The sequence below is a fragment of the Pedobacter sp. 22226 genome, assembly GCF_052045455.1.
Lineage (GTDB): Bacteria > Bacteroidota > Bacteroidia > Sphingobacteriales > Sphingobacteriaceae > Pedobacter > Pedobacter jeongneungensis.
In genome coordinates, this window is record NZ_JBQEPB010000001.1 from 57,672 (window position 1) to 519,044 (window position 461,373).

Annotated in this window: 379 protein-coding genes, 1 tRNA gene, 1 other RNA gene and 3 pseudogenes (1 of these 384 cut by a window edge); 203 read left to right on the top strand and 181 right to left on the bottom strand. The window is 39.4% G+C overall.

Annotated features, from left to right (window positions below; translation table 11 throughout):
- The 4 genes from ACTJKC_RS00280 to tgt form a co-directional block, all read right to left on the bottom strand.
- A protein-coding gene (locus tag ACTJKC_RS00280) for a hypothetical protein (protein WP_440789263.1) crosses the window boundary here: on the bottom strand, positions 1 to 226 show its start. It extends 2,579 nt beyond the left edge of the window; only the first 226 of its 2,805 coding nucleotides appear in the window; it begins with the start codon at positions 224 to 226; the stop codon falls past the left edge of the window.
- A gap of 1,984 nt (positions 227 to 2,210) precedes the next feature.
- Positions 2,211 to 3,089 carry a DMT family transporter gene (locus ACTJKC_RS00285; RefSeq protein ID WP_344850677.1) on the bottom strand — a complete coding sequence of 293 codons (879 nt, stop codon included), beginning with the start codon at positions 3,087 to 3,089 and terminating at the stop codon, positions 2,211 to 2,213.
- Positions 3,090 to 3,091: 2 nt separating this feature from the next.
- Positions 3,092 to 4,195, bottom strand: coding sequence for an LptF/LptG family permease (locus tag ACTJKC_RS00290; protein ID WP_344850679.1), 1,104 nt, complete (start codon positions 4,193 to 4,195; stop codon positions 3,092 to 3,094).
- Between the two features lies 1 nt (position 4,196).
- Positions 4,197 to 5,327 (bottom strand): tRNA guanosine(34) transglycosylase Tgt, encoded by a 1,131-nt coding sequence (tgt, locus tag ACTJKC_RS00295; protein WP_344850681.1) that lies wholly within the window; start codon positions 5,325 to 5,327, stop codon positions 4,197 to 4,199.
- A 43-nt stretch (positions 5,328 to 5,370) separates the two neighbouring features.
- Here tgt and ACTJKC_RS00300 point away from each other — a divergent pair, with 43 nt between their 5' ends.
- Together ACTJKC_RS00300 and rsmG are read left to right on the top strand one after the other, a co-directional pair.
- Positions 5,371 to 6,588, top strand: coding sequence for a glycosyltransferase (locus ACTJKC_RS00300; RefSeq protein ID WP_440789265.1), 1,218 nt, complete (start codon positions 5,371 to 5,373; stop codon positions 6,586 to 6,588).
- A gap of 25 nt (positions 6,589 to 6,613) precedes the next feature.
- Entirely contained in the window at positions 6,614 to 7,249 is a 636-nt protein-coding gene (rsmG, locus tag ACTJKC_RS00305) for a 16S rRNA (guanine(527)-N(7))-methyltransferase RsmG (protein WP_440789266.1), read from the top strand.
- Here the strand turns inward: rsmG and ACTJKC_RS00310 are convergent, their stop codons facing one another.
- The 4 genes from ACTJKC_RS00310 to ACTJKC_RS00325 form a co-directional block, all read right to left on the bottom strand.
- Positions 7,250 to 8,227 carry a M28 family peptidase gene (locus ACTJKC_RS00310; protein WP_440789268.1) on the bottom strand — a complete coding sequence of 326 codons (978 nt, stop codon included), beginning with the start codon at positions 8,225 to 8,227 and terminating at the stop codon, positions 7,250 to 7,252.
- A 17-nt stretch (positions 8,228 to 8,244) separates the two neighbouring features.
- Positions 8,245 to 8,463 carry a hypothetical protein gene (locus ACTJKC_RS00315; RefSeq protein WP_440789270.1) on the bottom strand — a complete coding sequence of 73 codons (219 nt, stop codon included), beginning with the start codon at positions 8,461 to 8,463 and terminating at the stop codon, positions 8,245 to 8,247.
- A 262-nt stretch (positions 8,464 to 8,725) separates the two neighbouring features.
- Positions 8,726 to 12,265, bottom strand: a complete 3,540-nt coding sequence (gene smc / locus ACTJKC_RS00320) for a chromosome segregation protein SMC (protein WP_440789272.1) — start codon at positions 12,263 to 12,265, stop codon at positions 8,726 to 8,728.
- 206 nt (positions 12,266 to 12,471) lie between these two features.
- Complete coding sequence (locus ACTJKC_RS00325; RefSeq protein WP_440790288.1) at positions 12,472 to 14,775, bottom strand: ATP-dependent helicase; 2,304 nt, start codon at positions 14,773 to 14,775, stop codon at positions 12,472 to 12,474.
- Between the two features lie 408 nt (positions 14,776 to 15,183).
- On the opposite strand from ACTJKC_RS00325, the gene ACTJKC_RS00330 reads away from it, so the two are divergent.
- The gene (locus ACTJKC_RS00330; RefSeq protein WP_440789274.1) at positions 15,184 to 15,507 is read left to right on the top strand and encodes a DUF493 family protein; all 324 of its coding nucleotides are present in this window, start codon (positions 15,184 to 15,186) and stop codon (positions 15,505 to 15,507) included.
- Positions 15,508 to 15,631: 124 nt separating this feature from the next.
- Here ACTJKC_RS00330 and ACTJKC_RS00335 read toward each other — a convergent pair whose 3' ends face one another.
- From ACTJKC_RS00335 to ACTJKC_RS00345, 3 genes are read right to left on the bottom strand one after another with little or no spacing between them, the layout of a single operon-like run.
- Positions 15,632 to 17,137 carry a PH domain-containing protein gene (locus ACTJKC_RS00335; RefSeq protein ID WP_440789276.1) on the bottom strand — a complete coding sequence of 502 codons (1,506 nt, stop codon included), beginning with the start codon at positions 17,135 to 17,137 and terminating at the stop codon, positions 15,632 to 15,634.
- Positions 17,137 to 17,685, bottom strand: coding sequence for a PH domain-containing protein (locus tag ACTJKC_RS00340; protein WP_440789278.1), 549 nt, complete (start codon positions 17,683 to 17,685; stop codon positions 17,137 to 17,139). The genes ACTJKC_RS00335 and ACTJKC_RS00340 overlap by 1 nt, the downstream gene beginning before the upstream one ends.
- Before the next feature lie 55 nt (positions 17,686 to 17,740).
- A complete protein-coding gene (locus tag ACTJKC_RS00345) occupies positions 17,741 to 18,715 on the bottom strand; it encodes a GDSL-type esterase/lipase family protein (RefSeq protein ID WP_440789279.1) in 975 nt (324 codons plus the stop codon).
- 257 nt (positions 18,716 to 18,972) lie between these two features.
- On the opposite strand from ACTJKC_RS00345, the gene ACTJKC_RS00350 reads away from it, so the two are divergent.
- Positions 18,973 to 20,343, top strand: a complete 1,371-nt coding sequence (locus tag ACTJKC_RS00350; protein ID WP_440789280.1) for a dipeptidase — start codon at positions 18,973 to 18,975, stop codon at positions 20,341 to 20,343.
- 811 nt (positions 20,344 to 21,154) lie between these two features.
- Positions 21,155 to 22,135: a glycoside hydrolase family 43 protein gene (locus tag ACTJKC_RS00355; protein WP_440789282.1), complete on the top strand. Its 981-nt coding sequence runs from the start codon at positions 21,155 to 21,157 to the stop codon at positions 22,133 to 22,135.
- Between the two features lie 19 nt (positions 22,136 to 22,154).
- On the opposite strand, the gene ACTJKC_RS00360 is transcribed toward ACTJKC_RS00355, so the two are convergent.
- On the bottom strand, positions 22,155 to 23,402 hold the full coding sequence (locus ACTJKC_RS00360; protein WP_440789284.1) for an MFS transporter: 1,248 nt from the start codon (positions 23,400 to 23,402) through the stop codon (positions 22,155 to 22,157).
- 132 nt (positions 23,403 to 23,534) lie between these two features.
- Between ACTJKC_RS00360 and ACTJKC_RS00365 the strand changes: the two genes are divergently transcribed.
- The 3 genes from ACTJKC_RS00365 to ACTJKC_RS00375 all read left to right on the top strand — a co-directional run bounded on the left by ACTJKC_RS00365 (position 23,535) and on the right by ACTJKC_RS00375 (position 26,501).
- Complete coding sequence (locus ACTJKC_RS00365; protein ID WP_440789286.1) at positions 23,535 to 24,497, top strand: phytanoyl-CoA dioxygenase family protein; 963 nt, start codon at positions 23,535 to 23,537, stop codon at positions 24,495 to 24,497.
- 21 nt (positions 24,498 to 24,518) lie between these two features.
- Positions 24,519 to 25,481: a hypothetical protein gene (locus tag ACTJKC_RS00370; protein ID WP_440789288.1), complete on the top strand. Its 963-nt coding sequence runs from the start codon at positions 24,519 to 24,521 to the stop codon at positions 25,479 to 25,481.
- A 126-nt stretch (positions 25,482 to 25,607) separates the two neighbouring features.
- Positions 25,608 to 26,501 (top strand): glycoside hydrolase family 25 protein, encoded by an 894-nt coding sequence (locus ACTJKC_RS00375; RefSeq protein WP_344850713.1) that lies wholly within the window; start codon positions 25,608 to 25,610, stop codon positions 26,499 to 26,501.
- Between the two features lie 202 nt (positions 26,502 to 26,703).
- Here ACTJKC_RS00375 and ACTJKC_RS00380 read toward each other — a convergent pair whose 3' ends face one another.
- Positions 26,704 to 27,801, bottom strand: a complete 1,098-nt coding sequence (locus ACTJKC_RS00380) for a mandelate racemase/muconate lactonizing enzyme family protein (RefSeq protein WP_440789290.1) — start codon at positions 27,799 to 27,801, stop codon at positions 26,704 to 26,706.
- Between the two features lie 131 nt (positions 27,802 to 27,932).
- Here ACTJKC_RS00380 and ACTJKC_RS00385 point away from each other — a divergent pair, with 131 nt between their 5' ends.
- Both ACTJKC_RS00385 and ACTJKC_RS00390 read left to right on the top strand, forming a co-directional pair.
- Positions 27,933 to 29,942, top strand: coding sequence for a thioredoxin domain-containing protein (locus ACTJKC_RS00385; protein ID WP_440789292.1), 2,010 nt, complete (start codon positions 27,933 to 27,935; stop codon positions 29,940 to 29,942).
- A 10-nt stretch (positions 29,943 to 29,952) separates the two neighbouring features.
- Positions 29,953 to 30,459, top strand: coding sequence for an FKBP-type peptidyl-prolyl cis-trans isomerase (locus tag ACTJKC_RS00390; RefSeq protein WP_344850719.1), 507 nt, complete (start codon positions 29,953 to 29,955; stop codon positions 30,457 to 30,459).
- 91 nt (positions 30,460 to 30,550) lie between these two features.
- On the opposite strand, the gene ACTJKC_RS00395 is transcribed toward ACTJKC_RS00390, so the two are convergent.
- The 6 genes from ACTJKC_RS00395 to ACTJKC_RS00420 form a co-directional block, all read right to left on the bottom strand.
- Positions 30,551 to 31,180 carry a Uma2 family endonuclease gene (locus ACTJKC_RS00395; protein ID WP_440789294.1) on the bottom strand — a complete coding sequence of 210 codons (630 nt, stop codon included), beginning with the start codon at positions 31,178 to 31,180 and terminating at the stop codon, positions 30,551 to 30,553.
- Positions 31,181 to 31,216: 36 nt separating this feature from the next.
- Entirely contained in the window at positions 31,217 to 32,434 is a 1,218-nt protein-coding gene (locus ACTJKC_RS00400; protein WP_440789296.1) for a hypothetical protein, read from the bottom strand.
- Positions 32,427 to 33,011: an RNA polymerase sigma factor gene (locus tag ACTJKC_RS00405; RefSeq protein ID WP_344850724.1), complete on the bottom strand. Its 585-nt coding sequence runs from the start codon at positions 33,009 to 33,011 to the stop codon at positions 32,427 to 32,429. Before ACTJKC_RS00405 ends, ACTJKC_RS00400 begins: the two co-directional genes overlap by 8 nt.
- Positions 33,012 to 33,130: 119 nt before the next feature.
- Complete coding sequence (locus tag ACTJKC_RS00410) at positions 33,131 to 33,826, bottom strand: DUF4397 domain-containing protein (RefSeq protein ID WP_344850726.1); 696 nt, start codon at positions 33,824 to 33,826, stop codon at positions 33,131 to 33,133.
- Between the two features lie 141 nt (positions 33,827 to 33,967).
- Positions 33,968 to 34,630 (bottom strand): hypothetical protein, encoded by a 663-nt coding sequence (locus ACTJKC_RS00415; protein WP_440789298.1) that lies wholly within the window; start codon positions 34,628 to 34,630, stop codon positions 33,968 to 33,970.
- 83 nt (positions 34,631 to 34,713) lie between these two features.
- Positions 34,714 to 36,336: an ABC-F family ATP-binding cassette domain-containing protein gene (locus ACTJKC_RS00420; RefSeq protein WP_344850730.1), complete on the bottom strand. Its 1,623-nt coding sequence runs from the start codon at positions 36,334 to 36,336 to the stop codon at positions 34,714 to 34,716.
- A gap of 616 nt (positions 36,337 to 36,952) precedes the next feature.
- Between ACTJKC_RS00420 and ACTJKC_RS00425 the strand changes: the two genes are divergently transcribed.
- The 3 genes from ACTJKC_RS00425 (at position 36,953) to ACTJKC_RS00435 (ending at position 38,909) form a co-directional block, all read left to right on the top strand.
- Positions 36,953 to 37,513, top strand: coding sequence for a hypothetical protein (locus tag ACTJKC_RS00425; protein ID WP_440789301.1), 561 nt, complete (start codon positions 36,953 to 36,955; stop codon positions 37,511 to 37,513).
- Between the two features lie 147 nt (positions 37,514 to 37,660).
- Positions 37,661 to 38,236: a nitroreductase family protein gene (locus ACTJKC_RS00430; RefSeq protein ID WP_440789303.1), complete on the top strand. Its 576-nt coding sequence runs from the start codon at positions 37,661 to 37,663 to the stop codon at positions 38,234 to 38,236.
- A gap of 220 nt (positions 38,237 to 38,456) precedes the next feature.
- On the top strand, positions 38,457 to 38,909 hold the full coding sequence (locus tag ACTJKC_RS00435) for a 3-oxoacyl-ACP synthase (protein WP_440789305.1): 453 nt from the start codon (positions 38,457 to 38,459) through the stop codon (positions 38,907 to 38,909).
- Between the two features lie 1,187 nt (positions 38,910 to 40,096).
- Here ACTJKC_RS00435 and ACTJKC_RS00440 read toward each other — a convergent pair.
- The 4 genes from ACTJKC_RS00440 to ACTJKC_RS00455 all read right to left on the bottom strand — a co-directional run bounded on the left by ACTJKC_RS00440 (position 40,097) and on the right by ACTJKC_RS00455 (position 44,799).
- Complete coding sequence (locus ACTJKC_RS00440; protein WP_440789307.1) at positions 40,097 to 41,266, bottom strand: DUF3298 domain-containing protein; 1,170 nt, start codon at positions 41,264 to 41,266, stop codon at positions 40,097 to 40,099.
- Between the two features lie 276 nt (positions 41,267 to 41,542).
- The gene (locus ACTJKC_RS00445; RefSeq protein WP_440789309.1) at positions 41,543 to 42,430 is read right to left on the bottom strand and encodes a polysaccharide deacetylase family protein; all 888 of its coding nucleotides are present in this window, start codon (positions 42,428 to 42,430) and stop codon (positions 41,543 to 41,545) included.
- 107 nt (positions 42,431 to 42,537) lie between these two features.
- A complete protein-coding gene (locus tag ACTJKC_RS00450) occupies positions 42,538 to 43,416 on the bottom strand; it encodes a polysaccharide deacetylase family protein (protein ID WP_440789311.1) in 879 nt (292 codons plus the stop codon).
- A gap of 108 nt (positions 43,417 to 43,524) precedes the next feature.
- A complete protein-coding gene (locus ACTJKC_RS00455; protein ID WP_440789313.1) occupies positions 43,525 to 44,799 on the bottom strand; it encodes an alpha/beta fold hydrolase in 1,275 nt (424 codons plus the stop codon).
- Positions 44,800 to 45,282: 483 nt separating this feature from the next.
- Here ACTJKC_RS00455 and ACTJKC_RS00460 point away from each other — a divergent pair, with 483 nt between their 5' ends.
- Positions 45,283 to 47,790, top strand: a complete 2,508-nt coding sequence (locus tag ACTJKC_RS00460) for a DPP IV N-terminal domain-containing protein (RefSeq protein ID WP_440789315.1) — start codon at positions 45,283 to 45,285, stop codon at positions 47,788 to 47,790.
- 681 nt (positions 47,791 to 48,471) lie between these two features.
- On the opposite strand, the gene ACTJKC_RS00465 is transcribed toward ACTJKC_RS00460, so the two are convergent.
- The gene (locus tag ACTJKC_RS00465) at positions 48,472 to 49,308 is read right to left on the bottom strand and encodes a M57 family metalloprotease (protein WP_440789317.1); all 837 of its coding nucleotides are present in this window, start codon (positions 49,306 to 49,308) and stop codon (positions 48,472 to 48,474) included.
- Between the two features lie 122 nt (positions 49,309 to 49,430).
- Here ACTJKC_RS00465 and ACTJKC_RS00470 point away from each other — a divergent pair, with 122 nt between their 5' ends.
- The gene (locus tag ACTJKC_RS00470) at positions 49,431 to 52,256 is read left to right on the top strand and encodes a S8 family serine peptidase (protein ID WP_440789319.1); all 2,826 of its coding nucleotides are present in this window, start codon (positions 49,431 to 49,433) and stop codon (positions 52,254 to 52,256) included.
- A 195-nt stretch (positions 52,257 to 52,451) separates the two neighbouring features.
- Here ACTJKC_RS00470 and ACTJKC_RS00475 read toward each other — a convergent pair whose 3' ends face one another.
- From ACTJKC_RS00475 to ACTJKC_RS00490, 4 genes are all read right to left on the bottom strand, one after another.
- Complete coding sequence (locus ACTJKC_RS00475) at positions 52,452 to 52,910, bottom strand: hypothetical protein (RefSeq protein WP_440789321.1); 459 nt, start codon at positions 52,908 to 52,910, stop codon at positions 52,452 to 52,454.
- Between the two features lie 25 nt (positions 52,911 to 52,935).
- Positions 52,936 to 53,397 carry a hypothetical protein gene (locus tag ACTJKC_RS00480; RefSeq protein ID WP_440789323.1) on the bottom strand — a complete coding sequence of 154 codons (462 nt, stop codon included), beginning with the start codon at positions 53,395 to 53,397 and terminating at the stop codon, positions 52,936 to 52,938.
- 19 nt (positions 53,398 to 53,416) lie between these two features.
- Positions 53,417 to 53,857 carry a c-type cytochrome gene (locus tag ACTJKC_RS00485; RefSeq protein ID WP_440789325.1) on the bottom strand — a complete coding sequence of 147 codons (441 nt, stop codon included), beginning with the start codon at positions 53,855 to 53,857 and terminating at the stop codon, positions 53,417 to 53,419.
- A gap of 68 nt (positions 53,858 to 53,925) precedes the next feature.
- Complete coding sequence (locus tag ACTJKC_RS00490) at positions 53,926 to 54,348, bottom strand: hypothetical protein (RefSeq protein ID WP_440789327.1); 423 nt, start codon at positions 54,346 to 54,348, stop codon at positions 53,926 to 53,928.
- 630 nt (positions 54,349 to 54,978) lie between these two features.
- Between ACTJKC_RS00490 and ACTJKC_RS00495 the strand changes: the two genes are divergently transcribed.
- A complete protein-coding gene (locus ACTJKC_RS00495; protein WP_440789329.1) occupies positions 54,979 to 56,631 on the top strand; it encodes a M28 family metallopeptidase in 1,653 nt (550 codons plus the stop codon).
- Between the two features lie 81 nt (positions 56,632 to 56,712).
- Here the strand turns inward: ACTJKC_RS00495 and ACTJKC_RS00500 are convergent, their stop codons facing one another.
- Both ACTJKC_RS00500 and ACTJKC_RS00505 read right to left on the bottom strand, forming a co-directional pair.
- Positions 56,713 to 57,315 (bottom strand): outer membrane beta-barrel protein, encoded by a 603-nt coding sequence (locus ACTJKC_RS00500; RefSeq protein ID WP_344850759.1) that lies wholly within the window; start codon positions 57,313 to 57,315, stop codon positions 56,713 to 56,715.
- A 318-nt stretch (positions 57,316 to 57,633) separates the two neighbouring features.
- Positions 57,634 to 58,191 carry an NADPH-dependent FMN reductase gene (locus ACTJKC_RS00505; protein ID WP_440789331.1) on the bottom strand — a complete coding sequence of 186 codons (558 nt, stop codon included), beginning with the start codon at positions 58,189 to 58,191 and terminating at the stop codon, positions 57,634 to 57,636.
- 103 nt (positions 58,192 to 58,294) lie between these two features.
- Here ACTJKC_RS00505 and ACTJKC_RS00510 point away from each other — a divergent pair, with 103 nt between their 5' ends.
- Positions 58,295 to 59,497, top strand: a complete 1,203-nt coding sequence (locus ACTJKC_RS00510; protein ID WP_344850763.1) for an MFS transporter — start codon at positions 58,295 to 58,297, stop codon at positions 59,495 to 59,497.
- Positions 59,498 to 59,662: 165 nt separating this feature from the next.
- On the opposite strand, the gene ACTJKC_RS00515 is transcribed toward ACTJKC_RS00510, so the two are convergent.
- The 7 genes from ACTJKC_RS00515 to pyrE all read right to left on the bottom strand — a co-directional run bounded on the left by ACTJKC_RS00515 (position 59,663) and on the right by pyrE (position 68,993).
- The gene (locus ACTJKC_RS00515) at positions 59,663 to 60,313 is read right to left on the bottom strand and encodes an outer membrane beta-barrel protein (RefSeq protein ID WP_440789333.1); all 651 of its coding nucleotides are present in this window, start codon (positions 60,311 to 60,313) and stop codon (positions 59,663 to 59,665) included.
- Between the two features lie 150 nt (positions 60,314 to 60,463).
- On the bottom strand, positions 60,464 to 60,961 hold the full coding sequence (locus ACTJKC_RS00520) for a hypothetical protein (protein ID WP_344850766.1): 498 nt from the start codon (positions 60,959 to 60,961) through the stop codon (positions 60,464 to 60,466).
- An 11-nt stretch (positions 60,962 to 60,972) separates the two neighbouring features.
- The gene (locus tag ACTJKC_RS00525; RefSeq protein WP_440789335.1) at positions 60,973 to 61,626 is read right to left on the bottom strand and encodes a hypothetical protein; all 654 of its coding nucleotides are present in this window, start codon (positions 61,624 to 61,626) and stop codon (positions 60,973 to 60,975) included.
- A gap of 265 nt (positions 61,627 to 61,891) precedes the next feature.
- Positions 61,892 to 64,492 (bottom strand): ATP-dependent chaperone ClpB, encoded by a 2,601-nt coding sequence (clpB, locus tag ACTJKC_RS00530; RefSeq protein WP_344850772.1) that lies wholly within the window; start codon positions 64,490 to 64,492, stop codon positions 61,892 to 61,894.
- Positions 64,493 to 65,072: 580 nt separating this feature from the next.
- The gene (locus ACTJKC_RS00535; protein WP_440789337.1) at positions 65,073 to 67,748 is read right to left on the bottom strand and encodes a family 78 glycoside hydrolase catalytic domain; all 2,676 of its coding nucleotides are present in this window, start codon (positions 67,746 to 67,748) and stop codon (positions 65,073 to 65,075) included.
- Positions 67,749 to 67,891: 143 nt separating this feature from the next.
- A complete protein-coding gene (locus tag ACTJKC_RS00540) occupies positions 67,892 to 68,290 on the bottom strand; it encodes an SRPBCC family protein (protein WP_344850775.1) in 399 nt (132 codons plus the stop codon).
- A 37-nt stretch (positions 68,291 to 68,327) separates the two neighbouring features.
- Positions 68,328 to 68,993: an orotate phosphoribosyltransferase gene (gene pyrE / locus ACTJKC_RS00545; protein WP_344850777.1), complete on the bottom strand. Its 666-nt coding sequence runs from the start codon at positions 68,991 to 68,993 to the stop codon at positions 68,328 to 68,330.
- 291 nt (positions 68,994 to 69,284) lie between these two features.
- On the opposite strand from pyrE, the gene ACTJKC_RS00550 reads away from it, so the two are divergent.
- On the top strand, positions 69,285 to 69,461 hold the full coding sequence (locus tag ACTJKC_RS00550; RefSeq protein WP_440789338.1) for a hypothetical protein: 177 nt from the start codon (positions 69,285 to 69,287) through the stop codon (positions 69,459 to 69,461).
- Positions 69,462 to 69,609: 148 nt separating this feature from the next.
- Complete coding sequence (locus tag ACTJKC_RS00555) at positions 69,610 to 70,653, top strand: NAD(P)-dependent alcohol dehydrogenase (RefSeq protein ID WP_344850782.1); 1,044 nt, start codon at positions 69,610 to 69,612, stop codon at positions 70,651 to 70,653.
- A 170-nt stretch (positions 70,654 to 70,823) separates the two neighbouring features.
- Here ACTJKC_RS00555 and ACTJKC_RS00560 read toward each other — a convergent pair whose 3' ends face one another.
- The gene (locus ACTJKC_RS00560; protein ID WP_440789339.1) at positions 70,824 to 71,690 is read right to left on the bottom strand and encodes a hypothetical protein; all 867 of its coding nucleotides are present in this window, start codon (positions 71,688 to 71,690) and stop codon (positions 70,824 to 70,826) included.
- A gap of 378 nt (positions 71,691 to 72,068) precedes the next feature.
- Between ACTJKC_RS00560 and ACTJKC_RS00565 the strand changes: the two genes are divergently transcribed.
- A complete protein-coding gene (locus tag ACTJKC_RS00565; protein WP_440789340.1) occupies positions 72,069 to 72,680 on the top strand; it encodes an NUDIX hydrolase in 612 nt (203 codons plus the stop codon).
- 99 nt (positions 72,681 to 72,779) lie between these two features.
- Here the strand turns inward: ACTJKC_RS00565 and ACTJKC_RS00570 are convergent, their stop codons facing one another.
- From ACTJKC_RS00570 to ACTJKC_RS00590, 5 genes are all read right to left on the bottom strand, one after another.
- Entirely contained in the window at positions 72,780 to 73,385 is a 606-nt protein-coding gene (locus ACTJKC_RS00570) for a hypothetical protein (protein ID WP_440789341.1), read from the bottom strand.
- A complete protein-coding gene (locus ACTJKC_RS00575; RefSeq protein WP_440789342.1) occupies positions 73,375 to 73,878 on the bottom strand; it encodes an RNA polymerase sigma factor in 504 nt (167 codons plus the stop codon). The genes ACTJKC_RS00570 and ACTJKC_RS00575 overlap by 11 nt, the downstream gene beginning before the upstream one ends.
- Positions 73,879 to 74,220: 342 nt before the next feature.
- Entirely contained in the window at positions 74,221 to 74,682 is a 462-nt protein-coding gene (coaD, locus tag ACTJKC_RS00580; RefSeq protein WP_344850791.1) for a pantetheine-phosphate adenylyltransferase, read from the bottom strand.
- Between the two features lie 443 nt (positions 74,683 to 75,125).
- Positions 75,126 to 75,671 (bottom strand): 16S rRNA (guanine(966)-N(2))-methyltransferase RsmD, encoded by a 546-nt coding sequence (gene rsmD / locus ACTJKC_RS00585; RefSeq protein ID WP_440789344.1) that lies wholly within the window; start codon positions 75,669 to 75,671, stop codon positions 75,126 to 75,128.
- The gene (locus ACTJKC_RS00590) at positions 75,662 to 76,468 is read right to left on the bottom strand and encodes a DUF3822 family protein (RefSeq protein ID WP_440789345.1); all 807 of its coding nucleotides are present in this window, start codon (positions 76,466 to 76,468) and stop codon (positions 75,662 to 75,664) included. The genes rsmD and ACTJKC_RS00590 overlap by 10 nt, the downstream gene beginning before the upstream one ends.
- A gap of 372 nt (positions 76,469 to 76,840) precedes the next feature.
- Here ACTJKC_RS00590 and ACTJKC_RS00595 point away from each other — a divergent pair, with 372 nt between their 5' ends.
- From ACTJKC_RS00595 to ACTJKC_RS00605, 3 genes are all read left to right on the top strand, one after another.
- Positions 76,841 to 77,980 (top strand): putative sensor domain DACNV-containing protein, encoded by a 1,140-nt coding sequence (locus ACTJKC_RS00595; protein WP_344850794.1) that lies wholly within the window; start codon positions 76,841 to 76,843, stop codon positions 77,978 to 77,980.
- 253 nt (positions 77,981 to 78,233) lie between these two features.
- A complete protein-coding gene (locus tag ACTJKC_RS00600) occupies positions 78,234 to 79,667 on the top strand; it encodes an ATP-dependent DNA helicase (RefSeq protein WP_440789347.1) in 1,434 nt (477 codons plus the stop codon).
- Between the two features lie 26 nt (positions 79,668 to 79,693).
- On the top strand, positions 79,694 to 80,365 hold the full coding sequence (locus ACTJKC_RS00605; protein ID WP_440789349.1) for an MCP four helix bundle domain-containing protein: 672 nt from the start codon (positions 79,694 to 79,696) through the stop codon (positions 80,363 to 80,365).
- 604 nt (positions 80,366 to 80,969) lie between these two features.
- Here the strand turns inward: ACTJKC_RS00605 and ACTJKC_RS00610 are convergent.
- Positions 80,970 to 81,815: a CvfB family protein gene (locus ACTJKC_RS00610; protein WP_440789351.1), complete on the bottom strand. Its 846-nt coding sequence runs from the start codon at positions 81,813 to 81,815 to the stop codon at positions 80,970 to 80,972.
- 659 nt (positions 81,816 to 82,474) lie between these two features.
- On the opposite strand from ACTJKC_RS00610, the gene ACTJKC_RS00615 reads away from it, so the two are divergent.
- The 3 genes from ACTJKC_RS00615 (at position 82,475) to ACTJKC_RS00625 (ending at position 86,964) form a co-directional block, all read left to right on the top strand.
- A complete protein-coding gene (locus ACTJKC_RS00615; RefSeq protein ID WP_344850798.1) occupies positions 82,475 to 84,211 on the top strand; it encodes an ABC transporter ATP-binding protein in 1,737 nt (578 codons plus the stop codon).
- Positions 84,195 to 85,955 carry an ABC transporter ATP-binding protein gene (locus tag ACTJKC_RS00620; RefSeq protein ID WP_344850799.1) on the top strand — a complete coding sequence of 587 codons (1,761 nt, stop codon included), beginning with the start codon at positions 84,195 to 84,197 and terminating at the stop codon, positions 85,953 to 85,955. The genes ACTJKC_RS00615 and ACTJKC_RS00620 overlap by 17 nt, the downstream gene beginning before the upstream one ends.
- A 118-nt stretch (positions 85,956 to 86,073) precedes the next feature.
- Positions 86,074 to 86,964: an SMP-30/gluconolactonase/LRE family protein gene (locus ACTJKC_RS00625; protein WP_440789354.1), complete on the top strand. Its 891-nt coding sequence runs from the start codon at positions 86,074 to 86,076 to the stop codon at positions 86,962 to 86,964.
- Between the two features lie 298 nt (positions 86,965 to 87,262).
- Here ACTJKC_RS00625 and ACTJKC_RS00630 read toward each other — a convergent pair whose 3' ends face one another.
- On the bottom strand, positions 87,263 to 91,345 hold the full coding sequence (locus tag ACTJKC_RS00630; protein ID WP_440789356.1) for a hybrid sensor histidine kinase/response regulator transcription factor: 4,083 nt from the start codon (positions 91,343 to 91,345) through the stop codon (positions 87,263 to 87,265).
- A gap of 461 nt (positions 91,346 to 91,806) precedes the next feature.
- Between ACTJKC_RS00630 and ACTJKC_RS00635 the strand changes: the two genes are divergently transcribed.
- The 9 genes from ACTJKC_RS00635 (at position 91,807) to ACTJKC_RS00675 (ending at position 105,467) form a co-directional block, all read left to right on the top strand.
- Positions 91,807 to 94,806 carry a SusC/RagA family TonB-linked outer membrane protein gene (locus tag ACTJKC_RS00635; RefSeq protein WP_440789358.1) on the top strand — a complete coding sequence of 1,000 codons (3,000 nt, stop codon included), beginning with the start codon at positions 91,807 to 91,809 and terminating at the stop codon, positions 94,804 to 94,806.
- A 28-nt stretch (positions 94,807 to 94,834) separates the two neighbouring features.
- Positions 94,835 to 96,442 (top strand): RagB/SusD family nutrient uptake outer membrane protein, encoded by a 1,608-nt coding sequence (locus ACTJKC_RS00640; protein WP_440789360.1) that lies wholly within the window; start codon positions 94,835 to 94,837, stop codon positions 96,440 to 96,442.
- 11 nt (positions 96,443 to 96,453) lie between these two features.
- Positions 96,454 to 97,566 (top strand): SusE domain-containing protein, encoded by a 1,113-nt coding sequence (locus tag ACTJKC_RS00645; RefSeq protein ID WP_440789362.1) that lies wholly within the window; start codon positions 96,454 to 96,456, stop codon positions 97,564 to 97,566.
- A gap of 7 nt (positions 97,567 to 97,573) precedes the next feature.
- Complete coding sequence (locus ACTJKC_RS00650; RefSeq protein ID WP_440789364.1) at positions 97,574 to 98,632, top strand: glycoside hydrolase family 53 protein; 1,059 nt, start codon at positions 97,574 to 97,576, stop codon at positions 98,630 to 98,632.
- A gap of 131 nt (positions 98,633 to 98,763) precedes the next feature.
- Entirely contained in the window at positions 98,764 to 101,304 is a 2,541-nt protein-coding gene (locus tag ACTJKC_RS00655; RefSeq protein ID WP_440789366.1) for a membrane or secreted protein, read from the top strand.
- Between the two features lie 20 nt (positions 101,305 to 101,324).
- Entirely contained in the window at positions 101,325 to 103,748 is a 2,424-nt protein-coding gene (locus ACTJKC_RS00660; RefSeq protein WP_440789368.1) for a DUF4982 domain-containing protein, read from the top strand.
- Positions 103,749 to 103,947: 199 nt separating this feature from the next.
- Positions 103,948 to 104,238, top strand: a complete 291-nt coding sequence (locus tag ACTJKC_RS00665; protein ID WP_440789370.1) for a hypothetical protein — start codon at positions 103,948 to 103,950, stop codon at positions 104,236 to 104,238.
- Positions 104,239 to 104,360: 122 nt separating this feature from the next.
- Entirely contained in the window at positions 104,361 to 104,549 is a 189-nt protein-coding gene (locus ACTJKC_RS00670; RefSeq protein WP_025142821.1) for a cold-shock protein, read from the top strand.
- A 384-nt stretch (positions 104,550 to 104,933) separates the two neighbouring features.
- Positions 104,934 to 105,467, top strand: coding sequence for a hypothetical protein (locus ACTJKC_RS00675; RefSeq protein ID WP_440789372.1), 534 nt, complete (start codon positions 104,934 to 104,936; stop codon positions 105,465 to 105,467).
- A 1-nt stretch (position 105,468) separates the two neighbouring features.
- Here the strand turns inward: ACTJKC_RS00675 and ACTJKC_RS00680 are convergent, their stop codons facing one another.
- The 12 genes from ACTJKC_RS00680 to ACTJKC_RS00735 all read right to left on the bottom strand — a co-directional run bounded on the left by ACTJKC_RS00680 (position 105,469) and on the right by ACTJKC_RS00735 (position 114,143).
- On the bottom strand, positions 105,469 to 105,810 hold the full coding sequence (locus tag ACTJKC_RS00680) for a hypothetical protein (RefSeq protein WP_344850810.1): 342 nt from the start codon (positions 105,808 to 105,810) through the stop codon (positions 105,469 to 105,471).
- A gap of 173 nt (positions 105,811 to 105,983) precedes the next feature.
- Complete coding sequence (gene moaCB / locus ACTJKC_RS00685) at positions 105,984 to 106,892, bottom strand: bifunctional molybdenum cofactor biosynthesis protein MoaC/MoaB (protein WP_440789374.1); 909 nt, start codon at positions 106,890 to 106,892, stop codon at positions 105,984 to 105,986.
- Between the two features lies 1 nt (position 106,893).
- On the bottom strand, positions 106,894 to 107,337 hold the full coding sequence (locus ACTJKC_RS00690; RefSeq protein ID WP_440789376.1) for a molybdenum cofactor biosynthesis protein MoaE: 444 nt from the start codon (positions 107,335 to 107,337) through the stop codon (positions 106,894 to 106,896).
- A 1-nt stretch (position 107,338) separates the two neighbouring features.
- A complete protein-coding gene (locus ACTJKC_RS00695) occupies positions 107,339 to 108,445 on the bottom strand; it encodes a ThiF family adenylyltransferase (RefSeq protein WP_440789378.1) in 1,107 nt (368 codons plus the stop codon).
- A gap of 5 nt (positions 108,446 to 108,450) precedes the next feature.
- The gene (locus ACTJKC_RS00700) at positions 108,451 to 108,684 is read right to left on the bottom strand and encodes a MoaD/ThiS family protein (protein ID WP_440789380.1); all 234 of its coding nucleotides are present in this window, start codon (positions 108,682 to 108,684) and stop codon (positions 108,451 to 108,453) included.
- A gap of 4 nt (positions 108,685 to 108,688) precedes the next feature.
- On the bottom strand, positions 108,689 to 109,186 hold the full coding sequence (locus tag ACTJKC_RS00705) for a molybdopterin-binding protein (RefSeq protein ID WP_440789382.1): 498 nt from the start codon (positions 109,184 to 109,186) through the stop codon (positions 108,689 to 108,691).
- 1 nt (position 109,187) lies between these two features.
- Positions 109,188 to 109,928 (bottom strand): sulfite exporter TauE/SafE family protein, encoded by a 741-nt coding sequence (locus tag ACTJKC_RS00710; protein WP_440789384.1) that lies wholly within the window; start codon positions 109,926 to 109,928, stop codon positions 109,188 to 109,190.
- 2 nt (positions 109,929 to 109,930) lie between these two features.
- The gene (locus ACTJKC_RS00715; RefSeq protein ID WP_440789386.1) at positions 109,931 to 111,109 is read right to left on the bottom strand and encodes a molybdopterin molybdotransferase MoeA; all 1,179 of its coding nucleotides are present in this window, start codon (positions 111,107 to 111,109) and stop codon (positions 109,931 to 109,933) included.
- Positions 111,110 to 111,116: 7 nt separating this feature from the next.
- Positions 111,117 to 112,097 (bottom strand): GTP 3',8-cyclase MoaA, encoded by a 981-nt coding sequence (gene moaA, locus ACTJKC_RS00720; protein WP_440789388.1) that lies wholly within the window; start codon positions 112,095 to 112,097, stop codon positions 111,117 to 111,119.
- The gene (locus tag ACTJKC_RS00725) at positions 112,094 to 112,684 is read right to left on the bottom strand and encodes a nucleotidyltransferase family protein (protein ID WP_440789390.1); all 591 of its coding nucleotides are present in this window, start codon (positions 112,682 to 112,684) and stop codon (positions 112,094 to 112,096) included. The genes moaA and ACTJKC_RS00725 overlap by 4 nt, the downstream gene beginning before the upstream one ends.
- On the bottom strand, positions 112,685 to 113,800 hold the full coding sequence (locus ACTJKC_RS00730) for an XdhC family protein (RefSeq protein WP_440789392.1): 1,116 nt from the start codon (positions 113,798 to 113,800) through the stop codon (positions 112,685 to 112,687).
- Between the two features lie 112 nt (positions 113,801 to 113,912).
- On the bottom strand, positions 113,913 to 114,143 hold the full coding sequence (locus tag ACTJKC_RS00735; RefSeq protein WP_440789394.1) for a hypothetical protein: 231 nt from the start codon (positions 114,141 to 114,143) through the stop codon (positions 113,913 to 113,915).
- 157 nt (positions 114,144 to 114,300) lie between these two features.
- Here ACTJKC_RS00735 and ACTJKC_RS00740 point away from each other — a divergent pair, with 157 nt between their 5' ends.
- Positions 114,301 to 114,483: a Sec-independent protein translocase subunit TatA/TatB gene (locus tag ACTJKC_RS00740; protein WP_025142807.1), complete on the top strand. Its 183-nt coding sequence runs from the start codon at positions 114,301 to 114,303 to the stop codon at positions 114,481 to 114,483.
- A 328-nt stretch (positions 114,484 to 114,811) separates the two neighbouring features.
- Here the strand turns inward: ACTJKC_RS00740 and ACTJKC_RS00745 are convergent, their stop codons facing one another.
- Together ACTJKC_RS00745 and ACTJKC_RS00750 are read right to left on the bottom strand one after the other, a co-directional pair.
- Positions 114,812 to 116,554 (bottom strand): ABC transporter ATP-binding protein, encoded by a 1,743-nt coding sequence (locus ACTJKC_RS00745; RefSeq protein ID WP_344850823.1) that lies wholly within the window; start codon positions 116,552 to 116,554, stop codon positions 114,812 to 114,814.
- A 174-nt stretch (positions 116,555 to 116,728) separates the two neighbouring features.
- Entirely contained in the window at positions 116,729 to 117,700 is a 972-nt protein-coding gene (locus ACTJKC_RS00750) for a Gfo/Idh/MocA family protein (protein ID WP_440789397.1), read from the bottom strand.
- 300 nt (positions 117,701 to 118,000) lie between these two features.
- Between ACTJKC_RS00750 and ACTJKC_RS00755 the strand changes: the two genes are divergently transcribed.
- Positions 118,001 to 119,089: a metallophosphoesterase gene (locus ACTJKC_RS00755; RefSeq protein ID WP_440789399.1), complete on the top strand. Its 1,089-nt coding sequence runs from the start codon at positions 118,001 to 118,003 to the stop codon at positions 119,087 to 119,089.
- A gap of 1 nt (position 119,090) precedes the next feature.
- Here the strand turns inward: ACTJKC_RS00755 and ACTJKC_RS00760 are convergent, their stop codons facing one another.
- Entirely contained in the window at positions 119,091 to 119,450 is a 360-nt protein-coding gene (locus ACTJKC_RS00760) for a winged helix-turn-helix transcriptional regulator (RefSeq protein WP_344850826.1), read from the bottom strand.
- A 77-nt stretch (positions 119,451 to 119,527) separates the two neighbouring features.
- On the opposite strand from ACTJKC_RS00760, the gene ACTJKC_RS00765 reads away from it, so the two are divergent.
- Entirely contained in the window at positions 119,528 to 120,412 is an 885-nt protein-coding gene (locus ACTJKC_RS00765; protein ID WP_440789401.1) for an NAD(P)H-binding protein, read from the top strand.
- A gap of 557 nt (positions 120,413 to 120,969) precedes the next feature.
- Positions 120,970 to 121,167: a hypothetical protein gene (locus ACTJKC_RS00770; protein WP_440789403.1), complete on the top strand. Its 198-nt coding sequence runs from the start codon at positions 120,970 to 120,972 to the stop codon at positions 121,165 to 121,167.
- A gap of 21 nt (positions 121,168 to 121,188) precedes the next feature.
- On the opposite strand, the gene ACTJKC_RS00775 is transcribed toward ACTJKC_RS00770, so the two are convergent.
- Positions 121,189 to 122,145: an alpha/beta hydrolase gene (locus ACTJKC_RS00775; protein WP_440789405.1), complete on the bottom strand. Its 957-nt coding sequence runs from the start codon at positions 122,143 to 122,145 to the stop codon at positions 121,189 to 121,191.
- A 188-nt stretch (positions 122,146 to 122,333) separates the two neighbouring features.
- On the opposite strand from ACTJKC_RS00775, the gene ACTJKC_RS00780 reads away from it, so the two are divergent.
- Both ACTJKC_RS00780 and ACTJKC_RS00785 read left to right on the top strand, forming a co-directional pair.
- Entirely contained in the window at positions 122,334 to 123,173 is an 840-nt protein-coding gene (locus ACTJKC_RS00780) for a ThuA domain-containing protein (RefSeq protein WP_440789407.1), read from the top strand.
- A 369-nt stretch (positions 123,174 to 123,542) separates the two neighbouring features.
- Positions 123,543 to 123,845: a GNAT family N-acetyltransferase gene (locus tag ACTJKC_RS00785; protein WP_440789409.1), complete on the top strand. Its 303-nt coding sequence runs from the start codon at positions 123,543 to 123,545 to the stop codon at positions 123,843 to 123,845.
- Between the two features lie 183 nt (positions 123,846 to 124,028).
- Here ACTJKC_RS00785 and ACTJKC_RS00790 read toward each other — a convergent pair whose 3' ends face one another.
- From ACTJKC_RS00790 to ACTJKC_RS00805, 4 genes are all read right to left on the bottom strand, one after another.
- Positions 124,029 to 124,784, bottom strand: coding sequence for a hypothetical protein (locus ACTJKC_RS00790; protein WP_440789411.1), 756 nt, complete (start codon positions 124,782 to 124,784; stop codon positions 124,029 to 124,031).
- Between the two features lie 162 nt (positions 124,785 to 124,946).
- Complete coding sequence (locus ACTJKC_RS00795) at positions 124,947 to 126,500, bottom strand: DHA2 family efflux MFS transporter permease subunit (RefSeq protein WP_440789413.1); 1,554 nt, start codon at positions 126,498 to 126,500, stop codon at positions 124,947 to 124,949.
- A 151-nt stretch (positions 126,501 to 126,651) separates the two neighbouring features.
- On the bottom strand, positions 126,652 to 127,236 hold the full coding sequence (locus ACTJKC_RS00800) for a TetR/AcrR family transcriptional regulator (protein WP_440789415.1): 585 nt from the start codon (positions 127,234 to 127,236) through the stop codon (positions 126,652 to 126,654).
- Positions 127,237 to 127,369: 133 nt separating this feature from the next.
- Positions 127,370 to 128,281, bottom strand: coding sequence for a M57 family metalloprotease (locus ACTJKC_RS00805; protein WP_440789417.1), 912 nt, complete (start codon positions 128,279 to 128,281; stop codon positions 127,370 to 127,372).
- Positions 128,282 to 128,834: 553 nt separating this feature from the next.
- Here ACTJKC_RS00805 and ssrA point away from each other — a divergent pair.
- Positions 128,835 to 129,201, top strand: a transfer-messenger RNA (tmRNA) gene (gene ssrA / locus ACTJKC_RS00810).
- Positions 129,202 to 129,291: 90 nt separating this feature from the next.
- Here ssrA and ACTJKC_RS00815 read toward each other — a convergent pair.
- Positions 129,292 to 130,491 carry a pyridoxal phosphate-dependent aminotransferase gene (locus ACTJKC_RS00815; protein ID WP_440789419.1) on the bottom strand — a complete coding sequence of 400 codons (1,200 nt, stop codon included), beginning with the start codon at positions 130,489 to 130,491 and terminating at the stop codon, positions 129,292 to 129,294.
- A gap of 62 nt (positions 130,492 to 130,553) precedes the next feature.
- Entirely contained in the window at positions 130,554 to 130,946 is a 393-nt protein-coding gene (locus tag ACTJKC_RS00820; RefSeq protein WP_025142781.1) for a DUF1573 domain-containing protein, read from the bottom strand.
- Positions 130,947 to 131,118: 172 nt separating this feature from the next.
- Here ACTJKC_RS00820 and ACTJKC_RS00825 point away from each other — a divergent pair, with 172 nt between their 5' ends.
- Positions 131,119 to 133,539, top strand: a complete 2,421-nt coding sequence (locus ACTJKC_RS00825) for an alpha-ketoacid dehydrogenase subunit alpha/beta (RefSeq protein ID WP_440789421.1) — start codon at positions 131,119 to 131,121, stop codon at positions 133,537 to 133,539.
- A gap of 329 nt (positions 133,540 to 133,868) precedes the next feature.
- Entirely contained in the window at positions 133,869 to 136,130 is a 2,262-nt protein-coding gene (locus ACTJKC_RS00830) for a tetratricopeptide repeat-containing sensor histidine kinase (protein WP_440789423.1), read from the top strand.
- Here the strand turns inward: ACTJKC_RS00830 and ACTJKC_RS00835 are convergent, their stop codons facing one another.
- The 11 genes from ACTJKC_RS00835 to ACTJKC_RS00885 form a co-directional block, all read right to left on the bottom strand.
- Positions 136,131 to 136,886, bottom strand: coding sequence for a LytR/AlgR family response regulator transcription factor (locus ACTJKC_RS00835; protein WP_344850850.1), 756 nt, complete (start codon positions 136,884 to 136,886; stop codon positions 136,131 to 136,133).
- A 123-nt stretch (positions 136,887 to 137,009) separates the two neighbouring features.
- On the bottom strand, positions 137,010 to 137,618 hold the full coding sequence (locus ACTJKC_RS00840) for a DUF1684 domain-containing protein (protein ID WP_440789426.1): 609 nt from the start codon (positions 137,616 to 137,618) through the stop codon (positions 137,010 to 137,012).
- 2 nt (positions 137,619 to 137,620) lie between these two features.
- Positions 137,621 to 138,718 (bottom strand): chorismate synthase, encoded by a 1,098-nt coding sequence (gene aroC / locus ACTJKC_RS00845; protein ID WP_440789428.1) that lies wholly within the window; start codon positions 138,716 to 138,718, stop codon positions 137,621 to 137,623.
- A 101-nt stretch (positions 138,719 to 138,819) separates the two neighbouring features.
- Positions 138,820 to 140,109 (bottom strand): 3-phosphoshikimate 1-carboxyvinyltransferase, encoded by a 1,290-nt coding sequence (gene aroA, locus ACTJKC_RS00850; RefSeq protein ID WP_440789430.1) that lies wholly within the window; start codon positions 140,107 to 140,109, stop codon positions 138,820 to 138,822.
- A gap of 150 nt (positions 140,110 to 140,259) precedes the next feature.
- On the bottom strand, positions 140,260 to 141,399 hold the full coding sequence (locus ACTJKC_RS00855; protein WP_344850854.1) for a chorismate mutase: 1,140 nt from the start codon (positions 141,397 to 141,399) through the stop codon (positions 140,260 to 140,262).
- A 167-nt stretch (positions 141,400 to 141,566) separates the two neighbouring features.
- Positions 141,567 to 142,400, bottom strand: coding sequence for a prephenate dehydratase (locus ACTJKC_RS00860; RefSeq protein WP_344850856.1), 834 nt, complete (start codon positions 142,398 to 142,400; stop codon positions 141,567 to 141,569).
- 320 nt (positions 142,401 to 142,720) lie between these two features.
- A complete protein-coding gene (locus ACTJKC_RS00865; RefSeq protein ID WP_440789433.1) occupies positions 142,721 to 143,044 on the bottom strand; it encodes a type II toxin-antitoxin system RelE/ParE family toxin in 324 nt (107 codons plus the stop codon).
- Positions 143,044 to 143,235, bottom strand: a complete 192-nt coding sequence (locus ACTJKC_RS00870; protein ID WP_344850858.1) for a hypothetical protein — start codon at positions 143,233 to 143,235, stop codon at positions 143,044 to 143,046. Before ACTJKC_RS00870 ends, ACTJKC_RS00865 begins: the two co-directional genes overlap by 1 nt.
- Positions 143,236 to 143,523: 288 nt before the next feature.
- Positions 143,524 to 144,486: a sterol desaturase family protein gene (locus ACTJKC_RS00875; RefSeq protein ID WP_440789435.1), complete on the bottom strand. Its 963-nt coding sequence runs from the start codon at positions 144,484 to 144,486 to the stop codon at positions 143,524 to 143,526.
- Between the two features lies 1 nt (position 144,487).
- Positions 144,488 to 145,546: a 3-dehydroquinate synthase gene (aroB, locus tag ACTJKC_RS00880; RefSeq protein ID WP_440789437.1), complete on the bottom strand. Its 1,059-nt coding sequence runs from the start codon at positions 145,544 to 145,546 to the stop codon at positions 144,488 to 144,490.
- Positions 145,546 to 145,752, bottom strand: a complete 207-nt coding sequence (locus ACTJKC_RS00885; RefSeq protein ID WP_025142770.1) for an RNA-binding S4 domain-containing protein — start codon at positions 145,750 to 145,752, stop codon at positions 145,546 to 145,548. Before ACTJKC_RS00885 ends, aroB begins: the two co-directional genes overlap by 1 nt.
- Positions 145,753 to 145,846: 94 nt before the next feature.
- Here ACTJKC_RS00885 and ACTJKC_RS00890 point away from each other — a divergent pair, with 94 nt between their 5' ends.
- Positions 145,847 to 147,031 carry a proline dehydrogenase family protein gene (locus ACTJKC_RS00890; protein ID WP_344850861.1) on the top strand — a complete coding sequence of 395 codons (1,185 nt, stop codon included), beginning with the start codon at positions 145,847 to 145,849 and terminating at the stop codon, positions 147,029 to 147,031.
- A gap of 529 nt (positions 147,032 to 147,560) precedes the next feature.
- Here the strand turns inward: ACTJKC_RS00890 and ACTJKC_RS00895 are convergent.
- From ACTJKC_RS00895 to ACTJKC_RS00915, 5 genes are all read right to left on the bottom strand, one after another.
- Positions 147,561 to 147,881 (bottom strand): Mpo1-like protein, encoded by a 321-nt coding sequence (locus ACTJKC_RS00895; protein WP_440789440.1) that lies wholly within the window; start codon positions 147,879 to 147,881, stop codon positions 147,561 to 147,563.
- Between the two features lie 8 nt (positions 147,882 to 147,889).
- On the bottom strand, positions 147,890 to 148,525 hold the full coding sequence (locus ACTJKC_RS00900; protein WP_440789442.1) for an HAD family hydrolase: 636 nt from the start codon (positions 148,523 to 148,525) through the stop codon (positions 147,890 to 147,892).
- A gap of 127 nt (positions 148,526 to 148,652) precedes the next feature.
- Positions 148,653 to 151,361, bottom strand: a complete 2,709-nt coding sequence (locus ACTJKC_RS00905; protein ID WP_440789444.1) for a PQQ-dependent sugar dehydrogenase — start codon at positions 151,359 to 151,361, stop codon at positions 148,653 to 148,655.
- Between the two features lie 343 nt (positions 151,362 to 151,704).
- A complete protein-coding gene (locus tag ACTJKC_RS00910; RefSeq protein WP_440789446.1) occupies positions 151,705 to 153,123 on the bottom strand; it encodes a PQQ-dependent sugar dehydrogenase in 1,419 nt (472 codons plus the stop codon).
- Positions 153,124 to 153,214: 91 nt separating this feature from the next.
- Positions 153,215 to 153,397 carry a hypothetical protein gene (locus ACTJKC_RS00915; protein WP_440789448.1) on the bottom strand — a complete coding sequence of 61 codons (183 nt, stop codon included), beginning with the start codon at positions 153,395 to 153,397 and terminating at the stop codon, positions 153,215 to 153,217.
- A gap of 350 nt (positions 153,398 to 153,747) precedes the next feature.
- On the opposite strand from ACTJKC_RS00915, the gene ACTJKC_RS00920 reads away from it, so the two are divergent.
- From ACTJKC_RS00920 to ACTJKC_RS00940, 5 genes are all read left to right on the top strand, one after another.
- Positions 153,748 to 154,650 (top strand): helix-turn-helix domain-containing protein, encoded by a 903-nt coding sequence (locus ACTJKC_RS00920; protein WP_440789450.1) that lies wholly within the window; start codon positions 153,748 to 153,750, stop codon positions 154,648 to 154,650.
- A 110-nt stretch (positions 154,651 to 154,760) separates the two neighbouring features.
- A complete protein-coding gene (locus ACTJKC_RS00925) occupies positions 154,761 to 155,768 on the top strand; it encodes an aldo/keto reductase (protein ID WP_440789452.1) in 1,008 nt (335 codons plus the stop codon).
- A gap of 181 nt (positions 155,769 to 155,949) precedes the next feature.
- Entirely contained in the window at positions 155,950 to 156,138 is a 189-nt protein-coding gene (locus tag ACTJKC_RS00930) for a cold-shock protein (protein ID WP_344850868.1), read from the top strand.
- A gap of 4 nt (positions 156,139 to 156,142) precedes the next feature.
- On the top strand, positions 156,143 to 156,340 hold the full coding sequence (locus tag ACTJKC_RS00935) for a cold-shock protein (RefSeq protein WP_440789454.1): 198 nt from the start codon (positions 156,143 to 156,145) through the stop codon (positions 156,338 to 156,340).
- Between the two features lie 256 nt (positions 156,341 to 156,596).
- Entirely contained in the window at positions 156,597 to 157,373 is a 777-nt protein-coding gene (locus ACTJKC_RS00940) for an AraC family transcriptional regulator (RefSeq protein ID WP_344850870.1), read from the top strand.
- Between the two features lie 293 nt (positions 157,374 to 157,666).
- Here the strand turns inward: ACTJKC_RS00940 and ACTJKC_RS00945 are convergent, their stop codons facing one another.
- On the bottom strand, positions 157,667 to 158,935 hold the full coding sequence (locus tag ACTJKC_RS00945; RefSeq protein ID WP_440789456.1) for an Hsp70 family protein: 1,269 nt from the start codon (positions 158,933 to 158,935) through the stop codon (positions 157,667 to 157,669).
- 79 nt (positions 158,936 to 159,014) lie between these two features.
- Positions 159,015 to 161,108, bottom strand: coding sequence for an HRDC domain-containing protein (locus ACTJKC_RS00950; RefSeq protein WP_440789458.1), 2,094 nt, complete (start codon positions 161,106 to 161,108; stop codon positions 159,015 to 159,017).
- A 228-nt stretch (positions 161,109 to 161,336) separates the two neighbouring features.
- Here ACTJKC_RS00950 and ACTJKC_RS00955 point away from each other — a divergent pair.
- Both ACTJKC_RS00955 and ACTJKC_RS00960 read left to right on the top strand, forming a co-directional pair.
- Positions 161,337 to 161,410, top strand: a tRNA-Ile gene (locus ACTJKC_RS00955).
- Between the two features lie 337 nt (positions 161,411 to 161,747).
- Positions 161,748 to 162,917 carry a basic secretory protein-like protein gene (locus ACTJKC_RS00960; protein ID WP_440789460.1) on the top strand — a complete coding sequence of 390 codons (1,170 nt, stop codon included), beginning with the start codon at positions 161,748 to 161,750 and terminating at the stop codon, positions 162,915 to 162,917.
- Between the two features lie 97 nt (positions 162,918 to 163,014).
- Here the strand turns inward: ACTJKC_RS00960 and ACTJKC_RS00965 are convergent, their stop codons facing one another.
- A complete protein-coding gene (locus ACTJKC_RS00965; protein ID WP_440789462.1) occupies positions 163,015 to 163,848 on the bottom strand; it encodes an XAC2610-related protein in 834 nt (277 codons plus the stop codon).
- Positions 163,849 to 164,279: 431 nt separating this feature from the next.
- Between ACTJKC_RS00965 and ACTJKC_RS00970 the strand changes: the two genes are divergently transcribed.
- The 3 genes from ACTJKC_RS00970 (at position 164,280) to ACTJKC_RS00980 (ending at position 169,339) form a co-directional block, all read left to right on the top strand.
- Positions 164,280 to 167,288, top strand: coding sequence for a SusC/RagA family TonB-linked outer membrane protein (locus ACTJKC_RS00970; RefSeq protein WP_440789464.1), 3,009 nt, complete (start codon positions 164,280 to 164,282; stop codon positions 167,286 to 167,288).
- 21 nt (positions 167,289 to 167,309) lie between these two features.
- Positions 167,310 to 168,734, top strand: a complete 1,425-nt coding sequence (locus ACTJKC_RS00975; RefSeq protein WP_440789466.1) for a RagB/SusD family nutrient uptake outer membrane protein — start codon at positions 167,310 to 167,312, stop codon at positions 168,732 to 168,734.
- A 170-nt stretch (positions 168,735 to 168,904) separates the two neighbouring features.
- Positions 168,905 to 169,339, top strand: coding sequence for a VOC family protein (locus ACTJKC_RS00980; RefSeq protein ID WP_344850877.1), 435 nt, complete (start codon positions 168,905 to 168,907; stop codon positions 169,337 to 169,339).
- 67 nt (positions 169,340 to 169,406) lie between these two features.
- Here ACTJKC_RS00980 and ACTJKC_RS00985 read toward each other — a convergent pair whose 3' ends face one another.
- The 5 genes from ACTJKC_RS00985 to ACTJKC_RS01005 form a co-directional block, all read right to left on the bottom strand.
- Positions 169,407 to 170,861 carry a TolC family protein gene (locus tag ACTJKC_RS00985; protein WP_440789469.1) on the bottom strand — a complete coding sequence of 485 codons (1,455 nt, stop codon included), beginning with the start codon at positions 170,859 to 170,861 and terminating at the stop codon, positions 169,407 to 169,409.
- A 22-nt stretch (positions 170,862 to 170,883) separates the two neighbouring features.
- Positions 170,884 to 172,248, bottom strand: a complete 1,365-nt coding sequence (locus tag ACTJKC_RS00990; RefSeq protein WP_440789471.1) for an HlyD family secretion protein — start codon at positions 172,246 to 172,248, stop codon at positions 170,884 to 170,886.
- Complete coding sequence (locus ACTJKC_RS00995; protein WP_440789473.1) at positions 172,241 to 173,245, bottom strand: ABC transporter transmembrane domain-containing protein; 1,005 nt, start codon at positions 173,243 to 173,245, stop codon at positions 172,241 to 172,243. The genes ACTJKC_RS00990 and ACTJKC_RS00995 overlap by 8 nt, the downstream gene beginning before the upstream one ends.
- 140 nt (positions 173,246 to 173,385) lie before the next feature.
- Positions 173,386 to 173,724: a hypothetical protein gene (locus ACTJKC_RS01000; RefSeq protein ID WP_440789474.1), complete on the bottom strand. Its 339-nt coding sequence runs from the start codon at positions 173,722 to 173,724 to the stop codon at positions 173,386 to 173,388.
- Between the two features lie 183 nt (positions 173,725 to 173,907).
- Entirely contained in the window at positions 173,908 to 174,822 is a 915-nt protein-coding gene (locus ACTJKC_RS01005; protein ID WP_440789476.1) for a winged helix-turn-helix domain-containing protein, read from the bottom strand.
- A gap of 102 nt (positions 174,823 to 174,924) precedes the next feature.
- On the opposite strand from ACTJKC_RS01005, the gene ACTJKC_RS01010 reads away from it, so the two are divergent.
- A complete protein-coding gene (locus ACTJKC_RS01010) occupies positions 174,925 to 175,992 on the top strand; it encodes a ligand-binding sensor domain-containing protein (RefSeq protein WP_440789478.1) in 1,068 nt (355 codons plus the stop codon).
- Positions 175,993 to 176,090: 98 nt separating this feature from the next.
- Here the strand turns inward: ACTJKC_RS01010 and ACTJKC_RS01015 are convergent, their stop codons facing one another.
- Positions 176,091 to 176,909, bottom strand: a complete 819-nt coding sequence (locus ACTJKC_RS01015) for a glycoside hydrolase family 16 protein (RefSeq protein ID WP_440789480.1) — start codon at positions 176,907 to 176,909, stop codon at positions 176,091 to 176,093.
- Positions 176,910 to 177,176: 267 nt separating this feature from the next.
- Here ACTJKC_RS01015 and ACTJKC_RS01020 point away from each other — a divergent pair, with 267 nt between their 5' ends.
- Entirely contained in the window at positions 177,177 to 177,644 is a 468-nt protein-coding gene (locus ACTJKC_RS01020) for a DUF983 domain-containing protein (RefSeq protein ID WP_440789482.1), read from the top strand.
- 46 nt (positions 177,645 to 177,690) lie between these two features.
- A complete protein-coding gene (locus ACTJKC_RS01025; protein ID WP_440789484.1) occupies positions 177,691 to 178,563 on the top strand; it encodes a helix-turn-helix domain-containing protein in 873 nt (290 codons plus the stop codon).
- A gap of 239 nt (positions 178,564 to 178,802) precedes the next feature.
- Here the strand turns inward: ACTJKC_RS01025 and ACTJKC_RS01030 are convergent, their stop codons facing one another.
- Positions 178,803 to 179,699 (bottom strand): AraC family transcriptional regulator, encoded by an 897-nt coding sequence (locus tag ACTJKC_RS01030; RefSeq protein WP_440789486.1) that lies wholly within the window; start codon positions 179,697 to 179,699, stop codon positions 178,803 to 178,805.
- Between the two features lie 537 nt (positions 179,700 to 180,236).
- Between ACTJKC_RS01030 and spt the strand changes: the two genes are divergently transcribed.
- The 10 genes from spt (at position 180,237) to ACTJKC_RS01080 (ending at position 191,705) form a co-directional block, all read left to right on the top strand.
- Entirely contained in the window at positions 180,237 to 181,442 is a 1,206-nt protein-coding gene (spt, locus tag ACTJKC_RS01035; RefSeq protein ID WP_440789488.1) for a serine palmitoyltransferase, read from the top strand.
- Entirely contained in the window at positions 181,439 to 182,560 is a 1,122-nt protein-coding gene (locus ACTJKC_RS01040; RefSeq protein ID WP_440789490.1) for a hypothetical protein, read from the top strand. The genes spt and ACTJKC_RS01040 overlap by 4 nt, the downstream gene beginning before the upstream one ends.
- The gene (locus ACTJKC_RS01045; RefSeq protein ID WP_440789492.1) at positions 182,557 to 183,546 is read left to right on the top strand and encodes an NAD-dependent epimerase/dehydratase family protein; all 990 of its coding nucleotides are present in this window, start codon (positions 182,557 to 182,559) and stop codon (positions 183,544 to 183,546) included. Before ACTJKC_RS01040 ends, ACTJKC_RS01045 begins: the two co-directional genes overlap by 4 nt.
- Positions 183,547 to 183,566: 20 nt before the next feature.
- Positions 183,567 to 184,892 carry an inositol-3-phosphate synthase gene (locus tag ACTJKC_RS01050; protein ID WP_440789494.1) on the top strand — a complete coding sequence of 442 codons (1,326 nt, stop codon included), beginning with the start codon at positions 183,567 to 183,569 and terminating at the stop codon, positions 184,890 to 184,892.
- Positions 184,892 to 185,347 carry a phosphatidylglycerophosphatase A family protein gene (locus ACTJKC_RS01055; RefSeq protein WP_344850894.1) on the top strand — a complete coding sequence of 152 codons (456 nt, stop codon included), beginning with the start codon at positions 184,892 to 184,894 and terminating at the stop codon, positions 185,345 to 185,347. Before ACTJKC_RS01050 ends, ACTJKC_RS01055 begins: the two co-directional genes overlap by 1 nt.
- A gap of 4 nt (positions 185,348 to 185,351) precedes the next feature.
- A complete protein-coding gene (locus ACTJKC_RS01060) occupies positions 185,352 to 185,726 on the top strand; it encodes a GtrA family protein (RefSeq protein WP_440789496.1) in 375 nt (124 codons plus the stop codon).
- Complete coding sequence (locus ACTJKC_RS01065) at positions 185,727 to 188,270, top strand: DUF5686 family protein (protein ID WP_440789498.1); 2,544 nt, start codon at positions 185,727 to 185,729, stop codon at positions 188,268 to 188,270.
- A gap of 10 nt (positions 188,271 to 188,280) precedes the next feature.
- On the top strand, positions 188,281 to 189,570 hold the full coding sequence (locus ACTJKC_RS01070) for a DUF4833 domain-containing protein (protein WP_440789500.1): 1,290 nt from the start codon (positions 188,281 to 188,283) through the stop codon (positions 189,568 to 189,570).
- Positions 189,571 to 190,147: 577 nt separating this feature from the next.
- Positions 190,148 to 190,768, top strand: a complete 621-nt coding sequence (locus tag ACTJKC_RS01075; protein WP_440789502.1) for a sterol desaturase family protein — start codon at positions 190,148 to 190,150, stop codon at positions 190,766 to 190,768.
- Position 190,769: 1 nt separating this feature from the next.
- Complete coding sequence (locus tag ACTJKC_RS01080) at positions 190,770 to 191,705, top strand: phosphatase PAP2 family protein (protein WP_440789504.1); 936 nt, start codon at positions 190,770 to 190,772, stop codon at positions 191,703 to 191,705.
- 312 nt (positions 191,706 to 192,017) lie between these two features.
- On the opposite strand, the gene ACTJKC_RS01085 is transcribed toward ACTJKC_RS01080, so the two are convergent.
- From ACTJKC_RS01085 to ACTJKC_RS01130, 10 genes are all read right to left on the bottom strand, one after another.
- The gene (locus ACTJKC_RS01085; protein ID WP_440789506.1) at positions 192,018 to 192,719 is read right to left on the bottom strand and encodes a hypothetical protein; all 702 of its coding nucleotides are present in this window, start codon (positions 192,717 to 192,719) and stop codon (positions 192,018 to 192,020) included.
- Positions 192,720 to 194,048: 1,329 nt separating this feature from the next.
- On the bottom strand, positions 194,049 to 194,423 hold the full coding sequence (locus ACTJKC_RS01090; protein WP_440789508.1) for a LytR/AlgR family response regulator transcription factor: 375 nt from the start codon (positions 194,421 to 194,423) through the stop codon (positions 194,049 to 194,051).
- 153 nt (positions 194,424 to 194,576) lie between these two features.
- Positions 194,577 to 195,845 (bottom strand): sensor histidine kinase, encoded by a 1,269-nt coding sequence (locus ACTJKC_RS01095; RefSeq protein WP_440789510.1) that lies wholly within the window; start codon positions 195,843 to 195,845, stop codon positions 194,577 to 194,579.
- Positions 195,829 to 197,202 carry a sigma-54-dependent transcriptional regulator gene (locus ACTJKC_RS01100; protein ID WP_440789512.1) on the bottom strand — a complete coding sequence of 458 codons (1,374 nt, stop codon included), beginning with the start codon at positions 197,200 to 197,202 and terminating at the stop codon, positions 195,829 to 195,831. The genes ACTJKC_RS01095 and ACTJKC_RS01100 overlap by 17 nt, the downstream gene beginning before the upstream one ends.
- A 20-nt stretch (positions 197,203 to 197,222) precedes the next feature.
- The gene (locus ACTJKC_RS01105; protein WP_440789514.1) at positions 197,223 to 198,404 is read right to left on the bottom strand and encodes an ABC transporter permease; all 1,182 of its coding nucleotides are present in this window, start codon (positions 198,402 to 198,404) and stop codon (positions 197,223 to 197,225) included.
- A gap of 18 nt (positions 198,405 to 198,422) precedes the next feature.
- Positions 198,423 to 199,655 carry an ABC transporter permease gene (locus ACTJKC_RS01110; protein WP_344850905.1) on the bottom strand — a complete coding sequence of 411 codons (1,233 nt, stop codon included), beginning with the start codon at positions 199,653 to 199,655 and terminating at the stop codon, positions 198,423 to 198,425.
- Positions 199,656 to 199,664: 9 nt separating this feature from the next.
- A complete protein-coding gene (locus ACTJKC_RS01115; RefSeq protein ID WP_344850906.1) occupies positions 199,665 to 200,330 on the bottom strand; it encodes an ABC transporter ATP-binding protein in 666 nt (221 codons plus the stop codon).
- 26 nt (positions 200,331 to 200,356) lie between these two features.
- Complete coding sequence (locus ACTJKC_RS01120) at positions 200,357 to 201,811, bottom strand: TolC family protein (protein ID WP_440789517.1); 1,455 nt, start codon at positions 201,809 to 201,811, stop codon at positions 200,357 to 200,359.
- 10 nt (positions 201,812 to 201,821) lie between these two features.
- Positions 201,822 to 203,069, bottom strand: coding sequence for an efflux RND transporter periplasmic adaptor subunit (locus tag ACTJKC_RS01125; RefSeq protein WP_440789519.1), 1,248 nt, complete (start codon positions 203,067 to 203,069; stop codon positions 201,822 to 201,824).
- A 310-nt stretch (positions 203,070 to 203,379) separates the two neighbouring features.
- Entirely contained in the window at positions 203,380 to 203,958 is a 579-nt protein-coding gene (locus ACTJKC_RS01130) for a hypothetical protein (protein ID WP_440789521.1), read from the bottom strand.
- Positions 203,959 to 204,611: 653 nt separating this feature from the next.
- On the opposite strand from ACTJKC_RS01130, the gene ACTJKC_RS01135 reads away from it, so the two are divergent.
- The 14 genes from ACTJKC_RS01135 to ACTJKC_RS01200 all read left to right on the top strand — a co-directional run bounded on the left by ACTJKC_RS01135 (position 204,612) and on the right by ACTJKC_RS01200 (position 230,110).
- A complete protein-coding gene (locus ACTJKC_RS01135; protein ID WP_025142680.1) occupies positions 204,612 to 204,791 on the top strand; it encodes a hypothetical protein in 180 nt (59 codons plus the stop codon).
- 197 nt (positions 204,792 to 204,988) lie between these two features.
- Positions 204,989 to 207,742 (top strand): glycoside hydrolase family 2 TIM barrel-domain containing protein, encoded by a 2,754-nt coding sequence (locus tag ACTJKC_RS01140; RefSeq protein ID WP_440789523.1) that lies wholly within the window; start codon positions 204,989 to 204,991, stop codon positions 207,740 to 207,742.
- Positions 207,743 to 207,751: 9 nt separating this feature from the next.
- Positions 207,752 to 208,912, top strand: a complete 1,161-nt coding sequence (locus ACTJKC_RS01145) for a DUF4185 domain-containing protein (protein WP_440789525.1) — start codon at positions 207,752 to 207,754, stop codon at positions 208,910 to 208,912.
- A gap of 559 nt (positions 208,913 to 209,471) precedes the next feature.
- Positions 209,472 to 209,939 carry a hypothetical protein gene (locus tag ACTJKC_RS01150; RefSeq protein ID WP_344850915.1) on the top strand — a complete coding sequence of 156 codons (468 nt, stop codon included), beginning with the start codon at positions 209,472 to 209,474 and terminating at the stop codon, positions 209,937 to 209,939.
- A 510-nt stretch (positions 209,940 to 210,449) separates the two neighbouring features.
- The gene (locus ACTJKC_RS01155) at positions 210,450 to 210,767 is read left to right on the top strand and encodes a DUF6660 family protein (RefSeq protein ID WP_440789527.1); all 318 of its coding nucleotides are present in this window, start codon (positions 210,450 to 210,452) and stop codon (positions 210,765 to 210,767) included.
- Positions 210,768 to 210,867: 100 nt separating this feature from the next.
- The gene (locus tag ACTJKC_RS01160) at positions 210,868 to 215,244 is read left to right on the top strand and encodes a CusA/CzcA family heavy metal efflux RND transporter (protein WP_440789529.1); all 4,377 of its coding nucleotides are present in this window, start codon (positions 210,868 to 210,870) and stop codon (positions 215,242 to 215,244) included.
- Positions 215,245 to 215,255: 11 nt separating this feature from the next.
- On the top strand, positions 215,256 to 216,422 hold the full coding sequence (locus tag ACTJKC_RS01165) for an efflux RND transporter periplasmic adaptor subunit (protein ID WP_440789530.1): 1,167 nt from the start codon (positions 215,256 to 215,258) through the stop codon (positions 216,420 to 216,422).
- A 640-nt stretch (positions 216,423 to 217,062) separates the two neighbouring features.
- Positions 217,063 to 217,770: an RNA ligase family protein gene (locus ACTJKC_RS01170; RefSeq protein ID WP_344850920.1), complete on the top strand. Its 708-nt coding sequence runs from the start codon at positions 217,063 to 217,065 to the stop codon at positions 217,768 to 217,770.
- Positions 217,757 to 218,863 (top strand): AAA family ATPase, encoded by a 1,107-nt coding sequence (locus ACTJKC_RS01175; protein ID WP_344850921.1) that lies wholly within the window; start codon positions 217,757 to 217,759, stop codon positions 218,861 to 218,863. The genes ACTJKC_RS01170 and ACTJKC_RS01175 overlap by 14 nt, the downstream gene beginning before the upstream one ends.
- 411 nt (positions 218,864 to 219,274) lie before the next feature.
- Positions 219,275 to 220,489, top strand: a complete 1,215-nt coding sequence (locus tag ACTJKC_RS01180; RefSeq protein WP_440789533.1) for a Pycsar system effector family protein — start codon at positions 219,275 to 219,277, stop codon at positions 220,487 to 220,489.
- Positions 220,489 to 222,528 carry a polyphosphate kinase 1 gene (gene ppk1, locus ACTJKC_RS01185; protein ID WP_440789535.1) on the top strand — a complete coding sequence of 680 codons (2,040 nt, stop codon included), beginning with the start codon at positions 220,489 to 220,491 and terminating at the stop codon, positions 222,526 to 222,528. Before ACTJKC_RS01180 ends, ppk1 begins: the two co-directional genes overlap by 1 nt.
- Positions 222,529 to 222,777: 249 nt before the next feature.
- Positions 222,778 to 223,689, top strand: coding sequence for an SdiA-regulated domain-containing protein (locus ACTJKC_RS01190; protein ID WP_440789537.1), 912 nt, complete (start codon positions 222,778 to 222,780; stop codon positions 223,687 to 223,689).
- A 250-nt stretch (positions 223,690 to 223,939) separates the two neighbouring features.
- Entirely contained in the window at positions 223,940 to 227,545 is a 3,606-nt protein-coding gene (locus ACTJKC_RS01195; RefSeq protein WP_440789539.1) for a BamA/TamA family outer membrane protein, read from the top strand.
- Between the two features lie 243 nt (positions 227,546 to 227,788).
- On the top strand, positions 227,789 to 230,110 hold the full coding sequence (locus tag ACTJKC_RS01200; protein WP_440789541.1) for a GAF domain-containing protein: 2,322 nt from the start codon (positions 227,789 to 227,791) through the stop codon (positions 230,108 to 230,110).
- 447 nt (positions 230,111 to 230,557) lie between these two features.
- Here the strand turns inward: ACTJKC_RS01200 and ACTJKC_RS01205 are convergent, their stop codons facing one another.
- On the bottom strand, positions 230,558 to 231,160 hold the full coding sequence (locus ACTJKC_RS01205; protein ID WP_440789543.1) for a GIN domain-containing protein: 603 nt from the start codon (positions 231,158 to 231,160) through the stop codon (positions 230,558 to 230,560).
- Between the two features lie 269 nt (positions 231,161 to 231,429).
- Between ACTJKC_RS01205 and ACTJKC_RS01210 the strand changes: the two genes are divergently transcribed.
- Positions 231,430 to 231,786 carry a response regulator gene (locus tag ACTJKC_RS01210; RefSeq protein WP_344850929.1) on the top strand — a complete coding sequence of 119 codons (357 nt, stop codon included), beginning with the start codon at positions 231,430 to 231,432 and terminating at the stop codon, positions 231,784 to 231,786.
- A gap of 170 nt (positions 231,787 to 231,956) precedes the next feature.
- On the opposite strand, the gene ACTJKC_RS01215 is transcribed toward ACTJKC_RS01210, so the two are convergent.
- Together ACTJKC_RS01215 and ACTJKC_RS01220 are read right to left on the bottom strand one after the other, a co-directional pair.
- Positions 231,957 to 233,264: an ABC1 kinase family protein gene (locus ACTJKC_RS01215; protein ID WP_440789545.1), complete on the bottom strand. Its 1,308-nt coding sequence runs from the start codon at positions 233,262 to 233,264 to the stop codon at positions 231,957 to 231,959.
- Positions 233,265 to 233,270: 6 nt separating this feature from the next.
- Positions 233,271 to 233,924 carry a TetR family transcriptional regulator C-terminal domain-containing protein gene (locus ACTJKC_RS01220; RefSeq protein WP_440789547.1) on the bottom strand — a complete coding sequence of 218 codons (654 nt, stop codon included), beginning with the start codon at positions 233,922 to 233,924 and terminating at the stop codon, positions 233,271 to 233,273.
- Between the two features lie 145 nt (positions 233,925 to 234,069).
- Between ACTJKC_RS01220 and ACTJKC_RS01225 the strand changes: the two genes are divergently transcribed.
- The 5 genes from ACTJKC_RS01225 to ACTJKC_RS01245 all read left to right on the top strand — a co-directional run bounded on the left by ACTJKC_RS01225 (position 234,070) and on the right by ACTJKC_RS01245 (position 240,631).
- A complete protein-coding gene (locus ACTJKC_RS01225) occupies positions 234,070 to 235,002 on the top strand; it encodes an HD domain-containing protein (RefSeq protein WP_440789549.1) in 933 nt (310 codons plus the stop codon).
- 435 nt (positions 235,003 to 235,437) lie between these two features.
- Entirely contained in the window at positions 235,438 to 235,578 is a 141-nt protein-coding gene (locus ACTJKC_RS01230; RefSeq protein WP_084153034.1) for a Sec-independent protein translocase subunit TatA/TatB, read from the top strand.
- Between the two features lie 56 nt (positions 235,579 to 235,634).
- Complete coding sequence (locus ACTJKC_RS01235) at positions 235,635 to 235,847, top strand: hypothetical protein (RefSeq protein WP_344850933.1); 213 nt, start codon at positions 235,635 to 235,637, stop codon at positions 235,845 to 235,847.
- A 226-nt stretch (positions 235,848 to 236,073) separates the two neighbouring features.
- The gene (locus tag ACTJKC_RS01240; RefSeq protein ID WP_440789552.1) at positions 236,074 to 239,619 is read left to right on the top strand and encodes a PKD domain-containing protein; all 3,546 of its coding nucleotides are present in this window, start codon (positions 236,074 to 236,076) and stop codon (positions 239,617 to 239,619) included.
- Position 239,620: 1 nt separating this feature from the next.
- A complete protein-coding gene (locus ACTJKC_RS01245; protein ID WP_440789554.1) occupies positions 239,621 to 240,631 on the top strand; it encodes a PorP/SprF family type IX secretion system membrane protein in 1,011 nt (336 codons plus the stop codon).
- 104 nt (positions 240,632 to 240,735) lie between these two features.
- On the opposite strand, the gene rpoN is transcribed toward ACTJKC_RS01245, so the two are convergent.
- On the bottom strand, positions 240,736 to 242,208 hold the full coding sequence (gene rpoN / locus ACTJKC_RS01250) for an RNA polymerase factor sigma-54 (RefSeq protein ID WP_344850936.1): 1,473 nt from the start codon (positions 242,206 to 242,208) through the stop codon (positions 240,736 to 240,738).
- A 167-nt stretch (positions 242,209 to 242,375) separates the two neighbouring features.
- On the opposite strand from rpoN, the gene mscL reads away from it, so the two are divergent.
- Positions 242,376 to 242,765, top strand: coding sequence for a large-conductance mechanosensitive channel protein MscL (gene mscL, locus ACTJKC_RS01255; RefSeq protein ID WP_440789557.1), 390 nt, complete (start codon positions 242,376 to 242,378; stop codon positions 242,763 to 242,765).
- A 42-nt stretch (positions 242,766 to 242,807) separates the two neighbouring features.
- On the opposite strand, the gene ACTJKC_RS01260 is transcribed toward mscL, so the two are convergent.
- Positions 242,808 to 243,680: a ChaN family lipoprotein gene (locus tag ACTJKC_RS01260; RefSeq protein ID WP_440789559.1), complete on the bottom strand. Its 873-nt coding sequence runs from the start codon at positions 243,678 to 243,680 to the stop codon at positions 242,808 to 242,810.
- 131 nt (positions 243,681 to 243,811) lie between these two features.
- On the opposite strand from ACTJKC_RS01260, the gene ACTJKC_RS01265 reads away from it, so the two are divergent.
- The 8 genes from ACTJKC_RS01265 to tsaB all read left to right on the top strand — a co-directional run bounded on the left by ACTJKC_RS01265 (position 243,812) and on the right by tsaB (position 249,418).
- On the top strand, positions 243,812 to 244,573 hold the full coding sequence (locus tag ACTJKC_RS01265) for a LiaF transmembrane domain-containing protein (RefSeq protein WP_440789560.1): 762 nt from the start codon (positions 243,812 to 243,814) through the stop codon (positions 244,571 to 244,573).
- Positions 244,574 to 244,595: 22 nt separating this feature from the next.
- Positions 244,596 to 244,943 carry a DUF4288 domain-containing protein gene (locus tag ACTJKC_RS01270; protein WP_440789562.1) on the top strand — a complete coding sequence of 116 codons (348 nt, stop codon included), beginning with the start codon at positions 244,596 to 244,598 and terminating at the stop codon, positions 244,941 to 244,943.
- A complete protein-coding gene (locus tag ACTJKC_RS01275) occupies positions 244,933 to 245,994 on the top strand; it encodes a sensor histidine kinase (protein ID WP_440789564.1) in 1,062 nt (353 codons plus the stop codon). Before ACTJKC_RS01270 ends, ACTJKC_RS01275 begins: the two co-directional genes overlap by 11 nt.
- On the top strand, positions 245,972 to 246,706 hold the full coding sequence (locus tag ACTJKC_RS01280; protein WP_187590856.1) for a LytR/AlgR family response regulator transcription factor: 735 nt from the start codon (positions 245,972 to 245,974) through the stop codon (positions 246,704 to 246,706). The genes ACTJKC_RS01275 and ACTJKC_RS01280 overlap by 23 nt, the downstream gene beginning before the upstream one ends.
- Positions 246,707 to 247,138: 432 nt before the next feature.
- Positions 247,139 to 247,297 carry a 50S ribosomal protein L34 gene (rpmH, locus tag ACTJKC_RS01285; protein WP_010601723.1) on the top strand — a complete coding sequence of 53 codons (159 nt, stop codon included), beginning with the start codon at positions 247,139 to 247,141 and terminating at the stop codon, positions 247,295 to 247,297.
- A 67-nt stretch (positions 247,298 to 247,364) separates the two neighbouring features.
- A complete protein-coding gene (locus ACTJKC_RS01290) occupies positions 247,365 to 247,763 on the top strand; it encodes a ribonuclease P protein component (RefSeq protein ID WP_440789567.1) in 399 nt (132 codons plus the stop codon).
- Entirely contained in the window at positions 247,747 to 247,977 is a 231-nt protein-coding gene (gene yidD, locus ACTJKC_RS01295) for a membrane protein insertion efficiency factor YidD (RefSeq protein WP_440789569.1), read from the top strand. The genes ACTJKC_RS01290 and yidD overlap by 17 nt, the downstream gene beginning before the upstream one ends.
- A gap of 745 nt (positions 247,978 to 248,722) precedes the next feature.
- Positions 248,723 to 249,418 carry a tRNA (adenosine(37)-N6)-threonylcarbamoyltransferase complex dimerization subunit type 1 TsaB gene (gene tsaB, locus ACTJKC_RS01300; protein WP_440789570.1) on the top strand — a complete coding sequence of 232 codons (696 nt, stop codon included), beginning with the start codon at positions 248,723 to 248,725 and terminating at the stop codon, positions 249,416 to 249,418.
- On the opposite strand, the gene ACTJKC_RS01305 is transcribed toward tsaB, so the two are convergent.
- Together ACTJKC_RS01305 and ACTJKC_RS01310 are read right to left on the bottom strand one after the other, a co-directional pair.
- The gene (locus ACTJKC_RS01305) at positions 249,419 to 250,831 is read right to left on the bottom strand and encodes a DUF5723 family protein (RefSeq protein ID WP_344851342.1); all 1,413 of its coding nucleotides are present in this window, start codon (positions 250,829 to 250,831) and stop codon (positions 249,419 to 249,421) included.
- Between the two features lie 30 nt (positions 250,832 to 250,861).
- Positions 250,862 to 252,430 carry a hypothetical protein gene (locus ACTJKC_RS01310; RefSeq protein WP_440789572.1) on the bottom strand — a complete coding sequence of 523 codons (1,569 nt, stop codon included), beginning with the start codon at positions 252,428 to 252,430 and terminating at the stop codon, positions 250,862 to 250,864.
- Between the two features lie 90 nt (positions 252,431 to 252,520).
- On the opposite strand from ACTJKC_RS01310, the gene ACTJKC_RS01315 reads away from it, so the two are divergent.
- The 3 genes from ACTJKC_RS01315 (at position 252,521) to ACTJKC_RS01325 (ending at position 256,299) form a co-directional block, all read left to right on the top strand.
- Positions 252,521 to 252,907 (top strand): DUF423 domain-containing protein, encoded by a 387-nt coding sequence (locus tag ACTJKC_RS01315; protein WP_187590850.1) that lies wholly within the window; start codon positions 252,521 to 252,523, stop codon positions 252,905 to 252,907.
- Entirely contained in the window at positions 252,907 to 255,387 is a 2,481-nt protein-coding gene (gene priA / locus ACTJKC_RS01320) for a replication restart helicase PriA (protein WP_440789574.1), read from the top strand. The genes ACTJKC_RS01315 and priA overlap by 1 nt, the downstream gene beginning before the upstream one ends.
- A gap of 255 nt (positions 255,388 to 255,642) precedes the next feature.
- A complete protein-coding gene (locus tag ACTJKC_RS01325; RefSeq protein WP_344851339.1) occupies positions 255,643 to 256,299 on the top strand; it encodes a protein-L-isoaspartate(D-aspartate) O-methyltransferase in 657 nt (218 codons plus the stop codon).
- Between the two features lie 93 nt (positions 256,300 to 256,392).
- Here the strand turns inward: ACTJKC_RS01325 and smpB are convergent, their stop codons facing one another.
- Positions 256,393 to 256,842, bottom strand: coding sequence for an SsrA-binding protein (smpB, locus tag ACTJKC_RS01330; RefSeq protein ID WP_025142641.1), 450 nt, complete (start codon positions 256,840 to 256,842; stop codon positions 256,393 to 256,395).
- 555 nt (positions 256,843 to 257,397) lie between these two features.
- Between smpB and ACTJKC_RS01335 the strand changes: the two genes are divergently transcribed.
- Positions 257,398 to 257,877 (top strand): TlpA family protein disulfide reductase, encoded by a 480-nt coding sequence (locus ACTJKC_RS01335; protein WP_440789577.1) that lies wholly within the window; start codon positions 257,398 to 257,400, stop codon positions 257,875 to 257,877.
- Between the two features lie 75 nt (positions 257,878 to 257,952).
- On the opposite strand, the gene ACTJKC_RS01340 is transcribed toward ACTJKC_RS01335, so the two are convergent.
- Together ACTJKC_RS01340 and ACTJKC_RS01345 are read right to left on the bottom strand one after the other, a co-directional pair.
- Positions 257,953 to 259,818: an Nramp family divalent metal transporter gene (locus ACTJKC_RS01340; RefSeq protein ID WP_440789579.1), complete on the bottom strand. Its 1,866-nt coding sequence runs from the start codon at positions 259,816 to 259,818 to the stop codon at positions 257,953 to 257,955.
- Entirely contained in the window at positions 259,805 to 260,467 is a 663-nt protein-coding gene (locus ACTJKC_RS01345; RefSeq protein ID WP_440789581.1) for a metal-dependent transcriptional regulator, read from the bottom strand. The genes ACTJKC_RS01340 and ACTJKC_RS01345 overlap by 14 nt, the downstream gene beginning before the upstream one ends.
- Positions 260,468 to 260,594: 127 nt before the next feature.
- Here ACTJKC_RS01345 and ACTJKC_RS01350 point away from each other — a divergent pair, with 127 nt between their 5' ends.
- Positions 260,595 to 261,065, top strand: a complete 471-nt coding sequence (locus tag ACTJKC_RS01350) for an Lrp/AsnC family transcriptional regulator (protein WP_025142637.1) — start codon at positions 260,595 to 260,597, stop codon at positions 261,063 to 261,065.
- A gap of 184 nt (positions 261,066 to 261,249) precedes the next feature.
- Here ACTJKC_RS01350 and ACTJKC_RS01355 read toward each other — a convergent pair whose 3' ends face one another.
- From ACTJKC_RS01355 to ACTJKC_RS01365, 3 genes are all read right to left on the bottom strand, one after another.
- Positions 261,250 to 261,912 carry an alpha/beta fold hydrolase gene (locus ACTJKC_RS01355; protein ID WP_440789583.1) on the bottom strand — a complete coding sequence of 221 codons (663 nt, stop codon included), beginning with the start codon at positions 261,910 to 261,912 and terminating at the stop codon, positions 261,250 to 261,252.
- A complete protein-coding gene (ung, locus tag ACTJKC_RS01360) occupies positions 261,912 to 262,592 on the bottom strand; it encodes a uracil-DNA glycosylase (protein WP_344851334.1) in 681 nt (226 codons plus the stop codon). The genes ACTJKC_RS01355 and ung overlap by 1 nt, the downstream gene beginning before the upstream one ends.
- A 153-nt stretch (positions 262,593 to 262,745) precedes the next feature.
- Positions 262,746 to 263,225, bottom strand: coding sequence for a thioredoxin family protein (locus ACTJKC_RS01365; RefSeq protein ID WP_440789586.1), 480 nt, complete (start codon positions 263,223 to 263,225; stop codon positions 262,746 to 262,748).
- 153 nt (positions 263,226 to 263,378) lie between these two features.
- Here ACTJKC_RS01365 and ACTJKC_RS01370 point away from each other — a divergent pair, with 153 nt between their 5' ends.
- Entirely contained in the window at positions 263,379 to 263,918 is a 540-nt protein-coding gene (locus ACTJKC_RS01370) for a hypothetical protein (RefSeq protein WP_025142634.1), read from the top strand.
- Positions 263,919 to 264,234: 316 nt separating this feature from the next.
- On the opposite strand, the gene ACTJKC_RS01375 is transcribed toward ACTJKC_RS01370, so the two are convergent.
- Complete coding sequence (locus ACTJKC_RS01375; RefSeq protein WP_440789588.1) at positions 264,235 to 264,732, bottom strand: YdeI/OmpD-associated family protein; 498 nt, start codon at positions 264,730 to 264,732, stop codon at positions 264,235 to 264,237.
- A gap of 169 nt (positions 264,733 to 264,901) precedes the next feature.
- On the opposite strand from ACTJKC_RS01375, the gene ACTJKC_RS01380 reads away from it, so the two are divergent.
- Positions 264,902 to 265,456 carry a pyridoxamine 5'-phosphate oxidase family protein gene (locus tag ACTJKC_RS01380; protein ID WP_440789590.1) on the top strand — a complete coding sequence of 185 codons (555 nt, stop codon included), beginning with the start codon at positions 264,902 to 264,904 and terminating at the stop codon, positions 265,454 to 265,456.
- A 104-nt stretch (positions 265,457 to 265,560) separates the two neighbouring features.
- Here ACTJKC_RS01380 and ACTJKC_RS01385 read toward each other — a convergent pair whose 3' ends face one another.
- The 8 genes from ACTJKC_RS01385 to ACTJKC_RS01420 form a co-directional block, all read right to left on the bottom strand.
- Positions 265,561 to 265,773, bottom strand: coding sequence for a hypothetical protein (locus tag ACTJKC_RS01385; protein ID WP_440789592.1), 213 nt, complete (start codon positions 265,771 to 265,773; stop codon positions 265,561 to 265,563).
- A gap of 138 nt (positions 265,774 to 265,911) precedes the next feature.
- Positions 265,912 to 267,621 carry a lysine--tRNA ligase gene (lysS, locus tag ACTJKC_RS01390; protein ID WP_440789594.1) on the bottom strand — a complete coding sequence of 570 codons (1,710 nt, stop codon included), beginning with the start codon at positions 267,619 to 267,621 and terminating at the stop codon, positions 265,912 to 265,914.
- A 63-nt stretch (positions 267,622 to 267,684) separates the two neighbouring features.
- Positions 267,685 to 268,041: a helix-turn-helix domain-containing protein gene (locus tag ACTJKC_RS01395; protein WP_440789596.1), complete on the bottom strand. Its 357-nt coding sequence runs from the start codon at positions 268,039 to 268,041 to the stop codon at positions 267,685 to 267,687.
- Positions 268,042 to 268,045: 4 nt separating this feature from the next.
- The gene (locus ACTJKC_RS01400) at positions 268,046 to 268,339 is read right to left on the bottom strand and encodes a type II toxin-antitoxin system HigB family toxin (protein WP_440789598.1); all 294 of its coding nucleotides are present in this window, start codon (positions 268,337 to 268,339) and stop codon (positions 268,046 to 268,048) included.
- A 57-nt stretch (positions 268,340 to 268,396) separates the two neighbouring features.
- Entirely contained in the window at positions 268,397 to 270,313 is a 1,917-nt protein-coding gene (locus tag ACTJKC_RS01405) for an AMP-dependent synthetase/ligase (RefSeq protein WP_440789600.1), read from the bottom strand.
- Positions 270,314 to 270,611: 298 nt separating this feature from the next.
- Positions 270,612 to 270,938, bottom strand: a complete 327-nt coding sequence (locus tag ACTJKC_RS01410; protein ID WP_025142623.1) for a HesB/IscA family protein — start codon at positions 270,936 to 270,938, stop codon at positions 270,612 to 270,614.
- 100 nt (positions 270,939 to 271,038) lie between these two features.
- Positions 271,039 to 271,452, bottom strand: a complete 414-nt coding sequence (gene iscU / locus ACTJKC_RS01415) for a Fe-S cluster assembly scaffold IscU (RefSeq protein WP_025142622.1) — start codon at positions 271,450 to 271,452, stop codon at positions 271,039 to 271,041.
- Between the two features lie 116 nt (positions 271,453 to 271,568).
- A complete protein-coding gene (locus ACTJKC_RS01420; RefSeq protein WP_440789603.1) occupies positions 271,569 to 272,780 on the bottom strand; it encodes an IscS subfamily cysteine desulfurase in 1,212 nt (403 codons plus the stop codon).
- A 117-nt stretch (positions 272,781 to 272,897) separates the two neighbouring features.
- Here ACTJKC_RS01420 and mce point away from each other — a divergent pair, with 117 nt between their 5' ends.
- Together mce and ACTJKC_RS01430 are read left to right on the top strand one after the other, a co-directional pair.
- On the top strand, positions 272,898 to 273,305 hold the full coding sequence (gene mce, locus ACTJKC_RS01425) for a methylmalonyl-CoA epimerase (protein ID WP_344851324.1): 408 nt from the start codon (positions 272,898 to 272,900) through the stop codon (positions 273,303 to 273,305).
- A gap of 257 nt (positions 273,306 to 273,562) precedes the next feature.
- Positions 273,563 to 273,847, top strand: a complete 285-nt coding sequence (locus ACTJKC_RS01430; protein ID WP_440789605.1) for a hypothetical protein — start codon at positions 273,563 to 273,565, stop codon at positions 273,845 to 273,847.
- Here ACTJKC_RS01430 and ACTJKC_RS01435 read toward each other — a convergent pair.
- Together ACTJKC_RS01435 and ACTJKC_RS01440 are read right to left on the bottom strand one after the other, a co-directional pair.
- Complete coding sequence (locus ACTJKC_RS01435) at positions 273,844 to 274,545, bottom strand: hypothetical protein (protein WP_344851322.1); 702 nt, start codon at positions 274,543 to 274,545, stop codon at positions 273,844 to 273,846. The genes ACTJKC_RS01430 and ACTJKC_RS01435 overlap by 4 nt on opposite strands.
- An 8-nt stretch (positions 274,546 to 274,553) precedes the next feature.
- Positions 274,554 to 274,721 (bottom strand): hypothetical protein, encoded by a 168-nt coding sequence (locus tag ACTJKC_RS01440; protein WP_344851321.1) that lies wholly within the window; start codon positions 274,719 to 274,721, stop codon positions 274,554 to 274,556.
- Positions 274,722 to 275,008: 287 nt separating this feature from the next.
- Between ACTJKC_RS01440 and ACTJKC_RS01445 the strand changes: the two genes are divergently transcribed.
- The 8 genes from ACTJKC_RS01445 to ACTJKC_RS01480 all read left to right on the top strand — a co-directional run bounded on the left by ACTJKC_RS01445 (position 275,009) and on the right by ACTJKC_RS01480 (position 281,573).
- Complete coding sequence (locus tag ACTJKC_RS01445; protein ID WP_025142617.1) at positions 275,009 to 275,257, top strand: type B 50S ribosomal protein L31; 249 nt, start codon at positions 275,009 to 275,011, stop codon at positions 275,255 to 275,257.
- A gap of 72 nt (positions 275,258 to 275,329) precedes the next feature.
- The gene (locus tag ACTJKC_RS01450) at positions 275,330 to 276,496 is read left to right on the top strand and encodes a putative sugar nucleotidyl transferase (protein WP_344851320.1); all 1,167 of its coding nucleotides are present in this window, start codon (positions 275,330 to 275,332) and stop codon (positions 276,494 to 276,496) included.
- Between the two features lie 76 nt (positions 276,497 to 276,572).
- A complete protein-coding gene (gene tpiA, locus ACTJKC_RS01455; RefSeq protein ID WP_440789608.1) occupies positions 276,573 to 277,334 on the top strand; it encodes a triose-phosphate isomerase in 762 nt (253 codons plus the stop codon).
- Positions 277,335 to 278,174, top strand: coding sequence for a 50S ribosomal protein L11 methyltransferase (prmA, locus tag ACTJKC_RS01460; RefSeq protein WP_440789610.1), 840 nt, complete (start codon positions 277,335 to 277,337; stop codon positions 278,172 to 278,174). It begins immediately after the preceding gene.
- Between the two features lie 92 nt (positions 278,175 to 278,266).
- Positions 278,267 to 279,619, top strand: coding sequence for a UDP-N-acetylmuramate--L-alanine ligase (locus ACTJKC_RS01465; RefSeq protein ID WP_440789612.1), 1,353 nt, complete (start codon positions 278,267 to 278,269; stop codon positions 279,617 to 279,619).
- A gap of 100 nt (positions 279,620 to 279,719) precedes the next feature.
- Entirely contained in the window at positions 279,720 to 280,040 is a 321-nt protein-coding gene (locus ACTJKC_RS01470; RefSeq protein WP_440789614.1) for a helix-turn-helix domain-containing protein, read from the top strand.
- A gap of 119 nt (positions 280,041 to 280,159) precedes the next feature.
- Positions 280,160 to 280,639, top strand: coding sequence for an Lrp/AsnC family transcriptional regulator (locus ACTJKC_RS01475; protein ID WP_440789616.1), 480 nt, complete (start codon positions 280,160 to 280,162; stop codon positions 280,637 to 280,639).
- Positions 280,640 to 280,643: 4 nt separating this feature from the next.
- Positions 280,644 to 281,573, top strand: a complete 930-nt coding sequence (locus ACTJKC_RS01480; RefSeq protein WP_440789618.1) for an EamA family transporter — start codon at positions 280,644 to 280,646, stop codon at positions 281,571 to 281,573.
- Between the two features lie 204 nt (positions 281,574 to 281,777).
- Here ACTJKC_RS01480 and ACTJKC_RS01485 read toward each other — a convergent pair whose 3' ends face one another.
- The 5 genes from ACTJKC_RS01485 to ACTJKC_RS01505 form a co-directional block, all read right to left on the bottom strand.
- Entirely contained in the window at positions 281,778 to 282,896 is a 1,119-nt protein-coding gene (locus tag ACTJKC_RS01485) for a GNAT family N-acetyltransferase (RefSeq protein ID WP_440789620.1), read from the bottom strand.
- 72 nt (positions 282,897 to 282,968) lie between these two features.
- The gene (locus tag ACTJKC_RS01490; protein ID WP_344851312.1) at positions 282,969 to 283,166 is read right to left on the bottom strand and encodes a hypothetical protein; all 198 of its coding nucleotides are present in this window, start codon (positions 283,164 to 283,166) and stop codon (positions 282,969 to 282,971) included.
- 87 nt (positions 283,167 to 283,253) lie between these two features.
- Complete coding sequence (scpB, locus tag ACTJKC_RS01495; RefSeq protein WP_440789622.1) at positions 283,254 to 283,820, bottom strand: SMC-Scp complex subunit ScpB; 567 nt, start codon at positions 283,818 to 283,820, stop codon at positions 283,254 to 283,256.
- 251 nt (positions 283,821 to 284,071) lie between these two features.
- Complete coding sequence (locus tag ACTJKC_RS01500; RefSeq protein WP_440789624.1) at positions 284,072 to 287,077, bottom strand: ligand-binding sensor domain-containing protein; 3,006 nt, start codon at positions 287,075 to 287,077, stop codon at positions 284,072 to 284,074.
- A complete protein-coding gene (locus ACTJKC_RS01505; RefSeq protein ID WP_344851309.1) occupies positions 287,067 to 287,852 on the bottom strand; it encodes a LytR/AlgR family response regulator transcription factor in 786 nt (261 codons plus the stop codon). The genes ACTJKC_RS01500 and ACTJKC_RS01505 overlap by 11 nt, the downstream gene beginning before the upstream one ends.
- A gap of 124 nt (positions 287,853 to 287,976) precedes the next feature.
- Between ACTJKC_RS01505 and ACTJKC_RS01510 the strand changes: the two genes are divergently transcribed.
- Entirely contained in the window at positions 287,977 to 288,702 is a 726-nt protein-coding gene (locus tag ACTJKC_RS01510) for a ferritin-like domain-containing protein (RefSeq protein ID WP_440789627.1), read from the top strand.
- A 19-nt stretch (positions 288,703 to 288,721) separates the two neighbouring features.
- On the top strand, positions 288,722 to 289,567 hold the full coding sequence (locus tag ACTJKC_RS01515) for a ferritin-like domain-containing protein (RefSeq protein WP_440789629.1): 846 nt from the start codon (positions 288,722 to 288,724) through the stop codon (positions 289,565 to 289,567).
- Between the two features lie 229 nt (positions 289,568 to 289,796).
- Here the strand turns inward: ACTJKC_RS01515 and mqnC are convergent, their stop codons facing one another.
- Positions 289,797 to 290,921 (bottom strand): cyclic dehypoxanthinyl futalosine synthase, encoded by a 1,125-nt coding sequence (gene mqnC / locus ACTJKC_RS01520; RefSeq protein ID WP_344851306.1) that lies wholly within the window; start codon positions 290,919 to 290,921, stop codon positions 289,797 to 289,799.
- A gap of 242 nt (positions 290,922 to 291,163) precedes the next feature.
- On the opposite strand from mqnC, the gene ACTJKC_RS01525 reads away from it, so the two are divergent.
- Together ACTJKC_RS01525 and ACTJKC_RS01530 are read left to right on the top strand one after the other, a co-directional pair.
- On the top strand, positions 291,164 to 292,408 hold the full coding sequence (locus ACTJKC_RS01525; protein WP_440789631.1) for a M16 family metallopeptidase: 1,245 nt from the start codon (positions 291,164 to 291,166) through the stop codon (positions 292,406 to 292,408).
- On the top strand, positions 292,401 to 293,672 hold the full coding sequence (locus ACTJKC_RS01530; RefSeq protein ID WP_440789633.1) for a M16 family metallopeptidase: 1,272 nt from the start codon (positions 292,401 to 292,403) through the stop codon (positions 293,670 to 293,672). The genes ACTJKC_RS01525 and ACTJKC_RS01530 overlap by 8 nt, the downstream gene beginning before the upstream one ends.
- A 134-nt stretch (positions 293,673 to 293,806) precedes the next feature.
- Here the strand turns inward: ACTJKC_RS01530 and ACTJKC_RS01535 are convergent, their stop codons facing one another.
- Entirely contained in the window at positions 293,807 to 294,091 is a 285-nt protein-coding gene (locus ACTJKC_RS01535) for a pyrimidine/purine nucleoside phosphorylase (protein WP_440789635.1), read from the bottom strand.
- A 215-nt stretch (positions 294,092 to 294,306) separates the two neighbouring features.
- Between ACTJKC_RS01535 and guaB the strand changes: the two genes are divergently transcribed.
- The 12 genes and pseudogenes from guaB to ACTJKC_RS01595 all read left to right on the top strand — a co-directional run bounded on the left by guaB (position 294,307) and on the right by ACTJKC_RS01595 (position 309,030).
- Positions 294,307 to 295,776, top strand: coding sequence for an IMP dehydrogenase (gene guaB / locus ACTJKC_RS01540; protein WP_440789637.1), 1,470 nt, complete (start codon positions 294,307 to 294,309; stop codon positions 295,774 to 295,776).
- 748 nt (positions 295,777 to 296,524) lie between these two features.
- On the top strand, positions 296,525 to 299,104 hold the full coding sequence (locus ACTJKC_RS01545) for a TonB-dependent receptor (RefSeq protein ID WP_440789639.1): 2,580 nt from the start codon (positions 296,525 to 296,527) through the stop codon (positions 299,102 to 299,104).
- A 362-nt stretch (positions 299,105 to 299,466) separates the two neighbouring features.
- Positions 299,467 to 300,060, top strand: a complete 594-nt coding sequence (locus ACTJKC_RS01550; RefSeq protein WP_440789641.1) for a TIGR00730 family Rossman fold protein — start codon at positions 299,467 to 299,469, stop codon at positions 300,058 to 300,060.
- Between the two features lie 153 nt (positions 300,061 to 300,213).
- Positions 300,214 to 300,675 (top strand): MaoC/PaaZ C-terminal domain-containing protein, encoded by a 462-nt coding sequence (locus ACTJKC_RS01555; protein WP_147229518.1) that lies wholly within the window; start codon positions 300,214 to 300,216, stop codon positions 300,673 to 300,675.
- Positions 300,676 to 300,733: 58 nt separating this feature from the next.
- Positions 300,734 to 301,273, top strand: coding sequence for a hypothetical protein (locus ACTJKC_RS01560; protein ID WP_440789643.1), 540 nt, complete (start codon positions 300,734 to 300,736; stop codon positions 301,271 to 301,273).
- A gap of 244 nt (positions 301,274 to 301,517) precedes the next feature.
- Positions 301,518 to 303,146: an acyl-CoA carboxylase subunit beta gene (locus ACTJKC_RS01565; protein ID WP_440789645.1), complete on the top strand. Its 1,629-nt coding sequence runs from the start codon at positions 301,518 to 301,520 to the stop codon at positions 303,144 to 303,146.
- A gap of 79 nt (positions 303,147 to 303,225) precedes the next feature.
- Positions 303,226 to 303,411, top strand: coding sequence for a hypothetical protein (locus ACTJKC_RS01570; RefSeq protein ID WP_440789647.1), 186 nt, complete (start codon positions 303,226 to 303,228; stop codon positions 303,409 to 303,411).
- 12 nt (positions 303,412 to 303,423) lie between these two features.
- Positions 303,424 to 303,839: pseudogene (locus tag ACTJKC_RS01575) on the top strand (hypothetical protein); the annotation flags it as partial.
- Positions 303,840 to 304,071: 232 nt separating this feature from the next.
- Positions 304,072 to 305,028, top strand: a complete 957-nt coding sequence (gene trxB / locus ACTJKC_RS01580) for a thioredoxin-disulfide reductase (protein WP_440789649.1) — start codon at positions 304,072 to 304,074, stop codon at positions 305,026 to 305,028.
- Positions 305,029 to 305,767: 739 nt separating this feature from the next.
- Positions 305,768 to 307,678 (top strand): beta-N-acetylhexosaminidase, encoded by a 1,911-nt coding sequence (locus ACTJKC_RS01585; protein ID WP_440789651.1) that lies wholly within the window; start codon positions 305,768 to 305,770, stop codon positions 307,676 to 307,678.
- A 61-nt stretch (positions 307,679 to 307,739) separates the two neighbouring features.
- On the top strand, positions 307,740 to 308,336 hold the full coding sequence (locus ACTJKC_RS01590; protein WP_440789652.1) for a hypothetical protein: 597 nt from the start codon (positions 307,740 to 307,742) through the stop codon (positions 308,334 to 308,336).
- A gap of 322 nt (positions 308,337 to 308,658) precedes the next feature.
- Positions 308,659 to 309,030 carry a diacylglycerol kinase family protein gene (locus ACTJKC_RS01595; protein ID WP_440789654.1) on the top strand — a complete coding sequence of 124 codons (372 nt, stop codon included), beginning with the start codon at positions 308,659 to 308,661 and terminating at the stop codon, positions 309,028 to 309,030.
- Here the strand turns inward: ACTJKC_RS01595 and ACTJKC_RS01600 are convergent.
- The 3 genes from ACTJKC_RS01600 to ACTJKC_RS01610 are packed head-to-tail and all read right to left on the bottom strand — an operon-like array spanning position 309,019 to position 310,705.
- Positions 309,019 to 309,585 (bottom strand): DUF922 domain-containing protein, encoded by a 567-nt coding sequence (locus ACTJKC_RS01600; protein WP_344851290.1) that lies wholly within the window; start codon positions 309,583 to 309,585, stop codon positions 309,019 to 309,021. The two genes, ACTJKC_RS01595 and ACTJKC_RS01600, sit on opposite strands and share 12 nt — an antisense overlap.
- 36 nt (positions 309,586 to 309,621) lie before the next feature.
- Complete coding sequence (locus tag ACTJKC_RS01605) at positions 309,622 to 310,221, bottom strand: hypothetical protein (protein WP_440789656.1); 600 nt, start codon at positions 310,219 to 310,221, stop codon at positions 309,622 to 309,624.
- Complete coding sequence (locus ACTJKC_RS01610) at positions 310,208 to 310,705, bottom strand: RNA polymerase sigma factor (RefSeq protein ID WP_086546642.1); 498 nt, start codon at positions 310,703 to 310,705, stop codon at positions 310,208 to 310,210. The genes ACTJKC_RS01605 and ACTJKC_RS01610 overlap by 14 nt, the downstream gene beginning before the upstream one ends.
- 305 nt (positions 310,706 to 311,010) lie before the next feature.
- On the opposite strand from ACTJKC_RS01610, the gene ACTJKC_RS01615 reads away from it, so the two are divergent.
- The 4 genes from ACTJKC_RS01615 to ACTJKC_RS01630 all read left to right on the top strand — a co-directional run bounded on the left by ACTJKC_RS01615 (position 311,011) and on the right by ACTJKC_RS01630 (position 315,207).
- Positions 311,011 to 312,393 (top strand): dicarboxylate/amino acid:cation symporter, encoded by a 1,383-nt coding sequence (locus ACTJKC_RS01615; protein ID WP_440789659.1) that lies wholly within the window; start codon positions 311,011 to 311,013, stop codon positions 312,391 to 312,393.
- A 142-nt stretch (positions 312,394 to 312,535) separates the two neighbouring features.
- Positions 312,536 to 313,036 (top strand): hypothetical protein, encoded by a 501-nt coding sequence (locus tag ACTJKC_RS01620; protein ID WP_440789661.1) that lies wholly within the window; start codon positions 312,536 to 312,538, stop codon positions 313,034 to 313,036.
- A gap of 306 nt (positions 313,037 to 313,342) precedes the next feature.
- Complete coding sequence (locus ACTJKC_RS01625; RefSeq protein WP_025146770.1) at positions 313,343 to 313,705, top strand: BlaI/MecI/CopY family transcriptional regulator; 363 nt, start codon at positions 313,343 to 313,345, stop codon at positions 313,703 to 313,705.
- 5 nt (positions 313,706 to 313,710) lie between these two features.
- Positions 313,711 to 315,207 (top strand): M56 family metallopeptidase, encoded by a 1,497-nt coding sequence (locus tag ACTJKC_RS01630; RefSeq protein WP_440789663.1) that lies wholly within the window; start codon positions 313,711 to 313,713, stop codon positions 315,205 to 315,207.
- A gap of 217 nt (positions 315,208 to 315,424) precedes the next feature.
- Here ACTJKC_RS01630 and ACTJKC_RS01635 read toward each other — a convergent pair whose 3' ends face one another.
- Together ACTJKC_RS01635 and ACTJKC_RS01640 are read right to left on the bottom strand one after the other, a co-directional pair.
- Positions 315,425 to 318,085, bottom strand: coding sequence for a carboxypeptidase regulatory-like domain-containing protein (locus ACTJKC_RS01635; RefSeq protein WP_440789665.1), 2,661 nt, complete (start codon positions 318,083 to 318,085; stop codon positions 315,425 to 315,427).
- On the bottom strand, positions 318,082 to 319,041 hold the full coding sequence (locus ACTJKC_RS01640; RefSeq protein ID WP_440789667.1) for a GLPGLI family protein: 960 nt from the start codon (positions 319,039 to 319,041) through the stop codon (positions 318,082 to 318,084). Before ACTJKC_RS01640 ends, ACTJKC_RS01635 begins: the two co-directional genes overlap by 4 nt.
- 502 nt (positions 319,042 to 319,543) lie before the next feature.
- Between ACTJKC_RS01640 and rplU the strand changes: the two genes are divergently transcribed.
- The 3 genes from rplU (at position 319,544) to ACTJKC_RS01655 (ending at position 321,607) form a co-directional block, all read left to right on the top strand.
- The gene (rplU, locus tag ACTJKC_RS01645) at positions 319,544 to 319,855 is read left to right on the top strand and encodes a 50S ribosomal protein L21 (RefSeq protein WP_039476071.1); all 312 of its coding nucleotides are present in this window, start codon (positions 319,544 to 319,546) and stop codon (positions 319,853 to 319,855) included.
- 53 nt (positions 319,856 to 319,908) lie between these two features.
- Positions 319,909 to 320,349 carry a 50S ribosomal protein L27 gene (rpmA, locus tag ACTJKC_RS01650; RefSeq protein WP_440789669.1) on the top strand — a complete coding sequence of 147 codons (441 nt, stop codon included), beginning with the start codon at positions 319,909 to 319,911 and terminating at the stop codon, positions 320,347 to 320,349.
- Positions 320,350 to 320,764: 415 nt separating this feature from the next.
- Entirely contained in the window at positions 320,765 to 321,607 is an 843-nt protein-coding gene (locus ACTJKC_RS01655) for a hypothetical protein (RefSeq protein ID WP_440789671.1), read from the top strand.
- 228 nt (positions 321,608 to 321,835) lie between these two features.
- Here the strand turns inward: ACTJKC_RS01655 and ACTJKC_RS01660 are convergent, their stop codons facing one another.
- The 4 genes from ACTJKC_RS01660 to ACTJKC_RS01675 form a co-directional block, all read right to left on the bottom strand.
- Positions 321,836 to 322,810 (bottom strand): polyprenyl synthetase family protein, encoded by a 975-nt coding sequence (locus tag ACTJKC_RS01660; protein WP_440789673.1) that lies wholly within the window; start codon positions 322,808 to 322,810, stop codon positions 321,836 to 321,838.
- Positions 322,811 to 322,855: 45 nt separating this feature from the next.
- Complete coding sequence (gene rnr / locus ACTJKC_RS01665; RefSeq protein WP_440789675.1) at positions 322,856 to 324,988, bottom strand: ribonuclease R; 2,133 nt, start codon at positions 324,986 to 324,988, stop codon at positions 322,856 to 322,858.
- Positions 324,989 to 325,401: 413 nt separating this feature from the next.
- The gene (locus ACTJKC_RS01670) at positions 325,402 to 327,105 is read right to left on the bottom strand and encodes an ABC transporter ATP-binding protein (RefSeq protein ID WP_440789677.1); all 1,704 of its coding nucleotides are present in this window, start codon (positions 327,103 to 327,105) and stop codon (positions 325,402 to 325,404) included.
- A complete protein-coding gene (locus ACTJKC_RS01675) occupies positions 327,105 to 327,818 on the bottom strand; it encodes a 3'-5' exonuclease (RefSeq protein ID WP_440789679.1) in 714 nt (237 codons plus the stop codon). The genes ACTJKC_RS01670 and ACTJKC_RS01675 overlap by 1 nt, the downstream gene beginning before the upstream one ends.
- A 97-nt stretch (positions 327,819 to 327,915) precedes the next feature.
- Between ACTJKC_RS01675 and ACTJKC_RS01680 the strand changes: the two genes are divergently transcribed.
- On the top strand, positions 327,916 to 328,413 hold the full coding sequence (locus tag ACTJKC_RS01680; RefSeq protein WP_440789681.1) for a DUF1579 domain-containing protein: 498 nt from the start codon (positions 327,916 to 327,918) through the stop codon (positions 328,411 to 328,413).
- Between the two features lie 162 nt (positions 328,414 to 328,575).
- On the opposite strand, the gene ACTJKC_RS01685 is transcribed toward ACTJKC_RS01680, so the two are convergent.
- The 5 genes from ACTJKC_RS01685 to ACTJKC_RS01705 all read right to left on the bottom strand — a co-directional run bounded on the left by ACTJKC_RS01685 (position 328,576) and on the right by ACTJKC_RS01705 (position 335,626).
- Entirely contained in the window at positions 328,576 to 329,472 is an 897-nt protein-coding gene (locus ACTJKC_RS01685) for a DUF72 domain-containing protein (RefSeq protein WP_440789683.1), read from the bottom strand.
- Between the two features lie 143 nt (positions 329,473 to 329,615).
- Positions 329,616 to 329,852 (bottom strand): DUF433 domain-containing protein, encoded by a 237-nt coding sequence (locus tag ACTJKC_RS01690; RefSeq protein ID WP_440789685.1) that lies wholly within the window; start codon positions 329,850 to 329,852, stop codon positions 329,616 to 329,618.
- 114 nt (positions 329,853 to 329,966) lie between these two features.
- Complete coding sequence (locus tag ACTJKC_RS01695; protein ID WP_025146786.1) at positions 329,967 to 331,355, bottom strand: arginine decarboxylase; 1,389 nt, start codon at positions 331,353 to 331,355, stop codon at positions 329,967 to 329,969.
- Positions 331,356 to 333,145: 1,790 nt separating this feature from the next.
- Positions 333,146 to 334,060, bottom strand: coding sequence for a citrulline utilization hydrolase CtlX (gene ctlX, locus ACTJKC_RS01700; protein ID WP_440789687.1), 915 nt, complete (start codon positions 334,058 to 334,060; stop codon positions 333,146 to 333,148).
- Positions 334,061 to 334,180: 120 nt separating this feature from the next.
- Positions 334,181 to 335,626: an arginine deiminase family protein gene (locus ACTJKC_RS01705; protein ID WP_440789689.1), complete on the bottom strand. Its 1,446-nt coding sequence runs from the start codon at positions 335,624 to 335,626 to the stop codon at positions 334,181 to 334,183.
- A 384-nt stretch (positions 335,627 to 336,010) separates the two neighbouring features.
- On the opposite strand from ACTJKC_RS01705, the gene argS reads away from it, so the two are divergent.
- Positions 336,011 to 337,783 (top strand): arginine--tRNA ligase, encoded by a 1,773-nt coding sequence (gene argS / locus ACTJKC_RS01710; protein ID WP_440789691.1) that lies wholly within the window; start codon positions 336,011 to 336,013, stop codon positions 337,781 to 337,783.
- A 244-nt stretch (positions 337,784 to 338,027) separates the two neighbouring features.
- Here the strand turns inward: argS and ACTJKC_RS01715 are convergent, their stop codons facing one another.
- The gene (locus tag ACTJKC_RS01715; protein WP_440789693.1) at positions 338,028 to 339,152 is read right to left on the bottom strand and encodes an AI-2E family transporter; all 1,125 of its coding nucleotides are present in this window, start codon (positions 339,150 to 339,152) and stop codon (positions 338,028 to 338,030) included.
- A 319-nt stretch (positions 339,153 to 339,471) separates the two neighbouring features.
- On the opposite strand from ACTJKC_RS01715, the gene mnmE reads away from it, so the two are divergent.
- The 13 genes from mnmE to ACTJKC_RS01780 all read left to right on the top strand — a co-directional run bounded on the left by mnmE (position 339,472) and on the right by ACTJKC_RS01780 (position 352,704).
- Positions 339,472 to 340,833: a tRNA uridine-5-carboxymethylaminomethyl(34) synthesis GTPase MnmE gene (gene mnmE, locus ACTJKC_RS01720; protein WP_440789695.1), complete on the top strand. Its 1,362-nt coding sequence runs from the start codon at positions 339,472 to 339,474 to the stop codon at positions 340,831 to 340,833.
- A 544-nt stretch (positions 340,834 to 341,377) separates the two neighbouring features.
- Positions 341,378 to 341,779, top strand: a complete 402-nt coding sequence (locus ACTJKC_RS01725; protein ID WP_440789697.1) for a helix-turn-helix domain-containing protein — start codon at positions 341,378 to 341,380, stop codon at positions 341,777 to 341,779.
- Between the two features lie 2 nt (positions 341,780 to 341,781).
- Complete coding sequence (locus ACTJKC_RS01730; RefSeq protein ID WP_440789699.1) at positions 341,782 to 342,894, top strand: tyrosine-type recombinase/integrase; 1,113 nt, start codon at positions 341,782 to 341,784, stop codon at positions 342,892 to 342,894.
- A 104-nt stretch (positions 342,895 to 342,998) separates the two neighbouring features.
- Positions 342,999 to 343,346: a helix-turn-helix domain-containing protein gene (locus tag ACTJKC_RS01735; RefSeq protein WP_440789701.1), complete on the top strand. Its 348-nt coding sequence runs from the start codon at positions 342,999 to 343,001 to the stop codon at positions 343,344 to 343,346.
- A gap of 198 nt (positions 343,347 to 343,544) precedes the next feature.
- Positions 343,545 to 343,820 (top strand): helix-turn-helix domain-containing protein, encoded by a 276-nt coding sequence (locus tag ACTJKC_RS01740; RefSeq protein ID WP_440789703.1) that lies wholly within the window; start codon positions 343,545 to 343,547, stop codon positions 343,818 to 343,820.
- 619 nt (positions 343,821 to 344,439) lie between these two features.
- The gene (locus tag ACTJKC_RS01745) at positions 344,440 to 344,865 is read left to right on the top strand and encodes a mobilization protein (RefSeq protein WP_440789705.1); all 426 of its coding nucleotides are present in this window, start codon (positions 344,440 to 344,442) and stop codon (positions 344,863 to 344,865) included.
- Entirely contained in the window at positions 344,832 to 346,064 is a 1,233-nt protein-coding gene (locus ACTJKC_RS01750; protein ID WP_440789707.1) for a relaxase/mobilization nuclease domain-containing protein, read from the top strand. The genes ACTJKC_RS01745 and ACTJKC_RS01750 overlap by 34 nt, the downstream gene beginning before the upstream one ends.
- Positions 346,061 to 348,082: a conjugal transfer protein MobC gene (gene mobC / locus ACTJKC_RS01755; protein ID WP_440789709.1), complete on the top strand. Its 2,022-nt coding sequence runs from the start codon at positions 346,061 to 346,063 to the stop codon at positions 348,080 to 348,082. The genes ACTJKC_RS01750 and mobC overlap by 4 nt, the downstream gene beginning before the upstream one ends.
- 193 nt (positions 348,083 to 348,275) lie before the next feature.
- A complete protein-coding gene (locus ACTJKC_RS01760) occupies positions 348,276 to 349,154 on the top strand; it encodes a sigma-70 family RNA polymerase sigma factor (protein WP_440789711.1) in 879 nt (292 codons plus the stop codon).
- A 368-nt stretch (positions 349,155 to 349,522) separates the two neighbouring features.
- On the top strand, positions 349,523 to 350,488 hold the full coding sequence (locus ACTJKC_RS01765; RefSeq protein ID WP_440789713.1) for an NAD-dependent epimerase/dehydratase family protein: 966 nt from the start codon (positions 349,523 to 349,525) through the stop codon (positions 350,486 to 350,488).
- A 309-nt stretch (positions 350,489 to 350,797) separates the two neighbouring features.
- The gene (locus ACTJKC_RS01770) at positions 350,798 to 351,061 is read left to right on the top strand and encodes a type II toxin-antitoxin system HicA family toxin (protein WP_440789715.1); all 264 of its coding nucleotides are present in this window, start codon (positions 350,798 to 350,800) and stop codon (positions 351,059 to 351,061) included.
- Complete coding sequence (locus ACTJKC_RS01775; protein ID WP_440789717.1) at positions 351,051 to 351,443, top strand: type II toxin-antitoxin system HicB family antitoxin; 393 nt, start codon at positions 351,051 to 351,053, stop codon at positions 351,441 to 351,443. The genes ACTJKC_RS01770 and ACTJKC_RS01775 overlap by 11 nt, the downstream gene beginning before the upstream one ends.
- A 142-nt stretch (positions 351,444 to 351,585) precedes the next feature.
- Positions 351,586 to 352,704 (top strand): hypothetical protein, encoded by a 1,119-nt coding sequence (locus ACTJKC_RS01780; RefSeq protein WP_440789719.1) that lies wholly within the window; start codon positions 351,586 to 351,588, stop codon positions 352,702 to 352,704.
- A 47-nt stretch (positions 352,705 to 352,751) separates the two neighbouring features.
- Here the strand turns inward: ACTJKC_RS01780 and ACTJKC_RS01785 are convergent, their stop codons facing one another.
- Positions 352,752 to 355,166, bottom strand: coding sequence for a UvrD-helicase domain-containing protein (locus ACTJKC_RS01785; RefSeq protein WP_440789721.1), 2,415 nt, complete (start codon positions 355,164 to 355,166; stop codon positions 352,752 to 352,754).
- Positions 355,167 to 355,787: 621 nt separating this feature from the next.
- Here ACTJKC_RS01785 and ACTJKC_RS01790 point away from each other — a divergent pair.
- The 8 genes from ACTJKC_RS01790 (at position 355,788) to ACTJKC_RS01825 (ending at position 368,514) form a co-directional block, all read left to right on the top strand.
- On the top strand, positions 355,788 to 356,255 hold the full coding sequence (locus ACTJKC_RS01790; RefSeq protein ID WP_440789723.1) for an Lrp/AsnC family transcriptional regulator: 468 nt from the start codon (positions 355,788 to 355,790) through the stop codon (positions 356,253 to 356,255).
- Positions 356,256 to 357,481: 1,226 nt separating this feature from the next.
- Positions 357,482 to 357,973: a Crp/Fnr family transcriptional regulator gene (locus ACTJKC_RS01795; protein ID WP_440789725.1), complete on the top strand. Its 492-nt coding sequence runs from the start codon at positions 357,482 to 357,484 to the stop codon at positions 357,971 to 357,973.
- 56 nt (positions 357,974 to 358,029) lie between these two features.
- Positions 358,030 to 358,935: a bacteriophage abortive infection AbiH family protein gene (locus ACTJKC_RS01800; protein WP_440789727.1), complete on the top strand. Its 906-nt coding sequence runs from the start codon at positions 358,030 to 358,032 to the stop codon at positions 358,933 to 358,935.
- Positions 358,936 to 359,059: 124 nt separating this feature from the next.
- The gene (locus ACTJKC_RS01805; RefSeq protein ID WP_440789729.1) at positions 359,060 to 361,120 is read left to right on the top strand and encodes an ATP-dependent nuclease; all 2,061 of its coding nucleotides are present in this window, start codon (positions 359,060 to 359,062) and stop codon (positions 361,118 to 361,120) included.
- A 91-nt stretch (positions 361,121 to 361,211) separates the two neighbouring features.
- On the top strand, positions 361,212 to 362,693 hold the full coding sequence (locus tag ACTJKC_RS01810; protein WP_440789730.1) for a DUF262 domain-containing protein: 1,482 nt from the start codon (positions 361,212 to 361,214) through the stop codon (positions 362,691 to 362,693).
- Positions 362,683 to 364,692 (top strand): GmrSD restriction endonuclease domain-containing protein, encoded by a 2,010-nt coding sequence (locus ACTJKC_RS01815; RefSeq protein WP_440789732.1) that lies wholly within the window; start codon positions 362,683 to 362,685, stop codon positions 364,690 to 364,692. Before ACTJKC_RS01810 ends, ACTJKC_RS01815 begins: the two co-directional genes overlap by 11 nt.
- Positions 364,693 to 364,810: 118 nt before the next feature.
- On the top strand, positions 364,811 to 365,593 hold the full coding sequence (locus tag ACTJKC_RS01820) for an endonuclease NucS domain-containing protein (RefSeq protein WP_440789734.1): 783 nt from the start codon (positions 364,811 to 364,813) through the stop codon (positions 365,591 to 365,593).
- A gap of 230 nt (positions 365,594 to 365,823) precedes the next feature.
- Positions 365,824 to 368,514, top strand: a complete 2,691-nt coding sequence (locus tag ACTJKC_RS01825) for an SMEK domain-containing protein (protein ID WP_440789735.1) — start codon at positions 365,824 to 365,826, stop codon at positions 368,512 to 368,514.
- A 535-nt stretch (positions 368,515 to 369,049) separates the two neighbouring features.
- Here the strand turns inward: ACTJKC_RS01825 and ACTJKC_RS01830 are convergent.
- The 4 genes from ACTJKC_RS01830 to ACTJKC_RS01845 all read right to left on the bottom strand — a co-directional run bounded on the left by ACTJKC_RS01830 (position 369,050) and on the right by ACTJKC_RS01845 (position 374,403).
- Positions 369,050 to 370,195, bottom strand: coding sequence for a hypothetical protein (locus ACTJKC_RS01830; RefSeq protein ID WP_440789737.1), 1,146 nt, complete (start codon positions 370,193 to 370,195; stop codon positions 369,050 to 369,052).
- 111 nt (positions 370,196 to 370,306) lie between these two features.
- A complete protein-coding gene (locus ACTJKC_RS01835) occupies positions 370,307 to 372,094 on the bottom strand; it encodes a hypothetical protein (RefSeq protein ID WP_440789739.1) in 1,788 nt (595 codons plus the stop codon).
- Between the two features lie 571 nt (positions 372,095 to 372,665).
- Complete coding sequence (locus ACTJKC_RS01840) at positions 372,666 to 373,058, bottom strand: hypothetical protein (RefSeq protein ID WP_440789741.1); 393 nt, start codon at positions 373,056 to 373,058, stop codon at positions 372,666 to 372,668.
- Between the two features lie 79 nt (positions 373,059 to 373,137).
- Positions 373,138 to 374,403: a hypothetical protein gene (locus ACTJKC_RS01845; protein WP_440789743.1), complete on the bottom strand. Its 1,266-nt coding sequence runs from the start codon at positions 374,401 to 374,403 to the stop codon at positions 373,138 to 373,140.
- A 239-nt stretch (positions 374,404 to 374,642) separates the two neighbouring features.
- Between ACTJKC_RS01845 and ACTJKC_RS01850 the strand changes: the two genes are divergently transcribed.
- Entirely contained in the window at positions 374,643 to 375,101 is a 459-nt protein-coding gene (locus tag ACTJKC_RS01850) for a hypothetical protein (protein WP_440789744.1), read from the top strand.
- Between the two features lie 118 nt (positions 375,102 to 375,219).
- On the opposite strand, the gene ACTJKC_RS01855 is transcribed toward ACTJKC_RS01850, so the two are convergent.
- From ACTJKC_RS01855 to ACTJKC_RS01875, 5 genes and pseudogenes are all read right to left on the bottom strand, one after another.
- On the bottom strand, positions 375,220 to 375,981 hold the full coding sequence (locus ACTJKC_RS01855; RefSeq protein WP_440790303.1) for a hypothetical protein: 762 nt from the start codon (positions 375,979 to 375,981) through the stop codon (positions 375,220 to 375,222).
- 69 nt (positions 375,982 to 376,050) lie between these two features.
- Positions 376,051 to 376,308, bottom strand: a pseudogene (locus ACTJKC_RS01860) (hypothetical protein); the annotation flags it as partial.
- 20 nt (positions 376,309 to 376,328) lie between these two features.
- The gene (locus tag ACTJKC_RS01865) at positions 376,329 to 377,747 is read right to left on the bottom strand and encodes a hypothetical protein (RefSeq protein WP_440789746.1); all 1,419 of its coding nucleotides are present in this window, start codon (positions 377,745 to 377,747) and stop codon (positions 376,329 to 376,331) included.
- A 444-nt stretch (positions 377,748 to 378,191) separates the two neighbouring features.
- The gene (locus ACTJKC_RS01870; protein ID WP_440789748.1) at positions 378,192 to 378,803 is read right to left on the bottom strand and encodes a zeta toxin family protein; all 612 of its coding nucleotides are present in this window, start codon (positions 378,801 to 378,803) and stop codon (positions 378,192 to 378,194) included.
- 1 nt (position 378,804) lies between these two features.
- A complete protein-coding gene (locus ACTJKC_RS01875) occupies positions 378,805 to 379,047 on the bottom strand; it encodes a hypothetical protein (protein ID WP_440789750.1) in 243 nt (80 codons plus the stop codon).
- Positions 379,048 to 379,868: 821 nt separating this feature from the next.
- Between ACTJKC_RS01875 and ACTJKC_RS01880 the strand changes: the two genes are divergently transcribed.
- The 3 genes from ACTJKC_RS01880 to ACTJKC_RS01890 all read left to right on the top strand — a co-directional run bounded on the left by ACTJKC_RS01880 (position 379,869) and on the right by ACTJKC_RS01890 (position 383,903).
- A complete protein-coding gene (locus ACTJKC_RS01880; RefSeq protein WP_440789752.1) occupies positions 379,869 to 381,224 on the top strand; it encodes a hypothetical protein in 1,356 nt (451 codons plus the stop codon).
- 512 nt (positions 381,225 to 381,736) lie between these two features.
- Positions 381,737 to 383,008: a hypothetical protein gene (locus ACTJKC_RS01885; RefSeq protein WP_440789754.1), complete on the top strand. Its 1,272-nt coding sequence runs from the start codon at positions 381,737 to 381,739 to the stop codon at positions 383,006 to 383,008.
- A gap of 382 nt (positions 383,009 to 383,390) precedes the next feature.
- Positions 383,391 to 383,903: a hypothetical protein gene (locus ACTJKC_RS01890; protein WP_440789756.1), complete on the top strand. Its 513-nt coding sequence runs from the start codon at positions 383,391 to 383,393 to the stop codon at positions 383,901 to 383,903.
- A 423-nt stretch (positions 383,904 to 384,326) separates the two neighbouring features.
- Here the strand turns inward: ACTJKC_RS01890 and ACTJKC_RS01895 are convergent, their stop codons facing one another.
- The gene (locus ACTJKC_RS01895; protein ID WP_440789757.1) at positions 384,327 to 385,208 is read right to left on the bottom strand and encodes a bacteriophage abortive infection AbiH family protein; all 882 of its coding nucleotides are present in this window, start codon (positions 385,206 to 385,208) and stop codon (positions 384,327 to 384,329) included.
- A gap of 184 nt (positions 385,209 to 385,392) precedes the next feature.
- The gene (locus ACTJKC_RS01900; protein WP_440789759.1) at positions 385,393 to 386,022 is read right to left on the bottom strand and encodes an SLATT domain-containing protein; all 630 of its coding nucleotides are present in this window, start codon (positions 386,020 to 386,022) and stop codon (positions 385,393 to 385,395) included.
- 202 nt (positions 386,023 to 386,224) lie between these two features.
- On the opposite strand from ACTJKC_RS01900, the gene ACTJKC_RS01905 reads away from it, so the two are divergent.
- Positions 386,225 to 388,405, top strand: coding sequence for a hypothetical protein (locus ACTJKC_RS01905; RefSeq protein WP_440789761.1), 2,181 nt, complete (start codon positions 386,225 to 386,227; stop codon positions 388,403 to 388,405).
- A gap of 277 nt (positions 388,406 to 388,682) precedes the next feature.
- Here ACTJKC_RS01905 and ACTJKC_RS01910 read toward each other — a convergent pair whose 3' ends face one another.
- The 5 genes from ACTJKC_RS01910 to ACTJKC_RS01930 all read right to left on the bottom strand — a co-directional run bounded on the left by ACTJKC_RS01910 (position 388,683) and on the right by ACTJKC_RS01930 (position 396,470).
- Positions 388,683 to 389,579 (bottom strand): hypothetical protein, encoded by an 897-nt coding sequence (locus ACTJKC_RS01910; protein WP_440789763.1) that lies wholly within the window; start codon positions 389,577 to 389,579, stop codon positions 388,683 to 388,685.
- On the bottom strand, positions 389,576 to 391,540 hold the full coding sequence (locus ACTJKC_RS01915; RefSeq protein WP_440789765.1) for an AAA family ATPase: 1,965 nt from the start codon (positions 391,538 to 391,540) through the stop codon (positions 389,576 to 389,578). The genes ACTJKC_RS01910 and ACTJKC_RS01915 overlap by 4 nt, the downstream gene beginning before the upstream one ends.
- A 346-nt stretch (positions 391,541 to 391,886) precedes the next feature.
- Positions 391,887 to 393,044, bottom strand: a complete 1,158-nt coding sequence (locus ACTJKC_RS01920) for a DUF3800 domain-containing protein (RefSeq protein ID WP_440789767.1) — start codon at positions 393,042 to 393,044, stop codon at positions 391,887 to 391,889.
- Between the two features lie 1,375 nt (positions 393,045 to 394,419).
- Positions 394,420 to 395,553 carry a sensor histidine kinase gene (locus tag ACTJKC_RS01925; protein ID WP_440789769.1) on the bottom strand — a complete coding sequence of 378 codons (1,134 nt, stop codon included), beginning with the start codon at positions 395,551 to 395,553 and terminating at the stop codon, positions 394,420 to 394,422.
- Between the two features lie 176 nt (positions 395,554 to 395,729).
- Positions 395,730 to 396,470, bottom strand: a complete 741-nt coding sequence (locus tag ACTJKC_RS01930) for a LytR/AlgR family response regulator transcription factor (RefSeq protein ID WP_440789771.1) — start codon at positions 396,468 to 396,470, stop codon at positions 395,730 to 395,732.
- A 476-nt stretch (positions 396,471 to 396,946) separates the two neighbouring features.
- On the opposite strand from ACTJKC_RS01930, the gene ACTJKC_RS01935 reads away from it, so the two are divergent.
- The 5 genes from ACTJKC_RS01935 to ACTJKC_RS01955 all read left to right on the top strand — a co-directional run bounded on the left by ACTJKC_RS01935 (position 396,947) and on the right by ACTJKC_RS01955 (position 402,799).
- Entirely contained in the window at positions 396,947 to 398,146 is a 1,200-nt protein-coding gene (locus ACTJKC_RS01935; RefSeq protein ID WP_440789773.1) for a TlpA family protein disulfide reductase, read from the top strand.
- 79 nt (positions 398,147 to 398,225) lie between these two features.
- Positions 398,226 to 399,428 (top strand): TlpA family protein disulfide reductase, encoded by a 1,203-nt coding sequence (locus tag ACTJKC_RS01940; protein ID WP_440789775.1) that lies wholly within the window; start codon positions 398,226 to 398,228, stop codon positions 399,426 to 399,428.
- A 478-nt stretch (positions 399,429 to 399,906) separates the two neighbouring features.
- Complete coding sequence (locus ACTJKC_RS01945) at positions 399,907 to 401,529, top strand: vitamin K epoxide reductase family protein (RefSeq protein WP_440789777.1); 1,623 nt, start codon at positions 399,907 to 399,909, stop codon at positions 401,527 to 401,529.
- 70 nt (positions 401,530 to 401,599) lie between these two features.
- Entirely contained in the window at positions 401,600 to 401,983 is a 384-nt protein-coding gene (locus ACTJKC_RS01950; protein ID WP_440789779.1) for a hypothetical protein, read from the top strand.
- A gap of 192 nt (positions 401,984 to 402,175) precedes the next feature.
- Complete coding sequence (locus ACTJKC_RS01955) at positions 402,176 to 402,799, top strand: hypothetical protein (RefSeq protein WP_440789781.1); 624 nt, start codon at positions 402,176 to 402,178, stop codon at positions 402,797 to 402,799.
- Positions 402,800 to 402,929: 130 nt separating this feature from the next.
- Here the strand turns inward: ACTJKC_RS01955 and ACTJKC_RS01960 are convergent, their stop codons facing one another.
- Both ACTJKC_RS01960 and ACTJKC_RS01965 read right to left on the bottom strand, forming a co-directional pair.
- Positions 402,930 to 404,096 carry a carboxypeptidase-like regulatory domain-containing protein gene (locus tag ACTJKC_RS01960; protein ID WP_440789783.1) on the bottom strand — a complete coding sequence of 389 codons (1,167 nt, stop codon included), beginning with the start codon at positions 404,094 to 404,096 and terminating at the stop codon, positions 402,930 to 402,932.
- An 80-nt stretch (positions 404,097 to 404,176) separates the two neighbouring features.
- Positions 404,177 to 404,926: a glycosyltransferase gene (locus ACTJKC_RS01965; RefSeq protein ID WP_440789785.1), complete on the bottom strand. Its 750-nt coding sequence runs from the start codon at positions 404,924 to 404,926 to the stop codon at positions 404,177 to 404,179.
- A gap of 101 nt (positions 404,927 to 405,027) precedes the next feature.
- Between ACTJKC_RS01965 and ACTJKC_RS01970 the strand changes: the two genes are divergently transcribed.
- Together ACTJKC_RS01970 and ACTJKC_RS01975 are read left to right on the top strand one after the other, a co-directional pair.
- The gene (locus tag ACTJKC_RS01970; RefSeq protein ID WP_440789787.1) at positions 405,028 to 406,374 is read left to right on the top strand and encodes a hypothetical protein; all 1,347 of its coding nucleotides are present in this window, start codon (positions 405,028 to 405,030) and stop codon (positions 406,372 to 406,374) included.
- A gap of 90 nt (positions 406,375 to 406,464) precedes the next feature.
- Positions 406,465 to 407,289: an alpha-1,2-fucosyltransferase gene (locus ACTJKC_RS01975; RefSeq protein ID WP_440789789.1), complete on the top strand. Its 825-nt coding sequence runs from the start codon at positions 406,465 to 406,467 to the stop codon at positions 407,287 to 407,289.
- Positions 407,290 to 407,548: 259 nt separating this feature from the next.
- Here ACTJKC_RS01975 and ACTJKC_RS01980 read toward each other — a convergent pair whose 3' ends face one another.
- Positions 407,549 to 408,982 (bottom strand): DNA/RNA non-specific endonuclease, encoded by a 1,434-nt coding sequence (locus tag ACTJKC_RS01980; protein ID WP_440789791.1) that lies wholly within the window; start codon positions 408,980 to 408,982, stop codon positions 407,549 to 407,551.
- Between the two features lie 450 nt (positions 408,983 to 409,432).
- Here ACTJKC_RS01980 and ACTJKC_RS01985 point away from each other — a divergent pair, with 450 nt between their 5' ends.
- The 3 genes and pseudogenes from ACTJKC_RS01985 to ACTJKC_RS01995 all read left to right on the top strand — a co-directional run.
- Complete coding sequence (locus ACTJKC_RS01985; RefSeq protein WP_440789793.1) at positions 409,433 to 410,962, top strand: DEAD/DEAH box helicase; 1,530 nt, start codon at positions 409,433 to 409,435, stop codon at positions 410,960 to 410,962.
- A gap of 118 nt (positions 410,963 to 411,080) precedes the next feature.
- Entirely contained in the window at positions 411,081 to 411,509 is a 429-nt protein-coding gene (locus tag ACTJKC_RS01990; RefSeq protein ID WP_440789795.1) for a hypothetical protein, read from the top strand.
- 232 nt (positions 411,510 to 411,741) lie between these two features.
- Positions 411,742 to 413,280, top strand: a pseudogene (locus ACTJKC_RS01995) (IS1182 family transposase); the annotation flags it as partial.
- Between the two features lie 168 nt (positions 413,281 to 413,448).
- Here the strand turns inward: ACTJKC_RS01995 and ACTJKC_RS02000 are convergent.
- Positions 413,449 to 413,889: an Hsp20/alpha crystallin family protein gene (locus ACTJKC_RS02000; protein WP_440789797.1), complete on the bottom strand. Its 441-nt coding sequence runs from the start codon at positions 413,887 to 413,889 to the stop codon at positions 413,449 to 413,451.
- 319 nt (positions 413,890 to 414,208) lie between these two features.
- Here ACTJKC_RS02000 and ACTJKC_RS02005 point away from each other — a divergent pair, with 319 nt between their 5' ends.
- The 4 genes from ACTJKC_RS02005 (at position 414,209) to ACTJKC_RS02020 (ending at position 418,468) form a co-directional block, all read left to right on the top strand.
- Positions 414,209 to 414,421: a DUF6965 family protein gene (locus ACTJKC_RS02005; RefSeq protein ID WP_440789798.1), complete on the top strand. Its 213-nt coding sequence runs from the start codon at positions 414,209 to 414,211 to the stop codon at positions 414,419 to 414,421.
- A gap of 1,835 nt (positions 414,422 to 416,256) precedes the next feature.
- Complete coding sequence (locus ACTJKC_RS02010; protein ID WP_440789800.1) at positions 416,257 to 417,021, top strand: SDR family NAD(P)-dependent oxidoreductase; 765 nt, start codon at positions 416,257 to 416,259, stop codon at positions 417,019 to 417,021.
- Positions 417,022 to 417,035: 14 nt separating this feature from the next.
- Positions 417,036 to 417,485, top strand: a complete 450-nt coding sequence (locus ACTJKC_RS02015) for an ester cyclase (protein WP_440789802.1) — start codon at positions 417,036 to 417,038, stop codon at positions 417,483 to 417,485.
- 71 nt (positions 417,486 to 417,556) lie between these two features.
- Entirely contained in the window at positions 417,557 to 418,468 is a 912-nt protein-coding gene (locus ACTJKC_RS02020) for a helix-turn-helix domain-containing protein (protein WP_440789804.1), read from the top strand.
- Positions 418,469 to 418,611: 143 nt separating this feature from the next.
- Here the strand turns inward: ACTJKC_RS02020 and ACTJKC_RS02025 are convergent, their stop codons facing one another.
- The 4 genes from ACTJKC_RS02025 to ACTJKC_RS02040 are packed head-to-tail and all read right to left on the bottom strand — an operon-like array spanning position 418,612 to position 421,786.
- The gene (locus ACTJKC_RS02025; protein ID WP_440789806.1) at positions 418,612 to 419,394 is read right to left on the bottom strand and encodes a hypothetical protein; all 783 of its coding nucleotides are present in this window, start codon (positions 419,392 to 419,394) and stop codon (positions 418,612 to 418,614) included.
- Positions 419,395 to 419,398: 4 nt separating this feature from the next.
- Positions 419,399 to 420,319, bottom strand: coding sequence for a helix-turn-helix domain-containing protein (locus ACTJKC_RS02030; protein ID WP_440789808.1), 921 nt, complete (start codon positions 420,317 to 420,319; stop codon positions 419,399 to 419,401).
- A 34-nt stretch (positions 420,320 to 420,353) separates the two neighbouring features.
- Positions 420,354 to 420,809 carry a DUF2147 domain-containing protein gene (locus tag ACTJKC_RS02035; RefSeq protein WP_440789810.1) on the bottom strand — a complete coding sequence of 152 codons (456 nt, stop codon included), beginning with the start codon at positions 420,807 to 420,809 and terminating at the stop codon, positions 420,354 to 420,356.
- A complete protein-coding gene (locus ACTJKC_RS02040) occupies positions 420,806 to 421,786 on the bottom strand; it encodes an NmrA family NAD(P)-binding protein (RefSeq protein WP_440789812.1) in 981 nt (326 codons plus the stop codon). The genes ACTJKC_RS02035 and ACTJKC_RS02040 overlap by 4 nt, the downstream gene beginning before the upstream one ends.
- A gap of 441 nt (positions 421,787 to 422,227) precedes the next feature.
- Here ACTJKC_RS02040 and ACTJKC_RS02045 point away from each other — a divergent pair, with 441 nt between their 5' ends.
- The 5 genes from ACTJKC_RS02045 to ACTJKC_RS02065 all read left to right on the top strand — a co-directional run bounded on the left by ACTJKC_RS02045 (position 422,228) and on the right by ACTJKC_RS02065 (position 431,769).
- Entirely contained in the window at positions 422,228 to 422,809 is a 582-nt protein-coding gene (locus ACTJKC_RS02045) for an RNA polymerase sigma factor (protein ID WP_440789814.1), read from the top strand.
- 106 nt (positions 422,810 to 422,915) lie between these two features.
- Positions 422,916 to 424,091 (top strand): FecR family protein, encoded by a 1,176-nt coding sequence (locus ACTJKC_RS02050; protein ID WP_440789816.1) that lies wholly within the window; start codon positions 422,916 to 422,918, stop codon positions 424,089 to 424,091.
- A 190-nt stretch (positions 424,092 to 424,281) separates the two neighbouring features.
- Positions 424,282 to 427,854 carry a SusC/RagA family TonB-linked outer membrane protein gene (locus ACTJKC_RS02055; RefSeq protein ID WP_440789817.1) on the top strand — a complete coding sequence of 1,191 codons (3,573 nt, stop codon included), beginning with the start codon at positions 424,282 to 424,284 and terminating at the stop codon, positions 427,852 to 427,854.
- A gap of 7 nt (positions 427,855 to 427,861) precedes the next feature.
- Positions 427,862 to 429,229 carry a RagB/SusD family nutrient uptake outer membrane protein gene (locus tag ACTJKC_RS02060; protein WP_440789819.1) on the top strand — a complete coding sequence of 456 codons (1,368 nt, stop codon included), beginning with the start codon at positions 427,862 to 427,864 and terminating at the stop codon, positions 429,227 to 429,229.
- A gap of 8 nt (positions 429,230 to 429,237) precedes the next feature.
- Positions 429,238 to 431,769 carry a zinc-dependent metalloprotease gene (locus tag ACTJKC_RS02065; protein WP_440789821.1) on the top strand — a complete coding sequence of 844 codons (2,532 nt, stop codon included), beginning with the start codon at positions 429,238 to 429,240 and terminating at the stop codon, positions 431,767 to 431,769.
- A 318-nt stretch (positions 431,770 to 432,087) separates the two neighbouring features.
- Here the strand turns inward: ACTJKC_RS02065 and ACTJKC_RS02070 are convergent, their stop codons facing one another.
- Together ACTJKC_RS02070 and ACTJKC_RS02075 are read right to left on the bottom strand one after the other, a co-directional pair.
- A complete protein-coding gene (locus ACTJKC_RS02070; RefSeq protein ID WP_440789823.1) occupies positions 432,088 to 432,234 on the bottom strand; it encodes a hypothetical protein in 147 nt (48 codons plus the stop codon).
- 856 nt (positions 432,235 to 433,090) lie between these two features.
- Entirely contained in the window at positions 433,091 to 433,837 is a 747-nt protein-coding gene (locus ACTJKC_RS02075) for a TlpA family protein disulfide reductase (RefSeq protein WP_440789825.1), read from the bottom strand.
- Positions 433,838 to 434,217: 380 nt separating this feature from the next.
- Here ACTJKC_RS02075 and ACTJKC_RS02080 point away from each other — a divergent pair, with 380 nt between their 5' ends.
- The 9 genes from ACTJKC_RS02080 to ACTJKC_RS02120 all read left to right on the top strand — a co-directional run bounded on the left by ACTJKC_RS02080 (position 434,218) and on the right by ACTJKC_RS02120 (position 441,816).
- A complete protein-coding gene (locus ACTJKC_RS02080) occupies positions 434,218 to 434,952 on the top strand; it encodes an HlyD family efflux transporter periplasmic adaptor subunit (RefSeq protein ID WP_440789827.1) in 735 nt (244 codons plus the stop codon).
- Between the two features lie 24 nt (positions 434,953 to 434,976).
- The gene (locus ACTJKC_RS02085; protein WP_440789828.1) at positions 434,977 to 436,455 is read left to right on the top strand and encodes a TolC family protein; all 1,479 of its coding nucleotides are present in this window, start codon (positions 434,977 to 434,979) and stop codon (positions 436,453 to 436,455) included.
- A complete protein-coding gene (gene glf, locus ACTJKC_RS02090; RefSeq protein WP_440789830.1) occupies positions 436,445 to 437,551 on the top strand; it encodes a UDP-galactopyranose mutase in 1,107 nt (368 codons plus the stop codon). Before ACTJKC_RS02085 ends, glf begins: the two co-directional genes overlap by 11 nt.
- A 305-nt stretch (positions 437,552 to 437,856) precedes the next feature.
- Positions 437,857 to 438,810, top strand: a complete 954-nt coding sequence (locus tag ACTJKC_RS02095; RefSeq protein WP_440789832.1) for an FkbM family methyltransferase — start codon at positions 437,857 to 437,859, stop codon at positions 438,808 to 438,810.
- 289 nt (positions 438,811 to 439,099) lie between these two features.
- Positions 439,100 to 439,654, top strand: a complete 555-nt coding sequence (locus ACTJKC_RS02100; protein WP_440789834.1) for a hypothetical protein — start codon at positions 439,100 to 439,102, stop codon at positions 439,652 to 439,654.
- A gap of 34 nt (positions 439,655 to 439,688) precedes the next feature.
- Entirely contained in the window at positions 439,689 to 440,249 is a 561-nt protein-coding gene (locus ACTJKC_RS02105) for a hypothetical protein (protein WP_440789835.1), read from the top strand.
- 247 nt (positions 440,250 to 440,496) lie between these two features.
- On the top strand, positions 440,497 to 440,892 hold the full coding sequence (locus tag ACTJKC_RS02110) for a hypothetical protein (RefSeq protein ID WP_440789837.1): 396 nt from the start codon (positions 440,497 to 440,499) through the stop codon (positions 440,890 to 440,892).
- Between the two features lie 2 nt (positions 440,893 to 440,894).
- A complete protein-coding gene (locus ACTJKC_RS02115) occupies positions 440,895 to 441,521 on the top strand; it encodes a DDE-type integrase/transposase/recombinase (RefSeq protein ID WP_440789839.1) in 627 nt (208 codons plus the stop codon).
- A gap of 7 nt (positions 441,522 to 441,528) precedes the next feature.
- Entirely contained in the window at positions 441,529 to 441,816 is a 288-nt protein-coding gene (locus ACTJKC_RS02120; RefSeq protein ID WP_440790290.1) for an integrase core domain-containing protein, read from the top strand.
- Between the two features lie 353 nt (positions 441,817 to 442,169).
- On the opposite strand, the gene ACTJKC_RS02125 is transcribed toward ACTJKC_RS02120, so the two are convergent.
- Together ACTJKC_RS02125 and ACTJKC_RS02130 are read right to left on the bottom strand one after the other, a co-directional pair.
- The gene (locus ACTJKC_RS02125; RefSeq protein ID WP_440789840.1) at positions 442,170 to 442,811 is read right to left on the bottom strand and encodes a hypothetical protein; all 642 of its coding nucleotides are present in this window, start codon (positions 442,809 to 442,811) and stop codon (positions 442,170 to 442,172) included.
- An 874-nt stretch (positions 442,812 to 443,685) separates the two neighbouring features.
- A complete protein-coding gene (locus ACTJKC_RS02130) occupies positions 443,686 to 444,207 on the bottom strand; it encodes an HNH endonuclease domain-containing protein (RefSeq protein ID WP_440789842.1) in 522 nt (173 codons plus the stop codon).
- 200 nt (positions 444,208 to 444,407) lie between these two features.
- Here ACTJKC_RS02130 and ACTJKC_RS02135 point away from each other — a divergent pair, with 200 nt between their 5' ends.
- From ACTJKC_RS02135 to ACTJKC_RS02155, 5 genes are all read left to right on the top strand, one after another.
- Positions 444,408 to 445,991 carry a hypothetical protein gene (locus ACTJKC_RS02135; protein ID WP_440789844.1) on the top strand — a complete coding sequence of 528 codons (1,584 nt, stop codon included), beginning with the start codon at positions 444,408 to 444,410 and terminating at the stop codon, positions 445,989 to 445,991.
- Between the two features lie 6 nt (positions 445,992 to 445,997).
- Positions 445,998 to 447,188, top strand: a complete 1,191-nt coding sequence (locus ACTJKC_RS02140) for a S41 family peptidase (protein WP_440789846.1) — start codon at positions 445,998 to 446,000, stop codon at positions 447,186 to 447,188.
- Position 447,189: 1 nt separating this feature from the next.
- Positions 447,190 to 447,978 (top strand): PKD domain-containing protein, encoded by a 789-nt coding sequence (locus ACTJKC_RS02145; protein WP_440789847.1) that lies wholly within the window; start codon positions 447,190 to 447,192, stop codon positions 447,976 to 447,978.
- A gap of 52 nt (positions 447,979 to 448,030) precedes the next feature.
- The gene (locus ACTJKC_RS02150; RefSeq protein WP_440789848.1) at positions 448,031 to 448,681 is read left to right on the top strand and encodes an outer membrane beta-barrel protein; all 651 of its coding nucleotides are present in this window, start codon (positions 448,031 to 448,033) and stop codon (positions 448,679 to 448,681) included.
- Positions 448,682 to 449,549: 868 nt separating this feature from the next.
- The gene (locus tag ACTJKC_RS02155; protein WP_440789850.1) at positions 449,550 to 449,843 is read left to right on the top strand and encodes a putative quinol monooxygenase; all 294 of its coding nucleotides are present in this window, start codon (positions 449,550 to 449,552) and stop codon (positions 449,841 to 449,843) included.
- A gap of 833 nt (positions 449,844 to 450,676) precedes the next feature.
- Here ACTJKC_RS02155 and ACTJKC_RS02160 read toward each other — a convergent pair.
- A complete protein-coding gene (locus tag ACTJKC_RS02160) occupies positions 450,677 to 451,609 on the bottom strand; it encodes an NmrA family NAD(P)-binding protein (RefSeq protein WP_440789852.1) in 933 nt (310 codons plus the stop codon).
- A gap of 71 nt (positions 451,610 to 451,680) precedes the next feature.
- Here ACTJKC_RS02160 and ACTJKC_RS02165 point away from each other — a divergent pair, with 71 nt between their 5' ends.
- From ACTJKC_RS02165 to ACTJKC_RS02175, 3 genes are all read left to right on the top strand, one after another.
- Entirely contained in the window at positions 451,681 to 452,031 is a 351-nt protein-coding gene (locus ACTJKC_RS02165; protein ID WP_440789854.1) for a winged helix-turn-helix transcriptional regulator, read from the top strand.
- A 585-nt stretch (positions 452,032 to 452,616) separates the two neighbouring features.
- Positions 452,617 to 452,925, top strand: a complete 309-nt coding sequence (locus ACTJKC_RS02170; RefSeq protein ID WP_440789856.1) for a hypothetical protein — start codon at positions 452,617 to 452,619, stop codon at positions 452,923 to 452,925.
- An 869-nt stretch (positions 452,926 to 453,794) separates the two neighbouring features.
- Positions 453,795 to 455,180 carry a hypothetical protein gene (locus ACTJKC_RS02175; RefSeq protein ID WP_440789858.1) on the top strand — a complete coding sequence of 462 codons (1,386 nt, stop codon included), beginning with the start codon at positions 453,795 to 453,797 and terminating at the stop codon, positions 455,178 to 455,180.
- A 192-nt stretch (positions 455,181 to 455,372) separates the two neighbouring features.
- Here the strand turns inward: ACTJKC_RS02175 and ACTJKC_RS02180 are convergent, their stop codons facing one another.
- Positions 455,373 to 457,895, bottom strand: coding sequence for a DEAD/DEAH box helicase (locus ACTJKC_RS02180; protein WP_440789860.1), 2,523 nt, complete (start codon positions 457,893 to 457,895; stop codon positions 455,373 to 455,375).
- Positions 457,896 to 458,646: 751 nt separating this feature from the next.
- Here ACTJKC_RS02180 and tcmP point away from each other — a divergent pair.
- Together tcmP and ACTJKC_RS02190 are read left to right on the top strand one after the other, a co-directional pair.
- Entirely contained in the window at positions 458,647 to 459,777 is a 1,131-nt protein-coding gene (tcmP, locus tag ACTJKC_RS02185; RefSeq protein WP_440789862.1) for a three-Cys-motif partner protein TcmP, read from the top strand.
- Between the two features lie 54 nt (positions 459,778 to 459,831).
- On the top strand, positions 459,832 to 460,587 hold the full coding sequence (locus ACTJKC_RS02190; RefSeq protein ID WP_440789864.1) for a DUF5131 family protein: 756 nt from the start codon (positions 459,832 to 459,834) through the stop codon (positions 460,585 to 460,587).
- A gap of 192 nt (positions 460,588 to 460,779) precedes the next feature.
- Here ACTJKC_RS02190 and ACTJKC_RS02195 read toward each other — a convergent pair whose 3' ends face one another.
- Positions 460,780 to 461,181 (bottom strand): hypothetical protein, encoded by a 402-nt coding sequence (locus ACTJKC_RS02195; protein ID WP_440789866.1) that lies wholly within the window; start codon positions 461,179 to 461,181, stop codon positions 460,780 to 460,782.
- Positions 461,182 to 461,373 lie beyond the last annotated feature (192 nt).

Here is a 461,373-nt window from a genome sequence, read left to right on the forward strand (position 1 = left end):
TGGTGTAAATATAGGGTAGGGTATTGGCCATTCTTTGGGCCTCTTTCTCCAATTCTTCAGGATAGATGATTTTAAAGCCACCTGATGAAATGTAGTTCCATTTTACACTAAGTGGGTTTTGTGCTGTGCTGAAAATCTGGCCAAAAACCGATGGTGAAATAAAACTTAAAGTAATTGCACTTAAATACTTGATAATTAGTTTTTTGTTTGCGTTTTTTAAATTCATCTAAATTCTTTGCTAAAATATTTAGTTTTTTAAATTTTACAGGTATTCTAAATTGTGAATTTTTAATTTATGTTAAATGATATAAATTGCTGATTTATAATTTGTAATGAAATTTATGTAAATTTACTAATTGTTGATTTTATCTTGATTTTTAATTCAATTTTCTTTCATATTGAAGCGCTTCATCTCATTTTTTACCAGCAGTAATTTATTGATTTAATTTACACTTATTAATCGATTTTCCCTGAAAATTTTGAGGCTTTTTTCTATTCTGTATGATTTGTAGAAAGAGGTTTGAGTCTCATTAATAAAGGCTAACCCAAGATATATTTGATAGTTGTATGAAGATTTTAGTTATGAATCTAAGCTTGAAATGCAGTGGTAATAAATCTAAAATATTCGCTTAAAATTGATGGTTTTAAAGCAAAAAAAACCGTCTTGATAATTGATAATCTTAAAGATCTTTAGCATTAAATTCAGAATTTTGATGATGATTTTAAATTGAAGTTTATGTGGGTGATGCTATTGTTGTGACAAAATGTCTTTGTTTTTTGTTTTGAAATTTAAACTGAATTGGATCCTTTAAGTAATGGATATAGCTTTGGTAAGGCTGGATTCATAAATTCGAAAGGGTCTTAATCTTCTATTTGACCTCTCAAATACTGTGTTTTTTCTAAGTTAATCAGGGATTTTGGATGTCAAATTCTTACTTGGAATTCAACTTAAAGCCTCGATTTCGTATATATTTTTAGTGAATTTGGTATCCAATTCGATAGTTTTTGGCTTAGATAATGCGATTTCCTTGCGATATTTCCGGATAGCAGGGTTTTTAACTGGGTTTTTTGAAAATTCGATTTTTGTTTAAAAAACTTGCTTTTTTGGTATTTAAACAGCATTTTTTGATCTCTTTGCTGTATTTCTTTTGAGTTGGTAAAATGCTTCTGATTTGGTGGTTTTTAATCCTGAGGGGACAAATTTAAATGCAAAATCAGGATTATCTTTCTCTCTTTTTTTTAAAAATGGATCTTTAAATATTACTGCTTTTGTGGTTAGGTGAGTCAGTTTTTACCAGGGTGAAGAAGCTGATGTAGAAATGTAGTTTGTGGTAATGGGTGTTTTAGTTTATATTTTTTATGAGTTAACAGGCATAGTTCCTGTTAATTTTTGCTGGCAATATGGATAGCTTATCTGTAGATTTTTGAGGGAAAATTGGCTCCTTATTTCTGGAAGTTTATTGGAGCTTTTTGCCCGATTTTTTATTCGCTATTATATTGATTAATTATTGGTGTTTTAATGATTTTACTGTCGCGTTTTATATGAATTTTTTTATTGTTTTATTTAGAGTAATCGTGTCTTTTTTATAGTCCGTTTATCAAGCTGATTTTTGTTTTATTTTACAGGTATTTAAAGTGTTATTTTAGAATTAAATCGCTGGCTATTTTCGATCTTTTTTTTATACAATACAATATTGTTTTTTTTAGATATCTGGTTAAGCATTTTGTGTTTTTATATTCCTGTTTTTATTAGTCGGTATTATGGTTTTGCGTAATGATTTTAAACCTGTTTTAAGCGGCTGGTTCATGTAATGATCACTTAGGTTACTATCATTTCGATTCATGGTTTATTGTGTAAAAATCAGCATGATGGAAAAGGAATTATTGTATATAGATTCCCTTTAAGTTTTCTTCATTTCGTGCGGAGAGCAACGGAGCCGAGAACCCGCAGGCTCAGCGAAGCTAAATCTATCCCGGGAAAAATCTCTTTATTACACCTTGCATAAATCTAAATAACAAATCGTTTTTAGTTGAGTATTCAAGGTGGGGGCCAGGTCTAAATTGGTTTAGAATTTTGAAGGCTCGATTAAGAGAAATATGTCTTGATAGATCTTTGCGCTCCACTGCGTTTCAGTCGGGATGATAATGTTTTTTAGCGGAGCCTTTTTGGTAGATAGCTTACGTAGAAACAGCAGATTTTGCGGTACTTTCTACAGTTTATTTTTCCTTTTTTTATAGATGGGATACAAGAATATTGAACCCAGAATGATCGTTGCACCGATATAAAATCCACCTGTCATCTGCTCTTTATTCTGAAAGAAAATGAAGGCCAGTACAATTCCGTAAACAGGTTCAAGGTTTGTAATTAAGGCCACCCTGAAGGCTGATAAAGTACGCATTACAGCAACACCTGCAACATAGGCAACCGATGTACAAAGCGTGCCTAAAAGCGTTAAATAAAACCAGTTTTTTGCACTCAGGTTAAAGTGTGTGTGCAACAAAGTTCCGTCGTATAGGCGGTATAAAGTGATCCAAAAGAAAGCGCCAACAAGTTCATAAAAACCAATTATGGAAGGTTCACTTTTTTGTACCAGGGTCGAATTAATTGTAGAAAAAAGACTGGATGCTATCGCTGCCAGTAACCCAAAAATAATCCCTAAAGTATATTGACCTTCGAATTTAAAGATCATATAAATGCCTAAAATAATCAACAAACCGATCAGGATATCGCCCATCTGAATCGGTTGTTTTTTGATCAGTGGTTCTAAAATTGCGGTGAACAAAGTGAAAGAAGAAAGGCATACCAAAGTAACCGAAACGGTAGAAACTTTAATGGCATGAAAAAAAAATATCCAGTGGATGGCTACAATTCCACCGGTTAAAAAGAATTGTAAAAACTGTTTTTTAGTAACCCTGATATCCTTCTTTGTAATCAGAAACCAGGCAAAAAGAGTTGTCGATGCAATGAGTACACGATACCAAACCATGGGTACGGCATCAATAGAAATTACTTTCCCGAGCACGCCTGTAAAGCCCCATACAAATACAGTAAGATGAAGGATGAGCAGGTTTTTTTTGGTTGCTTCCATTGTTATTTTGGCGCCTTCCTCAACAGGTAAAAGCCTAACAGGCCAAAGAAGAGTGTAGGCATTATAACAGCTGCAAATGGGGGTAAACCACCTTTGGTAGAGAACATCTGTGTAAACTGATTAAACACGATATAAGCGAAGCTAATAAAGATGCCGATACCTAATGATACACCAACACCTCCGCGCACTTTACGTGAGGACAGGGCCACACCGATAAGCGTTAATACAAAAGCTGAAAGTGGGTGTAAGTAGCGTTTATATTTTTCAAACTGAAGATCGTTCATTACGCCCGTTCCACGGATTTTTTCTTTTCTGATTTTATCCGTTAATTCTTTTGTGGTTAAATTTTGCACGATATTATCGTAGGCAGAAAAGTCATCCGGACGCATATCCAGGATGGTATCTTTTAGCTTCCCGTTGCCGTAAATCATGGTTTCTTTCATGCCATCAATCTTACGGATAGAGTAATTGGTTAATTGCCATTTACGTTTAAGCGAATCCCACTTAATATTCTCGGCAACGATTTTTTTGGTCAGGATATCACCGTTAAAATTATCGAGTGAAAAGCGGTAACCTGAGTTCGTTTTATTGTCGAAATTATCAATGTAGATGTAAGTTTTATCATCCAGTTTCATATGGATGTTCGACTTTGTTGAAGGGTCGTTACGCTTTACATAGGTGTTTTCGAAACTGTTTTTTAGCGTATTCGTATAAGGTAAAATGTATAGATTTGAAACCAGGTTGGCAGAGAAAATGATAGTAGCTGATACCAGATAAGGGAATAAAAAGCGGTTAAAACTTACCCCTCCACTTAAAATCGGCACGATTTCCGTCTGATCGGCCATCTTTGCCGTAAAGAAAATCACCGCAATAAAATTGATCAGCGGCGAAAGCATATTCACATAAAAGGGAATAGAACCGGCGTAGTATTTAGAGAGGATTCCCCAAAAGCTCAGCCCGCTTTTCATAAAATCATCCATCTTTTCAGACAGGTCAAACACCACAATAATGATGACGAAAATAGCCAGGGTATAAATAAATGTACCCAGGTATTTGCCGATAATGTACTGATCGATGATTTTTATTTTCCCTTTTAACAGACTCATTTTATAGCTTATTGCCTAATATTTTAACCATTTTGTTTTTCCACTCGTAAAATTCACCTGCAATAATCTTTTCTCTTGCCTGTTTTACCAGCCAAAGGTAGAAATGCAGGTTATGCAAGGTAGCAATTTGTGCGCCAAGCATCTCTTTGCTATGCACCAAATGCCTTAAATAAGCCTTGCTGGTTACCTGATCAGCGTGCAGGTCACTTTCGGCATCCAATGGAGAAAAATCGTTCTCCCATTTCTTATTTCTGATGTTAATGATTCCGTTTCTGGTAAAAAGCATGCCGTTTCTGGCATTTCTTGTAGGCATTACACAATCAAACATATCCACACCTAAGGCAATGTTTTCTAAAATATTGATCGGCGTACCTACACCCATTAAATAACGCGGTTTTTCTACCGGTAATATGTCGCATACTACTTCAGTCATGGCATACATTTCTTCTGCAGGCTCACCTACCGATAAACCGCCTATGGCATTGCCTTCACGGCCCATGCTGGCGATAAATTCTGCAGATTTTATGCGTAAATCTTTATATACCGATCCCTGCACAATGGGGAATAGCGTTTGGTCGAAACCATATTTCGGTTCTGTAGTATCAAAGCGTTCGCAGCAGCGTTTTAACCAACGATGCGTCATTTTGATCGATTGTGCCGCATAGGTATAATCGCATGGGTACGGTGTGCACTCATCAAAAGCCATAATAATATCGGCACCAATGGTACGCTGAATATCCATGGCGTATTCTGGCGTAAAAAGGTGCTTCGAGCCATCAATATGAGAATGAAAAGTAACGCCTTCTTCCTTAATTTTACGAACTTTACTTAAAGAATACACCTGATAACCACCGCTATCGGTTAAAATCGGACGGTCCCAGCCAATAAATTTATGTAATCCACCTGCTTTTTCAAGAGTATCCAAACCTGGCCTTAAATAAAGGTGGTAGGTATTACCGAGAATGATTTTTGCGTCGATATCATCTTTAAGTTCGCGCTGATGTACGGCTTTTACCGTTCCGGCAGTGCCCACAGGCATAAAAATAGGGGTTTGTATTTCGCCATGGGCAGTTGTTACCGTCCCGGCCCTGGCCTTTGATAGGGGATCGTTAGCCTGTAAACTAAATTTCATAATGTGTTTTTTCTCGTCAAAAATCTGCCAAAAATAGCAAAAATTGAGGGCATTATTTTGTTTAATTTTTTATCCACATAAAAGTGATTTACAGATTAAAAATGAGAAATTTGCGCCTATTTATTTTACCATCGTGATATTAACCCTGCTTGAAATTATTCTGCTCTCGATATTGGCTTTTTGCCTTTTGGTTCAGCTCTATTATGTCCTTTTTGTTCATTTAAAACTGGCCAGGGTTGGGATTGAAGTAATGCCTGTATCTGCGCGTAAGCCTATAAGTGTAATTGTATGTGCCCGCAATGAAATTGTAAATCTGGAGCAGTATCTTCTTTCTTTATTTAACCAAAATTACCCTGAATTTGAAGTCGTGGTGGTTAATGATCGCTCCTGGGATGGCACAGAAGAGTTTTTAGAACAGCTGGAGAAGAAATATTCCAATCTCAAAGTAGTAAAGATTTTAGATAATGATAAGTTTATTGCGGGCAAAAAATTTGCGGTAACCATGGGTATAAAGGCTGCCAAATACGACTGGTTGGTTTTTACTGATGCCGATTGTATGCCTGCTTCTGAAAATTGGCTAATGGATATGCAGCAGCCTGCCGATGAAAATACTGAAATTGTATTGGGGTATTCTCCTTATATGAAAAGAAGAAGCCTTTTAAATGCACTGATCCGGTTTGAAACTTTTTTTACTGCAGTAAATTATCTTTCTTTCGCCTTAAAAGGCATGCCATATATGGGGGTTGGACGTAATATGGCTTACAAAAAGTCGCTTTTTTTTAAAAATAAAGGTTTTGCAGCGCACATGCATATTCCATCAGGTGATGATGACTTATTTGTAAATGCTCATGCCAATAAATACAATACCGAAATCCGTTTACACCGCGATAGCCATGTTTGGAGTGAGCCAAATAAAACCTGGAGTGGTTACCTGAGACAGAAAAAGCGCCATTTTGGAGCTGGAAAGCTGTATAAATCAAAACATAAATTTATTTTGAGCCTGCAGATTGTTTTTCAGTTTCTGTTTTATGGCTTCTTCGCGGCATGCATGTTTTTTAGCCGTGAGGCGCAATATATAGCTTTGGGAATCCTGGCACTAAGCATCATCATCAGGTGTTTTATCTATCCAAAATTGCTGAAACGATTAAACTATAGCGATTTGCGTTGGTGGTTCCCGATTTTAGACATACTTTTGTTTCTGTTTTTAACCCTGAACGGATTTTTAGCCTTGTTTGGTAAGAAAAAAGTGAACTGGAAATAATTCGATAATCTTTAGTAATTATAATATGCTTGATGTAAAGCCTGATATCATTTTAAAATATTTTCCTGATTTAAGCGAAAAACAGCTTGCTCAATTTTCGCAGTTGTTCGAATTATATAGCTTTTGGAATGCCCAGATCAATGTAATTTCCAGAAAAGATATCGAAGAATTATATGAACGCCATGTATTGCACTCGTTAGGGATAGCCAAAGTATGTACATTTAAAGCTGGAGAATCGGTTTTAGATGTGGGTACAGGCGGCGGTTTTCCGGGTATTCCGCTGGCCATTTTGTTCCCTGAAACGCAATTCTATCTGGTAGATTCGATCGGGAAAAAAATCAAGGTGGTAAAAGAAGTGGCTTCGGCACTTGGACTGGATAATTTAAGGGCCGACCATTTAAGGGCTGAACAGGTTAAAGAAAAATTTAATTTTGTGGTTTCGAGAGCGGTAACACGTTTAGGCGAATTTTACCCATGGATACAGGGAAAATTTAAAAAAGACTCGTTAAATGCTATTCCGAATGGAATCCTGTATCTAAAAGGTGGCGATTTAGCTGATGAAATTAAGGAATCGAAACTGAAAGCAGAATTATATCCGCTTTCAGCTTATTTTGAGGAAGATTTCTTTGAAACGAAATTCGTGGTTTATGTACCGCAGTAGTTAAAACCTTTCAGCTTTTCTTGGATTATCCGTCATCCTCATTTTATCTTTTAACAATAGTTGCAGGCCCGTTTGCTTGTCGATGTTTTTTACAACATCTAAAACAGCATTGGCGGCGTTACTGAAAAACGGTTTGGTAATGGTCGAATACTCGTCGGTGGCTTTATGGTAATCTTTATGATCTTCAACACCGAAGTATAAAAAGGGAATATTTTTAGCATTAAAAGCTCCCTGATCACTCTGGTTGGTCCAGTCATCGTGGCCTAGTTTAGGATCGTCGTGACCAAAAAGTAATTTGATATTGGTTTTAGTGGTATCTACGTATTTCTTTAAATCCGGATATTTATAGGTTCCGCAGATGTATAGTTCACCTTTATCACTATGGCTGATCATGTCCATATTCAAATCTATCGCAATGGTATTGATATTCACCGGAGGATTGCCAACAAATGCTTTTGCACCCTGCAAACCCATTTCCTCAGCATCAAAAGAGGCAAAAATGATGGTGTTATTGGGTTTGTTTTTTGCAAAATAGGCGGCAATTTTTAATAAACCTGCAGTTCCGGATGCATTATCGTCGGCACCATTAAAAACTTCATCCTTTGCTACTCCTAAATGGTCGTAATGTGCTGAAACGACAATTACGTTTGTGCTTTTACCTGGAATATAACCAATAATGTTGGTTCCGTTTATTTTTGTGCCACCTCTTCCGTTAAAAGTGAATTCCTGTGCATAGTTTACATGTTGGGGATAAGATTTTAAGCCTAATTTTTGAAATCTTTCGATAATGTAAGCTCTTGCCATCTCGGCACCTTTAGTACCTGTTTTCCGTCCCTGATAAGCATCTGATGATAATACTTCTACGTCTTTTAGTAACTGGGTATCTAATTTGCCGGAATCAGTAGCGCCGGTTTGATTTTTTACTGATGAACAGCAGCTTAGCATCATGGCTAAGGGTAAGATATATAGGATTTTCATGGTTATAAAGGTAGTGATTAGATGCCATTACATATACTCTTTAAATCATCTAAAGGGTTGTTAAAATCATCTGGAATTGATATCTTGCCTTTAAGTGCACCTGGAATTCTTTTATCAAGAACCGGTTTATCTTCTGTTAAAAAAGTAACAATAACTTCCGTTTTTGTATGTAAAGGCGCTTTTTCTTTGAGCGTTATTTTTCCTTTTTCGTAATATCCTTTAACTGTAGCTAACATATTTTTATCGTTATTAACAAATATACATTTTTCGTTACGCTATTCAAACGCTGTTTACTTTACTGTATTGCGTTGCTAAACCTGATGGAAATGGAAATTCTTTTTATTTGCAGCAATCCTGAATATGCTGTCATGCTGAGGTATGAAGCATCTGTTTCGTAGGTTGTAGATGCTTCGTGCCTAAGTATGGCAAAAAACACAAATTATCGAATGACGGGAGTGATAGTCTTACTTTGGTCTTTTTGCTTTTGTCTTTAAACTTTTACGCCGCCACTTCCCTTAAATCCACCGCTACAACCCTCGAAACGCCCTGTTCTACCATCGTTACGCCATAAATAATATCGGTGCTGGCAATGGTGCGTTTGTTATGCGATACAATGATAAACTGAGATTGATCGGAGAATTTACGGATAATATTATTGAATTTGTCGATGTTCGTATCATCCAAAGGGGCATCAACCTCATCGAAAATACAGAAAGGTGCAGGTTTTAACAGGTAAAGCGAAAATAACAGGGCGGTAGCCGTTAACGTTTTTTCTCCACCTGATAACTGATTGATAGACAGCGGTCTTTTACCTTTCGGACGAGCTACAATATCGATATCAGCCTCTAAAGGATTGTTGATATCTGATAAAATCAGGTCGCAGCTATCTTCTTCATTAAATAAGGAGCGGAAAACCACAATAAAATGTTCGCGGGCCTGTGTAAAAGCCTGCATAAATTTATCTTTTGCGGTATCGTCTATTTCTTTAATGGTTTGTAAAAGATCGGTTTTAGCAGCGTTAAGGTCTTTTTTCTGGTTTTGAATAAAAGTGTAACGCTCTTCCATTTCTTTAAAAGCCTCCATAGCCATCGAGTTAATGGCGCCAAACTCATCCAGCTGGCGTTTCATTTTTTCTACTTTCTGGCGCAGCTCAAATTCGCTTTCCAAAGCCTCAATTTCAGTCTCGGTTTCTAAAAGATCATTGATGTCAATATTAAATTCAACTGCTAAACGTTCTTTTAAGGCATTTAAGTCGATCTTTAAAGCGTTCTTTTTATCCTTGATTTCCGTTAACAGAAAATCAGTTTCTTCGCGGTTTTTACGGATGTTGGTGAGGTCGTTTTCTACCTCGTTAATGCTTCCTTTGCTCGTAAAATAGGCTTGTTCGGCCTCCGCAAGTCCTTTTTCCATTTCCTCACGTTGTTGATACATCTCTAAAAGCGTATCATCATTCAAATCGGTATGCTGTAAAGTTGCAGTAATCTGAATTAAAGCTTCCTGCAGTTCTTTGTCGTTTTGGGCTATACGTTTATTTAAAGCTTCTTCCTGTACAAAACGGTAATCGAGGTCTTTTTCCAAGCCTGATAATTTATTTTGTTGCTGGTGAAAACGGATATTGTCCTGGTTATATTTACCTGCACTTTCGTTCACCTGATCGGCAATTTCCTGGTAATTAAGTTGTTGCTCCTGTAAATTTACATGCGCTTCCTGCTGATTTTTTTGTAACTGAACCAAAGCAGGTAATTTTTCGGATAAAGCTTTTTCTATCGAAACAATTTTTTGAGCAATGTCTGTTTTACGGTTTTCGCTGGTGGTAATAAACTCCTGGTATTGATCACGGCGCGTCTGCACAGAAATGTGTTCGTTATTTAAACGATTCATTTCCTGTTGCAGGCTATTGATCTGGTTAATTTTTGAAGCTTCTTTCAGGTTAAATATATTGTCTGTTTCGGCTTTTATCGCAGCATTGTACTGATTAATCAGTGATTCTGACGCTTTAATTTCTTTGGCCAGGTTTTCTAAATTCTTGGCCCTACCAATCCTTTTACCTTCAAACAAACCTACGGAACCACCCGCCAAAGTGAATCTGGTTTGTGCATATTTTCCGTTTTTGGCCAAAATGGTTAAACTATCTGTTGGTGTTTCTTTGAAAATATTTTCCTGCTCGGCTATTGCGATATATACATTTTGTAAAAGCAGGTTACAGAGGTGCTGGTATTTTTTGTCGACTTCAATTACTGAAAGTGCAGAAACCAGACCCTCATGAGTACCAATAACCGGGTTTTTATCCGGAACATTCTCTAAAATAAAGAAATTCGCCCTTCCACGGCTCGCATCTGTTAAAAGATTGATCGCCTGAACGGCATCTGTATATTTTTCGACCACATAATGGTTCATTACCGGTTCGAGGTAATTTTCTATGGCAATCCGGTAATCTTCGTTACAGAATAAAATATCAGAAAGGAGCAGGGCGTTTTTGGCAAAAGCACTATTTTTCTTTAAAAAACGGATCGATTCCGGAAAACCTTCTAAGCTATCAACCAGCGATTTAGTCAGATTGTACTCGTTCTGCTTGGCATCTTTTTTACGGTTTTCGGCCGTAAGTTTTTCCTTGTTCGAACTTAAGTTGCTTTCTGAGGCAGCGAGTTTTTCTTTTAAAACTTCTTCAGCTTCGGTTAAATTTTTAATATTAGCCTGTTTTTCCCTTACCTGAATATCCAATTCGGCCAATGCATGGTCAAATGCTTTCAATTCCAGGGTTTTGGTTTCAGTATCGTCAACATTACGGTTGCTTTCCTGTATCAGGGCATCTTTCTGGATATTAAGGATATCGATTTCCTTTTGAGATTGATAAACCGTGTTCTGCAGTTCGTTAACCGATTTTATAAGGTTATCAATCCTGTTTTTCTCAGTTTGCTGTTGTTCGCGTAAAGTATCGAGCGTAGATTTTAAGCTTTTTAAATCAGATTCAAGACGGTTAAAAACTTCTGTTTCCGTTACAACCTCTTCATTTAAACGCTTAATGTTGTATTTGATGTGGTTAACCTGGTTTTTATCTTTTTCGAGTTCGCCAGATAACCGTGTTTCTTTTTCCTGTAAGAAACGCATCTGTTCGTTCTTTACTTTTTTCTCGCTTTCGTAGGCGCGGATTTTGGAAACAAACTCATTGGTAGCTTTTTGCTGAATCGAAAGGTTTTTCTCCTGACTGATGCTACCCAACTTCAGTTTTTGTAGTTCGGCTTCGCCGGTGTCTATCTTCGTATTAAGTTCTGTCCGGTTTACCAGCTGGCTTTGCTCCTGGATTTCCAACGCGTTTAAATCGGTACGAAAGAATGCAATGCGGTGTGTAGCCAGCTGAACACTCAGTTCGCGGTATTGCTCTTTTAATTTATAATAACGTTCGGCCTTACGCGCCTGATTTTCTAACGTTTTTAGATTTTTTTCGATTTCAAAAAGTAAATCTTCTACACGTTCTAAATCGGCTTCTGTATCTTTTAACTTATTGAAAGTCTGTTTTTTACGTAATTTGTATTTCGAAATCCCAGAAGCTTCTTCAAACAGTGAACGGCGGCTATGCTCTTTATTGGTAATGATCTCATCCACCATTTTCAGCTCGATAATAGAATAACTATCCGAGCCGATACCGGTATCCAAAAACAGGTCGGTAATATCTTTTAACCTGCACTGCACATCATTTAAGCGATATTCGCTATCGCCATTACGATAAAGTTTGCGGGTTACCGTAACCTGTGAATATGCAGTAGGAAGAATATTTTTGGTATTATCAAAGCTTAGCGAAACCTCTGCAAGCTGTGCCTGTTTACGGTTTTTTGTTCCGTTAAAAATGATGTTCTCCATCTTTTCAGAACGTAAGGCTTTGGTACTCTGTTCGCCCAAAACCCAGCGCATGGCATCAATTACATTGGATTTTCCGCAACCATTAGGTCCAACAATAGCCGTAACCCCCTCATTAAAATTGATGGTCACTTTATCGCCAAAGCTCTTAAAACCTTTAATTTCTAACCTGGTAAGTTGCATGGTTTGTTTTCGGGAAAACCGACCTCAATATTAAGGATAATTTTGTGTTTTTTCAAGTGGTTTAAGTGCAAAGGCCGGGGATAGAAAAGGGCAAAGGACGCAAAGTTAAAAAGATAAATTATTCCATCATCCACATTACATTTTTCATAATTAACCACTAAGGCACAAAAACACAATCATGACCTGGTGCCTTTGTGGTAAAAAACTTATTTTACAATCATTAGTTTCGCAAATTTAAGCAGTAACTGTTTGTTGCCCAATCCCTGGAAAAATACCGTTGCTTTAACATCTGGTAATGTTCCTTCTAAGCTGATGATTTTCCCGAAGCCGAATTTTTCGTGTTCTACTTCCATACCACCCTGAAATTCATGTGGTTGCGATGGGGTAAAACCTGGGGTAGGTATATGTGCTTTTGCTAATAAAGTTGTAGTTTTTGGTCGCGCCGGTGGGGCAGAAGTTGTTGCTCCTGCAGCCGGTTTCGGTTTGCTAAAGAAATCGCGTGGCTGCGAAGTCCAGGTTTTGCGCTCATCATCAAAATTGCCGTCGAAAGAATTCGATTTAGCCGGTTTTACATCCAGTTCTAAAAATTTCGGGTTAATTTCATTAATGAAACGGCTTGGTTCACAGTTGGTTAAAGTTCCCCAGCGGTAACGAGAAGTTGCATAGGTAATGGTTAACTTAATCTCAGCACGGGTAATGGCCACATAAAACAAACGGCGTTCCTCTTCCAGATCGGAGCGGGAGTTAACCGACATTTGAGAAGGGAAAAGATTCTCTTCCAAACCCACAATAAATACGTTTTTAAACTCCAAACCTTTGGCAGAGTGGATCGTCATTAACGAAACCGTATCCTTATTCTTATCGCCGTCTTTATCATCATTGGTTAAAAGGGCAACATCCTGCATAAAAATATCAAGGCCTTTTTCCTCAATATCTTCACGCTCTGCAAACTCCTTAATACCATTTAATAACTCCTGGATATTCTCATAACGGGCACGGCCTTCAACGCTGTCGTCCGTGTAAAGCTCCTTTAAAATACCTGTGTGCTGTGCAATAAACAAAGCAGAGTCGTAAGCATCAAGTTTTTTTGCTTCCGCCTGAAAACTCTGCACCATCATAGAAAAATCGTTCAGTTGGTTGGCCAATCGCCCGTCAACATATTGGTGCGCGTTCGAAATCACATCCCACATGGTGAGGTTGTTTTGATCTGCCGCAACAATAATTTTATCTATAGAAGTATCGCCGATACCGCGTTTTGGGTAATTGATTACGCGTTTAATGGCCTCCTCATCTTTAGGGTTAAAAGTTAAACGGAAGTAAGCAATTAAATCTTTAATCTCCTTACGTTGATAGAAAGAAGTACCGCCATAAATTTTATAAGGGATATTAAGCTTGCGCAAACCTTCCTCCATCGCCCTGCTTTGCGCATTGGTACGGTAAAGAATGGCGAAATCATGGTAAGTGTAACCTTTTAAGCTGCGCTCCTGGATAATGGATTCTGCAACCAGTTTACCTTCCTCATTATCTGTAAATGCACGAGAAACTTTGATCCGGTCGCCCTCAACATTTTCAGAAAATACATTTTTTTCCAGCTGGTTTTTATTGTTGGCAATAATACTGCTGGCAGCATCAACAATATTCTGGGTAGAACGGTAATTCTGTTCTAATTTATAAACCTTTAAATCAGGGTAATCGCGTTCGAAATTTAGAATGTTCTGGATATTGGCCCCACGGAAAGCGTAAATACTTTGCGCATCATCGCCCACTACGCAGATGTTCTGATAGGCCGCGGCCAGTTTTTTTACAATAGTATATTGCGAAAAGTTGGTATCCTGGTACTCATCCACCATCAGGTACCTGAATTTCTGCTGGTATTTATTTAAAACTTCCGGATGTTCTTTTAACAGGATGTTGGTTTTGAACAATAAATCGTCGAAATCCATTGCGCCGGCCCTGAAACAACGTTTAGCGTATTGCTCATAAATCTGGCCGATAAGCGGACGTTTATTTTGGATATCTTCTGCCTGGATCTGATCGTTAGATTGATATTCGCCCCACGAGATTAAGTTGTTTTTTGCAGATGAAATCCGGCCGAAAACGAAATTTACCGCATAAAGCTTATCATCCAGCTGCATTTCTTTCAAAATGGCACGCAGTACGCTTTTGCTATCATCCGTATCGTAAATGGTGAAATTATTCGGATAACCGATTTTTTCGGCTTCAACACGTAAAATTTTCGCAAAAACGGAGTGAAAAGTACCCATCCAGATGTTTTTAGCCTCTGCGCCAACCACTTTACTAATACGCTCGCGCATATCCTTACTCGCTTTGTTGGTAAAGGTTAAAACCAGAATGTTAAACGGATCGGTACCGGTTTGGATCAGGTGGGCCACACGAAACGTAATTACCCTGGTTTTGCCCGAACCTGCACCCGCAACAATCATTACCGGTCCTTTTGTGTTCTCTACTGCTGCTCTTTGTTGTGGGTTTAATCCTTCTAAATAATCCAAATCTGCTCCTGTTTTTTTGAGGTTCAAAAATAACAATAATTGGGGCTTTTTGCCAAAGGTGTTGGTAATTATATCTCATCGTCATTCTGAACTTGATTCAGAATCTATTTTGATAGGTTTGTAGCAGTTGGATGGAAGGTGAATTTTTATTTAATTGATTTTGAGAAAAGCCAAACCTGTGTTTCATTGGCATCGTTAGTCCTTTGCTTCGCTCATACTGCTGCAGGCCTTATGCTCCGGGCCGGTATCCGCTTCGCCAAGGTTTATTTAAAATGTGCGGTGCTGCTATTAATGGCTTAAAACCCTCCGTTTATGCGCAAAATGGCGGGACTGTGAGTTAAATAAATGCAGTATGCTGTCAGAATTACACCCTGATTATTTGGGTATAGAATTTGATATGTTTTTGTTATGGAAGAGAAAAATATAAATAAAGATATTGAGTTTACTGATATCCCGGATGGGGCAAATAAAGATATTTACGCCAACTTAAAAGAGAAACTGGAAAGTGTAGAGCAATTTCCAGGTATTTACAATTTTAAATTTATTATTACCGGCGGACTGGAGAAAATACAGGATTTAAGAGCTATTTTACCTGATGATGAGTTTATTGAGCAACCTTCAAAAACAGGGAAATATGTTTCCATTACAGTAAAAAAGCAAATGAAAAATGCTGATGAGGTAATTGCTGTTTATAAGCAGGCCGGAAACATCAAGGGAATTATGATCCTCTAAGTTTTAGCCGGTATAAAATTATTGATCTGATATCATATGGCATAATGGTTCTGGAGATATGAAACATTATGCCGTATCAATGTCTTTCACCTTCTACTTTCAACTTTAAAACCTTCTATCTTCATTACATCCAATCTTTGTTCCCGCTTTCTACCTGATAAAGCCAATAATTGACCAGTTTTTTAATTTCTGTGTAATTGCCATATTTAAAATGAATCTGACCAGCAGCGGTATGTAAAGAAAGATGGCCAACATCAACACCCTTATGCCATGGGTATTGAAAAGTGGTAATGGCCTGAATTTTATTGGGCTGTACAATCTCATTCGAAACATCCCATATGCCACTGGTTTTGATGATAAAATCCTGGCTTACCGAAATGCGGTGCCTCCTGTAACTGATGTAAATCATCATTATTCCGATAGCAAAGTATGCAATTGCGATACCGATAAAAAGTTTCACTTCGGGAATGTTAAAAGCCAGAATCAAAAAAACCGATACAGGTAAAATCAGTTTAAAGAAAATTGGCAGGTTTAAAAAACGCCAGTCGGGGATAAAGGTTTTTCCTTTTAAAGGTGCTTCACCCAATATCATTTTTAATAGTTCATCGCGCTCAGTAGGGTTGCAACCCGGAATTTCCAAAGTATTCCCCTGCATTTCATGCCCTTTTTTACTCTGGCCAAAATGTGCCTGCCGTAAACTCATGTTCAGCATATGCATCTTCTTCTGAAAATAATTCTGACTGTATTTGGTAATCTGTACTTTATTTGGACTTATCAGGGTATTTTTCTTGGCAATTAATCCGGAAGAGAGGAGCAGGGCATCTTTATGCTGACTAATTTCGAGCTCAAAGTATTTATAAAAAGTTCTTACCAGATTGATAATCAGCAATACAATTAAAAGGCATGCAATTAAAATGAAAACCGTAACAATAGTCAGCATTCCGGTTACCGTGCTCTGAATTTCATCTCTGTTAATTTTAAAAGCATCAAGCAATTGGCGGCCTTCATAAATTACGGTATAAAAAAATGCTGTAAGTAAGGCTAAACTTTGCCCGTAATTAGAAGTTAAACCAACTTTAAACAACGTAAAGCCACTTATCCTTAAAAACGGTGCTTCTTCTGCCAAATGGTTTTCATATTCCATTTCTGGCTGCGTATCAAGTGCGGTATCACGGTTAAGCAAGTGCGCCTTAAGATTATAAGCAGCAGTTTCATCAATGGCTTTTATACTTACTTCCTCTCCATGGGCACCTGCCGTATCAATTTTTAAGCCGTAAACACCGATAATTTTTTGCAGAATATTCTGGTTTATGTTAACCTGCTGAATTTTATCGAGTTGGATAATGACCTGATCGCGGTTAAATATGCCTTTGTTTACCACAAATTCCTGTTTTTCTTTATTCAGAAAGAAAGTAAATTTTAGGTATCGTAAGTAAGCAAGAACGAAACTGAACAGGATAATAGCGATGGCGCCTAGCAAAACATAAATAATGTCATTAATCTGCATTTTTAAAAATGCGATAACGAATATGAAGAAAGTTCCTTTAATGATCTGAAAAGTAGTGTATGCGCCCATTACAATAATGCCAAAGGCCGATTCGCGCTGCGGTTTACTAAAATCGTTCTCCATTATGCTTCAGTTTCAGTGGCCGGATTTTCGAGCAGGTCTAATTTTTTCAGAAGCAGGTCCCTGATGCTTTTTGCCTCTTCAATTGCTATGCCCGAAATGTGGATATGCCCGCTTTGGCCACCGGCGGTAAATACCTGCAGAGATCCCAGTTTGTATATTCTTGAAAAAATACCTTCGTTTAATTCGATATGCTGGATCCTGTTTAAAGGAACAATCGTGGTTGATTCGGCTACAATTCCACTTTTATAGATTACGTCGTGTGTACGAACGGCATAACCACGTTTTTTAAAACTTAGCCGGAAAAGCAGGAAAAAGATAATGACTACTGTAAAATAAAGGGGTATAATCCAAATTGCATTTGGCCTTACTTCATCAACAAATAATAAAATTGAACCCAGGCCAATTCCCATTAAACCAAAAAAAACCGATAAGTTAATACAGATGATTTTCCAATAATCGGGGTGTGGCTGCTTTAATAAAATTTCTTCATACTTGGGAAGATGATCAAGATCAACTGTTTCGTTGGTAAAAGAGGTATCGGAGGACATAATTAAAGTTATAAAACGTATTAATCAAATATCTGACTAATATTTTATGCTTTTGTTACCTCGCTACAATAAACTTTTTTGCAGCGTTATACTGTCCGGAATCGGAAGAGATCTTAAAAAAATAAATACCCGGCACAAAGGTAGAGGTATTAATTTCGAGGGTATGTTTACCCGTATTTAAATATTCGTTTACCACTGTTTTAACCAGCCGGCCCATTAAATCGTAAATCTGAATATTAAGTTTATCAGATTCCGGTAATACCACATCAATAAAGGTTTGCATGGCCGCAGGGTTTGGGTAATTCTGCGAAACGGTAAATTTTAAAAATTTATCGAAAATAGCTTTGTTAATCGCATCAAAAATAACATAACTTACTAATCTGTAGCCACGTGCATTTGGGTGAAAAGCATCCTGATATAAAGTAAAATCGCGCCTCATTGCGGCATTTACATCTGCAAGGTAAATTTTATATTCCGTTGCTAATTTTCTGTAAGCCGCGTTAATGTTCCTTATATTGGTATTAACAGCAACGTAGCTTTTATTGGTTCTGTCATCAACAAACTGCAGGGTACACAAAATGGGTACTAATTTTTGCTTTAAACTAGAAGTAATAAATACCCGCATGTTGGCTACCGTTTCTGCCACACTACCTTTACCATTGGCAATTGCAAGGGCATCGTTTATCCCCATATCAATTACAATAAAGCCTGTTCTGTTCGCTATCGCATTATCAATTCTCAGCAAACCTTGAAAAGTTGTCTGTCCGCCGATACCGTGATTCGTAATATCAACTGTTTTATTGGTATAGCAGTTTAAAAAATTATTCTGGAGCATGGTTTGGAAGCCAAGGCCATTTACCCCTTCTACCGTACTGGCTCCAAATGTTACAATATTGATGCTGTCTTTAGAGTAGTATTGGGCTGCTTCAGGGCAACTTACCCGTGTGGGGTTCTGAGCTTGTGCAAAAGAATTAATGCGGACAAACAGAAGCAGCAGCAGAGATAAAAAAACTTTTGCGCTAAACTTCATTGTTAAAATTCTTTCGTACAGGATTTAAGGATATCTGTTAAAGGCGCAATTTACAAAAAAGTAAATATAATTGATAGTTTGGCTTACTCTTTTTTACAAACAATAAACTATTTTTTGTATCTGTTAAAAGACGGCCAGAAATTTAAAAAGCCAGTTTCAGGGCATACAGGAATTTAACTTATAGAAAGTTATAATTTGTAGCCACTTAGTAGGCCATTTATTTGGTAAAGCCTATATTTGTCCAAATTCATTTTGTTATGCAAGAGATTAAAAATTATGTAGAAACGCACAAACAACGTTTTTTAGATGAGCTGTTTGAATTATTGCGTTTTCCATCGGTTAGTGCTGATCCGAAATACAAAGGCGACGTTTTAAAAACAGCCGATTATGTTGCGCAGAAATTAAAGGATGCAGGTGCAGATAACGTAGAAATTTGCCCTACTGCCGGCTATCCGATTGTGTACGGCGAAAAAATTATAGATGCTTCTTTACCAACCGTTTTAATATATGGCCACTACGATGTTCAGCCTGCTGATCCGTTAGAGCTTTGGCATACCCCGCCTTTTGAACCAACAGTACGCGACGGCAAAATTTATGCCCGTGGTGCCTGTGATGATAAAGGCCAGTTTTACATGCATGTAAAGGCTTTCGAATTGATGATGGAAACTAATACTTTGGCCTGCAACGTTAAATTTATGATCGAAGGCGAAGAAGAGGTAGGTTCTGCAAACCTGGGTATTTTTGTAAAAGATAATGCTGAGCGTTTAAAAGCCGATGTAGTGCTGATTTCAGATACTTCGATGATTAGTATGGATCACCCTTCAATCGAAACCGGTTTACGTGGTTTAGCTTACATGGAAGTAGAAGTAGTTGGTCCAAACCGCGATTTACACTCTGGTGTTTATGGTGGTGCAGTAGCAAATCCGGCTACCATTCTTTGCAAAATGATTGCTTCATTGCACGATGAAAATAACCACATCACTATTCCTGCTTTTTATGATAAAGTACTCGAATTAACCGATGAGGAGAAAAAAGCATTAAATTCTGCTCCTTACGATGAGGAAGAATATAAAAAAGACCTTGATATTGAAGAAGTTTGGGGCGAAAAAGGTTATTCTACTTTAGAACGTACCGGTACGCGTCCAACTTTAGAGGTTAACGGAATCTGGAGCGGTTACATTGGCGAAGGTGCAAAAACGGTATTGCCTAGTAAAGCCAATGCTAAAATTTCGATGCGTTTGGTGCCACATCAAAGTTCAGAAGAAATTGCGGAGATTTTTACCAAACATTTCGAAAGCATTGCGCCTAAAAATGTAAAAGTTAAAGTTACTCCTCACCATGGTGGCGAGCCGGTGGTCACCCCGACTGATAGTGTAGCGTATCAGGCTGCAGAAAAGGCAATTGAAGATAGCTTTGGTAAAAAAGCAATTCCAACACGTGGTGGTGGCAGTATCCCGATTGTAGCTCTGTTTGAAGATGTATTGGGCATTAAATCTGTACTTTTTGGCTTCGGTTTAGATAGCGATGCCTTACACTCTCCAAACGAAAAATATGATATTTACAATTATTATAAAGGAATAGAAACTTTGCCATTATTCCATAAGTATTTCGCTGAATTGAGCAAATAAGCTCGATTTAATTTATCCGTTCTGACGGATTGCTTTAAGAAATATCATCTAAACAACAGATCGTCATTTCGAGCGGAGTGCAACGCAGTCGAGAAATCTATTTTCAGCAGATTTCTCTATTTCGCCAAACTTCTGTCGAGGTGACGATTTCCTTTTTGAAAATGATTGTTCCTTTTTCATAGGTACTGTAGTCCCGCCATCGCTTATAGTCCTCATTTCGTTGCACTTCATTCCGGGCTATTTAGCTTTGTCGGGTTTATTTAACTGCAGGCAGTTCCCAGGAGGCAACACTACATATGCAATTTGTACCTTTAAATAGTATAACAGGCCTAGCCAGCTAAACCCGACCGAAGTGTAAAACCCACAGCCCGAAGCATGAGGGCGAGGATTTGAAACGAAGGGCGGGACTGCTGAAACCGAAAAGCACTGTTACTGCTTTCCAAAAAATTAAAGCCCAACTGTCAGTCTGAGCGGAGTTAAAGACTATCCCTGCCTATCTATATAAGCAGGGATTTTTTATTGGTTTCCTTTTTTGAAAATGTGCGGACTGTTTTTCATAGGTGCTTTCGTCCCGCCATCGCTTATAGTCCTCGTTTCGTTGCACTTCACTGCGGGCTATCCGCTCTGTCGGGTTTATTTAACTGCGGACAGCTCCCGGATGCAGCACTACAGTTGCAACTGCATTTTCAGAGCCTGTTGTCAGTCTGAGCGGAGTCGAAGACCATCCCTGTTGTTTTCATATCATCTGGTTTCAACCAATTGATTTCTGTGGTTAATTTTTTTACCACAGATTTTTTTCTAAATTGGTACCATGAAACACCTCATCTCATCTCTTTTACTTTTATCGGGGCTCACTTCTTTTGCTCAGGATACTAAAACGATTAACCAGTCTGGAAATCCAATTTTTGAAGGTTGGTATGCAGATCCCGATGCTGCTATTTTTAACAACAAATATTGGGTTTATCCAACTTATTCTGCCAAGTATAAAGAACAGGTATTTTTAGATGCCTTCTCGTCTGACGATTTGGTGAAATGGAAAAAACACCCCCATATTTTAGATACTGCAGCCGTAAAATGGGCCAATAAAGCCATGTGGGCTCCTGCAATTGTTCAAAAAGACAAAAAATATTACCTGTTTTTCGGCGCTAATGATATTCAGAGCGATAATGAAATCGGGGGGATCGGAGTAGCGGTTGCCGATAAACCGGAAGGACCTTATAAAGACCATTTAGGCAAACCCTTGGTTGATAAATTCCATAATGGTGCGCAACCGATCGATCAGTTTGTATTTAAAGATAAAGATGGCCAGTATTATTTAATTTATGGTGGCTGGAAACACTGTAACATTGCCAAACTGAACAAAGATTTTAGCGGTTTCCTGCCTTTTGAAGATGGTACCACTTTTAAAGAAATTACGCCCGATAATTATGTAGAAGGACCGTATATGTTCATCAGGAACGGTAAATATTATTTCATGTGGAGCGAGGGCGGCTGGACTGGTCCGGATTATTCTGTAGCTTATGCTGTGGGCGATTCGCCATTCGGTCCGTTTAAAAGAGTAGGTAAAATATTAAAACAAGATGCTGCCATTGCAACAGGAGCAGGCCATCACTCCGTAATCATCAATGAGAAAAAAGGACAGTATTATATTGTTTACCACCGCAGGCCATTAACCGAAACCGATGGAAATCATCGCGTTACCTGTATCGATGAAATGAAATTCGACGCAGCAGGCAACATTCTCCCTGTAAAAATTACTAACGAAGGCGTTAAAGCGCAAAAAGTAAAATAACTATAAGCTGCCGGAGATGTTATTCCGTTTCCGGCAGCATTTCACTTTCTTCCAGAACTTTTTTTACCTGTTTTTTATTCAGGGTATTAAATCCCCAGGTGCATAATAAAAGTATGCAGGCAAGTCCCAGCCAAAGAAAATTGTAACCAAGGTGTTCTGCAATCATAAAACCAACATAAGGGCCTGCAAGCTGTGCAAAAGACCAGCTTAAGGTATAACCCGCGGCATATAAGCCCCTGTTATGCTCATTACTTCTGCTAATTACAATTGTATTGATGAAAGGTAGGGTAAGCATCTCGCCACAGGTAAAAACCACTACGGTTAATATGGCCATTGCAATGTGGAAACTTACCGGAGCACTTAATATAACATAGGAGCAGGCAAAGAAAACTGCACCGATCATGATGAAAAACATGGGAGATCGTTTGGCTTCAATTTTATTGATCATCACCATTTCGAACAAGGCAATTACTGCTCCGTTAATGCCTATTATGATGCCGATGGCAAATTCATCTATGTGCCATTCCTGTTTAAAAAATACGGGCACAATCCTGAACATTAAAAATGCACAGGTAATAAATATGGTAGTTAGGAGGATAAATTTTACGTAGAAAGCATCTTTCCATGGTTTCATAATAATCATACTACTGGCTGTTTCCTTTGCCTTTTTAATGAAACCTTTAACCTGTGGCAAAAACGTCAGGATTAACAAACCAACAATTATACTTACCACGCCTTCAACAATAAAAAGTAACCTGTAATTAATTGAAGCGATTATACCTGCAAAACTGATCCCGATAGACCAGCCCATATTTGTGGCCAGCCTGTTTAGCGAGTACGATCTTGTTAAAGTACCTTCTGCAGCATAATGGGCAACTGCTGTAAAATTGGCAGGCCGGAAAGCTTCAGAGAAAAAACTGATTATCACAGCCAAAATACACAGACTGTAAAAATGGGTTAGGGTAGAAAATAAAATAAACAACAACCCGCTGACGATAGAGGATAAAACCTGTACCGGACGAAAACCGATCATATCGGTTAATTTACCCCCTGTTGCAGAGCCAAGAACAGAACCAACCCCAAATAAAATAATGATTAAACCTGCATCCGTTACCGATCTGTGCAAACTTTGGGTTACAAACAAGCCCATAAACGGAACCGACATGCTCCCAAACCTGTTAAAGAGTATCACAAAACTCAATAACCAGGTTTCTTTGCTTAATCCACTAAAAGAGGTTTTATACGTATTGTAAATTGCGGTAATCATAGATCGTGTAGTAGCGTACCAAAAGTAAGCAATGTAGAAGCATTACGCCTTAATTTTTTGGTAATGGCTTAGCAATTTTTATCATGGATTTAATTAATTTTTTGTTAGAATTGCCCTTAATAAATCAAGATCATGCTCATCCCGAACGCTCAGCAACCTGCAGATTGTCCATTTTTAAGTATTGTGAGGAAATATCACGACCTAAAATGTACCAAAAAAGATGTAGGGGAACAATATCACCATCAGGAGAAAGTATTTTTTAGCATTTTTCAGATCGGGCTTTTCGAAACCTATAATTTTTTATATAGCGAATGCCGGGATGATGACCATTTTAAAAACTGGATTATCCGGTTAAAAGGAGCTGATTTTTATCAACAGGCCAGTGCAAAATTTAATCAATGGTACTTGGGCGTAAAAGATGGAATAAACAAGCCGTTTGATCGTGTTTTAAGTGAAGCCCAGCATCAATTTTGGGAAGAAAACGGCTATTTAAAAATTGATAGTGTAATTGATGCCGAACGTTGTAATGCCGTAATCGAACTGATCATCAAAACACTCAGTGCGGATATGGAGAAACCGGAAACCTGGTATAATGATCATCAGTTGCTACAAGGGCTTATGCTCCAGCTTTATCAGCATAAGGCGCTTGATGCTATCCGGAACGATGAGCAGGTAAAATCGGTTTTTGCTAGCCTGTATGGCTCTGGTGCATTACTGCCTAACTGCGAAAAGGTAAGTTTTAATCCACCTGTAAATGAAAATTTTACCTTTAAAGGAAGTGCGCTTCATTGGGATATTGATTTTAACATTGGCCCTAAATATTATATTCAAGGTTTACTTTATTTAAATGATGTTCCGGTAAACCGAGGTCCATTTAGCCTTATTCCGGGTTATCATCATAAAATTGAAGCAGAATTACAGCATAATAGCCCCGAATTATTAATTCAGCAGTTAGCGGAGCAAAACCTGGCTGTACCTGTAGCGGGCAAACAAGGCGACCTGATTTTATGGTTGCAATCAATTCCGCATGCCGCTACACCTAATTATGCTGATGTGCCAAGGTTTGTTCAATACCTAAGTTTTAATCAAATATAATCTGCCCATAAACCCCTATAAATGGAAGCAATACAACTGAAAGAAAGATTACGTCGTATAAGTAATGAAATTTTAAAACCCGGAGATTTTCACGATCAACTTGCACCTGCCATAGCTGATTATGCAGCCCTGCTATCTATAATCGTAAAAATCGATAATAATGACGAACAGCATAGAAAACACATTCAGAGTGAAATGGGCGAAGCAATCGGTACATTTTGGGCGGCGCAGTGTGTTAAGGAAATTTTAAGGACCCAACGTTTTGTAAGGAGCTTATATTTGGCAATTAAACAAAAGTTAAGTCAAAAACCAGGGCCGGTTCGGGTAATTTACGCGGGCACGGGGCCATTTGCTGCCCTGGCTTTACCGGTAATGATGCACTTTAGTCCGGCTGAAGTTCAGTTTACAATGTTGGAAATCAATCAGCAAACCTATGATATTTTACAGGAAGTATTAGCAGCCTTTAATTTAAAAGATTACGTGGCAAAGTGTGAAATTGCAGATGCCACAATTTATCAGGTCGAAAATGCAAATATCGATATTGTTTTAAGTGAAACCATGAGTCGTGCACTCATCAAAGAACCACAGGTTGCCATTATGCTTAATTTTGCAAGGCAATTGCCCTCAGATACCATTTTTATACCTGAAGAAATTAATGTTGGCATAAGTACGCAGCAAAAAAGTGGCGCCAGGCCAAAATTAATAAAGCATTTGATGGAGTTTAACACATCTTTGAGGCAAAAACTTGTCAGCAATACCGTGGGCTTTAACTGGCAATTTGATGAGGTAATTATAGAAAATGAGATAGAAGAAAATGAACCGCTCTATTTTTCTACTGAAATTAAAGTATATCAGGATAATTTTTTAGGTTTTAACGATTGTTCGCTTAACATACTGGAAAGAGTTAAGACCGATAAACCAGCTCCTGAAAAATTAAAATTCAGATATGTTTTAAAGGAAGCACCCGGCTTTATTGTTTATTAGTGGTTTGGGACTTTTGATTTTTAATAGGTAGGGCAGGGATTTATGGAGGTAGCAGCTGTGGATTAGTGTTATTCTCAATCTCAAATTTTTATTTCCCTACTTTTTCCTCAACTTTGCCGGACAAGTATGCCGCCAGAGAAAAGAATTCCGAATAAAGCCCCCGTTACCAGAAAACCTGGCGTAAAAAAGCCGGCAGTTAGAAAGCCTGCAACAAATAAAAAAAAGAAGAGTGCCTTATCCATTCAGCTCAAATTATTCCTTGCTGGTTTATTATTGATTTTACTCTCCCCATTTTATTACGGATACGTTTTAAGAAGTTTTGTGGCTACCTGGCGATGGGTTAAAGATTGGGGGCAAGATCCTAATTATAGAACTTACGAGAGTTTTAACATCAAAATCCCCAAAAAATATACCATTCATGGAATTGATGTTTCTTATTATCAGGGCAAAATAAACTGGCCAAAGGTAAAAGAGATGAAAGAGGATGAGGTGAGCATCAGGTTTGCCTTTATCAAAGCAACTGAAGGATTGTTACTCGTTGATCCCTATTTTCAGCGCAATTGGCGCGAAGCTCCAAAATCAGGCATTATCTGTGGTGCTTACCATTTTTTCAGACCAAAAAAGGATGGAAAAACGCAGGCTAAATTTTTTCTGCAGGTAGTAAATATAGAAAAAGGCGATTTGCCTCCCGTAGTGGATATTGAAGCCTTAGATGGTGTTTCTCCTCTAAAAATGAGGGCCGAACTGTCTGATTTTCTTAATTATGTAGAACTGAAAACTAAAGTCAGGCCGATCATTTACACCGGACTTAAATTTTATGAAGATTATTTGCTGAATTTTTTTGATGATTATCCCTTATGGATTGCCCATTACTATCAGCCTAAGTTACGATTGGATAAAAGCCGATGGAAATTTTGGCAACACTCTGATAAAGCCAAAATTAATGGCATTGGACATGTGGTCGATTTTAATGCTTTTAATGGCGATAGTTTAGCATTAGACAGGTTGTTAGTTAGATAGTTGGTTAATTGTAAGCTAAGGTTAATTGTAAGCCAGGTTGAATTGTTTTAATTGGTTAATTGTAAAGTATAGTTAATCGGTTAATTGTTTAAATCGGTTAATCGACTCCAAACTCCAAACGCCCAACTCCAAACTATTACCGGCACTATACCGGAAACTAATGACTAATGAACCAATGACCAATGAACCAATGACCAATGAACTAAACCATCCAGCTTTCACATTTCTCCAAGAAAAATTCGTCAGCTTCGGCACCGATGCCAATTTCTTCCGGAACATCAAGAAAGTAGCCATTATAAGTGAGTCCGCCAACTACCGGATCTACCAGATGGCCCAATAGGGCAGTATCTAAGTCGAAAAACTCCACATTTGGACTTGCCAATGCGAAATGAAGGTTAGCACTCAAGGCAATCCTACTTTCAAGCATACTGCCAATCATGCATTTTACACCTCTTTGCAATGCTTCTTCATGGATTTTTTGTGCTTCTAAAATGCCACCCGATTTTGAAAATTTAATATTTAGGTAGGTTGTAGACTGGCTATTGATCAGTTTGCGGGCATCATGATGGTTATAACAGCTCTCATCAGCCATCAGTTTAATGGGTGAGTTTACATTCAGTTCAGGCAGTTTATCATCGTACCAGGTCCTCATGGGTTGTTCGCAAAATTCGATGTTATATTTTTCCAGTTCGCCCAGAGCAAATAAAGCATCATCAAAACTCCAGCCCTGATTGGCATCCAATCTTAGGGTTAAATCTTCACCTACCGCTTCGCGGATGTGTTTTACCCTTTCTATATCATCGTGTACCTTTTTGCCCAGTTTAATTTTAATGATCCTGCAACCCTGGCTTTTATATTTCAATGCCGTAGCGGCCATTCCTTCAGGAGTATCAATACCGATCGTCATATCGGTTTCGATGGTCCTTTTTTGTCCGCCAAGGAATTTATAAAGTGGCAGTTTCGCATTTTTGGCTGCAATATCGAACAGCGCCATATCAAAAGCACTTTTAATCGTATTGTTATGGTCGGCATAACCTAAAAGATCGTTCATGCGCTCCGGAATATCCAAAGGATCTTTGCCTTTTAAAATCGCCGCGAAATCTTTGGCCATGGCAATACAGGTTTCCTGCGTTTCACCCACAATCATCGGGAAAGCAGAACATTCTCCAATGCCATGGATACCTGCATCGGTAAAAATCCTGATCAGTACATTCTGCGCAAAATGCATGGTTCCCGTGGCAATAACAAATGGCTCCATGGGGATGCTAAAGCGGTATATTTCGGTGTGGGTGATTTTCATTTTTTTTTAAAGGCTAGATTTCCAACTAAAGTATAAAAACAAAAACTAAATAGAAACAGGTTTGTAGATTATTAATAGATTTACGCCTCAAATTAATTCCATTTTCCCGCTTACATTTTACATCACCCGTCATGTCAGAAACCAATAATTTAATCCACGCTTCATCACCATATTTATTGCAGCATGCCCATAATCCGGTTAACTGGTACGAATGGGGGCAAGAGGCATTAGAAAAGGCTAAAGCAGAAAATAAACTGATATTGGTGAGTATAGGCTATTCCGCCTGCCATTGGTGCCATGTAATGGAACGCGAAAGCTTCGAAAACCATGAAGTTGCTGAAGTAATGAACAGGCATTTTGTTTGTATCAAGGTAGACCGTGAGGAGCGTCCGGATATTGACCAGATTTACATGTATGCCATTCAATTAATGACGGGTAGTGGAGGATGGCCGCTAAACTGCATCTGTTTGCCCGATCAGCGGCCGATTTATGGCGGAACTTATTTCAGGAAAAACGACTGGATTAATATTCTTGAAAATGTTGCTGCACTTTGGGCAAACGAGCCCGATAAAGCCATTCAATATGCAGAGCGCCTAACTTCAGGTATAAAAGACAGCGAAAAAATATTCCAGGCGCCTGAAAATGAGGCATATACAAACGAACACCTCACCGAAATCATCGAACCCTGGAAACGCCATTTCGATATTGGTTATGGCGGATACAACCGTGCCCCAAAATTTCCTTTACCTAATAACTGGGTATTTTTATTGCGTTACGGTTTTTTAAAGGATGATGAGTCAGTATTTACCGCTGTATGCCATACCCTCGAAGAAATGAGCAGGGGAGGTATTTACGATCAGATTGGAGGCGGTTTTGCCCGTTATTCGGTTGATGATAAATGGCATGTGCCGCATTTTGAAAAGATGCTTTACGATAATGCACAACTGATCAGTTTATATGCAGAAGCTTATCAATGTACCAAATTCGATTCCTTCAAACAAACTGCTGTAGAAACCATCAAGTGGGTTTTTGATGAAATGACTTCGGCCGACGGACTGTTTTATTCGGCATTGGATGCCGATAGTGAAGGTGTAGAAGGCAAGTTTTACATCTGGGATAAGGCAGAGTTTGATGAGGTTTTAGGTGAAGATGCAAAATTATTGGGCGCTTACTACAATATTACAGAAGAAGGTAACTGGGAGGAGGAACAAACCAATATCCTGCGGAAAACCATCAGTGATGATGATTTGCTTGCCAGGTTTAATATTGAAGCAGAAGTGCTTTATGATAAGGTAAAATCAGCCAAAGCAAAATTAATGGCGGTTCGGAGCAAAAGGGTTCGTCCGGGCTTGGATGATAAATGCTTAACCGCATGGAATGGCATGATGATCAAGGCCCTTGCAGATGCTGCACAGATTTTAAGCCAAAGCGGTTATTATGAAAAAGCATCAGCTGCAGCCTCTTTTATTTTAAATCACCTCAAATCGGAAAAGGGAGGTTTATACCGCAATTATAAAAACGGGAAAGCATCGATTACGGGTTTTTTAGATGATTATGCTTTTTTAACAGAAGCTTTAATTGCTTTGTATGAGTATGATTTTGACGAAAAATGGCTGGAAGAAGCAAAATTACTGACCGATTATGTTATCGCTAATTTTACTGATCCAGATTCTCCGATGTTTTTCTATACCTCTGCCGAAAGTGAAGATTTAATTGCCCGCAAACACGAAGTAATGGATAACGTAATTCCGGCTTCAAACTCTGTCATGGCACAGAACTTAAAGAAACTGGGTGTACTATTTGATATTGAAGAATATGCAGAAAAAGCCTCAGCCATGCTTGCTGCGGTTCAGCCAAAAATTAAAACTTATGGCTCTGCCTACTCAAACTGGGCCATTCAGTTATTGAATGAAGTGTATGGTATAAATGAAATCGCCATTACAGGTTTGGAAACCGATGTGATTAAATTAGAATTAAGCAGTCATTATATTCCAAACAAAATTACACTGGGCGGAACAAAAAGTAACTTACCACTGTTAAAAGGTAAGCAAAGCAATGAAACAAAAGTTTATATTTGCCGAAATAAAGTATGCCAGTTGCCGGTTAACACTGTTGAGGACGCATTAGAGTATTTACAATAAATTAATTTAAATGAATATTTCACCAAACTCTGTAGTAGCGTTAACTTACGAATTGCATACTACTAACGAAGAAGGACAACAAGTTTTTGTAGAAAAAGCTGACGAACAAAATCCTTTAGTATTTTTATATGGCGTTGGCATGATGTTGCCTAAATTTGAAGAGCATTTAACCGGTTTAAAAACTGGTGATGAATATAGCTTCGAGCTTTCTGCTGCAGATGGCTATGGCGATATCGATCCGGGTGCTTACGCTGATCTTCCTAAAACGATGTTTACTGAGGCTGGTGGCGAATTGCCTAACGTTGGTGATGTAATTCCTTTACAGGATAACAATGGCAATCAGTTCAGGGCAGGTGTTACTGCGGTTCATGATGAAACCATTTCAGTTGATTTAAACCACCCGATGGCTGGTAAAAATTTATTGTTCAGCGGTGTTATTTTAAATGTGCGTGAAGCTACACAAGATGAATTAGCTCATGGCCATGCTCACGGAGCTGACGGTCATTCAGGTCATTAATCAATCGATTATAAACGATTTTAAAGAAGTCAGGTTTTAAATAACAATTTTGCTATTTAAACCTGACTTCTTTTGTTAGAATATAGCTGGACTAATCCTGAAAAACTTCCTCTAAAATGAGCGTAAAGCCCGGCAAAATAGGCGTGGTTACTTTTTCGCCTTCGGTAAGCAGTTTAGTGGGCTGAAACTTGCCCTGATCATCCAACAGATACCTGAAAAACGTTTTATCTTCAGGGCTTATAATCCAGTATTCTTTAACGCCTGCTTCTTCATAAACCTCATATTTACTGATCAGTTCTTTTTTGCTGTTTCCTGGCGACAAAATCTCCACAACAATATCAGGTGCACCGATACAACCGCGTTTATCTAACTTGCTTTGATCGCAAATTACAACCAGATCAGGTTGTACCACGGTGAAAATTTCTTTATATTCCTGCGTTTTCTTTGCTAAACGGACATCAAACGGCGCCGTGTAAACATGACATGGCTTTCCTTTTAAGATATTATATATTGGCCCGAAAATATTGGTTAAAACGCCCTGATGAATCCGCGAAGGAGCAGGACTCATCCTAAAAATGTATCCTTTAATAATTTCTAAGCGCTCCTCAAATTCAAAGCGCAAATAATCTGCATAGCTGTATTTTGCAGAAAAATCTACCTCGTTAACTGTTTTAATGGGAGGTAGTTCGTCTTCAGTTGGATATGGTTTGATATTTTTCATATGGCATTTAACCAAATATACTAAATATCTTAGTTTTTAAAAATCGATTTTTAAACGTAGTCCGCCGTTGGTAAGGTTCAGGTTTTCTTTAGAGAAAGTTTTCATCGGCAGTCTCAAAAACGGCTCAATGGCAATATTATTTTTTTTAGATATTTTTTGCTTGTAACCTAAAGAAAAATTGTAAAATCCGATGTATTTATCAGGATCTATACTGGCTTCGGGCTGAGGCTCTGTGGTTTTTTCCGCTACAATAAATGTTTTCGATTCAGCATAGCCATTTACAGGTGCAGAAGAAAAATTTTGTACCTGGTTTACAATGTAATTATTCTGTTGTGAGCTATTTAGAACCGCTAGTGCAGAAACCCCGATATTGGTGTACAATTTTTCGCTGATCTTATACTTTAGTTCTAAAGGAATATTAATTCCACGCACTTTAGAGTCAACAGATTCCAGGTTTCTACCCGATAAAGTTTGCGGAGCGCCCGCGTTCAGCGATTCTGAAGTGCTGATGGCAGCATAAGAAACACCAGAACTGATAGACAGTTTATTTGCAATGGCATACGATAATGAAAAGCCATAGTTCATATTCACCTTATTATCGTTACCCATTGCAGGGGCAACATACACATCAGGTTGCCACTTAGAGTTTTCGTTTGTTTTAGATGAATTTTTTTGCTGGTTTGCACGGCTATCCTTTGCAAGTAATTCTTCAAATGTTGTTTTTTTGGTAGGTAAATCTTTTTTCTTTTCGGTTAAAATCTCAAAGTTCTTAGGGCTAAGTGTCGAAATATTAACACCTGCAAGCTTATTATCCAATAAATTACCATTTAAAGGCAATAAACCTTGTGTATCATCTACATAGGGATAATTTTTATACTCCTCAACAGTTGGGTTTGTGCTTTCTGTAATTTTATTTGCAGAGCTGGCTGCAATAGGGTTATTTAAAACAGTAGTTTGATCATTTAATGGAGTAGGGGTATTTTTTTCAGGTGCACTATTACTAAGATCGGTGTTTGATTTTTGTTGCGTTTTAGGTTTGGTTAAGGCAAGATCAGTTTTTTGACCGGTATTGTTCAGAGCAAAAAACACCCCGCCGAAAACAAAAATAAGGGCAGCAGCTGCCCACAACGGCCAGAATGCAATGCTCCGTTTTTTATTTTCTTTTACCGAAAAGCGCTCCCAGGCACCATCAGGGTATGTTTCCTCATGGTTTTGGAGTTGCGCGGTGATATGCTCAATTAATTCCTTATCCATTTTTCTTGTACGAATTAACCATGGTATTTAAATAAAGGGTACGTAACTTATTTTTAGAACGTGTTAAATACACACGGCTCGAACTTTCGGGTATATTCAGCATCTTCGATATCTCATCGTGTGCAAAACCTTCAATTTCGTATAAGTTAAATACCAGTCTTTGCGTATCTGGTAAGTGATTTAGTAAATTCAAAATATCATTCACATGAAGTTCCGAAGCAACCGAAACCTGCGTAACCGGATGTTCGTTTTCGGCCAGGTCGTCTACATAGAACTGAACTTTCGAACTCCGTATTTTATCTATTGCTGTTCTCGAAGCAATCTGGGCAATCCAGCCTTTAAACGACCGCTGCAGTTCTTCCGGGTTTTTGGGCGCTTTAAAACCCGCCACATGTTTAAAAATCTTGATAAAGCTATCATTTACAAGCTCTTCACTGTCTGAAGTGTTCTTGGTGTACCTTAAAATAATGCCCATTAAATAGCCATAAAATGATTTATACATCATTTCTTTACAGCTATTGTCGTTTTTTACACAGCCTTTTAAAATTTCCTCAAAACTGAGTATTTTTTTTATCACCCTGTAAAGGACTATTTATTAAAGGTTTATCATGATTAATTGCTTGCAAATTTAAGAAAATAACACCACCCGATTTTTTGAGTGGTGTCAATTTTCACGATCACAGGTAGTGCGATTCTTTATTTATTTGTCATCACAGATAAACCCAGTCCGGTACTATCGGTTTTGCTGGTTAAACCTTTGGCCCAAATGGTATAAATTTTTCCTTTTTCAATTTTAATGGCCGGTAAGCTTACTTTTACCGTTCCGCTTTGTTTTAACTGAAAAGTATAGCTATCGTTAGGCGCAATGTTGGTAAAGGTTGTAAATTCTTTGAAAGCTTTTGCTGTAAACAATGGGGCATCAGTTCCGGCAACAGCTAAATCGTAAGTTGCAGTTCCGGGGCTTAAGTTTACAAAACGAACTTTTGCTTTATCTGCTTCAGGAGCTTTTAAATCATCTTCCAGAATCAGAAGTTTTGTCGATTTTAATGTATCAACCACAAATACTGAATAGAAGAAGCCTGATTTTAAACCTGCAGTAGCCGTAGTTACATATTTTAAAGAATCTTTTTTAGCCACTCCAACCAATCTCGTTCCTGGATAGGCTGCATAATAACCCAAATCTTTGGTGTAACTAAAAAAGTTGATTTTCTGGTTGTCGAGGATAAAATCCAGTGGACCTGTTCCTGGTGATGCATGTACGAAACCAATACCTGCTGCTTCTATCGGATCGTTATTGAAATCTTTTTTACATGCCGTAATGGTTAAGGTTATTGCAAAGAGAGAGAGTATAATTTTTGCCGTAGTGCTAAAATTTTTCAAATTCGTTTTCATTTTAATGTTTAAATCAATTTTATGAACAAAATTGGTTAATGGCCATTAACGCTTTTTTCTTGTAAAACGATTAATGGAATGAAAACGCTACAGCTGAAATCATTTTTACAAGATTAGTTTGCTGAGAATTGAGATATCGGGTTAATTTATTGTAATACTTTTTTTTAAAATCAGTTTACTTTTTACAGCAACCCCGTTTACTTTCGCAGGTATAAAAGTTAAATCATCTGGCTTGAATTTGGCAAGATCTACCGTTTTACTGCTATTATAAGATGTAGATGCTATTTTTTGCTCGTAGTTTTCTAATTTACCTGCACTATCAATAGTAAATATTAAGAATACATCATGCCTGCCATTTAAAGATTTCAATTCACCCGGTATTTTAAACTCTTTTGTCAAAAAATGCATACCATAGTCAAAACCGCCAATTTTACAGGGATAGGTTATATTTTTGCTGGTTTCAGACCCTTCAATTTCATAAGTGGTATTTTCAGGAACATTGCTGGTTTCCACTTCGTGAGTGCTATAATTGTAAATCTGATCTACAATTGCGCTATCAGCAAATTTGAAAAAATACCATCTACCAATCCGCTCCCCATCTTTGTAGGCACCTGAGGCAACTTTTTTTCGCCCGCCTTTAATTTCAGATAAACCGTTTTTGATGTAACGTTTCGATTTTAATTCGGTACTGTGCTCGATAAAACCACCACGTATAATTTTGTATTCGGTACTGGTTGAATCGCTTTTTTGTGCAGAAGCAAATAAAGGAATAAAGAAGGAGAGGAGCAGCGTAAGTTTTTTCACAATTTTAGGTTTTGTTTATAAAGAAAAAGAGTTTTGACGTAATATCAAAACTCTTTTAATAATTCATATAGCAATGTGGTTAGTTAAGCATACATCTCTTCGCGGAGTTTGGCTACATCACTGCTGTTAATATACTCATCGTAAGTCATTAACTTATCAATGGTACCTTTTGGTGTAATTTCGATAATGCGGTTGGCAACCGTTTCTGTTAACTGGTGATCTCGTGAGGTAAACAATATTGCACCCTTAAAGTCTTTCATGCCATTGTTTAATGCCTCGATCGATTCCAGATCCAGGTGATTGGTTGGCTCATCAAACATCAATAAGTTGGCTTGCTGCAACATCATTCTGGAGAACATACAACGCATTTTTTCGCCTCCTGAAAGCACTTTTACGTTTTTAAGTACTTCTTCACCTGAGAATAACATACGACCTAAGAAACTGCGAACAAATTGCTCATCAGCATCCGTTCCCGAATATTCACGTAACCAATCCACCAGGTTTTCATCTTTACCGGCAAAGTATTCAGAGTTATCGTTCGGAATATCTGCAGTGCTGATGGTAACACCCCATTTAAATTCTCCTTTATGGTCAGTATCTCTACCGGTTAATACATCGTAAAACGCTGCGGTAGCCAAACTGTTCTGAGATAAAATAGCAATTTTATCGCCTTTATTTACCATGAAAGTAACTTTATCAAATAAGATTCCGTCATTTCCGGTTTTACCCAGGTTTTCTACCTGTAAAATCTGGTCGCCAGCCTCACGGCCTGTATTGTTAAAAATAATTGCAGGATATTTTCTGCTCGAAGCTTTAATTTCGGTAATATCGATCTTATCCAAAGCTTTCTTACGTGAAGTTGCCTGTTTTGATTTCGAAGCATTCGCACTAAAACGGCGGATAAACTCCTGAAGCTCCTTCACCTTATCTTCCAGTTTTTTATTCTGGTCGCTGCGTTGTTTTAAGGCCAGCTGACTCGATTCGTACCAGAACGTATAATTACCGGTGTAAATACTCATTTTAGCAAAGTCGATATCCACAATGTGGGTACAAACGGCATCTAAAAAGTGCCTGTCGTGACTTACCACCAATACAATATTCTGGTAATCGGCCAAAAAGTTTTCCAGCCAGGCAATCGTTTCGATGTCCAAATCGTTGGTAGGCTCATCCAACAACAAAATATCCGGATTACCGAAAAGGGCCTGCGCCAATAACACACGTACTTTTTGGGTGTTATCCAGTTCCTTTAACAATTTATAATGGTTGTCTTCGGTAATGCCCAAATTGCTCAACATGGTTGCGGCATTGCTTTCCATGTTCCAGCCGTCCATTTCAGCAAAAAGATTTTCCAGTTCTCCCGCACGTTCGCCGTCTTTCTCTGAGAAATCTTCTTTCATGTAAATGGCATCTTTCTCTTTCATGATGGCATAAAGCTCTTTATGGCCAATCATTACGGTTTCTAATACCGAAAACTCATCAAATTCGTAGTGGTTTTGTTTTAAAACCGCCATTCTTTCGCCTGGAGTAAAAGCCACGCTACCAGAAGTCTGGTTAACTTCTCCCGATAATATTTTCAGGAAAGTAGATTTACCTGCACCGTTAGCCCCGATTACGCCATAGCAGTTGCCCTGGGTAAATTTTAGGTTAACATCTTCAAATAATGTGCGTTTGCCGTATCGTAATGATAAATTAGAAACTGAAATCATGCTGTAATTGAAATAAGGCGCAAAGATAGGGAAAAAGGTTGAGGGTAGGAAGTTGTTTGATGGTTTGGTGTTTTATTGTTGAAAGGCTGGAAGGTTTAAAAGTTGAAATGTTTAACGGTTAGAAGGTTTGAAGATTAGGAAATGGAGGGGTTGGTGTTTTGTGGGTTAGGCAGTCCCGCTTTCACTTCAATCTTTTAAAAAAAACTTCTGTCATGCTGAGGCACGAAGCATCTGTTTCATAGCTGCAGATGCTTCGTGCCTCAGATAGTATATTGGGGTTAATGCAATTTTAAATTATTTCCGTTCAATTAGGTTTATTGATAGTGGTTGGTGCTTTTGTTCAATGGCTTAAAAACCAGTGCATCTGGGAATCTTAAAGCAAGCTGTATATCACATTTAGATTATGTTAGATGGCACTTCTTGGTTCCCAATCAGATGAGGCCGTCTCCATAAATATAGATTTGTCATCCTGAGCTTGTCGAAGGATCTGTTTTAAATCTCTTAAAAAGCGTTTCGACAGGCTCAACGTGACAAATTCGATTGAATTACATTTATGATACAGCCTCGTGACGATTTATCTCAATGTACTTTAAGGTAAAATATTTATTTTAGTCCTATGCAAAACGATCTCTTGCTCGAAACCATTAAAACCACACTTCAAAAAAGCAAAGTAGAAAAACTGGCTGCTATTGCTTCTAAAGATACTTTTTCGGTAAAAGAATTAATCGATTTAAGTTTTTACCATGATGAACAGATTGGTTTCAGGGCAGCGTGGATTTTAGAGAATGTATATACAGCTCACCAGCTTCGCTTTTTGCCTCATGCGCTTTATTTTTTAGATAAGCTGCCACAACAACATAATTTATCGGCACTGAGGCATTATGTTAAAATCCTGGCCTTTATGACCAAGAAAAATGCTCATGAATCTGTTAAAAAGATCATTTCTGATTACAATACCGATCATCTGGCAGAGGTTGTTTTCGCCTGGCTCATCGATGAAAAAATACCTGTGGCCATAAAATCACACTGCCTTAATATCCTGGCGAATTTAAATGTAAAGCACAGCTGGATTAAGGAAGAACTGCTGCAAACCATGGATTTTCTGGTTGATAGGGAAAGCATTGGCTTTTTTTCAAAGGTGAAACAGATCAGGAAACAGTTTTCAGTTGGCAGTTAGCCGTTATCAGTTAACAGTTACTAATAAACCAATGATTAATGACCAATTTACAGTTATCAGTTAACATAGCGTCAAATCTTTCAGGATATATCGAATTTGTCTTTCTCTTTCGGCATTAGTCTTTCAGCTTTTAGCTATTTTTACCGAATGAGTACTATATACGAAACCATCTCAAAAGTTATAAAAGAACGTCGCAGTATATTTCCTGCAAGCTATATTAAAAAAGAAATTCCGGTTGAGGTTATTAATCAGATTTTAGAAACGGCCAATTATGCCCCAACACATAAATTAACCCAGCCCTGGCGCTTCGTGGTGATCAGGAAAGCCGGATTGGCTAAACTGGGCGAAGAACTGGGCCGGTTATACAAGGCATTGGTGAATCCGCAGCAGTTTTTGCAGAAAAAGTACGATAGCTTTGCCGAGAAAACAAGTCAGGCTGATTGCATTATTGCCATTAATATGCAGTTAAGCGGTAAAATACCAGAGTGGGAGGAGTTGGCAGCAGTATCGTGCGCGGTACAGAACATGGCCCTAACAGCCGAAAGTTTACAGGTTGGCGCTTATTGGAGTTCGCCTCCTTTAATTAACGACCTGGGTGATTTTTTAGGTCTGGGTGAGCATGAAAAGTGCATCGGCTTATTCTATATGGGCTATCATAACGAAAAACCCTGGGCACCCAACCGTACGCCAATGAGCGAAAAAGTGAAGTGGATAGAGGGGTAGGTTTGAGTTATTAGTCCATAGTCATCAGTCCGGAGTCATTAGTCATTGGTCATTAGTCTGGAGTCATTAGTCATTGGTCATTGGTCATTGGTCCGGAATTCTGAGTCATCAATCGTGTTATGGTTTGATAGTTCAAGGCTATTATACTATGGACCATCAACCATTTTCCATCACCCATCTTACATCTTACATCGTCCATCTTACATCATCCATCACCTCTATGTCTACATTAAAATCTACACTATACCAGCTTTGCTTAACTTTTATCCAAAACAGGATTGAAAATATCGAATATTCGCTGCAACAGGCGAGGCAGGCCTCAAACGACGACACAAAAAGCAGTGCGGGCGATAAATATGAAACCACGCGGGAAATGATGCAACAGGAAATGGATCGCAATAATAAACTGCTTTATGAAGCGGGGCAACAGAAAATTGCATTACAGCAGATCGAAAATGTAGAATCGGATCAGGTTGTTAAAAACGGGAGCGTGGTGCTAACCTCCGAAGGTAATTTTTACATCAGCATTAGTGCAGGGGAATTAAATACGGGTGGACAGAAATTTTTTGCCGTGTCGCAAGCTTCTCCTATAGGTAAGGTTTTGATCGGAAAGGCCAAAAACGAAAGTTTCAAGTTTAATGGTAAAGAATATACTGTAAAAGAGATATTATAAAAGTTTTCAGCTGGTAGTTTACAATTTGCAGTTAACAGATCTATACTTGCAGTAACCAGATCTATACTTGCAGTGGCCAGGTTTATACTTGCAGTGAGTAGGTTTATACTTGCAGTTGCCAGAATGTAGTTTGCGCATGGCAATATTACCGGCGCCATCGAAAGTTGTGAACTTGCAGTAGACAGTTATAAACTTTCCAACGATAACATTATCGCGTCAGGTCGTAGGTTTATCTTTGCAGTCGACAGGTTTATACTTTCCATCGATAGGTTTGAACTTGCAGTTAATAGATATATACTTTCCATCGGTAGGTTTATCACGGCAGTTCGCAACTCTATCAAAGGGGTAGGTAGGTTTATGTTTGCAGTAGATAGTTTTATGTTTGCAGTAGATAGTTTTATGTTTGCAGTGGGTAGGATTATGATGGCAGTTAGCAGTTGATCAATAGTTGATTTAGTTGGGAGTTAGGAGGCTGGAGTTTTGAGTCTAGTTAACCGCTTTTAAAAGAAAATCGCTTCATCAATTTCAACAGTTAAAGTTTTCTATCAAAGGATTAAAAATCCTTAGCTCATAAGTCGGGATTACAAATCCCAACTAACTGGAAGTTTAACCGGTTTAAATAATTAATCGCTTAATCAATTTCAACAGTTAAAGTTTTCTATCGAAGGATTAAAAATCCTTAGCTCATAAGTCGGGATTAGAAATCCCAACTAACGGGAAGTTTGGAGTCAGTTAACCGATTAAATAATTAATCGCTTAATCAATTTCAACAGTTAAAGTTATCTATCGAAGGATTAAAAATCTTTAGTTCATAAGTCGGGATTACAAATCCCAACTAACTGGAAGTTTGGAGTCAGTTAACCAGTTAAATAATTAATCGCTTAATCAATTTCAACAGTTAAAGTATCTATCAAAGGATTAAAAATCCTTAGTTCATAAGTCGGGATTAGAAATCCCAACTAACTGGAAGTTTGGAGTCAGTTAACCGGTTTTAAAAGAAAATCGCTTAACCAATTTCAACCGTTAAAGTTATCTATCGAAGGATTAAAAATCCTTAGTTCATAAGTCGGGATTAGAAATCCTAACTAGCGGGAAGTTTTGAACAGTTAACCAATTCAAACAATTAACCGGTTAACCCTTTCAACAGTTAACCAATTAACCAATGACTAATCAACCAATAAACTAACTTACAAAATTATCCCCATCCGTTTTGCGAAAGCAGGGACTAAATAAGTTTTTAAATCTGCGTAAGGTATAAATACGACAATCTGTCCCTGGGCGTAACTGGCTACTTCGTAAGGATTGTACATAAAAGCAATTCCATTGTTGTTGAAGTAGAAATTATTATTCGGTTTTATAAAATCATCGAAAAGCACCGAGCTTAAAGCATCTTTAGCCTTGATGTTATATTCTTTACGGAGATTGCGTTCTAAAATACCTTGTAAAGTATTCGAATCTATCTTGACAATGTCGCCAAGCACCATTTGTTTTTTGTTCTTTACATCAAGGCAGTACATTACACTGCTGTAATTGCCATGGGCACCGCCAGTATAGGCATCGGCCAGGAAATCGATTACTACGTAACCATTATCGTTATAGCTTACTGATTGCTGACTGTTGTTGGTGTAATTTAGCCAGGCCTGAAAATCATCATCGCGACCGTTTTTAGATTGTTCGGCAGCCTGTGCTTTGTAATCTTTAAAATAACCGGCGGCTATATTTTTAAAACCGGTTGTAAGGGCCACCTGTGAACCTAATCCTAACATTTTTTTAAGCTGTGTATTTAACCAGGTACTGGATTCGTCGGTATTTTTGCTTTCGAGGTATTCAAAACTGATTTGTGCAGACGGCGATTTAGGCTGGTTGGCAAAAGCCTTAACCGAATCGTCGTAAATGCCTGCATTGAACTGATAACTTCCATCAGGATATTTTTCTGTAAGCACAATCGGGAATTTTTTGGCTTTATCTCCGCTTTCCCATGTGCCGTTAAAACCGTTTCCATTCCACTTTAAGGCCAGATGCGGCGATTTAAAATCTTGTGTAAAATACGATTCGTAATAACTGTATTCGGTAAGTACAATGCTGTCTTTCCCGATTAAAGTATCGGTTGAGAGGTTAAGCCATGAGCCATCGTAATAATAAGAACCACTTACGTCATCATTGACCTTTTGCAAGTGCATTACTACTTTTTTACCCGCAATGGTGCCTTCTAGTCTCTTATAAAAATGCCCGGTAAGTTCTGTTTTTACCTTTGCGGTACTATCAGTTTTTACGGTATTATTATTCCCGTTTTTAGGGCTGTTACAGGCTGAGAGTATCGCTATTCCGAAAAGGCATAATAAAAAAGAGTATTTCATAAGGGCTGGTATGTAGGGGTTATAGCGTGGTGAAGTTGGGAGGTTTAGTGTTATAAGGTTGGAAGATTTAGTGTTATAAAGTTGGAAAGTTATAGCGTTATAAAGTTGGAAAGTTTTAAAGGCAGGTTGCATTAACCTTTCCAACATTCAAACCTTTCAACATTCAACAATTCAACATTCAACATTCAACATTCAAACTTGTCTTCAAACCTTTCAACATTCAAACTCCTCTTTCAACATTCAAACTTCTCCTTCAACTTCCCTTAATTAACCCCTCTACCTGGATTTTGTTTTATTAAAGCTCTTGTTAATGCTGTAATAAAGGTTTTTGGCAGTGTATCTTCCCGGGTCAATAATTCTTCTGATGGTATAAAGCGGATAGTTTTCATCCCTTGCTGTAGACAGGATAAAAGCTGCCTTAAAACCATGCTCTTTTAACTTATGTAAGGTAGATGATTTGAAAACGCCGTATGGAAATGCAAAGTATTCTACTTTTTTTCCGGTAATCTGCTCCAGTTTTTTGGTGGGTTCATCAATTTGGGTAGTCCAGTCGGCATCTGTAAATTGAGCAAAGTTCTTATGGTCGTAGGTATGGCTGGCAATGGTATTTCCTTCGTCTGATAATTGTTTAATCTGCTCTTTGGTCATATAATTAATCCGGCCTTTTCTGCCAATCGAAACTGTCATGATAAAATAAACGCCCTTAAAGCCATATTTTTTTAATGTGCTGTTGCCAACGGTAAACTGATCTTCGTCGGTATCATCAAAACTGATGATGATTGGTTTTTCGGGCAATTTAGCCCCATAGACCAGGTAATTGTATAAATCATCGGGCTGGATGGTGTGGTAGCCGCTATCGGCCAGCATTTTAATGTGTTCGCGGAATTTATCCGGGGCGATAATATCATCGTGTGCCCTTTTACTATCGCTTGCAATGTTGTTCCTGATCTGGTGGTAGCAAAGTACAGGAACCTCCCTGCGGGCCATAATGGTTTTATTATCAGCAGGTTTTGTATTCGTAGAATCTGTTTTAACCTGTTGTCCGCTGGTGCTGCTAACAGCCGTTTTTTCCTTTTGCTTATTGCCCGAACAAGCCAGTGAAAATGAACCTAGAAACAGGATTGATAACAGGGTATGGGCAGCTGGTTTTAAATGTGGATTCAATTTTTTAATATTTATTTGATCAAAGATACAGCGTTTTCAGAAAGGATAAAGTCTTTTTTAGCTGCTATTAAACAAGAAAATCCCGACGTTTGTCGGGATTGATTTGCTTAAAAGCTATTTTTAATGCTGTTGCTTAATGTTTTTGGCGACCAGTAACCGCTGGCAATAATTCTTCGGATGGTGAACAACGGATCCTTTTCGTCGCGTTTGGTTGATAGCTGGTACGCCATTCTGAAACCACGTTTTTTCAGCTCAGGGATGCCTTCAGCGTTCCATAAACCAAAAGGATAGGCAAATTCGGTCATTGTTTTGCCTGTAATTTCTTCCAGTTTTTTGGTTGGTTTATCCAACTGTTCTTCCCAATCTTTACCGGCATATTTTTTAAAATTTTTATGGTCGTAAGTATGGCTGCCAATGATGTTGCCTTCATCAGAAAGCTGTTTAATCTGCTCTCTGGTCATATAATCAACAAATTTCCCTTTTTTGCCTATCGAAACCGTCATGATAAAATATACCGCTTTATAACCCAGTTTTTCTAAAGTTGGGCGTACAACGGTAAACTGGTCCATGTCGGTATCATCAAAAGTTAGCATAATGGGTTTGCTCGGCAAGGCAGCACCTGTGTTTAGGTAAGCATAAAGCTGATCGGGCAAAATGGTGTGGTAACCGCTATCGGCCAGCATTTTCATCTGGTCTTTAAAATTCTGAATTTCTACAATATAATCCTTTCCTACTTTTCCATCAGTTGGTTTCCAGTTTCTTACTTGGTGATAACATAAGATAGGTACCTGTTTTCTGGCCAGGATGGTTTTGGCGTCAGCCACTTTTATTTTAGAAACATCAACCGGTGTTGCGGTGCTTGCTGTTGTTTTAGTGGTTTGTGTAGTAGAATCCTTATCAGCAGATTTTTCGGTTTGAGACTTAGACTGGCAGCTGGCAAATAAAATTGCACCAGCAGTTAAAATGGTTAAAAAGCTATATTTCATTATCAGGGATGTATGGCTACAAAACTATAAAATCCGGCAATTATTTAAGGACCTGTTGAAAAATAGATAAACAATTTTTTATACCTATTTAAGATATTACTATTATCTTTAATTCTCACTTTCAAAAAAATTCATAATCGTTCGGTTAAATATCTCTGGAATTTTACTAGGAGCTTCATGATCTGCACCTTTAAAAATAATGAGTTTGCTGTTTGGTATTTTTTGTGCAATTAATTTGGTGTGTTTTTCAGTTATAATATCATGCTGGCCGGCCATTACTAGCACTTTGGCCTTAATGTTCTTTAATGAATCTGGATTTACATGTGGTTCGGTTAACAGCAGTATTTTTAAACGATAATTCATATCAGACTTGGGAATACCTTTATCTTCCATTTCCTTAACTTCTTTTCTGAGCTGAAGATTTATACCCGGTACAACAGAAGTTTCATCGTTATACAAAACAGTTCCCATAATAGCCATCTTTTTTACCTTATCAGGATGATGGAGCGCAAGAATTAAGGCAATATTTCCTCCATCGCTCCAGCCAAGTACATTTACTTTTTTTAAATTTAGTTTATCTAGCAAAGTATTTACGTCTTCTGCCATAACTTCATAGGTAAGTTTTTCATTATTAGGTGTTGATTTTCCTTGCCCCCTACTATCTAAGCCAATAACCATATATTTTTTACTCAATACTTCTAACTGATTGGAGAAGGAGACCATGGATAAATTATTACCGTGAAGCAAAATAAGAGGTTCGCCTTTTCCGTAGATTTCATAGTAAAGCTTAACTCCATTTAATTCTATGTATTTTCCATACTCAGGATTATCTCCAAAACCTGGGGCTGCCTTTAGATCGCCATTATCTATAAATAATGATTGTTTTCCAGCAAAATGCTTATTGTTAGAAAATGCGAATTTTGTGCCTTTATCGAAACCAATCGTGCGCCAGTCAGACAATGTATTTTCCTCAAAATCGCCATTTCTTAATTGCACTTCTTGTTCACTTACGTCATCTGTAATGAACAATTTAAAATCATCCAAGTAAAAACTACCGGTACCAATTGCTTGAACTCCTATATATAGGAAATCTCCCTTCTTACTAATTTTTCCAGAGAGTTCATAGTTACTCCAATCATTTGCTTTGTAAGATAGATCAGAAGGATTGAAAAAATTATCCTTCCCTGATCTAGCCATCAGAAAAACTTGAAATTTTTTAGATAAAATATCTTTATAATAAACTTTACCTTTTAATTTAAAATTTTTTCCTTTGTATTTATCAACATTAACAGCCTGCACTATGTTATAAATCTGTGCTTTAGCTTCACAAATAGTTGCAAAAAATAGTGAAATAATAAGTTTAAAGATCAGTTTTTTTTTCATTTGTGTGCAATTAACTTTAGTGTTAGAATTTGTTTCAAAAATCAATAAATAATATTTTGTATGTGCACAAGCCTATAGAAGATGCATTGCCAATTTTTGGATAATACATCACAAGAGCTATTAAATTGACAACGTGCTTTATCTGAGCGACAGCCAGCTGCAATATACTAAAAAGGTTTAGAATTTTGAGGAGCATAGGTATTACTGAAAAATGCGATATGTAAAGTATTACAGAGCGCGTGAAAGAAACCTTTGATCATGTGATAAAGACAGTAACATAGCTCGATGATAGAAAAAAGTTTTCAACCTGCTTTTTAAAATGGATAATACAAAAGGCTTTTGCCTTGTGGTATAATGATAAGATGTTCCACTGTGAATTATTTTTGAATTAAATTTAAATTGTGCTAACTATCGCTTTTATTACATATTAAAGCCTGTTTAATATCCTATTATTAAATAATTTAGCAGCTCAAACAAATTTTGATGAATAAACTTTATAAACTCCTGTTGTGTGCGCAGTTTTTATCCTTAACTGTAGCGGCACAAACCAAAACATTTACCATAACCGAAAATATCCAGCCACAACCTAAGGCAAATTATCAGCTGGCCTCGCGATTTTCGCCAAATAAACTAAAGAAAATGGTTTATTCTACTGCGGTTGACCCGCATTGGCTAAAATTGAGTAACCGTTTCTGGTACACTTTCGAAAGTCCGAAAGGAAAATTCTGGTACCTGGTAGATCCCGCTTCGAAAAGCAAAAAAGTGATGTTCGATAATTCGAAGCTGGCAGCAGATATTACGCTGATTGTACGCGATCCCTTTGATGCGGAGCATCTGCCACTCGAAAACCTGAAATTTGCTGCAGATGAAAAAAGCATTTCTTTCGAGATCAAAAGCAGTGTAGATGAACTGAAAAAAGACCGTAAAGACAAAAAAGCTGCAGATTCTATGCAGAAAAAAATCTATTCTTTTAAATATGAACTGGCTACCGCTAAATTAACCGAGTTGCCAAATTTCAGCAAACCAAAACCTAAACCAGCCTGGGGCTCGGTAGCACCAGATTCGTCGGCCATTATCTTCTCCCGTAACTACAACCTTTACTGGATGGATAAGGAGAATTATAAAAAGGCTGTTAAAAACGAAGATGACAGCACCATTGTAGAGCACCAGCTTACCAAAGATGGGGTTAAGTTTTATTCGTACGGAAGTGATGGTGATGGTGAAAACAACGTAGAAAACGAAAAGAACAATAAAAAACGCCGTGGTGCTTATGTACTTTGGTCGCCAAATTCGAAATATTTTGTGTTGGACCGGACCGATTCGCGTAAGGTGAAAGACCTTTGGGTAATTAACAGTGTTACTCCGGGCCGCCCCACATTGGAAACTTATAAATACCAGATGCCGGGAGAGGCCGAAGCACCACAGGATGAAGTTTTACTGTTCGATTTTGCCGCAAAATCTTACAAAAAACTGAGTGTTGCCGCCTTTAAAGATCAGAGTGTTTCCGTTTGGAGCAAACCGTCTTTAAATAAAGACCGCGATAATGAATTCCGCCCATCCATCTGGTTGGGTAACAACAGCCGTTTTTACTTTTCGCGCACCAGCCGCGATTTAAAACGTATTGATATTGGTACGGTTGATATTGCGACAGGTAAGGTTACGCCAATCATCGACGAACGTTTTAATACCTATGTCGAAGTAAACCGTCCGGGTTTGGTAAACGACGGTAAAGAACTGATTCACTGGAGCGAGCGCGATGGCTGGGCACATTTTTATCTTTTTGATGAGAATGGTAAATTGAAAAACCAGATAACCAAAGGTGCTTTCCACTGCGAGAGTATTGTAAATATCGATGAGAAAAAACGCATTCTCTATTTTACCGCCAACGGACGTGAGGGAAAAGAAGATCCTTATTACCTGCATTTGTACAGCATTAATTTCGACGGTTCGAACATGAAATTGTTAAATGCGGGCGACTTTGACCATCTGGCCAACATGAACGATAACAATACTTATTTTGTTGATAATTACTCGAGGGTAAACACGGCGCCGAAAGCTACTTTATATGATGTAAGCGGTAAAAAGATTATGGATCTTGAAACCACAGATCTTTCTTTATTAATGGCTGCGGGATATAAATTCCCTGAAACCTTTAAAGTGAAGGCAGATGACGGCATTACCGATTTATATGGGGTTATGTATAAACCTTTCGATTTCGATCCGAACAAAAAATATCCTATTATTGAGTATGTGTACCCAGGACCACAAACTGAAGCGGTAAATAAAGCATTCAGCAAAAGCATGGACCGTACGGAGCGTTTAGCACAATTTGGTTATATCGTAATTACAGTGGGTAACCGTGGTGGTAATCCTTCGCGTTCTAAATGGTACCATACTTATGGTTACGGTAATCTCCGCGATTATGGCTTGGCAGATAAAAAAACAGCGATCGAGCAACTGGCAGCGAAATATTCGTATATCGACGAAGCTAAAGTGGGCATTACAGGTCACTCGGGTGGTGGTTTTATGTCCACAGCCGCCATGCTGGTTTATCCTGATTTCTTTAAAGCTGCGGTTTCAAATGCGGGTAACCACGATAACAGCATTTATAACCGTTGGTGGAGCGAGAAACACCATGGCGTAAAAGAAACGATCTCTTTAAAAGGCGATACTTCTTTTAAATACAGCATTGATAAAAATCCTGATCTGGCTAAAAACCTGAAAGGACATTTATTGCTGATGCATGGCGATGTAGATAATAACGTGCATCCTGCAAACTCAATCCGTGTGGCTAACGCGTTGATGAAAGCGGGTAAACGCTTCGATTTTCTGATTATTCCAGGTCAGCGCCATGGTTTCGGAGATATGACGGAGTATGCTTTCTGGAAACTGGCCGATCATTTCAATAAATATTTAATCGGTGATTTTTCTGAACCAAGCGATGTAGATCTGGTTGAAATGGACAGGGATATTGAGCAGAATGGGAAGTAGAAATTAATTTAAAATACCCGTGGTTTGTGTTGCCACAGATCATTTGAAGAAGTTTAATAATGGCCTGTGGAAACACAGGCCATTTTTTATGCCGATAGCCGAGGTTCTTGTCTCCACGAACCGTTTTAGCTACCAGGAAACTAAGTAGTGTCTTAACGTTTATGTTTTTTTTGAAAAACAAGGTACTGTAGTTCTTCGGTTAGGGTAGTCCTGCTATTGCCTATAGTCCCGATTGGCCGCTACTGCTAACTTACAAAGTCTGCTCTATGCCAGTTGCTGCTAATGTCATTAGTTAATTCGCAATTTTATAACTATTTGGATTAAGATTCTAATGCCTTGGTTCGTGTCCTCACGAATCAACAATTAATAATTTTATGATTTTTGCATTAAGATTCCCAATCAGTTGGGAATGACGTAACGATTTAAAAATACCTCTGTGTTAATCCGTGCATCCGTGGCTGAAAAAAATGCCCTGGTTCGTGTCCTCACGAATCAACAATTAATAATTTTATGATTTTTGCATTAAGATTCCCAATCAGGTTGAGAATGACGTAACGATTTAAAAATACCTCCGTGTTAATCCGTGGCTAAAAAAAAACAGCCGCATAAAAAAAGCCTCCCGACTTTTACGTCAGAGAGGCCTTTTCTTAGGTTTTTAGGTAATCCTTGGGTGTTTTGATCTTATTTGTACAGGTAATTAATTGCAATTACGTCGTTTGCATTAAAGGTGCGGTTACCACCATTAGAACAGGCTAACATAAATGAAGCAGCATCCGGAGCAGAAGGAGTTCCAGGGATTCTTACCGCACCAATATTAGATGCGCCTTCGTTTCCTGCACCGCTTGAACCACAGCTAAAAGCACGGTTCATGTAATCTGTATGGCGGAAACCAATACAGTGACCAACCTCGTGTTGAAGAACGGATGCCAGGTACAATAAATTAGGGTTTGTACCATAGGCTGCAGCGTTGGTGTTCATTTTTACCTGGCTATATGGCGCACCTGATGAAGTAGGGAAGCCCGATGAGCCTAAAGTAATGAAACCACCGCTCGGACCTTCGTTAAAGCCAACAATATCGATGTTTCCTTTTGCACCGGCACTAGCCCTTTGGAAAGTAAGGCGTAAACCCAATGAGTTATATCTCGAAATCATGGTGTTTACTGCATCGCTATATACCTGTGGTAAATTGGTAACTGATACTGTAACAACACGTGGTAAAGATTTAACAACGTTTGTGGTTCGGTACTGCTCAGTTTCGGCAATGTTTAAATTTGCGCCTGCAGATGGTTCAGTTAAATTATCATCTGTTAAAAGGATGTCGCCTTCTACCAGATATCCTTCGTCTATCTTACGGACATTGTCTGTACTAAAGCCTAATGATTTGATCTGTGATAATTTGTCGGCTGAAATATCAGTCTTGTTTTCTACTGCATTCTCTGTATTATTATTCTTACAAGAATATAAAGTAGTGAATAAAAGACATGCGGCTGCAATGGATAAAAATTGGGATGTTTTCATCTTGATTTAGGTTTGATTTTTTTAAATTGAATAAGTTAGTTAATAATGTTTGTGGATTACCTAATAAATCCTAATTTAGGGAAGATATTCGATGTAATCAAAATTTTATAATAAAATAATATTTGAAAGTCAGCACTGTATTTTTAGTTGTATATTTTTGTCTGTCTGTATTTCGTTTAAACGCACAGATACAACCTGCAGGAATAGAAAAAAAAAATGAAAAATATATTTCTAAAACTTCAACTTCTTTAAAATTAAGTGAAGATCAGCCAGTTTTGGTTAGATTTAACCATGTGTTAAGTCCTGCAGAAATCAGGTCATTAAATCCTAAAAAAAGGCTTTCCGGCGATTATTTTATTGTACAAAAATCAGCCATTTCGAGCCTCTCTAATAGTGTGGTTTATCAGCAACAGGCTAATGCGCTCTGGAAGGTAAGCGAACGGCTGATGAAAGTACTGGATAAAGCAGGTAAAAAGAACGATTCTGTTCTGGTGAGGTTAGCCTTAAAAAATGTGGAGACATTATCCGGTATAGCCCGATCCTTAAATATAAAATCAGTAGATAAAGTCAATAATATTTACACTATTAATGTTTTGCCAGCTGATTTAATGGTGCTATTGGAAAAGGAAGAGATTTTATATGCTGATGTTTTGCCCGTAGCTAAAGAAGAAGTTGTTATTAACGGCCTCGACCTGGGTTTAAATCAGATTTCGAATGCGCACAGCCTTTTTCCTGGTATTGATGGCACAGGAATTAACCTTTCACTTAAAGAACAGATGTATGATGCAACTGATCTTGATTTATTAGGAAAAACGGTACCAGGTGCCATTACCGGTTCAGTGCCCACTACCCACGCCACCATTATGGCTACTTTGGCACTCGGAAGCGGCAATTCCTTTATCCGCGGTTTGGGCACCGCACCTAAGGCGAAACTTGCCTATGCTGATTTTTCGAACCTGATGCCCGATGCAGCCAGCGAACTGGCTAAACTTAAAATCAGCATTCAGAACCATTCTTACGGTACTGATATAGATAACGATTATGGCATGGAGGCTGCGGCCTACGATAAACAGATTTTTGAAACCGATACGCTGATCCACGTTTTTTCTGCAGGAAATAAAGGAACATCAACACCATCGGTTGGTTTATATCAGGGCATAACTGCCAGGGCTAATTTAACGGGCAATTTTAAACAGGCCAAAAATTTATTGGTCATCGGCGGCATCAACAGGGAAAATGTTTCCGAAAGCTTGAGCAGTAAAGGCCCGGCTTATGACGGACGCGTAAAACCGGAGCTTGTAGCCCTGGGAGAAGACGGAACATCGGGTTCGGCAGCGATTACCAGCGGATCCATCGCTTTACTGGAGCAGTTTTATCAGCAGAAATATAAAAAAGCTGCTTCAGCGGCACTCATCCGGGCAACTTTGATTAACGCTGCAGAAGATTTAGGAGCACCACAGGTTGATTATTTGTATGGCTATGGGAAGTTAAATGTGGCTCAATCTTTAAAAACTTTGGATGAAAACCGGGTTGCTTTATATAATGTAGCTACAAATCAGGATCTGGTGGTGCCCTTAACTGTTCCTGCAAATGTGGCCGAAGTTAAATTAACCATAACCTGGAATGATCCCCCCGCTACGGTAAATGCCGCTCAAAGTTTGGTAAATGGTTTGGATTTAAGTCTGGAAAATCCGTCCGGAAGTATAACCCTTCCTTGGGTTTTAAGCACCTATCCTGATTTAGATTCGCTTGCAAAGCCAGCGGTACGTAAAGCAGATCTGATTAATACGGCACAACAGGTTAGTCTGGATAATCCTGATGCAGGCACTTACAATATTCATATTAAAGGCAACCGAATATCACAAGGAAACAATCAGGCAGTTGCACTGGCTTATCAATTTAAGCTTAAAAATACTTTTTCTTTTATCAGTCCTGACCAAAACGGATATTTTTTTGCCAATGAAGGCAATTATATCCGTTGGGAGAATACTTATTCTGCTAAAACCGGAAATTTATCGGTAAGTTACGATGATGGCGCAACATGGAAATCAATTGCGCAGAATGTTGACCTTAGTAAAGGTTTTTACAACTGGACTGCGCCAGATCAGTTTTCGAAAGCGATCATCAGGATGGAGGTTGAAGGCAATACGATACAAGGCCAGCCTTTTGTGATTTCGAGCCCACGCACTTTAAAGGTGGGTTATGTATGTAAAGATGGTATTGTACTTAACTGGAATCCACAACCTGGGGCCAAAGATTATACACTTTATCATGTTACAGATAACGTGCTTAGCCCATTATTAACCCTTACCGATACCATTACCAAAATTGATATCAGTAAAATTTCAGGTAAGTATTTTGCTGTTGCAGCTAACGGAGCAGGTTTTACAGGTTTAAAAAGTTATTCTATCGATTATTCGCAGCAGGGAATTGCCTGTTACGTAAAGAATTTATTCGCGACGGTAGCCGATGATAACCGCATCAGGGTTGATCTGAACATCGGCAGTACGCTGGACCTGAAGAACATCATCTGGGAAAAACAGACGGGACCGAATACTTTTAGTGTTTTACAGCAAACCAAACCAATTTCAAACCAACTCGATTATGCCATTTTTGATGATAAACCCAAAGAAGGCATTCAGTTTTACCGGGTAATTTTCGAAACGGCCAGCGGGCAGGTGCAGAGCGACCTCGTTTCGGTGGTTTTCCTTAAGGCAGATCAATTCTCTTTCTTTCCCAATCCGGTAACTGATTATTTAACCATTTTAAGTGGATCATTCGAAGATTACAGCCTTTCTATCTTTAATATTTTAGGGCAAAAGGTTTTCGAAGAAAAAGCCACAAGCTCGAATAAATTTGCGCTTAATGCACTTTCTTCGGGTATTTATGTTGGTGTAATCAATAAAAACGGACAGCAGTTGAAGAAATTTAAACTGATTAAGAGATAGTGAATAAGGTTAATTTAAACCAGCGTTGGAAGGTGAGAAGATACAATCTTATTTCTCAGGTTCCGTAAGTATCAATTAATGATATGGATTTTAGTTGCTGTTTTGATTATGATTTGTACAGCCAATAATAAGGAATTACCTAAACTTAGCTTTGTTATATTAAAATCCATTGGTGGGAGAGTTTAGAACTTACGCTTATTTTTCAGGTAAAGTATCTTTAACATCTTCAGGGGTTCTTAATATGTACACATTTGGGCGATTGTATTCTTTTACATAGTGAATTAGGTTTTTGCGGTCACATTCCGATAGACTATCAATTTTTTCAAGCCGTTGTTTTGCAATTGGAGCTTCTTTATATAAACTAAGATTTTTTTTATGCTTAATGATGAACAAAAAATCTCTTAATTTTAAACTATCCATGTCAGAAACCTCTTTCATGGTAAACACATTAGGTCCAACTCTTTCATCTGCTAAAGTGTGGCAACCTGTGCAGCTAATACCTCGTCCAAGCTTCTCGGCCTTTTCTGTATCTACTTTACAGGTGTCAGTTTTGTTTTTAACCAGCACATCAGTTTTATCATTGTTTCTGCAACTTAAAGCAATTAAAACCATTAATAAACTACCTAAACTTAGCTTTGTTATATTAAAATCCATTGGTGGGAGAGTTTAGAACTTACGCTTATTTTTCAGGTATGGTATCTTTAACATCTTCAGGGGTTCTTAATATGTACACATGTGGGCGATTGTATTCTTTAATATAATGGATCAGGTTTTTTCTATCGCAATCTGATAAACTATCTAAAGTCTTAATTTTATGATTTAAGAATGGTTCCTTTTTGAAGTATCCTTTATGCTTGCTAATGAAGATAAAGTCTCTTAGTTTTAGGCTGTCTATTTTTGATAGCTCAAAGTAAGAAGGTACGTGAGAATAAATTCTTTTTTCCTGTTGAGCATGACAACTTCTGCAGCCGATACTAAATTCTAGCTCACTTCCTTTTGCAGGGTATAAAGCACCGCAAGTATCGGCTAACATTTTAGCATCATTTTTAGTGGTTACTTCTTTATTTTCACCTTTACAGCCAATAATAAATAAGATAATCAAGAAACTACCTAAAATTAACTTTGTTATATTTAAATCCATTGGTAGAGGTATTTAAAACTTATTTTACAGGTACAGTATCTGAAGGATCATTGGGTATTTGCAAAACATGTACAATTATTCTGCTCTGGTTTTTGATATAATGTATCAGGTTTTTGCGGTCACAATCTGATAGGCTATCGATTTTTTTAATTTTATAGTTCAATGCTGGTTCTTTCTTAAAATAACCTTTATGCTTGCTGATGAAGATAAAGTCCCTTAACTTTAAGCTATCTATCCGTGATATTTCTTCGAAGGTTGGTAATGTAATCATGGTTCTATTTCCGCCAGAAGGATGACAGCTATTGCAGCCAATATCAAATGCTAAATCACTTCCTTTGCTGTCTCTAATGTCATTTCCTGCAGCAGAATACCATGGTCCGCAGGTATCTCTGGGTGGTATATCCGTTTTTGCAATGCTGGTTTTGTTGCTGTTTGTACAGCCAATTGCTAAAGAAAACATTAGCAAACTGCTTATCCTTAATATATTTAAGTTTGTTTTGATCATATTACAGATATCTAAATGAAACATTAAAAATCTGATCGGGTGTAACGCTTGTAGTTTTTTATATAATGCACAAGATTTTTTCGTTCACATTCCGAGAAACGAGTAATGCTTTTTAACCTGAAATCTAAAAGTGTATCTTTTTTGAAATAGTCTTTATGCTTACTGATGAATATAAAGTTATTTAACTTTAAGCTGTCCATCCGGGAGAGATCGTACATCGTTGGCAAATCAAGAGAAGTTCTATTTTCACTTTCTACATGGCAGCTTCTGCAGCTCACATCGACCTCAAGTAAATGACCTTTTTCCAGGTTTAAATTACAGGTATCTATTTTAGTCTGCCTAATCTTTACATCTTTTTCTTTTGGGTCGCTACAGCTGGAAAATCCGATGATTAACAGACCGATAAATAAGCTACCTAAATTTGGTTTTGTTGAATTTAAATCCATAAATAGGGTTGTTTAAAAAGGTTCTTAATTTATTCAGTGTATTTAAATTAGGATTTGTAAACGATCCATTAGTCATATTTACCAGAGATTCCATTAAGTATATATTCATTTTGGCTAATTCCTGATTCGAAAGTTTGTTGTTTGTTTTTGAAGCAATTGCAGACATCAACTTATCAGCATTTGCTTTGCCATATAAATCATCCAAAGTTAAGGTATGAAAAAATTCATGAGTACCAATATTTGGAGATATACACCAGTTATTGTAAGCAACGGTTGCCGGGCCCCCATCTCCATATGTTAATCCACTCGTTATGTTTCTGTCAGTTGGCTAATTATTAATACTTTGGTGAGCTGTAAAAGATGTTTCAGTAGTCGGTAAAATCTGAACCAATAACCGGTTCAATAGGTGCAGGTCGTTTTTCATCCGTTTAAATTTTAAATAATCAAAAAATAATGTGGGATGAATACGTTTTAAAGGATAGTTTTGATAAAAACGTAAACTAATATACAAATAAATAAAATATATGTGCCTGATCACTTAGAACAATATTCAGTTACAGTTAATCTATTTAGCATTTTCTTCGTATTTTTCAGCAAATGCGATCAATAAATAAAACCAATTCCTTATAAATGAAAAAAATACTACTATTTTCAGGCTGTGCGCTCCTTTTCTTTGGCGCTTGTAAACAAAGTGTTCAAAGTAGCAGTGATGGTGCCGATTCTTTAGCGATAAAAGCCATTAACGATTCCAGTTTAACTCAATACCTATCTGTAATTGCGGCCGATAGCTTGCAAGGAAGAAAACCCTTTACCAATGGCGAAACCAAAACAATCAATTATCTGAAAGCGCAGTTCGAAAAACTGGGTTTGGCCCCAGGTAATGGCAATAGTTTTTTTCAGGAAGTGCCTATGGTCGAGATTAAATCTATACCGGAAGATAAAATGGTATTTAAAGGGAAAACTGCTTCATTAACCTTAAATTATCTAACCGATTTTGTAGCAGGTACCAGAAGGGTTCAAAACGAGGTCAGCATTAGTAATTCGCCGCTAATTTTTGCCGGTTATGGTATTGTGGCTCCCGAATACGGCTGGAATGATTATGCCAATCTGGATGTAAAAGGAAAAACAGTAGTGGTACTGATCAATGATCCGGGTTTTGCCGATTCAACTTTGTTTAAGGGTAAAAACATGACTTATTATGGTCGGTGGACTTATAAGTTTGAAGAAGCTGCCCGGCAGGGTGCTACAGGGATTATTATTGTACACGATACTGAACCTGCAGCTTATCCCTGGACGGTGGTGCGCAGCGGCTGGTCGAAATCGAAACTTACTTTGCAAAGTGAAGATAATGGCATGAACCGGGCTGTGGTAGAAGGCTGGATCACTTTAGATAAAGCGAAACAACTTTTTGCAATGGATGGTAAATCTTTCGATCAGCTGGCTATAAGTGCACGTAAAAAAGGTTTTAAAGCAGTCGATTTGAATATGACCACCTCGTTAAAGGTTAAAAATACCATCAAAAAATCGGTTACCTATAATGTGTTGGCTAAGATACCGGGCGAAAAGCGTAAAGATGAAGCCATCATTTATTCAGCCCATTGGGATCATTTGGGTGTGGGAGAGAAGATAAAGGGCGATTCTATTTATAATGGCGCTGTTGATAATGCCACCGGAGTTGCTGCATTATTCGAAATAGCCTCTGCATTTAAGAAATTACCCAAAGCACCAGGCCGGACTATTCTATTTATTTCGTACACGGCAGAAGAACAGGGCTTGCTGGGATCGGAATTTTATGCCAAACATCCTGCTGTTCCTTTGTCCAAAACTGTGGCCAATATTAATATGGATATGATGGGCATTGCCGGTAAAACGAAAGATATTGTGGTATATGGCTTTGGACAATCGGAGCTGGAAGATTATGCTGCCGAATCTGCTAAAAAGCAGGGGAGGGTAATTGTGCCTGATCCTGTGCCTTCATCAGGCCTGTATTATCGTTCTGATCATTTTAACCTGGCCAAGGTTGGTGTACCCTCTTTATTTACCGGCTCGGGTGTAGATAATATTAAAAACGGCAGGGAGTGGGGCTTAAAGCAGGTGGCCGATTTTACGAAGTTCCGCTACCATTCGCCACAGGATAATTTCGATGCCAAAACCTGGGATTTATCAGGTATTATTGAAGATGTGCGCATGCTTTTTGATTTGGGCTACCGCATCAGTAATGAAGATTCCTATCCGAAATGGAAAGAGGGATCTGAATTTAAAGCCATCAGAGAAAAGAAATAAAAGCAAAAAGCGCCCCGATTTATAACCGGGACGCTTCTTGAAAAAAGTCATTTATTAAACATTCCCCGAAGGGAGGTTTAATTAAAAGTAGAACTGAACACCTAATCTTGGTGCAAAAGTATCAGCGTTTAAGCCAAAGCTGTTTGATTTTACTTTAGCGCCTGTTCCTTCAGCTTTAACAGTATAGTTATCATAGCTTAAACCTTTAACCGAAAGTTCGATACCGATTTTTTTAGTTGGGAAGAAAGCAAAACCCGGAGCAACTTCTACACCGATGTTAGTTGTAGTACCCACTTTAACTGCGTTATCGCCGTTAGCATCAGTTACTTTTAACTGACCGAAAGCTAAAGGCACAGATAATTGTCCGAAGAATTTAAACTGATCTGATAAACCAACATAGTAACGACCAAAAGGAGCAACTTTAAAAGCGCCGTTTTGTGTTCTTTCGCTTACTGTTTTATTGTATTCGTAACCAACACCGGTACCGATTGCAAAATTATTGCTGATAAAATAACCAACACTTGGTAATACGGTGAAGCTGAAATCTGCTTTTGGAGCGCCATCAACTTTTGTAGAGTTTACACCTACATTACCACCTAACATAAAATTTCCTTTTTCAGTTTGTGCTTTTGCACCATAAACTAAACCTGCTACTGCTACTAAAGATAATAATAGTTTTTTCATCTTTTTTATTATTTATTTGTTATTAAAATATAGTCAATTTTACTATTTTAATGTCTGACTATATTCGCCTAAAAGTCAACACTTGTGCCAAAAAACATTGCCTGCGTCATCAAAAAATCAGTTTTTGGCTAACTCCTTAGTTCACAAACTAATGTAAATTTAATGTTAAGTCAATATTATTTTGGTGTGACGAAAAATCAATCGATTGATTAATTTTTTAGGCATGACAAATTGACAATCTGACTTTTTTTGTATAAATGTCAGATTTTATGATAGCAGAAATGGCAGGTTTTTAGAGAAACCTTCTTGCTATTATAATTAAACCTTACAAGCTGAAATCAGGTTTTCTACTTTCTTTTGAATGATGCCAATGGTTCTTTCGTCGGTTAAATTTCCATCCGCATCGAATTTATTTTGCGCCTGTGCAATCAATACTTCCGGCTGTAAAACAGGATTCATATTTAAGAAAGTAAAAACGGGTAAAAAAGCAGTTTGCATCCTAACTGTTCCCCACATGCCCTGCGTAGCACCCATTACGGCAACAGGTTTGTGCATCAAGGGCGAATCTTTACCGCGACTGGCCCAGTCGATGGCGTTTTTCAATCCTCCAGGAATAGAATAATTATATTCGGGTGATGCGATAATAAAAGCATCGGCAGCAGCCAGTGCTTCCCTAAATTTGGTAACGCTTGCCGGGCGTTCTTCGGTTTCAGGCAAATCATGGTCTGCATTATAAATAGGAACGTCATCATAAGCTACAATTTCAAATTCGATTCCTTCAGGAATCAATCCGCCTGCTACTTTAAGCAACATTGCATTATAAGAGCCTTTACGCAAGCTTCCACATAAACCCACAATTTTTCTAATTTTTTCCATAGCTATAAAACCGCAACATTATCAAAATGTTTGGTTTTTGCAAGGACATCAGGTGTAGTTTAAAAATTTATTATCCTTATTTTTGGCTTATAAGCTATTCGTTATGACAGAAAATACATCTACCACCTCCATTATTGAAAAAACCGTTTTTCCGATACTTTTCGCCTTAAGTTTTTCGCATCTTTTAAACGATACCATACAATCCTTAATTCCAGCGATTTACCCGATTATTAAAACCAGTTATCATTTAAGTTTTTCGCAGATTGGTTTAATTACGCTTACTTTTCAATTGGCGGCATCCTTATTACAGCCATTTGTGGGTTTATATACGGATAAAAAACCTCAGCCATATTCGCTGGCAGTAGGGATGGGATTTACCCTGATCGGTTTGATTTCGCTCTCACAATCGGCCCATTTTTATACCATGCTGCTTTCTGTTGCTTTTATCGGTATCGGTTCTTCCATTTTTCATCCCGAAGCTTCGAGGATGGCACATGCTGCATCGGGCGGGAAGAGGGGACTGGCGCAGTCTGTATTTCAATTGGGCGGCAATGCCGGAAGTTCATTAGGACCGTTACTCGCCGCCTGGATCATTGTACCGTATGGACAGTTCAGCGTAATCTGGTTTTCAGTTATTGCGCTATTGGCCATTATGATTTTAACCTATGTGGGCAACTGGTACAAAGGCTTTATGCTTTCTAGAAGTAAAAAGATTAATATTCAAACAGTTGTAAACCAATTTTCGAGGGGCAAAGTGATCTTTTCGGTATGTATTTTATTGTTGTTAATTTTCTCCAAATATTTCTATATGGCGAGTTTAACCAATTATTTTACCTTTTACCTGATTGATAAGTTCCACGTTTCGGTGCAAACTTCGCAGATTTATTTATTTGTGTTCTTATTTTCGGTAGCTGCAGGTACTTTATTGGGTGGTCCTATCGGCGATAAAATCGGAAGGAAATATGTAATATGGGCATCGATATTGGGTACTGCGCCATTTGCATTATTGTTGCCACATGCCAGCCTGTTCTGGATAGGCGTGCTTATCGTTCCCATCGGGATGATTCTGGCTTCGGCATTTTCGGCCATTCTGGTTTATGCACAGGAGCTGATTCCCGGAAAGGTAGGTTTGGTAGCCGGCTTGTTTTTTGGCTTTGCCTTTGGTATGGGCGGTATTGGTTCGGCTTTGTTAGGCAAGCTGGCCGATTCTACGAGTATTGAATATGTGTTTAATATTTGTGCGTTTCTGCCTCTGATTGGTTTGTTGACAGGTTTTCTGCCTAATATTGAAACGAAGAAGAAGTAGAAATCAATATGAATGACAGGGGATTAGCTAATCAAATTGCCACGAAAAATCGTCATTCCCAACCGCCTGCGAGGGAATGACGAACTTTTATGGAAATATATCAACGATAACCTGTCTAAGGAATCGCTATGATTTTATGGATAGCGTTTCGATAGCCTCATAGGTTTAAAAATGGAAATTAAACCCTAAAAAAGGATTAAAGGTATTAAAGCCGAAATCAAATGCTTCTGCATCGTACCAGGTATTAGCTGGCGCATCACCTTTATAATCAATTTTATTGTATGAGAGCAGAGAAAAGCCAAGCTCTATACCAAGTTTTTTAGTTGGGAAAAATGCCAATCCTGGTCTGATTGATGCATTGTATTGGGTAAATTTAGTATTGGGTGTAGGATTATAGTTATAATTGCCAGTATAGGTTTCATCTGTTTTTAAAAATCCAATTGTTCCGCTAACCTGCCCAAAAGCTTTAAGTTTATCAACAATATCTACATAATACCTCACTACAGGACCAACTGAAAAACTTTTTTGTTTGCTTGTTCTTGTTGATGTAATATTATAGTAAGAGTCGAAATTATTATTGGTATTTTTACTATAATTGGCACCTGCTATTAATCCGATAGCTAAGTTTTTAGAAAAAAAGTGAGCATAACTAGGATTGATGCCGTACGAATTTCTTTTTTCGTAATTAGGTGATTCCATTTTTGACGAAGAAATACTAAAACTTCCTCCAATTAAATTGTCTCCTTTTTCAGTTTGGGCAGTGGCTCCCATAGCGATAGCGCATACCACTGCCAGCGTTAATAATTGTTTTTTCATTTTCATTTGTGTTTTTGTGTTTCCAATGATAAAATAAAAAAACGACATAAACTATTCGCTTAGTTGATTTTATCTTAATTGTTTGATTGTCAGTGCGAAAAAAATCCAGACTAAATATTAGCCTGGATTATGCGGTTTATTGGAGATAAACTATTGACGGTTCAGTTTTTCAATAAAGTAATAGGTATCCAGCGCATCTTCTGATTCCGGGTCATCGTTTTCGTTAATGATTGATTTTACTTTGCCATCACTTTTTTGAGAGCCGGTGTTATTGTATTCGAACCTGATGTTGCCAATCGACTTAATTTTTCCATCCTCCGATTTAAAAACGGAATTATAATATTCAATTCTAATATCACCAATGGCTTTAATTTTTCCATTTTCAGATGGGAATACACTGTTGTAATATTCTACCCTTGTATCGCCAATTGATTTTACTTTACCATCTTCTGATTTAAAAACCGAATTATAATATTCAATTTTAGTATCATCTATAGTTTTGATTTTTCCATCTTCAGAAGGGAATACGCTGCTGTAATATTCTATTCTGCCACGAAAGCGCTGAGCATTTACCTGGTTTGGTAAACTTAAAAGTAATATTAAGCTTATGCCGGTTAAACTTAATATTTTGGCGAATATATTTTTCATTTTATGAGCTGTTAAAAGTGATAATTAAATGTAAATGTTGGGGTAAAGTTTTGCAGGGCTAACCTCAGGTTATTGGTTTTGTCGTAATTGTAAAGCGATTCTGCTGCATAATAATTTTGATGGAAAAAAGATACCACCGGCAGTGAAAACTCTAAAGCCGAATGTTTGGATATGAAATAACTAAAGCCAGGACTTATACTTGCACCCCATCCCTTTATTTTGGCATCTGTTCGGATCAGGTAACCTTCTTCATCAATTCTGTTAAAAGTATTGATCTGCAGTAATAGGTTAGCCTGCATAAAAAACTTAAAGCGATCTTTAATATCCACATATTTACGTACGAAAGGGGAGATACCAAAACTAAATTCCTTTACCCCACGCTGTTCTTCGTAATATCCGTATTCGTCGTTCCATGCGATATAACTTTCACCTCTGAGTTTTGAAAGATTTAAAGGAATTTCAAGGCCTATGGCAAAATTGTTAGCTAGAAAATAGCCTCCTCTTGGCGTTAAGGTAAACGTGTTTAAACTGGGTGAGGAATTGTTTTGTTTGGAAGTTCCAAAACTTACGCTTCCGCCTGCAAAGCCGGAGCCTTTTTCAGTTTGGGCATAGCTGCGCCAACTAATGGCGCATAGAAGCACCATAATGATTAATTTAGGTTTCATTTTATTTGTGTTTTTGTGTGTAATCAATAATAATCATTATTGAATTAAAAAACAAGAAAATGAACTAGCATGTTAGTTACGTAAAGGAAGTATTTTGTGAGTGGATTATAAATCCACAGTTCGGGGATCTGGATTGCAAATCCAGACCAACTTGAGCCGTCATTGCAATGACGACTTTTTTTTGAATTTAAAGTAACCTGGCTTTTAAATAAAAAAATCCCATCCCGGTATAATCAGGATGGGATTTTAATTTAATCGATATGTATTAATCTGCTTTCTGGTTCAGGAACACAAAATTGTGATCGAACATATCCAGCTTAATTTTGCTGTCTTTATCTATCTTACCCGCTAATATCTCTTTTGACAGTTCGTTTAAGATTCTTTTTTGGATTACTCTTTTTAGCGGTCGGGCACCAAATTGCGGATCGTAACCCAATTGTGCCAGCCAATCTAAAGCTTCGTCGCTGGCTTCCATTTCTATACCCATTTCTGCCAGGGTTTGCTGTACATGTTTAAACTGCAAACCAACAATGTTTCTGATTTCGCTGCGGTTTAGCGGGGTAAACATAATCAGCTCATCAATTCTGTTTAAGAACTCCGGACGGATGGTTTGTTTCAACACCTCGAACAATTCGTTTTTGGTTTTGGCAATTACTTCATCGCGGTTTTCATCACTTAAATTTTTAAAATTATCCTGAATCAAATGCGCTCCGATGTTTGATGTCATGATGATGATGGTGTTTTTAAAATTAACCGTCCTGCCTTTATTATCGGTTAAACGTCCATCATCCAACACCTGCAACAGGATGTTAAATACATCCGGATGTGCTTTCTCAATCTCATCAAGCAATACCACAGAATATGGTTTGCGCCTTACCGCTTCCGTTAACTGTCCGCCTTCATCGTAACCCACATATCCCGGAGGCGCTCCAATTAAACGCGATACGGCGTGGCGTTCCTGGTATTCACTCATATCGATACGGGTTAAGGCATTTTCATCGTTGAATAAAAATTCTGCCAAAGCCTTTGCCAATTCGGTTTTACCCACCCCGGTTGTACCTAAAAAGATGAAAGATCCAATTGGTTTGCGTTTATCCTGCAAGCCTGCACGCGAGCGACGAATGGCATCAGAAATAGCTTCAATTGCTTCATCCTGTCCGGCTACACGCTGGTGTAATTCTTCCTCTAAATGAAGCAGTTTTTCGCGCTCACTGGCAATCAGTTTGGTAACCGGAATACCTGTCCAACGGCCCACTACACCTGCAATATCATCGGCAGTAACTTCCTCTTTAAGCATGCGGCTATCGGTCTGCTGACTTTCCAGATCGGCTTTAAGTTTCTCCACTTTATCCTGAGCCTCTTTAATTTTTCCGTAACGGATTTCGGCCACTTTGCCATAGTCTCCGGCACGTTCAGCCTGTTCGGCCTCTAATTTGTAATGCTCAATCTGCTCTAATTCGTTGTTTACTGCATCTACCAGGTCTTTTTCACCCTGCCACTTGGCTTTAAATTCGTCGCGCTCTGCCGATAAATTGGCAATTTCTTCCGAAAGTTCCTGAACTTTTCTATCGTCTTTTTCGCGTTTAATGGCTTCGCGTTCAATTTCCAAACGCATAATCTCGCGGTCTAAAGCATCAACATGTTCTGGTACACTGTCCATTTCCATGCGCAATTTAGAAGCCGCCTCATCCATTAAATCGATGGCTTTATCTGGTAAAAAACGATCAGAAATATACCGCTGACTCATTTCTACAGCCGCAATAATGGCTTCGTCTTTAATCCGCACTTTGTGATGGGTTTCGTAACGCTCTTTTAATCCGCGGAGGATCGAAATCGCATCCTGGGTATCAGGTTCTTCAACCATTACCTTCTGGAAACGGCGCTCCAAGGCTTTATCTTTTTCAAGGTATTTTTGGTATTCATCTAAAGTAGTTGCGCCAATGGCACGTAATTCTCCACGGGCCAGGGCAGGTTTTAAGATGTTTGCGGCATCCATGGCGCCTTCGCCACCACCGGCACCCACTAAAGTATGGATCTCATCAATAAACAGGATAATATCCCCGTCACTTTGTGTAACCTCTTTAACTACGGCTTTTAAACGTTCTTCAAACTCGCCTTTGTATTTTGCACCTGCAATTAATGCACCCATATCAAGCGAATACACCACTTTACTTTTCAGGTTTTCGGGCACGTCGCCTTTAATAATCCTGAAAGCAATACCTTCTGCAATGGCGGTTTTACCCACACCAGGCTCACCGATTAAAATCGGGTTATTTTTGGTTCTGCGCGATAAAATCTGGATTACACGACGGATTTCTTCATCACGACCGATTACCGGATCCAGTTTTCCGCTCTCAGCATATTCGTTCAGGTTACGGGCATATTTGCTTAAAGCCTGGTAAGTTGCTTCGGCATTCTGATCGGTTACGCGGTTATCACCACGCAATTCTGTAATGGCTTTTTTAAGGTCTTTTTCGTTAACACCCTGCTCTTTTAATAATTTGGCCGTGCTATCGTTAACGGCAAGGATACCCAATAACAAGTGTTCTACGGATACAAATTCATCTTTAAATTCTTTTAAAAATGTTTGCGCTTTCTGTAAAACGCTATTGGCATTTGATGACAGATAGACATTGCTTCCGCTCACTTTCGGGAATTTGGCAATCTCTGCATCTAAGTTTTGATTTAGTGTATTCAGGTTAACGTTCAGTTTCTTTAAAACATAAGAAACCACGTTTTCATCAACAGTAAGCAAACCTTTAAGCAGGTGTGCCGTTTCAATAGCCTGTTGCTGATTGCCTTGGGCTATTTCAGAAGCCTGTTGAACTGCTTCCTGGGCTTTTATCGTAAAATTGTTGAAGTTCATATCCGCTTTAAGACAAAACAAATGCCACTGTTATTTTGATTTTAGAATCGGAAATTTTGTCGGTAAGATTTTATTTTTAATGACTAAATTGCTGATTTATAGTGTTTTGTGCTGAAAATTTGTCGTGTTGTAAGTGCTTAACCTCGCAGATTTTCGAAACCTGCGAGGTTTGTATTGACAATTGGTAACTGTTAACTGATTTGGGCGTTACCCAATCCCGATGAAAAATCGGGAAAGGGTCGGGCTTTTCAGGGCTGCGCTTCGCTCCGGTACCGATGAAGGATCGGTACTGAACCCTTACAATCCCTAACGCGGTATTTATCGCGTTAGGCCACTTCATAAAAAAGTGTCGTCATCCCGGCCGAAACGTAGTGGAGAGATCTATATCGATAGATTTTTTATTAAGGTTAAAGCGGGTTTTAGCTAACACTCGTTTCTAACGAGCGTTGAATAATTTATCGTTTCAAACGATAGAATCGTTTCGCTATTTATGCACTCGTTTGGAAACGAGCGCAAACATTTTCTATTTCAGACCTCGCAGGTTTCAAAAACCTGCGAGGTCTGGACAGTAGCATCTTAATTATTTCCCAACTTTTTGCTCGATTACATACTTACCTGCTGGTAAATCTATTTTATTACTACTTGTAATTTTATCATTAACAGAAATACTTGCGCCGGAATTTACCGGTAAATTTATAGTGGCAGTAGAGTTGGCCGGAATGGTAATATCATATCTGATCCCGTTATTAATCCTTTTCCAGGCGCTGGTAATTTTTCCATAAGGGCCAATGTGGCTGGCTTCGAAATTATCCAGACCTTCCGTAATATGCGGATCGAGAATGATATGTTTAAAACCAGGCTGTTTTTCATCAGGTTTAATGCCTCCCGGTGATTTGTACAACCATGCCCCAATTTCTCCGAACATGATGTGGTTCATCGAGATGTCTGATTTGGCATCAATCGGCCAGTTTTCGTATAAAGTAGTGGCCCCATTTTCCATCCACCAACCCCAGCTTGGGTATGTTTTTTGGGCAGCAACTTTATAGGCAACATCGCTGTAGCCATTTTCACTAAGTGCATTTAAAATGGCTTTGGTGCCCAGTAAACCAACATCTAAATGGAAACCATCAGCTTCTACACGCTTGGCCAGATTTTTGGCAACTAGGGCAACAGATTCTTCGGGAACAATTTTCCAGTAAAGCGGAACACTCATTTCGGTTTGGATGCCGGTGTTGTAAATCCCTTTTTCTTTGTTCAGGTACTTGGCATTAAAAGCATCTTTTATTTTCTTAGCGAGGGCTGTATATTTCAGGTAATCATCATTTTTACCTAAAATTCTGGCTGCTTTGGCTAAAATTACCACATCAGCATAATAATAACAGGTAGAAGTAAGCTCTACCGGAGATTTTGATTTTACCGGGATCCAGTCGCCCAGGCCCCAGGTCGTTAAACCTGTAGGATAGGTTTCGTCGATGTGGTTTACATATTTCCTGATGTTTGGGTAACAATCGGCCAGTAATTTTTCATCACCATAAAACAGGTACACATTCCATGGGATGATGGCGATTGTACTGGTCCAGTCTGGTCCGTTTCCCCATTCGTAGCCCCAGCCATCGGTTGGGATAATAGAGGGTAAAACGCCATTCGGCTGTTGTTCATCACGGTGATCGGCCAGCCATTTTTCGTAAATCGTAATACCATCAAAGCCATACAGGCCTGTTTCTATGGCAATCTGTGCATCACCCGTCCAGCCATTTTTCTCCCTTTGCGGACAATCAGTCGGGTAGCCAAAAAGATTCGATAAGTATGAGTTATTGGTGGCATAATAAATTTTATTGATAATCGGTTCTGACGATTTAACTTCGCCCACAACCGGCACATCGCTGTGCATAAAATAACCAACCAGATCTTCTTTTTGCAATTGGATAGGACCAGAGCTGGTTACTTCTACGTATTGAAAACCTTTATAGTTAAAGTGAGGCATAAAACTTTGCTTACCTTTTCCATTTAGAATCAAAATATCAGTCTGAAACGGATCGGTATTATCCGTTGGACGGTAATGGGCATCAATGTTTGAGATATCCACATGTCCGTTAGGGTATAAACGTTCGCCGTGTTTTAGTTTAATGACTGTTCCGGCAGGACCATTTACAGTGATTTTGCTTACCCCCGAGATATTCCTGCCCAGATCGAACAGGTAAGTGGTATCATTAAATTTTCTGATGCTTTTGCTGGTTATTTCCTCCACATTACGAATGGGATGTAACGCCTGCGCCACAATATTTTTTGAAGGAGCAGAACGGAACATCACGTCTTTCCAGCCTTTATCATCAAAGTTAGGAGTATTCCAGCCTGTTTTTTCCAGTCGTGCGTCGTAGTGCTCGGCCGTATAAATGCTGTTGAAAATTATAGGACTTAAAGCAGTTTTCCAGTCCTTGCCCGATTTAATGGTTTCGGTGGTACCATCTTCGTAAGTTAGGCGTATATCGAGACAAAAAGTGGGTCTGTTACGCCATGGAGCACGGTCGAAATACCAAACAGCGGTTGATTGATGGTTGTACCAACCGTTACCCAATAACACGCCAATGGCATTTTTTCCTTGCTTAATGGCATCAGTTACGTCATAGGTAACATATAAAGTACGGCGATCGAAACGCGTGTACATCGGATCCATGCGGTGGTTACCGATTTTCTTTCCGTTGATCGAAAGTTCATACAATCCGGCAGCAGCAATGTAGGCCCTTGCCGATTTAATTTTTTTATTGGCGTTAAAGGTATTGCGGAAATAGGGGGCAGGTTTAAGTTTGGTGTTTTCGGTATCCGAAATCCATGAGCCCTGCCAGTTTCCCATTTTCATCATGCCTGTTTCAAAATTGGCGATGTTCACCTTATTTGATTTTTTATTGTTTCCGTTGGCGATATCTACCCGCCAATAGTACTTGGTAAAAGGTTTTAGTAGTTGGCCCGAATAAACGATCAGATTTTGATCTGATTTCACCCAGCCGGTGTTCCATAATTTTGCATTAGCTTTTATCAATGAGGCAGAATCGGTGTCAACCAGAATACGGTAAGTACTTTGTTTGGCGCCCTGGCTGGCATCATCCATTTGCCAGGTAAAACGTGGATTTGTGCTGTCCAGGCCAATGGGGTTAACTAAATATTCGGTTTTTAAAGCAGTAACCGATTGGGCAGATGATTTGGAAAGTGGAGAAAGGGCAAAAAGTAAAGTGGTAATTTGTAAAAATCTTTGGTTCATAGTTTAGGGCTTATCCAAAAACTAAGGTATTAAAATAATATGCTGATAGAAGAACCGCAATGGAATTTTTACGCACAAAAAAAGACGAGCTTTAACTCGTCTTTTTTTATCTGTGTTATCACTCAAATCGGTAAAATCATTTTTTATCCTAATATTTCTTTTAGCTTTTCTGTCTGATGATCGGCCAGTTTTTGCAAAGGACCCGATGCCAGCATCTTCATCATCATATTTAAATCTGCTGAAATAATGTGTTTCGCAGTGGTAGTTCCATTTCCGTTATCGGCAACCGTCCATTTTAATTCTACATCAAAAGGTGCTTTCTCACTTGGAATTGCCGTTATTTCCTGGTTTTCTACACGGTTAGAAATCTTGATGGCCAATTTTGCCATATTCTGGATGGTAAACCGTGCATCATCTTCAGTTGACTCCCAGTTGTAAATATTCTCAGGCATCAATTGCTGATGATTGTTCATATTGGATAGGAAAGTATAAACCTCAGCAACGGGTTTATTAACTTCTACTGTGCTTTCAATAACAGTCATTATATATTTTTATAGATTTTTGTTCTTACTTCAAAATTTATGACTCTGAACTCAAAACTTGTCCCTGTCCCCATTCTGATGGATTTAAACGCCATTTTCCTAATAATTCCATATCACTTTTAGCAATGATGCTATGCTCGGCAGCATAATCGATTAAAGCAGCATAGTTTGATAAAGTAAGGAAACGGCATTTCGCAGCGGCAAAATTTTCATCCGCTTTTTCAAAACCATAGGTAAATATTGCAGCTAAACCGGCAACTGATAAACCTGCAGCCCTTAAAGCTTCAACAGCCTGTAAACTGCTTTTTCCGGTTGAGATTAAATCTTCGATAACCACCACACGCTGACCTTCTACTACTTCGCCTTCTATTAAACTTCCGGTGCCATGCTCTTTGGCTTTAGCCCTTACGTAGATAAAAGGTAAACCTAGTTCCTGCGCAACCAATACGCCCTGCGGGATACCAGCGGTTGCAACACCTGCAATTACATCTACAGAACCAAATTCTTCCTGTATGGCCTGCGCCAGTTTCTGACGAATATAAGTTCTAACCTGAGGGTGGGAAAGGGTAATTCTGTTATCGCAATAAATTGGCGATTTCCAGCCAGATGCCCAGGTGAAGGGATTGTTTGGCTGTAATTTAATTGCTTTTATCTGTAATAAAAATTCCGCTACCTTTAATTCAATATCACTTTTATTATACATGGCTCAAAATTACAGATTTATTTGTGTTTGTCATAACGTTTATTAATCCCCTTTGTTTTGCATTGGGGAAGAAAAATGTGGGAATCGGGATTTGATTTCGACATTCCAATACTACAAATATCGGAAATTTTGATGGATGCTAAAAGGTATTTCTTACCACTTCCTGTAAATCAGGGTGATAAAGAATCGTGGCGTTTGAAAACAGGCTGTAAATATTTGGTGATTAGCTTTAAGCAGCGTTTGGCGTAACAATATTTAACGTTAACCGTCTTAATCAAAATCTAAAAAATTATGATTGTTTTAAAATCCGATTATTTTTCCTCTCACGAGCGCCTTACCCGTTTTATCAATGAAAACCACATTAAACGGGAAGATATTTTAGCCATTACGCAGGCTCCAAGCTTCTTTACCATCTTTTTTTATGCGGATGATGCCGTTGAAGAAGTTACCCACGGCTTATTTTCTTAACAGCGCATTAATCTACTGCTAACAGGTAAAATTTATATTGCGATGGCATTCATTGTTTGAATTTTGCAATGAATTATTTGAATTGCGTAATCGTTCGTAACAAAGCACGCTTTACATTTGTTACGGTAACTAATTAATTTAAATTTTTATGATAGCAACAAAAGGATATGCGGCACAAAATGCCGAAACGGATCTTGCACCCTGGAATTTTGAGCGCCGGGAAGTGGGACCTCACGATGTGCAGTTCGAAATACTTTTCTGTGGAGTTTGCCACTCAGATCTGCACCAGATTAAAAACGATTGGTTCCCTGGAATATTCCCGATGGTTCCGGGTCATGAGATTGTGGGCAGGGTAGTAAAAGTTGGCGACCATGTTAAGAAATTTAAGGTGGGCGATCTTGCGGGTACAGGTTGTATGGTGGATTCGTGCCAGGAGTGCGAAAACTGCAAACGCGATCTTGAACAATACTGTTTAGAAGGCAATACGCAGACTTATAATGGTTTGGAAAGAGACGGCAAAACCCCTACTTATGGTGGTTATTCTGATACGATAGTGGTGCGGGAAGAATTTGTATTACATGTTTCTGATAAATTAAACCTTGCTGCCGTGGCGCCGCTTTTATGCGCAGGTATTACTACTTATTCGCCGTTAAGACACTGGAAAGTGGGAAAAGGCCATAAACTGGCTGTATTGGGTTTAGGTGGATTAGGCCACATGGCAGTGAAATTCGGTGTAGCTTTTGGTGCTGAAGTAACCGTATTAAGTACGTCGCCTAAAAAAGAAGAAGATGCCAAAAAACTGGGTGCGCACCATTTTGTGGTAACTACCGATCCTGAGCAGGTTAAAGCGGCCAGGGGTACATTCGATTTTATTTTGGATACGGTATCTGCAGAGCACGATTTTAACATGTACCTTTCTTTATTGAGAACAGATGGTACCCATATTTGCGTTGGTGTTCCGCCAAAACCGGCAGAAATTGCGGCTTTCAGTTTATTAGGTGGCAGAAAAAGCCTTGCCGGATCTGGTATTGGCGGTATTGCCGAAACTCAGGAGATGCTTGATTTCTGCGCAGAAAACAATATTGTTTCAGATATCGAAATGATTGATATGAAAGATATTCACACTGCTTACGACAGGATGCAAAAAGGCGATGTACGTTACAGGTTTGTAATTGATATGGCTACTTTGTAGTTCATGCATAACCAATAAAATGATAGGGATTTGGGAACAGAAGGTTTCTAAATCCCTTTTTTTAAGATGCATTAATTACGACAGGTTGATCAGTATTTGTTTATATTGATAACTGATGATTAATATTCATTTTTTAGCGTATAAGACGTTTTAGGTCACCTTAGTTTTACTTAAAGCACCTGGCTTCTTTTTATAAATTCGGTCAGAGGGATGTGGTGTTCTGCTTCAACTCTGGCAACCTGTCTTTCGTTTTCAGTTAACTGGTTTTCTAACGTACCCAGCGAATCTTTGAGATAGGATATCGATAACATCCGTGAAATCCTGTTTCTGATTTTATCAGCAAGGAACAATTCTACCAGAACCAGGCTGATCAGAAAAAGGTAATGATTGAAAATAATGTTGTTTGTATTCTTGGCGAATCCGGTGAGGCCTGCTATGCCAAAAAATAAATCGATAATTAAAGGAATGCCAATAATGGCAATCAGCGAAAAAGCACTTACTTTAAAACCAATGCTTTTTTCGGCGTTTTTGATCTGATCGCTAAAGGCAGAAAACTTACTTTTAAAAGGAATTTCCCTGTTATTTTGTTCTTGCTCTAATTTTTGCAGGTCTTTCCCATGTTCAATATCGATTTTCCTCACCTGCTCTACAATATGAGATTCGGCATTGTTCAGTTTTTCCTGGTCTTCTACAATCGATTCCTGCTCGGCAATAATTTTGTCCATTACCATCAGGTCTTCCGGTATGCCATGTCGCAATTTCTGTTCTGCCGCTACAATACGGTTATCCAGTTGTTTAAACTGCCTTTTAAGTTCAACAATTTCTTTGTTAAAATGCTCTTTTTTTGAGGTATAGGTGTTTTCGAGGCTGTTAAGTGCCGAAACATATTCGAAATCTGCCAGGAGCTGTTCGTTGCCGGCAAAACGTTGGTAAAGCCCATTTAATTTGATAAAAAGCTCGCTTGTTGATTTTTCCGGGTTAGAAAGATCATTTCGGTATGCTTCCAGATCTTTTTCTGATAATGAAGGTATGGGCATGGTAGATTAAAAAGCTAAAATTATAAAAAATATTTATCGTTGAAGGAATTATAAGCGTTGTTTTCCATTCAAATGTTCCATTATTAATATTAAACCATTTTTTTTACAATCTAGTGTATCTGATTTTTGATAAATAATAATTTTTGCATAAAAACAATCCGTTATCATTCAGTAGTTTAAAGGTAGCGCTATTACATTGCTGAAATATTTTTGGATTTTTTTTATCAGTTAATATAAATTATTATATATTTGTACCAAGCAAGGGGTGAGAGCCTTGCATCAATCTTTGATTGAGAGCGTTAATTTAGATAAGGTTACAACATTAATTGTTGTAACCTTTTTTTATACCTGATAAAATAACCGGAATTTTTTAAGAATATGCCAAGAAATTATAGAATCTACATCAACGATAACACTTTGTTTATCTCCGATTTTTTGCCAGAACAAAAAGAAAAAATCCAGCAGCTTGAATTCCAGGATTTTGATCTGCAAACATTCTATAAAAAATTAAAAAACGGATCTAAAAAGAGCTACATTTTCTTAACCAAAAATCCAAAGGAAACTTTTAGGAAGCTAAAAAAAGATTGCACCATTATTAAAGCAGCAGGTGGCCTGGTAGAAAGTGCAAATGGCAATTACCTCTTTATTTTCAGGAATAAAAAATGGGATTTACCAAAAGGTAAGCTGGAAGATGGGGAGAAAATGAAAGAAACTGCCGTTCGTGAGGTAGAGGAGGAATGTGGGATCAGGGTTTTTAAACGCGAAGAGAAACTTTGTAAAACGTACCATGTGTACCCGATGGGCAATAAAATGGTGATCAAGAAAACCAACTGGTACAAAATGAAGGTTAAAGGCGAACCGAAACTGATACCTCAAAAAGAAGAGGGTATTGATGAAGCGGTTTGGCTGGATAAAAACCACCTTTCACCGGTTGTTAAAAATACATTTCCATCAATTATGGATGTGCTGAAGACTGGCGGGATATTGTAGATTCCTATATTGCGACCGTTACGCTGTTCCGAATCTTCGGGATCAACACCTTCCTGCTAGATAGACCCAGAAATAAATTCAGGGTGATGACTAGCATTCCTACTCATAATCCAGTTCATCAACCACTTTTTTTACCTGTTTAAGGTACTTTCCGTAATAAAACCAGGCCCATAGTTCGGTAATGGCTCCTATAATTAAAATGGTAATGAAACAGTTAATCAGGATATATACAGTTGATAATTTCCTGATGAGCCTGATAAACATGGATGCCTGCTCAATAAATAAATAAGCAAAAAGAAAACCAACCGCAATAAAAGCCACAATGTAGGTTAAAGCTTTATACAGCTCTACGTTCAGTTTCATTTCGTAATAAAACCAGAGGATATTTTTTCGGCTATCCATACTCATATCGTAAGAATTTTTATAGAAGATATAAAACTTAAAAAAATAGTAAGCCGTAAATCCACAGGTGATGGCATAAGTCATGAGGTATGCCTGGTTTAAGGCAGTTGAAAACCTGGCTATATAAGGAACGAAAGCCATAAATACCAGGAAGAAAAGCTGATAAAAAAACTCATGTTTCATTTTTGCCCTGATTTTGTCGATAGGGGTATGGGCCTGTTTTATTTTAAGCATATCGGTAGAAATGTGGCTTCCCTCAGGGTTTTCAGCATTCCATTCGTTTTTTAAATCGTCAAAATTCATAACCGTTTTTCTTTATAATGAATTGTAATTTTTCTTTTGTTCTGTTGAGTTTAACGCGGGCATTTACTTCGCTGATTCCCATGTTTTCGGCAATTTCGCGGTGCGACTGGTTTTCGAGAAAGAGGAATATCAATGCTTTCTCTACCACATTTAACTCCTGGACTGCCGCATATAAATAAGCCAGTTTTTCTTCCTTTACTTCGCTCTCATTTACATCAATAATGTCGATGTTTTCATCCAGTGATGTTTTATCTATTTTTCTGCTGTCTTTTTTGAAATAAATCAGCGCTGTATTTAAGCACACGCGGTACATCCATGTGGTAAATTTGCTTTTCCCTTTAAAAGTGGGGTAGGCTTTCCATAACTGCAGCACAATTTCCTGAAACAGATCACGCTGTTCTTCCGCATCGTTCATATACATTTTTGTGATCTTATGTATAATCGCCCTGTGCTGGTTGATCAATGTGAGAAATATGTTTTCTGTTTCTTTCATTTTAGGTATAACCCATTGGTAACAGATTTTTTAAAACGTTACAGGTTAGTAAAAATAATATTTAACCACAGATAAAAAGGATGAACACAGATAGGGGAAAGAAAAACATCGTCATATCGATCCGATAACTATCAACTGGAACGCGACCTGTACCGATTTTACATCGGTAGCGGAATGGAGATCCTTCGACTACGCTCAGGATGACAATTTAATAAAACGACCGTCATTTCGACTGAAGCAAAGCGAAACGGAGAAATCTGTTTTGATAGATCTCTCAACTACGTTGCTCCCGATAGCTATCGGGACCGCACGAGAGGACGGTAAGTGGACATTAAAAGAAAACTATAAAAACCCAAGTGCTTCTTTGGGTACAAACGGACTTACATCGCCGTGGTTTCTTAAAATATCACGAACGATGGTTGAGCTGATGGCCGAATATTCGGGTTTGCTTAAAAGTAAAATTGTTTCTACTTCAGGCATCATCGTTTGGTTGATTTGTGCGATGGCCCTTTCGTATTCAAAATCAGCTGCTGATCGGATGCCACGTACCATATATTTAGCATCAATTTTACGGCAGAAATCTACTGTTAAACCTTCGTAGGTTTGAATTTCGATGTTCTGATAACCTTTAAAAACGGTTTGCAGGATCTGAAGACGCTGCTCTGCACTCAAAAAGTTCTGTTTAGAACTGTTTAGTCCGATACCGACTACAATTTTATCAAAAAGCGGTGTGGCACGTTGCAGAATGTTTACATGGGCAATGGTGATCGGATCAAATGAGCCTGGAAATAGCGCTATCTTCATGTTTCAAATATAGCTGTTTGTGATGAAAGGAGGAATACTTTAGCGTAAGGGGTTTGGCGGTTAGCGAAAACTGCTCAGAAAGATTGCTTCACGCCCGCGCAGATCATCCTGTTCTTCGGTTTGCAATGGCGAATTGGGGGAGAGGGGATAGCGTTTGGCGATAAGCGTGGATTAATTTAATGAGCAATAAATCAATTACAAATAACCAATATTTAATTACCAAGAGCGACCGTTTTTGGAGTTGATTACAAATCAGCTAGTTTGTTATACTGAAAATAATGAAGGATCTTTTAGAATGAAAATGTATGGAATAGATTTCTCCATTCCACTGCGCTCCAATCGAAATGACGACTGGATTAGGAAGATGTGATGCAAGAGACTGCAGTTATCCAGCTTATACGGTTAACCGATTAACCCCCTGAGCGTAGCCGAAGGGTAAACAGTTAACCTATCGAACTAAACTCGAAAAAACTAAAAGAAGAATTACCATATTTCCTCGTTTCGGTGTACCCTGGCTGGCTATTTAGTTTCATATTGCTCTGGTGCTCTACAATCAATAAACCATCGGGTTTAAGTAATTGCTGCTCTTTAACCATCACCGGAATTTGAGGGATATTGGGCATATTGTATGGCGGATCGGCAAAAATCAGGTCGTAACTGCCGGTCATTTGCTTTAATAATTTAAAAACATCGCCTTTGCGCACGTCGATTTGATTAAACTGGTGTTGTTTAGCGGTATTTTTTACCCAGTTTACGCAGCCATAATCCATATCAACTGCTAAAATGCTTTCTGCACCGCGTGAAGCAAATTCGAAAGTGAGGTTTCCGGTACCGCAAAATAAATCGAGTACGGTACAGGTTTCGAAATCGTATTTGTTGTTAAGGATGTTAAACAGCGCTTCTTTCGCCATATCCGTAGTAGGGCGCACCGGTAAATTTGCAGGGGGCTGCAAACGGATGCCCTTTAATTTTCCACCAATTATTCGCATAAATCTAAAGCAAGCAGTCCGCTGAAATAGTGTTTAGGCATATCGGCCAATAATTCACTATGCTGTTTTCCGGCAGGGAAGAAAAAATAAAGTTGATTGAAATATTTTAATAAACAATTGTAATGTTCGTCATCTTCGTTAATAATACCCTGGATATAAACCGGAATGGAATCATTTAAGCCCAGTTGTTCTATCATCAGCAACAGGAAGTAATTAAATTCTTCAGCAGTTTCTGATTCGTAGTGATTTTGAAAAACCACCTTTTTATCCTTTGTGTAAAGTACGTTAAATGAAACTGCCGTAAAATCGATCAGTAAAGCTTCGTCAGCTAAATGACTGAACAAAGCAACCAGGGGTTCTGATTGTGGAAACAGGTCTGTTTTTTCAGGTAAATGTGTTTTTACCTCATCATTTAAACAAAAAACGGTATTAAAACCAAGTACTTTGTTGTGTTTAGTGTAAACTTTAGCATCCGAACCTAGATATTGTGCATAAACCGCTAAATTTTCATCATCAAACCACTCATCAGGAATAAAAATGAAATTTGATGTATGTATAGCCGCCTTTATAGTTGCGTAATTTAAAGAAAGGTAGTTGTCTGTTTCAAAAGCAGATTTTAAGTCCTTTTGTACATCTTCACAACCCTGTTTATCAAAAATAATATTAATCTCTTCAGTATCCTTGCTTACCACGGCATAAGAAAAGCTGTCATTCGTTATTTTTAACAATAAATGGCAGTTTGCAGATGCATCTGTGTTAAAGTTTGGATCAACCAATAAGAGACTATTGTTACTCATTGAAACAAAAATAGAGTTTTTTAATAATTAATGGCAAAACGACGGTAATTTTTTGGTTTTACTATCTATTTTTGCCACGGAGACACCGATTGACACGGAATAATTTTGTTCATCACGCCAATGACTAATAAACCAATAAAATCATATATTTTATCAGCTGAAGAATGAATTTTCGGTCAAAGACACACAATTAACTTTGTGCTCTTTACGCCTTTGTGGTTAATATTCTTCTTTGTGTGCTTTGCGGTTAAAAAACATCGAAAATATCTGTGTTTATCTGTGGAAATCTGTGGTTAAAATGTCTGTGTTTTTTTACCAAAATCAAACCTTTCGTCTGTTCAAAAATCAAAATATTCGGCTTAAATTCGGAACATGAGTTACAAGCCTACTTATAAAGCTGCAAACACGATTTCGGCTACAATTGAGCAACATTTTGTTAAACTGCACAAAAATGCAATTGCACAGGGTGAGATAGATTTGGCTACTCAACCAGACAGGCAAATCATTGAAGCGATTATTGATGTTGCGTTCTGGAGCAGCCTGCGTAAAGAGGAAGGACATTCGCCCAGAATTTCAATCGCATTTTTACCTCCTGCGCAAACTTCTAAACCTTTGGTTTTTGCAAAAAGACTGCCGCTAAATGCCAATACTTTAACTAAAATAGCCCCTGGAATTGAACGTTCTGGTATTCACCTTGGTGTTTGGGAAGAAGATGGCGAGCTTTATATCTGGGGTACAACCCTTAACATTCCTAATTTTTGCTTTGTGGTGGATGTTTCTGAGCCGGGGTTAATTGTGATTAAACACCGCCGGATTTATGGTATTGGCAAGTTTACCAATGTAGCGGTACTAAAAGGGGAGCAAATCCGTATCGTTGATGACCGGAGTTGTACAAATAAAGATTGTCCGCCGATTTTGCAGGCCCTGCTGGATTTAACGGTATTAGCCAGCTGGAACGATCCGATTAATATCCTGATCCAGTTTTCAGTTTCCATGCGTGCACATGGCCGGGGCGGGGCATTGTTAATTGTACCAAAAGGCGATACAAAATGGGAAGATTCTATTATTCATCCGATACAATATTTAGTTGAGCCTCCGTTTTGTGGCTTATCCAATCTGGCTAAACAGAGCGGTAACCAGAGTGAAATTTTCTCGCAGGGGGCTGTACGTCGCGAGGTAGAGCACCTGGCGGGTTTAACCGCAGTTGATGGTGCTACAATTATCAATGAAGAATTTGATCTGATTGCATTTGGCGCTAAAATTGGCCGGGCCAAAGGCAAACCTACGGTAGAACAGATTGCCTTTTCTGAGCCGATTGTTGGCGGGGAAGATAAGATTTTATACCCTGGGCAGCTTGGCGGAACAAGGCACTTCTCTGTTGCACAGTTTGTGAATGATCAGCCACAGTCGGTTGGTTTGGTTGCTTCTCAGGATGGGCATTTTACCATTTTCAGTTATAGCAAAAAGCAAAATATGGTAATGGCACACCGTATTGAAACACTACTTTTGTAGCAAAAATTGTTTAATTGTTCCATTGTTATATGGTTTGGGTAGGCATTGCATTAAAAAGAGCTTTATCTTTGCCATCTAAACCGTATTGGAGCGGCATCCCCCGATTTAAGTTATATTTTAATTATGTCAGATGTTTTTATCGGGGATATAGCGGAAAGACGGACTGTAGGAACAAATTAGCACTACAACTGCTTTTCAAATAAGCAATAAGGCAATTTTTGAAACAATTTACCCATAAACCTTCAACCAATAAATGTTAACTGATAAAAGCCAGCTTATCGCCTCTGCATACGAACATACACCAACCAAAGAGCAATTGCTTTTTTGCGAGCGCATGTCGGTATTTTTGCAACAGGAAGATGAATACCGCTGTTTCGTGCTGAAAGGTTATGCCGGTACCGGTAAAACCACTTCTGTAGCGGCTTTAGTTAAGGTTCTGGCTAAATTTAACCTGCGTAGCGAGTTGCTTGCTCCAACGGGAAGGGCGGCAAAAGTAATGAGCCAGTATTCTTACCGGAAGGCCTTAACCATACATAAACGGATTTACAGGAAACGTTCTGCAGCATCGCCCGAAATGCAGTTCCAACTCGCTCCAAACCTGTCTGAAAATACGCTTTTTATTATTGATGAGGCATCAATGATTGCCGATGAATTTAATGAAACCGGTTCGTCGATATTGAGGGATCTGCTCGAATTTGTGTACAATACGAAAAACTGTTTCCTGCTTTTTGTAGGCGATACGGCGCAATTACCGCCAGTGGGCAGTTTGGACAGTCCCGCTTTGAATGAACAATACCTGAAAGACAAATTTGCCTTAACGGTTTCGTCGGTCGAATTGAAAGAAGTTGTTAGGCAGGGAAAGAAATCCGGTATTCTGGCCAATGCAACCATGCTAAGAAACCAGATTGCCAAAAATCCTGAAAATCCCCTGCCTAAATTTCTGACTAAAAACTACACTGATATTTACAACATGCCGGGCGCCCGTTTGGTAGAGGGACTGGAATATGCATACCGGAAATTTGGCATGGAAAATACCCTGGTGGTATGCCGTTCCAATAAATCGGCCAATGTGTATAACCAGCAGATCAGGGCGAGGTTGCTTTACCGCGAAGAGGAATTAACAGGTGGCGATCAGATTATGGTGGTGCGGAACAATTATTTCTGGTTGCCTGATAATGAGGATACGGCTTTTATTGCCAATGGCGATATGGCGAAAGTGATCCGCGTGAGGGGAGAAGAAGAGCGTTATGGTTTCCGCTTTGCGGATGCGACTCTGGAGTTTATGGATTTCCCGGCGGCAGGACAAATCAGCTGTAAGGTTATGCTGGATACGCTGAATTTAGAAAGCGCCAATTTGCCTTATGAGCAGAATAAGAAGCTTTTTGACGGGCTGAACGAGGATTATGAACATATTGCCAATAAGCGTCAGCGGATGCTGGCCATTAAAGCCGATCCTTTTTATAATGCACTTCAGATTAAGTTTGCCTATGCAGTTACCTGCCATAAAGCACAGGGTGGGCAATGGGATGCGGTTTTTGCCGATCAGGGTTACCTAACGGAAGATATGATCGATCTTGATTTCCTCCGCTGGTTATATACTGCGGTAACCCGTGCGAAAAAAGAGCTATATTTAGTCAATTTTGCGCCACAGCTTTTTGCGAAGACAGCACAAGAGGATTATTTTTAATAGCTATCGTCCAAACAAATTGTACTATGAAATTTGCTTTTAGTCTCAAAAACAAGCTTAAAATTGCTTTCTTGCTTTTCTGTATCATGTGCTGCACGCTACTGATCCGTTTTCTGGAAGATAAAAGTGTAGAAAAAATTAATGATTCGTTTATTTCGATGTATAACGACAGGCTTGTACCGGCAACGGATTTATACTTCATTGCTGAAAATTTATACCATAAAAATGCGATCCTGCAGGAAGTGTTGTTCGGAAACGATGTTTTGCAGGGTTCAGCGGCGCTTGTTAAAGTGAATAAACACAACCGTAAAATAGATTCTGTAATCAATAAATACGAACTTACTTTATTGGTAAAACAGGAGCAAACTTTTTTGAACGATCTAAAAAAGGCATTGATTGTTCAGCGGGGGCTGGAGGCTAAAATATTAAATATGGCCGGTGCCGAAGGCAGGATTATTTATGAGTCGATAGGTAAAAACACTGCTGATCAGACATTGGCCAAGCTTTCTGCTTTAATTAAAATACAATCTAAGGTGGGTAATGACCTGATTAAAGGTTCACAGATTTTTGTTTCGGGAACCAAAGTGTACTCTACCTTGCAGGTAATTCTGGCCATTGTGATCGGAATTATGATTGTGGCGATTATTTCAGCTTCGAATGCGGTGAAGATACAGAGTGATAAGTTTAATTTGAATTAGATTTTTACCACAAAGGCACGAAGAAAGGTTCTCAATAATTTATCAGCCACTGAGGCACTGAAAACACGGAGATCCTTTTGCTACGCTCAGGATGATAAAACGATTAAAATAACTGAACTGAGAATCGATCTTTGTAAACCAATTTACCGGGTTATTACTGATTACTCATGATTAGGCACTGCATACTGCAGGGAGGTTTCATGACCCTCATGATTAGGCACTGCATATTGCAGGAAGGTTTCATTGTTTTTTGCCGTGGAGATACAGAAATTACAGAAAATTATTCCGTGTTAATCTGAATTTTTGTGGCTAAAAGCGAGTTTCGTCATCTCGACCGTAATGTAGAGATCTATCTTGACAGATTTAGCTTCGCTGAGCACCTGCGTGGTTTGTGTGTTTTTTGCCACGGATGCACGGATTTACACGGATGAATTAATTTCTCTGTGTTTTTCTGTGCATCTGTGGCTAAACCGGTTTCGTACTCCCGGCCGAAATGTAGTTGCGCGGAGAGATCTATCCCGAGGCAGATTTAGCTTCGCTGAGCACTTCGTGGTTCTCCGTTCCGTTTCACTCCAGTCGAAATGACGGGAACTTTAGGGGTTAATTACTCAGCATCTTCATCTGTAACCAACCTGATCGAATCATCAGAAAGTACAATCAAACGTTCTTTATACAGTGATCCGATTGTTTTCTTAAAGGCACTTTTACTGATCTGGAAACGGTGGTAAATATCTTCAGGAGAGCTTTTGTCGCCCAGTTCGATTACACCACCATTCTTTTTAAGTTCCTTCAATACCATCTCTTTCGAATCGAGAATATGACCGTAACCACTTGGCTGCAGGGTTAAATCAATTTTGCCTTCTACACGGATTTTCTTGATCCAGCCCTTACGCATTTCGCCGGGTTGAACATTATCGAAAACCTCATTATTATAAAGCAAACCAATGTAAGTATTGTTGATAATGGCATTGTAGCCCAGGTCTGTTTCTTCTGTGATCAGCAAGCTTACTTCATCGCCTTCCTCAAAATCAAAGCCCTCTTCCTCTACAAAATCGTATAATTTGGAAGAAGCCAGTAAGCGGTCGCTATTTTCATCCAAATAAAGGTACACTACATATTTATAGCCTTTTTGCATTGGCCTTTTCTGTTCGCGGGCAGGTACGTAAACGTCTTTATCGATACCAAGATCCATAAAAACACCATCATCGCCATCAGAAACCACTTTTAAGAAAGCAAAATCGCCCACTTCTGCGTAAGCCTTTTGAGTAGTTCCGGTTAAGCGGCCATCTTTCTGTATATAAACAAAAACGCTGATGTTATCGCCAATTTCGGCACCTTTTGGTACGTATTGGTAAGGGAGGATTACCAGTTTATCGCCATCGGTTAAGTTTAATCCGGCTTCTGTTTTGCTTAAAATCCTTAACTCGTTGTATTTTCCTATTTCAATCATTTTATTGGGGTTTAACCATTTTCTTCAATGGCTTTTCGTTTGCAAAGGTAGTAATGTTTATTGGTTCGTTGGTTATTGGTTCATTGGTCATTAGTTTATTGGTTATTAGTCATTGGTTCATTAGTTTATTGGTCATTGGTTTATTGGTTAGGCATGTTGCAGAAAATTTCTGTGTACATCTGTGCATCTGTGGCTCTTTCAACAAGCCCGGGATGATAGGTGTAATAGGAGCATTGTAAAGCAAATAAATAAAATCTGTGTTTATCTGTGTGCATCTGTGGTTAAACCTTTCAGGATTACAGTGCATGAAAAAAAATCTATACTTTCGCGGCTTATCTAAAAATATCTTATATGGTTTTGAAGGAGAGTAAATAATTGAATGATAAAGTGAGAGAATGATTGAATGATAAAATGATTGAATGATAAAATGATTGAATGATAAAATGAGAGAATGATTGAATGAGGGAGTTATAGAATGATTGAATGACAGAAAGATAAAATGAGTGAATGACAGAATGATAAAATGAGTGAATGATTTTAATTAAATCCTCAAACATTCACTTACTCAAAATTCAATCATTCTCTGATTAATTATTTTCTCATTTAATCATTTCTTTGGGCTAAATTTGGAACCTACAATTTAAGGTATCTTCATTGATATGAAAAAAACCAAAGAAGCCAAAAAGCCAGGTATTTTCAGTTTACTTGGAAATTACAGGGGCTTAATTTTTCTGCTCATCCTGTTCGCATTGCTCAGTAACGGCATCAATCTGCTCTTACCAAAAATTATTGCAAGCGGTATCGATTCTTACACGAACAAAACCTTCGATTTAAAACACATCATGTTCCAGTTTTCGCTGGCCATTGTACTGGTTTTCATCTTTACCTATTTACAAAGTATTGTACAAACCTATGCTTCAGAGCGTGTAGCAAAAGATTTAAGGACCAAACTTTCTGATCAGGTTTCGCGGCAAAGTCACGCCTATATTATTAAGGCCAATCCCTCTAAACTGCTAACCAACCTCACTGCAGATGCCGATTCGATCAAAATGTTTGTTTCGCAGGCCATTGTTTCCATTGCTTCATCTATCTTTTTAATTGTGGGTGCCAGTATCCTGCTGCTGATGATTAACTGGAAACTGGCGCTATGCGTAATTGCGATTGTACCCATTATAGGGGGGGCGTTTTTTTATGTGCTGAGCAAGGTAAGGGTGCTTTTTAAAAAGAGCAGGGAAGTAATCGACTGGTTAAACAAGGTAATCAGCGAAAGCATTATGGGTTCGGCATTAATCCGCGTAATCAATTCGCAGATGCTGGAGTACAATAAATTTTTAGATGCCAATGCCAAAGCAAGGGATCTGGGGATATCCATCCTCCGGATGTTTGCAGCACTGATTCCGGTGATTGTTTTCACCTCCAACTTAGCAGGATTATGTATTCTGGTACTGGGCGGTCACTTTGTAATTACCAATTCGATGAGCCTGGGAGAATTTACCGCTTTTAGCAGTTACCTTACACTCATTATCTTCCCGATTTTAGTGATCGGCTTTATGAGCAATGTAATTGCACAGGCTACGGCTTCTTACCAAAGGATTGAAAGCGTTTTGAATGCCCCACAAATTAATCATCCGGGAACGTTAACCACAACATTAAAAGGAGAGGTAGAAGCGAAAGGCATTACTTTAAATTTCGGACAAAAACCCGTTTTAAAATCGGTTTCTTTTACTGCAAAAGCAGGATCTAAAACGGCTATTATCGGGCCAACTGCTGCGGGAAAAACACAGTTGCTTTATATTTTAACAGGTTTAACCGACGCTGATGCGGGATCGGTATTGTATGACGGGCAGGAGATTAAACAATACAAACAGGAAGATTTCCACCAGCAGGTAGGTTTTGTTTTTCAGGATAGCATTATGTTTAATATGAGCATCAGGGAGAATATTGCTTTTAGCGATACCGTTACTGACGAATCGTTGGCCAAAGCCATTGCCACTGCAGAACTGAAAGATTTTGTTGATGCGCTGCCTGATCAATTAAATACCATCGTTTCTGAACGGGGAAACAGCCTTTCAGGCGGACAAAAACAGCGGATCATGCTGGCCAGGGCTTTAGCTGTAAATCCGAAAATCCTGTTACTCGATGATTTTACTGCCCGTGTAGATACCAATACCGAGAAGAGGATTCTGGAGAATATCCAGCAGCATTATCCGGGCTTAACTTTACTTTCTATTACTCAAAAAATAGCTTCTGTTGAACATTATGATAAAGTAATCTTGCTGATGCAGGGCGAAATTATTGCAGAAGGAACCCATCAGGAACTGTTAAAAAGCAGTCCTGAATATGTTCAGATTTACAATTCACAACAGAGCACCAGTAATTATGAACTACAATCTTAACCAGCTTAGCACAAAGCAGGAAAAGCAGTCGACTTATAAGGCGCTGAAAAGCCTGCTAAAACTGATCTCGGCCGAACGCAGAAACCTTTGGCTGGCACTGATTGCCATTCTGGTTAATTCAGGCTTATTGCTTTTAGGGCCGTTATTGGTGGGACACACGGTTGATACCTACATCCGCACCAGACAGTTCCATGGGGTACTTGTTTTTGGGGGGATTTTACTGGTAATGTACATGATTGCCATGGTTACCGGTTATACCCAAACCAGGCTGATGGGGGGCGTAGGCCAGCGGATGCTTTATACCTTGCGCAATGCCATATTTAATAAATTACAGGAACTGCCGGTTTCATTTTTTAACCAGAATAAGGCAGGCGATCTGATATCGAGGGTAAATAACGATACAGACAAACTGAACCAGTTTTTCTCGCAGTCTTTAATGCAGTTTATTGGCAGCATTGTCACCATGATCGGGGCGGGTATTTTCCTGCTTTCCATTAATCTCGAGTTGGGTGCGGCTACACTTTCTCCTGCGGTGGTGATTGTGCTTTTTACCGTGGCTTTATCGCCCTGGGTAAAAGGAAAAAATGCTAAAAACTTAAAAAGCGTGGGTGGCATGAGTGCCGAAATTCAGGAAAGCCTGAATAATTTTAAAGTGATTATTGCCTTTAACCGCAGGGATTATTTTAGAAAACGTTTTGATGAGGCCAATGTTCAGAATTATAAAACTGCAATTGGTGCAGGTTTGGCCAATAATATTTTTGTACCGGTTTATGGTTTGCTATCCAGTGTGGCACAGCTAATCACGCTGTTATTTGGTATTTACTTAATTTCAACAGGCCATTTTACCCTGGGTTTACTGGTGAGTTATATTTCTTACACCACGAATTTTTATAACCCGTTAAGGCAGTTGGCGGCACTGTGGACGAGTTTTCAGGTGGCGATGGCGAGTTGGGACAGGATATCGCAGATTTTAAATTTAGAAAGCAATTTAAAACAATTGGAGGTGAACGAAACGGTTACTTCTGATGCCTTGCTGGAATTTAAAAACGTTCACTTTTCTTATGATGACAGTAAAGAAATCCTGCATAACATCAATTTAAGGTTCGAAAAAGGCAAAACTTATGCATTAATCGGCCCAACCGGTGGCGGAAAAACCACAACAGCTTCGTTAATCTCGCGTTTGTACGATGCTACTAAAGGAACTGTTTTATTAAATGGTAAAGATATCCGGTCATTTTCTGCAGAAGAAAGAACGCAAAAGATTGGCTTTATTTTGCAGGAACCATTTTTATTTACAGGATCGGTAAAAGAAAATATCCTTTATGGCAATAGTCAATATAAAGATGTTAGCGATGCCGAACTGGAAAAAATCATCGAGGAAGCCAACCTGAACGCGCTTCTGGCCATTTTTGATGAAGGATTGAATACACAAATTACTTCGGGCTCTGATAGCATCAGTTTAGGTCAAAAGCAATTGATTGCGTTTATGCGTGCGGTTTTACGGAATCCTGAGCTGTTGATATTGGATGAAGCTACAGCCAATATCGATACCATTACCGAGCAGCTTTTGGGAAGTATTTTGAATAAACTGTCGAAAGAAACTACGCTGGTAATTATTGCCCACCGTTTAAATACCATCGAAAACGCCGACGAAATTTATTTTGTAAATGAAGGCGAAGTGCAAAAAGCAGGTACGCTGAATGATGCATTAAATATGTTACTTAAAGGGAAACGGGTAAGTTAATATATTAGTCGAGATTTGGAATCTCAACTTAATGAGTTTTGGATTCACTAAAAGGATTAAAAATCCTTAGTCCGACAGGCGGGATTACAAATCCCGACTAACATTAATAAAAACACAAATGAAAAAATATTTCTTTTCTCTGGCATTTTCTGCCTTATGCCTGGTTTCTTTTACGCAGGGTACAGCTTCAAACCTTTTTGTTCAGGATAGTTTAAAGTTGATTTCTTCACAGTTTAAGTTTACTGAAGGTGCATCGGTTGATCAACTGGGGAATGTGTTTTTTACCGACCAGCCGAACGATAAAATCTGGAAATATAGTGTTGATGGCAAACTGAGCCTGTATATGGATAAATCGGGCAGGGCAAACGGTACCTACTTTGATAAAAAAGGCAATCTGATTGTTTGTGCCGATGAAAATAACCAGATCTGGTCTATCGATAAAAACAAAAAGATCAAAATCCTTTTTACAGATTATGAAGGTAAAAAGGTAAACGGGCCGAACGATATCTGGTTAGATGCAAAAGGAGGAATCTATTTTACCGATCCATATTATCAACGTGATTACTGGATCAGGAAATCGCCGGAAATACCCGGACAAAAAGTTTATTATCTTCCGAAAGGTAAAAAAGAAGCCATTGTTGTGGCCGATGATGTGGTTAAACCAAACGGTATTGTGGGTACACCTGATGGTAAATTCCTGTACATTGCCGATATGGGCGCCAACAAAACCTACCGTTATGCCATTGGTGCAGATGCCAGATTATCAGACAGGCAACTTATCCTTAACCAGCACTCTGATGGAATGACTTTAGATAGCAACGGGAATATTTACGTAACCGGAAAAGGGGTAAATATCTACAAACCAAATGGCGAAAAAATAGGCCATATCGATGTGCCCGAAGAGTGGTGTGGTAACATTTGTTTTGGTGGAAAGGATAGAAATATGCTTTTTATCACGGCTTCAAAATCGCTTTACGTTATTCCGGTAAATGCTAAAGGAGTAGAGTAACGGATAGTTTTAGTGGTTTAAATGCATTTAAAGCCCGAAAACTGAGGATGAACCAGTGCAAAATTTTTTTCTGTTCAGTTTATTCAACCTCTAAAAATATTAAACGCATTATTTAGTTTTGGGTTCCTACTTATAGGGATAGACGACTATGAAAAAGCCCTCTCAGGATTGAAGGGCTTTTTTACTTTTATTTAATCCTGTAAATAAGGTTTGAGATCCTGTAAAGTTTCTTTTAAGTGTACTGGACAGACAGGCCCTTTCGACTACGCTCAGCTTGACAAATTTCTAATAACCTATCTTAAGATTTTAAATTCTGCATGTAACCTGTAGGCGTTACTCCAAATTCTTTCTTAAAAGCCTTTGTAAAATACGATTGTGTCTGGATACCAATCCGGTACATTACTTCCGTCATCAGCACATCCTCGGTTTTCATGATCTCTATGGCCTTCCTGAGTCGTGCCGATCTGACGAATTCCCCAATAGATTGTCCTGTAATCGATTTTATTTTCTGGTAAAGTTTGGTCCTGCTCATGCCGATTTCTTTACATAAATAGTCGATATCCAGCTCAGGGTTAACCATTTGGGCATCAATGATAGAAAGCAGTTTAGTTAAAAATGCCTTGTCTTTTTCCGAATGGGCAAGTGCTTTGGGTTCGGTATCCTTATTTTTCAGGTAGTGTTCCTTCAATTTTTGCCTTTGCTCAAAAATATTTTTGATGGTAAGCAGCAACAGGTTAATGTTGATGGGTTTGGTGAAATAAAGATCGGCACCCGATGCAGCACCTTCAATTTCAGCTTCCACACTGTTTTTAGCGGTAAGCATTAAAAATGGAATATGGCTTGTTTCAATATCTTCCTTAATGCGCTGGCAAAATTCGGTTCCGTTCATGCCAGGCATCATCACATCGCTGATAATGAGATCAGGCAGATCTTTTCGGGCCTGTTCAAGTCCTGAATGGCCATCCGAAGCTTCAGAAATAGAATAAAAGGGACTTAAAGTATCTTTTAAAAATGCCCTCAGCTCTTCATTGTCATCTACTAAAAGAATATGGGTTGTGGTATCCGCAGGTGTTTGTTCGGTTGCTGGTTGGGGCATTTCAGTTTCTGAGCGATAGCTGATGCTTTCTAAACGGGTGCCTCCGGGTTCACTGTTTTTACTGAACTGTTCACTTAGCGTATAATCTGCTTTGCTGCCCGGGATACCGATAATAATTTCAGTTCCTTCATTCCGCTGGCTCGATACCTGAATCAATCCTTTATGCAACAATGTTAAACTTTTTACGAAAGCAAGGCCTACGCCTGATCCCAAATGCGTTTCAGTGATCCGGTAATACCGTTCAAATAAATGCTGGATGGAATCTTTCGAAATCCCGATACCACTATCAATCACGCGGAAATAGATGTAGGAACGGGCTTCATAATCACTATTAACCACCAATTGGTTTTCGAAAGCAGGTTTATAATGGCTTAGATCGGTAAATACCTGAAGTTTAAGCGTTCCGCCTGCTTTAGTGTATTTAATAGAATTATTAATCAGGTTAAGGATAATTTTTTCAATCACCTGTCTGTCGAACCAAACATCATCGGGTAGGTGCTCTTTTTCTACGGTAAAACGGATTTCCTTTTCAGCTGCCATTTCCGAAAACTCTTCAGCCACTTCATCAATAAAAAGATTCAGGTTACCGTTTACTACATTGAGTTTTAAAGCACCCGAAGCCGTTTTCCTGAAATCCATCAGTTCGTTAATGAGCCTCAATAAACGGTTGGCGTTGCGGTGAATGGTATTGTAATAACTCTGGAAACTTTCTTGCGTGTCTTCTTTGAGCAGTCGCTCAATCGGCCCTAAAATTAATGAAAGCGGTGTACGGAACTCATGAGAAATATTGGTGAAAAACTGAAGCTGTGTCTGGTGGATTTCTTCTCTTTTTTCTTCCTCTATTTTTCTGATTTCCAGCCTGCGTTTAAAACTGAGTGCTAAATAGGTTAAGTATAGCGCAGTGGCTATAACGATGAGCCTGAACCACCAGGTTGCCCAGAAAGGAGGAGAGATGATAATTTTTACAGCTGTGCCTGTCGTGTTCCAAACGTTGTCATTGTTTGATGCCCTGACCCTAAACGTGTAGGTGCCGGGATCGAGATTGGTGTAAGAGGCCTGCTTGGCATGGCCGGCAAAAATCCAGTCTTTATCTTCACCTTCTAACCGATACGCATAGTTGTTATTTTCGTTGGCTACATAATTTAAACTGGCAAAACGGAACGATATCGAAGCCTGGTCATAATCCAGCTTAATTTCTTTGGTATAACTGATATCATTTTCTAATACAGATCCTTCTGCGTTGGGAAGTATTTTCTGGTTAAAGATCTGAAACTCCGTTAAATGAACAGGCGGGATAAATTTATTGGTATGGATATCATCCGGGAAAAAGGAATTGAAACCGTTTATTCCTCCAAAAAACATCTCTCCGTTCCTTGTTTTTAAGTAAGCATTGGTTTCAAATTCAAGTCCCTGCAAACCATCGCCGGTGTTGTATTTTTTAAAGGTTTGGTTCTGAGGGTTAAATCTGGTGAGGCCATGGGCAGTAGAAATCCAGAAATTGCCTTTTTCATCCTCCGTAATTCCCTTTATAAATTCGGTTGATAAGCCCGCTTTAGTAGTATAAAGCTCAAATTTATTTTTTGTACGGTTAAAACGATAGAGACCAGCCTGCCCGATCCATAAATTACCTTTGCTGTCGGTAAAAATTACCCTTAAATCGGGCCTTTTCCCATCGCCCATAAAATAATGGGTAAATACCTGGCTATTGAGGTTATAACAGTTTAAACCCCCGTCATCGGTACCAATCCAAAGGTTTTTGTATTGATCTTCATTGATGGCAACTATGTTGTTTCCAATCAGTTTACTGCCATTTTTCCCACTGGTAATGCGTTTAAACTGTTTAGTCTGCGTATCGAAAAGGTTTAAGCCACCATAATATGTACCTACCCAGGTATTTCCGTTGCTGTCTTCGAATGATTTTTGGACGTAATCTGATGAAATCGATGTAGGACTGGCGTTGTGGTTAAAACGGGTAAAGGAACCATCGCTGTGCATCACGTTCAATCCGCCAGCCCACGTGCCGACCAATAACATGCCGTTTTTTGTTTCAGTGATATCCAGAATGGCATCTGCACCGATACTATTGGGGTTAAAAGGGTTATAGCGGTGGTGGGTAAAGGTTTTACTTATTTTGTTGTAGATGTCGAGTCCGCCGCCATCGGTTCCGATGTAAATGTTACCGGCTTTATCCTCATGAAAAGCCCGCACATCATTATAACTCAAACTGTTTTTATTGGATTCCTGGCGCACGAGTTTAAATTTTTCTGCCTGTGGACTGTATAAGTTTACCCCGCCGCGGTGCGTGCCTATCCATAAATTTTCCTGCTGATCGACAAAAAGTGCTGAAACAGTGCGTTGCGATAAACTAAGGACGTTTCCCGGTTCGTTCTGGTAGTGCGTGAATGTTTCGGTTTTGAGATTAAAAAAATTCAGTCCTCCGTTAATGCCTCCAATCCATAGTTTTTTTTGCTTATCGAAAACAATAGCCCTTACGAGGTTACTGCCTATACTATTGCTGTTTTTTTCCTGATGTTGATAGGTTTTAATGATATTCTTGCTGGGATCGTAATGGATTAAACCGTTTTCTTCCGTTCCAAACCAAAAGGAGCCATCCGGATCTTTTTTAATGACCCTGAAAGATTCATTTTCCAATGTTTTTATGGCTGTTGCGCTACCCGATTTAAGGTTTAAAACATGAATGCCGGCATCGGTAGCCATCCAGGTATTTCCTGCAGCATCGCAGTACAGATCGTTAATGTAATCTCTCCGGCTGTTTTTTAGTTGGTCAGACTGATATGGGTATCGTTTAAAGGTATTCGTGGTTTTGTCAAGCAGGTTAAGTCCGCCGCCGTATGTGCCAATCCATATTCCATCTTTCGTTTCTTTAACCGAAGTAATGATATTATTGGTCTGGTTTTGTTTGTCTGTAGATTTATAAACTGTAAAATTATTTTTCTCGGCATTAAACCTGTTCAACCCGTCTGATGTACCAATCCACAAGATGTGGTGCTGATCTTCGAAAATACACCTGATGAAATTATCGCTGATGCTATTTTCGTTTTTGCTATGTTTGAAAACGGTGATTTGATTGCCGTCATACTTGTTCAGTCCATCGCGTGTACCAAACCAGATAAAGCCGCGGTGATCCTGAAAAATGCATTCGATGGTGCTGTTCGATAACCCGTCTTCTACGCTTACGTGTTTAAACTTTAAACCTTGCGCGCTAATATTCCCGGTTGAAAAAATTAGAAGGAGCAGGAGAATGGTTCTCGTTAACGCGTTCATTTGATTGTTTGGTGGGATAGTTCTGAGGCAATAAAGATAATTGATTTTTGTGAACCTTTTTTATGGGTGTGGATTAACCGAATATCGTCATTACTTAAACTCAGTTTCGAAAAATATATAATCGCAATGATCTATTTCAATAAACCGTCATTTCGACCGCAGGGGAGAACTGTTTTTTTGATTTTTCTGCCACTTGGGATTGACGGCGTGCATGGTTAAAATCCGGGCTTTATTAAAGTTGGTTAGCAAAATGCATAAAATGTTCTAAAAAAAGATATTTCCAAACGGTTGGACTGTTAAGGAATGACGCAAAGCGTTTAGAACGATTGCATTAAAATAAGGCTTAATACGCTATTAAAACCAATAATATGTCGATTAGCACAAAAGAAATGAACAATAGCACAAAGCGGATAAAGCCATAAAGCCTTCATTTGTATCGTTAATTCTAACCATAATATTCTATGCACATTTTTACATCTTTCATCAAGAGTAACAAGCGGATGTTAATGCTTTTACTACTGATTTTTACCCATGGATATCTCTTTGCACAGCAGGCTACCATTACCGGAGTTGTTAAATCAGCACCCGATAATTTAGGTTTGCCAGGTGTAAGCGTTCGCTTAAAGGGAACAGCGATTGCCACCTCGACCGATGCAAATGGAAATTTTAGCATCAAAATACCAGCAAAGGCCGGTATTCTCGAATTTACTTCAGTCGGCTATAAAGTTCAGGATGTTTCGGTTGCTAAAACCACTACCTTAAACATCACCTTAGTAGAAGATGCATCTACTTTAAATGATGTAGTTGTTGTAGGCTATGGAACTACCCGAAAACAAGATCTTACCGGGTCTGTAGCTGTTGTTGGTGTAAAAGATTTTCAAAAAGGAAGCATCAGTACGCCGGAGCAAATGTTATCAGGCAAGGTGTCGGGGGTGTCGATTACTTCGAACAGTGGTCAGCCGGGAAGTGGTAGCACCATCCGGATCCGTGGCGGTTCATCGTTAAATGCCAGTAACGATCCATTAATAGTGATTGATGGGGTACCTTTAGAAAGCGGCGGTGTTTCGGGCGCATCAAATCCTTTAAGTTTCATCAATCCAAATGATGTTGAAACTTTTACAGTTTTAAAAGATGCATCAGCAGCAGCCATTTATGGCGCAAGGGCATCAAATGGGGTAATTATCATCACCACCAAAAAAGGATTGGGCGATGCCTTAAAAGTTACTTTTAATTCGGTAAACGCTGTTTCTACCTTAACCAAACAATTAGATGTGTTAAGTGCTGACGAGATCCGCACAATTGTAAACGCTAAAGGTACTTCGGCTCAAAAAGCACAGTTGGGTACTTTTAATACCAACTGGCAGGATTTGATTTATCAGGATGGTTTTTCTACCGATAACAACATCAGCATTAGTGGCGGAATCAAAAAATTGCCTTACCGCTTATCCATCGGATACCAAAATCAAACGGGGGTTTTAAGAACCGACCAATTGCAGAAAACTTCAGCAGCAATTGTTTTTAACCCGAGATTTTTTGATAATCACCTGAAACTGGATATTAACCTTAAAGGTAGCATGCAGAAAACGCGATTTGCAAATACGGCCGCTATTGGTGGCGCGGTAAGTTTCGATCCAACGCAAGCTACCTATACCAACCGATCAGACTATAATGGTTATTGGGAATGGCTGGATTCTACTACACCAACAGGATTGGTTAATCTGGTTGGCCGTAATCCGGTTGGATTGTTAGAACAACGAGAAGATCGTGCTAAACCAATGCGCAGCATCGGTAATGTTCAGCTCGATTATAGTTTTCACTTTTTGCCAGAATTGCACGCTAATTTAAACGCCGCCTATGATGTAGCTTCAGGAAAAGGTACTGTTTTTGTCGACCCGAACGCAGCTGAAGCATTTGTTGGTAATTTAAATGGCCTTGGTAATGGTGTAAATAATCAATACAAACAGAACAGGAGAAATACCGTTCTCGATTTTTACCTCAACTATGTTAAAGAATTTAAATCGATCAAAAGCAGGGTAGATGCAACAGCGGGTTATTCTTATAATGATTATTTAACCACCCAGTATTTTTATGCAAATTTTGACGCCAGTGGAAATCAGACCAATGCTACGCCGGCTTTTGCTTTTAACAAACCACAAAACCGTTTAATCTCCTATTTTGGGCGCTTAAACTATAATTATGACGACCGGTTTCTGTTGACAGGAACAATCCGCAGAGATGGTTCATCTCGTTTCGGGCCTGCCTATAAATATGGGGTGTTCCCATCGGCAGCTTTAGCATGGACGATTAAAAATGAATCTTTCTTAAAGGATAACAAAATCGTTTCTGCATTGAAATTACGTTTGGGTTATGGTATTACAGGGCAACAGGATGGAATTCCTAACTATGGATATATGTCTACTTATGGCCTGAGTTCGTTAAATGCGTCTTATCAGTTCGGAAATATCTTTTACCAGATGTACCGTCCAAGTGCGTACATTTCTAATTTGAAATGGGAAGAAACGGCCACAGCCAATATTGGTTTAGATTTTGGACTCTTAGATAACCGCATTACGGGTACGCTGGAAGTTTACCGTAAGAAAACCAGCGATTTATTGAATTTAATTCCTCAGCCTGCCGGAACAAATTTTGCCGCAACCGCAGTGGTAAACGTTGGTGATATGGAAAACAAAGGGGTAGAGTTAACCCTGAACTTTAACCCGGTAAAAGAGAAAGATTTCAACTGGGATTTTAGTTTTAACGCTACCTATAATAAAAATACCATTACCAATTTAACGGTTGTGCCAAACGATCCAAATTATGCAGGTTTCCCCAGCGGAACCATTGCAGGCGGTGTTGGCGGTCAAAATGCGTTTATTAATGCAGTTGGCGGACCTAAAAATACTTTCAATCTGTTCGAACAGACCTACGACCAGAATGGAAACCCTATTGAGGGGGTTTATGTAGATCAGAACGGGGATGGCGTAATTAATCAAAACGATTTCAAAAAAGGAAAACAGGCAGATCCTAAAGTGTTTTTAGGTTTTAGCAACAATTTAAGCTACAAAAAATGGAATTTGTCTTTCACGCTCAGGGCTAACTTAGGTAATTACCTGTACAATAATAACTATAGCCAAAGCGGTAATTTAAATCAGATTTTAGGTACGGCCGTAATTTTAAATGCCTCGCCAAATTACCTTACTACCAATTTTAAAACACAGCAGTTACTGAGCGATTACTATGTTCAGAATGCATCATTCCTGAGAATGGATAATGTTAACCTGGGCTATTCCTTTGGTCAGATCTTAAAAACCAAAGCAAACCTTAGCTTAACTGCCAGCGTACAGAATGTGTTTGTAATTACAAAATATAAAGGTTTGGATCCGGAAGTTGCCTCTGGAGTGGATAACAATATCTATCCCCGACCACGTATTTTCTCTTTAGGCTTAAATGTTAATTTTTAAGATGATGAATTGCTTTAACAAAAAATATATGAAACCACGTGTTTTACAATTATTTATTCTGGCTTGCACTGGGGTAATTTTTACCACATCATGCAACAAATTAGATTTAGTACCCACCAATGATCTCACAGCTGATAAGGTTTATACCTCTGCAGCAGGTTACAAACAATCGTTGGCCAAGGTGTATGGTGCTTTTGCCCTTACCGGAAATGCTTCTGTTGGTCAGCCCGATATTCCGATGGAGATTATCAAAGATGAAGGTAATTCCGATTTTCTGCGTTTATACTGGAATTTACAGGAACTCACTACTGATGAGGCGGTTTGGTCGTGGCAAAACGATGCAGGTATCCAGGGCCTGCACGAAATGACCTGGTCGTCTATCAATTCGATCATCAATGGTTTATATTACCGTTCATTTTTTCAGATTACCCTTTGCAACGATTTCATCAATCAATCTTCTGATGATAATTTAAGCAAAAGAGGAATTGTTGGAGCTGATGCCGATCAGGTGCGCAGGTTTAGGGCAGAGGCGCGTTTTATCAGGGCTTATCAATATGCGGTATTGATGGATCTTTATGGAAATCCGCCATTGGTTACCGAAACCACTGAGGTAGGAGGTAAGGATTTACCCAAACAGATTACCCGTAAAGATTTATTCGCTTATGTAGAATCGGAGCTTAAAGCCATCGAAAATGATTTAGCTGCACCAAAAGCCGGCGAATATGGCCGTGCAGACAGGGCCGCATCATGGGCTTTATTATCAAGGATATATTTAAATGCAGAAGTATATACCGGTACAGCCCGATATACAGATGCCATTACCTATTGCAACAAAATTACCGCTGCGGGTTATACGCTTCATGGCAACTACCGTGAGCTGACCATCGCCGATAACCACTTGAATACCGACGAGAACATTTTCACCATTAATTATGATGGCACCAGTACCCAAAATTTTGGGGGTACCACTTACCTGATGCATGGTCCGGCACACGTGCCGGCAGAAGTTTCAGGATCGAACGGCGATTGGGGCGGATTAAGGATTACCCAACAGTTTGTTAATCTTTTTGCCGATAAAACCGGCGCAACAGATACAAGGGCACAGTTTTACATGTCCGGACAAAACATGGAGGTGAACGATTTGTACACCTCAAATGATGGTTACTCGAGCACTAAATTCCGTAACAAAACCCGCTCTGGTGGTCCAGCCCCACATCAGGATGTAGCCAAAGACTTTTCGGATATCGATTTTCCGCTTTTTCGTTTAGGTGAAATCTATTTAACTTATACCGAAGCTGTTTTACGCGGTGGCTCAGGCGGTAGTTTAACACAGGCATTAACGTACATTAATCAGTTGCGCACCCGTGCGTATAACGGAAGCGTAGCTGGAAACATCACCTCAAGCGCTTTAACTACCGATTTTATTTTAGATGAACGCGGGCGTGAACTTTGGTACGAGGCAAGCCGCAGAACGGATTTGATCCGTTTTGGAAAGTTTACCACCGCTGCTTATTTATGGGCATGGAAAGGTGGCGTTAAAAACGGTGCAGCCGTAAATGGCAAATACAATCTTTATCCATTGCCGCCAACCGATCTTTCGGCTAATCCAAATCTTCGTCAGAATACAGGTTATTAATCTAAATTATCATGAAAAAATCCATTCAGCTTATCTATACTTTGCTTTTAATCAGCCTGTTTTTGGGTTGCAAAAAAGATGATAGTACAAATATCGTTACCCCACCAGGTGCGGGTAGCCTTGCTTTTAAAAGTTCGGCCGCCAGTGTGGTGTTAACAGCAGCAACTGATGCTGCCAATGTAGCTACATTTAGTTTTAAAGCAGCAAATTTTGGGGTAAGCGTAATCCCAACGTATTCTTTAGAGTTTGATGTACCTGCAGATACCTCAGGTGCAAATGCCTGGGCAAACGCTGTTATCGTTAAACTTGCTGCAGGTACTTTTGAAAAAACTTATTCAGGTGCCGATTTTAATTCACTTCTGGCCAATCAGCTATTGTTGCCAACAGGTGCAGTAAGTACATTAGTAGTACGTTTGAAAGCAGAAGTAACCCAAAATACCGGAACGACTTCTGCTGTTAAACCAGTTTATTCGAGTTTAACCATGATGGTTAACCCATACAAAGCCACCATAGAATATCCTGCTTTGATGGTAAAAGGAGGTAATTCCTGGAAAACACCAACCGCAAGAACCAATGGTTTTGTACTAACCTCAGCTAAATTCAATTCGAAATACGAAGGTTATCTTAATCTGCCAAATGCCGATGGTTATGGTGGCGATGCTTTTCAATTGGTATCTACAAAAGATGCCAGCAAGGTTTACGGTTGGGGAGGTACTTCAACTACGATGAGCTTAACAGGAGGTAATTTGTATCTTACACCAGCTCCGGCTTATATGAAAGTAAATGCCGATGTAGATGCATTGACGATCACCTATACACCTGTTAAATTCTTTATCTCTGGCGATGATAATGCCTGGAGTACTTCATCAACACCATTGATTTACAATGCAACAACAGGCAAGTGGGTTGCTGCGAACGTTTCATTAACGGCAGGCAAAACTTTTGTATTTACCTGTAATGGTGGTTACGATATCAGCTACAAAGTAGATGCCAACGGTGCCTTAGTTTATGCTGGTGCACCAACCTGGGGTGGTATCAATATCCCGGTTACCAAAACAGGCGTTTTCACCGTTACTTTAGATTTAAGTGCTGGTGACGGAAATTATACGTATTCAATTAAATAGGCGAGAGATGTTAAAAAATATAAGCATAAACAGCATGAAATGGCTGGGATTTACTTTATTACTGGTAATGATAAGTATCGGATGTAAAAAATCAGTTAAGGGAGAAACACAAATTTATCCGGAGCCAGATCCGGTTGGAACTTATGCCTTAGGTGCCGATGTGAGCTGGCTGACCGAAATGGAAGCCGCGGGCAAGAAGTTTTACAATGCTGCAGGAGAACAACAGGATTTGCTTAAAATTTTAAAAGATAAGGGCATTAATACCATTCGCCTCAGGGTTTGGGTAAATCCGGCTGCCGGTTATTGCAATACTGCTGATGTTTTGGCGAAGGCAAAAAGAGCAAAAGCCATGAATATGCGTTTGCTGATTGATTTTCATTACAGCGATTCGTGGGCAGATCCCGGACAACAGAATAAACCTGCTGCATGGGCAACACAGGATTTTGCAACCTTGAAAACTTCCGTTTATAACCATACCGTTGAGGCGCTAACAGTGCTGAAAAACAATAAAATTGTGCCAGAATGGGTGCAGGTAGGTAACGAAACCAATAATGGCATGTTGTGGAACGATGGAAAAGCCTCTGTTAACATGAAAAATTTTGCAGATTTGGTACTTTCGGGATATAATGGTGTAAAAGCAGTAAATCCAACTTCAAAAGTGGTGGTGCATATTTCTAACGGCTACGATAACAGTTTGTTTAGGTGGATATTTGATGGATTAAAAAATAATGGCGCTAAATGGGATGTCATCGGCATGTCGATGTACCCAGCGGCTACAGATTGGTCTGCAAAAAATACCCAGTGTTTAGCCAATATGACGGATATGGTTTCGCGTTACGGATCGGAAGTGATGATTTGCGAACTGGGAATGCCGGTTTCGGAAGCAGTAGCCTGCAAAGCTTTTATAAAAGATTTAATGGCGAAGAATAGATCGCTGCCCAATAACAAAGGCTTAGGGGTTTTTTATTGGGAGCCGCAATCTTACAATAGCTGGAGTGGTTATAAATTGGGCGCCTTCGATGATTCGGGTAAGCCAACAGTTGCAATGGATGCATTTCTGCCTTAACTTGGCAGCTGGTCCGGATTTGTAATCCGGGCCTTGCGAGGGCGGATTTTAAATCCGCAATTAGAGCGTCGGGATTGCAAATCCCGACCAACAGGATTTTAAATCCGCAGTTAATAAACAATTTTTTATTTATGATTTTACTCAAAAAACTGTTCCCTCTTTTTGCTTTTGCCCTTGTGGTGATGGTTTCGCATGCCCAAAATAAACAGGGTGTTTATGTAGATGCATCGGGCGTAATCCGCTGGGAGAAAGACCATAAGGAAGCTGCTTTTTTCGGTACCAACTATACCGCACCTTTTGCCTATGGCAATCGGGCCATTTTAAGAATGGGCGTAACTGCCGAACAAGCCATAAAAGACGATGTGTATCATTTTTCCCGTTTGGGTTTAGATGCTTTCCGTGTACATGTTTGGGATCAGGAAATATCAGATGCCGAAGGCAACCTCATCAATAACGAACATTTGCGCCTTTTCGATTTTCTGCTTGCAGAACTTAAAAAACGTAAAATCAAAACTTTGGTTACGCCAATTGCCTTTTGGGGAAACGGTTATCCTGAGAAAGATGAAAATACAGGTAGTTTTGCCAATAAATATGGTAAAGATAAATCGGTAGTAAGCGAAGAAGCCTTTAAAGCACAGGAAAATTACCTGAAACAGTTTTTCAAACACAAAAATCCTTATACAGGTTTAACTTACCAGGAGGACGCCGATATTTTAGCTACAGAGATCAATAACGAACCTCACCATAGCGGACTAAAGGAAAGGGCGACGGAATACGTTAACCGCATGACAGCAGCTATAAAAAGTACCGGCTGGACTAAACCCATTTTCTATAACATTAGCGAATCGCCCTGGTATGCCGATGCGATTGTAAAAGCAAATGTTCAGGGACATACTTTTCAATGGTACCCAACAGGTTTAGTTGCCGGACATACCTTGCAGGGCAATTACCTCCCGAATGTGGCGAAATATAAAATACCTTTTGATACCATTCCGGCGTTTAAAAACCGTGCTAAAGCAGTGTACGAATTTGATGCGGGCGATGTAATGGCACCGATAATGTACCCTGCTATGGCCAGGAGTTTTAGGGCTGCAGGTTTTCAATGGGCCACCCAGTTTGCCTATGATCCGATGGCAACTGCTTATGCCAATACAGAATATCAAACTCATTATTTAAATCTCGCATATACGCCATCAAAAGCAATCAGCATGTTAATTGCTTCAAAGGTTTTTCATCAACTTGGTCGTTTAGATACTTTAAACAATGGCAATACTTTTGGTCCCTTTAAAATCGATTACAAAAATTCGCTGAGCGAAATGAATACTGCCGAAGAATTTTATTACACAAATTCCACCTCATCCAAAATTGTAAATGCAACAAAACTAAAACATATTGCAGGGATAGGAAACTCTAAAATTATTCACTATGAAGGCAGGGGGGCATACTTTATCGATCAGGTGGCTGCGGGCGTATGGCGTTTGGAAATAATGCCGGATGCCATCCAGATCAGGGATCCTTTTGAAAAAACATCGCCCCAAAAAGAGGTAACCAGAATTGTATGGAATACTTTGCCAATGAATATTAACCTGCCGGATTTAGGTCCCAGTTTTACTGTTAAGGGCCTAAATCAAGGCAATACGCTGAATTTGGTAGCTGTTAAAAATGAGTTCAATGTTTCACCCGGCGCCTATTTATTGGTAAAGAAAAACCTGAAAACCAACCTGAACGCACAAAGTATTTACCAAAATATCATTTTAGGCGAATTTGTTGCACCAAAAGCTTCAGCAGGAGATGTTTTTGTGAAGCATCAGGCGCTAAAAACGGTTTCAGAAGATATTGCTTTTCAAATCATCGCAGAAATTACAGGTTTAGGCCTAAAAGATTCTGCCTTTGTTCAGTTAAATGCTGCCAACCGCTGGAAAAATATTCCATTGCAAAAAGCTCAGGAATACCAATACACTGCGACAGTGCCTGCTGAAATGGTAAAAAATGGCCTGTTGAAATATCAGATCATCGTTCATAAAGCAAATGGCGATTACATCACTTTTCCGGCAAATGTAAAGGGAAATCCAAATGCCTGGGATAAGCTTGAAACGGAAAGTTACCAGACCTATGTAGCCGCTAAATATGCCATTGTAGAAATCTTCAATGCAGCTTTAGATGGAAAAAACAGCAATATTTATAATCCGGATTGGGGAAATAGTAAGGTAGAATACATTTCAGAAGAAAATCCATCCGTTTTAAATATGAAACTCTCTATCAATATACCTAAAAGTATCCAACTGATGGGTTTTCAAAGTTATTTTGTTAATAAAATGGCTGGAAGAGTTTCGGAACTGAATAATTTAAAAAAAATGGTCATTAAAATAAAGGCAAATACCGAAAACACTAAAGTTAAAGTGGGCTTAATTGATACTGATGCACATTTCTTCTCTACTGAAATCCTTGCGGGAAAAGATTTTCAACTGATTGAAATTCCATTAAATCAGCTTAAAAATGATGCACAGTTATTGCTCCCGCGTCCTTATCCTGGCTTTTTGCCACTTTATTATCAATCACCAGACAAAGCTGCATTCGACTTAAAAAATGCCGAAAAGCTCGAAATTACTTTTGGTTATGGGGCTGGTACTAAACCGATCAATATTGCTATCGAATCTATTTATTTAAAATAACCATCAATTACATGTTCCGATTGAAGAAACTACTTTTTGCCATCTTTATACTTAGCCTTGCTTATTTAAATGCCGCTGCACAAAGGACTGAAGTCTTACTCGATGAAGGCTGGAAATTCTCAAAAGGAAATTTTCCAAATGCTGCTGAAGCCGGTTTTAATGATACCCGCTGGGAAACGGTTACCGTTCCACACGATTGGGCCATCAGCGGACCTTTCGATAAGGAAATAGACAAGCAGGTAACCGCCATTACCCAAAACAACGAAACCAGGGCCAGTGAAAAAACAGGCAGAACAGGTGCCTTACCCTATATAGGCGAAGGTTGGTACAGGAAAAAACTCAATCTTCCAACGCTAAAGGCAAATCAGAAAGTTTTGCTGCAAATTGATGGCGCCATGAGCGAACCCCGTGTTTACCTCAACGGAAAACAGGTTGGGCAGTGGAATTATGGCTACAATTACTTTTATATTGATATCACCAATGATTTAAAAGTGAATGATAATTTATTGGCCATTCACCTTAAAAATATGCCAAAATCATCGCGCTGGTACCCGGGTGCGGGTTTGTACCGTAACGTACATTTGATTATTAAAGAAGAAAAAAGTATCGATCAATGGGGGATTACCGTTACCACACCAATCGTAAAAAAAGAATTTGCCAAAGTAAACATCAAGACCAAATTAACAGGGAGTGGTATTCGATTGGTAACGCAAATTTTAGATAGTTTAGGTAAACAGGTGGCTATTGATACGGCAAAAGGCATTTTTGGCAATGAGGCTGATCAGAATTTAGAAATCAGCAATCCGGTTCTTTGGAGCCCGGAGCGCCCATACCTGTACACCGCAGTATCAAGCGTGTATGAAGGAAACACTTTAAAAGATGTAGTAAAAACAAGATTAGGGATTAGAACGATTAGTTTCAGCGCGGGCATTGGCTTTAGCCTGAACGGTAAGGTACGAAAGTTTAAGGGCGTTTGTTTACACCACGATCTTGGTCCGCTTGGAGCGGCCATTAATACCGCAGCTTTAAAAAGGCAGCTCACTATTTTAAAAGAAATGGGTTGCGATGCCATCCGTAGTTCGCACAATATGCCGTCGCCTGAGCAACTGGAGCTATGCGACGAAATGGGGTTTATGTTCCTTGCCGAGAGTTTTGATGAATGGGCAAAAGCTAAAGTAGAAAACGGTTACCACCTATACTTCAATACCGATGCCGAAAAAGATATTATTAACCTGGTGCAGGCCAATAAAAACCACCCGTGTATTGTGATGTGGAGTTCAGGAAACGAAGTTCCAGATCAGTTCGGGGCCGAAGGAGTTAAAAGGGCAAAATGGTTGCAGGAAATTTTCCACCGCGAAGACCCTACACGTCCGGTTACCGTAGGCATGGACCAGGTGAAGGCGACGATGCAATCGGGTTTTGGCGCATTGATGGATATTCCGGGCTTAAATTACAGGGTACACCTTTACGAAGAAGCCAATAAGGTTTTCCCGCAGGGGTTTATCCTTGGTTCAGAAACGGCTTCAACCGTAAGCTCAAGGGGGATTTATAAATTTCCGGTGGTAAAAGGCTTTGATAAACAATATCCTGATTTTCAGTCCTCTTCTTATGATCTGGAATATTGTAGCTGGTCTAATGTACCTGACGATGATTTTGTAATGCAGGATGATAAACCATGGGTAATCGGGGAGTTTGTCTGGACCGGTTTTGATTATCTGGGCGAACCTACTCCGTATGATACCAGCTGGCCATCAAGAAGTTCCTATTTCGGGATTTCTGATCTTGCAGGTTTACCCAAAGACCGTTATTACCTGTATAGAAGTCGCTGGAATAAAACAAAACCTACTTTACATCTATTACCGCACTGGAACTGGGAGGGAAGAGAAGGTGAAACAACACCAGTTTTTGTGTACACCAGTTACGATAGTGCCGAGCTTTTTTTAAACGGGAAAAGTTTGGGGGTGCGGAAAAAAGATAAATCATCTCCGCAAAACCGCTACAGATTGATGTGGATGGATGTTAAATACGAACCAGGAACATTAAAAGTGGTAGCGCTTGACGGCAACGGAAAGCCTGTAGCCGAAGAAAAGATTACCACAGCCGGAAAGCCATACAAAATTGTGTTAACGCCTGATCGAAAAGAAATTACCGCTGACGGAAAGGATTTGTCTTTTGTAACAGTATCGGTGGTTGATAAAAATGGAGTTCCTTGTCCTACAGCCGACAATGCCTTAAATTTTGAGGTAAATGGCGCAGGAACATTTAAAGCAGTTTGTAATGGTGATGCCACTTCATTAGAATCTTTTGTAAAACCAAGCATGAAATTATTCAGCGGAAAACTGGTTGTGGTGGTACAGTCTGATAAAAAAGGTGGTACAATAGCGTTGAAGGTTAAAGGTAAAGGATTAGAAAATGGAAATATAGACGTTGTTTCGGCTAAATAATCAGGAGCTAATAGGTGGTGTCATTTCCAACTTAATTGGCAATGTTAATGCTTTAGCGCGTTTAGAAATAGTAAAGCATGACAATTAATTCCACCGTCCATTTACATTTTCCATTAAATAATGTATAGGAACTGTTACATTTTAATCTTATCAGGAATAATTTTTTAAATTAGCATATATTCAAAAACCTGATAAGCTTATGGAAAATCTAAAAGAAGAAACCAAAATTAAAGCTTTCCTCACCAGGATAAAAGCAGAGTGGCCGGGCGTGGTAGAGCGCTTTGAGTTTAAAACAGGCAGTGTAATTTACGTTCATTTAAAGGAAGGAATATCGAGTATGGATTTTCTGGGTAAACTTTCCCGCCAGGTAGAACGTTTTGTAGATTTTAGCATGCCCATTATCCTTTATCACATCGAAAGTGATGGCATGAACTTAAGGTCGCATCCCATCAACTGGTATTCTCCACTTACGCAGAGAAACTCGATTTAGTGTATTCAGATTTTGCTGTTTTAAATCTTTTTTCGCCGTAAACTCAATTTTGTTTGCCAGTAATTTTGGTTTTTGCGTTTTAATCCTATTTTTGAGTTTTAATTTAAAAAACATCCAGTATAATGAAAAACGGAACAGTAAAATTTTTTAACTCAGAAAAAGGCTTTGGCTTCATTAAAGAAGAAAGTGGATCTGAGATTTTTGTGCATGCATCAGGCCTGATTGATGAAATCAGAGAGAATGATACAGTTGAATACGAAGTTCAAGAAGGCAAAAAAGGCCTTAATGCAGTGAAAGTAAGAGTTGTTTAATTCTTCCCCAAAAAGATTTTGAGCAGGATTTAGTCCTGCTTTTTTTTTGCCCGGAGTTTAGTAAGCCGATTTTAAATCCAGTGGTTTAATTACTGAACAAAAAGACTGAAAAAATTTCTTTCTCATTTCTAGCCGATTACCGTTTTTAACTATTTTAACTGCATTCTGCATAGTTATTTTGTGGATTGGATTTTTATTTTTGTTATTGTCGATCTATTCGGCCGGAACCAAACAAATTAAAGATTTTTGCAACTTTCTATTTTTTCAATTCAGGAACCTGTTATTAGTAACAAACCTCTTGATCGGGGCACTTTTATGGCCGCGGCCCAGTTTGTAACTGCGTTAAATTTTGAAGCTGAATTTGAGCTTTTAAGCCTATCGGCCATGAGCACACAAGTGGGAGCAGTAAAAAAGGGCGGACTTATATTTGTACGTAATGGTAAGTTGAAAATGCACCCCGAAATTTATGATCATTTATCATTGATATCAATTTCTTCTATTTGTGCAGGAAGCATTTACCTGCATGGCCTTGATAAAATTGCTGCAGAAATTGTAAACCTTCCTTACAGCGACGAACTCTTAAATCTTGAAGGTGCGGAAGAAGATTACATGGCCTTTAAACGGTTGTGCAGCCCGGTTTCGAGGTTTTTTTTATTGCAGGCCAAAAAAGTACAATGGTCAGCCATTCTTTCCACCTTCAGGTTCCTGATGATGAAGGGCATCTGGGAGGTAGTAAATTATGTTGCGGAGGCCATTAGCCAGGCTGATGCCGATGTACTATCTTTTATGCAACTTTTAGAAAAGATGCAGAAGGAAAAATGGTATCCTGAATTTTGCAGCTCCCTTAAAACATTTCACACTTCACGATACCCTTTAAGTAAGGTTAAACTTGAATCTGAATTACCCGAAATGGCCTGAATTATTTCAGGTAATTATCTATTAATGCACTAATCTCATCACCAGGGGCTCTGTTACCCATATTGTTGAGTTTTTGTTGCGACGAATTGTGTTTTTCGATGTATGTAGCCTCTGTTTTATTAAATTTAAGATAACCCTGCTCAAAATAACGTTCTTCAATTTCGGTAGAAGAATCTAGTGATCTGAACCATAATTTGATTAATGAACCTGTAAGCTTATCGTAATAAAGCCAGTGGTAGGTTGCTTCTGCATCTGCATTGTCGGGCAAATCAAGGCGTTGGATTTCTAGAATAGCGGTATCTGAATTTTGGAAAAAGTATAAAATCTTGTATTTAGACGACATGCCGCAAAAATAGGACTTAATTTTTTATCGCAAAAGAGTTTTTTGCTGTTTGGTATAATATTATTGACATTTGTATTGGTCAGGATCTGCGATCCTGACCGTTGATACCCGGATCTGTAATCCGGTTTAATTATAATATAGGTTGCGTTCAGAATGACAGATCTGTAGGGGATTTAATGTTTCTCTCCTTTTACTACCTTAAACAAATGCAAAACCTGTGGAAATAGTGCATCCATGCTTTCTTCTGCACCACTTTTTGAGCCCGGGAAGGTAAGCGCAAGCGTTTCACCAATAAAACCGGCTACACCACGCGAAAGCATGGCATAAGGCATACGCTCCTGCCCGTAACGTCTGGCGGTTTCCATAATGCCCTCAATATTTCTGTCGATTAATGGTGCAATGGCCTCTGGTGTTACATCACGTGGCGAAAGGCCTGTACCTCCGGTAAAGATGACCAATTTAAATCCCGCTTTATTTAATTCGATAGCCTTATTTCTAATCGCTTCCGTCTCATCCGGAACAATTTCATATTTCGCGGTATTAATTCCCCACTGTTCCAAACGCATAATGATGGCCTTGCCGGAAGTATCCTGTGCTTTATTCTCGAAAACAGAATCAGAACAAACCACAACAGCAGTTTTAATTTCAGGGAATTTAGCATTTTTAAGATCCGACTTTCCGCCTGACTTTTTGAGTAACCTGATGTTTTCGATTTCTACACCCTTATCAATCGGTTTCAACATATCATACATTGTTAGCGCAGTAACCGAGGCGCCGTGCATGGCTTCAACTTCTACACCGGTTTTGTAAATGGTATGTACTTCAACGGTAATAATGATGGTTAAACCCACAATTTCGTAGGTAATGGCGGTGTATTCTATCGGGAGCGGGTGGCAATCTGGAATTACATCACTGGTTTTTTTTACGCCAAATAATCCCGCGGCACGTGCAAATTCGAACACATCACCTTTGGGTATTTTACGTTGCTCAATGGCGTCGATGGTTTCCTGCTTTGATACTTTTACGGTAGCGGTAGCAATAGCGATCCTTAAAGAGTTGGATTTCCTGGTGATGTTTACCATGTTATGTATTTTCTTTCCACTGATGTGTTTCGTCTTCGAATATTTCTTTGCCCCAGATCGGTAATTCGGCTTTTAAACGATCTACTACTTCGCTGCAGGCTTCTATTGCAGGCTTGCGGTGCGCGGAGGATGTAAAAACAAAGAGGCAGATTTCGCCTGTTTTAACCGTGCCCAAACTGTGGTAAATGTGCATGCAGTTAAGCGGGTATTTTTCGAAAATGTCTTCCCTGATCTGGTGCATTTTTTCGAGCGCGAGCTCATTATAGGCTGTATATTCTATCGCAGCAACAAATTTACCGTCGATTTCATCTTTTCTCACCTGGCCCATAAAAATGCTATGTCCGCCGATTGCCGTTTTGCTGCTGTGCTTCGCAATGCTGTCGGCTATAAAAGCAGGCGTTATCGGACCGTTAACAAATATATTTTTTATCTTTTTTTCGCTCATGTTACGATCTTAAAAAATGATCTCTCCATTTTACAATCCCGCCTTTTAAACTATAGATTTTTTTGGCATCGCCATATTTTTCTTGTAATGCCTCAGCTGCGGCAACACTTCTGATTCCATGCTGGCAGATTAAAACCACATGTTTTTGATAAAATTCTTTATTTAAAAATGCGCCAAACTCCGACATCGGTACCTGCGTATAAATCTGCTTATCCAATACCGGAACTTCATGCTTTTCGCGAACGTCGATTAAAATAGCAGATTCCGACTGTTGCAGCCTTACCAGTTCGCTGGCATCAATTTCTATGTAGCCCTGTGGCCCTTCGCTCGTATCCTGATAATCCATATTTAAAAATTCATCAACAGTTTTGGGCAGTGTATAACCGCTTCCGTGACTGATGCTGATGGTATATTGTTCTTGTGTAAGTAAGTTATAATTTAATATTTTATTGTTGAGCGGCTGCCCGATTTTAGCAATCAATTTTATGGTTTCAGCTGCTGCCATGGTGCCTATTATTCCGGGCAATACGCCTATAATTCCATTTTCGGCACAGTTTGGAATTTCGCCTTTGTCGGGTGGAACAGGGAAAAGATCACGGTAATTGGTACTGGGTGTTAAATGATCGGGTGTGTTAAATATGGCCAGCTGACCTTCGAAACCCGAAACTGCAGCAAATATAAGCGGTTTGTTAAGCAGGGCACAGGCATCATTAATCAGGTATCTTGATTCAAAATTATCGGTACCATCCAATATGTAATCGTATCTGGAAATGATATCGAGGATGTTGCTCTGCTGTAAACGGATAGGATGGCGGATGATCCCGATCTGGGTATTCATTTCCTGAAGACGTTTAGCCGCAACCTCTACTTTCAGTTTTCCGATATCGGCCGTTGTAAATAATATCTGCCTGTGCAGGTTGGATAGCGAAATGGTATCATCATCAACAATCCCGATGTGGCCAATGCCGGCAGCAGCAAGGTACTGTAGTGCGGGGCAACCCAGGCCACCAGCGCCAATTACCAGCACTTTAGCTTTTACAAGCTGTTGTTGTGCTTCCTCCCCAAATCCTTTCAGGATAATCTGTCTGTTATATCGCTCTGCACTCATATAATTTAACCGCCGGAAAACGGAGGCATAATGGCTATAGTAGCCTTGTTGATGATTTCGGTGTTCTCCTGAACAATATTTTTATTCAGGGCAAGTTTATATTTCATGCTTTTTAAAGCCGGAAACAGGTGCTCCAGATGTTGCTTAAAGTTATCGGTGTCGGCAATTCCATCAAAATCAATCTTTTGATTGCTGATTAACTCGGAGATTTTGCCAAAACTGATGATTTCGATTTCCATGCTGCTAATTTACCTGTAAGATGCTGATTTTGCTTAATCCCTTTACAAATCTTCTTCCGGTAGCGAAATCGCTGGGCGTAATCATGGCAATATTTCCTTTTTCGGCTTTAGCAGGATCGGTATCATAACTCCTCAGAACCAGTATTTGGTTTCCGGTAGGCGAATTAAAAATTTCATTCCATGAGTACACCACTTTATAATTATCGCTTGCGGTAAAAACGAGGTAATATTCGCTCAATGTCTTTGGCGAAGCGGCATCAATTTCAACTTTGGCTAAAATATCCTTTAAAAGAACGCCTTTAATGTTTTTAATGCTGCTTTTATGTTGCATAAGGTGATTAAAAATAGTGATACTATCCAAACTAACGGATTTATAAGCGCTTAAATTGTCTAAAGTTATCGTTAATGGCGTTTTAACCTTTCCTTCAATAGTAAATTGTTTGCTTTCTTGTGCTTTCGCAGTAAAACCTAAAAATAACAGGGCGAAGATGATGTATTTCATATTATGCATGTGTAAATAGTAATTTATAAGCTGCCAGCGCGAGTACACAGGCCAGAACATTTTTTAAAACGGTTTGCGGAAATTTTAAGGCGCCAAAGTAAGCGCCACAAATGCCCCCAGCAAAAGCCACACCCACATAAGCGAGCATATGACTGTTAAATTCGAACCCTTTGATCAGTTGTCCGCCTAAACCGGCAACGGAGTTTACAAAGATAAAAGCGGCACTAATGGCTGCCGTTTGTTTTTGATCGGTCCATTTTAAAAGCAGGAGAACCGGCGAAAGAATAATGCCACCACCAATGCCGATCATGCCCGAAAGTAAACCAATAATGCCGCCAATTGCTAATGATAAAGGAATGTTTGAAGGCTTAAAATCTTTCGGATCGGTATTTTGAAAAAAGAAGAAACGGATAACGGGGATTAATAAAAGTACACCTAAAATCTTTTTATAAATGGAGCTTTCAATGGCCATTGTACCACCAACAAAAGAGAGTGGGATAGAAGCAACTGCAAAAGGCCAGAATATTTTCCATTTAAAATGACCGCCACGGTAAAACTGGATAAAGGAAGTGGAAGAAACAAACAGGTTGAGCAATAAGGCCGTTGGTTTCATAATGGCTGGCGAAATGGCAAAAATAGCCATTAATGCCAGGTAACCGCTTGCGCCACCATGCCCTACCGAAGCATAAAGAAAGGCAACAATGAATAGTAAACAGTAAAACAGGATAAAACTTTCTTGCATGGTTAATTTGGTAAAATCATTACAGTTAAAATATCGCCTTTTTCGAAATGCGCTTGTGTTTCGTTAAGGCAGATTAAACAATTTGCCTGTGCAAAAGAACTCAGGCGGTAAGATTCCTGTGCGTTTAAAGGAGTAACTTTTCCGTTTTCGTATTTTCCTTTCAGAAAATGAGTTAAACCAGGGGGCTTGCTATAAAGGTGGGAAAGCTCGGCCGCTACCTCGGTTACACTGTTATTTTTTTGAGATAATAATTTTAGCGAAGGAAGTACATAATTATAATAGCAGCTCAGTACAGACGAGGGGTTGCCCGGAAGTCCGAAAACGAGTTTCTGACAATAGGTTCCAAAAAACAAGGGTTTACCGGGTTTCTGTTTCACCTTGTGGAAAACCTGCTTAATATTGCATTGCGCTGCCGCTTCGATCACAAAATCGTAATCGCCTACACTTACACCACCGGTTAGCAATACCAGGTCGCTATTTTCCAAAGCGGTTTGCAATACTTTTTTCAGGATTTCAAGGTCATCATCTGCTTCATAAATGCTGATCTGACTGATGCCTTCATGTTTTAAAGCTGCCGCGAGCGAATAGGAATTTGATTCGTACACCTGACCAAATGCTAAAGGCTTACCGGGTTCTTGTAGTTCTTTACCTGTAACGATTATCGATACCATTGGCATAGGATAAATACTTACCTCATTAATGCCAATCCCTGCAAGAAAACCAATGGCAGCCGGGCTAAGCAAACAGCCTTTTTCCATGGCTAAAGCCCCGGCTTTAATTTCAGAACCTTTATCACGCACGTTTAAGCCGAATTTTAAATTGGGATCCTGTAAAGTAATTTTATCACCTGATCGGGTTATTTTCTCCTGCATGACTACGGTATCGGCTCCGTTTGGTAAGGGTGCACCTGTAAAAATTCTACCCGTTTCGCCATTCTGGATGGTGATGTTTTGAGTAGTTCCGGCGGCCATTTCGCCAATGATACGGAGTTCTTTTTCATGATCTTCAAACTTTAAGGCATAGCCATCCATGGAAGACTGACGAAAGGCAGGAATATCGAATTGAGCATAAATATCAACAGCCAGTGTATGGCCGGCTGCTTTAGCCAGATTAATACTGATTGGGTTTAAAGGACTAATATGTTGAGAAATGAGGTCTTTTGCTTCTTTTACGCTGATCATGAAAATTTTATCCTCCAATGGTAATCATACTTCTGTTTTGAATGGTAGCAGCATCTATTTTTTCGAAATCGCTGGCCAATTGTCCGCCTAAAGCCTGTTTTTTGCTCCAGATTGCCGATTGAATTAGTGGAAGCACATCTTCATTTTTCCTCAGGTTGCTAAGCAGATCGGTTTCGCTGTCAGAAAAAAGGCAGTTTTTTAGTTTTCCATCAGCGGTTAGCCGCATGCGGTTGCAGGTACTGCAAAAAGGGTGCGTCATGGTACTGATAATGGCAAAAGAACCTTTGTGACCAGGAATCATAAAATGTTTGGCCGTATCGTTAGGCACTCCTTTAACTGGCAAAACCGTAAAATCCTTTTCAATTACGGCAAGGATTTCTTCTAAAGAGAACATCTGGTTACTCGTCCATTTGTTGCCGCTGAAGGGCATAAACTCAATAAAGCGAACCTGGATGGGGTTATGTTTAGTCCAGCTGATGAAATCGTTAATTTCGTTATCGTTAAGGCCCTTCATCACCACCATGTTAATTTTTACGTTGATTTTGTGCTGCAAAAGCAGTTCGATATTGCTGCGCACCTGATGAAATACATCCCTTCGGGTAATCATGAAAAATTTTTCGGGTTGAAGGGTATCCAGACTGATGTTGATGGTTTTAACACCTGCATCTTTTAATACAGGCAGCATTTCTGCAATTCGGGTTCCATTGGTGGTAATTACCAGTTCTACGGGAAGTTTGCCTAATGCAGCAATAATTCGGGCCGCATCCTTTCTTACCAGCGGCTCTCCGCCTGTTAGCCTGATTTTTTTTACACCATTGGCCACAAAAATTTCAGCAAGTTTGATAATTTCGTTGGTTTGCATTAGCCTGGAAGCTGGAGTGAAATCATACTCTTCCTCCGGCATGCAATAAAAGCAGCGAAAATTGCAGTTATCGGTAAGCGATATCCGCAGGTAGTCGTGTATTCTTCCAAAAGAATCTGCTATCATTCCTGGCTGATTAAATTATTGTAATCGGTTTCTGTATCAATGTCAGTTTCACCGCCGTCAAAAACTACGGTTTCCACATCCTGCTGATGTTGTTTTAATATTTTTTTGGCGCCATCTGTCCCTTTTAGTGCTAAAAGTGCATCAAAATATTGTTTCCCGAACAAAACAGGGGTACCAATCGTTCCGGCATAAGCACTGGCAATGATATTTTTGCCGGTTTCCTGATGCTTTTCGATTAAGTGATTAAAGGTACTCATTTTTATAAAAACCTGGTCGGCTACTGCAATAATGATACCTTCTGTTTTATCGTTTTTTTCAATCACAGCAGAAATTCCTGCAGCAATGCCCGATGCCATTCCGCTTTCCCAGTTTTTGTTGATCACGAAATTAACCTGATCGTTTTGATGTTTTGCCAATATTTCGTCAGCATATGCTCCCAAAACTACTGTAACTGTTGCGCCAGCTGTTTTTAAAGCCTCATCAATCACGGTTTGGAGCAGGGTTTTTCCCTTATAATTTAAAAGCTGTTTTGGTTTGCCCAAACGGGATGAATTTCCTGCGGCCAAAATGATGATTTCCGTTTTCATTTAGCTGTTATTTAATCCATAAACATGAATGGGAGTCTTTTTATCCCTTAAAAAAACTGCTGAAGCACCTGTAAATACCGATTTTATCTCCGCCAGGATAGAAATCGCGATCTCTTCGGCCGTTTCTGCGCCAATATCCAGGCCAATTGGTCCGTGTACGCGGTTTTCATTTTCAGGGGTGGCAAGGTTCAGTTCATCAAGCATTCTGAGGAGCTTTTTCTTTGGTCCCAGTGTGCCGATGTATGATGCTTTGGTACATAATAAATGTTTAAGCAGTTCGATATCATAATTGTAATTATGTGTCATCAGTACAAATGCGGTTTGTTCATCAATATCGATTTGGCTCATTACATTTTCGGGTTTACTTACCAGGATTTTAGTTGCATTTGTAAAACGCTGTGCTGTGGCATGGGTAGGTCTGCCATCAATTATGGTTACTTCCCAGCCTAAAAGGTACGCCATTTCGGCCAAAGGCTGTGCATCGTTGCCGGCGCCTGCAATAATTAGTGAAACAGGAGGGTGGATAAGTTCGATAAAAGCATCTGTTTCCTGGTTACCGTAATTATATACTTTAAATGCTGCCGTTTTACCGGCAAAAACTTCTTTAGCATCTTTGATGATATCTTCTTCAATTTCCGCTGGTATTTTGGATAGAATAGCACCTTTTTTAAAAAGCATACTGGTTCCCGGCTGCAGTTTACCATTTAAGGCAAAAAGTGTTGTTAAAATGGCATCTTCCCTTTTATGCTGCAATGCCGTTAAAATGGCAATGGGGTTTAATTTGTCTTCTTCGTTAATGGGTTCGAAAAGGATATGTACAATGCCATTACAACCCAGCTGAACGCCAAATTTGGCATCATCTTCGTCGGTGGTATCGTATGTAATCAGCTTGTTTTCCTGTTGCACAATTGCGGAAAGTGCTTTTCGTAACGCATCGCCCTCTAAACAGCCTCCGCTAATGGCGCCGGTTAACTGGCCATCTTCGGTAATCAGCATCCTGGCACCCGGCCTGCGGTAAGAAGAACCTTCTACCTTAACCACTGTTGCCAATGCAGTTTTCTTCTTTTCCTTTGTTGCTTTCTGGTACGCCTTAAGTATATCGGTAATTTCTTTCATCAGGGAATGTAATAGCGGCAATTTAATGATAATCTATTACAAATGTTGCAAGAGAAGGATATTGCCTTGTTTGGGCAGTAACAATTTATACGCTGATGGTAATAAAATTAAATCAGAAAGGTTCCGAATGAAAAACTTCGAGGTTAACGCAGCGTAATCCAATGCTGTTAAAAAGCGCTGTGATTTCTTTGGTCCAGTCTCTTGGCGAATCTACACGAAGAATTTTATCGCTATCCCACAGATCAATGTTCCATTTGATTTCTTTGAAGCGGCTGTTCAGTAATGGACTGATTTCATTTAACTCGCTATCTGAGGATACATTTGTTTTGAAAACGGCTATCATAAAGAAGATTTTTAGGTTTGTTGTAGGGGTAGACGTTTCACTTTGGAAATTACTTTAAATAAAAATCATTTTTTTTATTTTTTTTTAATTTTCGCAATTGAGAACCAAAACATTGCTTTATGCGTAAGTGTAATGGTATCACTTAAATTAAAACAAAATGTTAAATACAACCATCGCCGCCCTGCTTGGAGGGCCTGAACTGATCCTTGTTGGAGTTGCTGTTTTATTATTGTTCGGTGGAAAAAAAATCCCTGAATTAATGAAAGGCCTTGGTAAGGGAATAAAAGAATTTAAAGCCGGACAGGAAGAAGAGAAACCGGAAGTTCCGAAGCAGGCTTAATTCTAAACCTAATAGAATTTTAAATATTAAACTTTGAACACCCTGCGCTTATAAATGGAGCCGGGTGTTTTTTGTTTAAATATTGTCGGTATTTAGATCTCCGTTTAAGAGCAATAATTTAAACCAATCATAAACGCAATTCTTGCCAGATAAAATTTTGAATGCTGCTGCATCTTTTTTATGATTTGGAAATGAAGGGACAGTTGTTCCTGGCGGTTTGCAGCCCTGCTTTTGGTACAAGTTCCGATGAAGGATCGGAAGCTTTCCCCGACAATCAGGTTTAGGAACAGCGTTTTGCAATTTGTAGTCAGCAAATGGGCTACTTCATTTACCTGCGTTCGCCAATTTGTTGCCGCCACATGGAGTAATATAGACCTTTCTTTTCGAGCAGTTCGTTGTGGCTGCCCGTTTCAGAGACTTTTCCTTTTTCAAGTACGTAGATTTTATCGGCATGCATAATGGTTGATAAACGGTGGGCAATCAGGATGGTCATCTGTTCCCTTCTGTCGGATATTTCGCGGATGGTTGCCGATATTTCTTCTTCAGTGAGTGAATCGAGTGCCGAAGTAGCTTCATCAAAAATCAGTAACCTTGGTTTTCTCAATAATGCCCTGGCAATCGAAATCCGCTGTTTTTCTCCACCCGATAGTTTCATGCCATTTTCACCCAATACTGTATCGATCCCCTGGGCAGCTTTGGCAATAAGTGCAGTAGCTGATGCTTTTCGCAGCGCTTCAACAATATCTTCTTCGCTTGCGGTAGGGTTTACAAAACGCATATTATCCCTGATCGATCCTGCATAAAGCTGCGTATCCTGCGTAACAAAACCGATTTGCCTGCGTAAAGGGTTGTACCTGATTCGTTTAGAACTGGTTTCGTTGAACAGTATTTCGCCATCAACTGGAAGGTAAAGGCCTACCAGAAGCTTTACTAAAGTAGATTTACCCGAACCCGATGGGCCCACAAAGGCCACGGTTTCTCCATTCTGGATTTCGAAAGAGATATCATCAATGGCATTATAACCGGCTGTTTTATGTCTGAAAATTACATTTTTAAATTCAAGCCGGTTTAGCGCATCCAGTTCTACGGCATTTTCTGGCCGGGTTTCGATGGGTTTTTGCATCAGGTTATCGAAAGTTTTAAGTGATGCATCGGCCTCCCGGTATAAAATAATCATATTGCCTAAATCCTGCAAAGGCGTAAAAATGGCGGTAGAAATAAACTGCATGGCGATTAATTCGCCTGTACTTAATATTTTTCTAAAAATCAGCCAGAGCAGGATAAACAAAACTGATTGCTTTAATAAATTGAGCAAATTGCCCTGCAAAAAAGATAACATGCTTACTTTTCTGGCCTTTAACATTTCGAGATCGAAAATTTTTAAGGTCTGCACATTTAATCTTCTGATTTCGGCAAAGGTTAAACCTAAACTCTTTACGAGTTCGATATTGCGCAGGCTTTCGGTAATTACACCTGCCTGTTTATCGGCCTGCCGGTTAATAGAGCGCTGAATGGCTTTGATTTTTTTAGAAAGCAATCCGGTTAAAGAGCCAAGTACCAATACACCAATAAAAAATACCGGCACCAGCAACCAGTTCTTATTCAGACTGTACCACAATAAAAAGCCAATGCCTACCAGCGATGAAAAAAGGATATTGATAAAGGCATTGATGAAACGTTCGGCATCGGTTTTTACTTTTTGAAGCACCGAAAGTGTTGTTCCGCTCCGGCTTTCTTCAAATTCCTGAAAAGAGAGGCGAAGGGTTTGTTTTAATCCGTCGTTAAAAATATTCATGCCAAAGCGGGCTACGGCTTTACGCGTAGTAAATTCCTGTACCGATCGGCAAAGCCTCGCCACCAGCGCAATGGCAAGCGCAATCAGCAACCAATATAAAACTTCGCTAATGAGTTGTTTTTCGCTTAAATGGTGTTTATTGGTTGAATAATTATCGATGATCTTTCCAAAAATAATAGGATCAAGCAAGCTTAAAAGCTGCGCTGCTGCAGCCAGTAAGAGTGAGAGGATAATGAGTTTTTGATGTGGTTTGAGGTATTTTAAAAGTATTTTCATTTCAGCAGGATCACAGTTAATATGGGCTACTATTAAACGTGAAGGGCTGGTAATAGTTTCGATAAGATTAATTTGTGTCGCCTTTTAAGTTGTCGGGGTAGCTATTAATAATCCTCAGGTATTAAAATAGGATAACAGCGGTAGGAAGAAAAACTATTATGGGTACGCAGTGAATTATCTGGAGGTAAAATCATCCATCAACTTCATTGTAATCAACGCATCCTCACCACTACATGGATTTGGTCCTTTATCCAAAAAGTAATCTACTACCTTTTCTATCATCGGCTGTTGTACATGTTGCAAAGGTTCAAAGGCATATTCTTTCGGTTCATCTGTATTAACCGTGATTTTGTTACCAAACATCGGGAAACTGATATTACCTTTCGAGCCATATATCACACAGTTATCCGCCTGATCTTCCGGAGCAACCGAAAAGCACCAGGTACCACTGAAAACAATTCCATTTTCGAAAAGGATATTTCCTGTAACCAGGTCATCAACCGCGGTATTTTCCTGTTGTTTGGCAGCAATGCCAGATGCATGTTTAACCGGTCCGAAATAGTAGGTCATCAGATCCAATTGATGCGGAGCCAGATCGTGGAATAAACCACCACCAGAAATGGCCGGATTAATCCGCCAGTTATCCTCTGTTTTGGCTATCAACGCAGGGTTTGGCGGCTGGAGCATCTTTAACCGCACCAACCTGATATCGCCAATTGTATTTTTGGCCAGCAGCTCCTTAACTTTTAAAAACATAGGCTGCGCACGGCGGTAGTGGGCCACACATAGCTTTACATTAAGCTGGTTTGTCGCATCCGTCATACGTTGTGCAGCAGCTGCATCTAAGGTCATTGGTTTTTCTACATATACAGGCTTGCCAGCTTGCAGGGCTTCAATGGCATAGGCCTCATGCTGTAGCGGAGGTGTAGCAATATAAATGGCGTTTACTTCCGGATCGTTAATTAACAGGGAGGCATCGCCGTACCATTTGGGTACCTGGTGCCGCTTTGCATAATCTGCAGCTTTGGCAGCGTCACGGCGCATTACGGCTACTAATTTAGAGTTGCCTACCTTATTAAAGGCTGGCCCGCTTTTTACCTCGGTTACATCGCCACAGCCAATAATGCCCCATCTGATTTCTTCCATTACAAGATTAATTTAAAAGTCTGAATTTAGAGAATATTGGCTGAAATTTTTCGAAAAACCATTATAAAAAAGAAAAGGGACTCAATTGAGATTGATCCCTAATCAACTAACCAAACAAATGAATTCCGGAAACCACGCCGGAATTATGATATAAACGTAACGGTACCTACATTGTTTTGAAGGATGTATAATTTATATCAATTAATTTGTATAGCCAGTTAAAATGTGGCTGGAAATTGCCAAGTGCTTTTTTTAGATTTGCCGACCCGAAATTCGTTAAACAGACCAACCTAACCCAAAATGAAAATGTATAAAAAGGTGATTTTTGCGCTATTTTTAATGCTGTCTACGCACGCATATGCACAGGTTGAGCAAGATGGACCTTATGTTTGGCGCGCTGGTAATCAGATTATTAGCCGTTACATCCTGGGTAACGTATTGCATGTAGATTCTTTAAAAGAAGATGCCCCGATAGCGGTGCGTTTTGCTAATCATACCGACTGGAATTTCAGCTTTAAACTTCATAAAAAAATTGTTGTGCCTCCTGCAAGCTATGCAGGCGTAAATAAAATGTTCGTTCTTTCTGATATTGAAGGCGAGTTTGAAGCCTTCCGGGCTTTAATGATCGGAAATGGCGTGATGGATGAAAAATATAACTGGACATTTGGCAAAGGGCAGCTCGTAATCTGCGGAGATCTTTTCGACCGTGGCAAAGAGGTAATGCCTTATTTATGGCTATTGTATAAATTAGAAGCAGATGCTGCCAAAAAAGGTGGCTATGTACACGTTATACTGGGCAATCATGATGTAATGAATATGGCAGGCGATTTACGCTATCATTCTCCTAAATACACTGCATCGGCTAAATTAATGAACCTTGAGTATGGAAAATTGATAGATGCTGATAGCGAAATCGGAAAATGGCTGAGGAGTAAAAATGCAATTGAAAAAATTGGCGATAAGATTTTTATGCATGCTGGTATTTCACCTCAAATTAATGCGACAGATTTCTCCCTGCAAGCCATTAATGATAAGTGCAGGAGCTATTATGGTACTGCTACTAAAAAACTACCAGAAGAAGGGCACCTATTAATGGGAAGTGCCGGACCATTTTGGTACAGGGGTTACTTCGGGAAAGAACGCACTAACCCAGCCACCGTTGATTCTACATTAGCGAAGTTTTCCTGCAAACAGATTGTAGTTGGCCACACCATTACCAAAGAAAATATTGCAGGATATTATAGCGGAAAAGTGATCGGGATTGATGTAAACGAGCACAGTGGAAACCGAAAAGCAGTTCTTTTTATTAATGATAAAACATTTGTGGTTGATGACAAGGGTAAAAAACAACCACTTGAAATTAAGGATACTACTGCAGCTATTGAATAGTTTAATCCATTTTAAAATCCTGCGCGAAAGCCCATACAACCATGGCATCAAGCACAGGTCTTAATTGCTCTCCTTCCTTACTTAAACGATAAGTTACAAACGGCGGCACCACATTTTGTGCTTCACGGATCACCAGGTTATCTTGCTGCATCTGCTTTAAATGTTGTATCAGCATCTTTTCAGTAATAGCCGGAATAAGCTTTTTCAGTTCGTTATACCTTTTCGTACCACTTAAAAGGTGGTAAAGAATAATGGGTTTCCAATGACCGCCTATTTTATTCATCACAAAACTTACCGGGCAGCTGGCCTGATTACTTTTCCTGTTTGCGTTTAATGTCGAGTTTTCTTTAATGGCTGTCATGTTACATACTTTGGGGTAAGTACTTGTATAAAAGTAAGTGCAAATATAACTTTGTCTTAAATTAAAACATAACAATCATGAAAATAATAATAACAGGTTCTTTAGGGAACATTAGCAAACCCTTAGCAACACAATTAATTGCCCAAGGACAGGAAGTAACTGTAGTAAGTAGTAACCCTGAGAAATCGGCAGAAATAACCAAACTTGGTGCGCAGGCTGCAATAGGTTCGGTAACAGACGAAAGTTTTTTAGTTAATACTTTTACAGGTGCGGATTTAATTTATCTAATGGTTCCAACTGATTTTGGCGCAACTGATCTTCGCGGCTACATAAAAAGTGTAGGGCAACATTATGCCAATGCAGTTAAGGCTGCGGGAGCGAAAAAGGTAATTTTGTTAAGCAGCATTGGTGCACATTTAGATAGTGGTACCGGACCAATTGCAGGTTTACATGATGTTGAGCAAATATTTGGTCAGTTGAAAGAACTTGATTTGCTTATTCTCCGTCCGGCATTTTTCTACATTAATTTTTATGCGAATATTGGTTTGATTAAAAATGCAGGCATTATCGGATCAAATTATGGTGCAGATCAATCAATTGTACTGGTTCATCCAGCTGATATTGCTGCGGTTGCCGCAAGTAAGGTTGAAGAAGGCTTTGAAGGCAAAAGTATCCTTTATATTGCCAGCGACAAACGCAAATTGAGTGAAGTAGCTTTAGCTTTAGGTGCTGCAATTGATAAATCAGATTTACCCTGGGTTGAGTTTGATGACACACAAGCTTATGAAGGTATGGTTGCTGCGGGTTTATCGGAAGAAATGGCCAGGAATTATGTAGAAATGGGTACTGCAATCAGAAGTAAAGTATTATGGGAAGATTTTGAAGCAAAAGGGATTGTTCCGGCAGGTAAAATTAAACTGAAGGATTTTGCAACCGAATTCGCTGCAGTTTATAATGGCTAAATAATATCGTTCTTTTCGACTTAAGGTATTGAAATGGAGAAATCTTTGAATAAGTTATGTTTGAAGATTTCTTCATTGTGCTTATAGTAACATTTATGTAAACTATCCGTAGCATTTTTTAACCATATTAGACATTTAAGGGGATATAAGCTTCTATGAACTTATATTCCTTATATAGTAAAGTTAGAAGTTTAGGATTTTGATAAAAAAATCTCTTTAGATCTGCGTTTTCTGCGCCATGAACGGGAAAAAATATAATAAATGGCTTATTGTTTTTTCCGCAGATTAAAAAGGATAAAAACGCTGAGTTTCAGTGACCAAATAAACTTAATTTACATCTGGTTTTTTAATGTAAAAAAGAAAAGGGATTCAATTGAGATTGATCCCTAATCAACTAACCAAACAAATGAATTCCGGAAACCACGCCGGAATTATGATATAAACGAAAGGATGCAAAGATTGTTTTACGATTTACCAATTCTTCAATATTTTTTTAAAAAGGGAAAAATGACAGGATATATCGGAGAATTATGTTCTGCTTTTTTTAGCTTTGCAGCATGCAAAACCTTTCGAAGAAGCTTCAGATTGATCTCATAGAACTTAAGGCCAAATACGCCTTTATTATGGATGAACTTGAGGCTACTTTTGCAGATGCTTACCTGTCGAAATCATTGGCCAAGCAACGTTTGGCCGAACAGATGATGCTTGAGATAGAACGTATTCTCAGCGAACAGAAAGGTGGTCAAGAAAATTGATTATTCCACAATCTTCAATTTTTAATTTCCAGCAATTTTTTTGGCTGCAGACAGGTTAAAAGTACGTTTTTTGTCGGCATCCTTAAAATCTACATCCATAAAATAGCGTTTGTGTTTAACAACATAATTCTCAATAAACCATAAAATATCGGGCAGGTTTTCGGCCATTGGCGATCCTGCTATTTCGTGGCCCATATTCTGTACATACTGAAAATAATAGGGGTAGTTGTTCTTTCTAAACCGGTGCGCCAGGTATTTCGATCCAAAAAAGCCGCGGTTAAGTAGTCTTACCTTGTTGTACGGAACCAGTTTATCCGCTGTGCCATGAAAAAACATGGTTGGTGCAGGAGCTACAGCATATTTTGGAGCACCTTTATAACTTAAAATTGCTCCCGCAAAAGAAATTACCCCTTTATATTGAAAGTTTGCCGGAAGTTTTGCAGCCAGGGGTGTAGCATTCCGTTTGTTGTAATCGGCATGTAATGCCGTAATGGCTCCGGCGCTCGATCCGGAAATAATAATCATGCCTGTATCGATACCCAGGGTTTTAGCATTTTTGATCATATAATCTGTTGCTTTGTAAACATCTGCTGTAGCCGTATCAATAGCCGACCGTAAACTAGAAGTGTTAAAAGGGGTGGGGAATTTCTTGCCCTTAAGTCCTAATCTGTAATCAACCGATACCACCTTAAAGCCATGCTCAATCAGGGTGTTAAAATAGGGTTCGTATAGTTTGCTATCTCTGCGACCCAGTACAAAACCTCCGCCAAAAACAAACAGCAGTGTTGGTTTTTTTTCTGTGATTTGTCCCTGGTAATAGATATCCATTTTCAGCGGTGCAGAATCCGTTTGCGAAAATATTTTAGTGTCAACACGGTATTTCTTGTCCTTTAATACAATCTGTCCGGAAGAAGACAGGGCACTGAATAAGAAAATCAGGAAAAAAATGTTCGGAAGGTAGGTTTTAATGAGCATCATCTTATTTTTAAGGATTTCGATATTAAAGCATTTTTGATTCAGGTAATTTTATACCATCTCAATCTAAGCATTTTAGTTAAAATATTCTTTAACAGATTATGATGAAATTAATTTTGTTTTTTTTTGTAGCTCTTGAAAGGTAAAATCAGGACAGTTTTTAGCTATTTTTAGCGTTAAAGAAAACCATTATGAAAAGAACGTTACTGATCTGTATCATCCTGTTTGCTGGTCTTTTAAGTGCTAACACTGTAATAGCCTTGCCCAAAAAGAAATTTAAAGTAATTGCCTTTTATACTGCCAAGAGCGATCTGGCGCACATTAGTTTTGTACACGAAGCCAATGTATGGTTCCCAAAAATGGCTAAAGAATATAATTTTGAATACGATTCTACTTCGAACTGGGAAAATTTGAATGAAAAATTTCTCGCTAATTATCAGGTAGTATTATTTTTAGATACCCGTCCCGAAAAGCCCGAACAGCGGGAAGCCTTTCAGAAATACATGGAAAAAGGTGGTGGCTGGATGGGTTTCCATTTTGCTGCCTTTGGTTTAAACAATTCGGCCATACCCCAAAACTGGGATTGGTACCATAACACATTTTTGGGGTCAGGAGAATACGGAAGCAATACCTGGCGACCAACCAGCGCTATTTTGAAAGTTGGAACCAAACATCCCGTTACGGCAAAACTGCCACAAACTTTTAAGGCCCAGCCCAACGAATGGTACCGCTGGAAAAACGACCTTCGCAATAACCCTGATATCGAAATTTTATTGTCGGTCGATTCAGCAAGTTTTCCGCTTGGTACAGGTCCAAAACAAAGTGAAATCTGGCGCAGTGGCTTTTATCCTGTGGTTTGGAGCAACAAAAAGTTTAAAATGGTCTATGTAAACATGGGGCATAACGATATGGATTATGAACATAAATACAACAATACCAATAAATCACTTTCTTCTTCATTTGGCAATCCTAATCAGGATAAATTATTAATCAATGCACTTTTATGGCTGGGAACTGGCAACAAACGTTAAACATATATTAAAATCTGCAAAATGAAAAGAAATTTAAAGTTTTTAGCCATCTTTCCGGTGTTGATTATTGCATTCGTGATCTAGATCAGCTCAGCAAGGATATCAGGTGATTGGTTTATTGGTCATTGGTTCATTAATCATTGGTAATTGGTCATTGGTTCAATAATCATTGGTAATTGGTTAACTGCTTAATTGGTAACCGTAGGAGTACACCTAATTAGCGTAATTCCTTGTAATCTGTGCATCCGTGGCAGAATTAATTGGAGCCTGAAAGTGAAGCCACTTTTTTGTTACGATAAAATTCTACCCGTATATCTTCCGTACAAAAACCTTAATTCTTACTAAATTGCCATAAAATTACACACCCCTATGGCAGAAGTTAAAATCAATATTCAGGAAAATGGAACAGGCGCTTTCGATCTTTTCGATGAAGATGGAAAAGTTGGCGAAATGGTATTTGATATCCAGGGAAAAGACCTCACTGTTTACCATACAGAAGTATCGCCTGAAAAAGAGGGGATGGGCTATGCAAAACTATTGCTCGATGCCATGGTAAATTATGTTCGTGAAAATAACCTGAAAGTTATTCCGCTTTGTCCTTATGTGCATTTGCAGTTTAGAAGACACGAAGAACTTTACCACGACATTTGGAACAAAGTAAAAGAAGAATAAGTTAATAATGATAGCTGCAAAACCTGATGGGAATCGAGCAAAGTCTTTAGTCAAAAAGAGCATAGAGTTACCAAAAAGTTTTTGTTGGCTCTGTGCTCTTTATGGTTTAAATGATTATCAGGCATTTTGCCTCAGTTAATCGATTTAAACAATTAACCAATTCATCCAATAAACCCCTTAGCTTTAAAACTTAACTGGTAACTTATCCGAAACCAATACATTATTTTTGTAATATTCAAAAAACCAGTTACCATTCTTTTTTAAAACCACACCATTCGTATTTCCATTAACGGCAATAAAAAAATCCTCAACAGAAGTTTTAAATAAAGTCATCACAATTTTAGGCGTTGCATCAACCAGCTGATAACCATTGGCTGTAGTCTGGGCATACAATACCGCATCTGTCTGTTTTGCTTCGGTAGCTACTGGCTGGGTAGCAGGGGCAGGAGTTGTTTCAGTTTTAGCTTCTTTTACCTGTGCAGCAGGCGTTGGTGCCGAAGCGTCCGGAATGCTGCCTGCGGTATAACGAAAATCAGTTAAAGAAGCAAATGCATCCCTTAAGGCCAGATTGAAAGAAGTTTTGTATTCTTTCTCCCTGCTTTTCCCTTCCTTACTTTTTAGCACCACTGTTCCCTTACAATCTTTGAGCACCACTGTAAGATTGGTTACAAACATGCTGTTTTTTTCTTCTATATCAGCAGTCAAGGCTTTACACCTGTCGCCTGCAATTTCCGTCGGTAAATCTGCATTATCAAAGTAAGTCGTGAAGCCCAAATCATCAAAAAGGGCTTTGGTAAGGTTATTTAAGTTATATTGATTAGCCTGCTTAAGAAAACTGAATTTCTCTGGCACAATAATATACTTATAATGATTAAGATTGGGTTGAGCCTGCGCAGAAAAAGAGAGTGCCAAAAGAATGATAACAAGATATCTTTTCATAATGATTGATGGGGGATTATATTCCGGTTCAATTTATACAATGAAATGCAGAAAATCAAATTGTTGGTTTATTGCCGTTTGATGATTGATTTATAACTTATCGTTAATTGTTTAAATCAATTAATCGACTACAGACTTATGACTTAATAATAAATCAAGCTCTTAATGATCCGAAATAACCATTTTACCAATCGCCGGGTTTTTTGGCCTCTTGCTTACGAATAGCAGAAGGGGCAGGGTAACTACAAAAAGTAACCCAACAAAATAATAACAATCAATATAGCTGAGCATGGAAGATTGCGTACTAATGGTATGTTCAATTACGCCGATTCCTTTCATGCGGGCATCCATTGCATTAATTCCTTTTTGCTGAAAATAAGCGGTTAACGAGTTTAATCGTTCAACTGCTTGCGGATTATATATGTTAATGTGGCTCAACAGATCTGTGCGGTGTATCGCTATTCGCTGTGCATAATAGGTGTTTACTGCTGATATGCCAAATGCACCGCCCAACTGTCTCATCATATTATTGAGGGATGCACCCTGCGGAATATCTGCAGGCGGCAGTGAAGATACCGCGAGCATGGTAAGTGGTACCGTTAAAAAAGCCATAGCTGTGGCACGGAAAATCAGGTTAATGCTGATGGTCCGGGCCGAAATACCAAAATTAATTCCTGCCATGCTCCAGTTGAAATATATAAAACAGATAAAGCCCAAAACAACAATTAAAATCGGCGATACCCCTTTGGCCATTAACTTGCCAGAAGCAATCAGCGCAAATATGGCAATTACCGCACTAGGCAGTAGCATCAGGCCTGTTTCGGTAGGTGTAAAGCCAAGCAGACGCTGGGCCAGAACGGGTGTAATAAAAACCGAAGTAAACATGCCAATGCCTGTAATAAAGGTTAAAATCGCTGCTATAGATAACGATCTGCTTTTAAATACCCTTAGGTTAACCACAGGATGAGCCACATGTAATTCCCAGAGGATAAACGCTGTTAAAGCCGCAATGGCGGTAACAGTGAGTACGATAATATAGCCCGTAGCAAACCAATCTTCAGTTTGACCACGTTCGAGCACAGTTTGTAATGAGCCTATACCCACCGCGAGCAAAATGATGCCTAACCAGTCTACTTTGTTTATTTTTGGTTTGATGAGCGGCTCTGTAAGCAGGAAATAACACGAAACAGCTGCAGCGATGCCTATAGGGATATTAATATAGAAAATAAGTGGCCAGTTGTAATTATCAATAATCAAACCACCCATTGTAGGGCCTATAGTTGGACCAATAAATACTCCTATGCCAAAAATAGCACTTGCTACACCCTGTTTTTCTTTAGGAAAAAGTTCAAATATTACGGCCTGCGAAACTGATAGCAAAGCACCACCGCCCAGTCCTTGTAAAAACCTGAAGGCAACCAATGTCCATATATCCGGTGCGCCCCCACACATAATAGAACAAAAAACAAATATAATGATAGAGCCGATGTAATAATTTCTACGGCCAAACATAGCCGTTAAAAAACTGGTCATTGGAATAATAATCACATTGGCAATGGCGTACGCCGTTACCACCCAGGTAGTATCTTCTAATGTAGCTCCAAGGTTTCCGCTCATGTGCGAAAGGGCTACATTTACAATAGTGGTATCAATGAGTTCCATTACGGCAGCCATTAATACTGTAATAATCAATAGGGTTCGTTTTAAACTGCTCATCTGGTATTGAATAAAAGTGAACGATTGGTCTCTTTTTAGGTAAAAAAATTAGTAGATTATGATTGGTTCTTTAGTAGTGTAGTTATTCAGGCTTAGGAGACATAATAAATTTATTAAAGTGAACGTTCGGTCTCTTTCTAGGTAAAAAATTTTAGAGGATATAAGGATCAATTTCTTTTTTCAGCATGGCTATGATGTTATGGAGGTATTCAGGGTTATTTTCTATCTTACTGATCAGCACGGCACCTTCATACATCGTGAAAACTTTTATGGCATAATGTCCGGCGTCGAAATCTTTAGAAAACTCGCCGCTTTCTTGTCCATCAATGATGATCTTACTGATGCGGCTTTTAAACCGGTGGATGGCTGCCCTTACCTTCTCTTTCATTACCGGGTTGGTATCGTCGGCTTCTGCCCCAAAATTCAGGATGGCACAACCGCCCCATTTTGATAAAATGCGGTTATCGTAGAAATCAAGCAAGCCATAAAGTTTGCCTTTAGCCGTTGGTATTTCCCTTACAACTGCTGTAACGCCATCGTGCATGAGGTTGCTCAGGTAGTTAAATACCTCAAGACTTAAAGTCTCTTTGCTGGCAAAATGTCTGTAAACGCCACCTTTTGCCAATTGTGTCGCTTCCATAATATCGTTCATAGAAGTACCTGCAATACCCTTTGTATTGAAAATCGGTGCAGATTTTTCGATAATGAATTGCTTGGTGCGTTCGGCTTTTTTCATGACAGGGCAAATATGAACAATCGGTCGCAATTATATGCCTTATATTTTTCTATTTACACAGGGCTTACAAAACATAAAAAATGGTAACCCGTGTAAGGTTACCATTTCCGCAAGATCAATAAGGTTTATATCGCTATTTTACCGGATAAAGGGCTTTTAATGCTACTAGGTCATAAGCTGTAAACGGACGGCTATTTTCGCCTAAGCAGGCAAGCATCCATGAATCCGGATCGCCATTTTCTGCCTTTGGTGTTCCTGGTATCAGAACAGCACCTACATCAGCCTGTCCTTCATTTTGTTTGAGGTATTTTCCAAGCCACGAATTATATGTCTGTATATCGCAGCTAAAATTTCTATCAGCATAATCAGTATGCCTGAAGCCAATTGCATGGCCAATTTCATGTGCAATTACGGTAGCCAGCAAACTGTTTTTAGCATAAGTTGGACCATAAACCACATTACTTAATTTGATCGGGCTGGCGGGATTTCCATTTGTTGGAAAGCCAGCAGATTGACCTAGAATGGTTTGTCCGTTAGGTGCTTTTCCTAAATCTGCTCCAATAATCGAAATATCAGCAGTTTCTGCAGAGCTGGCATCTAAAAGTTTAAAGCTTAATCTTAAATTTAGATCGTTATAGCGTTTAACGGCTTCAGTTGCTGCATCATTAAACACTTTTTGTGATGTACCTGCGTCAATTTTTATTTTTAGCACCCTTGATGTTCCAACGTTTACAATGTTAGTAGAACGGTATTGCTCTGTTGTAGGTTTATTCTGCCTTAAATCTCCAACGATTTGTTGTTGGGTAGCAAGGTTCTTTGCATCAAGGAAAATATCGCCCTCTACAATATAGCCTCCGTCTTTTTTAAAGGCGTTATCAGGAGAAAAACCTGCTTTGGCTATGGCCATTTCCTCATCTTTAGTAAGTTGAGTCTGGTCCTGATTTTCGTTAGTTGTGTTGTTCTTTTTGCAGCTGATGGCAATGGCTATACCGGTTAATAAAATAAGCACATAGCCTGTTTTTAATTTTGAAAATGATGTTTTCATAAGTTTGATAGTTAAAAGTTAGTTAATGAATTGATCTTGCTGTATATTAAATTACTGGTATTCAGTATTTTAATTTATTATAGGTTTGAGTGCGTGTAAACTGCTGGTGTTGAGAAACACCCGTTGAGGTATTTTGAGTATTACGAAAAGCCTGTTAGCAGAAGCTTTAGTCGATATACCGGAATGAAAGAAGTGGTTTGTTGAACGATTAAGTTCTGGAAGATTAAAACGAATACAGATTTTTCCCATCATAGTTAAATAGTTAGTTATGTGGGATGAGCAGCAAATATATATAACTGTTAAAGATTATGATAGTCAGTTGTGTGCATGTCCTGAAATTTTACACGAAATCAGATTTGTAGTTGTAGTTAGTGCTTTTTTGTATGATTTTCTTAATAAATTTTACACAAAATTATTTATGAGATGATGTTCTAGCTTGTAACCGGATTGTATATATCAGATATTGGATCCAAAAAATAACCTTTTACAAAGTAATTTTGTATATTTGCAGTCCGGTTTTGCAATTCATAACTGTAAACCGAAACTAAAAACTGGGGCCGTTCTTGGATTTGACGGGGTGGCGAAGGTTATGTTAGCATGCAGTGCGTTGTTCGGAGAGCACTTAAAGTGAACGATCACATTTTAGTTGGCGAAAATACTTACGCCTTAGCTGCCTAGTTTAGAACTAGCTTAGCTTTTGTCCCTCTAACTGCTGCATTGTTGGGTTAGAATCCGGGGCATCGAAACAACAAAGCTGGCTTTAAGGAGATGCGACTTAAAGTGAGATAAAGTATCTAAGGTTATAAGCAAGGTCGGTTTTCAGCCCGTTTATATCCCGAAAATCAATTGAAAAATAAGCATGTAGAAGGTATAATTTATCTCACAACTGGACAAGGGTTCGACTCCCTTCGGCTCCACAAAAAGAAACCTGCAAATTATTCATTTGCAGGTTTCTTTATTTATAGTTCAGATCATCCTTTTCACATTTTCACTCTCACATCTTCCATCAATTATTCCGTTCTTCCAGGATATTGCTGCAACGCTACCTCCAGACAGTTCATCGCTGCATTTAAATCGTCGGTATTTAAAACGTAAGCCATACGCACTTCGTTTTTACCAGAACCTGCAGTAGAGTAGAAGCCCGTGGCAGGTGCCATCATCACGGTTTGATTATCATGGCTAAATTCTTCTAAAATCCACTGACAGAATTTATCAGCATCATCAATTGGAAATTTAGCAACCACATAAAATGCACCACCCGGGTTCGGACAGAATACGCCATCAATCTTATTTAACCTTCCAACCAAAGTATCGCGGCGTAAAGTATATTCTGTATTTACCTTTTCAAAATAGCTATCTGGCGTATCTACAGCAGCGGCACCGGCAATCTGCTCTACCATACCCGGACTTAACCTCGCCTGTGCAAATTTTAATCCTGAGGAAATTACTTCTTTGTTTTTAGTTATCAGACAACCTAAACGTGCACCACAAGCACTGTAACGTTTAGACACTGTATCCATAATTACCACATTTTCGTCCAGGCCATCCAGGTGCATTGGCGATATAAATTCCCTGCCATCATAGCAGAACTCGCGGTAAGCTTCATCCGAGAATAAAAACAGGTCGTACTTTACACAAAGTGTTTTTAAAGCTTCTAATTCTTCTCTCGAATATAAATAACCGGTCGGATTATTAGGATTACAGATAATAATTGCCTTGGTTTTTTCGGTAATCAGTTTTTCAAATTCGGCAATAGGAGGCAGGGCAAAACCATTTTCGATATACGAAAGAATTGGTTTTACTACCACGTTGCTCATACAGGCAAAACCATTGTAGTTTGCATAAAAAGGCTCCGGAATAATGATTTCGTCACCTTCATTCACACAGGTTTGCATGGCAATGGTAATGGCTTCAGAGCCACCAACAGTTACCAGTATGTTTTCTGGCGTAATGTTATAACCCAGTTTATTGTAGTATTCGGTAAGTTTTAAGCGGTAGGCTAACGTTCCTTCTGATGGTGTATAGGCCCAAACATTAAAATCAATGTTTTTGATGGCGTTTAACATTCCTTCAGGTGTTTCTATATCGGGCTGACCAATATTTAAGTGGTACACTTTTTTACCATCTTTTTTAGCTTGATCTGCAAAGGGGGTTAATTTTCTGATCGGCGATGCAGGCATCTGCACACCTTTTTGTGAAATTTTTGGCATGGTACAAAAATAAAAAAGTCCCGATGAAAATCGGGACTTTTTAAATATTATCGGTTAAAAAATTACTTTGAAGCAGCAGCTACAGTTTCACCTTTAATATAAAGCACCTTAATTGGTGTTTTAGCGTTTGAAGTGATGGTAACCGCTTTAGAGAAAGTAGACGGACCGGCAGCAGCGTTAAAAGTTACTGAAATTACACCGGTTTCACCTTTTTTCAATGGGGTAGAAGTGTATTTTGGTACAGTACATCCACAGCTTGCTTCTGCTTTAGTAATAATTAAAGGCTCTTCGCCAACGTTTGTGTATTTGAAATCGTAAGTTACTGGCTTGTTTAAAACAATTTTACCGAAATCATGTGTTTCAGTTTCGAATTTAAACTCAGCAGGTTTAGCCTGTGCATTTGCAGCAATACCAAAACCTAAAACAAAAGCGAATAATACTAAGATCTTTTTCATGTTATTTGGGTGTAATTTATTTTTTTAATTTCTAAAACAAATTTAATGTTTTCAATGTAAAACAAAAACTATTCCAAATATTATTTTCCAATTCCATATATAATTTTACAATAGAGGTTAAAGGCAAACTTTTAATTTTGTATATATTTGCCGCAACCAATCTTTGATTACTATGCCGAATGAAAAATTGATGACCAACGCTATTAATGCTTCCGAACTGAGTTTTAATGATTTCAAATCAATTGTTAAAAGCGACTATAAGATAGCCTGTGAGAGCAGACAGGCCAGTGTTTTAGGCCGCAGGGAGGTATTAACAGGGAAGGCTAAATTTGGCATTTTTGGCGATGGTAAAGAGGTACCGCAGATTGCCATGGCAAAAGCTTTTAAGAATGGCGACTGGCGCTCAGGGTACTATCGTGATCAGACTTTTGCCTTTGCAACAGGCATTTCTACCATAAAAGAATTTTTTGCTCAGCTGTATGCAAACACAACAAATGGGGCCGATCCTTTTTCAGGCGGCAGGCAGATGAACTGTCACTTTGCTACAAAATCAGTTAATGAAGATGGCAGCTGGAATGATTTAACGCAGATCAAAAACTGTTCATCAGATATTTCACCAACCGGGGGGCAGATGGCCCGTTTGGTTGGTTTGGCTTATGCCTCTAAATTATTCAGGGAAAACAGGGAACTCGATTATTTAAAACATTTCTCTGTTAATGGGAATGAAGTTGCTTTTGGTACCATCGGCAATGCTTCTACCTCAGAGGGTGTATTTTTTGAAGCCATTAACGCGGCAGGAGTGCTGCAGATTCCGATGGCCATTTCGATCTGGGATGATGCTTACGGAATCTCTGTTCCGGCTAAGTACCAAACTACCAAAGAAGATATTTCTGAAGTGTTGAAAGGCTTTCAGCGTGAGCCCGGAAAGCCAGGATATGAAATTTATAAAGTGAATGGCTGGGATTATCCCGCTTTGTGCGAAGTGTACGAAAAAGCCATCAATGTTTGCAGGGACGAGCATGTGCCTGTATTGATTCACGTTACAGAACTTACTCAGCCTCAGGGGCATTCAACTTCAGGTTCTCACGAAAGGTATAAATCTAAAGATCGCCTGAGCTGGGAAGTTGAACATGATTGTATCCTGAAAATGCGTGCCTGGATGCTCGATTCGGCCGTTGCCACAGAAGAAGAAATAGCTGAAATTGAAAAAGAAGCAAAGATTTTTGTACGCAATGCCCAAAAAGAAGCCTGGAATGAATTTTTAGACAGCATTAAACCCGAACAAAAGCAGGCAATAGACCTGATAAGTGGTATAGCTAAACATCAACCTGAACTGGCTAAGATTGCAGCAAACCTGGCTTCAATTGCAGATGCACAACGCAGGGAGGTTTTTGTGGCCGTCCGTAAGGCCATACGCTTGTCAGCCAATACGCGTTCAGCAGAACGTGATGAACTTTTAGCCTGGTATAAAGAACAGGAAGTACATAATTACGACAGGTATAATTCTAAATTGCATACGGACGGCAAAGAAAGTCCGGCTAAAATTGCCATTATTGAGCCTGAATATGATGAACTTTCCAAAATGGTTGATGGCAGGGAAGTGCTGAATGCCTGTTTTAACGAAAATTTTGCCCGCGATCAGCGTTTAGTTGCTTTTGGTGAAGATTTAGGGAATATTGGTGATGTAAATCAGGGCTTTGCTGGTTTACAAGCCAAATATGGCGAGTTGAGAATTACTGATACAGGGATCAGGGAAATGACCATTATGGGACAGGGGATCGGTTTGGCCATGCGTGGTTTAAAACCAATTGCCGAAATCCAATATCTTGATTATCTGATATTTGCACTGAATGTATTAAGCGATGATCTGGCCTCACTATCTTATCGCACCAAAGGCATCCAAAAAGCACCTGTTATTGTACGCACACGTGGTCATCGTTTGGAGGGCATCTGGCATTCAGGATCACCAATCAGTATGCTTTTAGGTTCGTTAAGGGGGATGCACCTCTGCGTACCGAGGAATATGACACAGGCTGCAGGAATGTACAATACGCTTTTCAGGGCAGATGAACCTGCCGTAGTAATTGAATGTTTAAACGGTTATCGCCTGAAAGAAAAGTTGCCGTCAAATGTTGGCGATTTTACAGTTTCTTTAGGGAAAGCTGAAGTTTTGGAGGAGGGAACTGATATTACGGTGGTTTCTTATGGCTCATCGCTTAGGATTGTTCAGGAAGCGGCAGAAGAACTGGCACTTTTAGGTATTTCAGTCGAAATTATTGATCCACAGACCCTTTTACCTTTCGATATCGATCATATTTGTGTTAATTCTCTTTCAAAAACCAATAAATTACTGGTTGTAGATGAAGATGTTCCGGGGGGAGCTTCTGCATATATTCTGCAAAAAGTACTGGAAGAACAGAAAGGTTATTTCCACCTGGATGGACAGCCGAAAACATTATCAGCGAAAGCTCACCGTCCACCGTTTGGATCGGATGGTGATTATTTCAGTAAACCTTCGGTTGATGATGTAACTGAAGCCATTTACCAGATGATGCATGATGCCAATCCGGCTAAATATCCTGCACTTTTTTAATAGTTAAAATATATTGAATTTAATAGAAAGGTTTAAATGCTTATTTTATAAGTGCTTAAACCTTTTTTCGCTTAAACAAAAGAAATAAAATCGCCTTTTCAGGTGTTCGGTAAAAATCCGGTTACTTGGTAATGGAATTTTTATATACATTTATACATCCAAACAAATTTTTTATTTCAGTATGTTTTATATCATCACCTCTGTGAAACACTGTAATTTTCAAGCTTTTTTGTACCCGTATTCCAATAAAATTAACAATTAGATTTTATAGGATAATGGTATGTTGCGTTGTTGATAAACAGATGAATGCCTGTGCCTTGTTTTTTAAAATGAGCGCAACGTTTCTGTTGCTTTTATTTTTCAGTATAACTGTTTCTGCGCAAACCAGTGCGCCCCAAAAGAAACTCGATAGTTTGTTAGCGGTTAATCAAAAGAACCAGAAAACAGACTCTACAAAAATTAAAGTGTTGACGGAAGTGTACCGCCAGTATATGCGCATGAGGAAGGTGGAGAAGGCTGAAGAATACCTGGATAAAACCATCCAGCTTTCGCATGAAAAAAACCTCAAAAAGTTTTCTGCAATGGCTTATTACAGAAGGGCTTTGATGTACCATGGCAGATCCAATTATCAAAAGGCAGAAGAAAACTATTTAAATGCGGTAAGCGAGTTTTCTTCAATTGGCAATCTGGATATGGTGGCCGGTACCTACCTCAATCTTGGAGCGCTTTACAGTACTATTCCCGATTATGTAAAATCACTGGAAGTTAATCAAAAAGCCATTACGATATATGAAAAAATGGGTAATGAGGTTGATATGGCCAGTTGTTATACCAATATTTCTACCATTTATCAGCGTTTAGGAGACCAGAGCCAGGCTTTGGTATATATGAAAATGGCTCTAAAGGTTTTTTCTAAAGAAGGCGAAAATTCGAGGGGGGTAGCTGTTGTTTATGGCCTGATGGGGAATAATTATTTTGAGGCATCAAGCCATGAACTGATGCAAATGAATGTATTGCCCGGTCAGAAGATTAAACTGGCTTTAGAATATTATAATAAGTCGTTAAAGGTTGCAGAAGCCATTAATGATGTTGGCATTATAGCAACCGCCAAACGCGATCTGGCGGAACTGTACAGTTCTATCGGGCAAAAGGATGCCGCACTTAAATCCTATCAAAAATCGATTGAGCTGAGCAAAAATGGTGATGATAAAGAGGCTTATGCCTCTACATTATATGCACTGGGAAATTTTTATCAGCGTGAAAATGATTTTGAAAATGCCATTTCCCTTTTGGGCAGCAGTTTAAAAATTGCTGAGGAAAATAAATTTTTGGAGATAGAAAAGGATGCCAGTTTGGGACTGAGTACAGTTTACGAAAAACAAAAAGATTACAACAAATCTTTAGCCTATTACAGGCAATACATAAAGGTAAGGGACCAGATTTTTAACGAGGATAAAGAAAAAGAAATTACCAGAAGACAAATGCAGCTCGATTTTAATGTAAAAGAGCGCGATTATTTATTGAAACAGAAACTTACTGAAGCAGAATTAAAAAGACAGCAGCAGGAATTGATTTTAAAAAGACAGCAGCTGGCTTTGAGCGACAAAGAAAAAGCATTGGATCTGTTAACTTTCCAAAAAGCCAAAGCCGATCTTGATATTCAGCGTTTGGCCCAGGAGGGTAAATTTGCAAAAGCTAAATATCAGGCGCAACTTACGGCTAGTGTGAAGGATAAACAAATCAGTAAGCAAAATCAGCAGATTAAATTTGATGAACGTATCAAAATATTTCTGAGTATTGCTACATTTTTAATTTTGATTATCGCTGTAGTTATCTTTTTAAACCAGAGAAAAACCACAAGGCTGAATAAGATCATCAGCAATCAAAAAAAGGAATTAGAGCAGCTGAGTAAGGTTAAAGACCGTATTTTTAGCGTGGTGAGCCACGATATGCGTACGCCTGTAAATTCACTCATTTCATTTATGCAGCTGCTGGAAGGTGGTAACATTGAGCAGGAAAAATTAAGCCGTTATGCCTCGTCACTAAAAAATAACCTTACTTATACCTCAACCATGATGGAAAACCTGCTAAACTGGGCCGCAAGTCAGATGCAGGGTTTTAATCCATACCTTGAATCGTTGGATATTGAATATCTGACAGGTGAAGTAATCCACTCTTTGCAAGATAGTGCAGACCGGAAGGAGATTAATATTGAAAACTTAATTGCTGTTCAAACCTATTGCAAAGCCGATGAGAATATGCTCAGTCTTGTGATCCGTAATTTAGTGAGTAATGCCATTAAATTTACGCCTGGCGGAGGTTCAATAGAAATTAGTTCGGTTGATCTCGGTAATCAGCAGGAGATTAAAATTTCTGATACAGGTGTTGGGTTAAATCCGGTGCAATTAAGCCATTTTAATAAGGCCGGTTATCTTGGCGCTGGTGTAAGTACACTGGGTACCAATAAAGAAAAGGGTACAGGTTTGGGTTTATTGCTGTGCAGAACTTTTGTAGGCTTGATGGATGGAAATATAAACGTTAGCAATAATCCGGCAGGTGGCAGTTGCTTTACCATTACATTGAAAAAATAATTATTTCAAAAACCGGGAAAGGATTTTTTTATCAATTGCTTTTTCTAACAATTCCTGTCTGTTTGATACACTTATTGGAACAACAAAGTCATGTTCTAAATGAACTTCATGATTGGTTAGGGTAGAAATATGGTTAATATTGATGATGTATTGTTTGTGCACCCTCGAAAATATTTTGTTCGGCAGTTGTTTTTCCAGATTTTTAAGGCTAACCAGAACAATATGTTTATCGGTACGGGTAAATAGTTTAGAGAAATCGCCCATACTTTCTATATAGATCACATCATCATATCTCAATTTGGTAATTCCTTTGGTTTCCCTGAAAAAGAAATGATCATCACCTTGTTCATTGGTCGATTTATCTGCAAGCTGTGGTTCTTTGCCAACCAGTTTTTTCAGCTCGAGGTATTCTATAGCTTTGTTGGTCGCCTTTAATATTCTTTCGAAAGTTGCTGGTTTAACTATAAAATCCAAAGCATCGAGGTTAAAGCTTTCTGCTGCATATTCTGTAAAAGAGGTAATGAATATGAATAAAGGCTGTTTTTTGAGGCTTTTTAGCAGCTCCATTCCGGAAAGCTCAGGCATATCGATGTCAGAAAAAACAATATCAACAGGTGTTGTGCTTAAAATCTGCGAAGCTTCAATACCATTACTACAGACCGCTAATATATTTAATGAAGGGATTTTTTTGAGGTGCATTTCAATAGCGTCTCTTTCAATTTCGTTATCATCAACAATTATGCAGGTGTAGGTCATTTAGGGATATGGGATTATTGTTGTCAACAACAGGGAACAAAAATTAATGTTTGTAAAATACGCTAAAATGAGAATTAAAACACAATTAAGTCAACACTTTTTTGTTAAATGTTGCCTTAAAATCTATTTCTGATGCTTTTTTTCGCCTGTATATAATTTCTCGCCGGCTTTAACAGCCAGTGGCAGGTCATTCTCTTCTGGCGGAACCGGACAGCGGTAACCATCACTATAAGCGCAATAAGGGTTATAGGCTTTGTTGAAATCGATTTCTATATGGTTATCTTTAATTTCTTTAGCATCAAGATCGATATACCTGCCGCCACCATAAGTTTCTTTATTGTTGGTCTCGTCGGTAAAGGGTAAAAACAGGTGATCTTTATATGTAGGATTGGTTAATAGTGCAACACTTCGATATAAGGTCATCTGCAATTTTTTGCCGTCTAAATTAAAGTTTACACGTGCATAACGATAATAATCGCTGCTGCTGCCATTAAAAGTTGGCATTTTGAAAACCTTTTCATTCTTTAACAATTCTAGTTCAGCCAGTACTTTATATGTACTGTCAGCCCCATAAAAATGAAGATTTTGAAGATCGTTTTTCTTTAATGGCGAGCGGCTGTCTTTAATAAAATCTTCTTTATAAGCCTCACGGTGTTTTGCAATCTGCTCCTCATAGCTTTGTGCAAAGCCATTAATGCTGATCAACAGAAACAGAAAAGTAAGAATTTTCATGATTAAATTACGCTTGCTTTATTTCTCAAAAACTGATCGGCCAAAACCAGGGCAGCCATGGCTTCTACAATAACTACAGCTCTGGGTACTACACATGGATCGTGCCTGCCTTTTCCTTTAATTTCGGCAGCATCGCCAGCTGCATTAATGGTTTGCTGGTTATGCATAATGGTGGCTACAGGTTTAAAAGCTACTTTAAAAGTGATGTCCATTCCATTAGAAATGCCACCTAGAATACCACCTGCATAATTTGTGGTGGTTTTAAACACTTTCGAATCTGCAGCTTTTGGCTGCGGGATATCATTGTGCTGCGATCCGCGTAGTTCGCTTCCTGCAAAGCCAGAACCATATTCGAAACCATGAACAGCATTGATGCTTAACATGGCTTTGCCTAAATCGGCATGTAGTTTATCGAAAACAGGCTCGCCTAAACCAGCCGGACAGCCTTTTATCACGCAGCCGATTTTACCGCCTACGGTATCGCCGTCTTTTCTTACCGAATCAATAAATTCGATCATTTCATGGGCTGTTGCCGGATCGGCACAACGTACAATGTTTTCTTCCCTGATGGCTAGCAAAGCAGATAGATCGTTGCTTTCTAAATTTGATGCCTCGATGGTGCCTACAGAGGTTACATGGGCGAAAATTTCGATGCCTTGTTGCTTTAAAAACAATTTGGCAATGGCTCCTGCAGCTACTCGTGCTGCTGTTTCACGAGCAGAAGAGCGTCCGCCACCGCGGTGATCGCGGATACCGTATTTTGCATCGTAAACATAATCGGCATGGCTTGGGCGGTAAACATCAACATTGTGTCCGTAATCTTTCGAACGCTGATCTTCATTCGGGATTAAAAGTGCAATCGGGGTGCCCGTGCTTTTTCCTTCGAAAACACCCGATAAAATCTGAACGGTATCGCTTTCTTTCCTTTGCGTAGTAATTTTGGATTGACCCGGTTTGCGTTTATCCAGTTCTGACTGAATAAAATCCATATCAATATCCAATTGCGCCGGACAGCCATCAATAATTACCCCAATGGCTACACCATGAGATTCTCCAAAAGTTGTAATGCGAAATAGTTGCCCGAATGAGTTGCCTGCCATATATTTAATGAATGAATGATTGATTTTTTAATGATTGAATGTTGCTATTCAGTCTTAATAATTAAATCTTGATACTTAGTGCTTTAACCTTGATACTCAAATTACTTGATACCGATCTCGAAACCCGCTTTTTTCAAATCTTCCCAGTAAAAAGGATAAGATTTTTCTACTACCTGCATTTCTTCAATTTCTACTTCGTTGATTAATAATGCAAGTGGAGCAAAAGCCATCGCCATACGGTGGTCCTCGTAAGTAGCAAAGGTAACTTTATCAGGGAAATAAAGATTATCAGTATTTAAGGTATAAACGAAATTATCTTCAGTTAAAGTAACACCAATTTTAGCCAATTCGTTCTGAAGGGCCGCAATACGGTCGGTTTCTTTAATTTTTAAGGTTTCTAAACCTGTAAAGGCCATGTTTTTGCCTAAAGCAGCTGCAATAACCACAATGGTTTGTGCTAAATCAGGACAGGTTTTAAGGTCTAAAATTTCTTTAGTGTCTAAAGTAAGTCCTAAGTTGCTAATGGCAATCCCTTTATCGGTTTTAGTTGTGGCAATACCAAAAATCTTCATGATATTTTTGATCTGGCTATCACCCTGTAAACTTTTTTCCTTTAAAGCAGGTAAAGCTATTTCCGCTTCATCAGCTAATGCTGCAATGCTGTACCAGTACGATGCAGCGCTCCAATCAGGCTCAACAACCAGGGTTCCCGGTTTAAATACCTGGGGTTCAATGGTGATTAAGTTCCCGTTCCAGGTATGTTTAATGCCAACTTCTGCAAGCATATCCAAAGTCATATCCACATATGGTTTGGAAGTAAGTTCACCCTCGATTTCTAAAGTTAAACCTTGTGGCAGGATAGGGGCAATCATTAATAAAGCGGAAATGTATTGACTGCTGATATCGCCTTTGATCTTTACCTGGGCCGTTTTTTGATCCAGTGGACCAACAATATTCAAAGGAGGAAAACCTTCTGATTCTGCATAGGAAATATCTGCCCCGATAGTTTTTAAAGCCTCAGCCAAAATTCCGATAGGGCGTTGTTTCATCCGCTCGGTTCCGGTTAAAAGGAAATTACCGTTCTTAGCAGAAAGATAGGCAGAAAGAAAGCGCATTGCCGTGCCTGCCGGACCAACATCTACCAGTTCGGAGTTTGCCGTTTTTAGTTTGGAGTCTCCTCCCAGCTCATTACCCTCAACTCCCAACTTGTTCAGGATACCATTTAATGTTACTGTATCGGCAGCATTGGAAAGGTTTTCAACTTTAACCAGTTTCTTGCTTAAAGCGCTAATAATTAAGGCCCTGTTGCATTCGCTTTTAGAGCCTGTTAGTTGGATTTCCGTATTAATATTCTTGGTTCGTTTAAAAGAAACTAAGGCATTTTTCGACATTTTATTCTGTTTTATTCTTAAATGTGGTGTCGGATGGAAACACCTGACACCACATTATATATTATTAATCGTCATATCCTTCGACAGGCTCAGGATGACACTGCTGTGAGACATTGTTTTTTGCTTTAGTCTTCCAGCTTAAAGGTTTAATTACGCTTTAACCTCATTATGTTGTTCAGCAGCAATACCTTTTTCAGCTTTGCCGGCATTCATAATTTCGGTTTGTTTACGGATTGATTCCCCGTGCATCAATTCTAAGAATTTCTCAGTAAAGTTTAAGTCTAATTTCAAAGCTTTTGCAAAAGCATGACCTTTTTGAATGATGGCATCCCAACGGTTAACCTGTAAAATAGTTACCTGGTTATCGCGTTTAAATTCACCGATTTTTTCTACGATAGCCATACGCTCACCTAATTTTTGCAATAAGATATCATCAATTTTATCAATTGATTTACGTAAATCAGCTAATTTATCTGCGAAAGCTTCGTTTGGTGCTTCCGGCTCACGAACGGTTAAACGATCAACCAATTCTGCCAAAGCCGCTGGAGTAACCTGTTGTTTAGCGTCTGTCCAGGCTACTGAAGGATCTACGTGCGATTCGATCATTAAACCTTGCATATCCAAATCCAATGCTTTTTGAGAAATGTAAGGGATTAGCTCACGGTTACCGCAGATGTGACTTGGATCGTTGATGATCGGTAATTCAGGGCATAAAGTTTTCAATTGGATAGCAAGTTCCCACATTGGTTCGTTACGGAAAGAACTTTTCTCGAAAGAAGAGAAACCACGGTGAATAGCACCGATTTTAGTAATACCTGCACCATTAATACGCTCGATAGCACCAATCCATAACTGCAAATCAGGATTAACCGGGTTTTTGATCAATACAGGAACATCATGACCTTTTAAAGCATCTGCAATTTCCTGAACGGTGAATGGATTTACGGTAGAACGTGCGCCAATCCAAAGGATATCTACACCTGCTGCCAGAGCCTCTTCAACGTGTTTTGCATTTGCAACCTCTACTGCAGTTGGTAAACCTGTTTCTGCTTTAGCGCGTTTTAACCACTCTAAACCTATGCTTCCAATACCTTCGAACTCTCCCGGACGGGTACGTGGTTTCCAGATACCAGCTCTTAATACCGATACTTTACCGGTTGCAGCCAATAAATGTGCTGTAGTTAATAATTGTTCTTCAGTTTCTGCGCTACAAGGACCAGAAATAATTAAAGGCTCGTTGTTTACGTTTAACCAGGTGTTTAACGGTTGAATGTTTAAATTAAGTTTCATGATGATGGGTTGTTTTTAAGTCCGGAGTCCGTAGTCGGAAGTCCGGAGTTATATTTTAGTTTTTAAATTGTTGTGTTCTTGGGTTAATCGGTTAATTGTTTAAATTGGTTAAATGTTGAGTTAACGACCACAATTAACCAGTTAACCGATTTGTACATTTAACCAAACTATACCTTGTCGTTCTTCTGATATTCGCCGAGTATATTAAAGTTCGATGTATATTTTAACGCTTTTCTGATGGCTTTATCGTACTTTTCAGTGCTTGGCCATTCTAAGTCGACATAAAAGTAATACTCATTTCTTTTACCTAACACCGGCATAGATTGTATTTTTGTTAAGCTTACATCCTGTTCGGCAAATACATTTAATACAGTAGCCAGCGAGCCTGCTTTATGTCCAACCTGAAAACAGATTGACGCTTTATTTATTTTCTTTCCTTCGTCGGTTTTATCTTTTTTAAGGATCAGGAAACGGGTATAGTTTTTTTTGTTCGACTCTACCCGGCGCTCTAAAATGTTGAGGCCATAAAGCTCTGCTGCTAAGCTGTTTGCAATGGCCATAGTATCGGTTAACTTTTCCTCCTGGATACGTTTGGCACAGGCAGCGGTATCGTTGCTTTCCACAATTTTAATGTGCGGATAATCGTAAAAGAAATCGATGCATTGACGGATGGCGATAGGGTGTGAGGTAACGATTTTAATGTCCTCAAACTTTATACCTGGTAAGGCCATTAAGTGCAACTGAATTGGTAAATACACTTCGCCAACCACTGCAAAACCGTAATCGCGGATTAGCGTGTAGTTTGGTAATAAACTGCCGGCAATGGAGTTTTCTATGGCCATTACCACGAAATCAGCCTCCCTGTTTTCCAGCTTATCGCAGGTTTCTTTAAAAGAATTGCACTCTACAGTTTCAATTTCTCTACCAAAGAATTTGTATGCAGCTTCTTCGTGGAAAGATGCTTTAATACCCTGAATTGCTACTCGTTTTGTCGTTTCCATTTTTGCGTTAAAACAAAAAAGTCCCGGCTGTTTGCCGGGACTTTCTTATACATTTTAATATTGTTATATATCTTTTTGCATATTAGCCCCGGCTCTTACTAAAATAGTAAAAGTAACCAAAGTAATATGTGTTTGTATTTAGCATTTCTTTTTTTTGTTGAGCCAAATGTAGTAACAAAATTTAATTTGTCAATAGGAAAATGAAAATATTTTTATTAAAATTTAATTTTGTTAAAAATGGGCTGGTTTTGTAATTGGTCTTTTTGACGCTTAAAATATCTCAAAAACGGATTTTTATATGGTTTTAGTCTTCCGTAGTGCTATAAACTATCAATTATTATCTGAATATCTTTTTTTGTAATGGTAGCTTCCTCTGATTTATCATAAATATAAATCATATTGATTTCATCTTCATTTTGGAAATAGGTGATGACTCTATACCCACCACTTTTTCCTTTTCCCTTGCTTTTAACAGCTAGTCTTATTTTGAAGATATTGTTACCCAAAGGTGTTCCTGTATTGGGATTTTTCAATAAAATCGATTCTAATTGAGATAGGTCGCTAATTAATGATAAGTGTTTCTTTTTTAATTGCTTAGCTTTTTTGATGAAAATGGGAGAATATATTATTTTAATTTCAGCCATTATATATCGCTTAGAGAGAGTGGGGCGATTTTACCTTCTTTAATATCTTTAGCTTCTTTTATTCCTTGTTTTATACCATTAAGCAAATTTTCCTTCTTCGAAGACTGGATTACTTTGCCATTAATCCTTTTAATTACTTCTAGAAGAAATTCAGTATCGTTATCTTTGACTTGTATAGTTAAGGTTGTCATAGTATAAAAGTTTATATCAAAAATACAAATTATATCTTAAATAGGTAACTAGCTGTGTGTAAAAGGACCTGTACAATCTAAATTTCGGTTGTTAAAGTATTCAGATTCCCGCCTGCGTGGGAATGACAACATTTTTCGAATACAACAACATTGTCTGTATTTAGCATCATCTGTGTTAATCCGTGTTTTCTGTGGCAAAAAACAATAGCTGAGATACATAACAAAAACATAGATGATATCACAAAAAAGGTCTGTGGAGACACAGACCTTTAGAGAATAAACTATTTTTTATCCTGTAGAACTTAATTCTCCACGATCGTTAAGTCCTTTTACTTTGTTTTGTTGTAAGGCTTCGAAGTTTTTCTTTTCTTTATCGCGCAGCTCCTGTTGCATAATTTTAGCAATCTTGGTGCTTCCGTCATGGCTCCATCCTGGTGGGTTGAAAATATACCTCACCTTATCCATAAAGGTTGGCGCTTTTTTCACATCAGCGGTTAAAGCAATAAATTCATGGAAAATGATGTTTACCGGGCCTGTATCTTTCGGTTGGGTAGTTAAACCGTATTTCACTACATCTTCTGGCAATTCTGCCTGAAAGGTGCCGAACCACCTGTCCCAAAGAATTAAAACCATACCCATGTTTTTATCTAAATAACGTACATTGCTCGCATGGTGTACACGGTGGTGCGAAGGGGTTACAAAGATATATTCGTACCATTTCGGGAATTTGATATTGTATTGTGTATGTACCAGATTACCATAAATCTGAGTTATCAGATAGGCAAAAAGAATATCAACCGCAGTAAAGCCCATAAAAGCTAAAGGCAAATAAAAGAAAACGCGGTACATCGGTTCGAAAACGGTAGAACGGAAACCTGTAGTTAAGTTAAAATGTTCTGATGAGTGGTGTGTAACATGCATGGCCCAGAAAAAGCGCACGTAATGGCCAACAGTATGTAAAAACCAGTACAGAAAATCCTGTGCTAAGATTAACACCAGCCAATAAACCCAAACATTAGTAATTTGAAACAAACGGAACTGGTAGCAATAAGCCAGCAAGAAAAACGTGAATGTTTTTGTGCCTAAATTGATCACGACAGCTGCTGTCATCAGGTAAATGTTCGTCCAGGTATCGCGTTTGGTATATAATTTTCTGTCGTGCTGATAACTGAAATACATTTCAACCAGGGTTAAAACGATTACGAAACCAAAAAGTCCGACTACAGAAATATCACTTCCGGTAAAATTCATTTTATAAACTGTTATAATAATCCAAACTGCTTAAAATATCGGCTGTGCTAACACGGCAGTTAAACGTGCATTTGCCTGTTGTTTCTAAAAGTGAAAATAAAATATTTCCATCTTCGTTCTTTTTATCACTTTGCATCAATTCTAAAAGGGTATCGAAACTTTCTTTTTTAATGTGGTATTTCGGATATAAAGACAGAATATAGCTGCTGATATCTTTTAATTCTTCTTTTGTTAGTGTACTGTTTTTAATCGATAAAGCAGCCTCACAAATAAAACCGATGGCTATGGCTTCTCCGTGTGTTAAAGGATTTTCGTCGTTAGCCAAAGAATAGCCCTCAACAGCATGACCAATGGTATGGCCAAAGTTTAAAATCTTCCTTAAATTTTTCTCATGCGGATCGATAGTGACTACCTCGTTTTTAATTTCTACCGAACGGTAAATGTCTTCAGCAGAAGGGTTAAGGTAATCGCTTGCTTTTAACTTTTCGTAATAAGGCTTATCATAAATTAAGCCATGTTTAATCATTTCAGCAAAACCCGATAAAAGCTCACGCTGTGGCAATGTTTTTAAAAATGCGGTTTCGATAAAAACCATTTGTGGCAAGGTAAACGTACCCACCATATTTTTTACATTGTCAATATCGATTCCGGTTTTACCACCTACCGAGGCATCAACCTGCGATAACAGGGTAGTAGGCACATTGATGAAATCGATCCCTCTTTTATAGGTGGAAGCGATAAACCCGCCCATATCGGTGATTACACCACCACCCAGATTAATCATCAGACTTTTGCGGTCGGCTTCAAAATCCAGAAGGGTTTTCCAGATGCCAATGCAGAAATCGATGTTTTTGTTTTCTTCTCCTGCAGAAGTTTCGATCAGATCGAATTCAGAGAAATCGTCTAAAAGCGACTGAAATAGCGGTAAACAGATTTCGCTGGTATGCTCATCTGCCAATACAAAAACTTTGCTGTATTTGTTGCTGTCTAAAAGTGTTTTTAAGGCGTCTAAATTGCTTTCGAAATAAAGCGAATGGCCTGCGCTCGTTAAAGTTTCCATTAAATTACTTCGATTTTATCTTGTTCAAATGTGATGATATCGCCAACCCTGACTTTGTAGCGTTTGCGGAATTCCACCTCGCCATTGCATTTTACTAAACCGTCCATCACAGCCGCCTGTGCATCACCGCCGGTGCCAACTAACCCTGTTGCTTTAAGCAGCTGGATTAGCGGAATAAATTCGCCTTCTAATTTGAATTGTATCATTTTGTGCAAAAATACGATTATTTAGAGGTTTTTAGTTTTAACAACCAATGCTTTTTATAATTTTGCACCAATCTGACTTATATATAGATAAAAAATGGATTTAGTTCCCAATAAACAACCTAATTTCGACAACACGGAAATTGCTTTCCGCCAAAAAACCAACCAGGAACTGAAAAAAGCGTATTGGCTTTTTAAAATGATCGGCAGTAATTTTCTTACAAAAGTTGGTCCGGCCATTACAAACTTTTTCTTAAATATCGGCCTGCCAATCCAGGGCGCAATTAAAGCTACTATTTTCCAGCAGTTTTGTGGTGGCGAAACCATTGCCGAATGTAATAAAGCCATTGAGCAACTAGACAAAGGTGGCGTGGGTACCATTTTAGATTATTCGGTTGAAGGAGAGGAAGAGGAGCAGGTTTTTGATGAAACATGTGCTGAAATTATCCGTACGATTGTGCGTGCAGATGGCGATACCAAAATTCCGATTACCGTATTTAAAATAACAGGGATTGGCCGTTTTGCACTGTTACAGAAGCTTGATGCCAAAGAAAAGCTAACCGCTACGGAAGAGTCAGAATATGAAAAAGTAAAACTGCGTTGCGAAATGATCTGCAAAACCGCTTTTGATAGAGGCGTGCCGGTTATGATCGATGCAGAAGAAACCTGGATCCAGAATACCATTGATGAACTGGCTTTGGATATGATGCGTAAATTTAACCGCGAGCGCATCATTGTGTACAACACTTACCAGATGTACCGCCATGATAAACTGGCTGATATGAAAGCCGACCATTTAATTGCCAAAGCAGATGGTTTTATTCTGGGCGTAAAAATGGTACGTGGCGCCTATATGGAAAAAGAACGTAAACGCGCTGCAGAAATGGGTTATCCTTCACCCATTCAGCCGGATAAAGAAGCTTCTGACCGTGATTATAACGAATCGTTACGTTACTGCGTAGATCATATTGAAGAAATTGCTATCGTTGCCGGTACGCATAATGAAGATAGCAGCCGCTTATTAACCTATCTTTTGGAAGAAAAAAATATTAAACACAACCACCCACATGTATATTTTGCTCAATTGCTGGGAATGAGCGATAATTTAAGCTTTAACCTGGCTGATGCTAACTATAATGTGGCCAAGTATGTGCCTTATGGGCCAATTAAAGCGGTAATGCCGTATTTGTTCAGAAGGGCACAGGAAAATACCTCAGTTGCCGGACAAACAGGCCGAGAATTAGGCTTAATTGAAAGGGAATTGAAAAGAAGGAAACTGTAATTCAGTTGGCAGTTGACGGTTTTTAATTGACGGTTTTCCTTTAATAGAGTCGTCATCTCGACTGAAGCATAGCGAAACGGAGAGATCTATCTTGAGACAGATTTAGCTTCGCTGAGCACTACGTTGTTCTCGACTTCGCTGCACTCCGCTTGAAATGACGACTTTTTTAGTTAAGTTGTCATCCTGAGCCTGTCGAAGGATCTCTGTTCCACTCCGTTTTGCTCGAGATGACGATTTTTTTTTGGAAATGATTGTTCAGTAATTCTTGGGGGGATGCAGTCCCGCTTTTCGCTTTATACCGATGAAAAATCGGTATGCCCGCTTCAATCGGGTTTAGTAACAAAAAGACTGTTTAAGAATATTTGTCACGCAAAAACTAATATTTCACAACGCTTGCGCCCGTTTCCAAACTGGTGCATCAATAACTGCACGATTTTATCGTGATAAACGATAGGTTATCTACACTTCAGACTTCCGAAGTTCTTCTTCCGCTCGTGGCTTTATTAAACTTCGGAAGTGTTTGCAGGAATTATTTATTTACCACAAAAGGCTGTCTTCCCGTTAACAGATCGTAAAACAAAATAAAATCACTTGCCAGACTATAACCCGGATATTGAAAGGTAGCAGGTTTGTTTTTTTCGAAGAAAAAGTGCCCCACCCATGCAAAACCATATCCCAATATGGGCATGGCCAGAAAGAAATGCCAGTTATGAAAAAGAAAACCGGTAAAGAAGGTCAAAACCACTAAACCAGTTCCGATAAAATGCAGGATGCGTGAGGTGGTATTGTTATGTTCGGTAAGGTAAAAAGGGTAAAACTCTTTAAGCGATTTAAACTTTTTCTCTGTCATGTTCTAATTTACAAAATTCCGTTTGCTTTTAAAAACGCCCCTAACTGAGCAGGTTTTTCTGTCATGAGTAATGTATGTAAACCTACTTTTTTTGCACCTTCAATATGTTGCGGACTGTCATCAATAAACAAGGTTTCGGCAGGGTTTAAGTTGTTCTCTTTTAGTACCTGCTCAAAAATATTGATATTAGGCTTACGCAGTTTTATGTGTTGCGAGAAATAAGCTTTCTCAAAATAAGCATCGTAATTATTGATTTTGAAAGTAGTTTTCAGGTAATCTATAATCCAATTGTAGTGGATTTCATTGTTATTGCTCAATAAAAAAGTACGGTATTTTTCTTTCACCTGAAGCAGTAAATCTTGGTTTTCCTGAATGGTGCCAATTAAAAGGCTGTTCCATGCATCGTCAATCTGCTGGTCGGTTAAATCGGGTTTGTTTGCTGCCTTTCTGATTCCTGCCCTAAATTCGGCGGGAGAAATGGTACCGGTTTCAAAATCATCAAATAATTGGTTATGTCCTTTATGGGCAAAGAAATTCTCGATGTCGGTAATACCCAGTTTTTGAAAAGATGCCTGGGCGATTTTAAAATCGATATCAAATATGACATTTCCGTAGTCGAAAATTATGTTTTTAATGTTTTGCATGGAATCTTTTGAATTTGCTGCAAAGATATTATAGCTGTATTAATGAGAGGTATTAAATCATTAATTTTTACAATAAAAAGCCCGAAACCTGTTGTGATAGGTTTCGGGCTAAGTTTTTTCAATTAACCTATTTAGGTTCTACCGTTATCGATTGAATAATCGGCCGGTTCTTTTTATCGCCTGATTTTAATTCCTTGAAAACAAAATAGATCGAATGGAATTTCCCATCTGAAATCATATTGATCGGAACACTTTTTCTGAAAGTAGATTTTCCGATCATCATGCCTTTGCTGTCGTCCAGTCTGATTTCTATTTCGCCATCGCTGACAGGATCAAGATTTAAGAAAGAAAATCCGAATCCGGAAATACCATTCAAATCAATATTTTTTATGGCTATCCAGCCATTATCCTTACTTAAAATCAGTTTTTCACCGCCAAATACATCTTTTCGTTCAAAACCGCCAAAATCTTTAAGGTCATCGGCCTCAATTACATTGCTTTTTAAGTTCACCAGGTTGGTGGTGGTTAAGGGCTTTAAACCGGCAGCACCTGCATCAGTATAAGTTGCTTTTAAGGTTAAAACCGATTTCTTTTTATCTTTTGCTGCTGGCGGAACAATTTTGCCCGAAGCTGGTAAGGATGCTTTAACGGCTTCTTTATTGCCTAAAGTCATGATCCATTCGGTAATTTTCTTTACATCGGCTTCTTTCATGGCGGTGTGGGCAGGCATAGGAACTTCGCCCCAAACACCCTGACTTCCACCAATTACTTTCGAAGCCAGATAATCAACCGCTTTGGGATCATTTTTATACTTGGCTGCCACTTTATCAAATGCAGGGCCTATGGAAACCGCAGCTTCTTTATGGCAGGTGCTGCAATCAGATTTTAACATCAATGCCTTGCCAATCATCGTTTGTGCTGCCTGCTGATGACCCAATTGTGCTCCGGCCATATCAGTCCCTTCGGTATAGGTATTTGAGATATAAATGCGGCTGTTATTTACTTTCGAGCCTTTATCACTTACTAAAACTTTATAATCAACCGGCTTGTTTGGGAAATAAAAACTCTTGTTTCCGGCTAAATCAATGGTTACGTTCGGATGTTCGTTTCCTGCAAAAACAGGTACTACCGCACTTCTTGCAGATGCTTTGCTTTTATCCACCACGGTAACGCTTACCGGGTATTCGCCTGCTTTGGCAAAAGTATATTGTAAGGTTGGGCTAGTGGTGGTTTTGGTGATACCTTTTCCTAAATTCCAAACATAAGTTAAAGCATCACCATCAGGATCTTTGGCAATAACATTTGCAGTCATTTTGTAAGGAAGCAACCCGCTGGTTTTTACAATATTCAGTTTTTCTACACTTGGCGGACGGTTTCCTTTCAGGTAATCAATCCTTGATATGGCGGCATCAGGATTTTTACTGAACCAGCCTTTGCCATATTCTAAAATATACAATTTTCCATCAGGACCCAATTCCATATCAATCGGCGCAGCCAGCGAGACCTTTGATAAAAAGGGTTCCATGCTCTGGTAATCGCCTTTATCATTCATAGTAACGGCTTTTACCCAACCGCGTACCCATTCGTAAATAATCAGTTTTCCGTTATAGTAGGCAGGGTAGGGTGAGTTTGCACTGGCGTAATAAACTGGTCCGGCCATGGCTGTTCGTCCGCCTGCACCTACCTGTGGAAATTCGGCTGATGCTCCGTAAGGATACCAGATAAATGCCGGTTGTGCCGGTGGAAGTTGTTGTAAACCCGTATTATTCGGCGAATTATTGATGGGCGCGGCAGGAACAAAGGCATCACCATTGGCTCCGTTTGTAAAATCGTAAGCCTTATAAGCATAGTTATTGCCAATAAATAATGGCCAGCCGAAATTACCGGCTTTTTTAGCCTGGTTTACCTCATCGTAACCTCTTGGGCCCCTTAAGGCATCATCATTAGGAGCATCGGGACCTACTTCTCCCCAATATAAAAAATTGGTTTTTTGATCTACCGAAATGCGGTAAGGATTGCGGTTACCCATTACATAAATTTCTGGACGGGCTTTTGGATCGTTTTTCGGGAAAAGGTTACCATCAGGGATGCTGTAAGTACCGTCTTCATTTACTTTAATCCTTAAAATTTTTCCGCGTAAATCATTGGTATTTCCTGCCGATCTCCTGGCATCATATTGCTCAAGACCCTTTCTGTTATCAAGCGGGGCATAACCCTTATTTACATATTGTTGTTTCGGAACATCGAAAGGAGTAGAGTTATCACCTGTAGAAACGTAAAGCAGGTTATCCGATCCGAAAGCAATTGAACCGCCGGTATGGCAGCAGATTTCGCGTTGCGAATAAAATTCTAAAACGATTTTTTCTGATTCTTTCACAATTTGATCATTAACCAGCTTAAACCTCGATAAACGGTTTACTGATTTGTCAAATGGACTGTAAAAAAGGTAAATGTATTTGTTCACCGCAAATTTTGGATCGGCGGCCATGCCCAATAAGCCTTCTTCTGCATTTACATCAGGATTGCTGGTTTTAAAATAAACATCCAGCTTGCCGGCTTCTTTTATTTTTTTTGTACTGTTTTTATAAATCAATACTTCGCCACGGCGTTGTGCCACCAAAATATCAAGGTTGGGCAGGACAGCCATTTCGGTTGGTTCAGTAAATTCGCCCTGTGCAAGGGTAGCCTTCACGAAACGGTCCTGATCGGGGGTATCAATTCTATTTTTAGTAAGAAAATCGAAGGTTCTGTTCTGGTAATTTTTTTTGTTGAATGTAGTTGCCGAAATTAATATAAACGCAATGGCAGATAACACTAAGGTAAATGTTGTTTTCATCTATTTGGTTGAAGGTTTTTTAATAAATATAGTGCAATGTTTTAAAAACCGAAGTATTGTATCAAAATTTATGCGAATAAGAGAGTTAGAGAATGATGGAATTAGTGAATGATAGAGTTAAAGAATGATAGAGTTAAAGAATGATAGAATTAGTGAATGATAGAGTTAAAGAATGATAGAATTAGTGAATGATAGAGTTAGAGAATGATAGAATTATTGAATATAGAATTATTGAATATAGAATTATTGAATTTACTGAAGTCTTAAACATTCACTCACTCATTCACTCAATCAATCAATCAATCACTCATTCATTCATTCCATCACTCACTCATTCAATCATTCATTTTATACTTTCTCTCAGCATATAATCTGCCAGGCGCCCGATATCTTTTTTACTAATGGCACCATTCCAGGCGGGCATTCCTTTATTTATTATTCCATTACTGATGTTGTTGATAATAGACAATTTGTCGGCTCCATGTTTAAACTTACCACCTAAAAGGCTGTAAACTGTTTCTGTTCCCTGCAATTTATCGCCGTGGCAGGATGCACAAAGTTGTTTAAACATCATCGCCGGAGTATTTTCAGTTTTAGCGGTTTTATTATTCGAAGAAATGGTTTGTGCAATCTGGTTATCTTTTGTATATGAAGGGCGTAACCTGAGGATCATATCGTAAGGTCTTTCTCCTTTGCTCTCGGGCAGGTCGAAATTTGAAGTTGATATATAAAGGTATCCATCCGGGCCAACCACTATTGACCTGATCCTGCCATATTGTTTTTTTAGCAATATTTCCTGTTTAATAACTTTTCCTTTATCCATTTCAATTCTCAATATAGATTCGCCACGCAAACAGGCAACAATAAGGTTGTTTTTTAATTGAGGAAAAGCATTTGCGTTATAAAATGTAGCTTCAGACGGACCAATTGATGGTGTATATTCTAGCAGCGGCGTTATCATACCCGCCCTGGCTTCCTGATGGTGGATTACCGGCCAGCCGTAATTGCCACCTTTTTGGATGATATTCACCTCATCGCCACCTGTAGGACCATGTTCTGTGGCATATAATTTTTTGGTAGCAGGCTCAAAAGTTAAGCCCTGAGGATTGCGGTGCCCGTAAGACCAGATTTCTTTATGTGCCGTATCGTTCTTAATAAATGGATTATCTGCCGGAATGCTTCCGTCATCATTAAGCCTTAATATCTTACCGTTAAAAGTCTTTAAATCCTGCGCCAATATAGGCTGATCAGCATCTCCGGTAGAAATGTATAACTTTTGGTCTGGCCCGAACACCAGGCGGCATCCCGTGTGGTTTCGTGCTGCAGGAATCTGTTCAATTAATGTTCTGGGGTTAATAAGCGAATCATTTTTAAATTCATAGCGCACTACACGGAGCCATAAATGGTTATTTTCTCCATAATTATGGGCAATGTATATAAAATGGTTCTGGTTAAAAGCAGGGTGAATCACCATTCCCAGCAAGCCCGTTTTGGTTTCGGCCTTTATATCATTTACCTGCAATGCAGGCTTTTCATAAAGTTTTCCGTTGCGGTAAAGGCGTACCTGGCCAGGGCGTTCGGTAAAGAGCATTGTACGGTCGGGGAGGAAAGTTATTTGCCAGGGCACAGTGAGGTTGGTGGCCAGGGTATCAATTTTAAAAAATACACTTGTCTCATCTCTATTGTTTTTAACTGTAAAACTACTCACAAAAGCGAAGCCAGTTATAAAAGCTATTGCAATAAGGTATCTTCTATTGGTCATTATGATTAAATAAATCGTTTTACTAAATAAATATAGATTAAAATACTTACTGTTAATAACTTAGATAGAAGTGTAATCAGAAAATGTTTCTTTATTTAATTACCAATATGGTACCGTCGTTTTTAAGCTTATAGTAATATTGTTTTTCCTGGCGGCGTGTTAAGATTTCAATCTGGTCAACTTCACCTTGTTTTCCCGTATCATCCCTAATGGTATCACCTTTTCTAATACTTTCCAGTTCCTCTTTACTGCTGTTTTTGGTTAGTTGTTTCATAATCTGGTAGTTTAATGTCTATTGTGTAACATTAATAATATCTATATGTTTTGTGCCTGGTTAGATTTGGTGCCGTATGATTTACGATTTTCAATATGAATTTACTAAAAAAAGGAAATTCTTACAACTTATAGTTGTATTGTGTAATAATTTTGTGTCAGCCTATTGTCATTACGAATATTAACTGTACATTACATTATGGGCGATAAATTAAATATGATTTTGGGAATAGTTTTCCTTTTAGGTGGTTTTAGTGTTTTCTTTGTAATTTTTAGCGGTAAAAAGAGTTAGTTCGGTTTTCAAAATACTTTCATTGAGCTGTTTTCTCTTTGAATTGTTTAATTTTGAATATGCAGCAAAATCCGGTATCCGGCAAAAAAACAAATTCATTTTCTGGTATTCATATCGATCCTATTCAGTTTAGGGTTGCCGGAATGCATGATGATAAATGTAAGTTGACAGCTTATAACAGGAGAGATTTTTATAAAATTTCGCTTATTACAAAAGGCTGTAGTACATTGTTGTATGCTAACCGCGATATCGAAATCAGCAAACCGGCATTGGTTTTTACCAATCCGCTCATTCCGTATTCCTGGGATGCAAAGGAAGAGAATATGGAGTACGACGGGCATTTCTGTGTTTTTAGCGAAGATTTTCTGCACATAGGAGCACGTATGGAAAGCCTGCAGGATTCTACTTTGTTTAAAGCAGACGGAAATCCGGTTTACCTGCTTAACGATGAGCAATTAAAATACCTTAAAAGTATTTTTGAGCGCATGCAGGCCGAAATGGACGGCGATTATGTTTATAAATATGAACTGATCCGCAATTATGTGAATGTAATTATCCATGAAGCGGTTAAAATGCAGCCTGCGGTTGCTTATTTCAATCCTACAAATGCAGCCTCCAGAATTACCAATATTTTTTTAACGCTTCTGGAAAAACAATTCCCGGTCGATTCTCCACAGGATCCCCTTAAATTAAAAAAGGCCGGCGATTATGCCGAAAGGCTTTCGGTGCATGTAAATCATTTAAATGCCGCCATTCAGGAAATAACCGGCAAATCTACCACCACCATTATTAACGAAGCCATTATTGCAGAGGCCAAATCTCTTTTGTTGCATACCGATTGGAGCGTTGCCGAAATTGCTTTTAGTCTTGGTTTTGAATATGCCTCCTACTTTAATAATTTCTTTAAAAAGCATACGGGTTATACGCCGATGAAAATCAGGAACAATTCTTTGCCTGCATGAAATCTTTCTTTTTGAAGCAGTTGATTTGTTTAATAAACACTTTGATTTGTATAATCGGCTAATTCCCCCCTCACTATAACTTTGTTCATGTTAAATTAAAAACATAAAACATGGACATTAAGAAAATAAATTTAGGTAGTGAAGGACTACAGGTACCGGTGCAGGGATTGGGTTGCATGGGCATGACTACCCTTGCCGGGGGAGATATTTATGGTAAAGCCAGCGAAGAAGAATCAATTGCAACCATCCATCGTGCACTGGAACTTGGAATTAATTTGTTAGATACCGCTGATTTGTACGGACCGCTGTTAAACGAACGTTTGGTGGCCAAAGCCATAAAAGGTAACCGTGAAAAATATATTATTGCCACAAAATTTGGCTATGAAGTTGATGATAACGAACAATTAACCTGGGGATTTAACGGTACACCGGCTTATGTGCAAAAAGCGGTAGACCGCTCATTGAAAAATCTTGGTACAGATTACATTGATTTATATTACCTGCACCGTGTTGATCCGAATACACCAATAGAAGAAACTGTAGGTGCAATGGCCGGGTTGGTAAAATCGGGCAAGGTAAAATACATCGGTTTATCGGAGGTTTCTGCAGAAACGATTAGAAAGGCGCATAAAATTCATCCCATTACTGCGGTGCAGAGCGAATATTCACTTTTCGAACGCGAGGCAGAAACCAGCGGCGTTTTGGATACCTTAAATGAACTTGGAATTGGTTTTGTTGCTTATTCCCCGCTGGGAAGGGGCTTTATTTCGGGCGATATTAAAAGTCCGGATGATTTTGCTGAAGATGATTTCCGAAGAAGCATTCCACGTTTTCAGGGCGATAATTTCTATAAAAATATAGATTTGTTAAAAGAGATCGGGCTTATTGCAGCAGAAAAGGGCGTAACACCTTCGCAACTGGCTTTGGCCTGGGTACTTGCTCAGGGCATAGTGGCCATTCCGGGTACCAAAAGGATTAAGTATATTGAAGAAAATGCAGCTGCCATCAATATCACCTTAAGTGCAGATGAAAAAGAAAAATTAGAATCTATTGTACCTGTGGGCGCTACCGCCGGAGGACGATATGATGCCACCCAAATGCAGTTTGTAAATGCTTAATTGTAATCAGCAAATTGGAAAGCCGTGGGTTAACCCGCGGTTTTTTTTTGAATAATCTTAAGTTAAAAACTAAAAAAATGGCTAATAGTACACTTGATCTACACATCTCATGTGAAAATCTATTTAACTGCTAAACATTTTGGCTTATTCGTATGTTTGATAATTAAAAAATCTGAATAAAATGCAGGGCACAATAAAATTTTATAATGAATCGAAAGGTTTTGGATTTGTTGTAACAGAAAACGGGGATGAAATTTTTGTACATGTTACAGGTTTGATCGATAAAGTAAGCCAGAATGACAGGGTTGAATTTGAGGTTGCACAAGGTAAAAAAGGACCAAATGCCATTAATGTAAAATTGATTAAATAGCGATATGAGGCTGGGCACAGTAAAGTTTTATAATAACGAAGAAGGTTTTGGTGGCATAACCCCATCAAACGGAGGCATGGAAGTGAATGTTTTTGCACATGGAATAGTGGGCGAAATTAAACCGAACAACATTGTTCAGTTTGATATTGAATTTACGAAGTCAGGAGTAGAGGCCGTTCAGGTGAGGGTTTTATCGGCCTGACAGGAAAACCTTGTGCAGGTAACCCGCTTAATTGTATTGTAATAATAATAGAGCGCATTTGTAATAAGCTTAAATATTTCAAAAATGATTAAAAACAATTCAGTTTTAATCATTAATCTATGCCTTCTGATCTTTTAGAAGGCTTTTTTATGATATTTGTACGCTGAAAATAGCCAGGGCTTTTATAAAATATTGATGGAGATGTAACCTCGCCGAGTTATTTCAGTCTTACTGATGTTTATCCTTTTAGGTTATTATGATACAATTAGAACCGATTAGCGGGGTTTTTAACAGGGAGCGTGCATTGCAGGCAACATATCCCATGCGGATGTTGATTGTAAGGGAAGGGAGTGGTTTTTTATGTATGAATTCCGGCGACCATGAACTGCTTGAAAAAAGAATATTTTTTATTCCTGAAGAAGGTTTGGTTAGGCTCGACGGGCGGATTAAATCTGGTTACTGGTTAAATTTCAGTAGTATGCTGTATGCCGAGTTTTTATTGCAGCATTTGGATCCATTGGCAAAAAATCTTTTTCTTAACTTATCTTACAGGGATTTAACCCCTCAGGAATCTATCAAAACCTATAGTTTATTAGATCAGCTTAAAAAAGAAATTGATGCTAAAAAAGATTTAAGGTTTTTAGCTCAGTACTTATCCCTGTTTCTCGGTTTTACTGCCGGTTTAGATGGTTACCTGGCTGCATTAACGTTAGATGAGTTGCAACAGGTTTTGCGTTTCAGGGCAATTTTAGATCAGTATTACCGCGAAGAAAGAGCCGTTCAGTTTTATGCTGAAGGGATGGGAATGAGCGTGGGGAAATTAAATAAATTTTTAGACCGCGTGCTGGGAAAAAGTTTAACCGTACTGATTAAAGACCGGATTATGAGAGAAGCTGAGGAATTATTGCTGCACAGCGATTTTTCTGTTGATCAGATTTCAAGAATATTGGGGTTTGAGCAAACTAATAAGTTTTTAACAAGTTTTAGAAGACATAAAGGAATATCGGTACTTCAGTTTAGCAGACTGGTTTAAGAAAAGAAAATTGGTGCGTCTGGCAAAGAAATGACCATCAATTTGATTTCACCTCTTCCAGAAAACAGGCTTTCCGGACCTCACAACATTAATTGCTTTAGCGCCTAACGCGTAAGGCTTTGCTCCCTGTATCTGCTATCAGCCGCACCAATTTTTCACCTGCTAAATTATAAAAATCTTACTACAAAGAAGAAAATAATCTTCATTATGTTACAAAGCTGTAATTAATTAATTACAGGGCTTTGTATGCGCCGTAAATTTATCTTCTGTGGTTATAAATGTGGTGCATTATGTTAGTTTTCAAACAGATAACCACTGTAGGCCAATCCTTTTGCTACACTTTTAAAGTTATCGCCGGAGTTTAACGGAATGTGTGGAAACTTATTCTTAAAAAGGTTTTGCACCGCCGAAACCATTGAGGTTCCTCCAGTTAGAAACAAACAGTCGATATCCTGTGGGTTGATTTTGTAAGTTTCCATAAACTGATCGAGGTAGGCATCAATCCTGTTAATATCCTTTTCAATAATCGAGTTATATTGTTCGAGTGAAATATTTTCATCAATTTCTATCTCCATATTGTTATAGGCAAATGTAGAAACAGGCTGATCTGAAAGCTCAATCTTTGTTTTTTCAATTGACCTGAACAAAGAGTAACCCAGGTTATTTTCGATCAGGGTGATCAGGTTTTTAAATTTAGGATCGTTTTTAGAGTAGTAATAGTATTCTTCAATCTCTTTCTGGATTTTCAGGCCATTAAAGAAATTCATTTTATCCCAGGTACAGATATTGGCAAAAAGCGATTTGGGCACATTTAAAACTTTCCCCGGTGTAGCCTCGTACATGGTGTTTTTTCCGAAATAGGGTGTTCCTTTATCCCACATAAATGCAGAATCCAGGCTATCTCCACCAATGTAGATACCTCCGGAGGCAATCATATCTTTTTTCCTGTCCTTGCTGCCCACTTTATCGGGATCGAGGATGAGGTATGTGAAATCGGTTGTACCCCCACCTAAATCGGCCACCAGAACACGTTCTTTCTTTTTTATGGTTTTTTCATAGGCGAAAGCTGCTCCGATAGGCTCAAACTGAAAGCGAACTTCGGTAAAGCCGGCACTTTCTGCTGCTTTTTTTAACCTGGTTTGTGCCAGGGTATCTTTCATGGTATTGTCATCATCAAAGAAAACCGGACGGCCAATAATGGCTTTTTGGCAATCCTCGCCAATAATTTTATCAGCTTTTTCTTTTAAATCTTTAAGGATCAGCGTAACAAGGTCGGAAGCGGTATATCTTTTATTGTGGATGCGGGTTTCAGTAAAAGTGGTTCTCGAAAGGATCTGCTTAATGGATTTAATAAAGCGGCCTTTCATGCCATCGTTTAAATACGCATCTATTGCTTTTTCGCCAACAATGTGGTTTTCGCCATCAATAATGCTTTTAACTTCTGTGAAATAAATTAACGAGGGAATTGAAATCGTATCTATAATTTCTTTCTTTTCTTCATCATAAATGGATAATGCCGAATTGGTTGTTCCAAAATCGATTCCGTATAAAAACTTACTCATGGCCTGGTGTATGGTGAAATGTAGCGATTGAAATGGGGCTGCGAAAGTATTAAAAAAAGGTGTACCGAACTAAATTTTTTTAAAATAACTCACTTGTGCCCAAATGGGCGTTTACAATGCGTGTAATCTGCTGTCCGAGTTCTTTGGCATTACCTACGCCAACGCTTTTAAGCGCAGCCAGTTGATCGGTTGTTCTCGGCATCCGTTCGGCAATAGAAAGCAGGGCCAGATCAGACAGTACTGCATAATCCTGTGTTCCTCTTTGCTGGGCAATGGTTTTGCGCCATTCTACAAGATTTTTATACACCTGCGGATTGGAGATTTCTTTTGGCTTAATACTCGATTTAACCGGCTTTTTCTCGGGTTGTTTATTGCTTGCCGCATGTAAGGTGTTGATATAATCTTTAATTGAGAATGGATTCCACGAAATTTTAAATAAAGCCAGTTTAATTTGAAGTGCATCTTTAACTTCATTCAATAACGTAAGAAGTTTATCAGAATGGGTATCATTGTAAAAATTAATCGCCACAATCCTTGCCGTTAGTGCGATGAGTTGCTCCAGTTTCGGAACAAAATAATCAGATGCTTTTTGCAGGCGTTCCATAAAGGCCGTTTCGTTTGCCGGATTTTCGGCCATGCTTATTTTTGAAAATTCCTTTGCGATAAAGTTTCGGGCCACTTTAAAAATTTCGTTCTGAAAGATCTGGTTTCCCTGCTCGTAGATGGATAAAAAGGCATTTTTTTCATCTTTATCAATTAGTTTAGACCGCCCCAGTTTCTCCCAGTCTTTTGCAACAAGCGAAAAATCCAGTAATTCGTTAATCAAGCCCCAGGCATATTGATGGCTATAACGTTCTAATAATGCGGCAGTAGGTTTATCCTGATAACTGGTTTTGGTAAAACTGATGACTTTGGCATCGGTAATGATGTTTTCGGGAGCCACAGGCGATTTTAGGATCAATCCTTCCAAGCTTCTGCAGCGGCTTAAGGCCACATAAGCCTGTCCGTGGGTAAATGCGGTACTTACATCAACAATGGCATGATCGAAGGTTAATCCCTGACTTTTATGAACGGTAATGGCCCAGGCTAATTTAAACGGATATTGTGAAAATGAACCTGTGCTGGTTTCGTCTATTTTATTTTCTTCAGCACTCAGGCTGTATTTAACATTTTGCCAGATTTCTTTTTCAACTTCGATTTCTTTCCCATCACTAGAAAAACTAACCTTTATCGAATCCTCATTAATGGCGGTGATTTTCGCTGCTTTTCCATTGTAATACTGTCGCTTTCCTGAGGAATCATTTTTGATAAAAATAACCTGAGCGCCAAGCTTTAATTGTAGTTTTTCATCTGTAGGATAGGCATCTTTTGGGAAATCGCCGTTTACTTCGGCATCAAATTCAAAAATATCGCCTTCCAGTTTTTCTAAACAACCCTGGTTAATTTCGTTAACCAATTGATTGTGAGTGGTTAAAGTAATGTAATCATCCTTCCATTCCTGATCTAAAGAAGGATCATAACGTTCATTTAATTTCTCCAATAAACCGGCATCGAGTGTGTTTTCGCGCATGCCATTCAGAATATCCAGAAATACAGGATCTGATTGGCGGTACACTTTATCCAGGGTGAAAGTAAGCATCGGAGTGCTGCGGAAAATTAAACTGTCAAAAAAGTACGGACTGGAATAATATGCGCCCAGAATGTGCCAGGCATCGTGAAAAATAGGGGAGAGCTGATAAAGATCACCAATCATTAAAACCTGTACGCCACCAAAGGGGCGGTTAGATCCTTTAACACGTTTCAGGGTACGGTCAATAAAATCAATAATATCAACCCTAACCATACTGATCTCATCTATAATTAAAAGATCAAGACAGCGTAATAACCTTGTTTTTTCGTCCGAATATTTAAAATTGGTATCTGTATTTTCATCAACAACGGGAACTAATGGCCCGAAAGGGATTTGAAAAAACGAATGGAGCGTTACGCCACCTGCATTTATAGCCGCCACCGCAGTTGGTGCAACAATGGCAAAATTCTTTTTAGTGGTATCCCTAATCTTGCGAAGGAGGGTGGTTTTACCTGTTCCAGCTTTACCGGTTAAAAAAACGGGCTGGTTGGTTGTGGCTAAAAAATCTAAAAGAAGCTGGTTGTCCGGATCGGGCGTATTCATATCAATTACAAAATTAACCTATTCAAAACTCATTTGAGGAGAGATTAACAGCCCTTTTATCCACATTTTGAGTGGAGAGGCAAAACCTGTTGAAAATAAAAAATAAGATTAAGCGGTTGAAAATGAGTTTGTATAACGCATTTTAATGAAAAATTCCCAAAAACATTTTCGAAAATTCAATTCAAATTTGTAACATTGCACTCGCAAAAAAGGAATATCCTTTTTTCCGGGCCTATAGCTCAGCTGGTTAGAGTAGAAGACTCATAATCTTTTGGTCCCTGGTTCGAGCCCAGGTGGGCCCACTGCTTTAAACCCCTTTAAGGATAACTTGAAGGGGTTTTTTGTTGGTTTAATCTTTGCAAACTACCAGCCTCTTTTTGAACTGACAGAACCTAACATCCCGGGAAATTCAGATCTTTGCCATGTGTTTATTACTCATATTAATTACGTTATACTAAAATAAATTCTACAATATTTTTTGTAAGAATAAAGATTTGTTTTTTTACTATAATCTCTATTTGATTTACTAAAACCTTTTAGTATTATTGAGGTAAAGAAAAAACATTTACTACTAACCAATTTATCTTATGAAATTCTCAAACAGAACCAAAACATTTACATGTATTCTTTTAGGCACGGTTGTCTTTTTATCAAACTGCAAAAAAAAAGCAAACAAACACAGAAATATCCGAACCTGAAGTTATAAACAACACCGCGGCTACCAGGACAGAGGTAACCGGCCAGGCCCGGTTTACTGTTAGTACAGAAAACACCGGAGGGAAGGATGCTACCGAGGGCTCTTCAAAAGCTATCGATAACAATATCGATACTAAATTTTTGATATTCAGCCATCAGTCTAATTTTTATATGCAATTTGAGTTTACCACCAATACCCAGGTTGCAGCCTATACATTCACTTCTGCTGATGATGCGAGCGAAAGGGACCCGTCTAACTGGACCATTACAGCTTCAACAGATGGCACCAACTGGACAGAATTAGACCATCGGGAATATGAAATGTTCTCAAAGCGCAAACAGAGCAAGACGTATAATTTTGTTAATAATAATTCCTATAAATTTTACCGCATTAATGTGAAAGTCTTATTTGGTCAAACCAATCCGATCTTCCAGCTGGCCGAAATAAAATTATTTAATGTTCCACAGAACCAGCAGGCATTGACGCCAAATAATACCCTCGAAACTGTGGTTGAAGGCGCAAATACTTTAATTTTTACAGATAAGACGGGTACTTTTAGTGCTGCTACAAAAGCAGGTTTCATCACGGCGTTTAAAGCCAACTATCAGCGGATGGCGAATACTTTTAACACCAATGCACCGAAAACACAGGTATTTGTGATTGATTCTGAATATGAAGGTGTTGCAGCAACCTATGGAGGGTCTGTTATCCGTTATGATCCAAGATATTTTGCTGGTAATCCGAAGGATATTGATGTGGTAACCCACGAAATGATGCACGTTGTACAGTCGTATAAGTTTAACCTGCCCAATACCGGATGGATTACCGAAGGAATTGCAGATTATGCAAGGTATATTTTCGGCTACGACAACCCAGGTGCCAACTGGTCGCTACCGGCCTATAGTTCGAATCAGAATTACACAGATGCTTACCGTGTTACGGCACGTTTTTTTGCCTGGCTGGAAAATCATGGTTATCAGGGCATCATCGTTAAATTGGATAAAGCAATGCGGGATGGTACCTACAATGTAAACACTTTTTGGTCGGCAAATGCAAATGGTAAAACTGTAGATCAATTGTGGCAAAATTATATAGCTAACCCTGCTTTGTAAAAATAGCAGATGCGATATAACATTTATCAAACTTCAGCCAAACTGGGGTTTGGTAAATGATTATAAAAGACCAGCATATATCTTCAGGAAAATTCGGTTATTGTTCTTCTTTTGAGCGCAGCCATATCAATTTGTTTGCTTTATCAAACCGGTACACATCGCTCCACCACCTTGCCCCGCCACGGCATGAGGTAAAAAAGAGCTTGTTTTTTGTATCGAGTGTTACATCACAAAACCCGAGGCATTTTGCATTGGTATTAGTGGGTTCTTTCAGTTTTTTGAAACGTTTTGAAACAGGATCATAAAGAAAGATGGTATAGGTTCTGTAAACGCCCATTCCGGCATCGTGTATGGAAAATCCGACATCATCATGGCCGTCAAAATTATAATCGGCTATATGGCTTTTTCTGAATTGCTGCGGGTTGTCGAAGCCCTCCAGCTGTAAGGCTTCTCTTTTGCCAGGTTCATAATTAAATGTAAGTTGAGTATTTTCATTGTGACTGAAAGTTATCAATACATTGTTAACTAGCAATTTGTCTTGAGTGTTATCAACAGAATTACCCGTAATTTGTTCAAGCTTAAATATTCTTCCATCTTTAAGCCGTTTATAAACCGCTCCAAAAATTTTACCGGCTGTTTCGTTTAAGCTATAGTTTCCGGTAATTTTCCCGTCCGTAAGTTCATCCCAGTTATAGTAAACTGCGGAAACATTATTACCCGCATTCATTTTAATGTTTACTGTTCGTATTTTTAAAGGGATAATCCCTTTTTGACCAACATACTGCACAAATGCGCCCTTTCCCTCTGAACCATAATAGATGTGCAACTGAAAGCTTTTTTCGCTGTCTGTAGATTTCAGAAGGTAGGGTTGAGCCTTCGCCTGTAAAAAAACAAATGTAAGGATGATATAGATTAAGTAATTAAATTTCATGCTTCTGATACTATTTTAATGCGGCTTATTGTGGGCACTGTGCTATTCGGCTTCTACTCCGATAAGATACAAAATTAAAATATATTTTTTTTCTCAAATTTGGGAATTAATAGTGTCTGAGCATTATTTGGCAAGCCAATCCCGATATTTTACTGTTAATTTCTTAATTACTGCACAAAAGATTTATGGTAACGATTTGGTTACTCAAAAAACAACTTTTGCGGCGAAAAGTCACTGAATCAAGCTGTAATAAATCGATTTATATCTTTTGATAATCAATGATTTAGGTTAATTAGGTCTTTGTGCTAGAAGATGATTTGTCAACCTAAAGACATAGTTTTGTCATAAAACTTTAAAATTAGTTATAGTGAATATTAGGGGACAGTATATTTGTACCCATATAATAATTAATTATCTAATCTTAATAAACTATGAAAAAACGCTTACAAAGTTTGTTCATACTGCTGTTTTTTACCCTTTCGGTAATGGCACAGGACAGGACAATCACAGGCACAGTTACTTCACAGGATGACAAGTCGCCTATCCCCGGAGTTAACGTAAAAGTAAAAGGAACGCAGATCGGTGTAAGTACCGATGCCAACGGAAAATTTTCTATCAGTGTTCCTTCTTCTTCATCAACTTTGGAATTTTCTTTTATCGGTTACACTACGCAGAGCAGGGCCATTTCAGGAGCAGGTCCGGTTAACATCGTACTCGTACCCGATTCCAAATCACTTAGCGATGTGGTAGTTACCGGTTATACCGTGCAGAATAAAAAGGATGCAACTAGCGCCATTTCTAAAGTTTCTGCTGATCAGTTTAAGGATACACCCGTTGCCGATCCGAATGAGCTTTTAAAAGGCCGTGTTACAGGGGTTGTGGTAACTTCAGGCTCAGGCCAGCCAGGCGCGGTACAATCAGTACGTATCCGTGGTATCAATTCAATTTCATCAGGCAATAACCCGTTATATGTTATTGATGGTGTTGTGGTGGCCAGGGGCGATTTTAATACCGATACCAATAATGATTTACTGGCAAGCAATCAGGTAACTCCTACGGATATCCTGTCCAATTTAAACCCAAACGATATTGAGAGTTTTGACGTTTTAAAGGATGCATCTGCCATTGCATTATATGGTGCAAGAGGTGCTAACGGTGTAATTGTAATCACCACCAAAAAAGGGAAGATTGGCGCACCTGAATTTAATGTAAGAGCGCAGTATGGAAAAACCAAAGCCAATTTTGGCAATTTTAAGCTAATGGATGCCAGTCAGTTTTTAGCTTATGAAAAAACAGGTTTGATTAATGCGGAGATAACAGATGCCGAAATACCTGATTATTTAACTGCAGCGGGTGGAAACTCCAGCTTTAACTGGATGGATGCGGCTTTCAGAACTGGAACATCTTCAAATTTTGATATCTCGGCCCGTGGTGGAAATGAAGGTACAAAATACTATTTCTCGAGTGGCATAGGCAAGTTGGACGGTACGCTAATAGGTTCTGGGATCAAAAAATATTCCCTTTTATCTAACATCGAACAAAAAATAAACAGCCGTTTTACAGTTGGTTTAAATTTAAACCTTTCTTATTCGGATGGTTTAACTTCTGCAGATGGAAGCCGTTATGGCAGCCCTATTTTAGGATATATTGCCACAGCACCGATTCAATCGCCTTATAAACCTGATGGTTCGTTATACAACGGTAGAGAATCTGGCTGGTATGGACTAACAGGAGATAACTTTTTATACAATACACAATATAATTTTAACAGCAATAAAAACTTCAGAACGCTAGGCCGTTTGTATGGTGATTTGAAGATTTTTGATTGGTTGAAATTATCAGAAAACTTATCTGTAGACTGGATCAATGCAAAACAAAAATTGTATCAGGATGCGCGTACTTCTGATGGTTTTGGTCAGAACGGATCATTAGCTGCTTCGTCCATCGATAACAAATTATATACCACGCAAACCTCACTATCTGGAAGTTATGCACCAAATAGCGATCATTCTTTAACATACCTGGCCATGCTGGAGTACTCTTTTAAAGAAAATGCAGGGATTAGCGCCAGTGGAAAATCAATTATTGCAAACGATCGTTTCCGCTCGCTTAACGCTGCAATATTGCCGGTAAGTGTGGGTGGTAGTACTTCAACACAGGCCATTTTATCTTACATTGGTAATGCAACCTATTCATACCAATCGAAATATAACCTGAATGTGAGTTTACGTCGTGATGAAGCTTCGAATTTTAAAAACAACAAAGCTGAAACTTTTTATGCTGTTGGTGGTGCATGGAGAATCATTAATGAGGATTTTATGAAGGATCAGAAGGTTTTGTCGAATGCAAAACTACGTGCGAGTTATGGTACATCTGGTAATTTAAGTGGTTTGCTTGATTTCGTTTCTTATACTTTGTGGACGCCTGTAAATTACAACGATAACCCGGGTTTAGCGCCTTTTCAACTGGGTAATGATGATTTGCGCTGGGAAAAAACAAAGAGTTTTGATTTAGGTTTAGAACTTGGTTTTTTAAACAACCGCATTTCACTGGAAGCTGATTATTACAGCAAAAAAACAAATCAACAGTTATTCTCCCTGCCAATATCTTCAACCAGCGGATTTACGACCATGCCGGTAAATATTGGCCAGGTGCAGAACAGAGGTTTCGAACTTGCGCTTAACACGGTAAATATTGAAGGCGTAGTAAACTGGAAAACCAATTTTAACGTTTCTTTTAGTAAAAATAAGGTAAATGAAACTAAAGATGGTCAGGACCTGGTAACAGGCCAGAATATTACCAGGGTTGGTTTTCCTGTTGGCTCATGGTACATGAGGGAGTGGGCGGGTGTTGATCCGGCCAATGGCGATCCGCTATGGTTTAAAGCTGATGGAACAACTACAAACAACTACAATCTTGCAGAACGCAGGATTATTGGTCAGGCTTTACCTAAATATACTTTCGGTTTAACCAACATTGTGAGCTATAAAGATTTAGAACTTTCTTTCTTGTTTTATGGTGCTACAGGCAACATGATTTATAACCAGACCCGTAGTTTTGTAGAAAATACCGCTTACATTAACAGTGGTTTTAACCACTCTGTTGAAGCTGGTGAAGATTTCTGGCAAAAACCTGGCGATAACGTTTCAAGACCAAAACCAATTGCCGGCGGAAATAAAAATGAGTCGTCTGCTTCTTCAAGATTCTTAGAAAAAGGAGATTATTTACGTTTAAAAAATGTAAGGCTTTCGTACTCACTTCCATCAGGTATTTTAGGCAAAACCGGTATTAAGAAAATAACATTTTTTGGACAGGGAGAAAACCTGGTAACGTGGACAGGATATACTGGCGTGGATCCTGAAACAGATGCAACAGGAAACGAATTCTTTAAATATCCGGTAGGAAAAATCTACACTTTTGGTTTAAACGCAACATTTTAAGGCACTTTAACTAAGAATATCATGAAAAAAATATATATCATAGCACTTTTCCTATTTATTGGAAGTGCCTTCATGAGCTCTTGCAAGAAAGAGCTTAACCAACAGCCAGATGGCGCATTACTTGATGAAACGGCCATTACCGATTTTCAGACTTTACAGGCTGCAACCATTGGCTGTTATAATTCCATCATCGATTTAAACTGGTATGGCAGAAATTACCCTACCATGCTCGAATTAAGAGGCTCTAATATGTTTATTGCCTCAGCAAATTCAAACCGTTTAACAGCCCCGTATCAATATAATTTTACAGTTGCCAACGCAGATGTTGCAAGTACCTGGAATACGCTTTATAAGGCAATTGCAAGGACAAATAATGTAATTAACAAATCTGCTATTGTAACTGATGGTACACCGGAAGAAAAAGCACAGCTTATTGCAGAAGCAAAATTTGTAAGGGCATTAGCCTATTTCGATTTAACACGTGTTTTTGGCCAGCCTTATACTGTAAATAGTGGTGCATCTTTAAGTGTGCCTATTGTATTAACTCCTGGTATTACCCAGCCAAAACGCAATACCGTTGCTGAAGTATATGCACAGGTAATTAAGGACCTTACAGAAGCAAAACCAAATTTACCAACTGATATTGTAAATAAATTCAGGGCTTCAAGATTTGCTGCCTCAGCTTTACTTGCAAGGGTTTATTTGTACAAAGGTGATGCGGCAAGTAATGCATTGGCCATTGCAGAGGCTACAACTGTAATTAACGCAGGTTACACCATGACCACCGCATCGAGCTATGCAGGTACTATTTTCTGGGCCAATCCAGGACAGAACGAAGAAATTTTTACAGCAAAAATTTCTCAGTTCCAGGATTTGGGCTCTGACAACTATGGCCAGTTATACGTAAGTGAGCTTGGTGGTTACGGAGATATTCGTGTAAATCCTGCTTTTAGGGATAGTTATTCAGACAACGATGTCCGTAAAACACAGGTGATTAAAAAAGATGCAACTACAGATGATTACATCACCACTAAATTTTACAGACAGGATAATATTCCGGGATTATATAGCCCTAAAATTTTGCGTTTATCAGAAATGTATTTTATCCGCGCAGAGGCCAATGTTAAGCTAAATACCGCTACAGGTGCTACTCCGGCTGAGGATCTGTCTTCGGTACGTACAATGAGGGGATTACCTGCCTATACCGGCACACCAGCTCTTGCAGATGTTTTAACTGAGAAAAACTTCGAATTTGCTTTTGAAGGCCACCAATGGCAGGATAATTTTAGGAACGGCATTGTTACTGTACGTCCGCAAATTACCGGAGCGTTAAATAATAACAGCAGTTCAAATATTGCAATAACCGATAATAAACAACTTTATCCTATTCCACAAAGGGAAGTGGATGCAAATCCAAATATTAAACCAAATAATCCCGGGTATTAATGTAAAAAGCTTCCTGATATAATACAGGTTGCCGGATTTGTAAAATATAAAAGGAGTGGAAAGCGTTGTCTTTCTGCTCCTTTTTTTTGTTAATAGGATATTAAAAAGGACTGAAAAAATATATAAAAATCTGGCTCCCAATGATTAATTTAGTTTTAAAAATATAAATCATGAGAGCAATTAATCCCTGGATCAATTTTAATGGTAATGCCGAAGAAGCATTCAATTTTTACAGATCGGTTTTTGGCGGTGAGTTTACCAAAATTATCCGTTTTAAAGATTTATCAGGCCCCGATTTTCAGGTGGCCGACGATGAGGCCAATAAAATAATGTATATCGGCCTGCCGCTTGGCAAAAACAATGTGTTAATTGCCAATGATGTTCCAGGGTTTTTAGGGCCGGTAAGTGAGAATGAAAACCGGTCTAAAATATATGTAAGTGCCGAAAACAGGGAAGAAGCAGAAAAAATATTTAATGGCTTATCGGTAGGAGGAGAGGTAGAAGGACCAATCGGCGAAAGCCCATGGGGTACCTACGCCGGGATGTTCAGGGATAAATATGGTATTGAATGGATTATAGAGTTTGATCCGGATTATAGCAGTTAAGCTGAACTTATTCTTTTTATTGCACAATTAAACAGGCTGTCTGTTTAAGACAGCCTGTTTCAACTCTTTAATTCACTATCTCTCTGGTTCCTGCTTTATAGTATAATTCTGCCAGTGTTTTCTGGTAACCTGCTATCATACTTTCCTGTTTAATTTTCATATCTATCAGTTTAGTTTCCCTGCTGTTGATTAAAAAAAGTGTGCTTTCGCCCAGGCTAAACTTCTGGTTTTCTCCATTTACCAGGATCTGCTGATTTTCGATGCTTTTTACCTGTACATTAAGCTGTGCAGCATAAGCAGAAAGATCATTATACGAAGCTATTACATTGTTCCTGATTGCTCTGCCAAACTGTTTAATGTCGTAATCAAGCTCCAGTTGTTTGATCTTCACTTCCCGCAATTTTCCCCGTTCTGAGCGCAGGAAAAGCGGAAAAGCGAACTCTATACCAAATTTATAATTGCTCCAGTTAAAATCGTAATATCCTGGTACATTGCTGTTGAAACCGGTACGGTTAGAAATCAGGTTACCAATTACATTCAGTTTAGGCTTTAGCAATTCCTGACGGTAACTTCGCTCGATGGCCAGTTGTTCACCTTTGCTTTTCAGTTTTAAAATTTCAGGGTGTTGATTAGCCGCCTGGCCCAGAAGTGTATCCAGTAATAGGGGATCAGGGCGGACATTGGCTAAAGTTGTATTTTGCGGAATAGCTTCAACCGGAAGTTCCAATGGATTCCCCTCGTTATTCCAAAGGTGATTGGAAAGGATTAATCTTGCGTTTTGAAGTTCAATAGCCGTTTTCTCCTTTTGTATCATCCGCTCCTGTACGGTAATGTAAGCTTCAACAGAATCGATAACGGGTTTATCGCCAATTATGGTTTGTGCGCTCAACGCTTTAAATCTTCGTTGTGCAAGGTCCAGCCCTTCATTAACCAGGTCAAATTGTTTGTGGGCATAATACCAGTTCCAATAATCTTTGGCTATCCCGTACCAAACGCTGTTGATCTGTTTTAACTGATCAGCCTCTGCATATTCGACCATTATTTTAGATTGGCGGAGTGTGCTTCTCCGGGCATCAATAATTAAACCCTGACCTAACGGGATACTTAAACCGATGGCAGTTAAACCCTGCTGTCCGGTTCGGTTTTCCGGATTGATGTAATTGCCCACATTGCGGTCGTAGCCCAGTTTAAGATCTGCTCCGGCAAGCCAAAGCGGAATTTTTAGTTCACTGTTCCATTTGTTGTAATATTCGGTATCCCCAAATAATTTCCTGCTGAAACCCGCTTTTAATGCCGGATCGAAATAACCTAACGATTGCAACACCTTTGCCCTGGCAGATTCGCTTAATAATGCCGCCTGTTTGATCACCGGATGATACCTGAAAACCATTTGCTGCAGGTCTTCAAGACTGAAAACTTTTCCGCTGTCGGGGTTTTTTCTAAGCACAGGATCCTGGGCAAAACCCATCTTCGCCGAGAGCAATATTAAAACAACTACGGTTAATATTTTTTTAAAAGCCATTATCATTTTACAACCTCCATAGCTATTTTTTGTCTTTTGTACTTGTTGCAGGTTCCTTTTCCAAACTTGGCGGAAAGCCGTTCAATTGTCGCCATATCTCATACCAGAGTGGAACCGATCGGAGGATAATCCGTCCGTAAACGCCTGAGCCTTGTCTTAATTGTGGTGGCCAGGGTTCATCTTTAGCGGGCACCGGGTTGGTTTGGCTGATTAAAAGACGGTATTTTCCTCCTGTGCTGCTGGTGCGATCGATAGAAAATACTTTGCCCGCAAAGGTACCTACCGCTACCGAAGGCCACCCTGAAAACTGTACCGATGGCCAGCCTTCAAATTGCAAACGAACATCACTCGTATCTAATATCAAGGGAACATCCATTGCGCTTACATAAAGTTCTGCAGCAACCATTGGCGATTTTGGCTGTAGGGTAGCTACCGATTCTCCTTCTTTAATGTTCTCTCCAATACCCGCTTTTAAGGTTTTAACAATAAAACCGCTTTGAGGAGCCCTTACCACATAGAGGCCACGCCTGATGCTCAGGTTTGAAATATCGTTACGTAATTTTGCAATATCTCCCTGTGCACTTGCCTTGCCCGATATAGCCGAACTCATGTCTGATTGTGCTTTAGATATTGCTTCCTGGTATTTTGCCCTGATATTATCGAGTTCAATTGAAGCATTTAATAAATTCTGCGTGGCATTGTTTAGTTTGTTTCGCTGACTAATCACTTTTGCATTATCTTCCTGCAGTTTAAGCCGGCGTGTTTCAATATCAGTGAGTGAAAAAAGCCCGTTTTTGTAACCCGTTTCGTACCTTTCTAAACGAACTTTGGTGGTTTCATAAAATTTTCGGACTGCCAATAGTTCCGCGCTATCGATGCTTACATAATTTCTGGCCTGCAATACTTTGTTTTCAGCCGATTTCATTTGAAAATGCAAGCCCTCGGTAAGTGCTTTCATTTGGGCTTTGGTGGCATCTATTTTCTGTCCGGCAGCGGTTTCACTTCCCCGTTTGGCATCCAATTGCTCGTTCAGGCGTGCAGAAAGTTCGGGATCAAAATAAGATTGACTGGTTTCCGAAATCAGGAGTATGGTATCGCCTTTTTTTACTTCCTGTCCTTCTCGCACCGACCAATGTTCAATACGGCCACCAATCTGATTTTGTACCGTTTGAGGCCGATCTTCGGGCCTAAGTGCAGTTACAGTACCACGCCCGGGTATGGTTTGGCGGTAGGGCAGGAATAGCAACAGCACAAAAAAGGCCATGATAAACAGCAATATTCTGCCTAGTCTTTTCGGGCCTTTTGCATTAATGATTTTACTGTTGGCATGTACCGAAAGTGATTCCCAGTTTTGGAGTTGAGCCAGGTTGTTTCCTGTGTTAGCCATGGTTAATTTCTCCTTCCTCCAACTCCAGGTCGGTTACTACAGCAAGCTTTTCGCTACCTGTAATCATGTCAAAAACCGTGTTCAGGTTGGTCATCAGTTTTTCAATGGCATAGCTAATCTGTACGATAATTACCTCGGCTGCTACAAACTGGCCAAATGTCATTTGTCGTTCCACTACGAAATAAGAACCTAAAAGTAATAGGGCACCCATCAGTATGGTACGCATGGCCACCGCACTGATGAAAAATTTTTTTAACACACCAAAATGATCATTTCGGGCCTGGATGTAGTTTGCTGTGATTTTATCCGTCCGTTCTATAATCTCTTTTCTTTTGGTATTACTTTGTCTGTACGTATCCAGATCTGAAGCAATTTCTTCAAGGTAAGCCACCACTTCGTATTTATAGCCTGATTCTTCAATGCTTGTTTCTACGCCGCGGCGATAATATAAAACCAGGATCAAGACAATCACAATTAGTACAAATGTGCCAAAAGCCATAAAAACAGGGTGATAAAATGAAAGCAGTATCACACTAAAAAATATTAATACGGCTGCGGCAACAATATCAACCAGTAGCTTGGTTAAGCCTTTTTGTATGGTGAGGATATCAAAAAAACGATTGACAAGCTCAGTAGGATTTTCTCCCTCCAGTGCTTTCTTTTTAATCCGTGGCAGGCGGAAGGCAAACTCGAGGGCAGCTTTGGTAAAAATCTTTTGCTCAAGAAATTCGACCAGGGTTAATTGGCCGATAAGCAGTAAACCACCAACAACAATGCCGACTAAAATTACAGCAATCAGGATATAGGTGGAACTGTACATCGCTCCGTTAGAGAGGAGGTTAAAAACGGCACTCGTACCAAGTGGAAGCGAAAGGCCGATTAAGCCAATTAAGATGGCATAAACATAAATATAATTGATGGTTTTGCGTTCGAGGTGAAGCATAAGCACCAATCTTTGCCATGGCGAACGGGCGCCGGCAGCGTGATTATTTTTCATTAATATTTAATTCAGCTATATAAATTATGGACCAGTGGTACGTAATAATTTAACCACTGGATAAATGTGATGTAATTAAGAGTCTATAATATCTCCATTAACATATCCTAAGATATGTTTGCAGCTTGACTCCATTATTGTTAAGAAAGTGCGTCGGGAGGTGGCGTGGGGACATTCTTCGCCGGAAAATTGCTGCAGCCGAAGCACCATGAATATTTATTTGCAGGAAATTGGTCTGCCTGAAAGGCATTTAAGCATACTGAAGGTGATGAATCGCAGATCAGCAGTTTTTTCTTTAGTTTATCGAAAGATTCTTCTTCCTTTCCTTTATTTTCTTCGCTGCTTTTTTCTATAGCATAACTATGATCAGAAGATAAGAATGGAGCCAGAGAAAATGTAAAAAATTTCGTCACAAACAGCCCCATTACCAACAGGCCAAAAATGTTCCTCCATAATTTTCTTCTCAGGTAATTCATCATCTGTAATACAAATATATGGACGAAAACAATGATTAGCCCATTCAAAAGGCAGATTATGCCGTTTTTTTAAAAGCCTGACATAAATTTTATACTAGGATTAAAACGGGATTAGAAAAGGGCTGATAAAGCTTAATTTACAATTCTCAGGAATTTATTGACAACCCAAATCATCGTTTCTATATTTTAAAATGCCAAATCGAATGCTTTATAAACGCTAATTGTAAGCTTATATCCTTTGCCGCGAATCACAACAATTCTGATATGAGGATCAGATTCCAGTTTTTTTCTAAGTTTTGATATGAACATATCCAGACTGCGCCCTACAATTACGCCTTCATCTTCCCAAATCTCTTTTTGCAACCGGCTTCTCTCTATGGTTTCATTGGGCGTACGTGCAAAAATAAGCAACAAACGCGATTCCGTTCCGGTTAGGTCTGTTGTTTCCTCGTTTATGATGAGCTTTCTATTCTTCGCATCAAACATTGCCGAACCCAAAGTGAACATGTTAGTATCACGATCATGACTTAAAGCTCTTTTAGGCTTTACCGATCTCAGAAATATAAAACCAACAAATGCTAAAAATGGCAGGCTGCCTAAAACATATCTGCTCTTTGCTGTATTTATGCCTTTCGGTTTAAATTTAATGTTGATCATGTAGCGTGCTTTAGGTTGTTTTCTTCCTATACAGGCTACAATATCATCTTTCTTATCTTTGGATATAGCGAATCCATACGCTACAGTGGAGTTGCCAAAATTAATAACGTCAACAATGTAATCATCTGCCATCGGATCCTTGGCCAGCAAACGTCGTGTAGTATTCACCAGGGCGGAAGATTGAAAAGTCAGCTCGTTCTCAAACCTGATCTGGTATTCATTTTCTGCAATCTTTTTTACCGGTAACACCCTTGAAGTACTGTCGCCCGATTGTAAGAGCAATTCATGACCGATTCTGCGGAGCAAAACTTCCCTTCTGGCGAAAACAAAGTCATCACCACCCTCCATACTGAAAGCCAGGCAAACTACAGAGATAAACGAGAGGACTATCAATGCAGGCAGATATTTGCGTTTTCCATTGAGGAGATTTTGACTAAGATGCATATTGTCAGGTTTTTATTTACAAAGTTTACATTTTTATTTACAATCCAAATTCTTCTGTCCGAAAGATATCAAGGTAATTTCGTTGATTCAATTAGATAAGATATGAAAAATAAAAGAAATGTTTTGTACAGCCTGATAGTCATGCTGGCAGGAGTAAGCTGTTTTCCCATAAAGGCCCAGCAGAAAAATGGGGTTCAGGAAGCTACTGAAACCAAAAACGCATCTACTTTTCACGGTCCCAAAAGCATGGTTCGTACCATTAAACAAGATCAAAAGGGTAACATTTGGATAACTTCAGGAGAGGGTGTTTTTAAATATGACGGAAAATCTTTTACCAATATAACAGGTAAAGTAAGTTCTGCACGCTTCTTTTCTGTTTTAGAAGATAGAAAAGGAAATTTCTGGTTCGCCACCATTGGTTCGGGTGTTTATGATTACGATGGAAATTCGTTTCGGAATTTTACGACCAAAAACGGGTTGGCCAGTGATCGGGTTGGGCATATTTATGAAGATAAAAACGGTAATATTTGGTTTGGTACTGAAAATGGAGCGAGCCGTTATGATGGAAAATCTTTTCAAAATTTTAAAATGAATGAAGCTTCTTCCGCGGCACAGACTGATTCTGTCCATATTTCAGCTTACCAGCAACCGCTTCCAAAAGACAGTTGGATGCATAATGATGTTAATGCTATCATTGAAGATAAAACAGGAAAATTTTGGTTCGCTACAAGGGGTTATATTTCCGTTTACGATGGGAAAAAATTTACCATAATAACCAATAAAGATGGAAAACCTTTTGTAAATGTTCGTTCGATAATCAAAGATAAGCAAGGCAATATCTGGCTTGGCGGAGCTGATGGCCTTTGGCGGTATAATGGCAGTACCTTTACCAATTTCACACGGAGGTTTGTTGGTTATATAACCGAAGATAAAAAAGGCAATATTTGGACGAGTTCAGAAAGCAGCAGCGGTAAAGGTTGGGCACTTTCACGCTATGATTCAAAGTCTTTATCTGATAAAAATCCAATTGTAACCGAAATCACTAATAAACCAATGATCTTCGGGATTTTAGAAGACAATGATGGTAATATTTGGTTTGGCGCTGATGGCCTGTATCGTTACGATGGAAAAACCGTTACCGACTTCAAAGGTAAAAATGGACAAAAATAACCTAAAGACCTGATAAATATTCACAGCTTACTGTTCATAAAAAAGAGACTGTATCATGCTTATGATCAGTCTCTTTTTATAAAAAAGTATTTAGGGCATTAGCTAATATTGTACACCCTCACATAATCTACATTCATACTAGTAGGCAGCGCAGCATCGTTAATCGTTTGTCCGGCCAGGTTTCCACCTACCGCCATGTTAAAAATGATAAAAAACGGTTTATGAAATTCGTCTGTACCATTAATGTTATTGGTTGTATTACCCGTTGCGTATAAATTACCATCAACATACCACCTGATGCCGCTCGAAGTCCATTCTACTGCATAAACATGGTAATCTCCCGGAGTTGTTGTGGTGTTATTGCTGTAATATACATAGCCATTATTGTCCCAGTGGATGGTGCCTAAAATAGAATTACTCTTATTTACATGTTCCATAATGTCTATTTCGCCACATTTTGGCCATCCCACGCTTCCTATATTGCTGCCCAGCATCCAGAATGCCGGCCACGTACCTTGTACCATTGGCAGTTTCATCCGGGCTTCGATCCGGCCATATTTGATGGAGAATTTGCCGTTGGTATTTATTCTGCCCGAGGTATAAGGCTGACCACCAACCGATTGTTTGCGGGCAGTGATAATCAGGTTGCCTCCGCTTACGCTCACATTACTGGTTTGATAATATTGTTTTTCGTTGTTTACGCCCAGGTTTCCCGTTTCATAATTCCACTTGGCAGCATTTAAGCTGTTGCCGTCAAATTCATCCTGCCAAACCAACGTCAGGGCTCTTGGCGTGGCAGTCTCATCTTTAGGGTTGGGGGCTTCACTTTTCTCGCTTTTTTTGCAGGCCGAGATTAGTAGAGTTAACAGCAGCACTATGCCTGCCATCTTTTTCAATTGGTTAGATTGTTTTCTCATAATTTGGTTAATAAATGTTTAGGGATATAATATTTGGTTAAAATTTTTATCTGACCTGAATTAATATTGTAATGAAAATTAAAGCGTATTTTAAATATGACGGGATGGTATTGTAACTATTTAGTATTAATACTACAATGTATGTAATTAAAATTACAAATAAAAATTTATTCCTATCACTAATTGAAGTAAATAGTACCATTTATAAGTTGATTGACACAATTAGATGTGTTGGTTTGTTTTTACCTTTGATTAAGGATTTTTATTATGGAAAACAGCACCAATAACCGATATTCAGATTTGAAATTAAGCCATCAGAAACCCACTGTATCGCAGTGGAGTGGTTTTATTCATTCTAAATGCCCGAGATGCAGAATGGGATCGGTTTTTACCGGAGCAGTGTATGGTTTAAAAATTCAAAGAATGAACGAAGTGTGTAGCGTATGTGCCTTAAAATTTGAACGTGAGCCCGGCTACTTTTACGTTTCCATGTTTGTGAGTTATGCCATGAATGTTGCCGAAATTATTTCGATAAGCGTTGCGGCCTATGTTTTAGGACTGGATATTGTTTACGAAAATTTATGGTATTTTGTTTTAGCCATATTTGCCGGTGTAGCCATACTTTCACCATTTAATTACCGCTATTCTAGAATGGTACTGCTTTACTGGCTTTCGCCCGGATTACATTACGATCCATCACGCATTGTAGAAAATAAAGTAAAAACAAACCAGTAAGTTTGAGCAGGGCTCTTAAATGAGTAGATTCGCAATAAATTTGCGAATGAAAAAACTCATACCCATTTTAGATTCCTGCACCTTAACCGATAACAAAAGGGCCGATATCCTGGTTGACCGGTTGCAGAATTATTTGGATAAACACCGAAATCTTGTTTTTCCGCACCGGCACAAGTTTTATCATTTCGTGATTTTTACTTCTGGGACAGGGAGCCATTCTATCGATTTTAATACCTACAGCGTAACACCCTGGCAAATTTATTTTATGTCGCCCGGCCAGGTGCATACCTGGGAATTTGGCGAAAATACAGAAGGTTATATCGTAAATTTTGAACGGGATTTTTTTCAGTCCTTTTTGTTGAAGCCCGATTATCTTGAAAATTTCTCCTTTTTTACAGGAGCTGACCTTTCAAATGTAAAAGAGTTGCCCATCGAAATCAGGAATGATGTGGAGGTACTTTGTAAACAATTGTATGCCCAGGTAAACGATCCTTTACATAAAAATATAGATTTTCAGAAAGTGCTGCTGCTCTCACTTCTAATGCTGGTAGAACAGCATTCGCCAGCCATGCAGGCTCAACAGTATCAAACACATAACATGGTGGTGCTGCGCAATTTTCAGAATCTCGTTCAAGAACATTACCTCCTTAAGAGGCTGCCCAAAGACTATGCAGAATTGTTGTACATTACACCGAATCATTTAAACGCCATTTGTAAGGAACTTATTGGTGCACAGGCCGGAGAGGTAATCAGGGAGCGTGTTTTACTCGAAGCCAAGCGTCTTTTAGTGAGTGGCGAGGTTAATATTTCTCAGATTGCCAACGAACTCAATTTTAATGACAATTCATACTTTACAAAATTCTTTAAAAAATACACTGGCTTAACGCCTGAACAATTTAAAAAAGAGCATTCAGCATAAGATATTTTATCGAGCAAAACTCTTCAGTCATTGTCTCATCCCAACTCAATTAGAAGTCTTAATGCTTAGCAATACGCCTTAAAATTCCCACCTGCATGGCAAAGATGAATTTATATTAGATTTCTTCACTCGTTATGTCATCCTCAACTTGATTGGGGATTTTATGCCTTGGTAATTGGTTCGCTAGGCAATTCGAAATTCAGGCATGCCAAGGAATCACTAACTTCTTATCAGTTAGCCTAAACCGCAATATTATTCGACATTTTATACTCAGATGGGGTAACACCCGTCTGTTTTTTAAAATATTTGCCAAAAAACGAAGAATTGCTAAAACAAAGTTCTATCGCTACTTCAGAAATATTCATTACATGGCTGGTTAACAATAGCTTTGCCTCCCTGATCACCATTTCATCAATAATTTCTCCGGCTGTTCTATCCGTAACCTGTTTCACTACCTGCGATAAATGCCTGGGCGTAATGCGCAGGCAGTTGGCATAATAAATTACCCGTTTTTCCTTTTTAAAATTTTCTGATACAAGTGCTAAAAAACGGTTGGTTAATTCTGTGCGGCTGTTGTGAACAAATGGAGTAGGGTTTTTCTGTTTGTTTTTTAGTAGAAAGATATCGTACAGTAACTCTAAAAAGCTATTGTGCACAATGTTTTTAATCTGAGGCGTATCTTTCGAAACATTTAGCTTCTTATGCAGGGCAAGCATATCGTAGTAGATGAAGTTATATTCCTCTTTAGAAAGCGAAAATTTATGCGATTGAATATCCTGCGACATCCGGTAAGTTTCGCCGCTGTTAAAAAATACACCCTTATTTTTCAGGTAACTCTTATTAAAATGGATACTGATAAATGCAACGCTGCTGTTGTCTGTAATCTCATAAACAGAATGTGGTAAAACCAGTAAAATATCCCTTTGGTTCAGTACATAATCTTCAAAATTGATCCTGATATTAAGTTTCCCTTTGGTAATCAGTATTAAGGCATAACTCGATGTACGAAAAGGCTCCGAACTGCAATAATGTGGATCATTGCTGTTGTGGATTTTCGCCATCAGTCCGTCGTTTAACGAAAGCGCTTCCTCATGATTTTTTTCTGAAAAAGTTTTATTAAGTAAAGTCTGTTGCATAAATCGTTCAACATTTTTTAATAATTTCTTAACAGATATAATCACTTTTACGCACCAGTTCCAGCCATCTTTTTTCGGATGGATTTTGCCCTTTATCTGTCGGATTTTGTACCGGCAAATGTAGCGTTCAGGAGCATTTTTGCAAGCTAAAATTTTTAAAATGACTAATTTCTGATTGATTTTGATGTTTTTGATTAATTAGTTAATGTTTTGTATGTGGTTTAAAAACAGTTATTTATATGGTTTTTAGGGCGTTTTAAGCTGTTTTTAACTTTTTTACTATTTTATAATAAAAGTCAGAATGTCAATTGGTCAATTCATCTGAATGTCACAATTTGTCAATCCTACATTTTGACCAATATATCCCACGTTTGAACCTTTTTTAGGCTTCAATTCCGCGTTAAAATTGTGTTATCAAATCGTTTGGTTAATGCGGCTTTAATCTGTAGGGTCGGTTCCGGTTTTAACAGCAATATCGTAGCGCAGTCCAGACTTTCAGAACAGGGTTTAAAAAACTGAAGAACAATAGCGTTCAGTATGCGTAAAAAATTACAAGATAGAATTGCCTCTTTTAAGGATGCAGCTATGATAAAAGAAAAAGGATTGTATCCTTATTTCAGGTCGATAGAATCTGCCCAGGATACCGAGGTGGTGATCGATGGAAAAAAAGTACTCATGTTTGGTTCCAATTCCTATTTGGGGTTAACCAATCATCCCAAAATAAAGGAAGCGGCCAAAGCTGCCATCGAAAAATATGGTACAGGCTGTGCCGGCTCGAGGTTTTTAAATGGTTCGTTAGATATTCACTTAGAATTGGAAAGCCGCCTGGCCGAATATGTGGGCAAAGAAGCTGCGGTGCTTTTTAGTACCGGTTTTCAGGTTAATTTAGGAGTGATATCGTGCCTGCTTGATCGTAACGATTACCTCTTGCTGGATGAATACGACCATGCTTCTATCATTGATGGAAGCCGTTTGGCTTTTGCCCGTACCATTAAATATGCGCATAACGATATGCAGGATCTCCGCCGGAAATTAAGCCGTTTGCCAGAGGATGCTGCTAAACTGATTGTTTCTGACGGTATTTTTAGCATGGAAGGCGATCTGGTTAACCTGCCCGAAATGGTAGAAATTGCCAATGAGTTTGGTGCCAATATTATGATGGACGATGCACATAGTTTGGGTGTAATCGGTTTTAACGGTTCAGGAACTGCTTCTCATTTCAACCTTAACGATGAAGTTGACCTCATTATGGGCACCTTTAGCAAATCGCTGGCTTCATTAGGCGGTTTCATTGCAGGGAGTACCGAAACCATCGAATTTATCAAACACCGTGCACGCTCGTTAATGTTTAGCGCCAGTATGCCGCCATCTGCTGTGGCCAGTGTAATTGCTGCGTTGGATATTATCGAATCAGAACCCGAGCGCATCGATAAACTCTGGGACAATACCAATTATGCCAAAAAACTTTTAACCGAAGCGGGTTTTGATATCGGGCACAGCAACAGTCCGATTATTCCCGTTTACATCCGCGATAATACCAAAACCTTTATGATCACCAACATCCTCCAGCAAAATGGGGTTTTCGTTAATCCGGTGGTTTCTCCGGCAGTGCCATCCGATTCATCTTTAATCAGGTTTTCGCTAATGGCCACGCATAGTTTCGAACAGATTGAAAGTGCGATTGAGCAATTAAGTGCTGCTTTTAAGGCCGTTAACGTAGAATTAGTAGGGAGCCAGTCATGAGAGAACTGATCAAGGTTTCTGACAAAAAAGCATTGGCGGCATTTGTCGATTTTCCGCATGATTTATATGCCGGCGACGTAAATTATGTGCCTGAATTGTTTATTGCGCAGCGCGACTTGCTTACCCCGGGCAAACATCCTTTTTACGAACACTCTGAAATTCAGCTTTTTTTGCTTTATGATGGAGGTAAAGTAATCGGACGTATTGCTGCGATTAATAATACCAACCACAATAAAGTGTACGAATCGAAGGATGGTTTTTTTGGCTTTTTCGATTGTATCAATGATGCATCGGCAGCCAAACAGCTTTTTGAAGCAGCACAGGAATGGTTAAAGGAGCGTGGATTAACGAAAGTTTTAGGCCCGGTTAATTTTTCTACCAACGAAGTGTGTGGCTTACTGATTGAAGGTTATGATGGTCCGCCGGTAGCCATGATGCCTTATAATGCACCATATTACCTGCCGCTTTTGGAGCAAATGGGTTTCAATAAAAATGTTGATTTAAGGGCTTACCGTTATACTGCCGGCACTTATAGCGACCGGTCGGTAAAGTTGATGGACAGGATAGAAGAGCGTTTAAAACGGAACGACATCATTCTCCGCAAAATCAACATGAAGAAATTCAAGGAAGAGTGCAACGCGGTAAGGGATGTGTATAACAAAGCATGGGATAAAAACCTGGGTTTTGTACCGATGACAGATAAAGAATTCGATTATACGGCGAACGACCTGAAAATGATCCTAGATCCAGAATTTTGCATTTTGGCCGAGCAACATGGTAAAATCGTTGGTTTTGCGCTGGCCATTCCGGATATCAACCAGATTCTGATCAAAATTAAACGTGGAAGGTTATTCCCGACAGGTTTAATCAAACTTTTGGCCAATAAAAAGAAAATCGATGGCATCCGTATTTTATTGCTTGGTGTGGTTGATGGTTACCGTAAAATGGGGATCGAAGCCTGTTTATATGGCCGGATCATTAAACGTTTCGAAGCCAAAAAAATGAAATATGCGGAGGCGAGCTGGACCCTGGACCATAACGACCTGATCAATAAACCGATTGAGGATATTGGCGGAAAACTGTACCGCAAATACAGGATTTTAGAGAAAGCAATATGAAAAAGCGGGTGTTGATTACAGGAGCGACTGGTTTTGTGGGGTATCACCTGATCAAATCTGCTTTAGCTAATGGGATGGAAGTATATGCCAACGTACGTAATACTGCTGCTGCCGAACACCTTAAAGCGTTTCAGATCAATTATGTTGACCTGGATTTTGAATCAATTTACCTGCTAAAAGAAAATATTGAGGCGAACAAGTACGATTACATTGTGCATGCCGCTGCGGTAACAAAAGCCAAAAGTTTAACCGATTACAATAAGATTAACGCAACATATACCAGGAATTTAGCCGTAGCCGCTTCAAAATCAGCACACGCGATAGAGAAATTTATATTCATCAGCAGTCTCGCAGCACTAGGTCCCTTAAGGCAGAAAAATGAAAAACTGACGGAAAAAAGCGCTTCAAAGCCAGTAACCCAATATGGGATCAGCAAAGCATTAGCAGAAACTTACCTGGCTCAGGTTCCGGATCTGCCTCTGATCATATTCAGGCCGACAGCGGTTTACGGCCCAAGGGAGAAAGATATCTTCATCCTGATTAAAACCATTAAAGCCGGGCTGGAGCTTTACATCGGTAAGCAGGAACAGGAATTGAGCTTTGTGTACGCTACCGATCTGGCTGATGTAATCATCAAAGCACTCACATCTGATGTTGTGGGTAAGGCTTACAATATATCCGACGGGGCAGTGTACAAGCGCTCATCGCTTGCAGCTTATGTAAGCAAGGCTTTAGGCAAAAAAACAGTAACGGTAAATGTGCCGGTGCCGCTGATTAAAGGCCTGGCCTGGGGGATGGAACGTTTGTATGGCGTATTTAATAAAATTCCGGCTTTAAACGTAGATAAAATAAAAGAACTCACCGCCTTAAACTGGGGCTGTGACATTAAAAATATACAGAAAGATTTTGGTTTTGTGCCACAGTTCGGGTTAGAGCAGGGAATAAACGAAACCATCAACTGGTACCGAAAAAACAATTGGTTATAAGATTTTAAATAAAGAATAGAATGAAACAACAAGTAAAAGCAGCTGAAGGTAAGCTGGGAATATTAATGCCAGGACTTGGCGCGGTAGCTACTACCATGATTGCCGGCGTTGCTGCAGTTAAAAGAGGTTTATCAAAACCAATCGGTTCGTTAACGCAAATGGGCACCATCCGTTTGGGTAAAAGAACAGAAAAAAAAGAGCCAAAAATTAAGGATTTTGTACCATTAGCCAATCTTGAAGATTTAGTATTTGGTGGCTGGGATGTGTACGAAGATAACGTGTACGAAGCCGCATTAAATGCCCGTGTATTGGATGCCAACCTGTTACGCGATGTACGCGAAGAGTTACAGGCCATTAAACCAATGCGTGCCGCTTTTGATAGAAACTACGTAAAAAACCTTGATGGTAAATATGTAAAAGACATCGATAACCGTTACGAACTGGCTTTAGCCGTAATGGAAGATATTAAAAACTTCAAAGCTGAAAACAATTGCGATCGTATTGTACTGGTTTGGTGTGGTTCTACCGAAATTTATTTCGAACCATCTGAAGTGCACGAATCGCTTGCTGCATTTGAGCAAGGCTTAAAAGACAACGATCTTCGCATTGCGCCAAGTATGATTTATGCTTATGCAGCCTTAAAATTAGGCATTCCTTTTGCTAACGGTGCGCCTAACTTAACCGTTGATATTCCTGCTTTGATCGAACTGGCTAAAGAAACCAATACGCCAATTGCCGGTAAAGATTTCAAAACCGGTCAAACTTTAATGAAAACCATTTTAGCACCAGGTTTAGCGGCCCGTTCGTTAGGTGTAAACGGTTGGTTTTCTGATAATATTTTAGGTAACCGCGATGGTTTGGTATTAGACGATCCGGATAACTTCAAAACCAAAGAAGTATCGAAACTGGGCGTATTGGAAGATATTTTCAAACCAGAAGTTAACCCTGACTTATATGGCGATATGTACCACAAAATCAGGATCAACTACTATCCGCCTCACGGTGATAACAAAGAAAGCTGGGATAACATCGACATTTTCGGTTGGTTAGGCTATAAAATGCAGATCAAAATCAATTTCCTTTGCCGCGACTCTATTTTAGCCGCACCAATTGTACTGGATCTGGCTTTATTTATCGATCTGGCTAAACGTTCAAACCTGTCAGGCATTCAGGAATGGTTATCGTTCTACTTAAAATCGCCGCAAACAATCCCTGGCGTACCAGCTGAGAACGACATTTTTAAGCAATTGATGAAGCTTCAGAATACCTTGCGTTACATCATGGGCGAAGAATTGATTACCCATTTAGGTCAGGATTACGAAGAAGAACTGATAGAAACGGTATAGTGATTATCCACAAATTTCTTTCAACGGCCCTGGGAATTGGCTACATCGGCAAAGGTGCAGGTACTTATGCTGCAATAGCAACCTGTATTTGCTGGCACATTTTCCAGGGCCCTTATGTTAACCCATATTTATGGCCGGTGCTTTTCACCATGTTAATCGTGATGATTGGGATCATGAGTGCCGATCGGGTAGAAGAGATTTGGGGAAAAGACCATAATAGGGTAGTAATTGATGAAGTGGCGGGAATGTGCATTACCCTGTTATTTGTGCCTTTAAAATGGCAATATACCCTTATCGGACTTGTTCTTTTCAGGTTTTTTGACATCCTGAAACCCTTTTACATCCGCAAACTGGAAGAACTTCCGGGCGGTTGGGGAGTAATGGCAGATGATATACTGGCAGGGATTTACGCGAATATCATTCTCCAGCTGGTAGTGGTTTTTGATTTTTTTTAGATACATGCTCACCTTCCTAAAAGCACAGGCATCATCCTTAATGGCATCAGCAACCGATTTTGGTATCACCATTATTGCAGTAAACCTTTTTGGATTGTGGTACCTGGCAGCAAGCATCATCGGAACCATTTCGGGCGGGGTTGTTAATTTTTTGGTCAACCGTAAATGGGTTTTTCAAAGCCGGTCGAAGGAAGTGAAATGGCAGGTACTCAGGTATATTATAGTATGGGCGGGCAACCTGGCCATCGTTACTGCGGGTGTGTTTATTTTCACCCATTTTTTCAATCTCAACTACGTACTCGCTAAAGTAGTGAGCTCGGTTTTAACTGGCATCAGCTACAATTATATCATGCAAAGGCAGTTTATTTTTACAAGTTAAATGAAACCTATCTATTCATTTTTTTTATTTCCGTTACTCGTTTTTATAGTGCAGGTAAATGCTTTTGCACAAAGAACCGTGGTTTCCGGAACCGTGCGCGATGCCGTAACCAAAGAAACACTGCCCAATGTTTCCGTTTTTTTTAAGGATACCCAAATTGGTACCCAAACCGATATCAATGGAAAATATACAATCGTTTCGCCTAATCCACAGAGTGAATTAAGTTTCAATTATGTGGGTTATCGTACCGTTTTCAAAAATATTGTAGCTTCTGCTACGCAGGAATTTGATGTAGCACTGGTGCCCGATGCAAGGGCTTTGGATGAAGTGGTTATTGTAGGTGGTAAAAAAGTAAGATACCGCAATAAAGATAATCCTGCGGTAGAACTCATCCGCCAGGTAATTGCGCATAAAGACGAAAACCGCATCAAAAGTTACAATACCGTATCGTACAGGGAATATGAGAAGATGTTGTTCAGCCTGAGCAATGTTTCAGATAAATTCAGGAACAAAAGAATGTTCCGGAATTACCAGTTTTTATTTCAGGAGCAGGATTCTACCTTAATTGGCGGGAAAAATCTTTTGCCCGTGTATATTCAGGAGAAACTGGCTGATAATTACCTCAGTAAAAACCCCGAAAAGAATAAAACCATTGTAATTGGCGAAAAACAGGTTCAATTTGACAGCCGTTACATTGATAATAAAGGATTGAAAACTTATTTCGACCGGATGTACCAGGATATTGATATTTATAAAAACAATATCTCGGTAATCAGTAATGAATTTTTAAGCCCGATTGCCGATGGTGCACCTACTTTTTACAAGTTTTTCATCACCGATACCATCAAAACACAGAAACCTGAAATTATAGAACTGTCTTTTACGCCCCGCAATACCGGCGACATGTTATTCGAAGGAAAGATTTATGTCACCAACGATAGTCATTATGCCGTTACCGGCGCTTCCTTTGGCGTAAATAAAAATATCAACCTCAACTTTGTACGCGCACTTAAAATCGACCTTGATTTTGAAGCCAATGATAAAGGAAAATACAGCTTAAGCAAAAGTAATTTACTGGCCGATTTCGGTATCGGTAAAACCAAAGGCATCGGCTTTACCGGCGAACGTACGGTGACATTTAAAAATTACCAGTTCGATGCGGCTTTGCCTGATACTATTTTCCAGGGAAAAAGTACCGTGGTACTCGCTGATGCTGCTAAACGAAACGATCAGTTCTGGGAGAAAAACAGGCTCGATACCATTTCTAAAAACCAGCTGAAGATTTACGGTAACATCGATACACTGCAAAATCTGCCTTCTTTTAAACGCACGATGAAAATCGTGACCCTTTTATTTGCAGGTTATCAGAATTTAGGTCCTTATGAAATTGGTCCTGTAAATACTTTTTACAGTTTTAACAATGTAGAAGGTTTAAGGTTGCGTTTGGGCGGAAGAACTACGCCAGAGCTAAGCAAACGTTACTATTTCGAAAATTATGTAGCTTATGGTATTAAAGATGAGAAATGGAAGTTTTTCCTTTCGGGTACCTATTCACTGAACAATAAATCGATCTACGAATTCCCGCAGAATTACATCAGGGCAAGTTTTCAACGCGATACCAAAATCCCCGGTCAGGAGCTGCAGTTTGTGCAGGAAGATAACTTTTTATTATCCTTTAAAAGGGGCGTAAACGATATGTTGCTCTACAACGATTTTTACCGTCTGGATTATGTAAGGGAGTTCGAAAACCACTTTTCTTACAACCTGGGCTTTAAAAAATGGAGTCAAACACCGGCTGGCGGATTAAATTATTTAAATTCGGATAATCAACTGGTTAACAGGCTTACCACCAGTGAGGTTTCGCTACAGTTAAGATACGCTCCAAATGAGAAATTTTATCAGGGTAAAATTTACCGGGTACCCATTGCCGATCGTTATCCGGTATTTAATTTACGCTACACCGCGGGTTTAAAAGGGGTGCTGGGTGGCGAATACAATTACCATAACTTATTGGGAAGCATTGATAAACGCTTTTATTTATCGCAGCTAGGTTATAGCGATGTAACCCTGGAAGGCAGTTATATCGCCGGAAAAGTGCCTTTCCCGCTATTGGATATCCACCGTGCCAATCAAACCTATGCTTATCAGCTCAACTCATACAACCTGATGAACTTTCTGGAATTTGTGAGCGATCATTATGTGAGCATTAACATCGACCATAATTTTAATGGATTCTTTTTTAATAAAGTGCCTTTGCTTAAGCGCTTAAAATTAAGGGAAGTGGTATCATTTAAGGCTTTATATGGTGGTTTGCGGAATGAAAACAATCCAAATTATCAATCTGGTTTATATCAGTTACCGGTTTATGAAAATGGTGCGCAAAGAACTTATGCCTTGGGTAATCAACCTTACATGGAAGGCAGTGTTGGGGTAGGTAATATATTTAAACTGTTAAGGGTCGATCTGGTTAGGCGTTTCAATTACCTCAATAATCCGGAGGTTTCGGAATGGGGAATCAGGGCAAGGGTAAAATTTGATTTTTAAAAAATATGCAATGGAAACAAAATTAAGGGACAGCCTTCAGCAGGGCATATATAAAGTAATCAATCCTTTTGTAAAGGGATTGATTAAAATAGGTTTAACGCCGAATATGGTAACTACAATTGGCCTCATCCTGAATATTGGCGTGGCCGTCATTTTTGTACTCGGTGCCGAAAAATCAAACCGCGGCGACATGTCGTACATTGGATGGGGCGGGGCATTGGTGCTTTTTGCAGGTTTGTTCGATATGCTCGATGGTCAGGTTGCGCGCTTAGGAAATATGAGTTCGAAATTTGGCGCCTTATACGATTCAGTACTCGACCGCTATAGCGAAATGATTATGTTTTTGGGTATCTGTTATTACCTCGTTGCACATCATTATTTTTTAAGTTCATTGTTTGCTTTCATCGCCCTGATCGGTTCGATGATGGTGAGTTATACCCGTGCAAGGGCCGAAGGTTTGGGCGTAGAGTGTAAAGGTGGTTTAATGCAGCGGCCAGAGCGTGTGGTAACCATCGGTGTTTTTGCCATTGCCTGTGGTATCGCCGGGCATTTTATCGGTGGCGATTATAAAATTTATGTGCCGGGCATTTCGTTCCATGTTTTCGAAACCATGTCGGTTTTTACCATGCCCATTACCATTATGGCTTTATTAACCAATATTACCGCGGTTAAACGTTTACAGGAAGCTAAAAAAGGGCTCGAGGCACAAGAATTTAACGAAAGGAAAGGCAATAACAAAGCCGCATTAATCGCCGGACTGGTTTTGCTGACGAGTTTAGGTAGTGCACTTTCTTTTAATGCAAATGCACAGGGAAGTGATCCGTCGCCAATTACTTTTCCAATGCCAAAAGATATTAGTAACCAGCTTTTTTACCTGCAACGAGATCCGAACACCAATACCATTATCTGCCAGTTAAACGTAGATAAACATGGCGTAGTGAATAAAGAGCAGCCTGTAAATGTGTTCTGGATGCGTTACGGTGATAATGGCGAGAAGAAAGATTTAAGTTATATCCAAAGGAAATTTGCTTATGGTATTATCAGCAAAGATCTGGGTAATGGTAATTTCGAACTTAGGTTTACTTCGCACAAAAAATTACCAATGTATTTGAATAAATCTGCCGCAGACAAGAAATACCATGTTTTTGCGACGATTAACAATAAAAAAATGCAGCTGGAACGGATATTCCTGCGGATTGAAGGCGGAACGTTTTGGTTCCCGAATGTAAAATATGTAGAAATAAGAGGAGTTGATGCAGCGGAACCATCAAAGGTGTTGATTGAAAGGATTAAGGTTTAGCGGAGGGGCGGTTGGCGTTGGGCGTTCCCACTCAATCCGTTATTGCGAGAAGCGGGTTCCCCCTCGAACCGTCATTTCGAGCGGAGTGCAACGAAGCCGAGAAATCTACCTCGGGATAGATCTCTCCGTTTCGCTCCCGATGAAAAATCGGTAGCTACAGTCGAGATGACGAACGAAGGGAAGATAGTTAAATGTCAGTCTGAGCGGAGTCGAAGTCCTTCACTGCGTTCAGAATGACAAATTCGTCATTTCGGGCAGAGTGCAACGAAGCCTAGGAATCTATAGCAGTTTGTCATTCTGAGTGCAACGAAGAATCTTTTGTTATGCATTGGGTTCCGTGTTTCATCGGTTAGAGATTCTTCACTGCGTTCAGAATGACAAATCCGTCATTTCGAGCGGAGTGCAACGAAGCCGAGAACCACGTAGTGCTCAGCAAAGCTAAATCCACCTTGAGATAGATTTCTCCGTTTCGCTCCCGATGAAAAATCGGTAGCTTCAGTCGAGATGACGAACGAATGGAAGATAGTTAAATGTCAGTCTGAACGGAGTTGAAGACCAAAAAAAATAATTTTACCAAATGAAAAAGAATTTTGTTTCAAATTCTACCGCATCCATCAGGATGTTTAAAAATGACTTTTTAGAGAGCTTATCTAAAGTGCAATTTTATGTGCCGTTAATTGTTTATGTTCCTGTTATTGGTTTCCTTTTTTGGAAAGCACTGGCAGAAATACAGATGCCGGTTTTAAATTTTGCAGGCTGGTTTCTGCTTGGCCTGGCCATCTGGACGATTACCGAATACATCCTGCACCGTTATGTTTTCCATTTCGAGCCAGATGCGGAGTGGGGCAAAAAGATCCATTTTATTTTCCATGGCGTACACCACGATTATCCCAATGATGCCAAACGCCTGGTTATGCCGCCTTCGGCCAGTATTCCAATGGCTTTAGGATTTTATTTTCTCTTCGACTGGATATTGCCAGCAACCACCGTTTATCCGTTTTTTTCGGGATTTATGATCGGTTACCTTTTTTACGATATGGTGCATTATGCCCTTCATCATGCCAATTTTAAAAGTGGTTTCTGGAAAAAATTAAAACAGCACCACATGCTTCACCATTACTCCGATTCGACAAAAGGCTATGGGGTAAGCTGGACTTTCTGGGACCATATTTTCAGGTCGAATTTTGATAAAAAATAACATGCAGCAGGAAGTTTTGCTTAAAAACAGTTTTTATAATATCAGGAATATTTATCTGACAGTTGCTATATCTCTTGGATATCTGTTGTTGTCAGCTTTGCTGGTGGGTTTTAAAACCGATCAGCTCGTGTTGATTTTTATTTTTAACAGCCTTTTTTATATTTCTGCAGGAACCAGGCGTTTCATTCTGGGTTTCTCAATTTTTATCGTGTATTGGATCCTTTTCGATTACATGAAGGCTTTTCCGAATTACCTGTTTACCGAGGTGCATATCAAAGATTTGTACGGATTGGAGAAAAGCCTTTTCGGCATCAATTATAACGGAATAAAACTCACACCAAACGAATACTGGAAACTAAATAGTCACTCATTTTTGGATGTAGTTACCGGCCTTTTCTACCTGATGTGGGTACCTGTTCCCCTGGCTTTTGCAACTTATCTTTTCTTTAAAAACAAGGAACAATTCGTCCGGTTTTCCCTCACTTTTGTTTGGGTAAATTTATTAGGTTTTGTGGTTTATTATGCATTCCCTGCAGCACCGCCCTGGTATGTACAGCAGCATGGATTTGAATTTATAGCCAAAACTCCTGGTAATACAGCAGGCCTGGCCAGGTTCGATCATTATTTTAACATTAATCTTTTTCAGGGGATCTATAGTAAAGGTTCTAATGTTTTTGCTGCGATGCCTTCGCTTCATTCTTCCTATCCGGTAATCGTTACCTATTATGGCTTGAAAAACAGGTTGGGCAAGATTAATTTTTTCTTTTTGGTTGTGATGATCGGAATCTGGTTTTCGGCAGTTTATACCAGTCATCATTATACGCTGGATGTATTGGCGGGAATCAGTTGTGCAACGGTTGGAATTATCAGTTTTAATTACCTTGTTAAAAATACCAGACTGAAAGTGTTTATTGAACGCTTTGTTAAAAAGATATAATACTTTTTATTATTGCGAATTCAGCATCCTTACTATCGTCATTTCGAGCGGAGTGTAGCGAAGCCGAGAACAACGTGAAGCTAAATCTGCCTGTAGATAAATCTCTCCCCGCCTGTACAAACGGGCTGGCCACTGCGTTTCGGTCGAGACGACTTTTTCTCAATAAACTGTTAGATATTAAGTCTAATCTTAATGTTCTTAACTTCTTAATGGTCAATTATGCTTTGTGCATTCATAGCTGGATAATGGGAGATATAAGCATGTTTTGATCATTTACAGATGAGACCCAATGATTAAGGTATGTACGAAATTCTACGAGCCAACTTTCAGATAAACATTAGGTTGATTTACGGTTTCTTCATTACCACGAACGGCAATAGTATGATGTGCCTTTGCAAAATAATAAAACTCAACGCTTGCTATCAGGATCAGGGTATAACCAAAAAGTTCTAAAGATTCTTCCGAAACATTCTTCACATCACGGGTATATTGCGCTTCCATTACCGCCATCCAGAACACCTTTCTTCCATATAAACGTGCAAAAATATAGGTTGTAAATATGCCCGACAAGAGTATGCCAAAAGAGAACTTAGAAACAAAATCGTTCATGTTCGACAGGAAAACAGCTCTCTTCCTGTATATTAAAATTGCGGCCAGTATCAATAAACTAAAGGCAGCTGTTTGCCAGGCACCGTCGTAAATGTGCTCATCTAAAAGTGCATCCTGTTCTCTGATTAGCGAAGCAAATGTAAAGGCAAACAAACCAAAGGACAGCGGAAACATCGATTTGTATTTAAATGAAACACGCAGGTAAATTAACGAGCAGGTTAAAAGGATCATGCTTTGAACCGCTTCTACCATAGAATCTTCAGTAAATTTGCTTTGTCCCGTTTCATGTTTAACGTTCCATTTTAAGAATTCGGCAGCGAGGTAAACAATTGTTCCATATACAATAAATCTGATAATGGCTGTTTTGAAGCCTTTTGTGCTGGGTTTTATAGTTTTCTTTAACATCTTTAATACAATTTATGCTTTGCTGGAACGCAATCAGACCGCACCGTTTACACCTATCTGAATAGCGTAAAAGCGAGAGCAAAAATCGTTTTCTAAGTATTGTTTTAAAAGGTCAAAAACTCTTATAAATTAGTCAAAATGTACGAATAAGGCATGTTTACAATATGATGGCAATTAGGATGAAAGATGGGAAATGTATGAGAGGTATGGAAGTCCGGAAGACCGATGTCCGAAAATAATTAGCCCACATCAATGGCAATTTTTTCTTAATGATCTCAACTTCTTAATTGTAAATAGTCCGGAAGTCTGAAGACCGATGTCCGAAGAAAATTAGCCCCATCAAAAGCTATTTTCTTAATGATCTCAACTTCTTAATGATAAATAGTCCGGAAGTCACAAGACCGATGTCCGAAGATAATTAGCCCACATCAATGGCAATTTTTTCTTAATGATCTCAACTTCTTAATGGTAAATAGTACGGAAGTCAGAAGACCGATGTCCGAAGATAATTAGCCCATATCAAAATCTATTTTACTTAATGATCTCAACTTCTTAATGGTAAATATTCCAGAAGACCGAAGACCGATGTCCACCACAACCACCAGGATTTTAATATTTCGCATTTAAACATTCTGAACCGGGCCAAATACCGCTTAACTTTTGTGTACCACTTAGACCTAACAGGCGACCAGCGCATAAGACAGGCAAAAACAGGCAACGGAAATTAAACAGGCATTTAGTTTGCATTAAATATGGTACAATTCAACATTTATCTTGAAAAAGATAAGCTTAATAGGGACAAAAGGCCGCGGATGCGGCCTTTTTTATGCGTTATAGTAAAAAAATCTTATTGGAATGTTACTGTTTCTGATCAGCAGGGGTGTGGAATTTTAACCTGAATGAGGAAAAATTTCCCCACTTTTTTTCGTGAAGAGGAGAAAGTAATCGCGGTTTAATATTTTTAAAATATTTTATTGCAAATACTGCTTTAAAAATTATGTTTAATACTGGATTAGGTGTGAATTAAATAAAAAGAGGGTACTTAGTATATCCCTGTACTTTTCCCCTCTTTTTGCAATAACTGGTACTATCTTAAAAGATAATGTAGAAATAAAGAGTCATCCCTTACTCATTTGATTTCAACAGCTAACGCCTGATGATCAACGCTCTTAATGATCTGCTACAAACTTACTTCAAGGTTGATTATGATAAAATGAACAATAGTTAAATAGGTAGTTTTACTCCATGAAAGGGTAAAATACTTCGGTGAAGGATTTGGTTTTTTGCTAAAGGGGCTATAGCTAACCAGGTTGTGACAGGCGCAGTTTTTTATTGGGTTTTGGAAATTAACTGGTTTACCGCATCATGAAACGTTCTGAAATCAAGCGGTTTAACCAATAATTTATCGCCATTTACCAGATCGCTGATGGCGTATGTACTGTGCGAACTGATGTACACAATAAATTTTACACGGTTTCTGAGCATCCGGGCAATGTCGAATCCGGAAACATCCATTTCAATATCTAAAAAAAGAAAGTCGATCTGTTGATAATGTTTAAAAGCAGCCATTGCATCGACCGGACTTGTAAAGCTCCCTTTTAGTTCCAGGCTTTCCACATTGGAAATGTAACGCTCCATAATCTTGATAAAAATGGCTTCGTCATCCAGGATTACACAACTATATGTTACGTTTGCGGTATTCATATCCTATTCTTCTTAATATGCAGGAGAAATCTGTAAATGCAGTTACCAGAAATTTTGGAGCTAAAAGAACTGATTTTCCGTCACGTTAATTTATGAAATAATCATCAGAATATAAACTGATTATCCATTTAAGTTTTTAAAAGAAAACCTTGGTCAAGGCGTTAGTTTAATTTCAAATTGGGTATCATTTGGTTTTACCGTTTTTAATGAAAATTCAAAACCATGGTTTAACAAAATTTCACGTACAAGGGTAAGCCCAATGCCCTGACCATCTTTTTTGGTGCTAAAAAAAGGACTGAACAATTGTTCGGTATCTTGCTGCGAAATCCCTTTTCCGGTGTCCGAAATGGTTAGTGTTCGTTGCGACTGATCTAAGGTGATTTTTATTGAACCTGTATCTCCGATAGCTTCAATCGCATTTTTAACAATATTAATCAGTGCCTGTTCCATCTGTTCTACATCAGCAAAGATAAAATATGGGGCGTTGTGCAGTTCTGTCGTAATGGCGATGTTTTTTTCATTTGCGGGATAATACATTAACTCAGATACCGATCTGATCAGCGCTATAAGGTCTGTTTTCTTTCGGTTTGCTTCCGGCAGTTTAACGAGGTCGGCAAAATTGCGCATAAAAACATTAAGGTTCTGATTGCGGTCTATGGCTACTTTCATCGCGTTTTTCAGGGGTAAATCACCCGCATCTAACCAAAGGTGTTGTTGTGAGAGTGCTGTATTAATAATGGAATTTACCGGACCAACAGTATTGTTTACTTCGTGTGCCATCATCCTGATCACTTTACTGTAAACGCCTTTTTCCGCAGCAAAAATCTCTGCAGTTACTTCTTCGAGCATGATAAAAATACGCTCAAAACCACGATCAATAAACCTTGATTTCTGAATTTTGTAAGTATGCAATCCATTGGTGCGTAATGTTTTAGAACTGCCGGTTTTCATGCCCTGAAGCTGGTTTTCGAGCAAATCAGGATTATCGGCCAGTATTTCGGTTGCCTTGGGATTAATCTGCTTGATCTGTCCGTCATAATCCAGTATAATGATGCCTGTTGGCGAAGTTTGCACCAGTTTTTCGAGGAAAAAATGCTGTTCCTGCTGTTTGGTACGTTCTGTTCGCAATTCGTCGATCATCCGGTTGTACACATCCACCAGTTCGTCAACTTCTTTTTTTCCGGTGAGCAGAAATTTAACATTAAAATCTTTATCCTTTATGGCTGAAATACCCTGCCTCAAATAGGTGAGGGGCGCAATTAACTGTTTGTATAAACTAAGCGAAATGATAATCGAAATAATGATAAAAACCTCTGTAAGCAGGAAAATGAGCTTATTTTCTTTAAAAATAAAATAGCTCATCACCAGGCAGGTAAGGTGCAATATTGCTAAGAAAAGGATATACTTAGTCTTCAGTTTCATTAAAAGGAATTTGATATTTTTCCAGCCTGCGGTATAAGGCGTTTCTGGTAATGCCCAAAGATGCTGCAGCTCTGGTAATCCGGTTTTTATGAAAATTCATGGCTTGTTTAACCATTTCGGCCTCCATCTGATCTAAAGTCATGGTGCCCACGCCCGGGAGTTTTACTTTTTCATTCTTTTGTGGCGATAAATTTAACTGCGACTGGAAATCATCAATGCCCAGTTCGTTTTTACTGCTGATTAATACCGTACGCTCTACCAGGTTTTTTAACTGCCTGATGTTGCCGGGCAAAGGCAGTTGTTGCAGCCAGCGCATGGCCTGTGGTGATATCGATAAATCAGGACGGTTGTAAATCTCTTTCATATTTTTAATGAAGAAATTAACCAGCAGGGGAATATCTGATGCCCGTTCTCTTAAGGATGGCAGATGGATGGTAATTAAATTGATCCGGTATAATAAATCTTCCCTGAACAGGCCCGACGCCACCATCTCGTTCAGGTTTTTATTGGTAGCACAAACTACGCGGGTATCAACAGTTTTGGTTCGGCTGCTGCCTAAAACCTCATAGGTACGATCTTGTAAAACCCTTAACAGTTTCACCTGACTGGAGGCTTCCAGATCGCCGATTTCATCTAAAAATATCGTTCCCTTATTGGCCATTTCAAAACGTCCTGTTCTATCAAAACGGGCATCGGTAAAGGCACCACGCACATGGCCAAACATTTCGCTCTCAAAAAGGGACGACGAAATACCGCCGAGATTTACTTTAACAAATGGTTTGTTCAGGCGGTTACTGTTCTCGTGGATGGCTTCGGCAATCAGTTCTTTGCCTGTGCCGCTTTCTCCGGTAATGAGGACGGAGGCGTTGGTAGAAGCTACGCGTCCGATGGTTTCCAAGATAGATAACAGTCCCGGGGCTTCACCGATAATCTGTTTAAAATGGTACTTTTTATCAAGCTCTTTTCTGCTCGCGGATGTGGCTTTCTTACCGTTGAGTTGTAGCAACGTATCAACCGATTGCAGCACATAATCATTATTCCAGGGTTTATTGATGAAATCGTTGGCACCGAGTTTCATGCCCTGTACCGCCAATTCTATACTGGCCCAGCCTGTAATTAAAACCACAGGTAAGGCGGCATCATAAGCCCTTATTTTTTTGAGCAGCTGCATGCCTTCTTTTCCTGAAGTGCCTATAGAAAAGTTCAGATCCAGTACAACAAGCTCAGGCTTCCGGGTTTGAACCACCTCAAAAGCCTGAACCGGACTATCTGCAGTAACGATTTCATTTCCAGTGCTTTTTAAAAGAAGTGAAAGTGACGTTCTTACCGCTATATCGTCATCAACAATTAATATCATACGCGAAGTTAAGATAAGTATTATTCTTCATGCAATGCAATAGCAGGGTGGATGCCTGCCGCCTGTTTGCCAGGGTATAAAGAGCAGAATAAAACCAGCAGATAGATAAATAATACAGAGAGCAACATGGCAATAATATAAACGCTAGCAGGGATGTTGAAAACGCTTAGCAACGGAAACTGAATGGCAAAGAAACAACCCGCAATTAACGACATGGTTGCCAGTATCATTGCTTCGAGCACAAGCTGGTATGATACCGAGCGACCGCTTGCACCAATGGCCCTCCGCAAACCAATTTCACCTTTTCTTTTATTGATATTGTACCATAAAACGCCAAATAAGCCCAAAGCCACATTAATAATTAAAAAAGTAGCGATAATGATAAAAATAACCATCGGAATAATGGTGACTTCATTTTTAGAATCCCGCATTTGATCGAGATGTTTGATTTCGACAGCATTCTTTACCGAAGTTGCCATAAATTTATACAACTTGCTTTCGAAGTTTGCATCAGCACCGTCTTTCACCCTGATCAAAATGTTATGGGTGTTTCTGTAATAGCCAGAATCCAGCTGAACAAACATCGCCTTACCGGCAGGCGCAAAATCTCCATTGGATTTAACATCCTGAACCACACCTATTACTTTCATTTTTTCTTTGTCGTCGTAATCGCCTATTAATTTACCCGTAGCTTTTGTATTCCCAAATATTGCTTTTTTAAGGGTTTCGTTAATGATGATGTTTTTATTTTTGCCAACAAGGTCTTCAGGCAGAAACCACCTTCCTTCCAATAACGAAACATTCCATACTTTTTTGTAATCCGTGCCGACAACAAAATGGCTCACCATCGTAATTTTTTCCCCGTTTTGGGTTAAGCCTGTGCTCATAAAACTATCTGAATAGGGAAAATTTCCACTCGAAAAGGTAACTTCCTCAACTTGGGGCATTGATTTTAGTGATTTGTTAAGGTTTTCATAAAAAATGGCCAAAGAATCCCTATTTTTCGTCAATTCGCCATTTTCATAGGAAATAGACCAAACTTTTTTATAATCAAATCCCAGCGGCTCACTGTAGTTCTGATAATAATAGGTTAGGAAAGAAAAAACCGAAAATATCACCAGAAAAGAGACCAGGATTTCGGAAAGAAACAGAAAATTCTGCTTCCTTTTGTTCCATATTAATTTAAATAAGTGTTTAAACATAATAATATCTTTTAGTGGTTATTGGGCTTTTAGAGCCTTAACAATATTTAATTTTGACATTCGCCAGGCAGGGTAAACTCCGGAAAGCATGCCGAAAAATACGCAGGCAATCAGGCTATAGCACAATACGGTAAAATTCATGCTCAAACGCATATTCGACACTATATTGGCATCGTTAATTAGAAAAATAACGATAACAGAAAGGATTAAACCTATAATGGCCCCTAAAAAGGTGAGGATAAGGTTTTCGATAATAAACTGATAAACAAGTGTTTTAGATGAGGCACCGAATGCTTTGCGTACCCCAATTTCTGATGAGCGTTCCATAATTCTGGTGATATTAATGTTAACCAGGTTGATGGTGGGTAGCAACAAAAACAACAGTACAAAAAGACTGATGATCGAAACGGCTTTGGTCAATCCATCGTTTGTACCATCTCCCGCAATCCTTCTGGTCATGCTGGCAAAATAAGGATCTGCGTTGCAGTAGAGCCTGTCAAAATCTTTAGGGATAGGAACTTTTTTAATCATCAGATCGTATTCCTTTTTCATTTTTGGTAAATCTGCTTCGCTTTTAGCCAATAAAACGGCACCGAAGCCACCCATTAAATCGGTATTTTTGTAATCTTTAGATAGGGTATAGGGTATATACATATCGGCACAAAAATTCTGTAATGTTTTAGAAACGTTGGCAACTACGCCGATTACTCTGTAATTGATATTATCGGCAGAGATGGATTTCCCGATTACATTTTCTTCATCACCGAAATAATCTTTTTTGGTTTCTTCCGAGATCACGGCCACCAGTTCGGCATTATCAATTTCACGTTGCTGGAAAGCTTTGCCCGCTAAAAATTTATACTCCAGTATATTCCAGAAATCAGCATTGGTGTATTTGTATTCGATAACCAGTTTTTTATTATTCACATAAGCGTTTGAGGCTTTTGCAGAACTTGAAATACCGATTTTATTAACTGTTTTAAGCTTAGAAACATAATGATCCAAAAAGTAATAGGAAACATCACTTCTATTCATCCAACCTTCTTTAGAATTTTTAAATTCCATGGTAGTTACATAAAGCGAATGGTTTCTTTTATAATCGGGGTAATCGGGACTTAAAACTTTATCCATAAAAGCAGTTGCCACCATTAAAATGGTAAGTGTAAAGCTAATCCCGAACAGGCTGATGAAGGTGAAGAACTTTCTCCGCTTCAATACAGCTATGGCTATTTTAAAGTAGTTTTTTAACATAATTCAGGCTTATTGAACTTGTGAACCATCAAATAAACGCACCAAACGATGGGTTTTATGGGCCATACTTTCATCGTGTGTAACCATTACAATGGTGGTACCCTCATTTTTATTCAGGTTAATAAGGATATCCATAATTTCATTCCCCATGGCACTATCCAGATTACCTGTAGGTTCATCGGCCAAAATAATCTGCGGATTGCCAACAATGGCCCTTGCAATGGCTACACGCTGCCGCTGACCGCCCGAAAGTTGCGTAGGAAAATGTTTTAAACGGTTGCTCAATCCAACTTTCTCTAAAGCTGCGGTGGCAAGTATTTTACGTTCTTTAGCTGATGAATTACGGTATAATAAGGGCAGTTCTACATTATCCAGCACCCTTAAATCGTTAATGAGGTGATAGCTTTGAAAAATAAAACCCAGTTTCTGGTTTCTGAATTTTGCTAGTTTCTGATCTGAAAACCGGCTGATATCCTGCTCATCAATTTTAATGTTCCCTTTAGAAGGTTCATCCAGCAAACCCATAATGTTAAGGAGCGTACTTTTGCCACAACCCGATGGACCCATAATGGAAAGGAATTCACCTTTGGCAACATCCAGGCTGATCCCATTGATGGCGAGTGTTTCTACCGTATCCGTCCGGTAAACTTTTTCAATGTTTTTTAAGCGTATCATAATGTATAATTAGTAATTAAGATTTATTAATAGGTGATTTTTCTGTTTTTTTCGAAATCGTAAAGCGACAGGTAACGGAGTTGATAATAGGCGCCCCAGAAATCGCGGAGGGATGAAACATAATCTCGTTTGGCCCTGTCGTTTTCCTGAAACGCAATACTGAGGTCGGTGATGCTTAAATTGCCCAGTACATAGCGCTCACTGGCTATTTTGTATTTTTCAGCAGCAATTTTTTCGGCTTCATCTGTTAACTTTATTTGTTCTTTCATCATATTAAAAAGCGTTACCTGTGTTACAATCTGTTGCTTAAAAGTTTGTTTATCCTGCTCAACGGCATAAGTGGTAAACTGTTCGTTGGCCTGGGCCGTTTTGGTACGCGATTTCGACCTTCCCCAATCCATTACCGGAATAGAAAGCTGTAACTCTACTGATTGCTGGTTTTTTGGCGAACGGTAAATATCAAAAGCACTGTTTGCCGCGTTAGAGAAACCCAGATTGGCCCTCAAAGTGGCCGTAAGGCCGTTTTCGCCTTTAGCTTTTGCAACATCTCTTTTTGCTTCGGCCAAGCGGCGGATAAAGGCAATGGCTTCTGATCGGTTTTCGAAAGCTTCAGCCAATACTTTTTCGGCAACTACCGTCATTTGCGCCACTACCGAAGGCATATCCAGTTTAATCCTGTCGTTACCTTCCATACCGATGTAACTCCGTAAGTTCAGGGTTGCAATTTCTACGTCGCGTTTGGCTGTGCCTACTGCTTTCTGTGCATTTAAAACTTCTAACTGAAGTTGTAAAATCTCATTTTTTGAAATCTTACCCAGCTCGAATTTGGTACCGGCAATGGTTAAAATTCGTTTGGTATTGGTGTAGTTTACATCGGCAATGTTCAGGTTTACCTGTGCGAGCAATAAATCGAAAAAATACTCCGTAACTGTAATGGAAATCTTTTCCTGCGTTTCTATAAAAACCTGTTTGCTTTCGTTAAATTTTAAAGGTTCTATTTTCTTGTCCCACTTTAAACTGTTAAACTGGAGCAGGGGCTGTGTATAGCCGATTCCGTAGGGGATACCGTTGTATAACACGCTTTTCCTGTCGAAATCATCAAAGCGCTGTAACTGAGTGGTGCCATAAATGGTTCCGCCGGTGGCTGCAATACTTTGACTAAAGTTTAGCGTGAGCGAGGAGTTATCATAATGCACAGGCTGAAAAAGTATGGTTCCGTTGGGTTGTTGCACTTGCGTATAGGTTTTGGTATAACCTGGCAAAACGCCCAGTAAAGCCAGTTGCGGCTGGTAATTGGATTTAAACGTGCGCCATTCCCAGTATTTGGTTTCTTTAACGGTGATGGCCTGCTTGGCGGCTATAGAATTGGCCTTCGCCATTTCTACCACCTGCTGTAAGGTTAACTGCAAGGTATCTGCCTTTTGAAAGGAGAAACCTTTAACACTAAATGTTGCCAATAAACCCATGAGTAAAAATTTCATTCGCATAATCTTAATTACTGATGGTAATGGTTTTCGTGTTTTTATAATCGCCCATGTCTGAAGTGATTACCTCATCGCCAGCTTTTAATCCGCTCAGAATTTCTACGTAATCGAAATTGCTCAATCCGGTTTTAACAGAACGGCGTTCGGCAACTCCGTTTTTAAGCACAAACACTTCCTGCAGGTTAGAGCCATTAAATGCCGGACCATTAGCTACCCGCAAAACCCCGTTTCTGGTTGCCGTAACTAAAAAAACATCAACTTTTTGGTTTGGCCTCAGTTCTTTGCTGTCTTTTTCGTTCAGCTGGATATCGAAAGAAACAATGGCATTGTTTACCGCCGGAGATATATTTACCACCGATCCGCGTAACTGCGTATTGCCGATGCGGATAATGGCAGTCATATTGTTGTGGATTTTATCCAGCAGGTTATCAGACATGCTTCCGGCAACTTTAAACCCACTTAAATCGGCAATCCTTACTAAAGCATCGCCCTCATGCACACTGGAACCAATGTTTTTATTTACCCAGGTAATTACCCCGGGCCGGGTAGCAATTACATCAGCCAGGTCGAGTTTGCGTTTTAAGGCATCAAGGTCTTTGCGTTGGATGGCCAGCGAGATTTCGGCTTCCCTGATTTCGATTTTCATGGTTTGCTGCTTGCTCCTGATCTCATTTTCCAGCTGAAGTTTTTCCAGTTCGGCAACTTTCAGGTTCAGTTCGGCTGCTTCTACATCTTCTTTGGTTCCACCACCCGCTTTTAATAACCTTTTTGCTGAAGAAACGGCATCATTAAGGTTGCTGATCCGCAATTGTTTAATGCTGTTATTTGATTTGATATCGAAAAAACTTTTCTCCAGGTCGAGTTTCAGTTTACGGATCTCATTTTCCTTCGATTCCATCTGGAACTGGAGTTTGCCGTATTCTGTTTCGCTTACCGATTTATCGAGTGAAAGGATCGATTGTCCCTTTTTTACCTTATTGCCTGCATCCATCAGCACGTTTTTTATCGATGCGTTAATCGGACTGGTTAAAACTTCTTCAAATTCAGGGAGTACTTCGCCGGTTGCGTTAATTGTATTTTCGATAATACCGGTTTCTACCTTTGCGGTGGTAAAATCGGCCAGGGTTAAAGATGGTTTAAAAAAGAACCTGACAAACCAGATGGCGACTGCAAAAGCAATGATAATAATGAAAATAAGGAGGTAGGTTTTTTTCTTCCTTTTCGAAGAAACTTCTTCTTCAATGAGTTTGTCCATTTAAAATAGTTTACACCTCGTTTTACAATAGCGATGCCATTGTTAAATGTTTATTTATCAGCGTTTTATATTTTATTAGGAAATTAAAAATGCCCGATATCGAACAAGTTGTTTGTAATCGGACGTAAAAGGAAGGAAGGAAGGAAGGAAGGAAGGAAGGAAGGTTACTTCATCCAATGAAAAATTGGCTTCGCAATGAAGATCTTTTGCAGCCTGTCGACAATTTAATACCTAATTGTTCAGGCCATTAAAACAAAAAACTCCAACAGCGTTAGCTATTGGAGTTTTTTATATCCTGAAAAGGAAAATATTATTTATTCAGTTGTACCAGCGTTTGGGTAGCCTGGTTTTCTAAAGTCCTGTCTACATTTGGCAAACGCATTTTTGCGATGTTGTTTTCTACATTTAAAGATGGGTTTTCTGCTTTTGCAAGTGCAGCAATATCTCTGGTGGTGCTTGATAACATTTTAAGTGATAATAAGAATAAACGGTTATCGTATTCAGTAGTTGCACGCTCACTGTAATCATGCTGAACTTTATCCAACAGTACCAGTTTATCGGTAATCTGATCCAGTACCTCTTCAGAAAGTTCTAAACCCTGGATACCAATAACGCGGTTGTTTTTAACTAAATATTCCAGTCCGTTAAACGTAATGATGGTTAAATCATTTCTGTTGATAATGTATTCAGCTTTTGAAGCATTGCCACTCTTACGGCTCCTTTTTTGTGCGCTTAATCTTTCAATTACAGCGTTACCATTTACTTTATCAACGTTTTCAAAAAGCGTTACCTGTTTGCTGGAATTTTGTTGAGCCATCAACATCATTGATGATGAAGAAAGTAAGGCAGTTAAAAGAAGTGCAAAAGAAGTTTGTTTGGCAATTTTCATGGCGCAAAGATAAAATAAGAAAATGTATTTTTGAACTTTTTGTATGTTTAATATTACAGTTTTAGATTAATTTTGAAATTATTTTGATGATATAAATCAACATATTGGTTTAATCCTGTATTTTTAGTTAGTATTAATGGTTTTAAAGTGTTCTTCTTATATAAAATTCACTCATTTATCTTTCCTGAACCGATGTTAAATGCATCGCTTTTAATGTAATCTTAACACCTGCTTTATATGCCGTTTTTACTTTTGCGGTGTAAAATATTTGGTTAGTATTATTACAGGTTTAGTTAGTTGATAAGAAGAGGCCCCAACGGATGTTGCGGCCTTTTTAGTTAATGATTTGGGCAAACAAAATAAACGTTTACGCGTTTCAATCATACATTGAGCCAAATCCCGTTTTACATGAGATATTTCTCTTTATTAATTCATATAATAAAAGCTTTATTTATGGCAAAATCATGGGAAATTTAATCCGGTAGGACAAAAATGACCAATAGTTGCAATAAATTACTCAAAAAAACGTCTTTATTGGGCTGTAACAGCTGATTGTAAATAAAATGATTAGTTTTGCGGCCTGCTTATTGTTGAGCAGAGCGTATAAAAATTGAAATATGGATGGTCTGTCATCCTGGTAACAAAAAAACATTATGGACAAATTTAAAGAAGTACAAAATCTGATCGCTTCAGTTGAGGCAGATGTAACCAAGTTTTATGATGGTGGAAATGCTGCTGCAGGTACACGTGTACGTAAAGCAATGCAGGATCTTAAAGTTTTAGCTCAGGATATCAGAGCTGAAGTAACAGAGAAAAAAAATAGCGCGAAATAATTAAATTATTGCGTTTTGGGAAAACGAGAGCCTTCAGCCTTACAGCTGGAGGCTTTTTAGTTTTGTGATTTTCGAACCGGCTATTGTATCAAAGTAGTTAACTGGCTTTACCTCAGCATAAATTCCGTTATCTTGTAAACGCCATATTTAAAAGCCTGAAAAGGCGGTTAAATTTTAACGCTAATGCCAGATATACCATGATCAAAAGATTACTCCCATTACTTTTATTATTAGTTTTTTATAAGGGTTTCCCGCAGGAAACTACCAGAATTTACCTTTCCGGAACGGATAAAGACTATACTAAACAATGGGATTTTTACTGTACCGCTGGCCGTAAAAGTGAGGTTTGGACTAAAATCCCGGTACCCTCCAACTGGGAATTACAAGGTTTTGGAAGTTACAATTATGGGCATGACAAGGATAAAGCTAAAGAGCAGGGCATTTACCGCCACGAGTTTGCAACAGGTAAAATAACCGGGAAGAAAGTATTTATCGTGTTTGAAGGCGCTATGACGGATACTAAGGTTACCATTAACGGAAAACTTGCAGGAGATGTGCATCAGGGCGGATTTTACCGCTTCAAATATGATATTACAAAGCTTTTAAAACCTGAAGGAAAGAATTTGCTGGAAGTTACGGTAGATAAGATGTCGGCCAATGCCTCTATCAATAATGCGGAAAGGAAAAGCGATTTTTGGGTTTTCGGTGGCATATTCAGGCCTGTTTACCTGGAAACCGTTCCTGATAAATTTATAGAAAGGCTTGCAATAGATGCAAAAGCAGATGGTTCGTTTCGGGTTGATGTATATGGACAAAATTTAAGTGCAAACGATATAATTGAAGCCCAGGTAAAGAAATTGAATGGCGAAAATGTGGGTAAACCGTTTTCGGTAAAAGTTAATCTGCAGGATAGCACCCAAAAGCTACAATCCGGCTTTTCGCACCCCTTATTATGGAGTTCGGAGTTTCCGAATCTGTACCAGGTGGTGGTTAAGGTTAAATACAGGCAAAAGCTTGTTCATCAGGTAAAGCAGAAATTTGGTTTCCGTACGCTGGAAGTACGCAATGGTGATGGTTTTTATGTCAACGGTATTAAAATACTTTTAAAAGGGGTTAACCGCCACAGTTTCTGGCCCGAAACCGGACGTACATTAAGTCCTGCAGTACATTTGATGGATGTGCGGTTAATGAAAGAGATGAATATGAATGCTGTGCGGATGTCGCATTACCCGCCCGACGCCGAATTTTTAGATGTTTGCGATTCGTTAGGGCTTTATGTGATTAATGAATTAACGGGCTGGCAGGCTAAATACGATAATCCGACCGGGCACCGGCTGGTAAAAGAACTGGTGATCAGGGATGTGAACCACCCCTCCATTATTTTTTGGGCCAATGGCAATGAAGGTGGATTTAATACCGATCTCGATAACGATTATGCCCTTTACGATCCTCAGAAACGGACTGTAATCCATCCATGGGAAAAATTTAACGGAACAGATACCAAACACTATCCGGATTACAATTACATGGTAAAAGCAGCCACATCGGGAAAAGAAGTTTTCTTCCCGACAGAATTTATGCATGCCCTTTATGATGGTGGTGCTGGTGCGGCTTTAGATGATTTCTGGAACCAGATGTTGATTCATCCACACGGTGCAGGTGGTTTTATCTGGGCACTGGTTGATGAAAATGTAATCAGGACAGACAAAAACGGCATTTACGATGGCGATGGTAACCATGCACCGGATGGAATTGTTGGCCCTCACCGCGAAAAAGAAGGCAGTTTTTATGCCATAAAAGAAATATGGTCGCCGGTTTTTATCGATCTTCCAAAAATTGATGAAAAATTTAGTGGTAAAATCCCGATTGCCAACAGGTTCGCTTTCACCGGCCTCGATAAATGTACCTTTAAATGGAAACTGGTAAATTTTCCAGGGGCGAAAGATGCCTCAACAAAGGCAATTATCACTGCAACAGGATCTGCTGCATCAAACCTTAAACCTGGCACAAAAGGTACGCTCGATTTGCCTTTACCTCAATCATGGTCGCAGAGCAATGCTTTGTATTTAACAGCTTATGGTCCCGATCAGAAAGAAATATTTACCTGGAGCTGGCCGTTAAAAACGGCTCAACTGATTATCGCAAAACAAGGAAATACTACACCTGTTGCTGTTGTAAAAGCGGAAGAAACCGAAGGATCACTTTTGGTTAAACAGGATGGTAATACTTATTATTTTAACAAAGCAACTGGTTATCTGGAGAAAGTAGCTAAGCCCAATGCTACCATTTCTTTATCAAATGGCCCATTGCTGGCAGGCGTAAATACGACCTTGAAAAATTTCAGCTTTAAAGCCGGGGGACAAAAATACATTGTTGAGTCAGATTATCAGGGCGCAGGTAATTTACATGCAAAGTGGACATTTGAACCCGGAAAACCGGTAAAACTCGAATATGAATTTAGCCAGCAGGGCGATGCCGATTTTATGGGCATTACGTTCAATTACCCGGAAGAGAAAATTACCGGGATAAAATACCTTGGCCGTGGTCCGTACCGTGTTTGGAAAAACAGGTTAAAAGGCCCGCAATTTGGCGTTTGGCAAAAAGATTATAACAATTCGATCACTGGCGAAACATGGGGATATCCTGAATTTAAAGGTTATCATGCAGAAGTAAACTGGGTAGTGGTAGAAAACAAGGAAGCGCCCTTTACTGTCTATATTCCCGATCAGGATACTTATTTGCAAATGTACCGCCCCGCACGCGAAGCTGCTGCATTAAGCAATAACAATGTAGAACCTGCATTCCCCGAAGGAAATATAGGTTTTTTAAAGGGCATCAGTGCCATAGGTACCAAGTTTCAACCAGCTTTAGTGATGGGGCCTCAAAGTCAGAAGAACAAAACAGATGGTAAAACTTTTAGCGGAACTTTATTCTTCGATTTTGTTCATTAAAAACATCTAATGAAAAATATTGGATTTGTTTTTTTATTTAGCTTACTTGCTTACGCACCGGTACAGGCACAGCAACTTGACAGCATCAGATTTAACGTGACCACCGCTCCCGAATGGACAAACCTGTTTTATAGATCGGAAGGCTGGTTTGGTGGCGATGGCATTTACAGTATTCCGCTGAACGGGCAGGAAGCATCGCCGCCAAAAGCAAAAAAGACACTTTTTATTTTTAGCGATAGCATGATCGGGAAGGTAACGGATGTCAAAATGCAGCCTGGTGCTAAAATGATCCATAATGCTGCTGCGGTTTTAGATGGAAAAGACCCAGATCCGAAGAAAATGAGCTTCAGCTGGAAAAACGCTGATCAAAAACCCGAATCTATATTTTCTCCCAAAACTCCCTTAACCAATGCAGGTGATTATTACTGGCTCGGCGATGGTTTTGTAAATCAGGAACTGGATAATGCTATGTTTATTTTCGGTTACCGGATTAAAAGTACTGGTAGTGGGGCTTTCGGCTTTGCTGAAGTGGGAAATACGCTGATTAAAATTAAAGCCAGCGAGGCTTTACCGTTTCAAAATTATGAACAAAAAGATACGCCTTTTTATCTCGACGAAAATAGTGAAACAGGCTCTTTTGGTGCAGGCATTTATGTAAACACAAAACAGGCAGGCCAGGCAAATGCCGATGGATACATTTATGTGTACGGTACATTCGGGAAAACTAAAAAACTGCTGGTGGCAAGGGTTTTACCTGCAGCATTTGAAAACTATAATAAATGGAACTATTGGGATGGGAAAAACTGGCAGGCTGATATTAAAAAATCTGCTGCGGTAACCGATCAGGTTTCGAATGAACTCAGTCTTTCGCAACTGCCCGACGGACGGTATGCATTAATTTTTCAGCAAAGTGGTATTGGGAAATACGTTTGTATGCAGCTGGGCAAAACACCCTATGGCCCTTTCGGTAAAGTAATTAAGCTTTGGGATACTTCTGAAGCCATTGAACTGAAATCTTTTTTTACCTATAATGCCAAGGCACATCCGGGTTTATCAAAAAAAGGAGAGTTGCTCATTAGTTATAATGTAAATTCTTTCGATTTTTTAAAGGATTTACAAACTCACCCCAATCTTTACCGGCCGAGGTTTATCAGGGTAAAGTTCGAGTAGGCTTGTCATCCTGAGCGTAACTACGGATATGTTAGGGACGTACAACTACCATTAAATGCATACCTGTGTTAGTTTGATACTTGCAGTAGACAGTTTGATACTTGCAGTTAACAACATGATACTGGCAGTAAGCAATTTGATACTTGCAGTTAACAATATAATACCCGCCATCGGTAGGTTTAAGTTTGCGTATGGTAACATTTTTTTCGCAATCGATAGTTATAAACTTGCAGTTAACAACATTAAACTTTCCATTGACAACATTATACTGTCAGCTTGTAGGTTTATCGGATCAGGCGAAAGTTATAAACTTTCCATCGGTAGTTTTAAACTTGCAGTTGATAACATTATACTTTCCGATGGCAGATCTATTGTTGCAGTTCGCAACTTTATCGGAGGGGTAGGTTACTTTATATGTGCAGTTAACAGTTTGATGTATGCAGGTGTTAGTTTGATGCTAGTTTGAATTTTTAGTTAATTGCCAGTCTTTACAAGGCAAGCGAGTTATTGGTATAGTTAAAATTATTTTCTTATTTTTAAACTAGTTAATGCTCACCCGATGAAAAACCCAACCATCCAGGATCAATTTTACCTGCAAATTCAAAATGAAATAGATAGAATAGAAGGTAAAGCAAATACTTATATTGGCTTTTTTTACCTGATAAGGATTACTCAAATCCTTCTTGCAGGCTTAATCACAGTTATTTCAGGCTCAAAGAATCCGCAATATTTTTGTGAGGATATTATTCTTATTTTAGGCGCTGTATTAACAATAATTACATCTGTTGATACACTGTTCCAGGTAGATGCCAAAAAAAATACCTATAAATTACTATTGTTCGATTTCAGGGCAATCCGCGCGGAATTTGTAAATGAATATCTTCAAAATGATGGTGTAGTAACAAACGGGTTTAAAGCCGACCTTTTTAAAAAATATGAAAGGGCCAATGCCTACGCACGCGATTTAATTGGAAGTGATAAGAAAGCAAATCGTAATAGTGGTATGGAGCCAGATCCAATACAGTAATTTGCTTAAGATTTCCTGATTAATCCTATGAAAACCGGGGAGGGCCTTGCGCTCTGGCTTTCCTCGGTTTGCCGCCACCGGGGGCTCTTTCTTTTATCCTTGATGATAAAGTAACAAAAGATCAAGGCTTGGATCCTTTCTTGTAAAAAACTACTGAAACCTTTATTGCGGCAGTATCCAGGCTCTTACCCTTGCTTTTGTCCACCGCTCCCGCCTGATCCTGCCTTGGGGTGTGGGGTTATGAGGGGCTAGTGCAAAGATTTCCATGCTTTTTCCTGCCAAAATCTCCTATGCTGGATGGCAGGGTGCCGATAGCATGATGCATATATTATGGTGCATATCGCATGTTGCTGAGATCTGGTGCACTGGCATTGTATAAAACCCTGAGGGGAGCTCCCCTCCTAAAGGAGGGGCTGGGGGAGGTGGAAAGGTGCCGGTAGGCGGATAGGGGGAACGTTCTCCGCCCGTCGATCTCCGATTTTCCCACAAAATTCATTACATTTGCTCCCAATGAAATACTTTGTGCTTTTATTTTCCCTTTACCTGATTCTTCTGGGCGTTACGCCTTGCCAGGATAGGGATGATATGGCTACAAGCGCTCAGTTCGAAACTGTTGTTCACCGCGATGCGGCCAAAGGCGATCATGCCGGTGGCGAAATGTGTCCGCCGTTTTGCAGCTGCGCCTGCTGTTCTGTTGCGCGACATTTTCCTCTTGAAAAAACAACTGCATTGATCGTTCCTGTTTTTCAGCAGGTATATCCGGGCTTTTATTGCACTGATCTGAAAAAGCAGCCTGTTGATGTCTGGCAACCGCCAAAACTCGTTTAATCAGATTTTCTTACATGGCTTCGTCCATGAATTTTAGCATGTGCTACACATTAAAAGTGTAGGCAATTGTGCTATTTATTAATTTTTGATTATACCCATAATGCTGAACAAAATAATACAGTTCTCCATCAGGCAGAAATTGCTGGTGGGGATTATGATGCTGGCGTTGATTGCCTGGGGCATATATTCCCTAAAGCAACTGCCAATTGATGCACTTCCGGATATTACCAATAACCAGGTGCAGATTATTACCAACTCTCCCAGCAACGGGGCAGAGGATATTGAAAGGTTTGTAACCTACCCGGTAGAGCAAACCATGGCTACGATCCCGGGAATTGAAGAAATCCGATCGTTTAGCCGCTTCGGACTTTCGGTGGTTACCGTTGTTTTTAAAGAAAATGTAGAAATTTACTGGGCCCGTCAGCAGGTAAGCGAACGCCTGGCCGAAGTAGAAAGGAACATCCCCAAAGGAATAGGAACACCCGAAGTTGCACCTTTAACCACCGGTTTGGGCGAGATTTACCAATATGTGATCCATCCTAAAAAAGGATACGAAAAAAAATATGATGCCACCGAACTCCGCTCCATCCAGGATTGGATTGTGCGCCGGCAGTTGTTAGGCGTAGAGGGGATCGCCGACGTGAGTAGTTTTGGGGGATACCTCAAACAGTATGAAATCGCGCTCAATCCCGATAAACTCCGGAGCATGGATATTTCCATCAGCGATATATTTACCGCCCTCGAAAAGAATAACCAGAATACTGGTGGTGCTTACATTGATAAGAAACCCAATGCTTATTTTATCCGGAGCGAAGGTTTGATTAACAGCATCGAAGATATCGAAAACATTGTGGTGCGCACCAATGCCAACAGCATCCCCGTATTGATCCGTAACGTGGCCGAAGTACGGATCGGTGCCGCAACCCGTTATGGTGCCATGACGCGCAACGACCAGGGTGAAGTGGTTGGTGCAGTAGTAATGATGCTTAAAGGTGCCAATTCATCAAAAGTGATTGCCAATGTGAAAGCCCGGATGGAACAAATTGCTAAAAACCTGCCCGAAGGTGTAGCAATAGAGCCTTTTATCGATCGTACAAAACTGGTAAACAATGCAATTGGCACTGTAGCCAAAAACCTGGCAGAAGGGGCATTGATTGTGATTTTTGTACTGGTATTGCTGTTAGGTAATTTCCGTGCCGGCTTAATTGTGGCTTCGGTAATTCCACTGGCCATGCTGTTTGCCGTTTGTTTAATGAACCTTTTTGGTGTAAGCGGAAACCTGATGAGCCTGGGTGCAATAGATTTCGGACTGATTGTAGACGGTACTGTAATTATTGTAGAGGCATCACTTCATCACCTCGGCCTCCGTAAAAACCGGAACCGTTTAAGCCAGCAGGAGATGGATGAAGAGATTTTCGAATCTGCCTCAAAAATCCGGAACAGTGCGGCTTTTGGAGAGATAATTATCCTCATTGTTTATCTGCCCATCCTTGCATTGGTGGGGATTGAGGGTAAAATGTTCAGGCCAATGGCACAGACTGTTGCTTTTGCCATCCTGGGTGCTTTTATTCTATCGCTCACTTATGTACCGATGATGAGCGCGCTGTTCCTAAATAAAACCATAAGTACTAAAAGAAACATTTCCGACAGGATTATGGCCTTCTTTCAGCGGGTTTATACACCAATGCTCAATTTTGCCATCAGGGCAAGGGTATTGGTAGTAGGCGTAGCACTGGCATTGTTTGCCATCTGTTTAATCATTTTCAATTATCTCGGGGCCGAATTTATCCCCACTTTAGAAGAAGGCGATTTCGCCGTAGAAACACGGGTGCTCACCGGAAGCAGTTTATCGCAAACGATTGAGGCCTCTACACGTGCCGCAAAAGTATTGAAAGCCAATTTTCCGGAAGTAAAGGAGGTAATAGGTAAAATAGGTTCGAGTGAAATCCCTACCGACCCGATGCCGGTAGAAGCCTGCGACCTGATGATCATCCTGAAAGATAAAAGCGATTGGACAAGCGCTTCAACAAGAGAAGAACTCGCACAAAAAATGCAGAAAAAGCTGGAGCAATTCATTCCCGGGGTAACCTTTGGATTCCAACAACCTATACAGATGCGTTTTAACGAACTAATGACGGGTGCAAGGCAGGACGTGGTAATTAAAGTTTACGGTGAAGATTTTGCCAAACTAAGCAGTTATGCGTCGAAAATTGGTGCAATTGCAGGTAAAATAGAAGGCGCGCAGGATGTTTATGTAGAACAGGCCTCGGGGCTTCCGCAGGTGATCATTAAATTCCACCGCGATAAAATAGCGCAGTTCGGCCTTAATATAGAAGATGTAAATACCGCCATCCGTTCAGGTTTTGCCGGTGAAGTGGCAGGTTTGGTATTTGAAGGAGAAAAACGTTTCGATATGGTGGTGCGCCTGGAAAAAGAGAACAGGCAATCATTAGAAGATGTGAAAAATCTTTTCGTTACTGCACCCAATGGTAACCAGATTCCGTTAGAACAACTGGCCGATATCGATTATAAAGAAGGCCCGAACCAGATCCAGCGCGATGATGCCAAACGCAGGATTACCGTTGGTTTTAACGTAAGGGGCAGGGATGTAGAGAGCATTGTAAAGGAAATTCAGCAGAAAATTGATAGCGATATAAAATTTGCTCCCGGTTATTATCCAACCTTTGGTGGTACTTTCGAAAACCTGCAGGCCGCAAATAAAAGGCTGTCCATTGCCGTTCCTTTGGCTTTGCTGCTGATTTTATTATTGCTCTACCTTACCTTTTCGTCCATTAAACATGCCCTGTTAATTTTTACGGCTATTCCTTTATCGGCCATTGGTGGGGTACTGGCGCTGTGGGCGAGGGGAATGCCTTTCAGTATTTCGGCAGGTATCGGTTTTATCGCCCTGTTTGGCGTGGCCGTACTCAACGGGATTGTACTGATCAGTGAATTTAACAGATTAAAAAAAGAAGGAATGACAGATATAATAGAAATTATCAAAACAGGTACTTCGATCAGGCTCCGTCCGGTAATTATGACTGCATTGGTAGCCTCACTGGGCTTTTTACCAATGGCCATTTCGGGCGGAAGCGGTGCCGAAGTCCAACGTCCACTGGCAACGGTGGTGATTGGAGGTTTGCTTTCTGCTACTTTGCTTACGCTTTTGGTTCTGCCAATCCTTTACATCTGGGTAGAAAAAATGGGGAATAAAAAGATTAAAATTGCTCCCGTAGCAGGTTTGTTGATTTTAATCAGTTCTCTTTTAGCAATTCCATCTGCACAGGCACAAAAACCGGGTTTAAGCTTAAACCAGGCGATATCATCAGCGCTACAACAAAACAAGGCAGTTAGCAGCGCCAGTTTAGGCTTAAGTTTGCAGGAACAGTTAAAGAAAACGACTTTCGAAATGCCCAAAACCGATGTTTCGATGATGTACGGCCAATACAACAGCCTGGTAAAAAACGATCAGAACTTTACTATTTCGCAAACCATTCCTTTTCCTACACTTTTCTCGGCAAATGCTGCCTTAGGAGATGAAAGGATTAAAGCCAGCCGGTTTCAGGTGGCATCGACCAAAAATGAATTGGTTTATCAGGTAAAAACGGTTTATACGAATCTCCAGTACCTTTATTCGAAAGAAAAACTGCTGTTACAGCAAGACAGTATTTATAAAGGTTTTGTGAAATCAGCATCGCTGAAATATAAAACCGGCGAAGGCAACCTGCTGGAAAAGGTAGCGGCCGAAACCCAGTTGAAAGAAGTGCAAAGTCAGCTGGAGCAGAACAGTGCCGATATCGAAATTTACAACAGTCAGCTGTTTACATTACTGGGAAGCAATGCCGTAGAAATTGCCGAAAAGTACCTTCAGGAGAAAAGTATTGTTCCGGTATCGGATAGCACTTCGGTAAAAGAAAATCCATTGTTGGCTTATTCCAGGCAGCAGATTGTAATTGCCGATAAACAGCGCAAAGTAGAACTGGCAAAAGCGCTTCCTGATATTACGCTGGGTTATTTTAACCAGTCGCTTACCGGTTTTCAGAACGTAAATGGGAACGAGATTTATTTTGACAGGGGTAAACGTTTTCAGGGCTTTCAGGTAGGTATGGCCTTTCCCTTGTTTTATAAATCGTATTCGGCAAAGGCTAAAGCGGCAGCCATCAGTAAAGATATTGCCGCGAGTGATCTCGATTTGCAGGAGCGCAGGTTAAGCGCACAATATCAGCAGATACTCCGCGAATACATCAAAAACAAAGATCGCTATGGCTATTTTCAAAGCTCCGCACTGCCAAATGCCGCATTGATTTTAAAGAACAGCCGCATTGCCTATCAGAACGGGGAGATCGGTTATTCCGAATACCTGCTCAACCTGAAACAGGTAAACAGCATTTACGAAAGTAATCTGATGGCTTTATTGCAGCTTAACCAAAGCATTAACCATATCGAATTCCTTACCGGTAATTCCAGTTCATTATAAAAAGAAGAAACATGAAATCCATATATCAATATTTAAGTCTGTTAACTTTAGCGCTGTACCTCAGCGCCTGTGGGAGTCCTGAAGCAGAAAAAGCGCCTGAAAAAGAAGCCGCTCATGAAGAAAGCGACGTGGTTACTTTAACGCCTGAACAGCATAAACTGGCTGAAATTACCCTGGGCGAAATCGAACTAAAAGAACTGAGTGGCACAACCAAGGTAAACGGCATGCTCGATTTGCCGCCACAGAGCCTGGTTTCCATCTCCACACCATTAGAAGGGATTGTGAAGAGTACTTCTATGCTTCAGGGAATGAGGGTGAAAAAAGGTGAATTGGTTGCTGTGATGCAAAATCCCGAATTTATCCAGATGCAACAGGATTACCTCGATTATAAAAGTCAGCTGCAGTTTTTAAAACAGGAGCTGGACCGGCAGGAAGAACTGGCCAAAGAAAATGTAAATTCCAAAAAAGCACTTCAAAAGGCCAGGAGCGAATACCAGAGTGTAAGTGCCAGGTTAATGGGGCAGCGCTCTAAACTCTCGTTAATCAATATCAATTTCGCAGCATTGGAAAAAGGGACGATTTTAAAAACTTTTAACCTGTATGCGCCAATGGCAGGTTATGTTACCCAGGTAAATACCAATATTGGTGCCTTTGCCAGTACGACTGATGAACTGTTTAAAATTGCCGATACTGAACATTTACATGCCGAACTTACCGTTTTCGAAAAAGATGTGCCTAAACTTAAAATCGGTCAGAAAGTGCGTTTTACTTTAGCCAACGAAGAAAAAGAACGCATGGCAACGGTACATTTAATTGGCAGGGAGATTAGTAAAGAACGCACTGTACAGGTGCATTGCCACCTCGATCAGGAAGATACGCAACTGCTCCCGGGCATGTACCTGAAAGCATATGTAGAAAGCGGTGCCAACAAAGTTGAAGCCTTGCCCGATGCCGCTATTGTAGAATTTGAAGGCAAAAAATATGTATTTATCGAGCAATCGGCCTCAAAACAGGCTTATCGTTACCGCATGATGGAAGTGAAAACAGATGTTGCCGAAAATGGCTATACGCAGGTATCATTTGCAGAAAAGGTAAACAAACCTAAAGTGGTGGTAAAAGGCGCTTATGATTTGTTGAGTAAAGTGAAGAACGAAGAGGAAGAAGGCGAAGAACATTAGTTCATTAGTCATTAGTTTATTGGTCATTAGTTTATTGGTCATTAGTTTATTGGTAACTGCAAATTGCCAACTGTAAACTGGCTATGGTTAATTGTTTACCCTTCGACTCCGCTCAGGAGGTAACTGACTATGGACTGGCGACTAAGGACTTTGGACTACTTTCTTTTGTTCATTAGTTCACTGGTGACTGCAAATTGCCAACTGTAAACTGACTATGGTTAATTGTTTACCCTTCTACTCCGCTCAGGGATTACTGTGCATGCCCAAATCCAACGCGATACGTCATCCTGAACTTGTTTCAGGATCTATTTTCTGTCATTCTGAACGTAGTGAAGAATCTTTTATTAATTGAGTGATTTTTGAAAATCTTGAAGGAAATAGTAAAGATTCTTCGTTGCACTCAGAATGACAAATTATAATAGTTAAGTCAGTAGAGATCTATCCCGAATATTCGGGACTGCGCTTCGGTCGAGATGACGACTTTTTTATTGACTCCCAACAATTTTCCCTACATTTGCTTCCGTATTAACAATATAAGTCTTTGAGTCATGTAATTTCATTTATACATCAATGTTAAAATGACCTTTCCCATCCGGGGAGGGAGTAATTACTGTTTATCTTTTATTTTACTGATTACAATATGGCTATTTCACAAAAATATGGTCGTACTTATCATTATCCGTTTTCGCCGGGAACAACGAGCGACGACAGGATACAGCACGACTATTGGGACAATATACAACAGATCTCAATACTTATACATACCGAAAAACTGGATGGAGAAAACAATTGTCTCTCCAAATATGGCGTTTTCGCCCGCTCGCATGCAGCACCAACAACTTCACCCTGGACAGAAAACCTAAGGCGGTTCTGGCAGCTGATCAAAAACGATCTGGGCGATCTCGAATTCTTTTTAGAGAACCTTTATGCTATCCATTCCATTAGGTACGAGAAACTGGAACATCATTATTATGTATTCGGTATCCGCGAAAATGAGCGTTGGTTGAGCTGGGAGGAAACACAGTTTTATGCAAATTTATTAGATCTACCTACCGTTCCGGTTTTGAAAACAGAACCTGCACCGGTGGATCAGAAAGAGTTTGAAAAGGAAATGTTAAGCTTCGTTACAGGTTCGGGTACGTTTGATCCCTATGATGTATACGACAAAAGCAAAACAACAATGGAAGGCATTGTTAGCCGCAACGCTGATGGTTACTCAGTAGGTGATTTTGCTCAAAACGTATTTAAATACGTAAGAAAAGGGCATGTTAAAACAGATGAACACTGGACCAGAAACTGGAAACGTGCATCGCTATTAAACGAAGGAGGTAACCATGTGGACCTTTAGTAAAAACAAACAATGGAATGATCTCGAAGATCGTTTCGATTGGGTAAAAAGAATGAACGATGTGCCGCAGGATTCGCGCTACCATGCCGAAGGAAATGTGGCCATACATACGCAGATGGTTTTGGCTGCTTTAGAAAGTCAGGAAGCTTATAAGGCTTTGTCAGAGCAGGATCAGGAAATTTTATGGGCATCAGCTTTATTGCACGATGTGGAAAAATACAGCACCACTGTTTTCGAAACTGATGGAAGCATCACCTCTAACGGACATGCGCGTAAAGGAGCTCAATTTGCCAGACAATTGCTTTATATGGGCGGATTTACGCCTTTCGCTATCCGCGAGCAGATAGTAGGCCTGGTGAGGTACCATGGTTTACCAATTTGGTTATTCGAAAAACCTGATCCGCTTAAAGCACTCATTAAAGCCAGTATGGAGGTTAATACCGAATGGCTGGCGCTGTTGGCACGCGCTGATATGTTAGGACGGATCTGCAGCGATCAGGAAGAGATGTTGTATCGGATTAATTGTTTCGAAGAGTTTTGTAAAGAGCACAATTGCTGGGGTAACGCCCGGCAATTTGCCTCTAATGAAGCTAAAATGTATTATCTACAGCACGATGATGCTTTTGTAGATTATATCCCTTTCGAACAGTCGGTTGCTGAAGTGATATTAATGAGTGGATTACCTGGTGCAGGAAAAGATACCTTTATCAAACAGCACTATAAAGATTGGCCGGTAATCTCGCTTGATGCCATACGTATTAAAAGAGGGATATCGCCAACGGATAAAAAAGGCAACGGACAGGTAATTCAGGAAGCGAAAGAACAGGCCAGGGTTTACCTCCGTAAACAGCAATCGTTTGTTTGGAATGCCACCAATACCACCAGCCAGATGCGGATGCAACTAATAGAACTATTCAATTCGTACCGAGCAAAAGTGCGCATCGAGTATATCGAAGTGCCTTATCAGCAGTTGCACAGCCAAAATAAAAACCGTGATGCCATTGTGCCTGCAGCGGTTTTAGAAAGATTAGTTTATAAACTCGAAGTGCCGGCTTTATGGGAAGCACATCGAGTAGAGTATTGTGTGAAATGATTTATGTTTCATTGGTCATTAGTCATTAGTCATTGGTTTTGGTCATTGAAAACTGGCTATTGCTCAATGCAATACGTCATCCTGAATTTATTTCAGGATCTTTATACGGTCGTCATTTCGAGCGGAGTGCAACGCAATCGGGAAATCTGTCAAGATAGATATCTCTCCTGAATATTCGGGACTGTGCTTCATTTGAGATGACGACTTTTTGATTTAAGACTATAGACTTCGGACTCCGGACTATAGACTTCGGACTCCGGACTGAAGACTTCCAACTCCAAACTATTTCCATCATCAAAAAATAAACGTAATTTTATAATCATAAAAAATCAAAACAATTTAAGTTAAAAAACATTTTACAACAATGCATTTTCCCCAAAATAACTTATTATTACCCCCATATTTACGTTCATGAACTATAAACAATTGCAGGAAGATGTAAAAGAGCACGTTAGCGATTACTTCCATACCCATAACGATCCGCGGTTGGTTTATCATAATTTTGAGCATACCCAGGAAGTTGTAAACGCGGCTCAGCAGATCGCCAATCACTATCAGCTTAACGAGCAGGATTTTTTTACCGTTACCGTTGCAGCCTATTTTCATGATACCGGCTATTTTGAAGATGCCTTAAACCACGAAGCAAAAGGGGCCGAACTGGCCGATGATTTTTTAGCCAAACATAAGGTACACCAGGAAGTACGCGATAGCGTGAAAAGCGCTATTTTAGCAACTAAAATTCCACAGCAACCTAAAAACGAAATCGATAAAATCATCTGTGATGCCGACCTTTTTCACTTAGGCCTGCCCGATTTCCGTGCTAAAGGAAAACTGATGCACAAGGAAAACGAACTGATTTATAAAAAAGACATCAGTAAACTCGAATGGCGCAAAAAAGATATCCAGTTTATGGAGTCGCACCATTACCATACCGATTATGCCAATTTGTTGTTGAGCGATCAGAAACAGAAAAACATCGAAAAACTGAAAAGTAAGCTCACCTCGCAGGAAGAAATCAGTACCGAACTCGAAGAACCTAAAAACTTTGCGCCGGTAATTATTAAAGACAAAAAGAAAAAGGATAAAGACGACAGGCCTGATAAAGGTATCGAAACCATGTTCAGGATTACTTCGGCCAATAACCAGCGCCTGAGCGATATGGCCGATAATAAAGCACATATCCTCATTACCGTAAACTCCATCATGCTTTCGTTGATCGTGAGTTTATTGTTAAGGCGTTTAGAAGATCACGGCAACCTGATTATTCCGACTTTTATTTTATTGATGGTCAGTTTAACCTGTGTGGTGGTTTCCATTTTATCCACCCGTCCATCTATTCCAAAAGGAGAATTTACCCAGGAAGATATGGACAAGAAAAAAGTAAACCTGTTGTTTTTTGGTAACTTTTATAAAATGAGCCTGCCAAGTTATACCGAAGGCATGATTAAGGTAATGAACGATAAAGATTTTTTATACGGAACACTTATTACCGATGTGTACTCGCAAGGGGTGGTGTTGGGCCGCAAATATAAACTGATCCGCCTGGCTTATAATATCTTCATGTTTGGCTTAATTGCAGCAGTATTGGCATTTGTAATTGCATACGCAGCGTACGGAAAACTTTAATGGAAACAACAACCAAAACCGCTTTTTTCAACAGGGATTTAAGCTGGCTAAAATTTAACGAGCGTATTTTAATGGAAGCCGAACGTAAAACCGTTCCGCTTTTAGAAAGGATCAGGTTTTTATCTATATTTTCTTCCAACCTCGATGAATTTTACCGCGTGAGGATGCCTGTGCTGCTTGCCCTTGAAAAACTGAGCAATAAAGAAGATAACGACATCAAAATCGACGATAATTTATTGAATACCGCCAATCAGCTTATTTCTGATCAGCAACAACGTTACGGTAAAGTACTCAAGTCGGATCTTATTCCCGGACTTAAAGAGAATAAAATCAATCTAATATATGGTGAACCATTTCCAACAGCAATCCGGAAAAGCGTTACCAGGTATTTTTTGAGTCAGGTGATGGCCTTTTTACAGCCCGTTCATATTAACCAGGATACCAATTTTTTTCCTTCCAATAACGAACTCTATTTTCTCATTACCTTAAAAAAGAACGAAGAAACCGAAACGATAATTCTAAATATTCCTTCCAGTCAGTTGCCGCGTTTTTATAAGGTAGAAGCAGGCGAAGAAACCTTCATTGTTTTTCTGGATGATATTATTCGTTTCCATCTGGACAGGATTTTCCCCGAAGGAGAAATTACCGGATGTTACAGTTTTAAAATTACAAGGGATGCCGAAATCGACCTGAAGGATGAATATTCTGGCAGTTTATCCGATCAGCTGGAGAAACAATTGCTGAAACGTGATTCAGGTTTGGCCACACGTTTTCTTCACCAGCCAGGCATACCGGCAAATGTTTTCGAACTGCTCAAAAAATTGTTCAATCTTAAAAAAGCCAACAGGATAGAGGGTGGGCAGTACCATAACCTGAAAGATTTTATGGGTTTTCCGGTTAATTCTCCAAAACTATCCAACCAAAACTGGCCAAAACTCTGCAATACCGACCTGATTGAGGGCTCCTTAACCGAGGCCATTTATAAAAACGACATCATTGTACATACCCCTTACCAAAGTTACGACAGTGTGCTGCGGTTTTTTAACGAAGCCGCTATTGATGAAGATGTACGTGAAATATATGTGACGCTTTACCGCGTGGCCAGCGATTCTAAAATTGTAAATGCACTCATCAGCGCGGCCAAAAACGGTAAAAAAGTAACTGTATTGGTAGAGCTTAAAGCTCGTTTTGATGAAGCCAACAACATCAAATGGGCTAAAAAAATGAAAGAGGTTGGCGTTGATATCATCTACAGTGTTACCGCTTTAAAAGTACATGCCAAAGTGGCCCTGGTTAAAAGAAAAACAGGCGACCGGATGCATTATTCGGGTTTATTTGCCACCGGAAACTTTAACGAAAGTACAGCTGCCTTTTATACCGATCATATTTTAATGACGGCCAATAAGGAAATGCTGCGTGAAGTGGAACTGCTTTTTATTTTCCTTGCCAAAAGGGTTAAACCAAGCGCTGCCGATCTGATTAATTTCAGGCATTTACTCGTGGCGCAGTTTAACCTGCAAACGCTTTTTCTGGAGCTGATTGACCGCGAAATTGAACATGCCAGACAAGGAAAACCTTCGGGCATTACCATTAAAATGAATAATCTTGAAGAAAAAGTACTGATCAATAAACTTTATGAAGCCTCGCAGGCCGGCGTAAAGATTGATATGATTGTAAGGAGCATCTGCCGCCTGATTCCGGGGGTAAAAGGCATGAGCGAAAACATCAAGGTTACCCGCATAGTTGATCGTTATTTAGAACATGGCCGCGTATTTATCTTTCATAACCTGGGTAAAAATGATGTGTATATGGGTTCTGCCGATTGGATGAACCGCAACATATACCGCAGGATCGAAGTTTGTTTTCCCATTTATAATGAGCAGATTAAACAGGAAATGATAGAAATGATTGAAATCCAGAAACAGGATAATGTTCAGGCCGTTTGTATAGATGAACACATGAATAATATTCCGGTTAAAACTGGCGGGGTTCTTGTTTCTTCCCAGCATGATATTTACGAGTTTTTGAAAAATAAATAAAGCGCCGTGGGCCGTAGTACGTGTCCACATGAACCACAGTGATCGTCATTTCGACTGAAGCGAAGCAAAATGGAGAATCTATCAAGCGATAACTAATCGTTCATAGATCTCTCCGCTACGGTCGAGATGACGGGTGAGTGGTTAAAAATAATAATAATAAACGCCGTGGTCCGTGTCTCCACGGACCACATACTTTTACCGATGGTCTGTGAGACACAGACCATGGACAGACAATTAAATTTTACCCTTATGAAATACAATAAAACTTTTCTTGCCTCCAGCTTTTTAATTGCCACTGCTTTTTTTAGTGTATCCTGTGTAAACGGTAACCGCGATGATAAAAAAGGCGATACAACCGAAGCAACCTCAACCAATGCAGCAGCAAAACCGGACTTCCCTTACGATCTGGCCAACCCCGTAAAATACAATATGCCGCATAATCTTTTCGAAATTTCGGGTATTGTATTTCATAACGGCGATCCCAAAGAAGTATTTGCCATTCAGGATGAAGATGGAGACCTTTTCCATTTAGGCCTGGGCGATAAAGAATCAAAGTTTACTAAATTTGGCGGCAAAGGCGATTATGAAGATGTTACCATTATCAAAAATTATTTCATTGTATTAAAAAGCAATGGCGAACTGCATACTTTCCCCATTTCGGAACTGAGCAAGCCAGAAGCTACCAATGTAACCAAAACCAAAGATCTTGTACCTAAAGCGGAGTATGAAGGATTGGCTGCTGATGAAAAAAATAACATGATTTATGTGTTAACAAAGGATAGTAAACCCGATTCTAAAGCCAAAGCATCCAGCATTTATGGCTTTAAAGTGGGCGATGATGGATCGTTAACCGCTGCCGGAGAATTTAGCCTTTCGCACAAAGCAATCGAAAAAGCATCAGGAAGCTCAAAATCAAGGTTCCGTCCTTCAGCATTGGCTAAAAACCCAAAAACCAACGAGTGGTATGTACTTTCATCCGTAAATAAACTGCTGGTGATTACCGATGCTGATTTTAAAGTTAAAGCTACTCAGGCATTAGATCCGGGCTTATTTAACCAGCCCGAAGGCATTGCATTTGATCGTGATAATAACCTGTACATCTCTAACGAAGGCGGAACCCTGGCCGCCGGTAATATTTTGTTGTTTAAAGTTAAGAAATAAGGTTTGGTGTTCTTGAATGTTCGTCATCTTGTAGATAAACCGTCATCTCGACTGAAGCGTAGCGAAATGCCTGCCCGTACAGGCGGGGAGAGATCTATCTCGAGGTAGATTTAGCTTCGCTGAGCCTTCGGGTTCTCGGCTGCGTTATACTCCGCTCGAAATTACGGTAACCAGAGAGGAGTGATAACTTAACGTTATGCTTGGAAAACAAAATAATTTAAAATAACTATCTTTATACAAATGCTACACTATGATTAAAAGATTTACCCTTTTTACCATCTTATTTTTAATCAATTACATTGCCTTTGCGCAGGATGATGTAAAATACCGAGTAATTCTTTTTGGTGATGCAGGCGAAATGAACCCTGCCCAAATGCAGGATTTAAAAAATGCGGCAAAACAGATCCTCCCCAAAAAAACAACCGTAGTTTACCTCGGCGATAACATTTACCCTACCGGAATGGGCCTGCCGGGAAGTTTAGAAGAAGAAGAAACAAAAAAAATATTGCGTTCGCAGTTCGAACCGATGCGTAAAATGGGCGCTGCGGTTTACTTTGTTCCTGGCAACCACGACTGGGATAAATCCGGACCAAAAGGACTGGCAAAAATCAAAGCGCAGGATGATTACCTGAAAGCACAAAACGATCCGTTATTAAAACTGATTCCCGAAAACGGCTGTCCCGATCCTGTAGCTATAAAACTAACCGATAAACTAACCATTATTGCCTACGATAGCGAATGGTGGTTGTTTCCGTATAACAAAGCTAATCCAAATGGCGAATGCGATTGCCGTACCAAGGATGAGGTTTTGGTGAGGATGGAACAGTTGCTCGAAGAAAATAAAGATAAAGTAATCCTTCTCGCTTCGCACCATCCATTTCAGAGTTATGGCCCGCATGGGGGTTATTTCAATTTAAGAAACCACCTTTTTCCATTAACCTCGTTAAATAAAAACCTCTACATTCCTTTACCGGTTTTGGGTTCCGTTTATCCTTTGCTTCGTTCCACTTTGTTAAGCCCTGAAGATTTAAATCACCCGGCTTATAAAGATATGATCAAATCCGTAACAGGTGTATTTGGCGATTATCCAAATGTAACTTACGTTGCCGGCCATGAGCATGGGCTGCAGTTAATCAAAGGAAAACAATTGCAGATCATCAGCGGTTCAGGATCAAAAGTGTCGCCTAATAAAGAAGGTAAAACCTCTCTTTTCCACGAAATGCAGCAAGGGTATGTTGTGGCCGATCAGTTGAAAAATAACGACATGCGCTACGAATATTATATCTATTCAGATACCAGTGTTAAACGCGTTTACAGTTACATTAAAAAGTTCGAAACCATTCCCCAAAAAGTGCGCAACAGGGATAAACCGATTACCGCAGATAGCATTTTTGTGCGCATCAAGCCAGAATATGATAGTGTTGGCCGTTTCCACCGGTACGTTTTTGGCGAAAATTACCGTAAAGAATATGCTGGAAAAACAAAGGTTCCTGTGCTGCGGGTTTCCCAGATGATGGGTGGTTTAAAAGCTACCCAACGTGGTGGAGGCAATCAATCGCGTTCATTGCGTTTAGAAGATAAAAACGGTAAAGAATATGTATTGCGCAGCGTAGAAAAATACCCTGAAGTGCTATTACCTGCTGCCTTACGCGAAACTTTTGCCAAAGATGTAATTAAAGATAACATGTCGGCACAGCACCCCTTTTCGGCGCTTGTGGTGCCTGAGCTGGCCAAAGCAGGAGGCATTGCACACAGCAATCCGGTTATCGGCTGGGTTTCTCCCGATGATAATTTAGGGGAGTTTGAACCCGCTTTTGCCAATACTCTATGTTTATTCGAAGAGCGTGAACCAACCGGAGAATCAGATAGTTCTCCCAAAATGGATAAAAAGCTCACTGACGATAACGACAATAAACTGGATGGCCCGGCCTGGGTAAGGGCAAGGGCATTTGATGTATTATTAGGCGATTGGGACAGGCACGAAGACCAATGGCGGTGGAAAGAAACCAAAACCAAAGATGGTTCCGTTTATTCGCCGGTTCCGAGAGACCGCGACCAGGTATTTTTTAGGTCGGATGGCTTTTTACAACGTTACACACAGTCATCTTCCTTATTACCGATGATGCAGGGCTACGAACGTGGCATCCAGAACATCAATTGGTTTTTATGGGAAGGCAGGGAAATCAGCAGCCGCTGGACTGCCAATATTGATGAAAAAGAATTTGATCAGATTGTAAAAGATTTCTGTGCAAATTATAACGATGCCGTTTTCGAAAAAGCATTGAAAAAATTGCCTGAGCCAAGTTATTCCTTACATCATGATGCCTTTCTGGCACAAATGCGCAACAGGATTGCCACTTTGCCAAAACTGATGAACCAGTATTATCACTTCTTTAACCGCGTTGTGGATATCGAGGTAACCAATAAAAATGAACTGATTCGGATTACTGATGCAGATGATAACGGTTTAAGGGTGAAAATTAATAAAATCTCCAAAGAAGGAAATATCAAAGATGAACTCTTCGACAGGAAATTTAATCCGAAAGTAACCAGAGAAATCAGGGTGTACATGCACAACGGAAACGATAGCCTGATCCTGAACAATAAAAATTCTAACATCAAAATCAGAATCATAGGTGGCAAAGGCAATAAAGTTTACGATTTCGCCAACAGCAACAGCTTGGTAAGGTTATACGGAAGAAAAGATAAAGCCACCTACAACGGTGATGATGCAGATAAAATCAGAAAAATAATCTCTAACGATACTTCGAACTTCAGTTATATCCCAAAAGATATGTATCGCCGCAATTCGTGGTTGCTAAATGCCGGTTACAATCAGGATGATGGGGTATTACTGGGCTTAATCTACAAACAAACCAATCCGGGTTTCAGGAAACAGCCTTATGGCAATTCGCAAACCGTTTCTTTCCTCCATTCCTTTTCTACAAGAGCTTTTAGGTTCAACTATAAAGGCGAATGGTTAAAAGCTTTGGGTAAAGGCGATATTGTGGTAAAAGCCGATGCTTTTGCACCAAACAATACCCAGAATTTCTTTGGTTTGGGCAATGAAACCCATTTTGATGAGCATGGCGATGACATCAGATATTACCGTGCACGTTATAACCTCTATCAGGTTGATGCTGCCATCAGGTGGCGCAGGCCAAAATCTACTTTAAGCATTGGTCCGTCATATCAATATTATAAATACAATAAAGAAGATAACGACGGACGTTTTATCGAAAATCCATCACTGTTACATTCGGCTGATTCATTAACTGTCCGCAACGAAAAGATGTTTGCAGGCGCATTTGTTAATTTTACCAACAATACCCGTGATAACGACCTGTTACCAACGCTGGGAAGTTATGTTGATTTTAAGTTGCTGGGTTATAAAGGTGTAAATCAATATTCTAATTCTTACGGGCAGTTTACAGCCAGCATTGCCTTGTATAAAAATCTTGATGGCAGAAAAAACTTCATTTTGGCAGATCGTTTTGGCGGTGGGGTAACCGTTGGTAAACCCGCTTTTTATCAGGCACTTTACCTGGGCGGGCAAGGCAATTTACTTGGTTACCGCCAGTTTAGGTTTGCCGGAGAACACATGTTTCACAACAACTTAGAGCTTAGGGCAAAGCTCGGCGACCTGGTAAGTTACGTTTTACCCGGACAAATTGGCTTACTGGGTTTTTATGATGTTGGCAGGGTATGGAAACGTGACGAAGCATCAACAATATGGCATCACGGCGTAGGAGGGGGCGTTTATTTCGCTCCGGCATCACTCACGGTTGTGCGATTTGTAATGGGGCATTCTTCAGATGGCTGGTATCCATACGTTTCGCTTAATTTTAGGTACTAAATTTGTGTAACATATTTATAGATGTAATATCCAACTATTACGTTCAGCAGACGAACATTGCTTTAACGAGTGTGTATCTTTGCAAAGAATTAGTAATTAAACAGATAACTATAATTTTTACACTATAGCAAAACTTATACAATGAATACCAATGTAATACAGATACACAAAAACGAATGTATTCATTGCCAGGTAGAATCTTCTCTGTCTTTCCGACCCCTTGTGGAGTATCTAAAAGGCAGGTTGAAAACAGAAAAATCGGTAAAATCAGAGTTTTACAGGTTTTTACTTCAAAAAATTGAAAAAGACGATGTGCTGCTTGGCAACATCAGTGCCGAAGAATTATCTAAATATAAAGATACCTTAGAATTAATTTTTACAATTCTAACCCCTTTAATGGATAACGAAGATGATTTGTTTTGGGCGTTAAGTACCCCGATTCCGGATCAGATTTTCTTTAGTACCAATGCATTCTACAGATTTTTTAAGGATCATGATCCTAAAAATAAGGTAACAAAAGATAACGAACCGGTTGAGAAAAAACAGCTTAAGTTTATCTATAATGTTATTTTAGGCCGTTTTTATAATTTTACCCCGGTACTGAAAAACGAGATCATTTATGCCCATATCAACCCCGAAACTAAACTTACGCAATACTACAATATCCAAACGGATACTAAATTTGTAGATATTCTGCATAAGGGCGATCTGCCTGAACTTAATTTCGAAGAACTGGGCAGGCATTTTCAGGGCGAAACCGAACTGGAATATTTGGTGGAGCATTTGCCATTGAATAATTTTCATTTCGAGGGCTTTAGCATTATTTCCATTACAGATGTAACGCTGCAACATGCTATCGATGGAATCCGTGATGCTTTGGTTGATCACAATTACCAGACTGAGGCTTATAAACACGTAATACATGCTTTAAAAACACTGAGCGGCAATGGAAAAGTTGAATTTGGTTTAATGCCTTTTTTAACCGTGAACAACAAACTGGTTTTTGATAATCAGGAGTTTTCGCAAAGCATGTTAATCAATTCAGCAAAATCATCCAATCTTGAAGAGGAAGTTTTTTATTCGCTGGTAGAAAAATACAAAGAAAACCCGCGGGCAATTTTTGTAAGTGCCATTAACGACGATCAGATTACCAAAGATCCGTTTTTAAGGGTTTTAAAAGCGGCTGGCGTTTGTTCTTATTCGGTGTTGCCAATTTATTACAATAACCAGTTGGCTGGTGTTTTAGAGGTTTATTCAGAAGAGGAAGTGTTGGTTGATGATAAACTGTTGTCGAGGTTACGTCCGGCTATGCCTTTAATTGGTCAGCTTTTCCAATACAGTATCGAAGAGTTTGATGCCAAAATGGATGAGGTTTTGATGGATAAATTTACCGCTTTGCAACCTTCAGTTCAATGGAAGTTTAACGAAGCCGTTTGGCATTTTCTTCAGAACAACGGAAACCAGAAACTAAAGGAAATTGAAACAATTACCTTTAAACACATGTACCCGTTGTTTGGTGCCATTGATATCCGTAATTCAACTATAGAGCGTAATAAGGCTTTAAAGGATGATATGGAGGTGCAGTTAAACAGCCTGATTAACACTTTGAAATCTATCCGTAAGCATGTTTCTTTAGAGCTTACCGATAAATTGTTGTTCAACTGTAAGGATTGGATCAAACAGATCGGAAATTTTGCTTCTTCAAACGAAGAAAACAAGCTGAACGAGTTTTTAGAGATGGAGGTTTATCCGTTTTTATCGATTATAAAAGGGAACTATCCGGCAACTGCAGAATTTGTAGACCGCTATTTTGAGGTAATTGTGCCTCAAACAGGTGCTGCCTTTGCCAACCGCAGGCAGCTGGAGGTTTCCATGCAGTTAATCAATACTGAAGTGAGCCAGTACCTCGAAAAATCGCAGGCAAATTTACAGGCTTCATATCCTTGTTATTTTGCTAAATTCAGGACGGATGGTGTAGAATACGACATTTACATTGGTCAGGAAATTGCACCTGATAAACCTTTTGATCTGTTGTATTTAAAAAATATCCGTTTGTGGCAGTTAACTTCCATGGTCGATATTGCACGTTTATCAAAAGGATTAATCAGCGAAATGCCGCGTTCATTGGAAACCACTCAGTTGATTTTCATTCACTCAAACGCGATCGATATCAGCTTTAGGAATGATGAACGCCGTTTTGATGTAGAAGGTGCCTATAACATCCGTTACGAGGTGGTGAAAAAACGTATCGATAAAGTATTAATTAAAGGTACAACTGAACGTTTAACACAGCCCCATAAAATTGCCATGGTGTATTTCAATCCTGAAGAAGCCAAAGAATATATGGAGTACATCAAGTACATGCAGGTGCAGGGGTATTTAAACGACGATTTAGAGCAACTGGAACTGGATGAACTGCAAGGTGTTTCTGGTTTGAAAGCTTTAAGGGTAGGTGTAAAATACTTAGAGAATAAAACAACTGCCAAAACTGATGTTGCAAAAAAGCTGAAACCAAAAGAGCTGAAATCTATCGAGAAAGAGATCGCTAAGGTGCTGCAAAGATAATGATCGTTTTGTTATAAAGACCCTGAAATAAATTCAGGGTGTCTTCACTAAATTAAATCCTTTGGTTAATGCCAAAGGATTTTTTTTACCTATAAAGAAAAGAAAGAAATGGCAAAAAGCTAATCCATGTGTTCCGTGTCTCTTTAGCAGTTATTCAATCAAGCTTTGTTAAGCAATTAAATTGACGGTAAAAACGTCATTCTGAACGCAGTGAAGAATCCGAAAGCGATGAAATACAGGGCCCAATTGTACAGATCAAGATTCTTCGTTACACTAATCATAACAAACGTAAAAAAGCCTTCTCAGCAATAACAAACTTGTTGCTCGTGCCTACTAATAAACATTTATCATTCCATCATCCATCTTACATTTTTCCATCATCCATTAAAAAAAAAGCTTTCTGACCTAAATCAGAAAGCCTTTTTTGTTTCTTCTGTGTGTTTATGTTTAATTGATTGCTGCGATTTCTTTTTCAATTGCAACCGTTTCTATTGAACTGATATTGGTTTTCAAAGCTGCAAACCTGTCGATTGTTAATTTTTGAGAGTTACCCATCACCAAAGTGTGGTTATCAGTAGATCCGCTTAATTTTAAATCAGCTTCATCAGCAATTACGGTGTATAAACCTTCGGTGTTCGTATTAATTTCGGCATGGGCATTTCCTTTTAAAAAGATCTGAAGGTATTTTGTACTTAATTTTCCTTCTGTTTTAACAATTGCATTTTCTGAAGCTTCAATTCTGTAGATATCGCTTACATAAACGGTCAATTTGGTTTTCTCAATGCTGGTAGAGGTAATTTTTAAATTGTCACCATCCTGCATAATTTTTGCTGTTCCGGTATTATCATCAGTGTAAGAAACACCAGCTACATTTCTCTGAACGATGGTAAGTTCTACATTTCCCTTTACAGAAATTCTTTTAAAAGCCGCTATTTTAGAAATTTTTACAGGCTCTTTTTCGGTTGCCGATACACTTGTTGTAAATACAGCCGAAGATAAAACGATTGCTGTTAAAGATGTTGCGATTAGGGTTTTGATTGAGGTTTTCATAATATTTTTATTTAAAAATTAAATGTTAATTAATTGTTATTTAAATGTTTAAGTCTTTTTGTTTATGTTTTGTAGATAAGACGCCGGTAACAGGAAAACGTTGCAGCACATTTAACCCTTTTATACAATCAACAGGTAATACTCGACCAACAGGCTTTAATTCAAGACGAAACCCTGCAACATTTACATTTGAATTGTAAAATATTTTAAGAACCGTTATTCGGTTATTCTTTTTATTTATCTTTAAAGAGATTTTAGTCTGCTTATTTATGAAGAAAAAGGTTGTACTTGTTCAGGATAATAAAGATATCTTAGATATTATGGACCAGGTATTGGAAGAGGAAGGTTTCGATGTTACCGCATCGTTAAGTACTGAACCTATTGAGAAGATAGATGAAATTGAACCTGATGTAGTAATTGTAGATGATCACATCAAAGGGAAAAAGAAAGGATCAGAAGTGATTAAAGAACTTAAATCTGATCCCGAAACGGAAGATGTATCGGCCGTATTAACTTCCACATCAAATAACTTACCTCAGCAGGCAGAAGACTGCAAAGCAGATGATTACATCGAAAAACCGTTTGACATTGATCATATGGTTGAAGTGGTGAAGAAAAACGCTTAATATCAGGCAAATAATTTATTTCCTGGAAGGACGGATTTCATTCGTCATTTCCGCGAAGTCAGGAATCTTAATGTAATAAGTTTAAGATTATCAATCAACCCGATACCTATCGGGTTAGGAGTGACGATTTCCCGCAGACTATTAAATTCAATAAAATCCAGTCTTTATATTTACTCCATACCAACATGAGGCTTAAACGTATCCGTTTTAACTGTTGCTTTTAACTCATGCAAAATGGTGTACAAGCCAAAATTGGTGCGGTTAACGTAAATAAAATGTTTTACCCCGCGTGCCTGCTTAAATTCTGGCATTTTCGAAATTTTTTCGCCATACATATATAATTGCTCAAAAAAATCCGGCTTGCTAAAATCAAATGTTGAACTGGTATAAGGCTTTGCAAACAAACTGATCATTTCACGGTACGATTTATAATAAAACTCAATCTGTTCAGGCGAATCATCTGCGTGGATCATATCCAGTTTTCTAAACGCATCAATTGTTTTATTTTTATCGTTGATCACATCGGTTGAGATCAGGGAGAAAAACGGGTGATAAAAATCATCCGGCAATTCTTTAATACAACCAAAATCTATCACACCCAGGTTTTCATCCGGCGTAATCATAAAATTGCCCGGATGCGGGTCAGCATGAACCGCCCTTAATTCATGTTGCTGGAAATTGTAAAAATCCCACAAAGCCTGACCGATTTTATTTCTTAATTCCTGCGAAGGATTGGTTTGCAAAAATTCCTTTAAATGTAACCCCTCAATCCAGTCCATGGTAATAATTCGTTTTCCGGATAACTCGGGATAATATTTCGGAAATACCACATGCGAAAGGTTTTTACAGGCTTCAGAAAATTCGACCGAACGCCTTACTTCCAGCTCATAATCAGTTTCTTCCAGTAAACGTTCTTCAACTTCTTTAATATAAATGCTCAGTTCCCTTTCCGACATGCCCAACAAACGAAAGGCAAAGGGTTTAACAAGCTTTAAATCAGATGAAATGCTGTCTCCCACACCTGGATATTGAATTTTAACAGCAAGTTTTTTGCCGTTAAGCGTGGCCTGATGCACCTGGCCAATTGAAGCTGCATTACTTGATGTAAGGTTAAAATTGTCGTAAATCTGCTCAGGCGTTTTGCCGAAGTTTTTGGTAAACGTGCGTACAATCAGCGGACCCGAAAGGGGTGGGGCGTTGTACTGCGACTGGGTAAATTTATCTACATAAGATTTTGGCAGGATATTTTTATCCATACTCAGCATCTGTGCAATTTTTAAGGCGCTGCCTTTTAATTCGCTCAACGATTTATAGATATCTGTCGCATTATCCTCGTTGAGCTGTTCGCGGTCCATTTCAGGATTAAACAGCTTTTTAGAATAATGTTTAATGTAATTGCCCCCGATCTGGATACCGGTTTTTACAAACTTAGCCGAACGTTCTACCTTGGTTGTCGGAATACTTTTTTGTGTCTTCATCTATGCTTAAAACCTCATCTTATCTGCAAACTTCCCGTTCCTTGATAAAAACTTCCCGTATTCCAGCAAATTATCGATTGGCGAGTGCTGAAAAAGATCAAAAGTAACGTTAATGCCTTTTTCAATCGCTTCGTCGCTTTTTTCAAAACCTTCACTGTCATCATTAATCCAGAAGTTAACAATAAAGGCAAACTGGATCCATAAGGCATCTTTGTATCTTTTAGTCAAAAAACGGCGCTCAGCAAGTTCCCCACTATCCAAACCTTCATCTATAATTTCCTGTGCAAAGTTTTCGAAAATCGGTTTTACCCCAGCCAGTACATCGGGTGTAGAAAATTTTCCACGGTGGTTTTTTAAACTATAAATCACAAAACTGCGTTCATTTTTCAGGTTTTCGAGGTAGCTGTAAAAGAAAGAAAGCATTTTCTCTCTCGCCGTGTACTGAAGCCAAACTTCCTGTTCTTTTATTTTGCTGATCGTTTCGAAAGTAAGTTCAAACCAGATGGTTTTTTCTATGCTTTCGAAAGAAGAAAAAAACTGATAAAAATCCGCCTCGGTAATTTTAAGTTTTTTAACAAAAACATAAACCGATTTAGGTTTTTCATTGTTGGTTAAAACATAGTCTAAATATGCTGTTCTAATTTGTTGAGCGGTTGCCATATAGCTGTTTTTTACAAGTATAACGTTTAATTTATTTGCTTGTTTTCATGCCTGCACTTTTGTCGATCATAAAAATGTAATAATAGCTTTCAAAATATTTGAAAGTTGGTTTTTAGCTATTTTATTTAGTTTTTATAACATATAAATGTTGATAATTAATTTAGTTAAAGCTAAAATTATTAGTATTTTTGTTGCTGATTATTCCCTGACTAAGCAAGATAATATGATCCAGTTAAATGATTTTTTATACGGTAAAATGGAATTGCCTGATGTTTTTTCTGATCTGTTAAATACTGATGCTTTAAAAAGGCTGGCGGGTGTACATCAAAGTGGTGCGATATTTTTGGTAAATCCTGATATTTCCCATTCCCGCCTGGAACACGCCATTGGCGTAACCATGCTGATCAGGATGCTGGGTGGCCCGGAGCTTGAGCAGATTGCCGGTTTATTACACGATATTTCGCATACGGCATTTTCGCATGTGGGCGATTATGTTTTTGGTAACACGGATGAAGATTATCATGAAAAGGTTTTTGCGGAGATTTTATGTAAATCTGAAATTCCGGATGTTTTATTGAAATATGGGTACGATATTAACCAGATTCTTTATGGAAGCTTTGATATTCTGGAGCAGCCTTTACCTGCGCTATGTGCCGATCGTTTAGATTATACCTTGCGTGATGGTGTTCATGGTGGCATTATTTCGCGCCAGCGGGCACGAGAGTTTTTGACTGCCGTAGTTTTAAAAGATGGAAAAATTGCGGTGAACAATGAAGCTGAGGTAGCATGGATTAACGAAGCTTTCGAAAAGTTGAACAACGAAGTGTTTAAGTTGCCACTCCATCTGTATGCCAACGGGAAAATAGCAGAGCTGATTAAGAAATTTTTGGATAAGGGCTTACTGGTTGAAAGTGATATGTTTAAAACAGATACCATGTTATTGAACAAAATCAGAACAACTTACGAAGGTTACGAAGCCATTAAATCGATAAAACAATTAAAAGGTTTTGCAGAATTTATGCGCCATGGTGCAGTACCAAAGATTAAAACTAGAAAGTTGAATGCGCTGTTGGTATAGTGATGGGCGTTCGGCGAATGGCGTAAAGCGGTTAGCGTTAAAATTGGCGTAAGGTAAATTTGTTCTAAATGCGTTTTGTCATCCTGATTGGAGTCGAAGGATCATGGCTGGAATAATGCCTGAATTTATCGTCATTTCGAGCGGAGTGTAACGCTGCCGAGAACCCGAAGGCTCAGCGAAGCTAAATCTTTCTCAAGATAGTTCTCTCCCCGCCTGTACGGGCATGCATTCCACTGCGTTTCAGTCGAGATGACAGCATCACTAACAATTAATGATAATCAGTTCACAGTTGGCAATTTGCAGTTAACAATTTAACAATCCAGCAATTAAACAATTCTACCTAATCAACCATTAAACAATTAACCCAATGACCAATGAACAAATGACTAATAAACCAATGAACTATTCTACCTATATTGTACAAAATTTATTAGTATGTCTGCAATAGAAATTATTTTGATCGGAGTGGTAATCCTGTTGATTTTTGGTGGTAAAAAACTACCTGAGTTAATGAGGGGGATAGGAAAGAGCGTTAAGGAATTTAAAGATGCCAAAAACGAACCGCCAGTTAAATAAATAAGATTTGTAAAACATTTGCTTACCGGCGCTGTTTTTATTCAAAATAACCTCAAATGGAAAATCAAAAACAAGACCAGGCCAAATCGAAATCTGATTTCACAGAAGAAAATACGAAAAATCCTGAGAAAGGATTAAACAACTGGAATGATCGTTTGGATGAAAACCTGGAGCCTGAAGATCATAATAATATTACTGCCGACGAAAGAGCAAAAGATTTTTCTGAAAAATACGGAAGCGGCGATCAGTCTGACGAAAGCAACAACTGAATATTTATTATGTAAGGGCTTGATTTTTAACTGTTAACGGCTCTTGTTTAATAAGAGTAATGTTGAGCTCCTCAATATTTTACACCAGCTTCCGGGGTTTTTTACACGAAACGTGATTTTCTTCCCTAAAAAATGTTAATTTTTTTCCATGTGATTTGATTAATAGTATATTGCATATCTATATCAAATAAACATGTATAACGTTTTCAAAATAAGCTGATAAGTAATGAACAGGCATTGGTTATTGGTTTTGTTATTTTTGCTTTTTACATCTATAACTTTTGCCCAGAATACTTCTAACAAGGGAAAGGATTTTTATGTTACTTATGCAGGACATGTTGATGGAAAGAAAACAAGATTAACCTTATTTTTATCTGCCGACAGGGCTACAAAATACCAGGTTGCTGTGGGTAATAATGTAATCTCGTCGGGTACAGTTCCCGCCAATACCTGTTTGCCCATAATTATTGATCCGAATGTTGCTGCCAGCGATGCTTATATTGGTACAAATGATGTAATAGAAAGTAATAAGGCTATTCATGTAACTACAAGCGATAATCCAATTTCTTTATATAGTGTAATAGCCTATCAGGCCCGTACAGGTGGCACTATGGTGCTTCCAACCAATACTTTAGGTAAAGAATATTATACTTATAGCTATCAAAGCAATAATACTAACGGGAATTATGCAGAATTTACCATCATTGCTGTAGATGATGATACCGAAATAGAGATTACGCCTACTAGCGGCAATGCAACTCATCAGGCCAATCAAACCTTTACAAAAACATTAAATAAAGGAGAAATCTATCAATATCAGGCTACAAACGACTTATCCGGCAGCCATATTAAATCTACTAAGGGTTGTAAATCTATCGCGGTTTATTCAGGTAATACCTGGGCATCATTTTGCGAGCAGGGAAGCAGCAGAAATCCGAGTGGTGGCGATAACCTCTATCAACAGTTATTCCCGGTTACGGCCTGGGGGAAAAACTTCGTAACGGCACCTTTTTACAATACAACACATGGCAATACTGATATTTTTAGGGTAATCGTTTCTGAAGATAATACGGTTTTAACTGTAAATGGCAGCACTACGAATGCTAATGGTACCACTTTGAATAATCCATATCTAAAGGGTTCGATCGTTACTTTTTTCTCCACCTCGGCCAATGTTATATCGGCCAGCAAACCCATTTCGGTAGCGCAGTATCAAACTTCTCAAACGTGTAATTTAAACAATCGGACAACTCCAAATGCAAACGATCCCTATGTTGGCGATCCTGAAATAACGGTACTAAACCCGGTTGAGCAGACCCTGAGTAATATCACTGTTTATTCGAGATTGGATAATGTGATTACGAATATTGGTAAGTTTTTTATTAATGTGATTATTAAAACGGCTGATATCCCTTCATTTCGTTTAGACGGAAGTCCTGTTTCAAATTTTGTTGCAATAAATGGCGAATATAGTTATGCGATTGTGGATGTAAGCTTAAGTCAGCAGGCACAACACCGCTTATCTGCTGCAGGAGGTTTTTCGGCCATTGCTTATGGTTATGGTTCTGTTGAGTCGTATGCTTACCTCGCCGGTGCAAACATTCAGAATTTCACTTTTCAGCCATTAAATGAAGCTACAGGTAAAAATGTAACCAGTGGTTGTTTAGGCGAAATTATTAAGCTGAAAATTAACCTGCCTTACCAGCCTACTCAATTGGTTTGGGATGTACACAATGGTGATGGTGTAATAACCGAAGCAACACCAACTGCTCAGGGTACATTTACCAATAATGAGGTTGTTTATTATACCTATTTATATCCTAAAGATATTAAATATGATCAGCCGGGAGATTACCAGTTTAAAGTAATATCTACCAAGCCCACTGCGGATGAATGTGGTAATGTTGAAGAATTAACTGCCGATTTTACGGTTGATAATCAACCTTCTGCTATTGCGGTAGTGCCTGAAACAGGTTGTCAGGCCAGCGGGATCCAGTTTACCGATCAAAGTAAATCCAATTCCGATTCAAGGAGTATTACACAATGGTTGTGGGATTTTGGTGATGGCGAAACTTCAACAGAACAAAACCCGGTTCATATTTTTAAAAAAACCGGATCGTTTAAAGTAATTTTAACGGCTACTACCGATTCTAAATGTTCGGATGTATCAGAAGAATACCCTATCCTGATTAACCCTCAGCCTATATCCGATTTTGAGGTAAGCGGATTATGTACCGGAAAACCGATTAAATTAATTGAAAAATCAACTATAGAAAATCCTGGAACGATTGTAAAGTGGACCTGGAATTTTGGCGATGGTTCTGTTGATGATACCAATCAGATTCCTGTTCATCAATATGGCGCCCCTGGTTCTTATACCATTACTTTAACCACTGTTAGTGATAAAGGCTGTGTGAGCGAGGTGAAATCTAAAACGGTAAGCGTAATCAATCCTCAGCAAGCTGATTTTATTCTTCCGGATTTTTGCCTTGATGACGGAGTAGCCAAATTTAAAAACACTTCTAAAAATGCGGATGGCAGCGTTACTGATTTAACCGCTCAGTGGACTTTTACCTTTAATAATAATACTGTAGCAACCTCAACTGATTTTGATGGTTCATTTTCACCTGCTGTTACGGGTGATTATGCCGTGGCCTTAATTGTTAAAAATGGCGATGGCTGTGAAATGTCAAAAACACTTACATTTACCGTTAATGGGGCTGTAAAAGAAGCTAAGTTTAATGTAATTAAAAATAATGTTTGTGTAAGCGATAAGATTATCATAAAAAATGCTTCAACAACTTTTGCAGGTAAGATTACAAAAATTGAAATTTACAGGGATACAGAGAATGAAACCTCTATTTATAAAACCATTCCTTATCCTGATGACAGCGATATAGAGATCGGATATAATACTTTCGGAGGGGCTACAGATCGAAGCTTTAATGTCAGGCTCGTGGCTTATTCAGGTGAAAGTTGCTTTAAAGATTATGCGGAAAGGGTAACTGTAAAACCAGAGCCGCAATTAACATTTGATGATATGCCAGCTGTTTGCGAAGCTGATGGAACGGTACTTATTACGCAGGCGAAGCAGAAAGCTGAAGAAGAAGTAGACGGTGGTGATGGTGAATATGCCGGAGATGGCATGAAGGCCGACGGTACCTTTAACCCTAAAATTGCAGGGGTTGGGGAACACACTATCACCTATACTTTTAAAGGCGCTAATGGCTGTTCTTCATCTATTAGCAAAAATATCCAAGTGTATGCATCTCCTGTGGCTGATGCAGGTTCATTAATTTACATCCTGGCCGGAGGAGAAATCGAAATTCCGGCAACTGCTGAAGGAACCAATTTAAAATATGAATGGTCGCCGGCAACCGGATTAAATAAAACCAATGTGCTAAATCCAATCGCCTCACCCGAACAAGATACAGAATATACCTTAACGGCAACCACGCAGCCCAATGGTTGTGCGGCTACTTCTAAAGTTTTAGTGAAAGTATTGCAGATGTTAAATCCACCAAATACCTTTACACCAAATGGCGACAACGTAAACGATACCTGGATTATCAAATATTTAGAATCATATCCTAAGGCTACTGTGGATATTTTCAACAGAAATGGACTTAAAGTATTTTCAAGCAAAGGATATAAAATTCCGTTCGACGGAACGTACCAGAACGAACCACTACCGGTTGGGGTGTACTATTACATCATTAATCCACAAAACGGACGTAAAACCATCACAGGACCTCTCACTATAATCAGATAAATTGAAAAAGATCATTACCATATTTGCACTTTTTATAACATTTAACGGCTTTGCGCAGCAAAAACCGCAATACACACAATATATTTTTAACCAGTATCTTTTAAATCCAGCACTTTCGGGTATTGAAAACTACCTCGATTTTAAAGCCGGTTACCGCAAACAATGGTCGGGGATTACCGATGCTCCTCAAACTTCTTTTGTATCTGCAAACTGGGCGTTAGGCGATAATCAGTTGTGGAGCAATGCATTAACCTCTTTTCCAGAGCAAACAGGCGATCCGATGGATAGGAACTATATGCAAAATTACATGTCATCACCATCGCACCACGGAATGGGGGTAACGGCAGTATTGGATAAAACGGGACCTATAAAGCGATTGGATGCCAATGTAACTTATGCCTACCATTTACAGTTAAGCAATAATTTTAATTTATCGGCTGGAGTAGCGGCAGGAATTTCGAGTATCTCGTTAGATGTAAATGCACTTACTTTTGATACTCCGATTGATCCGATTATGAACAGGGCACTGATTAACCAGCTAAAACCTGATTTAAGTATTGGTTTATGGTTATATGGCGCAAGGATGTTTGCAGGTTTATCGGTACAGCAGATTCTGCCACAAAAATTAAGTTTTACGGGCGATAATAATTATAATTTAGGTAAAGAAGTACCACATTATTTTGCCACTGCAGGCTATAAGTTTTTCGTAGATGATGAAATTTCGGCCATACCATCAGTAATGGTAAAATATGTATCTCCTGCTCCCGTTTCCTTTGATTTAAACATGAAACTGGCTTTTAAAGATAAAATATGGCTGGGCGGAAGCTACCGTAAAGATGATTCTTTTGCAGCAATGGCTGGTTTTAATATCGGTAAAATGGTAAACCTGACTTATTCATATGATTTTACAACCTCACAGTTAAATCAGGTAAGCAATGGCAGTCATGAAATTGTGTTGGGTATATTGCTTAATAACGTTTATAAAGTGCCATCATATATTAAAATGTGGTAATTTCAGTTAGCAATTTTCAGCTGGCAGTTCTATCTTTTGGTTAACCGTTTTCAGTTAGCAATTTTGTATTGTATTTAACTGTAAACTTCTAACTGTGAACTGATCTACAGTTCTTTTCTTAATCTTGCCACAGGAATATTCATCTGCTCGCGGTATTTGGCCACCGTTCTTCTGGCAATGTTATAACCTCTTTCTTTCAGGATTTCAGTTAACTTTTCATCAGCTAAAGGTTTGCGTTTATCTTCGTTGCCAATGCAATCTTCCAAGATTTTTTTAACTTCTTTATTCGAAACTTCTTCACCGTTTTCGGTTTGAATAGCTTCTGAGAAGAAGGATTTTAATAAGAAAGTACCAAATTCTGTTTGTACATATTTAGAGTTTGCCACCCTCGATACAGTAGAAATATCCATATCGATTTTATCAGCAATATCTTTTAAAATCATTGGGCGCATTTTACGCTCGTCAGCTGTTAAAAAATATTCGTACTGGTAATGCATAATGGCATTCATCGTTTTTAACAACGTTTGCTGCCTTTGTTTAATTGCATCAATAAACCAGCGGGCCGAATCCAGTTTCTGTTTTACAAACTGAACGGCTTCTTTCAGCTTTTTATCTTTTGACGAAGCCTTATCATAATGCTCGAACATTTCCTGATAAGACCTGCTTACTTTAAGTTCAGGGGCATTTTTCGAGTTTAAGGTTAAAATCAGTATGCCATCGTTATTGCTGATGTGAAAATCAGGTATAATCTGCATCTGTTTAGTAGTCACCTGGTTGGCATCGCCTGGTTTCGGGTTCAAACGCAGAATTTCGTTAACTACTTCTTTCAGTTCTTCGCTATCTAAACCTAAACTTTTTTCTAATTTATCGTAATGTTTACGCGTAAATTCGTCCAGGTAGTTTTCCACCACATTCATGGCTTTAATAATGATGGGATTACCCGGATCTTTCCTTTTTAACTGGATCAGCAAACATTCTTTTAAATCCCTTGCACCAATGCCCGGAGGATCAAAGCTTTGAATCAGTTTTAACATTTCCAGCACATCTTCTTCCTCCACCATTACATTCTGAGAGAAAGCAAGATCATCGATCATAGAACCTAACGGACGACGCAAATAGCCATCATCATCCAAACTGCCAATAATCTGTTTACCGATAATGAAATCCTGATCGGATAGGGGAATAAGGTCTAATTGTTCCTGTAAACTTTCGAAAAATGTACTTTCAATGGCGATTGGGGTTTCTTTTTTCTCCTCATCGTCATCTCCATTATTGTAATTGGTGCTATAATCGTTGGTAGAATCGTCCTGCAGATAATCATCTACATTAAACTCATCCATACTGGTGTCGTCTGATGACTGTTCGTAATCGTCAGGACCATCATTCAAATCATCGTATTCGCTTTTAGGCTCGTCCTGGGTCATTAAACTCGGATCTTCCAGCGCCGGATTTTCTTCAAGTTCTTCTTTTACCCGTGTATCTAAAGCAACAGTTGGCACCTGTAACAGCTTGATAAACTGTATTTGTTGTGGTGATAACTTTTGTAATAATTTTTGTTGTAGGTGTTGCTTTAGCATATTAAATATAAAAGAATGGGGCAAAAATAAACAATAGATTTCAGATATTCTCTGCAATTGATCTAAATGCTATCGATATGTCCGGTTTTTTAAAATTATCAGCTAAACATTTGGATTGAATTTAATGTTTGCTATTTTAGTGAATAAATAAACTAAAATTAAAAAATATGGGATTTGTAAAGGAATTTAAAGATTTTGCAGTTAAAGGAAATGTGCTCGATTTAGCTGTCGGTGTAATTATTGGAGCAGCTTTCGGGAAGATTGTAAGCTCACTGGTTGAAGATATTATTACTCCAGCGGTTTTAGGACCAGCATTAAAGGCTGCAGGGTTAGAAGACCTTAGTAAACTTACCATTGCAGGCACGGCCATTAAATATGGTAATTTCCTTTCGCAGGTAATTTCATTTATCATAGTTGCATTGGTTCTTTTCTTAATTATTAAAGGTGCAAATAACCTGAAAAAGAAAGAAGTTGCAGCCCCGGCAGCAGCACCTGTACCTACTAAAGAAGAACTGCTTTTAACCGAAATCAGAGATTTATTAAAAGCAAAAGCATAATCAAAAAGCTCCGCAGAATGATCCCAACTGCGGAGCTTTTGTTTAGTAACTTCTTTTTACCGCTGGATCGGTAATGATGATATAATCGCCCAGGTTTTTAAATTTCTCCCAATCGGGTTTTGAAAAACTTTCGTCAGAAAATGATGAAATATTCAGGATTTTTAATTTTGGGTTAGCTTGCGCCAGTTTGGCCAAAGTGCCCAGTTTCTCGTCGCTATGGAAACGTCCGTTCAGCTGTAAAACCTTTGTCCCTTTATTTGCTTTGATAAATTTACTTATCGACCAGGCCATGGTGGCATCCCATAAATTCTGAGTCTGGTAAATTTTCATCGATCCCATGTTGTGCCCACCTAAAGTTTCTGTAAATTTTTCGTAATACCTGCCTTTAGCCGTATCAACAGGTAGCGGTGGCAAAAAGTTGAATGATGCTTTTGGGAAGTTTTCCAGCGCTTTTAACCCGCCCATGGTAACCGCATTGCTATATCTGGTAGCCGCATTGGCCGCAATCACTTTTAATTGGTGCTGTTTGGCATATTCTATTAAAGGTTTATAATCTTTGTAATTTCCCCAGGCTCTTCCTTCTTTAATAAAGTTCTTTTCCGAAATCAGTCCGGCTAAATATTCATCTACTTCCGGCTGCACATCGGTATGGAACATTTCTAAGGATAAAGCTATTTTCTGAGAATATGCTGCGCCTAGTTTTTTAAAAATTTCGGCCTCCACGTAATGCCCGATGGAATCATTATGGTCTTCGCCAAAAAATAGTACATCATTGGCCATCATATCCGAAACGATATCATCAATTGTAATAGTTTTTTGTTTTTTTACATCAAATATTTTATAATGGCTGCTAATTTCCTGCGCACATACTGCCGTAGAAATGCATAAGCCCAACATTAATAGAAAAAATTTCATGCGCTCAAAATAAGAAAATAATTTTCACCGATAAAATAACGCCATTTACCGTCTTTTACCTGATTCCTGCACCGGGTATATATAATGCATAAACACTTATCAATACTTTTGGATTATTAAATATTACACACATGGATAACCTCAATCATAACGATAATAACAACACTAAAAACTCCGGGAGGGCTTTAAGTGGTTTCATCATAGCAATCATCGGGATCGCACTTTTGTTAAATAACCTGCATTTAGATATCCCCGGGTGGATATTAAGCTGGTCTAATTTTTTAATCTTACTTGGTGTATTTATCGGCGTTCGTCGTAACTTTAAAGGTATAGCCTGGTTAATCCTGATTTTGATCGGTGTTTATAATACTTTGGATAACATGAATCTGGATTTTGATCCTTCCAAATATGCTTTAGGTTTTGGTTTGGTGATTATAGGTGGGTTTTTGATTTTCAGGCCAAAAGATTCTGACTTATTTGGCAAGAGGCGTAAAGACCGGAAAAAAGCTAAATTTGATTTCGAAGGGACAGCTGATGATCATACGGCAAATACTAACGATATTATTGATGTAACAGCGATTTTTGGCGGAAGTACACAAACCGTTTATTCTAAAAACTTTAAGGGGGGTGATATTATGGCAATTTTTGGTGGTGCAGATATCGTGATGACGCAGGCCGATTTTCCAGAAACAGTATCGCTTGACGTTACTGCTGTTTTTGGAGGAATTAAACTGATTGTTCCGCAGAACTGGGCCATAAAATCGAACGTTACCGCATTATTTGGCAGTGTAGAAGATAAAAGATCTCATTTAATGCCCGTATCGGAAATGACGAAAACACTGATTTTAGACGGTACAGCATTATTTGGTGGGATCGAGATAAAGAGTTTCTAAACATATAATAAAAACATCGCCTATGAAATGGTTTGCAGTAAATTGTATCTATCAGGTAATTTGTGGTGAAGGAAAGCATACGCCTCAGTTTAATGAGCAAACGCGTTTAATACAGGCCGAAGGCATTGCCCAGGCCTTAGATAAGGCAAAATTGAATGCCGTACATTTTAATCCGCCTTTTAATAATTGTACTGGCGATAAAGTAGTATGGAAATTTATAGGAGTGGGAGGAATATTGGCAGTAGAAGAACCTGCCGATGGTGTTGAAGTAAGTTCGAAGATTGTTGAGCCGAAGTCGGTTGATAAATACCTCGAAAAACTCCGCCACCGCAATAAATCATTAACTAATCAAAACCGTTTTGACAACTAGACCTTTATCCGTTCCGCAGATACAAAAAACATCGCTTGCACTGGCAATAGTTTGGACCGTATTGTGTGGTGTTGGATTGCATTATGTGGTGAATTTTTCATGGTGGATAGCTGTGACAGATAGTCTGATCAATAACTTTTTACTGGCATTGGCCTGTATCGGGATCAGCAATATGCTGGGTTATTACCAGCCTAAAAACGAACGGATCCTTTATGTACTTATTATTACCCTTGCCCTTACATTTGTAATTATTTATGTGGCTAAATATTCAATGCTCTATATTTTTGCCGATTATAAAGAGTACAAAGATTTTTATAATTTTTCTTTTGCTTTCCGCGGATTAATTTCTTTTATGTGCCTGGCCTGGTGCGCACTGGCCAATATTTTATGGTATAGGCTTGAAGAACAGTCGGAAACGCACGAAAGGCTTTCTGCAGCCAAAAGCCTGGCCAAAGAAGCCGAACTGAATAAATTAAGGCACCAGTTACAACCTCACTTTCTTTTTAATAGCTTAAATTCGGTATTTGCCCTTACCATGGTTAATCCAAAGGAAGCAGGAGTGATGATTACCAAACTGGCTTCTTTCCTCCGCGGAACTTTAAAGCGCGATGATGAATTATGGGTTTCAGTTGAAGAAGAAATGGAATACATCCAGCTGTACCTCGATATTGAAAAGGTAAGGTTTAGCCACAGGTTAAATATTGAAGTAAACGTTGCCGAAGATACTTTAAACCTTTGTTTGCCAGGAACTTTATTACAGCCGATTGTAGAAAATGCCATAAAATTCGGACTTTACAATACTTCTGCAGGCATTACCATCAAAATTGATGTTACTGTAGAATACAATATTTTACAGTTGCGCGTACAAAACCCCTTCGATCCGGAGATGAAAGCTGCCGGCGGAACCGGCTTTGGTTTAAGCGCCATTAAACGCAGGTTATATCTGTTATTTGCAAATACCCATTTATTACAAACCGATATTGAAGCAAATAATTTATATATTACCACCCTAAAAATTCCCCAAAAAAATGATCAGAACAATACTAATTGACGATGAGCCTTTAGCAAGAGATATTGTAAAATATTACCTTTCAGATCATGCAGAAATAGAGATTGTGGCAGAGTGTGGTGATGGATTTGAAGGCTTAAAAGCAATTACCCTACATAAACCCGATTTGATTTTTCTGGATATCCAGATGCCTAAAATCAGTGGTTTCGAAATGCTCGAACTCGTAGAAGATAAACCTGCCGTTATTTTTACCACCGCTTTTGATGAATTTGCCATTAAAGCATTCGAGGTAAATGCCGTCGATTACCTGCTTAAACCGATTGATAAATCACGTTTCGATGCCGCCATTAAAAAGCTGCCAAACAAATTAAACCAGACAGAAAATACCGAAGCCGTTTTGGATGCAGCGGCCCTAAGCCCGGCGCAGAACAATAGGGTAGTGGTTAAGAAAGACGGTGTAATTAAAATTATCCCTGTGGCCGATATCAATTACCTGGAAGCAGATGATGATTATGTGAAATTAAGTACGGTTGACGGTTCGTTCTACAAAAATAAAACCATGGCCTATTTTGAGCAAACGCTTGATGCAGGTCAGTTTATCCGCATACACCGCTCTTATATCATTAACCTTGCACAGGTAACTAAAATAGAATTGAAAGAAAAAGATAGTTACGTGGTGCTGTTAAAATCAGATATCTGGTTGCCGGTAAGCAAAACAGGTTATGTAAAACTGAAAGCAGCGCTGGGATTATAAACTGATTTTTATTTGGAAAGCAATCAGCTGCTCAGGTTATTGTCAGCCCTGCTTTCCGTTACTCCCGATGAAGAATCGGGATCACTACAATCAGGTTTATTTTGCGGCGGCCTCTGCTTTTATTATTGGCCTGTTCCCTGCTAACGCCTGATGCTAATAACAGGGGGATATCTTCACGATTTCCTTATTTCGTTCCATAGGAACGAATCATAGGTAGAAAAATATGCAGTGTGCATTTTTTCGTTCCGTAGGAACGTTTAATGAAATAAATAAAGCGAGCAATCATTTAAAATAGCAGCATGAGCCCCGGTTTTTCAAAAGATTTTTTACATTTGCATTAAATAGAAAAAATAATAATTAATCACTCTTGCATTTGTAGAGAAATCACTTTATATTTGCACCTCTTAATTTTACAATAGATAATATACAGTCATGAAAAGAACATACCAACCTTCGCAAAGAAAGAGAAGAAACAAACACGGCTTCCGCGAAAGAATGGCAACAGCTAACGGCAGACGAGTATTAGCATCACGTCGTGCTAAAGGAAGAAAAAGATTAACAGTTTCTGACGAACGCAAGCATAAAGCATAATTTTTGATTGCTTTTCCGCTAACCCGGAATTGGCAGATCAAAATCTGCAGTTATCAATCAAAAATATATGTACACATTCAGGAAAGAAGAACGGTTATGCAGCAGGAAACATTTAGACCTGTTGTTTAAAAACGGTTCTTCTTTTTTATTATACCCATTCCGGGTTTCTTACCTTTTTGTCGACCAACCAGCTGACGTACAGGCACAGGTGGTAATCAATGTACCTAAAAAGCGTTACAAACGGGCAGTCGACCGCAATCTGCTTAAACGCCGCATCCGCGAAGCTTACCGCTTAAATAAACAGGATAAATTATATCTTCCATTGCCATCCAACAAGGGATTGCTTTTGTTTTCCATCCAGTTTGTGGGTAAGGATAAATATGAATTTGCCTTTATTGAGAAAAAACTGATCGCTACCTTTAAGCGTTTCCAAAATTTAATTCAGCCCAATGAAGTTGATCAATAAAATTTTCGGCTGGTTTTTTTTAGGCTTGATTAAAATTTATCAATACGCCATTTCGCCTATGCTCGGCGCAAATTGCCGCTTTACTCCAACTTGTTCCCAATATGGTATAGATGCCATTAAAAAGCACGGACCATTTAAAGGAGGCTGGCTGGCGCTAAAACGTATTGGCAGGTGTCATCCCTGGGGTGCGCACGGGCACGATCCGGTTCCATAGTGGTTTATTGGTCATTAGTTTATTCACTCTCGATCGTCATTTCGACTGTAGCATAGCGAAATGGAGAAATCTACTTAAAAGGTCCTTCATTGCATTCAGGATGACAAACAAGAAAGAGACTTGGTTTGAGACTTCACATTATTGGTCATTAGCTAATTCACTCTCGATCGTCATTTCGACTGAAGCATAGCGAAATGGAGAAATCTACTTAAAATATCCTTCATTGCATTCAGGATGACAAACCAGAAAGAGACTTGACTTGAGACTTCACATTATTGGTCATTAGTTTATTCACTCTCGATTGTCATTTCGACTGTAGCATAGCGAAATGGAGAAATCTACTTAAAAGGTTCTTCATTGCATTCAGGATGACAGACAAAAAAGGGATTTGGCTTGAGACTTCACATTATTGGTCATTAGTTTATTCACTCTCGATCGTCATTTCGACTGAGGCATAGCGAAATGGAGAAATCTACTTAAAGGTCCTTCATTGCATTCAGGATGACAAACCAGAAAGAGACTTGACTTGAGACTTCACATTATTGGTCATTAGTTCTTTCACTCTCGATCGTCATTTCGACTGAAGCATAGCGAAATGGAGAAATCTACTTAAAAGATCCTTCATTGCATTCAGGATGACAGACAAGAAAGAGATTTGACTTGAGACTTCAGACTGACTACGAACTCATCTAAACCATCTTCCATAATCCCTCCTACATTTTCCATTTTTACTTATCTTTGCCTCATGGCTAAAATACTTCAAATAGAAACCGCTACGGCAATTTGTTCTGTGGCGTTATCTGTTAACGGCGAAACTATTTCATTTAAAGAAGAGCAGGGACAAAATCTGCATGCAGCTAATCTAACACTGTTTATTGATGAAGTGGTTAAAACTGCCGGGGTAAGTTACCAGGAATTAGATGCCATCGCAGTAAGTAAAGGCCCGGGATCTTATACTGGTCTGAGGATCGGTGTTTCTACCGCAAAAGGACTCTGTTATGCCTTAGATAAACCCTTAATCGCCATCGAAACATTGGAAATGATGGCTGCTGGCTTCCTGTCTGAAAATCCTGATTACTCAGGTTTAATTTGTCCGATGATTGATGCCCGCCGAATGGAAGTTTATACGACGGTTTTTGATGTTCAGTTGAGTATATTATTACCAACCGAAGCTAAAATTATTGACGAAACCAGTTTTGCAGATTTACTTAACCAACAAACCATTACCTTTTTGGGAGATGGAGCAGCCAAATGCGCTGATGTTTTAACGCATCCAAATGCCAGGTTTGATGCTGCCAATTTTAATGCTGCACCATACATGTCTAAATTAGCTAATCAGGCTTTTAGTAAAGGCAATTTTGAAGATGTAGCTTACTTCGAACCTTTTTACCTGAAAGATTTTGTAGTTACCCAATCTAAAAAACAACAGTCGCAAGGCTAACTATTTTCTTTTAAAGATCGAAAACAGGCTTTTAAAGAAACTTCCACCTTCACTGTTATCGTTGATGCCCGGTATAACATCGGCAAATTGTGGATGGTTAACCACGTTTCCAAATTTAATGCCTACACCCATATAAAAAGAAGCACCGTTAGGTCCGCTGCCTACAGTAGCATCATGTTTAATGGTTCCAATCGTTTGGAAGCTGGTGGCAACCAGATTATCGGTGCCTAAAAACAGTTCGAAATTAGGTGTCTGGTATTTGGCCTGCAACCCTACCATAAAAACACCATTCAGGTTATATAAAGGGGTTACACTTCCCGAAAAATCATTGGCAATAAAAGTATTCACGAAGGCAATGTCCCCACCTTTATAAAACAGGTTTTTCGAAACAGCTAACGCCGGTTTGTAAAAACCATACCGTTTAGACATATAAACATCCAGTTTAGCATTGGTAGGGGCCAAAAACTTTTTAGGTTGCTCTGCAAGCAAGAAAATGTCTTTTATTTCCTGGTTGGTATTCGATTGATTATGTTCCAGGTTCTCAATCAATTTCGATTGATTGATTGTCGTACGTTGTGTATTGCTGCGCCACCATATAAAACCTAAATCTTTAACATTGGCCATCATGAAGAGGCCTTTCCTGGTGGTATAATTTGTTCCAAAACCCAATGACAAACCAGGATTCTTAAAATTAGGAAAGAAATTTTTCTTATTAATCTCATTAAAATCAGAGAAGTTGGCTGAATATGTTCCATCCAAACCAATTAACAGGGCAGAAGCTTCAGGATCGATATAAAGATAAGAATTGGAGATATCGAGCTTGTTATATAAAATACCGCTTAATAAACTGGCTTTCAAACCAAAGGCAAGTCTTTTGTTCCAGTTTTCACGGTAAGTAAAGCTGAACTGGTGGTAACTTTGTTCGTATCCTTTAGTATCGAATATTCCTGTATATTGCTGCCCTTTGTTAAAACGTTCAAAAGAGTCGAAAATGGCTAAAGTTTCGTTGGTGTAATCTACATTTGCATCCGATCTGATCTGCCATGAAAACCCCATTTCCTTTTGGTATTTATATGATTTAAAAAGACGGAAAGTGGCTACATAAATATTGCTGTTTTCAAAGAAATGGTTAATTTCTCCTGTTCCGATAGGTAAACCAGTGGTATTATACTGGCCCTCTTGCGTTAATCTTCGAACAATATATTTTGAACTGCCCTTGTTAATGGCATTAACCCCAAAATATGGCAGGAAAAAATTCGAAGAAAATTTTCGCGACGAATCCAGTGTAAAAGATTTTTGAGAAGGGTTTTCGAAAGCGTCGAACATCGTTTTCGTCCCGAAAAGTGCATATTGCTGTGCATTTGCAACCCCGAAGCTGGTCAAAGCCAGTAACGCAAGTAAAAGTTTCTTCATGTAGGTAGTTTTGTCTGGAATAATTTCTTATTAACGGTTACTTAACGAATCTGGTATTTCTGGTTTTAAATATTTGTTTAAAAGCAAGTTAGTGATGAACTTGTTCCGGTCTGCACTCATCTGGTAATAAAAAGTATCGAAACTTTTTAAACCACTATCGGCCCTTAAATGTTTGTAAAAACCCAATTGAATATTGTTTCTGAAAATATCAGATGAATTTTTAGTATTGATGTAATAACTCACGTTAGAAGTAGTCGAAATCTGGTTAACCGCATCTAAATACTGCGGTGTTTGGATCAAAAGCCTGTTGTTTTTGTAGTCGTTTAAAAACGATTGTACCGTACTCGCATTATTGGCCACCACTAAATTGTTATCTACAATGGTATAATAAGGCCGGCCAAATTTTTTAAAAGGTTCTCCAAAATAACTGTATAATATATCTGCCGATTTAAAAAGCTTAATGTCCTCATTATAATCAGCACTCACATCAAGCAACAGTTGTTTCACTTTTTCGCCGTTGGATAATGAAATTGCCCCGAGTTTCTCCGTCGTGCTCAATTGAAAAAGTATAAATTGATTTTTCGTATAAACCGGGAATACGCTATTCAGATCAATCCTGTATTCATCCTTTATTCTTTTGATAGCGGCCTTTGTCTTGTCTGTAATTTTTGTCTGTTCCTGCCAAATATTTAGCTTTTTTAACCATCTGCTGTAATCATCATAGGCATAGAGCGCATAATTTGCGGTATTATCGGGCAAGATATTCTGTATCGATGTATTCTGAGGTTCCATACTTTCGAACAGCTTAAGGTAGTTTTGCTGGTCTTTTAATTCCGTATTTCCACTAAAGAGGATTTTTTCTTTACTGAAATTGTAATTGAGTACCGCAAAACTATTCTGTTTATTTAGAAAGGCAATTTCTCCGTTTATATTACCGGCTATGATGTTCTTTAATAGCAAAGGTGCCTGGTTAAAATTGATATACACATTTGCCAGCACATTTTTAATCTGCCTGTTGTTTTCTTTAATGTATTCTGTAAATGGATTTTCAGTCAAACGTACGTTGGCATCATTAATCAGCTTTAAAGAGGTAGAAACTGTTAATACCTGACCGTGAACACCCAGATAAACCGATACACTATCATTTAATTTAACGGTATAGAGCTCTTTAGAATTTTCGGTGATCGACTTTTTGGTTTTTAAAGCCCCGTAAAATTTTTTAATATCGTTATCCGGCTGGATTTGTAAGGTAATCAGGAAATTTAAAGTTTTATTCGAGTCGGGGAGTACGCTGATATACACCTGCTGATCTTTCAGGTACTTATTAAGTCCGTTATCGTCAATAATACCTGTTTTTAGCTGCCTTAACAGATTCATTTTATCTTTTCCTAAAACCTGCTGGATCAGTTGCTGACCTTCTATGATATCGTAAAAGCCCTTATCATTCTGGAAAGAAAACACCAAAGCCGCGTTATTGGTTGCCGATTGCAGCGCCAGGTCTTTCGCATCATTATCGGTACCCAATTTCGAAAAATAGAGATAAGCCATAAAGGCCACGCCCAAAAATAATGCACTTGTTAGAATTACGATTTTTTTCATCTGCTGTGCAACAAATTTAATTTATTACATTGATTAGTGAGAAGTTCTTTGTCAATTTATTAATTTAGCGATTGCTACTAGCAAATCATTATGAATAAACGAATAATCCTTACTGCTTCTTTTTTTGGTGCTGTTGCTGTTTTACTGGGCGCTTTTGGTGCCCATGGCTTAAAAGCTTTAATTGATGCACCATCATTGGAAATCTGGCAAAAAGGTGTTGATTATCAGTTCTATCATACCTTTGCATTATTGTACCTTTCTACATTTGCCCGTTACAGAAACAAGCTGATCAATATTGCTTATTTCTGCTTTACATTCGGCATTATTCTTTTTTCAGGTTCGCTGTATTTGTTGGCTACGCGAAGCATATCGCATTTGGGTTTTACGGAGTTTATTGGCCCCTTAACTCCAATAGGCGGACTTTTATTAGTGTTAGGGTGGATAATGCTCTTTTTTGCAGCATTTAAAGATAAATAATGAACAGTTTTGAAAACGATATTTTTGCAGAAAGAGAAACACTTTTTGTTGAAGTTATTTTGCCGTTATCTTTGGCGAAAAACTACACTTATCGTGTGCCTTTTGACCTGAACGATCAAATTGCCATCGGGAAACGTGTGGTGGTGCAGTTTGGTAAACACCGCATTTATACGGCATTAATCAGTGGCATTACTACCGTACCTCCAACGGTTTACGAAGCGAAATATATCATCGATGTAGTAGATGCCGAGCCTGTAATTACGCCCATGCAGCTCAAATTCTGGAGCTGGATGACCAACTATTACATGTGTAATGAAGGTGATGTAATGGCGGCGGCACTCCCTGCAAGTTTGAAACTGGCCAGCGAAACCATCCTGATCCTCCGTGAAGATTATAATGAAGAGACAGAACTTAGTGATAAGGAAGAAATCATTATTAATGCATTAAAACAGCAGGAAAAACTTACCGTTAATGATGTTTCTAAGCTGTTAGGGCAGAAAACGGTATATCCCATCATTAACCACTTATTAGATAAAGAACTGATTTTAGTGGCCGAAGAGGTGGTGCAGAAGTATAAACCTTTGCTTAAATCGTTCGTGATGTTGAACGATTTTTATACTGAGGAAGAGAATTTAAAGCAGTTATTTAATGTACTGGAAAGAGCTCCGAAACAATTGGATGCGCTGCTTGGGTATTTAAAATTACAAAAATCGAATCTGCCGATTTCAAAAGAGCAACTTTTGGAAGAAAGCAACTGTGGTCCGGCTGCGTTAAAAGCCTTAACCGATAAAGATATTTTTGTGGTGATGAAAAGGCCGGTAAGTCGCCTGGCTACCCACGACGAAGAATTTAGTGTAAATTTCGAGCTCAATGAAGGTCAGCAAAAGGCTTTAGGACAGATTAATCAGTATTTTGAAGAAAAGGAAGTTGTTTTGCTGCATGGGGTTACCGCATCGGGCAAAACACAGGTGTATATTAAACTCATCGAAGAAATTATTCAGAATACAGATGGACAAGTATTATTCCTCTTGCCCGAAATTGCCCTAACCACACAGATTGTAGAACGGATTAAACGTTATTTTGGGAATGCCATTGGCGTGTACCATTCTAAATTCAACAACAGCGAAAGGGTAGAAATCTGGAATAAAGTAAGAACAGGTGCTTATAAAGTGATTTTAGGTGCACGTTCAGCCGTTTTTCTTCCATTTCAGCATTTAAAATTAATAGTGGTTGATGAAGAGCACGAACCCTCTTATAAACAATATGATCCGGCGCCGCGCTACCAGGCCCGCGATGCAGCAATCTATTTAGGTTACCTGCACCAGGCCAAAGTGATTTTAGGTTCAGCTACGCCCTCTTTGGAAAGTTATTACAATGCCTTGCAGGGTAAATACGGACTGGTGGAGATGAAGGAACGTTTTGGTGGCGTTCAGTTACCTAATCAGCAAGTTGTTAGCATTTCTGAAGAAACGAAGAAAAAAACGATGAGTTCTTATTTTTCGAGTGTACTCATTAAAGATATTGATCTGGCACTTTCTAAAAAGGAACAGATTGTTTTATTTCAGAACAGGAGGGGCTATGCTACTATTTTGATTTGCGCTACCTGTGGTTATACGCCGAAATGTGTAAACTGCGATGTAAGTTTAACCTATCATAAAAGCAGCGGCAAGCTGCATTGCCATTATTGCGGCTATCAGCAAAGCAGTGTAAATATTTGTCCGGCATGCGGCTCGGTGCACGTAGAACAAAAAGGATTCGGTACCGAACGTATTGAAGAAGAACTCCGTTTACTTTACCCCGAGGTTACCATTGCCCGTTTGGATATGGATAGCACACGAACTAAAAATGGCCTGCAACAGATTTTAAACGACTTCCAGGAAAAGAAAACCGATATTTTAATTGGTACACAAATGGTGGCCAAAGGTTTGGATTTCGATAACCTGAACCTGATTGGGGTAATTAATGCCGATACTTTATTGGGTTACCCTGATTTTCGTGCTTACGAGCGTAGTTTCCAGTTACTGGCGCAGGTTGCCGGCAGGGCAGGGCGCAGGGCCGACCAGGGGAATGTTTGCATCCAGACTTACGATGCCGAAAACCGGATTATTAAACAGGTGGTGAACAATGATTACGAAGGCATGTACAACGACGAAATTGTGGAGCGGGAGAAATTTCTGTATCCGCCATTTTCAAGAATGATTTTTCTGTACATCAAACATAAAGATTCGCACGTTTTAGATCATGCAGCGCTTACATTAGCCCATATCCTTAAGGCAAAGTTTGGTAAAAGGGTTTTAGGCCCCGAACAGCCATTGGTAAGCCGCGTAAGGAACCTCTATATCAAGCAGATCATCATTAAGGCCGACAAACATACAGCAATCCAAAAAGTTAAAGATGCCTTAAGGGAAACCTTGACAGAATTTAATGCAACAAAAGAATTTAAAGGGATTTTCACTCAAATAGATGTAGATCCGTACTAAAATGAATAATTCAATGAATGAATGATAGAATGGAGTAACTACCCTAAGTCAAAACTCAAGCATTCAAAATTCATTCATTCAAAATTCAATCATTCAATAACTCAATCATTCAATATTCTCTCATTCAATCCTTAGCCGTTGTGGATAATGTATCATTCTCTAATTCAGCTAATCAATATTCAATCATTGAAAAATTCTGTTATTCTCTCATTTAGTGTTTGTATCACCGTTTAAGAAACGCTAATTTTGAAGCTCATGGCATATAAATTTGTTGATAATTACCGGGAACGTGGGGCAAGAAAAAAACTGGTAGAACTGTTAAGGTCTCGTGGGATTGAAGATGAAAATGTATTGACAGCAATTGGCAAAGTTCCGCGGCATTTCTTTTTTGACGAAACTTTCTGGAACCAGGCCTATAAGGATATTGCTTTCCCGATAGGCGATGGACAGACCATATCCCAGCCATATACCGTTGCTTACCAAAGCGAGCTGCTACACATCAAAAAAGGCGATAAAGTACTCGAAATCGGAACCGGTTCGGGTTATCAAACCTGCATTTTAATGGAACTGGGCGCCAGTGTTTTTACTATAGAAAGGCAGGAGAACATTTACAACAGAACCATTCAGGTTTTACCGGGAATGGGTTACCGACCTACTTTTTATTGTGGTGATGGTTCAAAAGGAATTGCCAAGCATGCACCATACGATAAAATCATCGTTACTGCAGGCGCACCTTTAGTACCCGAAATTTTATTAAAACAGCTAAAAATTGGTGGCATCCTGGTTATTCCCGTGGGAGATGAGAAAACGCAGAAAATGGTAACTGTTATCCGTGTAAGCGAAACTGATTACGAAAAAATTGTACTGGATACCTTTAGGTTTGTGCCTTTAGTAGGCGACCAGGCGTGGTGAGGTTAGTTGGGAGTTTGGAGATCGGAGTTTTGAGTAAGATCCCAATTTACAGTTAAATTCCTCCCAACTCTAAACCCCAAACTCCAAACTAAATTATCTTTTCATCGCTCTATCCAACTCACGTTTCGTATCTCTATCTTTAATGCTGTCGCGTTTGTCGAATTCTTTTTTACCCTGAGCAAGGGCAATTTCCATTTTGGCGAAACCCCTTTCGTTAATAAAAATGCGTAGGGGAACTATGGTATAACCTTTTTCTTCGCCTTTAAGCTTTAGTTTCCTGATTTCTTTTTTCTGTAATAACAGGGCGCGGTCGCGCTTAATATCATGGTGATAAAAAGAACTGTGACTATATTCTGAAACATGAAGGTTGCGCACATAAAGATTTCCGCCAATAAAAGTGCAGAAAGCATCTGTCATATTCGCTTTACCTTGTCTGATGGCTTTTATTTCAGTTCCTAAAAGGGCTATACCGGCTACGTATTTATCTAAAAGATTGTAGTCGAAATAAGCTCTTTTATTTTTTATGTTGATGTCGTTTTTCAAAATTTATTAAAGTATATGGTATTGTAATATCCGGCAATTAATGAAAATATAAGTGCCGGGTTGCAAATATCCTAAAAATTGATGTGATAATTTAGTTTTAATCACATTAAGTTAGGGCAAGTTCATGGCCGCGTTTAATTAATCGGCGATGTTTTTCACCATTATAATCATTTGGAAATGTACGGACATCGCTTTTGGCAGTTTTAGTCCCGCTTTTTGCTACAACAAAAGCAGAAAAAGCTTTTGGTTTCCGCGTCAATCGGGTTTATTTAACACAGGCTGGTGCAACACACTTCAACCTTTCATCCGCCAAAAATACCCTTGTTCCTAAACCCGACAAAAGTGGCAGCCTCCGATTTTTTCTATCGGAGCTATAACGGATGGCGGGGCTACAACTGCTATGAAAAACTAACGATCGTTTTCAAAAAAAAATAATAATTGTAATCTTTAGTCAATTACTACAACCAAATAAAATCTTCATCAGTTTGTAAAAGCTAAGGATATATTATTATGTTCGTATTTATTCAATTAAGTTTGAACGTAAAAATATCTAAAATGAAATTCAGGAACCTACTTTTAATCTTATTATTAGCCATTACTTTCCAGGTAAAAGCACAGCAGCCAACTTTGTTGCCACAGTTTACTTTTTACCGTTTGGATGGGAAATCTTTTTCTAATACCGATATTAAACAAGGTAAAAAGAATCTTTTTATTTTATTCGATTGCACCTGTGAGCATTGCCAGCGCGAAAGCAAAATCCTGAATGCCAATTATGCTAAATTTAAAGATATTAATATTTACATGATCACCATGGATGAAGGATACATTATCCCCCAGTTTTTTAATTCTTATGCCAAAGGTTTAAATGCAAAACCTAACGTATTGGTATTACAGGATAAAAAACGCATATTTATTCCAACATTCTTACCGAAACAATACCCGGCCATGTACTTATATTCGCCTGCCGGTAAATTATTAATGTACCAGTCAGGCGATGGCGGCATCAATAAACTGATGACGGTGGTGAATAAATAATAATTATTTTTTACCACAGATATGCAGATATTCCAATATATCTGTGTTTATCCTTTTTATCTGTGGTTAAAAATCTTACCTGATAATCAGCACGGGGATATTCACCTTATGCCTCACGGAATCGACGGTCGTGCCAAAAATAAGGTCTTTTAAACCTTTATGGCCGTGCGCACCCATTACCAACAGCTCCATTTCGTTCCGGTTACTAATGTCGGCTATCGCTTTACCCGTGTTTCCGAAACCGATAAACGGCGTAGAATCATAACCTAAATCTTCCAGGTTGGTGCGGTATTTCTCCAGATTCTCAGCATCACTCATCGTTTCATGATCCATCACATTCTGTCCATGGTAACGTGCAGCTGCAGTTTCTACTACGTGGATGAGGTAGTAATGTGCATCTTTACCACCCTGGATTAAAGCGTGACGGATAGTATTTTTATCATTTTTAGAAAAATCGACCGCTATACCAATGCGTTTATAACTAATCTTGTCAATTTTACCGATATCTAAGGCATTTCCATGGGGAATAAGCGATCGGGAGGCATTCTTTTTCTTTTCCAGTAAAGGATGGAAAAAAACATAAAGCAATAACAGCACGATCAGAATTAAAGCCGGCACCACAATTACATATATCCACCAGTTATTAGCCTCTTTGGCCCAGCCGCTTATTTCTTCAATTACCAGTTTTACATTCAATGCAATAATGGCGATGGCACTAGCCCAGGCCAGAACCTTCACCCATGTCTTGATCGCGAAATCTTTCATCAGTTTCTTATCCGATGTAAAGTGGATCAACGGAATAATAGCGAAACCCAATTGCAAACTTAAAACCACCTGGCTAAGTACCAATAATCCGCCCAGGGCATCATCGCCATAATGCAGAATGGTAAAAAATGCAGGGATAATGGCCAGTAAACGGGTAATCAGGCGCCGTAACCAGGGCTGGATCCTTAAATTGATATGCCCTTCCATAATAATTTGTCCCGCTAAAGTTCCGGTAACGGTAGAGCTTTGTCCGGCGGCAATTAATGCGATGGCAAAGAGGGCTGGAGCAACGCTTCCGAAAATATTAGAAAGTAATTTATGTGCATCCTGAATTTCGGCTACTTCGTGCAGTCCGTTTTTATAAAAAGCTGCAGCAGCAAGAATTAATATAGCTGCGTTAACAAAAAAAGCGAGGTTTAGCGCTACAGTAGTGTCAATCAGGTTAAATTTTAAGGCTTCTTTTATGCCTTTATTGCTCCGTTCTATCTTTCTGGTCTGTACCAATGAGGAATGCAGGTACAGGTTATGTGGCATCACGGTGGCACCGATAATCCCGATGGCAATATATAATGCATCACCATTTAAAATGGAAGGCTCAAAACCTTTCGCTATTTCCTTAATGGATGGTTCTACAATAAACATTTCGACCAGAAAGGAAATTCCCACGATAAAAACCATTGAAACAATAAAGCCTTCCATGGCCCTCATTCCCTTGTTTAAAAGAAATAGCAATAAAATAGTATCAAAAATGGTAATGGAGATGCCCCATATGAGCGGTAATCCAAATAAAAGCTGTAAACCAATCGCCATACCGATAATTTCGGCCAGATCGCAGGCAATAATAGCGGTTTGTGCTAAACCAAATAGAGGAATATTGGCCCAGCGGGGGTAAGCCTGTTTAGAAGCCTGTGCTAAATCCAGTCCGCGTACAATACCTAAACGGGCACTTAACGATTGCAGAAGTAAGGCGATGAGGTTCGACATGAGTAAAACCCAGATCAGTTGGTAACCAAATTTACTGCCACCGGCCAGATCTGTTGCCCAGTTACCCGGATCCATGTAACCTACGCTGATTAAATAGGCGGGACCAATAAAAGCCAAAATCCTTTTCCAGCCTTTTCTTTTATCTGTATTTACGCTTTGATGTACTTCACTTAACGATTCAGTTTTTGCCATTACTGCTGATTAAAATATGTTTTGCAACTTCTCTGCTAATATTAATTTGTTTCCCGGATAGCATAATTTCTACCGAACCATCGAAATCGGTAACATCGCTTACTTCAATTTGTTTGCCCAATGTAAGTCCTAATTTTTCTAAATGCTTTAAAAAAGCAGAGCTGTGCTGACTAACGCCGGTAATGGTGCCCGAATCGCCAATTTTTAATTCAATCAGTTTAATAAACTGTGTTTTGGCAAAGCGTCCGTTTTTATCCGGGATTGGGTCGCCATGGGGATCTGCTTTTGGGAAGCCCAGAAATTCATCGAGCCGCTCAATCAGTTCTACCGATTTAATGTGTTCTAACTCTTCTGCAACATCATGTACCTCGTCCCACTTAAAGTTTAATTTATCTACCAGGAATACTTCCCAAAGACGATGTTTACGTACAATATCTATCGCTGTATTTCTTCCGATTTCTGTTAAGGTTACGCCCTGGTATTTGATATAATCAACCAAACCTTTATCGGCCAGCTTCTTAATCATATCGGTTACCGATGCCGGCTTAGTTTGCATCTGCTCCGCAATGGCATTGGTTTGAACATTGATTGTCTGCTCTGCCAAGTGGTAAATCGTCTTTAGATAATTCTCTTCGGTATAACTTTGCATTTATGTTTATCTAAGTTTATTTTTAGGTAAATCTAAAAATTTTTATTTAAAATATATATGATAAATTATGTTAAAATTTAGAATATAATTTGGTTATGTTTGTATTCTCAAATACCTTTAACACCATATGGCATCTGAATTAGATAAAATTGATTTTAAAATTTTAAGGATTCTTCAAGAGAATGGAAGAATTACCAATTTGCTTTTATCACAGGAAATTGGTTTATCACCTGCACCAACTTTAGAGCGTGTGCGTAAACTCGAAATGGCAGGATATATTAAAAGTTATCATGCATTGGTGGATGAAGAAAAACTGGGTTTAGGGATCAAAACTTTTATCCAGATCCAACTCGATTTTCATAAAAATAATACTATCCAGATCTTTTTGGATGAAGTTAACCAGATTAAGGAAATTACCGAATGCCACCACGTTACTGGTCAGGCAGATTTTCTGTTAAAGGTTTATGTGAAAGACATTAAAGCGTATGAACGTTTGATTATGGATAAAATCAGTAAAATTTCTGTAGTGAAAACTTTCCAAACGATGATGATCATGTCGACGACCAAGAAAGAACCGATTGTACCTTTGGAGTACTAGTCTACACCAATATTGTTATTAGGATTTCGATTTTCGTCGGAATGTATTTATGGGGTGAGCTAAATAGGACGATCGTCATCTCGACTGGAACGCAGTGGAATGGAGAGATCTGTTATAGATTTCTCGACTGCGTTGCACTTCGCTCGAAATGACGATCAGTTTAGTGATGATGTATCGCTTAAAATTAGTTTATCCCTATATTCAATATTATTTTCTCAATAATTCCCGAAATTTCCTTTGCGTTTTGATAAACCATAAAATGCGTTCCGTGTTCAATCACAAAATCGGGCTCAGCTGTTTTACAATAAAGTATTTTATCATTTGTGCCATGGATATGGTAAATCCTTTCAGGTACTTTTTTGTTTTTCCAGTTTAATATACTCCCGATTGCCCATTTCAAAAAATAAGGATCGGTATCTTTAATAATTTTGCTGAGCAACGTTTTTTCGGTGCCTGATTTTGTACCAAAATAATAGTTCTGGGTGAGTTTGTTTGAAAATTTTAACAGTCTGGCCGGAATAAATTTCAACAAACCCAGCTTACCAGCAAAACGATAAAGCAACGGCAAATGATTGCTTAACATCGTACTTGAAATGATGATGGTTTTTACCGGGTTTAAAATTTTCGCTATTTCCACTGCAATCATTCCACCAAACGAAACCCCAACTAAGGCAAAAGGTTGCGATTGATCGATAACTCTGCTCAACCTCCCGGCATAAGCAGCAAGTGATTCATTTTTAACCGGTTTAATCCAATCAACGTGAATAATATTGATTTTTTGATTCAGCCTCAATTTCGAAAAAATTCTCTTATCAGCCCCTAAACCACTAATAAAATACGTGTTCATTAAGCTGGCAGGTTCCAGTCGATTGGTTTCAGGTTATTTTGCACTAACAACTGATTTGCTTTAGAAAAATGTTTTGATCCGAAAAAGCCATTATACGCCGAGAATGGCGAAGGATGCGCTGCTGTAAGTACATAATGTTTCTTTTGATCAATTAAAGCTGCTTTCTGCTGTGCATATTTACCCCACAACAGGAACACGATATGTTCGCGTTTTTGAGACAAAGCTTTAATAATTTCATCTGTAAAAGTTTCCCAGCCACGGTTTTGATGAGAACCGGCATCCGAAGCTCGGACGGTTAACGTTGCATTTAATAATAACACTCCCTGCTCTGCCCAATGCGTTAAGTGCCCGTGATTTGGCGTTTTAAAACCTTCAATATCCGTTTCTAATTCTTTATAAATATTTTTTAACGATGGCGGAACAGCTACGCCTCGTTGTACAGAAAAAGATAAGCCATGTGCTTGACCAGCACCATGATAAGGATCCTGACCCAATATCACCACCTTAACCTGGTCAAAAGGAGTGGTATTTAACGCATTGAAAATATCAGCGCTTTTAGGATAAACCGTTGCGCCGTTCTGTTTCTCTTCCTGTAAAAAAGACTTCAGGCTTTTCATGTAGTCCTTTTCAAATTCTTGTTCTAAAACGGCCAACCAACCTGGTTCTAATGCTGCAGACATAGTATTGATGTAAAATGTAATAATGTAAGATGTATATGGAGGTAAACAATGTTATTGGTCGATGGTTTTATAGTTCATGGTCAATGGTACAAATGCCCAAACTGGCCGATAGACTATAATCAATCATCATACTAAGAACCATGAGCGATAATGCTAAGATTTTTTCTTGTATATCGCCAGTAAATCTCCTTCAAGACTTGTTTTTGGACCTTCGATAATCCTTCCCATTTCTTTCCCTTTTTTATCGAAAACAATAAAAGTAGGTATCCTCGAAATGTCTAAGCCATCCAAAATGCCGTTTTCAGCTTTTTTGTTGCCATCAACTGCAATAATTTCTACGTTTTTTTCTTTAAAGTGCAGGGCATCTAAAATCTTAAAGAAGTTTGGCACATTTGCCTTACTATCACCACACCATGTACCTAAAACAATTTTAATTTTTTCGTTTTTAATTAGTTTTTTCAGTTCGATCATGGTTGCTGCATCCGGAACATAAGCGGCGTAAAGCGGATCGTACATTTCTTTAAACTCAGGAAAAGTGGTAATTCCTTCGCGGGTGCAGGCGTTAATCAGGATATCTTTATTATGGACCTGATCGTGGATTTTTTTATTCATTTCCTGTGCAGAAACGTTCATTGCTAGTATAATTAGGATTATAGATAAAAAGATTTTCATATGTATTGTGTGGGTTTTTAGTGCCTGTAAATTTTTAATGAAATTATTGTTTTAAAATCTAAATTCTGCCATTTAAACACGATATTTGCAAAAAAAATAATTAGAATAAAATTTATGCCAAATATTATCAGATTAATTGCGGGGTTTGCTTTACTGGGTGGCGCAGTAGCTTTATTTATCTTTGGCTTCTGGCCATGGGGCATTATTGCCATTTTATTAGGAATAATTGTACTGGTAACTTATTTCTTTAATGAGAACATGCTTTTAGCGCAATGGTTTCTTAGAAAAGATAACATGCCTAAAGCAAAAATGTTTTTAGATCGCATTACCAACTATGAAAGCCAGTTAATTAAAGTTCAGCATGGTTACTATAATTTATTGATCGGTTTAATTGAAAGCAGAACAGCACCAATGCAAAGCGAGAAATATTTCAAAAAATCGCTTGCTTTAGGGATGCAGATGGATCATAACGTTGCATTGGCAAAACTAAGCCTGGCCGGTATTGCAATGGCTAAACGCAACAAACGCGAAGCAACCATGTACCTTGCCGAAGCAAAAAAAGCAGATAAAAATAAATTACTGGCCGATCAGATTAAACAGATGAAAGATCAGATGGGCATGATGGACAAGCAGCAGCAGGTTCGTTACAGATAATATTAAACTTTGTAGTTTGGAGCCATTTCATAATTGAGATGGCTTTTTTGTTGGGTTGTATTTTTTGAGGAAATGAAAGGGCTGTGTTTTATCGGGGGCTGCAATCCCGCTGTACGCTTTAGCCCTCATGCTTCGGGGCTGCCGCTCCCATCAGGTTTATAATGAATGGCAAGTGTATAAAATGTATGATGTAAAAAATTCCGTCATTGCGAGGCACGAAGCAATCCTAATGCGGATGCAATTAGCGATCGTAAGATTGCTTTGTGCAATGACAACTTTCCTTATGAATTTGTCGATGCAAATCGAGATGTGATAGTTACAAAGGATCCCTTCCAATAAATCTTTCTTTACCCAACAGAAAACCGATTGCCTTTTTAACATTTTTCTCTACTGATTTTTCCGTTTTGAGGTTGGCGATGTAACGTATAATTTCTTTTTGCAGGTAAGGGGCAAGGCTATCGAATACGGCTTTTGCTTTTTTATTTTCTGCTAAGGCCTGCTCCAATTTATGATTTAGACTTAGTGTACGTTCTTCAGTATCAAATTCAATTTCAAAAGTTGCAATATCGCCAAGATCTTTTCCGGCCGCCTTTCGCATGGGTGTATTCAGATACAAACGCCAGTCACCGGCATATTTTACCAAGGTTTGTTTAAATTCATAACCATTAATTTTCATAACAATTGGGAGCTGTCCTTTAGTTTTGCCAGCCTGTTTAAAAATGTATGCCAAAGTTTCTTCCGGTACAAATACAAAAGGATTAATGCCGATAATTTTAATTTCAGCTTTAAACGGTTGCGGTTTTTTAATCTCCATTAATTAAAGGTATTGCCTTTCATTAAAAATCCATAACAATAGAGTAATAAATCTGTTCTATGTGGCTGCGTTAGACACTCATCGCTAACCGCTATCCGCCGTCCGCTTTCGGCAAAAACTCAAAACTAAATTCTACTTTCCTTTGTAGTTAATATAAAATCTTATACCTATGGCAACATCACAAGACGGAAGTACAAACAATACTCAGGAAGAAAATAATATTAAAGATCTTGGTGGCAAAGCAGCCATCGAAAAACTCAGGGAACTGGCAGATAAGGCCGAAAGCTGTTTTTTTTGTACCAATATTAAAACGGGTATTCCATTATCAGTTAGGCCAATGGCTATTCAGCAGGTCGACGATGAAGGTAATATCTGGTTTATGAGCATGAAAGACAGTCATAAAAATGAAGAGATTTCTACTGATCCCTTTACCCATTTATTATTTCAGGCGGGCGCACATTCAGGCTTTGTTAATATTTATGGTATTTCAGAAATCAGCAGAGATCAGGCTAAGATTGATGAACTTTGGAGTCCGTTTATTAAAACCTGGTTTCAGGGAGGAAAAGACGATCCGAATATTACACTGATTAAAGTAATTCCTTCAGAAGGGTACTATTGGGATACAAAACACGGAACTGCTGTAGCATTTTTGAAAATGGCAGCATCCGTAATTACGGGAAAAACAATGGATGATTCGGTAGAAGGAACTTTGGAGGTTGACTAAATTTTGGTTAACTGTTTAAATTGCTTAACTGGTTAATTGTTTAAAGCGGTTAGCCGGTTAATTGTTAAATTAACTGCTGACGGGAAATTGCCAACTGAAACAGACTACTTGTCTCCTAAATAATCGAATCCTTCAAATTCTTCTCTTTGGGCTCTTTTGCTTAAGATATCTTCATCTTCAGCCTGGGCTCTTGAGAAAAATAAGGCTTCAGCCTGGATTCTTTTTATTAACTGGCGAACTAAAGTTAAATCAAAAGCATCTTTGCTTAATTTAATGCAGTATTCTCTTTCGTTAATTTCTAAACTTGACGTATTCATAAGGCAATGATTTATTTATCGATTGCTGTAAATATAGAAAAGGCTTGCTAAACAATTGTTAGCAAGCCTTTTAAGTTTTTGTTATGTTTGTGTTAACACTAAAGATGTGTTTTCACCGTTATGAAAGCCTTTTTTTGATTATTTATGTGATAAAAACAAGCCATCATCGGTTTTGGCTACCTTTAAAATGCCTTTACCGGTTAACGCTTTTAATGTTGTATCCCACTTTTTATTGCTCCAATCGGCTAGTTTTGCTTTAATATCTGTTAACAGATATTGCTCGCCTTCCGAAACCAATGCAAATAATTCTGTTTCTTCTGGTGTTAACTCTATTTTCTTTTTCTCCGGACGCATCTGCGGGAAGAATAACACTTCCTGGATGGTACTTTGATTAGTCATTAACATTACGATACGATCGATGCCAAAACCTAAGCCTGAAGTAGGGGGCATACCGTACTCTAAAGCACGAACAAAATCGTCGTCCATGGCCATCGCTTCGGCATCACCACGATCGGCAAGTTTTAACTGATCTTCAAAACGTTCTTTCTGGTCAATCGGATCGTTCAGCTCTGAATAAGCATTTCCAATTTCTTTACCATTCACAAATATTTCGAAACGCTCCACCAATCCTTCTGCGCTGCGGTGTTTTTTAGCCAATGGCGTCATTTCGATTGGATAATCCGTAATAAATGTAGGCTGGATTAAATTAGCTTCTACTTTATCACTGAAAATTTCGTCTACTAATTTACCGCGACCCATGGTAGAATCGGTTTCGATGCCTAATGATGCGCAGGTTTGTAAAAGTTCCTCTTCAGTCATTTTCGAAACATCAATTCCGGTATATTTTTGGATCGATTCGTACATGGTCAGTTTTTCGTATGGCCCTTCGAAATTGATTTCGTTTTCACCAACTTTTACCACAGCCGAACCATTGGTTGCAATAGCCACTTTTTCTAAACATTCTTCAACCATGGCCATCATCCAGATATAATCTTTATAGGCCACATAAATTTCCATTGAAGTATATTCCGGATTATGCGTACGGTCCATCCCTTCATTACGGAACATTTTACCGAACTCATAAACGCCGTCGAAACCTGCAACGATCAGTCTTTTCAAATACAGCTCATTTGCAATACGCAGGTAAAGCGGCATATCCAATGTATTGTGGTGTGTAGCAAAAGGACGTGCGGCGGCACCACCATGGATAGGCTGCAGGATAGGGGTTTCTACCTCCATCCAGCCTTGCTCATCAAAGTAATTACGCATGCTGTTAATTACCTTGCTGCGTTTGATGAAAATTTGTTTGTAATCAGGATTTACCGTTAAATCTACATAACGCATACGGTAACGCAGTTCTGGATTGGTAAAACCGTCATATACATTTCCTTCATCATCACGTTTTACGATGGGTAGCGGACGTAAAGATTTAGCTAAAACAGTAAAACCGGTAACGTGGATAGAAATTTCTCCCGTTTGGGTAGTAAAAACGTAACCGGTAATCCCGATAAAATCGCCGATATCCAAAAGCTTTTTAAATACCGTGTTATATAAGGTTTTATCATCGCCAGGACAAAGCTCATCTCTCTTCAAATAAATCTGGATACGGCCTGTAGAATCCTGTAATTCAGCAAAAGATGCGGCACCCATTATATTACGTCCCATAATACGACCCGCTAAACTAACGGTCTTATAGGCGGTTTTATCTTTTTCGTAGTTTGCTAAAATGTCGGCAGCAGTAACGTTAACTTCATAAGCTTCTGCCGGATAAGGCTCAATGCCTAACTGGCGTAATTGTTTTAACGACTCACGTCGTAATACTTCTTGTTCTGATAATCCTATACTCATTTCGGGTATTTTTTGCAAAAGTAATGATTTTGCAGGGTTTTATTTTTGTCTTAATGTATAATTTTAATATGCCTGGATAAGCACATCTGTAGGTATATTGAAACTTTCGTGTAATTGCCTGATCATATCGAGTGATAATTTCCGCTTTCGGTTTAATATTTCACTAGCCCGGCTTTTTAAACCAACAACTTTGGCTAAATCACTTTGTTTATAGCCCATTTGTTCCATTCTAAATTTGATGGCCTCAATTGGGTCAGGAAAACCAATAGGAAAATGTTTGTCCTCGTAATTTTCGATGAGGATTGCTAATACCTCTAATTCATCACCTTCGACTGAGCCTTTTTTAGCATCGAAAATAACTTCGAGCCTTTCTAAGGCTTGAGTATAATCATTTTGTGTTTTGATCGGCTTAATATTCATGTGTTTAGATTTTAGTAGCATTTATTTTATCATATTCAGCATGAGTACCAATAAAACGTATCCAGATCATCTGATAATCATAATTGATTTTGATAATCAACCGATAGTTATTGCCTTTAATATTAAAAACAATTCTATTATCAGCCAAGATACTTGCACTGGGATAATCGTTTTTTACATCATTAGGCTTTTCCCAAATGCTATTGCTTGTTTCCTGGTACCACGATTTCAGTTGTTCTTCACAATCCGGATGTTTTTCCCAAAAATCACGCAGTATTTTTTTTGCGATTATTCTCACTTAGATAAATATTGTACAAATATAAGAAAAGTTCCCTAATTGGGAAATTTTTAATTGTTATGATTCCGCTTCTACACCTTCTTCATACATTTCGTTAATCGCCTCTGCATATTTCTTTTCCACAATACGGCGTTTAACTTTCATAGTCGGGGTAATTTCGCCTTCATCGATATTGAAAGGATTACGTTTGATCTTGAAGTTTTTAATGCGTTCAAATTTTGCCAGTTCATTAGAGATTTTCTTAATGTCTTGCTCCATCCAGTCGATAATTTCCTGGTTACGGATAAAAGGATCAGCTTCTTCGAAAAACGATGGCTGAAGTTTAAAAGTTTCTTCCAGTGTTTCCCTGTTCGGGATAATGATAGCCGTGATAAATTCGCGTTTATCGCCAATTAAGAACAATTGGTCAATTTTAGGACTTTTTAAATAAATATTTTCTACCGGGGTAGGATATACGTTTTTGCCATAAGCATTTACGATCATGTTTTTTAAACGATCGGTAATCTGCAGATTTCCTTTATAAAACCGGCCAATATCGCCGGTGTGGAACCACATATCTTTATCAATTGCCTCGGCAGTTTCTGCAGGTTTGTTAAAATAACCTTTCATTACACAGTGACCACGCACAATTACTTCACCTTCAGCACATTCGTAATTTTCTTCAAAAGTATGGTGTGTCTGGATGCTTAGCATTGCTTTGCTTTCTACATCCTGTATGCCAACCTCAATGCCGGGGATTACACGCCCAACCGTACCATAAACCTGCCGGTGGTATTCCGTTACCGACATTACCGGCGAAGTTTCTGTTAAACCAAAACCTTCTAGAATTTTAATGCCCAGATCGCCAAAAAACTCGCCCACATTTTTAGGTAAGGCCGCTCCGCCCGAAATCATGAATTTTAAACGTCCACCGGTTTTTTCTTTGATCTTGCTAAAAACCAGTTTCTCTGCGATTCCTTTTTTTGCTGATAAGATTAAGCCCGGATTTTTGCCTGCTTCTTTGGCTACACGGTATTTATTTCCGGTTTCTAAGGCCCAGGTAAATATTTTTGCTTTTGTACCTCCGCCTGCAGTTCCGCCTTTTATCGCTTTATCGTGAATGCGCTCCAGCAAACGTGGTACGCAACTCATCACGGTTGGACGCACTTCACCCATGTTTTTTGCCAGTAACTCCAAACTTTGTGCGAAAGCAATTTTACAGCCCTGAGCACAGCAAACATGATAGGTAGCAGTACGCTCGAAAACGTGCGATAATGGTAAAAAAGAGAGGAAAGTTTCTGTTTGGTCGATCACCGGGATTTGCTGCAAACACACCTCCACATTTTTTACAAAATTATAATGGGTAAGCATTACTCCTTTTGGCGTTCCGGTTGTTCCTGAAGTATAAATCAGTGAGGAAACATCTTGTGGCAACACCAAACTTCTGCACTGGTCTATTTCGGCCTTTTCGGCAGCTGTAACCTGATGTTTAAGTGCCAGGATATCAGAAAAAGCAATTACCTCTACATTTACATCTGCTGGGATGGTAACTTTCTCAAAATCTTTAAAAGCAGGGATTATATATTTTAGTTCCCTGCAATTGGCCGCAACCTTTAATACTTTACGGTATAAAAAATTATTCCCAACAAGAATGGCTTTTATGCCGGAATCGTTGATGATATAAGACACCTCCTGCTCAGAAAGTGTAGGATAAATGGAAACGTTGATTACGCCAATCTGCTGGATTCCCTGATCGTAATAAACATATTCTGGAGAATTTTCGATCATCAAACCTAAGCGGTCGCCTTTTTTTATTCCTTTCTCTAAAAAGAATGCTGAAACTGCATCAGCTCTTTTCAGGGTATCTTCATAAGAAATTTCTGCCCATTCTGCACCCTGTTTATGGATCAAAAAGGTTTCTTGTGGTTGATGTATATTTTTTACAACATTCCGCAACAGGGTAGGGACCGTTGAAAATTCGTTTATTAATGGCATTGCTCGTAATTGGTTCGCTGATTTATAATTAACAATTATAAGGCTTTTTGGTTTAAAAATACAAATTGGGGTTAGGGTTTGGTTGTTTAAGTAGTTTTAAGGCTGTACTGGTTTCAATAGGTTCAACTTCGATGTCGTCATTTCGAACGGATTGCAACGAAGTCGAGAAATCTATCAAGATAGATCTCTCCGCTACACTGCGTTTCGGTCGAGAGGACGTATCTTGTTAAAAACAAACCTTTTAAAACGCAAAAAAGGTTTCATAAAATGAAACCTTTTTCTATAAGTATTGATCTGATTAAACAGAAAAACTCTCACCACAGCCACAGCTACGGCTTGCATTCGGGTTGATGAAATTAAAACCTTTTCCGTTTAAACCATCTGTAAAATCCAGTTCAGTTCCGGCCAGATAAAGGAATGATTTCATGTCCAGCGCAATTTTGATTCCTCTGTCTTCAAAAAACTGATCGCCTTTTTGCTCTTCGTTATCAAAATCCAGATTGTATGATAAACCCGAACAGCCACCACCTTTTACTGATACACGTAAAAAGTAATCAGAACCCATTTCCGAATCCTGCATTAAGTGAGTGATTTTTTCTTTTGCTTTATCTGTTATCGTAATCATAGTGATAGAGATTTGTGATTTGAGAGGTTAGATTTGAGATATATTTGAGCGCCCTAAGTTAGGTGCTTTCACATCTCAAATCTATTGTCTCACATCTATTCTAGTGGTGCGATTTTTCTAATACAATAGCTTCCAAGCCATTTTTAACGCGGTAATCGTTAATCGCAGATTTAATTGCATCTTCCGCCAAAACTGAGCAGTGGATTTTTACCGGAGGTAAAGCCAATTCTTCAACAATATCCATGTTATCGATAGATAAAGCTTCATCAATTGTTTTTCCTTTTAACCATTCTGTAGCTAAAGAAGAAGAAGCAATAGCAGAACCACAGCCAAATGTTTTAAATTTAGCATCAGTGATTACGTTATCTTCTCCAACTTCAATCTGTAAACGCATTACGTCGCCACACTCAGGTGCACCAACTAATCCTGTTCCTACAAATTTGCTGTCTTTATTTAAAGTACCTACGTTACGTGGGTTATTGTAATGGTCAATTACTTTTTCTGAATATGCCATGATTTCTATTTCTTAAGTCTCCTTTCGGAGATAATTTTATTTATTAATTATCAGTTACCAATTTTTAATTACCAGTTTACCTACTCAAAACTGGTAACTGCCAACTCCAAACTGGCTTAGTGTTCTGCCCACTCAATTTTACTCAAATCGATTCCTTCTTTAAACATTTCCCAAAGTGGAGAAAGTTCTCTTAAGTGGTTAACCGCTTTTTGGGTTACTTCAATGGCCTGGTCAATTTCTTCTTCTGTAGTAAACCTTCCTAAACCGTAACGAATAGAAGAGTGTGCTAAATCATCAGATAAACCTAAGCTTTTTAATACATAAGATGGTTCTAGAGATGCTGAAGTACAAGCCGATCCGGAAGATACTGCTAAATCACTCATCGCCATCATTAAACCTTCACCTTCAACATATTTGAACGAGATATTGGCTACATGTGGTAAACGGTGTTGTGTATTACCATTAACATAACTTTCTTCCATTTTGTTCAAAGTAGTTTCCAGCTTATCACGCAAAGCAGATAAACGTGCTGATTCACTTTCCATTTCTAAACGGCAAAGTTCGCAGGCTTTTCCTAAACCAACAATACCAGGAACGTTTAATGTACCCGAACGCATACCACGCTCGTGGCCACCACCATCCATTTGTGCGGTTACTTTAACTCTTGGGTTTTTACGACGAACGTAAAGTACACCAACACCTTTCGGACCGTACATTTTATGTGCCGAGAAAGCCATTAAGTCAATACCATCAGCATTTACATCAACCGGAATTTTACCAACTGCCTGCGTAGCATCAGTCATAAATAAAGCACCGTGTTTATGTGCAATGGCTGAAATTTCTTTAACGGGTTGAATTACACCGATTTCGTTGTTGCCATACATAATCGAAACTAAAATCGTTTCAGGAGTCATGGCAGCTTCCAATTCAGCTAAATCAATTAAACCGTCTTCTTTAACACCTAAATAGGTAACGCGGGCGCCATTTTTCTCTAAGTGTTTGCAGGTATCTAAAACTGCTTTATGTTCAGTAACCGCTGTAATAATGTGGTTACCTTTTTCTTTGTACATTTCAAATACACCTTTAATTGCCAGGTTATCGGCTTCGGTTGCACCTGATGTAAAAATAATTTCTTTTTCAGTACAGCCGATTAATTTGGCTACCTGCTCACGGGCATAATCTACACCCTCTTCGGCCACCCAGCCGAACGCGTGATTACGACTTGCGGCATTTCCAAATTTCTCAGTAAAGTAAGGTAGCATTGCTTCCAGCACCCGTGGATCTAACGGTGTTGTAGCATTATTATCTAAATATATCGGCTGTTTCATCTCTATTCTGTTAATTATATCACAAAGATACGAAAAAACTTATTTAACAATTATAAATAATAGCTATGAGCTTATAGAGAAAAGCCGCATTTTTACATTCACATAACCTTATAATCTATGAAAAAGATAGAACACATCGGTATCGCGGTAAAAGACCTAAACCGTTCCATCGCCATTTACGAGAAACTGCTCAATACCGATTGCTATAAAACGGAGCAGGTTGCCTCCGAATTTGTAAATACAGCTTTTTTTAAAACCGGCGAGAACAAAGTAGAATTACTTCAGGCTACGGCTCCGGATAGTGCAATTGCGAAGTTTATCGAAAAAAAAGGAGAGGGGATTCATCATATCGCTTTCCTGGTAGATGATATCCTGGCCGAAATGGAACGTTTGCACCGGGAAGGTTTCGTGCTGCTCAATGAATCGCCAAAAAAAGGAGCCGATAATAAAATGGTCTGTTTTGTGCATCCAAAAGATACCAATGGTGTGCTGATCGAGATCTGCCAGGAAATTAAATGGGTATAAGGATGGAAGATGGAAGAGGTAAGATGGGAATGGCTTAACTCGGGCGTCAACTTGAATTTATTTCAGGGTCTTTTGAAAACGAATGGTTCCGTATTCCATAGCCTTTTCAGTCCTGCTGTTCACTTTAGTCCCTCTTTTCAATCGGGAGCTGCCGTTTCCATCAGGTTTATTTAACTTTGGCCTGTGGTGCTTGGCTTTAGCAAATTGCCTAATAAAACTTGATCTTAAAATCCTATAATCTCAAAAATCCTAATTCCGTGTCATTAACCAGTATCATCAGCAAAGATTTCGATATACCGGATACTCTTTCCGAAAGCCAGTTACGGGATGCAATGGTTGATGCTTTTACCTACCTCATCGATACCGATTTTCCTAAACTGATCCAGATCTTATATAAGGCAGATGTAGATCAGTATAAACTAAAAGAACTGCTGGAAACCGTAGAAGGCTTAAGCTCCGCTGAGGTAATTGCTGATGCTTACATTGCCCGTCAGAAAGCTAAAATAGAAACCTGGAAAAAATACAGTCCGAAAAAGGATTAATCGGTAGTTTCTTCCTGCGAAGGATTAAACCTGTTGTACATATCCATATCAAAAAAAGAGATGGAATTAATCTTATCCGCTTTTAATACGAGGTCGGTTTTTAATTCATCTGTATTGGCAACCGAACCATCTTCAATATAACTGGCGTAAACCGTTAAATATTGAGTGGTAAAAACCAGTTCCTTATCATCGGCCTTACGGTAACCACTAAAAGCAGGCGTAATCCGGATATAACTTGTGGTAAAAGGTTTTGGCAGTTCTTTCACCCAGCCGATGTAAAATTTGCCGCTGTCCATGGTAAACTGTAAAAGGTGGGCATCAAAAAAAGAGGAGCTTAATAATAGTTCAAATTCATTTCCCGATGTGGCTATTGCCCTTTTAATCGCTTTTAGGCGGTTGATAAAAAGATTCGCGATCTCAGTTGCCGCAACGGCTACTAATAAAGATAAACTTGTGGTGCCAAAATAAGGCGCATGGATAGGAAGTAATCTGCTAAGTTGTTCAACGGTTTCTGGCCAGATGGCAATAAAAATTCCCCTTAATATAAAACACGCGCCGAGTAATAGGATTCCGGCAAAAGCAGAATTTAATAGTATGCGCTGGCTTTCGAGCCGGTATTGCACATACCGCAGGTACCTGAACCTGATTAATATATAATAGCCGCCTACAAGAGGGAACAAGAGTAGGTTAAATGGCATTTATATGGTTATTTTTTGTTTTTGTCCTTTTCTATCTTTTTGAAAATATTCGATTGCATTAATGCACCCACCATTTCGATAACCCTTGGCTGCGCAAAAAAATCAGGACTTTTAATGTAGAGCTTTCCGCTGCTATCGGCATGGATAATGCCGTCAAATTCGCTTTCTTTTCTCATATACCAAATTTACACATATTTTTTAAATATCTGAAAAACAATATTCAGCTCAAAAAAGTTTAGCTTTGCCGCGATCTGTTTATGCCCTTTTGATTAAACCAGAAGTAGAAAAGCCATATAATTTAAAATTCTTTAATTAGGCTTGTAAATCAAAAATAAAATTAAGATATTTGCATCCTCTAAAATAGAGGTAGAAAGACTAATAGGAAATGTCATAAGCGTTGTTGCCAGCAAATTGCAAAAATGTTCTTGATGCTTTCACACAAATAACTAAAAATAATATTCAAATGAAAAAAGATTTGCACCCAACAAGCTACAGACCAGTTGTTTTTAAAGATATGTCTAACGAATATGCTTTCTTAACAAAATCTTGCGTAGATACTAAAGAAACAATTAAATGGGAAGATGGTAACGAGTACCCTCTTTATAAATTAGAGATTTCTCACACTTCACACCCTTTTTATACTGGTAAAATGAAATTGGTTGATACTGCAGGACGTATCGATAAATTCAAAAACCGTTACGCTAAGAAATAATTTTAGCTGTAAAAAGCATTTTTTGAAGTCCCTTTGCCAAAAGCATCGGGACTTTTTTTATTTTTGCAGCTTATGACAATCAATCTTTTTGATGATGCCAGCTGGATGTCCCTGCGTCCGCTTACTTTTACCAGGCCAGTGGCCGATCTGCGCATAGGTATTTTAACCATTGCTGAAAAATGGGCCAAACATTTAAAAGCCGATTTTGGCTTTCATACCCAGGATTACCTCTCTATAAAATATGCACCAAAACCTGATGCTAATTTATTTATAAACGGTTCGGTTTGTCCCGATGAAGCTTTGCTTAATGCTGTTGTCAACCTTAAAGCAGGTGAGGTACTCTGTAAAAAAGATGTAATTGTGGCTTATATTGCCGACAGACACGATTCTGAAACTGTTAAATCGCTAAAGCAAATTGAATATGCCGGCGATTTTATACATATTGTTTATCCCGAGCATATTTTTGGTCATAATCCGGCCGAAATCAGAAAAGATTTTAAATTGTTAACTGAAGGACGTAGTTCGGCAAAGTTAAGCGGTACCAATCAGCTGTTAGGAGATGATATTTTTCTGGAAGAAGGTGCTAAAGCAGAATGTAGTGTATTTAATACTACTTACGGACCAATTTATATCGGTAAAAATGCTGAAGTTTGGGAAGGTTCTCTAATCAGGGGATCTTTTGCACTTTGTGATAATTCATCCATAAAAATGGGTGCTAAAATATATTCGGGTACTACAATTGGCCCGAATAGCCGTGCAGGTGGCGAAATTAACAATGCTGTAATCTGGGGCAATTCGGCTAAAGGGCACGAAGGTTATTTAGGTAATTCGGTAATGGGCGAATGGTGCAATATTGGTGCCGATACCAATAATTCGAATTTAAAAAATAACTATGCAGAAGTTAAGCTTTACGATTACGAAAGCCGAAAAATGCGAAATACCAATCTGCAGTTTTGTGGCTTAATTATGGCCGATCATGCTAAATCCGGCATTAATACCATGTTTAATACAGGTACTGTGGTAGGGGTTAGCGCCAATGTTTTCGGCGGCGGACTTCCACCAAACCATATATCTGATTTTAGCTGGGGAGGAGGCAATAGCTTTGAAGCTTATAAACTGGATAAAATGTTAGAAACTACTGAAAAGGTTTTCGCCCGGAAGAACCTACCTTTAGGGGAAGTTGACAAAAACATTATTGCAAAAATATTTGAATTAACCGAATCGTACAGACGATTTTAAATAAGATGAAGGGTTGGGATATTTCAACATTTGAACATTCCAACTTTAAAACATTCTAACATTAAAAAAATACAAAATGAGAAAAAAGATTGTTGCCGGTAACTGGAAAATGAACTTAGATTATAATGAAGGTGTTTCGTTGTTCAGCGAAATTGTAAATATGGTTAAAGATGAGCGCAAAGGCGATCAGCTGGCTATTATTTGCTCGCCATTTATTCATTTAAACAGTTTGGCAAAATTGGGTGGTAACGATGTTAAAATTGGCGCTCAGAACATCAGCGATAAAGAAAGTGGCGCATATACAGGCGAAACTTCTGCTAAAATGGTAAAATCTGTTGGTGCAGAATATGTTATTTTAGGTCACTCAGAGCGCAGACAATATTTTGCTGAAAGCGATGAATTATTGGCTGCTAAAACCAAAACAGCTCTGGCACATGGTTTAACACCTATTTTTTGTATCGGCGAAACTTTGGATGAACGCAATAATGGTAGCTATTACGAAGTGTTGAAAAAGCAATTGGTTGAAGGTCTTTTCAGCTTAACCGAAGAGGATTTCAAAAAGATTGTGATCGCTTATGAGCCGGTTTGGGCTATAGGTACAGGTTTAACCGCTTCACCAGAACAGGCACAGGATATTCACGCTTTTATCCGCAGTGAAATTGAAGCAAATTATGGTTTCAATGTGGCTGATGATACTACCATTTTATATGGCGGTAGCTGTAACCCTGGCAACGCAGCAAGTTTATTCTCGCAAAAAGATATTGATGGTGGCTTAATTGGTGGTGCATCATTAAAATCTCGCGATTTTACAGATATTATTAAAGCATTAAATAGCTAAATGCAATACATTAAAGCAATATTTACGTTCAAAGGTATCGAAGATTATCAACAGGATCTGCTCATCAGCGATCTTGCCGATTTAGGCTTCGATACTTTCGAAGATAGTGAGGGTGGTTTTACGGCTTTCGTAATTAAGGATAATTTTAACGAGCAGGAGTTAAAAGATCTGCTAGGTAATTACAGCGAAGAATTTGCAACAGATTACACTTTAGAAGATGTTGCCGACGAAAACTGGAATGCCGAATGGGAGAAGAATTTCATTCCGCTGATTATTGATGATGTGTGTTATGTAAGGGCAACCTTTCACGAGCCACAGCCATCATATCCTTACGAAATCGTAATTGATCCAAAAATGGCTTTTGGTACCGGTCACCACCAAACCACTACCATGATGATGCAGTACATCTTAGCTGCCGATCTTAAAGGCAAAAACATCCTCGATATGGGCTGCGGAACCGGAATTTTAGCCATTTTGGCTGCAAAATTGGGTGCTAAAAGTTTAATGGCGATTGATTATGATGATATCTGTTACGAAAGTACAATAGAAAATGCTGCACTTAACCAGGTAGATAATTTACAGGCACTTTGCGGCAGTAAAGATTTTATTCCTGATGACGAATATGATGTTATTTTTGCTAATATCAATAGAAATATCCTTTTAGATCAGATTCACCGTTATGCGGAGGTTTTAAAACCAGAAGGCAAAATTTTCTTCAGTGGTTTTTATCTGGATCCCGATCTGGGTATGATTACGGCGGAATGTGCTAAATATGGTATCAAATACGTTGATCATAAGCAAAACGGCGATTGGGTTGCGGCTCAGTTTGAGAAAAAATAATGATTGAATTTTGAATGAATGACAGAATGTTTTAGTTTACGATGCATTACCATTCAATCATTCTCAAATTCTTTCATTCAATAATTAAAAATATGCGCATACATTTTATAGCAATTGGTGGAAGTGCCATGCACAACCTAGCCATTGCATTACATAAAAAAGGTTATCAGATTTCGGGTTCGGATGATGTGATTTTTGAACCTGCAAAATCGAGGTTAAATAAATATGGTCTTTTGCCTGCCGAAATGGGATGGGATGAAAACCGTATTTCGAAAGATTTAGACGCGGTAATTTTAGGCATGCATGCCCGGATCGATAATCCCGAATTATTGAAAGCGCAGGAACTGGGGGTCAAAATCTATTCCTACCCTGAATATATTTACGAACAAAGCAAAAATAAACTGCGTGTAGTAATTGGTGGCAGTCATGGTAAAACAACCATTACCAGTATGATTTTGCATGTATTAAATTATTATAAACGCGATTTCGATTACCTCGTTGGTGCACAGCTGGCCGGTTTCGAAACCATGGTTAAAGTAACCGAAGAAGCTCCCGTAATGATTATTGAAGGTGATGAATATTTATCGTCGCCGATTGATAGAAGACCTAAATTTCACCTTTATAAAGCAAATGTTGCCGTAATTAGTGGTATTGCCTGGGACCACATCAATGTTTTTCCAACTTATGCTGATTATACTTTACAGTTTGATAAATTTATCGATACCATCGAAACTAAAGGTACTTTGATTTACTGTAAAGCAGATGCTGATCTGAACGAGATTGTATCCAATTCAAAAGCGGACATTACTAAAATCGGTTATGCCATTCCTGAACATGAAATCAGAAACGGGATAACTTACCTGCTTCCGGAAGAAACAGCGCTAAAGATTTTTGGCGATCATAACCTGATGAACCTCAATGCGGCTAAATTAGTCTGTAAGCAGTTAAATATCAGTGAATTGGATTTTGATACCGCAATTGCTTCATTTACAGGCGCAGCCAAACGTTTAGAAGTAATTTCTGCCGATGATTCGACAAATGTGTACAAAGATTTTGCACATTCGCCATCAAAATTGAAAGCTACAATTGATGCAGTTAAAGCACAGTTTAAAAATCGTAAATTGGTAGCTTGTATTGAATTGCATACTTTCAGTAGTTTAAACAAAGATTTTTTAAAAGAATATACTGGTGCGATGGATAAAGTTGATGAGGCAATTGTGTTTATCGATATCAAATCTTTTGAACAAAAACGCATGGAGCCTTTTTCTGAAGATGATGTGCAACAGGCATTTGCAAACTCAAAACTGAAATTTTTTAACGATGCTGCCAAACTGAAAAGTTACTTGTTAAGCCTCAATTATAAGGATACCAATCTTTTAATGATGAGTTCCGGCAATTACGCAGGTTTCGATCTGCCCGAACTGGCGGCTTCGTTAGATAAATAGATATGAGATGTGAGATTTGAGACAGGAGATCACCCCATCTCATATCTAGCATCTCAAGTCTCATATCTCACATCTAGTATCTCAAATCTCATATCTATAAATGAAAAGCATCGGAGACCGCATTAAACAAAGCAGATTGGCCTTAGGTTTAAGTCAGGCTGATGCTGCCAAAAAATTAAATATTTCTACTCCGGCTTTCTGCAAAATAGAAACAGGTCAAACCGATCTCAACATTTCCCGTTTACTCCAGATTTCTAAAACTTTTAAAGTTTCCGTTTCGCAATTAATTGATGGTAAAACAGTAGGGGCCGAGCCATCAGCCGAATTAGCAGTGCTTAAAAAAGAACTGATTGAAAAAGAAGAAGAAATTAATAAACTCCGAAAAAAAGTAATCGACCTGTACGATAAACTGGGAATATAAAATTCGGATTTCGATTTGCTAAGCCGATTAATTATCATAATAAAACTATATAATAGAATAAAATTCATTTTTATTTAAAATATTTTGAATTATGTTCTTAATATTTATAGTTTTACAGAATGGTACTCGAAAACAATTTTAGCCTTGATCATATCGATCTGGCTATACTCAGACTCATGCAGGATAATGCCCGGATCTCAAACGTAGATTTGGCGAAGGCATTGGATCTCGTTCCTTCAGCTGTGCTGGAGCGCGTAAAAAAACTTGAGAAGAAGAACGTAATTACCGGCTATAATGCCAAGGTAAATCCTGTTGCGGTCGATTTAAAATTACTGGCATTTATTTCAATGAAATCAGCGCAAAGTTTCAGCTGTAACGATACCGCAAGCGAGCTGGCTAAAATTCCCGATGTGCAGGAAGTGCATGTAATTGCGGGCGATGATTGTTTCCTTGTAAAGGTAAGAACAACTGATTCGGCCTCACTAATGGCTTTGCTGCGAGATGAGTTTAGCAAGGTGCCCAACATTTTATCGGTGAAAACAACTATTGTGTTAGAAACGGTAAAAGAACAGCAACAACTGGTAATTCCTCAAAAATAAAATCATGGCAAATTTAAATAAAACAGCATCTCCGGTAATGGTTTACCTTGCATTTGCTATCGTGTATATTGTATGGGGCTCTACTTACTTTTTTATCCAGAAAGCACTGGCTGGTTTTCCTCCTTTTATTTTAGGTGTAGTGCGGTTCACCGTTGCAGGCATTTTGTTATTGGGTTGGTGTAAGATAAAAGGGGAGCAGATTTTTAACCTGAAAACGATTAAAATTGCAGCGGTAAGCGGTATCCTGATGCTGGGTTTAGGAAATGGGATTGTAATTTGGGTAGAACAATTTATTCCAAGCGGTTTGGTGGCCATCATGGTGGCTTCGGCAGCAATATGGTTTGTGATCCTGGATAAATCTCACTGGAAAGAGAATCTGAGTAATAAATATATTGTTTCGGGTTTGATTATCGGTTTTTTAGGGGTTGTACTTTTATTTGGCGATCAGATTATGCAGGCGCTTGATAAACCACAAAGTAACCTGCAAATCATCGGCATGGTACTGTTGGTTTTCGGACCAATTGCCTGGGCTGGCGGCTCGCTTTATTCGAAATATCACCCCACCACAGAAAGTTCTGTTTCTGTAAACACAGGTTGGCAAATGTTGATGGCAAGTTTAGCATTTTTGCCGGGTGCCGTATTGAAATCAGAATTTAAATTACTGGATTGGAGCGGTATATCACTTGATGCATGGTTATCGATCATATACCTGATCCTGTTTGGTTCCATTGCTGCGTTTAGCGCTTATGTATGGTTGCTAAAAGTGCGTCCGGCTACACAGGTAAGTACTTATGCTTATGTAAATCCGGTTGTGGCAGTGCTGTTGAGTTTAACTTTTACCAATGAAGTAATCGGAATTACACAAGTGATCGGTTTGGTGATTATTTTAGGTAGTGTGCTGTTGATTAATTTACCAAAGTATAAAAGTGCGTAGGCGAAAATAAAAGTGGTGCTTGGCGACACGAACCACAGCATAAGGTTATAGCTAAACCGTCATTTCGACTGAAGTGCAGTCCCGAACGTTCGGGAGAGAAATCTGCTGCATAAAACAAAAAAATGAAATTGAATTTTTTCTTGTTTTCAGTGAATCCGTGGCAGGAAAATAAAAAAAGGTTCGTGGCGACACGAACCTTGGCGATTAAAATATTTTGCGCATCGTTAAATGCTTTTTGCCAAAGGTAGCACCCGTAGCCTTGTGTATCGCGATCATCTGCTCATTAAAATCGCCCACCCAGCTTAATTCAAGCTCCTTGTATTGATTTTTAGGTAATACATATTCACCTAAACGAATAAAAAGAACTGATTCCAGGCCATGTTTCTGAAATTTAGGTTTAGTACCCATTACAATAGCCCTCATGCGGGTAACGCCCACCCAGCGACGGTAAGCAAACTTTAATTTTTCAATTAAACCCAATTTACCATCAAAACCTTTAATCATCTGGTTGGCATCAGGAATTAACACCACAAAAGATGCCGGCTCACCATTAAAATAGGCAAACTGGATCAAATGTTCGTCCATAATCGGCTCCATGCTTTTAAAGCTTTCTTCGAGAGTTTCTTTTTTGATCGGAACAAAGTTTTCAAAATCCTGCCAGCCATCATTATAGATTTCCATTAAATCGTTAATGTATTTGCCGGCATTGGCCTTACTGAAATACTCAAAAGTATAACCCGGTTTGTTTCTTACCCAATTGGCAATTTTGGTAAAACGCTCAGGGAAAGGAATGGTAAGGTTAATATGATTGGTTAACTGTTCATATTCGGTAACAAAGCCATACTTTTCGAAAAACTTTTGATAGTAAGGGAAATTATAATTCATCCCGAAAGAAGGAGGGGTAAAGCCATCCACCAGCAGGCCCCAAAAGGTATCGTTCTCTCCAAAATTTATCGGTCCGTCCATGGCTTTCATGCCGTTTTCAGTCAGCCATGCTTTAGTGGTATCGAATAACAGAAATGCTGCTTTTTCATCATCAATGCATTCAAAAAAACCCATTCCGCCCGTTGGCTGATCGTAATGATACGCTTTTTTCTCATTAATAAAGGCTGCTACACGGCCGATAAGTTTGCCCGCATCATCTTTCAAAACCCAGCGTGTACATTTCCCATGCGCAAAAAAGGTGTTTTTTTCAGGATTAAAGACATTTTCTACTTCGCTATCCAACGGACAGATCCAGTTTTTATCGTTTTTATATAAGAGTTTAGGCGTATTTAGAAAATCTTTTTTTAATGATGGTTTGCTTACCTGTATTACTTGCATGGGCACATTTTAAAATTAAAAAGCATCCTACCAAGCGGGCGGATGCTTTTTCAAATATATGTTTTTTAAATATTAATAATCGTCGTCGTCATCATCGAAATTCTCGAAGTTGTCAAGATCATCTAACGGCAAGTCAAAATCGTCATCATCATCGTCATCCTGAGGCTTCTTTTTCGTTGTTTGAATATCGTCATCATCTTCAAGATCATCGTCTTCGTCTACCTGTTTCTTTGTAGTCGGCTTTGTTGGGAGTTTCTTTGGCGCTTTCATAACACAAAAATAAAAATTGCTTTTATAGTTTAAAAATACAAAAAAACTTTTTTTAATAACAACCTGGAAGCAAAGAAATTAAATTATTTATTCAACATTTTCGCCAACAGTATTTTCTTCTTTTACGATGTCTTTTAATTGCGGAAGCTGACTCAGGTTATTTAGTCCAAAATAATCCATAAATAACGGGCTTGTACTGTAAAGGATTGGCCTGCCAGGTGTTTCTGCCTTTCCATCGATGCTGATCAGTTCTTTTTCGAGCAGGCGCTGTACCGAATAATCAGAATTTACACCCCTGATCTGTTCGATTTCCAATTTGGTAATGGGCTGGCGATAAGCAATAATGGCCAGGGTTTCCATAGCAGCCTGACTTAATTTTTTCTTTGACCGGTGTAACTGGAGCTGGTTAACGGTTTCGTGATAATCTTTTTTGGTAAGAAACTGATAACCATTGTTTAAGAATACCAGTTCGATTGCAAAATCATCATGACTATATTTTTCCTTAATCTGCTCGATACTTTCGAATACCTGTGTTTCGATAAACTCTTCATTAAAAACAGCGTTAAGGGCAAGCAGAATCTCCTGGGTGCCTATGCTTTGGCTGGAAGAAAATATAAGGGCTTCGATGTGCCTGGTGATGTTGTGATTGGGCATATGCAAAAATAGAATTTTTGGGCATAAAAAAAGCGGTCTCGCTTTTAAAAACAAGACCGCTTTCAACACACAAATGAAACCTGAATTAAGATATAGTTTTAGGTTAGGTTATTAAATATCTATATCAATTCTATAAGAACGTCTTTGATAAACACTATCGTTTATTTCTAACACAAGTTTAAGGCTAAAGAAGGTTCGATCAAGGTTCTATTTAGTGAGTGGTATTAATAATTGAGTAAACGGTAAAATTTCTATTTTAACGGTATAGAAATGGATACTGTTGTGCCATTTGTAGCATTTTGTTTCACATTTAAGTGTATAGGTTTTGCTCCAATCTGCCCTAAAAGGTGTAATCTTTCTTTGGTAAGCTGCATGCCTTTACTAATATGCGTTTCCTTTTTATCTTTCAATGAATTATCAATACCAATCCCGTCATCTATTATTTCGATGTTTAAATAAAATTCGTCCTGCAGTTTAATGTTGATCTGGATTTCGCCACCGGTTTCTTTTGGCATAATGCCATGCCATATTGCATTTTCTACATAGGGTTGTAACAACATGGAAGGAATAAAGGTTTCTTCCTTGTCTATATCTTCGTCGATATTAAAAACATATTCGAGTTTATCGCCAAACCGGTTTTTTTCTAATTTTAAATAAAGATTAAGGTATTCCAGCTCTTCTTCTAAAGAAATGTAACTTTTTGTACAGATTTCGAGATTTTTTCTAATCAGGCGGGCAAAACCGGTTAAAACTTTATTGGCAGAGGCCGTATTTTGCGTATTAATGTAATGCTGGATAGAATTCATCACGTTAAATACAAAATGCGGGTTCATCATGGCCTGTAAAGCCTGCTGCTCAAGCATTAAAACCTTATTTTTTAATAATAACTGCTCTTGCTCTTTATCTTTTTGTTTGCGGGTGATGTAAACCGCTACTTTATAGAAAATATAGGCTACTAACAGGATTAAAATGGACAAAAACCATAGACTTTGCCAAAAATGTTTTTTAATGGTAAAGGAGATTTTTGCCGGTTCGCCCCAGTTTCCGTTCTGGCTTTTGGCGCTTACTTCAAACACGTAATCGCCCGATTGTAGCGAGGAGAAATCCAGTCGTCTGGTACGCGTTTCTATCCAGGGCGAATTTTCGTTTAAACGGTAGCGGTAGGTAATATCACTCGTGGTAAAATCTACCGCGCTAAAAGTGAATAAAATGGTGTTATTGCCCGTTTCGAAGGTGAAATTTCCCTGATCTACCGGTAAACGTTCGTTATCTTTAATAATGGAGGTAACATACACCTTGGGCAGGTTTTTAATGATGTTTTTATTATTGTACTTGAATAAAATTAAACCTTTGTTTGTAGCAAAATAAGCCGTGCTATCATCAATAAATAAACTATTAATATCATCGCTCAACAAATCTTTGCCATAATCGAAATTGGCCACACTGGGCTGATTTGGGTAATTTGCAATTTTGTTAACACCCTTGTTCGTGAGGACCCATATTTCGCTGTTTTTTACAAATATTTTGGTACAGATGTTATTGGTTAAACCATCTTTTTGAGTAATCTGCCTGGTAATCTGATTATTTTTGTAAAAAATTAATCCATAGCCATCAGTAGCTAAAATCAGCGTACCATCCGCAAGCTGCTGAATGTCGTTTATCCTCTTGGTAAGCAAAGGATGATTTTCGTAATGTTTGATTAATTTTCCTTTAGAAAACTGTGATAAACCGCTAACGTTAGAAAACCACAAACTGCCTTCGCGGTCGTAAAAAACGTGATAAGAGCGGTCTTTAAAAAAATCTTCTTTTTCGCGGTATTTAGCGGCGTTAAATTCGAATTTGTTCGTCCTGTCGGATAAGAAAACCACCCCTGATGATAGCGCCAGGGCTAAATGGTTGTTGTTTTCGCCAATGCTGAAGTGTTTGATTACAAACATTGAATTGTTTGATTCCTTTAAATAACTTACTTCATCATTGCCTTGATAAATATTTTTAAAAACGCCCATGCCATAATCAGAAGCGAAATATATCGATTGATCTTTGGGATCGAATGTAATCTGTTTAATGGTTTTGTACTTTTTAAAATCATCCAGACCGATTTCGTTAACCTGATAATTGTTGATGCTTAAAACATCAATTACGGCATCATCAGTACCCAGCCAAAGGCGGTTTTTACCATCTTTAGTGATGCTTTTGATTACATTGCTGCTCAAACCCGACTCCGCATCGATAATAGAAAGTCTGTTGTTCGCATTCGGCAGCATATAAATGCCCTGATTGGTAGCGAACCATATGTTTTGATTATTATCTTTAATTACTTGATTAACAGCGATATCCTGTAAATACTGGACGGTTTTCCCATTTTTATCAAGGGCAAAAGCGCCGTTTGCATTTGATAGCCAGACTTCTTTAGCGGTAACGTCGTAATAAAAATAGCCCGACATATTTTTGATCAGGTTCTGCGGGATTGGGATCAGGTTATTAATGGTTCCATGTCTGTATTGTTTCAATCCACCACTATCCAGATAGAACAAAGAACGGTGGGGACTATTGGTCGCGGTCATGTAAGAAAGTGGCTGAACCTTAGATTTAATCATGGAAAAAGTTTTTCCATTAAATTGCTGAACGCTTAAATCGCTGTAGGCAATTATGTTTCCCTGTTCATCCTCATGGATAAAGGCATTGATAAATTTATCATTCTGGTTAGGAGAAATGTATTTTTTGATCGTTTTTCCATCCCAGCAAACAATAAGATTAGCGTTGGTGCCGAGCCAGATTCTTCCGGATTTATCGACCAAAAATGAAACAATTACAGTATTAAAATTTAATTTTTTAAGCAGTTCATCGTTATCCTGGTTATAAAATTTACCTTCTTTAAGATAACTCAGCTGACCATTAAGCGCGAAAAACCATAAACGACCTTCTTTATCCTCTTTCATCTGGAGGATCTGTGTATCTGGCAATCCATCTTCAATGGTGAAATTCTGGAAATTTGTACCGTCAAAACGGCTCAGTCCATTGTCTGTAGCAATCCAGATAAAGCCTTTTTTGTCCTGTAAAATATAATAACAATTGTTGCTGGCCAATCCGTTTTTTGAGTTGTAATGGGGAAGATAGGTGGTTTGGGCAAAAAGACTTTTAGGAGTGATAAAAACTGTAGCTAAAAATAAAAAAGCAATAAAAATTCTGCTGAAGTTTGGCTTCAGGATAGCTTTTTTAGCTAAAAATTGAACTTTTATCTGTGGGTTAATGATCACTGTTGGCTTTTGTAAATAATTTTATTTTTTCGAAAAAATCGCTCGCCCTTCTTCTCGAAATGTTAATGCTTTCGCCGTTTTTCAGGAAAACCTGAAGTCCGTTTTTAGAGTTGTATTCCTTTAAGTGGTTTAAATTGATGATGCTCGACTTGTGAATCCTTACAAATTGGTCGGTTGGTAAAAGCTCTTCAAACTCGCGTAATACTTTAGAAACGGTTATTTTATCGTGATTATTTAAGTGTACGATAGAATAATTACTATCTGCCTCAATGTAAATAATGTCATCAATATCGATCATTTTAAAACCTTGTCCGTAAGGCAGTGTAAGTTTCCTGATTTCCGTTCTGGAGCTTAGGCTGGAGGCGAGATTATTGATTCTTTCGTCGTTTTCATTTTGGCCTTTAAACAATTTTATATGCTGAAAAACCTTCTCTACGGCTGTTTTAAGCTCATCTATATCGATTGGCTTTAGCAGATAATCGAGCGCATTGGCTTTAATTGCCTTCAGTGCATACTGATCGTAAGCGGTAGTAAATATAACAGCTGCCTTATGTTTTTGTGCATCGGGGATGAGTTCGAAACCATTGCCTCCCGGCATGGCAATATCGAGAAAGATTAAATCGATGGGATGGTGCGCTAAAATATCTTTTGCTTCGGCTACAGACCTTGCAATACCGGTAATTTCTACCTGTGCACAATTCTGTTGCAGTAAAAAAAATAGCGACGATCGGGCAAACTCCTCATCATCAACAATAATGGCTTTAAGTGTAGTCATAATTATAGGTTGGTGAATGTATTAAAATGCGCTTACAAAAAAAAATGCAAAAAGAAAAAACCAGTATTCTGATTGTCACGTATGTATCATCAAACGAATTCAAAACCACTAAACATAGATGACTATGAAAAACAATGAACTAGAAACAAAAAATGAGCTTCAGGAAAAAAGTTTATTTGACAAAACTGTAGGAAGAAGATCTTTTCTTCAGTATGCAGGCGCGGGTGCAGCGGGTATTGCTTTAGTAGCTGCTGGTTGTAAAAAAGACCGTGGCTACGAAAATCCAACAATGGATGGCGCAACATTAGATTTTAAAGATGATTTCGGCGTACTAAACTATGCTTACGCTTTAGAGCAATTGGAAGCTGCGTTTTATATTAAGGTTGCATCTGCTCCACCTTCAGCATTCACAGCTGCCCAGAAAGCATATTTTCAGGATGTTCAGTTTCATGAAATTGCGCACAGGGAATTCTTTAAAAAAGCATTGAGTACTGCTGCAATCGGTAGTTTAGAGGTTGATTTTTCTAGTATTGATTTCACAAGTGCTTCAGGTGTTTTAGCTGCTGCACAATCATTCGAAGATTTAGGTGTGGCTGCTTATAATGGAGCTGGTGTACGTATTTCCACTACCGATTATCTTGTTCTGGCAGGTAAAATTGTTTCAGTAGAAGCCCGTCACGCAGCATGGGTTAGGGATCAGATTTCTAACGGAACTTTTGCTGATTTGAATAGCTTAACAGCATTAGGAGCTAGTAATTCAGCAGGTTTGGACGGAGCTTTAACACCAGATAAAGTTTTGGCAATTGCTGGAAAATATGTAAAAACAAAAATTAACGTAATCAACCTTTAATCTTTAAAACTCAACAATCATGAATATCTTAAATATATTAGACGAAATAGAAAAAGTGGACGGTGAGATCTATGAAAGATTAAGTCCGCGTAGATCAGCAATGAAAGATTTTTTCAATGTTGGTAAAAAAATATCAATGGCAGCATTACCGCTTGCTTTGGGTTCAATGTTTCAAAAAGCTTATGGACAAACAAACCCAAGTAGTGTTAATGATGTATTAAGTTTTGCATTGGCTTTAGAGTATTTAGAGTACAACTATTACAACCATGCTTTAACAAATTCTACTATCACTTTCCCTACAACAGCATCAAATGCAGCTATAACTACGATCAGGAACCATGAAAGAGCACATGTTGATTTATTAAAAAGTGCGTTAAAAATTACAGGTGCTGATGGTTATGTAGATGCTGATTTTGATTTTACAGCTGGAGGTGCATTTGGCGACGTTTTCAGTAACTATCAAACTTTCTTAAAAGTGGCTTTAGCTTTCGAAGATACAGGTGTAAGAGCTTATAAAGGACAAGCGCCTATTTTAAAAGGTATGCCTGTTTTAACAACTGCCTTACAGATACATTCAGTAGAGGCCCGTCACGCATCGCACATCCGCCAAATGGTTGCAGCTTCATTGGGTGTGGCTTTAAAACCTTGGATCAGTTATGCAGCTAATGGTAACGATACAGGAATTGCAGCAGTTGATGGAGTTTATGCTGGTGAGCAAAATACCGTACAAGCTGGTATTGAGATTAATGGATTGGGTGGTGCTTCGCAAACCCAGGCAGCAGAAAGTTTTGACGAATTTTTAACTGGAGCGGCTGTTAAAAACATTGCAAATCAATTTATCAAAACTGGTAAAAAATTAACCTAAAAAAATATTTACATTATTGATTAGGTAATGTTTAGTTTAAGGTAGGGAGGTAGAACTTGGTTTTACTTCCCTTTTTTGTAAATAATTTTCAGGATTGATCAGTTGAAATTTAAACTGATCCTTTATTTGGTCATTAAAGATTTATAACAACTTAACTATATTGCTTTAGGCAAGCCTGCCAATGCTCATTAAAAATCAATACTTTCTTCCATTTCCCATTTTAAATCATCTAGTAGGTTATCACCTGTTCCTCTAAATGCTCAGGCAAATCCCTGTAATTATATTTCTGTCCACGTAACTGTGGTTCGAAACCTGCAGCTTTAATTGATTGCTGGATACCATTAGCCGTAAAACGGTGAGGTGCACCAGCGGCCGATACTACATTTTCTTCAATCATAATCGATCCAAAATCGTTTGCACCTGCATGTAAACAAAGCTGGGCAGTGGTTTTTCCAACAGTTAACCAGCTGGCCTGGATATTTTTAATGTTTGGCAACATGATACGGCTCAAGGCAATCATTCGGATATATTCATCAGCGGTTACATTGTTGCTGATTCCTCGAAGCCTCTTTAATAAAGTACCATCGTCCTGGAAAGGCCATGGAATAAAGGCTAAAAATCCATTTGCATCGGCAGGTTTTTCGCTCTGTACCTGACGGATCCATACCAGATGCTCAAAACGTTCTTCAATGGTTTCTACATGACCGAACATCATGGTTGCCGATGTGGTAATATCTAATTGATGGCAGGCACGCATTACATCCAGCCACTCTTGTCCGCCACATTTTCCTTTAGAAATTAAACGCCTTACACGGTCATTTAAAATTTCGGCACCGGCACCAGGCAACGAGTCCATTCCGGCTTCTTTAAGCACTTTTAACACCTCTGTATGCGTCATGCCTTCCAGTTTTGCTACGTGTGCAATTTCCGGCGGACCTAAAGCGTGAAGTTTTAAATCGGGATATAATTCTTTTAATTTTTTGAACAGATCGGCATAAAAGGCCAGGCCCAAATCAGGGTGGTGACCACCTTGTAATAACAATTGATCGCCGCCTAAACGGAAAGTTTCTTCAATTTTTACTTTATAGGTTTCGATATCCGTAATATAACTCTCCTCATGGCCAGGCCTGCGGAAGAAATTACAGAATTTACAGTTTGCTATGCAAACATTGGTCGTGTTTACATTGCGGTCGATTTGCCAGGTTACTTTACCACTTGGCACCTGAATTTTTCTTAGTTCATTGGCCACAAACATCAAAGATGCAGTATCGGCATTGTGATATAGATATACGCCTTCTTCCTGAGAAAGAAACTCAAAGTTTAAGGCACGTTTTAATAATTCTGCAGTTTGCATATACAAAGATAGGTAAAAGGGAGGGAAGGTTGAAGGCGTAAGGTTTGAGGTTTGTAAAAAAAATTATGGAGCGCTATTCGAAAAGCGTATGGCGTTTAGCGTTATAATGGAGTTTCCATTATTCATCTTACATCTTCCATCCAACATTTCAGATTGTCCATCATTTGCCATTTTAAATTCTCCATCATTTTCCATCGCCCAAATTCCCTTAAAATAATATCTTTACGGTTCTAAAATTAGATATGGTAGATTTTAATCGTTTTACACTAGCCAATGGGTTAAATGTTTTAGTACATGAAGATGCTACAACCCCGATGGCAGTTTTAAATATTTTATATGATGTGGGTGCCCGCGACGAGGATCCTGAAAAAACCGGTTTTGCACACTTATTTGAGCATTTAATGTTCGGTGGATCGGTAAACATTCCAAGTTACGATGAGCCTTTGCAAAGGGTAGGAGGCGAAAACAATGCTTTTACAAGTAATGATATTACCAACTATTACATTACGCTACCTGCAGAAAACATAGAAACCGCGTTTTGGCTGGAAAGCGACCGTATGCTGAGCCTGGCTTTTTCTGAAAAAAGTTTAGATACACAGCGGAATGTGGTAAGTGAAGAATTTAAGCAACGTTACCTCAACCAGCCCTATGGCGATGTTTGGCTAAAATTGCGTCCACTTGCTTACAAAAAGCATTCTTACCGTTGGGCAACCATTGGAAAAGAACTTTCGCATATCGAAAATGCAACCATGGAGGATGTAAAAGCATTCTTTAAAAAACATTATACACCGCAGAACGCCATTTTGGTTGTGGGCGGAAATGTGAAAACGGAAGAGGTAAAAAAACTGGCCGAAAAATGGTTCGAGCCTATCCCTGCCGGTGAGAAATATGTTCGGGATTTAGTTCAGGAAGAACCGCAAACAGAAGCCAGACAAGAAACGGTTAAAGCAAATGTGCCTTTAAATGCGATTTACATGGCTTTTAAAATGCCCGGACGTTTAAACCAGGATTATTATGCTTTTGATTTGTTATCGGATATTTTATCGCGTGGACAATCTTCCCGTTTATACAACAGTTTATTAAAAGAGCAACAGCTATTTAGTGATATCAATGCCTACATTTCAAGCAGTTTGGATCCCGGTTTATTTATCGTTGAAGGTAAACTGGTAGAAGGAATCACAATAGAAGCTGCCGAAAAAGCCATTTGGGCAGAACTGGATAAACTTAAGGCTGAGTTAGTTGCAGATGCTGAATTAACTAAAGTAAAAAACAAGGTAGAATCGGTACTGGTTTTTTCTGAAATGAGCCTTTTGGATAAAGCCATGAACCTGGCTTATTATGAACTATTAGGCGATGCTGCTTTATTAAACCAGGAAACAGAGGCGTTTTTAAAAGTTACAGCCGAAGACATTAAACGGATTTCTAACGAAACTTTTAGCCCAAATTCATCATCAACTTTATATTATTTAACGGAAGAACATGCTTAACAGACAACAGGCGCCTGATTTTAAGCAGGTATCGACTATAAATTTTATCCAGCCGGAAAAAAAAGCACTGGATAACGGTGTTCCTGTTTTTACCATTTACTCGGGTGAGCAGGATTTAGTGCGTATCGAATTTATTTTCGAAAACGTAAACTGGAAACTTGATAAACCATTACAGGCCATTGCGGTAAGCTCACTGATTAATAATGGAACCTATAAGTTAACTTCAAAGGAAATAGCCGAGCAGATCGATTTTTATGGGGCGTTTTTTCAAACGGAATATCTTCAGGATCAATCGTCTGTTACCCTTTACACGCTGAATAAACATTTACATTCAGTACTGCCGATTGTGAAAGATGTTTTATCAGAAAGTCAGTTTCCACAACACGAGCTTGATATTTATATTCAAAACCAGAAACAAAAACTGCAGGTAAACTTAAAGAAAAACGATATTCTGGCAAGAAAGGAATTTGCACATGCTTTATTTGGCGATACCGCTTATGGTGTAAATATACAGGCTGAACATTATGATGCACTAAAACGGGAAGACCTGATCGAATATTTTAAAGCAGCTTATGCGCCAAATAACTGTACTATTATTGTTTCAGGAAAATTTGACGAAGCAAGTTTTAATTTATTGAATGATGCTTTCGGTAAAAATTGGGAAAAAAGTAATGCCGTAAAAAACAGTTTCAATTTTACTGCTACAGAAAAACAGGTTATTTATACTGAAAAACCAGAAGCATTGCAGTCTGCCATCAGAATTGGCCAAATAGCCATTAACCGCAAGCATGAAGATTTTTCGGGGCTTCAGATTTTAAATACTGTATTAGGTGGTTATTTTGGTTCGCGTTTGATGAATAACATCCGTGAGGACAAGGGTTACACCTATGGCATTGGATCTGGCATTTCTTCATTACAACAAGCGGGTTATCTATTTATTTCTACCGAGGTAGGTGCTGATGTTTGCGCTGCGGCTCTGACAGAAATTTACAAAGAAATAGCGCTTTTAAAAACTGAATTGATCGGGGAGGAGGAGTTGAGTCTGGTTCGTAATTATATGCTAGGTTCTATGTTGGGCAGTCTGGAAAATGTTTTCTCGCATGCCGATAAATTCAAGAATATTTATTTTTCAGGATTAGATTACGATTATTACACTAAATATATCGAAAAAGTAAAAACCATTACAGCTGAAGAATTAATGGCACTGGCTAATAAATACCTTACAACAGAGAACTTTACTGAAGTGGTAATTGGAAAGAAATAAATCTTGCCAAGCCAATTAAAAAATGTCTGTCAGAAACTGTCATGTTGAGCCTTTCGAAACGCCTAAAACATACTTTAAAGCGACCTTCGACAGGCTCAGAATGACAATCCTGCATTGATGATATAAAGTCTTTTTTAATACCTATACTGGCATAAATATGCCGTTTGTACCGTCGCTTTTACCTTAAATGATGAATTGGCAGGTACTTCAAAATTACTGCCGGCTTTAAAGGTTTGCCAGTCGGTAGTTTCAGGAAGCAAGGCTTCCAATTCGCCTTCTATAACGTGCATAATTTCTTTTTGGGCGGTTCCGAATGTGTATTCTCCGGGATTTATAATGCCTATTGTCGATTTGCCTTCGGTGGTTTCATAGCCCAGCGATTTTACATTGCCATCAAAATATTGGTTTTCAGTAATCATAATTATAAGGTGAGGATTTTTTTGAGCTTACTTTTACTTCTCAAAAGTTGTCTTTTTGATCGGCACAATAATAATAAACATTTATTTCAAATTTATTATGCTTACCGTCAATTGTCAGCCAAGCTCAATATTTAAGCATTTTTATCTTTATACTTTTATTTTCGCGTTATTTCCGTATCTTTGCCTGGCAAATAATAAATCCTAATTTATTTGCTATGCAACTCGATTCCACAAAATTTATTGCCACAGGTTTAACGTACGATGACGTACTATTAGTACCCGCATATTCAGAAATTCTGCCCCGTGAAGTAAATACATCCACTTTTTTAACTAAAAAAATCAAACTTAATGTTCCGTTGATTTCTGCCGCAATGGATACTGTAACTGAGGCTGAACTTGCCATTGCCATTGCACAAAATGGTGGGATCGGGATGTTGCACAAAAACATGACTATAGACAGACAAGCTGCTGAAGTGCGTAAAGTAAAACGTTCTGAAAGTGGTATGATCCAGGATCCGGTAACTTTACTGGAAACGGCTGTAGTTGCTGATGCTTTCAAAATTATGAAAGAGCACAAAATTGGTGGTATTCCGGTGGTAAGCAGCGATAATAAATTGGTTGGTATTATTACAAACAGGGATCTTCGTTTTCAAAAGGATATGAAACGCCCGGTTTCTGAGGTAATGACCAAAGATAATTTAATCATTGCACCAGAGGGAACTACTTTGGTACAGGCAGAAGAAATTTTGCAGAACCACAAAATCGAGAAACTTCCGGTAGTAAGTAAAGATGGTTATCTAAGCGGTTTAATTACTTTTAAAGATATATCAAAAGTTAAAAATTATCCTGTTGCCTGTAAAGATGAACGTGGTCGTTTACGCGTAGGTGCTGCGGTTGGCGTAACTGCCGATACCATTGAAAGGGTTGATGCTTTGGTTGCAGCCGGAGTTGATGTAATTACCATCGATACGGCTCACGGTCACTCTAAAGGTGTAGTTAATAAATTAAAAGAAGTAAAAGCTAAATATCCTGATTTACAGGTTATTGTTGGTAATATTGCTACAGGCGCTGCTGCAAAGTTCCTGGCTGATGCTGGTGCCGATGCCGTTAAAGTGGGTATTGGTCCGGGTTCTATTTGTACCACCAGGATTATTGCCGGTGTTGGTGTTCCTCAGTTATATGCTGTTTACGAATGTGCTAAAGCTTTAAAAGGTACTGGTGTACCGGTTATTGCTGACGGTGGTATAAAACATACTGGTGATATTGCAAAGGCAATTGCATCTGGTGCAAGCACTGTAATGGCAGGTTCGTTATTTGCAGGGGTTGAAGAATCACCGGGTGAAACCATTATCTACGAAGGACGTAAATTTAAATCATACCGTGGTATGGGATCAATAGAAGCTATGGAACAAGGTTCTAAAGACCGCTATTTCCAGGATGTTGAAGATGATATTAAAAAACTGGTTCCCGAAGGTATTGTTGGTCGTGTGCCGTTTAAAGGTACTTTGGCCGAAGTAATGTACCAGTATATTGGCGGATTACGTGCAAGTATGGGCTACTGTGGAGCAGCAAATATTGAAGCATTACAAGAAGCACAGTTTGTACAGATTACCGCTGCGGGCATGCGCGAAAGCCACCCACACGATATCACCATTACTAAAGAAGCACCTAATTATACCAGATAAGGTTTATGGTGTAAGGCTTAAGGTATAGGGTAAATGAAAATACCTGATAATTTTAAGGAATAAATGAACGGGGCATCGGTTTACGACAGCCCCGTTTTTTGTCTACCATCATCCTCGTTTGTATTTTGAAAATAACCTGCTGTAACGCTTCGGGTCGTGCAGCCCTGCTATCCCTGCAAGTCCGCACTCGTTCCTCGCTTGCGGGCTTTCCGTTCTATCAGGTTTATTTAACCTAAAACAGAGGATCTTGGGAGCAGGTTAGATTTATAAACTCCTCGCCCTCGCCTCGTTTCGTTTCGTGTCGCCACGAAACGAAACTTAGGTTTATGGTGTAAGGCTAAAGTATAGGGTAAATGAAAATGCCTGATAATTTTAAAGACTAAATGAATGGGGCATCGGTTTACGATAGCCCCGTTTTGTTTTATGCCAGACCTCGAAGGTTTTTAAAACCTGCTAGGTTTAGAAAGAGTACTTAACTTCTCCGCCTCGGTTCGTGTCGCCACGAACCGAAACTTAACTCCAAAGTAAATTCTAAAAACCATAAGTAATATAAAAATTCACAAAATAAAATTTGGCAGCTAATATTTTTTAATATATTTGTCGACTAAATCCATAGGATTTATATAATAATTATGAAAACTAATCAAAAATCACGCTTCTATTGTTGTTGCCATGCTAAAACAGTAATCGAATACTTTCGAACGGGCCGTTAATCCAACAATAAATAAAACAAACTATCAACTAAATCATGAACAAAAGTTTACTCTTTCTCTTTTCATTTTTGCTTTCGGCAGGCATTGCTTTTGCCCAGAGTCCAATAACAGGTATTATCAAAAAATCCAGCGGTGAGCCGGTACCCCGTGCAACCATTAAAGTTAGGGGCACCAATATTACCGTAAGCGCCGATGATAACGGTGCTTTCAAAATCGATGCAAAACAAGAACCGCCATTTTACCTTCAGGTAAGTTCGGTAGGTTACAAACCTCAGGATTTTCAGATTTTAAGGTATCAGGATACACCGATTGAACTGATTTTGGTAGAAAGTGCCCTTTTAGATGAAATTGTGGTAACCTCACGCCGCCGTTCAGAAGTTTTACAGGATGTGCCTATTCCGATTACCGTAATCGGTGGCCGTGCAGCAGAAAATGCCGGTGCTTTTAACGTTAACCGTTTAAAAGAATTGGTTCCTTCGGTGCAGTTATATGCCTCGAATGCCAGAAATACAACGCTTAACATCAGAGGATTAGGTTCAACCTTCGGTTTAACTAACGATGGTATCGATCCGGGTGTAGGTTTTTATGTAGATGGTGTGTACCATGCCCGTCCGGCTGCAACCTCAACCGATTTTCTTGATATCGAGCAGATCGAAATTCTTCGCGGTCCGCAAGGTACCTTATTTGGTAAAAACACCACTGCAGGTGCATTTAACATCACCACAAGTAAACCAACTTTAACGCCAAGTGCAAAAGTAGAGCTAAGCGCTGGAAATTATAATTTCATTCAGGCTAAAACCTCTGTTTCTGGTGCGCTTGCGAAAGATCTTGCTGCAAAAATTTCTATTTCGGGTACACAACGTGATGGTACCATCTGGAACACTAGGGAAGAACGTAAATACAGCGGACAAAATAACCTTGGTTTCAAAGGCCAGTTGTATTACACCCCTTCAGAAAAATTACAGGTATTATTAAGCGGTGATGTAAGCATTCAGCATCCGGCAGGTTATCCATTGGTAATTGCGGGTGTTGCTACTACAGAGAGAAGTGCATACCGCCAGTACGCTAAAATTGTTTCCGATTTAGGTTATCAGCAGCCTAAAATCGATCCTTTTTCAAGGGAAATCAATACCAATACGCCTTGGAGACATAATCAGTCTATCGGTGGTATATCATTAAACGTAGATTATAAAATTGGTAACGGAACACTTACCTCAACTACCGCCTGGAGATTCTGGAACTGGGACCCTACCAACGACAGGGATTTCTCAGAGTTAGCGGCTTTAACCAAATCGCAGGGTACTTCGCGCCACGATCAATACTCGCAGGAAATAAGATATGCAGGTAACATCACCGATAAATTAAGTGGTGTAGTCGGAGTGTATTTGTTAGGTCAGAATTTAAAAGGATTGGCCCAAACAGAAGAAGTAGGTAAAGATCAATGGAGATTTGTACAAACCAGCAACACAGGTAGCCAGGCTTTATATTCAACCCCTGGTTTACTGGATGGCTTCGGGATTAAAACCAACTCTACTATCAAATCGTTAAGTGCCGCTGTTTTTGCACAGGTAGATTGGGAAGTTTTAAAGAACCTGCACGTTTTACCTGGTTTAAGATATACTTATGATAAAAAAGATGTTGATTATGATCGGGTAACTTATGGTGGTTTGCAAACTAATGACGCAGCTTTATTAGCGCTCAAAGCAGCTGTATATGCTAATCAGCAGTTTACAACAAAGGTAGATAATAACAATTTATCAGGAAACTTTACCGTTTCATACCGTCCAACACACAACTTAAATGTTTACGGAACTTTCTCTACCGCTTACAAACCGGTTGGTGTTAACGTAGGTGGTTTGCCAACTACTTCAACCGGAGCAGCCGATTTATCGGTAGCTGTGGTTAAACCGGAATATGTTCAACATTACGAATTAGGTGCTAAAACAAAGCCGTTTAAAGGTGCTATTGTAAATCTTAGTTTATTCAATACCGATATCAAAGATTACCAAACCAATGTGCAGTCACCTCAATTAGGTGTAAACAGGGGGTATCTGGCTAATGCCGAAAAGGTTAGGGTAAAAGGACTGGAAATTGATGGAAGTTACCAGCTCGAAAAGTTCTTAACCTTAAATGCTGCTTTGGCTTATCTTGATGGGAAATATGTTAAATTTACCAATGCCCCACTTCCTTTAGAAGAAACCGGCCATACCGAACTGGTAAATGGCGTTGCCACACAGGTTGCATTTAAAGACGCTTCGGGCGGCAGGTTACCAGGCGTATCTAAATGGAACATTTCTGGTGGTACAGAGTTAAGCACAGCAGGCAACCTGGCTACTAAAGAAGGCAGGTATTTTATTGCTGGTGATGCCAGTTACCGTTCAGAATACTCTTCGAACCCTACACCATCCAGTGTTTTAAATGTCAAAGGTTACGCCTTATTCAATGCCAGGTTAGGTTTTAAATCGGATAAATTCTCATTATTTGTTTGGAGCAGAAACCTTGCAAATAAAAACTACTACGAGCAATTACAGGCTGCGGCAGGTAATTCTGGTTTATATGCAGGTGTGCTTGGCGATCCTCGAACTTATGGTGCTACAATCCGTTATACTTTCTAAAGTTGTAGATTAAAAAGTAAATCTTTTATCTCTTATATTTGGTTAAAAAGGAGTGGTGTAATGCCGCTCCTTTTTTTATTTATACAGGAAAAAACTTAAATTCCTCAAGTGACTAAGGTGGTCAATATTTTTAGAAAATGAGTGTGCTGATATTAATCGGGAGATGCAGCCCCGCTTTCCGTTTCAAGTCCTCGCTGCGCTGCGGGCTTTCCTCTGCAATCAGGTTTATTTAGCAAAGCTGGTGGTTCTTGGCAAGAAAAATATTTCGGTCATTTACCCGTAATAAATCCTGTAACAGCTTTGTGCAGAATAAAAATTTACAGAAAGCCGATAAAATCTTAACTTCGGTAAATTTTAAAATAATGAATAAGCTTAATTCGGTTTGTGTGTATTGTGGCTCAAACTTTAATGGCGATGTGCAGTTGCGCAATGCAATAAAACAGTTGGCAGAAACATTGGTAAAGCAACAAATTAAGTTGGTTTACGGTGGTGGCAGTGTAGGTGTAATGGGGGTTTTGGCCAACGACGTATTGGAATTAGGTGGTTTGGTTACCGGCATTATTCCGCAATTTTTAATGGATAAGGAAGTTGGGCATAAAGGGGTAACCGAAATGATCGTAACTGAAAATATGCACCAGAGAAAACAAAAAATGGCCGATTTAAGTGATGGATTTGTGATTCTGCCCGGCGGTTTTGGTACACTCGAAGAATTTTTTGAAGTGCTTACCTGGCTACAGCTCGGCCTGCACAATAAACCCATTGGTGTATTAAATGTAAATGGTTTTTACGATCCGCTTTTTGCCCAAATGGAAATGATGGTACAGAGCAGATTCTTAAAACCTGCCAACCGCGACCTCGTTTTTAACGAAGCAGATGCAGAAATTTTAATCGACAAGATGGACAATTTCTCAGCCATTCCTGATGAAGTTTGGTTTAAAGAAAGGAATTTGAGTTAATTATACTACCACTTTATGGTTAAATGGAAAGTTTAGATACGATCTATGATAATCGCCTATAAAACAATGATCTATTGACTATAAAACCATCAATCAAAATAAAAAATATAAACCCGCCATCCGCAAAATGCCTGGCGCTAAATACATACAACAATGCAAATCATTACCTCCCACGCAGAATTTGAACAATACCTTGGCAAGGAATTAGGCGTTTCTTCATGGCACACCATTACACAAGAACAGATCAATAAATTTGCCGACGCTACCTTAGACCATCAATGGATTCATGTTGACGAAGAACGGGCACAAAACGAAGGACCCTTTAAAGCAACTATTGCACACGGTTATTTAACCCTATCTTTAATTCCGTATTTATGGAAAGAAATAGTCGATATTCAGAATCTAAAAATGGAGATCAATTATGGGATCGAAAGTTTAAGATTTGCACAGGCGGTTACTGTAAACAGCAAGGTAAGATTAAAAGCTAAACTGGCTTCAATTATTAACCTGCGTGGCGTAACTAAGGTAAATATGGCTATAGAAATGGAAATTGAAGATCAAAAGAAACCTGCATTCAATGGCGAGGTAGTTTTCTTATACCACTTTATCAATTAGTTAATATGCTGTAGCGTATGGCTGATTTTTAGCGTTAATAATAAAAGTAATTATACTTATGAAAAAAATCAGCACATCGCTTAGTTTAATTTTAGCAGGTTTGTTTTTGTTCTCCTGTCAGGAAAGCAAAAAGCAGGATCTTGCTGCCGATTCATTTTTACCCATGCAGATCGGTAATTTGTGGTATATGAACAATATGTCTTATACCGAAATCAAGGATACCGTACGGATTAATAAAAAGCTTTTTTATAAATTCTATTCCCTGGTTGGAGGTGATGCCAGCAGCACATTTTACCTGCGCATAGATGAAAATAACAAACTCATCGAAAGTTATCCCGACGATCCTACCAAAACCTATATCCGCGCTGATTTTAATGCCAAAATAGGAGAGAAGTTTTTTACCACGGGCGAAAAGGATGAAAACGATAACCAGGTAACTGTTGTTCAGAAATCGGATAACGAAATGACTTTTTCTTTCGATCCGGTTTATCACCCCAACTTAAAAGGACATCCATCCGAAGTCAAATACATTAAAGGCAAAGGTTGGGCAGAAAAATATCAAAAAGTAAAGATTGACGGGGTAGTTTATCAAGATTAGTTCAGTGTTTGGCGTTCGGTGGTTAGCGTTAGCATTTTGCAATTAGTGGATCTTATACTTTAAACTTCTCAATGTGCTCTGTACTTTTTTCTTTGTGATCTCTGTGGCTATAAAGTAAAGCGATTATAAAAACTTATCGATCTTTGCGGGCCTTTCTTTGCGCGCTTTGCTGTTACCTATCCGCGTAGACCAGAAACCGATTTGGTCAATGCTGTTTTTCTAAAATTAAATTTAAATTGCCTCCATGAATATCGAATTCAACAAAAACGAGGATGTGAACAAACAGTTGGTTTACGAACTGAAAACCAAACTCAAAAAAATATACCTCGGTGGAGGCGAAAAAAATGCCGCCAAGCAAAAAGAAAAAGGAAAACTTTTGGCCCGCGAGCGTATTGCTTATTTAATCGATAAAGATTCTGACTTTTTAGAAGTCGGAGCCTTCACTGCCGATGGCATGTATAAAGAACAGGGCGGATGTCCGTCTGCAGGTGTAGTATGCGGAATCGGGTATGTAAGTGGCAGGCAATGTATGATTGTGGCCAACGATGCTACCGTTAAAGCCGGTGCCTGGTTCCCGATGACGGCAAAGAAAAATCTCCGCGCACAGGAAATTGCCATGGAAAACCGTTTACCCGTAATTTATTTGGTAGATAGTGCAGGGGTATATTTACCAATGCAGGATGAAATTTTTCCTGATAAAGAACATTTTGGACGGATGTTTCGTAACAACGCCATCATGTCGTCAGAAGGTATTGTGCAGATTTCGGCCATTATGGGGGCATGTGTGGCTGGTGGTGCTTATTTGCCGATTATGAGCGACGAAGCCATGATTGTCGATAAAACCGGTTCCGTATTTTTAGCAGGTTCTTATCTCGTAAAATCAGCCATTGGCGAAGAAGTTGATAACGAAACCCTGGGCGGGGCAACCACACATTGCGAAATATCGGGTGTTACCGATTATAAACACCCTAACGATCAGGCCTGTTTAGATAGCATCAGAAATATCATGAGCATGCTGGGTGCGCCGGAAAATGCGGGTTTCGATCGCATTGCCGCTGTTAAACCAAAGGAAAAAGAAGAAGAACTGTATGGTATTTTTCCCGAAAACAGGGATAAACCTTACGAAATGATGGATGTGATCAACCGTTTGGTTGATGGATCTGAGTTCGAAGAATATAAGCAGGGCTATGGGCAAAGTATTATCTGCGGTTTGGGCCGGATTGATGGCTGGGCGGTTGGCATTGTAGCTAACCAACGTAAAGTGGTCAAATCGAAAAAAGGAGAGATGCAGTTCGGTGGCGTAATTTATTCTGATAGTGCTGATAAAGCCTCACGTTTTATTATGAACTGCAATCAAAAGAAAATTCCGTTAGTATTTTTACAGGATGTTACCGGTTTTATGGTCGGCAGCCGTTCAGAGCATGGAGGCATTATAAAAGATGGTGCAAAAATGGTAAATGCAGTGGCTAATTCTGTAGTGCCAAAATTCACCATTGTTTTGGGTAATTCTTACGGTGCCGGTAATTATGCCATGTGCGGTAAGGCTTACGATCCACGGTTAATTTATGCCTGGCCAACAGCAAAAATTGCCGTAATGGGTGGATCGCAGGCAGCAAAAACATTATTGCAAATTCAACAAGCTTCTTTAAAAGCAACAGGAGAGGTGATTACTCCAGAAAAAGAAGCTGAGTTATTAAAAGAAATTACCGATAAGTACAATAGCCAAACCACCCCATATTATGCGGCATCAAGACTTTGGGTAGATGGGATCATCGATCCGTTAGAAACCAGGAAGGTAATTTCGATGGGAATTGAAGCGGCTAATCAATCGCCGATTACCAGGAAGTTTAATTTGGGCGTAATACAAACTTAGTACTTTCAGATGTTATCATCTGACAGTATAGGGATATTTTTTAGGAAAAATAATTTGTTAACTTTGGCATAAGCTTTTAATGAGAGGTATTAAAAATGAATTACAAAATATCATTTTCAGAGATGGATCAGTTGGGACAACAAGCCAACTTAAAAAAGTGCAAAATTTCCTTAGAGCAAATGAGAAGACAAGCATCGGATCTAAAAAACAAAAGTATCTCAAAGGTGAAGAAGCGCTCTATTTAATAGAATTTGCCACAAACTAGAACTTATTCTATCCTGAAGAAATCAATCAAAATAAATTTATCAGTGCAGGTGCTGAACAAAGGGTTTATTATCATGATGATTTTCATGTGATTAAGGTTAATGATGCGATTTTTTATGAGTATTGGATAGATTATTTCAATAGTCTTCTCATTCACAATTATTTTTTTCGAGCAACTGCCTACGAATTTTAGATTTTAAATTTATTGATGACATTCTTCATGCCGTTGTCAAACAAGAATTTATTATATCTACAGAAATTACAGACCTGAGCATCGTAAAGCAATTTTTAGCTTTTAATAATTTCACTAATAATCGGAATAATGATTACATTAATAGTAATTTAGGGGTTATTTTTGAAGATTTGCATGATGAAAATGTGATCTCAAAAAATGGAATTTTATATTTTATCGATACAATCTTTTATTAACTAAACATTTTTATCAGGAGAATACTTCATCTTAAGATGCCGTCAATTGTTTCTGTTTTTTTATTACCTGAGTTTAGTGCCATGCGCCAAACGCAATCCGCTTAGCGCTTTGCACCGTGCTCCCTGCTCTATGCTGTTAATAAGTAAACTATGTTGACAATGTACGCTTGTTAACAATTGTTTAAAGCATTAAATTTGCGCTACGATTAATGAATTTCAAACACACAATATAATGTCACAAGAAAACGAGCACGTTCAGTGTTTAATTATAGGTTCTGGTCCGGCAGGTTATACTGCTGCAATTTATGCAGCCAGGGCTGATTTAAAACCAATTATGTACACTGGTATGCAGGCCGGTGGACAGCTTACGCAAACTACCGATGTAGAAAACTTTCCGGGTTACCCACAAGGTATTATGGGACCAGAAATGATGGAAGATTTCCGCAAACAGGCAGAGCGTTTTGGCACCGATATCCGTTTTGGTTACGTAAGTTCGGTTGATTTCTCTTCAACTCCGCACAAGGTAGTGGTTGATGAAATTAAAACCATTACTGCCGATACTGTAATTATTGCTACCGGTGCAACCGCTAAATGGCTGGGTTTACCAAGCGAGCAGCAATACAATGGTTTTGGTGTTTCGGCATGTGCCGTTTGTGATGGTTTCTTCTTTAAAGGACAGGATGTAGCCATCGTTGGTGCTGGTGATACCGCTGCCGAAGAAGCAACTTATTTGGCTAAACTTTGTAAAACCGTGCATTTATTGGTACGCAGGGATGAGTTTAGGGCGTCAAAAGCAATGGTGAGCCGCGTACTGGCTACTCCGAACATTATGGTGCACTACAATACCGAAACCCAGGAAATCTTAGGTAATGGTAAAAATGTAACTGCAGTAAAAGTTTTAAATAATAAAACAGGAGTGGAGTCTGATATCGCGGTTGAAGGTTTCTTCGTTGCGATTGGTCACAAACCCAACACTGATATCTTTAAAGGTCAGCTGGATATGGATGAAACCGGTTATTTAACCACCAAACCAGGTTCTACTTTAACCAATATCGAAGGCGTTTTTGCCTGTGGCGATGTGCAGGATATGTACTATCGTCAGGCGGTTACTGCTGCAGGTTCTGGTTGTATGGCCGCGCTAGATGCCGAAAGGTACCTGGCTGCTAAAGAACATCCGGTAGAAGCATAAAAATAATTTTAAAATATTTTAAAAGAGAGAAATCAGCAACGGTTTCTCTTTTTTTGTATAAAATCGTCATCTCGAGCGGAGTGCAACGCAGTCGAGAGATCTACCAAGACAGATCTTATTTTACAAAACTTCCTGTTTTCTCACTTTTCTGGAAAGCAGTTACAGTGGTGCTTTTTATTGTTCGTCCTGCTTTTCATTACAAGTCCGCACTCGTACCTCGCTTGCGGGCTTTTCATTTCAATCAGGTTTATATATAAGTTTTTGTGCTGCTGTTCAAGTGATTATAGCACGGGTGTCTACAATTTATTTTGCACTATGCAACCCCAAATTGTTCACTGGTACTGCTTCCCAAACCCGACAGTAGTGGCAGTTCCCGATTTTTCATCGGGACTATAGCGGATGGCGGGACTATCGCAACCCAAACGCTGCTGTACCTGATTTTCAAAAAAAAAAGTCGTCATCTTGACTGAAACGCAGTGGAATGGAGAGATCTACTCGCAAGAAACTTCACAATATAAATTTAGCTTCCCTGAGCCTTCGGGTTCTCGGCTGCGTTGCACCCGATAGCTATCGGGTTCGCTCGAAATGACAACCTCTTAAGATTAAGATTTATAGGCCTTACATAGTTCAGTCAAACGGTTGATTAGAATTGTAACAAAAATGTGGGATTTGGAATCTGCCCATAATCTCTATCTTGGTTTAATTAATCAGATAAATCTATTTAAACCACAAAGTAAACATGAACAAAGCATTATCGATTTTTATTGGAGTATTAATCAGTACGAGTGCATTTGCGCAGAGCGATCCCAATCTGGGAATCATACCTGCACCCGTAGCCATTACAAGGGCGAACGGAAATTTCATTTTGGATAAAACAACGGTTTTGGTAAATCAGAGCATCGACGGCGCAAAAATGACTGATTTACTGAACGCTTTTATCGTAACCAAAGCTGGCTTTGCCTTAAGGGAAACTAAAACCCCGCAGGCTAACCAAAAAGCAATTGTATTAACATCTGTTGGAGCAGATAAATTGCCTGCCGAAGGTTATACCATTAAAGTTACGCCTACACAAATTGTTTTAACAGGAAAAGGACCAGGACTTTTTTACGCGGTGCAATCGGCCATGCAGATGATGCCCGATAAAGTTGCCGATAAAATTACCATTCCAGCAGTTAACATTAACGATTATCCGCGTTTTAGCTACCGTGGAACCATGCTTGATGTTTGCCGTCATTTCTTCCCGGTTTCTTTTATTAAAAAATACATCGATCAGCTGGCTTATTACAAAATCAATACCTTTCACTGGCATTTAAGTGATGATCAGGGATGGAGATTGGAGATTAAAAAATATCCTAAATTAACCGAAATAGGTTCATCACGTAATGGTAGTATTATTGGCAATTACCCTGGAAACGGCAATTACCTTACTCCGGTTAAAGGTTTTTACACCCAGGATGAAGCCAAAGAAGTTGTAAAGTATGCGGCTGAGAAATACATTACCGTAATTCCGGAGATTGAATTGCCTGGTCATGCTTCTGCTGCCATTGCTGCTTATCCTGAATTGAGCTGTTTCCCGGATCGTGATACTTTTGTAAGCGATAAAACACCATGGGCTGGCAGCAAAAAAGGCAAACAGGTACAACAAACCTGGGGTGTTTTTGATGATATTTTTGTGCCATCAACCAATACTTTTACCTTTTTAGAAAATGTTCTGGATGAAGTAATCGCAATTTTCCCGTCAAAATATATCCACATTGGTGGCGATGAAGCCCCAAAAACTTATTGGAAAGAATCTACTTTCTGCCAGAACCTGATGAAGGAAAAAGGCCTGAAAGATGAACATGAATTACAAAGTTATTTTATCCAGACGATTGAAAAACATGTAAATGGCAAAGGACGTTCGATTATTGGCTGGGACGAGATTTTAGAAGGTGGTTTGGCTCCAAATGCAACGGTAATGAGCTGGAGGGGAGAAGATGGTGGTATTGCGGCTGCACAGCAAAAACACGATGTAATTATGACTCCGGGATCAATGGGTTTGTATATTGATCATAAACAATCTAACTCTCCTGATGAGCCCGTAACCATTGGTGGATTTGCGCCTTATCAAAAAATCTATGCTTACGATCCGATTCCGAAAGTACTTGCTGCTGATGAACGCAAATACATTAAAGGGGTGCAGGCCAATATGTGGACAGAATACATTAAAACCACCGCTAAAGTTGAAAATCATGCTTTTCCACGCTTATTAGCGCTATCTGAAATTGCCTGGTCGCCGGTTGAACGTAAAGATTTAAAGAATTTTTCGGAGCAACGTTTGCCGGTACATTTGGCGCGTTTAGATAAAGCGGGAATTAATTTCTGGGTGCCTACACCAATCGGTCAGAGCGATAAACCTTTAACTGGTGGCGATTTCACCATTGATTTGAAAGCACCCGTAACAGGAGCGAAAATTTATTATACCATTGATTTGGCACGTCCGTCAGAAAATGCATTTTTATATACCGGTCCAGTTAAAATCACTGTTCCACAGGGAGAAAAAAGGGTGTTAAAAACCATCGTAATTGCACCAAGCGGCAGAAGAAGTGTAGTTACCGAAACCGTTTTAAACAATGGCGCACCTGAAGCTAAAACCGAAGCAAAGAAATAAATTATTGCTTTGATAAGCTAAAATAATTAATTTGGGGCAACCAAAAATGAACCCAAATAGAATGAAACTACAGAAATATACATTACAGCACCTTTTGTTAATAACAGGGGTGCTGTTTTGTTTTGCATGCACCGAAGAAAAACCTAAAGAAACCAAAACAGAAACGGTTAAAGTAGAAAAAAATCCCTTCCGGTTTTATAAGGATATAGAAGTAAAACCCGGATTGAATTTTGAAATCCTTAGCTGGGGAAAAGGTGTGGATTCTATTGGTGGCTATCAGATTTTAATGTCTGATTCGATCCGCAATAATTACAGATCGGCTGCGGTAGACCGCAAAGGAATTATTACCGATGCCTGGAACATGGACCTGGATAATGATGGTAACCCTGAACTCTACATCCAGCTGTTAAGCAAAAAAAATGTTTTAGATTTAAATGTATTTGAATATGCAGGCGGAGATTTTAATAAAATCAGTTTTCCCTCTTTAAGTACAAACCAGAAAAAAGGCTATACCGGCAACGATAAATTTTTTATCAAAAACGGTGATTTATTCCGCTCTTTTCCTGTAAAAGATGCAGCAGATAGCACTAAAACGATTAACAGAACGCTGCAATATAAATTAAGCGGCAATAGTTTTTCTACGAGTGAAGTGAAGTAGGGATTCCTTGGAAATCGTCATTTCGAGGGGAGTGCAACGAAGTCGAGAACCCGAAGGCTCAGCGAAGCTAAATCTATTGTAGATCTCTCCCGAAAGTTCGGGACTACGCTCAATAAAGAATTTAAAATAAATAATATCGTCATTTCGACTGAAGCTCACCGATTTTTCATCGGTAGCGTAATGGAGAAATCTTTTAAATTTGATTTAAATAGCTTGTACAAAGATCTCTCCACTTCGCTTTGCTCCGGTCGAGATGACGACTATTTGGGCTCTGTGTTATTCTGAGCGTAGTCGAAGCTCTTTATAGTTTAAATTTAAAACAATGAACAACCAGAAATTTTCAATTATCGATCGTATAAAGAGCTTTAAATATGCATTTAATGGTTTAAAACTCTTTTTTATGACTGAACATAATGGTCGTGTTCATTTATTTGCTGCAATAGTTGCCATTGGACTTTCTTTTTACCTGAAAATTTCAGGTTTAGAATGGATTGCAATTTTATCGGTTATTTCTGCGGTTTTTGTGGCTGAAATCCTTAATTCAGCTATCGAAAAACTGGCGGATGTGGTTTCTCCGGATTATCATCCAAAAATTAAAATAGTAAAAAACTTAGCTGCCGCTGCGGTTTTGGTTGCGGCATTTTTAGCGGTAGCGGTTGGGGCGATTGTATTTATCCCGAAACTATTTTTGTAATTCAGCCATTGCTGCTCTTGATTCCTCAATTTTATCCTGAATAATATCATCCCAGCGCCCCTGCATTTTATGATTGCTGCCGTGTTCGGTTTCCTCATCATAATTTCGCTGCATGGTGTCAAAAAAACTGCTGATCTGGTTAGCGAGTTCCGAAATTTGTGCTTTGTAATTGCTGACAGAATAATTCCGGTTTTTTAACACCCTCTCGGCTTCTAAAAGCAAAACATACTGGATATTGGCATGTCCTTGTTCATGGTGTAAAAGACTTGCCCTGATTTCCGGATCTTTAATTTTATCCCACTTTACCCACGACCGCGTTTTGTCAATACTTACATCGTTTTTAAGCTTAATTACCACACGATTACGGTAAACTGTACTTTCGTAACTGTACTTCCAGGTCATGGCCGTTAAAGCAAAAAATGGCGAGTTCATATCTGCTTTTCCCTTAAAATGGGTTTCCCAATCCAGTTGTACCGGTTGGCTTAAATCCTGTTTAAACGCGAAAGTGCAGGGCAAGGCCAGCAAAAATAATAAGGGTATAATCAGTCTCTTCATGTGTTGATTTTTACAATGAAAAAACCGTGCCTAAAATTATTCCGGGGTGGAAATCTGTCCGCTGATGCGCTCAAATTTCTCGATCAATAAGGCAATCCGTTCTTTTTCCCTGCGCATTACTGCTTTGCGTAAAATGGTTGAGCAAAATAATATCCACATTGCGGTTAAGCCCACAGCCAGCACTTTTTGTACGGTATTAAAATGAGCCAATATTTCTACGAAATAAAAAATGATGCCTAATGAAAGCGCAATCATGTAAAACCAGTACAATGAATTGTATAACTTATAACGGTTTAACTGATAGGTTTTTAGGTTGTTTAAGTATTCGTGTGGATGCGCAGTAAAATCAGTTTTCGAAATTAACCGGTAATCGCGGTAAAGAATTAAAGTATATACCCCAATGGCAATAATGGTAATGCTGATGCCCACATGCGTGGTCCACGATTCGAAGTGGAAAAATATCCATAACGCTGCAATGGCAATAAAAGATGCCAGCATCCCTAAAATGTTCAAAGCCGATTTTAGCTTTAATCCATTTACTTCTTTCTTCGCTTGCTGTAGCATTTCATCGGCAGAAACTTTAACTTCTACCTCGTGCTTTTGCCACAACTCCTGTAATTGATCAAACGCTTGCATACTGGCTATATAATTCTGTTAATTTTTGTTTAATTCGGTGAATTTTTACCCTTAAATTGCCTTCACTTATCCCAGAGATATCGGCAATTTCGTGGTATGGCAACTCATCAAGCACCATGGTAATAATCAAACGGTCGTTTTCTTCAAGCTTCGATATACATTTATAAAGCAGGGCAACCTGTTCATTTTTTTCTGAAAACTCTTCTACTTTATTTTCGATAATGTTATCGGTCAATTCATCTTTAGCCTGCCTCTTTTCCGACCTCAGATACGTTAAACACGTGTTTACGGCAATTCTGTAAATCCATGTAGAAATTAAAGATTTGTTTCTGAATTTATCCAGATTTTGCCAAACCTTTAAAAACGTTTCCTGTAAAAGATCATTTGCAGCGTCGGTATCGCCAGTATAACCATAACATAAATGGAATATCTTTTTGGAATTTGAATCGAAGATCTCTTTAAATAACTTGTCTTTTTGTTCCATTTAGGGGTTTATAGTTGCGTTTTAGATGATGATGTACACTTTTTGTTACACCCAAGGCCCAAAAATAATATATTTTTTGATGTGATTTGGTTAAAAATTTTTAACCGTGGATGCCCGCAGATAAACAGGGATTTTCACATCTGTGTGCATTCTTTTTACCTGTGGTTAAATTATTTTCTTTTGCCAAAAGGGCTTAACTCAGCTCTATTGAGATATTTTTTAAGGTCAGCCCATATCAAAATTTGTTACACGGCGTAAATATCGTAGTTTTACCAAATTAAGAGTACCACAAACTTTTTATATTCATGAAGAAAAACAAACTCACGCTTTTTATTTTTATAGCGCTGATTGCGGGTATTGCACTGGGCTACATTTTAAATGTAAACTCGATCGATGTTTATAACCAGAACATACTCAATGCTGATGCAAAAGTTAAAAGTATAGAGGTAAGCATTGCTAAATCAACCGATACCACAAGCATTGCTTACACGCAGTTAAAGGCCGAAAAAAAGGCTAACTCCAAAATCAAAAAAGAGAACGAAGACATCAGGGAGAAAAAGTTAGAATATTTTACACTGTTGAGCGATATTTTTCTCCGCCTGATTAAAATGATTGTTGCTCCCCTGGTATTTACTACGCTGGTGGTTGGTGTAGCAAAAGTTGGTGATATTAAAGCGGTGGGCCGTATTGGTGGTAAAACATTGGGTTGGTTTCTGGCCATGTCGTTAATGTCGCTGGTATTGGGGATGATCCTGGTGAACCTGTTCGAGCCGGGCAGACATATGAAACTATCTTTGCCCGATCATTTAGTGAATACAGGTATCCAGAAAGCCGCCATGAGCGTAAAAGATTTTATTGCCCATGTTTTTCCGAAAAGTATAGCCGAATCGATGGCAAATAATGAAATTCTACAGATTGTGGTATTTTCGTTGTTTTTTGGTGTGGCAACAGCCGCCATTGGCGATTTGGGTCAGGTAGTAATCAAAGCCTTTGATGCCATTGCCCATGTTATCTTAAAAATGACCGGTTATGTGATGAATTTTGCGCCATTAGCTGTTTTTGGAGCCATGACAGCGATCATTGCCAAGCAAGGACTTAACGTTTTGAATACTTATGCCATATTTATCGGCGAGTTTTACCTCGGACTGGGTATTTTATGGTGTGTATTGATCTTTTTAGGCTTTCTTGTCTTGAAAAAACGCATTTTCCGTTTGGTAAACGATATGAAAGAACCAGCCATTCTGGCTTTCAGTACTGCAAGTAGCGAAGCTGCCTATCCAAAAACGATGATGCTATTAGAGCGTTTTGGCTGTAAAGATAAAATTGTAAGCTTCGTGCTTCCATTGGGTTATTCGTTTAACCTTGACGGTTCGATGATGTACATGACTTTTGCTTCCTTGTTTATTGCACAGGCTTATGGTATTCATTTGGGCTTTGAGCAGCAAATTTCGATGTTGTTGATTCTGATGTTAACCAGTAAAGGGATTGCCGGTGTACCTAGAGCATCGTTGGTGGTAATTGCCGGAACAATTGCAAGTTTTAACATTCCTGAAGCAGGTTTAGCATTACTGATCGGTATCGATCCGCTGTTGGATATGGGCCGTTCCGCAACCAATGTAGTGGGAAACAGTATCGCTACCGCAGTGGTAAGTAAATGGGAAGGGGAGCTTAAAGAGTCCGAAGTCTAGAGTCTTCAGTCCGGAGTCGTATTTAACATTCAATCATTCAAAATTCATTCATTCAACCATTCTCTAATTCAGTCATTCTCTCATTCAATAATTCTCTCATTCAATCATTCAAAATTCATTCATTCAATAATTCAATATAAAAGTGTCAAGTAAAGGAAAAAAAATATTCTTAGCCCTAACCATCATTGTTCCGATGATTATTTACTGCTATATCTATTATAAACCAATCATCCAGAATGCACCGTTCAGAAAGGCTGATTTTGTATCCATGCAATATAAATGGGGTTTAAAAGATACCTTAGAAAATAGCTACAATTCGGCCACAGGCGAATACCAGTACGTTACCAGTGCAGATTCTACCATTCGAAAAAAAGTGTTTTTAAAGAGTGATGATATTCTTTACATGCATGCTAAGGCCAATGAAATCGGACTTTGGAATTTTCCGGATACCATTGGGAAGAAAAGTCCAAAATCAATGGCAGTGCCCCGTTATGATATGCTGTTCAATTATAAAAAGAAATCGAAACATGTAATCGTTTACGGAGATTTCGATGGTAACCCAAAATTGCTGGATGCTGCCGTACAGATGAGAAAGGTGATCATGGAAACCTTAAACCAGGCAGAGCGGAGAAGCGGGAAATAGGGTTTAAGTCCGGAGTTGATCAGGCTATTCCGTTCAATGTGTTACCCGAGGGAGTTGAAGGGTATCTAGTTTGGAGTTGAGAGTTTTGCGTTTGGAGTTAATCAATCGATTCCCACGATCTGTTAACCTGAGGGGAGTCAAAGGGTATTTTAGTTCGGTTTTGGGCATTTAGCATCAGTTAACCGGTTTAAACAATTAACCGATTAACCTGGTTTGGCATTTGGCGTCGATTAACCGATTCAAACAATTAACCAATTAACCAACTTTTATAGGATATTTTCGTATATTTACGATATATTCGTAATAATGGAAAAGTTAACATTACAGGAAGAAGAGGCCATGCTGGCCGTTTGGCAGATCGGGAAGGGGTTTATAAAGGATTTTATGGACGTGCTTCCGGAGCCAAAGCCGCCATATACTACGCTGGCATCAACCGTTAAAAATTTAGAGCGCAAAGGTTATCTGGTAAGCGAACGTTTTGCCAATGCCAACCGTTATAGTGCCAAGGTTAAAGAAACGGAATATAAAAAACGCTTTATGAGCGGTTTCGTCAATAATTATTTTCAAAGTTCTTATAAGGAACTGGTTGCCTTTTTTGCAAAGGATAAAAAAATCAGTGCAGAAGAACTAAAAGAAATTATAAACCTAATCGAGAACCCTGAAAAGTAAATGCCATGCCACATTTATTTATCATTCTTTTAAAAATTAACCTGGTGCTGATTTTGTTTTCGGCAACTTATTACCTGGTATTGCGCAGGTTGACATTTTATTCCATCAACAGAATGTTTCTGCTGTTTGGAATCTTCTTTTCATCTGCTTATCCATTTATCAACCTTACCGGTTTTTTTGCTGATCAAAAGGCTATTCCTACCTTTGTGCCACAATTTAACCAGCAGGTAAGCCAGTTTGTACAACAAGATGCTGCTTCTATTTTTTGGCAGGCATTAACCTTGCTTTTTTATGTGGGCGTATTATTAATGGCCTTTAGGTTATTGGTGCAATTTATTTCGCTTTACAGGATGCACAAAAATTCTTTGCCCGATCGTTTGGCCGATTACAAGGTAAGGATTTTAAACGAAGAAGTGAGTCCTTTTAGTTTCTGGCAGACGATTTACATCAATCCGCGATTACATAAAAAGCAGGATCTGAACAATATCCTCGAACACGAAAAAGTGCATGTAGAAGAATGGCATACGCTGGATATCATCCTGGCCGAAATCTGTGTGGTTTTTTATTGGTTCAATCCGGGTGTATGGATGATGAAAAAAGCTGTTCGTGAAAATATTGAGTTTATTACCGACGCCAGGATCCTGAAAAAAGGTATCGATAAAAAAGCTTACCAATACAGTTTGCTGGATGTAGGTACGCTGCAACCATCGATCGCCATTGTGAATAATTTTAACCTGTCTGACCTTAAAAAACGGATTAAAATGATGAATGCCAAACGTTCATCAAGGGTGAATTTAACGCGTTATTTATTTGTGCTGCCCGTATTGCTTTGCGTTACGCTAGCATTTACCATCGATAAAAAGGAAGTTAAAAAAAGCCTGAAACCTTTAGCTAAAATAGTCGGTAATATTTTACCCGCAGAAGTAACTCAGGTACAGGTACTGCCGAAAACTGTTTCAAAACCGAAAGCAAAAAAGCAAATCTCAATCGATACCCTTAAAACACCGGATACAGTAACAAAAATGACTTTTATTATTAAAAGCATAACCGATGGGGTAGATTCTTCGCGAAAATCGGTAGAAGATGTATTTAAAGGTTTGGGTAAAAAAGTAAAAATCCTGAGCTTTAAAACAGATGGCGATTTTAAAGGCAAAACCTTTGTGCAGCATTTTAGCTTTAACGATTCAATAAAATCGGATCATAAAAATATCGATGTAAAAGTTTTGGCTAAAAGTGGAGGGGATCTGGAAGAATTGCCATTGCCAAATAAAAAGGGAATTGGCTTTGTGTATATTGTAAAATCAACTACTACAATCTCCGATGCAAAAGATGGAAAACAGCATTCAAATGATAAGGCAATCATAGCTGCAGAAAATACCTCATACTTTCTCAACGGAAATAAAATCACGAAAGAAGATTTGGACAAACTGAATCTTAATAAAGTTTCTGATATAAACATTGACCGGAATAATCAGGCTATTCAGATTAAAACGAAGCCTTAATTCTCGGAAGTTAAGGTCATTTCCTATAGTTGCCGTCATTTCGAGCGGAGTGCAACGTAGTCGAGAAATCTATCTCGAGGTAGATCTCTCCATTCCATTACATTCCAGTCGAGATGACGACCGTTCCAGGAGATTCGTCACCCTGAACTTGGTTCAGGGTCTTTCCGAAGCAGGCGGGCGCTTCACTGCGTTTCGGTCGAGATGACGAATCTATTCCCTAAAAACTAAATGTAGCCTTTAACATCGCTACTCTTCCTGGAATAAAATAGGTTCCGGTGGTAAGTGAGTTGGCTGAAAGGTAAACTGCATCAAAACTTTTAATATTGGCCAGGTTGGTGATACCGAATTCAAAATCTGTTTTCATTTTCAGGTATTTGTATTTAATATTCATATCCGCAAAAAGATATTTAAGATTTGCCTGTGTAGATTGATGCGTAAATAAATGTTCGGCGGATAAGTTTAAATATACATTTCTTACCGTTGTAATGGCAAGGGTTGATTGCTGCCTTAACTGCTGAAAATTGGTTTTTATCGCATCAGCAACTTTTGCCTTATTATCTGTTACTGAAAAATTTGCGAGGTAAGACCAGTTGATGAAATTGTTGAGTTTTGCTTCTATACCCACTCTATAGGTAATGGTTTGTGCATTAAATGCAAACAGTTCGTTGTTCTGTAACTGGTCATACCTGCTCTGCGAAAAGCTGATGCCACCATTTACCGTACTTTTCAGGGCGAAAAGATATTTACTCGCATTCGCATTTAAAGAAAGTGTACGGATGTGGTTGCTCAACGGCAAAACAATCCTTTGCTGAATATTATTGCTTAAACTGTAGGAAGAAATCGTATTTAGTTCGGCATCGCTGTAATTGGCCGTTAGATTGATAAATAACATCTGCATCGCTTTTCTGAAATTAAATCCTGCGCCGGCGTTGTGCGTTTTCGATTCCGAAATTGGTGCATTGTTCGCAAAAAGCGAGCGGTAGTTTTTTAAAATTGTTCCCTGGTAAATATCGTCAATTCCGCCTAAGTCGTTACGAAAGCTATAGTTTGCCGTAAGGTAGTTTTCTGTACTGGTTTGGTATTTAATGTTAATAGAAGGGTTTAAAAACAATTTATGCAAATGTTTATCCAATTGGTTTACATCATCGCTGTAATTAATCAGGTTGTAACTTAAAGGTACACTTAAGCCGGCTTTTAACTTATCGTTGGTAAATTCATAGGTAGCATCTGCATAAAGTTTGCTTTTAAGCCAGTTAAGGTTATTTACCGTATTGCCCGAAACCAGTTCGGTTTGCTGGTTATTCTGTGTGCGGTAAAGTTCCGAATTGAGCTGTTGTTGCTGCACATTAAAACCTGCTTTATAGGTTTGTACAAAATGATTGTTCACAAAAGCAAATGATGCATAATTATTGGTGTACCAGGTTGGTATTTTAACGTACTGGCTTAAGCCAAGATAACTGTTGCCATTATTTAAAATATCGGCATTAAGTCCTGGCGTAATGATTAAATTTTCTGGCTGAGTGGTACGGTTTAAATAGGAGTAGAAGTTAATTACATCTTCCGATTTCAATTTTTTACGGTAATTAAACTCGTTGGAAATATCGAGTGTTTCCTGCTTTAATACCTGATTGGCCGCAACATCATTAATCACAAAACCCGATGAAGTTTTAAAAGGCGCATAATCCAGTACAAAATTATTGTTCAGGTAATATTTGTCTGCATTTCCGTTCAGGTTAAATTGTACCCTTAATTTTTGCGGATTAATGGCATTGTTCTGCGACTCGGCATAACTGATCGTTTGACCGGAAAGATAAGTTTGCGAAAATTTATTGTACTGCTGACTGCGCTCGTCATACAGGTAAGAAAGGTTCGCCCTTAACTGCAAATCCTGCTTAAACTTGTATAAGTTGTTTAAATTGATTAATCCAACTTTATTAAACAGATACCTGCTTTGTGGTAAAGATGGCACCCCGGCAGCACCAGTTGAAAGGAGACTGCCCGGTTTGTCGTTATCCAGTTTCTTTAAATAATCAGAAAAGTTATGAGAAGTAAGATCGATGCCGGGATCATTTCCAATATTATTACCTTTAATGTTATTGATGAACTTCAGCTTTTTATTGAACAGCATCGCCGTCAGGTTCTCGTCAAAACGGTTCGGCATTCCCGCTCCGGCTGTGGCATCGCCCATTAGCTTCAGTTTGGCTTCATCTTTAAGTACCAGGTTCAGTGCCACATCATCGCTCATGTTGTTTTTACGCATCATTTTAACCGGTTGATCATTCTGGATCACCTGTACCTTATCTACGGCACCCTGTGGGATGCTTTTCGTGCCGATATTATACTTATCGTCCAAAAGATTGTCGCCGTCTACATAAAGGTTCGAAATGGATTTTCCGTTGTAACTGATTTTTCCATCCTCGGCCACTTCTATTCCGGGCATTTTTTTGAGCACGTCGCCGATACTTCTGTCCTGTTTATCGGCAAAATCGGATGGTCTGTAATTTAAGGTATCGCCCCTCGAAGTTAAAGATGGACGGTTTTTTACGGTTACGGTTTCCAGGTTTGTTTCGCTGCTCTGCATCACGAGGTCGTAACTTTTAGTCACATCGGTAACAATTGTGCTTAACTTTTTATATCCAATGCTCGAAGCTTCAATTTTATAACCGGTAACCTGATCGTTTTTTATAGGAATATTGAACTCACCGTTGCGGTTGGTTCTGCTGAAATTAATGATGTTCCCTTCAGTATCTTTCAGACTTACATTAACAGATTCTATTGCTTTTCCATTGGCATCTTTAACCAAACCTTTTATCGGTTTTTGAGCCCAGCCGGAAAAAGAAAAGATCAGGAATATTAATGTTATAGCGTAATTCTTCATTTTTTCTCAGGGATTTCGATGGGGTTGTTGATTTCAGGTTTTGTTGCTGCAGAACCCCCGGAAGGACGTGGGGCAGTATTGCTCTTAAATGAACCCTGAATGCCACTAGCAGTCATTTGCGCCTGCATAAAGCCCTGCGGATCTTTATCTCTCGCATCCTTCAGTTTATCTAATTCTTTTCTGGTGGTTTTAATGGCATCGGCCGGTAATTTGATTTCTGATCCCAGATAAGGAGTACCAGTATCAATGCCTACCATTTTTACCACACCAACACCGCCATTTGGAGCCGCAATTTTAACATCGTCGTCAGCATTAGCCTCACTGGCATCGTCTTTTACGTTTTCAAGACCGGCAAATTCAAATTTGACTTCTTTTTTATCGTCGTAAGCCTCTACAATTAATCCTGGTAAGCCGTTTAATTTCCACGGACCGCTTTGGAAAGGGATTTCAGTAGCAAACCACGCAATCCAGTTTCTGCCTTTAAACCTGGTAATTGCTTTCTGGCAGGGGATACCCGAAAAACTCATGGTATCTTTTAAAATTTTCCAGTCAATTTGCGGTGCGGCTTCTTCAATCAGATAATTATTGAAAAGGCGCTCCTTGGTAATCATTTTGTGCTCATTGGGGAAGAAAAAATAATCGGCCTGGGTTAAAGGGGTTTTCGTTTCACTTTTAACCTGAATTTGCATATTGCCATTGCCGCTCTGGTTCTTGATCTGCTCCTGTATCTGTTTCTGCATGTTTAACGATTGATTCAGTTTATCGTAGCTTGTGTACACAGAAGCATTTTTACCGGTAACAAGCAACATATTTTCCGTTCTTGGTTTATCGCGCTGCGTAGTATCCTGGATGTGGGTAAAAGTATAACGTACCCTGGCCAGGGCTTTATCGGGGTTTTGGGCTTTTGCCGAAATGGTTAGGGCAGTTGCTAAACAGATGGTTAGGATTTTTTTCATGATGATTGGTTTAAAATTTATCTATTTAATTTTCGTAAAACTACGAAATATTCGTAATAAAAAATTGGTTTAACATTTTTTAACAGTGAAGTACCATTTGCTTTAGCCACGGATGCACGGATAAACACGGAGAATCTATCGGTGGTGTCTCACCGACCGAAATCTAATTGTTATTTTGAAATGAACGGGTGGTAGTTCTTGGCAGGGTTTTGTCCCGCTTTCCGTTCCTCTCGACTTTACATCGGGATCACTGCAATCGGGTTTAGTAACAATGGTTGTGTGGCTTTTATAAAATCGAAATACCCAAAGAATTACCTAAATTGTCTTTCAGAAAGCTCGTAATACTTATCGACGAATGCATCTTAAAATCACGAAATCCTATAAATCCTGATCCTACATGATTTTAGTGAAAAATATTTTCGATATGTGTTTGTGTGTTAATTGAATTTGTTCTATATTTGCACCTCGTTAAATAAAAATTATAAAAACAAATATTTAAACAATGTACGCAATAGTAAATATAGCAGGGCAGCAATTTAAAGTTGCTAAAGACCAGCACCTTTTTGTACACAGATTACAAGGAGATGAAGGCGCTAGTATTGAATTTGATAATGTATTGTTGGTTGACAACGGTGGTGCAATTACTGTAGGTGCTCCTGCAGTTAAAGGTGCTAAAGTTTCAGCTAAGATCGTATCTCATTTAAAAGGTGATAAAGTAATCGTATTCCACAAAAAACGTAGAAAAGGTTACAAAAAGAAAAATGGTCACCGCCAGTTTTTCACTAAGATTCAGATCTCTGACATCACTCTATAATTAATTGTTAACCCAATAATTCGCTTTTTTGGCGAGTTACAAAATATAAAATCATGGCACACAAAAAAGGAGCCGGTAGTTCGAAAAACGGACGTGAATCGCATAGTAAGCGTTTAGGTATTAAAATTTTCGGTGGGCAATTAGCTATCGCAGGAAACATTTTAGTACGTCAACGTGGAACAAAACACCACCCTGATAAAGGTGTTGGTATCGGTAAAGATCATACTTTATTTGCTTTAGTTGATGGTACAGTAGTTTTCAGAAAGAAACAAGATAACAAATCTTATGTTTCTATCCTTCCTATCACCGACGCTGAAATCGAAGCAGCAGTAGCTAAAGCAGCAGTAGCTAAAGCACCAGTTGCTAAAGAAGCGGTTGCAAAGAAAGAAGTTGTAGCAGAAGAAGTTGTTGAAGCAGCACCGGCAAAAAAAGCACCTGCTAAAAAAGCAACTAAAAAAGAAGAATCTACTGAAGAAGCTGCTCCTGCAGAATAATTGGTATTCAAGTTATAAAAGAAAAGTCCCGATGCAAATCGGGACTTTTTTTTGTTTTAATGTTTTTTGGTTAATCGGTTAATTGTTTAAACTGGTTAATTGACTACTATCAAGAAATCAAATTGCTTATCAGCCTCAGTCGATTGTCGCAAACTTCCTTAAGTTATCGTCATTTCGAGCGAAGTGCAACACAGTCGAGAAATCTATTTTAGATCTCTTTGTTCGAGTCGAGATAACGATTTTCTCTAAGACCTATTATCAGTAGAGAATGGACTAAAGACTATGGACTTAGGACTAATCCCAATTGGCTATTAACTCTAAACTCCCAACTCCCAGCTAATGTTAAATCCTGTTAAATAACAAAAATTAACATTTTTCAGATTTAGATTTGAGTATTGATTTAAAAACAATCCAAATGAATCTGAAAAGAATATCCTTATTAATCCTATTATTGATTTCTGGCCTTTTATTACATGCACAGGATGTGGAAGAAAATATCCGCATGATAAAACCATTTAAAGCCGATGGCATATCAAACGAATGGAACGAACCACTTAATCAATATAACGATGCTACCAAGTTAGCCTTTGCGCTGGCCAATGATGATAAAAACCTATACATCATTATCGAATCGCTGGATCCCCAAACTACTTTTAGTGTGTTAAGAGGAGGCATTACTTTAAATATCAATACCGCAGGCAAGAAAAAAGAGGGTATGAAATTAACTTTTCCGTTAATGGAAAGACCGCCTATGCCAAAAGAGGGGGAAGAGCACCGAGAGCATGCTGCTTTACCAGCAGAAAGAGAAAATGAAATGCACGATCCTGCTGCCATGAATAAAAGTATCCGTGTTTCTGGCTTTAAAAATATTCCTGATGGAGAATTACCTGCCATTAATCAGGATGGTATTGAAACGGGAATGAGCATTCATCCAAACAGAGACTTGATTTACGAACTGAGTATTCCATTGGCGCAGTTACAAGTTGGCCTGGATCTTAAAAAACCGCTTGTTTATAATATTAAAATAAATGAACCTGCTAAATCTGGCTTTAAAAGAGAAAGTGCTCCTGAAGGAGGAAACAGTGGTGGAAGAGGTCGGTCTGGAGGTAGAGGTGGCATGGGTGGCGGAGGCTTGAGCGGAGGTGGCGGTGGCGGAAGAGGTGGAATGGGCGGAGCAGGAGGTCAGCGACCAATGCAGGGTGGCGAATCTTCTAAATCATCAGATTTTTGGATTAAATATAAGCTGGTGAAGGCTTAAATAAAATTACCGTCATTTCGAGTTAGAACTTAACCCATAAAAATCAATATTATTGGCAGAGAAGTTAAAGTGAATAACCATCCTAAAGTCACCGTCATTTCGAGCGGAGTGCAACGCAGTCGCGAACCACGTAAGTGCTCAGCGAAGCTAAATCTATTCGAGATAGATCTCTCCCTGCCCGAAGCAGGCGGGCGCTCCACTGCGTTTCGGTCGAGATAACGATGTTCTTTAATATTCCCTAGCCATTAATTGCTCGGTAAGCGTTAAAAGATTTGCTTTCTTTTCATCACTCACATTAATCTGTTCAAACACCGCTAAGGCTTTATTACGGTAGTAATTCATACTTTCTTTAGCAATATCCTGAATATCCAGCGTGTCGTAAACCTGACGCACAGTTTCTACCTTTTCTTGTGCGTTAAATTCTTTGTATCCCGTCCAGGTATCTAATGATTTACGGGTGTCACCTTTGGCCAGTTCGAAAGCTTTTAATAGTAAGAAAGTTTTTTTATTGGCAATAATATCTCCTCCAACCTGTTTTCCGAATTTTTCCGGATCGGCATAAACATCCAGAATATCATCCTGCAACTGAAACGCAATTCCGATATTTTCGCCAAACTGATAAATCAGATCAGCATCTTTTTCTGAAGCACCGGCAATAATTGCACCCAGTTTTAGTGCACCACCAAGCAATACGGCTGTTTTTAGCCGGATCATATTGATGTACTCATCAATGCTTACGTCATTACGGCCTTCAAATTCCATATCCAGCTGCTGACCTTCGCAAACGCCCTGAGCCGTTGCGTTAAATGTATCTAAAACGTCTTTCAGGAAAATAGGATTTACTTTTGCGAGGTTTTTATTGGCCTCTACCATCATCACATCGCCACTTAAAATGGCAACATTGGTACTCCATTTTTCGTGTACGGTGGACTGCCCCCTGCGGAGTGGTGCATTATCCATAATATCATCATGAACAAGCGTAAAATTATGAAAAACCTCTATGGCCATAGCGGCATGGATGGATTGATTTGGATCTCCGCCGAACAGTTCGGTGGCCATTAAAACCAATAAAGGCCTTACGCGTTTTCCACCAAGGTTAATGATATAGGTAATCGGATCGTAAAGTTGTTTAGGGTGATCCGGAAATTTTAAATTTTGTATTGCAGTATCTAAAATTTGCTGTAATTGTTCTGTAGTATGCATGCTTTGCTTTGAACATTGTGTTTTCGGGCACAAATGTCTTAATTTTTAATCAGGAATCAGCGTAAAATCGATTTGACGTTTAGAAAGATCTACTTTTTTAACCCTGATCATCACTTCATCCCCCAACTGGTACTTTCTTTTTTTGCGTTGACCTATTATGCAGTAGTTTTTCTCGTCGAGCACATAAAAATCGTCGGATATATCACGTAAACGGATCATACCTTCACATTTGTTCTCTTCAATTTCCACATACATGCCCCATTCGGTAACGCCCGAAATAATACCTTTGTACTCTGTACCGATGTTATTTTCAAGATATTCGGCCTGTTTGTATTTAACAGATGCGCGCTCGGCATCGGCAGCCCGTTTTTCCATGGCCGAAGAATGTACGCAAGCTACTTCGTAAAATTCGGCATCTGCTGATTTACCGCCATCTAAATAGCTTTGTAAAAGCCTGTGGGCCATTACGTCGGGATAACGGCGGATAGGGGATGTAAAGTGGGTATAATATTCGAAAGCCAGGCCGTAATGACTGGTTTTTTTAGTTGAATAAATCGCCTTAGCCATTGATCTGATGGCCAGTGAAGTAAGAATATTTTGTTCTTTTTTACCTTCAACATCGGCCATTAAACTATTTAATGATTTGGCAATTTCCTTATCCGATTTGGTATTGATTTTATAACCGAAACGGGAAGCAAATGTGGCAAAGGTTGTAAGGGTTTCCATGTTTGGCGAATCGTGCACCCGGTAAACAAAGGTCAGTTTATTTTTACCCTTTACTTTTTTGGCTACAAATTCGGCCACTTTCCGGTTGGCCAATAACATGTAATCTTCGATAAGTTTATGGGCATCTTTACGTTCTTTAACATAAACACCGATTGGTTTTCCTGTTTCATCAAGTTTGAATTTAACCTCGGTACTTTCGAAACTGATGGCTCCATTTTTAAATTTACGGTCGCGGAGAATGTAAGCGAGCTCATTCAACTTCAAAATTTCTGTAGCATAATCACCTGCTTTATTCTCAATCACTTCCTGTGCCTCTTCGTAGCTAAACCTTCTGTCAGAATGGATTACTGTTCTTCCATACCATTCATTTTGGATATTGGCCTGTTCATCCAGCTCGAAAACCGCTGCAAAACACAATTTATCTTCATGCGGACGTAATGAACAAACGCCATTGCTTAAACGCTCAGGAAGCATCGGGATCACCCGATCTACCAAATAAACGGAAGTTGCACGGCTATAGGCTTCTTTATCCAAATCTGTTCCCTGGATTACATAATGCGAAACATCGGCAATGTGTACACCGATTTCGTGGTTTCCATTAGGGAGTTTTTGGTAAGAAATGGCATCATCAAAATCTTTTGCATCAGCCGGATCTATGGTAAAGGTTAATATATTTCTAAAATCTTTTCTTTTGGCAATTTCTTCGGCCGGGATTTCTTCGGGGATGGCGTTTGCTTCGCGTTCTATCTGAGGTGGAAACTCCAATGGAAAACCATATTGCGCTAAAATCGCATTCATTTCGGTGTTATTCTCACCCTGGTTACCCAATACATGTTTTACAATACCAATCGGATTTTTAGCACTTTCGGGCCAGTCAGATAGAGTTACCAATACCCGCTGGCCGTTTTTGGCATCGTGGGTATCGGCCAAAGGCACAAAAATATCGTGCATCATTTTTTTATCGTCCGCAATTACGAATGCAAAACGATCGGATATTTTGATTACCCCTGTAAAATCTGATTTTGCCCTTTTAATAATTTCGACAACCTCACCATCGTTTTTACGACCGCTTTTCTTGGCGAAAACATAAGCTTTAACCGTGTCGCCATGTAAGGCATTTTTGAGTTTCTTCGGCGCTACAAAAACATCTTTTTCAAACTCATCTTCCGGAACGATATAAGCCGAACCATCGGCGGTCATATCTACCGTACCAATAATGAAATTTTGAAGTTCTTTAAGTTTAAATTTACCTTTTTGGGGTTCTATGAAAATTCCTGCATTTTTCCCCTCCTTTAAGATCTCGAGAATAGTCTCCCTTGATTCCTGATCGTTCAAATTTAATTTGGCCGAAACCTGCTTATAATTGAGCAGTTGATTGTTGTTCTTTTCAAAAACATCACTAACCAATTGATTCAGAACCAATTTTATATTTGCCGATTTTTTCTTTGCCATACGCTAATACTGAATTTACCGAAGATACAGAAAATATGTAAGATGGGAGATGGAAAATGGATAATGGAGGCAGTTCAATGGTTCATTTGTCATTCGTTTATTGGTGGAGTTGTGGGTAATTGTAAATCAGATTGCTTAATTGTTAGATGGCTAGATTGTTATCTGAATATTGGTTAATCGGTTAATTGTTTAAATCGGTTAATCGTAAATCGGATCGTTTAATTGTTAGATGGCTAGATGGTTAATCGGTTAAATGTATAAATTGGTTAATTGTAAATCAAATTGCTTAATTGTTAGATGGGTGGTTGTAAACCGTTGAATGAAAGTTGATTAAATATTAGTGTCCCACTAAACCATTATTCAAACTTTCTTTCCATTCTATGGACTATGGACTATGGACTATGGACTATAGACTAAGTTCCGGGAATAGCCTCTATTAATTTTCTCGTGTATTCTGCTTTAGGCGCATTAAATATCTGTTCAGGGAAACCTTCTTCTTCGATTTTGCCTTTATTCATTACGAGAATTCGATCAGAAATATGTTTAACTACAGCCAGATCGTGCGAGATGAAAATGTAGGTGAGTCCGAATTCTTGCTGGAGCTCTCTGATGAGGTTTAAAACCTGTGCCTGAACGGAAACATCTAAAGCGGATACCGATTCGTCGCAGATGATGAATTTGGGTTCTAAAGCCAAAGCGCGGGCAATAACCACACGTTGCCTTTGTCCGCCGCTGAATTCATGTGGATAGCGGTTAAAGTGTTCTTCTTTTAAGCCTACTTTATTTAGGAGTTCTAATACCTTTTGTTTGCGTTCGGCATCATTGCGGTGTAGCTTATGTACCTGTAAAGGTTCTAAAATAGATTGTCCGATACTTAAACGCGGATTTAAAGAAGCATAAGGGTCCTGAAAAATGATCTGGATATCTTTTCTTAATTTCCGCAGATCAGTTTTATTAATATGTGTAATATCTTCTCCGTTAAAGATAATCTGACCAGAAGTAGGCTGGATTAATCTTAAAATGGTGCGGCCTAATGTGGTTTTGCCACAGCCCGATTCGCCCACTAATCCTAATGTTTCTCCCGGGAAAACCTCGAAATTCAATTGATCAACAGCTTTTACATAATCGGTGGTTTTGCTAAACAGGCCGTTACTAATTGGATACCAGGTGCAGAGCTCTTTTATCTGGAGAAGAGGTTTTTGAGCATATAATCTTTCCCTTCTTGCCGCAATTTCTGTAGCGGTTAACTGGTTCGAAGCCTGTAAATGCGCGGAGGCGTCATCAATTTTTCCGGTAAGGAAATCGGCCACAACAGGTAATTTCTTTAACTGCAGGGCAGGTGAAGGGCGGCAGGCAAGCAGACCTTTGGTATAAGGATGTTGAGGGTTCTCAAAAATGGATTTTGCAGGTCCCTGTTCTACAATTTCGCCCTTGTACATTACCGCAACTTCATCGGCAATTTCGTTTACCACACCTAGATCGTGCGAAATAAAGATCATGGCCATGTTGCGTTCAGTTTTCAGTTTTAAAAGCAACTGAAGAATTGTTTTCTGAACGGTTACGTCTAATGCGGTGGTTGGCTCATCGGCGATTAATAATTTGGGATCGCAGCTTAAGGCCATCGCAATCATGACCCGCTGTTTTTGTCCGCCGGAAATCTGGTGCGGATAACTGTCGAATATTTTTTCGGGACGGGGTAATTGTACCTCGTTAAAAAGGGCAATGGTATGTTTTTTTGCTTCGGCTTTATCTACTTTTCTATGGAGTATAATCGCTTCAGCAACCTGATCGCCACAGGTAAACACAGGGTTAAGGGAAGTCATCGGTTCCTGAAAAATCATCGAGATCTGGTTTCCCCTGATCTGACGGATTTCATTGGTGCCAAGGTTAAGCAGACTTACGTTTTCAAAATCGATTTCACCCGTAATTTTTGCAGTCTTTTCATCGTGCAAACGCATGATGGAAAAAGAGGTAACCGATTTTCCGGAGCCCGATTCGCCTACAATACCTAAAACCGTTCCTTCTTTTACATTAAAACTGATTTGTTTAACGGCTTTAAACCAGGTTTTTTCTTCCTGGTTATAAAAATCAATATTTAGGTTTTCAACGTTTAGCATCAGGTTACAATGGTAACATTTTCTGCTGAAATTATATCCATTCCTTTAAATTTTAACAGCACCTGCGCCGTAGTAATTACATCTTTCTGGCAATAGGTCACAATCCGATCGAGATTTTTCTCTTCATAGTAAACCTGCCTTACCTGTGAGCCGTTGATATCATCTTTTGGGGTAGGGATATTCAAAATTGCGGCCAACAGGTTTAAGGAGGTGAAATGCTTGTAATCGCCGAATTTCCAGAGCTCCATGGTATCGATATGGTTAACTTCCCATGGTTTTTTGCCCGAAAGCTGCAGCTGAACAGGGATTTCTATTCCGTTAACCAATAACCTCCGGCATAAATAGGGAAAATCGAATTCCTTACCATTGTGCGCACAAAATACTAAAGTGGGAGCTTGTTTGCTTAACAAGGTGGAAAACTGCAAAAGCATTTCTTTTTCGTCGTGACCAAAAATAGATTTGATCCGCAGAGAATAAGATTGATCCTGTACATTAAAAATTCCCATGCTGATACAGATAATTTTGCCGAATTCGGCCATGATACCTGCTTTTTCGTAAAAATCTTCAGGACTTTGGTCCGCACTTCGCTGATAATGTGTTTTTTGCTCCCAAAGTTCCTGAAAATGCGGGGGAACATCCTGAAATGAAGGGTATTGCGGAACAGTTTCGATATCGATAACCATTACCTGATTGAGATCTAACGTTTTTAGCATATATGAATTCTTTTCTGTAAAACAATTTACAATTTTCATTTCATAATCCTGTAGATAAAAGATTTAACATCACAATAATATTCTATAGCTTTGATTTATGGCGAAAAGTAAATTCGAGGAATCTTTAACAGATGGGGCTCATCTGCAACTTCAACAGTTAACTGGGAACTGGCAGGGAACAACCAAAACATGGTTCGAAAAGGATGTTTTGGCTGATGAATCTCCATCTGAAGCTCAAATTACGTCCATTTTAGGCAGCCGTTTTATTTTGGTTGATTATCATGGCAGTTTGGAGGGAAAGCCTTTTGAAGGCAAAATGATCATCGGTTTCGATATTCCGTACCAAAGGTTTACCACAAGCTGGATGGATAGTTTCCATATGGGTACGCAGATCATGTTATCAAGCGGAGAAGCCACTGTAAATGGTTTCTCGGTTTTTGGCGAATATGGTAGTCCTGAGTATGGGGAACAGCTTTGGGGCTGGCGCACAACGCTGGAAATTGTTGGAGATAATGAGTTTATATTAACTGCCTATAATGTTTCGCCGGAAGGGGAAGAGGCAAAAGCGACGGAAACGGTTTATAGAAAAATCTAGGTTTTTAGAAAATGGTTCGTGGCGACACGAACATGACGAATTATTGGTCGGGATTTGTAATCCCGACTTTTGAATTAAGGATTTATAATCTTTTAAGGTGGATTGCAAATCCACAGCTCATTCAGATAAGATTGCAAATCTCGACTAACGGTTTTGAACCTATTAAAATAAAGAAGGCGAAGCCTGATTAGCCATTACCGGTATTTTTAAATCGGTTCCAACTGCTTTATTCAGTTTTTCGGTAAAATAAGCAGAAAATAAAGGGGATGACAGCTCTACATTCTGATGTACAAAAAAATAAAGGTTCTGCAAACCCTCTTCTTTCCAGCTGACAATTTTCTCAATCCAATCGTCCAGACGTTTTTTGTCGATTTCATCATCATTAGCACCTACGAAGCGTACAAATGCCGTCGGAGTGGTTAAGCGCATGTGCAGCATGTCTCTTCTGCCAGAAGTATCAACGATGATGTTTGTGATGCCATTGTTTTCGAAAAGCTTGGCAAATTCATTTGAAATGGCCGGGTTGGTAAACCATTCTGTATTTCTCACCTCAACACCCAACGGAATTACCTTTGGAAATTCGTTGATTACGATTTTTAACCTTTCGAAATCTTTTGGTTTAAAATTATCGTGAAGCTGAAGAAAAGCCATGCCCAGTTTATCCTCAAAATTACTAATCGCATCGCAGTATTGCTCAACAGGTTCTTTAACGTTGATCAACCTTTTAAAGTGACTGATCGTATTGGTGAGTTTGGGGAAAAACTTAAAATCTGCAGGTGTTTTTTGCGTCCAGGTAATTACCTGCTCACTTGTCGGCATGCCGTAAAAGGTGGCATTTAGTTCGATCGAATTAAACTGGGTTGAATAGTAGGTTAATTCATCTTTTGTCCCTTTTGGATAAAAGCCTTTTAAATCGGCTTTGTTCCATTTTGCACAGCCCACAAAAGCTTTAAAATCCTGTTTAGGTTTATTAGCTGCCAAAATTGCTGCTGTTTCAGGTGCATCCGCAGGAAGGGTATAATCTATAATCGAAGGGTCGTCTACTTTACCGAATTGCATTTTTAAAGGTTTTAGGTGTAAGGTAAAAGGTTAAAGGCAATAAATACCTTAGCCTGTTGAACCAAGGTATTTGCATATTGTAAAAATAAGAAACTTGTTCTTTGCTTTATCTATTGTGGAAAGTTTGTACTGAAAACACTCAATTATTCCGATAGGAAATCCTCATTAACTTTTTGAGCGGAGTATAACAGGGCTGACTTAATATCCTCTTTTTCTAATACCGGATGTTCCTCCAGGATTTGTCTTTCATTCATGCCGGCTGCCAATAGTTCAAGTATATCAGAAACTGGAAACCTTAATCCACGTATTGTGGGTTTTCCACCCATCAAACCATCTGTAGAAGTGATCCGATCGAATAATTTAATCTGTTCTTGTGCCATACTCAAATATAAAAAAATACCCCAGTTTAAAAAACTGAGGTATCTGTATTATGTGATATAAAATTTTACATTTTCAGGTATTTGCAAACTGCAAACTCCCAACTGAAAACTGAATTAGTAGCCCAGTATCTTCAATACTTGTTTACTATTCTGTTCCTCTCCAAAAACCTCAAAATTGAAGCTTTCATCACGGTTTCTGCGGATTAAAACGTGTTTTGGACTAGGCAATAAACAATGGTGAATACCACCGTAACCGCTTAATACTTCCTGATAAGCACCAGTATGGAAGAAACCTAAATACTGTACCTTACGGGTTTTAGGCATAAATACACTGTTCATGTGCGCTTCCTGGTTATAGTAATCCTGTCCGTCGCAGGTAATGCCACCTAAATTAACACGTTCGTATTCGGCATCCCAGTTGTTGATCGGTAATAAGATGTATTTTTGGTTCAATGCCCAAACATCAGGTAAGTTGGTAATGAACGAACCATCCAGCATCAACCAGCGCTCGCGATCGTTCTGTTGTTTACGTCCCAATACTTTATAAAGAATTCCTGAGGCTTCGGCAACGGTATATTTACCAAATTCAGTAATAATATCCGGTTCCATAACCTCGTGGATGGCGCAGATTTCCTTGATCCTTTTTACAATCTCGTTAACCATGTATTCGTAATCGAAATCGAAAACCAGCGAATCTTTAAATGGCATACCGCCACCAATATCAAGGGTATCTAAATCAGGGTTGATTTTTTTGAATTTGCAATAAAGTGTTACATATTTCTCCAGCTCGTTCCAGTAATATGGCGAATCGGTAATACCCGAGTTAATAAAGAAGTGCAATAATTTAACCCTGAAATTAGGGTTATGAACGATTTTATTGTTGTAAAAATCGATAATATCTTCCATACGTACACCCAAACGCGAAGTATAGAACTGCGAATCAGGCTGCTCTTCTGCTGCGATACGGATACCCAGGTTACAAGGCGTATCAATATCAACCTCATCATCAAAAAGATTAAACTCTTCTTTGTTATCTAAAACCGGGATAATATTGGTATAACCATCGTGCAGCATATCAATGATATACTGTTTGTACTGGTAGGTTTTAAAACCGTTGCAGATAATGGTGGTATCTTTCGTTAATACCCCTTTTTTCTCTAAAGCATCAACCATCGGCATATCAAAAGCCGAAGAAGTTTCCAGATGGATGTTGTTTTTTAAAGCTTCTTCTACAATATGTTTAAAATGCGAGCTTTTGGTACAATAGCAGTACTTATAATCACCGCGGTAATTGTTCTTTAAAATAGCGGTCTGGAAAAGAATTTTCGCCTGCTGAATCTTCTTACTTACCATTGGTAAGTATGTGAAACGTAGGGGAGTACCGTAAGTTTCGATCATTTCCATCAGGTTTAAATCCTGAAAATATAATTCATCATCTATAACATCGAATCCCTCCTGAGGGAAACCAACACTTAGATCAAGAAATTCTGAGTAACTCTGCATTTACTTTTAAATAATTTTTGCAAAAATGTAATTTTAAATCGAGAATTAATCTTTAATAAAAATATTTTTACTGTAGGGAAACGCTTAGCCTAACTACAAAAGTTGAGCATAAATTGTTTTGATAGAAAAAAGTAGTATGATGATTTGATAATATGTTGTAGTACAGTTTGTTGTGTAGCTTAAGGGTTTGGAAAGCAGGTTCCTGTTTCAATCGGTTTGGGTTGGTCCTGCTCTGCACTTTACTCTCCCGATGAAAAATCGGGATCGTGTTCGTTCCGATCAGGTTTATTGAAATTAGGCTGGTGCTGCTATTTACGGTTTAATAGCGAGTGCATTTAATGAAAAGGTTTTTCCGTGTTTTCAGTGCATCCGTGGCAAATAAAAACTAATAAAGCGGTTCGTGAGGACACGAACCACGGAACAGAGCAAAAAGCAGTATGATGATTTGGTAATGTATTGTATTACAATTTGTTGTGTAACTTAAGGGTTTGCAAAGCAGGTTCCTGTTTTTTATAGGTTAGGCTTTGTCCTGCTCTCCACTTTATCCCGAAGAAACCTGTGCAACAAGCAAGCATACGAAAAATAATAAACAACAATGCTTAATTCGGGATGTTCGTTCCAATCAGGTTTATTGAAATTAGGCTGGTGCTGCTATTTACGGTTTAATAGCGGGTGCATTTAATGAAAATGGGTTTTCCGTGTTTTCAGTGCATCTGTGGCAAAAAAAACTAATAAAGCGGTTCGTGTCCTCACGAACCACGGAACAGAGCAAAAAGCAGTATGATGATTTGGTAATGTATTGTATTACAATTTGTTGTGTAACTTAAGGGTTTGTAAAGCAGGTTCCTGTTTTTATAGGTTAGGCTTTGTCCTGCTCTCCACTTTATCCCGAAGAAACCTGTGCAACAAGCAAGCATACCAAAAAAAATAAACAACAATGCTTAATTCGGGATGTTCGTTCCGATCAGGTTTATTGAAATTAGGCTGGTGCTGCTATTTACGGTTTAATAGCGAGTGCATTTAATAAAAAGGGTTTTTCGGTGTTTTCAGTGCATCTGTGGCAAATAAAAACTAATAAAGAGGTTCGTGAGGACACGAACCACGGAACAGAGCAAAAAGCAATATGATGATTTAGTAATGTATTGTATTACAATTTGTTGTGTAACTTAAGGGTTTGTAAAGCAGGTTCCTGTTTTTTATAGGTTAGGCTTAGTCCTGCTCTCCACTTTATCCCGAAGAAACCTGTGCAACAAGCAAGCATACCAAAAATAATAAACAACAATGCTTAATTCGGGATGTTCGTTCCGATCAGGTTTATTGAAATTAGGCTGGTGCTGCTATTTACGGTTTAATAGCGAGTGCATTTAATGAAAATGAGTTTTCCGTGTTTTCAGTGCATCCGTGGCAAATAAAAACTAATAAAGCGGTTCGTGAGGACACGAACCACGGAACAGAGCAAAAAGCAATATGATGATTTAGTAATGTATTACAATTTGTTGTGTAACTTAAGGGTTTGGAAAGCAGGTTCCTGTTTTTTATAGGTTAGGCTTTGTCCTGCTCTCCACTTTATCCCGAAGAAACCTGTGCAACAAGCAAGCATACCAAAAAATAATAAACAATGCTTAATTCGGGATGTTCGTTCCGATCAGGTTTATTGAAATTAGGCTGGTGCTGCTATTTACGGTTTAATAGCGAGTGCATTTAATAAAAAGGGTTTTTCGGTGTTTTCAGTGCATCCGTGGCAAAAAAAACAATAAAGCGGTTCGTGAGGACACGAACCACGGAGGAAATTAATCTTTACCCGGCAAATGTATCTCAGCCAGCATGCACCTTGCACTGCCGCCTCCATTTTTTTCGATGGTGTAAAGCGGTGCGTAAATAATCCTGCTATATTGTTCAAGGGCAGTAATCTGTTCTGCATTTAATGATAAATAAGCCTGTTCAGACATAACCAGTAAGTTTTCGCCGGCTGCATTGGCAACCTGCAGCATATTACCTGCAAATTTATTCATCTGATCTAAACTAATCTCTATAACTTCTTTTCCAGTGCCTTTTAAACTGATGGTTACGTTCAATCTTTCTTCAGGATCTTTAATAGAATCGAGGCAGATTACCGCAAAACGATCGCCGATGCACATCATTACATTAGTGTGGTAAATCGGGAAATTTGTGGCATCCACTGCCTGGAAAGCCACTTGCTCGTAACCAGTAAGCATGCAGAAATTATTCAGTACTTCTTCATCGGTACGCACGCTTAGGCAGGCATATGCATTTTTATTGGTTCGGTCTAAAACCATGCTTCCCGTTCCTTCTAAAAAGGCGTGCTGATGTTCATAAAAACTTAAATCGCTAATGTGGTTTACTTCGAATTTATCTTTCAGTCCATCTAATATTTCCCTGCGACGCTCTAACCTTCGGTTTTCAGAAAACATGGGGTAAAGGTACACCGAGCCGTCTTCGTGAAAGGAAACCCAGTTGTTCGGGAATATAGAATCGGGTGTTTCAGGTTCCAAAGTATCGTCCACTACGGTTACATCCACACCGTTTTTGTACAAAAGGTCAACAAAAGCATCAAACTCTTTTAAGGCTTGTGTTTGTACATCGCTCCCGGTAGAAGCAACCTGAAACTTATTATTTCCTGCCGTTTGCTCGTTGAACTTAAAATCAACAGGGCGGATCATGAGGATATGGTTGGTCGTCTGCATAAAGGTAAAAGGTAAAAGGCGTAAGGTTTAAGGTTGCATACGCTAAAAAAAACATTCAATATCAGACATTTATGATATAGGCAAATTGAACCTTAAACCCTATACCTTACGCCTTAAACCTTAAAGGTTGTCTCTTAAAATCGGTAAACTCATACAGTGGAAACCACCACGTGCACGTGATAATTCTGCGGAAGGCATTAAAATCAAGGTATCGGTTATCGTTTCGGCACTTACTTTACCACTTTCTAAATCCTGTACCAGATCTTTCACATCTACCACATCAAAGCCGGCAGCCTTAAAGGCCTCAACGGTTTTGTCGTTCCTGTCGTAGCCTAAAACCACACCTTCTTTAATGGCCAAAAGGTTGCAAGAATCTGTCCATTGCTCACGCGAATCGTAAGGGAACTGATTATTTCCGCTATAAATAATTTTGGTCGGTTCGGTGCTTTTTAAGTCGTTCTGACTAATATCATTTAACAAAGCTTCTACATGTTCGAAATGTTTAGGTTCCTGCGGATTAGCTTTTGTAAACTGAATGGCCGTTGTTGCCTCCAGTTTTTCTGGCTCTTTTAAAAAATTAATCGGCTCATAAGGATTATATTTTGGTGAATGCGCAATCGAATTCAAAATTACCCAGGTATTGCGTTTAACTTGCGTAAAAACAGTATCCAGGTGCATATAATCACGTTTACTCGGGATTTTTACCACGGTAACTTTTTCCACCACATCCTGGTCGAACAATAATTTAATGGCTTCGTTGGCGCCATGCTCCGAAGTTCTCTCGCTGCAACCAATCAGTACATGGTTCGGGCTTACCATCATTACATCGCCACCTTCCAAAGTGGTGCTGAAAGCAGGCTCGTCGCCGGGACGTAAAAAGTGCATGGTAACATCTGGGATTTCCAGAATATTGTTTCGGTAAGCTTCAAATAACGGATGGTTAAAGAAAATATAACGCATTAAAAGCGTTTCGCGCACACGTGCTTTTTTAGCCGGTTTGTTTAATAAAATGTGGTTATTAATGGTGGTGCCTACATCCCTGGTGAAAATGAGGTTTGGGATAGGTGCAAAAATCATCGTATCGTTGGCCAGTGTTCCGGAGATAAAAATCTCGGCCAGTTGTTTCGGATCGGTATTAGTGAGTTCTAACTGTACTTTATAGGTACAGCCCTCAATAGCGCATACCGCTGCAACCAGTTTTTTACGGATCGATTCGTTTTCGAGCATTTCGCTCAACAGGTTCTGTATCTCGATTACCGATTTGGAATTATGAAAATCAGGATGATTGGGTTTGTAAAAATTACGGTCTGATGCTTCCGAATCTATTTCGGTCAGTTTCCCTTTGATCTTATCAGGATCAAGAAAATACATCAATAGTTTAATATAATAATCGTATTCGCCCTTACGGATGGTATCTAAATGTACAATATCTTCGAAAAGCCAATCCTGTGCTTTGGAGGGTACTACTTTACCTAAACCACTATCCGGACTATGTATCAGTAATTTACGCAACCTGCCAATTTCGGTGTTTACGCTTACTTTAAAGTTTTGATTCTGCTCGCTCATAAATAAGTTAGTTGTTACAAATCTATTAGAAATTTTGACAGTCCGAAAGTCCGGGGTCCGAAAGTCGGAAGATATAGTTTGAAAATAAGTGCTGGATAATTATAAAGCCAATGGGGTTAAGGCTATAAGCATCCTATCTTCCGACCTCGGACCTCCGACTTCTGACTTTTTCTATTTGCACAGAGCCAACATCTTTAAACCTTATTGAAGCGGCAGCTCCCGATTTGAAAAAACGGGACTACAGCGGAAAGAAGGACTACTGGCACCGATAAGTATTAAAGTAACCTTTCCAAACCTTTTTAAAAACGTTATGAATGAATTTTAGCTAAAAAATCTTCGGACTCCGGACTCCCGACTTCGGACTTTTTTCTCTATTTTTGGCACATGAATTTTATTATTGCCGCAACACAGAAAGCCATCTCCGAACTTTATCAGGAAGAAGTTGCCGAAAGTGTGATCAACATACAAGAAACCCGTAAAGAATTTGAAGGACAGGCAACTATTGTTGTTTTTCCGATCACCAAAATCTCGAAAAAATCGCCTGAGCAAACTGCAAATGAAATTGGTGAATATTTAGTCGCCAATGTAGCTGAGGTAACCAATTTTAATGTGGTTAAAGGCTTTTTGAACCTGAGTATTGCAGAAAGTTATTTCCTTAAACAGTTTAACGAAGAAATTTTAAAGCCAGATTTTGGTGTTTATGCGCCGAACGGTAAAAAGGTAATGGTAGAATATTCGTCGCCAAATACCAATAAACCGCTTCACCTGGGCCATGTGCGTAATAATTTATTGGGCTATTCGGTTTCTGAGCTGTTAAAGGCTTATGGTTACGATGTAGTGAAGGTAAACCTGGTTAATGATCGTGGGATTCACATTTGCAAATCGATGCTGGCCTGGCAAAAATGGGGCAATGGGGAAACGCCTGAAAGTACCGGTTTAAAAGGCGATCATCTGGTTGGGAAATACTATGTAATTTTTGATAAGGAATACAAAAAGGAAATAGACGCTTTAAAAGCCGAAGGGCAAACGGAAGATGAAGCGAAGAAAAATGCTCCACTGATTAAGGAAGCACAACAAATGCTTTTGAAATGGGAACAGGGCGACGAAGAAGTGGTTTCTTTATGGAAAACGATGAACGAATGGGTTTATGCGGGTTTCAATATTACTTACAAAAACCTTGGGGTTGATTTTGATAAATTCTACTACGAAAGCAATACTTATCTGTTAGGAAAAGGTACGGTTGAAGAAGGTTTGGCCAAAGGTGTTTTCTTTAAAAAGGAAGATGGTTCGGTGTGGATCGATTTAACGGCTGATGGTTTAGACCAGAAACTGGTTTTACGTGCAGATGGAACCTCGGTTTACATTACACAGGATTTGGGTACCGCCGAAATGAAACATGACGATTTCAACATGGATGAGTCGATTTATGTGGTGGGAAATGAGCAGGATTATCACTTTAAGGTATTATTCCTGATTTTGGAGAAACTGGGTAAAAGCTGGGCGAAAGGTTTATACCACCTATCGTACGGAATGGTTGATTTACCTAACGGTAAAATGAAAAGCCGTGAGGGAACAGTTGTTGATGCAGACGAACTGATTGAAAGCATGGTAACTACCGCCCGTGAAAAAACGGAAGAATTAGGTAAAACCAACGATTTTAGCGAAGCAGACAAAGAAGAATTGTATAAAAACATTGGTTTAGGCGCTTTAAAATATTTCCTTTTAAAGGTTGAGCCTAAAAAGCGTTTATTATTCAATCCTGCCGAAAGTATCGATTTTCAGGGAAATACAGGTCCTTTTATTCAATACACGCACGCGAGGATTAAATCGCTTTTGAACAAATCTGATTATAAGTTTGGCGTTGGGAGTTTGGAGTTTAGCGGGATTAGTGATGTAGAGTTGGAAATGATTTTGCAACTGGCTAAATATCCTGCAGAAATAGAAATTGCCGCTAAGGCATACAGTCCGGCGAGTTTGGCCAACTATTTATATGAATTGGCGAAATTGTTTAACAAATTCTACCATGAAGTGCCGCCAATCGTTAAAACCGAAGAAGGTGAAGTGAAACAGTTTCGTTTAAACCTGAGCAAGAAAACTGCAGATGTAATTAACGCAGGTATGCTGATTTTAGGGATTACGTCGCCGGAACGTATGTAAGATGGAAGAGGTGAGATGGATGATGGCGAGCGATTAGCGATCCCCACCGGTTCGTCATTTCGACTGAAACGCGGTGAAATGGAGAAATCTACGGCTCTTCATTTTAAAGATTCTTCACTCCCGAATATTCGGGACAAGTTGCGTTCAGAATGACAAAAGCATAAAAAAGCATCGCCGGGTTAAACCTAACGATGCTTTTTCTTTTCTATTTAAAGACTAAAGACTAAAGACTAAAGACTAGGTACTACTTTCCTTCAATCCCTGATTTCGTTGCAACAGGTTTCTTTTTTCTAAAGTTTGGAAACATCATCGGGCTTTTTGCCGGACGCTCATCGCCCAATAGTACACCCCATTGCTTAAATGATTCGGTACGGTCGAACACGATTTTAAGCACGGCTACAATTGGCAGGGCAAGGAACATTCCGGAGACGCCTGCAATACTTCCGCCTATAAATACTCCCAGAATGGCAAACAAAGCATTGATTTTCACTTTAGAGCCTACAATACGCGGCATCAATATGTTGTTGTCCAGAAACTGAACAAACGCAATTACACCTAAAACGGTAAGTACAGGCCATAATTCCTGAGAAGAGGTTAGAGTAAGTAAAACGCCGATTACATTGCCTATTAAAGCGCCAACATAAGGAATCAGGTTTAAAATTGCGAAAATTACGCCGATTAACAAAGCATGTTTAATGCCGATCAGCATCAATATTCCACCCAATAAAATGGTCATATAAGTAATCTGGATCAATAAACCAATGAGGTAACTTTTAATGATCGATTCAGTTTCATAAATGGCTTCTTTCACCTTTGGATGATCGTCGGTTTTAAACCACATAAAAATGAAACGTAATAAAATGTCCTTATAAAACAGCATCAGGTAAATGTAGATCGGTAACAGGCCTATAAATACAAAAATACCGCTCAGTGTTACCGCTGTACTGCCTGCGAGGGAAGTTCCCATATTCATCAGGTCGTCACTTTTATCCTGGATGAAGGCTTTTTGCTGTTTATCGTCGTAATGTGTAATGCGACTGATCCAATCGCTTAACGAATTAATGTGCTGCGTTACATTGGCTTTTATTTGCGGAAAATCTTTTACCAGAATACCAATCTGATTGGAAAAGAACCAGATAATTAATGCTACAAATAATGCAACCAATAATATAGGCAGGATAATGGCGAGCGTTTCCGGAAATTTTTTCCTTTTTAAAAAGCGGTAAACAGGCAACAGCATAATACTAATAAAAAATGCCATCAGCATCGGCATAATAATGTCGCGTCCGATTACCATTACCGCTACAACAGCCATAAGGCCCAATAACTCAATAGATCGTTTAACGGTTAGGGGTAAATTGTTAGTCATAAAAAAGTTTATCTGATTAGGATTTAAACACAGTTGTTGTGAAAAAGTTTGGTTTAGATGGAAAATGGAAGGAGTATGATGGATGATGTGTCGCGGTTAGTGTTGGGCGTTAAGCGTTAATAGGTCATAGTCGGCAGTCCGGAGTCCGAAGTAGACTGATCGCCAGGGTTGGAGTTTGGTGGGGAGCTATGCCATAAACCATGAACCATCAAACTATTGACGAATAAACGAATGACAACTGAACCAACCCGAAAAAAATTACTTCCCTTACACGATATACCGATAGATTAGACTTATTTTTGCAGCTTTAATACAACACATGAACAACGATCAAGATACCATTATTGCTTTGTCTACTCCTTCAGGTTCGGGGGCTATTGGCGTAATCCGTTTGTCCGGTCCGGATGCAATTTCGCTTACCAATACCGTTTTTGCCGGAAAGGATTTAGAAAAGCAGGCTACCCATACGTTACATTTTGGTTTAGTTAAAGATGGCGATCATATTGTTGATGAAGTGGTTGCAGGTTTGTTTGTTGCGCCTAAATCGTACACCAAAGAAAACGTGGTAGAGATTTCCTGTCATGGGTCTAATTATATCATCCAGCAGATTATTAACCTGTTGATCAGCAAGGGAGCACGTGCGGCCAAACCCGGCGAATTTACCTTACGTGCCTTTTTAAACGGTGCTTTCGATTTAAGTCAGGCAGAAGCCGTGGCAGATTTAATCGCTTCAAATTCGAAAGCTTCGCACGATGTGGCCATGCAGCAGATGCGTGGTGGTTTTGCTAATGAATTAAAAGGCTTGCGTGAGCAGCTGATCCATTTTGCCTCAATGATTGAGCTAGAACTCGATTTTGCGGAAGAAGATGTAGAGTTTGCCAATCGTGAACAGTTGAAAAACCTGGTAAACAAAATCAATTATGTACTGCAAAGATTGATTTCCTCTTTCGAAATGGGGAATGTGATCAAAAATGGTGTGCCGATTGTTATTGCCGGTAAACCCAATGTGGGGAAATCGACCCTGTTAAATGCACTATTAAACGAGGAACGGGCCATTGTATCCGACATTGCCGGTACCACCCGCGATACCATTGAAGATGAACTGACCATTGGTGGCATTGTTTTCCGTTTTATCGACACCGCCGGGATCCGTGATACAGCTGATATTATTGAAGCTTTAGGTGTAGAACGTACCTTAGAGAAAATGAAACAGGCCAAACTGATCATTTATATGGCCGATGCTGCTCAAAGCATCCCTGAGATTGAAGAACAGGTGAGAGGCCTCGCGCAACTGGCTATTCCATATCTTATTCTAGTGAATAAAGCTGATTTGATTTCTACCGATCAACGCAAAGCTTTTGAGGGGTTAAATGCTGTTTTCATTTCTGCCAAAGAGAAACAGGGTATTGATGAGTTAAAAACAACCTTGCTGGAACAGGTAAACCTTCACCATATTAATACCAGCGAAACTTTGGTTACGAACATCCGCCATGTAGAAGCTTTAAAACAAACGGAAAATGCCTTGCAAATGGTATTGGCTAATGTAGATAATCCGGTTACTTCCGATTTTTTGGCTATGGATATCAAGCAGGCTTTACATTACCTCGGAGAGATAACAGGAACGGTTACTACCGATGATTTGCTGGAAAATATTTTTACAAAGTTTTGTATCGGAAAGTAAAACCACAAAAACGAAAAACTAGAAGACAAAATAAAACAGACGAAAACCGCTTAGGATCAGCATCCTAAGCGGTTTTTTTGTTTATGGAAAATTTGAATTGCTGGAATATGCTAGACAAGATTTTGGTCCTTTTTTGGTCCTCGTCTGGTTTCTGTGGTCATTTTGGTCCCCGAGTAAAATGATAGGGCGAGATGACTTTACAGAATAGCCTACTTTTTCTTGCTTTTTACTACCATTGATAGGAAGGGACATGAAAAACATGTTAACAATGATTTACGACAACAATGCATGATTGTACCAGAGAGATTACCACTGGTATAAAAGCGCCCAAAAAATTAACAAACCCAACCAAAAAATCCCGGCAACGGGAAGAAGTTTTATGAGTTCACACATTAGAATCACCAGGATCTGTCAGTTCTGTACGGAGGCATTTACCGCTAAGACGACAGTCACCAAGTATTGTTCACACAAATGCAGCAGGTCAGCATGGAAAGCCCTGCATACAAAAGCTAAGATTGCCAAAAGCCATGGTGAGACTAGAGAGATGTCCCCGTCTGCCCTAGACCTGATCAAATCGAAGGAGTTCCTTACTGTCAGAGATGCAGCACTTTTGTTAAACTGTTCCAGGCCCACTGTCTATAACATGATATCAACGGGTAAAATCCATTCGGTAAACCTTTTGAGCAAGAAAAGTATCATACACCGCAATGAGATCGATAAACTTTTTGCACTGCCGGATATCAGGCCGATGGTTCCCGACATCCAAAAAGAGCTAAACGTAGAAGCCTGCTATCATATGGCTGAAATACAGGAGAAATTCAGGATTTCGGAAAAGGCACTCTATACCCTGGTCCGCAGGAATGGTATCCCGAGGTTAAAAGTAGGTAAGTACACCTTTGTACCCAAATCAAGAATCGAATCGTTGCTAAATTCTAACCAAAAATAAATATGTCCAAGATTACACTAAGAAAAAAGAGCCTGGTCTCAGGAATGATCTCGCTCTATCTGGATTATTATCCAGGCCTTCCTGATCCAAAAACCGGAAAACCCGTGAGGCGTGAGTACCTCAAACTTTACCTTTACCCAAAACCCAAGACCGAAAGTGAAAGGAGCCTTAACAGGGAGATCCAGACTCTGGCCGAAAACATACGTGCAAAAAGGCTCCTGGAAATTCAGAACGAAGAATATGGTTTCCTCACTCCGGACAGGCTACTGGGGAGTTTTTTGGATTTCTATAGGACCATTGCTACCAAGAAGAATGGAACAACCTGTGGGGCATGGTATATGTCCTACCGCTATCTTAAAAGCTTCAGTGGAGAAACGTTACGTTTTTCCGATATCACTGCATTGTTCTGCGATAACTACAGGGCATATCTGCTGAAATCCCCGAGCCTGGGAAGCCATAACGTAAAAATTTCAAATAATACCGCCCTTGCTTATTATAACCGGTTCAGGGCAGTAATCAAGGACGCATATAGAGCGTCGCTATTAAAGGAGGATATTTTTTCTAAGACACAGTCGATCAAGGAACAGGAAACCCATCGGGAATTCCTTACCATAGAAGAATTCCAGACGCTGGCAAAGACAGATATGAAACCGGAGATATCAAAAAGGGCCGCGATTTTTTCTGGGCTGACGGGCTTGAGGTTTTCAGATATTAAAGGCCTGGTATGGGATGAGGTAAGGGGGGATACCGGGGATTTTTACCTGCAGTTCAGCCAAAAGAAGACAAAAGGGGCCGAGGTGCTGCCAATCTCCGATCAGACCAGGTCATTGCTGGGAGAAAAAGCAAGCAAGGACGCCAGAGTATTCCGAGGTCTGGAATATTCGGCAACGCGAACTTTTCTGGTCAAATGGCTGGCAAAAGCAAGGATCGATAAGGAAATAACTTTCCATAGTTTCAGGCATACCTATGCGACTTTGCAGTTGGCAGGTGGAACCGATATTTTCACGGTTTCTAAACTGCTCGGCCACAAAAATGTGAAAACTACACAGATATATACGAAAATTGTCGATTCCAAGAAAAAGGAAGCGACAACCAGGATCGTTATTGAACTTTAAATATTTAAAAAATAGCTACGTGGGGATATTTTTAGGTTACTTCCCAACCATTCCCCATAAGCGGAGTAATAACCAGGGATATTAGGAAACAGAAATATAGTTTTATGGGACAATTGACATTTGAGGAAATACCTGCCTTTTTGCAAGGCTTATCGGAAAAACTGGACAGGATCGAGGAATTATTGGGTGCGCGGCCTCAGGAAGTGCCGGAACAGGAGATCATGGATGTCACGGAGGCATCCAACTTCCTGAGATTGAAGGTATCGACCATTTACACCAAGGTATGCAGGGGCGAATTACCGGGATTTAAAATGGGAAAAAGGGTTCTTTTTAACCGGCAGGAGTTAAAGCAATACATGGAAAGTCGCCACCGGAAAAGTGGTTATCAGATACAGGAAGAGGCCGCGCTGCTCGTTCGCAGAAAACCGCTAGAGCGCATTTACCAGCATTAGAGAGAATGTTGATAATCAAGTTCAGCGGTGGTGATGGGAATTGCTTTTTTACGTTACTTTGAAAATTATCGATCGGGGCATGCCAAGAATTGAGCTGGTTTGTATTTCTTTGAGTTAGGACCTAATCCAGATTAAAAGAGATAAACATCGTTGTGCACAGGTTCGGCGCAGCTATCACTAACCCCTAATTGAAATGACATGGGAACAATTGAGTTTATAACCAGAGAAGATCTCGAACTGTTTAAACAGGAACTTTTTGCAGAGTTGAGAAGGCCGACATTTAAGGTGCCGGTTGATAAGAATAAGCAACGGCCATTTATTAAAAGCTATGAAGTCATCAAGTTGCTTGGGATATCACCCGGAACCTTACAGCACCTAAGAAAAACCGGCCAGATAAAATTCAGTAAGATCGGTGGCCTGATGTATTACAGGTACGAAGACATAGAGGCCATGATGAATGGAACAGGACGCTGAGCAGCGTTAGAACAATATCGTTGAACAGAAATTAAATGAACTCAGGATTTTCAAGGACTTTTTGCATGTGCAGCTGACTATGGTTATCAATGTTACTGTTTATCGAAGGCGCTTTGAAGAAATTGGGTAGGTACCCTATGTTTACCTGTTTTTGGTTTTTTGGGTGGTTAGGTTTGTTATTATAAAACAGGTGTGGGTTATGAAAAAAGTTGGGAATTATCGCTGATGGGGTACGGGACAATTTGCTAGAGTTGTGGGAGGTAAACTTAAGCTAAAATGTTGGGCGAGGTAGGATTGTTAGACCGAGGGACGGACCAGGTTAAAATAAACAGCATGGCAAAGGAGAAAGAGATTACAGATGTCCAGCAATCCTTCTGGCCCAAACGAAAACGGCAGGGCACTAAGACAGGAATGAGGCTAAGGATCAGGAAACTGCTCCACTCATTTCCTCCCATAGAGAAAGGTAACAAAAAGGAAGGTTAACAATGCCCAACTGGAAGGATTCTGCCCACGCGGGTACGCAGCAAGATGTACGTTTGTAGACAAACGAATCTTGCCATCCTTTCGGCTGGAGAACCGCGGCGGGACTTGCGGTTCCAAAAACATTCATTCTGTAAAGATGGCCGGTAAGAAAAAGCAAAACCAGGAAAAGCTGCTGATCCATGTGCTAAGGATTAGGATCGATCAAAAGACCTACGAAAGGCTCCAAAAGTTGATAAATAAAAGTGATTGCAGGAGCGCTTGTGCGGTAGCCCGTAAAATTATTACAGGCGCAAAAATCAATGTCTTCCATCATGATGATACCATGGGGCCAGTGATGGAGGAACTTTCCAGGACCAGAAAGGAAATACGCTCGATCGGGATCAATATTAACCAGCAGACCCATCATTTTCAGCAGTCTAAAGACAATAGCGGAAAATGGTTTTATGCCAACCGTACGCTTGAAGAATATAAAAAAATAGGGCCAAAAATCGAGCTACTACTATCTATTGTTAACCAATTGGCGAAAAAATGGTTGTCAAAATCAGAACCGGAAAAAAGATAGCAGGTGTAGTGTATTATAACGAGGATAAGGTTGCGGAAGGTAAAGCAATATTGCTGGCAGCCAACTGTTTTGCCACAGACCCGCAGGAACTCACTATTGGAATGAAGATCAATCGTTTCCAGAAGCTCACCAGGCTGAATGAAAGGACCAAAACCAATGCAGTTCATATCAGCCTTAATTTTCATAGAAAGGACGAATTAAACCCCGAAGACATGGTTCAGATTGCACATAGATATATGGAGGGGATTGGCTTTGACCAACAGCCTTACCTGATTTATGCCCATAAAGATGCCCATCATCCACATCTGCATATTGCCACTACCAATATCCAGTCTGATGGATCGCGGATCAGTCTTCACGATATCGGCAAAAAAATATCAGAACCCGTACGGAGGTCAATTGAGCAGGAATTTGGACTTACCATTGCGGAAGGCCAGAAAGCATCGAACAAAATTGAAAAAATACCAGCGCTTAAACAATTGAAGTATGGAGAAAAAGCAGTCAAAAAAGCACTTTCAGGCATTGTAAGGGCTGTAAAGGAAGGATATGCCTATTCCAGTTTCAGTGAATTCAATGCAATCCTAAAAACGTATAATGCCACCGCCATACCAGGAATGGCCGGGTCAAGGATGGAGGAGAATAAAGGTTTGTTGTATGCCATATTAGATAAGAAAGGTACAGCGATAGGTGTACCGATAAAGGCCAGTTCAATGGCAGGTAAGCCAATCTTAAGGGATCTGGAACAGGACTTTGTCCAGAAATCCGAATTGAAAACCAGGCTAAAACCCAGTATAAAAAACAAACTGGATATGCTTCTTGCCAAAGGAGTGAACTCTATGGCAGATTTTCAGCATAAACTTTCTAAAATGAATATTGATCTGGTTTTAAGCCGTACTGCCGAGGGTAAGGTTTTTGGGATGACCTATATCGACCACGATTGCAGAGTGGTGATAAAAGGAAGTGAATTGGGAAAAGCGTATAGCGCGCTGGGAATTGCATCAAGACTGCAGCCCAACCGGATACGAGGTCAAAAAACTGGTGTTCACACCCTAGGTCAACAAAACCATAAAACTACGTATGAGGAAAACGGAATTGATGTCAGTCCTTTATATCAAGCGGGCTACGAGCCTCCTGTTAGCCGGCTGCTGAAACGCAGGAAGAAAAAGAAACGTTTCATGGGAAGGGAGCAGCAACGGTGAATACGGGGGAAGATACCAATGGCCTGCGTAAGGTCATCGATTTAACCCGCTGGATCAGTTTTTTTATCCTGGGACTTCACTTTTACTTGTGCTGTTATGGATTTTTCAGGACTGTAGGTCTGCATGCTGAGCTGATGGATAGAATACTGAAAGGTGCCGCAAAAACGGGATTGTTTCATCGTCTTGTTTTTCCAAAGCTTGCCAGCATGGTATTCCTGCTCATTTCTTTACTTGGGGTGAAGGGTGGAAAGGATGAAAAGATTGTGCTGAAGCCATTGATCCTGCAGTTTATTGTAGGTGTGATTTTGTTTTTTGCGAGTATTGTTTTTTTGTGCCTGGTGGACCGCCTGGTTATGAAAACAGTCTGTTATATGGTTATCACGCTAGGAGGATACCTGATGATGATGGCTAGTGGTGCCAAAATATCAAGAATCGTAAAAGATAGTCTGGTGCCGGATATTTTCAACCGTGATAACGAGACCTTCCCGCAGGAGGAGCGTCTTTTGGAAAATGAGTTTTCAATTAACCTGCCAGCGCTATATCACTACAAAGGGACAAAGAGAAAGAGCTGGATCAACCTGGTGAACATGTTCCGGGGGGTATTGGTAGTCGGAACACCTGGGGCGGGGAAGAGTTATTTTGTGATCCGGCACATTATTTCCCAGCATATCAGAAAAGGCTTCAGTATGTTTATCTATGATTTCAAGTATGATGACCTGAGCCGTATAGCCTGGAATATGCTCAGGAAGTATAACACAAATTATGCGGTCAAACCAAAGTTTTTTGTGATCAATTTTGACAGGCCGCTGCACCGCTGTAACCCATTAGATCCAGGTGGGATGGAAGACATTACCGATGCGACCGAAGCCAGTCGGACGATCATGCTCGGGCTGAACAGGGACTGGATCAAAAAGCAGGGGGATTTTTTTGTAGAGAGCCCGATCAACTTCGTGACAGCCATGATCTGGTACCTAAGGAAATATAAGGATGGTATTTACTGCACTCTTCCCCACGTGATCGAACTGATGCAAGCTGATTACGAAGCGCTTTTTACCCTGCTCGAAAAGCAGGAAGAGATTAAAGTTTTGATCAACCCCTTTATCACTGCCTGGAAAAACAATGCCGTGCAGCAGCTAGAAGGGCAGATTGCTTCGGCCAAAATATGCCTGGCCAGGCTTTCCAGTCCACAACTCTATTATGTGCTGAGTGGGAATGACTTTATCCTGGACCTGAACAACCCCTTGCAACCCAAGATTATCTGCATGGGCAACAATCCACAGAAAATCCAGATTTATGGTGCCGTGCTTTCGCTTTATGTTTCACGTATGATCAAACTGGTTAACCAGAAGGGGAAGCTTAAAAGCAGCCTGATCTTTGATGAATTCCCGACCATTTATTTCAATAACATGGATAGCCTGATCGCAACGGCAAGGAGCAATAAGGTGGCAACCACACTCGCCATTCAGGATTTTAGCCAGTTGAGAAAGGATTATGGGCAGGAGCAGGCCGATGTGATCACCGGCATTGTGGGCAATATCATCAGCGGTCAAGTGACCGGAGATACCGCAAAGAAGCTTAGTGAAACCTTTGGCAAGATCGTGCAGGACAGGCAGAGCAAAAGTATCAACAGCTCTGATGTATCGATCAGCAAGTCCACGCAGCTGGAAATGGCTATACCTGCCTCCAAAATTGCCTCCCTGTCTTCTGGGGAATTTGTGGGCGTGGTCGCCGATAATCCACAGGAAAAGATATCGCTAAAGATGTTTCATTGTGAAATCCAGAATGATCACGCCAAAATTGCTGCGGAGGATGCTGGATTTGAAGATATCCCGGATGTTTCTTGCGTAAAGGATACCGATATACGCCTCGCTTATGAACGTATCAAGGCCGAAGTCGCGCAGATCATAGCTGCCGAAGGCAGACAGGCAGATGCGGATGGGGAAGGCAAGAAGAAGAAAAAGAAACGGAGGGGAAAGGCTAACCGTTCAACTGGTATATCCGATGGCCTATCAACCTGAAGCCTTTACCATATTTTTATTTGCCTGGGAAGTGGCCGGGGGCCAATCTCAGAATATGATTTTATTTCAATTCTGTTATTCAGTCCGATTTACTTTTCTGTTTGCTTTACTGGTGCGTTTGTGAGGAACTTTTCAATTTTACGGCAACCTAACCAGCACTTTGCAATCCAATCTGCCGGGTACAAACAGATTTATGAGCAAGAACCCGGGAATGAAAGCCCTGCGCATCGAAGTATCTTTTACTACACGTGAATTCCATTCACTCAACCTGTATTTTGCTGACCTGGCAAAGATTGACCTATTGGGTGAAGAGGAAGAAGTATTGTTGTGCAAGCGTATCAGGGAAGGGGATAGTTCCGCAGTAGAACGGTTGGTAAGGGGGAATCTGAGATTTGTAGTCACCTGTGCCAAAAAGTACGAACATATGGGACTGCCTTTAGGGGACTTGATCAATGAAGGTAACCTCGGGTTGATCGCAGCTGCGGGAAAGTTTGATGAAACATTGGGTTTCAAATTCATCAGCTATGCCGTTTACTGGATCAGGCAGGCCATGCTACTCGCGCTCGGTGAGCATTCCCGGATGGTACGGCTTCCCATGAACCAGGTCCGCAATATCACTGTGGCGCAGCAAAAAATGGGTGAATTGGAGCAGGACCTGGAACGAACAGCGACAGTGGAGGAACTGGCAGAGGCCGTTGGAGTTCCAACGCACCAGTTAGCCGAACAGTTGCATTTGGACCGTATTCCACTTTCCATCTACCAACCGCAGGGAATTGACATGGGGGACCGGCAGCTCTGCGATATTATCAGGGATGAAAGCCTGATGCCAACTGATTACCTCTCGGAGATCAATGACCGTGGGCTTTTGATTGGAAGGCTGCTTGCCGCCCTGAATAGAAAGGAACGGAAGGTTATTGAAGGACTTTATGGGATCAACTGCTCGATGGAATCCAGTTACGGGGTTGTCGCAGATAATTGTGGACTCACCTCAGAAAGGATCAAGCAGATCGAAAAAGGGGCGATCAAAAAGTTGAGGGAGCTGGTGGGGAACCGCGGTATCGTGAATGGCTGATAGATGGGACATGCTTTTGGACACTTTGCTTATCCTTGCGCTGTTTTTATGGTTCAAGCTGTTGTCCATTAGAGGGCCTTTCTTTTGGAAGAATGCGCCAGATACATGTCCTGTCCAAAAAAACGAATGGAACATGAAAATAACATTCCAGATTTTGGGATTGAAAATCAACTATTTGTGGTTACGGTTTTTGTCCAGATGGAGAAGCAATATAAAACAACAATAGAATAATGACTAATGATATCATGGTACATGGCGGAGTGCTCTTCGTTCTGGTGCTATCGGCAGGGCTCATCCTGCGGAAAAAGGGATTGCCCAAAAGTAAAGACGAGTGTCAGGATGACGATATACATTGGCTATAAAAGGTTATGAAAAAAACAAAGATATTATTGGTTGGTGCCTGTGGGCAAATCGGATCAGAGCTCACTGGAGCCTTGAGGGCGAAATATGGACGTGACCAGGTTCTGGCCGCAGATATCAGGGAACGTAGCAGGGTGACTGAAGAAATTCAGCCTTACGTGAAACTGGATGTGCTCAATAAATCTGCCCTATTAATGCTCTGTAGGGAAAAAAAAATTACTGAGATTTACCTACTTGCCGCAATGCTTTCTGCTAATGGTGAGAAAGAGCCAGCTATCGCGTGGCAGCTGAATATGGATGGCCTATTGAACGTGTTGGATGTAGCGGTGAAATGCGAAATGCAAAAAGTGTTCTGGCCAAGCAGCATTGCTGTGTTCGGTCCCAATGCGCCGAAACAACTCACTCCGCAGGCTAATGCCAGTGCCCCATCAACAGTTTATGGGATCAGCAAGGCGGCGGGCGAATATTGGTGCCAATACTATTTTGATAAGTTCGGCCTGGATGTCAGGAGCGTGCGTTATCCCGGGCTGATCAGTTACAAATCACCTCCTGGTGGTGGGACGACGGACTATGCCGTGGATATCTTTCACAAGGCACTCAGCGAAGGGAATTACCTCTGCTTTTTAAAGCCCGGTACGGCGCTCCCGATGATGTATATGTCCGATGCAATCAGGGCAACGATGGAGTTGATGGATGCTCCTGCGGAACAGATAAATGTTCGAACATCCTATAACCTTTCGGGGATGAGTTTTACGCCGGATGGGTTGGGCGAGGAAATCGGGAAGCATATAGAAGGTTTCAGGTTGGATTACCTTCCAGATTTTCGCCAGCAGATTGCGGACAGTTGGCCGGATTCGATCGATGACCAACAAGCAAGGGAAGATTGGGGATGGGAAGCTAAATTCGGACTGGAGGATATGGTAGAAGATATGTTGGAGAATCTGGTCAGGAGGGGGTATTTTGCTAAAGCCTAGTTTCTTTTTTTGTTAAGACCAGGTTTCTTAATGGCTGTCGTAACAGGAAGTATCATTTTATTTGGCATTTGATCATTGTGTCCTCTCAGATTTAGTGTGATTTTTTGGTTGGGTGAACCTGATTTAACAGCGGATTAGCAAGATGTTTAAAGCGATAATATCAACAAATATATTTTGTAACTAAATTTTAGTTGCAAATTGAATTTAAATTGTTAACTTTGGATTAGCCTTTGGGCATGCAAGCAAACCAGATTTTTAAACAGTTCAAAACGGAGGACATATGATTAATAACAAAAAAACATTATTGCTATGGCAGGTATCGAAAAATTGCTTGAAAGATTTTTGTCCGCTCCCAAGGACTTTACATGGGAAGAACTGCTAAGGGTATTGACCCATTTTGGTTTTAAAAAAATTAAGGCCGGAAAGACTGGCGGTTCGAGAAGGAAATTTGTAGATGAGAAAAAGAATATCATTTCCCTTCATGAACCTCATCCCTCCAATATTATAAAGGAGTATGCGATCCGGCAGGTGCTACTAGACTTAAAGGCCAAAGGCCACTTAAATGATGAATGACATCTTAAGTTATAAAAGTTATTACGCATCGGTACATTACAGCAGTACCGATGACGTTTTTTTTGGAAAGATACTGGCGATCAATGATCTGGTGACTTTCGAAGGAGATTCTGTGAAAGCGTTAAAAATTGCCTTTGAGGAGGCGGTGGAAGATTATCTTGAAACCTGTGCCGAGATAGGCAAGGTTCCTGATAAGACTTATAAAGGTACCTTCAATGTAAGGGTACCCGCCGATCTTCATAAACAGGCAGCACTTTTTGCAGCGGTGCATAATCTTACGCTAAACGATTTTGTAAAAAAAGCACTCGCTTTTACCCTTGCGCACAAGGAATCGACGGATTTCAGTGCCCGTTTGGAAGAAGACAATTTGCAGCCTGCATAGAACTCCCAATAAAACATTATTAAACAGTGAAAATGTCGTGGAACCGCAACTATGGCATTTTTTTATGCTTCGCTATAAAGACATTTACCTAATTGATCCTGGAACTATTCTGGGAAGAACAGACCGCTCTAAAATTTAAAACATGCAACGCAACTCCAGCCCTACTACCTCGAACTATTCCAGGAACGAAGCACGTAAATTACCACGAAGAAAAGCAGATAAAATAAGGGATGCTTTGGTTATTCTGTTGATCGTTCTTTCTTTGGGGCTGGTCGTATTTTCCTTTTATGCACCTACTTATTTTACAGGTAAGACCGAGTATAAAGACTATTTGCTGACTGGTACTATAGGTGATACAATAGGTGGCGTAATGAACCCTTTCATTGCACTTGCGGGCGTATTTATTACTTTTTTGGCCTTCTACATGCAATTCAGGGCAAATAAACTTCAGGTACAGCTGTTTACACAGGCGCAAAACGAGCAGAACTATTTGCTAAAAGAACAATTGTTTTTCAGGTTAATCGATAACCTCAATCAACGGATCATTAATTTTAGTTTCACTGAACACCTTAATGAAAATACGGTCACACACACCAGTTATAGGTCCATGGATGCACTTGCCAGGGATTTTTCCCGCCGCATGAATGCTGCAAGTAAACTAGTGGGCAAGGGGCTGTTTGTAGAAATGCCCGAAGCCATTCCAGCTAAATGGGTGCTTTCGGTTTGTCAGGCTTCTTTGATAGGCAATATATATGATGAAAAACAGGCACTCGAACTGCGTGAAAAAATTACTGCCTTACCTACCGTAGGGGAACGGACAGAACTCATCAAGAAATACTTTGGCGATCCACGCCGGACGAATTCAATGCTGGATGCTGAACTCGCAAGGCTAGCTGCGGCATTTTTTTACACATGCAGTTTTGAGTTAAGGAAAGAGGCATACGGAATGGTTTATACCAACGCGTACAGAAATCTAGGGAACTTTTTGGATGGCTATACCAAGAATATCGCCTATCTGATCGACTTCATTTATAAGAATGGACAGCATGAATTTTTCCTTGATTACCTTATCAGCAATTTGAGTAACCAGGAGCTATTATTGATCTTTTATTTTTGTGCCTCTGATCGCTCTACTGAGAAATTTAGGAATCAGGTACGTGAGATTGGACTTTTGAACAATTTAGCCAATATGAAGGAAGCTTTGTTTGGTAAGCCTGATACCAAACAGCTGGAAAAGGAACTCAGCCTGATCCTCGCGTAGGGATACCTTGATTTGCTTAGTTAATTTCTTCCTATAAAGCAGCGACTTTAATATTCCAGGTTGATATTTTCTTCCATTTCGTGTTCTGTTCTGAGTTCCCCGATGAACTTACTCGGGTTGTGCTTGTTGTACATCAGATACACCTTATGACGCGCCCTTGTCATGGCCACATAAAAAAGCCTGCGCTCCTCCGCATTGTCATAACTGCCACTATCTTCAAGCAGGTAATCCAGTACAGGATCATCAGCGATTTCCGATGGAAACCCAAAGATTCCAGAATCAAGGCCTAAAAGGATGGTGTAGTCGCATGTGAGTCCTTTACTCCCATGTGCGGTATGGAAAGAAATCCGCAAGCTTGGGTGCATTTTTTTTAGTTCAGAAAGCTCAGTAGGTATGTTGTGGTTGTATCTTCCAATTAGGAACACATTTGCCTTGTGGGCATTTTTTGCAATATCCCTTAGAAGCTCATTGATCCTATCAAACAAATAAAGATCAATTTCTGCTTTTTTCATTTTATTCAGAGCTACAGGAACTAACGTAAAGGCAGGAAAACTTGCGTCAAATGGGGAGTGTAGTTTCTTTCGGAGCTGTCCTGGGTTTTTCTGGATAAAGGTGCTGCTTACCTGCAGAATTTCTGTATTGAAACGGTAGGTCTGCAAAATCTGGTTATGCGAGGTGGTACCAAAATATTCATTGAAGCGGCTGATGATCGATACGTCGCTGCCGTTGAAACGGTAAACCGATTGCCAGTCATCGCCCACTGCATAGAGCTTGGCTGCAGGGTTGGCTTTTTTCAACGCGTCCAACAGTGCATACCTTCCCTGGGACATATCCTGAAATTCATCCACCAGGATATATTTATAGGTTTTTTGGTATTTACCATCCCTGATGTAGCTGGTCGCATGGTTGACCATGTCGTTAAAGTCAATGCTGCCGGTATCTCGTAATTTTTTTTCGTAAGCATAGAAAAGCGGGGTGAAAACATCAAGAAAGACCGAAAACCGCTGTTCCATGCCCTCAGTTTTCAATTGGCCGGGCATAATCCCCCCGGATTTCATCAGGTTAAGGAAAGTATAGATCAGGCCGATGAACCCCTCGAAGTTTTCTGTTTTTTTCAGCGTGGCAATGATTTCTATCGGGTTTCTTTTCCGTAGAAGTACGCCAAATGAACTGAGCTGTGCTTTTAGTGACCGTAGCATCGATCCATCCCTGTTCTGGAAGGAATAGGTTTTGATGAGCCTGGTGCCATACTTTTGATGGATCTGCTCTTTCCAGGTTATGCCATGATGATAATACTCCTTTGCAGTTTTAAACGGCGGTTTCGTAGAAAACCAGTCTGGCACATCACCGTTTCTGTCAATGCCGTAATGTTCATGGTAGATATCGTAACCAGGGAGGTAAAAATCTGGGGCATAGGCCTTGAAATCCGCATTGCGGTCCTCTCGTTCCAACGGGAAAATTGATTCATATTCGAAATCAACCTGATGCAGGTAAAGAAAATTTGCGATCTGGAGTTCTTCCGCGCTTTTTACCTCAATGCCGTTCAGGCTGATGCAGTGCTGTGACTGCTGGTGCCTTTTGAATTCTTCTGCAGAGTTGAACTCAAATTCGTCCTTGATGGGGCGGTTAAAAAAAGCCAGGAAATTGATGGCTTTGGATTGGAAGTCCTCATCGCTTTTGAAGAGCAGGTCAAAATGCTGCTGGAGGAATGCCTTGGCCTTGTAGTCCTTGCCTTCAAAGGCGATCTGTTTAGGATGGGGATTACAGTGACGGACTACCTGGTTGCCAAATGAATTGAATGTACGGAAGGTGACTTGGTCTACACCAGAATCTTTTCCACAGAAACGCAAGGTGCGGTCAAACATTTCCTCTACTGCCGCATTGGTGAATGAGATTACGAGAAGCTCTTCAGGCCTGGCCAGTTTTTTGTCCAAAAGGTAGGCAATCTTTGCGCTGATCGTGGTTGTCTTTCCCGTACCCGCACCTGCGATGACCAGGTTATTGTCTTCCTCACTGACTACTGCTCGCATCTGCTCATCGGATAGGGGATATTTTTCCAATTTTGAGAAGAATGGTCTGTATTGGTCTGTTTCAGACCGGGTAAATGCTTTGTTATACTCTAGCCTGGATTTTTTGATATTGCGGTGGAGGCCGGTAAAACGGTCAACGGTACTGAACTCCTGTTCAGTCAAGCTATAGCTGGGATAATCTTTAGGTATCCGCGACAAAAGATAGGAATGCCTGGATTCCAATTGGCGGTAATCGTAATGGGCGAAATATTTAGTGCCTGAGAAATACCGGTTGAATTCAGCGCTAGCCTTTTCTATCTGGGGCAAAAGTGCGATCAGTTCCTGTTTGTTTTTCTGGGTTTTCTGCCAACGGTGATAAAGGTACCAGGTGCCTAGGCTTACGATGATAAGGATAATCTTGACCAGAATGCTGGGACCACGCTGTTTGTCCATAATGGGGTGATGTTTGTTCGAAGAGCAGAAAATTAAATTGCAATGATAAGCAAAATAGGATGGGGGATACAAATTTTTCTAAGTCCACAGTGTTTGTGAAGGAATTCTATTGACAGTCTTTCTCATACAAGTTTTTATTTTTTGCCCGATGTCTTCCTGGTTTACGATAATTAGGTCTTAGGTTACTGCAATTGGTTTGAAATGAGTTCTCGGTATTTAAGAAAGAAAGGAGCCGGCAAAGACCGACTCCAACTAATTATAACTACTCTTACTAGACTAAAACTCGGCTGGTCTTAGCCAGCCAAAATCGCTATCCGGGTTTTATGGCTGACCCCGAAACGCAGATTAAATTTTGTGCTGCAAATGTGGGGCGTTTTTTGTAGTTGAAAATATTGGGCTTAAAGTTTGGTAAATCGGGCTGTTATTTGGTTTTATTTCGAAATAAAATTCCGTCATCAGATATTTGGTTAGATGTGATTGAAATTTAATTCTATTTAAGCCGGGCTTTAACTGGTATATCAGCCCCATGGTAATTTGCAATGAGGATAACAAAGCGATATATTTGCTGCTCATTATAACGGATGAACATGTTTATTAACTTAACTAGCCAAATCAGCTATAATGGAATCTTATTATCCCGATCAAACGGATCTAGCCATCTTAAAGCTTCTTCAAAACGAAGCAAGAATTACCTATAACGAAATCGGCAGGCGGCTGCACAAAAGTAAATCGCCCATCATCGAGCGGGTCAAAAGACTGGAGAAACTCGGATATATCCGCGGCTATGTGGCCCTACTGGATTATGAACTGTTAAGGGACTGCATGATGGCTTATGTTCATATCCGTTTGCTGGATCATTCTGGAGCCGCACTAGAGGAATTCCAATCAGCCGTGGCTTCATATCCGGAGGTGTTGGAGTGCTGCCATACTACTGGGGAAGATGATTTTATCTTGAAGGTGGTAACCAGTAGTCTGCAGAGCTATAATGCTTTTTTGAGACAGAAGCTAGACAGGTTGCCAAATATCGGTCAGGTGAGTTCTTCGATGGTGTTAGCCCAGGCTAAGCATTCCACTGCGGTGCCGTTTTGATGGTTGGCAGGACGCGGATGTTCTTTGTTGTTTTTCTGCTTTTTCCCTGTTTTTAGACCAAGATGCTTGCGTAAGTATTGACACAGGTGTTTTTTATTATCCTTTTTTTATTCCTGGTCTAGGGCTTGGGATATCATGCGGCTAATTTTAACGACAAAATTTTAAGTAAGCACTGGGAGAATATTGGTGTCTTTAGCGGAATATTCGTTTGTTTTGGTGCTAATTGGCAGTCCGATTTACTGAACTTGCCACATCATTATGCCTCGTGCTGGCAAATTCTGAATATTGCAGCATGATCCTTCAGAAATCGAGGGATCAGACACCTGGTTCCGGTAATTATGTTTTCATCGGATTTGTTTTATATGCATATCCGGAGCTGAGGAAGCTGGACGTCCCGTGAGTGGTTTTAACGGGTACAGGCATCTTTAAATAAGGGCCTGTACCTTTTTTAGGATTTGGCTTGGGGCATTGGGAATTGATTTTTGTTTTACATTTTTTTTGCACTGGGTATTGAAACCTGGTTTTGATAAGAGGCTATATTTTCTTCATTAGTAGCAATTTTAGTTTAGGTGGCGCGATGCCAATCTGGTTTCTGGTACAGGGTATAAAGGCCCTGTACCTTTTTGGACCTGGTTGTTGTGGGAGATAGAAAAGGACTTTTCATAGAGGAACAGTTAGTGATCGGCAGGGCGCGCTTTGGATAAAGGTGCCCTGCTTTGTTGAAGAGATTTGGCCCTTAGAAAACCAATATTATATTTTATTCTTTTTACCGGGTTTGATGCAAGGTTCCCGTATCGAGACTGGTTTTGTTTTATGCTTTTTTTACCCGGATAGCTACTTGGTTCCAGTATCGAAGCTTCATTTTTTTGTGAGGGGCGCTAAATCTGGTTTATGGTGGTTTTCTTGATATCCTGCGGCAATCCTGTGAATGGATTTTACAGGGCAGTGGAAACTTAATTGTTCACTGGATGCTAGTTTGCCGATTGAGAAATTATTGTTTAATTATAAACCGATTCTTTCCAACTTTCGTTCTTATCTGCCGGGGAAACCGGGATACAAAAGAAGGGGACTGTAGAGGTCCTCTTTTTTAAGGCTTGGTTGGTCAGGATCATAAATGGTTCCGGAGGACCAACTTCTACCGATTTATGCTCTCCAATTTATGTTACCAGCATCTGCTTGGGCGGATGCAATATTTCCATGCGATATCGCCTGGTTTTATCCAGTTGATGAAGCCCCTTTTAGAATTAATCGAAGTACAAAAGGGAAAACTGTTGCTGTCCAAAGGGCAGAAGCCGTCCAGAGTATGGTATGTCCTGAAAGGTTTTATCAAAGAGGTCAGTTACGACTCGGGGATCAAAAGGACGAGCTGGTTCTGGGGGGAGGGGGATTTCGTGTATGCATATCCAGGTTTTTTCTCACAGGGGATTGCTGTAAATGATATCGAGGTTATTAATGATGCCATGCTGATTGAGATCAGTTATGAGAAATTTATGGAGCTCAAGGGCAGCTTTGAAGAGGTACCGATACTAGTAGAGCGGATCAGGGACTATTATGACGGGTTACGGCTGGCACATGCCTCTGACCTGTTGAGCCTGAAGGCGGCACAACGGTTCAGGAAATTTATAACGGAAAACAAAGAACTGTTCGGGGTGGCAAAGAGGAGGGATGTAGCCAGTTTCCTGGGGATCAAGGATGATAGTTTAAGGAGATTTGGGTAGCTTGGATGAACTTCTCCGGGATAAATAATCCATTATCTTTGCCTGCAAAATAAGTTATGCACTCAAAAATACTTTACATTATCGGCAATGGATTTGATTTACATCATGGAATCCCATCGTCATATTGGCATTTCCGCAATTATGTTAATGCTAACAACAAAGAATTGTTTCATGCCCTGGAGAAATACTTTGATCCTGAACAACTCTGGTCGGATTTTGAATCTGCGTTGGCAGATCTTGATACTGACCATATTCTGGAGGAAGGCCGGAATTACTATGTGGATTATGGCGCCGAAGACTGGAGTGATGCCTATCATCATGATTACCAATATGAGATTGGCGAAAGGATAAAACTGGTCACCACCGAACTAAAAAAAAACTTTACCGAATGGATTCTGAGTCTTGATATTCCGGGTCAAATGGAAGACATGTTAAAAATTAACCGTGAGGCTATATTTTTGAATTTCAACTATACCCCGACGCTTTCCAGGTTATACAAGGTTGATAAATCCAATACAACCTACATCCACAATGAAGCGCAAAGCGAAGATTCTGACCTGTTGTTGGGGCATGGTATCAATCCCGGCCCCCTCCCAGAAAGAGGGGATGAAGGTGAGGATATAAGGATTACCGAAGGACAGGAAATTATTGATGGCTACTTTCTGGCCAGTTATAAGCCTGTGGAAAAAATCATAGCTGAAAAACAGGATTTTTTCGATTTACTGACTGGGGTTGCGGAGGTAAATATTTATGGGCATTCCATGTCACAAGTTGATATTCCGTACTTTGCGGAAATCATTAAGCGGCTTGATCTTGTACGTGTAAAATGGCGCGTCAGCTACTACAATGAAGGTGAAGATGCAGAAAAATTGGCTGCCTTGCTGGAATTGGGTGTGCCGGAGGAGAATATCACAGTTGATAAGCTGGGGAATTTTGACACCGGCCAGCTAAAATTACTGTAAAATCATCTAAGTTAACTAGTTACAGATTTATTCTGATGAGCCTGTGTTTTTTTGCCTGTTCATTGCCAAACTGCAAAAAATCACTTAATTTCAGTTTCTTTTTTAAACTGATTTTAACGCCTCAATGAATAATCTAAGACTATACCAGAATAAAGCAGAAACAGAGTTTTATAGTGGCGGTAAACCACTTTATTTTCTGGAGAATATTGAGCGTGTGAATATTATTGTAGGCGCTAATAACTCTCGCAAAAGCAGGTTTTCAAGGAATATCATCAAGCAGGAGTCTAAAGTGATTTTCGAATTTGAAGCATCGCTGAATGATATTTATCATGAAATTCTTATCCTGCTCGATGAACTTAGCGTTAAAAAAGATGCTGGTAAGAAACTTTTGTCAATTGACCCGAAACGGAGTGGGAAAAGCGATGAAATCTACGAAGAGCTGACTTCTTATTTTGCACAGAGTACGGGTAATAGCTACGAACTGGGCTGGCATGAGATCACGACCAGTTTAAAAAATATCAGTGAATCGCTCATGGCTGTCGGTGAGGATGGTAATTTTAATACGCTCAAAATAATAATCCGAAGGTTTTCTACAGCGTTGACATACGTTCGCACGATTTACGAATATTTTCAGTCGACTGGCGGGAAGTTTATGTTTGGCTCTGCCGTGGGGATCACCGGGGTAAACTATAATGTGCCAAAGGTTAATCCTGGGAACGTTATTCCTGATGTCGATGCAACCCTGGATCTAATCGGCAGAATAATTATTCCGATAGCTGCCCTGCGGGACATTGAGGCTAAGTTTTATCCGAACCAGCCCATGATCTACATACCGGTGTTGCGGACTTCCAGAATGCTAAGTGGCGGGGACAGGGATGTCTTTTCAAAAACCATAATTGATCAATACTTTAGAACTGAAATTCCGGGTCTTTCGATAGAAACGGGACTTGACCTTTATGAAAAGATCCAGTTCGCGAGAAACGGGACCAAGGCCCAGCGCAATGGATTTACCGCATTTGAAAATTTTATCAGCGAGAGTTTTTTTGCAGGCAAGGAACTGGATATTGTGGCACAGCAGTCAAAGGCGCATTCAACCGACAGGGACATCAGAATAACCATCGAAGATGAACGTGAAGACATCGCTGTATATGATCTTGGCGACGGTATACAGGGTGTTATTAATCTGCTGTTTCCGGTGTTTACTGCTCAACCTGGCACTTGGGTATTCATTGACGAACCTGAAAATCATCTTCATCCGGGTTTTCAGAATATTTTTATGAGGGCCATAACAGAAAACCCGGAGATAATTGGGAAAAATCTGAGGATTTTCATCAGTACACACTCCAACCATATTCTCTCAGAAGCATTATTGGGTAAACAAAAATGCGAAATCCTTGTGTTCAACAAGAGGGATAAGGATTCCTCGTCGGTAATGAACCTTGATGGAAATGAATATAGCGTGCTTGAAATGCTGGGCGTATTCAACACATCTGTGCTGATCAGCAACTGTACCTTATGGGTGGAGGGGGTTACCGACCGTTTATATCTAAGAGCGTTTCTATACGCTTATGTAAAAGAGCTCGCCACAAAAACAATTAACCCAGTTGAGGGAATGCACTACAGTTTTATCGAATATGCCGGGACCAACCTGATTCACTATAACTTCGATTACGATTCGGTTGATGAAAGCGAAGATGATACCATGAAAAAGATTAAGGCATATTTTATCAACACCAATATTTTTCTGCTCGCGGATTCTGATTTTGATCCGGAAAAGCATAAAAAATATGAGCAGATAAAAAGAGATAACTTCACTTACCATCAGACTGGACTTCCGGAAATAGAGAATCTGCTGCCGAAAGCAATCTTACGTAAATGGTTGATTGACATATTCAGCTGTGATCCGGCAGAGGTTGACAGTTGCTTGAATGAAGAGATCGGCGACCAGAAACTAGGCAAATATTTTTCGGAGAAAATGATGTTCAAGAACAAAAAGAGATACAGAAAGTTTGAAGGTCCAGGGGGCACTTTGAGGTCAGATCTGAAAGATTCACTGGCTGACTTTACACACCGGGCCATTACTGACGGTACTTTCAGCTGGGAGGATTTACAAAAGTCCCCAGGAATTGGGGAAATGATGCCGTTAATCTACCGATTTATCGAGAAGAACAACCGTTTAAGATAATTCCGATCTCTTTAATCTGATTTTACGGCATGAAAACCCGGTATCAGTTGTTATCAAGTCATATAGCAGTCAACCAGACATCACAAAAAAAATGAATATAGGCGCACCCGAAGAAATAAAAGCAGGTACCCTCACCGAAAGCAATTTTTGGAGCCATCAGGATGAGGAACCGAAAGACCGGGCTGAAATTATCAGCATAGGTAATCTGCTGGAAATGGATATCAGGATCCCGGAATATCAGCGCCCCTATAAATGGGATGAGGGTAATGTCGGGCAGCTCATCAACGATATATTCCTCCATCGGGATAAAAATGCCTATAGGATAGGCACCGTGGTTATCCACCTTAACCGAATGGAAGATAAAATATGTAATGACATTGTCGACGGACAGCAGCGGTTTATCACCCTCAGGCTTATTGTCTATGCACTTTGCCAGATAGTGGGTGATGGATCGGGGTTCGAGGCTTCAACACATAGGGATATCAATGATTTAAGGGGAAAGCTTGATCTGATGGAGATCCGTTTTACCAGTGAAAAGAGTATCAAGCAGCTTGCAGGTAATTTTCAGCATGCGCTGCGTACGGCAAACAAGTATGATGATAGGGCAATCCGCTTTTTTCTGGACAAATGTCAGGTTGTGGTGTTCTATCTGGAGGATGTGACCGAGGCATTTCAGTTTTTCGATGCACAGAACGCGAGGGGAAAAGATCTTGATCCGCACGACCTGCTCAAAGCTTTTCATTTAAGGGAGTTCGATCCCAATGAGGTTCAGTTGAAAAACAGAACTGTGCAGCAGTGGGAAGGGATGGACCAGAAACATATTTCCACGCTTTTCAGCGAGTACCTCTACCGGATAAAGGGCTGGTCCAACAAAAGCAGATGCAGGGGATTTACGAAAAAAGATATCAGACTTTTCAAAGGGGTAAACCTTTCCCGCACCAGGAATTACCCTTACATCAGGCCAATGATGATCACACATAAATTTGTAGATAATTACAATGTCGGGTTTGAGCGTGATATTGATGGTGCGAAGATGGACTTTCCCTTCCAGCTTGACCAGTTGATCATCAATGGTAGAAGGTTCTTTGAATTCGTAGCTTATTATAAACGGATCATCGATGAATTTGTCGCCAATAAAAGCAGGACAGGACAAGTCAGTGAAAAATCGACCAGACTGCTTGACCTTGTATATAACAATAAATATAAAAACCGGGATGGTGAAAAGTATATCCGCTCCATGTTTGAATGCGCCATGATCTTTTATATTGATAAATTCGGATATGAGGAAATCGATCTTTTTATCGAAAAAGCATTCGTGTGGTGTTTTCAACTGCGCTTTGAGTACCAGCGGCTGGGTTTTGATACCCTAGATAGGTATGTGCTGGATCATAACCTGTTTTACAGGATCAGAAACGCGGTAAGCCCTGAAGGGGTAATGGCATTTGGCCTGGCCGTTCCGGTGAAAAAAGAAGTTGAAAAATATTGTGAGGAACAGATAGCAGGCAAGGAAAATAGAAGAATGGATTATAGGATTGCAAAATTTTTCAGATCAAAGACATACTATGCTAATTAACGAAGAAGAGATCAATGAACTGGACATCCGCCGGTTGTTTTTGAATGGTGACCGCTATCTTATTCCGATATACCAACGGAATTATGCCTGGGGCAAAAAGGAGATAGAGCAGCTGATATTCGATATCAGGGATTATTTTGAGCAAAGCCCCGAGAAAAAATATTACGTGGGAACCCTTATTGCAGACAAACGGGATTATAATGGACAGACTGTATTTGAAACAATAGATGGCCAGCAACGGCTAACAACCTTCAATATCATCTGCCTTGCCCTGAAAGCAATGAAGAGGGCTGAAATGCGGGATTATTTTGCAGCAAATATCATCAGTTTTGAGAGCAGGGTGAACTCAGACCTTACATTGGAGTATATTTTCAGGAACGGTGCGGAATATCCCAAAAATATTGATTTCAGCACCGGTATCTACGAAGGGCTGAAGTTGGCAATGGAACAGCTTGAAATACTTGAGAAAAAAGAAGATTTCGAGTTCGGTAAATTTATTGACTATATTTTTAACAATGTCATTCTTGTGAGGGTGCTTGTGCCGGAGGGTACCGATCTCAATCATTATTTTGAGATCATGAACTCACGTGGAGAGCAGCTTGAAAAACACGAGGTATTAAAAGCAAGGTTGATGAAGGAGCTAAACGGACATGCGGGTTCCGCAAAACTCCGGGAAGCGTTTGCGCATATCTGGGATGCGGTTGCGGATATGGATAGCTACCTTCATATGGGCTTCGCGAAGGATCTTAGGGGTAAGTTATTTGGAGCGCATTGGTATAGTTTTGTCCAGGCAGACTACCGTGGGCTTTTTGAGGTGCTGACGGGCATGAAGTTGGAAACGGCTAGTGATAACGATGCTGGCCAGATTGAAACCCTTGCCAGGGTCCAAGGCATCGATTTTAAAGAAATTATCAGTAGTACAACTGATGAACTCATGGGGAAATTGCAGCGCATGAAAAATGATCATGTAGTCGCCGATTCCGAGTCTGCCCAGTTCCAATCCATAGTCAATTTTCAGAACTTCCTGCTACATGTACTTAAGATTAAGCAAAAGGATAATGCCATTGCGCTGGATGATAAAAAACTGCTGACCTTTTTTGCTGATGTCCTGAAGGGTAAAAATAATCAGGATGCGATGGAATTTGTGCTGGATTTTGGTTATCAGCTACTGAAAGCAAAATTTCTGCTTGATCAGTATGTAATCAGAAGAGAATCATCGGGATCGGGATCATCATGGAGCCTGAAGATGCTTAAATATTATCCGGTAACAGCTGAAAGAAAAAATGATTCCTACAATTATGTGAATACTTTTGGTACATCCGGAACTGAACTTGTTCTGCTCCTCTCGATGTTCCATGTATCCAACCCGACCATGGTCTACAAAAACTGGCTGTATGCCTGTCTTGATTATCTGATGAAAAACTATCGCTATCTGCCAGGGTATCATGATTCGGCTCCCGTAGAGGTTGATCCTGACAGCTACACTGGGTTTCTTGTTAACCTTGCCAAGCGTTTGTTAAGATTCCGTTACCTGCATAACCGTGAACAGGATTATAATGAAATAATCAATGGCGGGGAACTCGAAGAGAACAATCTGTCGGATATCAAACACTATATGAGTTACGGGAATCTGAGAAATAATCTGGTCTTCAATTATATCGACTATCTGCTGATCAGGCAGTCCCCGGATAAATACAGGGACTTTGAATTTTCTTCTAGAAGTTCTGTAGAACATTACTTTCCCCAAAATCCGATTGGTGGACAGCCGATCAAGGACCCAGATATCCTCAATTCAATCGGGAATCTCTGTCTGATTTCACATGGCAGCAATTCCAGGCTGAGTAATCATCTGCCGGAGGCCAAAAAGAAATATTACATCGAATCCAGATCCAGGGAAAGTGTGAAACAACTGGTGATGATGGAAGAGGCGGAGTGGGGAACAGATGAGATACTGAAGCACCAGGAGCGTATCGTGGCACTGATATCGGCCAATATTTAATTAAAAAATACAGATACTATCCATCAGTGAAGATATCCCGGAAGAATAGATGATTATTACTGTGGGCCAGTGTGGATAAATTCCATGGCTGACCGCGGATTAAAAAAAACATATAATTATGGAGAGACCATATGTGTGGCAGATGATCGGCCAAGCCGTTGAGGCATTAGGCGGACATGGCAGTTACCAAGACATTAAAAAATATATCAGGGAAAGATGGCCTGATGTAAACGAATCAACAATCAATGCGCAGATCATTGTGCTTACCGTAAATCAGCCCTCCCGGATACATTATCCAGAGAATAAGAAAGCGCGGCTTTCAACGGGAAATTACGACCTGCTATATACTGTGGGAAGAGGAGAGGTGGTCCGGTATAATCCGGATGAACACGGTATGTGGGAGATATTCCATAATGAATTCGGCGCGCCAGGGGTGAGGCAGGTGATCGAGGAGGAAAATTATACCCAAGAGACAGAGGAGGATGGAAACCCGTTCCTGTTTCCTCTTGAGGCAAACCTTCGTGACTTTCTTATCAAAAACCTCCATACTGTCAAAGGAAAAAAACTGAAGCTTTTTGTTGATGAGAACAAGCGTGACGGGAAAGAGTACCAGGCCGGTAAGATCGGTTTTATTGATATACTGGCCGTAGATGATGCCGGTGATTTTACAGTATTTGAACTTAAACTGTCCAAGGGACCTGACAGGGCACTCGGACAGTTGCTTCGGTATATGGGATGGGTGAAACATACACTTGCAGGAGGAAAGAAAGTGCAGGGCGTTATTATAGCAAATAAAATGGACGAAAAGATAAAGTATGCGGTAAGCATGGTGCCTGATGTTTCGCTTTATGAATATGAAATGAAATTTGAGCTGACCAGTCCGCCGTCAATCGGATTATAGCCCGGGATTCTGTCGTGTAAAATGACATCTGCACCTGTCAATTATCTGGTATTTAACTTGTTAAGTTTGTCTGAAGTATTTGTTGGTTGTTATTTTCGTGATCGAACATCGTGTGTTTCATCTTATTTTTTGGATTTAGAGATTTCATATCCTGGCGTGATAAGTCTTTTATAGAAATTTGAGAATTTATTTGCCTATTTTGACCTCAAATTAATTCTCTTTAAGTTTTCATGGATAAGCAGGTAGGGGCATTTGATGCCCAGAATAGAATCATCGGTTTTTTGGCGCGCTTAGATAATATGTTGGTCTTATCCAATTCTAATGGCCAAAATTCACTTTCCACAATGACTGAGGGACTCGTCTCGGAAATTTTGTCTACACTCTTCGAAGTCCCATTTATTTCTGCAAACCGTGAAATTGCCAATTACCCTGGGATAGATCTAGAGTGCCAAGATCAGAAGATTGCGGTCCAGGTCACCTCAAATAAGGAGAGTAGCAAGGTTTCTCAAACCATTGAAATATTTTTAAAACGCGGATTTCACAACGTTTTCAGTAGACTGATGATCGTTGTACTGGCTAATAAAGATTATCAGCAGGATAAAATCAGTGCCGCGGTTGCTAAATTGAACAAGAAAATGGGGACTGATTTCGCATTTGATATTCAATCCGATATTATCGATCTGCGGAAACTTAATAAGCTGATCGGGAGTTCAGGGAGTGAAAAAATAATTGCTATCCATAATATATTGCGCCGCTATATGGATGGTGAAGATTCCATTGCTGGATTGCAGGACTATTTTCAGAAGCTTAAAGCATTGTATTACCAGCCGGTAATGGATGAAGATTCGGGAATGACCCTATCGGGAATCTATGTTGAACCAGCCTTTTTGGTACATACGATGTCTGGCCAAGTCGGAGCAGCCGGACTGAAGTTCGCGGACGATAAGACACATGATTTTGAGCTTGTGGAGGAAATTTCCATACACCGTTTGTTGGAAGACTGGCTTTGTGGTTCAGGGAGCTACAGTTCATATTTCCTCAGGCCGAATGCCAAAGTTGCCATCATCATGGGCTACCCCGGGCAGGGAAAGACCTCTATGTGCAAAAGATTGGTACATGATCTGCTGGGGAAAGAGGGACACAGGAACGTATTTTATGTCAGATTGAAAGACATCATTGATACGCGTTCCTTGATCCACAGCCCGTTCAACGTCATTTGCGATGATCTTGCCATGGAATTGGGTAGCGATTTTGATAGGGACATGCTCAAAAACAGTATCACTGTTCTGGATGGACTTGATGAGTTATATATGAAAGATAACCTCAAGGCCGACGACATTGAAACATTCGTGAAAGATGTTATACGTACAGCGGAGCGCCTTGAAACTTGGAATGTGATCATCACTACCAGATATGGCTATATCAATTTCAACCGGCTGTATAAGGAGAACTATCTGGCGCTGTTGTTAAAACCACTGGATCTTTCTCAGCAACTGATTTGGTTGGATAAATACAGGCTGTTCCATCCAGAGGCATGGATAGATAAAGGTTTCATAAGTGAGGTAAACGATGAAGGCTTCGGACCGGTACATTTCTTAAAAGAGGTTATCAATCAGCCCCTTTTGCTGTATATTATTGCTTCACTCAAAAATAGGATTGACATCCAGTCTGGTAGGACGGAAATATATAACATGCTCTTTGACCAGATTATTGACCGGAGGTATAGTAATGAAGGCCAGATAGAGAATCTCAGGGGACTAACCAGGGACGAGCTGAGATTTATGCTGCAGGAAATCGCCTATTTAATTTTTAAATCAGGTGCGGGCTTTCTGAGTAGCGATGAAGTCCTGGGCGCTGAGAGCCTCAAGGATGTCCTTGCGAAGATTGGTGATGGCCATCTTTCGGACAGTCTTAAAGGAATTCTGATCTCTTTTTATTTTAAGGAAGTAAAAGATCCAAGATCACTGCAGTCCATGGGAATAGAGTTTTTTCATAAATCTCTGCAGGAATATCTTACCGCAGAGCGGATCGTTGAAATAGTCTTTTCCGAGGTGTTGAACAGGGATATCAGGGGCAACTATATTCTCAAAAAGGGGCAACAGCTCCTTGTGTTTTTAAATGATGTTTTTGGTGCACAGGAGATCACTACGGAAATCTGGGACTTTATCAAAGACCTGCTTGCTAAAAAAGACCTGGCAATGAGGGACGAACTCAGCCAAAGGCTATCAGCCCATATTGAATATCTTTTTGAAAAAGATTTCATACTTGAATTTGGGGGACAGCAGGTTGATCCAGTCAGAAAAATGCTGTTAACATTTCGCGGCTACTGGACCTTTATGAGACTCTCATTTCCCGATAGGGATTACATTCAGGACCGCACGTTTGCGAGGAAATTTTTTGCCTATGCCGCTTTGGCTATGAACCTGGATCCGGATCTCCATTTCGAGATGATGATTGCCCACCAGACCTTCAATGATGCCCGTTCAGAAAACCTGATTTTTGTTGCAGAGAGTGTCAAAAATGCACAGTTTTCGAATGCATCGTTAGGATTTGTGCAGTTTATGGACTGTAATGGGGATGGGATGGCTTTTCTCGGTTCGGAATTGCAGAAGTTGTTGATCGATGACACCACAGGAAAGATTCTTGTTGAATCCTGCAGGATTACATCCTTGGAACTCAGGGCATACGTTCCTATGGATCTGACTTTTAACGCATGTTATTTCTTATCCGAGACAGCTGCCGCTATAAGAAATGGGGGAATGATACGATTTGTAGATTGTGTTTTCACTAAAAGAGCATATCAGGGCTTACAAAAGTTGCGTGAAAAATTGGTTTTCAGGAACTGCGAAATCGAAGAAGAAAAAACTATTGGTAAAAGATTTGAGACCGTAGTGGAGACTTCAGCAATACCGAATACATAATTCTGGTTTCAGGATCCTGCAATTGGGGTATTAGTAGCGAGGGATTTTTCTCTCCGGAAGTGTTTGTTTTACTTATAAAACAAATCTGAAAATTAATCATCGGGATTTGTGCTTGTAGAGAGATTGTTGCAACCTTGGATATATTTCATGGAAAATGCGGACTGATTAATTATGTTTTTTAATGCGTCTCTCAATGCATTGCTCCTGAGGGGGGCATGTTGCCGGTTTTGGGAGATTAAAGGCTTTTTTATTATTTAGTAGCAATATTAATTTAATGTTTTGGGCGTGTGCACAATGGACCGCGTCTTCCGCTGTATCTCTCTATGGGAGGATGCCCCTCAGGCGTTGTTGATAAAGAACCTAGCAAAATCTTAAGTTGTTTTTAAATGCTGGATATTATCAACCAGTTTGCCACCGCACGAAAAGCGATTTTTTGCGTATAAGAGATGAAAGACTTGTGATAATCTACAGTATAACTGACCATTTTATTACTTAGGATCAAACCATTTCAAAGTTACCCCCGTTAAAGACTTAATTAAAATGGTAGTTCGTTGATGGTAAAAATGAACTTTCCGGAATACCTAAAGTTATCCCTTAACCATTCAGCCGTAATTTTATTGCTCTTTCCATCGTTGTTAATGTAGTCAATCAATTCCTCACTGGCATTGAATTGGACTTCAAGCACTGCCTGATCGTTGATCATAAAATAAGGCCAACGGAAATCATCTTCCTGCACATGGAACTTTCCCTGTAACTCATACTTTAATTCACTTATCAGGTCGTCCTCGGTACCATTGACCACAATCTTTTTGGCATAGTAGTCTTCCCAGATTTCTTTCTCATAAAACCTTGGGATTCCATTTCCGACAAGATCGATATTGAGTTTATGCAGATTATTGAAATCTTCGATGACTTCTTCCAAAGCGGAAAGCTTCGCAAAGACAATCCTGCTATTGTGTTCTTTTTTATTCACCAGAAACCGGTTAACGTAGTTAATCCTTTCAATTTCCTTTTCAGTGAAATCGTCATTGTTGCATTCCAGTTCTATGAATTTACCAACATCTGCCACCGTCAATAGATTTATGTTGTAATAATATTTTCTGTCCTGCCTGCGTATGGGAAGTGATTCAAGTTCATAAGCCTGCGATTTAATTAACGTAATGATACTTTCAAATATGGCCGAGTCCTGACCAATCTTTTTAACCTCGCCTTTACCCTCATATTCCCTGAAGGCAAAAACGGTTTTGTTATACTCGAATTTCGTATCAAGCTCTTTATGGATTTTTTCGTTGCATCCCTTCAAGTCCGAAAAATTTTTGCCCTTCAACTGGTAATTCAATATTTCGGAATTTGACCAAAAAGTGAAAGGTACGGTATCGAGGTTCCATTTGGTACCCTTTGCATTACGTGTTAAAAAAATCCAATCTTTGAAGGCGCTTTTTTTGCAACTGATGATCAATGCAGTATACACCATTACATTGTCTACCTCGTTTGCTTTGTATACCAGTAAATCCATTTCCCTTTGGATTGATTGTACATCGTCTATGTAAAATCTATTATGGATTACGCTCCAATCGTGTTTTTCTAAAACCGTTGCGACCTGATGTTCTAAAATAAAACCGGTTTTTTCTTTGATTTCCTCCGCAATGCTTACAAATGGAACTTCTGTTGTCTTTTTCAAAATGGATAGTGTTAATTTATTCTTTAATGTAGTTAAAATTTGTCAGGGTATAAGGTAATAGAGGCAGTTTAACTATCGAAATTTATTGAGAGAATTGTTTGAGGACCAAGTTTATCCGCGGTCTTTAAAAAGAATGGGTGCAACCTTTTCCAGAATAGGCGGAATCTTTTTCAGGCCTTCCTTCTGAAAATATTCGTTTAAGAATGTCGAAAATGCTATTTGTTTTGATAGCACATGGCTTTTCATTTCTTGCTGGCTACGGAATTTCAAATGCGACTCTTTTTTTGTGTGCTGAACATATTTTTTGATTACTTGATTTAAGGCAATATTGCTGGCAAGGCCGACCTGATGGTAGATAAGGGAATCAATGTTGATTACAACCAATGGATTTATCCGCTTTACAAAAAGCCCTTCCTCGGCCAAAATCTGTACCTCTGCTTGAAACCAGTAGTCTATAAGCCTATTAAATCCAGGCACGTTATATTGATGATCATGAACGATTAGAATAGGATAAATGTTTAAATCTCTGTAATGATAATTGGTGTCAAGTACAAATTCCTTCTTGAGAAGCTTTCTGATAAAGGCAATGAGTTGCATTACCCCTACGTGTTTTTCCTTACCATTCACTTCTTCAAAATAGAGTTTTTTCTCAAATTCATCTTGGTAGCGTTCAAAATCAAACGACATCTTAGCGTCAGCCGGGATCAAAAAATCCTTTGATTCCATAACCATGGCGTCGGTTCCTTTCCTTAAGTAATAATCCGGTCCACCAATAATGCCGTTTTCAACCATCTGCTGCCCCGAAAACTTTATTTTCAAGGTAGGGAATATTGAATCAATCACATCATACAAGAGCACACGTTCGGAGAAAAAGTCGCCATAAATACTTTTAAGTGCAGGGACCTGATCATGTTTGTCCAAACCATTATTTACATCTCTCAACAGAAAATAAAGCCCTTTAAAAATCTTTTCGACAACAAATAGGTTGAAGATTATGCGGTATTTTCCTTCAGCAACCTTATAAAACGGTCTTGACCTTAATGTTAAAAAATCATATTCGTTGAGATTATCATCGGGTTCTACGATCAGCTTATCCAGAAATGCAATGGCCCTGTTCCTATGTTCGCCATCAGGCACCTCGAAATCCGTATGCCCTTCCCTGTGATTCTTCATCATAGACATAGTCAACGGCAGAAAACTTTTTAGGTATTCCTCCCAGTCTTTAACACCGAAATAAGCCAGGAAGGCATTGTAGAGGGCTTGCGTTTTTTTAAAGGATGCCAAAAATTGGAATAGCATTGTAGCTTTCCACAATTGGGTAATCCATATTTCATTTAGGTCGTAATGGGTTTTATCCGAAATTGGGTAGTTCATGCTGAACATCATCATAGGAAAAGCAATTGCTCTTGGTAAATCTTTTGTAGAAGAGAAGGCATTTTGCTGGGCTGCTGTGAATTCCGAATTCATAACCAAGTATGCTTTAAAGAAATTTACTTCAAACTCTTCATTCGATTGCGTCTGTGGCTCTTCTGGCAGCTTGAAAAAATGTTCGAAAAGTGTTAGGCTGGAGTAGGGGTTTACAATGCCCACTATGTTTCCTTCCTTTTCAAGGACTTTTATCCGGTCGAATATTTCATTCGCAATTTTATTATTACCACCACTAAAAAACATCCCTATAAATTCTCTGTTGTCATCATATTTGGACTGATGATTTTTGAAGCCGAGAAATGAGGATAAAACATTCAGGATAATTTCCCGGTTGCCACCCTTCAGATATTCTGTTACACTTAATGGTTCCTCATCTGGAAATGCAGTGTTAAACTCTAAAAGCAACCCCATTCTTACTGGGTTTCTGATCTCCTGTTTACCTATGTCCATATCTATCTTTTCTAGTTTCAAATATTTGAATGAAACTTACCACTATTTTAGCGAAAACATAAAAATAATGGGTAAGGAAACCGGAAATTGCTTTTTTTTTGTGTCCAAATGTTCTTTCGTGGTTTACTGGTCTTTTCGCTCTTCCTACATAAGGTCGGTTTCAAAACGATTCCCACCACACTTTTACGCCCTATCGGCTCCGCCCGAAAAATGATTTTTTTCGCATCTATCCGTGAGGGGATGCTGTGGGTTTACGCAGGACTGCGCTACAAGTGGAAAGGGGAGTGCGATATGTTGCTGTTATCCCGACGTAATTTGCAGCTTACCCGTTCCGCCCTGAAAGATGCTTTTTTCTTTTCCTACCCGTTGGATGGTGCTGTGTGATTCCGTAGGACTGTGCCACAAGTTGAAGGGATAGTGCGATCTGTTCTGCTCTTAAATGTCGACTACGGGAGGATGTCGCTGCAATTGCTCACGCGCTATTGATGAAGACCTGTTGCGACATAGTTTGGGGTAATGGTTTAACAAAGCGGTCCTAGCAATGTGATCCGGGCTATTCCTCCGAATGTTTGTAGTCTATTGGCTTGGCTACTCAACGTATGTATCCGATAGTAGAGGCTGGTTCTTCCATTGCCTTTAGCTCCAGTTTGCGGCCGGTAAGCCTGGTGATCCTGTAGGAAAGAGTTTTATTGTTGTCCAGATAGAAATACAGCTCATCTTTATTCTTGATTTCCCATCTGGGCGACCATTTCTCCTGCGTATCGAAAAGGATTGCCCGGTCTTTCTTTATTGTGATATCGGTAAAGAACCATTGCTCTTTCCTTAGGCTGTGAAAGTGGGAGGTATCTATGGATACTGCTATGGTATCATAGGCAATATCGTATTTCCATTTTCCGAATAGCTGCTTTTCGCCTATCTGCTGTTGCGCCTGGAGCTGGGTTACCGCGGTTAAAAGGAGAAAAGCTATGATGAACTGTTTTAGCATAAAAGGGTTATTTTGGATGTTGGGTATCTTTTAAAGGCTTGAATTAACCCGATGCTTCCGGTGGGGGTAAAGAAGGATTTCAATCAGGCCTTATTATATGGTTATCTATTTTTGCCATCACGCTTTCGAACTCGCTCTTCCATTTTATAAAACCTTCAGCGGATTCAGTATAAACATGGAAGATCCGGTTAAATGAATCGTCTTCTATGATCAGGTATGCTGTTCTACCTTTGGATTTGATGATGTCCATAATGCCTTCCAGTTGCTTTAACGTCGATTTTAAAACATCAGGGTCTTTGTTGATACTCCAGATATAGGTCGCTTCTGCTGTGTTCAGTGTTTCCCAAACGATATGGTAGTTCCTTTCGCCCTGGATCAGGAAGAAAAATGAAAAAGGGTTGTGGGTAAACCTAAGCTTCATCACGCCGCTGGCATGCTTGCTGGATAGATATCTCAGGTGTTTGTAGTGCTTGTTATTGGAAACCTTTAGTATGTTCTCAAAAAAATCCTGCTCATCGGTGAAAAAAATGCCTGATTTTAATTTACTGTCGGTAAATGCTTCCAGATACTCTTCCATAGTAAACAGATTTTTGTCCGTGTCCAGGTTTGGTTTTTTTCTGGCATCCTTTAGGACTTCAAATCTTACATTTTCGATTAACTCCCTGTTGATCTTATCTATTTCAGGTGACTGGGCAACTTTTGATATGACTTCATTGTCAGATACATCAATAACGGCAGTAACCTCGATATTTTTTGTCTTTAGCACGTTTGCGAAATAATTTTTTACCGCATCGAATTCTGCTAGGATATCCTCGTTTGGAATGGTGAATGCTATGGACTTGCCTAGCTTTTGGATTTTAATATCAAAGGATACCCCGCCCGAGATGAATCGAACATTTTTGAGTGGGATGGAAAAGGTCTCCTTAATAGTCTGATTTTGGGGAGGTCTTGGAAGCGGTTCATAATTATTATAGTGTGCTGCCCTGTTTATTGGAGTACTTTGGGGATGGGACAATGAACCCGTCCTGCCGCCTGCCAAGGTGTTTAGAAGTCCTCCGGTATCAATACTGCTGAAGGTTACTTTTTCAAGGCTGTTTAAGATAGCAGAAAGCTGCAGCTGGTTATTTGTAAATTCCGTTTCCCCAATGTCATAGGTTAATATTTCACAGAATATTCTCCGCTCGTTCTCGATATATTTTTTTATCCTAAAAGTCCAGTATGCGGGGGACCGGAAAACCTTTTCTTTTACATGTTCAAGGTCGACTTGTTCAAATGTCATTGAGCGGTCTGGGGTCAGGTATGCTTTGTCCTGGTTAAATAGTATTTTAAGTTCGGTCCCTTCCATTGTTTAATGTGCCCGGTATAGCTTCAGGCTCTTAAATATAAGTACTTTACACAATATATTTATCTGTAGACAACACCTTTCCAATTAGATTCGGTTGGGAAAATCTTAGCATGGTTTGCTGAAGCTAAAAAATGACGATAGGTCGTTTTGGCGTTTTTTATAGAAAAGATTGCTTTGTGTTTTGGAACCGGTTAGCTTTGCAGCTAACTAAAATCTATTAAAAACCAATATATAAACACATGGGCAGCTGGGGGACTAAAGCACTTTATAGCGACGAAGGACTGGACATCATAAACCTATTGGTTTCATTTGTAGAAAAGTATCCGGACGTTGAAATGGGACAGCTCATTGCCTACTATAAAGCAAAAGGGTTTCTGGCACCGGATGATACAGCGATTGATTACCTCTATGACACCACGGCAATAGCTTTGAGTGAAATCTACCTGGAATATCAGCAGACGGGCCGGTTTACCACAGGTGATGGGCCGCTGGATATTCGTTCTCTCGTGGCAACGAAAAAGGGTTTACAATTTTTAATGACCTGTCTAGATGATATTATCCAGGAAAAACCGGATGAAGATGGGGAAAGGGAGTATGTGGATATACATAGGGGAACGCCGGGCTGGACGGCTTATATCAGGGATGTTTATGAAAGACTGAACGGCGAATATATGAGGCTGGAATGTAAGGAGGACTAGCTTGAATAATGATATCGCTTAGATGTATTAAGTTCTGAAGGTTATGGCTGTATAGTGCTAATTAATGTTTTGAAAGACCTTTCTGAAGGTAGGCGACTTTTCAGGTTTTTGGGGATAGCTAATCCGGCTCGATCGGAAGGTCAAGCTCATCATCCATTTTACCAATGATTAGTTTTACAATCTGGTCTGAACCGAATGGTCTGTCAACCATTTTCTTTGTTACCGGATCGTATGCCGTTAAGTTTTTAAGGATTTCTGGATCAGATTCGAAATGGAAAACACCTTTTTCCCCCACGGTTTTTTCCCTTGATCCCAGTGGAACAAATTTTTCGTGAACGTTAATGTTGGCTACTTTTTGGTGGTAAAACGGTGGGCAGAACAATGGGGTGATTGACATTTCTTTATGCATATAGGCATCATTGGCGTTGGCAGGGATCACAAACTGATAAGCCTGATTGCCAAAATATAGCATGCAGATGTGCCTTGGAAGCGTTTCGGTAAAGGATTTGATTTTAAAAATATAAACCCTGGGCGATTCAAATTTGATGGGCAACCAGTATTCCTTAACGGTTGCCATCTGGGATAACGGTTCATCAAACTCTTCGCCTGCCAGGGCCCTGATCAGAATATCATAATCTTTAATATCATCATCACTTAGGCTGGAGGCAGCGATTTTTAAAAGGGCTTTGTAGGCTTTTAGGGGAACATAGGATGCTTTGGTAAATTCGATTTCACACTTGCCGGATTCCACATCCATTTTTACTACGTTTTCACCTGCCTTCTCCATGACAATGGCATCTATTCCATATATTTCCTCCTGCTGGGCCGTGAGTCCATCATTGGCCCTGAATTTTGGGATTTTATTTTTCTTTCCTTTCATGGAGAAGATGGTCAATCCAACGCCCAGATAGGCGGATAAATTAGATTCATAGCCGGAAAATTTCGAATTGCACTGATCACATTCCTCCTGAAAGATCAGATATTTATTTCCCAGAAACTCGGGGATGTGGTGCGCGTCCGTCCTGAAGGTGGTTTCTGGATGTTTGCGCTTACAGAAGCGACATATCCTTTCCGTTCTGGGTTTCCATACCTTGTTGGCTTTTTCGGGGCAAAAAATGATACGGTAAAATTCATACTTTTCCATGAAGGCATCAAGCTGCCCGATCAGGGAGGGGTCAGTGAAGACGCTTAAATACATTTGATCCATATGAATAGTATTGAGGTTGGTTAGTGTTTTGTAGTAGTATCTGTTTCTGCTGCGGACGGTTTTGAACTCACCATGGATTCCGCGAGGTTGGAGGGCAAGATATGATCAAAAGCTATTTTACTGATGATACCTCCTGACATTACCCCTTGCTCCCCGGGAACCAGCTCAATACCGATCGCCCTGTTTTTTGAAGTGACTATTTTGATCCCTTTGGCCAGTTCCTTCATCCTTGTAGTTTCCTTTGTGCTCAACCAGCGTGTTTTGAGGCCACTGCGGTTAAATGTTTTGATCAATTCGTCGAGATCGATGCCGATGATGACCTTGATCTGTCCTGTCATTATTTTTACCACAAAATCCTTTGAAAATGGTTTGGCAAACAGGGTTTCTGATAGTTCTTCTGTAATCTGCATCAGGTCAATGACGATGGAATTTTGGGTCTGTTTTTTAAGGATGGAGGGAATGACCACCTGTGCCATTAAGTGCGCAGTATCCCCATGGTATAGGCCAAGGTGCAGGCAGCCATCAATCAGCCGGTAACTCCAATTTCCGGTTTTGAGCTCTTCGAGCATTTCCAGGAATAAGCCATCAAAATAAACAGGATCAATTGTTGGCGTATTCACCTTCATCTCCGCGCCGGTCTCCGGATCGGTTCCCCTGTCGGTATTGATAATCTCGGTTGCCTGTTGTGCCCTTAGGTCCTGGCGGAGCGTGCGCTGCATCTGTTTACGTTCCTTTTCACTGAAATCACTTTGGAACCCCGGGCATGGCATACCGTTTTGAAGGCTTAAATCTATAAATTCCCTTATGCGTTCGTTGGTTTTGCCTTCTTTGAGTTCGGTGATATAGAGGCCTTTTTTACTGTCGGTTACCAAAAGGTCACCAATTTGAACATAGCTGGTCAGGTCTGATATCAGTGCAAATGTGCCGGGATCTTCATTGAGCTGATCCGATATTTTGATAGCGTGCTCCAGATTGGAATGTTCAAGCTGTTTATTTGATTTTTCACCGATGTTCAGACGTCTGGCTACATGGACCTGTTCGCTTAACAGCTGTATGACCATGCCATCGGCGATATGCGAAAGATTATGCAATCTCCTTACAATAACCTTACCTACAGCGGTATATTCTTTGATTTTTTCCTTGGCGTGGGCAGACCTGTATCTGATGATACTTTCTTTATTTTCCCTTAGCTCCTGCTGGTAGAACAATACTTCCTTTATCAGCAGTTTCTGTGCAGATTTGAATCCCTCCCGGCATTTGTCCATGAAGAAATTCATTTCTTCGGTATTCCATTTTTCACCAGGTTTGTTCTTTTGGGTTTCAGGTATGGAATCCATACCGAATGAAAAAGCAAAATCTGAGATTTCGATTAGTTTAGTGGCGAACTGTTCAGTCGATGGTAAACCGAATTGTTCTATTTTTAAGGTTGATTGCGTCATTACCCAAATATAATAATCAATACCGGTTTTTATATGATACTATTCTTTTTGGGATGAGGTGAAAAATGAAAATAACGGGTAGGTTGTCGGCCTGTAGTTGGGTATGGCTGGAAATAGGTAGAGAAATGGTTCCGGTATCGGCTCGCTCTACGAATTATTTGTTCTGTCGTCTTCCTACTGCACATTATTTTGCTTCTACATTATGTTTCTACCCGTGAGGGGATATTGTGGCAGGACGCGGGATTGTATTTTAGGTGAAATGGTAGTGCAAATTTTTGCTGTTTTCCCACCACGCTTTTGCACCCTATCGATTCCGCCCGAAAAGTGATTTTTTGCTTTTACCCGTGAGGAAATGTTGGGGGGGGATGCAGGACGGTACTGCAAGTGGAATGGCCAGTGCAATCTGTAGCTGTTTTTTGCATACAGCTTCTTAAAATCTTCCGATTAACCAGCTGCAAAGAATCCCAGTAATGGCAGGAACCAGTCTGGAAACTCATCGCCCTGATGATGAAGCTCCTGATTAATGATGTAGGCAATTTCTTTTGGTGGCTGTAGCTCATTGGTTTCACTGATTGCGTTATCATAGAATGTAACTGAATCAAACTGTGAAAAATATTGGTATAGGTTTTTTAAACCGTGTTCAAAATTATACCGGATTGAATCCTCTGTTACCTTATGGCCACCCATTCTTACCCGGTCCTCCACACGCTGTATGGACTCTTCGATGGAATTAATGCCCATAAAAACCATATGGATCTGATAGCCTGCGTTTTTAAATTCGCGCATGCTTGCCATGGGGTCAGATGAGCTAAAATTGGTTTCGAAGGCATAGTTGAGCTTTGCTGAAATTGCTTCCTTTTTTTCGACCTGAAAGATATGTTCGTCCACATAAGACCACAATGCCTCGCTTCCGATCTCCGGAAACTTGCGCCGGATAGCCGTCATATGTTTATCGCCGTCAAATACAATAAAGTCTGATTCGGTCAGTTGGGCAGAGAAAAGGCTCTTTCCAGCACCGTTGGGGCCGGCGACAATGAAAAGTTTGGGGATGTTCATGTTAGCTCAGTACACGCAATACCTTTTCGCTGGAATCCTGCTGATCCTGTTCGATGAGGAAAATATCCCCGTTTGGATACTGGTGGATGAACTGGTTACGCTCCACGCAAAGTTCGTTCCTGTAAACGAACGGCTGGTTGAGTTTTACTTTCAGTTGTTTTAGCTGCTCGAGTACGGTATGGAAACGATGTTCCTTTTCCGATTTCGGCACTTCAAATATCAGCCTGGATTCTCGTTTGGACATATCATCTTTTTTGATATTACAAATATAATAAAAATTGGGCGGATAGGGGAATGGATGCGGTGATCGGCGATAACCCTGATTAATTTTATCATGCTTTTCGGATCGGATTAATAGCTTGTCATTGTTCTTCGCATTTTCTCCATTCGTGCAGAATGGTAAAATGTATTGCTGATTGACTGAATATAAAACGAAAAAAGAGGCACATATTGAAGGCCTCTTTTCGCTGCGTGCAGCACTTACTTTTTCATCATCCTGTTGATGTCTTTGCGTAAACGGAATCTTAAGCTTTTAAGATTGTTTAGTAGGAGGCCGTTTGATCCCGCGCTAATCAAAAATGTTACGTGAAGTAACGACTCCAATTTTTCCTTGAGTGCACTAGTGTGCTGTTGTTTTTGTGTGTGCATAATATTTGTTTTTAATTGTTTTAACTGGATTTTAACCTCTTGTTTCATTTTGGGTTTATGTAATGGCATTTTCTTTGATTTTTAGGATACTTTCCTGTTCTCGTATATTCATGATACTTTGTTGCTTGAATATTACGAAAGTCAACCCTTTTGTTTCAGATTGGATTTAAGTTTTGACCCTTTTTAGGTTGATTACTGTTTTTCACGTTGTGATCTATTTATAATAGATTTTTTTAAATGTTACTGAACTTAATGCTATTGTTTCATTTTGAATTAAACTTTTTGACTCGTTTTTAGGTTGGATACTGCTTTTTCCGTTGGGATATTTTCTTATTAAAATTCTAAGATCCAATACCGATCACTACAAATCCAATCAGTTACCTATCTTTGATGTTAAGACCTAATAACCCTAAACTAATGCGAACTGCTGCCTATTCTTTAAAGGAAATCAAAAACTGCCCTAGCTGTGAGGCACTGTTGGAAGTCGATAAAGATATCTGTGACCACTGTGGTTATCAGTACCTGTCTCCTGTTTTGACCGGAGAGGAAACGCGCATGACCTTCGCCGAACTGACCGAAGAAATTGACAATGCTTTTTTTAGGCTGGAAAATTTTATGGAGGGAAAGTTGAAACACTATACCAGCTATGATTTCAGCTGGGCATTTACAATGCTGCTCCATAAGGCTGAAGGAGCAGAAAACTACAACATCAGAAATGTAAGTCGCATCGAAAATTATTTTACGCTGCTCTGCCAGCTTCGTTACGATTTTGATAAAACTGACTATCCAAACAAGAATGCAAATGGCAATGAGGACTTCATTTCGGACATGAATGACATTAGCCACCTGGCTTGGGATCAGGCTCATGAGTTTACCCGTTTTCAAACACCCGAATCCCATCAAACCAGATCAAAAAAGTATTCAATCAGTGATGTTATCTCAGGCAAGGAAATGGAAACGCCAACAACCTCAGAAAACTTCAAAGGACAGAACTTCAACGACTTCTTGGAAGGAGTGTATGACGGTAGTGTCTCTCAAATAGAGCAATTTAAGTGGGCCGAAACAATGACTAATGGCTTTCAGCTAGAACCGGTAAGATTACTGGAAAATGATGTGAGTTTTTTTATTTTCATGAAAAAGGAAGAGCTTGAATCAAGCTTTACAACATCAGAAATCGAAGGTGCCATAGAAAGATTAAAGAACAATAACCGTCCAATTCCTTACCGGGAAGTCCCAGACCTTTCAAAAATGGAGAAGGGTATGGGGAAGGGGCAAATAAAAAGCTTGCCGACAAGGAAGTATCTCGACATTGAAAAGCTTATGTTCCCCTATGAATTCTTCACGATCTACCGTTTTCAGAGCATGCTTAAGTTCAAAATCCAGGGCTTGAAAACAGGTGATCTCAAAAAGAATAGATCAGATCCCTCAGTGCTGGAAACTAGACTTCACGCCTCTGAAATTTTACAAATGCCAGTGGTAAAAAACCTTTCCCAAAAAGCACAAAAAGAATTGATCACTAAGTTAGCAGAAAGCGAACTGCCCTTTCAAGTAGCAATCCTAGCAACAATTGGATTCACTGAACCTAAAATTAACACAACATTCATTTCCAAAGTTCAGCTAATACATGTTATCTCGGAACTACTAGGCGCTGTTCCAAGAGCAGTAAAAGGAAATATTAACGTTCTTAATGCGTATTCCAAGGAAGACAAAAAAAGATATACGAGTTACCTGCACGTCGAAGACGTTAAAGATTTTATAGCAAACTTAAAATAGGGACTGTGCCCCGTTTTTTGCCCCCGATCGCCCCACTTTAATTTGTAATAACAAAATCAAGTAAGATGGGAAAGGTAAAAAAACATGTCGTAAAAACAGATAAAATCTCCAAAGTAGATGGGATAATGAAGTTAATTAAAATAGTTCTCGAGACGTTAATTATTTTGATTGAAGTGGCAAAGAAATTCATGTAAGGAGCGTAGTCTCGAAATCAGCAGGTAAACTACCTATCCCCAATTAATATAACATATGGATAGTTAATTTGCCAATTTGAAATAACCTTAAATTCTTAGGACAAATGCTTAATGGCCAGCTATGCTACTAACCATTCTTGTGGCTTTGTGCTCCGTTTTTATATTAATAAAAGCGTGATATTTACTGACTCTTAACTTAAAACTGGGTTAATTTTAAATGAGGACTTTGAGGTATAAAATATACTGTTTAGTTTAGCAAAGTTGTTAGGGAAATATTTCCTTAAAGCAAATCAGTTAACTATCTCAAGATCAAAGTATATGGCAGAAAAGCTCCACGAAGTTATTTCAGCAGTAATTAAAAAAGCAGGAACACCACTAAAAGTTTCGCAGATCGCAAAGATCATTCAGGATCAGCAGCTATGGTTTAAACCAAGCAATGGAGAATCGCCTAAGCAAGAGCAGGTCAGCGCACGGGTAAACAATTACCCCCACATTTTCTCCAGAGCAAATGGTCTGGTAAGCCTGGTAGCAGGAATCACGGAAAACAGGCTTCTGCGGATCACCTACAATAAAAATCTTTGGGAGCTACCAAGCGGACACCCCTGGAGCAGGAAAAACCAGGGCAAGCCTGACTACGCCTTTGAAAACATGTTTGGTTTTGGAGGTGAAGAATGGTTGTTTAATAACCGCTATAACATTGATGGCTATCAATATGGATATATCCGGGGTCTTTGGGAGGTGATGAATATCGATTTTATCGACACTTGTTATCTTTTTAGTATCCATCCTGAAAGTAAGGACCGGCTCCTGATCGCTATTTTGCGTAATGTAGCGCTTTTGGATCCAGACGCCCTTTCAAAAAAAGTAGAAGAAAACTTTGAGCGATATTCCCCGGATATGATTTCAGAGCTGAAAGAAGCCGGAGCAGACTACCAGCGTGCTAAAATTTCTGATATTCGTCCGATCATCCGGTTCAAAATGGAAGACGCTACAATCTTTGATGGACCCATTGTAGCAAATGAACTCAAAACCGGAAAAAAATATAATCGCTTTAAACCCTATAAGGTGGAAGGAGACCTGGAAACATTTCTTGCGGCCCTCACAATTAAAAAACGCACAGTATTTGTTCCAGGCAAGAGAAAGATCACTCTTGGTGGGCATACCAGAACAAACGAACCAAGGACTAAAGTCATTGCCGGACTGCACAATGAGATTTCTGACGCTTTAGAGAGGTTTCTTGCCGATGAATACAGCCTAAAGAATAAGAATATTTCGATCGAGACAATGACTTTTGGGAACAATATTGCAGACTTTGTACTGCAGCGTCCGGATAAAAAACTGGTACTGCTGGAAATCAAGACCTCTAGCAATGTACGTTACAATATCCGTGAGGCATTGGGCCAGCTGCTTGACTATTCAAACTGGGACTCAACTGTGAATATCAGGGATCTGGTCATTGTTTCCCCGGGTAAACTTACAGGTGAATTACTGGATTTCTTTGAGCGGATCAGAAAAAGTTTAAAATTTAATCTTTCTTATTGGCAATACGAGAAGGAAAATAGCGCAAAGAATAAATTTATCAAATACTAATGAGTGAGATAGCTCCGGCAACACCAGCCCTGCAAATAGATCCTATCTTTTCACTTGTGCGCAAATTGCAACAGGCAAACTTAACTGCCCTAGGATTATGCTATCAGGAGGAAGTGAGAAAGTTTATTATTTTCCCACTACACACTTGCGGCCTATCGGCTCCGCCCGAAAGGTGCTTTTTTTGCTTCTACCCGTGAGGGTATGTTGTAGGTTGGCGCAGGGCTGTGCTGCAAGTAGAAGGGGCTGTGCAATTTTTTGCTGTTTTTTTTTGTGGCCCGGTGGCGAATCTTGAAAGGAGTTGTTTAGACAGTTGCTGTCCAGCCTAACAATCGCCGCCATTTAAATCCGCCAATTTCCTATATTAGTGGCACAAACGCTTCCCATGAAATACACCCTGCTTTTTTTACTGTCCTTTTTATCCCTTTCGGCTTTGTGCCAAAAAAACGGCAGTTATTATCTTACCCATGCCGGTGATACTATTGACTGCGATATCAGGGCCTACACCAATCTCCGCGGGAGAACGGAACTGTCGGCCTTTTCCAAGTCAATCACGGTGGAAGGTGGTGGGGAAACCAAGAAGCTGAAGCCTAGAGATATCAGGGCATTTGTTTTTGTGGATGTGGATACCGCCTACAAATTTGTCACCCTGCCGGGCGATGGGTCCCGTTTTTTTCATGAGGTGGTTAAGGGAAAGCTTTCGTTCTATAAACTGTATGTGCCGGGGAATACGCTGCCGGTTATGGTAAAGGGGGATAAGGTGGTATATCTGAATGTGATCGGGGCAAGGAAACGCATAGCGGGACTGATCGCGGACTGTCCGGGGCTGCTGAAAGAATGGGAGGGCGGGGGAAAGGTATACGGTGCGGGACAGGGAGGAGATTGTGCGGGCTTATAATGAGTGTGGGGGCTGAGTGGGGTATACAGTGCTACTTTAGCTTTCTCTTTTTTCAGTTCGCGATGGGGGTGAATTGCATATGTTTTTGTTTGAAATAGTATTGTTGTTTTTTCTTTGCGAAGATTCTACCGGAAGGAGTTTTTGTTTTTATTTTTTGGGCGTGCCCCTAAAGGGGCGCGTCTTCCGCTGTATCTCCCTGCGGGAGGATGCCGCTGCACCCGCTCACGCAGCTGTTGATGATGATTCGTTTAAGGTATTGTTAACAAAGGCGCATTATTTTTCATTCAAATAAAAGTAGTGAGGTTGTTTACCAATATTTCTGTGCAAGTTGATGCATCAGGAGATGGAATGGGCTTTCGTATAATACCGGTGAAGGTAGGGTAAATTGAAGGTTTTGAGGTAGGCTTCTCGGGACATGGCTTGCTAGAGTTCATCAATCCTGATCATTTTAAGCCGGTTTTCTGGGATACCTGTTATTTTTAGCGCAACTTCTGCCAAACTTTCATATTCCCATTCACTGTAGTAGCTTATCTTCCAAAATGCATCTGGGAAAACTTGTGAAAGTTTTTCGAAATAAGGCCAATCGGCTTTGCCCAGGGAATGCCCAAGAACGCATATCGTATTGATGCCTGAAAGACCATTGATAAATGGAGCATGGGTTTTCAATATCCTATCGGTATCCTTGAAGAGTGCATGGAGGGGGTACTGTGAAGCATTCCTCGCATCGGTAAACATGGTACGGGTAGAATTACCATCCTCATCAAGTCCATCATCTTCAGTTTCGATTTCTTCCCCATGGCCAAAGATTAACTCGTCATGACCTTCCACACTTCCATGGATGTACAGGATTCTTTCAGTCTGTATGCCATACATAAGCTCTAAGGTATTGGTGTAATTAAATGTGATAAATGCATCCTCCGCATGGAAAACATTACATACTTCTTTTTCAGGGAATTCTATTTCTTCTACCCAGTCTGTGAAACCTTCTTTGATTGAGTCGGTAAGGCGCTCGGTTTCTTGCTCAATTTCATCTTGTAGTCCGTAAGTCTCGCTAATTTTAAAGCTATCGCTCATCACATCGGTAAAGTCGTAAGCCTCATAGAAACCTTCTGTGTCGAAAGTAGAAAGGTCATTTTCGAAGTCTTTCCAAAGGTACTCTGCGTTGGTTGACATATAGAAATATTGGTCAATTTGACTTTCGAGTTCTTTATTGTTTTTGATAATATATCGATGGAAATCTGCATAACTAGTCTTGAGGCCATTATGAAGGTCAAATCCGTTTCCGATAATATATAGAGTTGGCATGGTCGTTCGCTATTTGGTGGTTATACGTGAATATAGTTAGTTCGAGTTAATTATCCCTAAACTATCCTAATGTCCACCTCTTTATTAACTTTCATTGTTTGTAAATACAATCAATTAATACTATTGGTGCAACTTGGTTTAAGTCTCTAAAAAAACGTTATGTCAACCTAAGCCGGAAAACAGCCTAAGTACGCACAAAGAAAATAATGATAACCAGCGGTGGTATAACGATAAGGAAATAGTAAATGAAAAACGTCGATACATGGTAATTGAACCATGCACGAAATACGTCAAAACTAGACATATTATGGTAATCGGGTTTAGTAGCTTTAAAACGCGAATTGTCGATTGGCAAATGGTTATCGTATTTCTCGAGTATCCGCTGGTACTTTCCTGATGAGTACTTTGCAAACTCCTCCTTTTCCGGATCGTTTGCATTGGGCCTAAGTGTTTTGAATATCCGTAGTTCATTATACAGTTCAGATAGTTCCAGTCCACATGCGTGAAATTCTTTGGCTTTTACATTGAAGTCTTTGGCGCTTTCAATCTGCCCGAAAACCAGAGCAAGGATCGAAAGGCAGGTGACAGAATAAGCTGTCACACTCTCACTTATCCATTGGGAGTTGTAGATGTTGTAAACCGACAATAGTCCGGCTGCCGTAAGGTAAACCGAAATCAGGCTGTTGCATAGCCCTGAAATCTTTGACAACCGTTTCAGTCTGCTGTGTGCATGGAAACGGGCACCTTTTGTTGACCATATTTTGTAGTTCAGTTCCTCCAGAAAGGTTTTTTCGAGGTAATCTTGGTTGTTCATGAGCGTTAATGAGCAATTGGGTTTGGTTAGTTGCTTTCCCCCGCAAAAATAGGGGATGGTATTTCAAATCAAAGGGTTTACGGTTTTTTTCGGGAGGTTTTTGGATACATTACTTATTTATGGGTAGGCAGTCCACGGTTATAAATGCGGTTTTGGTCCAATTTTTCCATAGCTTTATATTTAATACAAATAATCTAATTTAATGGACTCACTCAAAATTAACCTCGAAAACTGTTACGGGATCAATAAACTCGTACACGAGTTTAGGTTTTCAGAATCAAAGGTGCAGCTTATCTACGCGCCCAATGGGATGATGAAATCCTCGCTAGCCCAGACCTTTGAAGACATTGCGGAGGGGAAGGTCTCTATGGACAGGATATTCAGGGACCGGCCAAACAGTCGTGCTGTTACCGTGGACGGCTCGCCGATTCTCCCCGAAGACATATTCGTTATCCAGAGAATGCGCGAACCCACCTTCAGGGATGCCAGTACCATCTTGGCCAATGCCGCGTTGCGGGAAAGGTATTTGGCGCTTAACGAAAAGGTGCTATCTTCCAAGACGGAGTTCATAAATATACTGCAGCCATTTTTTGGTATAAAGGCGAATCTCGTCGAGCTGGAACTCAGTACTGTTTTTGGAATGGGTGTTTTTGAGCTGTTGAGGCAGTTTAAAGATCAGATTGAAGAAATAGCTGATCCGGTTTATCAGGGGGTGATTTATAATGAGGTTTTTAATGATAAGGTACTGAAGTTCCTTCAGGGTAAAAATTTTAACCGGAAGATAGCCGAATACATCGGTATTTATGATGACCTGGTGAATAAGAATGAAAGCCTTTTCATGAAAGGGACATTTAACCATTATAATGCGGATACCGTAAGTAAATCTCTGAAAGAGAACAAGTTTTTTGCGGCAAACCACAAGGTGAAAATCAAAGACCAGGAAATAGACAATATCGAAACACTGGAGCGGCTGATTGCTGAAGAACGCGATAAGGTTCTGAATAATCCGGACCTCAAAAATAAATTCGATGAGATCGACAAGGCACTGAATTCCAATACCGAACTCAGGAAATTCAGGGCGTTTATCGATCAGAACCAACAGGTACTAAATGAGCTGGCCGATGTTGATGGATTCAGGAAAAAGCTCATACTGCATTACATTGCAGCCAATAGGGACACAGCAAACCATGTGTTGGATATCCATGATGAAACAGAGGCCGAGAGAAGCGCTGTCATCCAGGAGGCTAAGGCCGAGCAGGAAGACTGGAAAAATGTACTCCAGGTTTTCAACGAAAGGTTCTCGGTGCCATTTGAACTCATTGTCGGGAACCAGGATGATGTAATCCTCAATGAAAAAGCTCCGGTGCTGGTTTTTCGGTACAGGGACTCCCACGGCTATATGGATCTTGGTGGGGGCGAACTGCAGACTAGCCTGAGTACCGGGGAGCTCCGTGTATTTTACCTGCTCAATATTATTTTCCAGTTCGAAGTGAAGCGCAGGTCAGACAGGAAGCAGCTGGTAATTGTCGATGACATAGCTGATTCCTTCGACTATCGCAATAAGTATGCGATCATCCAGTACCTGAAAGATATTTCTGAGGAAGAGAACTTTTTTATGCTTGTGCTTACCCACAATTTCGATTTTTACAGGACTTTCAAAAGCCGGCTGGGAGATGAAATAAATTACCAGGGAAACTGGATGGGGATAAAGGGCACAACCGCGGCGACCTTGCGCATTGGCGAAAAGAGGGATGTCTTTCCGCAGTTACGAAGAAAATACGCGGAGTGTAACCTGAGTTTTATTGCGTGTATCCCTTTTGTGAGGAACCTGATCGAATTTACCGTGGGTGAACGGGATATAAGGTATCTGACACTGACGTCTCTCCTGCACATGAAACCCCATCGTCCAGAGGAGGGGATTGCCGCTTCAGCAGACCTCGGCAAAGGTGAGATACAGAGTATATTCAATTCTGTCTTTAATCTCAACCCTGTTTGTAACGACCCCGGAAAAAAGGTCTTCGATCTGATAATGGAGCAGGCGGCCATATTGTTTGCCCACGACGAACCTGATTTTACCGACCTTAAGGTCAAGCTCTGCCTTTCCCTTGCGATCAGGCTGCGGGCCGAAAGATTTATGATCGGTAAAATACAGAATGTGCAGTTCCATGATAACATACTTAAAAAACAGACGGGAAAGATCGTAAAGCAATATAGGAATGAGTTCCCTGAAGATAAGGCGGTTTTGGGGATGATGGATAGCGTTCTTTTAATGACGGCGGAAAATATCCATGTCAATTCGTTTATGTACGAACCTTTGATGGATCTTTCGATTGAACACCTGAAAAAACTTTATGGGCAGATCTTTTCTCTTCAGCTTAACTGACAGTAACCTAAAGTTGAGAAAAATGCCAACTACCGTTCCTAGCGATGTCTTGGCGTTGTCTCTGATGACTGGTATTTTCCCTGTATCTTTTGTTTCAAAGAAACGGTTGAAGGGAGATGCGAATTGAGGATTACTGTTTGGTTCATTTGGAAACAGGGAAGTCCTGACTATCTCATCAGTTCTTTAATATTTTTTTATCGGCTTCATACGATTAAGATTAGGTCTTTATCCAAATGAGATAAAAAAACCGTCTTTGGCGAAATTAGTAATAGTTGAATTATATTATACCTAATTCTTTGAGGATGTCATTTTTGAATTTACTGAATGGCCGGTTGCCAAAATTTTTAACATCTTCCTCGGTCCCGAATGCCATATTGTAAAGTTCTTTGCGATGAATGTTGGTTCCCTGGAGAATGTTGGCTTTAAGTATAGTCAGATATTTTTCGGAAAATGCATACTTTAACCTAAGTAACTCCTTTAGTTCACTAGAATGTGTGTTATATATCAGATCGGTTTTAAGATCTTTGAGGGTTCTATGCGCTTTAATATTAGAAGTTTCTGTCTTGATGACTACTCCGCTTGGTTCATCATTGGTAAACTTATAGGTAAATGAAAAATCATCGATGTAATCATCAACATATGGGTGGTTGTGAAAAGTCAGATCGAAATCTGCCTCATGTTTTATTCCAGAGTTGCAGATGCTACACGAGGGAATGAGGTTATAGAACGAGAGGGCAAGTAGTGGATTGTTTTTTTTGTTAAAAAAGTGGTCAAATTGCGGCCTTGTGATTTTTTCTTTGTCTTTGCTTATAACAGTGTGGGTGTAATTTCGATTGCAATAGACACAGACATTGACTTCCAGCGCTTTTGCTAGATGATATGCGCTATACCGGGTTTTTGTTTTAGCGATAAACCATTCATAATCGAAAACCTTTCTTATTGCTTTTATGTTGTTTGCTGTCGCGATTCCGGAGATTCTATTGTTAAATATCTCCAAATCAGATGGTTCTCCTATTAGAATTTTGTCAATATCAGGAATTAGTGATCTCAGGAATCTCTTCGAGTGGCGCCCGTTGTAGGTTGTTATTCTTTTGGTAACCAGTGGTCTCATTTTTTTTAGAAAATCGTGCCTGGCTTGTGCAATTTTCAGTGAGTCTGTAGGTATATTGATCATTTGGTAAGCTGATTTCTTTTCTGGTTCAATTCTTTGATTTGCTGGTCAATTACACTTAGTTGCAGGTTGCTGTTCATTTTTTCATCATACATTTCCGCAAGTTTTCGTTTGGCAATTGGTTCATCAATGATCTCAATCAGCTTCTTGTAATGGCCCGCCCCGTCGTTGTTGTCAGCCTGATTCAACCAGTTCACAATCTCCTTGATTTTATCTTTTGCAAAATCCCCGATCAATCCATCACTAAGAAAAAATGAGTCCGCCAGCAGGTCTGTGATATTTGCGCCAAAAGTGTTTTTGATATCCTTATCATCTGTATATATATGTGTTTCGTCGGCCATTAGGTATACTACATTGCTACTGGGAAGATCGGAGAGGCTTAGTGGGTCATGGGTAGTTAATATGATCTGTAAAGTAGGCTTTTGGGGATATCGATCAAAAAAATGGGGTATAGTCTGAACGATGGCCTTGACGAATTTTTTTTTCCAGACCGGATGGAATCCAAGGTCAGCTTCGTCCAATAGTAACACAAAGGTCTGCAGATTAGGTTTTGGGTTAGTTTTTACATTGAGTTTGAATTCCAAAAAATCATAGAGTTTAGAAAAAAAGTTCAATAGGGCATTTTCACCAGAGCTTAATTTCTTTTTTGCAGGAGAATAATAGATTAATCCCTGTACCAGAAAGTTGATGTTTGAATAGTCCTTATCATGTTGTTTCAATTGTTTGTTATAATAATCTGAAATTTCAAAAACCATATCTCTCTGGAGATTCAGGAGATCAATTGCGTCATTGGCGGCAACTTTTATACGCTTGTCCCCTATTGATCCTTTGTCTTTAAGCTGATCTATTATGGAATAAAGCTTATTTACCAAAGCTTCGATAACTCCAATGTCAAACGGGTTTTCTTTTCCCCTGGCGGTAAAGACATAGGCATTCCTAAAAAACGAGTAGAATGAATCGAGTGCTGTTTCCGTTTTTAAATTCCGGTTAAATTCCTGCTCATCGAATTCGTTTTCGCTGAGGTAACTGTTACTGACATCCATTTGGCGATGTACAATTGATAGGATAAGACTAAGAATGTCCCTTTTAAGTACGTATCCGTTAACCTCTGCCTGATTTGTTACGTTGCCATTTTTGTCAATTTTTCGAAACGTATGATATGCGTTGGCCTCTTTATTGATCTTATCAAGAACCTGGTCAATGGGATAGAGAAAAGTCCTTGGAACATTACGGGGACTTTTATCAATTTCAGTTCCACGGAAATCAAGGTATGCCTCTCCGTGGTCTGGAAAATCGAAAAGCTCCTGAAATACCTTTTGCCTGGTTACCAGAGGACTGGAAAGGAATTGGATTTGCCTGACGGCATTCTTAAAAAGAAGTTCTTCCTTGACGCTGTAAGCCAACCCGTTGCTTTTCTTGCCCTTTTCGTTCACTCTCTGTAGATCAAGTTCAAGATAATTGTCAGCAGATATATCAAAATAATCAATCTCATCAAAATTGGGATTATATTTGAAGTCAAGATGCGGAGAATAGTAAATGGTTTGTACAATTCTGTCTTCCAGTTTCGCCAAAGGCCTAAAGCCGTCTTCTTCCTCAAAAAAGACATTATCGATATCTTCGGAAGCAAAAAATGGTATATCCTGATCGTCCTCAAGGATCAGGAAATATTTTGAATAAGGCAAGCCATTTGATTTGTCGACAAAACTTTTCCTTATGATATCTAACATGCTGGATTTTCCAATTCCGTTTTGTCCTACAATAGCTGAAACATTCTCAATCCGGATATGGGAAGTGCCAACATTATAAAACCCATCAATATGCTTTGGATTAGGTGTTCTACTTATGTGATGCCCTCGTTTCGAAATAGGCTCAATTTCATAAAAAAACTTTCCACCTAAATTGATCATTTGAGCTTTATAATTTAGGTATTCATGTTCCAGGATAAAGAGTGCGGTAATTTTCATGTTTTTGTGTCTGGCTATGGTATTTCTTTCGATATCAGAATCGATTCTGTGAACTTATTTTAAATTTAAAATAAGTTCGGAATAAGTTAATAAATATTCCGGCTGTAACGCATCTTTGCCAATCTTAAAATAAGTTCTCAGGGAAAAGGTGATTAGTTATTGTCTTTTCACATCATTCAGATTTCAAATCCTTTTCAACAGTAAACATTTTTAACCCATTAGGATAGGTGCCCTAATCTCAAATAATGAGGGGATCAAGCCAATCATTAAACTTAAAATAATTGCGACAGTTCCAAGGACCATAAACTTAAGATCTGATTATCAAAATAGGATTAAATACCATTGACTATTTAGAGGAAACATCTTTTTGAGGATCAAAAATGGCTTTTAATTCAGTGAAATTATCCAAAATGTCGAGCCCGTTGACGGTGCCTAATTTAATAGCTTCCCTAGCCATTTTGATTCTATTGAGCATAGGAAGTAATATCTGATTACCGTGTTCAATAAAATTCGTGAGGTCTTCTGCATTTGAAGGGATTTTGTATCCAGATTTGCTGGAGGCGATAACAATTCCTTTGTCCCGAAGGCTACCTACTACCTTTGATCGGAAACTTACAACTGATAATTTTTCATTTCTACTTTGGTTCAGATGGTTAAGGACTTCGTTTGTTGATATATAGCGGCTGCTGATATTCGATCTTTGGTAAAGTAGCAGTAATTTAAGGAAATTTATTTGGTCGATCTTTTGTTGATCATCGCCGGTCACCTTATCTAAAAAATCTTGAATCCTTAGGAAACATATTTTAGCGATCATTTCATCGAAATTCTTGTCTATATTATATTCGGAAATATCTGCAAACGAATACTCAGGTGGAAAAAACTTTATACCCGTTAAAATAGGATGAATCACTTCTTCGAAAACTGGGCTGTGGTCAGACTTCTTATTTTCATCGTATATATAACCTAGCGTACCAGCCATAAAATCTGCCAACTGGATATAGACATTGTTTTTACTGTTGTGGATATTCAGTTCCAGGCTTGAAAATAAATCCGGAACTTTTATCTTGTGTACATATTTTTTAAATTCCAAAAGAAAGTCATTCCCTCCATGCTCATCAACATATAGGTCCAAATCCGGAAATGTTTTAAATAACTCTTTGTAAAGTAATCCGTTGAGGTATTTGTAGAATGATTTTTTATATTTGAACCCTTCACCACTTAACTTCCGCTTATCAACAACCAAGGCAAAAACGGAGATATCGAGCTTGGAAATATCTTTGAGTATGCTAAGCCGTCTCCCGTGATTTCCCGCCACCTTACTAGACTTAATTTCACCAGTCTGAAAATGATGGACTTTTCGGATTTTATGTATCTCCGATTGCAGTTTATCCAGATTTTCATTTTTTGTGATGACAGTTGCGACAATAAAATGAGAGCCCTGCGAATCAAAGTCAAAGGAATTATTGCCAAACTCGTCTGCAAAGGCGGTTATTTTTGGTTTCATTGGAGTGCGTAATTTTTACTAATATATCACATGGCCGTAAAGCAACCAAATTTTTAATCTTTTCTATATGCTGGATGTTTATCAGGCTGATTTCCCTCCACACATTTGCGGCCTATCAGCTCCGCCCGAAAAATGATTTTTTGCTTCTACCCGTGAGAGAATGTTGTGGGTTACTGTGGGATTATACTGCAAGTGGTAAGGATAGTGCAAGTTGTTGCTGTGTTCCCACCACACTTTTGCGCCTTAACGGCTCAGCCCGAAAGGTGCTTTTTTTGCTTCTAACCGTGAGGGAATGTTGCGGGATACCGCAGCACTGTACTGCAAGTGGTATGGATAGTGCAATTTGCTGCTGTTTTCCCACCACACTTTTGCGCCTTAACGGCTCCGCCCGAAAGGTGTTTTTTTTGCTTCTAACCGTCAGAGAATGTTTTGGGATGCCGCAGGACTGTGCTGCAAATGGTATGGATAGTGCAATTTGCCACTGCCACTAAACCTTTTGGAACTATCCCCGAATACTTAAATTTCAGTATCAACTTTTTTCATTTACCGACATTTGTCGGAAAATCCCTCATTTCTTCCTTGCAGATTTGTGTTGTAGATCAATTTGATCCATCTAACCAAATCTTGAACCAATGAAAAACATACTCTTAATGTTAGGGGAAGAAAACGGGTCGATCATTTGCAGATTTTCATTTAGATATTCTTTTTAAAAAGACTTTTTTTTCTTTTTGGGCGTGCCCCTAAAGGGTCGCGTCTTCCGCTGTATCTTTTGTTCCAAAAGGATGCCGCTGCAACCGCTCACGCGCTATTGATAAACGCCATGGCAAAATCTCATTTTTTTGCTGGGTGTTATTAAGTGATTTCCCACCACAATTTACGCCTTAACGGCTACGCCCGAAAGGTGATTTGCTTCTACCCGTGATTGGATGTTGTGGGTCGACGAAGGATTGTGCTACAAGTGGAAGGGTAGTGCCATTTGTGCTTTTTTTCCACCATACATTTGCGACCTATCGGCACCTCTCAAAAAATGATTTTTTTGCTTTTACCCATTGGAGAATGCCCCAGAAGTGTGTTTCAGGTCGAAAAAATATCGATAACAAGCTGGTAGTGACCACTTCCCACTTGAATCCGCTCAAAAGCTGTTTAAACAGTTCACAAGATGAAGCGTAAATTCTAAAGTAGGTTGGAATCAAATAACTAAAGGCTGAAGCTAGCAGGGTATTTGAAGTTATGGATTGTTCGATAGCATATCAGGCTGTTGCCTTGCCGGTCTACAACCAAGCTTATTTGATAAAGTTGTTAGAGGTAAAAACTCATCTTAAAATCCAATATATTAAGTAGTTATTTTAGCGGTCAGTCATTTTTGTTCCGGCATTTACAATCTAATTATCACCAACACTCTGAAATAGTCGCCCTGTTTGCCATAATTAATGTCAGAGCTTTCACCATAAGTATGGGACAGCCGTTTTTCTATGTTTACAAGTCCCGTGTGGAATCCAGTGTCATTCAGTCCGGTATTGATCAGGTTTACTGTTTCTATTTCCAGTTTATTACCCTGCAAAGCCAGTCTTATCTTACCGGGATCTTCTTCTACGCTTAGGTTGCCGTGCTTGACCATGTTTTCGGTGAGGCTGAGCACGACCAGTGGAATGATTGCCGTTTCCTCCACCTGCCCGTCGTAACTGAAATCTACAAACAGACTGGGCTGCTTGATCCGGCTGAGCTGTAAGAGGTGCTCAACCTGCCTGATCTCGGCCTCCAGGGGCATTAGCTCGGGTCCCTTTTCACATTCGAGTGCATAACGCATCAGTTTGGTCAGGTACCTGACCGCTTCTGCCGAACGCGGCTCTGTCCTATGGGTGCTATTATAGATATAGGTAAGGGTATTGAAGAGAAAGTGCGGGTTGATCTGTGATTTCAGGTTCGCATTCCTGGCCTCGGCAAGTTCAAGCAGCGTCTGTTTTTCACTGATTGTTTTCGCCGCTGCATCCTTTTCGAGTTCTGCTGTCCGCCCGGACTGCCTGATGTATTCGCTGAAGAAATAGTAGGCGGTGGAGAATAGCATGAAATATATTGCCCTCCATACAGTTGCAAAAACAAATTTCCAATTACTCATAAGGCCTGCCAGTGATATCGCCTTTGCCGGTGTAGGGCTCAGGTGGCTGGCCAGGTTATTCAGCAGTACATAAACAATGATCTCAGCCAATACCAGTGGAAAAAGCAGAAAGCGATAATGTCCGGCTATAAATAGCAGTCTGCGCAGCATTGACCAATGGAAATAGAAAAGCCCGATGTTGATCGCATAATGGGTTACATAAGCGGAAAGGGGCAGCGACGATTTTACCGTCAGGGCGACCACAAGATTTTCGTAAACTATAAATATCAGCCAGCCAAGGATATGCCAGCGGTTGGTTTTAATCCAGTTTTTCATTTTGTTCCTTAAGTTAAAAATCCATTTTACCACGGGCCGGAGCCGCTTGGCGTAAGTTGGTCTTTTTGCCTTTTTCATCGGGCTAGTTTTCCCCCATGAAAAGAATTAACGACATAAAATCCAGCAGGAAAACGGTGTTCGTTTTCCGCAGGCAGCAAAGCCCAGATGCCGTTCCCGGCACCAGTGATCCGACCACAACGACGATAACCATTATTACAACCGTCACCACCCAATCGGACGTGGCAACGGGTAGCCTAAAGCCTTTTTGAGATCAAGATATCCTTTGATACCTCATCCATAAAGGCCTGTTTGTATTGCGGGGTCATGAGCACTTCGTATTTGCCAAGATCGATTGTATGCCCGTTGATCTCCTGTACAAACCGGGTGTTGATGATATAGGATTTGTGCACCCTGTAGAAATAACGGTCACTGCTCAAAAGCTCCTCCATTTCTTTTATGGTCATGTAAACCGAATAGTCATTTTCCGGAGTGTAGATGTGTACATGGTTATTGGAACCCTGTAGATAGATGATATCCTTTTTCAATACCTTGATCAGTTTACCGCGTTCTCCGTTGGTGCGCAGGAAGAATGCCTTCCGGTTTCCCCTTACCAGTATCTGGCTGTCATAATATTCACTGATGACCTGGTTTACCACTTCAGCGAAATCGCCAATGTTGAATGGCTTTAACAAATAATGTTTCGCGCGCACTTTGAATGCAGCGATCGCATGTTCGGCATGTGAGGTAGTGAAAATGATCTTATGGGGGCTGTGCTTCAGGTTGTCGGCCAGCCTGAGGCCAGTCATGGATGGCATATCGATATCCATAAAGATCAGCTGCCTGTCTGATTCTCCGCTGATCTCGCTCAGTGCCTCGACAGGGTTGGTAAATGTCCTGTGTACTTTCAGCCTGGGCATTTCAGAGGCGAAGTCTTCCAGGATATTGATCGCGGTAAGTTCATCATCTATAAAGATGCACGAAATAGGGTTTTTCATGAGGGTATGTTTTGGTTAGATAACAGCAATTTAGTAATAATATTCCAAATGGGAATAATGGAATCGGTAATGGATGTGGCAGATGTCCGGCATTCATACAATTTGAGGATATCTTTTTTTTTCTTTGGTGCCTGCGTGCGAGTGGGGCGATACGCTATATCTTTTGTTCCGGAACGAAGTCGCCGCTGGCCCTGACAGGGCAAGACTGTAGTACACTAGATATTTTTACTTAAAATTAAGTATATTGTGATTTAATTCATCAGGTTCAAAAGAATTTACTGAACTTGTATGTCTTGATCAATACATATGATGTCCCTATGGTTTATTTAAGAAAAAATACGGCCCTTAGGTGTTCTTTTTGGGAATTGTGGGTTTGTGATTCATTTGATTGCGGGATATTGCGGAATTTCCGGGGTCCAGGGCTGGCTGTTTAGGGGGTAGCTACCGATTCTTTATTATTGTAATTTCAGATACTTATGTTCAGGACAATATTTCTTTTTGCTTTAATTGCTTTTCATTCAATTGATGTTTGGAGTCAACCAAGGGTTGGTGATCAGGCACCCCACATTGAAATTACCTCATGGATTAAAAATGTCCCGGAGATAAAAGATTTAAAGAACAAGTTTATTGTGATCGATTTTTGGGCTACCTGGTGTGCTCCCTGCCTGGAAACTGTTCCCCATTTCAATAATTTAGTCGCCAAAAACATCTCGAATAAAAACCTCCTGTTTTTAGCAATGACTGACGAGAATGAGGAAAAGGTAAACTGGTTGTTAAAAAGAGTTCAATTTTCATCCGCAGTGGTCAGTGATATTACGAGACTAACACTTGATAACTTTAAGGTGAAGTTTATACCCTTGTGCGTAATGATAGATAATAACGGTATTATTCGATGGGTGGGTAACCCGGGTGAGCTAAGTAACGAAATGATCCAGGCAGTCATGCAGGAAAAATCACTTCCATTATCCCCTGAGAAAAAAGCGTTATTGATAACAAAGGAAGTGGATGAAATGTATGCTGCACTTGTCGCAAAATATTCAACATATATCAATGATAAGGATCTCAAAGAGTACTTCAGTATGACCCTATCCATGTTCAGTCACAACCGTTCATCTTTTTTAAGCCGGAATAATGCATATAACGAAATGATTATCAGCGAGAGTCTTCCGTATCGTATGGCCACTCTTTTGGGGATTTCAGAAAGCCAAGTCGTTTTACCGGCAAATCTATCCAAATCCTATATCTCATATTGCTATAAAAGCGAAAAAAAGACATCGGTAAAGCAGGTCTCCAACATCATTTTTGATGAATTGAACCTGAAGCCCGTGGTCGCGGATAGTTTAGTGGAGGTTTTTCAGCTGGAAATTGCAGATAAAGAACTGTTTCGCAGGTTTATACCATCTGATGTTTCACCTGCTCAGGTAGGACATACCTCGTGGTCGAAAAGTTATGCCGGGATTGACAAGGAAAGTTTTAGTAAGCTGGTACAACTGATTGAAGATAAATTTCAAAGACCTGTTTTCCTAAATCCGGCTAAGCTCTTTGAAAGCAAAATATCATTGACTGTAAAAGTCGACAATGAGGAAAACCTCGTTGAATCATTAGCGTCTTACGGGATAAAAGCAATGGTGGTCAAAAAGAAAATGCCTGTGTACCATTTTAAGGAAAAAAACTAAACCTAGCCATCTATTAATTGTATTTGGCATTGGGTATAATTCCTAAATCTAAATTAAATCAAAATCATAGCTGTTAATTATGTTCAAGAGATATTTTTTAGTAGCCATAAGCATTCTACTTGGGCATTTTAATGCCTTCGCACAGCTTAAAATTGGACAGGATGCTCCCGAGATAGTCATCACAGACTGGCTCAAGAACGTGCCAAAATCCAAAGGATTTTCGGGGAAATTTATCATTATCGACTTTTGGGCAACATGGTGTGCCCCATGTCTTGAAACCGTTCCCCATTTTAATCAAATAGTAAAGGAGAACAGATCAAACTCTGATCTAATATTCTTGTCACTAACCGAAGAAAAAGTATCAAAAGTGATCCCTATGTTAAAACGGATCCCTTTTAGCTCAATTGTTGTTACCGATACAAGCCGGCAGACCTATGATAACTTCATGGCAAATGCGATCCCTTTTTGTGTCGTTATCGATAACAGAAACAAAATCCGGTGGTTCGGTCATTCAGGATCGATAAACAGCAAAATCATCAGCAGTATTTTGGGTGGAAAACCGGTTGATAGTGAAGAGAAGGCAGAAACATCTATTTCTACCGATACCGATAAATTATACGATAACCTCTATGATAGGTATGCGGGGTATTTTGATGATGAGCACGTAAAAGAATATTTTAGCATGGGCCCGGTAACATCAAAACCCCTTGGTTCTGTCAGGTCGAGGGGAGGGGTAGGGAAATTTCCCTACAAGGAGATGGTCATAGGGTATAGGCTTGTTCCAAGAATTTCTACACTTTTAGATATTGGTACCGAGCAGATAGTGATCCCTAAAGCACTGCAGGAAGCATGCATTTCATATTGTTACAAGAGCGAACTTAAAAATAACAAAAAAAATATCCTTGATACAATCCTTTACCAGCTCAATTTAAAATATGCGATCAGGGACAGTCTTTTGGATGTAATATCGCTGGAGATCGAAAATCGTAATTTATTAGTGAAATTTGCTTCCGATTCGCTGGCCCACATGTCACGATCCTCCTCCTCAGATAGTTATGCAGCGATCGAACACCATGACTTTTCTGAACTGACCAGGCTGATCCAGGAAAAGGTTAAAAAGGTGGTAATTGTACAGCCCGATCCTGTTTTTACCAAAAAGTTTTCCCTTACCGTCAAATTTGACAACCTGCAGGCCCTAGCCAAATCGCTCAGGTATTACGGTATAAAACTTACCATTGTTAAACTTAACACACCGGTTTACCGGTTTGAAGAAATAGAATAAAATGATAGTATTCACAAAATTGGATGATCTGGTTATATAACCTGATGGCTGGTTAGTTTTAGGGATCGTTTCTCCGTTGGATCAAGCCTGATAGATTAATATTGAATGAAAAATAGAAAAAGAAAAATAATTTGGTAATTGATATAGTTTTTATTTAAATTTACTAAAGCCTTAGTTATTTCGCTGGGATCTGGCCTGAAACATATTTATCTGTTCGATCATATGCGTCGGGAAAGAGATGCTTAGATCCAAGGTATTGAATAATAGTTTTGAGGAATTCAAAACGAAACGTGAAACATCCGTTTTTTGAAAAATTTTTCTGCGCAGTCGTCGTTTTGGAATTCTGCGATATTCTTTTGTTGTTACTACTCGGGGTGGTAACAAATAATAAATTCAATGTCTGTTTTTTAACAGTTTTTACCTGTAACATAATTTAATGACTGAATACCTATAATTTACAATCTGAATTTAAAAACAAATGCTCAATCTACTCTCACCACCATCCAGGATTGCCGAAACCGCACTTCAGTTTGTAAGCGCGCTAAAGGTAAAGATTTCGCACACCACCATACAGCAAGAAATTGAAGAACATCCATTTTATCCGAGTCTGTTAAGCATAAGTGAGGTTTTAAGCAGTTTTGGAATAAAAAACGTCACCGGGAGATTTTCCCCCAGTAAAATCCTCAACATCCCTCCGCCTTTCCTGGTCCAGTTAAAGGGGAAAAATGATGACAATCAGTTTTTTTCCGTGATAAAAAAAATAACAGATAAACAGGTCTACCATTACGATAGCAGGGTAGGAAGATGGGGGTATGATGATAAAACTTCGTTTATAAAACAGTTTACTGGTGTGGTGCTTATGGCGGAAGCGGGAGAGGCAGCGGGAGAAAAAAAATATGATCTACAGGTGCAGCTGGAAAGAAGGACACGATATCTTCAGGTTTTTTCGATATTTATCCTACCGCTGATATTCCTGGCCCAAAGTGTCTTAGGCTTTATAAACCACGGCCTTGCAGCCATTATACCGTTTATTACAGGAACATTGTTACTGGCAGGATCAGCAATAGCCACACTGCTGATCTGGCATGATGTAGACAGATATAGTCCCGCAGTCCAGGCTGTCTGCGGAATCAGTAAAAAACTAAACTGTAATGCCGTTCTTGATTCAAAAGGGGCCGGCTTGTTCGGGATTAAGTGGAGCACAATTGGTTTTTCCTATTTTGTTGGGGGACTTTTATATATCATGGTAAAAGGATATGATCATGCTGCCGCCTTGAGTACCCTTTGGCAAATGAATCTGCTGGGAACATTATATGTTTTCTATTCTCTTTATTATCAGTGGAAAATAGCAAAAAACTGGTGTATGTTGTGTCTGTCGGTGCAAGTTATCCTTGTTGGGGTCAGTCTAACCGGTTTTTTTGGGGGGCTGGGAAATGCTTTTGTGTTTGCGCCCACTGAAATATTAAAACTGGTAACCTTATGGATAATCCCTTTTATTTCAGCCACGGGCTTATCGGCCGTTTTACTTAAGGCTAAAGAGTTTAGAGAAGGAAAGCTGGCATTTCAAAGGCTTAAACGGAATCCGGAACACGTAAAAAAAGAACTTTTTCATCAGCCTCGGGTGCTAACAGACCCGGAGGGTCTGGGCATTGTGCTGGGAGATCCCAATGCAGCGAATAAAATCATTAAGGTATGTAATCCCTATTGTAAACCCTGTTCGTTAGTTCATGATGCACTTAAAGACCTGTTAAATACCAGTTCCAATCTATCCATCAGGATTATTTTTACCTCGGGTATTAACTCAGACGATAAAAGATATTATCCGGTAAGGCACTTTCTTGCCCTTTACGAAAGTGGAAAATTCAGCATCGATGATGTTTTAGGTGATTGGCATCACTCCGCGGATAAAAACTATGAAGCTTTTGCAGCCCGCTACCCTTTAGGTGAAGATATCCTCCTTAGCCAGAATGCAAAAATAGCTGCAATGCAGGCCTGGTGTGCAAAGATGGACATCGCATTCACACCAACCTTTTTTATAAATGGTTTCCAACTTCCTGCAACATACGGGATCGAGGATCTAAAGTATTGCTTTTTGGACTAAGATTGTCTGGTAAATACCAGGCCTGCTGTGTCGTCCGGTTAGGATTATTCCCTGAACTAAATGTAAACATATGAAAAAGATCGAATTAACAGCCCAAGAATTTGGAAGCGAAGAAATCCTAGGTAAAAATGATTTAAAATCCATCTTTGGGGACACCCCCTCAAATCCATTCTCATGTAGCGCAACAGCCCCATGCCCGAGCGGGGAACCTGTAAGCTGCAGTTGTACCGAGGCAGCGAGTACCTGTGACGCCACAGGCAATTCTGTTACTTGTAAATGCGGTAAAAAGGAAGCGAAAACAGATACCTGCGCAAGTTCTGGAAGTGGTTCTGGTAGTGGAAGCGGGTCCGGAAGTGGAAGTGGTTCTGGTAGTGGAAGTGGCTCTGGTAGTGGAAGTGGCTCTGGTAGTGGAAGTGGCTCTGGTAGCGGGTCGGGAAAGGGCAGTGGTTCTTAAATTCCTAAAATTAGCTGTCCGTCAGTTGTAAAAAGGTAGATAAGAGACTTGAAAACTATGTTCCTGCTATCCTTGATTTTCAACCGGAACAATCACCTTTTCGGGTAACATTGTTACTTATTGCGTAGCTTTTAACAATCCATCGAATGGAAACACTTAAACTATTAATCCACAATAATTAAATTCTAAATTATGAAAACTTTATCATTGCAAGCCGAAGATCTTGGTGCAGAAGAAATTCTTTCAAAAGATCAGCTAAAAAAAACGCTGTTGGCCGACGGACCCGAAATACCTGAGGGTTGTTCAGCGAGTGTTACCTGTAAAAGCGGAGAAAGTGTTAACTGCAGCTGTACAGCTATGGCAGGATCCTGCTCCAGTACAGCCAACTCAGTTAGCTGCAATTGTGCTAACGGAACGGGAGCAACCTTTACCTGTTCAGCTGGTTCTGGTAGTGGAAGCGGGTCCGGTAGTGGATCTGGGAAAGGTTCAGGCAGTGGTTCGGGCGGAAGTGGCACTGGATCGGGCTCTGGGTCGGGTTCTGGTGGTGGCTCAGGAAGTGGTACCCGTTATTCTGTACAGAGCCGCAACAATGGACATGTAGGAAATGTAGATATTTCGGTAGATAATGTCGTTTATAGTAGTCCAGTGGGCATAAATGCATTTTTTCCGGTTAGTCTCGCTCCTGGCTATCATAGCTTTCATTTCCCGTGTGCAGTAGTGGGTTCACAAGTCAGTTACCAAATAAATGGAGTGCAGCAAATATGCGGGTCCTTTACCCGAAATGTTACAGAAAACATACAGATTGACATCACATAAATAAAGAAATTGAGCTTGACCCTTTATTAATCCATAATTTAGGGTTAAGCTCTTTCTATTCACCTGTATTTTTCTGCATATGATCTTTTATGCTCTGGAGATTTCTTATAAACGGATAATAATCACAAGGTCACCTATTTCCAATCGGGGTTTTATATTCGAATGGTAACTGGTCGCCCAGGCGTTTTTCGGACCAAAATCCCCTGATCAGAAAAGTTTTGTAACCGGTAAAAACACTTCCGCTTTCATCAATAAGCGCCTCTTTTAAATATAGTAATAGCTGTGAGCTTTTTCCGTTAGGATCAACGGCTGGGAACCCGACCTCGCCGGGCATCTTATTCTCTAGTACTTTCAAATCTATTTCAGTTTGGCTGGGTAGCTGCTTCATTATCCTGATCGCCTTTTTGGGATTGTAGCTAATGTTTAGTGCGTTAAACTTGTATGATACAAAAGAGCTATCTACCCTGGTAACAAATTTTTCCAGTTTTACAGGGGTGGGGATCATGTACGCCCTTTGGTCAAATATATTGCTGCTCTTGACCATCTGGTTTGCAAGGAAACCCTCTTCCAAAAGGTTATTACTGTAAACCGATCTTAAAAAATGCATTAATGAACCTTGATAAGCCTTCAGCCTGTTCTCTTCCCAATATTTTCTTTGTTCGGCAGTACCGGCCATTTCCTCAAAACTGCTCTCCCCGTCATAAGAAGTGATACTTTTTTTCATGTCATATTCAAATGAGCGCAAGAGATATTTTATCCGGTAACCCAGGGTGTTGTTTTCGATGATAATCAGCTCATCAGCTTCGCCTTTCAATGCCAGATTATATGCATCTATCTGCTTGCCTGCAAAAGAGATGACTTCCGGATTTACAATAAAACATTTGTTCCTATCCGCCGATTTTCCCAAAAACTGCTCCTGGAATATATTCAGATAGCGCTCGCGGTTTTGGTCCGAGGTGATGTTAACTTCGCCTAAGTTAATTGATTTTACCTGTAGCTTGATCAGTACCTTTACCGATTTGTCGTGTAGGGAAAGGGCCAGGGAAGGACTGTTGTACCCGAGCATTTTTGTAGATACCAGATAGTTCCCGGCTTGCATTTCTGCAAACATAAAGTGACCCTGGGTATCTGTTGCTGTAATTCTTTGCGCTCCGCTGATAAAAACAGTTGCACCCTGAACGGGCCTACCATTCTCATCGGTGACCGATCCCGATATATTATAGAGCTCCTGAGCACTGAGGCCGGAGCAAAAAAGAACATCAACAAAAAAAAAGAGTACAAATAACAAGTTCTTCATAACATACTTTTTTTACTTTTTCAACTGCAGAAGTTTTGTGAATATCATCGCGGATCAATATGCATTAGCGGAAATTAAAATCAGATCTGAACGTTCATTGGATGCGATAAATTTTCAGGTTGAAGGTATTTTGCTTTCAACTGTTCAAATATGGTGTCAGGATGGTATGTGATATCCTTATTAATATTATTTATCCTCCATAGGTTGTTCCACATATGGATGCCTATGGCATTCTCGGGAATTATCCTTCGTTCGGTAGTAAGGCTTTGCATTTCGGTCCAGTCGACTGGGCAGAAGGTTTCGACGGGTTGTATGAACGGTTTACTTTCAAACTGCCTGAGCACCGAGGCAATCAACTTTGGTCCGAAAGTTCCCCATTCAATATCTTTATGGTCCGGGAAAGATTCTATATAGTCCAAAATCATTTTTAAAAATTCAGCTTTTTTTGGTGATTTGATTACACAACAAGTGATGTCGGTCTGATGGTTGCTGCTAAAATTTTCCGTGGCGAAACAGTATTCGTCCCCGATAATAAATGGTTTCAGGCACACCATGTCCATATCGACCCACCATCCTCCTTTTTCGTAAAGCAACTTATACCTGAACCAATCGGAGAATGCAGCAATTCCACCTGAACTATCAAAAAAAATATTTTTTTTATCCAGTATAAGGTTTGCATCGAGCAGATTTACGCCTTTTGGAATATTGGAGATTTCCTCGTAGGCATATATATCAACATTATGGCCATTTTTCAAAAAGGATGAAATCGAGAGTAACTCCATCGTTGAAAGTGAAGTTCCATACCAGAAACTCTGTATATTATCATTCATGAGCAAATTTAGTTTTACTCAAGATACCACATTTTCATTTTTAACCGGCTTTTTCCCGCAATTTTTTTTAATTTTATTACCATATCTTAAACGCCTCATATATGTTCTTCAACCCAGTCCCTCAGCTTAAACCTATACCCGCATATGTTATAAACCTGGTCCGCAGGCCCGACCGGCGCAAAAATGTCCTTAATCAGTTTTTTGGGAGGTCTGAATTTAAAGTCACAGTAGTGGATGCTGTGGAAGATCCGTTTGGTGCCTTGGGGCTATGGAAAACACTTTGCATGATCATCAATGAGGTGGCTGGCGAGAATCCCGATTATATCCTGGTCTGCGAGGACGACCATAAATTTACAAATAACTATTCCGAGAGAAAACTCAGGAAAAGCATTGATGCCGCCCAGGCACTAGGAGCGGACGTTTTACTTGGTGGAGTGAGCTGGGCAGGCGACTCAGTTAAGCTTACCGACTCTTTATTTTGGATAAAAAGCTTTTCCGGGCTTCAGTTTACCATTATATTCAAAAAATTCTTTAAACAAATACTGGAAGCTGATCTGGAAGGGTATGATGCCGCTGATTATAAAATGTGCGACCTGAGCAGGAATATCCTGCTATCATTCCCCTTTTTTTCCACACAACGTTCTTATCCTTATTCTGATGTTACCCCGCTAAATAATCAAAAAGGAAGGGTAAAACAATTGTTTGACCACTCGGCCAAAAGGCTTAAAAAGCTAACAACGGTATCAGATTTTTATAGAAAACTCAGGCGGGTACCCCTGGAAGCTTACAATGTTGATATCCATCAAACCATGATCCCTACTTATGTCATTAACCTGAAAACAAGGGAGGATAGAAAAAAGCATATTGAAGATCAATTTAGCGGAAAAAATGAATTCCAGATCACCTATGTTGAAGGGGTTGTCCACCACATCGGGCATGTTGGTCTTTGGGAGAGTATCAGGAAAACAGTAGCCCTGGCCATGGAGAAAAATGAAGACCTGATCATAATATGTGAAGATGACCATGAGTTCCTCAGCCATTACAATAAAGGATTTCTCATCGAGAATATCATTAAAGCCCATTCCCTTGGAGCCGAAGTCCTGCTGGGCGGTATTGCAAAAATAGAAACTGCGGTGAGAGTGGATAAGGACCTGTTTTGGGTCGATGAATTTTATTGCACCCAGTTTACCGTTGTCTATAAGCGGTTTTTCCAGCAGATTTTGGATGCCAGTTACGACGAATCCGTTACCGCGGACGGAAAATTATCGGCTATTGCCATCAATAAATTTGTTCTGTTTCCATTCGTCTCCATCCAGAGAGATTTTGGCTATTCTGATATTACCGCCAGGGACAGCGAAGAAATCCGCCAGCCTTCCTCTTTTTATGATACACTCGGCCGGATGGAACTGCTGGCCGATAGACAGGAAAAACTAAAAATAGCAAATTGAAATCCTGGTTAAAAACTTTAAACTTTGGGTAATGAAAATAGCGGAAGACCGGCGCGCCACGGATATTGCCAAATTTAAAATACGTAAACGATGATAGTTTCGAGATTGAACGGGGGGCTGGGGAACCAGATGTTTCAATACGCTTTTGGAAGGGCATTATCCCTGAAATATAATTTGCCTTTGTACATGGATAAAAGCCTTTTTAACGGTTCGGAAAGAAATTATGGCCTAGATATTTTTCCTATAGAGATAAAATTTGCGGAAGAAATCCGATACGGTGATGCTGAAAAAAAACGCATTTTCCAACTGCAGGAAAGCCAGTCTGCTTATGACGGCACGGCAATGGAAAGTATAAACTCCCACGAGCAAACCGGCACTATTTTTATCGTTTCAGGTTATTGGCAGTCGTATAAGTACTTCGAGCAGATAGCTACCCTGATACGGAAAGATTTTACTATAGAAATGCCACTGAGAGAAGATGAATGGGAATTAAAGAAAAGGATACAAAACTCACAATCCGTAATGGTTCATGTGCGAAGGGGTGATTACTTATTCCCCGGCAACTTAGATAAACACGGAACCGTTGACCTGGACTATATTTACAGAGGGATGGAATTTTATAAAAATAATTTAAAAAAACCTGTTTTTTATATTTTCAGCGATGACATCGAATGGTGCAGGATGAACATTCGATGTGAGGATGAAATTATCTTTACCGATGGAGATATTGATGATGGCAGGACCTCGTTTTATTTGATGGGGCAATGTAAGTATTTTATCATTTCCAACAGCACATTTTCGTGGTGGGCCGCATGGCTTGGCGATTTCAAACAGAAATATGTAGTAAGCCCGCACTTTTGGTATAAAAATGTTCCTGCCAGCACGCTGGATATCATCCCCCCTGAATGGACTTGATACTTTAATAGGTGTTTTTTGCGGCACATCATATCCGTTAAATCAATCTTTCATTTCCGGTAATCTGCCATTCTTCCGGCTGTTGGATGACGGATCGGCCGGTGTTCAGGCCCATCATGCAATAGTTTGTTCATGGGCGCTACAAAATAGGAGCAAAGTGGCTCTATGACCTCGCCGAAATAACGACAGCCGTACCATTTTAGGGATACGGCTGTTATTTTATTGAATGCGCTTATGCCGGATGTCTATTCTGGTTAAGTTAGTTACCGGGATCTTTAACTTTCTCCACCACATCCTGGATACTCTGTGGCAGATTGGAAAGCAGGTTATAGCCAGTTGCGCTTTCAACATCCCTCACCGTTACGATATAATCTTTCCAGTTGGCACCTATGGTATTCACATTCGGGGTATTGACTGCAATTACCCTTGTTGAAGCTGTTACGCGGCTTAAATCATTATCGCCTGTTTTCAACAGTACGGCCACTTTCCATACATTGGACGGAACGGTTACTTTCCCGTTGTTGATGGTATTGGTTACCGATGCGCTTGCCGAACCGATTCCACCGGTGCCGTAGCTACCCATAATCACGTAAACCTCATAACCGTTTAATGCCTGCGCACGGAGGTAACTTTCGAACGATTCCCAGGTTTTCTGGTTATTGTTCGGTGCCTGGGGAATCATGTTGGTCATCAGGAATGTGGCCGAGTTGGCGTTGGCTGAACTGGTACGGTCGCCACTCGGGCAATTATGGCCCCTGTCAAAACCGGAACCTGAATAGCTGTTGCTTTGTACTTGGTACCAATTGGCCGGAAGCCCCGTAAAAGAAGCGAAATCATCTTTTCTGGTTACTGACCCATTAAAGTTGTTAGGATCTAAATGCCAGCTTACCCAGTTCGGTATCCCGCGCGTCATGCTATAGCTCTCTACATAGTATTTCTGGTCAATGAGGTAGTTTTCTGCTGACACAATGCTGGCCTGTGCGCCTGAAGGATTGCCAAATAGCAGGTTGGAATTGTCGCCGCCCGCCGGTGGTGCGTCCGCACCGGCTTCAGGGGTACCTCTTCCGGGTGCAGCGGTTCCGGTATTGCCGTTTTCTCCCGGATCGGTATCCGGGGGACCTACGGTTATACCCGGATCACCCGTACCTTTAAAAATGATATCATCGATATTGATCCTGGTGGTGCCTGCTTTTTTAATCTGGAAGCGGATTTTTCCGGTAGTGCTTACCTTGAATGAATCTGTTACCAGGACGGTACTGGTCTCGTTGATATCCGTACCAAGCTGGGCATAGGTCTTTCCACCATCTGTTGAAGCCAATAGCTGCCAGGTTGAATTGGCATCCGTGCCGTATTTGGCATGTGATACGTAAACCACTCTGGTTCCCGCAATATCAAAATTCATGGAAAGGTACCCTGTTCTCAGCCTTACGGACTTTGCACCATTCTTCGCATCCGCGGCAAGGTTGCCCAAAAGGGCGTCGCTTAAGGTCCATTTGCCGGTCAATAGCTGTACACTGTCCAATGCATAAGCCGCTTTGGTTCCGGATTCAAAGGTTTCGGTAATGGCGTAAGCGGTTGGCGCTTTTGGCGGGGTTTCAGGGGTTTCCCCTTCAACTGCTGTTTTTTTCGAACAGGAAAACAGGGACAGGACTCCGATAATTGCCGGATAGATAAGGATGTTTTTTACTTTCATTGTTTTTTAAATGTCTAACGAGTGGCGCTAATCAGATCATTTTAAAATGAGGGGCGAAGGTATCAATAAAAAATAGCTGTAATGTTAAGTTAATATTAACAAGAGATGTAAACCAATTCTAGTATTATAACTCAAAAACAACAAGTAAATAAGGGCGATTCACCAAAATTGGGGAACAACCATGAAGAAAATTTAGAGTTTAATATTACCTGCTGAGTACGAAAATATTAACATTTACCGTTAAAAAAAATGTTTTCCTACCCCTTAAATTACTGAAAAAACATGGAATCAAAAGTGTGAGGAGAGTTGCGCAGGACCGCTTCAGACCTGTTTCCTCCCATATTAGAAGAATTTATCGTCTGAACGTCTAGAACTATCGCTTAGGCAAAAGATTTGCATAATAGGAGGTTTGTTATAAAACTTTCAGACAGTTTCCCTGGTTTTCACACTATGCAGATTTTATCCCCCACAGCTGCGCATGGGTCAGCAAAAAAATTATATCCCTATCAGCAGTACGCGATAGAAACCCTGTTTGAAAAAATGCAGACCGGCACTGATCAGCTGCGTTTGCTCTTCCAGTTGCCTACAGGCGGCGGTAAGACGGTTATCTTTTCTGAAATTGCCGATCGCTTTATCAAAAAATATAAAAAAAAGGTTATTGTGCTTACCCACCGGCAGGAGTTATGCAAGCAGACTTCATTGGCCATGAAGAATGCCGGCGTTTTTAATAAAGTTTTAGACAGCAAAGTTAAACGGATAGCCAAAAAGGATTATTACCACTGTTATGTGGCTATGGTGGAAACCCTTAACCACAGGATCGATGATGGTCTGATCGATACTGAAGGGGTAGGCCTGGTAATTGTCGATGAGGCCCATCATAATTCCTTCCATAAGTTGCTTGGAAAATTTCCCCTTGCCAGGATAATCGGGGTCACCGCCACACCTTTCTCGGCAGATGCAGCGTTGCCGATGAAAAGCTTTTACAACGAGCTGGTGCTTGGGGAGCAGGTTAGTTCTCTGATCGGGCAGGGTTTTTTGGCAAAGCCTAAGAGTTTTGCCTACGAGGTAGAGCTTAATACGCTGAACCGGGGCATACATGGTGATTATACGGTGAGCAGTTCTGATGAGCTATATTCATCCAAGGTAATGCTTGATCTTCTGCTACATGCCTACAGGGAACATTCCCTTGGAAAAAAGACATTGATTTTCAATAATGGCATATTTACTTCCCGAAAGGTTCTGGAAGTTTTTCAGCAGGCTGGTTATCCCATACGCCACCTGGATAACCAGACAGAAAATCTGGAAAGGGTTGAGACACTAAAATGGTTTAAAAAAACAAGGGGAGCAGTATTGACATCGGTATCTATATTGACTACCGGTTTTGACGAACCTTCTGTGCAGTCGGTTATCCTCAACCGTGCTACTACCTCAATCACGCTTTACCACCAAATGATTGGCAGGGGATCCAGGCGTTTGCCCGCAAAAAAGACTTTTAATATTATAGACCTGGGCAATAACGCAGAAAGGTTTGGAGAATGGGATGCACCGGTGGATTGGCAGCATGTATTCGAAAACCCCGAAATCTATCACCAGGCACTGGCGAAAGCCGGCGATGATATCCATCAGATGCCTGCCGAAATGCGCAACAGGTTTCCCAACAGCACGGGGATATCATTCGATGTGCTTGCGGCATATCAGACAGCAATGGAGAAAGGGGAAAAAACAAAGACTGTGCTCCGCGATTCCATCAGGCAACATGCCATGATGTGCACTGACAATGCTGACACTATGGGAAAGGCCCTTGAACTGGCAGGGGAACTCGATAACGAAATCGACTGGAGGATAAAACAGTACAGCAAATGCCGGGGTTCGGTTACCAAAAACTATATCAAGTGGCTGGGCGGGGACTACCGGAGCCGTTTGCAGGTCCTGATCAGAAAAATAATGTCGCGGAGGGGGGCAATGCGTGCGGCAGTTTGATTTATAGCAGGAATAATAAATGTAAAGATTTTATTGGATTAGGATCATTTAAAGTGATCTAAATAAAAGTTGTACCTTACATTGTCAAATAATTAACCGAATGAAGTGCTTTAACCTTATGAAAATTATTATTGGTTTTCTATTCCTGATCCTACCTGTTCTAACGTTTGCCCAGAGCGGCAAACTGTATAAGGGAACGATCAACCATAAAATAAAAATCACTTTCTATCTGGAAGGATTAAGCGAAGGAACAAATGCTGATCCCGTTACCGGTAGTTATCGGTATGATAAGGGAAAGGGTTACATTCTGCTTAACGGGCATAAAAATAACGTGGGTGATCTAAGTCTGGTTGAAATGTCGTCCGTGAATTTCACCGGGACATTTTTGGGCACATTGAAAAAAAATAAAATCACCGGAAGATGGATCAGTGCTAACCAAAAAGAAGATTATACCTTTGAATTAACTGAAGTTGTTGCAGCTCAGGCGCAGCTAAGTGGTTTCAGAAACGCGATAATAGATAAAGCATCAGAATTCAGAAGTTATTGACGCTTTCATCTCCTGCTTGGGAGGCTCTATTGTATCGATGGATTTAAGCTGTTGAACTGCAAAGTGAAAGTATATAATCATTGCGATCTAACCATTTTTTTTGTTACCGGTGATCACTCCGACAGATGTGTGTGCTGTGTAATAGCCATTTGAAGATTAAACAAAAGAGGGTGTCCAAAAAGGTAGGACACCCTTTTTTGTTTTCCCATTAATTCGTAAATTGATGTTGCTAATGAAAACAAGATCAAATTTACATTTTAAGGCCTTAACCTCCCAGCAGGTTGTGCTTTTTCCTTCAAATATTGGGGATCGGATTTCCTTAGATCACCCTGTTCGCATTGTTAACCAGGTTGTTGATTCACTCAATATCGATGATATTCTTTCGGGATATAAAGGTGGTGGCACCAGCAGTTTTCATCCAAGGATGCTCATCAAGGTTCTTTTTTATAGTTATTTCTGCAATATCTAATCTTGTCGTAAAATGGCCCGGGCGCTACAGGAGAATATTCATTTCATGTGGCTTTCAGGTAATAGTACCCCTGATTTCCGCACTATTAATGATTTTCGTGGTAAACGGCTTAAGGATAAGATCCAGCATCTTTTTGCAGAGCTGGTCCGTTTGATGGCTGATCTTGGCTATGTCAGCCTTGATATCCAATATGTTGACGGAACCAAACTGGAATCGGCCTCCAACCGTTACACCTTTGTATGGAAGGGCTCCACAGAGAAGAATAAGACAAAACTTGATGAGAAGATAACCAGGGTACTTGCTGATATAGACAGTTCTATAAAGCAGGATAAAGCTGAACTTTCCTCACCTGTAAAACAGAAGGCCCCTGTAAATTCAGCGGAACTCAAAAGCAGAATAGAGGAGCTGAACAATCGTTTGGCCGAACTGAATAAACCACAGAAAAAAGCGGTCAGGGAGCTTGAAAGAGAGGCACTCCCCCGGTTGAAGAAATACGAACAGCAACTGGAAACTTTAGGCACACGCAACAGCTACAGCAAGACCGATGCAGATGCCACTTTCATGCGGATGAAGGAAGACCACATGAAAAACGGTCAGCTCAAACCAGCCTATAATACCCAGATCAGTACCGAAAACCAGTTTATTACCAACTTTTCCATTCACCAGCGTGCGGGGGATACCGCTACCCTAGCCCTTCATCTCGAGCAGTTCAAAGCGTATTACGATAAACAATCCAAAAAAGTGGTTGCAGACTCAGGCTATGGAAGCGAGCAGAACTATAAGTGGATGGAGGATAATGGAATTGAGGCTTTTGTCAAATACAATTACTTCCATAAAGAACAAAAACGGGTCTTTAAAAAGAATATATATCATGCATCAAACCTGCCCTACGATGTGCCAGGGGATTTCTTTATTTGTCCGGCAGGCAAACATATGATCAACATAGGAGAATCCGAGCGTGTTTCAGAGTTGGGCTATAAATCTAAGGTAAGCTATTATAAAACCCACAGCTGCGAAGGCTGCCCACTTAGGGAAATGTGTTATAAAGGAGATGGAGACCGTAAAATTGAGGTCAATCATACCTTAAGGGCCTTTAAGGAAAAAGTAAGGCAAAAGCTGCTGAGTGAAGAAGGCAGCAGGCTTAGAAAAAACAGGGCAATAGAGCCAGAAGCAGTATTTGGTCAACTAAAAAGCAATAACCGGTTCAATCGGTTCAGGCTACGAACACTCCCTAAGGTAAATGTCGAGTTCGGATTGGCTGCAATAGCACATAACTTAAGAAAAATGGTTGCAAAAGCAGCATAAGAACCCTCTTAAATCAACCAAATCATCGCTATAAGACAATATCAACAGAACCTAATTAAACAACAAACTCGGTAAAGTATAAATTGAACAGCTATTCATAGAAACCTCAAAACTTCAACCATTGATGTAAAAAAAAGAGGGACCCTTTTTGGACACCCTCGGGAATTACTGTATTTCAATCTGTCTGGACACCACCCTGGCTTCTTCCTTTTTAGGAATATCCAGAATAAGTACACCGTCTGTGTAGCTGGCCCGGATGCTGTCCACATTTGCTGTCTCAGGGAGAGTAAATACGCGGGTAAATGAAGAATAACCATATTCCCTGCGGTTATAGTTTTTTTTCTCCATATTGTTCTCATCTTTCTGCTGCGAGGAAATCTTTAGCACATCCCGTTCTACAGAGATCCTGAAATCCTCTTTTTTCAGCCCGGGTGCGGCGAGCTCGATGTGGTAGGCGGTGTTCGATTCCGATATATTGGCCGCAGGGACACTGCTGATGCGGCGGTCATTGAAAAAAGTGTCGCCCAGTACCGATTCGAAGATATCATTAAAGCCTGGCAATAATGAACTGTTCTTTTTTTCCGGATTGAATTTAACTAATGTCATAGTTTTTTTCTCCTTTTAGTGTTTTAATAATAAATGGACTATAAATCAATTAATTTTCTGCTAATCTTGTATCCAAGGTTATACCCTGGAATATCAAGCGCTGTGCCAATTCAATTCTTTGATAACCTGAGTGGTGGATTTCTGAAATATTTTCATTTTCCCTGCAAAATTTTCAGTTTTGAAGCTGAAAAAAATTCAGTGGCATTGCAATACCAACCGCCTGTCGTTGTTCTACATCCCGCTAAGGGAGTTAGGTGGATAAATTCCGTGAAAAATCGCTTGAAGAAAGCTGACTCTAAATTAACTTTGCAGCATGACAATGCAGGAAGTAAATGAGCTGGAAGAGTGGTTTAAAAATGTGGAACTGCCAACGCCACCCGTGCTGCTGTTCCCCGGTACGGAAATCGCGGATGTAAATAAGTTTCTTGAGGTCCAGTTTATCTCACTGCGGGCCAACCCGGACAGTAAAACGAATGTACCCGTGCTTTACCGTTTGAAAGCCTTCAAACTACTGATTGAATCTAATCTGTAGGGAAATTGTCCGGCAATAAAAAGATATTGCACAGCAGTTTTTAAAAATTAACATTGGACGAAAACGTTTTCCATGATGTATACGTGCGGATGGCGTTTTGGTATTAGCTGCCATTTGGACAGTGGGTAAGGGGACATCGACTGTTGAAATGGTGAAAGTAGCTGTTGGACCGGTAATAATGACCTATTTATTTTTAACTATAGCACCGGCCTGCGATAGCTAACCATCCGTGGTTTGTATAGAGGATTCCATATCTATAAATATCTGCCCCAGATCCAAAAAAATGCTTAAAGATCCCCACCATCGGAGGGAAAAAAAACACCAGCACAGGTTACATCAGCATTTGGGTTAGTACTCGATTTTTTCCCTGGTCCAGATCATTTTTGATAAATTCCGTGCTTGACCAACGAACTACATATTGACTCCAGGTAAATCACGGCAATCGCCAGGATAAGTTATAAAGATGCAGGTCTATAACGCCAAACCATAGTGTTTTATTTCTCCCGAGCGGAACCTGGGCAATTTATTTGGCCTGCAGCCGGTAACGATTGCGTTTCTTTAAAAGGCAGGCCGCTGCAAGTGTAAGCAGGGCGGATATTAAATGTCCGTTGTCTGATTTACAATTGATAAAACTATAATGCTCTATAACAGGGGAGATTGTAACCGTGAAAAGAATCCGGATGGTATAGGGAACACCGGGGTTGGAAGCAGTCAGGCGCATCGTTGATGCATAGAATGACAGGCTGCTTAAATTATGCCCTAATCTTTACCTGATGTGTAAGCTGCTTGCTGTTAAAAATGAAGATTTCAATAGCATTAATCCAATTGCCCTATCCAGAACAGGTACTATTTTTATTGGACCCAACAATCTTTGTCATACCAAAACAACAGTTTCAGTACTATATTACATTTATATTGTTTGGCACATTTGTATCCTGAAGTTACACCGACTTCATAAGGCGGCTTTTGCAGGGATTTCAGACATGGATTGTCCCCTGTTATTGAATTGGGCAAATGTGATCAGCCCGTCGGAGGCCGTCCTGGAATCAATGATGTTATCTGATAGCATATTTTTTGTAATTTGGTTAGTTTGTTTGGTTAAGTTTCTCTGGAATCTACTGTAATGATTTGCAAATTAGTTATACCCAGATCCGGTGATATGGAGCTATCGACGGATGTTATGTATGGGGCGATGGGAGAGATGATCTGCCCGACGAAAAGGTTATTATGGAAATGGCTAAGCAGAATACTGTATCGGAAAAGCACCAGCTCACTAGGGCAAAATTACATTTTCAGTGGCTCCGCTCGGTTGGTATTTCGGCAAAAGTTGTTCTTCCCCACTTTTGATGTTTTTTTATGATAAATCTGATGGTGATTCGTTAAGAAATAATGAATCTTGCCAAACTGATTTTCTCACGAATTGATCCGTTTAAAGTAGCTTCAGCAAATAACCAGACCGATTTTGTTAATATCTAAGGAGTAATATCCGAACTTAGAGGAAGAATACCATAACGAAGAACTACAGGAACATAACCAGCTTAGGGAAAGTAAGCAGCAGAAACACAAACAACAACACAAAGACAAACATCTTAAACGAAAACATAACGGCATCAAATTGATCTCTCATAATCTGTGTTTATGCCAGCTCATTTTGCAGGCTATTGTTTAGAACAACAATCACCTCCAGGTAAGTAGCCAGTCATGCTTTGTAATGGCCTCAAAAATGAAATAGTTGAATATATGGGTTTAGGCTACGAACAGAGAGGTTATGGCTACATTCCCCAAGAATTGTCAACATACCTTTGCCATATACTAATTATTACAGAAACAAAAGTATGTCATCTCAAAACAAAATTGCAATCGTTACCGGAGGAAGCAGAGGTATCGGAAAAGATATCGTCCTTAATCTCGCTAAAAATGGCTTGGATATCGTTTTTACCTATAACAGTCAGAAAGAGGCTGCAGATGAAGTTGTAAATCAAATTGAACAACTTGGACAAAGGGGAATAGCCCTGAAGCTCGATGTTTCAGATGCTGCAAGTTTCGATGGTTTTATCAAAACGTTAGCAGCAGCATTACAGTCTCAATTGAATGCTCACCGATTTGATTTTCTAATCAATAACGCAGGTTTTATACATTACGCGGAATTTGAAACATTAACCGAAGAGCAGTTCACAGAAATGGAAAATGTACACCTCAAAGGACCATTTTTCCTGACACAAAAGCTATTACCACAAATCAATAGATTTGGTGGTATTGTAAATGTTTCTTCGGGTCTGACACGCTTCGCCACACCCGGTTTTGCAGCTTATGCCGCTTTTAAGGGGGCTATGGAAACATTGACAAAGTATCAGGCCCAGGAACTTGGGAAAAGAAACATCAGAGTGAATGTAATCGCGCCAGGAGCGATTGAAACCGATATCATGGGTGGTGCTGTCCGCGACAATGTAGAAATGAATAAATATCTGGCATCACAGACCGCCCTGGGTAGAGTCGGCCTGCCTGAAGATATCGGTGGGGTAGTAGCTTTTTTATGCAGCGATGCCGCAGGCTGGGTCAATGCCCAAAGAATTGAAATTTCAGGAGGATCCAATCTTTAATAGCCTATATGAAAATGGAAAATAAGGAAAGTGATTTCGTAAAGGCTTTAACGAAATCTGAAATAGATACCATCAGAACATTTTATGGTGCCTTCAAGACGAAGAATGCGGCAATCCTGGATGAGATCTGTAACCCGGACTGGAAAGACATTCCGCTGGCTCCCGGGCAAGCTGATGGACCGAAGGGACTTCAGGATATCATGACCTATCTTTTTGAAGCCTGCCCAGATATCGAGGTCGTAATTCATGAAATTTTTGGAACGCACGAACGGGCAGCGGTAAGGGCTTCGATGAAGTTTACCCACGTCAATGAAATCATGGGAATTCCGCCGACTCATCAGAAAGTATCCGTGGCCTTGCACGAATTCCATCATCTAAAAGATGGCAAGCTTACCCATACCTGGCATCTGGAGGATTGGTTCGGACTTTTAATGAGCGGCAAATCTCAGCACATTAGCCAATAACTGAAGGCATCATACTAAATTTTCAATCTGCCTGGCTCACAATAGGTAAATAAAACTTTAAATTTGCATATATGGAAATCGTTACGATAAAGTCTATTACATCATATCACCGTTTCAGGGGGCTTCCAAAACCTGAACACCCATTGATCAGTTTGGTTGATTATTCCCTGGTGCAATTTCCGGATGAGGAAAAAGCGGTCAATATCGTTATGGATTTTTATTCGATTGCCTTGAAGCGCGATATCGGGGCAAAACTGCATTACGGACAACAAGTTTATGACTTTGATGAAGGGTTGATGTCTTTCATCTCTCCAGGCCAGGTTTTACGGATAGAACGAAATCCGGGTTCGCTAGCAGGCGGATCCGGATATTTGTTGCAAATTCACCCTGATTTTTTATGGGGTTCTTCTTTAGCCCAGACTATAAATAGCTATTCCTTTTTTGATTATTCCATTCATGAAGCGCTCTTTCTTTCCAGTAAGGAAGAAATGAGCATACTTAATATTTTCGAAAATATAAAACAGGAATATCATGATAACATTGACGGCTTTTCGCAAGGGCTCATTATAGTTCAAATTGAACTCTTGCTCAAATACTGTGAACGATTTTACAACCGGCAGTTTATTACCAGAAAAATCAGCAGCCACCAGATGCTGACCAAAGTCGAGCATTTCCTTAATGAATATTTCTCTTCAGAACAACATCGGCAGGCTGGCCTATTGTCGGTCAAAACGGTCGCAGATGCCATGAATGTTTCATCCGACTACTTAAGCAGTCTTTTAAAACAGCTCACTGGTAAAAATGTTCAGGAACATATACACCACAAACTTATTGAAAAAGCCAAGGCAAAGTTATCGCTCACCAGTCTTTCAGTGAGTGAGGTCGCTTACGAGCTGGGTTTTGAACATCCCCAGTCGTTTAGTAAATTTTTTAAAATAAAAACAAACCGCTCGCCACTGGAGTTTCGTAAATCATTTAATTAAAAAAAACAGCATCTCAAAACATAGAAATCTTTTGAATCCTACATCTCTTTCCTATAGCTATTTAGGCAATAAAAATTAATCACTTTTCTTTTTCCTAAAGCAAATTCTGGAAAAAGCGTTCAGACACTATTAACGGGGGACTATTAAGCTGAAATGCCAAATACTTTGGCATTAAGTGCCTGTACCAGACAAAACAAGGCTAATGCACCGTACATTAAGCCCATGTATATCACTAGCTTCACGTCCTTAAATACGTAAAATGCAAACAATGGCAAAACTTGCAAAGCGTGCATCCCTACAAAATGGGCGATTCGCAAATCTCCGTATTTAAGGCTCCAGTTTAGAAAAGGTATCGTTAGACCATCAGAAGCCCCCACCCTGGACGAACCATTTGCACCCATAACAGCACCTTCCAGGGCAAATATGACAAATAGAAAAATGCCTAAACGAATGGCCCAAAGGTAATAATCAGGAAGAGTGGGGAAATTATGCGAACAGAACATAATACCGATGTAACCAGTATATAGAGTGGCGACTATTGCTGCGATGGCCATTGCCACAGTAAGCCAAGTGTATAATGTGGAACTCCTATTATAATGGGATAACTCACCACGCGATGCCTGAAAAGTAATGTAGGTAAGTTCGAATCCCAGACACACAACCAATAACCAATTGTATAGGCCGATATATTTATAGGAATCAAGATATCCAGTGTACCATGCCATCGTTAAGCTAAATATGCCGATTGACAACGCAAATTTAACAGGTTTGTACCAGGCATTCACACTGTTAATCTGCATATGGTTAAATTTTGATGCCAAGAGCATGATAACTGCACCAAATAGACATACCAGCCCAAAATAAAATAAGCAAGCATTTCTTGATTTCAATAATACTAAAAAATCGAGCATAAAGCGGTTAATCATAAAGTTAATTAAAGGAGTTGCGGAACTCAAGGGGAGTTAGATCTGTTTTACTTTTAAATAGTTTACTAAACGACTGGGGATATTCGAAGCCCAGCTTAAAAGCAACCTCCCCGACAGTAAGCGTTGTGGTGGAGAGTTTTTCTTTCGCTTTTTCAATCACTTTTTCGTGAATGTGCTGCTGGGTATTCTGTCCGGTAAGGGTTTTGAGAACTCCACTGAGATAGTTGGGAGAACAATTGAGCAGTTCGGCAATATGCTGCACGGTAGGCAGGCCCCTATTGATGAGGTCTTCATCATTAAAATAATCGTCGAGGATTTTCTCCAGTTTATCCAGTATTTGGCTTCCAGCTATTTTGCGCGTGAGAAACTGACGCATATAAAACCGATTTGAATAATTCAGGAATGATTCAATCTGCGAAATGATAATCTGTTCACTGAATTGATCGATATGTGCATGGTATTCCTGCTCGATGTTCTTAATAAAACTTTTCAAAACAATCTCTTCTTTTTCAGAAACAAAAAGTGCTTCATTTATCGCATAGTTGAAAAACTCATATTTTTTGATCGTTTTGGCTAACGGATTTCCCCACAGAAAGTCCGGATGGATAAGCAACATGCTTCCTGCACTCCTGAAGTCATCATCGGCTTTAAACGAAAATATTTGATTAGGAGATATGAAGAACAATATGCCGTCATCGAAATCATACTTTTGCTGTCCATAGCCATACTGCACATCTCCGGCCTCCACCTTTTTAAGTGAAATCATATAAAAATCAAAGACCACCTTGATACTATCCTCACTCTTGTAGGGCGTTATCTCAGCTAGGTCTATAACGCTAATCATCGGATGTTCCGGATTGCCTATACCCAGTATTTTGTGGTATTCCTTGATTGTTTTTATTCTGTAGGGCTGCTGCAAAATCATTCCGGTTATGATAGAAAAGATTATAAATGTAGGATTATTTGTTATCAACTTTTTCCAAAGTCAGTCCTGGATTCAATCCAAAGAAAGAAAGTCCCCAGAAGCCCCTGATGTTGAGGTTCCCTTTTTCGGTAGTGGTCAAATAAGAATCATAGGTATTTCCCTCAGCCCCATCATAATCATAGAGCTTTCCCTTCCAGCTGTTCTTCTTAACATCAAATTTAATATCTGTCAATAAAAGAATTCCCACAAGGGGCATTTTCCGTTTTTCTTTGTCAGGATTATTGACGTCCAAAACAGGCTTTCCATAATTATCGACGGGTTTTTTTAAATAGATTAGTTTGCCGTAATAATGCTCATTGGTCTTAAATATCTCCACCTTGCCTTCTTTGACCGGACTATACCATACACCAACAATATCATCAGCCTTTGACTGTGAAAATAACATTGTAGAAAAATTCAGAAATAGAATTGTTATAAATAGATGTTTCATTGCTCCTTATATTTTGTTGCGAACGCTTTCGCAAAATCATTCATTTTGATCCTGCCTAAAACCGCTGGTCTGTTTTTAAAATAATCTTCGAAGAGGTCACCATTGTGCATCGCCAAATTCATTTCGGTAAATTCTTCGGCTATTTTTTCAGACGCTCCAATTTTCATAAATGCATCTTTCATTTGTTTGTCACTGATAAGCACCCACTTTAAGTACGGTTTCCCGATTGCATTTCCCAGCATGGAAGCTATTTCCTGGCAGGTGAGTTCCTCACTTGCAACATACCTTACTTTCTTTCCTTCTTGCTGAGTGTTAAGTTCCTCTGCAATTGCAGAGGCAATATCTACTGGCGATACCCAGGCGATTTTGTCGGTTTCCCCATAATTTGATAATATTATTCCTGAATATCCTTTAAAAAGGCTTTTAAAACCATAGTGTTTAAGGTAAAGTAATTTTCCAATGATGCCTTTTAAAAACCCTTCACCCTTAACCATGTCCATAAACGCGTACAAGTTATAATCGAAAGATCCCGGTCGTAGATGGGTAACAGATACATCTTGAGGAAGTTGTTTAAAAACGTTCTCTGCAATGTAGTGAAAAACCAAAACCCCTGTCCCGGCAGGCTTCTCACCACCTACACTGCTCAGCTGTACCACCTTTTTAATGCCCGCATTTTGAATCGCCTCAGCATAATTCGTACTGATGCTAAATGCCTGTTTTTGATAATCAGGCGTATCAGCCCCAAAAAAGTTAAAGGGCGGCATCATGCAGTAGGCAGCGTCATGCCCTTGGAAAGTTCTATTTAGAAAAATGCCATCCTCTAATGCTCCAATCTCAGCCTTTGCACCCAGCTGCTCGATTTCCGCTTTCCTAGCGACCGAACTGCTGATTACCGTCACCTGATGTCCTTGTTCAATCAGCTGCACAACGAGCGGCTTGCTGATATTTCCCAAAGAACCTGTCACTATTATTTTCATGTTAATATTCGAATTAATTATATTTCAAAGTTAAGTCACAGGATCTCATCAGGCGTGCCCAAATCCACTTTTGTTGTGTTCAAAAACACTATAAAACGATTTTGCAAAAATTGAGACACATAATGTACCGTCCTGAATTTACTTGTCGTTTGCCTGAAGTACCCCAGAGTGGACGGTCTCTGTCTGGGCAATAAATTATAATGGTTGGTTATCAAATGTGGATGAGCATTGTGTATTATACAGAATGTTTTTTACAGGTTTACATTTGAATCTGTTTTGCTATCTAAATTGGAAAGGACCACTGTCACCAAAATATACTATTACGGTTATTTATAGTTTTATATTCAGTGATTTATCTTAGTTTTGTTGGTAAGAAAATTGGAATGTTTTTTATTAAACAGCTTTCCACTAGCCACGCCAAACAGCATAAATCAACTAACTGTGCTTATTGAAAGAGATATTATACTAGCCTTAAAACGGGGGGAGGAATCTGCCTTTAGACTAATTTTTGATCAAAATTTCAAGAGGCTTTTTGCATTTAGTTTCCGTCTCCTAAAAAATAGGGAACAGGCCGAAGAGGTTGTACATGATGCATTAATGAATGTTTGGGTAAATAGGGAAAGATTAAATGATGCCCTGTCCATCACTCCTTATTTATATACCATTACCCGCCGGTTAACCCTTAATGTGCTCAGGCATATCTCCACTTCGCAGAAAATGATCGATCAGCTTTGGCTTGATATTGAAAAAGTAAGTAATAATACAGAAGAATCTATTCTTTTAACGGATTTGCAGCGATTTACAGATTCATCTTTGCATATTTTACCGTCACAGCAGCAATTGGTATTTAAAATGAGCAGGTACGAGGGTTTAAATTATGATGAAATAGCCGAACAGCTCAATATTTCACGGCATACTGTTAAAAATCATTTAATCGCAGCATTAAAAACACTTCGTACACACTTTAATGTGTCGGATATGAGCTGCTTTTTTATTCTTTCTTCTTTTTTGATAAAAAAGTAAATTTTTTTTCCGGTCAACTAGTCCTAAAATTATTTTCACGTGTAATGCTATTATAAACCCAATGTAAAGGGGATGTAATGCTATGATTAAATCTGCTCGAATTGAATTGCTAATAAAAAAATATGATGATGGTTCCATCTCCCGGTCAGAATATATAGAACTGGTTGATGAACTTAAAGCCGGTGGCAATGAAAGGGCTTTTTTTAATGCCATTGATGCCATTTGGGAAGATACCAGACCGGTATCGTTCCATAACCAGGCACAGGAAGATGCATTTTACGACAAACTTATCCATTCGGATAGATTTAAGCGCAAGCCTTTCATTTTAAGGTCAAAACCTTTTTACCGCTATGCTGCGGCGGCGGTAATACTCTTGTTTTTATCGGCAGGCCTTTATTTTTATCTTAATCATACCCGTGGATCCAGATTTGCAGCTAACGATATCGCTCCTGGTAGCAACAAAGCGATGTTACTTTTATCCGATGGACAGAAAATAGATTTAACAAATGTAGCCAGTGGCGAACTGTTAAGTAAATCGGGAATCGAAATTTCAAAAACAGCCGACGGTAAATTATTATACAGCATTAAAAGTGATGCAAATGCACAGGAGCCCGGATTGGAAAATACCATTGTTACCCCAAAGGGCGGACAGTACCAGGTTAATCTGCCTGATGGTACAAAAGTTTGGCTAAATGCAGCCTCAACATTAAAGTTCCCTTTACAGTTTAATAAAAATGAGCGCTCGGTTTCCTTAACCGGCGAAGCTTATTTCGAGGTAGCAAAAAAATATAAAAATGATCATCGAGCAAGGCTCCCGTTTTATGTATCAACGCCTAAAGCCAGGGTTGAGGTACTCGGTACGCATTTTAATATAAACGCATACGAGGCAACCAGTAAAACCACCCTTTTAGAAGGATCGGTAAGGATTGTGGCAGCTCCAAATGCCAAAAATTCCCGCCAGCGCATTTCCTATTTATTACCAGGAGAGCAGGCCATTGTAAACCCCTTGGATATTGTGGTTAGCAAAGCTGATATCGAAGAAACATTGGCATGGAAAAATGGATTTTTTGTGTTTAACGGGCAAAACCTGGATCGCATAATGAAAGATGTGGAACGCTGGTACAATGTAGAGGTTGTTTTTGAAGATGAGGTGCTTAAAAAAGAATCGTTTAACGGAACCACATCGAGATTTAAAAATATATCACAGCTATTAGAAGTGCTGGAATCAACAGGATCAGTTCATTTTAAGATAGAAGGAAGGAGGGTTAAGGTAATGGATTAATATTTACCGATTTAAAATGTACTGAAACAAAAAACCGGGAGTGCTGCGAACATCCCCGGCTATAATCTTAGTGCATTAATGAAACGTATCAAACAGTACAATAAACCACTAAACTACAAATGTAATGAAATTTAAGGATCTAATCCGATCCGGGTATTCTGCCTGGGTAAATAAACCGATAGTTCGTGCCATGAAGATAACGATACTACTAATGACCACATTTTTGTTGCAGGTACATGCCAATGGATTTGCCCAAAATATAACTTTGAACCAGAAGAACACCACATTGAAACAATTGTTTGCCGAAATAAGGAAACAAACCGGTTACAATGTACTTTGGCAGGAGGGAAAGGTAAACGACGCATTAAAAGTAGATGCGGTTTTTAATAATCAGCCGTTGGAAAAAGTGCTTGATAAAGTGCTTGAGCAAAAGGCGCTTACTTACAGCATTGTAAATCAAACCATCGTAATCAAAAAGGCCGAAAAGCAATTTATCGATAAAGTTGTCGATTTCTTTTCCTCCATTAATATAGACGGGAAAATACTTGATGCCGAAACAGGGATGGAAATCCCTAAAGTATCGGTAATGTTAAAGGGATCATCGCGGACAGTATTGGCCGATGACCACGGAACTTTCCGTTTTAACAGTTTGCCTGATGACGCCGTACTGGTTTTTTCGAGCATTGGCTATGTTACCCAGGAGGTAAAAGCGGTGCCAAATATGACTGTACGCATGAAAATGGCCAGTCAGGACCTCGAAGAGGTGGTTGTTTCGAACGGATATCAGACGCTTAAAAAAGTGAGTTCAACAGGGTCATTCGGTGTGCTTTCGGCAAAAGATATTGCCCGCAGGCCACGCATCAATATTCTGGATGCAATTGATGGGGTGGTACCAGGTGTTGCCGTTGACACCAGAAACAACAAAATCCAGATCAGGGGTACAAATTCATATACCAATAGTTATGCACCGCTGGTGGTAATTGATGGTTTTCCGGCCATTAACCAAAACCTGACTACGGTAACCAATGGAATCATTAATGGCAATCCTGGTAATCCGAGTGTAACCCAAACATCAGGAAACGCTATTTTAAGCCAGTTCAATCCCGAGGACATAGAAAGCATCACTTTTTTAAAAGATGCCGCTGCATCGGCAATTTGGGGTGCAAGGGCGGCAAACGGGGTTATTGTGGTAACCACCAAAAAAGGAAAACGTGGTGCAAACACCATTAATTTCGGTGCTACATTAAGTACCGCTTCGCCTGCCGATTTTAGTAAACTCACCTCAATGAACAGCGCCCAGTACATCGATCTGGAACAGGAACTGGTTGATAAAGGTTTCATCTCCGATCCGGTAGCAGCTGTTATTGCTTCGCCAGCCAATGGTTACCGCTCGCAGCCTGTTTCGGAAGCCGAAGAGTGGATGTTTAAGGCAAAACGTAACCCTGCTTATGCAGCCCAACGCGATTCGGCACTGAATGTGCTGAAAAACCGTTCCAATCAGGGGCAGATCAGGGATTACTTATTGCAAAATGCCATAACACAACAATATAACCTCTCATTTTCGGGTGGTACCGACAACAGCTCGTATTATATTTCTGGAAATTACACCAAAGACCAGCCTATCTTTAAAAGCAATGCCGGCGAAAGTTATAATGTAAATGCCAACTTTACCAACGATTTTCTCCGTAAGCGCGTTACCTTAAACACTGGCTTGGCCTATAATTATTCCTTGGCTGAGGTAAACAGTGCAGCCTTAAATGCATTGAGTGTGGGTAGTTTTGGTTTAACACCTTATGATAATCTGGTTGATGACCAGGGAAACAGGATTTACAGGGGCATCACTTTTACCAAAAGAGTATCAGACAGTTTGAGCAGAACAAAAAACCTTTTGCCCTGGACATACAACGCCATTGATGAGTTGGATTATAACTCCACCATTACCAATAAAAACAACATCAGGGTAAACGGTTCATTGAAAGGTATAATTACCTCGTGGTTAAATGTTACGTTTTCTGGTCAGATCCAAAAAACAATTTCCGATCAGATCAATAACCAAAATATGAACAGTTATGTAACCCGCGATCTGATCAATAATTCCACCAACCCGGCAAACACCAGTAATGTAAGTTTCTTAAGGGCAAATGCTGTACCGAAGGGTGGCGTATATAAAACCAGCAGAAATACCGTTGATGATTATAGTTTAAGAGCACAATTTAACGCAAACAAAGATTTTGCCGGAGATCATCACCTGGATTTACTGGGCGGTACCGAAATCAGGCAGGCCAAATACCAGGGAAGCGAGCAAACCTTATATGGTTATGATGAAGACCGTTCTACATCGGTTGCGGTAAGCACCACTGTAAATTATACCACACTGGTAGGTTCTAGTAACCGTTTATCAAGTCCTGGAACGGTTTTTAAGAACCGGACCAGGTACTTATCTTATTACGGTAACGCAGGCTACAGTTACAAAAACAAATATTTCGCCAGCGGAAGTTTGCGTTTTGATGATATCAATATTATCGGGGTGGATAGGAGAGAGCGGTCTAAACCCTTATGGTCGGCCGGTTTACGTTGGGATACCAAGAAAGAAAGTTTCCTTGAAAATATAGATTGGATCAGCAGTTTGAGCATAAGGGGTACTTTGGGCACCGGTGGTAACCCGCCGTTAACATCGAACAATTTTACCACCATTAGCACAGGCGTAGTAGATCCTTACACACAGTTGCCTTATGCCACCATTGTTACGCCTGCCAACCAGGGCATTGGCTGGGAAACCACTAAAATGGTTAACGGGGGCATAGATGCCAGGTTCCTGAATAACAGGGTTGGCTTTGGTCTGGATCTTTATAGCAAAAGGACTTACGATATCCTGATCAACCAGCCCATCAATTCAACTTATGGTTTTGCTTTTCTGCAATATAACGGTGGAACACTGGCAGGCAATGGGGTTGATTTAGGCTTATCGGGCGATGTAATCAGAAACATCAACTGGAACTGGACATCTACCCTAAACTTTTCGTACAATACCAATAAGGTTACCGATGCAAGATTTTTGCCTACAACAGCAAACGTTGGTACACCGATACTAACCACAGGCTACCCGATCGATAATCTTTTCGTTTACCGTTGGGCAGGGTTGGATAATACAGGTCAGTCGCAGATTTTCACATCAGATGGGACTGTGGTAAAATCAACCGCTTCTACCGCCATTAAAGCCGAAGACAGGGTATATGCCGGCAGAACCACTGCACCGTATTTTGGTGGTTTCCTCAATAATCTGAGGTATAAAAACTTCGAGCTTTTTACGCGTATTACCTATAATATGGGACATAAATTCCTGATCAAAAATATCAATGGATCCAATTATCCAACAGGTACTTCATCTTCAGGTTTTCTGGCCACCAGCCAGGCATTGGTTAACCGTTGGAAAAACCCCGGTGATGAAGCTACAACAGATGTACCGGGATTAACGGGCAATAACTTTAACAGCATCAGCCGGTATATGTACAGCGATATAAATGTGCGCGACGCAGGCAATATCCGTTTTCAGCAGGTATCGCTCAGTTACAGGTTTCCTCAGGCCATGTTAAAAAAGATGCCTTACATCAAGGGAATCAATATGGGCTTTACAGTAAGTAATCTGGGTTTATTATGGGTAGCCAATAAAGAAGGTATAGATCCTGATTACCAGATGACCGATTCGTTTGTAAACCTGCCTCCAACCCGTAGCTATGTTTTTAATTTTAACCTATCCCTTTAAACCGATCATGAAAAAATTAATATACACCGTATTGGCGTTAAGCTTGTTGAGCTTTCCTTCATGCAGAAAATATGTTGAAATTCCACCTGAACAAACCAAAATTTTAAGTACGGCTGCCGATTATACACAGTTGATGTATAACTCCTCTGCAAACGAGCAGGGCTATTATTACCCGATTTTTTCGGGTGATGATGCAGGAAGCGATGAAACCAGGTGGCAAACCAGTTTGCAAACTGCGGCGGGAAATGCCTATACCTGGGCCGAACGTAATTTTGGGTCGCAGGAAGAAGATCTTGATTGGCAGAATGCCTATAGAAAAATCTTCATTTATAATACAATTGTAGATGGCATTATGGGAAGTGTGGGTACAGACGAAGAAAAGCAGATCGGCATGTCCTACGCGCTTGTACACCGTGCTTTCGAATACTTTTCGCTAGTAAACCTTTATGGCAATCAGTACGCCGCTGCAACAGCAGCAAGCGATCCGGGGGTACCTTTGTTATTGAAACCAAAATTTTTGGGCGATTTAACCCGCGCAAGTGTACAAGCGGTTTACGATCAGGTTATATCAGACCTGAATACGGCAATCCCCGGACTTAAAAACCTTCCTGATTTCCCTTCAAATCCGTCAAAAGTTTCAGCATATGCGATTTTATCCCGTGTTTACCTTCATAAGCGCGATTTCGTAAACGCCGAAAAATTCGCCGATATGTCATTGGCCCTTCAAAGTAACCTGCTTGATCTGAATGTATATAAAACAGGCACGCCTGCTTTTCCAACAAAAGTTAATAACCCCGAAGAGCTGCTGATCAAAAGAACCAGTCAGTTTCCGGTTGCCTTTCCATTAAGTACCGATGCCGAAAATATGTATGATAAAACCAACGATATCAGGTATACACTTTTAACTACGCCGGGTGCAACATTGCCTGCAACTACTTTTACGGTAAGCCGTGGTTATAATAAATCGAGGTTAACCAATGATGGAGGTTACATCGGGCCGAGTGTACCGGAAATGATTTTGATCAAAGCAGAATGCGAAGCACGTGCCGGCAACATTGCAGCCACGTTAAGCTTATTGAACGATCTGCGTAAAAAACGCTACAACAATGCATCGGCTTATATAAACCTCAGCGCGGCAAGCGCAAACGAAGCCTTACACTTGGTTATCGACGAGCGCAAACGCGAATTTGTTGCCCGCGGTTTCAGGTGGTTCGATCAGAGAAGGTTAAGGCAGGATGCCGGCTTTATTGGTACGGTCACCCGCATTTTTAAAGGAGTAACCTACACGCTGGCACCAAACAGTAACCGGTACACCTTTGCCATCGGCGATAAATACATTCTATTAAACCCAGAAATCACACAAAATCCCAGATAATATTTAAAATGTTTAATCAAAAGTCAATACTATTTTCTACAGCGATAAGCTTAACCGCTATTGTATCAGGCTGTGCGCTGTTTCATAAAAAGCCGGTTCCGGCCAAAGTTGTAGCGGTTGATCCCGCAAAGAAAACTGCCGATAGCTTAAAAAAAGCTACAGGTTTAAAACCATACAGCGAAGTAATAACCAAAGGCACGCAAACCAAAGTTGGTTTTTTTACCGTTCATCAAAAAGATGAAAAATACTATTTCGAGGTGCCCAACAAAATATTGAACAGGGATATCCTGATCGTTAGCCGTATTTCAAAGGCCTCGGCAGATATGAGAAACGGTTCATCAGGTTATGCCGGCGACCAGCTCGGCGAAACCGTTTTCCGTTTCGAAAAAGGCCCTAACAAAAAACTTTTCCTAAGGCGCATATCCTTTTCCGAGTTTGCAAAAGACAGTACAACAACCATGTTTGCCAGTCTGCAAAAAAATAATGTGAGCGCAATAGTAGCTTCATTTCCGGTATTGGCCATGCCGAAAGATTCATCGGCTGTGGTGGTAGATGTAACCGATTTCCTGAATGCCGACAATGATGTACTTTATTTCCAGAAAAAGGTCTTTAAGGATAAAGCAGGGATGGCCGGACAGCAAAATGATAAAAGCTATGTAGATTACATCCATACTTATGCCAGGAACATAGAAATTGGCGCGGTTAAAACCTATTCGGCAGGTTTAAACCCAACCGGATCGAGCTATACCGTAAACATCAACTCATCACTGGTACTTTTAGATCTTAAACCCATGCGTGCACGTCTGGAGGATCCACGTGTTGGGTATTTTTCAACTTCTTTTAGGGATTTTGATGTTGATCCGCAGGGCGTAAAGACAACAACATACATCAAAAGATGGAAACTGGAACCTAAACCCGAAGATGTAGAAAAATATAAAAGGGGAGAGCTGGTTGAACCTGCCAAACAGATTGTTTACTACATCGATCCGGTAACGCCAAAAAAATGGGTACCTTATTTAATGGCAGGGGTAAACGATTGGCAGAAAGCTTTTGAGGCAGCGGGTTTCAAAAACGCCATTATTGCCAAAGAAGCGCCTACAAAAGCGCAGGATAGCACCTGGAGCATTGATGATGCCAGCCACTCGGCAATTATTTACCGTCCATCTGCAATTGCAAATGCCATGGGTCCGAGCATTTCCGATCCACGCAGCGGCGAAATCATCGAAAGCCATATTTTCTGGTACCATAATGTAATGGCATTATTGCAAAAATGGTACCGCACGCAGGCAAGTGCTGTTGATCCAAGAGCCAGAAAAGCCGAGTTTGATGACGAACTGATGGGTAACCTGATCCGTTTCGTTTCATCGCACGAAGTTGGCCATACTTTGGGTTTACTACATAATTTTGGATCAAGTTCTACTGTTCCTGTAGAAAAACTGAGGGATAAGGCCTGGGTTGAAGCCAACGGACATACCCCATCTATTATGGACTATGCCAGGTTTAACTATGTGGCCCAGCCAGAAGATAATATCAGCGAAAAAGGAATTTTTCCCAGAATTGGAGATTATGATAAATGGGCAATAAAATGGGCCTATACCTGGCACCCGGAGTACAGCTCTGCCGAAGAGGAGCACAGAGCCTTAGTTAAAGTAGTAAGCGATTCGCTAAAGTCCAATCATCGCCTATGGTTCGGATACGAAGGTGAAGCTTTCGACCCGAGATCGCAGAATGAAGATTTAGGTGATAATGCTGTGCTGGCCAGCGCTTACGGTATCAAAAACCTTAAACGTATTATGCCGCAGATCGATAAATGGGTAAGTGTTCCGGGCGAGGATCAGTCTAAACTATTTGCGGCTTATTCGGGCATCTGGGATCAGTTCGAACTATATATCGGCCACGTAACCAAAAACGTTGCAGGCGAATATCACACGCCAAAAGTAAATGGCGAAAGCGGTATGGTAATCGAATCTGCACCAGCCTGGAAACAGAAAGATGCAGTAAAATTCCTGAATGATAACGTATTTGCAACACCAATGTGGTTAAACAATACCAGCATCACCAATAAGTTAAGCATTAATTTTGGTGTCGAACTTAATGCCATGCAGCAAACCAGTATCGATGCGCTAATTACCAGGAACAGGTTAAGCAGGATGCTTACCAGCGAAATGAAAGCCAAAGGAAAAGCATATACGATAAACGAACTTTTCAGTGATCTGGATCAGGGTATTTTTAAAGAGCTTTATAATGGACAAAATGTTGACATCTACCGTCGTAATATGCAAAAACTGTACGTATGGCGACTAATGGTACAGGGGTTTTATAATATGGATATGTCTACCATCAACCCGCCAAGCACTTTCCGTTTTACCGTAACCGATTTAAATGCCATTATCAGGGCAGAGTTAAGAAAACAGCAGGCCTTATTTAAAACAGCGCTTACTAAACCGGGCTTAAACAATATAAACAAGCTCCACTTAAAGGAAATGATCTTTATGATTGATAGCAAATTTAATGCAGAACGTAGCGGACTGGCCAGATAATAAGATAACCTACCTATGAAATTTTAGAATAAGTTAGTATGATTGATGATGGGATAATTCCTGGATAGGATTATTTCGTTGAAAGCTGTATCATCTGTAAAAAGATATACAGCTTTTTTTATTAAAAATCTTTCGTTCTCATAAAAAATGATTTCAGGTTACATCAGGCGAACTTCTTCCTTTATACCTACCTTATGGCTTACAATCAAGGGGGGCAAGGCATCGCCGAAGTTAATATGACTCAATCTTTTATGCAGCTAGTCAACAAAAAAGTTCATCGAAGCTTTAATCCATTACCGGGATTGCATTAATTTCCTCTTAATAAAGGTTTTTCCTTATCCTGATTAACGAAGATTGTGTAATGCCAAGGTATGACGCCAGATAGGATAAGGGAATTTTATTTACCAGATTGGGATACCTGCTCAGGAATTGTAGATAGCGCTCTGTTGCATCTTTGTCCGTCATTGCGCTAAATTTATTTAGTTTTTCAGCTAATCTCTTTGCTGTGATCTTCGCAATTATGCTGTCCCAGCTGACAATTGTTAATGACAGCTCCTCCATTGATTTTTTCGGAAAAGCTATATACCGGCAATCTGTAACCGCCTGCACACATTCGGTTGATGGCGTGCTTTGGTTGTAATTGTGTATATCTGCAATGAATTTGTTTTCTTCAATAAAGTACTTCGTGATATCATCTCCTTTTTTTTATTGTATTAATTTAACCTCATCACGCCTTTTGATGGGGATTCGCTAAAAGTGGGGAAGAACCTGAAAGTGTCAGTCCGTTTCGGACCAAACTGTACGCGGATTTGATTGCCGGTCAATTCCCTAAATTGTCCCTTTCCCTCTGAACGCATAGGATCACCAACCTCGAATTCCACTTCTACGGTAAGCTCTCATTTTAACATGTTCCAACAAAGTACCGGACCCTTTCAAGGAGATCAGTAAAGCATCACAGCAGGAAAATACAGTTAAACATCTTCAAAAAGGCGCCATGAGACGCTTAAATGAAAAAACCAATTTATTTGATCCTACGTGGCAAAACATATAACTATCAGATAGTTAATCGATTAATGTCAGTCTGATTGCGGGCAGTATGGGATCAATCGTCTGTGATTTATCCAATTGAAAGCAAGTTGTGTTTTTTGCAATGTATTCCAGTCATCTCCCGCATTACTTTTGGTGCGGCTTTAAGACAAATTGCGATAATGTGTTTTTTTGTCTAGGTTTGCTATTTTTTATCAGGTTAAGTTTGCTTCTCTATTCTAATAGCCTTTTCAAGCAATTATTTAATAAACTATTGTAAAAAGCTGGCATGATGTTACATCGTGAGTTTAATCGCTGCCTCCAGTCTTTCCAGCCCTGTATCCTCCTGATCTGAATTGTATGTGATTTTTCCCTTGGAATCAATCAGAATACAGGTAGGTACTGCATAAATGCCGAAAGACTTTGGGATCTTGCTGTCCGAGAATTTCAGCCGCTCCGAGACATTGATCCAGCTAAGTCCGTTTTTCTTGAGGTGCTCTTTCCACCTCACTACATCATCATCATTATTAAAATACACCACTTTTAATCCGGATGCTTTGTATTTATCGTAAAGCGTTTTTAATAAGGGTAACTGCTTTTGGCAGGGTAGGCACCAGGTGGCGGATAAAACGATCAAGTATTTTTGTCCGCTTAATGACCGGCTGTCAAATGTATTGCCATCGATATCACTGACCGTAAAATCGACGATATCTTTGCCGACCTGTGCTGCAAGGTAGCCTTTGATATAATTCTTTTGTCGTTTATATATGGAAAGGCCGAGCGGTGATTCTGAAAGGTTGGTGCCCAGCTTTGCCCAGGCTTCCAGTACTGCGTTGGCGTGGCTTAATGAAACCTCACTTGCACTGGTCTGGTAAAGTAGCAGCAGACTAAAGAATTCTTTTGGATGCGAACTGACCAGCTGTAGCTGGTTTTTTATATCTTCCAGGAAAACTGCCCTGGGTATTGTCCTGCCATTGGCTGTTAACGGGTATTGATCATAGAGGGCATGCCACAGCTGATCGGATTGGGCCCGGATTTTCATGCTATTGGTCTCCAGGCCGGAAATACCCGGTTGACCATTTAAACATTTTCCATCCCTAAGCGGATCGAGAGCCCACCGGAATCAAGGGGGAACTTGACGGAGGCATTTTTTCCTTTAATTGGATAAACCAACTTAATTGACCCCGTTCCGCCAATTTTGAGGTGTGGATAAGTCGGCTGTAAGCCAGTAGGTTATTGCTTTCTTATTTTTGGTGAGATGGGGTCAATGCCTTCTGGTTTTTCCACTCATTAAAAAGCCTGATAGATTATTCTGAAGATAACATTTTTGAGCAACAGAAGGCTGGCTTAACCGAAGGCATTGTATGGCGTAGGAAAATATTGGATGAAGGAAAGAACGCCTTGAGTATATCGACAGAAAATATGGAAATCTCTGAAAAATGGTTGAATAAATATTCCTCGCAAAACAAAGACCTGGTTCCCACCTATGATCTTGAAATCGATAAAAGCCGGATAGACCTTCTTTCAGCTAAGCAAAACAAGCAAAATTTAATAAAAGAAATCACTTCGGTTGAGATGCAGATAAAAGAGAGTGAGAACAACTTGTCTCAACTGGCAGTACAACGTAGGGAAAAAGAGAGACAACTCCACCTGGATTTATTGGCCTCTTATCACGAGTTAAGCGATCAGATAAAGCAATGGGAACAAATTTACGTACTTAAATCACCGTTTGACGGTCGAGTGGAATTTTTGAAGTTTTGGTCCAGCAACCAATTTGTCCAGGCCGGAGATGATGTATTTGGAATTGTACCAAAGGAAAACAGAGTGCTTGGACAGGTGCTCCTGCCTGCAGTGGGAGCTGGCAAAGTTAAGAAAGGCAGTATTGTTTCCATAAAGTTGGATGATTACCCTTATGCCGAATTTGGTTCGGTAAAAGGGGTCGTAAATTCTATATCCCTTATAACCAATGAATCCAGGGCAATGCAAAATAATGTCAACACCTACTTGGTAACTGTAGATATGCCAGATGGATTGGTTACAAACTATGGGGACAAATTAAACTTTAAATACGAGATTGGAGGACAAGCTGATATCATCGTAAAAGACCGAAGATTGATCCAAAGGCTGTTTGATAACATAAAGTTTAATACGAAATAAGCAAACAGTTATATGAGATTTTTTTTGTTAGTATTAATAGCTCTAATCCTGTTCGGTCCAGCTGTATATTCCCAGAATAAAAAAAAGCTGGACTTATTCAAAGGCATCGAGATTGCCTCTGATAGTTCTTTGCAGGCGTTCCTCACTCAGAATTATTATCAATCCGGGTACTGGGATTACCGTGACTACAGAGCTGCCCGTCTGCCTTCGCTATCGCTGAGGTCGACACCGTTACAATACAACCGTAATATCGTAAAACGTTATGATTTCCAAGAAAACATTGATGTCTACCGGAGCCAGCAATTTTTGTATTCATCGGGTGGGATGACTTTAAGTCAAAACTTGGATTTAACAGGAGGAACATTCTTTGCAGATTCCGAATTAGGCTATATAAAGAGCTCCGGAGATAATAAAAATAGGCAGTTTAACGCCATCCCAATACGGATTGGCTATTCACAAGCGCTCTTTGGGTTCAATACCTTTAAATGGGAGCGGAAAATAGAACCGCTGAAGTTTGAGAAAGTAAAAAAAATATTCCTTTATCGTCAGCAGGAAATAGCGGAAACTACTGTGCAATATTTTTTTAATTATGCACAAGCCCAAAAAGAATATGATCTGGCATTGGAGGATTTACTGACAGCAGATACTTTGTATACAATAGGATTGGAACGTCAAAAAATATCTGCTATATCCGAAGCTGATGTGCTAAGCTTGAAATTAGACAAAATCAACACAAAGAATACGTTAAAAAGTGTTGAATTAGTATTGAAAGATGCAAGATTTGCTTATCTGCACTTCCTAAATCTTGACAAAAGCATGGAGTATTCTATACTTTTACCGGAAAAATTGGATGATATCCTTATTCCAGTTGGTAATGCTTTAATGTATTCCCGGGCCAACAATCCTGACTATCTGGGTTATCAGCAAGAATTGCTGGAAGCAGAACGGGAAGTAGACAGGACCCGCGCTTCGGTCTTCGATGCAAGTATATCTGCCAGTTTAGGATTTAACCAGGTTGCAGATAACTTTGCCGGAGCATATAGTAGGCCTCTTCAACAGGATTTAGTAGCAGTTAGCTTAACGATCCCAATTCTGGATTGGGGCGTAAGAAAAGGGCGCAAAAACATGGCCAAAAGCAATCTGGTCGTAACAAAATTTTCAGTGCAGCAGAAAAAGCAAAATCTTGAGCAGCAGTTGACATCAGTGGTTGATGATTTCAACAATCAGAAAGAGTTGATCGGTTCTGCACAAGAACTTTTATCGCTTGCAAAAAACGCCTATCGGATTAATCAAAAACGCTTTGTGATCGGAAAAGCAGATATGAGTGCACTGAGCTTTTCTTTAAACCGTTACAAAGAGGCGCAGAGGAACTATGTAAACTCGCTTAAAAATTATTGGGCAAGCTATTACAAAATCAAAAAGCTTACGCTTTACGATTTTTATAAACATCAGGACTTATCGGTTTTACTGGAAAAGAATATTAATAATCTACATGAAAAATAAAAAACACGAATATGATTACTTACTGGTAGGTGCAGGTTTATTCAATGCCGTCTTTGCCCGTGAAGCCGTTAAGCAAGGCAAAAAATGTATCGTAGTTGAAAAAAGGGATCATATCGGAGGCAATCTGTATTGTGAGAATGTAGAGGGGATAAATGTACATAAATATGGAGCCCATATCTTTCATACCAGCAATAAGCAGACCTGGGATTACGTGAATGAACTGTGCGAATTTAATCACTACCGGAACTCCCCTTTAGCCAAATACAAGGACGAACTTTATAACCTGCCTTTCAATATGAATACGTTCAATCGCCTTTGGGGATTGACCACACCAGATCAGGTGAAACGGAAAATTGAAGAACAGCGGCTGAAAGTTGATAACCCCATGAATTTTGAAGAGCAGGCCTTGTCTTTAGTAGGGGTGGATGTATATGAAAAGTTGATTAAAGGCTATACTGAAAAACAGTGGGGAATCGATGCTAAATTATTGCCGGCATTCATCATTAAGCGCTTACCAATCCGTTTCACTTACGATAACAATTATTTTAACGATATCTATCAAGGTATACCTATTGGTGGGTATAATTCGATTTTCGATAAATGCTTTGAGGGTAGTGAAGTTCATATCAATATGGACTTTTTTGCAAACAAAGATCTAATGAGCTCGGCAAGTAGGATAATTTTTTCTGGGATGATCGATCAGTACTATAATTACTGTTATGGAAAACTTGATTATCGTTCATTGCATTTTGAACATGAGGTGATGGATACGGACAATTTTCAGGGTAATGCGGTTGTAAATTATACGGAAAGGGAGGTTCCATATACCCGTATTTTAGAACATAAACATTTTGAATTTGGGACCCAGTCAAAAACCGTTGTCACCAAGGAATATTCCCAACAATGGGAAATAGGTTTAGAGCCATATTACCCTATCAATACAGGTGAAAACCAGGCTAGGTTTGCTAAATATGAAACTTTGGCAAAGAAGGAAAGCAATATTTACTTTGGGGGCAGGCTAGGCGAATACAAGTATTATGATATGGATAAGACGGTGGAAGCAGCTTTGGATCTGTTCAGCAGGTTAAACGGCTGATCAAGGCTGTAAAATCATACATACAGATCGTTATATGATCAGCTTGATATAACTTGGTTGGATAAACGCTGAGCGCACCAATATGCTGCTATCGGAAATCTGGAAATGAAGTATGACACAAGGTGGTTTTTTCTGGTCATTTAAACCGGTAAATGCATTATCTCGCGATCGTTGATGTCACCAGGTCTTTGTCCTTGATCTATCGTTTATCCAATTCTTCAGTAGCATTATTTGTTTTGTCTTTGGTTACAAATTATCTGGCTAAGTAATTAATGCGCTATATTTTAAACTATATTTAAATTAATATGCTCGGAATTAAACTTAATATTCTAAGTGCGAAAATTTATTTTTTAAGGCTAAAGATTAATGTTTTAAAGAAAATGCCTTTTTTTAAAAAGAAAAAGGAAGCAAATCTATTTAAGAAACATTTTATGCTTACAAGCCTCATCAGTACCTATCAGGAACAATGCTTTCGAAGGATTTTCGGCCCGCACGCAAAGGGTGTAATGTTTGCAACCCATAATGGGACTTTGGTTTCAAGTCCGATGGATACTGAAATTAACAGGAGCCTTGGAAACTATGCTCAATATGATCTGGACAAGATTCACTTTTTAAGTAATTTTATTAAAAAAGAGCATACTTTATATTTTCTAGGCGTCCATATCGGTACCTTACTGATTCCATTATCGAGAAATGCTAGTAAGACAATAGGTTTCGAAGCAAATCCAGATACGTTTGAATATCTTAAAAGTAATTTGAATTTGAATAAAGTTTTACATACAACAGTATATAATTATGGTGTGTATGATAAGCAGGGAACCTCATCATTTTATAAAAGCAAGGCGAATACAGGAGGTAGTAAGATTAAGCCACTCAAGGATCAGTTCCTATATAATTACGATCGCCCGGCTGAGACAGTGATTCAAACTATATGTTTGGATAGTTTTGTGGAAGCAAACAGGTTGCCTTATCCAGATGTCATGGTGGTGGATATCGAAGGGGCTGAATATGCTGCGTTAAAAATGGGAGGACAATGTTTGACATATTGTAAATATTTGTATATCGAATTTGTCCCCCATCATTTATTTAATGTTGCCGATATTGATGTCAATACATTTCTTTCTGTTATAACGCCGTTTTTTGGTAAGATGATAATTGTTAATTCTCCCCATCACGAATTTTCAGGTGAAGATATTTACAAAGTGTTAACGGATTTCTTTATTAGAGGAATTTGTGTTGATCTATTGTTTTTTAAATAAACGATTGTGCCAGGCTTCATTGGGGCAAACTATTCTATCATATCATTGCGAGTTAGTAATTCGAAGAATAATACTCATTACCAGGCTTTGCTAAAAGTCACCACTGGTTTTTTCACCATCGTGGCCATTTTTTCGGGCTATTTTTGGTCATCACCACTTCCAGCGGTAAACTTATTCCTGTATTATTACCCGTAAAATGTAAACTTATTCTGGTATTATAATTCAATGGCAAGTAAATTCAGGACGCACTATAATTTTTATTATATTTGATAAAACAACATATTATTAAATGAGGAAATACATCCGTTTAGCTTTAATCGTATTAGTATCTACATTGTTTGTTTTTCAGGCCCATGCACAAAAAAAAGATAATTGTGTTTTTTTTGATACCGTCGTAAACAGCCATAGCCAAATCTTTCCATTTTCTGGTATTCCATCAGCTATTGAAATGGCGCTAAAGCAATGTAAAGCAGTGGATCTTAATTTCTATAAGTTACAAAATGACTGGCAGAACAAAACTGATGGCTCATTCAGTGACTTTGACAAAAAGAAATTATACGGAGTTACGTTTTACCAAAAATTCAAATTGCCCCGGGATGTAAATTTTCCCTTGGATAGTCTTTTTCAAACCATAGATAAGGAATTGAAATTGGGTAGAAAAGTCATTATCGCATTGCAGTTGGAAAATGGCTGGCCGATTTTTGTTGTACATAAACGAATGCCGAATGGAGAATTTGTTTCCTACAGTAAATTTGGAAATAATACATTGATCGTCAGAAATACAAAAGAAATCGTGAAAAAGTCTAACGGTACGGAAATCATGACTTATAGCACTGGTCAGTAATTGGAGATAAGTATATTTTACTGTAATAATTTAAATGATGAAAAAGATCTTCTTTAGTTTAGTCGTGTTATTATGCACATCTGTCATTTTTCATTCGAAGGCTCAATCCCAAAAAACCGATAGTTGTTTATTGTTTAATACTGTCGTAAATAACCATGATCAAATCTCTGAATTTTCCTGCATTCCATCAGCTGTTGAAATGATACTTAAGTATTATCAAGTGGTCGATTTTGATTTTTACGAGCTACAAAATAAATGGAAAAACAAAACCGATGGGTCTTTCCATGATTTTGACAAAAAAAAATTGTACGGCATTACGTTCTTTCAAAAATTTGTTCTGCCGCGGGATGAGAAATTCCCGATCGATAGTCTCTTCAGGACAATAGAAAACGAATTGAAGGCTAAGAGAAAAGTAATTATCTCAATTCCCTCAAACACGGGCTGGCACATGTTTATTATCAGTGAACAAACTCCAGATGGGGAATTTGTTTCCTATAGTAAACTGGGGAGCAACACATTAATACTCAGAAATACTAAAGAAATTGTGAGAAATTCCCATGGTACGGAAATTATGACTTACAGCATTGCTTTGTAGCGAAGACCTTTACAAGCTAGTTTTTTGTACTTGATGCGATATGCTGGCTTTCTCGGGGCCGAATAGATTTTTTACTCTCATAATGGAATGAACAGATCTGATCATTTGGCTGGAGATTATACAAAAAGCGACCACCTGTTTTTCAACAAATAGGTCTTTTCGGCTTAAACTGATCACTTTTTCTACCTCAAATAGCCAATTCCTTGACTGTCTCGTCCTGCTATAGCTTGTCATTAAAAACTGAAAAATGGCAATAAAAATCAAATACAAGACAAAAATTTCAAGCAGGAAACCTTGGGGTCGCCTAAGTGAGGATGTTAAAGAAAAAATCCTCTGCGAAATAAATTCGGGAATGCTCAGCAAGAGTGCAGCAAGTCGAAAATACGGTTTACCCCGAAGTACCATAGGACTTTGGTTTGAGAAGCGTAATTTAGCTATCTTGGCACAAGCCAACCCTTCAAACGTACTTTCAGCAATGGACGAAAACCAGGAAACAAGACTTCTTAAGAAAAAGATTGATGAATTAACCAAGGCGCTCGCCGATGCTCAACTGAAAAATGTTGGATTAGAAACCATGATTGAGGTTGCCGAAAGCGAACTTAAGATCAACATCAGAAAAAAGCGTGGTACCAAACGGTCTTAAGAATGCGGCAAAAACGACCTGACAAGCCTCTGGTTGAACTTTGTGCACTGTTTGGTGTAAGCCGCCAGGCGTATTACTTGGCACAGAAAACAGCGCTAAAGACTGATATCTCCCATATGGTAGTATTGTCACTGGTGTCTGAATTCCGTTCGGAGATCCCATTTTTAGGAACACGAAAACTCCTGCATATGCTTTCTCCAGAGATGGAAAAGCACAATATAAAAATGGGGCGGGATCAGCTTTATGATCTTTTAAGATTTCATGGGCTATTAATACGCAGGAGGAAACGTTCTATCAGAACTACAGACTCCAATCATGCTTTAAAAAGATATCCTAACCTGATAAAACACATGGTGCTTTCTGCTCCTGAACAACTATGGGTGAGCGATATTACCTACATCCGGACTCAGTTGGGCTTTAGTTATTTAAGTCTGATTACTGATGCTTATTCCAGAAAAATTGTAGGATTTGCTCTCCATTCGAATCTCGAGGCTACTGGTTGGATCATCGCTTTGGAGATGGCCATTGGTGCAAGAAAAAAAGACTCACCCTTTATACTGGTTCATCACTCGGATCGGGGCATACAATACTGTTCTAAAAGCTATACTGAGCTTCTAAACCAGAGATAGGATCGCAATAAGTATGACTGAAAGCAGTAGTCCGTATGATAATGCTTTAGCCGAACGTGTTAACGGAATAGTAAAGAATGAGTTTTTACCAAAAAAGATATACCGTGATCATAAGGAAGCGAAAAGAAGTATTGGGATCATTATCAAAAACTACAATGAAAAAAGACCTCATGGCAGCCTGGACTATCTTACGCCAAGCAAAGCACATGACATGAGCGGTGAAATAAAAAAACGTTGGAAGCATTATCCCTACAAGAAAAAGGATATAGAGATGGATCAAATGGAGACTGTTTGATTCAAATAAAGAAAAAATGAAAAGGCTTTTCTTTTAATAATAAATTACGAATTGTACACTTGTAAAGTAATATCAGAATTACCAGAAATGAGATGTAAACTTATTCCAGTATTACCATATAGAAAATGTAAACTTATTCTAGTATTATAAATCAAAAACGACAAGTAAATTCAGGACGGTACACCCATTGAATCCAGTCATCATTAAAAAAAGCTTAAAACCGCTTAAAATGAGCCGAGTGGCCATTTTGGAGCGAAAAAAGTGAACAGTCTAAGCCGAAAAAAGTGGCCACTTTAAGAAAACAAGTGGCCACTTTCTGGATAATCTCCAGTATTTATCGTATTTTATGATTTTTATTTCAACTTCACTTCAACCGTTTCTCCTTCGGTTTTAACCTCAACAAAGGCCTCTAAAAACTCACTGAAATCTCTATTGTAAGAACTTGGAGAATAGTAATCTATCCTTCCATAACCATCGTATCCGCTTCCGGTGTACTTGTTGTAATTGTAACTAAGGCTATAATTCATACTCGCCCACATATAATACTTTCCCGGCTTCATATTTGGAAATGTAAATTCACCCGAGCTATTGGTTATCGCATCAATACGGTACCTAATCGCAGCTTTATCCATATAAACATATTTGTTTTTTTTAGGATTATTTTTGCTTTTATCACTCCAAAGTTTATAATATTCCTCGAAATATGGCGTAACGGGAAATAGCTGAATCTGAATCTTATTTGCTGGAACTTTTCCTAAAACCTTCATTCCATAACCATTTTTCTTTCTGGTAAAAGCTTCTCCAACAATTTTTCCTGTACCTAAGGCTAAAGCCCTTTTCGCCTGTAAAGAATCAAATTTTAGTGTAGGCATGGTAACTATTTCTGTTGCCTTTCTTTTCGCAGCTTCTTTGTCTGCTTTTTCAGGTTCTACATATTGCGCATTGGTAGAATATGAAATAGCCATTACTGCACATAAATATGATAGTTTTTTCATTTTTATAATTTTAAAGTACGCTTTAATTTAAAGAAACAAGTAGCGAGTCCGCAAAAAGTGCATCATTCCCTTTTTGTTAGAAAGCTATTATTCAAACATAAGATTTTTACAATATTTATTCTTATTGTGCAAACAAAAATAAATTTTTAGCGAATCTGGCAAAACTTTTTCCGAATCTTCTTTCAAATTCCCTGCTTCAAATTTAAAGTACTAATAGAAAGAACTAATGCAGGATTGAAGTCCGCAAGAGCTAGGGGCAAAAATGGATGTAGGCCAGAGGGGATGACGGATAAGGCATCATCAAAACTCTTTTCGTGGACTACTCCCGGTGTTATTGCGATACCTTCTTCAATCTGCTTTCGGGAGTGGTTTTCATCATCATGATAGTGCATTCCATTTCCATAATGTTATAGTTTCGGCATTGTACACCGGCTGATATAGCTATAGTGTCTTTTATTCGTGATGAGTGGCTGCCCAAGCAGTCGTTCACCTAATAGTCTGCCGCTAAATCAGTTTTCTAAGATTATCGCTTAACGTTTTTTCTTTTGGCGTGCCCCTGAAGGGTCGCGTTTTCCGCTGTATCTCCCTGCGGGAGGATGCCCCTGCAACCGCTCACGCGATGTGGATTAGGATTTGATAATGTAACTGCTATGAATTGTTATGCCAGCAATTTAACACTGGACCATGCAACATATTCACTTAATTCTTCGTGTATTATATCAAGCTTTTGCATGAGGTCAGTTAGAACGGAACGGGAACGGTGCACGTGCACTGGCCGGAACAGAACTGGAACAACTTCAAAATAGGAGCGGGACTTGTAATATGCATTGGGTTAGGGGGCAATAGCTTACAGAAGTCAGACGACAGGATATAGCTAGTCAATTTTTCTTAAATATTCAATACCGTTATTGCTTGCAATGGTCAGTAGCGGCTGGATATTTTCCAGAAACCTTTGCCGTAGATCCTGTTCGGTGAGTTGCAATGCATCGCTTTTAAGGAAAATACTTAGGTATTCCTCCATCAAAGGGTCAGCGGGATGGTTTTCAGCCATTATCCCGATTGCTGTTTTCTGTAATCCATAGTATCCTTCAAAATAGTCTTCAATATGGGGCAATCTATCGTTCTTACGGCTGTTGAAGGATGGATCGGCCGGGATCAGGTTCCAGATCAGGTCGTGGGAGACAAAGGCAGAGGGGATAAAATGTTCAACAGCGAAGCTGGCAGGTTCAAGTTTTTTACGGGTGTAAATGCACTCCAGTGGCCCGGTATGGTCTATTACCCTGTTCCAGAACCTGCGCTGGATTACCAGGCTTTTGCGCTTTGCAGGCTTGATCAGTTTGTTCGGGATGTCAGGTACATTGGGATTGTGTTTCTGTAGGGTTACCTCGTTTTTCATTTTATCGGAAGGGTAGTTTGAATCGAAGGTCAATGCTGATTCTAGTTGTGATTACCAATGATGGTCTTTTGCAGTTTCATTCATGTTCCGTTTATAATAATTTAATAATATGTTAATACCGGGTATTTGCTTTGTGTATGATAACGACTATACATTTGTAATATTCAAAATTACAATTTATCTATTTAACATCTTATTCTATGAAAACAATCCTGAGGAAGGTCATTCCTTTGTGCTTCCTTGCCGTTATGGCTCAGTCCTGTAAAAAGGAAATCCTACTGAACAGCGTAGACTCATCAATAATCAGTAAAAATACCCTCATTCCATACAGCTTTGACTGGGAGAACAGGGATTATATGCCAACCCCGGCAGGCAATGACATTCTTGTTCCATGGGCCAGCGGTGCTAACCGCTCATTTCCGCTGATCTTTACCACAGATATCAAAAAATCCGATGGTTGGGAACTTGTTTATAATACATTCGAAACAGGTGTGCTTAGGCAGCCCCTTTACTTTATTCTTTACAACAGATACCGTGGTCTGTTCAGGGGGTATTTTTATCTTACGCCAAGTTCGGCAATACCAAGCAGTAATATCGCCCATTCCCTCGTACAGGATGCAGGTGGAAGCCCATCGCCTCTTTTAAGCTATTCGGCGAGCGAGGTGGCGGACCTGAGCATAAATACCCCTGTTACCACAAATGTTCAGGAATTCAGAACTTCGGCTACGGGAACATGGTTCGCAGCGGAATTTGAAATGGCTTATGATCCAACGGTGAGTGGAAAAGCTGCCGCCAATACCAAAATGGTATGGCAGGTCAACTCGATCAATACTACAAACCTTATACTTAATGGTACCTCAACCGGGACGATCAAGGGAAATATCACTACTACTTCCGGTGGGGGCAGTTTACTTGGAACCCTGATTCCCGGACTGATTACCTTTGGTTCTGAACAGGCTATCGACGATAAGGGCTCCGATCTGAAAGATCCTATAAAGCTGGCGCTGAAGACTGCAGTGAACAGTGGCCTTAACGGAGTTGTCAAAAACCTTCTTAACGGACTCTTTGGCGGGGCGAGCCAGTCGACCCAGTATGCTAATCTGACCACTAGTGCACAGATGACTTTCACGGGCACAGCTACAGACTTTTATCAGCTACAGAATCCATCTCTGGTTACCCCTGGGACCATGGGACAGGATAATGTGGATGGTTATACGCCGTTGTACAAAAGTCCTTTGGGAATTGTTACCTTATCCGCGCCGCCTAAATCAGATTTTGTAGTCCCTGTCAACAGGGGCGAGACAGATGATTATTACTGGGATTTCGCTACCTGTACATTGGTGCCGGGATCATATCAGATTATTTTTAATCCTTCGGTGATCAATTCCTCCGCAAATGGGGCTACTATACAAAACCTGAAACAGGAAATCGTTAGCACCAAAAACTATTATTCCCACGAAGGACATTATACCACATTTCCTGTACATGACGAGCCTGAGACCCCTATCCCAAGTTCAGCAAAGACAGAGCAGATCGGTGGGAAGACTGCCATTATAGACGATATCCCTGCAAACAACCGTATTCCGTTCAAATATTTCTATAACGTATTTCCTATTGGCAGTGCTGCTGTTACCGCTGATACCTTTCTGGTTGGTAAAGCTATGCCAAGTACCTTTTTAAGGGTTTCTTTTGATGTCGTGCCAAATAACGGAGCACCAAAATCAACTGTTGTTAAAACTTTTGCCATTATATTAAGGGGCATACAATATAACATTAACGGATAAAATATTTTGAATTACAAGGTAAGCCCATTGAAAATATGTAGCGGTTTTCCCTTATTTTTAATGGGCATGCTTGTTCTTTGCCTGACTGCCATAATCCCATCGGGATGTCGAAAGGAGAACGCTCAAAGCTATAAAGGTGCCGAAGGTAGTTTTGAAAGAAAGTTCGAAGAATTCTGGACGAAGATGAACTTGCAATATGTCTATTGGGACAGGGATGATACGGACTGGGAAAAAGTCTATTCTATTTATAGTCCAAAGTTTGCCAATCTTACTAACAGCAGTTCCGATACAAAGCTTGCGGTTCGTTATTTTAGGGAGATGACCTCAACTTTGATAGATAGTCATTATAGCATTTCTTTTTTTGATCCCCTTATAAGTGATTCGGTAATCAATCCGGTCGGCCAATTAAAAAGAAAATCGTCATCCTTCTATGAACCCTATAACTATCAGAACGCGGTTACTGCTTACCTTGATGGGCAGCAGGCCGGCGCATATGGGGATATAATAGAGAACGGATCCCGCTTGAGATTGACAATCGGAACTATTAACAAAGATATCGTTTATTTTAACTGTAACTTTTTCGCTTTGAGGCGTGCATATTATTCGGATGGCAACACAGCAATAAAATCGGCTCTGTACAAATTTTTCTCATTATTGAAGAATCCAGGTTCAGTAAAGGGCCTGATTTTTGATGTCCGTTCCAATGCCGGCGGGGATATAGCGGATCTTAATTTCCTTGCCGGGAAAATGATTTATAAAGATGCGGCATTCGGGTTTTCCAGGGGGAAAAACGGGCTCGGCAAAGTCGGATATTTACCCTGGGTGAGCTCCGGGGTTAGCCATGAAAGCGGTTTTGATTTTCATCGGCCGATAATAATCCTGCAGGATGCCAATACTGCTTCATTATCAGAAACCCTTATTCTTGCCCTCAAGGCCGGTAGTAACAGTATTTCTATCGGGGAAAGTACCTACGGTGCGACCGGACCCATATCCGACAGTGGTATTTTTAATGCCGGGGGCTTTGATATCGCAGGTTTTGCCCAGATAAGAGCATCTTCGGTGGAATTTGAAAGTCTTGAAAGAAAAAGCCTCGAGGGAATTGGCATCGGTCCGGATAACCGGTTATCCTTTGATCTAAAGAGTTTAATAAATGGAAAAGACCCGGCACTTGAGCTGGCGATAAATAAAATACACTAACATGAAAACATACATCACAACTACATTTCTACTTATCACCACCGTCCTGCTTCTTGGCTCATGCAAGAAAAAAGAGCAGGTAAATCCTAAGGCAGACTTTGAGATTGCAGGTGTCACCGCTGCCGCTGACGGTACTTATCATTTGCCGACCTTTATCCAGATCACGCTGAAGAACAGTTCCAGCGATGCATCAGGTTATACCTGGGATTTCGGCAACGGATCCGGTAGCTCTGTCTCAGCTCCTGATTATGGCTATGCAGTTAAAGGGGATTATAATCTTACCCTCAAGGCAGTAAATGACAATGGAAGCGGAACATCAACTTTAACAAAGAAGATCACAATTGTAGACAGAAAGCCATACACCGCGACGGTAAAGAACCCGAACCTGTCCAATGGCACCTCTTTACAGCTTTTTTTGAGGATATATGAACCTTCTGCTGGTAATCTGGTACCTCCGCTGAACGGAAATACTTATAACAGCAAGGTATATTATCAGAGCAAAGTATCAAGCGTGGTCTATGACAGCCAGAACGGGGCGGAAATCGGGCTTGACAATCCGCCTGTATTACAGCCATCAAAGGAAATCAGGGAAAAATATGCCCCCGGTACTTTTGTCAACTACGGTTATTGCCTTTATGGTCTGCAGAACGGGAACGAAATCCTACTCAGCTCTTCGTGGGATCCCACGGCAAATACAATATTCAATGATAACCTTAAACTTGGGGTCAGTGTCCTCACTTTTTTTTATGGCGGATATGCTGTTACCATAAATGCTTCGAATAACAAATAGGAGAGTTTTGGACTCCACATTTCTTTTTATGCTCGTATTCTGCTTTGTGTCTATGTGCAAAGGTCAACAGGGGAGCATAGGGATCAGTGGAGGCTTAGCGGCCAATAATATTAATTTTAGGACAGCCAGTACCGATCTGGAGATAAGGAATAGGTTAGGTGCTGCAGTGTCGGTGAACTATATTCATCCCCTCAAGGGAAAGTTATTTGTCGAAGGGGGGATTGGAGGAATGAAAATTATCTACACGGTCAAAAATACACGAAATGGTATTTTTCAGACTTATAGCGATGCTCACCTTCAGCTACCATTTATGATAGGCTATGATTTTAGCGTTTCAAAGAAAATGTATCTGCCTGTTTCAGTAGGATTGATCGCTGACTATTGGATCTCAGGGCAAATTTCGGGGTTGAATCCGAATGTTTTTAGCCCGGTCATCCAAAAGGACCAGCAGGCATCTTCTATAAACTTGGAACGGTTTGATTCAGGATATGCTTTTAAGCCAGGACTGGACAAAAGGTTTACTGCCGGGGTAGGAGCCTCGGTCGGAATAGCCTTTTTGTTGTACCCGCGGTTAAGTGTTCTGCCGGCTGCAACAGTGCTTTATATGCGTAATGGAAAGTTCATGGGAAATAGTGCTCCTGTGACGCCCCGGTTTTTCGCGGGCAAGCTTTCTCTGGGAATTCTTTATAATTTCTATAGATAGGGATGTTTAATTGTATGCATTCCGGACTTAACGTTTTTTTTATCGATATCCCTATCTTTAAGTATTGAATAAAATCGTTAACCGGATTGATTATGGTCGGTGCATGATGTAGTTTTAAAAGAAAGTTGAAGAATTTGATATAAACCCTGCCATTCTAATTTTACGCTACAAATGAAGACAAATATCTCACAACTTAGTAATAGTCAGTTTGCTGATCTTGTTTCTTATTTAAGACAGCAAATCGGCGAATATAATACCTGATGGTGGTATGACTGTATGGACTGAATTTGATAGATCAATTAATCTTCAAAGATTGTCACAACAAGCCTATAATAAAAGGCTTTACATATCCGATGGTATCATTCATCAATATCCTACATACAACAAAAATGAAATTAGATTGGGTTTTGCTTCTTCTTCTTTAAATGATTTAACAAAAAGCGTCGAAATTTTAAAAGATTTAGTATAACTATTAAATTTTTAAAATCAAATGGTAAGATAACCTCATAAATGCGGACCAAAATATCTTTAATCGTTCCGACAGAGTGTCATTAGGTATGATTTGTTGGTTCCAGACCCTGATAGTAAATGACAAGCTATTTCTGGACGAGTCAGGAAGAATGTTTGATTTAAAGCGAGAAAGATGACCACTTTTGAGATCAATCCATCGGGAATAGTGCCGGTATTCTGCAATTTTAGTGTTCTTTCCCGTAGAAATTTATGCCCTTTGAGCCCCAATAAGGCGCTTTATTATTTTAATGTTTAAAAGCTTGGTTATTTGGCAGTTAAACTTGTAACGTGGCACCATTCGTGGGGCATAGTTGGCGGTGGTAATTTTTGCCACCGATAATCCTTAATTATAAATATAATGGAAAAATTAGCATTACTGGCCCGTCTTGAGGCCAAAGCTGGTAAAGAGCAACAGGTTGCCGACTTTATCAAAAGTGCCCTGCCATTGGCCGAAGCCGAACCCGGAACCATCCGTTGGTATGCATTGCAACTCTCGCCATCCACCTTCGGCATCTTTGATACCTTCGCCGATGAAGCTGGACGCGACGCACATCTGGGCGGGGAAATCCCCAAGGCTTTGATGGCCCATGCTGATGAGCTGCTCGCTGCGCCGCCGATAATCGAAAAGGTAACATTGTTAGCAGTTAAATAAGTCCAAAATAAAAAGGCCAGATGAAAATGGAATTACCGCCCAGTAGGATAAAAGGTAATTTTAAATTCACTGGCCACGCTTTTCTCATATTGCTGGACAAGGTAGAAATAGGCACATATTTGAGAACACCTAATTGATTAGCAAAAGCCGATTATTTTACGGCTTTGGTACTCCATGTGGGGATTTCGGTAATAGTAGTAGACACCAGATTCCGTTCCAAACTGTGCACCAGGGGATTTACCCAATCTTGAAGGGCAAGCTAAGAAAAGGACCAAATATATTGATTCCTGTTAAAACCTTGGAAATCCAGATTGAAAGTATTTTTGCCCCCCAATCTTAAAAATTCACCGGAGTTGAACACCACAACACTGTTCGATTAGCTGGGAAATTAAAAGCTGGGGGGCAGGATGGGGTACTGATGAGAGTATGGTTGGTTAGTTAACGGTTTTATTGTTGTTCGTTTTGATCGTGTACCTATTTTTTAAGGCGACATAGTTTGTTTTTTTTCGGTCTGCCGCTTAAGCTGTTTTTTTGGTGTTCTGAAAATATAGGTTAATGCTTTTTCTTTTGGCGTGCCCCTGAAGGGGCCAGTGTCTTCCGCTGTATCTCCCTGCGGGAGGATGCCGCTGCAACCGCTCAGGCGCTTTGCGAAAATGTATTCTGCTGCCCAATAAGGCAAAGAGCTGGTTTTAGGCAGCAGAGTCAGGCCTAACAACAATGTGATAATTGCTGCATAATGACTTCACCAGTAAAAAGTGAATGAAACAAAACAGTACATATTATCGCGCCATTGGTGCGACAATCTGTAATTTGCTAATGCCTTTGATCATAGTTTATTTTAACTCACTATAGATTTTTTGAAGTTGCGTTTTATGATGCTCCAGGAAGGTTTTGAGTGATTCAGGCTGAATGCCAAATGCTGCAATTTCCTGCGGGTCTACTTTATAACCTTCTACATTTTGCCAGAGATAGGAATCGATGCCATATTTAAACAACCCACTGTTAGCAGCTTCTTCCTCAGTTTGGCTGATGGCTTCAAATCGTTTGCCAACAATCGAGGACAGTACATCAGCAACTTGTGTCATAGTAAGGTTATCACCTGTTATGGCAAACTCTTTTTTATTAAATTTCTCGGGCTGCGCAAAAGCTTCAGCTGCGAAACGCCCAATATCATTAGGAGATACCCAATCTATTTTTGTGTCCGGTGCGATTGGAGTAACTATTTTACCCTCTCTAAGAGTAGGAAACATCACTTCATCCATAGGTGGAAGTACGTTCACCATAATAAATGGCGGTTTGATGACTGTCCAGTACGTAAATCCTGCGGTTTTAACAGCATCAATTGCTGCGGCTTTCTCTTCCCAGTATAGCGGCTCCCATCTGCCTTCTTCCCAGCCGGCAAAGTTTTCGTGTTCTCCGGCACGCGCAACCGAAGTATGTACGATCTGCTCTATCCCTGCCGCCTTTGCTGCTGCAATTAGATTATTGGCATGCAGGGTTTCTTGACCTTTATTGCCTGGGTGTGTTCCCATTTGTACAGAAAATACTCCTGTGGCGCCTTTGGCCGCCTGAGTTAGACTTTTCAGGTCGTCGAAAGTAGCTTCGGCTATTTCTAAATTCTTTGCTGCCAATGCCTTTGCCGCTTCACTATTTTTATCCCTTACGATTGCCCTGACAGCAATGTGTTTAGCTAATAGTGCCTCTATAACTGCACCGCCCTGTGTTCCGGTGGCACCGGCTATTAGTATCAATGGTTTATTGTTCATATCTGTTCGTTCATTTTTTTTTGTAAATTTACGGAGCCGTTGGTTTATAAAACATACCAGTTACCTAAAGGATGCCAGATATACAAGAGGATAAAGCAGCCATTGACCAGCAGATACGACATTTGCAGGATACGCTGTATGTAATAAATGGGAAGTGGAAACTGCCTATACTGGTTGCTGTCCACCAGGGGAATACCCGCTTTCGAGATATACAACGGAGTACTGGCGGTATTACCACCAAAGTATTATCTAAAGAGCTTAAAGAACTGGAACAAAATAAGCTGGTAATACGCAAAGTATACGACACCTCTCCACTCCGTGTGGAGTACACGACTACTAGCTATTGCGATACCTTGCACAACATGATTGCTGAAATGATTGATTGGGGAAAGAACCATCGAAATAAGATAAAAGAGGATTAATGTAATCCATTATATGCTCCCTGGTGTAATACTTATCAGGGATTTTTTTATTAGGCGTGTGCCTTCCGGCACTGCGCTTTCCGTTTCAAGTCCTCGTACCTGCGGGCTTTCCACTTCAATCGCTCACGCGAATTCCAACTTTCTCTCAAATATCTCTTGTTTTTCAAGACAATACCTTTTCGCTGTATCTGTTTTTCTGGAACGATGCCGCTGCTGTCCTGGTAGGAAAAGTGGGTAAGTCTTTGGCTGGAAATGTTTACTATAATTACTGGTTTTTGCCTGGGGATGATTGGGAAACTGATAATTGCATATAGTTTAATTATTAGGTAAAATGTAATGTGGATGAGGTGCCGGAGGTCAGTTAGAACGGAACGGGAACGGTGCCCCTGCACTGGCCGGAACAGAACTGGAACAACTTCAAATTAAGAACAGGACTTGCAATATGCATTGGGTTAAGGGGCAATAGCCTACAGGATCAAGCCCGCAGGATATAGCTTAGTCTATCGTTCTTAAATATTCAAAAACATTATTGCTTGCAATGGTCAATAACGGCTGGATATTTTCCAGAAACCTTTGCCGTAAATCATGTTCGGTGAGTTGTTATCCAGGTTCAATGAGCTTTACCAGGATTATGTATGCAGTGCTGCCATCAGGGTGGCGAGGGAGGTGTTTGCACTTCTGCCCATGGAACGGGTACAGGTCAATGCCATTGCAGACCTGCTGGATTCTGCTACCGGGAGGATCAGGCCTATGCCGGTACTTTCGGTAAAGTTTATGGTGGATAATTTAAGCAGGCTGGATTTCGGGCGTATTGACTGCTGGGATGCGATGCTGAATTTTGTGCACAGGATGGTGTTCTCGAAGAATAGCGGCTTTTCCGCGGTGGAGGGGTAGGGGGAAGAAGAAAGGATAGGTGGGGGGACGGAAAAGAGAGGCTGGGTAATTTTTTTGCAGGGTTAAGGCTTTATGCTGGGGATTGTTTGGGAGCGCTGATCCTTTGAGGTTATGTGATTAGGCAATGGTTTAGGCTTTTTTCTTTATGCGATTGGATATAAAATCCGTTTTCATTTATTGTTTTTTGGCTGTCCCCTGAAGGGCCGGGCCATGCGCTGTATCTTTTGTTCCAAAAGGATGCCGCTGCTGTCCCTGACAGGGAGGGGAGAAGGGGTTGACTGAGAATGTGGGGTTTAAGTGCTGGTTTTGTTTTTTGCTGAGCATTGACTGGGAAAAAGCCTGTAGTTTAAGATTCCTTTCATGATGGGGATGTTGGAATGTTCGCTAGGAATAGTCGGGAGGGTAGGTGCTGGAAACTGGTGGTTAGGAGTAGGAATTGATTAGAAGGGAACGTGAACGGAACCCTGTGCACTGGCCGGAACGGAACTGGAACATCCTCAAATTAGGGGCAGGAGATGTAATATGATCTGGTATTAGATCAAGAACACTTGCATATGTGGTGAACTTCAGTATACAGCGCTGTAAATCAATTTTTTTACCCAAGCTGTTCAAAAACTGTTGGATAGTGGATAAAATTTAGTATAGGTTAGCTGGTTGGAAAATGTCGAGCCGGAATTGGCAGGGGTGCAACTTGTGATTGGGTAATAATTTATGATTAAAAAAAGAGAAACAATAAAGATATGCTGTCTCCTTGTAGTAGGGAAAATAAATTCTTTTTTAAAAAGAAGCCTCAATTAGTTCAGTTTTTTCCTCTTGCGTTCTTAGTTAAAACAACTAATTTAGAGACATCAATTAATCTCTTTTTATTCATGGAATTAAAATCATTAACAGTTGAATATCTTATTATTATAAAACAAGAAGGTTCTTTTTGTGAAAGTGATGATGCCTTTTTGAATTTTCTTTGTGTTGACAGCAGTATTAGTATCGTTCGAAAGGAAGAATCTCTATCTGTTGAATTAAAAAAAGGAGTGAAGTTTAAAGTCCTTTTTAAAATTGAATCAGATCTTGTTCCGTCCGGAAAAGAAAGATATTTTAAACTTATACTTATTTCTAAGGAGGCGGACAAAGCCAGTGAGTTTAATGAGCTTACTGTTTTACTAGAAAAGATAATCTGTAAACTGCATCCAGAGGTAAGCATCAATGTTTTGTGGAATGACATCTCTAGGCTTAATGCAGTTGAGGGCTACATTTTAATTAATGAAGTAGAGAATTTGCTAAGAAGGTTAATTGCTAGTTTTATGCTTACAAAAGTTGGTCTTGATTACCCCAAGTCCCATATACCTATTAAAGTAGAGACACGGGATTCAGAATTAAAGGTAAACTATGCAGACTACCTTCATCAAACCTATTTTAGTGACTTAAGTACCATTTTATTTGAGGGGCAGAGAGAAGTTGATTTTCGTAACATCGGTGAAATCCAACGGTTCGTGGAAAGACATATTTCTGATGGTAAAACAGAGATAAAAATAGAGGACATTCAGGGGGTGATTTCAAAATCACTGTGGGAAAAGCACTTCTCGAAAGATACAGACTACAAGAAAAGTCACTTAGAAGGAGACCTTGAATCATTGAACAAACTTAGGAATGATATCGCTCACAATAGGCACATTTCCAGAGAGACACTTGGTAAAATTAAAGGGCTTTCCAAAAAGATAATCAAAGTACTAAATCTGGAATTGGCTGGATTAGAAAATATTAAGCTTACAGACGAAGAGATTAATATTCAGGTGCATAATCATAATTCGAGGATATTAAACGCAGAACGAATTCTCAGCGGACATTTTTCGGAACAACTAATCGCTGAATTTTACAAACAAAAGTTTAGCAAAAGTAAAATTACGTTTGCTGACTATCCGAATAGCTTTGGTGATTTTTTGGTACACTTAAATGAAAATGATCTAATAGCTGTAGAAGTGAAAAGCATTTCAACGGAAAGCTTAAGAAAAGTAAAAAAAGATTATTTTGAAGATAAGAACATGATAAAAAGGGTGCCAATCTTACTTTCTGGATTCCTAGAATTCCACTTTGTATTTGTTCTAAAACAAATCATGAACGAAGTGGACATGACATATGTCAGTGAATTATCCTCTTACTTTCACAATATCAGTCCAAAAATCAAAATGATTATTGGATATATTGATCGGGGCGGTAATTTTACTCCTATGGACTTTTCAATTTCCAGTTCGATGCTGTAAAATATAACAAGCCGGAAGCAGATACTTCCGGCTTTTGGTTATAATCAGAATAACAATAGTCGACCGCCAGAGTGTTTGGTCAAGTCTCCAAAATCCACTCATAAACTAGTCTTAGGCAAAATCTCATAATCTATTTTCTGGCTTAAAAAAAGATCAGTTATTATATAGATTAAAATTGTACTATATGCATTTTTATTTTTTACTACTTACTTTAATAACTTTTAGAAAACTACTTCTAAAACTTTCTGGAATCAAACCGTGAGCACTTAGCAGTTTTCCTATTTCCTCCTTGGAAACAGCATTTATGCCTTTATTTACTATAGCATCATAGAACTGTTCCAGTTTGTCCTTTAAAGCTGCAAGTGCCCCTTCGTCGATAACCTTGCTGTTTTCGCTTGGATTCACATTCCAGCCTTTAATATCGGGCGATTGTAGTGTTACTAAAGTATGAGCTGTATTTTTTCCATAATGTTTTTTGAACCATTCGCCTGATTGTAATAATTGACCTATGTTTTCACGTGTAATCTCGCTGTGGATAGCCATTGATTTTGCTTCGAGGATCAGATAGTGATTATCGCTCATTATCCAAAGTACATCTGGCCCGTTGCCAAATTCATTTTCTGGTTGATGCGCATCAAATCCCAGAAGCTTGCCGCTTTCTTTTAATGCTTTTTCAAATTTGGCTGCTTTAATATCCTTACTGAATGTGAGGTCGTTTAATATTGACTTTACGTGTATTTTTAAATCCTGTGATTTGTTAAATTGTTTAATATAGGATAAAACCATTGATGCTTGCCCTTCATTTTTGTTTAGTCGGCTATAATTTTCTCCATTTCGTGGCGTTAGCATGTGTGGTGCCATGGTGGCTTTAATCTGAAGGTCATTGGCGATTACCGGGTCGGCTTGATAAATAAATTTGGCTGCATATTCATAATACCATGCTTGGTGTTTCAAATTCAGGTCGAGTTCTTTATTATTTATGATTGTCGAGCCAATCTTATCCATTGCGGTACTATATCTTCTTAATTTAAACTCGTTTAATGCCTCTTTTTCTTTTTGAGCGATTTTCAGCTCTTGTTTTTTAACATCACTAAGTGTATCATCTTTGACTTCGTCTAAAATTGAATTATGGAATTCTCTCCAATTTTCGTCTTGATTCAGACAATAATAAATTGTATCCTTAACGGTTTGGATAGAGTTCGATTTATCCTCCTCGTCATCCAAAATCGTAAGGCCGGATTCAATTTGTTTCCGGGTGACAGGAGAGAAGTATCCGTAATTAAACTTGTTACCTAAAAATTGAATAAGATCATTGCCCATAAGAATTACTGCACAGAAATCACTTCCCGACCGAACAGCCCTGCCTAATCCCTGGTCAATAATCTGAGATTTTAGAGAAGCCTGTATAGACTCCACTCGCACTTCCTTATATAGATCATTGTAAGACGAAAACCTAGGATATCCATCCATGACTAGCAGTCTGCACATATCACCATGTAAATCGATGCCATCGTATCGGTTAATAAGCACATAAAGGCCGCCTTTCGAGGTCTGTAATTTCTCTATATTATTTGAGATATTATCATCTTGATTAAGGTTAATAGCTCCATATTTGTACCAAACTTTTGCCTTTTCAGATGATGGGACAAGGACCACAACATTATTTCCTTCTTTGGCAATTTCGCTTGTTAGCTGTCGGAGTTGAGCATCGTCGATATCAGGATCGAATCTTTTTGGTGCTAATATAAGGCGTTGGCCAACATCCTTTCTATTTCTTGGTATAATGGCATTAATGACATTTTGTTCTTCAATTCCAAAGTCCTTTATCAGGTCAACCTGATCTTCAAAGGTCGCAGATAAGATGTATTTGAATTTGGCTTCTGAAAAAGATTTTACTGAATCAAATGGAACGATCATAGGTGATATTTGCAATCCATTTGGACCAATGTAGCAGTCAAATGTGTCAAGGGAATCGCATACCATTTGCCATTTAAATTTGAGTTCATCATCGTCAGAGAACTCATTTAAAATATCTAGAATTTCCTCTTTTCTATCAAGCCACGCCCAGTATGGAACTTTCAAGATTTTCGCGTAAGGATCTCCATCTAGCAGTCGTCTATAGCTTCCCGGTGCCTGCTTTTTAAGTTCAGCGTCAAATAGTGCAATGAGCCGATCAAAAATTTCGTGCTTATTGCTAATATTTAACGTTGTATTTTGCCGAGAAATATCAAGGCAAGTATGAGCATCGTCAATTACGATCGCACCAATTTCGATATGATCACGGTTAAATATCGATTTCGCATTGAAAAGCTTATGGAAGTTGCAAAGAAGTATGGCTTTGCAGTTCAGGAAATCAGCTGGGAACTGGTTTTCTTCTGAGATTTCGCAAATTGGTATACCGTAAAGGTTAGCCTGCTTTTTTGCTTGGTCAAGTAAGTATTTATCGGGGCAAACATATACCGCGGTACCAACTCCTTCAACTAACTTAGAATAAAGCATAAGCAGGCTTACCAATGTTTTACCAGATCCTGTGTTCATCTTACACAATACCTCTTTTTCTTCTCTGCGTGCATGCCATTCTTTCAAAACCTCTTCCTGGATTCCTCTCAAATAAGCATAGCCATCTTTTCTGTAAAGAGATTGGTAAAGATCGATAGGATCAATTGGTTGTGCGGGTTTGTGTTTGCTTTCTAATTTCTTTTTAAAAATATTCATGAGATTTTAATCTTAGATTTAGCAAGATAAATAAATTTACTTCATCCAAATAAAGGTTAACCGTAACATGCCCCTCAAAAATGGTAATTACTCAATTTTAAGTATTGGTCATTTTACATGATCGAGCGCTCTCGTATCTCTGGTTAGCGCTGTAATTAACTTGTTCGAACAATAATTTAATAACATCGTGAAATTAATAGACATTCCCTGCATATAGCGTATATATTTAAATTGCATAAGAAAGCTTAACGCTCATTGGCTAATCACAAAACTTTTCTTGAGATTGAAATGATTAAAAGAGCCAAATCTGCAATTAATGGGCAAATTAAAATCCTATCATTGCATCCATTTCACATTAATTGCGGTCGTTTTCAAAAAAAACTAAAAGGTGCGCCGGTGGTCTGATGAGATTAAGAAACGGGCGATTATTTCAAAGACTAATTTTTTGGGTAGGATAGGGATTTCAATTCTGAACTGGAATGATAAAAAGATTGCGTCTGATAAACAGAAGGAGCGGCTGTACCGAGTGAGAATCGAAAAATCGTTGACCCGGGCAAGCAGGCTTCGGGTGAAGGAGGCTATGAAAAGCTTGTGTGTAGTTTATTATGCCTTTTCTACTGTGGATTAAAGCAGTAGTTTTCCTTTAAAAACCATGATGATCGCGGGCTGTACTGTGCATTTCTTTACTAATTGGATGGACTCTCTTTTTAATGCAATAAATATTAACTTTGGGTTATCTAAATATAACTCAATGGGCGCAATCGATTTACATAGTAAACCTTTCGATGAGGAAACTATAACAAAACTTGAAATTTTTGAAAATTATGCTCAGGCCTGGCTACCAACTTTTATCATGTGGCCGAAATCTGGTCCGAAGCTTTGCATTTTTGATTTTTTTGCCGGAACCGGATATGATATGAACGGTGTGCCCGGTAGTCCCATCCGCTTTTTAACTAAAATTCAGGAATATCGGGGCGACATGTTTAAAAATAAGATAAAGGTTGACCTCTATCTAAACGAATTTGAACCTGCCAAGAAAAAACAGGAAAAATTTGAACTACTTAAAAAATCATGTAAACAGTTTTTGGCGGACCATCCTGGACTTGAACATTTAGTCAATATAATTTATTCTAACGAAGATTGCGAAACACTGTTCCCTAAATTAATGCCCGAAATCAATAAATATCCGAGCTTGGTATATTTGGATCAGAATGGGGTTAAGTTTGCTGATGAAAAATATTTCCTCGCGTTGGAAAAAACAACGACAACTGATTTTCTATATTTTGTATCTTCATCCTATTTCTGGCGGTTCGGAAAGACCGAAGAGTTTAAAAAATATCTGGATATCGATATGGAGGAAGCCAAAAAAGATCCCTATAAACATATTCATCGAAATGTTCTCCGCCAGCTGAAAACCAAGATGCCTATTACCAGTAAGCTTAAACTGTATCCTTTTTCGATAAAAAGGGAGCCCAATATACATGGGATAATTTTCGGAGCAAAGCATCCCAGAGCTGTAGATAAATTCCTTACGGTAGCATGGGAGAAAAATTCGGTAAATGGCCAGGCCAATTTTGACATAGATGATGACATCCCAGAAGCACAGATGTCGCTGTTCACCGAGAAGAAACTAACAAAAATCGAGGCATTTCAGTCCGAGGTCTACAAAAAAGTTCTGGCGGGTGAACTGACCAATAACAAGCAGCTTTTCGATTTTACTTTGGAGCAGGGACATATTGGCGCGCACGCTTCAGCGGTACTTAAGAACATGAAATCAGGAAAAGAGGTGCAGTATGAATCGACCTCACCATTGGTGAATTATGACAACGCATACAAAAAATCAAAGATTTTAAATTATGTCGTTTTAGGTAAAAAACCTTAAAAGGTTATTTTATACTAATATTTTTAGTAACATTGCATACGCTTAATTGATCGAATGGCACAATCAAACATAGAATGGACTGAATTAACCTGGAATCCTGTCACTGGATGCAATAAAATTAGCCCCGGATGCAAAAACTGTTATGCTGAAGTCATGACCCGTAGATTAAAATCTATGGGAGTTGAAAAATATAGTGACGGTTTTAAAATCAGAACACATCCCGATACGCTTACAACACCTTTCACCTGGAAAAAATCAAAGATTGTTTTTGTAAATTCAATGAGTGATCTTTTTCACCCGGAGGTACCGCTAGATTATATTAAAGCTGTTTTTTCGGTGATGAACCGTACACCCCAACATATCTATCAAGTTCTCACCAAACGTTCGGAAAGGTTACTTGAAATTGCGTCGGAATTAAACTGGACTGAAAATATCTGGATGGGGGTTTCTGTTGAAAATGAGGCTTATTCCTATAGGATAGGTGAGTTGTCGAAAACACCGGCAAAAGTGAAATTTCTTTCAATAGAACCACTTATCGATGAACTTACTTCCCTTAATTTCAATGGAATCAATTGGGTAATCGTTGGCGGTGAATCAGGCCATAAAGCCAGGCCTATCAAAAGAGAATGGATTGATAACATCAGGATTGCCTGTGAACAGGCTACAGTACCTTTCTTCTTTAAACAGTGGGGAAAAGCGAAATTTAATGAAAATCCAAATGATCCAACTATTGATACAAAACACGCCAAACACGCCAAGGGCGGCTGTGAACTTGATGGTAAAATATACCGTCAAATGCCACTTGGCTGAGTTTAATTGTTCATGTCAATTATCAATCTTCTTCTAAGGTTATCTGTTCCATGTAAGTCCATATCTCAATTCTGGACTAGCTATAAAATAGTTTATATTCTCTTAATATCACCTTTGCTTTAATTCCCTGACATCATTTTGAATAGGGGTGATTTTTTTTCCTATCTGCTTGTCAGCCGCTCGGACAACTCCCTATTTCTTTTTATACCCTTCCGCAAATTCCCTTAACCTTTTTACCAACTCCGGATTATTAACCTTGATACTAACGCCTTTTTTCTTATCAAGTTTTTCAATCTCATAAGGTATTCCTTCTTTTTTGTGCAACCTCTTCAACTCTTGTTCTAAAGCCTTTGCTAACCCTGTATCAATTCGGCCTTGTGGTTCTAGTAGGTCACGATTATCTTTTTGCAGTAATTCACCTATTTGATTTAATTTTTCATGGTTAGGTTGTGAAGTATTCGAATTCCAGCTGCTTACGGTGGTGTAATCTACATCGACCCAAAGTGACACTAACCGTGAAGATACCCCAACTTTTTTTGTTATCAACTTTATTTGGTTAATACTAGTGCTTTCTTTTACTGTTTTTCTGGGCATCAATGAAAAAAAATCAAATAAAAGTTTGTTAATGGTGCGAACTTTTATATATTTGTTAATAATTATTATAGCGACAAATAGGGTTAGGGATACCTGACTGTTACGATGTCACTCATGAATGAAAACCGCTAAATTTTCCACATGAGTCGATCGTGAGTTCGCCTATCTATTGAGTTTTGCTATCTTTGTGAT

Coding starts and splice junctions, on each gene's coding strand:
- ACTJKC_RS00285 (WP_344850677.1), bottom strand. CDS start 3,089: ATGGAAGCAACCAAAAAAAACCTGCTCATCCTTCATCTTACTGTATTT.
- ACTJKC_RS00290 (WP_344850679.1), bottom strand. CDS start 4,195: ATGAGTCTGTTAAAAGGGAAAATAAAAATCATCGATCAGTACATTATC.
- tgt (WP_344850681.1), bottom strand. CDS start 5,327: ATGAAATTTAGTTTACAGGCTAACGATCCCCTATCAAAGGCCAGGGCC.
- rsmG (WP_440789266.1), top strand. CDS start 6,614: ATGCTTGATGTAAAGCCTGATATCATTTTAAAATATTTTCCTGATTTA.
- ACTJKC_RS00310 (WP_440789268.1), bottom strand. CDS start 8,227: ATGAAAATCCTATATATCTTACCCTTAGCCATGATGCTAAGCTGCTGT.
- ACTJKC_RS00315 (WP_440789270.1), bottom strand. CDS start 8,463: ATGTTAGCTACAGTTAAAGGATATTACGAAAAAGGAAAAATAACGCTC.
- smc (WP_440789272.1), bottom strand. CDS start 12,265: ATGCAACTTACCAGGTTAGAAATTAAAGGTTTTAAGAGCTTTGGCGAT.
- ACTJKC_RS00330 (WP_440789274.1), top strand. CDS start 15,184: ATGGAAGAGAAAAATATAAATAAAGATATTGAGTTTACTGATATCCCG.
- ACTJKC_RS00335 (WP_440789276.1), bottom strand. CDS start 17,137: ATGGAGAACGATTTTAGTAAACCGCAGCGCGAATCGGCCTTTGGCATT.
- ACTJKC_RS00340 (WP_440789278.1), bottom strand. CDS start 17,685: ATGTCCTCCGATACCTCTTTTACCAACGAAACAGTTGATCTTGATCAT.
- ACTJKC_RS00345 (WP_440789279.1), bottom strand. CDS start 18,715: ATGAAGTTTAGCGCAAAAGTTTTTTTATCTCTGCTGCTGCTTCTGTTT.
- ACTJKC_RS00350 (WP_440789280.1), top strand. CDS start 18,973: ATGCAAGAGATTAAAAATTATGTAGAAACGCACAAACAACGTTTTTTA.
- ACTJKC_RS00355 (WP_440789282.1), top strand. CDS start 21,155: ATGAAACACCTCATCTCATCTCTTTTACTTTTATCGGGGCTCACTTCT.
- ACTJKC_RS00360 (WP_440789284.1), bottom strand. CDS start 23,402: ATGATTACCGCAATTTACAATACGTATAAAACCTCTTTTAGTGGATTA.
- ACTJKC_RS00365 (WP_440789286.1), top strand. CDS start 23,535: ATGCTCATCCCGAACGCTCAGCAACCTGCAGATTGTCCATTTTTAAGT.
- ACTJKC_RS00370 (WP_440789288.1), top strand. CDS start 24,519: ATGGAAGCAATACAACTGAAAGAAAGATTACGTCGTATAAGTAATGAA.
- ACTJKC_RS00375 (WP_344850713.1), top strand. CDS start 25,608: ATGCCGCCAGAGAAAAGAATTCCGAATAAAGCCCCCGTTACCAGAAAA.
- ACTJKC_RS00380 (WP_440789290.1), bottom strand. CDS start 27,801: ATGAAAATCACCCACACCGAAATATACCGCTTTAGCATCCCCATGGAG.
- ACTJKC_RS00385 (WP_440789292.1), top strand. CDS start 27,933: ATGTCAGAAACCAATAATTTAATCCACGCTTCATCACCATATTTATTG.
- ACTJKC_RS00390 (WP_344850719.1), top strand. CDS start 29,953: ATGAATATTTCACCAAACTCTGTAGTAGCGTTAACTTACGAATTGCAT.
- ACTJKC_RS00395 (WP_440789294.1), bottom strand. CDS start 31,180: ATGAAAAATATCAAACCATATCCAACTGAAGACGAACTACCTCCCATT.
- ACTJKC_RS00400 (WP_440789296.1), bottom strand. CDS start 32,434: ATGGATAAGGAATTAATTGAGCATATCACCGCGCAACTCCAAAACCAT.
- ACTJKC_RS00410 (WP_344850726.1), bottom strand. CDS start 33,826: ATGAAAACGAATTTGAAAAATTTTAGCACTACGGCAAAAATTATACTC.
- ACTJKC_RS00420 (WP_344850730.1), bottom strand. CDS start 36,336: ATGATTTCAGTTTCTAATTTATCATTACGATACGGCAAACGCACATTA.
- ACTJKC_RS00425 (WP_440789301.1), top strand. CDS start 36,953: ATGCAAAACGATCTCTTGCTCGAAACCATTAAAACCACACTTCAAAAA.
- ACTJKC_RS00430 (WP_440789303.1), top strand. CDS start 37,661: ATGAGTACTATATACGAAACCATCTCAAAAGTTATAAAAGAACGTCGC.
- ACTJKC_RS00435 (WP_440789305.1), top strand. CDS start 38,457: ATGTCTACATTAAAATCTACACTATACCAGCTTTGCTTAACTTTTATC.
- ACTJKC_RS00440 (WP_440789307.1), bottom strand. CDS start 41,266: ATGAAATACTCTTTTTTATTATGCCTTTTCGGAATAGCGATACTCTCA.
- ACTJKC_RS00450 (WP_440789311.1), bottom strand. CDS start 43,416: ATGAAATATAGCTTTTTAACCATTTTAACTGCTGGTGCAATTTTATTT.
- ACTJKC_RS00455 (WP_440789313.1), bottom strand. CDS start 44,799: ATGAAAAAAAAACTGATCTTTAAACTTATTATTTCACTATTTTTTGCA.
- ACTJKC_RS00460 (WP_440789315.1), top strand. CDS start 45,283: ATGAATAAACTTTATAAACTCCTGTTGTGTGCGCAGTTTTTATCCTTA.
- ACTJKC_RS00465 (WP_440789317.1), bottom strand. CDS start 49,308: ATGAAAACATCCCAATTTTTATCCATTGCAGCCGCATGTCTTTTATTC.
- ACTJKC_RS00475 (WP_440789321.1), bottom strand. CDS start 52,910: ATGGATTTTAATATAACAAAGCTAAGTTTAGGTAGTTTATTAATGGTT.
- ACTJKC_RS00480 (WP_440789323.1), bottom strand. CDS start 53,397: ATGGATTTAAATATAACAAAGTTAATTTTAGGTAGTTTCTTGATTATC.
- ACTJKC_RS00485 (WP_440789325.1), bottom strand. CDS start 53,857: ATGTTTTCTTTAGCAATTGGCTGTACAAACAGCAACAAAACCAGCATT.
- ACTJKC_RS00490 (WP_440789327.1), bottom strand. CDS start 54,348: ATGGATTTAAATTCAACAAAACCAAATTTAGGTAGCTTATTTATCGGT.
- ACTJKC_RS00495 (WP_440789329.1), top strand. CDS start 54,979: ATGAAAAAAATACTACTATTTTCAGGCTGTGCGCTCCTTTTCTTTGGC.
- ACTJKC_RS00500 (WP_344850759.1), bottom strand. CDS start 57,315: ATGAAAAAACTATTATTATCTTTAGTAGCAGTAGCAGGTTTAGTTTAT.
- ACTJKC_RS00505 (WP_440789331.1), bottom strand. CDS start 58,191: ATGGAAAAAATTAGAAAAATTGTGGGTTTATGTGGAAGCTTGCGTAAA.
- ACTJKC_RS00510 (WP_344850763.1), top strand. CDS start 58,295: ATGACAGAAAATACATCTACCACCTCCATTATTGAAAAAACCGTTTTT.
- ACTJKC_RS00515 (WP_440789333.1), bottom strand. CDS start 60,313: ATGAAAAAACAATTATTAACGCTGGCAGTGGTATGCGCTATCGCTATG.
- ACTJKC_RS00520 (WP_344850766.1), bottom strand. CDS start 60,961: ATGAAAAATATATTCGCCAAAATATTAAGTTTAACCGGCATAAGCTTA.
- ACTJKC_RS00525 (WP_440789335.1), bottom strand. CDS start 61,626: ATGAAACCTAAATTAATCATTATGGTGCTTCTATGCGCCATTAGTTGG.
- clpB (WP_344850772.1), bottom strand. CDS start 64,492: ATGAACTTCAACAATTTTACGATAAAAGCCCAGGAAGCAGTTCAACAG.
- ACTJKC_RS00535 (WP_440789337.1), bottom strand. CDS start 67,748: ATGAACCAAAGATTTTTACAAATTACCACTTTACTTTTTGCCCTTTCT.
- ACTJKC_RS00540 (WP_344850775.1), bottom strand. CDS start 68,290: ATGACTGTTATTGAAAGCACAGTAGAAGTTAATAAACCCGTTGCTGAG.
- pyrE (WP_344850777.1), bottom strand. CDS start 68,993: ATGTATAATAAAAGTGATATTGAATTAAAGGTAGCGGAATTTTTATTA.
- ACTJKC_RS00550 (WP_440789338.1), top strand. CDS start 69,285: ATGATTGTTTTAAAATCCGATTATTTTTCCTCTCACGAGCGCCTTACC.
- ACTJKC_RS00555 (WP_344850782.1), top strand. CDS start 69,610: ATGATAGCAACAAAAGGATATGCGGCACAAAATGCCGAAACGGATCTT.
- ACTJKC_RS00560 (WP_440789339.1), bottom strand. CDS start 71,690: ATGCCCATACCTTCATTATCAGAAAAAGATCTGGAAGCATACCGAAAT.
- ACTJKC_RS00565 (WP_440789340.1), top strand. CDS start 72,069: ATGCCAAGAAATTATAGAATCTACATCAACGATAACACTTTGTTTATC.
- ACTJKC_RS00570 (WP_440789341.1), bottom strand. CDS start 73,385: ATGAATTTTGACGATTTAAAAAACGAATGGAATGCTGAAAACCCTGAG.
- ACTJKC_RS00575 (WP_440789342.1), bottom strand. CDS start 73,878: ATGAAAGAAACAGAAAACATATTTCTCACATTGATCAACCAGCACAGG.
- coaD (WP_344850791.1), bottom strand. CDS start 74,682: ATGAAGATAGCGCTATTTCCAGGCTCATTTGATCCGATCACCATTGCC.
- rsmD (WP_440789344.1), bottom strand. CDS start 75,671: ATGCGAATAATTGGTGGAAAATTAAAGGGCATCCGTTTGCAGCCCCCT.
- ACTJKC_RS00590 (WP_440789345.1), bottom strand. CDS start 76,468: ATGAGTAACAATAGTCTCTTATTGGTTGATCCAAACTTTAACACAGAT.
- ACTJKC_RS00595 (WP_344850794.1), top strand. CDS start 76,841: ATGAGTTACAAGCCTACTTATAAAGCTGCAAACACGATTTCGGCTACA.
- ACTJKC_RS00600 (WP_440789347.1), top strand. CDS start 78,234: ATGTTAACTGATAAAAGCCAGCTTATCGCCTCTGCATACGAACATACA.
- ACTJKC_RS00605 (WP_440789349.1), top strand. CDS start 79,694: ATGAAATTTGCTTTTAGTCTCAAAAACAAGCTTAAAATTGCTTTCTTG.
- ACTJKC_RS00610 (WP_440789351.1), bottom strand. CDS start 81,815: ATGATTGAAATAGGAAAATACAACGAGTTAAGGATTTTAAGCAAAACA.
- ACTJKC_RS00615 (WP_344850798.1), top strand. CDS start 82,475: ATGAAAAAAACCAAAGAAGCCAAAAAGCCAGGTATTTTCAGTTTACTT.
- ACTJKC_RS00620 (WP_344850799.1), top strand. CDS start 84,195: ATGAACTACAATCTTAACCAGCTTAGCACAAAGCAGGAAAAGCAGTCG.
- ACTJKC_RS00625 (WP_440789354.1), top strand. CDS start 86,074: ATGAAAAAATATTTCTTTTCTCTGGCATTTTCTGCCTTATGCCTGGTT.
- ACTJKC_RS00630 (WP_440789356.1), bottom strand. CDS start 91,345: ATGAACGCGTTAACGAGAACCATTCTCCTGCTCCTTCTAATTTTTTCA.
- ACTJKC_RS00635 (WP_440789358.1), top strand. CDS start 91,807: ATGCACATTTTTACATCTTTCATCAAGAGTAACAAGCGGATGTTAATG.
- ACTJKC_RS00640 (WP_440789360.1), top strand. CDS start 94,835: ATGAAACCACGTGTTTTACAATTATTTATTCTGGCTTGCACTGGGGTA.
- ACTJKC_RS00645 (WP_440789362.1), top strand. CDS start 96,454: ATGAAAAAATCCATTCAGCTTATCTATACTTTGCTTTTAATCAGCCTG.
- ACTJKC_RS00650 (WP_440789364.1), top strand. CDS start 97,574: ATGTTAAAAAATATAAGCATAAACAGCATGAAATGGCTGGGATTTACT.
- ACTJKC_RS00655 (WP_440789366.1), top strand. CDS start 98,764: ATGATTTTACTCAAAAAACTGTTCCCTCTTTTTGCTTTTGCCCTTGTG.
- ACTJKC_RS00665 (WP_440789370.1), top strand. CDS start 103,948: ATGGAAAATCTAAAAGAAGAAACCAAAATTAAAGCTTTCCTCACCAGG.
- ACTJKC_RS00670 (WP_025142821.1), top strand. CDS start 104,361: ATGAAAAACGGAACAGTAAAATTTTTTAACTCAGAAAAAGGCTTTGGC.
- ACTJKC_RS00675 (WP_440789372.1), top strand. CDS start 104,934: ATGAGCACACAAGTGGGAGCAGTAAAAAAGGGCGGACTTATATTTGTA.
- ACTJKC_RS00680 (WP_344850810.1), bottom strand. CDS start 105,810: ATGTCGTCTAAATACAAGATTTTATACTTTTTCCAAAATTCAGATACC.
- moaCB (WP_440789374.1), bottom strand. CDS start 106,892: ATGGTAAACATCACCAGGAAATCCAACTCTTTAAGGATCGCTATTGCT.
- ACTJKC_RS00690 (WP_440789376.1), bottom strand. CDS start 107,337: ATGAGCGAAAAAAAGATAAAAAATATATTTGTTAACGGTCCGATAACG.
- ACTJKC_RS00695 (WP_440789378.1), bottom strand. CDS start 108,445: ATGAGTGCAGAGCGATATAACAGACAGATTATCCTGAAAGGATTTGGG.
- ACTJKC_RS00700 (WP_440789380.1), bottom strand. CDS start 108,684: ATGGAAATCGAAATCATCAGTTTTGGCAAAATCTCCGAGTTAATCAGC.
- ACTJKC_RS00705 (WP_440789382.1), bottom strand. CDS start 109,186: ATGAAATACATCATCTTCGCCCTGTTATTTTTAGGTTTTACTGCGAAA.
- ACTJKC_RS00710 (WP_440789384.1), bottom strand. CDS start 109,928: ATGCAAGAAAGTTTTATCCTGTTTTACTGTTTACTATTCATTGTTGCC.
- ACTJKC_RS00715 (WP_440789386.1), bottom strand. CDS start 111,109: ATGATCAGCGTAAAAGAAGCAAAAGACCTCATTTCTCAACATATTAGT.
- moaA (WP_440789388.1), bottom strand. CDS start 112,097: ATGATAGCAGATTCTTTTGGAAGAATACACGACTACCTGCGGATATCG.
- ACTJKC_RS00725 (WP_440789390.1), bottom strand. CDS start 112,684: ATGAAAACGGAAATCATCATTTTGGCCGCAGGAAATTCATCCCGTTTG.
- ACTJKC_RS00730 (WP_440789392.1), bottom strand. CDS start 113,800: ATGAAAGAAATTACCGATATACTTAAGGCGTACCAGAAAGCAACAAAG.
- ACTJKC_RS00735 (WP_440789394.1), bottom strand. CDS start 114,143: ATGATAGCCGTTTTCAAAACAAATGTATCCTCAGATAGCGAGTTAAAT.
- ACTJKC_RS00740 (WP_025142807.1), top strand. CDS start 114,301: ATGTTAAATACAACCATCGCCGCCCTGCTTGGAGGGCCTGAACTGATC.
- ACTJKC_RS00745 (WP_344850823.1), bottom strand. CDS start 116,554: ATGAAAATACTTTTAAAATACCTCAAACCACATCAAAAACTCATTATC.
- ACTJKC_RS00750 (WP_440789397.1), bottom strand. CDS start 117,700: ATGGAAGAAATCAGATGGGGCATTATTGGCTGTGGCGATGTAACCGAG.
- ACTJKC_RS00755 (WP_440789399.1), top strand. CDS start 118,001: ATGAAAATGTATAAAAAGGTGATTTTTGCGCTATTTTTAATGCTGTCT.
- ACTJKC_RS00760 (WP_344850826.1), bottom strand. CDS start 119,450: ATGACAGCCATTAAAGAAAACTCGACATTAAACGCAAACAGGAAAAGT.
- ACTJKC_RS00765 (WP_440789401.1), top strand. CDS start 119,528: ATGAAAATAATAATAACAGGTTCTTTAGGGAACATTAGCAAACCCTTA.
- ACTJKC_RS00770 (WP_440789403.1), top strand. CDS start 120,970: ATGCAAAACCTTTCGAAGAAGCTTCAGATTGATCTCATAGAACTTAAG.
- ACTJKC_RS00775 (WP_440789405.1), bottom strand. CDS start 122,145: ATGATGCTCATTAAAACCTACCTTCCGAACATTTTTTTCCTGATTTTC.
- ACTJKC_RS00780 (WP_440789407.1), top strand. CDS start 122,334: ATGAAAAGAACGTTACTGATCTGTATCATCCTGTTTGCTGGTCTTTTA.
- ACTJKC_RS00785 (WP_440789409.1), top strand. CDS start 123,543: ATGGCAGAAGTTAAAATCAATATTCAGGAAAATGGAACAGGCGCTTTC.
- ACTJKC_RS00790 (WP_440789411.1), bottom strand. CDS start 124,784: ATGAAAAGATATCTTGTTATCATTCTTTTGGCACTCTCTTTTTCTGCG.
- ACTJKC_RS00795 (WP_440789413.1), bottom strand. CDS start 126,500: ATGAGCAGTTTAAAACGAACCCTATTGATTATTACAGTATTAATGGCT.
- ACTJKC_RS00800 (WP_440789415.1), bottom strand. CDS start 127,236: ATGAAAAAAGCCGAACGCACCAAGCAATTCATTATCGAAAAATCTGCA.
- ACTJKC_RS00805 (WP_440789417.1), bottom strand. CDS start 128,281: ATGAAAACATCATTTTCAAAATTAAAAACAGGCTATGTGCTTATTTTA.
- ACTJKC_RS00815 (WP_440789419.1), bottom strand. CDS start 130,491: ATGCCAAAAATTTCACAAAAAGGTGTGCAGATGCCTGCATCGCCGATC.
- ACTJKC_RS00820 (WP_025142781.1), bottom strand. CDS start 130,946: ATGAAAAAGATCTTAGTATTATTCGCTTTTGTTTTAGGTTTTGGTATT.
- ACTJKC_RS00825 (WP_440789421.1), top strand. CDS start 131,119: ATGCCGAATGAAAAATTGATGACCAACGCTATTAATGCTTCCGAACTG.
- ACTJKC_RS00830 (WP_440789423.1), top strand. CDS start 133,869: ATGAGCGCAACGTTTCTGTTGCTTTTATTTTTCAGTATAACTGTTTCT.
- ACTJKC_RS00835 (WP_344850850.1), bottom strand. CDS start 136,886: ATGACCTACACCTGCATAATTGTTGATGATAACGAAATTGAAAGAGAC.
- ACTJKC_RS00840 (WP_440789426.1), bottom strand. CDS start 137,618: ATGAAAATTCTTACTTTTCTGTTTCTGTTGATCAGCATTAATGGCTTT.
- aroC (WP_440789428.1), bottom strand. CDS start 138,718: ATGGCAGGCAACTCATTCGGGCAACTATTTCGCATTACAACTTTTGGA.
- aroA (WP_440789430.1), bottom strand. CDS start 140,109: ATGTCGAAAAATGCCTTAGTTTCTTTTAAACGAACCAAGAATATTAAT.
- ACTJKC_RS00855 (WP_344850854.1), bottom strand. CDS start 141,399: ATGAAACTTAATTTAAACATTCAACCGTTAAACACCTGGTTAAACGTA.
- ACTJKC_RS00860 (WP_344850856.1), bottom strand. CDS start 142,400: ATGGAAACGACAAAACGAGTAGCAATTCAGGGTATTAAAGCATCTTTC.
- ACTJKC_RS00865 (WP_440789433.1), bottom strand. CDS start 143,044: ATGGCTGAAATTAAAATAATATATTCTCCCATTTTCATCAAAAAAGCT.
- ACTJKC_RS00870 (WP_344850858.1), bottom strand. CDS start 143,235: ATGACAACCTTAACTATACAAGTCAAAGATAACGATACTGAATTTCTT.
- ACTJKC_RS00875 (WP_440789435.1), bottom strand. CDS start 144,486: ATGAATTTTACCGGAAGTGATATTTCTGTAGTCGGACTTTTTGGTTTC.
- aroB (WP_440789437.1), bottom strand. CDS start 145,546: ATGGAAACTTTAACGAGCGCAGGCCATTCGCTTTATTTCGAAAGCAAT.
- ACTJKC_RS00885 (WP_025142770.1), bottom strand. CDS start 145,752: ATGATACAATTCAAATTAGAAGGCGAATTTATTCCGCTAATCCAGCTG.
- ACTJKC_RS00890 (WP_344850861.1), top strand. CDS start 145,847: ATGGATTTAGTTCCCAATAAACAACCTAATTTCGACAACACGGAAATT.
- ACTJKC_RS00895 (WP_440789440.1), bottom strand. CDS start 147,881: ATGACAGAGAAAAAGTTTAAATCGCTTAAAGAGTTTTACCCTTTTTAC.
- ACTJKC_RS00900 (WP_440789442.1), bottom strand. CDS start 148,525: ATGCAAAACATTAAAAACATAATTTTCGACTACGGAAATGTCATATTT.
- ACTJKC_RS00905 (WP_440789444.1), bottom strand. CDS start 151,361: ATGAAAACAACATTTACCTTAGTGTTATCTGCCATTGCGTTTATATTA.
- ACTJKC_RS00910 (WP_440789446.1), bottom strand. CDS start 153,123: ATGACCAATAGAAGATACCTTATTGCAATAGCTTTTATAACTGGCTTC.
- ACTJKC_RS00915 (WP_440789448.1), bottom strand. CDS start 153,397: ATGAAACAACTAACCAAAAACAGCAGTAAAGAGGAACTGGAAAGTATT.
- ACTJKC_RS00920 (WP_440789450.1), top strand. CDS start 153,748: ATGCAGCAAAATCCGGTATCCGGCAAAAAAACAAATTCATTTTCTGGT.
- ACTJKC_RS00925 (WP_440789452.1), top strand. CDS start 154,761: ATGGACATTAAGAAAATAAATTTAGGTAGTGAAGGACTACAGGTACCG.
- ACTJKC_RS00930 (WP_344850868.1), top strand. CDS start 155,950: ATGCAGGGCACAATAAAATTTTATAATGAATCGAAAGGTTTTGGATTT.
- ACTJKC_RS00935 (WP_440789454.1), top strand. CDS start 156,143: ATGAGGCTGGGCACAGTAAAGTTTTATAATAACGAAGAAGGTTTTGGT.
- ACTJKC_RS00940 (WP_344850870.1), top strand. CDS start 156,597: ATGATACAATTAGAACCGATTAGCGGGGTTTTTAACAGGGAGCGTGCA.
- ACTJKC_RS00945 (WP_440789456.1), bottom strand. CDS start 158,935: ATGAGTAAGTTTTTATACGGAATCGATTTTGGAACAACCAATTCGGCA.
- ACTJKC_RS00950 (WP_440789458.1), bottom strand. CDS start 161,108: ATGAATACGCCCGATCCGGACAACCAGCTTCTTTTAGATTTTTTAGCC.
- ACTJKC_RS00965 (WP_440789462.1), bottom strand. CDS start 163,848: ATGAAATTTAATTACTTAATCTATATCATCCTTACATTTGTTTTTTTA.
- ACTJKC_RS00970 (WP_440789464.1), top strand. CDS start 164,280: ATGAAAAAACGCTTACAAAGTTTGTTCATACTGCTGTTTTTTACCCTT.
- ACTJKC_RS00975 (WP_440789466.1), top strand. CDS start 167,310: ATGAAAAAAATATATATCATAGCACTTTTCCTATTTATTGGAAGTGCC.
- ACTJKC_RS00980 (WP_344850877.1), top strand. CDS start 168,905: ATGAGAGCAATTAATCCCTGGATCAATTTTAATGGTAATGCCGAAGAA.
- ACTJKC_RS00985 (WP_440789469.1), bottom strand. CDS start 170,861: ATGGCTTTTAAAAAAATATTAACCGTAGTTGTTTTAATATTGCTCTCG.
- ACTJKC_RS00990 (WP_440789471.1), bottom strand. CDS start 172,248: ATGGCTAACACAGGAAACAACCTGGCTCAACTCCAAAACTGGGAATCA.
- ACTJKC_RS00995 (WP_440789473.1), bottom strand. CDS start 173,245: ATGAAAAATAATCACGCTGCCGGCGCCCGTTCGCCATGGCAAAGATTG.
- ACTJKC_RS01000 (WP_440789474.1), bottom strand. CDS start 173,724: ATGATGAATTACCTGAGAAGAAAATTATGGAGGAACATTTTTGGCCTG.
- ACTJKC_RS01005 (WP_440789476.1), bottom strand. CDS start 174,822: ATGCATCTTAGTCAAAATCTCCTCAATGGAAAACGCAAATATCTGCCT.
- ACTJKC_RS01010 (WP_440789478.1), top strand. CDS start 174,925: ATGAAAAATAAAAGAAATGTTTTGTACAGCCTGATAGTCATGCTGGCA.
- ACTJKC_RS01015 (WP_440789480.1), bottom strand. CDS start 176,909: ATGAGAAAACAATCTAACCAATTGAAAAAGATGGCAGGCATAGTGCTG.
- ACTJKC_RS01020 (WP_440789482.1), top strand. CDS start 177,177: ATGGAAAACAGCACCAATAACCGATATTCAGATTTGAAATTAAGCCAT.
- ACTJKC_RS01025 (WP_440789484.1), top strand. CDS start 177,691: ATGAAAAAACTCATACCCATTTTAGATTCCTGCACCTTAACCGATAAC.
- ACTJKC_RS01030 (WP_440789486.1), bottom strand. CDS start 179,699: ATGCAACAGACTTTACTTAATAAAACTTTTTCAGAAAAAAATCATGAG.
- spt (WP_440789488.1), top strand. CDS start 180,237: ATGCGTAAAAAATTACAAGATAGAATTGCCTCTTTTAAGGATGCAGCT.
- ACTJKC_RS01040 (WP_440789490.1), top strand. CDS start 181,439: ATGAGAGAACTGATCAAGGTTTCTGACAAAAAAGCATTGGCGGCATTT.
- ACTJKC_RS01045 (WP_440789492.1), top strand. CDS start 182,557: ATGAAAAAGCGGGTGTTGATTACAGGAGCGACTGGTTTTGTGGGGTAT.
- ACTJKC_RS01050 (WP_440789494.1), top strand. CDS start 183,567: ATGAAACAACAAGTAAAAGCAGCTGAAGGTAAGCTGGGAATATTAATG.
- ACTJKC_RS01060 (WP_440789496.1), top strand. CDS start 185,352: ATGCTCACCTTCCTAAAAGCACAGGCATCATCCTTAATGGCATCAGCA.
- ACTJKC_RS01065 (WP_440789498.1), top strand. CDS start 185,727: ATGAAACCTATCTATTCATTTTTTTTATTTCCGTTACTCGTTTTTATA.
- ACTJKC_RS01070 (WP_440789500.1), top strand. CDS start 188,281: ATGGAAACAAAATTAAGGGACAGCCTTCAGCAGGGCATATATAAAGTA.
- ACTJKC_RS01075 (WP_440789502.1), top strand. CDS start 190,148: ATGAAAAAGAATTTTGTTTCAAATTCTACCGCATCCATCAGGATGTTT.
- ACTJKC_RS01080 (WP_440789504.1), top strand. CDS start 190,770: ATGCAGCAGGAAGTTTTGCTTAAAAACAGTTTTTATAATATCAGGAAT.
- ACTJKC_RS01085 (WP_440789506.1), bottom strand. CDS start 192,719: ATGTTAAAGAAAACTATAAAACCCAGCACAAAAGGCTTCAAAACAGCC.
- ACTJKC_RS01090 (WP_440789508.1), bottom strand. CDS start 194,423: ATGAATACCGCAAACGTAACATATAGTTGTGTAATCCTGGATGACGAA.
- ACTJKC_RS01095 (WP_440789510.1), bottom strand. CDS start 195,845: ATGAAACTGAAGACTAAGTATATCCTTTTCTTAGCAATATTGCACCTT.
- ACTJKC_RS01100 (WP_440789512.1), bottom strand. CDS start 197,202: ATGATATTAATTGTTGATGACGATATAGCGGTAAGAACGTCACTTTCA.
- ACTJKC_RS01105 (WP_440789514.1), bottom strand. CDS start 198,404: ATGTTTAAACACTTATTTAAATTAATATGGAACAAAAGGAAGCAGAAT.
- ACTJKC_RS01110 (WP_344850905.1), bottom strand. CDS start 199,655: ATGTTAAAAAACTACTTTAAAATAGCCATAGCTGTATTGAAGCGGAGA.
- ACTJKC_RS01115 (WP_344850906.1), bottom strand. CDS start 200,330: ATGATACGCTTAAAAAACATTGAAAAAGTTTACCGGACGGATACGGTA.
- ACTJKC_RS01120 (WP_440789517.1), bottom strand. CDS start 201,811: ATGAAATTTTTACTCATGGGTTTATTGGCAACATTTAGTGTTAAAGGT.
- ACTJKC_RS01125 (WP_440789519.1), bottom strand. CDS start 203,069: ATGGACAAACTCATTGAAGAAGAAGTTTCTTCGAAAAGGAAGAAAAAA.
- ACTJKC_RS01130 (WP_440789521.1), bottom strand. CDS start 203,958: ATGAAAATTGCCAAACAAACTTCTTTTGCACTTCTTTTAACTGCCTTA.
- ACTJKC_RS01135 (WP_025142680.1), top strand. CDS start 204,612: ATGGACAAATTTAAAGAAGTACAAAATCTGATCGCTTCAGTTGAGGCA.
- ACTJKC_RS01140 (WP_440789523.1), top strand. CDS start 204,989: ATGATCAAAAGATTACTCCCATTACTTTTATTATTAGTTTTTTATAAG.
- ACTJKC_RS01145 (WP_440789525.1), top strand. CDS start 207,752: ATGAAAAATATTGGATTTGTTTTTTTATTTAGCTTACTTGCTTACGCA.
- ACTJKC_RS01150 (WP_344850915.1), top strand. CDS start 209,472: ATGAAAAACCCAACCATCCAGGATCAATTTTACCTGCAAATTCAAAAT.
- ACTJKC_RS01155 (WP_440789527.1), top strand. CDS start 210,450: ATGAAATACTTTGTGCTTTTATTTTCCCTTTACCTGATTCTTCTGGGC.
- ACTJKC_RS01160 (WP_440789529.1), top strand. CDS start 210,868: ATGCTGAACAAAATAATACAGTTCTCCATCAGGCAGAAATTGCTGGTG.
- ACTJKC_RS01165 (WP_440789530.1), top strand. CDS start 215,256: ATGAAATCCATATATCAATATTTAAGTCTGTTAACTTTAGCGCTGTAC.
- ACTJKC_RS01170 (WP_344850920.1), top strand. CDS start 217,063: ATGGCTATTTCACAAAAATATGGTCGTACTTATCATTATCCGTTTTCG.
- ACTJKC_RS01175 (WP_344850921.1), top strand. CDS start 217,757: ATGTGGACCTTTAGTAAAAACAAACAATGGAATGATCTCGAAGATCGT.
- ACTJKC_RS01180 (WP_440789533.1), top strand. CDS start 219,275: ATGAACTATAAACAATTGCAGGAAGATGTAAAAGAGCACGTTAGCGAT.
- ppk1 (WP_440789535.1), top strand. CDS start 220,489: ATGGAAACAACAACCAAAACCGCTTTTTTCAACAGGGATTTAAGCTGG.
- ACTJKC_RS01190 (WP_440789537.1), top strand. CDS start 222,778: ATGAAATACAATAAAACTTTTCTTGCCTCCAGCTTTTTAATTGCCACT.
- ACTJKC_RS01195 (WP_440789539.1), top strand. CDS start 223,940: ATGATTAAAAGATTTACCCTTTTTACCATCTTATTTTTAATCAATTAC.
- ACTJKC_RS01205 (WP_440789543.1), bottom strand. CDS start 231,160: ATGAAAACCTCAATCAAAACCCTAATCGCAACATCTTTAACAGCAATC.
- ACTJKC_RS01210 (WP_344850929.1), top strand. CDS start 231,430: ATGAAGAAAAAGGTTGTACTTGTTCAGGATAATAAAGATATCTTAGAT.
- ACTJKC_RS01215 (WP_440789545.1), bottom strand. CDS start 233,264: ATGAAGACACAAAAAAGTATTCCGACAACCAAGGTAGAACGTTCGGCT.
- ACTJKC_RS01220 (WP_440789547.1), bottom strand. CDS start 233,924: ATGGCAACCGCTCAACAAATTAGAACAGCATATTTAGACTATGTTTTA.
- ACTJKC_RS01225 (WP_440789549.1), top strand. CDS start 234,070: ATGTTGATAATTAATTTAGTTAAAGCTAAAATTATTAGTATTTTTGTT.
- ACTJKC_RS01230 (WP_084153034.1), top strand. CDS start 235,438: ATGTCTGCAATAGAAATTATTTTGATCGGAGTGGTAATCCTGTTGATT.
- ACTJKC_RS01235 (WP_344850933.1), top strand. CDS start 235,635: ATGGAAAATCAAAAACAAGACCAGGCCAAATCGAAATCTGATTTCACA.
- ACTJKC_RS01240 (WP_440789552.1), top strand. CDS start 236,074: ATGAACAGGCATTGGTTATTGGTTTTGTTATTTTTGCTTTTTACATCT.
- rpoN (WP_344850936.1), bottom strand. CDS start 242,208: ATGCTAAAGCAACACCTACAACAAAAATTATTACAAAAGTTATCACCA.
- mscL (WP_440789557.1), top strand. CDS start 242,376: ATGGGATTTGTAAAGGAATTTAAAGATTTTGCAGTTAAAGGAAATGTG.
- ACTJKC_RS01260 (WP_440789559.1), bottom strand. CDS start 243,680: ATGAAATTTTTTCTATTAATGTTGGGCTTATGCATTTCTACGGCAGTA.
- ACTJKC_RS01265 (WP_440789560.1), top strand. CDS start 243,812: ATGGATAACCTCAATCATAACGATAATAACAACACTAAAAACTCCGGG.
- ACTJKC_RS01270 (WP_440789562.1), top strand. CDS start 244,596: ATGAAATGGTTTGCAGTAAATTGTATCTATCAGGTAATTTGTGGTGAA.
- ACTJKC_RS01280 (WP_187590856.1), top strand. CDS start 245,972: ATGATCAGAACAATACTAATTGACGATGAGCCTTTAGCAAGAGATATT.
- rpmH (WP_010601723.1), top strand. CDS start 247,139: ATGAAAAGAACATACCAACCTTCGCAAAGAAAGAGAAGAAACAAACAC.
- ACTJKC_RS01290 (WP_440789567.1), top strand. CDS start 247,365: ATGTACACATTCAGGAAAGAAGAACGGTTATGCAGCAGGAAACATTTA.
- yidD (WP_440789569.1), top strand. CDS start 247,747: ATGAAGTTGATCAATAAAATTTTCGGCTGGTTTTTTTTAGGCTTGATT.
- tsaB (WP_440789570.1), top strand. CDS start 248,723: ATGGCTAAAATACTTCAAATAGAAACCGCTACGGCAATTTGTTCTGTG.
- ACTJKC_RS01305 (WP_344851342.1), bottom strand. CDS start 250,831: ATGAAGAAACTTTTACTTGCGTTACTGGCTTTGACCAGCTTCGGGGTT.
- ACTJKC_RS01310 (WP_440789572.1), bottom strand. CDS start 252,430: ATGAAAAAAATCGTAATTCTAACAAGTGCATTATTTTTGGGCGTGGCC.
- ACTJKC_RS01315 (WP_187590850.1), top strand. CDS start 252,521: ATGAATAAACGAATAATCCTTACTGCTTCTTTTTTTGGTGCTGTTGCT.
- priA (WP_440789574.1), top strand. CDS start 252,907: ATGAACAGTTTTGAAAACGATATTTTTGCAGAAAGAGAAACACTTTTT.
- ACTJKC_RS01325 (WP_344851339.1), top strand. CDS start 255,643: ATGGCATATAAATTTGTTGATAATTACCGGGAACGTGGGGCAAGAAAA.
- ACTJKC_RS01335 (WP_440789577.1), top strand. CDS start 257,398: ATGAAATTCAGGAACCTACTTTTAATCTTATTATTAGCCATTACTTTC.
- ACTJKC_RS01340 (WP_440789579.1), bottom strand. CDS start 259,818: ATGGCAAAAACTGAATCGTTAAGTGAAGTACATCAAAGCGTAAATACA.
- ACTJKC_RS01345 (WP_440789581.1), bottom strand. CDS start 260,467: ATGCAAAGTTATACCGAAGAGAATTATCTAAAGACGATTTACCACTTG.
- ACTJKC_RS01350 (WP_025142637.1), top strand. CDS start 260,595: ATGGCATCTGAATTAGATAAAATTGATTTTAAAATTTTAAGGATTCTT.
- ACTJKC_RS01355 (WP_440789583.1), bottom strand. CDS start 261,912: ATGAACACGTATTTTATTAGTGGTTTAGGGGCTGATAAGAGAATTTTT.
- ung (WP_344851334.1), bottom strand. CDS start 262,592: ATGTCTGCAGCATTAGAACCAGGTTGGTTGGCCGTTTTAGAACAAGAA.
- ACTJKC_RS01365 (WP_440789586.1), bottom strand. CDS start 263,225: ATGAACGTTTCTGCACAGGAAATGAATAAAAAAATCCACGATCAGGTC.
- ACTJKC_RS01370 (WP_025142634.1), top strand. CDS start 263,379: ATGCCAAATATTATCAGATTAATTGCGGGGTTTGCTTTACTGGGTGGC.
- ACTJKC_RS01375 (WP_440789588.1), bottom strand. CDS start 264,732: ATGGAGATTAAAAAACCGCAACCGTTTAAAGCTGAAATTAAAATTATC.
- ACTJKC_RS01380 (WP_440789590.1), top strand. CDS start 264,902: ATGGCAACATCACAAGACGGAAGTACAAACAATACTCAGGAAGAAAAT.
- ACTJKC_RS01385 (WP_440789592.1), bottom strand. CDS start 265,773: ATGAATACGTCAAGTTTAGAAATTAACGAAAGAGAATACTGCATTAAA.
- lysS (WP_440789594.1), bottom strand. CDS start 267,621: ATGAGTATAGGATTATCAGAACAAGAAGTATTACGACGTGAGTCGTTA.
- ACTJKC_RS01395 (WP_440789596.1), bottom strand. CDS start 268,041: ATGAATATTAAGCCGATCAAAACACAAAATGATTATACTCAAGCCTTA.
- ACTJKC_RS01405 (WP_440789600.1), bottom strand. CDS start 270,313: ATGCCATTAATAAACGAATTTTCAACGGTCCCTACCCTGTTGCGGAAT.
- ACTJKC_RS01410 (WP_025142623.1), bottom strand. CDS start 270,938: ATGATTACGATAACAGATAAAGCAAAAGAAAAAATCACTCACTTAATG.
- iscU (WP_025142622.1), bottom strand. CDS start 271,452: ATGGCATATTCAGAAAAAGTAATTGACCATTACAATAACCCACGTAAC.
- ACTJKC_RS01420 (WP_440789603.1), bottom strand. CDS start 272,780: ATGAAACAGCCGATATATTTAGATAATAATGCTACAACACCGTTAGAT.
- mce (WP_344851324.1), top strand. CDS start 272,898: ATGAAAAAGATAGAACACATCGGTATCGCGGTAAAAGACCTAAACCGT.
- ACTJKC_RS01435 (WP_344851322.1), bottom strand. CDS start 274,545: ATGCCATTTAACCTACTCTTGTTCCCTCTTGTAGGCGGCTATTATATA.
- ACTJKC_RS01440 (WP_344851321.1), bottom strand. CDS start 274,721: ATGAGAAAAGAAAGCGAATTTGACGGCATTATCCATGCCGATAGCAGC.
- ACTJKC_RS01445 (WP_025142617.1), top strand. CDS start 275,009: ATGAAAAAAGATTTGCACCCAACAAGCTACAGACCAGTTGTTTTTAAA.
- ACTJKC_RS01450 (WP_344851320.1), top strand. CDS start 275,330: ATGACAATCAATCTTTTTGATGATGCCAGCTGGATGTCCCTGCGTCCG.
- tpiA (WP_440789608.1), top strand. CDS start 276,573: ATGAGAAAAAAGATTGTTGCCGGTAACTGGAAAATGAACTTAGATTAT.
- prmA (WP_440789610.1), top strand. CDS start 277,335: ATGCAATACATTAAAGCAATATTTACGTTCAAAGGTATCGAAGATTAT.
- ACTJKC_RS01465 (WP_440789612.1), top strand. CDS start 278,267: ATGCGCATACATTTTATAGCAATTGGTGGAAGTGCCATGCACAACCTA.
- ACTJKC_RS01470 (WP_440789614.1), top strand. CDS start 279,720: ATGAAAAGCATCGGAGACCGCATTAAACAAAGCAGATTGGCCTTAGGT.
- ACTJKC_RS01475 (WP_440789616.1), top strand. CDS start 280,160: ATGGTACTCGAAAACAATTTTAGCCTTGATCATATCGATCTGGCTATA.
- ACTJKC_RS01480 (WP_440789618.1), top strand. CDS start 280,644: ATGGCAAATTTAAATAAAACAGCATCTCCGGTAATGGTTTACCTTGCA.
- ACTJKC_RS01485 (WP_440789620.1), bottom strand. CDS start 282,896: ATGCAAGTAATACAGGTAAGCAAACCATCATTAAAAAAAGATTTTCTA.
- ACTJKC_RS01490 (WP_344851312.1), bottom strand. CDS start 283,166: ATGAAAGCGCCAAAGAAACTCCCAACAAAGCCGACTACAAAGAAACAG.
- scpB (WP_440789622.1), bottom strand. CDS start 283,820: ATGCCCAATCACAACATCACCAGGCACATCGAAGCCCTTATATTTTCT.
- ACTJKC_RS01505 (WP_344851309.1), bottom strand. CDS start 287,852: ATGACTACACTTAAAGCCATTATTGTTGATGATGAGGAGTTTGCCCGA.
- ACTJKC_RS01510 (WP_440789627.1), top strand. CDS start 287,977: ATGAAAAACAATGAACTAGAAACAAAAAATGAGCTTCAGGAAAAAAGT.
- ACTJKC_RS01515 (WP_440789629.1), top strand. CDS start 288,722: ATGAATATCTTAAATATATTAGACGAAATAGAAAAAGTGGACGGTGAG.
- mqnC (WP_344851306.1), bottom strand. CDS start 290,921: ATGCAAACTGCAGAATTATTAAAACGTGCCTTAAACTTTGAGTTTCTT.
- ACTJKC_RS01525 (WP_440789631.1), top strand. CDS start 291,164: ATGGTAGATTTTAATCGTTTTACACTAGCCAATGGGTTAAATGTTTTA.
- ACTJKC_RS01530 (WP_440789633.1), top strand. CDS start 292,401: ATGCTTAACAGACAACAGGCGCCTGATTTTAAGCAGGTATCGACTATA.
- ACTJKC_RS01535 (WP_440789635.1), bottom strand. CDS start 294,091: ATGATTACTGAAAACCAATATTTTGATGGCAATGTAAAATCGCTGGGC.
- guaB (WP_440789637.1), top strand. CDS start 294,307: ATGCAACTCGATTCCACAAAATTTATTGCCACAGGTTTAACGTACGAT.
- ACTJKC_RS01545 (WP_440789639.1), top strand. CDS start 296,525: ATGAACAAAAGTTTACTCTTTCTCTTTTCATTTTTGCTTTCGGCAGGC.
- ACTJKC_RS01550 (WP_440789641.1), top strand. CDS start 299,467: ATGAATAAGCTTAATTCGGTTTGTGTGTATTGTGGCTCAAACTTTAAT.
- ACTJKC_RS01555 (WP_147229518.1), top strand. CDS start 300,214: ATGCAAATCATTACCTCCCACGCAGAATTTGAACAATACCTTGGCAAG.
- ACTJKC_RS01560 (WP_440789643.1), top strand. CDS start 300,734: ATGAAAAAAATCAGCACATCGCTTAGTTTAATTTTAGCAGGTTTGTTT.
- ACTJKC_RS01565 (WP_440789645.1), top strand. CDS start 301,518: ATGAATATCGAATTCAACAAAAACGAGGATGTGAACAAACAGTTGGTT.
- ACTJKC_RS01570 (WP_440789647.1), top strand. CDS start 303,226: ATGAGAGGTATTAAAAATGAATTACAAAATATCATTTTCAGAGATGGA.
- trxB (WP_440789649.1), top strand. CDS start 304,072: ATGTCACAAGAAAACGAGCACGTTCAGTGTTTAATTATAGGTTCTGGT.
- ACTJKC_RS01585 (WP_440789651.1), top strand. CDS start 305,768: ATGAACAAAGCATTATCGATTTTTATTGGAGTATTAATCAGTACGAGT.
- ACTJKC_RS01590 (WP_440789652.1), top strand. CDS start 307,740: ATGAAACTACAGAAATATACATTACAGCACCTTTTGTTAATAACAGGG.
- ACTJKC_RS01595 (WP_440789654.1), top strand. CDS start 308,659: ATGAACAACCAGAAATTTTCAATTATCGATCGTATAAAGAGCTTTAAA.
- ACTJKC_RS01600 (WP_344851290.1), bottom strand. CDS start 309,585: ATGAAGAGACTGATTATACCCTTATTATTTTTGCTGGCCTTGCCCTGC.
- ACTJKC_RS01605 (WP_440789656.1), bottom strand. CDS start 310,221: ATGCAAGCGTTTGATCAATTACAGGAGTTGTGGCAAAAGCACGAGGTA.
- ACTJKC_RS01610 (WP_086546642.1), bottom strand. CDS start 310,705: ATGGAACAAAAAGACAAGTTATTTAAAGAGATCTTCGATTCAAATTCC.
- ACTJKC_RS01615 (WP_440789659.1), top strand. CDS start 311,011: ATGAAGAAAAACAAACTCACGCTTTTTATTTTTATAGCGCTGATTGCG.
- ACTJKC_RS01625 (WP_025146770.1), top strand. CDS start 313,343: ATGGAAAAGTTAACATTACAGGAAGAAGAGGCCATGCTGGCCGTTTGG.
- ACTJKC_RS01630 (WP_440789663.1), top strand. CDS start 313,711: ATGCCACATTTATTTATCATTCTTTTAAAAATTAACCTGGTGCTGATT.
- ACTJKC_RS01635 (WP_440789665.1), bottom strand. CDS start 318,085: ATGAAGAATTACGCTATAACATTAATATTCCTGATCTTTTCTTTTTCC.
- ACTJKC_RS01640 (WP_440789667.1), bottom strand. CDS start 319,041: ATGAAAAAAATCCTAACCATCTGTTTAGCAACTGCCCTAACCATTTCG.
- rplU (WP_039476071.1), top strand. CDS start 319,544: ATGTACGCAATAGTAAATATAGCAGGGCAGCAATTTAAAGTTGCTAAA.
- rpmA (WP_440789669.1), top strand. CDS start 319,909: ATGGCACACAAAAAAGGAGCCGGTAGTTCGAAAAACGGACGTGAATCG.
- ACTJKC_RS01655 (WP_440789671.1), top strand. CDS start 320,765: ATGAATCTGAAAAGAATATCCTTATTAATCCTATTATTGATTTCTGGC.
- ACTJKC_RS01660 (WP_440789673.1), bottom strand. CDS start 322,810: ATGCATACTACAGAACAATTACAGCAAATTTTAGATACTGCAATACAA.
- rnr (WP_440789675.1), bottom strand. CDS start 324,988: ATGGCAAAGAAAAAATCGGCAAATATAAAATTGGTTCTGAATCAATTG.
- ACTJKC_RS01670 (WP_440789677.1), bottom strand. CDS start 327,105: ATGCTAAACGTTGAAAACCTAAATATTGATTTTTATAACCAGGAAGAA.
- ACTJKC_RS01675 (WP_440789679.1), bottom strand. CDS start 327,818: ATGCTAAAAACGTTAGATCTCAATCAGGTAATGGTTATCGATATCGAA.
- ACTJKC_RS01680 (WP_440789681.1), top strand. CDS start 327,916: ATGGCGAAAAGTAAATTCGAGGAATCTTTAACAGATGGGGCTCATCTG.
- ACTJKC_RS01685 (WP_440789683.1), bottom strand. CDS start 329,472: ATGCAATTCGGTAAAGTAGACGACCCTTCGATTATAGATTATACCCTT.
- ACTJKC_RS01690 (WP_440789685.1), bottom strand. CDS start 329,852: ATGGCACAAGAACAGATTAAATTATTCGATCGGATCACTTCTACAGAT.
- ACTJKC_RS01695 (WP_025146786.1), bottom strand. CDS start 331,355: ATGCAGAGTTACTCAGAATTTCTTGATCTAAGTGTTGGTTTCCCTCAG.
- ctlX (WP_440789687.1), bottom strand. CDS start 334,060: ATGCAGACGACCAACCATATCCTCATGATCCGCCCTGTTGATTTTAAG.
- ACTJKC_RS01705 (WP_440789689.1), bottom strand. CDS start 335,626: ATGAGCGAGCAGAATCAAAACTTTAAAGTAAGCGTAAACACCGAAATT.
- argS (WP_440789691.1), top strand. CDS start 336,011: ATGAATTTTATTATTGCCGCAACACAGAAAGCCATCTCCGAACTTTAT.
- ACTJKC_RS01715 (WP_440789693.1), bottom strand. CDS start 339,152: ATGACTAACAATTTACCCCTAACCGTTAAACGATCTATTGAGTTATTG.
- mnmE (WP_440789695.1), top strand. CDS start 339,472: ATGAACAACGATCAAGATACCATTATTGCTTTGTCTACTCCTTCAGGT.
- ACTJKC_RS01725 (WP_440789697.1), top strand. CDS start 341,378: ATGTCCCCGTCTGCCCTAGACCTGATCAAATCGAAGGAGTTCCTTACT.
- ACTJKC_RS01730 (WP_440789699.1), top strand. CDS start 341,782: ATGTCCAAGATTACACTAAGAAAAAAGAGCCTGGTCTCAGGAATGATC.
- ACTJKC_RS01735 (WP_440789701.1), top strand. CDS start 342,999: ATGGGACAATTGACATTTGAGGAAATACCTGCCTTTTTGCAAGGCTTA.
- ACTJKC_RS01740 (WP_440789703.1), top strand. CDS start 343,545: ATGGGAACAATTGAGTTTATAACCAGAGAAGATCTCGAACTGTTTAAA.
- ACTJKC_RS01745 (WP_440789705.1), top strand. CDS start 344,440: ATGGCCGGTAAGAAAAAGCAAAACCAGGAAAAGCTGCTGATCCATGTG.
- ACTJKC_RS01750 (WP_440789707.1), top strand. CDS start 344,832: ATGGTTGTCAAAATCAGAACCGGAAAAAAGATAGCAGGTGTAGTGTAT.
- ACTJKC_RS01760 (WP_440789711.1), top strand. CDS start 348,276: ATGAGCAAGAACCCGGGAATGAAAGCCCTGCGCATCGAAGTATCTTTT.
- ACTJKC_RS01765 (WP_440789713.1), top strand. CDS start 349,523: ATGAAAAAAACAAAGATATTATTGGTTGGTGCCTGTGGGCAAATCGGA.
- ACTJKC_RS01770 (WP_440789715.1), top strand. CDS start 350,798: ATGGCAGGTATCGAAAAATTGCTTGAAAGATTTTTGTCCGCTCCCAAG.
- ACTJKC_RS01775 (WP_440789717.1), top strand. CDS start 351,051: ATGATGAATGACATCTTAAGTTATAAAAGTTATTACGCATCGGTACAT.
- ACTJKC_RS01780 (WP_440789719.1), top strand. CDS start 351,586: ATGCAACGCAACTCCAGCCCTACTACCTCGAACTATTCCAGGAACGAA.
- ACTJKC_RS01785 (WP_440789721.1), bottom strand. CDS start 355,166: ATGGACAAACAGCGTGGTCCCAGCATTCTGGTCAAGATTATCCTTATC.
- ACTJKC_RS01790 (WP_440789723.1), top strand. CDS start 355,788: ATGGAATCTTATTATCCCGATCAAACGGATCTAGCCATCTTAAAGCTT.
- ACTJKC_RS01795 (WP_440789725.1), top strand. CDS start 357,482: ATGAAGCCCCTTTTAGAATTAATCGAAGTACAAAAGGGAAAACTGTTG.
- ACTJKC_RS01800 (WP_440789727.1), top strand. CDS start 358,030: ATGCACTCAAAAATACTTTACATTATCGGCAATGGATTTGATTTACAT.
- ACTJKC_RS01805 (WP_440789729.1), top strand. CDS start 359,060: ATGAATAATCTAAGACTATACCAGAATAAAGCAGAAACAGAGTTTTAT.
- ACTJKC_RS01810 (WP_440789730.1), top strand. CDS start 361,212: ATGAATATAGGCGCACCCGAAGAAATAAAAGCAGGTACCCTCACCGAA.
- ACTJKC_RS01815 (WP_440789732.1), top strand. CDS start 362,683: ATGCTAATTAACGAAGAAGAGATCAATGAACTGGACATCCGCCGGTTG.
- ACTJKC_RS01820 (WP_440789734.1), top strand. CDS start 364,811: ATGGAGAGACCATATGTGTGGCAGATGATCGGCCAAGCCGTTGAGGCA.
- ACTJKC_RS01825 (WP_440789735.1), top strand. CDS start 365,824: ATGGATAAGCAGGTAGGGGCATTTGATGCCCAGAATAGAATCATCGGT.
- ACTJKC_RS01840 (WP_440789741.1), bottom strand. CDS start 373,058: ATGCTAAAACAGTTCATCATAGCTTTTCTCCTTTTAACCGCGGTAACC.
- ACTJKC_RS01845 (WP_440789743.1), bottom strand. CDS start 374,403: ATGGAAGGGACCGAACTTAAAATACTATTTAACCAGGACAAAGCATAC.
- ACTJKC_RS01850 (WP_440789744.1), top strand. CDS start 374,643: ATGGGCAGCTGGGGGACTAAAGCACTTTATAGCGACGAAGGACTGGAC.
- ACTJKC_RS01855 (WP_440790303.1), bottom strand. CDS start 375,981: ATGAAAGGAAAGAAAAATAAAATCCCAAAATTCAGGGCCAATGATGGA.
- ACTJKC_RS01865 (WP_440789746.1), bottom strand. CDS start 377,747: ATGACGCAATCAACCTTAAAAATAGAACAATTCGGTTTACCATCGACT.
- ACTJKC_RS01870 (WP_440789748.1), bottom strand. CDS start 378,803: ATGAACATCCCCAAACTTTTCATTGTCGCCGGCCCCAACGGTGCTGGA.
- ACTJKC_RS01875 (WP_440789750.1), bottom strand. CDS start 379,047: ATGTCCAAACGAGAATCCAGGCTGATATTTGAAGTGCCGAAATCGGAA.
- ACTJKC_RS01880 (WP_440789752.1), top strand. CDS start 379,869: ATGCGAACTGCTGCCTATTCTTTAAAGGAAATCAAAAACTGCCCTAGC.
- ACTJKC_RS01885 (WP_440789754.1), top strand. CDS start 381,737: ATGGCAGAAAAGCTCCACGAAGTTATTTCAGCAGTAATTAAAAAAGCA.
- ACTJKC_RS01890 (WP_440789756.1), top strand. CDS start 383,391: ATGAAATACACCCTGCTTTTTTTACTGTCCTTTTTATCCCTTTCGGCT.
- ACTJKC_RS01895 (WP_440789757.1), bottom strand. CDS start 385,208: ATGCCAACTCTATATATTATCGGAAACGGATTTGACCTTCATAATGGC.
- ACTJKC_RS01900 (WP_440789759.1), bottom strand. CDS start 386,022: ATGAACAACCAAGATTACCTCGAAAAAACCTTTCTGGAGGAACTGAAC.
- ACTJKC_RS01905 (WP_440789761.1), top strand. CDS start 386,225: ATGGACTCACTCAAAATTAACCTCGAAAACTGTTACGGGATCAATAAA.
- ACTJKC_RS01910 (WP_440789763.1), bottom strand. CDS start 389,579: ATGATCAATATACCTACAGACTCACTGAAAATTGCACAAGCCAGGCAC.
- ACTJKC_RS01915 (WP_440789765.1), bottom strand. CDS start 391,540: ATGAAAATTACCGCACTCTTTATCCTGGAACATGAATACCTAAATTAT.
- ACTJKC_RS01920 (WP_440789767.1), bottom strand. CDS start 393,044: ATGAAACCAAAAATAACCGCCTTTGCAGACGAGTTTGGCAATAATTCC.
- ACTJKC_RS01925 (WP_440789769.1), bottom strand. CDS start 395,553: ATGAAAAAGGCAAAAAGACCAACTTACGCCAAGCGGCTCCGGCCCGTG.
- ACTJKC_RS01930 (WP_440789771.1), bottom strand. CDS start 396,470: ATGAAAAACCCTATTTCGTGCATCTTTATAGATGATGAACTTACCGCG.
- ACTJKC_RS01935 (WP_440789773.1), top strand. CDS start 396,947: ATGTTCAGGACAATATTTCTTTTTGCTTTAATTGCTTTTCATTCAATT.
- ACTJKC_RS01940 (WP_440789775.1), top strand. CDS start 398,226: ATGTTCAAGAGATATTTTTTAGTAGCCATAAGCATTCTACTTGGGCAT.
- ACTJKC_RS01945 (WP_440789777.1), top strand. CDS start 399,907: ATGCTCAATCTACTCTCACCACCATCCAGGATTGCCGAAACCGCACTT.
- ACTJKC_RS01950 (WP_440789779.1), top strand. CDS start 401,600: ATGAAAAAGATCGAATTAACAGCCCAAGAATTTGGAAGCGAAGAAATC.
- ACTJKC_RS01955 (WP_440789781.1), top strand. CDS start 402,176: ATGAAAACTTTATCATTGCAAGCCGAAGATCTTGGTGCAGAAGAAATT.
- ACTJKC_RS01960 (WP_440789783.1), bottom strand. CDS start 404,096: ATGAAGAACTTGTTATTTGTACTCTTTTTTTTTGTTGATGTTCTTTTT.
- ACTJKC_RS01965 (WP_440789785.1), bottom strand. CDS start 404,926: ATGAATGATAATATACAGAGTTTCTGGTATGGAACTTCACTTTCAACG.
- ACTJKC_RS01970 (WP_440789787.1), top strand. CDS start 405,028: ATGTTCTTCAACCCAGTCCCTCAGCTTAAACCTATACCCGCATATGTT.
- ACTJKC_RS01975 (WP_440789789.1), top strand. CDS start 406,465: ATGATAGTTTCGAGATTGAACGGGGGGCTGGGGAACCAGATGTTTCAA.
- ACTJKC_RS01980 (WP_440789791.1), bottom strand. CDS start 408,982: ATGAAAGTAAAAAACATCCTTATCTATCCGGCAATTATCGGAGTCCTG.
- ACTJKC_RS01985 (WP_440789793.1), top strand. CDS start 409,433: ATGCAGATTTTATCCCCCACAGCTGCGCATGGGTCAGCAAAAAAATTA.
- ACTJKC_RS01990 (WP_440789795.1), top strand. CDS start 411,081: ATGAAAATTATTATTGGTTTTCTATTCCTGATCCTACCTGTTCTAACG.
- ACTJKC_RS02000 (WP_440789797.1), bottom strand. CDS start 413,889: ATGACATTAGTTAAATTCAATCCGGAAAAAAAGAACAGTTCATTATTG.
- ACTJKC_RS02005 (WP_440789798.1), top strand. CDS start 414,209: ATGCAGGAAGTAAATGAGCTGGAAGAGTGGTTTAAAAATGTGGAACTG.
- ACTJKC_RS02010 (WP_440789800.1), top strand. CDS start 416,257: ATGTCATCTCAAAACAAAATTGCAATCGTTACCGGAGGAAGCAGAGGT.
- ACTJKC_RS02015 (WP_440789802.1), top strand. CDS start 417,036: ATGGAAAATAAGGAAAGTGATTTCGTAAAGGCTTTAACGAAATCTGAA.
- ACTJKC_RS02020 (WP_440789804.1), top strand. CDS start 417,557: ATGGAAATCGTTACGATAAAGTCTATTACATCATATCACCGTTTCAGG.
- ACTJKC_RS02025 (WP_440789806.1), bottom strand. CDS start 419,394: ATGATTAACCGCTTTATGCTCGATTTTTTAGTATTATTGAAATCAAGA.
- ACTJKC_RS02030 (WP_440789808.1), bottom strand. CDS start 420,319: ATGATTTTGCAGCAGCCCTACAGAATAAAAACAATCAAGGAATACCAC.
- ACTJKC_RS02035 (WP_440789810.1), bottom strand. CDS start 420,809: ATGAAACATCTATTTATAACAATTCTATTTCTGAATTTTTCTACAATG.
- ACTJKC_RS02040 (WP_440789812.1), bottom strand. CDS start 421,786: ATGAAAATAATAGTGACAGGTTCTTTGGGAAATATCAGCAAGCCGCTC.
- ACTJKC_RS02055 (WP_440789817.1), top strand. CDS start 424,282: ATGAAGATAACGATACTACTAATGACCACATTTTTGTTGCAGGTACAT.
- ACTJKC_RS02060 (WP_440789819.1), top strand. CDS start 427,862: ATGAAAAAATTAATATACACCGTATTGGCGTTAAGCTTGTTGAGCTTT.
- ACTJKC_RS02065 (WP_440789821.1), top strand. CDS start 429,238: ATGTTTAATCAAAAGTCAATACTATTTTCTACAGCGATAAGCTTAACC.
- ACTJKC_RS02070 (WP_440789823.1), bottom strand. CDS start 432,234: ATGACGGACAAAGATGCAACAGAGCGCTATCTACAATTCCTGAGCAGG.
- ACTJKC_RS02075 (WP_440789825.1), bottom strand. CDS start 433,837: ATGAAAATCCGGGCCCAATCCGATCAGCTGTGGCATGCCCTCTATGAT.
- ACTJKC_RS02080 (WP_440789827.1), top strand. CDS start 434,218: ATGGAAATCTCTGAAAAATGGTTGAATAAATATTCCTCGCAAAACAAA.
- glf (WP_440789830.1), top strand. CDS start 436,445: ATGAAAAATAAAAAACACGAATATGATTACTTACTGGTAGGTGCAGGT.
- ACTJKC_RS02095 (WP_440789832.1), top strand. CDS start 437,857: ATGCTCGGAATTAAACTTAATATTCTAAGTGCGAAAATTTATTTTTTA.
- ACTJKC_RS02100 (WP_440789834.1), top strand. CDS start 439,100: ATGAGGAAATACATCCGTTTAGCTTTAATCGTATTAGTATCTACATTG.
- ACTJKC_RS02105 (WP_440789835.1), top strand. CDS start 439,689: ATGATGAAAAAGATCTTCTTTAGTTTAGTCGTGTTATTATGCACATCT.
- ACTJKC_RS02110 (WP_440789837.1), top strand. CDS start 440,497: ATGGCAATAAAAATCAAATACAAGACAAAAATTTCAAGCAGGAAACCT.
- ACTJKC_RS02115 (WP_440789839.1), top strand. CDS start 440,895: ATGCGGCAAAAACGACCTGACAAGCCTCTGGTTGAACTTTGTGCACTG.
- ACTJKC_RS02125 (WP_440789840.1), bottom strand. CDS start 442,811: ATGAAAAAACTATCATATTTATGTGCAGTAATGGCTATTTCATATTCT.
- ACTJKC_RS02130 (WP_440789842.1), bottom strand. CDS start 444,207: ATGAAAAACGAGGTAACCCTACAGAAACACAATCCCAATGTACCTGAC.
- ACTJKC_RS02135 (WP_440789844.1), top strand. CDS start 444,408: ATGAAAACAATCCTGAGGAAGGTCATTCCTTTGTGCTTCCTTGCCGTT.
- ACTJKC_RS02145 (WP_440789847.1), top strand. CDS start 447,190: ATGAAAACATACATCACAACTACATTTCTACTTATCACCACCGTCCTG.
- ACTJKC_RS02150 (WP_440789848.1), top strand. CDS start 448,031: ATGTGCAAAGGTCAACAGGGGAGCATAGGGATCAGTGGAGGCTTAGCG.
- ACTJKC_RS02155 (WP_440789850.1), top strand. CDS start 449,550: ATGGAAAAATTAGCATTACTGGCCCGTCTTGAGGCCAAAGCTGGTAAA.
- ACTJKC_RS02160 (WP_440789852.1), bottom strand. CDS start 451,609: ATGAACAATAAACCATTGATACTAATAGCCGGTGCCACCGGAACACAG.
- ACTJKC_RS02165 (WP_440789854.1), top strand. CDS start 451,681: ATGCCAGATATACAAGAGGATAAAGCAGCCATTGACCAGCAGATACGA.
- ACTJKC_RS02170 (WP_440789856.1), top strand. CDS start 452,617: ATGTTCGGTGAGTTGTTATCCAGGTTCAATGAGCTTTACCAGGATTAT.
- ACTJKC_RS02175 (WP_440789858.1), top strand. CDS start 453,795: ATGGAATTAAAATCATTAACAGTTGAATATCTTATTATTATAAAACAA.
- ACTJKC_RS02180 (WP_440789860.1), bottom strand. CDS start 457,895: ATGAATATTTTTAAAAAGAAATTAGAAAGCAAACACAAACCCGCACAA.
- tcmP (WP_440789862.1), top strand. CDS start 458,647: ATGGGCGCAATCGATTTACATAGTAAACCTTTCGATGAGGAAACTATA.
- ACTJKC_RS02190 (WP_440789864.1), top strand. CDS start 459,832: ATGGCACAATCAAACATAGAATGGACTGAATTAACCTGGAATCCTGTC.
- ACTJKC_RS02195 (WP_440789866.1), bottom strand. CDS start 461,181: ATGCCCAGAAAAACAGTAAAAGAAAGCACTAGTATTAACCAAATAAAG.